The 452,778-nt window shown below is 68.2% G+C and carries 426 protein-coding genes, 8 tRNA genes, 1 other RNA gene and 2 pseudogenes (1 of these 437 cut by a window edge); 280 read left to right on the top strand and 157 right to left on the bottom strand.

The window, feature by feature from the left end; translation table 11 throughout:
* Positions 1–636 carry the 5' portion of a 3-phosphoshikimate 1-carboxyvinyltransferase gene (gene aroA / locus ASC55_RS04575; protein WP_055869073.1) on the bottom strand. It extends 681 nt beyond the left edge of the window, so 636 of the gene's 1,317 nt are visible here — the first part of the coding sequence; its start codon is at positions 634–636; the stop codon falls past the left edge of the window.
* Positions 637–706: 70 nt separating this feature from the next.
* Between aroA and ASC55_RS04570 the strand changes: the two genes are divergently transcribed.
* Genes ASC55_RS04570 through ASC55_RS04560 form a run of 3 tightly spaced genes read left to right on the top strand, consistent with a single transcriptional unit; the run spans position 707 to position 2,949 of the window.
* Complete coding sequence (locus ASC55_RS04570) at positions 707–1,369, top strand: sigma-70 family RNA polymerase sigma factor (protein ID WP_055869072.1); 663 nt, start codon at positions 707–709, stop codon at positions 1,367–1,369.
* Positions 1,366–1,611: a zf-HC2 domain-containing protein gene (locus tag ASC55_RS04565; protein ID WP_017831083.1), complete on the top strand. Its 246-nt coding sequence runs from the start codon at positions 1,366–1,368 to the stop codon at positions 1,609–1,611. Before ASC55_RS04570 ends, ASC55_RS04565 begins: the two co-directional genes overlap by 4 nt.
* A 33-nt stretch (positions 1,612–1,644) precedes the next feature.
* Positions 1,645–2,949 (top strand): GNAT family N-acetyltransferase, encoded by a 1,305-nt coding sequence (locus tag ASC55_RS04560; protein ID WP_055872959.1) that lies wholly within the window; start codon positions 1,645–1,647, stop codon positions 2,947–2,949.
* Positions 2,950–3,014: 65 nt separating this feature from the next.
* Here the strand turns inward: ASC55_RS04560 and ASC55_RS04555 are convergent, their stop codons facing one another.
* Positions 3,015–6,701 carry a multifunctional oxoglutarate decarboxylase/oxoglutarate dehydrogenase thiamine pyrophosphate-binding subunit/dihydrolipoyllysine-residue succinyltransferase subunit gene (locus tag ASC55_RS04555; RefSeq protein ID WP_055872956.1) on the bottom strand — a complete coding sequence of 1,229 codons (3,687 nt, stop codon included), beginning with the start codon at positions 6,699–6,701 and terminating at the stop codon, positions 3,015–3,017.
* Positions 6,702–6,861: 160 nt separating this feature from the next.
* Between ASC55_RS04555 and ASC55_RS04550 the strand changes: the two genes are divergently transcribed.
* From ASC55_RS04550 to ASC55_RS04540, 3 genes are all read left to right on the top strand, one after another.
* Positions 6,862–8,316: a GuaB1 family IMP dehydrogenase-related protein gene (locus tag ASC55_RS04550; RefSeq protein WP_055869069.1), complete on the top strand. Its 1,455-nt coding sequence runs from the start codon at positions 6,862–6,864 to the stop codon at positions 8,314–8,316.
* Between the two features lie 113 nt (positions 8,317–8,429).
* Positions 8,430–9,749 carry a hemolysin family protein gene (locus ASC55_RS04545; protein WP_055872954.1) on the top strand — a complete coding sequence of 440 codons (1,320 nt, stop codon included), beginning with the start codon at positions 8,430–8,432 and terminating at the stop codon, positions 9,747–9,749.
* Complete coding sequence (locus tag ASC55_RS04540; protein WP_017831078.1) at positions 9,746–10,807, top strand: hemolysin family protein; 1,062 nt, start codon at positions 9,746–9,748, stop codon at positions 10,805–10,807. The genes ASC55_RS04545 and ASC55_RS04540 overlap by 4 nt, the downstream gene beginning before the upstream one ends.
* Positions 10,808–10,877: 70 nt before the next feature.
* Here the strand turns inward: ASC55_RS04540 and ASC55_RS04535 are convergent, their stop codons facing one another.
* A complete protein-coding gene (locus ASC55_RS04535) occupies positions 10,878–11,945 on the bottom strand; it encodes an NADH:flavin oxidoreductase/NADH oxidase (RefSeq protein ID WP_055872951.1) in 1,068 nt (355 codons plus the stop codon).
* Between the two features lie 56 nt (positions 11,946–12,001).
* Between ASC55_RS04535 and ASC55_RS04530 the strand changes: the two genes are divergently transcribed.
* The 6 genes from ASC55_RS04530 to ASC55_RS04505 are packed head-to-tail and all read left to right on the top strand — an operon-like array spanning position 12,002 to position 16,744.
* Positions 12,002–12,835 (top strand): NAD(P)H-hydrate dehydratase, encoded by an 834-nt coding sequence (locus ASC55_RS04530; RefSeq protein WP_055872948.1) that lies wholly within the window; start codon positions 12,002–12,004, stop codon positions 12,833–12,835.
* Positions 12,832–14,067: a hypothetical protein gene (locus ASC55_RS04525; protein WP_235562528.1), complete on the top strand. Its 1,236-nt coding sequence runs from the start codon at positions 12,832–12,834 to the stop codon at positions 14,065–14,067. Before ASC55_RS04530 ends, ASC55_RS04525 begins: the two co-directional genes overlap by 4 nt.
* A 4-nt stretch (positions 14,068–14,071) precedes the next feature.
* Positions 14,072–14,416, top strand: coding sequence for a thiamine-binding protein (locus tag ASC55_RS04520; protein WP_055869064.1), 345 nt, complete (start codon positions 14,072–14,074; stop codon positions 14,414–14,416).
* Entirely contained in the window at positions 14,409–14,897 is a 489-nt protein-coding gene (locus tag ASC55_RS04515; RefSeq protein ID WP_055872944.1) for a GNAT family N-acetyltransferase, read from the top strand. Before ASC55_RS04520 ends, ASC55_RS04515 begins: the two co-directional genes overlap by 8 nt.
* Entirely contained in the window at positions 14,894–16,123 is a 1,230-nt protein-coding gene (locus ASC55_RS04510; RefSeq protein ID WP_055872941.1) for an MFS transporter, read from the top strand. The genes ASC55_RS04515 and ASC55_RS04510 overlap by 4 nt, the downstream gene beginning before the upstream one ends.
* 9 nt (positions 16,124–16,132) lie before the next feature.
* Positions 16,133–16,744, top strand: coding sequence for an NUDIX hydrolase (locus tag ASC55_RS04505; RefSeq protein WP_055872938.1), 612 nt, complete (start codon positions 16,133–16,135; stop codon positions 16,742–16,744).
* Between the two features lie 10 nt (positions 16,745–16,754).
* Here the strand turns inward: ASC55_RS04505 and metX are convergent, their stop codons facing one another.
* The 3 genes from metX to ASC55_RS04490 all read right to left on the bottom strand — a co-directional run bounded on the left by metX (position 16,755) and on the right by ASC55_RS04490 (position 20,460).
* Positions 16,755–17,960 carry a homoserine O-acetyltransferase MetX gene (gene metX, locus ASC55_RS04500; protein ID WP_055869060.1) on the bottom strand — a complete coding sequence of 402 codons (1,206 nt, stop codon included), beginning with the start codon at positions 17,958–17,960 and terminating at the stop codon, positions 16,755–16,757.
* 108 nt (positions 17,961–18,068) lie between these two features.
* On the bottom strand, positions 18,069–19,013 hold the full coding sequence (locus ASC55_RS04495) for an endonuclease/exonuclease/phosphatase family protein (RefSeq protein ID WP_055872935.1): 945 nt from the start codon (positions 19,011–19,013) through the stop codon (positions 18,069–18,071).
* Positions 19,014–19,137: 124 nt separating this feature from the next.
* Positions 19,138–20,460 (bottom strand): bifunctional o-acetylhomoserine/o-acetylserine sulfhydrylase, encoded by a 1,323-nt coding sequence (locus tag ASC55_RS04490; RefSeq protein ID WP_017831068.1) that lies wholly within the window; start codon positions 20,458–20,460, stop codon positions 19,138–19,140.
* 195 nt (positions 20,461–20,655) lie between these two features.
* Here ASC55_RS04490 and ASC55_RS04485 point away from each other — a divergent pair, with 195 nt between their 5' ends.
* From ASC55_RS04485 to ASC55_RS04475, 3 genes are read left to right on the top strand one after another with little or no spacing between them, the layout of a single operon-like run.
* A complete protein-coding gene (locus ASC55_RS04485) occupies positions 20,656–21,438 on the top strand; it encodes an SDR family oxidoreductase (protein WP_200935138.1) in 783 nt (260 codons plus the stop codon).
* A 2-nt stretch (positions 21,439–21,440) separates the two neighbouring features.
* Positions 21,441–22,154 carry a uracil-DNA glycosylase gene (locus ASC55_RS04480; RefSeq protein WP_055872933.1) on the top strand — a complete coding sequence of 238 codons (714 nt, stop codon included), beginning with the start codon at positions 21,441–21,443 and terminating at the stop codon, positions 22,152–22,154.
* Positions 22,155–22,158: 4 nt separating this feature from the next.
* Entirely contained in the window at positions 22,159–22,776 is a 618-nt protein-coding gene (locus ASC55_RS04475; RefSeq protein WP_055872930.1) for a GNAT family N-acetyltransferase, read from the top strand.
* Between the two features lie 30 nt (positions 22,777–22,806).
* Here ASC55_RS04475 and ASC55_RS04470 read toward each other — a convergent pair whose 3' ends face one another.
* The 6 genes from ASC55_RS04470 to ASC55_RS04445 form a co-directional block, all read right to left on the bottom strand.
* Entirely contained in the window at positions 22,807–23,604 is a 798-nt protein-coding gene (locus ASC55_RS04470) for an ABC transporter ATP-binding protein (RefSeq protein WP_055873202.1), read from the bottom strand.
* On the bottom strand, positions 23,604–24,392 hold the full coding sequence (locus ASC55_RS04465; protein ID WP_055872927.1) for an ATP-binding cassette domain-containing protein: 789 nt from the start codon (positions 24,390–24,392) through the stop codon (positions 23,604–23,606). The genes ASC55_RS04470 and ASC55_RS04465 overlap by 1 nt, the downstream gene beginning before the upstream one ends.
* Positions 24,389–25,258: an ABC transporter permease gene (locus ASC55_RS04460; protein ID WP_055869055.1), complete on the bottom strand. Its 870-nt coding sequence runs from the start codon at positions 25,256–25,258 to the stop codon at positions 24,389–24,391. Before ASC55_RS04460 ends, ASC55_RS04465 begins: the two co-directional genes overlap by 4 nt.
* Entirely contained in the window at positions 25,255–26,205 is a 951-nt protein-coding gene (locus ASC55_RS04455) for an ABC transporter permease (RefSeq protein ID WP_055869054.1), read from the bottom strand. The genes ASC55_RS04460 and ASC55_RS04455 overlap by 4 nt, the downstream gene beginning before the upstream one ends.
* A gap of 17 nt (positions 26,206–26,222) precedes the next feature.
* Positions 26,223–27,743 (bottom strand): ABC transporter substrate-binding protein, encoded by a 1,521-nt coding sequence (locus ASC55_RS04450; protein ID WP_055872924.1) that lies wholly within the window; start codon positions 27,741–27,743, stop codon positions 26,223–26,225.
* Positions 27,744–27,835: 92 nt separating this feature from the next.
* Complete coding sequence (locus tag ASC55_RS04445; protein WP_055872921.1) at positions 27,836–28,762, bottom strand: alpha/beta fold hydrolase; 927 nt, start codon at positions 28,760–28,762, stop codon at positions 27,836–27,838.
* A gap of 173 nt (positions 28,763–28,935) precedes the next feature.
* Here ASC55_RS04445 and ASC55_RS04440 point away from each other — a divergent pair, with 173 nt between their 5' ends.
* From ASC55_RS04440 to ASC55_RS04430, 3 genes are read left to right on the top strand one after another with little or no spacing between them, the layout of a single operon-like run.
* On the top strand, positions 28,936–29,412 hold the full coding sequence (locus ASC55_RS04440) for a carboxymuconolactone decarboxylase family protein (protein ID WP_055869051.1): 477 nt from the start codon (positions 28,936–28,938) through the stop codon (positions 29,410–29,412).
* A complete protein-coding gene (locus tag ASC55_RS04435) occupies positions 29,409–30,149 on the top strand; it encodes a tyrosine-protein phosphatase (RefSeq protein ID WP_055872918.1) in 741 nt (246 codons plus the stop codon). Before ASC55_RS04440 ends, ASC55_RS04435 begins: the two co-directional genes overlap by 4 nt.
* A 44-nt stretch (positions 30,150–30,193) precedes the next feature.
* Positions 30,194–30,664, top strand: coding sequence for an SIP domain-containing protein (locus ASC55_RS04430; RefSeq protein ID WP_055869049.1), 471 nt, complete (start codon positions 30,194–30,196; stop codon positions 30,662–30,664).
* Between the two features lie 91 nt (positions 30,665–30,755).
* On the opposite strand, the gene ASC55_RS04425 is transcribed toward ASC55_RS04430, so the two are convergent.
* The 4 genes from ASC55_RS04425 to ASC55_RS04410 all read right to left on the bottom strand — a co-directional run bounded on the left by ASC55_RS04425 (position 30,756) and on the right by ASC55_RS04410 (position 34,912).
* Entirely contained in the window at positions 30,756–31,202 is a 447-nt protein-coding gene (locus tag ASC55_RS04425; RefSeq protein WP_055872915.1) for a hypothetical protein, read from the bottom strand.
* Entirely contained in the window at positions 31,199–32,002 is an 804-nt protein-coding gene (locus tag ASC55_RS04420; RefSeq protein WP_055872913.1) for an arginase family protein, read from the bottom strand. Before ASC55_RS04420 ends, ASC55_RS04425 begins: the two co-directional genes overlap by 4 nt.
* Before the next feature lie 65 nt (positions 32,003–32,067).
* Entirely contained in the window at positions 32,068–32,811 is a 744-nt protein-coding gene (locus tag ASC55_RS04415) for a PspA/IM30 family protein (RefSeq protein WP_055872910.1), read from the bottom strand.
* A 58-nt stretch (positions 32,812–32,869) separates the two neighbouring features.
* Positions 32,870–34,912 carry a TPM domain-containing protein gene (locus ASC55_RS04410; protein WP_055872907.1) on the bottom strand — a complete coding sequence of 681 codons (2,043 nt, stop codon included), beginning with the start codon at positions 34,910–34,912 and terminating at the stop codon, positions 32,870–32,872.
* A gap of 122 nt (positions 34,913–35,034) precedes the next feature.
* Here ASC55_RS04410 and ASC55_RS04405 point away from each other — a divergent pair, with 122 nt between their 5' ends.
* The 4 genes from ASC55_RS04405 (at position 35,035) to ASC55_RS04390 (ending at position 38,009) form a co-directional block, all read left to right on the top strand.
* Complete coding sequence (locus tag ASC55_RS04405) at positions 35,035–35,874, top strand: DUF3097 domain-containing protein (protein ID WP_055872904.1); 840 nt, start codon at positions 35,035–35,037, stop codon at positions 35,872–35,874.
* Positions 35,875–35,930: 56 nt separating this feature from the next.
* Complete coding sequence (gene trmB, locus ASC55_RS04400) at positions 35,931–36,656, top strand: tRNA (guanosine(46)-N7)-methyltransferase TrmB (protein WP_055872901.1); 726 nt, start codon at positions 35,931–35,933, stop codon at positions 36,654–36,656.
* Entirely contained in the window at positions 36,653–37,543 is an 891-nt protein-coding gene (locus ASC55_RS04395) for a CPBP family intramembrane glutamic endopeptidase (protein WP_055872899.1), read from the top strand. Before trmB ends, ASC55_RS04395 begins: the two co-directional genes overlap by 4 nt.
* A 73-nt stretch (positions 37,544–37,616) precedes the next feature.
* Entirely contained in the window at positions 37,617–38,009 is a 393-nt protein-coding gene (locus tag ASC55_RS04390; protein WP_055869041.1) for a DUF1304 domain-containing protein, read from the top strand.
* Between the two features lie 18 nt (positions 38,010–38,027).
* On the opposite strand, the gene ASC55_RS04385 is transcribed toward ASC55_RS04390, so the two are convergent.
* The 4 genes from ASC55_RS04385 to ASC55_RS04370 all read right to left on the bottom strand — a co-directional run bounded on the left by ASC55_RS04385 (position 38,028) and on the right by ASC55_RS04370 (position 40,492).
* On the bottom strand, positions 38,028–38,429 hold the full coding sequence (locus tag ASC55_RS04385; protein WP_017831047.1) for a RidA family protein: 402 nt from the start codon (positions 38,427–38,429) through the stop codon (positions 38,028–38,030).
* Positions 38,430–38,568: 139 nt separating this feature from the next.
* Positions 38,569–39,546: a zinc-binding dehydrogenase gene (locus tag ASC55_RS04380; protein WP_055872896.1), complete on the bottom strand. Its 978-nt coding sequence runs from the start codon at positions 39,544–39,546 to the stop codon at positions 38,569–38,571.
* 26 nt (positions 39,547–39,572) lie between these two features.
* Positions 39,573–39,995 (bottom strand): organic hydroperoxide resistance protein, encoded by a 423-nt coding sequence (locus ASC55_RS04375; RefSeq protein ID WP_055872894.1) that lies wholly within the window; start codon positions 39,993–39,995, stop codon positions 39,573–39,575.
* A gap of 26 nt (positions 39,996–40,021) precedes the next feature.
* On the bottom strand, positions 40,022–40,492 hold the full coding sequence (locus tag ASC55_RS04370; RefSeq protein WP_200935137.1) for a MarR family winged helix-turn-helix transcriptional regulator: 471 nt from the start codon (positions 40,490–40,492) through the stop codon (positions 40,022–40,024).
* 187 nt (positions 40,493–40,679) lie between these two features.
* Between ASC55_RS04370 and ASC55_RS04365 the strand changes: the two genes are divergently transcribed.
* A complete protein-coding gene (locus tag ASC55_RS04365; RefSeq protein ID WP_055872891.1) occupies positions 40,680–43,136 on the top strand; it encodes a LuxR C-terminal-related transcriptional regulator in 2,457 nt (818 codons plus the stop codon).
* A 49-nt stretch (positions 43,137–43,185) separates the two neighbouring features.
* Here the strand turns inward: ASC55_RS04365 and ASC55_RS04360 are convergent, their stop codons facing one another.
* Positions 43,186–43,572 (bottom strand): PLDc N-terminal domain-containing protein, encoded by a 387-nt coding sequence (locus tag ASC55_RS04360; protein WP_055869037.1) that lies wholly within the window; start codon positions 43,570–43,572, stop codon positions 43,186–43,188.
* A gap of 215 nt (positions 43,573–43,787) precedes the next feature.
* Here ASC55_RS04360 and ASC55_RS04355 point away from each other — a divergent pair, with 215 nt between their 5' ends.
* The 6 genes from ASC55_RS04355 (at position 43,788) to ASC55_RS04330 (ending at position 51,491) form a co-directional block, all read left to right on the top strand.
* Positions 43,788–44,222, top strand: a complete 435-nt coding sequence (locus tag ASC55_RS04355; RefSeq protein ID WP_055869036.1) for a DUF6325 family protein — start codon at positions 43,788–43,790, stop codon at positions 44,220–44,222.
* A gap of 1 nt (position 44,223) precedes the next feature.
* On the top strand, positions 44,224–44,565 hold the full coding sequence (locus ASC55_RS04350) for an SHOCT domain-containing protein (RefSeq protein WP_055872888.1): 342 nt from the start codon (positions 44,224–44,226) through the stop codon (positions 44,563–44,565).
* A 49-nt stretch (positions 44,566–44,614) separates the two neighbouring features.
* Positions 44,615–46,012: a hypothetical protein gene (locus tag ASC55_RS04345; protein ID WP_055872885.1), complete on the top strand. Its 1,398-nt coding sequence runs from the start codon at positions 44,615–44,617 to the stop codon at positions 46,010–46,012.
* Positions 46,013–46,176: 164 nt separating this feature from the next.
* The gene (locus tag ASC55_RS04340) at positions 46,177–48,375 is read left to right on the top strand and encodes a heavy metal translocating P-type ATPase (protein ID WP_055872884.1); all 2,199 of its coding nucleotides are present in this window, start codon (positions 46,177–46,179) and stop codon (positions 48,373–48,375) included.
* Between the two features lie 199 nt (positions 48,376–48,574).
* Complete coding sequence (locus ASC55_RS04335) at positions 48,575–49,945, top strand: glutamate decarboxylase (protein WP_235563086.1); 1,371 nt, start codon at positions 48,575–48,577, stop codon at positions 49,943–49,945.
* 7 nt (positions 49,946–49,952) lie between these two features.
* Positions 49,953–51,491, top strand: coding sequence for an amino acid permease (locus ASC55_RS04330; protein WP_235563085.1), 1,539 nt, complete (start codon positions 49,953–49,955; stop codon positions 51,489–51,491).
* A gap of 45 nt (positions 51,492–51,536) precedes the next feature.
* On the opposite strand, the gene ASC55_RS04325 is transcribed toward ASC55_RS04330, so the two are convergent.
* Positions 51,537–53,447, bottom strand: a complete 1,911-nt coding sequence (locus ASC55_RS04325; RefSeq protein WP_055872878.1) for a heavy metal translocating P-type ATPase — start codon at positions 53,445–53,447, stop codon at positions 51,537–51,539.
* A gap of 138 nt (positions 53,448–53,585) precedes the next feature.
* Between ASC55_RS04325 and ASC55_RS04320 the strand changes: the two genes are divergently transcribed.
* From ASC55_RS04320 to ASC55_RS04310, 3 genes are read left to right on the top strand one after another with little or no spacing between them, the layout of a single operon-like run.
* A complete protein-coding gene (locus tag ASC55_RS04320; RefSeq protein WP_235563084.1) occupies positions 53,586–55,007 on the top strand; it encodes a ferredoxin reductase family protein in 1,422 nt (473 codons plus the stop codon).
* A 14-nt stretch (positions 55,008–55,021) separates the two neighbouring features.
* On the top strand, positions 55,022–55,498 hold the full coding sequence (locus tag ASC55_RS04315) for an FMN-binding protein (protein WP_055872873.1): 477 nt from the start codon (positions 55,022–55,024) through the stop codon (positions 55,496–55,498).
* Complete coding sequence (locus tag ASC55_RS04310) at positions 55,498–56,310, top strand: FAD:protein FMN transferase (RefSeq protein ID WP_055872870.1); 813 nt, start codon at positions 55,498–55,500, stop codon at positions 56,308–56,310. Before ASC55_RS04315 ends, ASC55_RS04310 begins: the two co-directional genes overlap by 1 nt.
* Here the strand turns inward: ASC55_RS04310 and ASC55_RS04305 are convergent.
* From ASC55_RS04305 to ASC55_RS17470, 4 genes are all read right to left on the bottom strand, one after another.
* Positions 56,288–57,262, bottom strand: a complete 975-nt coding sequence (locus ASC55_RS04305; protein WP_055872867.1) for a sensor histidine kinase — start codon at positions 57,260–57,262, stop codon at positions 56,288–56,290. The genes ASC55_RS04310 and ASC55_RS04305 overlap by 23 nt on opposite strands.
* Complete coding sequence (locus ASC55_RS04300; RefSeq protein ID WP_055872864.1) at positions 57,259–57,936, bottom strand: response regulator transcription factor; 678 nt, start codon at positions 57,934–57,936, stop codon at positions 57,259–57,261. Before ASC55_RS04300 ends, ASC55_RS04305 begins: the two co-directional genes overlap by 4 nt.
* 37 nt (positions 57,937–57,973) lie before the next feature.
* Positions 57,974–59,266, bottom strand: coding sequence for a Na+/H+ antiporter NhaA (gene nhaA / locus ASC55_RS04295; RefSeq protein WP_055872861.1), 1,293 nt, complete (start codon positions 59,264–59,266; stop codon positions 57,974–57,976).
* Positions 59,267–59,330: 64 nt separating this feature from the next.
* Entirely contained in the window at positions 59,331–59,504 is a 174-nt protein-coding gene (locus ASC55_RS17470; RefSeq protein WP_017831028.1) for a hypothetical protein, read from the bottom strand.
* 294 nt (positions 59,505–59,798) lie between these two features.
* Between ASC55_RS17470 and ASC55_RS04290 the strand changes: the two genes are divergently transcribed.
* The 9 genes from ASC55_RS04290 to ASC55_RS04250 all read left to right on the top strand — a co-directional run bounded on the left by ASC55_RS04290 (position 59,799) and on the right by ASC55_RS04250 (position 71,177).
* A complete protein-coding gene (locus ASC55_RS04290) occupies positions 59,799–62,603 on the top strand; it encodes a DUF11 domain-containing protein (RefSeq protein ID WP_162243042.1) in 2,805 nt (934 codons plus the stop codon).
* Between the two features lie 147 nt (positions 62,604–62,750).
* The gene (locus ASC55_RS04285) at positions 62,751–64,346 is read left to right on the top strand and encodes a DHA2 family efflux MFS transporter permease subunit (RefSeq protein ID WP_055872856.1); all 1,596 of its coding nucleotides are present in this window, start codon (positions 62,751–62,753) and stop codon (positions 64,344–64,346) included.
* A gap of 48 nt (positions 64,347–64,394) precedes the next feature.
* A complete protein-coding gene (locus ASC55_RS04280) occupies positions 64,395–65,258 on the top strand; it encodes a MurR/RpiR family transcriptional regulator (protein WP_235563083.1) in 864 nt (287 codons plus the stop codon).
* A 122-nt stretch (positions 65,259–65,380) separates the two neighbouring features.
* Complete coding sequence (locus ASC55_RS04275) at positions 65,381–66,052, top strand: tyrosine-protein phosphatase (RefSeq protein WP_055872854.1); 672 nt, start codon at positions 65,381–65,383, stop codon at positions 66,050–66,052.
* Positions 66,049–66,837, top strand: a complete 789-nt coding sequence (locus tag ASC55_RS04270; RefSeq protein WP_055872852.1) for a metallophosphoesterase family protein — start codon at positions 66,049–66,051, stop codon at positions 66,835–66,837. Before ASC55_RS04275 ends, ASC55_RS04270 begins: the two co-directional genes overlap by 4 nt.
* Positions 66,838–66,853: 16 nt before the next feature.
* On the top strand, positions 66,854–67,888 hold the full coding sequence (locus ASC55_RS04265; protein ID WP_055869023.1) for an ABC transporter substrate-binding protein: 1,035 nt from the start codon (positions 66,854–66,856) through the stop codon (positions 67,886–67,888).
* Positions 67,889–69,559 (top strand): ABC transporter permease, encoded by a 1,671-nt coding sequence (locus tag ASC55_RS04260; protein WP_200935136.1) that lies wholly within the window; start codon positions 67,889–67,891, stop codon positions 69,557–69,559. It abuts the gene before it with no gap.
* Positions 69,560–69,573: 14 nt separating this feature from the next.
* Positions 69,574–70,641 carry an ABC transporter ATP-binding protein gene (locus ASC55_RS04255; RefSeq protein ID WP_055872850.1) on the top strand — a complete coding sequence of 356 codons (1,068 nt, stop codon included), beginning with the start codon at positions 69,574–69,576 and terminating at the stop codon, positions 70,639–70,641.
* A complete protein-coding gene (locus ASC55_RS04250) occupies positions 70,638–71,177 on the top strand; it encodes a histidine phosphatase family protein (protein WP_017831020.1) in 540 nt (179 codons plus the stop codon). The genes ASC55_RS04255 and ASC55_RS04250 overlap by 4 nt, the downstream gene beginning before the upstream one ends.
* A gap of 110 nt (positions 71,178–71,287) precedes the next feature.
* Here ASC55_RS04250 and ASC55_RS04245 read toward each other — a convergent pair.
* Together ASC55_RS04245 and ASC55_RS04240 are read right to left on the bottom strand one after the other, a co-directional pair.
* Positions 71,288–71,360, bottom strand: a tRNA-Arg gene (locus tag ASC55_RS04245).
* 16 nt (positions 71,361–71,376) lie between these two features.
* On the bottom strand, positions 71,377–72,192 hold the full coding sequence (locus ASC55_RS04240) for an SGNH/GDSL hydrolase family protein (RefSeq protein WP_051056627.1): 816 nt from the start codon (positions 72,190–72,192) through the stop codon (positions 71,377–71,379).
* A 92-nt stretch (positions 72,193–72,284) separates the two neighbouring features.
* Here ASC55_RS04240 and argS point away from each other — a divergent pair, with 92 nt between their 5' ends.
* Positions 72,285–73,949, top strand: coding sequence for an arginine--tRNA ligase (gene argS / locus ASC55_RS04235; protein WP_055872848.1), 1,665 nt, complete (start codon positions 72,285–72,287; stop codon positions 73,947–73,949).
* A 40-nt stretch (positions 73,950–73,989) separates the two neighbouring features.
* Entirely contained in the window at positions 73,990–74,835 is an 846-nt protein-coding gene (locus ASC55_RS04230; RefSeq protein WP_055869015.1) for an LmeA family phospholipid-binding protein, read from the top strand.
* A 3-nt stretch (positions 74,836–74,838) separates the two neighbouring features.
* Here the strand turns inward: ASC55_RS04230 and ASC55_RS04225 are convergent, their stop codons facing one another.
* Genes ASC55_RS04225 through ASC55_RS04210 form a run of 4 tightly spaced genes read right to left on the bottom strand, consistent with a single transcriptional unit; the run spans position 74,839 to position 78,169 of the window.
* Positions 74,839–75,603: an alpha/beta fold hydrolase gene (locus tag ASC55_RS04225; protein ID WP_055872846.1), complete on the bottom strand. Its 765-nt coding sequence runs from the start codon at positions 75,601–75,603 to the stop codon at positions 74,839–74,841.
* A gap of 2 nt (positions 75,604–75,605) precedes the next feature.
* The gene (locus tag ASC55_RS04220; RefSeq protein ID WP_017831015.1) at positions 75,606–76,187 is read right to left on the bottom strand and encodes a TetR/AcrR family transcriptional regulator; all 582 of its coding nucleotides are present in this window, start codon (positions 76,185–76,187) and stop codon (positions 75,606–75,608) included.
* Complete coding sequence (locus ASC55_RS04215; protein WP_055872844.1) at positions 76,165–77,067, bottom strand: alpha/beta fold hydrolase; 903 nt, start codon at positions 77,065–77,067, stop codon at positions 76,165–76,167. Before ASC55_RS04215 ends, ASC55_RS04220 begins: the two co-directional genes overlap by 23 nt.
* Positions 77,068–77,122: 55 nt before the next feature.
* Positions 77,123–78,169 carry a YihY/virulence factor BrkB family protein gene (locus tag ASC55_RS04210; RefSeq protein WP_082524221.1) on the bottom strand — a complete coding sequence of 349 codons (1,047 nt, stop codon included), beginning with the start codon at positions 78,167–78,169 and terminating at the stop codon, positions 77,123–77,125.
* Between the two features lie 147 nt (positions 78,170–78,316).
* Between ASC55_RS04210 and lysA the strand changes: the two genes are divergently transcribed.
* From lysA to prfA, 5 genes are all read left to right on the top strand, one after another.
* Positions 78,317–79,735 carry a diaminopimelate decarboxylase gene (gene lysA / locus ASC55_RS04205; protein WP_055872842.1) on the top strand — a complete coding sequence of 473 codons (1,419 nt, stop codon included), beginning with the start codon at positions 78,317–78,319 and terminating at the stop codon, positions 79,733–79,735.
* 21 nt (positions 79,736–79,756) lie between these two features.
* Entirely contained in the window at positions 79,757–81,061 is a 1,305-nt protein-coding gene (locus ASC55_RS04200; protein WP_055869010.1) for a homoserine dehydrogenase, read from the top strand.
* 2 nt (positions 81,062–81,063) lie between these two features.
* A complete protein-coding gene (thrB, locus tag ASC55_RS04195) occupies positions 81,064–82,026 on the top strand; it encodes a homoserine kinase (protein ID WP_055872840.1) in 963 nt (320 codons plus the stop codon).
* A 143-nt stretch (positions 82,027–82,169) separates the two neighbouring features.
* Positions 82,170–84,101 carry a transcription termination factor Rho gene (gene rho / locus ASC55_RS04190; protein WP_235563082.1) on the top strand — a complete coding sequence of 644 codons (1,932 nt, stop codon included), beginning with the start codon at positions 82,170–82,172 and terminating at the stop codon, positions 84,099–84,101.
* A gap of 11 nt (positions 84,102–84,112) precedes the next feature.
* Entirely contained in the window at positions 84,113–85,192 is a 1,080-nt protein-coding gene (gene prfA, locus ASC55_RS04185) for a peptide chain release factor 1 (RefSeq protein ID WP_017831008.1), read from the top strand.
* A gap of 24 nt (positions 85,193–85,216) precedes the next feature.
* Here the strand turns inward: prfA and ASC55_RS04180 are convergent, their stop codons facing one another.
* Both ASC55_RS04180 and ASC55_RS04175 read right to left on the bottom strand, forming a co-directional pair.
* Positions 85,217–85,870 carry a response regulator gene (locus ASC55_RS04180; protein ID WP_055872835.1) on the bottom strand — a complete coding sequence of 218 codons (654 nt, stop codon included), beginning with the start codon at positions 85,868–85,870 and terminating at the stop codon, positions 85,217–85,219.
* Complete coding sequence (locus tag ASC55_RS04175; RefSeq protein WP_157559405.1) at positions 85,867–87,522, bottom strand: sensor histidine kinase; 1,656 nt, start codon at positions 87,520–87,522, stop codon at positions 85,867–85,869. The genes ASC55_RS04180 and ASC55_RS04175 overlap by 4 nt, the downstream gene beginning before the upstream one ends.
* Before the next feature lie 156 nt (positions 87,523–87,678).
* Here ASC55_RS04175 and ASC55_RS04170 point away from each other — a divergent pair, with 156 nt between their 5' ends.
* The 4 genes from ASC55_RS04170 (at position 87,679) to ASC55_RS17465 (ending at position 91,121) form a co-directional block, all read left to right on the top strand.
* Positions 87,679–89,223 carry a CitMHS family transporter gene (locus ASC55_RS04170; RefSeq protein WP_017831005.1) on the top strand — a complete coding sequence of 515 codons (1,545 nt, stop codon included), beginning with the start codon at positions 87,679–87,681 and terminating at the stop codon, positions 89,221–89,223.
* A gap of 70 nt (positions 89,224–89,293) precedes the next feature.
* The gene (locus tag ASC55_RS04165; RefSeq protein WP_031206276.1) at positions 89,294–89,701 is read left to right on the top strand and encodes a phage holin family protein; all 408 of its coding nucleotides are present in this window, start codon (positions 89,294–89,296) and stop codon (positions 89,699–89,701) included.
* Positions 89,702–89,773: 72 nt separating this feature from the next.
* A complete protein-coding gene (locus ASC55_RS04160; protein ID WP_055872833.1) occupies positions 89,774–90,574 on the top strand; it encodes a hypothetical protein in 801 nt (266 codons plus the stop codon).
* A 115-nt stretch (positions 90,575–90,689) separates the two neighbouring features.
* Complete coding sequence (locus ASC55_RS17465; RefSeq protein WP_055872830.1) at positions 90,690–91,121, top strand: MepB family protein; 432 nt, start codon at positions 90,690–90,692, stop codon at positions 91,119–91,121.
* Positions 91,122–91,151: 30 nt separating this feature from the next.
* On the opposite strand, the pseudogene ASC55_RS17845 reads toward ASC55_RS17465, so the two are convergent.
* From ASC55_RS17845 to cysK, 3 genes and pseudogenes are all read right to left on the bottom strand, one after another.
* Positions 91,152–91,235: pseudogene (locus ASC55_RS17845) on the bottom strand (transposase); the annotation flags it as partial.
* A 210-nt stretch (positions 91,236–91,445) separates the two neighbouring features.
* Complete coding sequence (gene epsC, locus ASC55_RS04145; RefSeq protein WP_055869005.1) at positions 91,446–92,018, bottom strand: serine O-acetyltransferase EpsC; 573 nt, start codon at positions 92,016–92,018, stop codon at positions 91,446–91,448.
* 8 nt (positions 92,019–92,026) lie between these two features.
* A complete protein-coding gene (gene cysK, locus ASC55_RS04140; RefSeq protein ID WP_055869004.1) occupies positions 92,027–92,965 on the bottom strand; it encodes a cysteine synthase A in 939 nt (312 codons plus the stop codon).
* 98 nt (positions 92,966–93,063) lie between these two features.
* Here cysK and prmC point away from each other — a divergent pair, with 98 nt between their 5' ends.
* The 16 genes from prmC (at position 93,064) to ASC55_RS04060 (ending at position 109,066) form a co-directional block, all read left to right on the top strand.
* A complete protein-coding gene (gene prmC, locus ASC55_RS04135; RefSeq protein ID WP_055872828.1) occupies positions 93,064–93,924 on the top strand; it encodes a peptide chain release factor N(5)-glutamine methyltransferase in 861 nt (286 codons plus the stop codon).
* A gap of 52 nt (positions 93,925–93,976) precedes the next feature.
* Entirely contained in the window at positions 93,977–94,711 is a 735-nt protein-coding gene (locus ASC55_RS04130; protein ID WP_055872826.1) for an L-threonylcarbamoyladenylate synthase, read from the top strand.
* Complete coding sequence (locus tag ASC55_RS04125) at positions 94,708–95,877, top strand: MraY family glycosyltransferase (RefSeq protein ID WP_017830997.1); 1,170 nt, start codon at positions 94,708–94,710, stop codon at positions 95,875–95,877. The genes ASC55_RS04130 and ASC55_RS04125 overlap by 4 nt, the downstream gene beginning before the upstream one ends.
* Positions 95,877–96,395 (top strand): hypothetical protein, encoded by a 519-nt coding sequence (locus ASC55_RS04120; protein WP_017830996.1) that lies wholly within the window; start codon positions 95,877–95,879, stop codon positions 96,393–96,395. The genes ASC55_RS04125 and ASC55_RS04120 overlap by 1 nt, the downstream gene beginning before the upstream one ends.
* 261 nt (positions 96,396–96,656) lie before the next feature.
* Entirely contained in the window at positions 96,657–97,325 is a 669-nt protein-coding gene (gene atpB / locus ASC55_RS04115; RefSeq protein WP_017830995.1) for a F0F1 ATP synthase subunit A, read from the top strand.
* 43 nt (positions 97,326–97,368) lie between these two features.
* A complete protein-coding gene (atpE, locus tag ASC55_RS04110) occupies positions 97,369–97,605 on the top strand; it encodes an ATP synthase F0 subunit C (protein ID WP_017830994.1) in 237 nt (78 codons plus the stop codon).
* A 27-nt stretch (positions 97,606–97,632) separates the two neighbouring features.
* Positions 97,633–98,187, top strand: coding sequence for a F0F1 ATP synthase subunit B (locus ASC55_RS04105; protein WP_017830993.1), 555 nt, complete (start codon positions 97,633–97,635; stop codon positions 98,185–98,187).
* Complete coding sequence (locus tag ASC55_RS04100) at positions 98,187–98,978, top strand: F0F1 ATP synthase subunit delta (protein ID WP_055869001.1); 792 nt, start codon at positions 98,187–98,189, stop codon at positions 98,976–98,978. The genes ASC55_RS04105 and ASC55_RS04100 overlap by 1 nt, the downstream gene beginning before the upstream one ends.
* Before the next feature lie 47 nt (positions 98,979–99,025).
* A complete protein-coding gene (atpA, locus tag ASC55_RS04095; protein ID WP_017830991.1) occupies positions 99,026–100,666 on the top strand; it encodes a F0F1 ATP synthase subunit alpha in 1,641 nt (546 codons plus the stop codon).
* Between the two features lie 19 nt (positions 100,667–100,685).
* Positions 100,686–101,582 (top strand): F0F1 ATP synthase subunit gamma, encoded by an 897-nt coding sequence (locus tag ASC55_RS04090; protein ID WP_017830990.1) that lies wholly within the window; start codon positions 100,686–100,688, stop codon positions 101,580–101,582.
* Between the two features lie 21 nt (positions 101,583–101,603).
* Entirely contained in the window at positions 101,604–103,058 is a 1,455-nt protein-coding gene (atpD, locus tag ASC55_RS04085; RefSeq protein ID WP_017830989.1) for a F0F1 ATP synthase subunit beta, read from the top strand.
* Positions 103,059–103,060: 2 nt separating this feature from the next.
* Entirely contained in the window at positions 103,061–103,321 is a 261-nt protein-coding gene (locus ASC55_RS04080) for a F0F1 ATP synthase subunit epsilon (RefSeq protein ID WP_017830988.1), read from the top strand.
* Positions 103,322–103,397: 76 nt separating this feature from the next.
* Complete coding sequence (locus ASC55_RS04075; RefSeq protein ID WP_055869000.1) at positions 103,398–104,144, top strand: YaaA family protein; 747 nt, start codon at positions 103,398–103,400, stop codon at positions 104,142–104,144.
* 127 nt (positions 104,145–104,271) lie between these two features.
* Positions 104,272–105,120 (top strand): DUF5684 domain-containing protein, encoded by an 849-nt coding sequence (locus tag ASC55_RS04070; protein ID WP_200935135.1) that lies wholly within the window; start codon positions 104,272–104,274, stop codon positions 105,118–105,120.
* Positions 105,121–105,451: 331 nt separating this feature from the next.
* Positions 105,452–106,255, top strand: a complete 804-nt coding sequence (locus tag ASC55_RS04065) for a PP2C family protein-serine/threonine phosphatase (protein ID WP_055872824.1) — start codon at positions 105,452–105,454, stop codon at positions 106,253–106,255.
* A gap of 57 nt (positions 106,256–106,312) precedes the next feature.
* Positions 106,313–109,066, top strand: coding sequence for an FtsK/SpoIIIE domain-containing protein (locus ASC55_RS04060; protein WP_055872822.1), 2,754 nt, complete (start codon positions 106,313–106,315; stop codon positions 109,064–109,066).
* A 35-nt stretch (positions 109,067–109,101) separates the two neighbouring features.
* Here ASC55_RS04060 and ASC55_RS04055 read toward each other — a convergent pair whose 3' ends face one another.
* Entirely contained in the window at positions 109,102–110,097 is a 996-nt protein-coding gene (locus ASC55_RS04055) for an asparaginase (protein WP_055868852.1), read from the bottom strand.
* 67 nt (positions 110,098–110,164) lie between these two features.
* Here ASC55_RS04055 and ASC55_RS04050 point away from each other — a divergent pair, with 67 nt between their 5' ends.
* On the top strand, positions 110,165–110,659 hold the full coding sequence (locus ASC55_RS04050) for an OsmC family protein (RefSeq protein WP_055872820.1): 495 nt from the start codon (positions 110,165–110,167) through the stop codon (positions 110,657–110,659).
* Between the two features lie 72 nt (positions 110,660–110,731).
* Here the strand turns inward: ASC55_RS04050 and ASC55_RS04045 are convergent, their stop codons facing one another.
* Positions 110,732–111,529, bottom strand: coding sequence for a lysophospholipid acyltransferase family protein (locus tag ASC55_RS04045; RefSeq protein WP_017830981.1), 798 nt, complete (start codon positions 111,527–111,529; stop codon positions 110,732–110,734).
* Between the two features lie 123 nt (positions 111,530–111,652).
* On the opposite strand from ASC55_RS04045, the gene ASC55_RS04040 reads away from it, so the two are divergent.
* Complete coding sequence (locus tag ASC55_RS04040; protein ID WP_055872818.1) at positions 111,653–112,615, top strand: FKBP-type peptidyl-prolyl cis-trans isomerase; 963 nt, start codon at positions 111,653–111,655, stop codon at positions 112,613–112,615.
* Positions 112,616–112,652: 37 nt separating this feature from the next.
* Complete coding sequence (gene dxr / locus ASC55_RS04035; protein WP_055868846.1) at positions 112,653–113,735, top strand: 1-deoxy-D-xylulose-5-phosphate reductoisomerase; 1,083 nt, start codon at positions 112,653–112,655, stop codon at positions 113,733–113,735.
* A gap of 38 nt (positions 113,736–113,773) precedes the next feature.
* Here dxr and ASC55_RS04030 read toward each other — a convergent pair whose 3' ends face one another.
* The 3 genes from ASC55_RS04030 to ASC55_RS04020 form a co-directional block, all read right to left on the bottom strand.
* Positions 113,774–115,396 carry a Mur ligase family protein gene (locus tag ASC55_RS04030; protein WP_055872816.1) on the bottom strand — a complete coding sequence of 541 codons (1,623 nt, stop codon included), beginning with the start codon at positions 115,394–115,396 and terminating at the stop codon, positions 113,774–113,776.
* Positions 115,397–115,489: 93 nt separating this feature from the next.
* Positions 115,490–116,173 (bottom strand): YcnI family copper-binding membrane protein, encoded by a 684-nt coding sequence (locus ASC55_RS04025; RefSeq protein ID WP_055868842.1) that lies wholly within the window; start codon positions 116,171–116,173, stop codon positions 115,490–115,492.
* A gap of 104 nt (positions 116,174–116,277) precedes the next feature.
* Positions 116,278–116,862: a hypothetical protein gene (locus tag ASC55_RS04020; protein ID WP_055868839.1), complete on the bottom strand. Its 585-nt coding sequence runs from the start codon at positions 116,860–116,862 to the stop codon at positions 116,278–116,280.
* Positions 116,863–116,926: 64 nt separating this feature from the next.
* Between ASC55_RS04020 and ASC55_RS04015 the strand changes: the two genes are divergently transcribed.
* The 3 genes from ASC55_RS04015 (at position 116,927) to ASC55_RS04005 (ending at position 119,907) form a co-directional block, all read left to right on the top strand.
* On the top strand, positions 116,927–118,240 hold the full coding sequence (locus ASC55_RS04015; RefSeq protein ID WP_157559404.1) for a M50 family metallopeptidase: 1,314 nt from the start codon (positions 116,927–116,929) through the stop codon (positions 118,238–118,240).
* Positions 118,241–118,309: 69 nt separating this feature from the next.
* Positions 118,310–118,678 carry a YciI family protein gene (locus ASC55_RS04010; RefSeq protein ID WP_017830974.1) on the top strand — a complete coding sequence of 123 codons (369 nt, stop codon included), beginning with the start codon at positions 118,310–118,312 and terminating at the stop codon, positions 118,676–118,678.
* Positions 118,675–119,907, top strand: coding sequence for an RNA polymerase sigma factor (locus tag ASC55_RS04005; RefSeq protein ID WP_055872814.1), 1,233 nt, complete (start codon positions 118,675–118,677; stop codon positions 119,905–119,907). The genes ASC55_RS04010 and ASC55_RS04005 overlap by 4 nt, the downstream gene beginning before the upstream one ends.
* A gap of 19 nt (positions 119,908–119,926) precedes the next feature.
* Here the strand turns inward: ASC55_RS04005 and ASC55_RS04000 are convergent, their stop codons facing one another.
* Together ASC55_RS04000 and ASC55_RS03995 are read right to left on the bottom strand one after the other, a co-directional pair.
* Positions 119,927–121,810 (bottom strand): chorismate-binding protein, encoded by a 1,884-nt coding sequence (locus tag ASC55_RS04000; RefSeq protein ID WP_055872812.1) that lies wholly within the window; start codon positions 121,808–121,810, stop codon positions 119,927–119,929.
* A 172-nt stretch (positions 121,811–121,982) separates the two neighbouring features.
* Positions 121,983–122,609: a pyroglutamyl-peptidase I family protein gene (locus ASC55_RS03995; RefSeq protein WP_055872810.1), complete on the bottom strand. Its 627-nt coding sequence runs from the start codon at positions 122,607–122,609 to the stop codon at positions 121,983–121,985.
* A 60-nt stretch (positions 122,610–122,669) separates the two neighbouring features.
* Here ASC55_RS03995 and ispG point away from each other — a divergent pair, with 60 nt between their 5' ends.
* The 3 genes from ispG to ASC55_RS03980 all read left to right on the top strand — a co-directional run bounded on the left by ispG (position 122,670) and on the right by ASC55_RS03980 (position 125,101).
* Positions 122,670–123,821 (top strand): flavodoxin-dependent (E)-4-hydroxy-3-methylbut-2-enyl-diphosphate synthase, encoded by a 1,152-nt coding sequence (gene ispG, locus ASC55_RS03990; protein ID WP_174233197.1) that lies wholly within the window; start codon positions 122,670–122,672, stop codon positions 123,819–123,821.
* Positions 123,822–123,838: 17 nt separating this feature from the next.
* Positions 123,839–124,171, top strand: coding sequence for a nuclear transport factor 2 family protein (locus ASC55_RS03985; protein ID WP_055868827.1), 333 nt, complete (start codon positions 123,839–123,841; stop codon positions 124,169–124,171).
* A 63-nt stretch (positions 124,172–124,234) separates the two neighbouring features.
* Positions 124,235–125,101 (top strand): hypothetical protein, encoded by an 867-nt coding sequence (locus ASC55_RS03980; protein WP_055868825.1) that lies wholly within the window; start codon positions 124,235–124,237, stop codon positions 125,099–125,101.
* Positions 125,102–125,103: 2 nt separating this feature from the next.
* Here the strand turns inward: ASC55_RS03980 and ASC55_RS03975 are convergent, their stop codons facing one another.
* Both ASC55_RS03975 and ASC55_RS03970 read right to left on the bottom strand, forming a co-directional pair.
* Entirely contained in the window at positions 125,104–125,796 is a 693-nt protein-coding gene (locus ASC55_RS03975) for a hypothetical protein (protein ID WP_055872809.1), read from the bottom strand.
* A 28-nt stretch (positions 125,797–125,824) separates the two neighbouring features.
* Complete coding sequence (locus ASC55_RS03970; RefSeq protein WP_055872806.1) at positions 125,825–127,240, bottom strand: RNB domain-containing ribonuclease; 1,416 nt, start codon at positions 127,238–127,240, stop codon at positions 125,825–125,827.
* Positions 127,241–127,320: 80 nt separating this feature from the next.
* Here ASC55_RS03970 and ASC55_RS03965 point away from each other — a divergent pair, with 80 nt between their 5' ends.
* Positions 127,321–128,091, top strand: a complete 771-nt coding sequence (locus ASC55_RS03965; RefSeq protein WP_017830965.1) for an isocitrate lyase/PEP mutase family protein — start codon at positions 127,321–127,323, stop codon at positions 128,089–128,091.
* Between the two features lie 42 nt (positions 128,092–128,133).
* The gene (locus ASC55_RS03960) at positions 128,134–129,891 is read left to right on the top strand and encodes a proline--tRNA ligase (RefSeq protein WP_055872804.1); all 1,758 of its coding nucleotides are present in this window, start codon (positions 128,134–128,136) and stop codon (positions 129,889–129,891) included.
* A gap of 18 nt (positions 129,892–129,909) precedes the next feature.
* Here the strand turns inward: ASC55_RS03960 and ASC55_RS03955 are convergent, their stop codons facing one another.
* Positions 129,910–130,413 (bottom strand): pyridoxamine 5'-phosphate oxidase family protein, encoded by a 504-nt coding sequence (locus ASC55_RS03955; RefSeq protein WP_055868812.1) that lies wholly within the window; start codon positions 130,411–130,413, stop codon positions 129,910–129,912.
* Between the two features lie 141 nt (positions 130,414–130,554).
* On the opposite strand from ASC55_RS03955, the gene ASC55_RS03950 reads away from it, so the two are divergent.
* Positions 130,555–131,595, top strand: coding sequence for a TIGR00730 family Rossman fold protein (locus ASC55_RS03950; protein WP_055868809.1), 1,041 nt, complete (start codon positions 130,555–130,557; stop codon positions 131,593–131,595).
* Here ASC55_RS03950 and ASC55_RS03945 read toward each other — a convergent pair.
* Positions 131,564–132,919 carry a flavin monoamine oxidase family protein gene (locus ASC55_RS03945; RefSeq protein ID WP_055872803.1) on the bottom strand — a complete coding sequence of 452 codons (1,356 nt, stop codon included), beginning with the start codon at positions 132,917–132,919 and terminating at the stop codon, positions 131,564–131,566. The genes ASC55_RS03950 and ASC55_RS03945 overlap by 32 nt on opposite strands.
* 131 nt (positions 132,920–133,050) lie before the next feature.
* Between ASC55_RS03945 and nusA the strand changes: the two genes are divergently transcribed.
* From nusA to ASC55_RS03925, 5 genes are all read left to right on the top strand, one after another.
* Positions 133,051–134,034, top strand: a complete 984-nt coding sequence (gene nusA, locus ASC55_RS03940) for a transcription termination factor NusA (protein WP_055872801.1) — start codon at positions 133,051–133,053, stop codon at positions 134,032–134,034.
* Positions 134,035–134,095: 61 nt separating this feature from the next.
* Entirely contained in the window at positions 134,096–134,350 is a 255-nt protein-coding gene (locus tag ASC55_RS17245) for a YlxR family protein (RefSeq protein WP_081603931.1), read from the top strand.
* Between the two features lie 94 nt (positions 134,351–134,444).
* Positions 134,445–137,204, top strand: coding sequence for a translation initiation factor IF-2 (gene infB / locus ASC55_RS03935; protein ID WP_055872796.1), 2,760 nt, complete (start codon positions 134,445–134,447; stop codon positions 137,202–137,204).
* 95 nt (positions 137,205–137,299) lie between these two features.
* A complete protein-coding gene (gene rbfA, locus ASC55_RS03930; RefSeq protein ID WP_021199404.1) occupies positions 137,300–137,725 on the top strand; it encodes a 30S ribosome-binding factor RbfA in 426 nt (141 codons plus the stop codon).
* Positions 137,726–137,887: 162 nt separating this feature from the next.
* Positions 137,888–139,966 (top strand): helix-turn-helix transcriptional regulator, encoded by a 2,079-nt coding sequence (locus tag ASC55_RS03925; RefSeq protein WP_055872793.1) that lies wholly within the window; start codon positions 137,888–137,890, stop codon positions 139,964–139,966.
* 25 nt (positions 139,967–139,991) lie between these two features.
* Here ASC55_RS03925 and ASC55_RS03920 read toward each other — a convergent pair whose 3' ends face one another.
* Positions 139,992–140,858: an A/G-specific adenine glycosylase gene (locus ASC55_RS03920; RefSeq protein WP_055872792.1), complete on the bottom strand. Its 867-nt coding sequence runs from the start codon at positions 140,856–140,858 to the stop codon at positions 139,992–139,994.
* 127 nt (positions 140,859–140,985) lie between these two features.
* Here ASC55_RS03920 and truB point away from each other — a divergent pair, with 127 nt between their 5' ends.
* The 6 genes from truB (at position 140,986) to ASC55_RS03890 (ending at position 147,300) form a co-directional block, all read left to right on the top strand.
* Positions 140,986–141,879 (top strand): tRNA pseudouridine(55) synthase TruB, encoded by an 894-nt coding sequence (truB, locus tag ASC55_RS03915; protein ID WP_055872790.1) that lies wholly within the window; start codon positions 140,986–140,988, stop codon positions 141,877–141,879.
* Positions 141,876–142,244, top strand: coding sequence for a hypothetical protein (locus ASC55_RS03910; protein WP_017830953.1), 369 nt, complete (start codon positions 141,876–141,878; stop codon positions 142,242–142,244). The genes truB and ASC55_RS03910 overlap by 4 nt, the downstream gene beginning before the upstream one ends.
* 57 nt (positions 142,245–142,301) lie before the next feature.
* On the top strand, positions 142,302–142,739 hold the full coding sequence (locus tag ASC55_RS03905; RefSeq protein WP_373695298.1) for a hypothetical protein: 438 nt from the start codon (positions 142,302–142,304) through the stop codon (positions 142,737–142,739).
* Complete coding sequence (locus ASC55_RS03900; protein WP_055868787.1) at positions 142,736–143,686, top strand: bifunctional riboflavin kinase/FAD synthetase; 951 nt, start codon at positions 142,736–142,738, stop codon at positions 143,684–143,686. The genes ASC55_RS03905 and ASC55_RS03900 overlap by 4 nt, the downstream gene beginning before the upstream one ends.
* A 237-nt stretch (positions 143,687–143,923) precedes the next feature.
* On the top strand, positions 143,924–146,068 hold the full coding sequence (locus ASC55_RS03895) for a DEAD/DEAH box helicase (RefSeq protein WP_055868785.1): 2,145 nt from the start codon (positions 143,924–143,926) through the stop codon (positions 146,066–146,068).
* A 203-nt stretch (positions 146,069–146,271) separates the two neighbouring features.
* Positions 146,272–147,300, top strand: coding sequence for a 6-phosphofructokinase (locus tag ASC55_RS03890; protein WP_017830949.1), 1,029 nt, complete (start codon positions 146,272–146,274; stop codon positions 147,298–147,300).
* 50 nt (positions 147,301–147,350) lie between these two features.
* Here the strand turns inward: ASC55_RS03890 and ASC55_RS03885 are convergent, their stop codons facing one another.
* Entirely contained in the window at positions 147,351–149,450 is a 2,100-nt protein-coding gene (locus ASC55_RS03885; RefSeq protein WP_055872788.1) for a S9 family peptidase, read from the bottom strand.
* Positions 149,451–149,606: 156 nt separating this feature from the next.
* Here ASC55_RS03885 and ASC55_RS03880 point away from each other — a divergent pair, with 156 nt between their 5' ends.
* The 4 genes from ASC55_RS03880 to ASC55_RS03865 all read left to right on the top strand — a co-directional run bounded on the left by ASC55_RS03880 (position 149,607) and on the right by ASC55_RS03865 (position 153,820).
* The gene (locus ASC55_RS03880) at positions 149,607–150,986 is read left to right on the top strand and encodes an inorganic phosphate transporter (protein WP_017830947.1); all 1,380 of its coding nucleotides are present in this window, start codon (positions 149,607–149,609) and stop codon (positions 150,984–150,986) included.
* Entirely contained in the window at positions 150,983–151,318 is a 336-nt protein-coding gene (locus ASC55_RS03875) for a hypothetical protein (protein ID WP_017830946.1), read from the top strand. Before ASC55_RS03880 ends, ASC55_RS03875 begins: the two co-directional genes overlap by 4 nt.
* A gap of 59 nt (positions 151,319–151,377) precedes the next feature.
* Entirely contained in the window at positions 151,378–152,298 is a 921-nt protein-coding gene (locus ASC55_RS03870) for a phosphodiesterase (protein WP_055872786.1), read from the top strand.
* Between the two features lie 61 nt (positions 152,299–152,359).
* On the top strand, positions 152,360–153,820 hold the full coding sequence (locus ASC55_RS03865) for an aspartate ammonia-lyase (protein ID WP_017830944.1): 1,461 nt from the start codon (positions 152,360–152,362) through the stop codon (positions 153,818–153,820).
* 64 nt (positions 153,821–153,884) lie between these two features.
* On the opposite strand, the gene ASC55_RS03860 is transcribed toward ASC55_RS03865, so the two are convergent.
* Positions 153,885–154,754, bottom strand: a complete 870-nt coding sequence (locus ASC55_RS03860; protein WP_055868776.1) for a fumarylacetoacetate hydrolase family protein — start codon at positions 154,752–154,754, stop codon at positions 153,885–153,887.
* A gap of 322 nt (positions 154,755–155,076) precedes the next feature.
* On the opposite strand from ASC55_RS03860, the gene ASC55_RS03855 reads away from it, so the two are divergent.
* The 3 genes from ASC55_RS03855 (at position 155,077) to ASC55_RS03845 (ending at position 157,477) form a co-directional block, all read left to right on the top strand.
* Positions 155,077–156,147: a PrsW family intramembrane metalloprotease gene (locus ASC55_RS03855; protein ID WP_200935142.1), complete on the top strand. Its 1,071-nt coding sequence runs from the start codon at positions 155,077–155,079 to the stop codon at positions 156,145–156,147.
* 227 nt (positions 156,148–156,374) lie between these two features.
* On the top strand, positions 156,375–156,743 hold the full coding sequence (locus ASC55_RS03850; protein WP_017830941.1) for an FKBP-type peptidyl-prolyl cis-trans isomerase: 369 nt from the start codon (positions 156,375–156,377) through the stop codon (positions 156,741–156,743).
* Positions 156,744–156,922: 179 nt separating this feature from the next.
* On the top strand, positions 156,923–157,477 hold the full coding sequence (locus ASC55_RS03845) for a YceI family protein (protein ID WP_017830940.1): 555 nt from the start codon (positions 156,923–156,925) through the stop codon (positions 157,475–157,477).
* A 34-nt stretch (positions 157,478–157,511) separates the two neighbouring features.
* Here ASC55_RS03845 and ASC55_RS03840 read toward each other — a convergent pair whose 3' ends face one another.
* A complete protein-coding gene (locus tag ASC55_RS03840; protein ID WP_055868772.1) occupies positions 157,512–158,804 on the bottom strand; it encodes an MFS transporter in 1,293 nt (430 codons plus the stop codon).
* A 186-nt stretch (positions 158,805–158,990) separates the two neighbouring features.
* On the opposite strand from ASC55_RS03840, the gene rpsO reads away from it, so the two are divergent.
* Positions 158,991–159,260, top strand: coding sequence for a 30S ribosomal protein S15 (gene rpsO / locus ASC55_RS03835; protein WP_017830938.1), 270 nt, complete (start codon positions 158,991–158,993; stop codon positions 159,258–159,260).
* A 73-nt stretch (positions 159,261–159,333) separates the two neighbouring features.
* On the opposite strand, the gene ASC55_RS03830 is transcribed toward rpsO, so the two are convergent.
* The 7 genes from ASC55_RS03830 to ASC55_RS03800 all read right to left on the bottom strand — a co-directional run bounded on the left by ASC55_RS03830 (position 159,334) and on the right by ASC55_RS03800 (position 167,629).
* Positions 159,334–160,548 (bottom strand): MFS transporter, encoded by a 1,215-nt coding sequence (locus tag ASC55_RS03830; protein ID WP_162243041.1) that lies wholly within the window; start codon positions 160,546–160,548, stop codon positions 159,334–159,336.
* Positions 160,532–161,740, bottom strand: a complete 1,209-nt coding sequence (locus tag ASC55_RS03825; RefSeq protein WP_055872779.1) for an amidohydrolase — start codon at positions 161,738–161,740, stop codon at positions 160,532–160,534. Before ASC55_RS03825 ends, ASC55_RS03830 begins: the two co-directional genes overlap by 17 nt.
* The gene (locus ASC55_RS03820) at positions 161,727–162,758 is read right to left on the bottom strand and encodes an ABC transporter ATP-binding protein (protein WP_055872778.1); all 1,032 of its coding nucleotides are present in this window, start codon (positions 162,756–162,758) and stop codon (positions 161,727–161,729) included. Before ASC55_RS03820 ends, ASC55_RS03825 begins: the two co-directional genes overlap by 14 nt.
* The gene (locus ASC55_RS03815) at positions 162,755–163,777 is read right to left on the bottom strand and encodes an ABC transporter ATP-binding protein (protein WP_055872776.1); all 1,023 of its coding nucleotides are present in this window, start codon (positions 163,775–163,777) and stop codon (positions 162,755–162,757) included. Before ASC55_RS03815 ends, ASC55_RS03820 begins: the two co-directional genes overlap by 4 nt.
* Positions 163,777–164,775 (bottom strand): ABC transporter permease, encoded by a 999-nt coding sequence (locus ASC55_RS03810; RefSeq protein ID WP_055872774.1) that lies wholly within the window; start codon positions 164,773–164,775, stop codon positions 163,777–163,779. The genes ASC55_RS03815 and ASC55_RS03810 overlap by 1 nt, the downstream gene beginning before the upstream one ends.
* Before the next feature lie 69 nt (positions 164,776–164,844).
* Positions 164,845–166,569: an ABC transporter substrate-binding protein gene (locus tag ASC55_RS03805; protein WP_055872772.1), complete on the bottom strand. Its 1,725-nt coding sequence runs from the start codon at positions 166,567–166,569 to the stop codon at positions 164,845–164,847.
* Positions 166,570–166,615: 46 nt separating this feature from the next.
* Positions 166,616–167,629, bottom strand: a complete 1,014-nt coding sequence (locus tag ASC55_RS03800; RefSeq protein WP_235563080.1) for an ABC transporter permease — start codon at positions 167,627–167,629, stop codon at positions 166,616–166,618.
* A 182-nt stretch (positions 167,630–167,811) separates the two neighbouring features.
* Between ASC55_RS03800 and ASC55_RS03795 the strand changes: the two genes are divergently transcribed.
* The 4 genes from ASC55_RS03795 (at position 167,812) to ASC55_RS03780 (ending at position 171,231) form a co-directional block, all read left to right on the top strand.
* A complete protein-coding gene (locus ASC55_RS03795) occupies positions 167,812–169,278 on the top strand; it encodes a chlorohydrolase family protein (protein WP_055872770.1) in 1,467 nt (488 codons plus the stop codon).
* 19 nt (positions 169,279–169,297) lie between these two features.
* Positions 169,298–169,963 carry a GntR family transcriptional regulator gene (locus ASC55_RS03790; RefSeq protein ID WP_055872768.1) on the top strand — a complete coding sequence of 222 codons (666 nt, stop codon included), beginning with the start codon at positions 169,298–169,300 and terminating at the stop codon, positions 169,961–169,963.
* 76 nt (positions 169,964–170,039) lie between these two features.
* Entirely contained in the window at positions 170,040–170,909 is an 870-nt protein-coding gene (locus ASC55_RS03785; protein ID WP_055872766.1) for a hypothetical protein, read from the top strand.
* Positions 170,902–171,231 carry a transcriptional regulator gene (locus ASC55_RS03780; protein WP_017830936.1) on the top strand — a complete coding sequence of 110 codons (330 nt, stop codon included), beginning with the start codon at positions 170,902–170,904 and terminating at the stop codon, positions 171,229–171,231. Before ASC55_RS03785 ends, ASC55_RS03780 begins: the two co-directional genes overlap by 8 nt.
* Positions 171,232–171,239: 8 nt before the next feature.
* On the opposite strand, the gene ASC55_RS03775 is transcribed toward ASC55_RS03780, so the two are convergent.
* Positions 171,240–172,244, bottom strand: coding sequence for an isopenicillin N synthase family dioxygenase (locus ASC55_RS03775; protein WP_055872765.1), 1,005 nt, complete (start codon positions 172,242–172,244; stop codon positions 171,240–171,242).
* A gap of 150 nt (positions 172,245–172,394) precedes the next feature.
* Here ASC55_RS03775 and efeU point away from each other — a divergent pair, with 150 nt between their 5' ends.
* Genes efeU through efeB form a run of 3 tightly spaced genes read left to right on the top strand, consistent with a single transcriptional unit; the run spans position 172,395 to position 175,911 of the window.
* Entirely contained in the window at positions 172,395–173,339 is a 945-nt protein-coding gene (gene efeU, locus ASC55_RS03770; protein WP_055872763.1) for an iron uptake transporter permease EfeU, read from the top strand.
* Positions 173,336–174,568, top strand: a complete 1,233-nt coding sequence (gene efeO, locus ASC55_RS03765; protein WP_055872761.1) for an iron uptake system protein EfeO — start codon at positions 173,336–173,338, stop codon at positions 174,566–174,568. Before efeU ends, efeO begins: the two co-directional genes overlap by 4 nt.
* Before the next feature lie 38 nt (positions 174,569–174,606).
* Positions 174,607–175,911 (top strand): iron uptake transporter deferrochelatase/peroxidase subunit, encoded by a 1,305-nt coding sequence (gene efeB / locus ASC55_RS03760; RefSeq protein WP_200935134.1) that lies wholly within the window; start codon positions 174,607–174,609, stop codon positions 175,909–175,911.
* Between the two features lie 4 nt (positions 175,912–175,915).
* Here efeB and ASC55_RS03755 read toward each other — a convergent pair whose 3' ends face one another.
* Both ASC55_RS03755 and ASC55_RS03750 read right to left on the bottom strand, forming a co-directional pair.
* Complete coding sequence (locus ASC55_RS03755) at positions 175,916–176,785, bottom strand: serine hydrolase domain-containing protein (RefSeq protein ID WP_055872759.1); 870 nt, start codon at positions 176,783–176,785, stop codon at positions 175,916–175,918.
* 23 nt (positions 176,786–176,808) lie between these two features.
* The gene (locus ASC55_RS03750; RefSeq protein WP_055868758.1) at positions 176,809–177,939 is read right to left on the bottom strand and encodes an acyltransferase family protein; all 1,131 of its coding nucleotides are present in this window, start codon (positions 177,937–177,939) and stop codon (positions 176,809–176,811) included.
* 110 nt (positions 177,940–178,049) lie between these two features.
* Here ASC55_RS03750 and ASC55_RS03745 point away from each other — a divergent pair, with 110 nt between their 5' ends.
* The 3 genes from ASC55_RS03745 to ASC55_RS03735 are packed head-to-tail and all read left to right on the top strand — an operon-like array spanning position 178,050 to position 181,326.
* Positions 178,050–179,276 carry an LLM class flavin-dependent oxidoreductase gene (locus ASC55_RS03745; protein ID WP_055868756.1) on the top strand — a complete coding sequence of 409 codons (1,227 nt, stop codon included), beginning with the start codon at positions 178,050–178,052 and terminating at the stop codon, positions 179,274–179,276.
* Position 179,277: 1 nt separating this feature from the next.
* The gene (locus tag ASC55_RS03740) at positions 179,278–179,922 is read left to right on the top strand and encodes an FMN reductase (protein WP_055872757.1); all 645 of its coding nucleotides are present in this window, start codon (positions 179,278–179,280) and stop codon (positions 179,920–179,922) included.
* Positions 179,923–179,973: 51 nt separating this feature from the next.
* Positions 179,974–181,326, top strand: coding sequence for an FAD-binding oxidoreductase (locus ASC55_RS03735; RefSeq protein WP_162243040.1), 1,353 nt, complete (start codon positions 179,974–179,976; stop codon positions 181,324–181,326).
* A 3-nt stretch (positions 181,327–181,329) separates the two neighbouring features.
* Here ASC55_RS03735 and ASC55_RS03730 read toward each other — a convergent pair whose 3' ends face one another.
* Together ASC55_RS03730 and ASC55_RS03725 are read right to left on the bottom strand one after the other, a co-directional pair.
* Positions 181,330–182,019, bottom strand: a complete 690-nt coding sequence (locus ASC55_RS03730; RefSeq protein ID WP_055868751.1) for a response regulator — start codon at positions 182,017–182,019, stop codon at positions 181,330–181,332.
* Positions 182,016–183,299, bottom strand: a complete 1,284-nt coding sequence (locus tag ASC55_RS03725; protein WP_055872753.1) for a sensor histidine kinase — start codon at positions 183,297–183,299, stop codon at positions 182,016–182,018. Before ASC55_RS03725 ends, ASC55_RS03730 begins: the two co-directional genes overlap by 4 nt.
* Before the next feature lie 146 nt (positions 183,300–183,445).
* Between ASC55_RS03725 and ASC55_RS03720 the strand changes: the two genes are divergently transcribed.
* Positions 183,446–184,885 (top strand): cation:dicarboxylate symporter family transporter, encoded by a 1,440-nt coding sequence (locus ASC55_RS03720; protein WP_055872751.1) that lies wholly within the window; start codon positions 183,446–183,448, stop codon positions 184,883–184,885.
* Positions 184,886–184,939: 54 nt separating this feature from the next.
* On the opposite strand, the gene ASC55_RS17550 is transcribed toward ASC55_RS03720, so the two are convergent.
* Entirely contained in the window at positions 184,940–185,116 is a 177-nt protein-coding gene (locus tag ASC55_RS17550) for a DUF5302 domain-containing protein (RefSeq protein ID WP_017830923.1), read from the bottom strand.
* A gap of 31 nt (positions 185,117–185,147) precedes the next feature.
* Positions 185,148–185,726, bottom strand: a complete 579-nt coding sequence (locus ASC55_RS03715; RefSeq protein WP_055872749.1) for a DedA family protein — start codon at positions 185,724–185,726, stop codon at positions 185,148–185,150.
* A gap of 146 nt (positions 185,727–185,872) precedes the next feature.
* On the opposite strand from ASC55_RS03715, the gene ASC55_RS03710 reads away from it, so the two are divergent.
* The gene (locus ASC55_RS03710; protein ID WP_055872748.1) at positions 185,873–187,813 is read left to right on the top strand and encodes a GDSL-type esterase/lipase family protein; all 1,941 of its coding nucleotides are present in this window, start codon (positions 185,873–185,875) and stop codon (positions 187,811–187,813) included.
* A 19-nt stretch (positions 187,814–187,832) separates the two neighbouring features.
* On the opposite strand, the gene ASC55_RS03705 is transcribed toward ASC55_RS03710, so the two are convergent.
* Positions 187,833–189,143, bottom strand: a complete 1,311-nt coding sequence (locus ASC55_RS03705) for a UDP-glucose dehydrogenase family protein (RefSeq protein WP_055872746.1) — start codon at positions 189,141–189,143, stop codon at positions 187,833–187,835.
* Between the two features lie 359 nt (positions 189,144–189,502).
* On the opposite strand from ASC55_RS03705, the gene ASC55_RS03700 reads away from it, so the two are divergent.
* The 5 genes from ASC55_RS03700 to ASC55_RS03680 all read left to right on the top strand — a co-directional run bounded on the left by ASC55_RS03700 (position 189,503) and on the right by ASC55_RS03680 (position 194,958).
* Positions 189,503–191,779: a polyribonucleotide nucleotidyltransferase gene (locus ASC55_RS03700; protein WP_055868741.1), complete on the top strand. Its 2,277-nt coding sequence runs from the start codon at positions 189,503–189,505 to the stop codon at positions 191,777–191,779.
* 220 nt (positions 191,780–191,999) lie between these two features.
* Positions 192,000–193,028: an aldo/keto reductase gene (locus ASC55_RS03695; RefSeq protein WP_055872744.1), complete on the top strand. Its 1,029-nt coding sequence runs from the start codon at positions 192,000–192,002 to the stop codon at positions 193,026–193,028.
* A 69-nt stretch (positions 193,029–193,097) separates the two neighbouring features.
* Entirely contained in the window at positions 193,098–193,700 is a 603-nt protein-coding gene (locus ASC55_RS03690; RefSeq protein ID WP_055868738.1) for a histidine phosphatase family protein, read from the top strand.
* 83 nt (positions 193,701–193,783) lie between these two features.
* Positions 193,784–194,524, top strand: a complete 741-nt coding sequence (gene dapB / locus ASC55_RS03685; RefSeq protein ID WP_055872742.1) for a 4-hydroxy-tetrahydrodipicolinate reductase — start codon at positions 193,784–193,786, stop codon at positions 194,522–194,524.
* Complete coding sequence (locus ASC55_RS03680) at positions 194,524–194,958, top strand: hypothetical protein (RefSeq protein WP_017830915.1); 435 nt, start codon at positions 194,524–194,526, stop codon at positions 194,956–194,958. The genes dapB and ASC55_RS03680 overlap by 1 nt, the downstream gene beginning before the upstream one ends.
* Positions 194,959–194,972: 14 nt before the next feature.
* Here ASC55_RS03680 and ASC55_RS03675 read toward each other — a convergent pair whose 3' ends face one another.
* The 3 genes from ASC55_RS03675 to ASC55_RS03665 all read right to left on the bottom strand — a co-directional run bounded on the left by ASC55_RS03675 (position 194,973) and on the right by ASC55_RS03665 (position 196,479).
* Entirely contained in the window at positions 194,973–195,398 is a 426-nt protein-coding gene (locus tag ASC55_RS03675) for an OsmC family peroxiredoxin (RefSeq protein WP_017830914.1), read from the bottom strand.
* An 81-nt stretch (positions 195,399–195,479) separates the two neighbouring features.
* Positions 195,480–196,049, bottom strand: a complete 570-nt coding sequence (locus ASC55_RS03670) for a DUF4395 family protein (RefSeq protein WP_055872740.1) — start codon at positions 196,047–196,049, stop codon at positions 195,480–195,482.
* A gap of 19 nt (positions 196,050–196,068) precedes the next feature.
* A complete protein-coding gene (locus ASC55_RS03665; RefSeq protein WP_055868733.1) occupies positions 196,069–196,479 on the bottom strand; it encodes a thioredoxin family protein in 411 nt (136 codons plus the stop codon).
* Positions 196,480–196,598: 119 nt separating this feature from the next.
* Here ASC55_RS03665 and ASC55_RS03660 point away from each other — a divergent pair, with 119 nt between their 5' ends.
* The 3 genes from ASC55_RS03660 to ASC55_RS03650 are packed head-to-tail and all read left to right on the top strand — an operon-like array spanning position 196,599 to position 198,642.
* Positions 196,599–197,408, top strand: coding sequence for a thymidylate synthase (locus ASC55_RS03660; RefSeq protein ID WP_055873172.1), 810 nt, complete (start codon positions 196,599–196,601; stop codon positions 197,406–197,408).
* Positions 197,405–197,881, top strand: a complete 477-nt coding sequence (locus ASC55_RS03655; RefSeq protein WP_017830910.1) for a dihydrofolate reductase — start codon at positions 197,405–197,407, stop codon at positions 197,879–197,881. The genes ASC55_RS03660 and ASC55_RS03655 overlap by 4 nt, the downstream gene beginning before the upstream one ends.
* Positions 197,881–198,642: an SDR family NAD(P)-dependent oxidoreductase gene (locus tag ASC55_RS03650; protein WP_055872738.1), complete on the top strand. Its 762-nt coding sequence runs from the start codon at positions 197,881–197,883 to the stop codon at positions 198,640–198,642. Before ASC55_RS03655 ends, ASC55_RS03650 begins: the two co-directional genes overlap by 1 nt.
* A gap of 25 nt (positions 198,643–198,667) precedes the next feature.
* On the opposite strand, the gene ASC55_RS03645 is transcribed toward ASC55_RS03650, so the two are convergent.
* Positions 198,668–199,243: an NUDIX domain-containing protein gene (locus ASC55_RS03645; RefSeq protein ID WP_055872736.1), complete on the bottom strand. Its 576-nt coding sequence runs from the start codon at positions 199,241–199,243 to the stop codon at positions 198,668–198,670.
* Between the two features lie 83 nt (positions 199,244–199,326).
* On the opposite strand from ASC55_RS03645, the gene dapA reads away from it, so the two are divergent.
* From dapA to dapF, 14 genes are all read left to right on the top strand, one after another.
* On the top strand, positions 199,327–200,304 hold the full coding sequence (dapA, locus tag ASC55_RS03640; protein WP_017830907.1) for a 4-hydroxy-tetrahydrodipicolinate synthase: 978 nt from the start codon (positions 199,327–199,329) through the stop codon (positions 200,302–200,304).
* A gap of 53 nt (positions 200,305–200,357) precedes the next feature.
* Complete coding sequence (locus ASC55_RS03635; RefSeq protein ID WP_055868726.1) at positions 200,358–202,034, top strand: ribonuclease J; 1,677 nt, start codon at positions 200,358–200,360, stop codon at positions 202,032–202,034.
* Between the two features lie 72 nt (positions 202,035–202,106).
* Positions 202,107–202,601: a GNAT family N-acetyltransferase gene (locus tag ASC55_RS03630; RefSeq protein WP_055872734.1), complete on the top strand. Its 495-nt coding sequence runs from the start codon at positions 202,107–202,109 to the stop codon at positions 202,599–202,601.
* 73 nt (positions 202,602–202,674) lie between these two features.
* A complete protein-coding gene (locus ASC55_RS03625) occupies positions 202,675–205,410 on the top strand; it encodes a DNA translocase FtsK (RefSeq protein ID WP_055872732.1) in 2,736 nt (911 codons plus the stop codon).
* On the top strand, positions 205,410–205,985 hold the full coding sequence (pgsA, locus tag ASC55_RS03620) for a CDP-diacylglycerol--glycerol-3-phosphate 3-phosphatidyltransferase (RefSeq protein ID WP_017830903.1): 576 nt from the start codon (positions 205,410–205,412) through the stop codon (positions 205,983–205,985). Before ASC55_RS03625 ends, pgsA begins: the two co-directional genes overlap by 1 nt.
* The gene (locus tag ASC55_RS03615; RefSeq protein ID WP_055872730.1) at positions 205,982–206,467 is read left to right on the top strand and encodes a CinA family protein; all 486 of its coding nucleotides are present in this window, start codon (positions 205,982–205,984) and stop codon (positions 206,465–206,467) included. Before pgsA ends, ASC55_RS03615 begins: the two co-directional genes overlap by 4 nt.
* A gap of 141 nt (positions 206,468–206,608) precedes the next feature.
* Positions 206,609–206,917 carry a helix-turn-helix domain-containing protein gene (locus tag ASC55_RS03610; protein ID WP_017830901.1) on the top strand — a complete coding sequence of 103 codons (309 nt, stop codon included), beginning with the start codon at positions 206,609–206,611 and terminating at the stop codon, positions 206,915–206,917.
* Positions 206,918–206,935: 18 nt separating this feature from the next.
* Positions 206,936–207,160 (top strand): DUF3046 domain-containing protein, encoded by a 225-nt coding sequence (locus tag ASC55_RS03605; protein WP_055868718.1) that lies wholly within the window; start codon positions 206,936–206,938, stop codon positions 207,158–207,160.
* Between the two features lie 269 nt (positions 207,161–207,429).
* Positions 207,430–208,476, top strand: a complete 1,047-nt coding sequence (gene recA / locus ASC55_RS03600) for a recombinase RecA (RefSeq protein ID WP_055868716.1) — start codon at positions 207,430–207,432, stop codon at positions 208,474–208,476.
* 395 nt (positions 208,477–208,871) lie between these two features.
* Positions 208,872–209,345, top strand: coding sequence for a regulatory protein RecX (locus tag ASC55_RS17690; RefSeq protein WP_235563079.1), 474 nt, complete (start codon positions 208,872–208,874; stop codon positions 209,343–209,345).
* Positions 209,346–209,393: 48 nt separating this feature from the next.
* Entirely contained in the window at positions 209,394–210,941 is a 1,548-nt protein-coding gene (miaB, locus tag ASC55_RS03590; RefSeq protein WP_055873168.1) for a tRNA (N6-isopentenyl adenosine(37)-C2)-methylthiotransferase MiaB, read from the top strand.
* A complete protein-coding gene (gene miaA, locus ASC55_RS03585; protein ID WP_055872726.1) occupies positions 210,938–211,849 on the top strand; it encodes a tRNA (adenosine(37)-N6)-dimethylallyltransferase MiaA in 912 nt (303 codons plus the stop codon). Before miaB ends, miaA begins: the two co-directional genes overlap by 4 nt.
* A 37-nt stretch (positions 211,850–211,886) precedes the next feature.
* Entirely contained in the window at positions 211,887–212,417 is a 531-nt protein-coding gene (locus ASC55_RS03580) for a dihydrofolate reductase family protein (RefSeq protein WP_055872719.1), read from the top strand.
* A gap of 30 nt (positions 212,418–212,447) precedes the next feature.
* Entirely contained in the window at positions 212,448–213,320 is an 873-nt protein-coding gene (dapF, locus tag ASC55_RS03575; protein ID WP_055868710.1) for a diaminopimelate epimerase, read from the top strand.
* A 42-nt stretch (positions 213,321–213,362) separates the two neighbouring features.
* Here dapF and ASC55_RS03570 read toward each other — a convergent pair whose 3' ends face one another.
* Positions 213,363–214,004: a class I SAM-dependent methyltransferase gene (locus ASC55_RS03570; RefSeq protein ID WP_055868707.1), complete on the bottom strand. Its 642-nt coding sequence runs from the start codon at positions 214,002–214,004 to the stop codon at positions 213,363–213,365.
* Positions 214,005–214,072: 68 nt separating this feature from the next.
* Between ASC55_RS03570 and hflX the strand changes: the two genes are divergently transcribed.
* Positions 214,073–215,584, top strand: coding sequence for a GTPase HflX (gene hflX / locus ASC55_RS03565; protein WP_055868706.1), 1,512 nt, complete (start codon positions 214,073–214,075; stop codon positions 215,582–215,584).
* A 7-nt stretch (positions 215,585–215,591) separates the two neighbouring features.
* Here hflX and ASC55_RS03560 read toward each other — a convergent pair whose 3' ends face one another.
* Complete coding sequence (locus tag ASC55_RS03560) at positions 215,592–216,257, bottom strand: SIMPL domain-containing protein (protein ID WP_055872717.1); 666 nt, start codon at positions 216,255–216,257, stop codon at positions 215,592–215,594.
* Between the two features lie 141 nt (positions 216,258–216,398).
* Here ASC55_RS03560 and ssrA point away from each other — a divergent pair.
* Positions 216,399–216,768: a transfer-messenger RNA gene (gene ssrA / locus ASC55_RS17240) on the top strand.
* Between the two features lie 164 nt (positions 216,769–216,932).
* The gene (locus tag ASC55_RS03555; protein ID WP_055872715.1) at positions 216,933–219,803 is read left to right on the top strand and encodes an HAD-IC family P-type ATPase; all 2,871 of its coding nucleotides are present in this window, start codon (positions 216,933–216,935) and stop codon (positions 219,801–219,803) included.
* A 23-nt stretch (positions 219,804–219,826) separates the two neighbouring features.
* On the opposite strand, the gene ASC55_RS03550 is transcribed toward ASC55_RS03555, so the two are convergent.
* Both ASC55_RS03550 and ASC55_RS03545 read right to left on the bottom strand, forming a co-directional pair.
* Positions 219,827–220,393, bottom strand: a complete 567-nt coding sequence (locus ASC55_RS03550) for a hypothetical protein (protein WP_017830833.1) — start codon at positions 220,391–220,393, stop codon at positions 219,827–219,829.
* 20 nt (positions 220,394–220,413) lie between these two features.
* A complete protein-coding gene (locus ASC55_RS03545; protein ID WP_055872712.1) occupies positions 220,414–221,211 on the bottom strand; it encodes an inositol monophosphatase family protein in 798 nt (265 codons plus the stop codon).
* Between the two features lie 156 nt (positions 221,212–221,367).
* Between ASC55_RS03545 and ASC55_RS03540 the strand changes: the two genes are divergently transcribed.
* Together ASC55_RS03540 and ASC55_RS03535 are read left to right on the top strand one after the other, a co-directional pair.
* Positions 221,368–221,440, top strand: a tRNA-Lys gene (locus ASC55_RS03540).
* 284 nt (positions 221,441–221,724) lie between these two features.
* Positions 221,725–224,718, top strand: a complete 2,994-nt coding sequence (locus ASC55_RS03535; protein ID WP_162243039.1) for an SIR2 family NAD-dependent protein deacylase — start codon at positions 221,725–221,727, stop codon at positions 224,716–224,718.
* Here ASC55_RS03535 and ASC55_RS03530 read toward each other — a convergent pair.
* The 3 genes from ASC55_RS03530 to ASC55_RS03520 all read right to left on the bottom strand — a co-directional run bounded on the left by ASC55_RS03530 (position 224,715) and on the right by ASC55_RS03520 (position 227,377).
* Positions 224,715–225,905 carry a tyrosine-type recombinase/integrase gene (locus ASC55_RS03530; RefSeq protein WP_162243038.1) on the bottom strand — a complete coding sequence of 397 codons (1,191 nt, stop codon included), beginning with the start codon at positions 225,903–225,905 and terminating at the stop codon, positions 224,715–224,717. The genes ASC55_RS03535 and ASC55_RS03530 overlap by 4 nt on opposite strands.
* Before the next feature lie 687 nt (positions 225,906–226,592).
* Complete coding sequence (locus ASC55_RS03525; RefSeq protein WP_055872706.1) at positions 226,593–226,790, bottom strand: DUF3072 domain-containing protein; 198 nt, start codon at positions 226,788–226,790, stop codon at positions 226,593–226,595.
* Entirely contained in the window at positions 226,787–227,377 is a 591-nt protein-coding gene (locus ASC55_RS03520; protein WP_157559403.1) for a hypothetical protein, read from the bottom strand. Before ASC55_RS03520 ends, ASC55_RS03525 begins: the two co-directional genes overlap by 4 nt.
* Before the next feature lie 743 nt (positions 227,378–228,120).
* On the opposite strand from ASC55_RS03520, the gene ASC55_RS03515 reads away from it, so the two are divergent.
* Positions 228,121–228,633: a hypothetical protein gene (locus ASC55_RS03515; RefSeq protein WP_157559402.1), complete on the top strand. Its 513-nt coding sequence runs from the start codon at positions 228,121–228,123 to the stop codon at positions 228,631–228,633.
* A gap of 514 nt (positions 228,634–229,147) precedes the next feature.
* Positions 229,148–230,650 carry an Ig-like domain-containing protein gene (locus ASC55_RS03510; protein ID WP_055872699.1) on the top strand — a complete coding sequence of 501 codons (1,503 nt, stop codon included), beginning with the start codon at positions 229,148–229,150 and terminating at the stop codon, positions 230,648–230,650.
* A 103-nt stretch (positions 230,651–230,753) separates the two neighbouring features.
* Here ASC55_RS03510 and ASC55_RS03505 read toward each other — a convergent pair whose 3' ends face one another.
* Genes ASC55_RS03505 through ASC55_RS03490 form a run of 4 tightly spaced genes read right to left on the bottom strand, consistent with a single transcriptional unit; the run spans position 230,754 to position 233,759 of the window.
* Positions 230,754–231,236 (bottom strand): YbaK/EbsC family protein, encoded by a 483-nt coding sequence (locus tag ASC55_RS03505; protein WP_055872697.1) that lies wholly within the window; start codon positions 231,234–231,236, stop codon positions 230,754–230,756.
* Between the two features lie 38 nt (positions 231,237–231,274).
* Positions 231,275–232,504 carry an MFS transporter gene (locus ASC55_RS03500; protein ID WP_055872696.1) on the bottom strand — a complete coding sequence of 410 codons (1,230 nt, stop codon included), beginning with the start codon at positions 232,502–232,504 and terminating at the stop codon, positions 231,275–231,277.
* On the bottom strand, positions 232,501–232,938 hold the full coding sequence (locus ASC55_RS03495) for a MarR family winged helix-turn-helix transcriptional regulator (protein ID WP_017830827.1): 438 nt from the start codon (positions 232,936–232,938) through the stop codon (positions 232,501–232,503). The genes ASC55_RS03500 and ASC55_RS03495 overlap by 4 nt, the downstream gene beginning before the upstream one ends.
* Positions 232,939–232,973: 35 nt before the next feature.
* Positions 232,974–233,759 (bottom strand): IclR family transcriptional regulator, encoded by a 786-nt coding sequence (locus tag ASC55_RS03490; RefSeq protein ID WP_055872694.1) that lies wholly within the window; start codon positions 233,757–233,759, stop codon positions 232,974–232,976.
* 104 nt (positions 233,760–233,863) lie between these two features.
* On the opposite strand from ASC55_RS03490, the gene ASC55_RS03485 reads away from it, so the two are divergent.
* The 3 genes from ASC55_RS03485 to ASC55_RS03475 are packed head-to-tail and all read left to right on the top strand — an operon-like array spanning position 233,864 to position 236,484.
* Entirely contained in the window at positions 233,864–234,637 is a 774-nt protein-coding gene (locus ASC55_RS03485) for a CoA transferase subunit A (protein WP_055868674.1), read from the top strand.
* 1 nt (position 234,638) lies between these two features.
* The gene (locus ASC55_RS03480) at positions 234,639–235,307 is read left to right on the top strand and encodes a CoA transferase subunit B (RefSeq protein WP_200935133.1); all 669 of its coding nucleotides are present in this window, start codon (positions 234,639–234,641) and stop codon (positions 235,305–235,307) included.
* Complete coding sequence (locus tag ASC55_RS03475; RefSeq protein WP_055872691.1) at positions 235,300–236,484, top strand: acetyl-CoA C-acetyltransferase; 1,185 nt, start codon at positions 235,300–235,302, stop codon at positions 236,482–236,484. Before ASC55_RS03480 ends, ASC55_RS03475 begins: the two co-directional genes overlap by 8 nt.
* A gap of 24 nt (positions 236,485–236,508) precedes the next feature.
* Here the strand turns inward: ASC55_RS03475 and ASC55_RS03470 are convergent, their stop codons facing one another.
* A complete protein-coding gene (locus ASC55_RS03470) occupies positions 236,509–236,808 on the bottom strand; it encodes a hypothetical protein (protein WP_017830822.1) in 300 nt (99 codons plus the stop codon).
* A gap of 300 nt (positions 236,809–237,108) precedes the next feature.
* Here ASC55_RS03470 and ASC55_RS03465 point away from each other — a divergent pair, with 300 nt between their 5' ends.
* The 8 genes from ASC55_RS03465 (at position 237,109) to ASC55_RS03430 (ending at position 247,268) form a co-directional block, all read left to right on the top strand.
* Entirely contained in the window at positions 237,109–238,365 is a 1,257-nt protein-coding gene (locus ASC55_RS03465; RefSeq protein WP_055872690.1) for an MFS transporter, read from the top strand.
* A 63-nt stretch (positions 238,366–238,428) separates the two neighbouring features.
* Positions 238,429–239,841 (top strand): alpha,alpha-trehalose-phosphate synthase (UDP-forming), encoded by a 1,413-nt coding sequence (locus ASC55_RS03460; RefSeq protein ID WP_055868667.1) that lies wholly within the window; start codon positions 238,429–238,431, stop codon positions 239,839–239,841.
* Between the two features lie 57 nt (positions 239,842–239,898).
* Positions 239,899–240,696 carry a trehalose-phosphatase gene (otsB, locus tag ASC55_RS03455; RefSeq protein WP_055872687.1) on the top strand — a complete coding sequence of 266 codons (798 nt, stop codon included), beginning with the start codon at positions 239,899–239,901 and terminating at the stop codon, positions 240,694–240,696.
* 9 nt (positions 240,697–240,705) lie between these two features.
* Positions 240,706–242,424 (top strand): dihydroxy-acid dehydratase, encoded by a 1,719-nt coding sequence (gene ilvD, locus ASC55_RS03450; RefSeq protein ID WP_017830818.1) that lies wholly within the window; start codon positions 240,706–240,708, stop codon positions 242,422–242,424.
* 51 nt (positions 242,425–242,475) lie between these two features.
* Entirely contained in the window at positions 242,476–244,278 is a 1,803-nt protein-coding gene (locus ASC55_RS03445; RefSeq protein WP_055872685.1) for an acetolactate synthase large subunit, read from the top strand.
* 3 nt (positions 244,279–244,281) lie between these two features.
* Positions 244,282–244,791: an acetolactate synthase small subunit gene (gene ilvN, locus ASC55_RS03440; protein WP_017830816.1), complete on the top strand. Its 510-nt coding sequence runs from the start codon at positions 244,282–244,284 to the stop codon at positions 244,789–244,791.
* Between the two features lie 79 nt (positions 244,792–244,870).
* The gene (ilvC, locus tag ASC55_RS03435) at positions 244,871–245,899 is read left to right on the top strand and encodes a ketol-acid reductoisomerase (protein WP_017830815.1); all 1,029 of its coding nucleotides are present in this window, start codon (positions 244,871–244,873) and stop codon (positions 245,897–245,899) included.
* A 94-nt stretch (positions 245,900–245,993) separates the two neighbouring features.
* The gene (locus tag ASC55_RS03430) at positions 245,994–247,268 is read left to right on the top strand and encodes an alpha-L-fucosidase (RefSeq protein WP_442922345.1); all 1,275 of its coding nucleotides are present in this window, start codon (positions 245,994–245,996) and stop codon (positions 247,266–247,268) included.
* Positions 247,269–247,287: 19 nt separating this feature from the next.
* On the opposite strand, the gene ASC55_RS03425 is transcribed toward ASC55_RS03430, so the two are convergent.
* Positions 247,288–248,439 (bottom strand): ROK family transcriptional regulator, encoded by a 1,152-nt coding sequence (locus tag ASC55_RS03425; protein WP_055872681.1) that lies wholly within the window; start codon positions 248,437–248,439, stop codon positions 247,288–247,290.
* 200 nt (positions 248,440–248,639) lie between these two features.
* Between ASC55_RS03425 and ASC55_RS03420 the strand changes: the two genes are divergently transcribed.
* The 6 genes from ASC55_RS03420 to ASC55_RS03395 all read left to right on the top strand — a co-directional run bounded on the left by ASC55_RS03420 (position 248,640) and on the right by ASC55_RS03395 (position 255,704).
* A complete protein-coding gene (locus ASC55_RS03420; protein WP_235563078.1) occupies positions 248,640–249,899 on the top strand; it encodes an ABC transporter substrate-binding protein in 1,260 nt (419 codons plus the stop codon).
* 51 nt (positions 249,900–249,950) lie between these two features.
* Positions 249,951–250,856 (top strand): carbohydrate ABC transporter permease, encoded by a 906-nt coding sequence (locus tag ASC55_RS03415; RefSeq protein ID WP_017830811.1) that lies wholly within the window; start codon positions 249,951–249,953, stop codon positions 250,854–250,856.
* Positions 250,846–251,754: a carbohydrate ABC transporter permease gene (locus ASC55_RS03410; RefSeq protein ID WP_017830810.1), complete on the top strand. Its 909-nt coding sequence runs from the start codon at positions 250,846–250,848 to the stop codon at positions 251,752–251,754. Before ASC55_RS03415 ends, ASC55_RS03410 begins: the two co-directional genes overlap by 11 nt.
* 29 nt (positions 251,755–251,783) lie before the next feature.
* Positions 251,784–252,731, top strand: coding sequence for an ROK family protein (locus ASC55_RS03405; protein WP_055873165.1), 948 nt, complete (start codon positions 251,784–251,786; stop codon positions 252,729–252,731).
* A 91-nt stretch (positions 252,732–252,822) separates the two neighbouring features.
* Positions 252,823–254,367, top strand: a complete 1,545-nt coding sequence (locus tag ASC55_RS03400) for a M81 family metallopeptidase (RefSeq protein WP_327038142.1) — start codon at positions 252,823–252,825, stop codon at positions 254,365–254,367.
* The gene (locus ASC55_RS03395) at positions 254,364–255,704 is read left to right on the top strand and encodes an alpha-L-fucosidase (protein ID WP_055872675.1); all 1,341 of its coding nucleotides are present in this window, start codon (positions 254,364–254,366) and stop codon (positions 255,702–255,704) included. The genes ASC55_RS03400 and ASC55_RS03395 overlap by 4 nt, the downstream gene beginning before the upstream one ends.
* Before the next feature lie 75 nt (positions 255,705–255,779).
* On the opposite strand, the gene ASC55_RS03390 is transcribed toward ASC55_RS03395, so the two are convergent.
* Complete coding sequence (locus tag ASC55_RS03390) at positions 255,780–258,662, bottom strand: FAD-binding and (Fe-S)-binding domain-containing protein (protein WP_055872674.1); 2,883 nt, start codon at positions 258,660–258,662, stop codon at positions 255,780–255,782.
* Positions 258,663–258,687: 25 nt separating this feature from the next.
* On the opposite strand from ASC55_RS03390, the gene ASC55_RS03385 reads away from it, so the two are divergent.
* Entirely contained in the window at positions 258,688–259,350 is a 663-nt protein-coding gene (locus ASC55_RS03385) for a GntR family transcriptional regulator (RefSeq protein ID WP_055872672.1), read from the top strand.
* Between the two features lie 13 nt (positions 259,351–259,363).
* Here ASC55_RS03385 and ASC55_RS03380 read toward each other — a convergent pair whose 3' ends face one another.
* On the bottom strand, positions 259,364–260,317 hold the full coding sequence (locus ASC55_RS03380) for a hypothetical protein (RefSeq protein WP_055872670.1): 954 nt from the start codon (positions 260,315–260,317) through the stop codon (positions 259,364–259,366).
* 84 nt (positions 260,318–260,401) lie between these two features.
* Between ASC55_RS03380 and ASC55_RS03375 the strand changes: the two genes are divergently transcribed.
* From ASC55_RS03375 to serA, 3 genes are all read left to right on the top strand, one after another.
* Positions 260,402–260,866 (top strand): hypothetical protein, encoded by a 465-nt coding sequence (locus tag ASC55_RS03375; protein WP_055873164.1) that lies wholly within the window; start codon positions 260,402–260,404, stop codon positions 260,864–260,866.
* Positions 260,863–261,198 carry a hypothetical protein gene (locus tag ASC55_RS03370; protein WP_055868643.1) on the top strand — a complete coding sequence of 112 codons (336 nt, stop codon included), beginning with the start codon at positions 260,863–260,865 and terminating at the stop codon, positions 261,196–261,198. The genes ASC55_RS03375 and ASC55_RS03370 overlap by 4 nt, the downstream gene beginning before the upstream one ends.
* 123 nt (positions 261,199–261,321) lie before the next feature.
* Positions 261,322–262,926 carry a phosphoglycerate dehydrogenase gene (serA, locus tag ASC55_RS03365; RefSeq protein WP_055872667.1) on the top strand — a complete coding sequence of 535 codons (1,605 nt, stop codon included), beginning with the start codon at positions 261,322–261,324 and terminating at the stop codon, positions 262,924–262,926.
* A gap of 63 nt (positions 262,927–262,989) precedes the next feature.
* Here serA and ASC55_RS03360 read toward each other — a convergent pair whose 3' ends face one another.
* Positions 262,990–263,532 carry a TetR/AcrR family transcriptional regulator gene (locus ASC55_RS03360; protein ID WP_055868640.1) on the bottom strand — a complete coding sequence of 181 codons (543 nt, stop codon included), beginning with the start codon at positions 263,530–263,532 and terminating at the stop codon, positions 262,990–262,992.
* Between the two features lie 95 nt (positions 263,533–263,627).
* Here ASC55_RS03360 and ASC55_RS03355 point away from each other — a divergent pair, with 95 nt between their 5' ends.
* The 8 genes from ASC55_RS03355 (at position 263,628) to ASC55_RS03320 (ending at position 272,099) form a co-directional block, all read left to right on the top strand.
* Complete coding sequence (locus tag ASC55_RS03355) at positions 263,628–265,163, top strand: MFS transporter (RefSeq protein ID WP_055868638.1); 1,536 nt, start codon at positions 263,628–263,630, stop codon at positions 265,161–265,163.
* 81 nt (positions 265,164–265,244) lie between these two features.
* Positions 265,245–266,288, top strand: coding sequence for a 3-isopropylmalate dehydrogenase (locus ASC55_RS03350; protein ID WP_055872666.1), 1,044 nt, complete (start codon positions 265,245–265,247; stop codon positions 266,286–266,288).
* Positions 266,289–266,348: 60 nt separating this feature from the next.
* Positions 266,349–267,449: a branched-chain amino acid aminotransferase gene (locus ASC55_RS03345; protein ID WP_055873161.1), complete on the top strand. Its 1,101-nt coding sequence runs from the start codon at positions 266,349–266,351 to the stop codon at positions 267,447–267,449.
* A gap of 124 nt (positions 267,450–267,573) precedes the next feature.
* Positions 267,574–268,350 carry a fumarylacetoacetate hydrolase family protein gene (locus ASC55_RS03340; RefSeq protein ID WP_017830796.1) on the top strand — a complete coding sequence of 259 codons (777 nt, stop codon included), beginning with the start codon at positions 267,574–267,576 and terminating at the stop codon, positions 268,348–268,350.
* The gene (locus tag ASC55_RS03335; RefSeq protein ID WP_055868634.1) at positions 268,347–269,606 is read left to right on the top strand and encodes an MFS transporter; all 1,260 of its coding nucleotides are present in this window, start codon (positions 268,347–268,349) and stop codon (positions 269,604–269,606) included. The genes ASC55_RS03340 and ASC55_RS03335 overlap by 4 nt, the downstream gene beginning before the upstream one ends.
* Before the next feature lie 71 nt (positions 269,607–269,677).
* The gene (locus ASC55_RS03330; RefSeq protein ID WP_235562515.1) at positions 269,678–270,367 is read left to right on the top strand and encodes a class I SAM-dependent methyltransferase; all 690 of its coding nucleotides are present in this window, start codon (positions 269,678–269,680) and stop codon (positions 270,365–270,367) included.
* Positions 270,368–270,420: 53 nt separating this feature from the next.
* Positions 270,421–271,926: a glutamate--tRNA ligase gene (gene gltX, locus ASC55_RS03325; RefSeq protein WP_055872661.1), complete on the top strand. Its 1,506-nt coding sequence runs from the start codon at positions 270,421–270,423 to the stop codon at positions 271,924–271,926.
* A gap of 101 nt (positions 271,927–272,027) precedes the next feature.
* Positions 272,028–272,099: transfer RNA gene (locus ASC55_RS03320), tRNA-Gln, on the top strand.
* 146 nt (positions 272,100–272,245) lie between these two features.
* On the opposite strand, the gene ASC55_RS03315 is transcribed toward ASC55_RS03320, so the two are convergent.
* The gene (locus ASC55_RS03315) at positions 272,246–275,281 is read right to left on the bottom strand and encodes a LamG domain-containing protein (protein WP_235563077.1); all 3,036 of its coding nucleotides are present in this window, start codon (positions 275,279–275,281) and stop codon (positions 272,246–272,248) included.
* A 57-nt stretch (positions 275,282–275,338) separates the two neighbouring features.
* The gene (locus ASC55_RS03310; protein ID WP_162243037.1) at positions 275,339–276,040 is read right to left on the bottom strand and encodes an HAD family hydrolase; all 702 of its coding nucleotides are present in this window, start codon (positions 276,038–276,040) and stop codon (positions 275,339–275,341) included.
* 151 nt (positions 276,041–276,191) lie between these two features.
* Here ASC55_RS03310 and ASC55_RS03305 point away from each other — a divergent pair, with 151 nt between their 5' ends.
* The 4 genes from ASC55_RS03305 (at position 276,192) to ASC55_RS03290 (ending at position 282,497) form a co-directional block, all read left to right on the top strand.
* A complete protein-coding gene (locus ASC55_RS03305; protein WP_055868624.1) occupies positions 276,192–276,950 on the top strand; it encodes a GntR family transcriptional regulator in 759 nt (252 codons plus the stop codon).
* Positions 276,951–277,022: 72 nt separating this feature from the next.
* Positions 277,023–278,486 (top strand): DUF3375 domain-containing protein, encoded by a 1,464-nt coding sequence (locus ASC55_RS03300; protein WP_055872658.1) that lies wholly within the window; start codon positions 277,023–277,025, stop codon positions 278,484–278,486.
* On the top strand, positions 278,479–279,141 hold the full coding sequence (locus tag ASC55_RS03295) for a DUF4194 domain-containing protein (RefSeq protein ID WP_055872655.1): 663 nt from the start codon (positions 278,479–278,481) through the stop codon (positions 279,139–279,141). The genes ASC55_RS03300 and ASC55_RS03295 overlap by 8 nt, the downstream gene beginning before the upstream one ends.
* Positions 279,138–282,497: an ATP-binding protein gene (locus ASC55_RS03290; protein ID WP_055872653.1), complete on the top strand. Its 3,360-nt coding sequence runs from the start codon at positions 279,138–279,140 to the stop codon at positions 282,495–282,497. Before ASC55_RS03295 ends, ASC55_RS03290 begins: the two co-directional genes overlap by 4 nt.
* A 39-nt stretch (positions 282,498–282,536) precedes the next feature.
* Here the strand turns inward: ASC55_RS03290 and ASC55_RS03285 are convergent, their stop codons facing one another.
* A complete protein-coding gene (locus ASC55_RS03285; RefSeq protein WP_235563092.1) occupies positions 282,537–283,439 on the bottom strand; it encodes a hypothetical protein in 903 nt (300 codons plus the stop codon).
* Here ASC55_RS03285 and ASC55_RS03280 point away from each other — a divergent pair.
* The 3 genes from ASC55_RS03280 (at position 283,372) to ASC55_RS03270 (ending at position 286,350) form a co-directional block, all read left to right on the top strand.
* Positions 283,372–284,739 carry an MFS transporter gene (locus ASC55_RS03280; protein WP_082524211.1) on the top strand — a complete coding sequence of 456 codons (1,368 nt, stop codon included), beginning with the start codon at positions 283,372–283,374 and terminating at the stop codon, positions 284,737–284,739. The genes ASC55_RS03285 and ASC55_RS03280 overlap by 68 nt on opposite strands.
* 9 nt (positions 284,740–284,748) lie before the next feature.
* On the top strand, positions 284,749–285,249 hold the full coding sequence (locus ASC55_RS03275; protein ID WP_055868615.1) for a hypothetical protein: 501 nt from the start codon (positions 284,749–284,751) through the stop codon (positions 285,247–285,249).
* An 87-nt stretch (positions 285,250–285,336) separates the two neighbouring features.
* Positions 285,337–286,350 carry a DNA topoisomerase IB gene (locus ASC55_RS03270; RefSeq protein WP_055872650.1) on the top strand — a complete coding sequence of 338 codons (1,014 nt, stop codon included), beginning with the start codon at positions 285,337–285,339 and terminating at the stop codon, positions 286,348–286,350.
* Here ASC55_RS03270 and ASC55_RS03265 read toward each other — a convergent pair.
* Both ASC55_RS03265 and ASC55_RS03260 read right to left on the bottom strand, forming a co-directional pair.
* Complete coding sequence (locus ASC55_RS03265) at positions 286,316–287,323, bottom strand: hypothetical protein (RefSeq protein ID WP_055872648.1); 1,008 nt, start codon at positions 287,321–287,323, stop codon at positions 286,316–286,318. The two genes, ASC55_RS03270 and ASC55_RS03265, sit on opposite strands and share 35 nt — an antisense overlap.
* A gap of 2 nt (positions 287,324–287,325) precedes the next feature.
* Positions 287,326–287,823 (bottom strand): hypothetical protein, encoded by a 498-nt coding sequence (locus ASC55_RS03260; protein WP_055872647.1) that lies wholly within the window; start codon positions 287,821–287,823, stop codon positions 287,326–287,328.
* Between the two features lie 143 nt (positions 287,824–287,966).
* On the opposite strand from ASC55_RS03260, the gene ASC55_RS03255 reads away from it, so the two are divergent.
* Both ASC55_RS03255 and pepN (ASC55_RS03250) read left to right on the top strand, forming a co-directional pair.
* Positions 287,967–290,423, top strand: coding sequence for a tetratricopeptide repeat protein (locus ASC55_RS03255; protein WP_055872645.1), 2,457 nt, complete (start codon positions 287,967–287,969; stop codon positions 290,421–290,423).
* A gap of 50 nt (positions 290,424–290,473) precedes the next feature.
* Positions 290,474–292,957: an aminopeptidase N gene (gene pepN, locus ASC55_RS03250; RefSeq protein WP_055872643.1), complete on the top strand. Its 2,484-nt coding sequence runs from the start codon at positions 290,474–290,476 to the stop codon at positions 292,955–292,957.
* A gap of 99 nt (positions 292,958–293,056) precedes the next feature.
* Here the strand turns inward: pepN (ASC55_RS03250) and ASC55_RS03245 are convergent, their stop codons facing one another.
* Positions 293,057–293,950, bottom strand: a complete 894-nt coding sequence (locus tag ASC55_RS03245; RefSeq protein ID WP_055872642.1) for an aminoglycoside phosphotransferase family protein — start codon at positions 293,948–293,950, stop codon at positions 293,057–293,059.
* A gap of 2 nt (positions 293,951–293,952) precedes the next feature.
* On the bottom strand, positions 293,953–294,591 hold the full coding sequence (locus tag ASC55_RS03240) for an MBL fold metallo-hydrolase (protein WP_055872641.1): 639 nt from the start codon (positions 294,589–294,591) through the stop codon (positions 293,953–293,955).
* 162 nt (positions 294,592–294,753) lie between these two features.
* Here ASC55_RS03240 and ASC55_RS03235 point away from each other — a divergent pair.
* Positions 294,754–294,826: transfer RNA gene (locus ASC55_RS03235), tRNA-Glu, on the top strand.
* Between the two features lie 51 nt (positions 294,827–294,877).
* On the opposite strand, the gene ASC55_RS03230 is transcribed toward ASC55_RS03235, so the two are convergent.
* From ASC55_RS03230 to ASC55_RS03215, 4 genes are all read right to left on the bottom strand, one after another.
* Positions 294,878–296,119, bottom strand: a complete 1,242-nt coding sequence (locus ASC55_RS03230; RefSeq protein WP_055868598.1) for an MFS transporter — start codon at positions 296,117–296,119, stop codon at positions 294,878–294,880.
* Complete coding sequence (locus ASC55_RS03225; RefSeq protein WP_055872638.1) at positions 296,119–296,667, bottom strand: helix-turn-helix domain-containing protein; 549 nt, start codon at positions 296,665–296,667, stop codon at positions 296,119–296,121. The genes ASC55_RS03230 and ASC55_RS03225 overlap by 1 nt, the downstream gene beginning before the upstream one ends.
* 116 nt (positions 296,668–296,783) lie before the next feature.
* Positions 296,784–297,923, bottom strand: coding sequence for a DUF4349 domain-containing protein (locus tag ASC55_RS03220; RefSeq protein ID WP_055872636.1), 1,140 nt, complete (start codon positions 297,921–297,923; stop codon positions 296,784–296,786).
* Positions 297,920–298,480, bottom strand: a complete 561-nt coding sequence (locus ASC55_RS03215; RefSeq protein ID WP_055872634.1) for an RNA polymerase sigma factor — start codon at positions 298,478–298,480, stop codon at positions 297,920–297,922. Before ASC55_RS03215 ends, ASC55_RS03220 begins: the two co-directional genes overlap by 4 nt.
* A gap of 287 nt (positions 298,481–298,767) precedes the next feature.
* On the opposite strand from ASC55_RS03215, the gene ASC55_RS03210 reads away from it, so the two are divergent.
* Positions 298,768–299,772, top strand: a complete 1,005-nt coding sequence (locus tag ASC55_RS03210; RefSeq protein ID WP_017830772.1) for a TerC/Alx family metal homeostasis membrane protein — start codon at positions 298,768–298,770, stop codon at positions 299,770–299,772.
* A gap of 12 nt (positions 299,773–299,784) precedes the next feature.
* The gene (locus ASC55_RS03205) at positions 299,785–300,135 is read left to right on the top strand and encodes a DUF2834 domain-containing protein (protein WP_055872632.1); all 351 of its coding nucleotides are present in this window, start codon (positions 299,785–299,787) and stop codon (positions 300,133–300,135) included.
* Here the strand turns inward: ASC55_RS03205 and ASC55_RS03200 are convergent.
* Positions 300,098–300,694, bottom strand: coding sequence for an LON peptidase substrate-binding domain-containing protein (locus ASC55_RS03200; protein ID WP_055868587.1), 597 nt, complete (start codon positions 300,692–300,694; stop codon positions 300,098–300,100). The genes ASC55_RS03205 and ASC55_RS03200 overlap by 38 nt on opposite strands.
* Positions 300,695–300,730: 36 nt before the next feature.
* On the opposite strand from ASC55_RS03200, the gene ASC55_RS03195 reads away from it, so the two are divergent.
* Positions 300,731–301,228, top strand: coding sequence for a DUF427 domain-containing protein (locus ASC55_RS03195; protein ID WP_055872631.1), 498 nt, complete (start codon positions 300,731–300,733; stop codon positions 301,226–301,228).
* A gap of 19 nt (positions 301,229–301,247) precedes the next feature.
* On the opposite strand, the gene ASC55_RS03190 is transcribed toward ASC55_RS03195, so the two are convergent.
* On the bottom strand, positions 301,248–302,561 hold the full coding sequence (locus tag ASC55_RS03190; RefSeq protein WP_055872630.1) for an LLM class flavin-dependent oxidoreductase: 1,314 nt from the start codon (positions 302,559–302,561) through the stop codon (positions 301,248–301,250).
* Complete coding sequence (locus tag ASC55_RS03185; protein WP_055872628.1) at positions 302,558–303,853, bottom strand: O-acetylhomoserine aminocarboxypropyltransferase/cysteine synthase family protein; 1,296 nt, start codon at positions 303,851–303,853, stop codon at positions 302,558–302,560. The genes ASC55_RS03190 and ASC55_RS03185 overlap by 4 nt, the downstream gene beginning before the upstream one ends.
* 190 nt (positions 303,854–304,043) lie before the next feature.
* On the opposite strand from ASC55_RS03185, the gene leuC reads away from it, so the two are divergent.
* The 6 genes from leuC (at position 304,044) to ASC55_RS03155 (ending at position 310,394) form a co-directional block, all read left to right on the top strand.
* On the top strand, positions 304,044–305,489 hold the full coding sequence (gene leuC, locus ASC55_RS03180; protein ID WP_055872626.1) for a 3-isopropylmalate dehydratase large subunit: 1,446 nt from the start codon (positions 304,044–304,046) through the stop codon (positions 305,487–305,489).
* A 3-nt stretch (positions 305,490–305,492) separates the two neighbouring features.
* Positions 305,493–306,089, top strand: a complete 597-nt coding sequence (gene leuD, locus ASC55_RS03175) for a 3-isopropylmalate dehydratase small subunit (RefSeq protein WP_055872625.1) — start codon at positions 305,493–305,495, stop codon at positions 306,087–306,089.
* Between the two features lie 65 nt (positions 306,090–306,154).
* A complete protein-coding gene (gene murA / locus ASC55_RS03170) occupies positions 306,155–307,522 on the top strand; it encodes a UDP-N-acetylglucosamine 1-carboxyvinyltransferase (protein ID WP_017830764.1) in 1,368 nt (455 codons plus the stop codon).
* On the top strand, positions 307,519–308,283 hold the full coding sequence (locus ASC55_RS03165) for a lysophospholipid acyltransferase family protein (RefSeq protein WP_055868575.1): 765 nt from the start codon (positions 307,519–307,521) through the stop codon (positions 308,281–308,283). The genes murA and ASC55_RS03165 overlap by 4 nt, the downstream gene beginning before the upstream one ends.
* Complete coding sequence (locus ASC55_RS03160; RefSeq protein ID WP_031206191.1) at positions 308,273–309,406, top strand: NAD(P)H-dependent glycerol-3-phosphate dehydrogenase; 1,134 nt, start codon at positions 308,273–308,275, stop codon at positions 309,404–309,406. Before ASC55_RS03165 ends, ASC55_RS03160 begins: the two co-directional genes overlap by 11 nt.
* Positions 309,312–310,394, top strand: coding sequence for a D-alanine--D-alanine ligase family protein (locus tag ASC55_RS03155; RefSeq protein ID WP_055868574.1), 1,083 nt, complete (start codon positions 309,312–309,314; stop codon positions 310,392–310,394). Before ASC55_RS03160 ends, ASC55_RS03155 begins: the two co-directional genes overlap by 95 nt.
* Before the next feature lie 21 nt (positions 310,395–310,415).
* Here the strand turns inward: ASC55_RS03155 and ASC55_RS03150 are convergent, their stop codons facing one another.
* Positions 310,416–310,898, bottom strand: coding sequence for a DUF3515 domain-containing protein (locus tag ASC55_RS03150; protein ID WP_055868572.1), 483 nt, complete (start codon positions 310,896–310,898; stop codon positions 310,416–310,418).
* Positions 310,899–310,921: 23 nt separating this feature from the next.
* Here ASC55_RS03150 and thiL point away from each other — a divergent pair, with 23 nt between their 5' ends.
* Positions 310,922–311,917 carry a thiamine-phosphate kinase gene (gene thiL, locus ASC55_RS03145; protein WP_055872623.1) on the top strand — a complete coding sequence of 332 codons (996 nt, stop codon included), beginning with the start codon at positions 310,922–310,924 and terminating at the stop codon, positions 311,915–311,917.
* Here the strand turns inward: thiL and rsmD are convergent.
* Positions 311,887–312,504: a 16S rRNA (guanine(966)-N(2))-methyltransferase RsmD gene (gene rsmD, locus ASC55_RS03140; protein WP_082524210.1), complete on the bottom strand. Its 618-nt coding sequence runs from the start codon at positions 312,502–312,504 to the stop codon at positions 311,887–311,889. The two genes, thiL and rsmD, sit on opposite strands and share 31 nt — an antisense overlap.
* Positions 312,505–312,565: 61 nt before the next feature.
* On the opposite strand from rsmD, the gene ASC55_RS03135 reads away from it, so the two are divergent.
* From ASC55_RS03135 to mutM, 6 genes are all read left to right on the top strand, one after another.
* Positions 312,566–314,740 (top strand): ATP-dependent DNA helicase RecG, encoded by a 2,175-nt coding sequence (locus ASC55_RS03135; RefSeq protein WP_055872621.1) that lies wholly within the window; start codon positions 312,566–312,568, stop codon positions 314,738–314,740.
* 30 nt (positions 314,741–314,770) lie between these two features.
* A complete protein-coding gene (coaD, locus tag ASC55_RS03130) occupies positions 314,771–315,268 on the top strand; it encodes a pantetheine-phosphate adenylyltransferase (RefSeq protein WP_017830756.1) in 498 nt (165 codons plus the stop codon).
* Positions 315,269–315,339: 71 nt separating this feature from the next.
* Positions 315,340–315,888, top strand: a complete 549-nt coding sequence (locus ASC55_RS03125) for a YceD family protein (protein WP_017830755.1) — start codon at positions 315,340–315,342, stop codon at positions 315,886–315,888.
* 2 nt (positions 315,889–315,890) lie between these two features.
* Entirely contained in the window at positions 315,891–316,100 is a 210-nt protein-coding gene (gene rpmF, locus ASC55_RS03120) for a 50S ribosomal protein L32 (RefSeq protein WP_017830754.1), read from the top strand.
* 31 nt (positions 316,101–316,131) lie between these two features.
* Positions 316,132–316,803, top strand: a complete 672-nt coding sequence (rnc, locus tag ASC55_RS03115) for a ribonuclease III (protein ID WP_017830753.1) — start codon at positions 316,132–316,134, stop codon at positions 316,801–316,803.
* The gene (gene mutM / locus ASC55_RS03110; protein WP_055868565.1) at positions 316,796–317,659 is read left to right on the top strand and encodes a bifunctional DNA-formamidopyrimidine glycosylase/DNA-(apurinic or apyrimidinic site) lyase; all 864 of its coding nucleotides are present in this window, start codon (positions 316,796–316,798) and stop codon (positions 317,657–317,659) included. Before rnc ends, mutM begins: the two co-directional genes overlap by 8 nt.
* Positions 317,660–317,673: 14 nt before the next feature.
* Here the strand turns inward: mutM and ASC55_RS03105 are convergent, their stop codons facing one another.
* The gene (locus ASC55_RS03105) at positions 317,674–318,060 is read right to left on the bottom strand and encodes a hypothetical protein (protein WP_055872619.1); all 387 of its coding nucleotides are present in this window, start codon (positions 318,058–318,060) and stop codon (positions 317,674–317,676) included.
* Positions 318,061–318,201: 141 nt separating this feature from the next.
* On the opposite strand from ASC55_RS03105, the pseudogene ASC55_RS17235 reads away from it, so the two are divergent.
* Positions 318,202–318,342: pseudogene (locus tag ASC55_RS17235) on the top strand (zinc finger domain-containing protein); the annotation flags it as partial.
* Between the two features lie 5 nt (positions 318,343–318,347).
* Here ASC55_RS17235 and ASC55_RS03100 read toward each other — a convergent pair.
* The 6 genes from ASC55_RS03100 to ASC55_RS03075 form a co-directional block, all read right to left on the bottom strand.
* Positions 318,348–319,208: a M23 family metallopeptidase gene (locus ASC55_RS03100; RefSeq protein WP_055872617.1), complete on the bottom strand. Its 861-nt coding sequence runs from the start codon at positions 319,206–319,208 to the stop codon at positions 318,348–318,350.
* Complete coding sequence (locus tag ASC55_RS03095) at positions 319,205–319,729, bottom strand: ArsR/SmtB family transcription factor (RefSeq protein WP_200942471.1); 525 nt, start codon at positions 319,727–319,729, stop codon at positions 319,205–319,207. Before ASC55_RS03095 ends, ASC55_RS03100 begins: the two co-directional genes overlap by 4 nt.
* Positions 319,730–319,774: 45 nt before the next feature.
* Complete coding sequence (locus ASC55_RS03090; protein ID WP_055872615.1) at positions 319,775–321,097, bottom strand: FtsX-like permease family protein; 1,323 nt, start codon at positions 321,095–321,097, stop codon at positions 319,775–319,777.
* The gene (locus ASC55_RS03085; protein ID WP_055872613.1) at positions 321,094–321,789 is read right to left on the bottom strand and encodes an ABC transporter ATP-binding protein; all 696 of its coding nucleotides are present in this window, start codon (positions 321,787–321,789) and stop codon (positions 321,094–321,096) included. The genes ASC55_RS03090 and ASC55_RS03085 overlap by 4 nt, the downstream gene beginning before the upstream one ends.
* A 101-nt stretch (positions 321,790–321,890) precedes the next feature.
* On the bottom strand, positions 321,891–322,970 hold the full coding sequence (locus ASC55_RS03080; RefSeq protein ID WP_055868554.1) for a GNAT family N-acetyltransferase: 1,080 nt from the start codon (positions 322,968–322,970) through the stop codon (positions 321,891–321,893).
* 168 nt (positions 322,971–323,138) lie between these two features.
* On the bottom strand, positions 323,139–323,423 hold the full coding sequence (locus tag ASC55_RS03075; RefSeq protein ID WP_055868552.1) for a hypothetical protein: 285 nt from the start codon (positions 323,421–323,423) through the stop codon (positions 323,139–323,141).
* Between the two features lie 528 nt (positions 323,424–323,951).
* Here ASC55_RS03075 and smc point away from each other — a divergent pair.
* From smc to ASC55_RS03060, 3 genes are read left to right on the top strand one after another with little or no spacing between them, the layout of a single operon-like run.
* The gene (smc, locus tag ASC55_RS03070) at positions 323,952–327,500 is read left to right on the top strand and encodes a chromosome segregation protein SMC (RefSeq protein ID WP_055872610.1); all 3,549 of its coding nucleotides are present in this window, start codon (positions 323,952–323,954) and stop codon (positions 327,498–327,500) included.
* A gap of 55 nt (positions 327,501–327,555) precedes the next feature.
* Entirely contained in the window at positions 327,556–328,428 is an 873-nt protein-coding gene (gene ftsY, locus ASC55_RS03065; RefSeq protein ID WP_055868548.1) for a signal recognition particle-docking protein FtsY, read from the top strand.
* A 44-nt stretch (positions 328,429–328,472) separates the two neighbouring features.
* A complete protein-coding gene (locus ASC55_RS03060; protein ID WP_017830742.1) occupies positions 328,473–328,973 on the top strand; it encodes a DUF2004 domain-containing protein in 501 nt (166 codons plus the stop codon).
* 24 nt (positions 328,974–328,997) lie between these two features.
* On the opposite strand, the gene lipA is transcribed toward ASC55_RS03060, so the two are convergent.
* Both lipA and lipB read right to left on the bottom strand, forming a co-directional pair.
* Entirely contained in the window at positions 328,998–329,987 is a 990-nt protein-coding gene (gene lipA / locus ASC55_RS03055) for a lipoyl synthase (protein ID WP_055868546.1), read from the bottom strand.
* Complete coding sequence (gene lipB / locus ASC55_RS03050) at positions 329,984–330,637, bottom strand: lipoyl(octanoyl) transferase LipB (protein WP_055872608.1); 654 nt, start codon at positions 330,635–330,637, stop codon at positions 329,984–329,986. Before lipB ends, lipA begins: the two co-directional genes overlap by 4 nt.
* Positions 330,638–330,736: 99 nt before the next feature.
* Here lipB and ASC55_RS03045 point away from each other — a divergent pair, with 99 nt between their 5' ends.
* Entirely contained in the window at positions 330,737–331,321 is a 585-nt protein-coding gene (locus ASC55_RS03045; protein WP_017830739.1) for a TetR/AcrR family transcriptional regulator, read from the top strand.
* Positions 331,322–331,372: 51 nt separating this feature from the next.
* Positions 331,373–332,932: a signal recognition particle protein gene (gene ffh, locus ASC55_RS03040; RefSeq protein ID WP_055868542.1), complete on the top strand. Its 1,560-nt coding sequence runs from the start codon at positions 331,373–331,375 to the stop codon at positions 332,930–332,932.
* A 6-nt stretch (positions 332,933–332,938) separates the two neighbouring features.
* Here the strand turns inward: ffh and ASC55_RS03035 are convergent, their stop codons facing one another.
* Positions 332,939–333,853: an EamA family transporter gene (locus tag ASC55_RS03035; protein ID WP_055872606.1), complete on the bottom strand. Its 915-nt coding sequence runs from the start codon at positions 333,851–333,853 to the stop codon at positions 332,939–332,941.
* 78 nt (positions 333,854–333,931) lie between these two features.
* Between ASC55_RS03035 and ASC55_RS03030 the strand changes: the two genes are divergently transcribed.
* Positions 333,932–334,864: a LysR family transcriptional regulator gene (locus tag ASC55_RS03030; RefSeq protein WP_055868538.1), complete on the top strand. Its 933-nt coding sequence runs from the start codon at positions 333,932–333,934 to the stop codon at positions 334,862–334,864.
* 6 nt (positions 334,865–334,870) lie between these two features.
* Here the strand turns inward: ASC55_RS03030 and glpK are convergent, their stop codons facing one another.
* The 3 genes from glpK to ASC55_RS03015 form a co-directional block, all read right to left on the bottom strand.
* Entirely contained in the window at positions 334,871–336,385 is a 1,515-nt protein-coding gene (glpK, locus tag ASC55_RS03025) for a glycerol kinase GlpK (RefSeq protein ID WP_055872603.1), read from the bottom strand.
* Between the two features lie 26 nt (positions 336,386–336,411).
* On the bottom strand, positions 336,412–337,164 hold the full coding sequence (locus tag ASC55_RS03020; protein ID WP_017830734.1) for an MIP/aquaporin family protein: 753 nt from the start codon (positions 337,162–337,164) through the stop codon (positions 336,412–336,414).
* Positions 337,165–337,256: 92 nt separating this feature from the next.
* Complete coding sequence (locus tag ASC55_RS03015) at positions 337,257–338,966, bottom strand: glycerol-3-phosphate dehydrogenase/oxidase (protein ID WP_055872600.1); 1,710 nt, start codon at positions 338,964–338,966, stop codon at positions 337,257–337,259.
* A 103-nt stretch (positions 338,967–339,069) separates the two neighbouring features.
* On the opposite strand from ASC55_RS03015, the gene ASC55_RS03010 reads away from it, so the two are divergent.
* Complete coding sequence (locus ASC55_RS03010) at positions 339,070–340,041, top strand: sugar-binding transcriptional regulator (protein ID WP_031206185.1); 972 nt, start codon at positions 339,070–339,072, stop codon at positions 340,039–340,041.
* A gap of 12 nt (positions 340,042–340,053) precedes the next feature.
* Here ASC55_RS03010 and ASC55_RS03005 read toward each other — a convergent pair whose 3' ends face one another.
* Positions 340,054–341,205: a glutamate--cysteine ligase gene (locus ASC55_RS03005; protein ID WP_055869166.1), complete on the bottom strand. Its 1,152-nt coding sequence runs from the start codon at positions 341,203–341,205 to the stop codon at positions 340,054–340,056.
* A gap of 210 nt (positions 341,206–341,415) precedes the next feature.
* On the opposite strand from ASC55_RS03005, the gene rpsP reads away from it, so the two are divergent.
* Genes rpsP through trmD form a run of 4 tightly spaced genes read left to right on the top strand, consistent with a single transcriptional unit; the run spans position 341,416 to position 343,421 of the window.
* Positions 341,416–341,844 carry a 30S ribosomal protein S16 gene (rpsP, locus tag ASC55_RS03000; protein WP_017830730.1) on the top strand — a complete coding sequence of 143 codons (429 nt, stop codon included), beginning with the start codon at positions 341,416–341,418 and terminating at the stop codon, positions 341,842–341,844.
* A 6-nt stretch (positions 341,845–341,850) separates the two neighbouring features.
* On the top strand, positions 341,851–342,081 hold the full coding sequence (locus tag ASC55_RS02995) for an RNA-binding protein (protein ID WP_017830729.1): 231 nt from the start codon (positions 341,851–341,853) through the stop codon (positions 342,079–342,081).
* Positions 342,065–342,682, top strand: coding sequence for a ribosome maturation factor RimM (rimM, locus tag ASC55_RS02990; RefSeq protein WP_051056604.1), 618 nt, complete (start codon positions 342,065–342,067; stop codon positions 342,680–342,682). Before ASC55_RS02995 ends, rimM begins: the two co-directional genes overlap by 17 nt.
* 19 nt (positions 342,683–342,701) lie before the next feature.
* Positions 342,702–343,421, top strand: coding sequence for a tRNA (guanosine(37)-N1)-methyltransferase TrmD (gene trmD / locus ASC55_RS02985; RefSeq protein WP_055868531.1), 720 nt, complete (start codon positions 342,702–342,704; stop codon positions 343,419–343,421).
* A gap of 36 nt (positions 343,422–343,457) precedes the next feature.
* On the opposite strand, the gene ASC55_RS02980 is transcribed toward trmD, so the two are convergent.
* Positions 343,458–344,051, bottom strand: coding sequence for a histidine phosphatase family protein (locus ASC55_RS02980; protein ID WP_235563075.1), 594 nt, complete (start codon positions 344,049–344,051; stop codon positions 343,458–343,460).
* A 71-nt stretch (positions 344,052–344,122) separates the two neighbouring features.
* Here ASC55_RS02980 and ASC55_RS02975 point away from each other — a divergent pair, with 71 nt between their 5' ends.
* Positions 344,123–344,854, top strand: coding sequence for a class I SAM-dependent methyltransferase (locus ASC55_RS02975; protein WP_055872597.1), 732 nt, complete (start codon positions 344,123–344,125; stop codon positions 344,852–344,854).
* 27 nt (positions 344,855–344,881) lie between these two features.
* Here ASC55_RS02975 and map read toward each other — a convergent pair whose 3' ends face one another.
* Positions 344,882–345,664, bottom strand: coding sequence for a type I methionyl aminopeptidase (gene map / locus ASC55_RS02970; protein ID WP_055872595.1), 783 nt, complete (start codon positions 345,662–345,664; stop codon positions 344,882–344,884).
* A 109-nt stretch (positions 345,665–345,773) separates the two neighbouring features.
* Here map and ASC55_RS02965 point away from each other — a divergent pair, with 109 nt between their 5' ends.
* The 9 genes from ASC55_RS02965 (at position 345,774) to ASC55_RS02925 (ending at position 352,852) form a co-directional block, all read left to right on the top strand.
* On the top strand, positions 345,774–346,262 hold the full coding sequence (locus ASC55_RS02965) for a hypothetical protein (RefSeq protein ID WP_055868516.1): 489 nt from the start codon (positions 345,774–345,776) through the stop codon (positions 346,260–346,262).
* A gap of 169 nt (positions 346,263–346,431) precedes the next feature.
* Positions 346,432–346,779: a 50S ribosomal protein L19 gene (gene rplS, locus ASC55_RS02960; RefSeq protein ID WP_017830722.1), complete on the top strand. Its 348-nt coding sequence runs from the start codon at positions 346,432–346,434 to the stop codon at positions 346,777–346,779.
* A 117-nt stretch (positions 346,780–346,896) separates the two neighbouring features.
* Positions 346,897–347,622: a signal peptidase I gene (lepB, locus tag ASC55_RS02955; RefSeq protein WP_055872593.1), complete on the top strand. Its 726-nt coding sequence runs from the start codon at positions 346,897–346,899 to the stop codon at positions 347,620–347,622.
* On the top strand, positions 347,619–348,278 hold the full coding sequence (locus ASC55_RS02950) for a ribonuclease HII (RefSeq protein ID WP_055872591.1): 660 nt from the start codon (positions 347,619–347,621) through the stop codon (positions 348,276–348,278). The genes lepB and ASC55_RS02950 overlap by 4 nt, the downstream gene beginning before the upstream one ends.
* 72 nt (positions 348,279–348,350) lie before the next feature.
* Entirely contained in the window at positions 348,351–348,677 is a 327-nt protein-coding gene (locus tag ASC55_RS02945) for a DUF2469 family protein (RefSeq protein ID WP_017830719.1), read from the top strand.
* Positions 348,678–348,805: 128 nt separating this feature from the next.
* Entirely contained in the window at positions 348,806–349,168 is a 363-nt protein-coding gene (locus ASC55_RS02940) for a YraN family protein (protein WP_055868506.1), read from the top strand.
* Positions 349,165–350,694, top strand: coding sequence for a YifB family Mg chelatase-like AAA ATPase (locus ASC55_RS02935; RefSeq protein ID WP_055872590.1), 1,530 nt, complete (start codon positions 349,165–349,167; stop codon positions 350,692–350,694). The genes ASC55_RS02940 and ASC55_RS02935 overlap by 4 nt, the downstream gene beginning before the upstream one ends.
* Positions 350,691–351,887, top strand: a complete 1,197-nt coding sequence (dprA, locus tag ASC55_RS02930) for a DNA-processing protein DprA (RefSeq protein WP_055872588.1) — start codon at positions 350,691–350,693, stop codon at positions 351,885–351,887. Before ASC55_RS02935 ends, dprA begins: the two co-directional genes overlap by 4 nt.
* 62 nt (positions 351,888–351,949) lie before the next feature.
* Positions 351,950–352,852: a tyrosine recombinase XerC gene (locus ASC55_RS02925; RefSeq protein ID WP_055872586.1), complete on the top strand. Its 903-nt coding sequence runs from the start codon at positions 351,950–351,952 to the stop codon at positions 352,850–352,852.
* A 25-nt stretch (positions 352,853–352,877) separates the two neighbouring features.
* Here the strand turns inward: ASC55_RS02925 and ASC55_RS02920 are convergent, their stop codons facing one another.
* A complete protein-coding gene (locus ASC55_RS02920) occupies positions 352,878–353,411 on the bottom strand; it encodes a murein hydrolase activator EnvC family protein (RefSeq protein ID WP_055869165.1) in 534 nt (177 codons plus the stop codon).
* Positions 353,412–353,715: 304 nt separating this feature from the next.
* Between ASC55_RS02920 and rpsB the strand changes: the two genes are divergently transcribed.
* From rpsB to ASC55_RS02880, 9 genes are all read left to right on the top strand, one after another.
* Positions 353,716–354,666, top strand: coding sequence for a 30S ribosomal protein S2 (rpsB, locus tag ASC55_RS02915; RefSeq protein ID WP_017830713.1), 951 nt, complete (start codon positions 353,716–353,718; stop codon positions 354,664–354,666).
* 42 nt (positions 354,667–354,708) lie between these two features.
* Positions 354,709–355,536 carry a translation elongation factor Ts gene (gene tsf, locus ASC55_RS02910; RefSeq protein ID WP_055868491.1) on the top strand — a complete coding sequence of 276 codons (828 nt, stop codon included), beginning with the start codon at positions 354,709–354,711 and terminating at the stop codon, positions 355,534–355,536.
* A gap of 94 nt (positions 355,537–355,630) precedes the next feature.
* Complete coding sequence (gene pyrH / locus ASC55_RS02905) at positions 355,631–356,347, top strand: UMP kinase (RefSeq protein ID WP_017830711.1); 717 nt, start codon at positions 355,631–355,633, stop codon at positions 356,345–356,347.
* Between the two features lie 68 nt (positions 356,348–356,415).
* On the top strand, positions 356,416–356,970 hold the full coding sequence (gene frr, locus ASC55_RS02900; protein WP_017830710.1) for a ribosome recycling factor: 555 nt from the start codon (positions 356,416–356,418) through the stop codon (positions 356,968–356,970).
* A 5-nt stretch (positions 356,971–356,975) separates the two neighbouring features.
* A complete protein-coding gene (locus tag ASC55_RS02895) occupies positions 356,976–358,121 on the top strand; it encodes a phosphatidate cytidylyltransferase (RefSeq protein WP_055868488.1) in 1,146 nt (381 codons plus the stop codon).
* Positions 358,121–358,699 carry a DivIVA domain-containing protein gene (locus tag ASC55_RS02890; protein WP_055868485.1) on the top strand — a complete coding sequence of 193 codons (579 nt, stop codon included), beginning with the start codon at positions 358,121–358,123 and terminating at the stop codon, positions 358,697–358,699. Before ASC55_RS02895 ends, ASC55_RS02890 begins: the two co-directional genes overlap by 1 nt.
* Before the next feature lie 66 nt (positions 358,700–358,765).
* Entirely contained in the window at positions 358,766–359,440 is a 675-nt protein-coding gene (locus tag ASC55_RS02885) for a transglycosylase SLT domain-containing protein (RefSeq protein WP_235562512.1), read from the top strand.
* Positions 359,441–359,449: 9 nt separating this feature from the next.
* On the top strand, positions 359,450–359,737 hold the full coding sequence (locus ASC55_RS17685) for a hypothetical protein (RefSeq protein WP_081603926.1): 288 nt from the start codon (positions 359,450–359,452) through the stop codon (positions 359,735–359,737).
* Positions 359,734–360,456 carry an alpha/beta hydrolase gene (locus ASC55_RS02880; protein ID WP_055872584.1) on the top strand — a complete coding sequence of 241 codons (723 nt, stop codon included), beginning with the start codon at positions 359,734–359,736 and terminating at the stop codon, positions 360,454–360,456. Before ASC55_RS17685 ends, ASC55_RS02880 begins: the two co-directional genes overlap by 4 nt.
* A gap of 268 nt (positions 360,457–360,724) precedes the next feature.
* Here ASC55_RS02880 and ASC55_RS02875 read toward each other — a convergent pair whose 3' ends face one another.
* Complete coding sequence (locus tag ASC55_RS02875) at positions 360,725–361,786, bottom strand: AI-2E family transporter (protein ID WP_055868471.1); 1,062 nt, start codon at positions 361,784–361,786, stop codon at positions 360,725–360,727.
* 180 nt (positions 361,787–361,966) lie between these two features.
* On the opposite strand from ASC55_RS02875, the gene ASC55_RS02870 reads away from it, so the two are divergent.
* A complete protein-coding gene (locus tag ASC55_RS02870; RefSeq protein WP_055868468.1) occupies positions 361,967–363,952 on the top strand; it encodes a hypothetical protein in 1,986 nt (661 codons plus the stop codon).
* The gene (locus ASC55_RS02865) at positions 363,949–364,872 is read left to right on the top strand and encodes a tetratricopeptide repeat protein (protein ID WP_055872582.1); all 924 of its coding nucleotides are present in this window, start codon (positions 363,949–363,951) and stop codon (positions 364,870–364,872) included. Before ASC55_RS02870 ends, ASC55_RS02865 begins: the two co-directional genes overlap by 4 nt.
* 30 nt (positions 364,873–364,902) lie before the next feature.
* On the opposite strand, the gene glgB is transcribed toward ASC55_RS02865, so the two are convergent.
* The 3 genes from glgB to glgX all read right to left on the bottom strand — a co-directional run bounded on the left by glgB (position 364,903) and on the right by glgX (position 371,314).
* Positions 364,903–367,107, bottom strand: coding sequence for a 1,4-alpha-glucan branching protein GlgB (gene glgB / locus ASC55_RS02860; protein WP_055872581.1), 2,205 nt, complete (start codon positions 367,105–367,107; stop codon positions 364,903–364,905).
* Entirely contained in the window at positions 367,104–369,176 is a 2,073-nt protein-coding gene (locus tag ASC55_RS02855) for an alpha-1,4-glucan--maltose-1-phosphate maltosyltransferase (RefSeq protein ID WP_235563074.1), read from the bottom strand. The genes glgB and ASC55_RS02855 overlap by 4 nt, the downstream gene beginning before the upstream one ends.
* 65 nt (positions 369,177–369,241) lie before the next feature.
* On the bottom strand, positions 369,242–371,314 hold the full coding sequence (glgX, locus tag ASC55_RS02850) for a glycogen debranching protein GlgX (protein ID WP_055868453.1): 2,073 nt from the start codon (positions 371,312–371,314) through the stop codon (positions 369,242–369,244).
* Positions 371,315–371,414: 100 nt separating this feature from the next.
* Here glgX and ASC55_RS02845 point away from each other — a divergent pair, with 100 nt between their 5' ends.
* The 4 genes from ASC55_RS02845 to ASC55_RS02830 are packed head-to-tail and all read left to right on the top strand — an operon-like array spanning position 371,415 to position 376,533.
* A complete protein-coding gene (locus ASC55_RS02845) occupies positions 371,415–372,590 on the top strand; it encodes a cysteine desulfurase family protein (RefSeq protein WP_055872580.1) in 1,176 nt (391 codons plus the stop codon).
* Positions 372,591–372,599: 9 nt separating this feature from the next.
* Entirely contained in the window at positions 372,600–373,697 is a 1,098-nt protein-coding gene (gene mnmA, locus ASC55_RS02840; RefSeq protein ID WP_082524208.1) for a tRNA 2-thiouridine(34) synthase MnmA, read from the top strand.
* Positions 373,698–373,735: 38 nt separating this feature from the next.
* Complete coding sequence (ligA, locus tag ASC55_RS02835) at positions 373,736–376,069, top strand: NAD-dependent DNA ligase LigA (RefSeq protein WP_055872578.1); 2,334 nt, start codon at positions 373,736–373,738, stop codon at positions 376,067–376,069.
* Positions 376,066–376,533: a hypothetical protein gene (locus ASC55_RS02830; RefSeq protein ID WP_055868438.1), complete on the top strand. Its 468-nt coding sequence runs from the start codon at positions 376,066–376,068 to the stop codon at positions 376,531–376,533. Before ligA ends, ASC55_RS02830 begins: the two co-directional genes overlap by 4 nt.
* 22 nt (positions 376,534–376,555) lie before the next feature.
* Here the strand turns inward: ASC55_RS02830 and ASC55_RS02825 are convergent, their stop codons facing one another.
* Together ASC55_RS02825 and ASC55_RS02820 are read right to left on the bottom strand one after the other, a co-directional pair.
* Positions 376,556–378,400: a DEAD/DEAH box helicase gene (locus ASC55_RS02825; RefSeq protein ID WP_442922344.1), complete on the bottom strand. Its 1,845-nt coding sequence runs from the start codon at positions 378,398–378,400 to the stop codon at positions 376,556–376,558.
* A gap of 47 nt (positions 378,401–378,447) precedes the next feature.
* Positions 378,448–380,148 (bottom strand): long-chain-fatty-acid--CoA ligase, encoded by a 1,701-nt coding sequence (locus ASC55_RS02820; RefSeq protein WP_055872576.1) that lies wholly within the window; start codon positions 380,146–380,148, stop codon positions 378,448–378,450.
* Between the two features lie 67 nt (positions 380,149–380,215).
* Between ASC55_RS02820 and gatC the strand changes: the two genes are divergently transcribed.
* From gatC to ASC55_RS02790, 6 genes are read left to right on the top strand one after another with little or no spacing between them, the layout of a single operon-like run.
* On the top strand, positions 380,216–380,515 hold the full coding sequence (gene gatC, locus ASC55_RS02815; RefSeq protein ID WP_031206170.1) for an Asp-tRNA(Asn)/Glu-tRNA(Gln) amidotransferase subunit GatC: 300 nt from the start codon (positions 380,216–380,218) through the stop codon (positions 380,513–380,515).
* Positions 380,512–382,029, top strand: a complete 1,518-nt coding sequence (gene gatA, locus ASC55_RS02810) for an Asp-tRNA(Asn)/Glu-tRNA(Gln) amidotransferase subunit GatA (protein ID WP_055872575.1) — start codon at positions 380,512–380,514, stop codon at positions 382,027–382,029. The genes gatC and gatA overlap by 4 nt, the downstream gene beginning before the upstream one ends.
* Positions 382,029–383,543: an Asp-tRNA(Asn)/Glu-tRNA(Gln) amidotransferase subunit GatB gene (gene gatB, locus ASC55_RS02805; protein WP_055868421.1), complete on the top strand. Its 1,515-nt coding sequence runs from the start codon at positions 382,029–382,031 to the stop codon at positions 383,541–383,543. The genes gatA and gatB overlap by 1 nt, the downstream gene beginning before the upstream one ends.
* Before the next feature lie 47 nt (positions 383,544–383,590).
* On the top strand, positions 383,591–384,847 hold the full coding sequence (gene dinB, locus ASC55_RS02800) for a DNA polymerase IV (protein ID WP_055872574.1): 1,257 nt from the start codon (positions 383,591–383,593) through the stop codon (positions 384,845–384,847).
* A 36-nt stretch (positions 384,848–384,883) separates the two neighbouring features.
* Positions 384,884–385,201, top strand: coding sequence for a hypothetical protein (locus ASC55_RS02795; RefSeq protein ID WP_031206169.1), 318 nt, complete (start codon positions 384,884–384,886; stop codon positions 385,199–385,201).
* Positions 385,185–385,766, top strand: a complete 582-nt coding sequence (locus ASC55_RS02790) for a hypothetical protein (RefSeq protein ID WP_082524207.1) — start codon at positions 385,185–385,187, stop codon at positions 385,764–385,766. Before ASC55_RS02795 ends, ASC55_RS02790 begins: the two co-directional genes overlap by 17 nt.
* Here ASC55_RS02790 and ASC55_RS02785 read toward each other — a convergent pair.
* From ASC55_RS02785 to orn, 6 genes are all read right to left on the bottom strand, one after another.
* Positions 385,763–386,260 (bottom strand): DUF2017 family protein, encoded by a 498-nt coding sequence (locus ASC55_RS02785; RefSeq protein ID WP_055872573.1) that lies wholly within the window; start codon positions 386,258–386,260, stop codon positions 385,763–385,765. The genes ASC55_RS02790 and ASC55_RS02785 overlap by 4 nt on opposite strands.
* Complete coding sequence (gene clpS / locus ASC55_RS02780; RefSeq protein WP_174799528.1) at positions 386,257–386,553, bottom strand: ATP-dependent Clp protease adapter ClpS; 297 nt, start codon at positions 386,551–386,553, stop codon at positions 386,257–386,259. Before clpS ends, ASC55_RS02785 begins: the two co-directional genes overlap by 4 nt.
* Positions 386,550–386,897: a metallopeptidase family protein gene (locus ASC55_RS02775; protein WP_082524206.1), complete on the bottom strand. Its 348-nt coding sequence runs from the start codon at positions 386,895–386,897 to the stop codon at positions 386,550–386,552. The genes clpS and ASC55_RS02775 overlap by 4 nt, the downstream gene beginning before the upstream one ends.
* Before the next feature lie 27 nt (positions 386,898–386,924).
* The gene (locus ASC55_RS02770) at positions 386,925–387,554 is read right to left on the bottom strand and encodes a LysE family translocator (RefSeq protein ID WP_055872571.1); all 630 of its coding nucleotides are present in this window, start codon (positions 387,552–387,554) and stop codon (positions 386,925–386,927) included.
* A 91-nt stretch (positions 387,555–387,645) separates the two neighbouring features.
* A tRNA-His gene (locus ASC55_RS02765) sits at positions 387,646–387,718 on the bottom strand.
* Positions 387,719–387,754: 36 nt separating this feature from the next.
* Entirely contained in the window at positions 387,755–388,381 is a 627-nt protein-coding gene (orn, locus tag ASC55_RS02760) for an oligoribonuclease (RefSeq protein WP_055868406.1), read from the bottom strand.
* Positions 388,382–388,468: 87 nt separating this feature from the next.
* Here orn and ASC55_RS02755 point away from each other — a divergent pair.
* A tRNA-Arg gene (locus tag ASC55_RS02755) sits at positions 388,469–388,544 on the top strand.
* Between the two features lie 85 nt (positions 388,545–388,629).
* Here ASC55_RS02755 and ASC55_RS02750 read toward each other — a convergent pair.
* Positions 388,630–388,899: a hypothetical protein gene (locus ASC55_RS02750; RefSeq protein WP_017830680.1), complete on the bottom strand. Its 270-nt coding sequence runs from the start codon at positions 388,897–388,899 to the stop codon at positions 388,630–388,632.
* Positions 388,900–389,105: 206 nt separating this feature from the next.
* Here ASC55_RS02750 and ASC55_RS02745 point away from each other — a divergent pair, with 206 nt between their 5' ends.
* From ASC55_RS02745 to ASC55_RS02730, 4 genes are all read left to right on the top strand, one after another.
* Positions 389,106–389,612, top strand: a complete 507-nt coding sequence (locus ASC55_RS02745; protein ID WP_055872570.1) for a single-stranded DNA-binding protein — start codon at positions 389,106–389,108, stop codon at positions 389,610–389,612.
* Positions 389,613–389,690: 78 nt separating this feature from the next.
* Positions 389,691–390,188, top strand: a complete 498-nt coding sequence (locus ASC55_RS02740; RefSeq protein ID WP_055872569.1) for a DUF6993 domain-containing protein — start codon at positions 389,691–389,693, stop codon at positions 390,186–390,188.
* Between the two features lie 63 nt (positions 390,189–390,251).
* Positions 390,252–391,931: an energy-dependent translational throttle protein EttA gene (ettA, locus tag ASC55_RS02735; protein WP_055872568.1), complete on the top strand. Its 1,680-nt coding sequence runs from the start codon at positions 390,252–390,254 to the stop codon at positions 391,929–391,931.
* 7 nt (positions 391,932–391,938) lie between these two features.
* Positions 391,939–392,424 (top strand): acyl-CoA thioesterase, encoded by a 486-nt coding sequence (locus tag ASC55_RS02730; protein ID WP_055868397.1) that lies wholly within the window; start codon positions 391,939–391,941, stop codon positions 392,422–392,424.
* An 82-nt stretch (positions 392,425–392,506) separates the two neighbouring features.
* Here ASC55_RS02730 and ASC55_RS02725 read toward each other — a convergent pair whose 3' ends face one another.
* Positions 392,507–393,397 carry an acyl-CoA thioesterase gene (locus ASC55_RS02725; protein ID WP_055872567.1) on the bottom strand — a complete coding sequence of 297 codons (891 nt, stop codon included), beginning with the start codon at positions 393,395–393,397 and terminating at the stop codon, positions 392,507–392,509.
* A gap of 50 nt (positions 393,398–393,447) precedes the next feature.
* Between ASC55_RS02725 and ASC55_RS02720 the strand changes: the two genes are divergently transcribed.
* Positions 393,448–394,113 (top strand): hypothetical protein, encoded by a 666-nt coding sequence (locus ASC55_RS02720; protein ID WP_055872566.1) that lies wholly within the window; start codon positions 393,448–393,450, stop codon positions 394,111–394,113.
* Here ASC55_RS02720 and ASC55_RS02715 read toward each other — a convergent pair.
* The 5 genes from ASC55_RS02715 to pepN (ASC55_RS02695) all read right to left on the bottom strand — a co-directional run bounded on the left by ASC55_RS02715 (position 394,092) and on the right by pepN (ASC55_RS02695) (position 401,584).
* Complete coding sequence (locus tag ASC55_RS02715; RefSeq protein ID WP_200935132.1) at positions 394,092–395,564, bottom strand: serine hydrolase domain-containing protein; 1,473 nt, start codon at positions 395,562–395,564, stop codon at positions 394,092–394,094. The genes ASC55_RS02720 and ASC55_RS02715 overlap by 22 nt on opposite strands.
* Positions 395,565–395,703: 139 nt before the next feature.
* Entirely contained in the window at positions 395,704–397,368 is a 1,665-nt protein-coding gene (locus tag ASC55_RS02710; RefSeq protein WP_055872564.1) for an FAD-binding dehydrogenase, read from the bottom strand.
* Complete coding sequence (locus ASC55_RS02705; protein ID WP_017830670.1) at positions 397,365–397,814, bottom strand: globin; 450 nt, start codon at positions 397,812–397,814, stop codon at positions 397,365–397,367. Before ASC55_RS02705 ends, ASC55_RS02710 begins: the two co-directional genes overlap by 4 nt.
* Entirely contained in the window at positions 397,811–398,884 is a 1,074-nt protein-coding gene (locus tag ASC55_RS02700) for a mechanosensitive ion channel family protein (protein WP_055872563.1), read from the bottom strand. Before ASC55_RS02700 ends, ASC55_RS02705 begins: the two co-directional genes overlap by 4 nt.
* 147 nt (positions 398,885–399,031) lie before the next feature.
* Positions 399,032–401,584, bottom strand: coding sequence for an aminopeptidase N (pepN, locus tag ASC55_RS02695; RefSeq protein ID WP_055872562.1), 2,553 nt, complete (start codon positions 401,582–401,584; stop codon positions 399,032–399,034).
* Positions 401,585–401,763: 179 nt separating this feature from the next.
* Between pepN (ASC55_RS02695) and ASC55_RS02690 the strand changes: the two genes are divergently transcribed.
* Genes ASC55_RS02690 through ASC55_RS02670 form a run of 5 tightly spaced genes read left to right on the top strand, consistent with a single transcriptional unit; the run spans position 401,764 to position 406,648 of the window.
* Complete coding sequence (locus ASC55_RS02690; RefSeq protein WP_055872561.1) at positions 401,764–402,948, top strand: ferrochelatase; 1,185 nt, start codon at positions 401,764–401,766, stop codon at positions 402,946–402,948.
* A gap of 38 nt (positions 402,949–402,986) precedes the next feature.
* Positions 402,987–403,472, top strand: coding sequence for a ribose-5-phosphate isomerase (locus ASC55_RS02685; protein WP_017830666.1), 486 nt, complete (start codon positions 402,987–402,989; stop codon positions 403,470–403,472).
* 1 nt (position 403,473) lies between these two features.
* Positions 403,474–404,472, top strand: coding sequence for an Fpg/Nei family DNA glycosylase (locus ASC55_RS02680; RefSeq protein ID WP_055872560.1), 999 nt, complete (start codon positions 403,474–403,476; stop codon positions 404,470–404,472).
* Between the two features lie 38 nt (positions 404,473–404,510).
* Complete coding sequence (locus ASC55_RS02675) at positions 404,511–405,155, top strand: FMN-binding negative transcriptional regulator (protein WP_055872559.1); 645 nt, start codon at positions 404,511–404,513, stop codon at positions 405,153–405,155.
* Positions 405,152–406,648 carry an amidohydrolase gene (locus ASC55_RS02670; RefSeq protein ID WP_055872558.1) on the top strand — a complete coding sequence of 499 codons (1,497 nt, stop codon included), beginning with the start codon at positions 405,152–405,154 and terminating at the stop codon, positions 406,646–406,648. Before ASC55_RS02675 ends, ASC55_RS02670 begins: the two co-directional genes overlap by 4 nt.
* 76 nt (positions 406,649–406,724) lie before the next feature.
* Here ASC55_RS02670 and ASC55_RS02665 read toward each other — a convergent pair whose 3' ends face one another.
* The gene (locus ASC55_RS02665) at positions 406,725–407,210 is read right to left on the bottom strand and encodes a Dps family protein (protein WP_017830662.1); all 486 of its coding nucleotides are present in this window, start codon (positions 407,208–407,210) and stop codon (positions 406,725–406,727) included.
* A 130-nt stretch (positions 407,211–407,340) separates the two neighbouring features.
* Between ASC55_RS02665 and ASC55_RS02660 the strand changes: the two genes are divergently transcribed.
* From ASC55_RS02660 to ASC55_RS02650, 3 genes are all read left to right on the top strand, one after another.
* Positions 407,341–407,877 carry a gamma carbonic anhydrase family protein gene (locus ASC55_RS02660; RefSeq protein WP_055872557.1) on the top strand — a complete coding sequence of 179 codons (537 nt, stop codon included), beginning with the start codon at positions 407,341–407,343 and terminating at the stop codon, positions 407,875–407,877.
* Between the two features lie 28 nt (positions 407,878–407,905).
* A tRNA-Ile gene (locus ASC55_RS02655) sits at positions 407,906–407,979 on the top strand.
* A gap of 81 nt (positions 407,980–408,060) precedes the next feature.
* Positions 408,061–408,969, top strand: a complete 909-nt coding sequence (locus ASC55_RS02650; protein WP_055872556.1) for a DUF6301 family protein — start codon at positions 408,061–408,063, stop codon at positions 408,967–408,969.
* A gap of 113 nt (positions 408,970–409,082) precedes the next feature.
* Here the strand turns inward: ASC55_RS02650 and ASC55_RS02645 are convergent, their stop codons facing one another.
* A complete protein-coding gene (locus ASC55_RS02645; protein WP_055872555.1) occupies positions 409,083–409,712 on the bottom strand; it encodes a hypothetical protein in 630 nt (209 codons plus the stop codon).
* Positions 409,713–409,928: 216 nt separating this feature from the next.
* Between ASC55_RS02645 and ASC55_RS02640 the strand changes: the two genes are divergently transcribed.
* Positions 409,929–410,189, top strand: a complete 261-nt coding sequence (locus tag ASC55_RS02640; protein WP_055872554.1) for a DUF6458 family protein — start codon at positions 409,929–409,931, stop codon at positions 410,187–410,189.
* 44 nt (positions 410,190–410,233) lie between these two features.
* Here the strand turns inward: ASC55_RS02640 and ASC55_RS02635 are convergent, their stop codons facing one another.
* The 3 genes from ASC55_RS02635 to ASC55_RS02625 all read right to left on the bottom strand — a co-directional run bounded on the left by ASC55_RS02635 (position 410,234) and on the right by ASC55_RS02625 (position 412,493).
* The gene (locus ASC55_RS02635) at positions 410,234–410,551 is read right to left on the bottom strand and encodes a DUF7882 family protein (protein WP_055868346.1); all 318 of its coding nucleotides are present in this window, start codon (positions 410,549–410,551) and stop codon (positions 410,234–410,236) included.
* A 174-nt stretch (positions 410,552–410,725) separates the two neighbouring features.
* On the bottom strand, positions 410,726–411,640 hold the full coding sequence (locus ASC55_RS02630) for a helix-turn-helix transcriptional regulator (protein ID WP_055872553.1): 915 nt from the start codon (positions 411,638–411,640) through the stop codon (positions 410,726–410,728).
* A gap of 112 nt (positions 411,641–411,752) precedes the next feature.
* Positions 411,753–412,493, bottom strand: coding sequence for a 3'-5' exonuclease (locus tag ASC55_RS02625; RefSeq protein WP_055872552.1), 741 nt, complete (start codon positions 412,491–412,493; stop codon positions 411,753–411,755).
* A 66-nt stretch (positions 412,494–412,559) separates the two neighbouring features.
* Between ASC55_RS02625 and ASC55_RS02620 the strand changes: the two genes are divergently transcribed.
* A complete protein-coding gene (locus tag ASC55_RS02620; protein WP_055872551.1) occupies positions 412,560–413,459 on the top strand; it encodes an alpha/beta fold hydrolase in 900 nt (299 codons plus the stop codon).
* On the opposite strand, the gene ASC55_RS02615 is transcribed toward ASC55_RS02620, so the two are convergent.
* The gene (locus ASC55_RS02615; protein ID WP_017830653.1) at positions 413,431–413,904 is read right to left on the bottom strand and encodes an Lrp/AsnC family transcriptional regulator; all 474 of its coding nucleotides are present in this window, start codon (positions 413,902–413,904) and stop codon (positions 413,431–413,433) included. The genes ASC55_RS02620 and ASC55_RS02615 overlap by 29 nt on opposite strands.
* A gap of 171 nt (positions 413,905–414,075) precedes the next feature.
* On the opposite strand from ASC55_RS02615, the gene pdhA reads away from it, so the two are divergent.
* From pdhA to ASC55_RS02600, 3 genes are read left to right on the top strand one after another with little or no spacing between them, the layout of a single operon-like run.
* On the top strand, positions 414,076–415,197 hold the full coding sequence (pdhA, locus tag ASC55_RS02610; RefSeq protein ID WP_055872550.1) for a pyruvate dehydrogenase (acetyl-transferring) E1 component subunit alpha: 1,122 nt from the start codon (positions 414,076–414,078) through the stop codon (positions 415,195–415,197).
* Positions 415,194–416,204 carry an alpha-ketoacid dehydrogenase subunit beta gene (locus tag ASC55_RS02605; protein WP_017830651.1) on the top strand — a complete coding sequence of 337 codons (1,011 nt, stop codon included), beginning with the start codon at positions 415,194–415,196 and terminating at the stop codon, positions 416,202–416,204. Before pdhA ends, ASC55_RS02605 begins: the two co-directional genes overlap by 4 nt.
* Complete coding sequence (locus tag ASC55_RS02600; RefSeq protein WP_055872549.1) at positions 416,201–417,562, top strand: dihydrolipoamide acetyltransferase family protein; 1,362 nt, start codon at positions 416,201–416,203, stop codon at positions 417,560–417,562. Before ASC55_RS02605 ends, ASC55_RS02600 begins: the two co-directional genes overlap by 4 nt.
* On the opposite strand, the gene ASC55_RS02595 is transcribed toward ASC55_RS02600, so the two are convergent.
* Complete coding sequence (locus tag ASC55_RS02595) at positions 417,555–418,160, bottom strand: TetR/AcrR family transcriptional regulator (RefSeq protein WP_055872548.1); 606 nt, start codon at positions 418,158–418,160, stop codon at positions 417,555–417,557. The genes ASC55_RS02600 and ASC55_RS02595 overlap by 8 nt on opposite strands.
* A 110-nt stretch (positions 418,161–418,270) precedes the next feature.
* Between ASC55_RS02595 and ASC55_RS02590 the strand changes: the two genes are divergently transcribed.
* From ASC55_RS02590 to ASC55_RS02570, 5 genes are read left to right on the top strand one after another with little or no spacing between them, the layout of a single operon-like run.
* Positions 418,271–419,824: a carboxyl transferase domain-containing protein gene (locus ASC55_RS02590; protein ID WP_055873143.1), complete on the top strand. Its 1,554-nt coding sequence runs from the start codon at positions 418,271–418,273 to the stop codon at positions 419,822–419,824.
* Positions 419,825–419,829: 5 nt separating this feature from the next.
* On the top strand, positions 419,830–421,767 hold the full coding sequence (locus ASC55_RS02585; protein WP_055872547.1) for an acetyl/propionyl/methylcrotonyl-CoA carboxylase subunit alpha: 1,938 nt from the start codon (positions 419,830–419,832) through the stop codon (positions 421,765–421,767).
* A gap of 2 nt (positions 421,768–421,769) precedes the next feature.
* Positions 421,770–422,918, top strand: a complete 1,149-nt coding sequence (locus ASC55_RS02580; RefSeq protein ID WP_017830646.1) for an acyl-CoA dehydrogenase family protein — start codon at positions 421,770–421,772, stop codon at positions 422,916–422,918.
* A 9-nt stretch (positions 422,919–422,927) separates the two neighbouring features.
* On the top strand, positions 422,928–423,416 hold the full coding sequence (locus ASC55_RS02575) for a MaoC family dehydratase (RefSeq protein WP_055872546.1): 489 nt from the start codon (positions 422,928–422,930) through the stop codon (positions 423,414–423,416).
* A complete protein-coding gene (locus ASC55_RS02570; RefSeq protein ID WP_055872545.1) occupies positions 423,413–424,219 on the top strand; it encodes an HpcH/HpaI aldolase/citrate lyase family protein in 807 nt (268 codons plus the stop codon). The genes ASC55_RS02575 and ASC55_RS02570 overlap by 4 nt, the downstream gene beginning before the upstream one ends.
* On the opposite strand, the gene ASC55_RS02565 is transcribed toward ASC55_RS02570, so the two are convergent.
* Together ASC55_RS02565 and ASC55_RS02560 are read right to left on the bottom strand one after the other, a co-directional pair.
* Positions 424,220–424,807 (bottom strand): histidine phosphatase family protein, encoded by a 588-nt coding sequence (locus tag ASC55_RS02565; RefSeq protein WP_055868302.1) that lies wholly within the window; start codon positions 424,805–424,807, stop codon positions 424,220–424,222. It lies immediately after the preceding gene.
* On the bottom strand, positions 424,804–425,643 hold the full coding sequence (locus ASC55_RS02560) for a Sir2 family NAD-dependent protein deacetylase (protein WP_055872544.1): 840 nt from the start codon (positions 425,641–425,643) through the stop codon (positions 424,804–424,806). The genes ASC55_RS02565 and ASC55_RS02560 overlap by 4 nt, the downstream gene beginning before the upstream one ends.
* Positions 425,644–425,757: 114 nt before the next feature.
* Between ASC55_RS02560 and ASC55_RS02555 the strand changes: the two genes are divergently transcribed.
* Positions 425,758–426,558, top strand: coding sequence for a TrmH family RNA methyltransferase (locus ASC55_RS02555; RefSeq protein WP_055868296.1), 801 nt, complete (start codon positions 425,758–425,760; stop codon positions 426,556–426,558).
* A 5-nt stretch (positions 426,559–426,563) separates the two neighbouring features.
* Here ASC55_RS02555 and ASC55_RS02550 read toward each other — a convergent pair whose 3' ends face one another.
* A complete protein-coding gene (locus ASC55_RS02550; RefSeq protein WP_055872543.1) occupies positions 426,564–427,391 on the bottom strand; it encodes an SGNH/GDSL hydrolase family protein in 828 nt (275 codons plus the stop codon).
* 147 nt (positions 427,392–427,538) lie between these two features.
* Here ASC55_RS02550 and ASC55_RS02545 point away from each other — a divergent pair, with 147 nt between their 5' ends.
* The gene (locus ASC55_RS02545) at positions 427,539–429,281 is read left to right on the top strand and encodes a DEAD/DEAH box helicase (RefSeq protein WP_055873140.1); all 1,743 of its coding nucleotides are present in this window, start codon (positions 427,539–427,541) and stop codon (positions 429,279–429,281) included.
* Positions 429,282–429,432: 151 nt separating this feature from the next.
* Positions 429,433–430,530, top strand: coding sequence for a VIT1/CCC1 transporter family protein (locus ASC55_RS02540; protein ID WP_055872542.1), 1,098 nt, complete (start codon positions 429,433–429,435; stop codon positions 430,528–430,530).
* A gap of 15 nt (positions 430,531–430,545) precedes the next feature.
* On the opposite strand, the gene ASC55_RS02535 is transcribed toward ASC55_RS02540, so the two are convergent.
* A complete protein-coding gene (locus tag ASC55_RS02535; protein WP_055872541.1) occupies positions 430,546–431,886 on the bottom strand; it encodes a DUF1254 domain-containing protein in 1,341 nt (446 codons plus the stop codon).
* Positions 431,887–432,025: 139 nt separating this feature from the next.
* A tRNA-Leu gene (locus ASC55_RS02530) sits at positions 432,026–432,108 on the bottom strand.
* Positions 432,109–432,219: 111 nt separating this feature from the next.
* On the opposite strand from ASC55_RS02530, the gene ASC55_RS02525 reads away from it, so the two are divergent.
* Together ASC55_RS02525 and ASC55_RS02520 are read left to right on the top strand one after the other, a co-directional pair.
* Entirely contained in the window at positions 432,220–433,515 is a 1,296-nt protein-coding gene (locus tag ASC55_RS02525; protein ID WP_055868287.1) for a M20/M25/M40 family metallo-hydrolase, read from the top strand.
* 41 nt (positions 433,516–433,556) lie between these two features.
* Positions 433,557–434,381, top strand: coding sequence for an undecaprenyl-diphosphate phosphatase (locus tag ASC55_RS02520; RefSeq protein ID WP_055868284.1), 825 nt, complete (start codon positions 433,557–433,559; stop codon positions 434,379–434,381).
* Between the two features lie 7 nt (positions 434,382–434,388).
* Here the strand turns inward: ASC55_RS02520 and ASC55_RS02515 are convergent, their stop codons facing one another.
* Positions 434,389–435,237 (bottom strand): PAC2 family protein, encoded by an 849-nt coding sequence (locus tag ASC55_RS02515; RefSeq protein ID WP_055868281.1) that lies wholly within the window; start codon positions 435,235–435,237, stop codon positions 434,389–434,391.
* A 123-nt stretch (positions 435,238–435,360) separates the two neighbouring features.
* On the opposite strand from ASC55_RS02515, the gene ASC55_RS02510 reads away from it, so the two are divergent.
* From ASC55_RS02510 to lnt, 9 genes are read left to right on the top strand one after another with little or no spacing between them, the layout of a single operon-like run.
* Positions 435,361–436,011: an HAD family hydrolase gene (locus ASC55_RS02510; RefSeq protein WP_017830633.1), complete on the top strand. Its 651-nt coding sequence runs from the start codon at positions 435,361–435,363 to the stop codon at positions 436,009–436,011.
* Entirely contained in the window at positions 436,008–437,027 is a 1,020-nt protein-coding gene (locus tag ASC55_RS02505; protein WP_055872540.1) for a tRNA (adenine-N1)-methyltransferase, read from the top strand. The genes ASC55_RS02510 and ASC55_RS02505 overlap by 4 nt, the downstream gene beginning before the upstream one ends.
* A gap of 10 nt (positions 437,028–437,037) precedes the next feature.
* Complete coding sequence (locus ASC55_RS02500) at positions 437,038–437,949, top strand: hypothetical protein (protein WP_017830631.1); 912 nt, start codon at positions 437,038–437,040, stop codon at positions 437,947–437,949.
* Positions 437,949–438,941 (top strand): helix-turn-helix transcriptional regulator, encoded by a 993-nt coding sequence (locus tag ASC55_RS02495; protein ID WP_055872539.1) that lies wholly within the window; start codon positions 437,949–437,951, stop codon positions 438,939–438,941. Before ASC55_RS02500 ends, ASC55_RS02495 begins: the two co-directional genes overlap by 1 nt.
* Positions 438,938–439,921 carry a helix-turn-helix transcriptional regulator gene (locus ASC55_RS02490; protein ID WP_055872538.1) on the top strand — a complete coding sequence of 328 codons (984 nt, stop codon included), beginning with the start codon at positions 438,938–438,940 and terminating at the stop codon, positions 439,919–439,921. Before ASC55_RS02495 ends, ASC55_RS02490 begins: the two co-directional genes overlap by 4 nt.
* Positions 439,922–439,965: 44 nt before the next feature.
* Complete coding sequence (gene tatA, locus ASC55_RS02485) at positions 439,966–440,202, top strand: Sec-independent protein translocase subunit TatA (protein WP_017830628.1); 237 nt, start codon at positions 439,966–439,968, stop codon at positions 440,200–440,202.
* Between the two features lie 57 nt (positions 440,203–440,259).
* Entirely contained in the window at positions 440,260–441,018 is a 759-nt protein-coding gene (gene tatC / locus ASC55_RS02480; protein ID WP_031206159.1) for a twin-arginine translocase subunit TatC, read from the top strand.
* Positions 441,015–443,489 (top strand): DEAD/DEAH box helicase, encoded by a 2,475-nt coding sequence (locus ASC55_RS02475; protein WP_055872537.1) that lies wholly within the window; start codon positions 441,015–441,017, stop codon positions 443,487–443,489. Before tatC ends, ASC55_RS02475 begins: the two co-directional genes overlap by 4 nt.
* Position 443,490: 1 nt before the next feature.
* Positions 443,491–445,023 carry an apolipoprotein N-acyltransferase gene (lnt, locus tag ASC55_RS02470; RefSeq protein WP_055872536.1) on the top strand — a complete coding sequence of 511 codons (1,533 nt, stop codon included), beginning with the start codon at positions 443,491–443,493 and terminating at the stop codon, positions 445,021–445,023.
* Here the strand turns inward: lnt and ASC55_RS02465 are convergent.
* The 4 genes from ASC55_RS02465 to ASC55_RS02450 form a co-directional block, all read right to left on the bottom strand.
* Complete coding sequence (locus tag ASC55_RS02465) at positions 445,020–445,403, bottom strand: RNA polymerase-binding protein RbpA (RefSeq protein ID WP_017830624.1); 384 nt, start codon at positions 445,401–445,403, stop codon at positions 445,020–445,022. The two genes, lnt and ASC55_RS02465, sit on opposite strands and share 4 nt — an antisense overlap.
* A 124-nt stretch (positions 445,404–445,527) precedes the next feature.
* Positions 445,528–446,304 (bottom strand): glycerophosphodiester phosphodiesterase family protein, encoded by a 777-nt coding sequence (locus ASC55_RS02460; protein WP_055868250.1) that lies wholly within the window; start codon positions 446,302–446,304, stop codon positions 445,528–445,530.
* Positions 446,301–447,230 carry an SPFH domain-containing protein gene (locus ASC55_RS02455; protein WP_055868247.1) on the bottom strand — a complete coding sequence of 310 codons (930 nt, stop codon included), beginning with the start codon at positions 447,228–447,230 and terminating at the stop codon, positions 446,301–446,303. The genes ASC55_RS02460 and ASC55_RS02455 overlap by 4 nt, the downstream gene beginning before the upstream one ends.
* Positions 447,231–447,239: 9 nt before the next feature.
* On the bottom strand, positions 447,240–447,713 hold the full coding sequence (locus ASC55_RS02450) for an NfeD family protein (RefSeq protein WP_017830621.1): 474 nt from the start codon (positions 447,711–447,713) through the stop codon (positions 447,240–447,242).
* Positions 447,714–447,835: 122 nt separating this feature from the next.
* Between ASC55_RS02450 and ASC55_RS02445 the strand changes: the two genes are divergently transcribed.
* Positions 447,836–448,600, top strand: a complete 765-nt coding sequence (locus tag ASC55_RS02445; RefSeq protein WP_055872535.1) for an SDR family oxidoreductase — start codon at positions 447,836–447,838, stop codon at positions 448,598–448,600.
* Between the two features lie 70 nt (positions 448,601–448,670).
* Here ASC55_RS02445 and ASC55_RS02440 read toward each other — a convergent pair whose 3' ends face one another.
* Positions 448,671–449,267 carry an HdeD family acid-resistance protein gene (locus ASC55_RS02440; protein ID WP_017830619.1) on the bottom strand — a complete coding sequence of 199 codons (597 nt, stop codon included), beginning with the start codon at positions 449,265–449,267 and terminating at the stop codon, positions 448,671–448,673.
* A gap of 182 nt (positions 449,268–449,449) precedes the next feature.
* On the opposite strand from ASC55_RS02440, the gene ASC55_RS02435 reads away from it, so the two are divergent.
* Genes ASC55_RS02435 through ASC55_RS02425 form a run of 3 tightly spaced genes read left to right on the top strand, consistent with a single transcriptional unit; the run spans position 449,450 to position 452,651 of the window.
* A complete protein-coding gene (locus ASC55_RS02435) occupies positions 449,450–449,848 on the top strand; it encodes a helix-turn-helix transcriptional regulator (RefSeq protein WP_081603941.1) in 399 nt (132 codons plus the stop codon).
* A 5-nt stretch (positions 449,849–449,853) separates the two neighbouring features.
* Positions 449,854–450,264, top strand: a complete 411-nt coding sequence (locus tag ASC55_RS02430) for a VOC family protein (RefSeq protein ID WP_055873139.1) — start codon at positions 449,854–449,856, stop codon at positions 450,262–450,264.
* A gap of 29 nt (positions 450,265–450,293) precedes the next feature.
* Positions 450,294–452,651: an ATP-binding cassette domain-containing protein gene (locus ASC55_RS02425; RefSeq protein ID WP_055872534.1), complete on the top strand. Its 2,358-nt coding sequence runs from the start codon at positions 450,294–450,296 to the stop codon at positions 452,649–452,651.
* Positions 452,652–452,778: the final 127 nt, after the last annotated feature.

Genomic DNA, 452,778 nt, shown 5'->3' with positions numbered 1-452,778 from the left:
AAGGCTCGGCAGGTGCTCGCCGGTGTGGACGAGGTGCAGGCCGACGTCGAAGCGGGGGGCGGCGAGCAGGAGACCGGAGACGAACTGGCTCGACGCGGAGGCGTCGATCTCGACGCGTCCGCCGCGGATTCGCCCGTGGCCGCGGATCGTGAAGGGGAGAGCCCACGTGCCCTCGTCGTCGATGTCGACGCCGAGGTCGCGCAGCGCGCTGATCAGCGCGCCCATCGGACGATGCAGCGCCGTCTCGTGCGCCGTGAGGTGCACGTCGTGCGCCGCGAGGCCCGCCAGCGGGGCGATGAAGCGCATGACGGTGCCGGCCTGACCGCAGTCGATCGTGGTGCCGCCGCTGAGCTTCGCGGGGGTGACGACGAGGTCGGGCCCGAACTCGTTCCCGGCGTCGACCTCTTCGATGCCGACGCCGAGGGCGCGCAGCGCATCGACCATGCGTGCGGAGTCGTCGGAGTGCAAGGGGGCGATCAACCGGCCCGGTCCATCGGCGATCGCGGCGATCATCAGCTCGCGGTTGGTCAGCGATTTGGAACCGGGGATCGTGAGTTCGGCGTGCACGGGCACGTCGGTCGTGGGCGCGGGATAGGCGCCCTGCACACGGGAGGGGGAATACCTGTTGGCGCTCATCGGTTCTCACCTTAGTAAACGCAGGGAGCTTCGTCGCGAAAGACAGGCCTCCCGACCCGAAGGAGAGAGTATGCCGGCGACGTTGGAGCGCGAGGTGATCGACATCAGCGGCCTAGACTGGCCGGTGATGGATGACACCGTAACCGCAGACACCGTCGGCGACCCTCGGCGCGAGTTCGAGGAGCAGGCGATCCCCTTCATGGATCAGCTCTACGCCGCCGCGATGCGCATGACGCGCAACCCGGCGGATGCCGCCGATCTCGTGCAGGAGACCTTCGTGAAGGCCTACGGGTCCTGGGCGACGTTCTCGCAGGGCACGAACCTCAAGGCGTGGCTCTATCGGATCCTCACCAACACCTACATCAACATCTACCGCAAGCGCCAGCGCGAGCCTTTCCAGGGCACGATCGACGAGCTCGAGGACTGGCAGCTGGGCGGAGCCGAGTCCACCACGGCGTCGCACAGCCGTTCGGCCGAGGCGGAGGCCATCGACCGGATGCCGGCCTCGGTGGTCAAGGATGCGCTGCAGGCCGTGCCGGAGGACTTCCGCCTCGCGGTCTATCTCGCAGATGTCGAAGGTTTCGCGTATCAGGAGATCGCCGACATCATGAAGACCCCCATCGGCACCGTGATGAGCCGCCTGCACCGTGGCAGGCGGATGCTGCGGGAGCTGTTGGCAGATTACGCCGCTGAGCGGGGCATCGCCGCGGCTGAGACGAGGAGCAAGAAATGAGCGACTGCGGCTGCGACAAAGCCCGTCAGGATCTGGAGGAGTACCTCCGCAACGAGGTGTGTAAGACCGAGCACACCGAGATCCGCGAGCACCTCGAGAACTGCCCGTCATGTCGGGATGAGGCTCTCGTCGCCACGACCCTCACCGAGGTGATCGCCCGCGCCTGCAAGGAGACCGCTCCCGAGCAGCTGCGCGACCAGGTCTTCGAGCGTCTGCGCGCCGTTCAGGCCTCGCAGCACTGACCGCACGCCGGAGGCCGTCGGTAGTGTGGACGGATGACCTCCATCGATGCGCGCGACGTACCCGCTGACACCACCTCGACGGAAAAACTGGCCGGAGCCGGCCTCGACTACCGCGTCGTCGATCTGAGCGATGACGCGAGCGCCTCGGGTTTCGAGCGTGCCGTCGACCGCGGATTCCTCGGCCCCGAGCCGACGAGCGACATGCTCGCCCAGGTGCGAAAGACCTTCGCGGAGCGGCGGAACGTCGGGGTGTACGAGAAGAACGCCCCGGCCGCTGCGCTGCCTGTGGCGACCATAGACGGCTGGATCACACCCCTCACCGTCCCCGGCGGCGCCGAGATCGGGATGTGGGCGATCAGCGTTGTCACGGTCGCGGCGACCCACCGGCGCCGTGGGATCGCCAGGGCGCTTCTCGAAGGGGAGCTGCGGGCTGCGGCATCCGCCGGAGTGGCCATCGCCGGGCTCACGGTCTCCGAGGCGACGATTTACGGCCGCTACGGCTTCGGTGCAGCGATTCCGGTCGCGCGCCACACGGTCGACACGCGACGTGCGGGCTGGAGCGGACCGACTCCGACCGGCACTCTCGAGTACATCGATCGCGAGACGCTCGCCGCCGACCTCGGTGCGGTGCACGAGCGCGCCCGAGGCAGAGCATCGGGACAGATCCCCGGCTGGGAAGGCCGATGGGAGGGTTACGCAGGAGTCGCGCCCACCCCGGATCGCGACCAGGCCCGCGGTGTGCGCTACCGCGACGAGGACGGTGCGCTGCGCGGGGTGATGGCCTACACCGTGGGTGAGGCGACCGGCACCTTCCGCTTCCGGATGGACGTGCGTCTGCTCGTCGCGGAGACGGCTGACGCGCGCGCCGCGCTCTGGCGCTTCGCCCTGCAGCACGACCTCGTCGATGAGGTGGTCGCCGACCTCCGCCCGATAGATGACCCCCTGCCGTGGTTGGTGCACGACACCCGCGGGGTGAAGCAGGAGGTGCACGACCACGGGTGGCTGCGCATCCTCGACCTCCCGACGGCGCTGAGGGCACGTCGGTACTCGGCCCCGATCGACACGGTCCTCCGGGTCGAGGACTCGCTGGGCTTCACGAACGGCGACTGGCGCCTGCGCGTGGACGACGACGGCATCGCGACGGTCGACACCGCAGACGAGGGCGCCGAGGCCGACATCACGCTCGACGTCTCGATGCTCTCGGCGCTCTATGCCGGTGGAGTCCGCGCCACGACACTGCACGGTGCCGGACGCATCACGGCCGGCCCTGCGGCCGTCGAGGCGTTCGACCGGGCGCTCATCTCTTTCCCCGCTCCGTCTCTCGACATCTGGTACTGATCCGCACCGCACAGACGAGAGAGGGCGCTGCGACCGGAGTCGCAGCGCCCTCTCTCGTCTGACGATCAGCCGAGGGTGACGGCCGCGCGGATCAGTGCTGCCTGCTCGGCGGCGTGGACCTTCGAGGATCCCGTCGCCGGCGATGCCGAAGCCGTGCGCGAGACCGGGCGGAACGATCGGTCGCCGGGAACGTCGGCGAAGGCGAGCGCGAGGAACGGCCAGGCGCCCTGGTTCTCCGGCTCTTCCTGCACCCAGACCAGCTCGGCGTTCGGGTAGGAGTCGGTGATCGCCTTGAGCTCATCGATCGGCGTCGGGTACAGCTGCTCGAGCCGGACGAGGGCGACCTCGGGATTCGGGTTCTTCTCGAGCTCGGCCCGCAGATCCCAGTGCACCTTGCCCGAGTGCACGAGCACGCGCTTGACGGCCGTGCGATCGAGACCGCGGTCGTCGTCGATGACCGGCTCGAACCGACCCTGGGTGAACGCTTCGACCGGGCTCGTCGCGCCGCGCAGACGCAGCATCGCCTTCGGGGTGAAGACGATCAGCGGTTTGCGCGGACGGGCGTACGCCTGGCGGCGCAGCAGGTGGAAGTACGACGCGGGCGTCGACGGGCGCGACACGATCATGTTGTCCTGCGCGCACAGCTGCAGGAAGCGCTCGATGCGCGCCGACGAGTGGTCCGGTCCCTGGCCTTCGTAGCCGTGGGGGAGGAGCAGGGTGACGCTGGACTGCTGTCCCCACTTCTGCTCGGCCGCGGAGATGTACTCGTCGATGACCGACTGGGCGCCGTTGACGAAGTCGCCGAACTGCGCTTCCCAGAGCACGAGGGCCTCAGGAGCCTCGACCGAGTAGCCGTACTCGAAGCCGAGAGCGGCGTATTCGCTGAGCAGCGAGTCGTAGACGAAGAAGCGGCCCTGTGCGTCGGACAGGTTCGACAGCGGGAGCCACTCCTGGCCGTTCGCGCGGTCGTGCAGAGTCGCGTGGCGCTGCACGAACGTCCCGCGACGAGCATCCTGACCGGCGAGACGCACCGGGGTGCCTTCCACGAGGAGAGAGCCGAACGCGAGCAGCTCGCCGAAGCCCCAGTCGATGCCGCCGTTGCGGCTCATGTCGAGGCGCTTCTCCAGCAGCTGCTGGATCTTGGGGTGCACCGTGAAGCCCTCGGGCTTGTTCACGAAGGCGTCGCCGATCATCTGGATGACCTCGTTCGGCACACCGGTGATCTCCGGAGCGCCGACCTGGTCGTCGACAGGCGGCAGCTCCGGGGAGATCGGCAGAGCGCCGGTCTCGGCGGCGTGCGTCTCGGCGAAGGCGATCTCCAGACGGTTCTGGAAGTCGGCCTTGGCCTCGTCGTACTCCTGCTCTGTGATGTCACCACGACCGACGAGCGACTCGGTGTACAGGCGGCGGACGGACCGCTTCGCCTGGATGAGATCGGTCATCAGCGGCTGCGTCATCGAGGGGTCGTCGCCCTCGTTGTGGCCGCGTCGGCGGTAGCAGACCAGGTCGATCACGACATCGCGGTGGAAGCGCTCGCGGTACTCGAAAGCGAGCTGAGCGACGTGGATGACCGCTTCGGGGTCGTCGCCGTTCACGTGGAACACCGGCGCCTGGATCGTCTTGGCGACGTCGGTCGAGTAGATCGAGGTGCGACCGTCGTTCGGCGTCGTGGTGAAACCGACCTGGTTGTTCACGACCACGTGGATCGTGCCGCCGGTGCGGTAGCCGCGCAGCTGCGACATCTGCAGCGTCTCGACCACGACGCCCTGGCCTGCGAAGGCCGCGTCGCCGTGCACGAGGATCGGCAGCCAGGCGAACGTGCCGATCGGCTTGCGGTCCTGCTTGGCGCGGACGATACCCTCCAGCACGCCGTCGACCGTCTCGAGGTGCGAGGGGTTGGCGGCGAGGTAGACGGGAAGCTCGGACTTGTCGTCGGCGACGAAGGTGCCCTCGGTGCCGAGGTGGTACTTCACGTCTCCGGAGCCGCGCTGGTTGCCCGGTGTCTGCGTGCCCTCGAACTCGCGGAACACCTGGCCGTACGTCTTGCCTGCGATGTTGGTGAGCACGTTCAGGCGGCCGCGGTGGGCCATGCCGATCGCGGCGCCCTCGAGCCCGGCGGTGGCCGCGCCCTGCAGGATCTCGTCGAGCAGCGGGATCAGCGACTCGCCGCCCTCGAGCGAGAAGCGCTTCTGGCCGACGAACTTGGTCTGCAGGAAAGTCTCGAAGGCCTCGGCCTCGTTGAGCTTGCGGAGGACCCGCAGCTGCTCGTCGTGGCCGGGCTTCTGGTACTTGACCTCGACCTTCTCCTGGAACCAGCGGCGCTGCTCCGGGTCCTGGATGTGCATGTACTCGATGCCGAGCGTGCGGCAGTAGGAGTCGCGGAGCACGCCGAGGATGTCGCGGAGCTTCGCGATGCGTCGTCCTCCGAAGCCGCCCGTGACGAATTCGCGGTCGAGGTCCCAGAAGGTCAGACCGTGGCTCTCGATCTCGAGGTCGGGGTGCGAGCGCTGCACGTACTCGAGCGGGTCGATGTCGGCCATCAGATGACCACGCACGCGGAAGGAGTTGATCAGCTCCTGCACCCGCGACTGCTTGTCGACGCGCTCGGCGAGGTCGACGGCGATGTCGGGGTTCCAGCGGATGGGGGCGTACGGGATGCGCAGAGCGGCGAAGATGTCGTCGTAGAAGCCGCGCTGACCGATGAGCAGCTCGTGCACCTTCTTGAGGAACTCGCCGGAGCCCGCTCCCTGGATGACGCGGTGGTCGTAGGTGCTGGTGAGCGTGATGGTCTTGCCGATCGCCAGCTCGTTGAGCGTCTTCTCGCTCGCACCCTGGAACTCGGCCGGGTACTCGAGGGCGCCGGCGCCGATGATGCAGCCCTGGCCCTTCATCAGACGCGGCACCGAATGCACGGTGCCGATGCCGCCCGGGTTGGTGAGCGACACCGTGGTGCCCTGGAAGTCGCCCGCGGTCAGCTTGTTGCCGCGTGCGCGCGTGACCAGGTCCTCGTAGGCGGAGAGGTACTCGGTGAACGTCAACGTGTCGGCGCGCTTGATGCTGGGCACCATGAGGGCGCGCGTGCCGTCGGGCTTGGGCAGGTCGATCGCGATGCCGAGGTTGACATGCGCCGGCGCCACCACGGAGGGCTTGCCGTCGACCTCTGCGTAGAACACGTTCTGGCTGCGGAACTCGTCCAGCGTGCGGATGAGCGCCCAGCCGATGAGATGGGTGAAGCTGATCTTGCCGCCGCGGGTGCGCGCCATGTGGTTGTTGATGACGATGCGGTTGTCGATCATCAGCTTCGCCGGCACCGTGCGCACACTGGTGGCGGTCGGGACGGTGAGCGACTCGTCCATGTTCGCCGCGAGTGTCTTGGGCAGACCGCGAAGGGGCGTGACCTTGTCTTCTTCGACGGGAGCGGGAGCCTCCGCCGACTCGGACTTCGCTGCGGGCTTCGGAGCCTGCGCCGGGATCGGTGCTGCGGCGGCGGGCTTGGCCGTCGTGCGGGCGACGGGCTGCGAGCCGATCACGGGGATCGGCGCCGTGACGGGATGAGCCGTCGGGGCCGGTGCGTCGGACGCTGCTGCGGGAGCCGCGGTCGCCGTCTCGGAGTGGTATTTCTCCAGGATGGGCCACCACTCCTTGTCGACGGAGTCGCGGTTCACCTTGAACTGCTCGTAGAGCTCTTCAACGAGCCAGGAATTGGCTCCGAACCCCCCGTCGCCGTTGACGCCGGTCACCTGGTTCGACACGCTCGATCGCCCTCTTTCATCGCTGAAGCTCTCTGGTGCGGACGTCGACGCAGGATGCGTTCGGGCCCGCACACTCTCGACCAACAAGCCTAACGTGTTTCGCTCGGGGAATCGTCGAAGCCGTGCGCCCACCGCGTCGCGATCTGAGTACCGTGGAGGCATGAAGTTCTCTGGAGAGCAGCCGACCGTCGATCTGACCTACTCCGACGTCTTCCTGGTGCCGCGCAGATCCGCTGTCACCAGCCGTCTGCAGGTCGATCTCGCCCCGCAGGACGGCACACCGGCGACGTTGCCGCTCGTCGCCGCGAACATGAACTCCGTGACCGGCCCCCGCATCGCTGCCGTGCTCGCGCGGCGTGGCGGCCTCGGTGTCCTGCCGCAGGACATGCCGTTGCAGGATCTTGACGCCGCGATCCGCGAGGTCAAGTCGCAGCCGGTTCTCTGGGACACGCCTCTTGTGCTGCCGCCGGAGGCATCGGCCGCCGACGCGCTTCGTCTGCTCCCGGCGGCCAGCGGCCACGGGATCGTGGTCGCCCGTGGCGCGGCGCCGATCGGCGTCGAGCACATCCTCGGCATCCTCCCCGCGACCAGACTGGCCACGGCGCTTCCCGACGCGCAGCTCGGCGACCTGGTGCACCACGGCACGCCGTCGATCGACGCGGACGACATCGGTTCGGAGCGGCACGCGTTCGATGTGATCACCGACGCGGGCGTCGAGATGGTGACGGTCGTGCACCACGGCCATCTCGTCGGCACGCTGAGCGCCCGCAGCGCGCTGCGCTCGACGCTCTACCGTCCGGCGGTCGATGCCGACGGACGTCTCGCGGTCGCTGCCGCCGTCGGCATCAACGGCGATGTCGCCGCCAAGGCCAAGGCACTCGCCGCCGCCGGTGTCGACGTGCTGGTGGTCGACACCGCTCACGGCCACCAGGAGGGCATGCTGCGGGCTCTGCGCGCCGTCGCCGAACTCGATCTCGGCCTGCCCGTCGTGGCGGGCAACGTCGTCACAGCCGACGGCGTGGCCGACCTGGTCGACGCCGGAGCGTCGATCCTCAAGGTCGGCGTCGGTCCTGGCGCGATGTGCACCACCCGCATGATGACGGCGGTCGGACGCCCGCAGTTCTCCGCCGTGCTCGAGACCGCCCAGGCGGCACGTGAGCTCGGCGCGCATGTCTGGGCGGACGGCGGGGTGCGCTATCCGCGTGATGTGGCGCTCGCCCTCGCCGCCGGTGCGGCGTCCGTCATGGTCGGATCGTGGTTCGCCGGCACGATCGAGGCGCCGGGGGAGCTGCAGCGCGATGCCGATGGGCGCCTGTTCAAGGAATCCTGGGGCATGGCGTCGACCAAGGCGGTCCAGGCGCGCTTCGGTCGGCTCGACGCCTACGAGCGTGCCCGCAAGGAGCTCTTCGCCGAGGGCATCTCCTCGTCGAAGATCTACCTCGACCCGCTGCGTCCGGGCATCGAGGACCTTCTGGACATGATCACCTCCGGCGTGCGCTCATCCTTCACCTACGCGGGGGCGGCGACCGTGCCCGAGTTCCACGACCGCGCCGTGGTGGGGCTGCAGTCGGCGGCCGGCTACGAGGAGGGCAAGGCGCTGCCGGTCAGCTGGTGATCGTCGAGCGCACACCCCGCTGTCTTCGGTACAATCGTCGGCATAATGGACGACCCTCCCAGTTGTAGAACATCGCCCCACTGTCCGCCTCTCTCACCGGAGAGGAACCTCTGATGGACTACATCATGTTGGGCGTGGGGCTCCTGCTCACGGTCGGCACAGGCCTCTTCGTCGCGAGCGAGTTCGCACTGGTGAACCTCGATCGCGCCGAGCTCGAGGCCAGGCAGGCGCGCGGTGAATCCCGGCTCTCGCTCACGATCAGCGCTCTCAAGCACACGTCGACGCATCTCTCGGCGGCGCAGCTCGGCATCACGCTGACGACGCTGCTCACCGGTTACACGATGGAGCCGGCGCTGTCGAACCTCCTGCGCCCGACCTTCATCGCCTGGAGCATCCCTGAGGCCGCCGTCGCGCCGATCGCGACCATCGTGGCCATGCTCGTGGCGACGGTGCTCTCGATGATCCTCGGCGAGCTCGTCCCCAAGAACTTCGCCCTCGCCCTGCCTCTGGCCACCGCGAAGCTCGTGATCCCGTTCCAGATCGCGTTCACGACGGTGTTCAAGCCCGCCGTGGTGGTGCTCAACGGCAGTGCGAACGGCGTGCTGCGCGGGATGGGCATCGAGCCGAAGGAAGAGCTCTCCGGCGCCCGCAGCGCGGAGGAGCTGTCCTCGCTCGTGCGACGGTCCGCCAACGCGGGCCTGCTGGAGGCCGACACCGCGTCGTTGCTCGATCGCACCCTCATGTTCTCGCGGCTGACGGCCGATGACGTGATGACCGCTCGACCGAGCATGCACGCGATCGCCGCGGGCGATTCCGTGGATGACGTCATCCAGCTCGCGCGACGCACGGGCCACAGCCGCTTCCCGGTCTACGGCGACGACCTCGACGACATCATGGGCGTCGTGCACCTCAAGGCGGCGATCTCCGTGCCGCGCGATCGTCGTACCGAGGTCCCCGTCGGCGCTCTCGCGACGGAACCGCTCCGCGTGCCGGAGACGGTACACGTCGACGCCCTGATCGCGGAGCTGCGCGCCCGCGGCTACCAGCTGGCGATCGTCGTGGACGAGTACGGCGGCACAGCGGGTCTCGTGACCCTGGAAGACCTCGTCGAGGAACTTGTCGGTGAGGTCGCCGACGAGCACGATCGCACCAGGGCCGGAGTCATCCGCAACCGGGAGGGCATCACGTTCCCCGGTGAGCTGCGACCCGATGAGCTGCGTCGTCGTGCCGGTGTGGAAGTGCCGGAGGGCGACGTGTACGACACGGTGGGCGGTTATGTCATGAGCGTGCTCGAGCGCGTCCCTTCGGTCGGCGACGAGGTGCCGCTCGACAGCGGTGTGCTGCAGGTGGTGCGCATGGACGGGCGACGGGTGGATCGGGTGCGCTACGTTCCGAGACCGCTCGACGACGTCAACGAGGAGGTGACCCGATGAGCGATTGGGGAGGACTCGCCTGGCTCGTCGTGCTCCTTGTCGCGAACGCCTTCTTCGTCGGCGGAGAGTTCGCGGTGATCTCGGCCAGGCGGTCGCAGATCGAGCCTCTCGCCGATCAGGGCTCGCGCGCGGCCAAGACGGCCCTGTACGCGATGGAGCACGCGACGCTGATGCTCGCCACATCGCAGCTGGGCATCACGATCTGTTCGCTGCTCATCCTGAACGTCTCGGAGCCGGCGATCCACCACCTGCTCTCCGTGCCGCTGCACGCGCTCGGCTGGCCCGATGGCGCGGTCGACGCGGTCTCGTTCACGATCGCGCTGCTGATCGTGTCGTTCCTGCACGTGGTGTTCGGCGAGATGGTGCCGAAGAACCTGGCGTTCTCGGTGCCGGATCGGGCCGTGCTGTTCCTGGCCCCGCCGCTGGTGTGGGTGTCGAAGGTGTTCATGCCGGTGATCTGGGTGCTCAACGCGGCCGCGAACGGCGTGCTGCGCCTGTTCCGCGTCGAGCCGAAGAACGAGGCGGCATCCACGTTCACGCTCGACGAGGTGGCGACCATCGTCAGCCAGTCGCGTCGCGAGGGGGTGCTCATGGACACGGCGGGAACCGTCGCCGCTGCGGTGGAGTTCACCGACAAGAAGGCACGCGACGTCGCCGTTCCCCTGAGCGATCTGGTGACGCTGCCGCAGTCGACCACGCCCGAGGACATCGAGAAGGCGGTCGCCCGCTACGGCTTCTCGCGCTATGTGATCGTCGACGACGAGTCCGTGCCGATCGGCTACGTGCACCTGAAGGACATCCTTCGGGCATCCGAGGGCCCGGACGCGGAGGCCAAGATGATCGAGCCGGTTCCGGCCAAGCGCATCCACCACATGGTGCCGGTGCAGGAGGACACGGATCTGGAAGACGCTCTCGCAGTCATGCGTCGTGCGGGTCGGCACCTGGCGAAGGTGCGCGACGCACAGGGGAACACCACCGCTGTGCTGTTCCTGGAGGACATCCTGGAGGAACTGGTCGGAGAGGTGCAGGACGCGACCCGTCGCTTCCGCGGACGCTGATCGTCGATCGCGACGATGAAGGCCGCCGGACCCCTCAGGGGACCGGCGGCCTTCATCGTGCCGAGGAGACTCAGCGCAGGCGCGCGCGTTCGTACTGCGGCGGCCAGGCGATGTCGGCGTCGAGCTCATGGGCGGCGCGGAGAGCGAAGTGCGGGTCGCGCAGCCACTCCCGTCCGGCGAAGATCGCATCGGCCGCGCCATCGGCGAGCACCCGCTCGGCCTGGGCGGCCGCTGTGATGAGACCGACGGCCGACACGGGGATCCGACCGCCTTGACGCACGGTCTCGGCGAGAGGCACCTGGTACCCGGGGAAGACGCTGATCTGCTGGTGCGCGACGAGGCCGCCGCTGGAGACGTCGATGAGGTCGGCGCTGTGCTGCACCGCCCAGTCGCCGACGATCGCCGCCTCCTCGGGCGTGAAGCCTCCATCGGCGTGGTCCGTGGCGGAGATGCGGACGAACAGCGGGAGGTCGTCACCCGCAGCCTCACGGACGGCGTCGATCACGCGCAGCAGCAGCCGGGCGCGGTTCTCGAGCGATCCGCCGTACTCGTCGTCGCGCAGATTCGACAGCGGGGACAGGAACTGGTGCAGGAGGTAGCCGTGCGCGCCATGGATCTCCAGCACGTCGAACCCGGCATCGACCGCACGCCGCGCTGCGACGGCGAACGCCTCGACCACGCGGTCGATGCCTGCGAGGTCGAGGGCGACCGGCGCATCGAAGCCGTCGAAGGCGACGGCCGACGGCGCGGCTGTCGTCCACCCTCCCTCAGCCGCCGGCACCGACCCGCGCTCGGGAGCCCAGGGCCACCACGTCGACGCCTTGCGGCCGGCGTGGGCGAGCTGGATCCCCGCACGCGCTCCGCGATCGTGGATCGCCCGGACGATCGGGGCCAGGGCGTCGCGCTGCGCGTCGTTCCACAGGCCCACATCACGCGGCGAGATCCGGCCTTCGGGAACGACGGCTGTCGCCTCGGCGACGATGAGCCCGGCACCACCGGAGGCGAACTGGGCGAGGTGGGTGTGATGCCACTCCTGCACCACGCCGTCCTCTGCGCTGTACATGCACATCGGCGATACCCAGAGACGGTTGCGGAAGGTGACGGAACGGATGCGCAGCGGGGAGAAGAGAACACTCACGCTTCGACGCTACCGCTCGGCGGGTGCAGGACGGGCCGTCGCACTAACGTGGAGTCATGGTCGAAGTGCGCGAGTGGACACGCGGCGACACGGCGCGGTTGTTCCGTGTGCCCACCGCGGACGACGACAAGTACGCCCGCGGTGTGGTGGCTCTTCGCACCGGATCGCCCGCCTATCCCGGAGCCGCGGTCCTCGGCGTCGAGGCCGCATGGCGCGCAGGGGCCGGTTTCGTCCGCTACATCGGGGCGGAGCGGGTTGCCGATGCCGTGCTCGCCCGGCGTCCGGAGACCGTCACCGGCGCGGATACGGGTCGCGCTCGCGTCGACGCCTGGGTGATCGGCTCGGGGACCGACCCGACGCACCGCAGCGCCGCGGAGACCACCGCGCTGCGCGACATCCTCACCGGGCCCGCGGCCGTCGTCATCGACGCCGGTGCGCTCGATCTCGCCGAGGGGACGACGGCACCGTTCCTCGTGACGCCTCACGCGCGCGAGTTCGCACGGCTGCAGGAGGGCCTCGGCGTCTCCTCGGCCGAGGAGGATCGTGCGCAGGCCGCGCAGCACATGGCGGACAGGCTCGGGGGCACCGTGCTGCTCAAAGGATCCCGCACGCTGATCGCGTCGCCCCACGGAGACGTCATCGCCGTGGATGCGGGGACCGGATGGCTGGCGACCGCGGGTACGGGCGACGTGCTCGCCGGGGTGTTGGGTGCGGTGCTCGCGGCGAACCCCGGACGGCCGATCGCCGAAGTCGCCGCTGCGGGAGCGTGGGTGCACGGTCATGCCGGGCGGATCGCCGCCGGGACGCGCGACGGTGCGGCGGGGCATCCGATCGTCGCGATGGATGTCGCGGCAGCACTGCCGCACGCGATCGCGGACGTCCTCGCGTGAATCGCACGTCGACGAGCAGAGTGGTCGCGCTGTGGTGCGTCTTCCTCCTCGTTCACCTGCTCACGGCCTGGCTCGGCTGGGTGTATCCCAGCCAGCCGATGGGCGATGTCGTGCTCGTGTACGAGCCCTGGGCGACCTCGGCGCTCAGCGGGGGAGGCATCGTCGGCATCGACGAGACCTGGGTCTACCCCCAGCTCGCCCTCGTGCCGATGCTCATCGCCGCCGCTCTCTCCGCGCCGCTGGTGCCTCTGCTCGGCGTGTCCAGCGCGTACCTGGTGGGGTGGGCGGCCCTGGTCGTCATCCTCGACGCGATCGCCTTCGGCGTGCTCATCGGGCGCTCTCCCGCGCGCGCTCGACGCATCGCCGCCTGGTTCTGGTGTGCGGCCGTGCTTCTGCTCGGGCCGATCGCGCTCTATCGGATCGATGCGATCACCGTTCCGATCGCCGTGATCGGTGGACTCTGGTTGGTGTCGCGGCCGGCGGTCGGCGCCGCGCTTCTCACGATCGGCGCCTGGATCAAGATCTGGCCCGGTGCGCTCGTCCTCGCCGCCGTCGTCGCGCTCCGGGCACGGATGCGGGTGCTGTTCGCCGCAGCGGTGGTCACCGCCGGCGTCGTCGCGACGCTGCTGCTGCTCGGAGCGGACACCGAGATCCTCGGGTTCCTGACGGAGCAGACCGGACGAGGGCTGCAGATCGAAGCCGTGGCCGCCACGCCCTTCCTGTGGCTCGCGGTCGCCGGGGCCGCCCGTATCGAGTACAGCTTCGAGATCCTGACCTTCCAGATCACCGCGCCCGGTGTCGATGCCGTCGCCGCCGCGCTCACACCGCTCATGGCTGTCTCCGTGCTGGCGGTCACCGCGGTGGGCGCGCTCAAGGCGGTGCGCGGTGCGACGTTCCCGCGGCTGTTCCCTCCGCTCGCTCTCACGCTGGTGACGCTGCTGATCGTCACCAACAAGGTCGGCTCACCGCAGTTCCAGACCTGGCTGATCGCCCCGGTCATCCTGTGGCTCGTGCTCGATCGGGTGAGGGCACGCACACCGGCCGTCGTCGTCCTCGCCCTCTGTCTGCTCACCTGCCTCGTCTATCCGCTCGGCTACGACGCGCTGCTGCGGGCCGATGCCCTCTCCGTCGCCGTGCTCACCGTGCGCAACGTGCTTCTCGTCGTCCTGCTCGTCCTGGGCATCCGCGCTCTCGTGCGGGTGCCCGTCCGTCATCCCCGCACCCAGGAGTGAACCCATGCTGATCGCCTTCTCCGTCGCCCCCAGCGGCACCCCCGCCGATGGTGCAGAGCGCACCGACGCCTCCGTGCACGACGCGGTGGCCGCTGCCGTGCGCGTCGTGCGCGAATCGGGGCTGCCGCACCGCACCACGAGCATGTTCACCGAGATCGAGGGCCCGGATTGGGACACGGTCATGGACGTCGTGAAGCGCGCGACCGAAGCGGTCATGCCGTTCGGGTCGCGGGTCTCGCTCGTGCTCAAGGCCGACATCCGCCCGGGGTACTCCGGAGAGCTCGACGCGAAGATCGAACGTCTGGAGAGCGCGATCGAGGAGGCAGCCGTCGAGGAGTCCGGTGACTGATCCCGTTTCGCTCTCGTCGGTCGTTCTCCGATCGGCGCTCGCCGAGGATGCGGAGTGGATCGCCGAGCTGCGGGCCGATGTGCTCCGCGCCGACCTGGAGCGGCTGGGGCGCTACGACCAGACGCGCGTCCGGCAGCGGTTCCGCGATGCGTTCGAGCCGGCGTACACGCGGATCATCGTCGTGGACGCCGCGGACGTCGGTTCTGTCGCCCTCCGCCCCGACGGAGACGCCTTCTGGCTGGAGCACCTCTACATCGACGCCTCGCACCAGGGGAGGGGCGTCGGCAGCCGGGTCCTGGCGATGATCCTCGATGACGACGAGCTGTACCGGCTCAATGTGCTCCAGGGCAGTCCGGCGCGCAGCCTCTACGAGCGTCACGGGTTCGTCGTCGACTCGCAAGACGACGTGGACGTGTTCATGACGCGAGAGCGGACCGGGCGGGCGGTCGCACCAGGGACGGCCGCTAAGCTGATGCGGTGAATCCCTCGACGCAATCGAGGGGTGCGGCGAAGTGGGCGCTCCTCTCTCTCGCCATCGGCAGCTTCGGCATCGGCATGACCGAATTCGTGGTCATGGGTCTGCTGCCCAACATCGCCGCCGACCTGCTGCCTTCGCTCTGGGCGACCAGTCGGGAAGACGCCCTGAGCCAGGCCGGCTGGCTGATCTCGCTGTACGCGCTCGGCGTGGTGGTCGGTGCGCCGACCATCGCCGGCTTCGTCGCCCGCTATCCGCGGCATCGTGTCATGATCGTGCTGGCCCTCGCCCTGACGGTGTTCAACGCGCTCACGGTGGTGCTGCCCACGTTCGAGCTCGTCGCCGCGTCCCGCTTCCTCGCGGGGCTTCCGCACGGCGCCTACTTCGGCATCGGAGCGCTCGTCGCCGCCGATGTGATGGGACCGGGCAACCGTGCCAAGGGCGTGGCCTTCATCCTCACCGGGCTCACGGTCGCCAACGTCATCGGCGTGCCGCTGGGAACGTTCCTCGGACAGCAGTGGGGCTGGCGCTCCGCCTTCGCGGTCGTGGCGCTCGTGTTCGCTCTCGCGACGCTGTGCATAGCCGTCTTCGTCCCGGAGCATCCCGGAGACCCCGGCCGCACGATGCGCCAGGAGCTGCGGGTGTTCCGCATCCCGCAGGTGTGGTTCACGCTCGGTGTCGGAGCCATCGGCTTCGGCGGATTCTTCGCCGTCTACAGCTACATCGCCCCGCTGGTGACGGAGGTCTCCGGTTCACCGGAATGGGTGGTGCCGATCGTCCTCGTGTTGATGGGACTCGGGATGACGGCGGGGAACCTGGTCGGCGGTCACCTCGCCGACATCGACCTGCGCCGCACGCTGCTGTTCGGCCTCGCCGCGATGGCCGTCGTCTTCGCGCTGCTGGCTTTCCTCTCGTTCTGGATCGTCAGCCTGGCCGCGGTGGTGCTCGTGGTCGGTTTCGTGTCGTCGGTGCTGAGCCCGACGATCCAGACGCGGCTCATGGACGTGGCGGGCGACAACCAGTCGATCGCGGCGGCGATGAACCACTCGGCGCTCAACATCGGCAACAGCCTGGGCGCGTTCCTCGGCGGCGTCGTGATCGCCGCGGGCTGGGGCTTCACCGCACCGGCGTGGACGGGGGGAGTGCTCGCCGGGGCCGGCCTGCTGATCGCGCTGCTGTCGTATCGCGTCGAAGAGCGTCGCGCTGCGGCGACGGAGCTGGTCGCGTCGTAGAGTGACGGGGTGAGCGCCCCCGAGTCGTCCCTGCCCGTCGCCGGCACCGTCGTGGTGCTGCGCGCAGCGGACCCGGGGTTCGAACTGCTGCTGATGCGGCGCCCCGATCGCGGGTCCTTCGCGGGAGCCTGGGTCTTCCCCGGGGGCAAGGTCGAGCCCGGCGACGTGCGCGAGGGCGACGACGAGGCCGAAGACGCCCGCCGCGCCGCGATCAGGGAGACCCGCGAGGAGGTGGGGCTCGCGGTGGATGATCTCGTGCCGCTGTCGCAGTGGCAGCCGCCGCTCGAGGCCCCCACCCGCATCCGGACGTGGTTCTTCCTGGCGGAGGCGCCGGATGAGGAGCCCTCGCCTTCTGCGGAGGAGGTCGCGGAGATCGCCTGGGTGCGGCCGGCGGAGGCGCTCGCCAGACACGCGGCAGGGGAGTGGACGCTGTATCCCCCGACGTGGATCACCCTCCACCAGCTCTCGGTGTTCGGCGATGTCGCCGCTGCCGTGGCGGCGAGTGGCGTCGCGCAGCTGTTCCGGACCAGGGTGCTCGATTCCGACGCCGGCCGCGCCTTCACCTGGGATCAGGGACGCCTGGAAGCCGGTGCCCTGCCGTGGCGGTTCATCGAGACCTGAGCGGGCGGGATCAGCTGTCCAGCAGACGGCGCAGGTTCGTGCCGACGGCCTCGGTCTCGATGAGGAACCCGTCGTGCCCGAAGTCGCTGGTGATGACCACCGCCTCGTCGTCGATGACGTTCGGGATGCTGCGCGCGATGCGCTGCTGCCCGTCGACGGGGAAGAGGCGGTCGCTGTCGATGCCGAGCACCAGCGTGGTCGCGGTGACGGCACGCAGCGCCTCCTCGACGCCACCGCGCCCGCGGCCCACGTCGTGCGAGTTCATGGCCTCGACGAGCGTGATGTAGCTGTTCGCGTCGAACCGGCGGGTGAACTTGTTGCCGTGGAAGTCGAGGTACGACTCCACCGCGAAGCGACCGCCGTGGCCGAGGGGCGAGACATCCGATTGCCAGGATCGCTGGAAGCGCTGGTTGAGCTCGATCGGGCTGCGGTAGTTCAGCAGGGCCATGCGCCGTGCCAAGGCGAGGCCGCGGTGCGGACCGTCGCCGTCACCGAGATCGTAGTATTCACCGCCCTGGAATCGCGGATCCATCCGGATGGTCTCCAGCTGCACCGTGTTGAGCGCGATCTGGTCGGCGGTCGTCACCGGTGGCGACGAGAGCACAGCGAGTCGCCGCACGCGCTCGGGATGCGTGGCCGCCCATTCCAGCGCGTGCATGCCTCCCATGGAGCCGCCGATCACGGCTGCCCAGCTCTCGATGCCCAGAGCGTCGGCGAGGCGCACCTGAGCGGCGACCTGGTCGCGGATGGTCAGGTACGGGAACCGTGACGCCCACTCGTAGCCGTCGGGAGCGACGCTTGCCGGCCCCGTCGAACCCTGGCAGCCTCCCAGCATGTTCGGGGCGATCACGAACCAGCGGTCGGTGTCGAGCGGAGCACCGGGACCGGTGATGTCCTCCCACCAGCCGCCGGTGGGGTGACCGGCGCCCGCGGGGCCGCGCACATGGCTGTCTCCGGTGAGCGCATGCAGCACCAGGACGGCGTTGTCACGGGCGCTGTTCAACTCGCCCCAGGACTCGTAGGCGATGCGGATGGCGGGCAGCTGCGCACCGCTCTCGGTGGAGAAGGGACCGGAGGCGGCGAAGCGTCGCCCTCCCACAGGGTCTCCGTCTCGCCATGCGCCGGTCGCCGGCGGGCGGGCACGGAGCAGCCGGACGTCGGCCTCCGTCACGGGTGCCGAAGGCACCGTGTCCTCGGAGGTCGTCTGCCAGTCCATGTCCCCATTCTCGCCTGGTGCGGAGCCTGTCGGTGGCAGGTTACGATCCGACCTGCGTGCGGCGCCGCTGAGACTGCCGATCGAGACGTCGGGCCCAGCGCACTCGGGTCAGCGCACTCGGGTCAGGGTGGCGAGATGATCGCTGTTCCCCGCCCGCATCGTGGTCGAGGTGACGACGTCGAGACCGCGCACGAACACCTGGTCGATGCGCACGAGGGGGAAGGCGACGGGCCACGTGAACCCGAGCGTCCCGTCGGTCGGACGCGCTCCGTCGGCCTCCGCGCGCAGAGCGGACAGACTCGGATCCGTCGACGGCGCATTGAAGTCGCCGACGACGAGGAGCGATTCTGCAGGATCGACGGCGACCTGTTCCGCGATTCCGCTCAGCATCGTGTCGCGGTCCTGCTGGTGTCCCGGCCGGACCGATGCGGCGTGCAGCACATACACGGCGACCGGAGCCGACGGGGCCTGCACCTCGACGCGGAGCGCCCGCTTCCAGCTGAGCCCCAGAGTGAGCGGCTCGGCGTTCGCGAGCGGATAGCGACTCCAGACGCCGACGGTTCCGACCGTGTACGAGTGCGGGTAGTCGGCGGCGAGGGCGTTCTGAGCGGCCGAGAGGCTGTCTCCGTCGAGCTCGACGAGCGCGATCACGTCGGCACCGCTCTGCGCGAGCTCGGTCGCGGACGCGGCGGCTCCACCGGATCGTGCGCGCACGTTCTGGCTCACGACCGTCAACGCGGATGCGGATGCCGGCTCCGCGCTCGTCTGACCGGGGAGCCCGGGAAACGCCGGTGCCATCGCGAGCACCCACAGCAGGGCAGGGACCAGGACGAGCACGATCACCCTGCGCGCGCGGAGAAGCGCAGCGACCACCAGTGCGAGCAGCACGAGTCCGAGCCAGGGGAGCACGGCCGCGACCGCTGTGCCCACGACACCCGGGATCCAGCCGCAGGCCACGATCAGCAGCAGCGCGGCGCTGGCGACGGCGATCCACCGTGCGGCGGCGGTGGCGGATCGCCGGATGCGCGGCGGTCGGTTTTCGACGTCGATCATGCTCTCCTCACGGCGGTATCCCATTCTCGACGGAACCGCCTGTGGGTCAGCCGGACGAGCGAGCCGTGCACGCCAAGATGCCCCGGAGCGGTGAGCTCCGGGGCATCTTCGCAGTGCGAGCGGGTCAGGCGCGCGCAGCCTCCGACACGCGGCGTGCCGCGGCGAGAGCCTGGTCGAGGTCGGCCTTGAGGTCGTCGACGTTCTCGATGCCGACGGAGAGGCGGACGAGGCCCGGCGTCACGCCGGCGGTCAGCTGCTGCTCGGGCGTCAGCTGCGCGTGGGTGGTGGATGCGGGGTGGATGACGAGCGAGCGCACGTCGCCGATGTTGGCGAGGTGGCTGAACAGGGACAGGCTGTTCACGAACTCGCGGCCCGCCTCGACTCCGCCCTTGAGCTCGAACGACAGCACAGCGCCGACGCCCTTGGGGGCGTACTCGTTCGCCTTGGCGTACCAGGGCGACGAGGGCAGGCCCGAGTAGTTGACGGTCGCGACGTCGTCACGGCTGTCGAGCCACTCGGCGATCTCCTGGGCGTTCTGCACGTGACGCTCGATGCGCAGCGACAGGGTCTCGACTCCCTGGATGAGGTTCCAGGCGCTCTGCGGGGCGATCGCCGAGCCGAGGTCGCGGAGCAGCTGCACGCGGGCCTTGATGATGTAGGCGAGGGCGTCGCCGACCGCGGCCGTGTAGCTGGCGCCGTGGTACGAGGGGTCCGGCACGGTGAGGCCGGGGAACTTGTCGACGTTCTTCGACCACTCGAACTTTCCGCCGTCGATGATGACGCCGCCGATGGTCGTGCCGTGGCCGCCGAGGAACTTCGTCACCGAGTGCACGACGATGTCGGCGCCGAACTCGAACGGACGGATCAGGTACGGGGTGGCGATCGTGTTGTCGACGATCAGCGGGACGCCGCTCTCGTGCGCGACGTCGGCGACGGTGCGGATGTCGAGGATGTTGATCTGCGGGTTGCCGATCGTCTCCGCGAAGAACAGCTTCGTGTTCGGGCGGACCGCGCGACGCCACTCCTCGGGGTCGTCCTGGTTCTCGACGAACGTGACCTCGATACCGAGCTTCGCGAGCGTGTACTTGAAGAGGTTGTACGTGCCGCCGTAGATCGAGCTGGAGGCGACGAAGTGGTCGCCGGCCTCGGCGATGTTCAGGACCGCGAAGGTCGATGCGGCCTGGCCACTGGCGAGGACGAGGGCTCCGGTGCCGCCTTCGAGAGCGGCGAGACGCTGCTCCAACACGTCCTGCGTCGGGTTCTGGATGCGGGTGTAGATGTTGCCGAACTCCGCGAGGGCGAACAGGTTGGCGGCGTGGTCCGCGCTGTCGAACACGTAGGAGGTGGTCTGGTAGATCGGCGTGGCACGTGCCTTGGTGACCGGGTCGGGGGCAGCGCCCGAGTGGATCTGCTTGGTCTCGAAACGCCAGGACTCGGGTGCGGACATGTGGTTCCCCCAGAAGTGGTCGGAAGGTCGGGTGGCGGATGCCGTTGCTGCGAGAGTACGGAATATCGGTGCGTGTCAACAACAGGCGGGAAATGTGACGTAACAGAGCGGAGGCCCGGAATCACGGGGCTGAGGGATCCGCGACAGCCCCGTGGGGGAGTCCGCGATCCGGGGATAACGCCGTACGGTGGAGGCATGGTGAACAGACGTGCAGTGGTGACAGGTGCGAGTTCGGGCATCGGCGCAGCGACGGTGCGTGCGCTGCGCGCCCGGGGATGGGACGTCGTCGGCGTCGCGCGGCGCGAGGATCGACTCGCAGCTCTCGCCGCGGAGACCGGAGCCTCGGCGATCGCCTGCGACCTCACGGACGCCGCGGCCGTCGAGGCGCTCGTGGGCGAGCTCGAGAGTTCGGGTCCGGTGCACGCGCTGGTGCAGGTGGCTGGCGGCGCCCGCGGCACCGACCGCATCGAGGACGCCTCGGTCGAGGATTGGCAGTGGATGTTCGACGCCAACGTCCTGGCCAGTCAGCGCCTCGTCGCCGGTCTGCTTCCGCTGCTGCGCCGCGCGGCCGCCGCCGACGGCCATGCCGACACGATCTTCGTCACCTCCACTGCCGCGCAGAACGCGTATGCCGGGGGCGCGGGCTACAACGCCGCGAAGGCCGCCGAGGGGATGCTGGTGAAGGTCCTGCGTCAGGAACTCAACGGCGAGCCGATCCGTGTGGTCGAGGTGGCACCGGGAATGGTGCACACCGAGGAGTTCACGCTCAACCGACTGGGTGGCGACTCCGTCGCGGCCGAAGCCGTGTATGCGGGCGTGGACGCCCCGCTCCTCGCCGACGACGTCGCCGATGTGATCGCCTATGCGCTGGAGTCCCCGGGCCACGTGAACCTCGATCTGATCACGATGCGCCCTGTCGCCCAGTCGGCGCAGCATCTGCTCGCCCGCGGTCCGCTGCGCGTGCGGTCCATCGACTGACGATGGCGCAGACCCTGGCAGAGCTCGCCACGGACGGTCGGATCGACGCCGGCTGGGCGGACGCACTGGTCCCGGTCCAGGACACGATCACCTCTCTGGGGGAACGCCTTCGCTCCGAGCAGGAGGCGGGCCACGGCTACCTGCCCTCCGGCGAGAACGTGCTCAGGGCCTTCCGTCGTCCTCTCTCGGACGTGCGCGTGCTGATCACCGGGCAGGATCCGTATCCCACTCCCGGGCATCCCATCGGGCTGTCGTTCGCCGTCGACCGTGATGTGCGGCCGCTTCCGCGCAGCCTCTCGAACATCTACAAGGAGCGCGAGAGCGACCTGGGCATCCCGCCGGCACCGCACGGAGACCTCACCGCCTGGAGCGAACAGGGCGTCCTCCTGCTGAACCGCGTGCTCACGGTGCGCCCGGGCGTCGCCGCCTCGCACCGCGGCTGGGGGTGGGAGAAGGTCACCGAGCTCGCGATCCGCGCGCTCGTGGCCCGTGATCAGCCCCTCGTCGCGATCCTGTGGGGCAAGGATGCGGCCAACCTGCAGCCCCTCCTGGGCGAGACGCCGGTGATCGTATCGGCGCATCCGTCTCCGCTCTCGGCCCGTCGCGGCTTCTTCGGTTCCCGCCCGTTCTCGCGCGCGAACGCGCTGCTCGAGGAGCAGGGAGCCGATCCGGTCGACTGGAGAGTGGAAGGCGAAGCCGGTCCGTCTCTAAGCTGAGCGCATGCAGTTCGAGCCGGGGGACCGTCGCCGCGTTCTGCCGCGCCATCTTCGGCCCGCACCTGCCCCAGAGGTCTTCTCCTACACGATCCGTGCTGCCCGGCCCGCAGACCTCCCTCACGTGCGGGAGATCTACAACCACTTCGTGAGCAACTCGGCCGTGACGCTCGACGAGCGGCGCAGCAGCATCCCCTACTGGCGGGACAAGTACGCGCTGCTGACCAGGCTGCAGCTGCCGTTCCTCGTCGCGGTGTCGCCGGGCGGTGAGGTGTTGGGCTACGCGCTCGCGCAGCCCTGGGCGGGCAAGAACGCCTACAAGTACACGGTCGAGGATTCGATCTACCTCGGTCCCGGCGCCGGGGGAAAGGGTCTGGGGGCAGCATTGTTGCAGGCGCTCATCGACGCCTGCGAGCAGATCGGGCTGCGCGAGATGGTCGCGGTCATCAGCGACCACGGCGCCGAGGCGTCGATCCGGTTGCACGAGAAGCTCGGCTTCATCGAGGCCGGACGGATGGGGCGCGTCGGATACAAGTTCGGCCGCGACCTCGGCACCGTCTACATGCGCCGCGTGCTCAAGCCCACAGGACGGCGACGGGGGAGTCTGTTCGGCGCGCGGCGCTGACCGTCGGCGTCCACTCGAACCGGCGTCGGATCACCGCCCGGGAGAGCCGGGGATCACGGGGATCGCCGCGAGGAGCTTCTTCGTGTAGTCCTGTTCCGGGTGCAGGAGCACGTCCGTCGTGGAGCCGCGTTCGACGATCCGCCCGTCTTTCATCACGACCACCGTGTCGCACAGGTTCTGCACGACGCCGATGTCGTGCGAGACGAGCACGAGGGTCAGATCGCTCGTTTGTCGCAGCTCGATCAGCAGGTCGAGGATCTGCGCACGCACCGTCACGTCGAGCGCCGACAGCGGTTCGTCGCCCACCAGGATCCGCGGGCGATGCACGATCGCCCGCGCGAGGGCGATCCGCTGCCGCTGCCCGCCCGAGAACTCGTGCGGGTAGCGGTCGCCCATCTCCGGTTCCAGACCCACCTGCGCGAGCACCTCGCGGACCCGCGCACGGTGGTCGCCCTCGACGCCGAGTGCCCAGAGCGGTTCTCGGACGATCTGACCGGCCGTCATGCGGGGATCGAGCGACGCGTAGGGGTCTTGGAAAACCAGCCCGGTCTCCCGGCGCAGCCAGTGCAGAGACTTCGCCGAGGCTGTGGCGTCCACCGCGCGACCGTCGATGCGGACGGTTCCGGAGGTCGCTCGGTCGAGCCCCAGGAGCAGTCTCACCAGGGTGGACTTTCCCGATCCGGACTCGCCGATGATGCCGACGGATGATCCTTCGACGACATCGAGGTCGGTGGGGGCCAGGGCGGTCTGGGTCCGGGTGCGCTCGAAGGCGGAGCGCTTCGGGGCGAAGAAGTCCCGTCCGAGTCCGCGGGCTTCGATCAGGCTCATCAGGCGTCCCCGTCCGGTCGCCATAGCGTCGCCGTCGCATCTCGCAGCAGTCCCTGGGTGACCGGGGACGCAGGGGTCGACAGGAGGGTCGAGACCGGAGCGGCCTCGACGACCCGCCCGTGTTCGAGCACGACGCCCTCGGTCGCGACCTGGGCGAGCACGGCGAGGTCGTGGGTGATGAAGACGAGGGACATCCCCTCGTCGGCGACGAGGGACAGCAGCAGGGAGAGGATCTCGGCCTGGATCGTGACGTCGAGCGCGGTCGTCGGCTCGTCGGCGATGAGCAGGCGTGGGCGACAGGCCAGCGCCATCGCGATGGCGACGCGTTGCCTCTGGCCGCCGGAGAGCTGATGGGGGTAGCGGTCGACGATCGACTCGGGATCGGGCAGCCGGACGCGGGCGGCCTCGACGATCGCCCGCTCCCTGGCCTCGCGGCGGCCCAGTCCCTGATGGATGCGGATCGACTCCGCGATCTGCCGACCGACCGTCCTGATGGGGTTCAGAGCGGTGCGCGGTTCCTGGAACACGATGCCGATGTCGTCGCCGCGCAGGCGGGCGAGCTCGCGATCGGGCATCCCGATCAACTCGGTGCCGTCCCAGCGGATGCTGCCGCTCGCGGTCGCGCCGTCGGGGAGCAGGCCCAGCACTGCGAGGGCGGTGAGCGACTTGCCGGAGCCGGATTCGCCGATCAGACCGAGTCGAGCGCCGTCCGGCACGTCAAAGGAGACGCCGTCGACCACCGTTCGTCCGTCGATCTCGATCACGAGGTCGTGCACCGACAGGCTCATGCGACCACCCCCGGGGTGTGGATCTCGGCGGCGCGATGCCGCAGGGTGGGATCGGTCGCCTCGCGCAGGCCGTCGCCCAGCAGGTTGAGGGCGAGTACGGTGATCGTGATCGTGAGTCCTGGCCAGATGACCGAGAGCGGATGCACCCCGATGTACCGCTGGAGATCGGCGAGCAGCAGGCCCCAGCTCGGCTCGACCACGGAAGCGCCGAAGCCCAGGTAGGACAGCCCGGCTTCGGCGAGGACGGCGACGGCCATCGACCACGACAGCTGCACGATGAAGACCGGCGCCACGTTCGGAAGCAGGTGGCGCACGAGGCTCTGGGAGGGAGTGAGTCCTGCGGCTCGCGCGGCCAGAACGAAGTCGCTCTGCTGCACGCGGCGCAGCTCCGGCCGGGTGACCCTCGCGATGTTCACGCCGAATCCGATGCCCACCGCCCAGATCACGACCCAGAGCGAACCACCCCAGACGGAGGAGATCATCATGGCGATCAGCAGCACGGGAAAGGCAATCAGGATGTCGACGAGCACGGCGACGGTCTCTCGCAGCCAGCGCGTCGTCAGCGCTCCGAGCGCGGCGAGGGCGATGCCCACCACGGTGGCCACGATGCCGGCGCCCACGCTGACGAACACCGTCGTGCGTGCCCCCGCCATCAGCAGGCTCAGGATGTCGCGTCCGGTGTCGTCCGTGCCGAGAAGGTGCGGCCAGCTCGGTGGCAGCCAGCGGTCGCCGATGTCCGAGGCCTGCGGGTCGAACGGCGTCCACAACAGCGACACGAGAGCGGTGACGGCGATCACCGCGACGACGATGATCCCGAAGCGCCCTGTCGAGGCGGCCCAGAGTCGGTCGAGCCAGCGCGGAATCATGCGGCCTCCCGTTGCCGAGGGTCGATCGCGCGGTGCAGGAGATCGACCAGGAAGCCCACGACCAGCACGAAGCCGGTGAGCACCAGCAGTTCGCTCTGCACCTTGATGAGGTCGCGGGTGCCGACATCGGCCACGAGCATGCGTCCGATCCCCGGAAGAGTGAACAGCTGCTCGATCACCACCGAGCCGACGATGATGCCGGCCACCTGCAGGCCGAGCACCGTGATGATCGAGAGGCCGACGGCGGGGATGCCGTGCTGGATGAGAGCGCGGGTGCGGGTGAGGCCCTTCGCCGCGGCAGTGCGGACGAAGTCCTGCCCGGCGGCCTGCAACGTCGCGCTGCGGACGAATCGCATGAGCATCGCCCCCTCGACGATGCCGATCGTCAAGGCGGGGAGCAACAGGGACTCGATCGCCTTCCCTGGGGTCGACCAGCCGGTGCGGGGGAAGCCCTGCGGAGGAAGCCACCCCAGCCAGACCGAGAACACGACGATGAGCATCATGCCGGCCCACACCACGGGTACGGCGGCCAGCGTCTGGGCACCGACGCTGAGTGCGGTGCCGCCGCGACGGTTGCGCAGGAGCGCGGCCAGGATTCCGAAGGGCACGGCGATGAGCACGGCGATCAGCAGCGACATGACCCCTAGCGGAACGGTGACCTGGGCCTTGAGGAACAGCTCTTCCCCGACGGATGCCCCCGACAGCAGCGAGGTGCCCAGGTCGCCGCGGAAGATCCCCCCGATCCAGTCCGTGTACTGGGCGAGCAGAGGACGGTTCAGACCGAGGGACTCGCGAAGGGCTTCGACCTCGACGGGGGAGGCCTGCGTGCCCGCGATGAGCTGCGCGACGTCGCCGGGGAAGACGCGCAGCGTCAGGAAGATGAGCACGCTCGAGACGAGGAGCCCTGCGATGAGCAGGGCTCCTCGGACGAGCGCGTAGCGGAGCACGAAGGGGTGACCGCTCGCTACTTCTCGGCGGAGACGGTGACGCCGGCGAGGTTGATGCGCGAGTTGATGGAGTCTTCGGGGAATCCGGTCACGATGGGACTCACCGCCGTGATGGTCTCGCCGTTGTACAGCCAGTCGGCGGCGTGGTCCTCCGACACGAGGCGTGCAGCCTGTGCGAGCAGTTCAGAGGACTTGTCGGGGTCGACCTCGGCCAGCGCCTTCGCATACAGGCTCTGCACCTCGGCGTTGTCGTACCCGAAGTAGTAGTCCGGGTTGGCGAAGTTGCCGAAATCTCGGGGCTCGACGTGCAGCACGAAGCTCAGGTCGTAGTCCTGGTTGGTGTAGACGTCTTCCAGCCAGGTCGGGAACTCGACCGCGTTCACCTCGAGGGTCACACCGACCTTCTTGAAGTCGGAGATCAGCACCTTGGGAACGGTCGTCCCGTAGAACGAGGGGATCGTGAGCGTCAGCTCCAGATCCTTCTGGCCGGCCTCGGCGAGCAGCGCCTTGGCCTTCTCCGGGTCATAGGAGACGACATCCGACAGATCTTCATAACCGGGGTCGAGCTCGGGGATCGGACCGTACAGGGGCGTTCCCGCGCCGACCGCCTCGATGAGGGCGTCGTGGTCGATGGCGAGGCGCAGCGCTTCGCGCACGCGGACGTCGTCGAGCGGTGCCTTCTTGTTGTTGAAGGCGAGTGTCGCCTTGTCGGTCGTGCGTCCCGTCGTGAGGGCGAAGTCGCCGGAGTCCTCGAGCTGAGGCGCGAGGTTCGGGTCGACGGCGGTGAGCACATCGACGTCGCCGGCCAGCGCTGCGTTGACGCCGGCGGTGAAGTCGGGGATGTACTGGAACTCGACCTGGGCGACCCCGGCAGGATCCCCCCAGTAGGCGTCGTTGCGCGCGAACGTGATGGTGCTGCCCTTGTTCCAGCGCGTCAGCGTGAAGGGTCCGGTGCCGTTCTCCGCGGTCTTCAGCTCGGTCGTGTCCGCGGACTTGAAGACGAGACCTGCGGGCCCGGTGAGGGCGAACAGGAAGTTCTGGTTCGGCTCGGACAGCGTGATCTCGACCGTCGTCGGGTCGGGCGCGGTGATCGCCGTGACGGCGGCGAAGTCCGCGTTGCCCTGCACGGTGGCATCGGTGCGGACGGTCTCGTAGGACGAGACGACGTCGGCCGAGGTGAGAGGCGTTCCGTCATGGAACAGGACACCCTCGTTCAGCGTGAACGTGTAGGTGAGGCCGTCGGAGGAGACCTCGTAGTCCGAGGCGAGCCGACCTTCGATCTCGTTGTCCTGCGTGCGGGTCACGAGGCCTTCGTAGATGTTGTCGATCAGGATCTGCTCGAGGGCGGCGCCGCTGGTGTGACGGATGTCGAGGTTGGTCGGCTCGAGGACGAGACCGACGTGCAGCGTCGCGTTCGGGTCGGGTGTTCCGGGCGCGCTGCTGGGCTCGGGGTCGGGAGTGCCGGAGCATGCGCTCAGGATCACGGCGGTGGCCGCGAGCGCGGATATCAGCGCGAGACGTCGGGTACGTCGGAACATGGGCGTTTCCTCTCGGTGCGGCAGCTGCTGTGTGCCGTGGGATCGAGCCTAGAGATGTGTGGCGGGGTGAGGGTCGGGTATGGAACGGAACGTCATATTCTGCGGGCGGGGGTCGCTGATTCGATGAGCCCGGCCAGAGCGACCGGAGCCGTCTCCTGCACATTGTGGGTCGCATCGAGGACGACCAGATGGGCCGTGGGGACGCGTCGCTGGAGCTCCGCGGCATCTTCTTCGCTGACGAAGCCGCGTGCAGCGCGCACCAGTGTGATCGGCGCGGTGACCGCTGCCAGGTCGTCCCAGCCCGTCTCGTGGAGCACCGACGGCGCCGTCGCCGATCCGGGATCGTGAGCCGCCAGTGCCTGGGCGGCGAGATGGGCGAAGTGGTGCTTCCACTCCACACGTCCGTCCGCGCGCACGCGCGTGTTCAAGAAGACGCCGCGTTCCGTCTCGGGGCGCGTCCCGCCGAAGCCGAGCGAGATCGCCTTGTCGACGAGTTCGTCCCGTGAGGCGAAGTCAGTCGGGCCGGCGTAGAACTCGCGCAACGCCGCAGGACCGGCTGTCACGTCGATGCCTGGCGTGATGTCGATGATGATGACCTCGGACACCAGATCAGGTCGCGAGGCGGCGAGAGCGGCGCCCGTGAGGCCTCCGAGCGACTGCCCGACCACCAGCTGGGGCTGCGTGGTCCAGGCCTCGATCGCGGCAGCGACGTCGCGGGCGAGGGTGCGCGGCGTGTAGTCGACGTCGTCTCGCCAGGAGGAGTCGCCGTGCCCGGCGAGATCGATCGCGAGGAGGGGCTGCTGCAGCGCGAGCGTTGTGGTGTCCCAGGTGTGCGCGTTCAGGCCCGCGCCGTGCAGCAGCGTCACTCGCGGGGCTTCGCTTCCGAAGCAGAGGGCACTCAGGGTGCGTCCGTCGGCGAGCGGAAGGGTGAGACGTTCCACCGGGGGAAGGGGGACGCCGAGCGCTTCGGCCTGTGCGGGAAGATAGCTGAACTCGCTGTTGTCGATCGCCACCTCCACATTCTGCTCCCTCCGCCCGACATGCCGGAAATGCCGGATCAATATGGCAAGAGAATGCCGTCTCACGGCTCGCAATATGTCCACTGTTGACAAGGTGTTCTTGTCGTAGTGCATTTCAGTGGTGGATGGCTCCGGTCGGGACCCCGCTGTGAGACGCCGAATATCATGGAGTCATGAGCGAGACGCGTGTGCACCTGTCCAAGACCGAGCCGGCCGCGTACCAGGCGCTTGACGCATTCTCGAAGACCGTGGGGCAGATCTGCGCGGCCAACGGCATCGACGAGCGCCTCAAGGAGCTCGTCATGATCCACTGCTCGCAGCTCAACGGCTGCGCCTACTGTGCGCGGATCCATGTCGACAGGGCGGTGGCGGCCGGAGTCGACATCGACACCCTCACGCAGATTCCCACCTGGCGAGAGAGCGGCGTGTTCAGTGATCGCGAGCGCGCTGCGCTCGAGCTCGCCGAAGCCTTCACGTTCATCGCCGAGGACGGGATCTCCGATGAGGTGTACGACCAGGTCGGAAGTGTGTTCACCGAGAAGGAGTACGCGGCGCTCAGCTGGGCGTGCGTATCCATCAATGCGTTCAACCGCATCGTGATCGCCGGACGATACCCGGTTCCCGTTCGCGCCCCGCAGGCCCAGGCATGACCATCCTCGAGATCGAAGGGGTCTTCAACGTCAGGGATGTCGGGGGCATGCCGGCGAACGGCGGGCGCATCCGCTCCGGCGCTCTGCTGCGAGCAGGGCAACTCTCCGGGGCGACCACCTCGGGCGCCGCCGCGTTGCGGGCCCGCGTCCAGCACATCGTGGATCTGCGTGACGGCGAAGAGGTCGCAGCGGAGCCCTCGGAGATCGAGGGGCCTGACACCACGCACCTGCCGCTGTTCCTGGGGTCGGTGCGATCCTTCTTCGAAGCCGACACCAGCCTCGACGACCTGTATCTGCATCTCCTCGAAGAGAGCGGGGAACGGCTCGCGGACGCCATCCGCATCATCGCCGCGGGGGAGCGCACGCTGGTGCACTGCACGGTCGGCAAGGACCGCACGGGGGTCACCGTCGCCCTCGCCCTCTCCGCCGTCGGCGCCGATCGGGAGGCCGTGATCGCCGACTATGCGCTCACGGAGTCCCAGCTCCCGACTCAGCGTTCGCAGCGGATCGCCGACTACCTTCGCACCCAGCACCCGGAAGCCGTGCACGCGGTGGCGCTCGCCACCCAGTCTCCGGCGCCGGTGATGCGGCGCCTGCTGGAGCAGGTGGACGAACGGTGGGGGTCTGCTTCCGGATACCTGCGCGCGCAGGGGATGACCGACGCAGAGCTGGCCGCGCTGTCGGCGGCACTCGTGGAGGATGCGTCGGAGCCGTCGACCTCGTCGCTGCCCAGCTGATGCAAGGTTAGGCAAGCCTTCACTTGGTGTACGATGAAGACACCATGAACACCTCGCTCGAGACTCGCGGCACGCGCGCCGAACGTCGCGCAGCCCGTCGGCGTTCCCACCACCTGGTGACGGCGGACGAGCGCTCGCTGACCGAGCTCGAGGTGTTCCTGACGACGTTGCCGCTGTGCGCGTCCGGCCGCATCTTCATCGAGGTGCCCGAGGTCGCCGATATCGGCTTCATCGAGGCCCCTGGCCGCATGACGGTGACATGGCTGGCGCGAGAGCAGCGATCAGGTGCCCCCGGAAGCGGTCGTGCATGCGCACCGGGCCAGGCGCTGGCGCGCGCGACCTGTGCGTGGGCCGACGAGATGATGTGCGACGACGAGATCGAGACCCACGTCACCCTGCTGGGCGGCTACCTGGGCACGGCGGACATCGTCGAGCACCTGACGACCTCGTTGGAGATCTCGCCGGCGCTCATCCATGCTCCCGAGCGCTTCGGCCTGCTGCCCGTCGAACACTGACACGGCCTCTGCCGATCCGCGTTCGCGCGCAGCGATGGTCCTCCTGAGCGCGGTGCTGTGAGCTGCGGTGCGTCTCGCGGACGGCCGCGATCTATCGGCGCGTGCGTCGCACGTAGTTTCCGTCCTCCAGCCCCGCTTCGATCTCGAAGCGGTTGCGCAGCGGGTCTCGGCCGGCGAACAGGTAGAGAACGGGCATCAGGAAGCCGTAGCGGAGCCACTGCGCCTTGTGCACAGCCTCGTGACGGAGCACCGCCTCGCTGGGACGGCTGTCACCGGTCAGGAAGCAGCCGCCGACGCACACTCCTCCGCGGTTGAAGGTCCAGCTCGGCATGCCCTGGAAGATCCACAGTCCGGCACGCCGCTCGACGGGGCCGGTGCTCCACAGGGATCCCCAGACCCAGCCGACGGCCGTGCCCCAGAGGTAGCCGAGCCTGCTCACCGGAGAGCGCAGCAGGAAGGACGGGATGCGGCGGTCGAATCGTCGTCCACGAGCGAGGACCTCATCGGCTCGCGTTCGCCAGTCGGCCCCGGCGATCACGCCACCGCTCCGACCAGCCGCAGCAGTGCACCGAGGTCGTCGACGGCATCGGCCGGAGAGCGGGGTGCGAACCCGGCGATGGTCGCGCCTGCGAGTGGCACCTCGGTGCGCAGGGCGCGGATGGCCGCGCTGAGCGCTGCGGGGGAGAGCCCGAAGGGCACCGAGGACGAGACGCCGGCGAAGTCGGAGGGGTCCAGCACATCGACATCGATGTGCACCCACACTCGTGAAGCCCCGGTCGCGCGGACCGCGTCGAGCAGCGCCTCCGGGCGGGCGAGGTCGTCGACCGAGAGGTTGGTGAGAGGGGCGATCTGGTCGACCTCCTCGTCATCGAGATTGCGGATCCCGACCGTGATCACGCGGCTCGCAGGGATCGCGGGGGTGAGCACGAGCTGCTCCTCTCCCTCGCCGAGCAGAGCGCGCAGCGCCATGCCCGAGAACGCACCGGACGGCGAGGTCTCGGGGGTGTGCATGTCGGCGTGCGCATCGCACCACACCACGGCAAGACCCTCGGTGCCCCCGGGCAGTGCATCGAGGGCGGCGACGGTGACGCTGCAATCACCACCGATCACGACGGTGTCGGAGTCGATGTGCCCGTGGACGAGTTCGCGGGTGCGGAGAAGCGCACTCAGGCGGCGGACTCCGGTGCCCAGGGATTCGCCGGCCTCGACCGGCACGTCGAGCACGGTCGTGGCAGCCCGGGGGAGATCACCGGAGATCGCCGAGGCGCCGTCTGTGAGCAGCATCGCGCGCGGTGCGGGCGAGCCCTGCCACTGCGGGATGACGAGGAATCGCACCATGGGTGCCTCCGAAGAAGAGAGGGCGGATGCCCCGGGCGCGCAGCTCGGGGCATCCGCCGGTCGTGTCAGTTGCCTTCGATGGCCTGGCGGGGAGCGGTGCCGCCGGCCTTGAGCTCGGCGAGGCGCGCCTCGACCTCGGTCAGCTCGCCGAGGTCTTCCAGGCTCTCGAACTGGGCGTCGAGGCTCGACGCTGCGAGCTCGATCTTGCCCTGTGCGATGGCCTCCTGGCGGCGGACCTTGTCCTCGAAACGGCCCAGCTCGCTGGTGGGGTCGAGCACGTTGATCGAGCCGACCGCGTCCTGCACCTTGGTCTGCGCCTCGGCGACCTTGGCGCGGGCGAGGAGTTCGCTGCGCTTGTTCTTGAGCTCGACCAGCTTGTCCTTCATGCCGTTCAGGCCGCTCTTGAGCTTGTCGACGATCTCGGTCTGGGCCGCGATCTGCGGCTCGGCGCCCGTGGCCTCGCGCTCGGCGCTGATCTGACGCTGGAGAGCGATCTTGGCCAGGTTGTCGAACTTGTCGGCGTCGGCGGTGTTGCCGCTCGCGCGCATCTCATCGGCCTTGCGGCTGGCGGCGAGGGCCTTGTTGCCCCACTCGGTCGAAGCCTGGACGTCTTCCTCGTGGTCCCGCTCGAGCAGGCGCAGGTTGCCGATGGTCTCCGCGATCGCGGACTCGGCGTCGGCGATGCTGTTCGTGTAGTCGCGAACGAGCTGGTCGATCATCTTCTGCGGGTCTTCCGCAGAGTCCAGCAGGGAGTTGATGTTCGCGCGGACGAGGGTCGAGATACGTCCGAAGATGGACTGCTTGGTCATGCGTGGTTCCTTTCAGAGGGCGTCTTCGAGAGCTTGTCGTAACTGTCTGTGTAGGGGATCAGAAGCGTCTACCTCCCGATCGGCCGCTGCGGCCGCTGCTGCGCGAGCCTCCGCCTCCGAAACCGGAGCTGCGGAAGCCTCCCCCTCCCGAGGAGCGCCAGCCGCTGCTGCTTCCTCGACGAGAGGAGCCTCCGCCTCCACCAGCGAGCAGGCCGCCGATGATGCCGCCGAGGATGTCGCCGCCGATCCCCGAACCGCCCGACGACGATCCGGAACCGCCGAAGGGGCCGCCGAAGCCGCCCTGGTCGAAGCCGGGAGGGTTGTAGGACTGCACGTCGGACTGCGCCGCGGACGTTGCCTGTCCCGCCAGAGCGAGCGCACGATTCGCTTCCGCCAGCGCGGCGTCCGGGTCGGTGGCTCGCAGATTCAGCGCCTGCGACAGACTCGCCTCGGCGTTGGCGAGACGCGTGCGTGCGGTGGAGCCGACGGTCCCACGACGGGTCTCGATGAACTCGCGAGCGGCACGGATCTCGGAGTTCGCCTGCGCGACGGTCTGCTCCAGCATCTGCTGCACACGGCGGGCGCGTTCGACGCTCTCCCGACCCTGCGCGATCGCCGCGTCGATCTGTGCGTTGGCCGCGCTGAGCGCCTCGAGCACACGCTGCGGATTGCGCGCGGAACCGGCGAGCTCGGTCTGCGCCACCTGAAGCTGCTGCGCGGTCGCGGAGGCCGCTGCGGCGATCGTGCCCGAGGGGTCGGGAAGCTGCTGCGCTGCGGCGAGGTCTGCCTGCAGCTCGGCGACGAGCGCCTGGGACTGCGCCTCGATCGTGGAGAGCTCGGCCCCCAGCGTCGAGACAGCCTGTGCGAGCTGCGCGGCCTGCGCGACGGATTGCTCGGCCGTGCGGATGGCGAAGGCCGCCTCGCCCGAGCGCCCGGCCGCGATCGCCTGCGCCGCCGCCTCGATCGACCGATCCGCGAGATCGGTGCGTTCGCGGGCCTGGGCGGGGTTGTCTGCGACCATCGCGAGTGCCGCCGGGGCGTAGGTCGTCGACAGCGCGGCGAGAGCCGGGGCAGCCGAAGCGAGGACGGGGTCGAGGGCTGCGCGCTCACCACGGACCCGCTCGAGTTCCTGCGGGGCGTTCTGCTCCAGCTTGCGGAGGGCGTCGAAGGCCGCCGTGTTGTCGTCGAGGATGTCGTCGATCTCGTCGGCGATCCGGATGATGCGGATGTGCCAGGCCCTGCGGTCGTGGATCGTGTCCTCGATCTCGTCGTCGAGCTTCTGCCTGAGGTCGAAGGCCTCGGAGATCTTCGCCTTCGCGGCGTCGACGACGCGCGTGAACTCCTCGGTCGCTCCTTCACCGAACTGCGCGACGGCGAAGCCGAGTTCCTCTCTGCTGGAGGTGATGGCGTCGTCGGCCTGCACGAGTGCGAGTCCGGCCTGCGTCTCGACCTGCTGGTCGGTGAGGGTGGAGTAGGGATCGGCGGGGTCGGGCGTCTCCGGCATGGCTCCGCGCTCGCGGATCTCGGCCCTGCGGCGTGCGCGGCGCACCAGGGCGATGACGAGCCAGAGAAGAAGCGCCACCGCGATGATGGCGACCACGATCAGTCCGATGCGCAGTGCGCCGACGCCCCCGTCTCCCTGGATCTCGTCGGCGGCGAGGGTGATCGCTCCGACCCAGTCGCCGTCTGCGGCGAAGGGGACCATCTTGTCTTCGATGCTGTCGAGCTGGCCGAAGCTCACCGGACCGTCGGGCGCAGCGGAGATGTAGTAGCTGCGCCCGTCGACGGCGATCGCGAGGAGATACTGCTCGGTGCCGAGGTTGTTGTTCTGCGCGACCGTGTCGGCCCACTGCACGTTGTCGGTGGGATTGGTGAAGTCGTCGACGAGGACGACGAACAGATCGGCGTTCGAGTTGTCGGTCAGCTCCTGGAGCCTGGCCTCGACGGTGGCTTCTTCGTCGGCGCTCAGCACTCCGGCCTGGTCGGTGACGTAGCCGGCGTCGAGCGTGACCGGATCGGTGGCGGATGCCGCGGAGGCGGTGAACGCCCCGGCGACCGCAGCGAGGGTGAGTGCGGCCAGCGCGAGCCACCGTTTCGTCATCGTGTTCCCTCCGACCGGCAGCCGAGCCCCATGCCTTGAGTCTATGCACTCCGTCCGACACGCGACAGCACTCACGGCGGGTTCGCCGTTCGCCCTCAGCGCAGACACATACGCTGGGAGGCATGGACGACATGTACGGTTCGGATGTGCTGGCGACGGGCTGGCGCGACCGCGGCGCGAAGAAGGTGCCACAGGTCGCGGCGGAGGCGGATCTCGTGGTCGAGGTCGCCGACGACGGCTTCTGCGGTGCGGTCACCCGAGTGCAGGGCGGCAACGTCGAGCTGGAGGACCGCCTCGGGCGCCGGCGCCTGTTCCCCCTCGGCGGGGGGTTCCTCATCGACGGCGCACCTGTCCGGCTGGTCGTCCCCGCAGCGAAGGAGCAGGGACCTCGCAGGACGGCATCCGGTTCCTTCGTCGTCGCCGACCAGCGCGCCCGCGTGGCCCTGCCCAGTCGGATCCTCGTCGAGGGCAAGCACGATGCCGAACTCGTCGAGAAGGTGTGGGGCGCCGACCTGCGGGTCGAGGGAGTGGTCGTCGATTTCCTCCAGGGCGTGGATCTGCTCGATGATCTGCTGGCCGCCGAGCCGCCCAGTGCGACGCGACGCTACGGCGTCCTCGTCGATCACCTCGTCGCGGGCTCGAAGGAGTCGAGGATCGCCGACGCCGTCGCGCGCGGCCCGCACGGACGCCATCTCCGCATCGTCGGGCATCCTTTCGTCGACGTCTGGCAGTGCGTGACGCCGCGAGCTCTCGGCATCGCGAAGTGGCCGGAGATCCCGCGCGGCATCGAGTGGAAGGTCGGAATCTGCCGCGCGTTCGGCTGGCCTCACGAGACACAGGCCGACATCGCCCGCGCCTGGCAGCACATCCTCTCCAAGGTCACGACGTATCGAGACCTGGAACCGGCGCTGCTGGGCCGTGTGGAGGAGCTCATCGACTTCGTCACGGCACCGGCGGTCTGAGACGCCGCGGTCGCCGCGGCACCGGAGGCCACGACGCCGGCGGCTACCCTGGAAACATGCCCGAACCCCGTACCTTCCGAGACGAGCCGGTCTCGTTCGTGCGCCGCAGCGGCCGGATGTCCGACGCGCAGGAGCGCGCCTTCACCGAGCTCGGCCCGCACTATCTGCTCGACGTGCCGCGCGACGTCGCCTGGACCTCAGTGCACCCCGAGGCGCGCTTGGACCCCGCGACCGAGTACGGACGCTCGGCGGATCTCTATGTCGAGATCGGCTCGGGGCAGGGGCATGCGATCGTGGCGGCGGCCTCGTCGCGCCCGGATGACGACTTCCTCGCCGTCGAGGTGTTCCGCGCCGGACTCGCACGGACCATGCTCGATGCCGATCGCGAGGGCGCTCGGAACCTGCGCGTGGTCGAGGCCAACGCACCCGAGGTGCTCTCCTCGTTGCTGCCCGAGGCGGCCGCGCGTGAGGTGTGGATCTTCTTCCCCGACCCGTGGCACAAGAAGAAGCACACCAAGCGCCGTCTGGTGCGGCCCGGATTCGGCGACACCGCCGCGAGGGCGCTGCGTGACGGCGGACTGCTGCGGCTCGCGACGGACTGGGAGGACTATGCGCTGCAGATGCGCGACGTGCTCGATGCCGAGCCGTCGTTCGAGCGCGCGTTCGACGGAGAATGGGCAGATCGCTTCGACGGACGGGTGATGACCGCGTTCGAGCGCAAGGGCATCGCCAAGGGGCGGGACATTCGCGACCTCGTCTATCGGCGCAGGACGCGCACATGACCGACGTGCGGCGCGACACGAGGCAGCGGTGGAGCTTCGTGCCGGCGCTGCTCGTGTGCGCCGCGGCTCCGGCGTTCTTCGTGCTGGAGATCCCCTGGCTCGGCTGGACGCTGCTCGCGGCTGGCATCGCCGTGGCCGCTCTGATCGAGCGGGGTCGGCATCCCGAGGACCAGGTCGTGAGCGTGGGTTCGCGCCGGGAGAGCGCGAGGGCGATCGGCCTGCACCGGCCCCCGTCTCTCACGAGGGATCTCTCCCTGATCGCGATCGGCCTTCTGATTGTGAGCATCATCCCGTTGGCCGCAGAGCTCGACAATCTCGCGATGCTGCGATTCACCCTCGCACTGGGTGGGGCGGTCGCGGTGCCGTACCTGATCTCTCGGTTCGTCTATCGAGACCGCGCGATCAGCTTCCCCTGGCGGACCCATAAGCGCTGGGGCCGGCTGCAGTGGGGCTGGCTCGTGGCGGTGCTGGTGCTCGGGTGGCTGATCCTGCCCTTCTACTTCATCACCAGCGGCGTGTACCAGAACTGGCCGGTGGTCGACACGCCCGATCTCATCGCGAGACTCTTCGTCGGTGTGGGCGCTGTCGGCATCTGGGATGAGCTGTTCTTCATCTGCACGGTGTTCGCTCTGCTGCGGCGCCACTTCCCGGATCTCGTCGCGAACCTGCTGCAGGCGATCGTCTTCGTCTCGTTCCTGTGGGAACTGGGCTACCGCGAGTGGGGACCGCTGCTGACCATTCCGTTCGCCCTGCTGCAGGGCTACATCTTCCTCCGCACGCACTCGCTCGCCTACGTCGTCACCGTGCACCTGCTCTTCGACGCCGTGGTCTTCGCCGTTCTGGTGCACGCGCACAACCCGGGACTGCTGTCGATCTTCCTGGTCTAGAACGGCACATCGAGACGCGCCGAGTGCCCGGGGGCGTTTGGTGTGCGGCACCCCGGCGCGGGACAATCGCCGTATGCTCATCGTCGGTCTGGTCCTCGCCGCGGCTGCCGCCGCGTTCCACGTGTTCATCTTCGCGCTCGAGTCGCTGAAGTGGACCGAGCCCGAGACGAGGAAGATCTTCGGCGTCGCCAGCGAGGCGGATGCCGTGACGATGAAGGCGCTCGCGTTCAACCAGGGCTTCTACAACCTGTTCCTCGCGCTGACCGCGCTGCTCGGAATCGGTCTGACGATCGTCGACTTCGCGACCGTGGGTCTGACCCTCGTGTTCGCCGGCACCGGCATGATGGTCGCCGCTGCTCTGGTGCTCGTCCTGTCGGACTCCACCAAGGTCCGCGCCGCCGCGATGCAGGGAACCCTTCCGCTGCTCGCGATCATCGCCACGGCCATCGCCGTCGCCATCGGTTGAGCCCTGCCGGGTTCGCCATCAGCGGCGGACCACCGCGGCGACCGCGCTCACCTCGATCAGTGCGCCGGGCACGCCGAGTCCGGCGACGAGGGCGGCCGTCACGAGCGGTGGAGCGTCGTCGCGGGCGAGCGTGGATGCGACGGCGCCGTACGCGGCGCGCAGATCGGCATCCTGATGGATCAGCACCGTCCAGCTGATCACATCGTCGAGTCCCGCGCCCACGGCTTCGAGTGCGATGCGGGCGTTCTCGACCGCGCGGAGTGACTGCTCCGCCGCGTCGTCCGAGACGAGGGCGCCGGTGTCATCGATGCCGTTCTGCCCTCCGACGTAGATGGTCGTGGCGCCAGGTGGCACGACGGCGACGTGGCTGAAAGCGGGGCTGACGACCAGCCCCTGCGGTTGCATGAGTGCGATGTCCATGCCGAGAGTGTGCGCGGCACCACGGACATCCGCAACACCATCGCGGAGGCGGACGAGCTCAACTGAGCGCAGCCGCCGCAGGGCGGGTACGCGAAAGGGCCGCCCGCATGCGGACGACCCTTTCCGGACAGCAGAGCGATCAGAACTTCAGCAGCACCTTGCCCACGCGGCCAGGCGTCATGCTGAGACGCACGGCATCGGCGATTTCGGCGGCGTCGAACACGCCGGCGACCGGGAGGGTCAGTGTCCCGTCGGTGACGCGCTGGATGAGCTCGCCGAACAGGGCCCCGCGCGTGGCGGCATCGAGCTGCTGGATGACCTTGCTGCCCCAGAAGCCCTTGACGATGGCCTGCTTGAAGATCACATCGGAGGAGGCGATCTCCATGACGGGGGAGTTCATCGCCCCGAACGCGACGAGCGTGCCGCCTTCGCTGAGGAGCGAGAGCACGTCGCCGGAGGCCGAGCCGCCCACGGAATCGACACCGGCGACGATCGGCGCGCCGCCGGTAAGGCGCGCAGCCTGCTCGCGCCAGTCGTCCTGATCGGTGGAGATGACGTTGTCGATGCCCTGGGCGCGCAGCTCTTCGACACCCTCCGCGCGACGCACGAGCCCGAGCACGTGCACGCCGCGCGCGGCGCCGAGCTGCGCGAGCATGCGTCCGACAGCGCCGTTCGCCGCGTTCTGCACGATCCAGTCGCCCTCGTTGACGTCGAGGAACTGCAACAGGCTGATCGTGCTGAACGGCATCGAGACGAGCTGGGCCGCGCTCTCATCGGAGAGGGAATCGGGCACGGGGATGATTCCGGCGGCGTTGGCCACGATGTACTCGGCCCAGGCCCCGAACGTGCCGCCGGTCGCGACGCGCTGTCCGACCACGAGGTGCTCGACCCCCTCACCGAGAGCGTCGACGATACCGAGGGCCTCGGTGCCCGAGGCCGCAGGCAGTTCGGGCTTGAACCCGTAGGTGCCGCGCACGGTCCACAGGTCGTGGTTGTGGATGGGGGAGAGGACGATGCGCAGGCGGACCTGCCCTGCTGCGGGCTCCGGAACGGGACGCTCCTCGACCGCGAGGACGTCTTCGGCTTCGCCGAACCGGGAATGGATGAGTGCACGCATGATGTGGTTTCCTTTCCTTCCGCTGATCAGTCGTCCGACACGGTGATCGTGACGTCGATGTTGCCGCGCGTCGCGTTCGAGTAGGGGCAGACCTGATGTGCGGCGTCGGCGAGTGCCTGGGCCTGATCGTGCGCGAGCTCGGGGATGACCACCTCGAGTTCGACCGCGAGGCCGAAGCCGCCGACGCCGTTCGACCCGATCTGCACGCGCGCGCCGACCGAGCTGTGGTCGATCTTGATCTTCTGCGCCCGCGCGACGGACTGCAGAGCGGAGTGGAAGCATGCGGCATATCCGGCCGCGAAGAGCTGCTCGGGGTTGGCCCCGTCGCCGCTGCCGCCCATCTCCTTGGGGATGGCGAGATCGAACTCGACGCGACCGTCGTTCGTGGCGACGTGTCCGTTGCGGCCGGCGCCGGTGGCGAGGGCTTCTGCGGTGTAGAGGGCTTCCATTGAGGGGTTTCCTTCCGGGAGGGTGGTCATTCGCCGGCGCGCAGCGCGGTGGCGCCGGCGGCCGGTGTCGAGACACCGCTCTGCAGCAGAGCGGTGAGTTCGTGGAGTTCTGCGATGAGCCGGCGGCGGTGCGCGTCGTCGCGGATGCCGGAGAGCTGCGCGATCTGGGCAGGGATCTTCGCGAGGTCCCCGCGGAGCGCCTGGCCTGCGGAGGTGAGCTGCACCGTGACGACGCGCTCGTCCTGGGGGCTGCGCGTCTTCGCAACCAGGCCCGCCTGCTCGAGGCGGCGTACCAGGGGCGAGAGGGTCCCGGAGTCGAGTTGCATGGCGTCTCCGAGCGAACCGATCGTCTGATCGCCCTCGTGCCACAGGATGGCGAGGACCAGATACTGCGGATACGTCAGCCCCCAGGGGGCGAGCAGAGCCCGGTACGCCTGCGTGGTGGCGCGCGCAGCGGAGTAGAGGGAGAAGCACACCATCTCATCGGTCACGGGCATGAGTAAAGCATTGCATGCGATTCAATTGTGCACAACTCGGTTGAACGCGCGAGGATGCCCTTGAAGGTGCATCCGGCACAGCACTAGCTTTGGTGCCATGTCGCACCCCGTACGCTCGACGAGGCCGGGACCCACGGTGCGATTCCGGCCGCCGGCACCCCAACCGGGTGCCCTTCGACGCGATCGGGTGAGCGCGGTGATCTCGGAGGCCGTCGCCAGAGACCCGCTGACCGTGGTCAGTGCCCCCAGCGGATTCGGGAAGACGACCTCGGTGGCCGAGTGGGCGGCAGGGCTCGAACACGTGGCGTGGCTCGGGCTCAACGCTTTCGACTCCGACCCGTCGCGGCTGACCCAGGGCGTGGTGAACGCGCTGATCCGGGGCGCGGAGCGCTCGGGGCGTCGCCTGGACCTGGACCGGGATCTGGACGACCCGCACCGGGCGTACCAGGAGATCTGCAGAGTTCTGGAGGATGCGGACGAGCGCGTGCACCTGATCGTCGACGATGCTCAGCGCGCAGGGGAGGACTGGCGTGCGGGACTTCTGGGGATGCTGGCCGAGCAGGCGCCGGACAGCCTACGGATCGTGCTGGTGGGGACGACATTGCTCGAGGTAACCCTCTCCCGGCACCGCGTGACGCATCCGGATTCCTTCGTCGGCGCGGACACGCTCAGCTTCACGGAAGAGGAAGTGCGGCTGCTGCTCGACGGGGAGACGGACGGCCTCTCGGCGCAGACCATCTTCGAGGAGACCCGGGGGTGGCCGATCGCGGTCAGACTGATGATGATCGGCGGAGCGAGGCCCGACCAGCGCGCACAGAGCGCCGCCGGCTTCCTGGGCAACTACGTGCGGGAGCACGTGCTCGCGACGCTCCCTCCTGAGGTCGCCGACTTCGTTCTCGAGGCGAGCGTCTGCAGCGAGCTGACCCCTGCGCTCGCGGCCGCGGTGACCGGACGCCCCGACGCGGCGGCCCTGCTCGAGACCTGCGTGCGCCTCGGATTGTTCCTCGACCGCTTCGAGGGCCCTCACGGGGTCGTGTACCGCTGGCATGCCTCCTTCGCCAGGCGATGCGCCGAGATCCTGGACATCGATGCCGAACGCGCCGCTGGATGCCACCGCCGCGCCGCTGCCGCGCTGCAGGCGACGGATCCGACGGCATCGATCACGCACTCCCTCCATGCGTCCGAGTTCCTCACCGCACGGGAGACCCTCCTTCATCATTGGCTCGGTCTGGTGGTGGGGGCGAGGGCCGACGAGGTCGAATGCACAGCGATGCTGATGCTGCGACGCACGCCCGATGACGCGCAGGTGCTGCTGGTGCGCGCGTGTGCGAGCGACGTGCTCGGCGATCATCGGGTGGCCCGTGAGCTGTTCCGGCGCGCGGAGGCGATGATCGGTCGATCGGGCGACGACGATGAGCCCGCGGTGCTGCAGATCGCCCGGCTCTTCATCGCCGACGAGCGTGCAGAGGTCGCGGATGCGAGCGCGAAGGTGCAGCAGATGCTCCTCGACGCGGACTCGACGGACCTCGGCGACCGCGCGGCGCTGAACTATCTCCTCGGGTGGACCGAGATCCGGCACCGCGGCAACCCGATGGTCCCGCTCGAGTACTTCTCCGCCGCGGCCAGGGAGGCGCAGAGCTCGGGCGATCGAGAGCTGGCGAAGCGCGCGCTGGGGCATCTCGCCTTCGGGCAGACCTGGGCCGGTCATCTCATCGAGGCCCGACGGTCGCTCATCGCCGTTCGTGGGGCGGAGGATGTCGGTCTTCCCTGGAGCACCTACGCCGGGGGCAGTGCTGCCGCGGCCGCGGGATACGTCTCGTACTGGTCGGGTGAGCTCGACGAAGCGGTCCGCGAGTTCGGAACCGTGATCGCCAACGGGGGCTCCGATCGTTCGTTCACGAATGTGGCGCGCATGATGATCGCCTACGCGGCGGCGGAATCGGGTGATGTCTCCGCCTGCCGTCGTGCGGCGATCGGCATCCAGGAGATCCCCCTGGAGGTCGTGCACGGCGTCTCCTGGCCGGCGTTCCGCGAATCGTCGGTCGCCCTGCTCGAAGAAGCCGTCGGACGAACGGATCGAGCGATGCGGATCGCGCGCAAGTACATCCAGTGCCCGGACCTTCCCGTCGTCAACGTCGCCCTCGCCGGCGTTCTGCGCCGCGCCGGCGACTACACCACCGCCCTGGAGATGCTGCGGGCTCCGCGCGTCTTCGCGGAGGTGTCCTACGTGAAATCGGCGACTCTGCTCACGGCAGCCCTGCTCCGACGTCAGGCCGGACACCACGACCAGGCGCATGAGCTGTGCGAGGCGGGTGTCGCCGTCGCCTCGGGGGAGAACATCCGCCTTCTCTTCGGGCCCCGCGAGACGGCCGTGCGCAAACTGCTCGGCGAGCATGTGCACTTCGGCACGCAGTTCGAGGACTTCATCGGCAGGTGTCTGGCGAAGGGCTCGGCAGGGTCGTTGGTGGATGCCCTCTCCGGGCGTGAACTCGATGTCTTCCAGCAGCTGCAGACCGCTCGCACGTTGCAGGAGATCGCACGTGAACTGGCGGTGTCGATCAACACGGTGAAGACCCACCAGCGCGCGATCTACCGCAAACTCGGGGTGTCGTCCCGCCGCGAGGCGGTGCGCACCACCGTCTGATCGGGACGGGCGCGCCGATGCGGCTCTCGCTGCCCGCCGCGGATGCAGGTCAGCTCAGCGCACGCGCCTTGATGGCGGCGAACTCGTCGGCGGTGATGGTCCCTGCGGCGAGCAGTTTGGATGCCTTGTCGATCTCGTCGCTGGGACTGGAGCCGGCGACACTGCGGATGTAGGAGTCGGCGGCATGCTGCTGCTCGCGGTACGCCGACGCGCTGCGCTCGCCCATGCCTCTGCCGCGGGCGATCAGGTAGACGAGCGCCGTCAGGAACGGGACGAAGATGAGGAAGATGATCCACACGGCCTTCCACCCGCCGTTGAGCGTGTGATCGCGGAACAGGTCGGCGACGATGTTGAAGAGCACCATGAGGTAGGAGACGAACACGAAGACCCAGAAGAACCACCAGATGATGTCCCAGAAGCTTTCCCAAATGGACACTTCGCACCTCTTTCGTCGAGTTACTGCGTATGGCGATCGTGGCAGCGTGAGCAGATGAGTGGGGGCGTCCCTCACCCCGAGCGGGCGACCCCGTGACGGGCTGCCGGCGACGGAGCACTCATCCTCTCGGGGTGAGGTCGGACTCCTCGCCCGTGACCGCGATGCGAGCATGGATCCCAATCACGGTCGACATGCGACAGGAGAAGGGACGACCCATGAATGACTTCCGTTTCGGCCCGGCCGAGGTCTACCTCGTCGGGTTCGAGGGTCAGCGCCCGGATCCGGCGACGTTCCGCGCGCTGACGGAGCTCGTGGACAGCGGCGTCGTGCGACTGCTCGACTTCGTCGTGCTCGCGAAGTCGGCGACCGGAGAGGTCGAGATCGTCGAGCTCGACGATGAGGACGGAAAGCTCGATCTCGACGGCTTCGAGCCGATCGCGGCGGGTCTCGCCGGTGAGGAGGACGTCGAAGCGCTCGCCGCCGCGATCGCCCCAGGGCAGTCCGCCGCCCTGGTCGTGCTCGAGCTCGCCTTCGCGCGCACCCTCGCGCAGAAACTCGCCGCTGCGGGCGGACAGGTGCTGCGCAGCGAGCGTGTGCCGGCGCCCGTCGTGAATGCGGTGATGGACATCCTCGACCAGGAAGATGAATGACATGCCCATGAGAAGATTCGGCCGCCCAGGACTGATCGGCCTCGCTGCCAGGACCGCAGTGGTCGCAGGGACGGCTTCGGCCGTCGGCGGCGCGATGTCGCGGCATCAGCAGGAGCGTGCGCAGGGCGAGTACGAGCAGCAGCAGTACGCGGCCGCGCAGCAGCAGGCGCAGGTCGATGCCGCCGCCAAGAATGCAGCGGCCCAGTACTCGTCTCCGCCTCCGGCGGCACCCGCCGCCGCTGACGATCTGATCGCGAAGCTGCAGCAGCTCGCATCCCTCAAGGACTCCGGCGTGCTCTCCGATGCGGAGTTCGCCGCGGCGAAGCAGAAGCTCCTGAGCTGACGAGACCGGCAGCCCGCCGTCGGAACGACAGCCGAGACGAGGACAGCGAATGAGTGAACTGGAAGACCTGCGTGCCCGCGTCGTCCTCCTCGAGCACGAGAACGAGACGCTCAAGCGGCCCCGCCGCCGGCCGGTGGGGAGGAGCATCGTCGCGGGGATCGTGCTCGCTCTCGCGGTCCTGATGGCTCCGATAGCCGCGATGGGCACCTGGGCCCGGCTGCAGCTCGTCGATGCCGATCGGTTCGTCGCCACTTTCGCGCCGCTCGCCGCGGATCCCGACGTACAGGACTTCGTCGCGGATCAGGTCAGCGCCGCCATCCAGGAGCAGGTGGACTTCAGTGCGATCGTCGCAGAGGTGTTCGACGGAATCCGTGAACTCGACCTTCCGCCCCGCGCGTCATCCGCACTCTCCCTGCTGGAGGCGCCGGCGGCCAGCGGGCTCACCTCCCTCGTCGACGGCGTGATCCACGACGTCGTGGCATCCGATCAGTTCGCCGACATCTGGGCGCAATCGCTGCGGTTCACGCACGAACGCGCGGTCGCGATCCTGCAGAACAGCCCGGACACCGCCGTGCAGCTCGCTGACGATGGAGTGCTCTCGATCGACCTCGGTCAGGTCGTCGATCGGGTCAAGGTGGTGCTGACCGAGCGTGGCGTCGGATTCGCCGAGCTCATCCCCGAGATCGACAGGTCGGTCCCGATCGCCCAGGCTGACGCGCTGGTCCTGGTGCGCACCGTCTACCAGATCGCGGTCGCCGCGGGGTTCTGGCTGCCATGGGTGCTGCTCGGGCTCGTCGTCGTCGGCATCCTGATCGCGCGAGATCGCGCGCGTGCCCTCCTGTGGACCAGCGTGGGCTTCGCCGTCGCTTTCCTGCTCCTGTCCGCGGGGATGGGAATCGGGAGGACGTTCTTCATCGGCGCGGTGAGTCCGTCGGTCATGACTGCGGGGGCGGCCCAGTCGCTGTTCGACGAGGTCACCTCGCTGCTGAGCTCGACGATCGTGGCGCTCGCCCTGGTCGGAGTGCTCGTCGCCGTGTGGGCCTGGCTCGCCGGGTCGAGCCGCAGCGCTGTGGCCATCCGCGGCCTCCTGGAGAGTGGGTTCACCGCGATCCGGAGCACGTGGGAGCGACGAGGGCTGTCGACCGGCCGCCTGGGCGTCGCGGTCGATCGCTTCCACGGACCGATCCTCATCGCCGCCTTCGCGCTCGCGGTTCTCATCCTCATCACGTCGCGGCCGGTCGCGTTCGGCACGGTGATCGGGGTGACCGTGGGGCTCGTGGTCTTCGCGGTCGTGATCGAGCTGCTCCGGCGCCCGCGCGCGGCGGACGCGTCCACGGCGGACGCGTCCACGACGGGGGAGCTCCCGACAGAGGAGCCCGGCGAATCCGCGACGGTCGATCACGACACCGCAGAGCCGGACTCCCACGCCACGGCGCCGGCTCCCTGAGCGGCGGATGGCACCTGAGGGTGCGAACGTCGGGGCGAGGTGCAGGTGGGAATACCCCAGGAGGGTACTCGGTTGACCCGAAGGAGTGAGCGGGACGACCCGCTCCATCTGTGCGGGCTTCCATCCGCTGCCTGCACGGCATCGTCTTTCCGAGGAGGAGAGCAATGAGCGCTTCGCACCACGAGGGCACCGCACACGCCGCGTCGCATCACGAGTCGGACGGCTCCGCACCCATGCACGCGGCGCACGAGGGCCACGACGATCACCCGGGTCACGGCGACCACGCAGGTCACGKGGGCCACGGCGACCACGCAGGTCACGGGGGCCACGGCGACCACGCAGGTCACGGGGGCCACGGCGACCACGCAGGTCACGGGGGTCACGGCGACCACGTCGCACAGTTCCGGCGGCTGTTCTGGGTCATGCTCGTGCTCGCCGTCCCGACCGTCGCGCTTTCCGGCATGTTCGCGATGATCCTCGGATACACGCTCCCCGACGTGCCGGGCCTGGCATGGGTCTCACCCGTGCTCGGAACCGTGATGTACGTGTGGGGCGGCAAGCCCTTCCTCGTCGGGGCCGTCAGTGAGATCAGAGCCCGTACGCCCGGCATGATGCTGCTCATCGGTCTGGCGATCACGGTGGCCTTCCTCGCGTCGTGGGGAGCGAGTCTCGGCATCCTCCACCATGAGCTCGACTTCTGGTGGGAGCTGGCGCTCCTCATCGTGATCATGCTGCTCGGACACTGGATCGAGATGCGCTCGCTCGCGCAGACCACCTCTGCTCTCGACTCGCTCGCCGCGCTCCTGCCGGACGAGGCCGAGCGCGTGGAAGCCGGGCAGGTCGTCATCGTCTCACCCGCAGACCTCGCGGTCGGCGACGTCGTGGTCGTGCGACCGGGCGGAAGCGTGCCCGCGGATGGGCGCATCGTCGACGGCCGGGCGTCCATGGACGAGTCGATGGTCACGGGGGAGTCGCGCACGGTCGCGCGAGGCATCGGCGACCAGGTCACCGCCGGCACGGTGGCCACCGACTCTGGGCTCCGCGTCGAGATCACCGCCACCGGGGACGACACCACGCTCGCCGGCATCCAGCGCCTGGTGACCGAGGCGCAGAGCTCCTCCTCGCGCGCGCAGCGCCTCGCCGACACCGCTGCGGGGTGGCTGTTCTGGTTCGCGCTCGGGTCCGCGGCGATCACCGCGATCGTGTGGAGCCTGGTCGGGTTGCCCGATGCGGCCGTGACCCGCACCATCACCGTGCTCGTGATCGCCTGCCCGCACGCACTCGGGCTGGCGATTCCGCTGGTCGTGTCGATCGCCACCGAGCGTGCGGCCCGCGGGGGAGTGCTGGTCAAGGACCGCCTGGCACTGGAGAGCATGCGCACCGTCGACACAGTGCTGTTCGACAAGACCGGGACGCTCACCAAGGGTGAGCCGGTCGTGTCCGAGGTGTCCGTGTCCGGGGAGCACGACGGCGATCGAGTGCTGGCGCTCGCCGCCGCTGCCGAGGCTGACAGCGAGCACCCTCTCGCGAAGGCGATCGTCCGCGCCGCCGCCGCGAAGAACCTGTCCGTTCCGGAGAGCCGCGACTTCACGTCGTCACCGGCGGTCGGGGTCACGGCGACCGTCGAAGGGACGACTGTGCGCGTCGGCGGCCCGCATCTGCTCGCCGAGGAGCACGCGGATGAGCTCGCCGTCGCCGAGGGGTGGCGCGGGGACGGGGCCATCATCCTGCACGTGGTTCAGGACGGTCACGTCATCGGGGCGTTGAAACTCGCCGACGAGGTGCGGCCGGAGTCCCGCGAGGCCGTCGACGCACTGCACGCACTCGGTGTGCAGGTCGTCATGATCACGGGCGACGCCGAGGCCGTCGCGCAGACGGTCGCGGCAGATCTCGGTATCGACCGATTCTTCGCCGGCGTGCGCCCCGAGGACAAGGCAGCGAAGGTGCAGGAGCTGCAGCACGAGGGGCGCAAGGTCGCGATGGTCGGTGACGGCGTCAACGATGCACCCGCGCTCGCGCAGGCCGACGTGGGTCTGGCGATCGGTGCCGGCACCGATGTCGCGATCGCCTCGGCCGGGGTGATCCTCGCCGGCGACGACCCGCGTTCCGTGCTCTCGGTGATCGAACTCTCACGCGCCGCGTACCGCAAGATGAAGCAGAACCTGTGGTGGGCGGCGGGGTACAACCTGCTCTCGGTGCCACTCGCGGCCGGCGTTCTGGCACCCATCGGCTTCGTGCTGCCGATGTCGGTCGGAGCAGTCCTGATGTCGCTGTCGACCATCGTCGTGGCGCTCAACGCCCAGCTGCTGCGGCGCCTGGACCTGCGCCCGGAGGTGACGACCCGCGCCATCCTCGATCGGTGACCGCCTGAGGTGGGCGTCGCCGACATTGCGCCACGGTTCCCCCTTCAAGAGCCTCCTCGGTGGATGAGAGGTCGTCGCTTCTGGCCGAAGGTCGTATGGCGCGACGCTGACGAGCTTGCGATAGTGGTCGGCACACGACCAGCGACGAGGATCGAGCGTGTCGCCGGCGTGAAGCCACGCGATGCGAAAGGTTCCGGACATGAGTGCTCCCTCCAGCGACGACCAGCCGATGTTCACAAGGCCGGGGGAGGCGACGCTCACATCGCGTCACGTCATTCCCACGACAGAGTCTCTTCCCGATACGGCGAAGCAGATCGTGGAGGACGAGACGATCCTCGACGGCAATGCGCGGTTGAACCTCGCGACGTTCGTGAGTACCTGGATGGACGACGACGCCAAACAGGTGTACGCGGCGTCATTCGACAAGAACATGATCGACAAGGACGAGTACCCGCAGACGGCGGCGATCGAGGACAACTGCTGGCACATGCTGGCGAATCTCTGGAACGCTCCGGATGCGGAGAAGAGCATCGGCACCTCGACCATCGGCTCGTCCGAGGCGTGCATGCTCGGCGGCCTCGCGTTCAAGCGGCGGTGGCAGCAGGCGAGGCGCGCCGCGGGGAAGGACGCGTCGTCGCCGAACCTCGTGATGTCCTCGGCGGTGCAGGTGTGCTGGGAGAAGTTCTGCAACTACTTCGATGTCGAGCCGCGGTACGTGCCGATCAGTGCGGAGCACAAGACGCTCGACGGGCATGACCTGGCGAAGTACGTCGACGAGAACACGATCGGCGTCGTCGCGATCATGGGCGTGACGTACACCGGGATGTACGAGCCCGTGGCCGAGATCGCTGCGGCGCTGGACGAGATCCAGAAGAGCACCGGGCTCGACATCCCCATCCATGTCGATGGCGCGTCCGGAGCGATGATCGCGCCCTTCCTGCAGCCGGACCTGGTGTGGGACTTCCGTCTCGACCGGGTGCACTCGATCAGCACGTCGGGTCACAAGTACGGTCTCGTCTACCCGGGGCTCGGATGGGTGGTCTGGCGCGACGCGCAGTGGCTGCCGGAGGACCTGGTGTTCCAGGTCAGCTATCTCGGCGGGGAGATGCCCACGTTCGCCTTGAACTTCTCGCGACCCGGTGCGCAGGTGGTGCTCCAGTACTACCTGTTCCTGCGCCTGGGGTTCGAGGGGTACCGCGCCGTGCAGCAGGCGTCGCAGGACGTCGCGAAGTTCCTCTCCGCCGGCATCGCGAGACTCGACGCGTTCGAGCTCTGGAACGACGGCAGCGACATCCCGGTGTTCGCCTGGCGTCTGAAAGACGGGCACACGAAGAACTGGACGCTCTACCATCTGCAGGATCGGTTGCGGATGAAGGGCTGGCTGATTCCGGCGTATCCGATGCCCGCTGATCTCGAGCAGATCACGGTGCAGCGCATCGTGGTCCGCAACGGACTGAGCATGGACCTCGCTGCCGAGCTGCTCCAGGCCATCGAGACCGAGGTCGCGTACCTCGACGCACTCGAGTCGCCGATGCCGACCGAGAAGCCCCAGTCGGCCTTCCACCACTGAGCCGACGATGTCCACCTCGAACACGGGGGCCACCCCCGAACCGAAATCCGCCCCTCAGATCTCGGCCGCTACGCAGGTGTCGCGGCCCGCCGTCGCCATCCTCGGCGTCGGACAGCTCGCCCTGCTCACCCTCGTCGTCGTCGCCAGCCTGCGCTCGCTGCCGGCGATGGCGACGTACGGCCTCGGCAGCATCATGCTGTACCTGATTCCGGCGATCGTCTTCCTGGTGCCGACCGCGCTCGTGGCGGCGGAGCTCGCGACCGGATGGAAGGGCGGTATCTACGTATGGGTACGTGAGGCCCTCGGCAACCGCTGGGGCTTCACGGCGGTGTGGCTGCAGTGGATCCAGAATGTCGTCTGGTTCCCCACCCAGCTCGCCTTCATCGCGGGAGCGCTCGCCTTCGTCTTCGTCGACCCGTCGTTGTCGAGCTCCGGCTTCTTCACCGCCGTGGTGATCATCGTCTTCTACTGGGGTGCGACGTTCGTCACGCTGCGCGGCGGCAACCTCTTCGCCAAGCTCGGCTCCTGGGGCGGCATCCTCGGTACGCTGCTCCCGGCGGCTCTGCTGATCGTGTTCGGGGCGATCTGGGTGTTCAGCGGCGAGAAGTCACAGGTGCCGCTCGAGGCCTCGGCGATCATTCCTCCCTTCACCGGCTTGGCATCGATCGTGCTGATCGTGTCGAATGTGCTGGCCTACGCGGGCATGGAGGTCAACGCCGTGCACGTGAACCAGATGAAGGATCCCGGGAAGGGCTTTCCACGCTCGGTGTTCCTCGCGGCCGGCCTGATCCTGCTCGTGTTCATCCTTCCGACGTTGGCGATCTCGGTCGCCGTCCCGTCGAAGGAACTAGGGCTCACCAACGGCATCATGCTCGCATTCGGGGTCTACTTCGACCACTGGGGAATGGGCTGGGCGACGGCCGTCGTATCGGCGCTCATCGCCGCCGGTGCCCTCGCTTCGGTGATCACCTGGGTCGCCGGCCCTTCCAAGGGAGTGCTCGCCGCTGCGGAGACGGGCCTGCTCCCGCCGATGCTGCAGAAGCGCAACAAGGCCGGAGTGCAGTCGGGCATCCTGATGCTCCAGGGAACGATCGTCACGATCCTCGCGGCGATCTTCATCGTCGTTCCCAACGTCAGCGCGGCCTTCGTGGCCTTGATCGACATGGCCGCGGCGCTGTACCTGATCATGTACATGCTCATGTTCGCGTCCGCTATCGTGCTGCGTCGCAAGGAGCCGACGGTGCACCGTGCTTATCGTGTGGCCGCACTGCCGCTGGTGGCGGGGGTCGGATTCGTGGCGTGTCTCGCGGCCTTCCTTCTCGCCTTCATCCCTCCCGATGGATTCACCGCCTTCTCTCCTGCCGCGTACCCATGGATCGTCGGGGCGGTCATCGTGATCCTCGGTGGCCCTCCGCTGCTGTTCTACGCTCTGCGCAAGCCTGCGTGGGACCGTCGCCCCGCTGACGGCAGTCTCCTGAGCGATGCCCACCCTGAGGCGCCGGTTCCCCCGGGGCCGGGGTCGTCGGCGGCGGCGAAGCACCGCTGAGCCGCTGGTCTCTGGGGGTGACCCGAGCATGGGAGCGGTGGCTCGTCAGTCCGCGCGTTGCGGAGCAACCGCCTCGGTCCTCGTGCTCGGGCGGGCCGGCGCTGCGGGAAGCACCGTGGAGGGGCCGCTCAGGGCGCGGAGCGCGTAGAGGATGGTCGCGAGATCGACGAGCTCCTGGACGAGCGCACCGACGACGGCGGGGATGAGTCCGGTCATCGCCACGATCATGAGTCCGATGCTCAGTCCTATGCCGATCCAGATCGCGGTGAGCGCGACCCGCAGGGTGTGACGGCCGATCGCGACGGCGTCGACGAGCTTCGCCAGCGAGTCGACGAGGATCACGACATCAGCGGCGTCCCCGGCCGCGGTCGCGCCCTTCGCCCCCATGGCCACGCCGATGTCGGCGGCGGCGAGCACGGGGGCGTCGTTGACGCCGTCGCCGACCATCATGACCGGGCGCGGTTGCAGCTCAGCGGCGAGCGCGACCTTCTCGGGAGGGAGCAGCTCGGCGTGGATCTCGGAGATGCCCACCTGGTGGGCCACCGACTCCGCCGTCGGGCCGACGTCGCCCGTGAGCATGACCACGCGGTCCACCTCGTGCGTGCGCAGCCACGAGACGACGGCCGCCGCTTCGGGCCTCGGGTGGTCGGCGAGCACCAGCACCCCGGCGAAGCGTCCGTCCACCGCGACGTAGGCCGCGGCCTGGCTCAGCTCCAGCGTCGCCCGCACGGTGTCGGGCGCGAGTGCGGCCACGTAGGCCGGTTTGCCGACCACGACCGATCGGCCGTCGATCTCGGCGACGACGCCGTTCGTGGCCTCCTCCCGGGCTTCGGAAGCGCTGCGGAGCGCGAGTCCGCGCGCGTGCGCAGCGCGACGGATGCCTTCAGCGAGCACGTGCGTCGAGTACTGCTCCGCAGAGGCGGCGAGCTGCAGGATCTCATCCTCGTCGAAGCCCTCCGCCGGGCGGATGGCGACGAGTTCGGGTCGTCCCTGCGTGAGCGTGCCGGTCTTGTCGAACGCGGCCGAGCGCACGCGGGCGATCTGTTCGATCACCGCACCGCCCTTCATGATCACCCCGGTCTTCGCCGCGCGGGAGAGGCCGCCGAGGAACGCGACCGGTGCGGCGATCAGGAGCGGGCACGGCGTGGCGAGCACGAGTACCTCGGCGAAACGCGTCGCATCCCCGGAAAGGGCCCACGCGGTTCCGGCCAGCACGAGCGAGACCGCGGTGAACGGGATGGCGAAGCGGTCCGCGAGTCGTACGACGGGGGCATGGGAGTCTTCCGCCGCATGTACGAGCGCGACGATCTGCTGGTACTGACTGTCCGAACTCGTGCGCACGGCTCTGATCCGCACGGCCCGACTTCCGTTGATGGCGCCGGAGAGCACCTCGCCCCCGGACTCGCGGGTCACGGGCATGCTCTCGCCGGTCAGCGAGGACTCATCGAAAGTCCCGGTCTCGGTGAGCAGCTCGCCGTCGACGGGCACGATCTCCGCCGGACGCACGAGCAGCACGTCTCCGATGTCCACCTCGTCGACGGGCAGATCCCTGACCTCATCCGAATCCGCGGACTGCGGGCGCAGGAGCACGTGCGCGATGCGCGGAGAGCGATCCAGCAGGGCGGACAGGTCACGCTTCGCGCGGCGGCCGGCGAAGTCCTCGAGAGCCTCTCCGCCGGAGAGCATCAGCACGATGATGAGCGAGGCGATGTACTCCCCGACGGCGAGAGTCGCCACCATCGCCACCACGGCGAGGATGTCGAGCCCGACGTGACCGCGGAGCACATCGCGCACCATCCCGACGAGGGTCCAGACGACGAACGCCGCCACGTAGCCGGTGGCGATCCATCGACCGGCGACCGTGGCGTCGACGGCGTGGAGGAGCAGCACGCCGATGAACACGAGAACGGTGGTGGTGATGGCCGGATAGCGCCACAGCAGGCGGAGAAACCTCATGCCCCAGCTTCCCGCGAATCGGTACGCAGTACCAGCGGGAGACGGCGTGCCCCGGCGAATCCCATGGAATCCCTGTGAGTACTCTGAGGTACATCGTTCCTTAGAGCTGTCTCAGAGCCGAGTCCGCACCATGGCCTCATGACCACACTGACGACGCGACCCCGAGCCTCCGTCCCTCCGAAGGCCGGAGCCTCGAAGCACACGAGCCGTCGCCGTGCGCGGGCATGGCGGGTGGGAGCGATCACCGTCATCTGGGCGACCAGCCTCTTCGTGGTGGCGCTCTGGGTATCCGGGGGAGGCGTCGCCGCCGTCCTGGGACTCAACGGCGAGACCGTGACCACGCTGGGGCGATTGACCGGTCTGGTCGCTGCGAATCTGCTGCTGTACCAGGTGCTGCTCATGGCGCGTGTGCCGCTCTTCGAACGCGGATTCGGTCGTGATGGCATCACGCGCATGCATCGCTTCGTCGGGTTCTGGTCGTTCTGGTTGATGGGCGCGCACATCGCCCTGCTCGCCCTGGGCTACGCGATCACGGCCGGCATCAATCCGGTCGTCCAGCTGTGGGGGTTCATCTGGGACTACCCGGGGATGCTCCTGGCCGCGGCGGGCACGCTGCTGATCCTGCTCGTCGTGATCACCTCGATCCGCCGTGCGCGTCGGCGTCTGCGCTACGAATCGTGGCACCTCCTGCACCTCTACGCCTATCTGGGCGTGGGGCTGGCGCTCCCGCACCAGCTGTGGACGGGTGCGGATTTCCTCTCCTCACCGCTCGCCACCCTGTACTGGTGGTCGATCTGGGCGCTCGCAGCGGCGTCCGTCCTCGTCTTCCGGATCGGCATGCCCGTGCTGCGCTCGACCCGTCATAGCCTGCGCGTGGCGAGCGTCGAACCGGACGGAGCGCGGGGAGTGACCGTGCGGGTCGCCGGACGCGACCTCTCGTCGCTGGGCGCCCGAGCCGGGCAGTTCTTCGTCTGGCGCTTCCTCGACGGGCCGGGGTGGACGCGCGGGCATCCCTTCTCCCTGTCCGCTGCGCCGGGGCGAGAGGTCACCCTGACGGCCCGCGTGGTCGGTGACGGCACGCGCCGCCTCGCGGCGCTCGCACCGGGCACTCGGGTGATCGTGGAGGGGCCCTACGGGGAGATGACAGGGGAGAGCCGCACCGGGACGAAGCTGCTCATGATCGGTGCGGGAGCGGGGGTCGCGCCCCTCGTCTCCCTCTTGGAGGCCGAGGAGTACGCGCCGCGGGATGCCATCCTGCTCACGCGGGACTCGGTCGCCGAGGATGCCGTTCGTCAGAGTGCGATCGCTGACCTCGTCTCCCGTCGCGGGGTGCGGTATCTGCCGTTCGTCGGGCCGCGCTCGTCGGGCCCGTCGAGTTGGATCGCGGCCAGCCACAGCGCCTGGGCTGGACCCGATCTCCTCCGCCACCTCGTCCCCGACCCCGAGGCCTATGACGTCTTCATCTGCGGAACGGCGGCGTGGATGAAGGACCTCACGCGCGACCTCGAGAGCGCCGGGTTCCCTCCGCACCGTCTCCACTCCGAGTCCTTCACGATCTGACCAGGGAGAACACCATGAAGAAGATCCTGTATGCCGTGCTCGCGACCGTCAGCGGCCTCGTGCTCCTGTTCAGCTATCGCACGTCGCTCGACGCGGTGGCGCCGCAGGACACCGCTCCGGCGGCGACGGGATCCGTGGGCGGCTCGGGGACGCCGACTTCGGGCTCGACCTCCGGGACGGGCGCCTCCGGTGCGACCTCGGGCACCGGGCTCGTTGACGGCACCTACACGGGCGACTCGTCGCAGACGCGGTATGGCCCGGTACAGGTGCAGATCACGGTCTCGGGCGGTCAGATCAGCGACGTGCAGGCGATCCACTATCCCGACAGCAACGGCAGGGACCGCCAGATCAACGGCACAGCGATCCCGCGTCTCGTGTCGGAGACACTGCAGTCGCAGAGTGCGCAGATCCAGATGGTGTCCGGCGCGACATACACGAGCGACGGCTACCTGTCGTCGTTGCAGAACGCGATCGATCAGGCGCAGAGCTGATGCGCGCGGCACATCGACAGACGCGGGTCTGGGTCGAGGAGATCATGGGCATCCCGATGAGCGTCCAGCTGATCTCCGCGGGGGAGCGGGATGAGGCGACGACCGAACGGGCCGTCAGAGCGTGCTTCGACGAGCTGCACGAGATCGACCGTGTCTTCTCGACCTATCGGCCGGATTCCGACATCAACCGCATCCGTCGGGGAGAGGTGGCGCTCGCCGATGCCGACCCCCGGGTGGGGGTGGCCGCTGCGGCCTGCGAACGTGCGGAACAGGCGACCGGTGGGCTGTTCTCGGGACACTGGCAGGGGTGGTTCGACCCCACGGGATGGGTGAAGGGGTGGGCCGTGGAGGAGGCGAGTCGTCGACACCTCGCTCCGCTGCTGTCCTCGGCACTCGCGGTCGGGATCAATGCGGGCGGAGACCTGCAGCTCTTCACCGCGCCAGGAGCCGATTGGCGCTGGCACGTGGGAATCGCCGATCCGCACGAGCGAGGTCGGATGATCGCGACCCTCGACATCGCCGACGGCGCCGTCGCCACGTCGGGCACCGCCGAGCGCGGCCTGCACATCCTCGACCCTCGGACGGGTGAGCCTGCGACCGGGGTCGCGTCGGCCACGATCGTCGCCGATGGGCTCGCTCAGGCGGATGTCTGGGCGACCGCAGCCGTCGTCGCCGGACGCACGGACCACTCGTGGATCGGGCCGTCGGCAACGCGCACCGGCATCGTCGTGGATGACGACGGCGCCGTGACGCGCTGGCTCGGTTCGACGGTGATCGATGTGTGCGAGGTCAGCGGATCGCAGGCAGCGTGAGGAGGAAGGTCGTACCGCTCGAGCTCGAGCTCTCGACCTCGATCGAGCCGCCCGCCCGGCGCGCGACGTCGCGCACGAGTGAGAGTCCGAGACCGAAGCCGCGGGGTCGACCGCTCTCGGCGGGTCGGGCGAACCGCTCGAAGATCTGATCCGGGGGGATCCCCTCGATCCCGGTCCCCTCGTCGATGACACGCACGGTGACATCGCGGGAAGCACGCCCGATGCGGACCGTGACCGTTCCTCCGGACGGCGAGTGCTGCACGGCGTTGTCGAGCAGGGCCACGAGGATGCGCACCAGTGTCACCGCCGGGATCCGGGCCACGGCGTCGGCGTCGGCGTCCACAGCGAGAGTCACGGCCGATTCGTGCGCGATCGTCGACAGCGAGGCGACGGCCGTGGAGGCCGCGTGTGCCACGTCGGCCTCACCTTCGGCGTGGGACTCGCCCTCGGCCGAGATGAGCAGATCGTTCAGCACGTCGCCCAGGGAGTCGGCGTCGCGACGCAGCTCGACCAGGCCCGGCCCGATGTCGTCCCCCCGTTCGAGACGGCGTTGCATCACCTGGATGCGGCTGGTCAGCGTCGTCAACGGCGTGCGCAGCTCGTGGCTCGCGTCGGCGACGAAGTTGCGCTGGCGGCGCAGCGCCTCGCCGAGGGGCCGAACCGAACGGCGCGCAGCGATGGCGGCGACGAGACCCAGCAGCACGACGCCGATGACTCCCAACACGATCACGGTCGGCACGACCACGTCGATGTCGACGATGAAGTCATCGCGGGTACCGCCGGGACCGTCGAACCATCCGCCACCGTGCTCCTCGCCTTCGCGGCGCGATGTGGCGAGGATCACCGCGATGAGGATCCCGATCCCCATCGCGACGATCACTCCCGATGCCACTCCCACCCACAGCCCGATCGACAACGCCGCTCGACGGACCTGCGCCGCGTCGTCGCTCATGCGGGAGTCCCCGCTCGATAGCCGCGTCCACGGATCGTCTCGATCACGTCGGGGGTCGTCTTCCGCCGCACGTAGTGCACGTAGGTGTCGACCGAGCTCGTCGTGTCGCCTTCGTGGAATACGGCACGGAGGATCTCCTCCCGGGAGAACACGTGCTCGGGACTGTCCGTCAGCAGCTCCAGGAGCGCGCTCTCGGTCGCGGTCAACGCCACGCGGAATCCCGAGGGGTCATAGACCGCCTGGGCAGCGGGGACGAAGACCCACTCACCCAACGGTCTGCGCGTGCCCTCCACGCGGAAGGCTCTCCGCAGCGCTCGAAGGCGGGCGAGCAGCTCGTCGTAGTCGAACGGCTTCACCAGGTAGTCGTTCGCACCGCCGTCGAGACCCGTCACGCGGTCATCGACCGTGCCGAGCGCCGTGAGCATCAGGACGGGCGTCGTGATGTGCGCCGTTCGCACCGCGCGCACGAAGGCGATGCCGTCCATGCCGGGCAGACGCCTGTCGACGACCATCGCGTCGTAGCGCCTGCTCAGCGCGAGCCGCAGGGCACTCTCGCCATCCGAGGCATGATCCACGTCGTACACGTCGCCCAGCACTTCGACCGTCAAGGCAGCGATCTCCGCATCGTCCTCCACGTAGAGGAGCGATCCGCGCGGCGCATCGGTCGGGTTCATGGCGGCCGTCCTCGGGAATCGTCCGTGATCTAGGTGATCAGAGTACGCCCGCCTCCGCCTCCTGATGCTCGCGGCGTCCCCGTGCGTTGCGTCGGGCGAGGATCACTCCACCCAGGATCGCGGCGACGAAGGATCCGACGAGCACCCCGATCTTCACATGCTCGTCCGCCACGGAACTCGACCCGTAGGCGAGTTCTCCCACGAGCAGGGAGACGGTGAAGCCGATTCCGGCGAGGAAGGCCATACCTGTCAGATCCGGCCAGCGCAGCGTCTCGTCGAGCCGCAGTGCGGGGAATCGGCTCAGCAGGAAGGTCGTGACAAGGATGCCGATCGGCTTGCCGGCGACGAGTCCGACGACGATCCCGATCGTGATCGGGTCGGAGAACGCGGAGACGAGTCCGTCCCACCCGCCGACCGTGACGCCGGCGGCGAAGAAGGCGAAGACGGGAACGGCGAACAGCGTGGCCACGACGCTCCAGCGGTCGGCGAAGTGGGCGGCCATGCCGTCGTAGACGGGGAGGCCCTCATCGTCGCTGCCGGTGCGGACCCTGGCGCGTTCGGTCGCCGTGACGGGGACGACGAAACCGAGCAGCACACCCGCGACGGTCGCGTGCACACCGGATGCGTGGATGCACACCCACACGGCGATGGCGAGCGGGAGCAGCAGCCACCATGCGCGGACACCCTTCGCGACGAGCGCGGCGAACCCGGCCAGCGGCAGCAGGGCGAGGATCAGCCACGGGAAGCTGATCGAGTCGGTGTAGAACGTCGCGATGATGGTGATCGCGATCAGGTCGTCGATGATCGCCAGGGTCAGCAGGAACACACGCAGCGCCGGGGGGAGGAACTTGCCGACCACGGCGATCACCGCGACCGCGAACGCGATGTCGGTCGCGGTGGGGATCGCCCACCCGCGCAGCGCATCGGCTCCGCTGCCCGCGTTGATCAGGACGAAGATGAGCGCGGGCACCACGACGCCGCCCACAGCTGCGGCTATCGGCAGGGCGGCCCGGCGCGGGTCGCGCAGCCGCCCGGCGACGAACTCCTCCTTCAGCTCGAGGCCGACGACGAAAAAGAAGATCGCCAGAAGCCCATCGGCCGCCCATGCGCCGATGCTGAGCTCGAGGTGCAGCTCGGGGATGCCGAACGTGAAGTCGCGCACGGACTCGTACCAGGAGGCGGCAGGACTGTTGGCCAGGATCAGGGCCGCGAACGTCGCCGCCAGCAGGAGGGAGCCGCCCAGGACGTCGCTGCGGGCGTTGGAGCGGATGCCTTGCCACAGCGCATGCGGGGCGAGGGAGAAACGGGCAGGTGATGAATTCGGGGACACGGAAAGACCTCACGCGAGAAGGGGTGAATGGCGCAGAAGACCACCGCCCCGTTCGAGGCGTGGTCTAGTTCCGTGGCGGCGGGCAGCCGGCGATCTCGCCGTGCGAGAGCGTGCCCCACACACTGGTCCACCCGTTCGTGCCCGGGTGCAGGATGACCCGCATCCATTCCCTCATCGGGGTCGCCGAGCGAAGACGGTGCGGGGCACGCGTCGAGCCGGCGATCGAGAGGAGGGGCACGCGTCCAGCCTAGCCCGAGGTGTGCTGAGCGTTCTGTGCACGAGGACGGCTCCGCGCATCTCCTCGCCGCTCCGGTCGCCTCCTCCGATCTTGACCCCCGTAGGGAGGTCAAAATGCGGCCATTGTGCGCCATCGCTATGTGCGGCTCGCTCTCCTTGGGTTAGGTGAGAGGCGTAGGACCCGCCGTCGGCCGTGGTCTGTCGTCTCCCGGACGTGAGGGTGCGCTCGCACCCCGAGGCTTCCTGCCGGGCGTCGAGGGACGCGGAGGGGAGAGACATGAGAATCGGAGCAGGCATGACAGGCACAGATCGTCGGACACGGACTTCGCGGAGACGACCGCGACCGCAGGATCGGTGGCGCGGAGCCGCCGCATTCGGACTCTCCGCGCTCGTGGCCGTGGGCGCAGCGCTGGTTCCGGCCGCGCCTGCGCTGGCGGCAGCGGGGGATCCGTTCGACCCGAGCGTGCCGACCGTGTTCATCGGGCAGCAGTCGCCGACGCAGCTCTACACCGCGGTGCAGGGCGCGGGAGCGGTGACGTTCGAGCCCACAGGGCCGGTCGCGGATCGCACCTACAACGCCATCGGGTTCAACAGCCTCGACAACTACCTGTACGGGCTGCGAGTGGAGAGCGGAAACAAGACCTCGTTGCAGCGCGTCGGCCAGGACGGCCAGGTCACCGGTCTCGGCAGTGTGACGGGACTCCCGACGCCCGCGGAGAATGACGCCTACAACCAAGGTTCCTTCGGGGCGGGCGCGACCGCGGGAACTCTGTACGTGCGCAACCAGCTCGACGCGAACTCGATGTGGGCGATCAACGTCGGCAGTCTTCCCGCCGCCGGAGCAGCGTCGGCCACGCGGATCGCCCTGTCCGGGGCGGGGGTGCCGAACGTGTCCGACATCACCTGGAAGGACGGGTTCCTCTGGGGGATGTACAACAACGACCGGATGTACCGCATCAACCCCGTCAACGGACAGGTGAGCTCCTGGGTGACGGGGCTCGGCATCACGGGAGACTTCGGAGCCCAATGGCAGTACGGCAACGGCAACCTCGGCCTGTCGCGCAACGTCGACGGCCGGGTCTTCCAGATCGCCATCGACCTTCCCGGCAGCGCGACGCCGGGCTTCCGGCTCGTGTCCTCGACGTCGGGTCCGGCGTCGAGCAACAACGACGGCGCATCGATCCCCGGCCTGCCGGTCGATCTCGGCCTCACCAAGACGGGACCGGACGAGTACACGCCCGGCGGGACGATCACCTACACGTTGACCGTCACGAACAACGGGCCCGGAGCGTCGTCGGGATCCGTGGTCACCGACCAGATTCCCGCATCGGTCACCTCGGTGTCCTCACCCACTCCGGGTTGCGATGTCGACGGCAACGCGCTGAGTTGCACGCTGGGAGAACTCGCGCCGTCGGAGAGCACCACCCTCACCGTCACGGGAACCGTCGCGGCGGGAACGACCGGTGAGCTCACCAACACGGCGAGCGTCACCGGCAATGAGCAGGATCCCACCCCCGGGAACAACACCGACAGCTGGACCGTCTCGCCCGTCATCGTGCCGGCGCCGGCGCTCGCCCTGGTGAAGTCCAACGATGCCGGCGAGGAAGCGATCAGCGTGGGGCAGATCATCACCTACACGTTCCTCGTGACGAACACGGGCAACGTCGCGGTCGCCGACCTCCGCATCGATGAGACGGCCTTCACCGGGGCCGGCGCGCTGGGCGCCGTGTCCTGCCCTGCCACGTCGTTGACGCCGGGGGCGAGTACGACCTGCACGGCGGACTACACGGTCGAACAGGGCGACGTCGATGCCGGGAGCATCGAGAACACGGCGACCGCCGCCGGGACCACTCCGGGCGGCGAGGTCGCATCCGATCCGTCCTCCACGGTCGCGCCGAGCGCGAGCAACCCGGCCGTCTCGCTGGTGAAGTCCGCGGACTCCGCGGGGCCCGTGGCTCTCGGAGCGTCGATCAACTACTCGTTCCTCGTGACCAACACCGGCAATGTCACTCTGCAGGGCGTCGCGGTCGATGACCCGCGTCTCGCCGGTGTCGGGGTGAGTGTGTCGTGCCCGGTCGCCTCGCTCGTGCCCGGTGCTTCGACGAACTGCGTGGCCGACGATCCCTATGTCGTGACGGAGTCCGATGTGCTCGCCGGTGAAGTGGTGAACACGGCCACGGCCGGGGCCGCTGGGCCGGGAGGAGCGCCGGTGTCGTCCGCTCCTTCGACCTCGACGCTCCCCACGGTGGCTGCTGCACCGGCGCTGGCGATGGTGAAGTCTGCAGAGCTCGCCGACGGAGACGGCGACGGATCGATGGATGTGGGGGAGACGATCCTCTTCTCCTTCAGCGTCACGAACACCGGGAACGTCACCCTCGCCGGTGTCCTGATCGGTGACCCCTTCCTGCAAGACCTCGGCATCGGCGTCACCTGCGAGGCTGAGGCGCTCGCGCCCGGAGCCACCGCACTGTGCGTCGCTGACGAGTCGTATGTCGTCACGCAGACGGACATCGACGCGGGGGAGGTGGTGAACGTCGCGACGGCCACGGGTACTCCGCCCGCCGGCGAGCCCGTCGAATCCGCACCGTCGACGACGGTGACCACGGGCGCGGCGACCCCCGGGATCCGCGGGGTGAAGAGCGCCGACCTGAGGGACGCCAACGGCAACGGCCGCGCCGATGCGGGTGAGGAGATCGTCTTCACGATCACCGTGACGAACACGGGTGACATCACGCTGTCCGAGGTCACTGTGGACGATCGCATGGTCGACGTCGTCTGCCCCACCGGCGCGCTCGCGCCGGGAAACACGGTCGATTGCGTGTCGTCCGCGTACCGAGTGACGGCTGCGGATGTGACCGCGGGCGAGGTGCGCAATGTCGCGACGGTCGCCGGGGAGACCCCTGGTGCGCAGTCGGTGTCCGCCTCGACCAACGTCACGCGGACACCTGCGGGTCCGGTCCCGTCTTCGCCGAGCACTGACCCGTTGGCGAACACCGGTGCGGAGGTGCCGGCATTCTGGACCGCCGCCGTGGTGCTCCTGGGGATCGGCGTCGTGCTGTTCCTCGTTGGTCGGCGCCGGCGTTCGAACATCGAGCACTGAGATCGGCTGATCCTGTCCTCGTGGCAGGATCCGATGAAGAAATGAACGAAGGGCCCCCACCTGCAGCAGGTGGGGGCTCTTCGTGCGAGCAGCAGGGGAGGGAGGGCGCTCTACCCGAATCCCATTTAGCTAACTAAGCTAGCGATCATGGAACGGTACGTGCGCCTGCGGTGGCTCGGGCTCGTCTTCATCAGCATCGCGGTCTCGCTGATCATCGTCGACTCGACGATCGTCAACGTGGCGATCCCTGCGATCGTGGAGGACCTCGGCATCACCTCGACCGAGGTGCAGTGGGTGCAGGAGTCGTACACCCTCGTCTTCGCCTCCCTGCTGCTGGTGTTCGGCAGCCTCGCCGATCGCTTCGGCCGGCGGCGGGTGATGCTCATCGGCGTCGTCGTGTTCGCCCTGTCGTCGGTGTTCGCTGCGCTGTCGCCGGACGGGGGGATGCTGATCCTCGCGCGTCTGGCCCAGGGCGTCGGTGGAGCGATGATCCTGCCCACGACGCTCTCGATCATCAACGCGACATTCCGAGGACGAGAGCGAGGGATCGCCTTCGCCGTGTGGGGGTCGACGATCGGTGGTATGGCTGCTGTCGGCCCTCTCCTGGGCGGGTGGCTCACGACCGCGTATTCGTGGCGGTGGGCGTTCGGGATCAACATCCCCCTCGGCATCATCATTGTGATCGGCGTGCTGCTGACGGTGGCGGAATCTCGCAGCGATCGCATCAGCAGAGTCGACGTCGTCGGCGCCGCGCTCTCCATCGTGGCGATGGGGAGCCTCGTGTTCGGCCTCATCGAGGGGCGGACATACGGCTGGTGGCTCATCGATACGCGTCCGCAGATCGGCGACTGGGCGTGGCCGTGGGAGCTGTCGCCGATACCCCTGCTCTTCGCGGTCGCCGTCATCGCCGTCATCGGGTTCATCCTCTGGGGCCGCTACCGCGAGCGCACGGGAAAGTCGACGCTGCTGGCGCTGCGGCTGTTCTCGATCTCCTCCTTCCGCAACGGCAACATCGCGGCGGCCGTGGTGTCGTTGGGGGAGTTCGGCATCATCCTCGCACTCCCGCTCTGGCTGCAGTTCGTCCTCGGATTCGAAGCGGTGCAGACCGGGTTGCTCCTGCTGGCGCTGGCGGGTGGCTCGTTCCTCGCCAGCGGTGTCGCCGGCGCCGCGAGCGGGAAGATCGCTCCGGTGTGGGTGGTACGTGTGGGCCTCATTGCAGAGATCGTCGGTGTCGCGGGGGTGGGGTTCGTGATCGGGCCCGACGCCTCGTGGGGACCGCTCATCCCGTTCCTGTTCGTCTACGGGCTCGGCGTGGGCCTTGCCACCGCCCAGCTGACAGGAGTCGTGCTCGCCGAGGTCCCGGTCGCGGACAGTGGGGCCGCATCCGGCACGCAGTCCACCTCGAGGCAGATCGGCGCCGCTCTCGGCGTCGCGGTGCTCGGCACGGTGCTGTTCACCAGCACGGCTGGAATCCTCGCTTCCTCGCTCGACGAGCGGGGCGTGCCCGCCGCGCAGCGTGACCAGATCGTCTCGGCCGTCGTGGACAGCGCGGGAGCGGCGATCAGCGGGCTCGAGGCGAACGCTGCGACGGCCGACGCGGCTGAGGATGCGAAGGCGGCATTCTCCGAGGGCACGCGCTATGCGGCGTGGACGGCCGCGGGGTTCCTCGCGCTCGGGTTGCTGGCGACCGTGTCCCTCGGATCGGCCACGGTGCGCGCCCGCCCCGAAGAGGCCGAGGTCTGAGGGACGCGACGGAGTTTCCTCGCCGTTCGACTTCGGACGCTACATTCCATGCAGGTGCATTCCGACGTGTGCGCCGGTGAGGAAGCCATGGTCATCTCCCGCCCTGATCTCAGCGTGCTCGCTCGTGTGCGTGCCTCGTCGTCCCTGCTCGGGCCCAGTGAGTCGCGAGTCGCGGCGCTGATTCTGGAGCGACCTGCGGAGGTCGTCATGTGGTCGACGGCCGAACTCGCCCAGGCCGCGGGAACGTCGACGGCAACCGTGATCCGCGCATGCCAGAGCCTGGGCTTCCGCGGGTTCCAGCACCTCCGTCTGGAACTCGCTCGCTCGACGCCCCTGCGTCCCCGGGAAGACGATGTCACCTCCGACACCTTCGATGACGCCGTGGAAGCGGTGCGCCTCGCCCAAGACAGCGTGAATCCGGTGCTCCTTCAGGAGGCCGCGACGGCGCTGCGTCATGCCCGCCGCGTGGTGCTGGTCAGCAACGGGTTCTCCGGGCCGCCGCTGCAGGACTTCGCGATGCGTCTCAGCATCCTGGGGCGTCCGGTGGAGGCGCCCGTCGACCCGCTCGCCCAGCAGTTCGCCGTCAACAGCCTGACCGCTGACGATCTGTGCTTCGGACTGAGCTACTCCGGTGCGAACGTCCAGACTCTCCGTGCCTGCGCTGCCGCTGCGGACCGCGGAGTACGCGTCGCCGTCGTCACCAGCTTCGCTCGTTCGCCCATCGGGCGCACCGCCGACATCGTCGTCGCGACGGGCCCTGCAGCCCTGACGCACGACGTCGACCCTTTCCTCGCGCGAATCGGACACACCGTCGTACTGCACGCGCTGCACTCTGCCCTCGCCAGCGATGTGGCCCCGTCGGACGCTGCGGGCATGCGTCACGTCGTCGCTGAAGCGATCGCCGAGGAGTAGCGCACCCGACCGTTCACCTCCCGGCCAGCCGGGCGTCATCGCCGGGTCAGCAGACGGTGACGTACCCCGACTGTAATGACGTTTCGTGTGGTTCGAAATACATGTAACGGCGGGACGGTCTCATGCTGGCGATTGACGTGGACGGGCTCTTCAACGTCCGGGCGAGTGACACCAGGAGGCCATGGCTGGTCCGCTCCGGTGCGCCCGAAGCGCTGAGCGAAGCGGGGGAGAAGCTCCTGATCGCGCTCGGGGTGAGTGTGATCGTCGACCTGCGCGAACCCGCGGAGAGCGAAGCCGTCGTCCACGGCATCCCTTCGGCGTCCGTCCCGGTCTACGGCACCGAGCCCCCGGCCACGGGCACCCTCGAGGAGATCTACGAGGGGTTGCTGCGAAGCCGAGGGCACGCGCTGACCGCGGCGGTCGGAGCCATCGCGGATGCCGAGGGCGCAGCCCTGGTCCACTGCACCGCCGGCAAGGACCGCACCGGCCTCGTCGTCGCGCTGGCGCGCTTCGCCGCGGGGGCGAGCGAGGGCGACGTGGTCGCGGACTACGTGCTCTCCGCACCACAGGTGCGTCCGGTGCGAGGGGAGCATGCCGAGCGCATCGCCGCCTCTGTCGAAGCCCGGGAACGCGCCGATGTTCTGCGCCTGCACCTGGAGAGCCCCCCGGAGGCCATCGTGCACGCGCTGGCGGTCATCCGCGAGTTCGGCGGGGCGGAGGAGTACCTCCGCGCACACGGTCTCCGCTCCGATCAGCTCGCGGCGCTGCGCCGCAAGGAAGGGGCGTCGGCATGAGTCGCGCGACCGGTCGGTTGACGGTGCTGCACCTCAGTGATGTCCATGCCATGAGCAGCGGCCTTCTGTACGACACCGTGGACGGGTTCGCTCGCCTGCGCGCCGTCGGCGCGTACCTGCGCGACGCCGGGATCACACCGGAGGCGGTCGTGGTCACCGGCGACCTGGTGCAGCGGGGGAACGCGGATGCCTATCCGGCACTGCGCGAGGCGTTCGACGAACTCGCGGAGATCGCCGGTGTCCCGGTGCTCACCGCGCTCGGCAATCACGACGAGCCGGAGGCCGCGCGGGTGCTGCGCGGCCACGAGCAGACCCACCACAGAGTGCATATCGTCGACGAGCTCCGCTTCATCATCCTGGATTCGTCTCGCGGCGAGCTCGGAGTCGACCAGCGGGCGTGGCTCCGCGACGTGCTGCGCACTCCGCACGGCCTCGGCACGGTCGTCGCTGTTCACCATGCGCCGCTGGGCTCTCCGCTGCCGACGCTGGCGAAGGCGGGGCTGCGGGACGCGGAGGACTTCCTCGACGCCATGGCCGGCTCGGACGTGCGGGCGGTTCTGGCCGGGCACTTCCATCACCCGCTGTCCGCGACCCTGCGCGGCATCCCCGTCTTCGTCGGTCCCTCGCTGGCCTATCACCAGGTGATGGACGCCGGCCCGAACCGCGTCAGCGGCCACGACCTGGCGATGTTCTCCCTCGTGCATCTGCTGCCGGGCGGCGTCGCCGTCACCAACGTCGGGCTCGACTCGCCCGCACCGATCTTCTCCTCCGTCATCTCCACCTGAACCCTGATTGGACACCATGTCGTTCCTTCGCAAGACCGCTCCCGTGGCACTGTTCGGCGTCGCCGCACTCGCCCTCGCCAGCTGCTCCTCGACGCCGGCTCCCGCCGCGACGCCCGAGGAGTCCGCCGCAGCCCTGGAGCCGGCGACCATCACGCTGTACACCTCCGAGCCGCAGGAGAAGGCCGATGAACTCGTCGCCGCCTTCAACGAGGTCCACCCCGAGATCACCGTCGAGGTGTTCCGCGCCGGCACCGGCGACCTGACCACTCGAGTCGCGACCGAGCAGGAGTCCGGTGGTATCCAGGCCGACGTGTTCCTCGCCGCCGACGCCGGCACCTTCGAGGGGTACGCCGCCGACGACCTGCTGCTGAAGTACACGCCGACGGACGTGGACGCCCTGAATCCCGACGTCGTCGACCCCGAGGGCTTCTACACCGGCACCAGGATCATCCCGACCGTCATCGCGTACAACACCGGCATCATCACCGAGGCACCCGAGTCGTGGAAGGACCTCACCGACGCCGAGTACGCCGACAAGATCGTGATGCCGAACCCCGACGTGTCCGGAGCAGCGGCGTACAACGCCGCCGTGTGGCTGGACGACGATCAGCTGGGTGAGAAGTGGATGACGGCCCTGGCCGAGAACCGCCCGGTGATCGCCGACAGCAACGGCCCCGTGTCTCAGGCCGTCGCCACGGGCGCGCAGCCCGTCGGCATCGTGGTGGACTACCTGGTCCGCGAGCTCGCCGCACAGGGGTCGCCCATCGCCGTGTCGTACCCGAGCGAGGGCGTGCCGTACGTGTCCCAGCCGGTCGGCATCTTCGCCGACACCGACGAAGAGGCAGCATCCAAGGCGTTCGTCGACTTCCTGGTGAGCGCCGCCGGCCAGGAGCTCGCCGTCGAGCAGTCGTACCTGCCGGTGCGCTCCGACGTCGGCACGCCCGAGGGCGCCCCGTCGATGGACGACATCGAGATCCTCTCCCCGGACCTCGAGACCATCCGCAGCACGCAGGACGCTGCGGTCGAGACCTTCCGCTCGCTGTTCCTCTAAATGACCGAGATCTCCACTCTCGCCGCGGGTCCGGCATCGCGCCGGGCCTGCGGTGGCGGGCGCCGGAGGCTCGACGGCGTCAGCATCCTCACCCTCGTCCTGTGGCTGGCGTGCGGCGCGTTCATCCTGCTCCCCATCGGCGCGATCCTCGTGCTGGCGAGCCGCGGGCAGCAGGCGGAGGTGCTCCTCCAGGGCGACGTCCTCGAAGCCGGAGCGAACAGCCTGCTCTCCGCCGGAGTGTCGGCGGTGCTGGCCGTCGTGGTCGGCACTGTCTTCGCCGTGCTCCTGGACCGCACCGACCTGCCGGGGCGGTCGGCGCTTCGCCTGCTCGCTCTGAGCCCACTGCTCATGCCCCCGTTCGTCGGCGCCATCGCATGGCTCGGAGTCGCCGGCCCCACGAGTCCGCTGAACCTGTGGTGGCGAGACATCTTCGGCGGACCGCTCTGGTCGATCTACGGCGCGGACGGCGTCATCGCGCTGCTCACGATCCACAGCTATCCCATCGCCATGCTCATCGTCTCCGCGGCGTTGCGCCGTATCCCCACCGACCTGGAGCAGGCCGCGCGGGTCGGAGGCGCAGGTCCCGTGCGAGCGCTCACCTCGGTGACGATCCCTCTGCTGCGGCCGGCGCTGCTGTCATCGTTCGTATTGATCGCTGTCGGGAACCTCGCCGACTTCGGCATCCCGTCGATCATCGGCCTCCCTGAACGCTTCACCACCCTCGCAACCCTCGTCTACCGCTACCTGCAGTCGGGCACCGTCGAGGACCCGCTGGCCGTGGTCGCGACGATCGGCGTCGTCCTGTTGATCCTGGCGGTCCTCGCCCTCGTCGCCGACGCCATGGTCGGTCGGCGCGGGTGGGAGCTGGATTCGTCGAGCGCCGTCGTCGAACGCGTCTCCCTGGGCCGCACCCGTGGGGGACTGGGGGTGGCGATGTGGCTCGTGGTGCTCCTCATCACGGTCCTCCCGCTCTTCGCCCTGCTCACGCAGACGCTGCTGCGTGCTCCCGGCGTGCCGCTCACCTGGGACAACCTCACCCTCGACCACCTCGTCCGCGCGCTCACCACGCGCAACGCGCTGGAGGGGGCGGCGAACTCCGTGATGCTCGCCATCATGGCGGCCGTTATCTGCGGCGTCGTCGGTCTGGCCATCGGGCTGCTCGTGGCGCGAGTGCCGAGCCGAGCCAACCGAGCGCTGGGGGCCGTCGCCGTGGTGCCGCAGGCCGTACCCGGCATCGTCATCGCGGTCGCATGGCTGGTGCTCGCGCCCGCGTTGGGGCTGTTCAACACGCCGTGGCTTATCCTCGCCGCCTACGTCACCTCGTTCACAGCGCTCGTCGTGCAGGCCGTCGCCGCTCCGCTCTCCTCGACACCGACCAGTGCGGAAGAGGCGGCGCGGATCGGCGGCGCGACACGGGTGCGCGCCCTGATCGACATCTCCAGTCGGATGGCGGCACCGGCTGCGCTGTCGGGCGCGGTGATCGTCGCGGTCACCGCCGTGCGCGAGCTCACGCTGTCGGTGCTCCTGCTGTCACCGGGGGCGCAGACCCTCGGCGTCGCGATCTTCAGCTTTCAGCAGGCGGGTGCGTTCAGCACCGCCGCCGCATGGTCGCTCATCGTGGCCGTGCTCGGACTCGCTGTCATCGGGTTCGCGATCCCGAAGACGAAGTAACAGAAAGGGTGCCCATGGCCTCCGTCACACTCGAACACGTCTCTCTGCGATACCGCTCGGGTGCCGTCGGCCTCGCCGACGTCGACCTGCAGGTCGCGGACGGGGAGTTCCTCGCTCTCGTCGGTCCCTCGGGATCCGGGAAGACGACGCTGCTGCGCAGTATCGCCGGGTTCTTGACTCCCACAGCGGGCCGTATCCTGCTCGATGACCGCGTCATCGCCGGTCCCGGTGTCGCCGTACCGCCGGAGCAGCGCCGGCTGGGGATGGTGTTCCAACAGCATGCCGTCTGGCCGCACTGGGACGTGGGGCGCAACGTCGAATATCCGTTGCGACGCGCCAAGGTGCCCCTCGCCGAGCGCCGCACCCGTGTCGGCGAAGCGCTCGACCTCGTGGGACTCGCCGGTTACGAGCGCCGGGACCCGGCGACACTCTCCGGCGGGCAGCGGCAACGTGTCGCCCTGGCCCGGGCGCTGGTCGCCCGCCCCCGGGTGCTCCTGCTGGACGAAGCGCTCTCCGCCCTCGACGAGCCGCTGCGTGACCGGCTTCGCCTCGAGCTGCACACCCTCACCCGGGAGATGGGCCTGACCGTCGTGCACGTGACCCACGACCGCTCCGAGGCTCTCGCGCTCGCGGACAGGGTCGCGGTGCTGGATGGGGGCCGTATCCAGCAGGTCGACACCCCGTCGAACCTGCTCGCCCGCCCCGACAGTCCGTTCGTCGCGAAGTTCCTCTCCGACGCGACGCTGGTCGACGGGCGCGTCACCGAGGGCCTGTTCTCCGCCGGCGACCACCCGCTGACCGTGCCCTGCCCTGGAGTGGCGAATGCCGCGCGGGCTACCGCTGCCGTGCTTCCGGCCGCCGTCACCCTCACTCCCGGCGGTGATGCCATCGTCCGCTCCTCGCTTTTCACACCGGACGGCAGCGACGTCGTCGTGGACTGGCACGGCACGCATCTGCGCGTGCGCACCCACGGCAGCCGCCACCGGGTCGGCGACGCCGTCTCCGTCCACATCACGGATGCGGTGGTCTACCCGCAGGCTGTGGAAGACGCGCCCGAGCGCGAGGCGGTGATGTCGGCATGACCCTCGCACTGGTCAGGCACGGACGCACCGCATGGAACCGCGAGCGCAGAATGCAGGGGCAGTCCGACATCGCTCTCGATCCGGTCGGCGAAGCCCAAGCCGAAGCGGCCGGTCGTCTGCTGGCGACGGCGGTCTGGACACGGATCGTCTCGTCTCCTCTGCGACGTGCCTCGCAGTCGGCCGAGATCATCCGTAGGCACATGCCCCATGCGGAGTACCGCGTGCATGACGGCCTCGTCGAACGTCACTACGGTGAGGCCGACGGTCTGCAGGTCACCGAAGCGTGGGAGCGATGGCCCGACCAGAACTATCCCGGCGCAGAATCCGTCGCTGCCACCGCCGACCGCGCCGCCAGCGCGCTGAGAGAGCTTCTCCGCGACGACGTGGACACCGTCGTCGTGGCTCACGGGACCCTGTTGCGGCTCGGCATCGAAGCCGTGACGGGGCACCCGTGCTCACGGCTTTCGAACGGAGACGTCGTGTTGCTCGAGGGGAGTGAAGCCGTCGGGTACACCGCACGGTGGTTGACGGAGTAGCCCCCCGCAACACGGAGCACGAACGAGAGAAGCCGCCTGGAATCAGGCGGCTTCTCTCGTGATGAAGAACTTCATGTACGGGCTCACGGACGTGACTCGTACAACCTTTGTGCCCCCGACAGGAGTCGAACCTGCGACCTACGGTACCGGAAACCGGCGCTCTATCCACTGAGCTACGGAGGCGTACCGATCGACAATATCACTCGTCGGGGGTGGACTCCGACCCACCGGCCTCGGTGACCGGGGCGGTGCGCAGTTCATCGAGGGCGGCGGCGAGTCTCTCCGCCAGGTAGCGGTGCCCGTTCGTGGAGGGATGCTTGCGCCCCACCTCCACGTCGATCACGTCGAGATAGTTCTGTGCGGTGATCCACTCCTGGGCGATCGGGGAGATGTACCACCAGCCACGTGCGGCGGCGAGCGCGGAGAGATCGGTGTCGATGCGTGCGGTGGCCGCTCCGACGGGGAGCTCGTGCGGAGCGGGGCCGAGCACCACGATCGTCGCCTGCGGGTACGTGGCGGCCAACGTGTCCCACGCGGCGTTCACGGCGTCACGGTAGCCGGCGACGCCCTGTGCGCGGTCGTTGATCGATCCCTGGATGATGACCAGGTCGGGCGTGGTGGACGGGTCGAGTGCGGCGATGCGCTCCCCGAAGGTGGGGCCGTCGAGTCCGGGCTTGAGATATCCGCTCCCGCGGACGCCGTCCACGATCGTCTCGCCGCCGAGAAGGTCGGCGAGGAGGTAGGCGTAGCCGAGGGTCGGGACGGTCGCGGCAGAGCCGTAGGTCCACGAGTCCCCGAACACGAGCACCGTGGGCTTCTCCGGCAGCACGAGCGGTGCCGGTGCGATGACCGTGGACGTCTCGGATGCGCCATCGGCGGCGGCGCTGATCGGGGTCGTCGACGGTGCGGGGATCCACGGCCGCCACACCCCGAGAACCACGGCTGCGACGGCGAGCAGAAGCCCGGCGACGATGCCCGCCGCTCCCACACGGCGTCGGGCGGTGGGCGGCTTCATGGCATGAGAGTAGATCACGGGAGGCCGAACGCAAATTCGTCGTCGTCCGCGCCGTCGGCCGAGGTCTTCCGGCCCCGTAAACTGGGGAGGCTATGAACCCCGAAACCCTCGCCGCAGCCCTCCTCGCCGTCCTCGCACCGATCGCCGAGGAACGACGTCCCGGCGAGCCGCTGGAGCTCTCCGCATCCGACATCGTGCTGGAGCGCCCCCGCAACCGCGACCACGGCGACTGGTCCTCGAACATCGCCATGCGCCTGGCCAAGCCGCTCGGCACGAACCCGCGCGAGCTCGCACAGCAGATCGTCGACGGCCTCGCCGCCGTCGACGGCATCGCGAGCGCCGAGGTCGCAGGCCCGGGGTTCATCAACGTCCGCCTCGATGCTGCTGCCGCCGGTGCACTGGCGAAGGTCATCGTCGATGCCGGTTCCGCTTACGGCACGAACTCGTCGCAGGCGGGCGTCAGCGTGAACGTCGAGTTCGTCTCGGCGAACCCGACCGGACCCCTGCACATCGCCCACACGCGCTGGGCAGCTCTCGGCGACTCGATCGTGCGCCTGCTCCTCGCCAGCGGCGCGAACGCCGTCCGCGAGTACTACATCAACGACGCGGGCGCGCAGATGGAGCGCTTCGCCGTCTCGGTCCTGGCCGCGGCCAAGGGCGAGCCGACCCCCGAGGGCGGCTATCCGGGGGAGTACATCACGACCCTCGCCGGTCGCGTTCTCGAAGCGCGTCCCGACCTGCTGTCACTCCCCGACGCCGAGCAGTCGAGCGTCGCACTCGAACTCGCCTACGGGTTCCAGCTCGCCGAGATCAAGAGCTCGCTCGATCGCTTCAACGTGCCGTTCGACGTCTGGTTCTCCGAGCGCACGCTGCACGCGAAGGATGCTTCCGGAACGAGCCTGATCGATCAGGCCGTCGATCGCCTCCGCGAGCAGGGCCACGTGTTCGATGACGAGGGCGCCGTCTGGGTGCGCACCACCGACTTCGGCGACGACAAAGACCGCGTCATCCGCCGCTCGAACGGCGAGTACACGTACTTCGCCGCCGACGCCGCCTACTACCTGAACAAGGGCGACCGCGGCTTCCAGAACAAGATCTACCTGCTCGGCGCCGATCACCACGGCTACGTGCACCGCCTCAAGGCCGTCGCCGGTGCGGCGGGGGAGGACCCGGAGAAGAACGTCGAGGTGCTGATCGGCCAGATGGTCTCGATCAACGGGGCCCGTCTCAGCAAGCGCGCGGGCAACATCATCGAGATGGACGACCTGCTCGACTGGCTCGGCACCGATGCGCTGCGGTACTCGCTGGAGCGCTCACCTGCGGACTCTCCGCTCGATCTCGACCCCGAGCTGCTGCAGAAGCGCACGAACGACAACCCGGTGTTCTACGTGCAGTACGCCCACGCGCGCACGCACAACGTCGCCCGCAACGCCGGTCAATCGGGCATCGATCGCTCCGAGTTCGCGCCGGAGACGCTGACGCACGAGAGCGAGAGCGCCTTGCTCGGCGCGTTGCAGGAGTTCCCGCGCATCGTGGCGTTCGCCGCCGAGGTGCGCGAACCCCACCGCGTCGCCCGCTATCTCGAGGAGCTCGCCGGCCTGTACCACCGCTGGTACGACAACTGCCGCGTGATCCCGCTGAGCGACGACCCGATCGAGAGCGTGCACCGCACCCGCCTGTGGCTCAACGACGCCACCGGCCAGGTGCTGCGCAACGGGCTCGACCTCCTCGGAGTCTCGGCGCCGGAGCGCATGTAGCGCACGCACGCCTCCTGCTCGGTACGGCAGGATGGCAGTCATGAGCGACGACAACCAGACCCTGCCGTATCCGGATGCCGCGGCGGAGCATCCGACGCTCGTGATCCCGGGTTCCGCGCCTGACGCTGCGGACGCCGCACCGCGGACACGGCCGCGGTGGCCCTGGGTGCTGCTCGTCGTGGTCGTGGTCCTCGCCGCTCTCGTGGTCGCCGCGGAGTTCATCGCACGAGCCGTGCTGCCAGGAGTCGTGCGGTCGATCGTCGTGGAACAGCTCGATCTGCCCTCCGACCAGCAACTCGATGTGCAGACGGAGGGTCTGCTGCTGCCGCAGTTGATCGGCGGCACACTCGACACTCTGCGTCTGTCCACGGATTCCGTGACGCTGGAGGGCATCACCGGAGCTGCCGATGTGACCGCGACGGGCGTCCCGCTGCGCGGGGGAGATCTCGGTGGTGCCACCGGGACGATCCGCATCGATCAGGAGCAGTTCACCGCACTGCTCGCTGGCACCGATCTGCCCGTGGAATCGGTGGAGTTCGCGGCCCCGAACGCCACGGTGAGCGGGTCGATCAGCGTGCTCGGAGCCGCGGTGCCGCTCTCGCTGACCCTCACGCCCGGCACGGTCGACGGTGACCTCGAGCTCACACCCGTCGGGGCGAGCATCGGCGGACTCGACATCGATCTCGACCGGGTCGCCTCCACTCTCGGCTCCCTCGGCGAAGGCCTGACCCAGCCCCAGCGGGTGTGCATCGCCGATCAGCTGCCGGCCGGGCTCACCCTCACGGGGCTCGAGATCATCGATGGCGCGGCCGTGATCGACGTCGACGTGAACGGAGCGATCGTCACCGACACGACGCTCCAGGACAAGGGCGTCTGCCCCAGCTGACCCTCAGAGCCCCGGAGGCCCAGCGACGTCGGGACTGTCGCCGAACGTCGCGGCGATGTGGCGTGCGAGCCAGGCGGGCCGCTGCAGCGGGATACCGTGTCCGCACCCCTCGACGACTTCCAGGTCGCTGTGGGGGAGCGAGGCATGCAGGAGTGCGGCCGACCGCTTCATGAGCGACCTCTCCTTCGCGCCGACGAGGATGGACGCGGCGCCGGGGTAGGACCGCCAGGTGGCCGGAGGTGCGAAGCGGAGGTTCTCCTCGACGGAGCGCAGCAGTGTCTCTCGGGAGATCGTGCTCGATGCCTGCAGGTAGTCGTCCAGCAGCTCATCCGGGACGAACAGCTGCCGTGCCTGCATCCTCGCGAACCACTCCCGCTTCGCCAGTCCCGCCGTCGCGGACAGGAGCGCGAGGGTGGGGCGGGTCGCCCGCATCGGCACGGCCTGCGCGCTGACGACGACGGCATTCCTCACACGGTCGGGGTGCAGTGCGGCGAGCTGGACCGTCAGCTGCGCCCCGAGCGAGAACCCGACGACGGTCGCCGCTCGGCCCTCCTGCTCCAACACGCGGGCGAGTGCCGCCGTCGTGACTGCGTGAGAGACATAGGTCTCGTCTGCGCTGCGTCCGTGACCGGGCAGGTCGGGGACGATGACGCGCACGCCCTCGCCGAGATGGGTGCGCAACGGCTCCCACATCCATCCGGCGACGCCTCCGCCGTGCAGGAGCAGCAGCGGATGCCCGTCGCGGGCGCCGAAGGTCTCGACGTGCATGATCAGTTCCTCTCGAAGGTCTCGGCCATGCGGCCGATCGTGTCGATGGCCCGTTCGAGGTGGGCGGGCTCGAACGGGCCGAGCAGTCGCGCCGCGGAGAGCAGCCCGATCGAGGCGCTCGACAGCGCCAGGGCGAGCGCCTCGACGTCCACGTCCGCCACGATCTCCCCCCGGTCCTGCAGCGCGCGGAGCCACTCGATCACGCGTCGCTGCCGATCGCGATACCGGCCGTCGGTGACCTCCGCCACGTGTTCCCCGAGGATGCCGCGATCGTCGAGGAAAGCCGCCGTCATCAGCGCGTCGTCGCTCAGAGCGCGGGCGCTCGCGCGATACGCCGCACTCAGTCGCGGTCGGTCACCCAGCTCACGGCTCACACGGTCGTTCATGCGCGTCGTGCCGCGCTGCAGGAGCGCATCCAGGATCTCGCGCTTGCCGGCGAACTCCAGATAGACCGCGCCTTTGCCGATCCCTGCACGGTCGGCGATCGACGCCACGCTCATGGCGTCGAACCCGTGGGCGAGCACGAGTTCCTCCGCGGCATCGAGGATGCGGTCGCGACGGTCAGGGACGCGGGGCCGGGGCATCCGTGGTCCTCTCCAGGTGGTCGAGCATCGCGGGGATGACGACGTCCGGACGATCGCGCTGCACCCAGTGGCCGGCACCGGGAGCGGTCACCAGCGACCCCGCGGGCAGCAGCTCGGCGGCGGTGCGGATGCGCGCGAGCGGGACTCCCGAGTCGCGATCACCGTGCACGAGGAGCGTGGGCGTCGTGATCGATGGCAGATGCGGGGTGTAGAGCGTGCGCAGTCGATTCCAGAGCACCTGCTCGTGCTGCCACTGTGCGAAGGTCTCCAGACCGGTGCCGACGGTGGCCTCGGTGAGCACGGCCTCGACGAGCTCGGGAGTCCGTGCCTGCGGAGTGCGCACCAGGTCGCCGAGGCCGCGTTCCATCGCGGAGCGGTTGCGCGCGTAGGAGCGGGTCATCGCGGCGAGCAGCCCGGTGCGCAACAGCACGAAGGTGCCGAAATGGGTGATCCGGCCTACGAGGCCATCGGCCAGCCGCGGCATCAGCCCATAGCATCCGAGCAGCACGGCGGATCTCGCGCGCCCCGGCTGATCCAGGAGATGCCCGAGCGTCATCCCGCCGCCGAGGGAGAGGCCCGCGATCGCGTAATCGTGCAGACCGAGCCCGTCGACGACTTCCCCCACATGCCGCACGAGTCGCTCCTGCGTGAGCGGCCACTCCGCGCGGGCGCTGCGCCCGAAACCGGGATGGTCGGGCGCGAAGACGCGGTGTCCGGCTGCGGCCAGGGCTGCTCCGACCGCGCCCCAGGAGAGCTCGGCACTGTCGGCGCCGCCTCCGTGCAGGAGCAGCACCGGCACTGCGGACTCGCACTCGGGTCGCCATTCCAGGGTCGAGACCGTGGAATGGGGGAGGGTGATGCTCGTGCGTCGGGGATCCATGATGCCCTCTCGTTGTGACCAATCTAGATGATCTGGTCACAACGAGGAGCGCGGATCAGGAACCCGCGTCGGCGGCCGCCGCCTTCTGCGCCGCGCGGAGCTCGGCCGTCGCGATCCGCACCTCGACCTCCGCGCGCTGCAGACGTCGCTCGGGGAACGTGGTCGCCGCGAACCTCGCGTGCACCCGGTCGGTGCTCTCCTCCTCGGCGGTCACGATGTAGGCGCAGGCGAACAGCATCACCTGAGCGGAGAAGTTCAGCCAGATCAGCAGCGCGAGCAGCGAGGCGAACGAGGCCAGGAGCGGGTTGCTGGTGGCGCCGCCCACGAAGAGGCTCGACAGCTCCTGCAAGGCCAGCAGACCCAGCGCACCCAGCAGCGCGCCGGACCAGAGCGACCGTGCTGACGGGCGGACACCGGAGAGCAGGAGGAACACGCCGATGATGATCACCGCGTCGAGCGCGAACACGACGAGGAGCGACACCAGGCGCACCGTCCACGTGGCCACCGGAGAGTCCTCGGGGAGTCCGAGCAGGCCGGTGATCCACACGATGCCGAGCTGGCCGGCGAAGGTGAGGAAGGCCGAGGCGACGAAGGCGAGACCGATTCCGATCGCGAGCGCGAGGTTGCGCAAGATCACCCAGATCCAGAGGATGTCGTCCTGCAGGGTCCCCGCCAGCACGCGCACGGCTGCGCGCAGGGAGCCGATGGCTCCGAGCGCCGCGCCCACGAGCGCGACGAGCGAGATGATGCCGGCGATCGACAGCGAGGCCGGTGCGCGCAGGTCCTCGGTCTTGATCACACCGTCCTCGCCGATCAGCCCCGGCACCGCCGACTGCACCGCGTCGATGATCGCCTGCCACGCGACCGGGTTCCCGGCGAGCCAGAGTGCAGCGATCGAGAAGCCCAGCAGCACGCCGGCGAACACGCTGAAGAGCGCGCGGTACGTGACGCTGTCGGCGAGCATGGGGCCGCGGCGTTCGATGTACAGCAGCGCAGCGCGCACCGGGCGACGTGCGAGCGCCCAGGCGATCAGCGGCCCGGTGATGCGCGCGATGAGACCCGGACGCGCCGGGGAGTCTGTTCGTGTTTCGCTGTTCGTCACGACCCCACCCTAAGAGGCGACGATGACAGGATGCAGGGGCTTGACGCCGCGCGTCGCCGTGACGAAGGTGGCGGGGCCGGTGCCCTAGAATCGGGTCAACCTCGATGTGCGCGCCCTGCCCGAGATCCTTCCCACGATTGGTGATCAGTGCTTCTCCCTGCCGATTCGCTCGCTCCGGAATGGCTTGCCGTCCCTGAAGACGCGAACGATCTCGCCGACGGTGTCTGGCCGGCCTCCGCGACGCGCGACGCCGATGGTGCGATCGACATCGCGGGCGTCAGCGCCACCACGCTCGCCCGCACCTACGGCACCCCGCTGCTCGTGCTCGATGAGGACGAGGTGCGCGGCCGTGCGCGGCGGTTCCGGCTCGCCTTCGACCAGGCGGCTGCCGAGAACGGCACCACGGCGCAGGTGTACTACGCGGGCAAGGCCTTCCTCTGCACCACGGTCGCGCGCTGGGTCGTCGACGAGGGACTGCGCGTCGACGTGTGCACCGGGGGAGAGCTCGCCGTCGCCCTCGCCGCCGGAGTCGCACCGGCCTCTCTCGGGTTCCACGGCAACAACAAGTCGGTGGCCGAGCTCGAGCGGGCGGTCGAGGTGGGCGTGGGCACGATCATCGTCGACAGCGCCATCGAGATCGAGCGGCTCGCGGCCATCGTCGCCCGCACCGGAGCGACGCAGCGTGTGCTGGTGCGCGTGATCAGCGGCGTCCACGCCGAGACCCACGACTTCCTCGCCACGGCGCACGAGGACCAGAAGTTCGGCTTCCCCTTCCCGGACGCCGAGCGGGCGGTGGCACGCATCAGAGAGATCCCGGGCCTAGTGTTCGCTGGCCTGCACTGCCACATCGGCTCGCAGATCTTCGGCGTCGCAGGTTTCCGCGAATCGGCGTCCCGCGTGCTCGACCTGCACGCGTCCCTGCTCGCGGACGGACCGGTGCCGCAGCTCAACCTCGGCGGCGGGTTCGGTATCGCCTACACGCGGGTCGACGACCCGACTCCGATCGAGGGACTGGCCGCCGCCATCGTCACCGCGGTGGCCGAGGACTGCGCGGCCAGGGGCATCCCCGTCCCGGCATTGTCGTTCGAACCGGGGCGCGCCATCGTCGGCACGGCCGGTGTGACGATCTACGAGGTCGGCACCACGAAGGACGTGACGATCGATTCCGGAGCCGTGCGCCGTTACATCAGCGTCGACGGCGGAATGAGCGACAACGCGCGTCCGGCCCTCTACGGCGCGCAGTACTCGGCTCGCCTCGCCTCGCGCGTCGGAGAGGGCGAGCCCCGCCTCAGCCGAGTGGTGGGCAAGCACTGCGAGTCCGGTGACATCGTCGTCGATCACGAGTACCTGCCCGAAGACCTCGTGCCGGGCGATCTGCTCGCTGTGCCGGCCACCGGTGCGTACTGCGTCTCGCTCGCGAGCAACTACAACCATGCCCCGCGTCCTCCTGTCGTCGCCGTACGCGGCGGGCGCTCGGCGGTCATCGTCCGTGGTGAGACCATCGATGACGTGCTGGCCCGCGACGCGGGCATCGACGGGGCGAACGCCCCCGAGGGAGACCAATGACCCACCTCCGAAGGAGTAACCATGACTGACTACCGACGACTTCGTGTGGCGCTGCTGGGTGCCGGAGCCGTCGGCTCTCAGGTCGCGGCGCTCCTGCTGCGCCACGGCGATGAGCTCGCCGACCGTGCCGGTGCTGAGCTGGAGCTCGCCGGCATCGCCGTGCGCGACGTCGACGCTCCGCGTGACGTCGACCTGCCCAAGGAGCTCTTCACCACCGACGCCGAGTCGCTGATCCTGGGCGCCGATATCGTGATCGAGCTCATCGGCGGCATCGAGCCGGCGCGCACGAGCATCCTGCAGGCGATCGGCTCCGGCGCCGATGTCGTCACCGCCAACAAGGCGCTGTTGGCAACGCACGGCCCCGAGCTGTTCGAGGCCGCCGACCGCGTCGGTGCCTCCGTGTACTACGAGGCTGCAGCCGCCGGCGCGATCCCGATCATCCGTCCGCTGCGCGACTCGCTCGCCGGCGACCGCGTGGTGCGCATCATGGGCATCGTGAACGGCACCACCAACTACATCCTCGACCGGATGGACACCGAGGGCGCCGACTTCGCCGACGTGCTCGCGGACGCGCAGCGTCTTGGTTACGCCGAAGCCGATCCGACGGCGGATGTCGAGGGCTACGACGCCGCGCAGAAGGCGGCGATCCTCGCGAGCCTCGCGTTCCACACCGCTGTCCCGCTGGAAGCCGTCTACCGCGAGGGCATCACCTCGATCACGGCATCCATGATCGAAGAGGCACGCGCCGCCGGTTTCGTGATCAAGCTGCTCGCCGTGTGCGAGCGGATCGAGGCGAACGGTGCCGAGTCGATCTCGGTGCGGGTCTACCCGGCCCTCGTGCCCGCGTCGCACCCGCTCGCCTCCGTGCACGGCGCGAACAACGCGGTGTTCGTCGAGGCCGAGGCCGCCGGATCCCTCATGTTCTACGGAGCTGGGGCCGGTGGTGTGCAGACCGCATCCGCCGTGCTCGGCGACGTCGTCTCCGCCGCCCGCCGTCACATCGCCGGCGGTGTCGGGGTGGGGGAGTCGACCCGCGCGAACCTCCCCGTCGTGCCGATCGGCCACGTCACGACCCGCTACCAGATCACTCTCGAGGTCGCGGACGCGCCCGGTGTGCTCGCCACGGTCGCCGGCATCCTCAGCGACGGCGGCGTCTCGGTCGCGACGGTCGTGCAGACCGTCGAGGGAGAGGACGAGCCGACGGCACGCCTCATCATCGGCACCCACCGCGCCACCGAGCAGGCGCTCAGCGCCACGGTCGACGCTCTCGCCGACAGCGAGGTCGTCGCCCGTGTGGTCTCGGTGCTCCGGGTGGAAGGCGAGTGACGATGGCGGCAGCCTCCGCGACCGCGTCGGGCGGTGCGGTCGAAGGCCGCACGGTCGAGGTGCGGGTTCCCGCGACCAGCGCGAACCTCGGCCCCGGTTTCGACACGCTGGGCCTTGCTCTCAGCGTCTACGACACCCTTCTCGTGACGGCGCTGCCCGCGGGCCAGCTCGAGATCGAGGTGACGGGCTCCGGCGCGAGCGAGATCCCGCGTGACGAGTCGAACCTGATCGTGCGCACCATCGCGTACGTCTTCGCCGACGCCGGGCGTCCGGTCCCCGGGCTGCGCATCGTCGCCGAGAACGCCGTGCCGCACGGGCGGGGGCTCGGCTCCTCCGGCGCCGCCGTCGCCGCAGGAGTGCTCGCCGCGAAGGGCCTGCTCGAGGGCGATGTCGAGATCGGCGACACCGACCTCCTCCGCCTCGCGACCGAGCTCGAAGGCCACCCCGACAACGTCGCGCCGGCTCTCTTCGGCGGTCTTACGATCGCGTGGATGTCGGAGCGCGGACCGCAGCACAAGAAGCTGCTCGTCCACCGTGGCGTCTCGCCCCTCGTTCTCGTTCCCGCTTACACGATGTCGACATCGCAGGCGCGGTCGCTGCAGCCGCCGCAGGTCTCCACCGCGGATGCCGTGTTCAACGTCTCGCGCTCCGCGCTGCTGATCGCCGCGCTCATGCAGAGCCCCGAGCTGCTCCTTGACGCCACCGCCGACCGGCTCCATCAGGACTACCGGGCAGGAGCCATGCCCGAGACGCAGCGTCTGGTGCAGGCGCTGCGCGCAGCGGGCTTCGCCGCCGTCGTCTCGGGAGCGGGCCCCAGCGTTCTCGTGCTCGCAGACGGGCCGGGCAGCCGCCAGGACGCGGTCGAGCTGGCCGATCGAGTCACCGACACCCCGTGGGAGGCGCTCCTGCTCGCAGTCGACGTCCGTGGTGGTACAGTGGGGACTCGAGCGGAGGGCTCCACGTAACTGCGTGAATCTGGCCCCATTGCAAATCTTGCAAGACCCGCACGCAAATCCCTGTGGCACAAGTGCCGAGGCTGGCTGGCGCCGAGCGTCAGCCCGTGCGATCGCGCGCAGCACCCGTTGTGTGCGTTCAACGCTCATTCCCCATGACATATAAGGGAGTACTCGTGGAGAACCTCTCCGAGACCCAGAACGACCAGTCGGCGCCCACCGCCGAAGCACCCGCGGCATCCGCGGAGTCGGCCACCGAGTCCGCACCGGCGCGTAAGCGCGCACCGCGTCGCGCCAGCACCGCCACGGCGGCAGCCAAGGCCGAGAAGGCCGAAGCGGCGAAGGCCGAGAAGGCCGCGAAGTCGGATGCTGCGCCCGAAGCCGCCGCCCCCGAGACGGCATCCGCAGGTGCGGAGCCCACCGAGGCCGCGCCCAAGGCGAAGGCGCCGCGTCGCAGCCGCGCCAAGAAGGCCGATGCCGAGGCTCCGGCCGCCGACACCGCTGCTCCGGAAGCACCCGCCCCCGAGGCGGCACCCGCCGAGGCTCCTGCCGAGCCCGCCCCCAAGACGACCGGGCGTGGACGCCGCGGTGCGCAGAAGCCGGCCGCCGATGCCGAGGCACCCGCCGCGGAGCAGGCAGCGGAGTCCGCCTCCGAAGCCGCTCCCGTGGAGACCTCGCAGAACAACGACTCCGACTCCTCCGATGGTGGCGAGGAGCAGGGCGGTCGCGGCCGCAACCGCAGCCGTAGCCGCAATCGCGGACGCGGGCAGAACGGCGCCGCGCAGGAACAGCAGCAGCAGCAGGCGCAGCCGGCGGCTGACGACGACCAGGCCGGCGGCAACAACCGCAACCGTCAGCGCAACAAGCGCCGCAGCGGCACCCCGACCGACGAGTTCGACACCGAGATCGGCGAGGACGACGTCCTGATCCCGATCGCCGGCATCCTCGATGTGCTCGACAACTACGCCTTCGTCCGCACGACCGGCTACCTCGCCGGCCCCAGCGACGTGTACGTGTCCCTCGGACAGGTGAAGAAGTACAACCTGCGCAAGGGCGACGCCGTCGTCGGCTCGATCAAGCAGCCCCGCGAGGGCGAGCAGCAGGGTCGCCAGAAGTACAACGCGCTGGTCAAGGTCGACTCGATCAACGGCCTCTCGGTCGACGACGCCGCCACCCGCGTGGAGTTCGGCAAGCTCACGCCGCTCTACCCGCAGGAGCGTCTGCGTCTGGAGACGGCCCCCGAGAAGCTGACCCAGCGCATCATCGACCTGGTAGCCCCGATCGGCAAGGGCCAGCGCGGCCTCATCGTCGCGCCGCCCAAGGCGGGCAAGACCATCGTGCTGCAGCAGATCGCGAACGCGATCGCGCAGAACAACCCCGAGGTCCACCTCATGGTCGTGCTCGTCGACGAGCGCCCCGAAGAGGTCACCGACATGGAGCGCACGGTGAAGGGAGAGGTCATCGCCTCGACCTTCGATCGCCCCGCTGAGGACCACACCACGGTCGCCGAGCTCGCGATCGAGCGCGCCAAGCGCCTGGTCGAGCTGGGCCGCGACGTCGTCGTGCTGCTCGACTCGATCACCCGCCTCGGCCGCGCGTACAACCTCGCCGCCCCGGCCTCGGGTCGTGTGCTGACCGGTGGCGTCGACGCCTCGGCGCTGTACCCGCCCAAGCGCTTCTTCGGTGCCGCGCGCAACATCGAGAACGGTGGATCGCTCACCATCCTCGCGACCGCGCTCGTCGAGACCGGTTCCAAGATGGACGAGGTCATCTTCGAGGAGTTCAAGGGCACCGGCAACAGCGAGCTGCGCCTGTCGCGCTCGCTCGCCGACAAGCGCATCTTCCCGGCCGTCGACGTCAACGCGTCGAGCACCCGCCGCGAAGAGATGCTGCTCTCGGCCGACGAGGTCAAGATCACGTGGAAGCTGCGTCGCGCCCTCGCCGGCCTCGACCAGCAGCAGGCCCTCGAGGTCGTGCTCGGCAAGCTCAAGGAGACCAACTCCAACGTCGAGTTCCTCGTGCAGATGCAGAAGTCGATCCCGACGCTCCCCTCGGGCGCGCACGGGCACGACAACAACATCCGCTGAGCGGCTGAGCCGTGTTCGAGTCCGTACAGACTCTGATCGACGAGCATCGCCGGGTGCAGGAGGAACTCTCCGACCCGGCGGTGCACGCCGACGCCGCCCGAGCGAAGCGCGTCAACCGCCGCTACGCCGAGCTGTCGCGCATCGTCGCCGCCTACGAAGCGTGGGTCGCTGCGACCGACGATCTGGAGACCGCTCGTGAGTTCGCTCGCGAGGACGAGTCGATCGCCGCGGAGATCCCGGCGATGGAGGAGGAGCTGCAGGCCTCGCAGGAGCGTCTGCGGCGTCTGCTGATCCCGCGTGACCCGGACGACGCCCGCGACGTGATCATGGAGATCAAGGCGGGGGAGGGCGGTGCGGAGTCCGCGCTGTTCGCCGCGGATCTCCTGCGCATGTACATCCAGTACGCGGCCTCCAAGGGCTGGAAGACGGAGCTGCTCGAACGCAACGAGTCCGACCTCGGCGGCTACAAGGATGTCCAGGTCGCGATCAAGGGCTCGTCGTCCGATCCCGCTCAGGGCGTCTGGGCGCACCTGAAGTACGAGGGCGGCGTGCATCGCGTGCAGCGTGTGCCGGCGACCGAGTCGCAGGGGCGCATCCACACGTCGACCACCGGCGTGCTCGTCTTTCCCGAGGTCGATGAGCCGGAGGAGATCCACATCGACCAGAACGATCTCAAGATCGACGTGTTCCGCTCCTCCGGTCCCGGTGGGCAGTCCGTGAACACGACGGACTCCGCGGTGCGCATCACGCACGTGCCGACGGGCATCGTCGTCTCGATGCAGAACGAGAAGTCTCAGCTGCAGAACCGCGAGGCGGGCATGCGCGTGCTGCGTGCCCGACTGCTCGCGCGTCAGCAGGAGGAACTCGACGCTGCGGCATCCGACGCCCGCCGATCGCAGATCCGGGGCATGGACCGCTCGGAGCGCATCCGCACGTACAACTTCCCTGAGAACCGGATCGCGGATCACCGCACCGGGTTCAAGGCCTACAACCTCGATCAGGTCATGGATGGAGCGCTCGATCCGCTGATCGAGAGCGCCATCACCGCCGACGAGGAAGCACGGCTCGCCGCGGTCGGCTCCGACTCCTGACGAACGCTCTCACGCGTCGGCCGCTCAGGTGCGGGCGGCGTACCGATGCTCGGGGCGTCCGGTCGAGCCGTAGTTGAGGCGCACCTCCACGACGGTCCTGGCGGCCAGCGCCGCCAGGTGCCGCTGCGCGGTCGCGCGGGAGATCCCGACGCGTTCGCCGACCTCTGCGGCCGAAGCCTCACCGTCGCCGAGCGCGGCGAGAACGAGCTGCTCCGTCGCCGAGCGCGAGATCGACACGGGCTCACCCGCACCGTGCAGGATCGCCAGAGCTCGGTCCACGTCCTCCTGCCGCAGTGCGCGGTCACCGCTGAGGAGATTGCGATAGCGGATGTAGCGATCGAGGAGGCTCGACAGTGCTCGTCTTTCGAACGGCTTCACGAGATAGCCCAGCGCCCCGGAGCGCAGTGCCCTGCGCACCGTGGCGGCGTCGTCGGCCGCGGAGATGAGGATCGCGTCGATCCCGGATTCCCGCACGAGCGCGATGCCGTCCCCGTCGGGAAGGAAGACGTCGGCGATCAGGAGATCGGGGCGAGACGCGCGCACGCTGTCGCGGGCCTCGGCGAGAGAGCGCACCGTTCCCGTCACGGCGAAGCCGGGATGATCGTCCACGATGCCCTGGTGCAGCTGGGCCACTCGGAAATCATCGTCGAGGATGAGCACGCGTACAGGCTCGGTCATGTGTTCTCCTTCTCGTCGGGTGCGGTCCGTGCCACGGCTCCGCCGATGCGCGCGGCGAACACCGCACCGCTGTCGGCACCGCCCTGATCGATGACCCAGAGGTCCCCGCCGCTGCGACGGGCGATCTCGGTGGAGAGGGGGAGGCCGATCCCATGCCCGTGCACGTCGTCGTCCGTGGTCCCCTCCCTCGGCTGTGCAGGCGACGGCTCGATGCCTCCGAGGCCGGGTCCGGAGTCGGAGACGGTGAACACGAGGGCATCGCCGTCATCCAGCAGTGCCACCTCGACCCAGCGCGGGGTCCGCTCGCCCGAGACGGCGGCGGTCACCGCGTTGTCGATCAGGTTGCCGAGCACGGCCGCGACGTCCTCGGCCTCCTGCACGGTGCCGATCAGCTGGGTGTCCTCCGCTATCCGGAGGGCGACGCCGCGCTCTCCCGCCTCCACCCCCTTGGCGCCGAGGAACGAGTGCAGGAAGGGGTCGCCCACGAGGTCGAGTCCCACGACGGGAAACGCCACGGGGCCGCGGTCCACGAGCTCGCCCAGGAACGCCCGGGCCTGCGGCACCCGGTCGGCGTCGATCAGCCCGGCGGCCACGTGCATGCGGTTGGCGAACTCGTGCCGCTGCACGCGCAGCGCCGCCGTCATCGTCCTGACGGTCTCCAGGCGCTCGGTCAGGGCGACCAGATCCGTGCGATCGCGCACGATCAGCACGTCGCCGAGCGCGTGGCCGTCGCGCACCACGGGGCGCGAGTCGAGGTAGAGCATCCGGTCTCCGACGATGGCACTCGAGCGAGTGCGGGCGCCGGTCGCTGCATCGAGGACCGCCGGGGCGAGCCCGAGCTCGTCGATGGACCGCCCGACAGGTTCGTCCAGTCCGAGCAGGCGATCGGCGGCGGCGTTGCTCACGCGCACCACACCTCGTGTGTCGACCGCGAGCACCCCGTCGTCCACGCCGTCGAGCACGGCGGTCTGATTCTGCACGAGCGCGACGAGCTCCTCCGGTTGGACACCGAGGGTCAGCCGCTCCCAGCGCCGCCGGAGCAGGTGGAATGCGAGGACCGCCAGCGCGAGCGCCCCGGCGGCGGTGCCCGCGATCATCGCCAGAAGCGGTGGCAGGTCGTCGAAGACGCCTGCGCGCTCGAACCCGACGCTGACCTCGCCTACGGGGGAGCCGGCGGCGTCACGGACCGGCACCTTCGCGCGCGCGGATTCCCCGAGCGTCCCGGTCTGCCAGTCGACCACCTCGGCGCCAGCGAGCACGGCCTCGTACGGCGTGCTGACCTCTTCGCCGATGCGGGAGGGGGTGGGATGAGCGAGACGGATGCCGTTGTCGTCCGTGATCACGACGAACAGGGCTCCGGTGCGGACGGTGACCTCGGACGCGAGGCGCTGCAGTTCGCCGTCGCGGAGTTCTTCTGCGTCGGGCGTTCCTTCGGCGAGCGAGATGCGGGCGACCTCGGCGCGAACCTGCGGGTCCTCCGCCAGCGTACGGGCGATGCCCAGAGCTGTCGATTCGGCCTCCGCGCGAAGCTGCTGCAGGGTGAGGAGCAGATACACGCCGGTGCACAGGGCGACGACGAGGGTCACCGTGGCGAGCTGGAGCAGCAGGGCGCGCGTGGCGAACCGTGGTCTGGTCGACGTCGTCCTCGGCACCGTGCTTCTCCCGTAGCTCTCCGCGCAATATGCGCAGAACCCACGCTACGCGCACAACGCAAGGGAATGCGGGATACCGCTCCCTGAGCGCGCCGATTCCCTAGTCTCATCGGGATCCGTCACGGACGACGGAGCCACGACGAAGGAGTCAACGCAATGCCCGACGCACTCACCGGCCTGTTCGCGGCCGCCGAAGAGGCGCCAACCTACGACGTGGCCTTCGTGCCACCCGAGTGGGTGCTGGTGCTCCTCGGATTCACGATGGTGCTCGCGTTCATGACGCTCATCATGACCAAGCGCCTCACTCCGATGGTCGCGCTGATCCTCGTTCCGACCGTCTTCGGCCTCTTCGCGGGAGCAGGCCTCGGCCTCGGCGACATGATCCTCGACTCGATCGGCGCGATGGCACCGACCGCGGCCCTGCTGATGTTCGCGATCATGTTCTTCGGCATCATGATCGACGTGGGGTTGTTCGACCCGCTCATCCGGCTGATCACGCGCCTGCTCGGTGACGACCCGGCCAAGGTGGTGCTCGGCACCGCGATCCTCGCCGGAGCGGTGTCGCTCGACGGCGACGGTTCGACGACCTTCATCATCACGACCTCGGCGATGCTGCCCATCTACCTGCGTCTGGGGATGAGTCCCGTCGTGCTGACCTGCGTCGCCGGCCTCATGAACGGCACGCTGAACATCGTGCCGTGGGGCGGACCCACCGTGCGGGCCGCGACGGCCCTGGGGTTGCAGCCGACAGACATCTTCGTGCCGATGCTGCCGGCGCTCGGAGCGGGGATCGTCGTGACCCTCGGCTTCGCATGGATCCTGGGCCTGCAGGAGCGCCGGCGACTCGGTCGCCTGGATTCCGAGGGGCTGCTGGTCGGCGCCGACGGCGGGACGCTCTCCACGGTGCCGAAGATCTTCCGCGGGGCAGAGCCGAAGCCGGGTGCGCGCGCCTCGCTGCGCACCGGCAACCTCGTGGTCGTCGCCGGCGGACACGCTCCCGTCTCCGCCGCGAGCGTCGATCCCGCGGACACGGCCATGGCCGACACGATGCTGGACCCTGAACGGCCCACCCTCCGGCCGAAGCTCATCTGGTTCAACCTCGCTCTCACCGTCGCGGTCATGGTGCTGCTGGTGCTCGACATCCTGCCGCTGCCGTACGTGTTCATGGTGGGAGCGGGCCTCGCGCTCGTCATCAACTTCCGTGGCATCAAGGAACAGGCCTCGGAGATCGTCGCGCACGCACCGAGCATCGTGGGCGTGGTCTCCATGGTGATCGCCGCAGGAGTCCTGGTCGGCGTGCTCACCGGCACCGGGATGGTCGATGCGATGGCAACGTGGATCACCGACGTGCTCCCACCGGCGCTTGGTCCGTTCCTCGCGCCGATCACCGGTGTGCTCTCGATCCCGTTCACGTTCTTCATGTCGAACGATGCGTTCTACTTCGGCATCCTCCCGGTGCTCGCCCAGAGCGCCGCGAACTTCGGCATCGATCCCGTGGAGATGGCGCGGGCGTCGATCACCGGCCAGCCCGTGCACCTGCAGAGTCCGCTGGTACCCGCCATCCTGCTGCTCGTGTCGCTCGCGAGCGTGAACCTGGGCGACCACCACCGCAAGGTGCTGTGGCGCGCCACGATCGTCTCGCTGGTCATGCTCGGCGTCGGCATCCTGACCGGAGCCGTCCCGTTCTTCGTGGCGCAGTGACGCTCCGGTGGTGGGGAGCGCGGACGCCGTGCTCCCCACCATCGTGCGTGCACAGCGCTATGCTCGGCCCGTGATCACTTTCCTGTTCCGCGGCCTGCTCTACGTGGTGTCCGCCGGTCTCGGCCTGATCGCCGCTGACCTCCTCCTCGACGGCTTCACGATCGAGTGGGACAAGTGGTGGGGCTTCGTCATCTGCATCCTGATCTTCGCGATCCTGCAGAGCGTGCTCGCGCCCTGGGTCGGCAAGATGGCCAACCGCTACGCGCCGGTGCTGATGGGCGGTATCGGGATCTTCTCGACGCTGATCTCCCTCGTCGTCGTCGTGCTGCTGCCCATCGGCGGGCTGCGGATCACCGACCTGACCGGGTGGCTGCTCGGTGCGGTCATCGTCTGGCTGATCACGGCGCTCGGCAGCGTGCTGCTCCCGCTCCTCTTCCTGCGTAAGAAGGTCGCGGCGGTCAAGGGCCAACGCCGCTAGGGCGTGTTGCTAAAGTGGCTGTCCCTTTGTCGCTGTCGGATCAGCTCGCCTCGCTGTGCGTAGTCGGTATCGATGGAATTTGAAGGGCGAGAACAATCGCGGTTGGAGCTCGTCGCACTCCCCACAGTTGACGGACGCCGGGGTCTTGACCGGTTCAGTGTCGCGCTGATCAAGGGGGCGTCGTCGTTCGCTGAGCTGTTTGACGCATTCCAGCAGGTCGGCGCTGGACAGGTTGCCAATGGGCGCAGCTTCGTGACCTTGGACGACCTGAATCAGTGTCTCTATACGAGCGGACACGCGGCGAACGAGCACGGCTTCGGCGATGACCTTGATTACCCCGACGATGACAATGCGGAAGCGGTCGACACGTACGAAGCAGCGCTCTTCGAAGCCACAGGGCGAGCGCTTCGCGATCTGGGCAGAATGGTCGCGTGGGAGCAGTTGCGTGGCGAGCTCACGACCAGCGAAACCGACATCGATGCGCTGTCGGACCTCAACCGCCAGCCTGATCTGCTGCTCGACGATGCGCATGTCGTGCAGTGCCTCCCCGGCCGGCATGATGACGATCTGCTTGCGAACATCCCAAATGGGTACTTCTCGGTTGACTGGAATCCGTTTCAGCTCCGTGCGGTAGTGAAACGCATCTGCGAACGCCACAACTACGTGCTCTTCGGAATCGGTGCGTCGACGCTCGGGTTCGTCCGCCAACTCGACAGCACCACCGATCAAGACGTTCCGGCGTTGGTGGAGGACCTCAAGCACCTCTATGGACAGCAGGAGAGCAGGGCTTGGCAGCGGCTAGAAGCCACGCTTGCCACTTCCCCGATATTGATACTCGGATACACCGAAGACTTTGCCCACCTTGTCGAGTAGTCGGCTCCGGGTTTCGTCGCGATCACGGTCCTGGTTGTCGGGCTGCTAGGCCGTATTGCTATAGGTGTGTGGAGCCTAGGCCCGGGCTGGTGGCTCGGCAAGATAGCGTGGCTGCATGCAGTTCAACGCCTTCGCGGTCTACTCGGCGGAGGTGGGCGTGACCGCTGAAGTCATCCCCGAGACCCAGAACAGCGACTATGAGTCCGGGATTGTCCAGATAGGCGAAGGGGCTTGGCATATTCGCACAGCGCGGAACACTCCGACCAAACCGGGGGCCTTCGTCGCGTTCTGGCAAAGGGACGCGGAGGGGAACACAGTGCCGTTCAGCGATGCCGATCCCGCAGCGGGGCTGCTTGTCTTCGTGGAACAGCATGATCAGCGAGGGATGTTCCGGTTCACCAGCGCGCACCTGACAGCGCTCGGCGTCACGTCAGGAAGGCGGCCAGGCAAACGTGGGTTCCGGGTGTATCCGAGCTGGTGCGCGGGCTTGAATGCCCAGGCCGCGACCACGCAAAGCGCTCAAGCGCCCGCGTTTCAGGAGTTCTGAGCTCACCGGGTCGTCCAGCACCCGCGCCCACCCGCCCTGCTCGGACCACCGGTCGAAGGTCTTGTAGATCGTGTTCCAGCTCCCGAACCGGTCCGGAACATCCCGCCACGGCGCGCCCGTTCGGTACTGCTACGCAGTCGCCTCGTCCACGGTGCGCCGATCCGCCGGTGACCGTCCCGTCGACTTCACGTTCGGGAACTGCGGGCCGATCACAGCCCAGGCCTCGTCAGAGATCGCATCACGCGACACGCATCCAACACCCGCCCACAAGGCGCCCGAAGGTGTCTGGCAACACCGCCTAGGGCGTCCGCCGTTCTCGTCTACTCAGATCGCGTAGTGGTCCGGCGCGGTGAGCAGAGCCCTGGTATCCTCGCCGACCGTGCGATGACGCGGCTTCGCTGGCACTCCGACGAGCACGCTGTCGGCGGGGGCGTCACGAGTGACCACGGCGTTCGCACCGACCACGGAGCCGGCCCCGATCGTCACGGGGCCGAGGATCTTGGCGCCGGCGCCGACGGCCACTCCGTCTCCGAGCGTGGGGTGTCTCTTCCCGGAAGCGCGTGTGCGTCCGCCGAGCGTGACGCCGTGGTAGAGCATCACGTCGTCGCCCACCACGGCGGTCTCGCCGATGACCACGCCCATGCCGTGGTCGATGAAGAAGCGACGGCCGATGTTCGCGCCGGGGTGGATCTCGATCCCGGTCAGCCAGCGCGACACCTGGGAGCCGGCGCGTGCGAGCAGACGCAGGCGGCGCCGCCAGAGCGCATGCGAGACGCGGTGCGCCCAGACGGCGTGCAGCCCGGGGTAGAGCAGAGCGACCTCGACGGCGCTGCGCGCGGCCGGATCCCGAAGGCGTGCGGCCGCGATGTCCTCGCGCATCCGCCCGATCATGCCCATCGCCGGTCTCAGTCTTCGCGCAGATCCTCGAACAGCGCGGTGGAGATGTAACGCTCACCGGTGTCGGGGATCATGACGACGATCGTCTTGCCGGTGTTCTCCGGTCGGGCCGCGACCTTCAGCGCGGCGGCGACCGCGGCGCCGGATGACATGCCCACGAGGAGACCCTCCTTGGCCGCGAGCTCACGGGCGACGCGGATGGACTCGTCGAACTCGGCGGTGAGGATCTCGTCGAGCACCTCGCGATCGAGCACACCGGGGACGAAGTTCGGGCCGATGCCCTGGATCTTGTGCGGGCCGGGGTGTCCCTCGGTGAGTACCGGGGAATCCTTGGGCTCGACCGCGATCACCTGGACGCCGGGCTTCGCCGCCTTGAGCGCCTGTCCGGTCCCGGTGACGGTTCCACCGGTGCCGACGCCCGCGACGAGGATGTCGACCGCGCCGTCGGTGTCGCGGAGGATCTCCTGCGCCGTGGTCTCGCGGTGGATCTGGGGGTTCGCGGCATTCTCGAACTGGCGGATCCAGATGGCTCCGGGAGTCTCGGCGACGATGCGCTTGGTCTCCTCGATCGCACCGCTCATGCCCTTGGTGGGGTCGGTGAGCACGATCTGCGCGCCGAACGCCTTCAGCAGGACCCGGCGCTCCTTCGACATGGAGGCGGGCATCGTCAGGATCACGCGGTAGCCGCGCGCGGCGCCGACCATCGCGAGAGCGATGCCGGTGTTGCCGCTCGTGGACTCCACGATGGTGCCGCCCGGCGTGAGCTCACCCGATGCCTCGGCGGCGTTGACCATGGCGATCCCGATGCGATCCTTCACGCTCGAGGCGGGGTTGTAGTACTCGAGCTTGGCGAGGACGGTCGCACCCAGTCCCTCGGTCACCCGGTTCAGGCGGACGAGCGGTGTGTTGCCGAACGCGGTCGTGATGTCGGAGTGGATGCCGGGCATGATGAGCCTTCCTGTGCGGGGTCGCTGCGGACCAGCCTAGGGGAGGGGTCCTATGGGGAGGCCTTTGTGACGGCCGCTCGCACTCTACGCTGGAAGGCATGTCTGACACCTCTCTCGCTGCGGTCGTCCGCACGGCGGCCCAGCGTCTGGCCGATGTCGGAGTGCCCGACCCTCTCGTCGACGCAGAGCTGCTCGCCGGCCACATCCTCGGACGACGACGCGGCGAGGTGCAGGCGGCGATCGTCCGTGGCGACGGCATCGATGACGCAGCGGTGTCGGCGCTCGATGAGGCCGTGACGCGTCGTGCAGCCAGGGAGCCGCTGCAGCACATCACCGGAACCGCGCCGTTCCGTCACCTCGAGCTCGCCGTCGGCCCCGGCGTCTTCGTACCCCGTCCGGAGACGGAGACCGTGGTGCAGTACGCGATCGACGCCCTGCTGAGCTCCCCGGAGTCCGCACCGGTCGGCATCGACCTCGGCACCGGCAGCGGGGCGATCGCCCTCGCGATGGCCACCGAGGTGCCGCACGCGCGCATCTTCGCCGCCGAGCTCTCCGAGGACGCGCATGCCTGGGCGAGCCGCAACGTCGCGGGAGTCGACAACCTCACGCTGGTGCTGTCCGACCTGGGGGAAGCCTTCCCGGAGCTCGACGGCACGGCCTCCGTGGTCATCTCGAATCCGCCGTATGTGCCCGATGCCGCCATTCCCCGCGATCCGGAGGTGCGGCTGTTCGATCCGGCCATGGCGCTGTACGGGGGAGAGGACGGTCTCGACATCGTGCGTGTGCTCAGCTCACGGGCCCTGCGGCTGCTGCGCCCCGGTGGTCTCCTCGTCATCGAGCACGGCGAACTGCAGGGCGAGTCGATCAGGGACCTCCTCGCGGCCGACGGCTGGCGCGCGCCGGCGACGCACCGCGACCTGACGCTCCGGGATCGCACCACCACCGCGCTCCGACCCTGATCAGCAACCTCCGAGCGTGCTCACTGGCCGCGCCGCATAGAATCGAACCGTCATGTCAACCATCTTCGACTGCAGCGACGAGTCGCAGCTCCTCGCCGGCATGCGCCACGCGCGCCAGGCGATCGGCCGTGGCGACCTCATCGTCATCCCCACAGACACGGTGTACGGCGTCGCCGCCGATGCCTTCTCCCCGGCCGCCGTCCAGCGCCTCCTCGATGCGAAGGGGCGCGGGCGGGATCAGCCGCCGCCCGTGCTGATCGGCACGAAGGAGACGCTCGCCGCCTTGGCCGAGTCCGTTCCGGAGCCGGTCGAGCGCCTCGTCGAGGCATTCTGGCCCGGCGGACTGACGATCGTGCTGCCCGCGCAGCCGTCGCTGGTGTGGGACCTGGGAGAGACTCTCGGCACGGTCGCGGTGCGCATGCCGGAGGGCCGGGTCGCCCTCGAACTGCTCGCGGAGACCGGCCCGCTGGCCGTCTCCAGCGCGAACCTCACGGGCGAAGCCGCGGCCATCTCGGCGTACGACGCCGAGAAGATGCTGGGTGACAGCGTCGCGGTCTATCTCGCAGACGGCCTGAGCAAGGACGGCATCGCGTCCACCATCGTGGATGCCACCTCCCTGGTGCGCCGCGGCGCGGATTCCGAACCCGGGACGGTGCGCATCCTCCGTGACGGCGCCGTGACCAGGGAGCAGCTCGAGGAAGTCCTCGGCGACCTCCTCGAGCCCGAGGACCACGCCGGACACGAGCATGACCCTGAGCACGCGCAGGAGCAGGACGGGGATTCGTGAAGCAGTACCTCTTCACGATCATCCTCACCGCCGCGATCACGTTCGCGCTGACCTGGGCGGTGTGGAAGCTGAGCCTCCGGTTCAAGCTGTACCCCGCGATCCGCGACCGGGACGTGCACACCACCCCCAAGCCACGACTGGGCGGCGTCGCGATCTTCCTCGCCATCGCCGCGGCGTTCGGCTTCTCCGCGGTGAACCCGTTCTTCCAGAGCATCTGGGTGCCGCCGCAGACCATGTGGTCGATCCTCGGCGCGTCCCTGCTGATCGCGATCATCGGGGTCGTCGACGACCTCTGGGACATCGACTGGATGATCAAGCTCGGCGCGCAGTTCCTCGCTGCCGGCGTCATCACGGTCGGTGGGGGACTGCAGATCCTGTCTCTGCCGTTCGGTGACCTCATCGTGGTGTCGAGCTGGCTGAGCATCACGATCACGATGTTCGCGATCGTCATTGTGATGAATGCGGTGAACTTCATCGACGGACTCGACGGGCTCGTCGCCGGTGTGTGTCTCATCTCGAACGGCGTGTTCTTCGCCTACTCCTACATCTTCACGCGCGACTCCGGCGCCTCCAGCTACTTCAACCTCTCGACCTTCATCGCCGCCGTCCTCATCGGAGCCTGCCTCGGCTTCCTGCCGCTGAACTGGAGCCCCGCGAAGATCTTCATGGGCGACTCCGGTGCACTGGTGATCGGCCTCCTGATGGCCACATCGGCGATCGCGATCACCGGGCAGATGGATCCGTCCGCCCTCGACCCCGAGCGGCTCGGGCGTTCCCAGCTGGTCGGAGCCTTCCTGCCGATCCTGCTCCCGCTGCTGGTGGTCCTGCTGCCGCTGCTGGACTTCGGACTCGCCGTGCTCCGACGCATGAGCGCGGGACGATCGCCGTTCTCGCCCGACCGGAAGCACCTGCATCACCGCATGCTCGATCTGGGTCACCGCGACCGTGACGCCGTGCTCATCTTCTACGCCTGGACGGCCGTGGTCTCCCTCGCCGTCCTGCTCATGTACGTCGGTGCCCGAGAGGACTGGCCCGGCCAGTACCTGCCGGGTGTCGGCTTCGGCATCGTGGGCATCGCCGCCTGCCTCGTCGTCACGCTGAGTCCCACCCGCCGCAGGAAGAGCGCAGCGGGCGCCGAACCCGATCCGACACCCGTGGAGTCCTGATGAGCCCGAGTCCTGTTTCCAGCACGCCGATCCTGCGTCGCACCCTCATCTGGTCGGCGGTCGCCACCGTCGTGCTCGCGATCATCGCCGGGGGCATCGGCTACCTCGTCGCTCAGGGGGAGGGGCTCGTCAGCGGTCTGCTCGGCGTGCTCCTGGCCGCCGTCTTCCTGGCGATCACCGGCATCAGCATCCTGATCGCGAACCGCTGGTACGGCGACCCGATCTACGTGCAGTTGTTCTTCGCCATCGTCCTGGGCGGCTGGCTGCTCAAGCTCGGGCTCTTCGTCGTCGCGATGATCATGCTCGCCGGTCAGCCGTGGCTGCAGCCGATGGTGTTCTTCCTGTCGATCGTGGCCGGCGTGCTGATGTCGCTCGCGATCGACGTGATCGTCCTCACGAGCATGCGGCTGCCCAACGTCAGCGACACGAACCTGCCGACGGAGGTTCCCGAAGACCGTGCGCCCGGCTCGGCGAATCACATCGGAGACGGACCCGTCGAGGGTGGCCAGCGGTCTTAGGAGACCCTCAGATTCTGATACTGTTGATACGTGCCCGCCGCTCGCCCGCGAGCGCTTGCGCTGTGTAGCACACCGACCATCGTCGCCCCGGTTTAGACCGGTGCCCCGAAGCTGGAGCCCGCGCTGTTTAATCTTGCTGCGACCCTGACCCCCCGACTCGCCTCCGACGGCGAGTTCCACGGCCCTTCGATCGACGATTTCTTTCCGGAGATCCTCTTCCACGTAGGCCCCATCCCCGTCAACCGGATCCACCTGGTCCAGTTGCTCGCGGTGATCGCCGTGGTTCTGATCCTCTGGCTCGGCACTCGCCGTATGAAGGTCGTCCCCGGCCGCTTCCAGAGCCTCGTGGAGATGGGGCTCGGCTTCGTCCGGACCAACGTCGCCCACGACATGCTCGGTCGCAAGGACGGTGACCGCTTCCTGCCGATCCTGACCACGATCTTCTTCATGGTCCTGTTCATGAACATCACGGGCATCATCCCGTTCCTGAACATGCCGGGAACGGCGATCGTCGCGGTGCCGCTCACGCTGGCCGTCGTCAGCTACGTGACCTTCATCTACGCCGGTATCAAGCGACACGGCTTCAAGTTCTTCAAGAACTCCCTGTTCCCGCAGGGTGTGCCGGTCGCCGCGATGCCGATCGTCGCGATCATCGAGCTCATCTCGACGTTCATCCTGCGCCCCGTCACGCTGACGCTGCGTCTTCTCATGAACCTCGTCGTGGGGCACATGATCCTGGTCCTCGCGTTCTCCGCGACCCAGTTCTTCTTCTTCACCGCAGGTGGCGGCTGGGCCGCACTCGGTGTCGGAACCCTCGCCTTCGGTGGCGCCTTCACTCTCTTCGAGATGCTGGTCGCCGTCCTCCAGGCATACGTCTTCACCGTCCTCACCGCGGTCTACATCCAGCTCGCGGTCGCAGAAGAGCACTGAGCGGGCAGGCATCAGCCTTCCCACCCAACGAAAGGAAAAACCCGTGGACGCTACTACGGTTCTCGCTGAAATCAACGGTCACCTCGGAGCGGTCGGCTACGGCCTCGCAGCCATCGGCCCGGCCATCGGCGTCGGCATCGTCGTCGGCAAGACCATCGAGGGTGTCGCTCGTCAGCCCGAGCTGGCCGGTCGTCTCCAGGTCCTCATGTGGATCGGTATCGCCTTCACCGAGGCACTTGCGTTCGTCGGCATCGCCGTCGCATTCATCCCCTTCCCGTAATCCTCACCGACTTCTGAAGGAGACAGGATGCTGAACGCTCTTGTCACGAACCTCGCAGCAGAGGGTGAGCCGAACAACCCCCTCATCCCTGCGTGGTACGACATCATCTGGTCGGGCCTCTGGTTCATCGTCATCCTCGTCGTCGTCTGGAAGGTCGCCCTTCCCCGTCTGACGAAGATGCTCGACGAGCGGTCCGCCGCCATCGAGGGCAACATCGCCAAGGCCGACGAGGCGCAGAAGCAGGCGGAGGCGGCACTCGAGGAGTACACGCGTCAGCTCGCTGAGGCGCGCACCGAGGCCGGTGAGATCCGCGAAGCCGCCCGTGAGGACGGCAAGAAGATCGTCGCCGAGGCGAAGGAGTCTGCGACCACCGAGGCCGCACGCATCACCGCCACCGCGCACACGCAGATCGAAGCGGAGCGTCAGACCGCTCTCGTCTCGCTGCGTAGCGAGGTCGGAACCCTCGCGATCGACCTCGCCGGTGGCGTGGTCGGCGAGACGCTCTCCGACGACGCGCGTGCGACGGCTGTCGTCGATCGCTTCCTCGCCGAGCTCGAGGCATCCGAGAAGGCGGCTCAGTAATGGGCAGCGCGACCACTCAGGCACTCGCGGCATCCATCAAGACGCTTGCCGCAGCGAAGGACGTCACTCTCGACACCGCACGGGAGCTGTTCGCTGCCGCGCATGCCGTGAGTGCATCGTCCCAGCTGAGCGGCGCGCTTGCTGATCCTTCCGCTCCCGCCGCGGCACGACAGAATGTCGTCGCCGCGGTGTTCGGCGGGTTCTCCGCAGGTGCCCAGGGCGTCCTGAAGACCGTCGTCGCAGAACGCTGGTCCAACGCGGGCGAGCTCGTCGACGGTATCGAGGAGCTCGCGATCCGCGCGGCAGCGATCGCCGAGCCCGGAACGGACATCGAGGGGGAGCTCTTCGGCTTCTCCCGGGTGATCGCGGCCAACCCCGAGCTCGAACTCGCTCTGGGTAGCCGCGTCGGCGGAGAAGACGCCAAGAGTGCGCTCGTCGAGCGTCTCCTGGCCGAAGGCTCCACCGGCTCCGCGACGACGCTGATCATCACGTCGCTCGTGCGCGAGCCGCGCGGGCGTCGAGTCCGACGGCTGCTGAACCGGGCGATGAGCGTCGTCTCGAGCCAGCGCGGTCGAGTGGTCGCCACGGTGCACACTGCGGCCGCCCTCACAGACGCACAGCGCGCCCGTCTCAGCGACTCGCTCTCGCGTCGCTACGACGGTCAGGTATCGCTCAACGTCGTCATCGACCCTGCCGTCGTCGGAGGCCTGCGCGTGCAGATCGCCGATGACGTCATCGACGGCAGCATCTCCGCACGACTCGCCGACCTTCGCCAGAAGCTCGCGGGCTAACACGACTTCGCGCGGGGAACCGCGCACCCAGATACAAAGGGAAGACAATGGCAGAACTATCGATCAGCCCCGACGTCATCCGTGACGCGCTGAAGGACTTCGCCGCAGCATACGAGCCCTCCGGGGCCGGGGCGACCGAGGTCGGCACCGTCATCGACGCGGCCGACGGCATCGCGCACGTCGAGGGACTGCCCGGCGTCATGGCGAACGAGCTCGTCATCTTCGCCGACGGCACCAAGGGTCTCGCACAGAGCCTGAACGAGCACGAGATCGGTGTCGTCGTCCTCGGCGAGTTCACCGGTGTCGAGGCCGGTCAGGAAGTCACCCGCACCGGCGAGGTCCTCTCGGTTCCGGTCGGCGACGGCTACCTCGGCCGCGTGGTCGACCCGCTCGGCAACCCGATCGACGGACTCGGCGCGATCGAGACCGAGAGCGTCCGCGCCCTCGAGCTCCAGGCGCCCGGCGTCATGCAGCGCAAGTCGGTGCACGAGCCGATGCAGACCGGCATCAAGGCCATCGACGCGATGATCCCCGTCGGTCGTGGCCAGCGTCAGCTGATCATCGGCGACCGCCAGACCGGTAAGACGGCCATCGCGATCGACACGATCATCAACCAGAAGGCCAACTGGGAGTCGGGCGACGTCAACAAGCAGGTTCGCTGCATCTACGTCGCGATCGGTCAGAAGGGCTCGACCATCGCTTCGGTGAAGGGCGCCCTCGAAGAGGCCGGTGCGCTGGAGTACACCACGATCGTGGCCGCTCCCGCATCCGACCCCGCCGGCTTCAAGTACCTGGCTCCCTACACGGGTTCTGCCATCGGCCAGCACTGGATGTACGGCGGCAAGCACGTCCTCATCATCTTCGACGACCTGTCGAAGCAGGCTGAGGCCTACCGCGCCGTGTCGCTCCTCCTGCGCCGCCCGCCGGGCCGCGAGGCCTACCCGGGTGACGTCTTCTACCTGCACTCGCGTCTGCTCGAGCGTTGCGCGAAGCTGTCCGACGAGCTCGGCGCTGGTTCCATGACGGGTCTCCCGATCATCGAGACCAAGGCGAACGACGTCTCGGCCTACATCCCGACCAACGTGATCTCGATCACCGACGGCCAGATCTTCCTGCAGTCCGACCTCTTCAACGCGAACCAGCGTCCCGCGGTCGACGTGGGTATCTCGGTCTCGCGAGTCGGCGGTGACGCTCAGGTCAAGTCGATCAAGAAGGTCTCCGGAACGTTGAAGCTGGAGCTCGCGCAGTACCGCTCCCTCGAGGCTTTCGCGATGTTCGCGTCCGACCTCGACGCGGCTTCGCGTCGTCAGCTCTCCCGTGGTGCGCGTCTGACCGAGCTGCTCAAGCAGCCGCAGTACTCGCCGTACCCCGTCGAGGAGCAGGTCGTCTCGATCTGGGCCGGCACCAACGGCAAGCTCGACTCGATCGAGGTCTCGGACGTCCTGCGCTTCGAGCGCGAGCTCCTGGACTACCTGCGTCGCAACACCAAGGTTCTCGAGACGCTCCGCGACACCAACGTCCTCGATGACGCCACGGTCGCAGAGCTCGAGAAGCAGACGGATGCCTTCATCCTGGAGTTCCAGGGTGGCAAGGGACACGCCATCGGCGCCCCGGGCCACGAGGAGCACGCTGCAGCCGAGGCTGAGGACGTCAACCAGGAGAAGATCGTCAAGGGTCGTCGCGCGTAACCGCGTGAGGTACTGACATATGGGCGCTCAACTCAGGGTCTACAAGCAGAAGATCTCTTCTGCTCAGACGACCAAGAAGATCACGAAGGCGATGGAACTCATCGCGGCTTCGCGCATTCAGAAGGCGATGGCACGCGTCAAAGCGTCCACACCCTTCGCGCGTGCCGTGACGAGGGCCGTGTCGGCCGTCGCGACGCACTCGAACGTGGATCACCCGCTGACCCGCGAGTCCGAGAACATCACCCGCTCCGCGGTCGTGATCTTCTCCTCGGACCGCGGTCTCGCCGGAGCCTTCAACTCGCAGATCCTCCGTGAGGGTCTCGAGGTCGCAGAGCTCCTGCGCGAGCAGGGCAAGGAGCCGGTCTTCTACCTCATCGGTCGCAAGGCCGTCGGATACTTCCAGTTCCGACGCCTCGCCGCCGCTGCGGAGTGGACCGGCGACACGGACACCCCGTCGTTCCACACCGCGGAGGAGATCTCCGCGACGCTGCTCGAATCCTTCTCCCGCGGGGGACAGGATGGCGGCGTCGATGAGATCCACCTCGTGTACAACCGTTTCGTCAGCATGATGACGCAGTCGCCCGAATCCGTGCGTCTGCTCCCGCTGGAGATCACGGAAGCCGATGAGTCGGAAGCCGGTAACACCGTTTACCCGCTGTACGAGTTCGAGCCGGATGCCGAGACCGTTCTCGACGCGATCCTGCCGGTGTACATCCAGAGCCGCGTCTTCAACGCGCTCCTGCAGTCGTCTGCCGCGAAGCAGGCGGCGACGCAGAAGGCTATGAAGTCGGCCAGCGACAACGCCGACAAGCTCATCACCGACTACACCCGTCTGCGCAACAACGCGCGCCAGGCGGAGATCACGCAGCAGATCGCCGAGATCGTCGGCGGCGCCGACGCCCTCTCGAGCAAATAGACCATCAGGAAAGAGACGAAAATGACCCTCACCGCTCCGGCTGACCAGCCGGCGACCGCGGTCGTCGGGCGCGTCGCACGCGTCAACGGTCCGGTTGTCGACATCGAGTTCCCTCATGACTCGATCCCCGACATCTACAACGCGCTGAAGACCACGATCGCGATGGGCGAAGAGTCCACCGAGATCACGCTCGAGGTCGCTCAGCACCTCGGCGACGACCTCGTCCGCGCCATCGCCCTGAACCCGACCGACGGCATCGTCCGCGGCCAGGAAGTCCGCGACACCGGTGAGGCCATCTCGGTCCCCGTCGGCGACGTGACCAAGGGCAAGGTGTTCAACGTCATCGGCGAGGTGCTCAACCTCGAGCCCGGCGAGACCATCGAGGTGACCGAGCGCTGGCCGATCCACCGCAAGGCGCCGAACTTCGACCAGCTCGAGTCCAAGACTCAGATGTTCGAGACCGGCATCAAGTCGATCGACCTCCTCACCCCGTACGTGCTGGGTGGAAAGATCGGTCTGTTCGGTGGCGCCGGTGTCGGCAAGACCGTCCTCATCCAGGAGATGATCCAGCGCGTCGCGCAGGACCACGGTGGTGTGTCGGTGTTCGCCGGTGTCGGTGAGCGCACCCGTGAGGGCAACGACCTCATCCACGAGATGGAAGAGGCGGGCGTCTTCGACAAGACGGCCCTCGTCTTCGGCCAGATGGACGAGCCGCCGGGAACGCGTCTGCGCGTCGCCCTGTCGGCTCTGACGATGGCGGAGTACTTCCGTGACGTGCAGAAGCAGGACGTGCTGCTCTTCATCGACAACATCTTCCGCTTCACGCAGGCCGGTTCCGAGGTCTCCACGCTGCTGGGCCGCATGCCCTCCGCCGTGGGTTACCAGCCGAACCTCGCCGACGAGATGGGTGTGCTCCAGGAGCGCATCACCTCGACGCGCGGCCACTCGATCACCTCGCTGCAGGCGATCTACGTGCCCGCCGATGACTACACCGACCCGGCTCCGGCGACCACGTTCGCCCACCTCGACGCGACGACCGAGCTCTCTCGTGAGATCGCCTCGAAGGGTCTGTACCCGGCCATCGACCCGCTGACCTCAACGTCGCGCATTATGGACCCCCGCTACTTGGGCGAGGACCACTACCGCGTCGCCACGACGGTCAAGCAGATCCTCCAGAAGAACAAGGAACTGCAGGAGATCATCGCCATCCTCGGTGTCGATGAGCTCTCCGAGGAAGACAAGATCGTCGTGTCGCGTGCACGTCGCATCCAGCAGTTCCTCTCGCAGAACACCTACATGGCCAAGAAGTTCACGGGCGTCGAGGGTTCGACCGTCCCGCTGAAGGAGACCATCGAGTCGTTCGACGCGATCACCCGCGGTGACTTCGACCACGTGGCCGAGCAGGCCTTCTTCAACGTCGGTGGCATCTCCGACGTCGAAGAGCAGTGGGCGAAGATCCAGAAGGAGAACGGCTGACCATGGCGCTGCACGTCAGCCTCGTCTCCGCTGATGCGGAGGTCTGGACGGGAGAGGCGAGCCTCGTGGTCGCCAAGACCGTCGAGGGTGAGATCGGCTTCATGACCGGCCACGAGCCGGTGCTGGCCATCCTCGCCGAGGGCCAGGTTCGCATCACCCAGTCGGATGGCACCAAGGTGCTGGCCAACGCGCAGGACGGGTTCCTCTCCATGGAGGGCGACACCCTGACGATCGTTGCCGGCAACGCGGCTCTCATCGCCTAGCAGTACCTGTTTCACGCGTCCGCCTCGGCACCCGCACGGGTTCCGAGGCGGACGCGTCTGTATCCACAGAGGTTTCATGAAGATCCTGCTCCCTCCGTCGGAGACCAAACACGAGGGTGGCGACGGTTCCCCTCTCGATCTCGACTCGCTCGTGCTTCCGTCGCTCAACGAGCGACGGTCGGCGGTCCTCGAGGCGCTGATCGACCTCGCCGCCGATGAAGAGGCCGCACGACGCGTGCTCAAGCTGAGCGAGCGGCAGCGGGGGGACATCGCACACAACAGGGCGCTTCGATCGTCGCCCACCATGCCGGCGATCGACCGGTACACGGGCGTGCTGTTCGATGCGCTCGATGCGCGTTCCCTCTCCGCGGTCTCCCGACGGTGGCTGGGAGAGCACGTGTGGATCCACAGCGCTCCGCTGGGCCCGGTCGGAGCCCTCGACGCTCTTCCCACCTACCGCCTCGCCGCCGGGACCTCACTACCCGGACTCCCGGCGCTTCGCCGGCACTGGGCCGAAGCCACCTCCGCAGCGATCGCCGAGGCCGACCCGTCGTTCGTCCTCGACCTGCGCAGCGAGGCCTACGTCGCGCTCGGGCCCGTGCCGAGTGCCGTCTCCTCCGCGTACGTCCGTGTCGTGACCGCACACGGAAGAGCCCTCAACCACTTCAACAAGAAGTCGAAGGGCCTGCTCGTGCGGGCGATCGCCGAGGATCGGCCGCGTGTCAGCTCGCTCCGTGGCCTTCGCGCGTGGGCGCAGAAGCGGGGGATCGTCTTCCGCGACGGCGCACAGCCGGGCATTCTGGAGCTCGTCGTCGAGGAGTGAGTCGTCTTCCGTGCGAGGAGGGACGCTTCGTCCGCGAACGGCGGCGACCCGAACATGCCAGACGGCGAAAGAGACCTGCGGGGAAACCCCGCGACACGCTAGTGTGTTCAGCGCATGATGCCGCATCATGAATTTTCTGGAGGGAACCATGAACGACTACTACGGCTATGACGGCCTGTCAGGCGGCGCGCTGGTCGCGTTGATCCTGGTCTACACGATCCTGCCACTCGCCATCTACGCGCTCTACTCGTGGTTCTACATGAAGATCTTCGAGAAGGCGGGAGTGCAGGGCAAGTGGCGCGCCTGGGTGCCCGTCTACAGCACCATGATCTTCTACAAGCTCGGTGACCTGAGTCCCTGGCTCGTTCTGTACCTGATCGGTGGCGGTATCATCGGCTCGATCATCCCGTTCCTGGGATGGTTCCTGATCCTCCCGCTCATCGGTATCGCCGGTCGCGTCATCGACCTGATCGCCGCGTGGCGGGTCGGCCTGAAGCTGCAGAAGGACGCCGTCTGGGTCGTTCTGTACTTCTTCCTGCCGCCGGTGTGGCTCGGTATCAACGCGTTCGACAAGTCGCGTTGGAACGCGGGCATCCAGCCCGCTTCCTGGGCAGCGAACAGCCTGCTCGGCGACCGCACGGTGTGGGACGGGATCCCCGCTCAGGCATCGGCTGCGGCTCCGCAGGCCGGCTACGGCGCGCCCCAGGGCTACGCACCCCCCGCGCAGGGTTACGCGCCGCCGGCCCAGCCCGGTTACGCGCCGCCCGCTCAGCCCGGCTACGCACCGCCTGCAGGTCCCGCAGCTCCGGCGACCGGCGCACCGGTTCCCCCGGTTCCGCCGACCACGCCGCCGGCTCCTCCCGCGGCGCCGCCGGCAACCCCGCCTGCGCCGCCCGCAGCTCCGCCGGCACCGCCCGCAGCTCCGCCGGCACCGCCCGCAGCTCCGCCGGCCGACCCCACGCAGCCTCCGGCGTGATCGTCTGACACAGGGCCCTCGACCCCGGTCGAGGGCCCTGTGCTGTCTCGGTGGTGGACGATCCTCAGCGGCCGCTAACGTGGATGACATGGTCTTGTCGCAGCGCCGCGTGGGTGCTTCCGGTCTCCCCGTGTCCTCCACAGGCCCAGGCTGCGACGACTTCGGACGTGCTGGCACGACGACGGAGGATCTGGTCGTCATCGACGAGTTCTTCCCGTTGCCGGTGGATGCTGGAGCCCAGGTGTGATCGAGGTGCGCGTGACTTCTACTACGATGTGTTGTGAGTATCCTGCGACCGTCCGATCCGCCGCAGGCCTATCGGAGGCAGCACGTGGCTGAGACGAAGACGCACCGAATCACGGTTGCGCAGCGCCCGCTGCTGCTGTCGTGGTCCGGGATCACCGATCAAGGCCGACGCCGCGAGACGAACCAGGACGCTTTCCTGGCCGACTACCCGCTGTTCATCGTCGCCGACGGGATGGGTGGTCACGCCGGTGGCGAGATCGCCAGCCAGAGCACGGTCGCCCGCTTGCAGGCTGTGGTCTCCTCAGGCAAGGTCGATGGTCCGTCGATCGAGAATGCGCTCGAGCTGGCTGTCGGTGACATCGCCGACCACCCCGAGACGACCGACGAAGGCACCGGGACGACGCTCACAGGGGTCTACTTCGACGCCGACGCCGACGGTGACGAATCGCACTGGATCGCACTGAACATCGGCGATTCCCGCGTGTATCTGCTCCGTGACGATCGACTCGTCCAGATCACGACAGACCACTCGGTCGTGCAGGAACTCATCACGGCGGGGAAGCTCAGCCCGGAAGAGGCCGAAGGGCATCCGTACAGCAACGTGATCACCCGCGCGGTGGGAGCGAGTGAGCTCACGGCCCCCGATTACGTCTCCATCGATGTGCGCGCAGGTGACCGCTTCGTCATCTGCTCCGACGGTCTCACCAAAGAGCTCACCGACTACGGCATCCAGCACTTCCTCCGGGAACACGAAGACCCGGGTGCGGCCGCCGATGCGATGCTCGCAGCGGCTCTGGAGAACGGCGGACGGGACAACGTCACGCTCATCATCGTCCAGGTGACCGCAGAAGACGACTCGTCCTCCCCAATCGAGAACACCGCGGAGTAACCGTCCCGCGCTGTGGACAGCGCTCATCCCAGGATCGCGATGCGATCCACTGGGGGGATGGACTCCCTTCCGATCGTACTTCCGACGGCTCCGGCCGCCTCGCGTCGCGCCCCGCTGCCGTTCTTGGCGGCGCTCGTGCCGATCGCGGCGGGCGTGGTGCTGTGGACGGTCACCGGCTCGCTCCTCGCGCTGTGCTTCGCGGCGTTGGGGCCCCTGATGATCGGGGCCTCGCTCGTGGACTCCGCACGCACCCGGCGTCGCGAGCGTCGACAGGGTGAGAAGCAGAACGAAGCGGAGTGGGCCGAAGCCGAGGCAGAGCTGCTCCGCCGGCACAGTGACGAGCGCGAGATGCTCTGGCAGCGGCGCCCCGACGCGGCGAACTGCATCGCGCAGCCGCCTCTTCGCGGGGTTCAACCGCTCGACGCGATCACGCCCGTCGTCGTCGGCGCAGGCGGGGCGACCAGTGAGGTGCGCTGCAGCGGCGGAGATGATGCCCGTGGGCGGGAGTTCCGCGAACGATGCGGTGTGGTCGAGGATGCGCCGATCGCAGTGCCGATCGGTGGAGGCATCTGTCTCCGAGGCCCACGACCGCTGACCCAGGCGGCGGCGAGGGCCCTGATCGTGCAGCTGTGTCTGCGCTTCAGCGCCGCACAACTGTCCCTGGTCGGCGCAGATCCGGGCGGTGCCGCCCTCTCCGCCTACGGGTTCGAGAGTCTCCCGCATACGCGACGTGGGCATCGAGGCGGCTTCCGGGTGGGGGTCGGCTCGACCGCTGAGGGACGGCCGCAGGCGGATGCGATGATCTGGCTGGCCTCGGTCGAAGAAGACGTGCCAGAGGGCATCACGACGGTCATCGACATCATCGAACCGCGACGGGGGACATTGCGCACCCCGAACGGCTCGATCGCCATCGCCGTCGAGTGCTTGTCGTTCGCGCAGGCAGGCGCCGTGGGTGCAGAGCTCGCGCATCGGGGCGACGAGGTCGATGTGCTCCCCGACGCGGTGTCGCTCTCCGAGCTCGCACAGCCTCAGGACGCAGACGGATTGGCCGCGACGATCGGTCTCGGTGAGCGGGGGAGCATCACGGTCGACATCGTCGGCGACGGGCCGCACGCGATCGTGACCGGTATGACGGGGACGGGCAAGAGCGAGCTGCTCGTCAGCTGGGTCACAGCCATCGCGTCGGTGAATGGACCGGACCGCGTGACCTTCGTGCTCGCCGACTTCAAGGGCGGCACCGCATTCGAACCGTTGCGCGCGCTGCGGCAGGTGGTCGCGGTCATCACCGACCTCGACGAGGAAGGCGCCAGGCGTGGCGTCTCCAGCCTCACGGCGGAGCTGCGGCGGCGAGAGGCGGTGCTGGCCGCTGCGGGAGTTCGTGATGTGCGTGATGTCTCGATGCCGCGGCTGGTCATCGTGGTCGACGAGTTCGCGGCCCTGCTGTCAGAACACCCCGACCTGGGCGCGGTGTTCACCGACATCGCAGCCCGCGGCCGCGCGCTCGGCATGCATCTCATCATCGGCACGCAGCGTGCGTCCGGGGTCATCAGAGACGCACTGGCCGCGAACTGCCCCCTTCGCATCAGTCTGCGGGTCGGAGACGTCGCAGACAGCCGACTCATGATCGGCACGGACGCGGCCGCGATGCTCGCGGGCGACGCGAGCGCGCGCGGGCACGGGCTGGTGCGGCGGCCTGCGGACGACGAGCCCGTCGCGATCCGCGTCGCCTTGACCGCGGCCGCCGATCTGAGGGACGTCGGGATGCGGTGGGCGGAAGCAGATGTGCCGCCCAGCCCGTGGCTCCCCGCTCTTCCTGCCGTTCTCCCACTCTCGGAGGTCATCGACGCAGCCGGGCCGTCGCCCGATACGGTGGTCCTCGGTCGCGCCGACGACCCCGGCCGCCAGTCGCAGCCAGCGGTGCTGCTGCGGTGCGCAGGCGAGCGAGGACTCGCGCTTCTCGGTGCGCCCGGCTCCGGCCGCACCGCGGCGCTGAGGGCGGTCGCGGCGCAGCGCCACGACGCCGTCTGGCTGCCGAGCGACCCTGAAGACGCCTGGGATCTGCTCGCCGCATGGGCGGACGGGAGGGAGCGTCCTCCTGCGGTCGTGCTGGGCGACGACCTGGACGCGCTTACCGCCGCTCTGCCACCGGAGTACGGCCAGCAGTTCGTCCACCGCTGGGAGCAGGTTCTTCGTGCAGCGCGGGGGACGACCTTCGTCCTGACCGCGACCAGAGCGAGCGGAGCGCTGGGGCGGGTGCTCGATCTGCTGCCGCGTCGAGTGCTGTTGCGCATGCCGAACCGGATGGAGCATCTGGCGGCCGGGGGAGAGTCGTCGGGATTCGTGCGCGACCGCGCTCCCGGGCGAGCCAGGATGGGCGACCACGAAGTGCAGCTGGCCTGGGTCGACGAAAGCGAAGTCGACCGGACCGCGGCACCGTCGATGGCGGCGTGGGCTCCGACCTCTGCGATCACGGGCGTCGTCAGTCCCGGAGCTGAGGAGGTGATCGCCCGGATGCGCGACGCGTATCCTGCGTGCGAGGTGGTGGCCGTCGGCACCGAGCCCAAAGGTGTGGGACCGCGATGCATCGTGGTCGCTGATGCGGAGACATGGCAGCGCAACTGGCCCGTGTGGCAACGCGTGAGATCAGTCGGTGAGGTGCTCATCCGCTGTGAGCACCCGGCCGACCTCCGCCAGCTGGTCGGCGCCCGCGAGCTTCCGCCCTACGCGCGCCCGCATGCAGGCCGGGCGTGGTCGGTGATCGGCGCGCGTGCGCCGAGACGCGTCCACCTCACCGAGCTGTCGCCGGCATGAGCATCCTCGCGCGCGGCCGAGAGGAAGACGCGGTGTCAGATCCCGGCACCGGGACGGATGGCACCGACGTCCGCCCCGCCGCCGAGCACGGCGAGCGGAAGCGCGCCGCTGAGAGCCGCGACGTCGGCGTCGCTCAGCCCTCCCGCGCGGGCGAGAAGCGTGGCGGCCACGATCGTCGAGGCGCGAGTGGCCCCGTCGAGCATCTTCAGCGCCACGGTCGTTCCATTGGGGGCGACCATCACCATGACGCCCTCGGCGCCGTACTTGGTGAACACGCCGAGCGTCTCCGTCGCGATGGTGTCGGGGCGGCCGGGGCCCTCGATCGTCCAGGGGTTCTCGCGCACCGCGCGGACGAGGGAGCCGGCCACCCGGTGAAGAGCGAAGGGCGAACGATCCGAAGCGGTGCCGATGCGGTGGATCGCGCGCGCCAGACCGGTCAGCGTCATGGCGTGGACCGGCGCGCCGCACCCGTCGATCGCGGTGTGCGCGATCTTCTCGCCCGTGAGGCGCTCGATGACGTCGCGGATGTGCTGCTGCAGAGGATGAGCGGGATCGAGGTAGCCTGCGGTCGGCCAGCCCGTCGCCACACAGGCGCGCAGCATCGCGGCATGCTTACCGGAGCAGTTCATGCGCACCCGCGTCGGCACACCGTGTTCACGAACGAGCTCATCGCGTGTCGCCGAGTCACTCGGCCAGGCGGCGGGACAGCCCAGGGCGTCCTCCGTGAGACCACCCTCGGTGAGGATGTCGCGTACCACCGAGGCGTGACGGTCGGTGCCGATGTGGCTCGCCGTCGAGATCGCCAGCTGCTCGCCCTCGAGCACCGCGCCTGCAGTGATGCAGGCGATGGCCTGCAGGGGCTTGAGGCTGGAGCGCGGCAGGATCAGCGCATCGGCATTGCCGTGACGGGCGACGACGTCGCCGTCGGGCGAGAGCACGACGGCCGCACCGGCGTGGCGGGATTCGACGAATCCGCTCCTCTCGACGACGGCGAGTTCCACGGAATCCTGAACGGTGAGAGTCTCCAGCACCCGTCAACTCTAGCCCGGGGTGTGCGGCGTCTCGCGTCGTGTCGGAGGAGCCTGACAGACTGATCCCATGGCAGAGACGACCTCGCGCACTCTCGGCGAACACCACTATGCGCTCACCGCGACGTGGACCGGCAATACCGGCACCGGAACCACCGGCTACCGTGACTACCGCCGAGACGTGACGATCGAGGTCGGCGGAAAGCCCGATCTGCTCGCCTCAGCGGACAAGCCCTTTCGCGGTGACCCCTCACGATGGAATCCAGAAGACCTACTGCTGGCATCTCTCTCCGAGTGTCACCTGCTGTCGTACCTGCACGCGTGTGTCACTGCCGGCGTCGTCGTGGTGTCCTACCGTGACCGCGCGAGCGGAGTGATGCGCGAAGACGGCGCAGGCGGCGGCGCGTTCGTGGAGGTGCTGCTGTGCCCAGAGGTCGTCGTCGCCGAGGCTTCGATGATCGAGGCCGCCGAGCGCGCGCACGCTCAGGCGAACGAGTGGTGTTTCATCGCGAATTCGATGAACTTCCCGGTGCGTCACCAGGCGACGGTCAGCGCTCTCGCCTGACCGCGCGCTCTCGCCTGACCACGCGCTCTCGCCCGACCACGCGCTCGCACCTGACCACGCGCTCTCGCCGCGTCAGCGACGTTCGTGCGGTAGAGCCTGCTTGATCTTCTCGATCGTGCCCTGCGCAGGTGCCTCGTTGTACGCGCCCGCGAGCTCCTGGCCGGAGAGCCCGTGGATCGCGGCCATGATCTGATCCGTGGCGAGTCGACGCGCCCGTCCGCTGGTCGCCGGACCGTGCGGGGAAAGGTCGAGCGGTTCGCCGAAGCGCACCGTGATGCGCTCTTTGAGCGTGGGCATCTTCGCCCCCACCGGCATCACCTTGTCGGTGCCGATCAGACCGACCGGGACCACGGGTGCGCCGGTCTGGAGCGCGAGGAACGCGACGCCCGTGCGGCCCTTGTACAGCCGGCCGTCGGTGGAGCGGGTGCCCTCCGGGTACAGCGCTACGGCGAGTCCCTCGTCGAGGAGCTGGCGTTGCAGGTCGAGGGCATCCAGGGCGGCCTGTCCGGCGCCGCGGCGCACCGGGATCGCGCCGATCGACTCGAAGAACGTCTTGCTCATCCAGCCCTTGAAGCCGGTGCCCTCGAAGTACGTCGACTTCGCCAGGAAGTGCACCGGACGGGGTGCGGCGACCGGGATCGCGATCGAGTCGATGAAGGACAGGTGATTGCTCGCGAAGATGACGGGACCGCTCAGGGGGACGTTCTCGCGCCCTTCGATCCGGGGCCGGTACACCAGTCGAGCGAGAGGGGTGATGAGGCTGCGGCCGAGCGTGTAGGCGAACCCGGCGTGACGCGGCTTCGTCGTCTCCTCTGACGAGGCTTCCTCCGGTGACGAGGATTCGGGCTCGACGGACTGCTCAGAGGTCATCAGAGCAGATTACTCCCGGATCCATGCCAGCGTGGGAATGAAGACTTGCGCCGCGCCTCCCAGCGCGAGCAAAGGGGTATGAGGCAGGATGGAGTTTCCTGCCCGCGATCCCGAGGTCTCACTGTGCGCAAGCGTCCGCTCATCGTTCTGTCCACCGTCGCCGCGGCGACCCTTCTGCTGGCGGGCTGTGCCGGTGGCGCTGCGCCGGAGAGCTCCGGCACGCCTTCGCCGACCGCGTCCAGCGGATGTCTGCTGAACGCGCAGCCCGGTGCGACGTCCGACGCGGTCGTCGTCGACGGCGAAGGCCTCGACGCGAAGGTCACCGTCCCCGCGGACGCGCCGTTCGCCGACGTGGAGCGCACGATCATCTCCAAGGGCGACGGCGACGAGGTCGTCGCGAACGACCTCGTGGGCGTGAAGTTCCAGATCATCGAAGCCGCGACGGGTGAGATCGTCGACTCCTCGGCTCGCAGCGACGGAGGGGAAGCCTCCGTCCTCCTCGACCAGAACAACGCTTCACTGTTCATCGCAGCACTCGAGTGCCAGCCCCTCGGCACCCAGGTGGTCCTGGCGCTTCCCGGCAAGGTCTTCGGCGACGGCGGCACAGCCAAGGTCGTCTACGCCGAAGCGGTCGAGCAGCTCCCGGAGGTAGCGACGGGAACGCCGGTCGACCCGACCCCGGGCATGCCGACCGTCAAGCTCGACGACAAGGGCGCCCCGACCGTGACGATCCCGGACGGCGACGCGCCGACCGAGACCAAGGTCGCCGTCCTCAAGCAGGGTGACGGGGCGACGGTCGCCTCGGGCGATCTCGTCGTCGTGCAGTACCTGGGTGTCAAGTGGTCCGACGGCACGGAGTTCGACTCCAGCTGGAGCCGCGATGCCGCCCCGGCGCAGTTCCAGACCACCGGTGTCGTCGCAGGCTTCCAGAAGGCTCTCGAGGGCCAGCAGGTGGGCTCTCAGGTCATCGTCGTGATGCCGCCGTCCGACGGTTACGGCGCGAGCGAGGGACACGAACTCCAGAAGGAGAGCCTCGTGTTCGTCGTCGACATCCTCGCTACGACCCCGGTCCAGCAGCAGCAGTAACCGAGGCGGAGCCGTGGGCGTGACCTAGGCTGGCGTTATGCGTCGCGTCATCGTCCTCGGCTCCACCGGCTCCATCGGCACCCAGGCACTGGATGTGATCCGGGCCAACCCTCGTCGATTCGAGCTGGTCGGTCTCGCCGCCGGTTCGAACGCAGAGATGCTGGAGGCACAGGCCGCGCAGTTCCAGGTCGAGTCCACCGCTCTCGGAGCCGTCGAGGCCGAGCAGCTCGTCCGCGATGTCGAAGCCGACGTGGTGCTCAACGCCATCACCGGCTCGATCGGGCTCGGCTCGACCCTCGCGGCGCTGAAGGCGGGCCGCACACTCGCCCTCGCGAACAAGGAGTCCCTCATCGTGGGCGGCGACCTCGTGCTCGCCGCGGCAGCTCCCGGTCAGATCGTCCCTGTGGACTCCGAGCACTCCGCGCTCGCGCAGGCGCTGCTCGCCGGCACTCACGCAGAGGTGCGGCGGCTCGTGGTGACGGCATCCGGCGGTCCGTTCCGCGGACGCAGCCGCACGGAACTGACCCAGGTCACCCCGGCGGAGGCGCTCGCGCACCCCACGTGGGACATGGGGCGCATGGTCACGACGAACTCCGCGACCCTGGTGAACAAGGGACTCGAGGTGATCGAGGCGCACCTGCTCTTCGACATCGCGTATGACGACATCGACGTCGTCGTGCATCCGCAGTCGATCGTGCACTCGATGGTCGAGTTCATCGACGGCTCCACGATCGCTCAGGCCTCGCCGCCCGACATGCGCCTGCCGATCTCTCTCGGTCTGGACTGGCCGCACCGTGTCGGCGGTGTCGGACGACCGCTGGACTGGTCGTCCGCCACCTCCTGGACCTTCGAGCCGCTCGATGCAGAGGCGTTCCCGTCCGTGGCGCTGGCGAAAGCCGTCGGACGCGCGGGCGGTACGTTCCCCGCCGTATACAACGCGGCCAACGAGCAGGCCGTCGACGCGTTCCATGAGGGACGGCTCTCGTTCCTCGGCATCGTCGACACGATCGCCCGTGTCATCGACGCGCATGATGCGCCGGACGCGCTCACGGTCGAAACTCTTGCCGCGGCCGAATCCTGGGCGCGTGCGACCGCCGACCGCATGATCGCGGCCGTCTGAGGAGTCCGCCAGGGCGCTTCACCGCCCTGGCGTTCGGATCAGTCCTCGTCGGGGTAGGGCACCGGCCAGCGCGAGTCGGGCACCGGCCAGCCGGCGGCGCGCAGTGCCCGGCGGGCGAGCTCGCGTGCCGAGTAGGGCGTGCGGACCCCGCGGATGTCCCGGTAGTCCTGATGCCCGGGGCCTGCCCAGAGGATCGCATCGCCGTCGCCCACGAGTCCGACCGCGGTGACGATCGCGTTCTCGGGCGGCGAGGCCTCGTGGATCTCGGCATCCGGTCGTGCCTTGCGGGCGCCTTCGATGAGAGTCGCCCGGATGGAGGCAGGGTCCTCGAAGCGCGGGTGGTGGTCGGTGACCACGAGGATGTCGCTGCCTTCGACAGCGGTGCGCGCCATGTCGAAGCGTTTGCTCGCATCGCGGTCGCCATCGGCACCGAACAGCATCAGCACCTTGCCCGGGGTCACTCGGCGGACGGCGGCGAGCGTCTTCTCGAACGCGTCGGGGGAGTGACCGAAATCGACGAACACGGCGGGGCCGGTCGCTCCGGAGACCAGTTGGGTGCGACCGGGGAGATAGGCGCGGATACCGCCGTCGCGGGTGAGCGCCTCGACGATGCGATCCCAGGCGTAGCCGCCTTCGAGCAGCATCACGATCGCCAGGGCCGCGTTGGCGGCCATGTGCGGCCCGATCACCGGGACCGTGGTCGTGAGGGAACCGGCAGGGCCGGTCATCGTGAACGTGGTGCCGGCTGCCCGCTCGTCGTCGATGACGACGACCCAGTCCGCGGCGGTCGCGGCCTCGGGGTCTGCGGCGATGGACGGAGTGCCCACCGTGACGACAGGGATCTCGGCACGGTCGACGACGATCGCCCCCGAGGGGGAGTCGAGGCAGATGACGCCGCGCTCGGCACGATCGGGGCGGAACAGCGGCAGCTTCGCCTCGAAGTACTCGTCCATGTCGGCGTAGTCGTCGAGGTGGTCGTGGCTCAGGTTGGTGAAGCCGGCGACGTCGAACCGGATGCCGTCGACGCGGTGACGGGAGAGCGCCTGCGCGCTGACCTCGACGGCGACGGCTTCGACCGCACGTTCGCGCATGAGTGCCAGCAGTGCGTGCATCTCGGAGGCTTCGGGGGTGGTCAGCCTCGAGACGATGACCTCGCCGGCGATATGACGTTCGGCGGTGGAGGAGAGTCCGGTGACGACGCCGATCTGATCCAGGATGCCTTCCAGCAGGTGGGAGACGCTGGTCTTGCCGTTGGTTCCGGTCGTCGCGAACAGCAACGGGAGCGGGTCGCCTGCTCCGGTGCCGTAGACCCACGCGCTGAGGTCGCCGAGCACAGCGCGAGGGTCATCGACCACGAGGATCGGGAGTCCCGCCGCTTCTGCGATCTCCGCGCCGGCCTCGTCCGTGATGACGGCGACGGCGCCCTTCTCGGCGGCGGTGACGGCGAAGTCCGCACCGTGCCGATTGACGCCCTGGATCGCGACGAACGCCTCGCCGGGGCGGAGATCCGCCGTCGCGAGGGTGATGCCGGTGAGGGCGATCCCGTCGACGTCACCGCGAACGGTGCGGGCGAAGCGGGAAGCGAGTTCGGACAGCTCACGCCGGGGCGGGTTCGCGGGGCGGAGCACGGGAGGCAAGCTCGGTTGTTGTTCAATCGACATGGCGGATCCATGATCTCACGACCGCGGTGGGAACCACTCGCGGCACGGCCCCTCGCGCTCCGGAGAGCGCAGCGCGAGGGGCCGTGCAGGCCGTCAGGCGCGGCGTCGGTAGGCGAGGATCGCGACCACGAGGGCGGCGAAGCCGGCGACGAGACCGCCGGCGCCGAGAGCCACTCCCAGGGGGTCGGAGACCGCGGACGTGGCGGTGGCCTCGTCGCCCTTGTCGGCATCTTCGGTCTCGGCGTGCTCGCCGTGCCCGCCGGCGGCGGCCGCGGTGACGGAGACGACCGGGGCGGGTGCGTCGAGGCTGTGCGGGTCCTCGCCGTTCTCGGCGAGCTGCGTCCACTCGGTCGAACCCTCGACGCACTCCTGCACGACGGGGAACGCCAGCGTGTCGGGCGTGTTCTCGTCCAGGCCGACTCCCATGCTCACCGCGCCGCGAAGGTCGGTGGGCACCGGCGCGACGGCGGTGTACGTCACGGCGCTGACGAGGCCGTCATCACCGCGTTCGACCTCGATGTTCCAATTGCTGTCCATGGTCGGTGCCACCGAGGCGAGGCCCTCGGGCATCGTGATGCGCAGGGCGGTGGTGGGGGAGTTCTCGCAGCCGTGGGAGAACGAGAAGGTGAGCACGCCGTGGTCTCCTGCGGCGAGCTCGTCGGGGCTGACGCCCACGTGGGCGCCGGCCATGGCGGGGACGGCGAGGGCGAGGGTGGCTCCGCCGAGGACGCCGAGGGCGGCGAGGCTGAGACGACGGGTACGGGTGTTGCGGGACATGAGAGATCTCCTGGTGCTCGAAGTGCGGGCGCGCCACGACGGCGCGTCTCCGCGAAAGGGGTGATGCCGCCCCGTCGGGGGTCGGCGGACTCCGGTGCGACGGATCAGTCGCGGGCGAGCGCAGGAGGACCGCGTCTGGGCACAGCGGCCGAGACGGCGGCGTCGAAGGAGACGACGGTGACCGAACGCAGTCGAGGCGGTCGGCGATGCATCGCGGGCGCCAGCGCGGATGCGCGTCGGAAGAGTGCGTCGACCCAGCGGGCGACGATGCGCACGACCGCTTCCGCATGCCACACCAGGATCGTGGTGAGCACGGCCGCGACGACGTGCGCGAACAGCATCAGTGCGCCGGGAGCCGCTGCGGGTGCCGTAGACCCGAGAAGCGCCACGTCGAGATGGTGGGAGTGTGCGCCGCCGGCGATCGGCGTCGTACCCGTCGGGGCGCCCAGCAGCTGGAACAGGACGTGGAAGGCGCCCTGCGCGAGGAAGACCGCCAGGGCTACACGGCCGCGCGACTGCCTGACGCCGACCAGCACGGCGGACAGCGGTGTGACCAGAGTCGCGATCGCGAGGATCAGCAGCGCATGCGGAGCCGCTCCGCCGCCCAGAGTGTGGGACAGTGCGGCGAGCAACGTCGCCACCGAGGATACGGCGGCAGCGCGCACGAGTCGCAGCTGCCGGGCATTCACGCTCTCAGCCTAGCTGCGCCGCGGCGCCGGGCGGATTCCTAGCTGGGGGCACTAACGTTGGCACGTGGAATTCCTGCTCTATCTGGCCGGCATCCTGTTCATGCTGATCGGCCTCGGGCTGTCGATCGGCCTGCATGAGGTCGGGCATCTCGTCCCCGCGAAGCTCTTCGGCGTGCGCGTCGGTCAGTACATGATCGGCTTCGGCCCGCGGCTGTGGTCTCGGCGCATCGGCGAGACGGAGTACGGGTTCAAGCTGCTTCCGCTGGGGGGCTTCATCTCGATGTCGGGCATGTACCCGGCGTCGAAGAGCTCCGGTCCGGCCTCCGGCGTCTTCCGCTCATTGATCCAGGATGCGCGTAGCGCGAACGACGAGACCATCGCGGAGGGCGCGGAAGATCGCGTCTTCTACCGCCTGCCCGTGTGGAAGCGCGTGATCGTGATGCTCGGCGGTCCCGCCATGAACCTCGTGCTCGCCACGGTGATCTTCACCGTGCTGCTGTCGGGGATCGGCCTGCAGCAGGGAACCACCACCATCGCCTCGGTGACCGAATGCGTGGTGCCCGCGGGCTCGACGGCGACCGAGTGCACACCGGATGACCCGGCCTCACCCGCCGCGGAAGCCGGGATCAAGCCGGGAGATGTCATCGTGTCCGTCGACGGACAGCCGGTGTCGACGTTCGCCGAGGCCACCACGATCGTGCAGGCGGCACCGGGCGAGACGCTCGACATGGTGGTGCGACGTGATGGGGCGGAGAAGTCGCTGCGTCTCACGCCGATCGCGGCAGAGCGCACGATCACCGACGCCAGCGGCCAGCCGGTCCTCGACGACGCGGGAAAGCCTGTCGTCAAGGAGGTCGGCTATGTCGGGATGGGGGCGCAGATGGGCTACGTGCAGCAGCCCCTCACCGCCGGCCCCGAGATGGCCGCGGACAGCACCGCTCGGGTAGCATCCATGATCGTCACGCTCCCTGTGCGTCTGTGGGACGTCGGCGTCTCCCTCGTCACCGGCGGAGAACGCGACCCGAATGGACCGCTGAGCGTCGTCGGGGTCGGACGCCTTGCAGGTGAGGTCGCCGCGACCGATGCGCCCATCCTCAACAGGTTCGCCTTCCTGCTCGGTCTGCTGGGCTCGCTGAACATCGCGCTGTTCGTCTTCAACCTCATCCCGCTGCTCCCGCTCGACGGTGGTCACATCGTCGTCGCGCTGTGGGACGGCATCAAGCGCGCGTGGGCCAAGCTCTTCCGCAGGCCGCCCCCGGCGCCCGTCGATGCGACGAAGCTCGTGCCGCTGACCGTCGTCGTCGCGGTGCTTCTGATCGCGATGGGAGCGCTGCTGCTCGTCGCCGATCTGTTCAACCCGGTGAATCTTCTCGGCTGAGGTGTCGAATTCGTCCTTGTCCGTTCGCTGAAGGGGTGAAACGGTTCTCAAGACGAAAGGACGAACCTCATGAAGTACGTCATCATGTTTACATCCACCCCCGCGCACGACGCCGCCGTCTCGCCGGAGGTCGCTCAAGACGTATACGCGCGTGTCTACCAGTGGTTCCAGGACAACGCCGACTCGATCGAGGACAGCGGCGCAGAACTGCAGCCGGTCGATGCGGCGACCACCGTGCGACACGGGGCCACGGGTGCAGTCGTCGTCGACGGTCCCTTCACGGAGGCGCGTGAGGCCGTCGGCGGTTTCACTCTCATCGATGTGCCCGACCTCGACGCCGCGATAGCCCTGGCGCGGACGTGGCCGATGCTCGAGCTCGAGGGCACCTCGGTCGAGATCCGTCCGATCGTGACGGACTACAGCCAGTTCGAGCAGTGAACGCCTCGGATGCCGCGTCATCGGGGGATGCGGCATCCGATCGCGCCCTGGAGCGGGTGGTCCGAGGCGAGTCCGCCCGGATCGTCGCGGCTCTCACCACATCGCTCGGCAACCTCGATCTCGCGGAGGAGTCCGTGGCCGAGGCTGTCGCCGAAGCTCTGGTCGGATGGCGCGTGAGGGGAGTCCCGCCGAATCCGGCCGCGTGGCTCACCACGGCTGCGCGTCACAACGCACTCGATCGGCTGCGCCGCGACAAGCGCTACCGCCAGAAGCTCGCGATCCTCTCCGACCGGGCGCCGCTGGTCGACACCGAAATGGACGAGCGACTGCCACTGCTGTTCGGATGCTGCCATCCGGCGCTGTCCGAGCCCGCACAGCTCGCGCTCACCCTGCGCGCGGTGTGCGGCCTGACGACCGAGCAGATCGCCAGGGCGACGATGAGCACTCCGGCCGCCGTCGGACAGCGCATCGTGCGCGCCAAGCGCAGGATCGGCGCGGCAGGGATCCCGCTGCGCGTGCCGGAGGGCGGGGAGCGGGCACCGCGCCTGGACATGGTCCTCACCGTGATCTCGGTCATGTACAACATGGCGCATCTCCTGCCGGGCTCGGACTGCGGGGCGGATCGCGACGTCGCAGAAGACGCACTCTGGCTGGCGGAGGTCGTGGCGCACGCCCTCCCTGGTGAACCCGAAGCATGGGGGCTCGTGGCGCTGCTGAAGTTCCATCGCAGCAGAGAGCCGGCGCGAGCGCTCGAGGGCGAGATGGTCCTGCTCGCCGATCAGGACCGGATGCGGTGGGACGCTGCGCTTCAACGCGATGCCCATCGAGCGCTCTCGCGCGCTGCAGGGATGCGGCGGTCAGGTCGTTGGCAGCTGCATGCGGCCATCGCTGCGTGTCATTCCGATGCGCAGCAGTTCGCCGACACGGACTGGGCACAGATCGTCGCGCTCTATGACCTGCTTCTCGTCCACGACGCTTCGCCCGTGGTTCGTCTCAATCGCGCCGTCGCGGTCGGGCAGACCGGCGACGTGAAGCGCGCGCTCGCGGAGGTGGAGGCCCTTCATGACGATCTGGTGCGCTTCCACCTCTGGCATGCCGTGCGCGGCGACCTGCTGCGGCGAACCGGACGGGAAGAGGAGGCTCTCGCGGCACTCCGCGATGCCCACGAGCTCGCGGTGAATGACGCGGAGCGACGCCTGCTCCGCTCCCGGGTATCGCTCGAGCTCTGACCGACCCCGTTTCGACGGATCAGGCGAGGGCGTGCGACACGAGGCGCTCGAGCGTGCGGATCCCGTCGCGCGAGAGGATCGACTCGAGATGTCCCTGCACCGAGGCGAAGTGCGCCCCGCGGAGCGCGTACACATCGCCGGAGTCGGGATCCGCTGACACGTCGGCATCCCCGACGGTCATCGTGCCAGGGCTGACCCGCGCGGTGAAGGTGTTGTAGAAGCCGATCGATGCGTCCTCTCCGAACACCGGCACGGACTTCTGCAGACCCTGATGCGGGGTATCGAGCGGAGTCAGCGAGATGCCGAGCCTGTCGGCGAGGATCTGGTGGCTGAGGCACACCGCGAGCAGCGGTGCGTCGGAATCGAGTCGACGCGCGACCACGGCGCGCATCCTGGCGATGCGGGCGTTCTCCGTATCCCGCGGATCTCCGGGACCTGGGCCTGCGACGACGAGGTCTGCGGCATCCAGATCGGCGTCCCGCACCTCGCTCCAGGGGGCGATGGTCACCGCGAGACCCAGATGGCGCAGCTGGTGGGCGAGCATGGTCGTGAAACGGTCCTCGGCATCCACGACGAGGGCCGAGTGTCCGGCGAACGGGCCCGTGAACTCCTCGCCCTGCGGGTTGAGCCAGAACTCGGCCAGACGGGCGTTGCGCGACGAGAGCAGCTCGGCGATCGCGGGGTCGTCGGCGAGGGCACGTGCCGCGCCCGGAGCGTCCGCATCGCTGCGTGCCTCGGCGACGCGGTCCCGGTCGATCGCTCCGATGGCACCCAGCACGCCGGCGGCCTTGCCGTGCGTCTCGGACACCTCGCCCATCGGGTCGGAGTGCCGAACGAGCGTCGCACCGACCGGCACGCGGAGGGTACCGTCCTGGAGGTACACGGTACGGATGAGGATCGGCGCGTCCAGGTCGTGGCCGCCGTCGGCGTTCGGGGTGAACAGGGCGGCGACTCCGGAGTAATAGCCGCGGGGCTCGCGCTCGTGGCGACGGATGACGGCGCACGCGTTCTGCATGGGCGACCCGGTGACGGTCGGCGCGAACATGGTCTCGCGCAGGATGTCGCGCGGATCGAGGGAGCTGCGTCCGCGAAGCATGTACTCGGTGTGCGTGAGCCGCGACATCTCCTTGAGGTGGGGGCCGGTGATCCGCCCACCGTCGGAGCACACGGCGCTCATCATCTTGAGTTCCTCGTCGACGACCATGAACAGTTCCTCGGTCTCCTTGGTCGAGGCGAGGAAGTCGATCAGCGTCTCCTTCGTCGAACCACCGGCCGGGTGACGGAACGTTCCGGAGATCGGGTTCATCGTGACGATGCCTTCGCGGGCGACCACATGGGCCTCCGGGCTGGCGCCGACGGCGATGTGCCCGGGAGTGACGACGGCGAAAGTCCAGTAGGCGCCGCGTTCGTGCGTGAGCAGCGCACGGAACCAGGTGAGGGCGGCCGTCCGGTCGTCGACGTCGATGCCGGCGGTGAAATCGCGCCGGATGACGAAGTTCGCACCCTCCCCGCGGCCGATCTCTTCGGCGATGACCTTCTCGACGATCGCGGCGTACTCGGCGTCGGCGATGTCGAAGCCGTCGTCGTGGAGCGCGACGGGTGTGCGGGGGAGGGCCGTGAGAAGTTCCGCGGTGGGCAGGTGCAGATGCTCGTCGACGACCACGCACCGCAGCGGGGCACCGTCGTCCTGGGCGACGAATCCGCGTTCACGCACCTGGCGATAGGGGACCATCGAGAACACCTCGCGAGGGGTGCCGTCGATGGTCAGCGGGATATCCGCGAGCAGATCGACGTCGACGACCTCCCCGCTGAGCAGCTCGACGGTGTCGGCGCCGTCACGTGCGATCAGCACGAAGGACGCCGTCGGATCGGCGCTGAGCTCGGCGAGTCGTGAGAGGGTCATCGATGTCTCCTGTGCTGTGCTCCGGCTCGGCGCAACGAAAAGACCGCCGAGGTCGGCGGTCTGAATTCGTGGGAACGCGAACACACCGCCTAGAAGGCGGGCCACCAGGTGAAGTTCGCGAGCATGGGGCCGAAACTACCACATCGCGCGTGGCGGCCCGAGCGCGATGACGTCACCAGATGCTGCCGCCCGGCTCTTTCGTCTCGGTGTCGAGGGCGTGATCGACGACGAGACGCACCGCTCGAGCCAGCTGCGCCTCGGCGAGATGCGGAGCGTCTGCGGGAGCGGTGCCGGTCGACCAGGGGAGGTGCACGAACCCTGCGATGGCATTCGGCCCGATCGCACCCAGCGCGGTGTACAGCACGTGGTTGCACACGTACGCGCCCGCCGACAGCGAGAGCCGCGCCGGGAGTCCTTCGGCGATCAGCTCGTCGACGAGACGCTTGACGGGAAGCGTCGAGAACCGCGCCGCAGGGCCGCCGGCCTCGCTGGGCACGTCGACGGGCTGTGCGCCGTCGTTGTCGGGGATGCGCGCATCGATCAGGTTCACCCCGATGCGCTCGAGGGCGATGTGTGAGCTCCCACCGGCGAGTCCGGTGGCGATGACGACATCAGGGGAGTGGCGCTCGATCAGGGCGCGCAGGCGGCGCGCCGAGGCGTCGAATGCGACGGGAAGAGTCGCGACGACCAGGTCGTGCGGGCCGTCGTAGTCGGCCACGACGGCGTTCACCGCATCCGCAGAGGGGTTGCGCGCGGCGCCGTCGAAGGGTTCGAAGCCGGTGAGGAGGACGACTGCCATTCATCCAGCGTAGGTGCGTCCGTCCAGCCCACTTGCATCCTGGCGGCGTAGGCTTGAGGGGTGCCAGCAGTGAACCTCGGAATGCCGAAGATCCCCGAAGTCCTCGCCCCGCGCCGTAAGTCCCGGCAGATCAAAGTGGGCAAGGTGCTCGTGGGCGGCGACGCTCCCGTCAGCGTGCAGTCGATGACGACCACGAAGACGACCGACATCAACGGGACTCTCCAGCAGATCGCCGAGCTCACGGCCTCCGGCTGCGAGATCGTGCGCGTCGCCGTGCCGCATCAGGACGATGCCGACGCGCTGAAGATCATCGCGATGAAGAGCCAGATCCCTGTGATCGCGGACATCCACTTCCAGCCGCGCTACATCTACACGGCGATCGACGCCGGATGCGGGGCGGTTCGAGTGAACCCCGGGAACATCCGGGAGTTCGACGGCAACGTCGGCAAGATCGCGGAGGCGGCGAAGGCCGCGGGTGTTTCGCTGCGCATCGGTGTCAACGCCGGATCGCTCGACCGCCGCATCCTCACCAAGTACGGCAAGGCGACGGCCGAGGCGCTGGTCGAGAGCGCCGTCTGGGAGGCGTCGCTGTTCGAGGAGCACGACTTCCACGACTTCAAGATCTCGGTCAAGCACAACGACCCGATCGTGATGGTCAAGGCGTACCGGCTGCTGGCTGAGCGGGGCGATTGGCCTCTGCACCTCGGCGTGACCGAGGCCGGCCCGGCGTTCCAAGGCACGATCAAGAGCGCCACGGCGTTCGGCATCCTGCTCGGCGAGGGCATCGGCGACACGATCCGGGTGTCGCTGTCGGCGCCGCCGGCCGAAGAGGTCAAGGTGGGCCACCAGATCCTGCAGTCGCTGAACCTGCGTGAGCGCAAGCTCGAGATCGTCTCGTGCCCCTCGTGCGGTCGTGCGCAGGTCGACGTATACACGTTGGCCGAGAACGTCACCGAGGGACTCAAGGACATGACCGTCCCGCTTCGGGTCGCCGTGATGGGCTGCGTCGTCAACGGACCCGGTGAGGCCCGAGAGGCCGACCTCGGCGTCGCCTCGGGCAACGGCAAGGGGCAGATCTTCGTGAAGGGTGAAGTCATCAAGACCGTGCCTGAGGCGGACATCGTCGCCACGCTGATCGAAGAAGCCAACCGCATCGCCGCAGAGATGGGCCCGGAAGCGCCGCTCGGCACCGCCCAGGTCGTCACGGTCTGAGCCAGGAGGAGCACCACATGTCCGATCACACACTTCCCGCTCCTGTGCAGGCGATGATCGACGCGATCAACGCCGCCGACACCGAGGCATTCGTGGATGCCTTCACCGCCGACGGTTTCGTCAGCGATTGGGGCACGGTCAAGGCCGGCCCCGCTGGGGTGCGCGACTGGGCGGGCAGTGACGCGATCGGCGCCGGTGCGCAGATGACCGTGCTCTCGGCCGAGACCGAGGGCGACACCACGCGCCTCCGTTTCGGATGGGCGAGTCGCGTCTTCAACGGTGAGTCCGACGGCATCTTCGTCGTCGAGGGCGACAAGCTCGCCAGCTTCACGATCCCCCCGTCCCACTGACACGTCAGCTGCGGGCTGTCGAGCCCGCGCGCCGACTGCGTGCCGTCGAATCCTAGGAGAACCATGTCGACGCCCACCATCGTGACCTTCGCGGCAGGCGCCATCGCCGGAGATGGCATCGTCACCCGTGTCGAGAACCACCCGGACGGCCCCGTCGTGGTCGTGGACACGACACCCTTCCACCCCGTCGACCACACCTGGCCGGATCAGCCGGGCGACACGGGGACCATCGCGGTCGCCGGCGACACCGTCCAGGTGACGGAGGCGCTGATGGCCGCGATCTCGGATGAGGGCGAGTTCGCCGTCGGGAGCGACATCCCCGTCAAGCGCGGGGCCGACGGCTGGACCTGGCTCGTCGGGCATCGGATCGAGGGTGCCGCTCCGGCTGCTCTCGTCGAGGGTGCGCGGGTGACGCTCTCGGTCGAGGGTGCGCGTCGTGTCGGCCTCAGCCGCGGCCACACCGCATGTCACCTCGCCTCTCTCGCGCTCGACCGGGCCCTGGCGGACCTCTGGCGCAAGGAACCCGGTGTCGACGCCCTCGGTGCCCCCGACTTCGAGGGCCGCGCCAATCAGTCGAGTCGGATCCACGAGGACGGGGCCGTCGACGAGTACCGTCTGGGCAAGAGCCTGCGCAGGGCCGGGTTCGACACCGAGACGTTCGCGGCGACGCTCACCGATCGGGAAGCACGCGTCAACGACCAGCTCGCGGCATGGGTCGCCGCCGGTGTCTCCAGCAGCGTCGAGACCGAGGGCCCGTCCATCGTCGACCGTCGTCGTTGGCACTGCGAACTCCCCGAGGGCGAGGCCGTGATCCTCTGCGGAGGAACGCACGTCGACTCGCTCGCCGCGTTCGCCTCGATCACGGTGTCGCTCGACCTGAGCGATCCTCAGCTCCTGGTCATGACGACCGTGGCGACGCCAGCCGACTGACGTCAGCGGACGAATCCCGCCTGCACCCGTCCGCCCGCGCGCTCGAGTTCCGCCTCGACGCGATCAGCGAAGCCGGCGAGGTCGTCGGCGAGCAAGGGGGTACTCAGCAGGTCAGCACGCTCCTGGCTCAGATCGCGCAGGCGTCGCGGAAGCCACTTGCCGGTCGCGACCCAGCGTCCACCGTCCAACAGCATCAACTCCGCGATCCGCTCGAACAGCGTGCCGGCGATCACCCGTTGCTCCAGAACGTCCGTCGCGTCCCTCAGATCGTCGAGCAGGTCGGTGATCATGTACCGCCGCAACCGAGACTCCGTCACATCCAGGAGTGGACCGGCGGCGAGAATGTCACTCCACCGCGATCGAAGAGCGTCGAACGCGGCGTTCTCGCGGATCGCGACCCCCTCCACGAGCATGTGCGCGATCACCGGGCGCTGCTGGGTAACTCCGCGATCCGCCCATTCTTCGAAGCCTTGCGGCGTGTAGGCGAACACCTCGAAGATCTCGCCTTCGAACTCATGAGTGGCGGCCTCGCCGGACTGCGGAACCTGGCCGAAGAGAGACGCGCCGATGAGCAGAAGATCGATGTCGCTGGTCGCGGTGCGTTCCTCGCGTGCTGTGCTTCCGGCGACGATAGCGATCTCGGCGTGAGGGTACGTCGATGCGACGAACCTCTCAGCGCGCTCAGCATGATCCATCTCGACAGGGTAGCGGTGGTCGAGATGTTCAGATCACGAACTCGACCTCTCCCTTCGCGATGTCAGCCCGAGCCACCCGGAGCTGGACGACATCGCCCGGCTTCGCCCCCATGGGCAGGGGTGCCGTCGCCGTGACCGCGGGGTCGGCGAGTTGGATCGCCGCACGCTCGCCCCGCAGCTCGATCACGGTCGCCTCCATCGTCGAGCCAACCAGCGGCGTCAGGAGCGCGGCTTCGACGCTGTTGATCGTGGCGGCGTTCAGTCGTGAGGCGCGCTGACCGGACTCCTGCATCAGCGCGGGCAGCTCGGCGAGTGAGGCGCGTGCCCATTCGGGGGCAGGCGTGCCGTTCGAGGCGGCGAGGCAGATCGCGAGGGCCCACCGATCGACCAGTCGGCGCAGGGGAGCGGTCGCGTGAGCATAGGGGGCGGCGATGGCGGCCTGCACAGTATCCTTCGGTGTCTCGCCGTCGAACACCAGATACCCCGCTCCGCGGAACAGTGACGAAGCGGCCTCCAGCACGGGGAGCGTCATCGGGTCGGCGCGGTCGAGGTTTCGCAGGTACTCGCCGTAGGTGCCCGTCGTCCACGGTCGACCGAGGGCTTCCGTCTGGTGCCGGAACGTCTCGAACGCCGCGTCATCCGGTTCCGGCATGGTCCGAAGGATCCCTACCCCGGCGTCGAGCATCAGGGTCGCGGCTGCCATCCCCGTCATGAGCGAGAGCTGGGCGTTCCATTCCTCCACGGGCAGCGGGCTGCGACGCTCGATCGCATAGGTGCCGTCCTGAGCGCGCACGACCTCTTCATCGGGCAGGTTCAGGCTCGCTCCGCCGCGCAGGCGCTCCTGCTCCATCCGCAGGGCGCCGATCTCGGGCAGCAGCGCGGCCGGCCCGTCTTCGCCGAGATCGAGCGACATCTGGGTCGTGGCGTAGTCGAGCTGGGCGCGCGAGCGGATCAACGCGCGCTCCAGACGGAAGGTCGAGACCACGCCGGCGGAGTCGAGGGCGAATGTCCACACCAATGCCGGTCGATCGACATCGGCGAGCAGCGACGCGCGATCCTCGCTCAGGACCCGCGGATGCAGGGGGATCGAGCCGTCGGCGGCGTACAGGGTCTGTCCGCGCCGCCGAGCCTCGGCATCGACGGCGCCACCCGGGACGACGAAGCCGGGGACGTCGGCGATCGCGTAGCGAACCGTGTAGCCGCTGCCGTCGCGCTCGAGATGAAACGCCTGATCGAGGTCGCGAGAACCCTCGGGATCGAGCGTCGCGAAGGGGATGTCGCGAAGGTCGAGTTCGGGTACCGTCGCCGTCGATGCCTCGGCCTCGGCGATCACATCCTCAGGGAAGTCGACGGGGGCTTCGGTCGACTCGCGCAGAGCGGCGAGCGCCGTGGCCAGTTCGGTCTGGGCGGCAGACGGGGCGACGTGTGATCGGCGCTGAGGCATGGCTCCACCCTAGGCGCGAGTGATCGGGAGGAGCTCGGCGAAGCGGCCCTGCGGATGGCAACCCGCGTTAGCGTGGACTCATGACCACTGCAGCCAAGGCCCAGACCCTTGTCGGACTCTATGACGCACCGGAGATCCTCCGCGTCGTGAATGTGTGGGACGTCGTGTCCGCGCGGGCGGTCGCCGCCCTCCCCGAGACGAAGGCGATCGCCACGGCCGGGCACGGCATCGCCGCGTCGTTCGGCTATGACGACGGTGCCACTCCGCGCGAGATCATGATCGACATGGTGGGTCGCATCGCGGCTGCCGTCGCGGTGCCGGTCTCGGCCGACCTCGATGACGGATACGGCGACGCGGGCGAGACCACGCGCCTCGCGATCGGCGTCGGGGTCGTCGGCGCGAACATCGAGGATCGCCTCAAGCCGCTCGACGAGTCCGTCGCCGCTGTCGCAGCGATCGTGAAGGCGGCGGAGGCCGAGGGCGTCCCGTTCGCCCTCAACGCCCGCACCGACGCGTTCGTCCGCGCCGGAGGGCGCCCGGTGCCGGAGAGCATCGCCGACGCCATCCAGCGCGGTCGGGCGTATCTCGACGCGGGAGCGACGGCCGTGTTCATCCCCGGCATCCTCGACATGAACGTCACCCGTCAGCTCGTCGAGGGCATCGGAGAGCGCAAGGTCAGCGTCATCGGGCTCCCCGGTGCCCTCGCCGCCTCCGAGTACGAGAAGCTCGGCGTCGCGCGCATCTCGTACGGTCCGCTGCCGCAGCGCGTCGCGCTGACCGCGCTGCAGGAGCTCGCCGCCGACCTCTACGCGGGCGGTGTGGTCCCGGGGAACCTTCCGGCGCTGAACTGACACGGTCGAAGACGAGTGACCGCGGCTCACTAGACTTGCTCCGTGGTCACTCGTCTTTCGAACTTCTTCCTCCGCACGCTCCGTGAAGACCCTGCAGGCGCAGAGGTCGCCAGCCATCGGCTGCTGATCCGGGCCGGATACATCCGCCCGCAGGCCGCCGGCATCTTCGCGTGGCTGCCACTGGGGCTGCGCGTCAAGTCGAAGATCGAGACCGTCGTCCGCGAGGAGATGGCTGCTGCCGGCGCGCAGGAGGTGCACTTCCCGGCTCTCATGCCGCGTGAGGCCTACGAGGCCACCGGCCGCTGGGACGAGTACGGCGATCTGCTCTTCCGTCTTCAGGATCGCAAGGGAGGCGACTACCTCCTCGCGCCCACGCACGAGGAGGCCTTCACCATGCTGGTGAAGGACCTGTACTCGTCGTACAAAGACCTGCCGCTCACGATCTACCAGATCCAGGACAAGTACCGTGACGAGGCGCGCCCCCGGGCGGGCCTGCTCCGCGGCCGCGAGTTCACGATGAAGGACGCGTACTCCTTCGACTCGTCCGACGAGGGTCTCGACGCCAGCTACCAGGCGCAGCGTGATGCGTACGAGCGCATCTTCCAGCGGCTCGGACTCGAGTACGTGATCGTCCAGGCCGACGCCGGCGCCATGGGCGGATCCCGTAGCGAGGAGTTCCTGCACCCGACACCGGTCGGAGAAGACACCTTCGTGCGCAGCGCCGGTGGATACGCGGCCAACGTCGAGGCGTTCACCACTGCGGTTCCGGAGGCGATCGCCTACGAAGCCGACGCGACCCCGGTGATCTTCGATTCCCCGGACACGCCGACCATCGAGACGCTGGTCGTGCACGCGAACCGTGAGCTCGAGGGCGAGTACACCGCGGCCGACACCCTCAAGAACGTCGTGCTCGCACTCACGCACCTCGACGGCACGCGCGAGCTGGTCATCGTCGGCATCCCCGGCGATCGCGAGGTCGACGAGAAGCGCGCCGAGGTCGCCTTCGCGCCCGCCGAGGTCGAGACGGCGACCGCCGACGACTTCGAGAACAACCCGCTGCTCGTGAAGGGCTACATCGGCCCTTGGTCGCCCACAGGGGCGGTGCTCGGCGAGGAGTCCGCGACCGGGATCCGCTACCTGGTCGACCCGCGTGTGAGCGAGGGCACGAGCTGGATCACCGGCGCGAACATCGACCAGAAGCACGCGCACTCCGTCGTCGCCGGACGCGACTTCGCCGCCGACGGCGTCGTGGAGATCGCGAACGTGCGCGCGGGTGACCCGGCGCCCGACGGCTCGGGGCCGGTCGAGCTCGCGCGAGGCATGGAGATCGGACACGTCTTCCAGCTCGGCCGCAAGTACGCCGAGGCCCTGGGGCTGAAGGTGCTGAACGAGAACGGCAAGCTCGTCACGGTGACGATGGGTTCGTACGGCATCGGTGTGACCCGCATCCTCGCGATCATCGCCGAGCTCAACAACGACGACAAGGGCCTCATCTGGCCGGCGTCCGTCGCGCCGTTCGACGTGCAGGTCGTCGCCGCGGGTCGCGATCAGGTCGCGTTCGAGGTGGCGGAGAGCATCTCCGCGCAGCTCGAGGCCGCGGGACTCGACGTGCTCTACGACGACCGCCCCAAGGTATCGCCCGGTGTGAAGTTCGGCGACGCCGAACTCGTCGGCGTCCCGAAGATCGTCATCGTCGGACGTGGGGCCGCCGAAGGCCAGGTCGAGCTGTGGGACCGCGCCACGGGGGAGCGTGACGCGGTCACCGTCGACGAGGTCGTCGGGCGGCTCTCCACCCGCTGAGCCCGTGCGGCCGCGTCGTCAGCAGACGATGCGGCCGTGGTTCATGATGTCGTCGTCAGGCGTGTCGCGGGTGACGAGGGACTTGAGCGCACCCGCAGCGAGCGCGAGCCTGCCCTTCGAGGGTTCCCAGAACTCCGTGACCTTCGGGGTCACCTTCAGAAGCGCGATGCCGGGAGTGTCGAGGCCGTCGGCGAACCAGATCTCCAGAGACGCGGAGTAGAGCTCCTCCATCTTCGCGCGGTCATGCACGACCTCTGCCGTTCCCGCGACGGACACGTAGCGCATCCCCTTCGCATCGCAGTAGGCGAGTCCGACGTCACGGTGCTTGCGCGCTTCATCGACCTTCTCGGTGTCTTCGGAGGTGAAGAACCAGATGTCGCCGGCATCGTCCATCTGCCGGGTCGACATCGGTCGACTCACGAGGTTGCCGTCGTCGTCGGTGGTGGTGAGCATCGTGATGTCGATGTCCTCCACGAGCTCGGCGACGCGGGCGAGGGCTTCGGGTCCTGTGATCTCGGTCATGGCATCAGCGTGCCGCCTGCCGTGGCGGTGGTCACGGGCATTGACACCGTGGCGGTGCCGTGACAGGGAGGTGCCGGCGTCTCGCAGCGACACCCCGGCGTTGCGGCCCGCGGTCGCACCGTCGCATGACACCCTGGTGACATGATCGACGAACCACTCCCCGAGGCCCTCAGCTCCGAGATCAACGCCGTGCTCGACGACGCGGGAGTGCACGCCGATCGACGATTGATCATGCGCATGCTGCGCACGGCGATCCTGCTCGGCGAGGACGGTGCCGATCGTCTCGACCTCAAGATCGCCTCGGCGGCTCTGGCTGAGATGCGCGATGCGTTCCGGCTGTTCGCGCCGTTCCGCGGAGTCCCCAAGGTGACCGTCTTCGGATCGGCCCGCACCCGGCATGACGATCCGCTCTACCTCACGGCTCGCGATGTGGCGGCGGCCCTGGCGGGCGACGGCTGGATGGTCGTCACGGGTGCCGGACCCGGCATCATGCAGGCGGCGTCGGAGGGAGCGGGCCCCGCTCTCTCGCTGGGCGTCTCCATCCGGCTGCCCTTCGAGGAGAAGCCGAACGGCTTCGTGACCGGTCAGGACCACGTCGTCGCGATGAAGTACTTCTTCACGCGCAAACTCATGCTGATCAAGGAATCGCTTGGATTCATCTGCCTTCCCGGCGGATTCGGCACTCTCGACGAGATGTTCGAGCTGCTCACCCTTCAGCAGACGGGGAAGGCCGAGCCGACCCCCATCGTTCTCCTCGACGAGCCCGGGGGCACCTTCTGGCAGGGTCTGCGCAGCTTCATCGACGATCACCTCGCTCCGACCGGGGTGATCTCGGAGGGTGACTTCGACCGCGTCGTGATCACGGATTCGGTGGAGGCGGCGCGCGCGGAGATCACCGGGTTCTGGCACAACTACGACTCGTTGCGGTGGGTGGGCGACGCCCTGGTGCTGCGCCTGAAGGCCGTGCCGACGGATGACGAGATCGAAACGCTCAACCAGCAGTTCGCCTCGATGCTCTCGACGGGCCGGATCGAGCGGACGGCTCCGCGGCAACCCGAGGTCGCCGACGACGACAACCTCGACCTGCCGCGTCTGATCCTGCACCTGGATCAGCGGCAGGTGGGCAACCTGTTCCGGCTGATCGGAGCGATCAACGCGCTTCCGTCTGCTCCCGCGCGGTGATGCGGGCCGCGAAGTCCGTGAGGTCGACGGAGCGATCGAGGATGCGCTCCGCGGCCCGGTGCCCGGAGTAGAACGCCGCACCGACCGTTGCCGGTTCGTCGCCCCAGGTGGCCTCGCCGGCGAAGTGCAGTACCCCGTCGACGGGCCCCGCGAGCGCGTCGTGGTCGTGATGCGTGGAACCCAGTGCGAGGTGCGAGTAGGAGCCGTTCGAGAACTCGTCCTCACCCCAGCGGGTGACCCAGTGGGCGAGCGGCTCGCCCACGGCATCCGGGTAGAGGACCCGCAGCGCATTCACCGCGTCGGCGACGATCTCCGCATCGGGCAGCTCTTGCATACGGCGACCGAAGGGTCCGGCGGCGAAGGTCAGCAGTGTCGGGATGCCGCTGACGGCGGAGACGTCGTACCAGGAGTGCCAGTGCTCGCCGGCCTCGCCGAGGGCACGGATCACGTAGGTCCCCTCGTTCCAGAAGCGCTCGGGGAACTGGACGAACACCTTGTTGAAGACGCCCATCCCGAGCCGGGAGACGGGGCCTGCGACCGCGTCGGGCAGTGCCGGCTCGAACGCGATCGTCCCCGCCTTGAGTACCCCGAGGGGCACGGTCACGATCGCCCTGGCGGCCCGGTACTGCGTCTCGCCCGCGTGCACGACGACGCCGTCGCCTGACCGGCTCACCCGCGTCACGACCGTCTCCAGGCGCACATCGAGGCCGGAGCCGATGCGTCGGGGCAGCTCGTCGTACCCGCGGGGGAAGATCACCTCGTCGCCCTCGATCGCGTCCTCGTCGAGGCCATGGGCGTCGAGGTCGCCGATCCAGGCCCCGCACTGCTCCTCGACCCGATGGCGGAAGAACTCGCGGATGTCGTCGATGCGCTCCGGGGCGAATCCCGACCGGTCGAGGGCACGCTCGGTCACATCCAGGTAGGTGTCGCCGGGGGAGGAGGCGGCGATCTCCTCCACGAGCAGACGATCGGCCATGTCGACGTCGGCGATCCACTGCGCAGTGGCCGCCTCGTCCATCGGATGCCCGTCGCCGTCGAAGTTCTCGATCGGGCGCCCGCCCACCTGGAAGCTGCCCACGGTGTATTCGATCGCCGGGATCCTCAGCGCGTGGACGAGGTTCCACAGAGGCGAGTCCTCGATCCCATGGATCCACGACGCGCCGAGGTCGACCGGGAATCCGGTACCGCGGTCGGTGTGCATCCGACCGCCGATGCGGTCGCGTCCTTCCAGGACCACGACGCTCTGGCCCGCGTCGGCGAGCATCCGGGCGCTCGTGAGCCCCGACATCCCGGCGCCGATCACGATCGTGTCGAATGTGCTCACGTGCTCCTCCTCGAGCGGCTCGTGTATCCCGACGCCGCCGCCGCCGTGCGGGAGCCGGTGGGCACAGGGTATCGTGGTACGGATGTCGCGCGTGCGAACAGGCGCGACGAGAGCTGAATAGAGAGGCCGTCATGGACATCGAACTGAGTCTGCTGCGAGGGATCGAGAAGGAGAAGGCGATCCCCTTCGAAGAACTCGTCGCCATCATCGAGCAGGCGATCCTGACCGCGTACTCCAAGCACGTCGCCGCCGACGGCGTCACGCCCGAGGGCGTTCGCGTCGACCTCGACCGCAAGACCGGCCACGTCGCCGTGCTGCAGGTCGTCAAGGACGAAGAGGGCGCGATCATCGGCGAAGAGGACGCCACGCCGGACGATTTCGGGCGTATCGCGGCCTTCGCCGCCAAGCAGGTCATCAGCCAGCGTCTGCGCGACATCGCGGATGACGTCGTGCTCGGTGACTTCAAGGACAAAGAGGGCGACATCGTCGCCGGCGTGATCCAGCAGGGCCCGAACCCCCGCATGATCCACGTCGATCTCGGAGCCGTCGAGGCGATCCTGCCCCCCGAGGAGCAGGTGCCGGGCGAGGAGTACACCCACGGTTCACGCCTGCGCGTGTACGTCACGAGCGTCGCCAAGGGACTCAAGGGCCCGCAGATCACCGTCTCCCGCACCCACCCGGGGCTCGTGCGCAAGCTCTTCGCGCTCGAGGTACCGGAGATCGCGGCGGGACTGGTCGAGATCGTCGCGCTCGCCCGCGAGGCCGGCCACCGCACGAAGATCGCGGTCAAGGCGAACGACTCGTCGATCAACGCCAAGGGCGCCTGCATCGGCGAGATGGGCCGTCGCGTGCGCGCCGTGACCGAGGAGCTCGCGGGGGAGAAGATCGACATCGTCGACTACGACGCCGATCTGCCGACCTTCGTCGCCCACGCCCTCTCGCCGGCGAAGGTCACGAGCTCCTTCGTGCTCGATGCCGGCACCAAGGCCGTCCGCGCCCTGGTGCCCGACTACCAGCTGTCGCTGGCGATCGGCAAGGAGGGTCAGAACGCGCGTCTGGCCGCCAAGCTCACCGGTGCGAAGATCGACATCCAGCCGGACAGCGTCCTCGACTGATCCCCTTCGGCCTTCCGCCGCGCCCGGGAACGGGCGAGGCGGGGTGAAACGCAGGTGTAAGATGGAACCCGTACGAACGTGCGTCGGTTGTCGCACGCGTGCTCCCCGCTCCGCCCTTCTTCGGGTGGTGGCCCAGAACGACACCCTCATCCCCGATGAGAGTGCTGTCCTGCCGGGGCGCGGCGCGTGGGTGCATCCGACACCTGATTGCATCCAGGCCGCTCTGCGGCGACGAGCTTTCGGACGAGCACTGCGTGTGACCACTCAGCTGGACACACGGACCTTCGAACAGCACCCACCAAGAAACAAAGGCTGAACAGCTATGGAAACAAAGTGAACGGCTCGAAATGAGACCCGTCCGCGACTAGTGGTCTGCCCTGTCTGGGTGGACCGACTCAGACAGGAGAATTGTGGCTGGTAAACCACGCGTACATGAGATCGCCGCCGAACTCGGCGTCGACAGCAAGATCGCACTTGCAAAGCTCAAGGAACTCGGCGAGTTCGTGAAGAGCCCGTCTTCGACCATCGAACCGCCGGTGGCGCGCAAGCTGCGCGCGGCGATCGAGGCCGACAGCTCGCTCAAGGGCGCAGCCCCCGCCGCTCCTGCGGCGAAGCCTGCCGCAGCGTCCGCGGCGAAGCCCGGTACGGGCTCCGCTGCCAAGCCGGCGCCGACCCCGGGTCCGAAGCCCGGTCCCAAGCCGGCCCCGGAGGCTCCGGCCCCCGCAGCGCCCGCGCCTGCCGCGCCCGCTCCTGCCCCCGCGGCAGAGGCTCCTGCGCAGGCAGCCCCGGAGGCATCCGCGCCCGCTGAAGGCGGCGCACCCACCCCCGGCGCTCCGCGTCCGGGCAACAACCCCTTCTCCTCCGCGCAGGGCATGGGCCAGCGTCCGGCCGGTCCCCGTCCGGGCAACAACCCCTTCGCGTCCGCACAGGGCATGGGCCAGCGTCCGACGCCTGGCAACATCCCCCGTCCGCAGGCCCCGCGTCCCGGCGCACCCCGTCCGGGTGCACCGCGTCCCGGCTCGCCTCGTCCCGGTGCCCCTCGTGGTGGCCAGGGCGGTCGTCCCGGTGCTCCGTTCCAGCAGCGTCCCGGCGGCCCCGGTCGCCCCGGCGGTGCCGGTGGACCCGGCGGTGCCGGTGGTCCCGGAGCACGTCCCGGTGGCGGCGGCGGCTTCGCCGGTCGTCCCGGCGGCGGTGGCGGTCGTGGCCGCGGCCCCGGCGGTGGTACCGCAGGTGCCTTCGGTAAGGGCGGCGGCAAGAGCAAGCAGCGCAAGTCGCGGCGGGCGAAGCGGCAAGAGTTCGAGATGCGGAGTGCTCCGGTCGTCGGTGGCGTCAACGTCACCCGCGGTAACGGAGAGATCATCCGCATGCGTCGCGGCGCATCGATCGCGGACTTCGCCGACAAGATCGAGACGCTGACCGGCTACACGGTGCAGCCCGGAACTCTCGTGACGATCCTCTTCAACCTCGGCGAGATGGCCACGGCCACCGAGTCGCTGGACGAGGCGACGTTCGAGGTCCTCGGTGCCGAGCTCGGCTACAAGATCCAGATGGTCTCGCCCGAGGACGAGGACAAGGAGCTCCTCGAGGGCTTCGGTCTCGACCTCGAGGCCGAGCTGGAAGCCGAGAGCGAAGACGACCTCGAGATCCGTCCCCCGGTCGTCACCGTCATGGGTCACGTCGACCACGGTAAGACGCGACTGCTCGACGCGATCCGTCAGACCAATGTCATCGAGGGAGAAGCCGGCGGCATCACCCAGCACATCGGTGCCTACCAGGTCTGGACCGAGCACGAGGGCATCGAGCGCGCCATCACGTTCATCGACACCCCGGGTCACGAGGCGTTCACCGCCATGCGTGCCCGTGGTGCGCAGGTCACCGACCTCGCGATCCTCGTGGTCGCAGCCGACGACGGCATCATGCCGCAGACGGTCGAGGCGTTGAACCACGCGCAGGCGGCGAACGTGCCGATCGTGGTCGCGGTGAACAAGGTCGACAAGCCCGACGCCAACCCCTCGAAGGTGCGTCAGCAGCTGACCGAGTACGGCCTGGTCGCCGAGGAGTTCGGTGGCGACGTCATGTTCGTCGACGTGTCCGCTCGTGCCGGCACCGGTATCCAGGAACTGCTGGATGCCGTGTTGCTCACCGCCGACGCTGGTCTCGACCTCACCGCCAACCCGAACAAGGGTGCTCGCGGTGTCGCCATCGAGGCGAAGCTCGACAAGGGCCGCGGTTCGGTCGCCACGGTGCTGATCCAGTCCGGAACGCTCCGGATCGGTGACGCGATCGTCGCAGGCACCGCCTATGGCCGCGTGCGTGCCATGGCGGACGAGAACGGCGAGCAGGTCCTCGAGGCCTACCCGTCGCGTCCGGTGCAGGTACAGGGTCTGAACTCGGTGCCCCGTGCCGGTGACGTCTTCATCGTCACCGAGGAAGACCGCATGGCCCGCCAGATCGCTGAGAAGCGTGAAGCAGTCGAGCGCAACGCCCAGCTGGCCAAGGCCCGCAAGCGCATCTCGCTCGAGGACTTCACCCGTGCTCTCGAAGACGGCAAGGTCGAGTCGCTCAACCTCATCATCAAGGGTGATGTCTCCGGTGCCGTCGAGGCCCTGGAGGAGTCGCTGCTCAAGATCGAGGTCGATGATTCGGTGCAGCTGCGCATCATCCACCGCGGTGTCGGTGCGATCACCGAGTCCGACGTGAACCTGGCGACGATCGACAACGCGATCATCGTGGGCTTCAACGTGCGCCCCGACACGAAGGCACGCGAGCGTGCCGCCCGTGAAGGCGTGGACATCCGCTTCTACTCCGTCATCTACAACGCGATCGACGAGATCGAGAGCTCGCTCAAGGGCATGCTCAAGCCGGAGTACGAAGAGATCCAGTCGGGTGTGGCCGAGATCCGCGAGGTGTTCCGCTCCTCGAAGTTCGGCAACATCGCCGGTGTCATCGTGCGATCGGGAACGATCACGCGCAACGCCAAGGCCCGCGTCATCCGCGACGGCGTCGTGCTGGCCGATGGCCTTGCCATCGAGTCGCTGCGTCGCTTCAAGGACGATGTCACCGAGGTCCGTACGGACTACGAGGCCGGTATCGGACTCGGAAAGTACAACGACATCCAGATCGGTGATGAGATCGAGACGACCGAGCTCGTCGAGAAGCCTCGCGGCTGATCAATTCGAAACACCTTCGGGCGTCTCCCTCTCCTGCTCCTTCCGGAGCACGGAGACGGGGGACGCCCTGAGGGTTCCTGGACAGGGAGAGAACAATGGCAGGCGAAAGACAGGCCCGTCTCGCGGATCGAATCCGCGTGATCCTCGCCGAACGGCTGGAGAAGGGGCTGCGCGATCCGCGCCTCGGCTTCGTCACCATCACCGACGTCCGCGTGAGCGGCGACCTCCAGCACGCATCGGTGTTCTACACGGTGCTGGGCACGGAGGAGGAGCGCATCTCCAGCGGTGCGGCGCTCACCTCGGCGACCGGAATGCTGCGCAGCGAGGTCGGACGGCAGCTGAGCACCAGGCTCGTGCCGACCCTCGAGTTCATTCCCGACGCGCTTCCGGAGAACGCCGACCACATCGGCGCGCTGCTGCGTGAAGCGCAGCAGCGTGATGCCGATGTCGCCAAGCTCGCGTCCTCGGCTTCCCACGCCGGCGACGCCGACCCGTACCGTACCGACGACGACGCGGAGTAAGCGCCGTTTGATACGCTCGGCTTCGCGGGACGGCGTCCCGCGAAGCTGAGGGGGATCGGCATCGAGGGTGCGAACACGTCTGGGGGGCCGTTTATCGCGCCCGCTGCCGTCGGGCTCCTCCTGGAGGAGCTGCTCGAGCAGGATCTCGGTTGCGCGCCCCACGTGCTCGCTCGCCTCGCCGATGATCTGGACGCGGACGCGGCGACGATCCGTGAGGTCGTCCAGCGGTTGACGCCGGATCAACGACACGGTCTGCGCCCGGCGCCGACGCCCCTGCCGCTGGTGCCTGCGATCGCGCAGAGGTTCGAGGGAGTGGCATTCGACGAACGCGATCGCAGGCTGCTTCTCGCACTCGCGGTGTGCCTGGACGATGCTCTCGATCCGATTCTCGAATTCGACGGGCGCTCGGCGGCCGAGGTCACCTCCGCCCGCGTCGGTGCCCACCTCGCCGTGCACGCCGGTCGGATGCGCTTCATCGACGCCCGACTGGCGATCTGGCTGCGGGCGACCACCAGTGCGGCAGAGACGGCGGCGGTGCACGGGCGACTGAGCGCGGTCTTCCGCCGTCGCGGCGAACGAGTGAGCGCGGACTGGCATCGGGCGCGGGCGTCGCTCGAGGCAGAGCCGACCACCGCGCCGGAACTCACCCTAATCGCCAGGGAGCTCAGCGAGGCGGGGTACCCGGATCGTGCGTTGCTGCTCGCCAGGGAGGCCTGCGAGCATGCGGTGGGCGAAGACCAGGACGAGGCGCGCCTCGTCGCCGGCGCGTCGGCGGTGGGCGCCGGGTTCGCTGCAGAGGCGGCCGCGTGGCTGGGGGCCCTGTACCCGCACGGTACCGAGCGATACCGGTTGGCAGGTCTGGGGGCGCTGATCGTCGCCCAGACCGTCGTGCAGGGTGCTGTTCCCGAGGTCGATCCGACGTCGCTGCGGCCGGAGACACCTGACGAGGACGACTGGCATCACTGGACCAGGGCGGCCGCCCTCGCCGCGATACTCTGCGCCGAACGCGGCGATCGTCGCGGTATGCGCACGTGGCTCGACGCGCTCCGCGACGGCGCATCCCGGATCGGTGCCGAGCATGAGCTGAGGGATCCCGTGGTGGCGCTGAGCTGGCTCCTCGTGGGGGACCGCGACATCGAAGAAGTCGCGGGGTCCGGCCCGGTGAGCGGCGGGATGCTGCGCACGCTGCGCGCCGCCGTGGAGGGGGACGTCGATCTGGCGCTGCGTCTCATCGCGACCGACGAATCTGCGTTGTCCGGCGAGCCCGACCCGTTCGTGCCGGGATACGAGCACAGCCCGGTCGTTCAGGCGTATCGCGCCGTCGTCGAGGTACTGCTGCTCGTGTGGCGGGGTGACATCGGTGTCGCGCGGGACCGGCTGATCCAGGCGGCGCTCTCCTTTCCGATCGCGATGCCGTTCGCCGGATTGGGAGTGGTGCTCGCCAGACGCCTCGATCTGGCGGTGCTCGGCGAGCTGGGACCCTTCGCCCGATCACTCACCGTCGCCCTGCCCGGGGGAGCGAAGATCGACCTGCTCGTGGACCGCGGCATCCAGTCATTCCTCGCCGGCTCGTTCGACGATGCCGCCGCCACGGTTCGGCTGTGGTCCGATCTCGGTGGGCCGCAGACCACGATGGCGGTACCGGGTTTGGACGAGTTGGCCTTCATCTCTGCCGGTCGCACCACGACGGAGGCGTCCATCGAGCCTCCGGAGATCGCGCTCGCCCAGCGCCTGCGGGTCCGTGTCGCGACGGCAGGCGACGGGCGGTGGCGTGCCGAGAGCGATGAGGTCCGCGACATCGCACGCACATTGACCTCGCCGTTCGCCAGGGCGCGAGTGGAGACGATGCTCGGAACACAGCATGCGATTCGCGACGATCACTCCTCGGCGAGGATCCACCTCCAGTACGCCGAACGGCTGTTCGAGCTCTCGGGTGCGACGGCGTGGGCGAGGGCGGTGCGCGGCAGACTGGATCGGCTCGATGCGAGAGAGGGGAGCATCGTCTCCTCGGTCGGCGCTCTCTCCGCGTGCCGCGCGGCCTGGTCGCCTCAGCTCACGGCGCGCGAGCTGGAGGTGGCGATGCGCGCGGTCGGCGGTGCGGCGAACCGCGAGATCAGCGAAGCCTTGAACGTCTCCGTCCGCACCGTCGAAGTCCACCTCGGGCGGGTCTTCACCAAGCTCGGCGTGCGGAGCCGGGTCGAGCTGACTGTGCTCGCCCACCGCACAGAGCAGCACCTCTGAGCCGTCGCGCCTGTGCCTGCCGTCGTCACCGCGGCAGGAACAGAGCGACCCCATCGGCTTCGGCGAGTCCGTCGGCGATGAGCGAGTCGATAGCCCGATCACGCTGCCCGGGATCGGGCCAGTCCGGCAGGACGGCGTCGAGCGGGACGGCGTCTGGGTCGATGTTCCGCAGCAGCTTCAGCACCGCGCCGCGTGCCTGTCGGTCGGACCCCTCGTATGCGGCCTGGCGTCGGCGCTCATCGCCCGTGTCCGGTCTCCCGGCGGCCAGCCATGCGCAGCTGCCGGCGAGAGGGCACAGCTCGCACCGCGGCGCCCGGGACGTGCACACCGTGGCGCCGAGCTCCATCGCTGCGGCATTGAACACCGCAGCTTCGGCGACATCGTCCGGCAGCAGGTCGGCCATCAGGTCGAGGTCCCGGCGCGAAGGGGGTCCCGGCTGTGCCCTGCCCTCGACGGCGCGCGCGAGCACCCGTCGGGTGTTCGTGTCGACCACGGGATGCCGGTCGCCGTAGGCGAACACCGCGACGGCGCGAGCGGTGTAGTCGCCGATACCGGAAAGGGCCAGCAGGGCGTCCACCTCGCGCGGAACGATCCCCCCGTGTCGCTCGGTGATCTCGACCGCGGCACGGTGCAACCACAGCGCGCGCCGGGGATATCCCAGGTTCGCCCACTGCTGTACGACGTCCGCTGTCGATGCGGTGGCCATCTCCGAGGGCGTCGGCCACCGCTCCAACCACGCCTCGAGGTGAGGGATGACTCTCGTGACGGGCGTCTGCTGCAACATGAACTCGCTCACCAAAACGCCCCAGGCGCCGAACTCGTCATGGAAGGAAGGTCGACGCCACGGCAGGTCGCGAGCGGTCGCTCGATACCACGTCGGCAGGGGCGACATCAGCTCGAGAGAGGCCGGTGGGAGAGGCACCCGTCCAGCCTATGCGAGCGGATCGACGGCCAGGAGAGGGGAGCCACCGGGCATCCGCACGCGCAGATCCCGCTCGCGCGCTCGGTAGGCTGGGGGGATGGTCTCGCCCGGCATCCTCCTCGTCGACAAGCCCGCAGGGCTGACCAGTCACGACGTCGTCGCCCGCACGCGACGCGCGTTCGGCACCCGCAAGGTGGGGCACGCCGGAACACTCGACCCGATGGCGACCGGACTGCTGGTGATCGGCATAGAAGGCGCGACCAGGCTCCTGACCTACATCGTCGGTGCGGACAAGACCTACGTGGCGACGATCCGTCTCGGCCAGACGACGGGCACGGACGATGCGGAAGGGGAGATCCTCACCACGGCCGCGCCCGAAGCGTGGGACGCGGTGACCGATGAGGCGGTGTCGGCCGGCATCACGCAGCTCACGGGTGAGATCTCCCAGGTTCCCAGCGCCGTCTCGGCGATCAAGGTGGACGGTCGTCGCGCTTATGAGCGCGTGCGCGCCGGCGAAGAGGTCGTGCTCGCCGCACGCGATGTCGTCGTGTCGCGCTTCGACCTGCTCGCAACCAGGCGAGGTGATGGCCATCTCGATCTCGACGTCGTCGTCGACTGCTCGTCCGGAACGTACATCCGCTCCCTCGCCCGCGATCTCGGGGCCTCGCTCGGAGTCGGCGGTCACCTCACCGCGCTGCGCCGCACGCGGGTCGGTCCGTTCGATGTGTCCGATGCGGTCGGTCTCGACGCGCTGGAGGGCGCCGCGACTCTGACCCCGGGTGAGGCGGCCGGCCGGATCCTCCCCGTGCTGGAGATGTCCGGTGACGAGGCACGCGACCTCCGTCACGGCAAGCGGCTGAGCGGCCAGGCCGCGCGCCTCGAAGAGACGATCGGTGCAGCGATCGACCCGGAGGGGCTCCTGATCGGCGTCGTCGAGAAGCGCGGTGCCGACCTCAAGAGCGCCATGAACATGCCGGAGGGCGACCGATGATCCTGTGGCTCACGATCGCGCAGATCGTCATCGCCGTCGCCGCCGGCATCTTCTGTCTCGTCGCGGGTCTGATCGGCAGACGGCCGAGCGACTTCAGCGTCGGCGCCCTCGCCCTCGTCGAGGTGCTGCTCATCGTGCAGGTGATCGTCGCCATCGTTGCGCCGCTGACCGGGAACCCTCCGACCGGAGACCTGCTCGAGTACTGGGTCTACCTGGTCTCCGCGGTGCTCCTGCCCGTCGGCGCGGTGCTGTGGGCGCTCATGGAGCGCAGTCGCTGGAGCACGGTGATCCTCGGGGTGGCGGCGCTCGCGATCGCGGTGATGCTGTGGCGTATGCAGGTCATCTGGTCCGTCCAGATCGCGTGACGCGGCGGGTCGGAGCGCAGACCCGACCTCTCCTGCGGCTCTAGGATGGAATGCGCTATGAGCTCCACCGCCCCCTCCTCTCGGATGACCGGAATCGGTCGCGTCCTCGTGATCGTCTATGCCGTGATGGCGCTGGCCGCGACCGGACGCAGCTTCGTGCAGATCGTCCGTCGCTTCGACGAGGCGCCGCTGGCGTACGCGCTCTCCGCACTCGCCGCCGTCGTGTACATCCTCGCCACACTCGCCCTCGTCCTGGCCCGCCGCCGCGGCTGGTACTCGGTCGCTTGGGTCGCGATCGTCTTCGAGCTCACCGGCGTCCTCGTGGTGGGGGTGCTGAGCCTTCTGATGCCCGACCTGTTCCAGCATGAGACCGTGTGGTCGCTGTTCGGGCGCGGTTACCTGTTCATTCCGCTGGTTCTGCCCCTCTTCGGCATCTGGTGGCTGCGCACGCACCGCCCGGCCGACGTCGTGCGTCCGGTCGAGGTCGGCGCGTGATCGTCTTCCGCAGCCCGGAAGAGGTGCCGGACGACTTCGGACCGAGCGCGGTCGCGATCGGCAAGTTCGACGGCGTCCATGCCGGCCACCGAGCCGTGATCGAGCGCCTCGAGGAAGCGGCCGCAGCGACGGGCAGCCGGTCGGTCGCCGTCACGTTCGACCGCAACCCGCTGGCGGTGATCCGCCCCGACCGCTGCCCGGAGAACGTCGTCACGGTCGAGCGCAAGCTCGACCTCCTGGGCGAGCTCGGGCTCGACGCCACTCTGGTGCTCACGTTCGACGAGGAACTCGCCGCCCGCAGCGCTGAGGACTTCGTCGTCGACATCCTCGTCGGAGCCCTTCGGGTCTCCACGGTCCTCGTCGGGCAGGACTTCCGGTTCGGCGCTCGGGGAGCCGGTACCCCCGAGCTTCTGCGCGAGCTCGGTCCTCGTCACGGCTTCTCGGTCGAGGTCATCGACGACGTGTACCTCCCCGGCTCCACGCGACGCGTGTCGTCGAGCTGGATCCGCGAGCTGCTGATGGAGGGCGACGTCGCTGCGGCGACGACCGTGCTCGGACGCCATCCCGATGTGCGCGGAGTCGTCGTGCACGGACTCAAGCGCGGGCGGGAACTCGGGTTCCCCACGGCGAACCTCTCGACCATCGTCGATGCGTTCGTGCCGGCGGACGGCGTGTACGCGGGATGGCTCGTCGACCACGACACCGGGATCCGGCATCCGTCGGCGATCTCCGTCGGGACCAATCCCACCTTCGACGACGTCCTCGTGCGACAGGTCGAGGCTCACGTGCTGGGAGAGACGGGTCTCGACCTCTACGGGCACGACGTCACGGTCGAGTTCGTGGAGCGGCTGCGGGGCATGGTGGCCTTCGAGGGCATCGACAAGCTGATGGTGCAGATGGGTGCCGATGTCACGGATGCGGCGCGGGCTCTCGGGCTCTCCTCCTAGCCGAGAGCGGATCGCCGGTTCGACCGTGCGGGATGGACGGCTCGGCGTGGGCGATCTCCGCTGAGCGAGCGAGATGGCATAGAATGATCATCGGCTCCCGCCGAACTTCGCGACTCTCGCGTTCCCCGGCGGGAAGAAGATCCACTGTTCGTACGGTCCTGGCTCACGCCACACGCGGACAACGAGAACGGCTCATGGTTTCCTGGGGAAGCCGGAGCCTTCACGCTCAGGAGGAGCATGCCGACTACGGCAACCGCCGCCACGCGGCGCAAGAAGACGTCCCGTCGCGACGATGAGGCACCCCTCATCCCGATCCTCGCGCGCAAGGTGCGCGAGATCGAGGCGAAGTCGCAGCGAGGGAAGCTCGGTCCCACGAATCGAGTGAAGTTCCAGGTGATCGCCTTCCTGGTGCGCGAAGAGCGCGCCAGGGTGAAGGCGGATGCCGAGATCGGCGATCCCGCACGCGCCGAGTTGCTGAAGCGGCTCGACGGCGTGGCCACGATCCTCGCGAAGACGGCCGCCCGCGACACCTCACTGATCCAGCTCCTGGAGGCCGACCAGGCGACATCGCCGGTGGCCAAGCGCATGCGCCGGGACTGGCTGCTCGAATCCGGAGCCGAACTCGCCCCGGAAGAGCTCATCATCGCCGACGCCGCACCGGTGCAGATCTCCGCGATCCCCGCAGCGATCGCGGAGCGCCAGGTCACCCCGCCGTCCGTCGAGGCGCGACAGTTGGCCAACCCCTTCCTCGCTCCCGACCTGACGCCGCGTTCGACGGCCACGCCGCGCCGCCGTCTCGACGGCTGGGAGCTCATGGGTCCGCTGTACAAGGCTTTCGAGACCGGGGCCGGTGGGTCCGCCGCGTCGATGGATCTGCCGCCGGCGCCGGAATTCGACCACATCTCGCCCAAGGGCCTCGAGGTCATGGTGCATCAGTCCCGGTTCCTCGAGGCCGTCAAGGCCGGACACCGCAGCTTCCTCCTCGCCGACGAGCCCGGTCTCGGCAAGACCGCGCAGTCGGTTCTCGCCGCTTCCGTCGCGGGTGCATATCCGCTGCTGGTGGTCGTGCCCAACGTCGTGAAGATGAACTGGGCGCGCGAGGTCGAGCGCTGGACGCCCCAGCGCCGGGCGACGGTGATCCAGGGCGACGGCGATGACATCGACGCGTTCGCCGACGTGTTCATCGTGAACTACGAGATCCTCGACCGGCACATGTCGTGGCTCGCCTCCATCGGCCTGCGCGGGATGGTCGTCGACGAGGCGCACTTCATCAAGAACCTCTCCTCGCAGCGGTCGCAGAACGTGCTGTCGCTGGCCGCCCAGGTGCGCGAGCGCACTCCGGGGCACGATCCTCTGATGCTCGCCCTCACCGGTACGCCGCTGATCAACGACGTCGAGGACTTCGACGCGATCTGGCGCTTCCTCGGCTGGACCACCGGTGAGAAGCCGGGTCCTGAGCTCATGGAGAAGCTCGACGCCACAGGATTCACCCCGGCAGACAAGGCGTTCTACCCCGAGGCCCGCGACGCGGTGATCTCCATGGGGATCGTCCGTCGCAAGAAGAAGGACGTCGCCGCCGATCTCCCGGACAAGCTGATCGCCGATCTGCCGGTGCAGCTCGACGACGAGTTCGGGCGCAGCATCCGCCAGGCCGAGCGCGAGCTGGGGGAGCGGCTCGCCGCTCGCTACCGCCGCATCATCGAGGCTCGTGGAGACCGTGGGCTCGCGTCGGGAGAGATCGACGAGGACATCGTGCGGCTGGTCGCCCAGAACGAGCTCGAGGAGTCCAAGGCCGCCGGCACCGGGGGAGACAACGTCTTCACCATGGTCCGTCGCATCGGTCAGGCCAAGGCGCCGCTGGCTGCCGACTATGCCGCTCAGCTGCAGCGCTCGGTCGGCAAGGTCGTGTTCTTCGCGAAGCACATCGACGTCATGGACCAGGCCGAGGCGCACTTCGCCGCGGCAGGCATCCGCTCGGTGTCGATCCGTGGCGACCAGACCTCCACGGTCCGGCAGCAGGCCATCGACGACTTCAACGGCGACCCCGAGGTCGGCATCGCCGTCTGCTCGCTCACCGCGGCAGGCGTCGGGCTCAACCTCCAGGCCGCGTCGAACGTCGTGCTCGCCGAGCTGTCGTGGACGGCCGCCGAGCAGACGCAGGCGATCGACCGTGTGCACCGCATCGGCCAGGGCGAGCCGGTCACCGCGTGGCGGATCATCGCCGCGCACACGATCGACACGAAGATCGCGGAGCTGATCGACCAGAAGCAAGGGCTCGCGGCGCGCGCTCTCGACGGTGAAGCGGTCGAGGAGTCGGCCGCAGAGCCGGTGCAGCTGGCGGCACTCATGCACCTGCTGCGACAGGCGCTGGGCGGGGCATAGGCGTCAAGAATCACCGTTCTTAACGTCGAATCCGGTGCGAGAACACTCGAGAACGGGAAGTTCGACGATATCGGTGAATCAGGTCGTCAAGATCGACGTTTTTCGCCGCTCCCGAATGGCGCCCGAGCGTGCCGGGGCGCTAGTGTCGATCGAAGGCAGCGTCGCCTGTTCCCCCCATCTCCCGAACGTCTGAAGGCACCAGCATGAAGATCGGCATCCTGACGAGCGGCGGCGACTGCCCCGGCCTCAACGCGGTCATCCGCGGCATCGTGCTCAAGGGCACGACCTCATACGACCTCGAGTTCGTCGGCATCCGCGACGGATGGCGGGGCCTGGTCGACGGTGACTTCATGCCGCTGACCCGACACGAGGTGAAGGGGCTGTCGAAGGTCGGCGGCACGATCCTCGGCACCAGCCGCACGAACCCGTACGAGGGCGAGCGCGGGGGAGCCGACAACATCGCCAAGACCCTCTACGGGCACAAGATCGACGGCATCATCGCGATCGGTGGTGAGGGCACGCTGGCCGCAGCGGACCGTCTCGCCAAGGACGGCATCAAGGTCATCGGGGTCCCCAAGACGATCGACAACGACCTGCAGGCGACCGACTACTCGTTCGGCTTCGACACCGCGGTGAACATCGCCACGGATGCGATGGATCGGCTGCGCACGACCGGCGACTCGCACCAGCGCTGCATGGTCGCAGAGGTCATGGGCCGTCACGTCGGCTGGATCGCACTGCACGCCGGAATGGCTGCCGGAGCTCACGTCGTCTGCATCCCCGAGGTGCCGATGTCGATCGACGAGATCACGGAGCTGGTGACCAGCGCGCATGATCGCGGTCGCGCGCCGCTGGTCGTCGTCTCCGAGGGGTTCAAGCTCCTCGGAATGGACGAGGCCTACAGCGACAAGGGCCTCGATGCCTTCAACCGCCCCCGCCTCGGCGGCATCGGCGACCTGCTCGCGCCCGAGATCGAGCGCATCACCGGCATCGAGACGCGGGCGACGATCCTCGGTCACATCCAGCGCGGCGGATCGCCCTCGGCGTTCGACCGCGTGCTCGCGACACGACTCGGTCTGCACGCCGCCGACGCGATCGTCGACGGCGCCTGGGGCCAGATGGTCGCCATGCAGGGCACGGATATCGTCCGGGTGCCGTTCGCCGACGCACTGGGCGAACTGAACACGGTCCCGCGCTACCGCTACGACGAGGCGGCGGCGCTCTTCGGCTGAGCCGCCTGAGGCTGAGTCCGCCCTTCGCGGACGAGCTCAGCCTCAGCGATTCACTCCTCGGCGAGGCCGAGAGTGTCCAGCAGCCAGGCGAGTTCGAACGCCCGCTCCTTCCAGGAGTTGTAGCGCCCGCTCACCCCACCGTGTCCGGCGACCATCTCGCACTTGAGGAGCACGTCCTTCGCCCCGGCCTCGCGCAGGCGTGCGACCCACTTCGCGGGCTCCACATAGAGCACCCGCGTGTCGTTCAGGGACGTCACGGCGAGGATCCGCGGGTAGTCCACGCCGTCGCGGACGTTCTCGTAGGGGCTGTACGACTTCATGTAGGCGTAGACGTCCGGGTCATGGAGCGGGTCGCCCCACTCGTCCCATTCGATGACGGTCAGCGGCAACGACGGATCGAGGATCGTCGTCAGGGCGTCCACGAACGGCACGCCGGCGAGGATGCCGGCGAAGAGCTCGGGCGCGAGGTTCGTCACCGCGCCCATCAGCAGGCCGCCGGCGCTGCCGCCCTCGGCCACCATCCGACTCGGCGTGGTCACACCCGACTCGACCAGGTGCTCGCCGCAGGAGACGAAGTCCGTGAACGTGTTGCGCTTGTGCAGGAGCTTGCCGTCCTCGTACCACTGCCGGCCCATCTCGCCGCCTCCGCGCACGTGCGCGACCGCGAAGATCACACCCCTGTCGAGTTCGGAAAGGCGTGCCACGGAGAAGCCGGGATCGATCGAGTGCTCGTAGGATCCGTAGCCGTACAGGTGCACCGGACGCGGCTCGACGCCGGGCTCGCCGAACGAGCGCTTCCACACGAGCGAGATCGGCACGCGCACGCCGTCTGATGCGGTCGCCCACTCGCGTCGCTGGCCGTAGTCGGCGGGGTCGTAGCCCCCCAGCACCGGCACCTGCTTGCGCAGCACCAGCTCCCGGGTCGCGAGGTCGAGGTCGTACACGGTCCCCGGCGTCACGAACGAGGTGTAGCCCAGACGCAGGAACGGCGAGTGCCATTCGGGGTTCCCGCTCGCGCCGGCCGAGTAGAGCGGTTCGTCGAACACCAGCTCGTCGACCGCATCCGTGGCGTAGTCGAGCAGACCGACGCGCTCGAGTCCCTCGCTGCGGTACTCCACGGTGGCGAAGTCGCGGAACGCATCGACACCGAGGAGTCGTCTGCCCTGCTCATGCGCGAGCACCAGGTGTCGCTCGCCCTGCGGCTCGGACGCTGACACCGAGACGAGCTCGAAGTCGAGCGCTCCGTCGTTGTGCAGCACGAGCAGACGGTCCTCGCCGTCAACGACCGCATGCTCGACCGAGTACTCCACGCCTTCGCGACGCGGCCACACGAGCTGCGGCTCCGCGGTCAGCTCGCCCGTCAGATCGACGAGATACTCCTCGCTCGTGATGCTCGAACCGACCGCGATGACCAGATACCGGCGGCTACGGGTGATCCCGGCACCGAGCCAGAACTTCTCATCCGGCTCGTGGAAGAGCTTCACGTCGTCGGCGACGGGCGTGCCGAGGCGGTGCAGCCACAAAGTGTCGGGCCTCCACGCCTCGTCGCGGGTCGTGTAGATCACACCCCGACCGTCTGGTGTGAAGAAAGCGCCGCCCGTGTTCGGGATCTCGTCGTCGAGCGTGGTGCCGGTGGTGAGGTCGCGCACGTGCACGGTGTACAGCTCGTCACCTTCGAAGTCGGTGGACCACAGCAGCTTCGTGGCGTCGTCGGACGTGTCGAACGCTCCGAGCGAGAAGAACTCGTGCCCCTCCGCCTCGATGTTGCCGTCGAGGAGCACGACCTCGCCGGGAACCGGGACACCGGGCTCGAGACGCGGAGGAGTCCAGTCGTCGGGCTCGGCCGCGGCGCGGCAATGGATGCCGTACTGCGCGCCCTCCTCGGTGCGGCTGTAGTACCACCAGTGGCCACGGCGGGTGGGAACGGAGAGGTCCGTCTCCTGCACGCGGCCCTTGATCTCTTCGAAGAGCCGCTCGCGCAGAGCGGCGAGGTGTGCCGTCTCGGCATCCGTGTGGGCGTTCTCGGCCTCGAGGTGGGACACGACCTCCGCCGACTCCTTTGCGCGGAGCCATTCGTACGGATCGTCGAAGGTGTCACCGTGGTGGGTGCGGAGGGAGGAGCGGCGGTCGGCGGTAGGAGCGTCAGTCACCGTCTCACGCTATCCCAGGTCGAGTTGACCGGCACGGGGGAGGGTGGGAGGATCTACCGGGGCCGGTTAACGGAAGTCAAACCCACGGTGAACTCTTCGTTCATCACGTCGATCACGTCGACATCTCCTTCTTCCTCAAACGACCGAAAGCGAACGGTGGAAACCGCAGCCCTCATCGTCGTGCTTGTCATCGCGCTGGCACTCTTCTTCGACTTCACCAACGGCTTTCACGATACGGCGAACGCCATGGCGACGCCGATCGCCACCGGCGCGCTGAAGCCCAAGACAGCCGTCCTCCTCGCCGCCGTTCTCAACCTCGTCGGCGCCTTCCTGTCGACCGAGGTCTCCAAGACCATCTCCGGCGGGATCATCCGTGAGGATGCGATCATCGAGGCCGGGGCGGATCTGTTCCTATCGTTGATCTTCGCCGGTCTGATCGGTGCGATCACCTGGAACATGCTCACGTGGCTTCTCGGTCTTCCCTCGAGCTCGTCGCACGCGCTCTTCGGTGGACTCATCGGCGCCACCCTCGTCGGCGCAGGCATCGGCGGCATCGACTTCGGCATGGTGCTCTCCAAGATCGTGCTCCCCGCGCTGATCGCTCCGGTCACGGCAGGCCTGATCGCCTTCGCCGCGACGAAGATCGCCTACTCGATCACCCGTCGCTACGACGGAAAGCCCGACGGTCGCGACGGATTCCGGTGGGGGCAGATCTTCACCTCCTCGCTGGTCGCGCTGGCTCACGGCACCAACGACGCCCAGAAGACGATGGGTGTGATCACCCTCGCGATGATCACGATCGGCTGGCAGTCCGGCGCTCACCACGAGCCCGAGCTGTGGGTCATCATCGCGTGTGCGTTCACGATCGCGCTCGGCACCTACCTGGGCGGCTGGCGCATCATCCGCACCCTCGGCAAGGGCCTGACCGACGTCAAGCCCGCACAGGGCTTCGCGGCGGAGAGCTCGACAGCCGCCACCATCCTCGCCTCCAGCGCCCTCGGATTCGCGCTCTCGACCACGCAGGTCGCCTCCGGATCGGTCATCGGATCCGGCCTCGGTCGCCGCGGGTCCACGGTGCGCTGGCGGACCGCCGGCCGCATCGGCATCGGCTGGCTGCTGACGCTTCCCGCCGCCGGTGGAGTGGGAGCGCTCGCTGCGCTGCTCGTGGTCTGGCTGGGGAACTGGGGCGTCGCGATCGACGCCGTGATCGCGGTCCTGATCATCCTCGGTCTGTACATGCGCTCGCGTCGCAACGCCGTCACGCCCGCCAACGCGATGAGTGATGTCGCCGAGTCCGGCATGGCCATCGAGCTTCCCGACACGCCCCCGCCGACGCGTCGTCAACAGCGCATCGAGCAGGCCAAGGCTGAGGCCAGGGCTCGCGCCGAGGCCAGGGAGAAGGCGAAGGCGCAGGCGAAGAAGGATGCCGCGGCCAAGGCCAAGAAGAAGGCGGAGGCCAAGGCCGGCGCCGGTGCGTCCAAGTCTGCGGCATCGAAGAAGAAGGCAGATGCCGACCGGAACGGGGAGTCCGCATGAACGTCGTGATCGACTGGTTCGCGTTCCTCCAGGTTTTCGCGGCAGCCCTCATCGGCGCCGCGGCCATCGTCACGTTCTACGCGCTGGGTCTGCGTCTGCTCGTGCGCAGCGGTCGGGCTCCGGTGGTGAGCCCGGCGGAGTTCACGGACGCCATCACGGTGATCACCGAGAAGGAGCTCAAGCGCGCAGAGAAGCAGGCGGCGAAGGCCGCGCGCAAGAGTCCCTTGACCGAGGGGCAGAAGTCGCTGGCCCTCGTCGGGGCCTACGGCTGCTTCGCGCTCTGCGCCGCCGCAGTGGTGAGCGGCATCCTGCTCCTCGTCATCGGTCACTGACGACGGCGGAACCGGGCGGGTCCCGGTGCCGGAGCGGGGGGCGGCAATAGGCTGATGTCATGTCCGCAGGAACCGGCACTCCGTACGTCTTCGGTAGGCACGAGCCCGCGTCGCACGTGCTCATCCACGTCAGCGACCCGCATTTCCTCGCGGGGGGAGCGCGGCTGGGCGGACGCTACGACGTCGAGGAGAGCTTCGCCCGCACGCTGGAGGCGATCCGCACCGTGCATCCGCACCCCACGGCTATCGTCGTCACGGGGGACTTGGCCGACCTGGGGGAGCCCGATGCCTATCGTCGCCTTCGGGCCGCGGTGGAGCCGGTGGCCGAGGCGCTGCGGGCCCCGGTCATCTGGGTGGCAGGCAACCATGATGAGCGGCCGGCTCTGCGAGAGGGCCTGCTGGATCTGACGCCGACTGAGGAGCCGGTGACCGGCGTCTGGAACGTCGACGGCCTCCGACTCATCGCGCTGGACACCAGCGTCCCGGAGTGGCATCACGGAGATCTCGACGACGGTCAGCTCGCCTGGCTCGCGGAGGTGCTCGCCGAGCCCGCCCCGCACGGGACGCTGCTGGCGATGCATCATCCGCCGATCCCGAGCCATCTGCCGCTGTTCGACATCCTGGAGCTGCGGCATCAGGACGAGCTCGCAGACATCGTGCGGGGGAGCGACGTGCGCGGCATCCTCGCCGGGCATCTGCACTATTCCTCCCACGGCCTTTTCGCCGGGGTTCCCGTGAGCGTCGCCTCGGCGACGTGCTACACGATGAACGTGGCACGTCCGTCGGCCGAGGTCAACGGCATGGACGCCGCGCAGGCCTTCCAGATCGTCCACGTCTACCCCGACACGATCACGCACACCGTGGTCCCGGTGACCGAGGCTCCGACCGGCGACTACTTCTCGGAGGCCTGGCTGGAGCGCATGGCGAAGCTCAGCCCGGAAGAGCGACTCGAGGCCTTCTCCCGCAAACCCGGACGCTGAGCGGCGTAGACTGGGAGCATCCCCCACCCTTCTCACCCGCCACGACCCACGAGGATGTGACATGGCTTCTGCCGCGCCTACCCCGACCCGCACCGAGACCGATTCGCTCGGGAGCATGGAGATTCCCGTCGACGCGTACTGGGGGATCCACACCGCCCGCGCCGACGCGAACTTCCCGATCACGAAGCGACCCATCTCGGTGTATCCCGACCTGGTGGTCGGCCTCGCGATGGTCAAGCAGGCCAGCGCCCGCGCGAACCGCGAGATCGGAGTGCTCGACCCCGAGCGCGCTGACCTGATCGATCGTGCCGCGCAGCGAGTGATCGACGGCGAGTTCCACGAGCAGTTCACGGTCGGTGTCATCCAGGGCGGCGCCGGCACCTCGACCAACATGAACGCGAACGAGGTCATCACCAACATCGCGCTCGAGATGGCCGGCCGCGAGAAGGGCGACTACGCCTTCCTGTCGCCGATCGATCACACCAACCGCAGCCAGTCCACCAACGACGTGTACCCGACCGCAGTGAAGATCGGCCTCTCGCTGACGCTGCGCTCGCTGCTCGAAGAGCTCGACCTGCTGCGGCTGTCGTTCCTGGGCAAGTCGCGCGAGTTCCACGACGTTCTGAAGGTCGGGCGCACCCAGCTGCAGGACGCCGTGCCCATGACGCTGGGCCAGGAGTTCAACGGCTTCGCCACGACGCTCGGCTACGACCACACGCGCCTCACCGAGAACGCCTCGCTGATGTTCGAGATCAACATGGGCGCCACGGCTATCGGCACCGGCATCACGACCCACCCCGGTTACGCGCCCGCTGTGCTCAAGCACCTGCGTGAGATCACCGAACTCGACCTGCGCACCGCCGGCGACCTCGTCGAGGCCACCAGCGACACCGGATCGTTCATGTCGTTCTCCTCGACGCTCAAGCGCAACGCGATGAAGCTCTCGAAGATCTGCAACGACCTCCGGCTTCTCTCATCGGGTCCCCAGGCGGGCCTCGGCGAGATCAACCTCCCCGCCATGCAGGCGGGCTCCAGCATCATGCCCGGCAAGGTCAACCCGGTCATCCCCGAGGTCGTGAACCAGGTGGCGTTCGCCGTGGCCGGCGCCGACATGACGGTGACGATGGCGGCGGAAGCCGGGCAGCTGCAGCTGAACGCCTTCGAGCCGGTGATCGCGCACTCGATCTTCCAGTCGATCACCTGGATGCGTCAGGCCATGTGGACCCTGCGCGTGAACTGCGTCGACGGCATCACCGCCAACCGCGACCGCCTGGGGGCGATGGTGGGAGCCTCGGTCGGTGTCATCACCGCACTGACGCCCTTCATCGGCTACGCAGCAGCGGCAGCCCTGGCGAAGACCGCGCTGTTGACCAACCGCAGTGTCGCCGATCTGGTGGTGGAGGCCGGCCTGATGTCCCGCGAAGAGGTCGTCAAGCAGCTCTCGCCCGCACGCCTGTCCGGGCTCGAGACCATCACGGCGGCGATCCCGGTGATCGCGTCGGAGGACCTGATCGAGATCTGATCACGCGGATACGAAGAGAGGGACGGATGCTCCGGCATCCGTCCCTCTCTTCGTGCAGGTGAGGTCAGTCGGTGATCCGGCAGTGGGTGGTGAGCTCACCGATGCCGTCGATGCCGACCGTGACGGTGGAGTGGTCGCGGAGGAAGATCTGCGGGTCGCGCGAGTAGCCGGCACCTCCGGGGCTGCCGGTCGAGATGAGCGTGCCGGGGAGCAGAGTGAGCGACTGCGAGAGGTGCGTGATCAGCTTCGCCACCGAGCGCACCATCTGGTCGGTGCTCGCATCCTGCACGGTGTGACCGTCGACGACGGTCCAGATGTGGAGGTCCTGCGGGTCGGCGATCTCGTCCGCGGTCACGGCGAAGGGTCCGGTCGGGGTGAATCCGTCGAACGACTTGCAGCGGGACCACTGCGCCTCGGAGAACTGGATGTTCCTTGCGGTGATGTCGTTGACCACCGTGTATCCCCAGACGTGCGACAGTGCGTCGGCTTCGGCGACGTCCTTCGCGGGCGAGCCGATGAGCACGCCGAGCTCGGCCTCGTAGTCGACGGCTTCGCTGAGAGCGCGCGGCCACGACGTGGTCTGCTCGTGTCCGGTGAGCGAGTTCGGCCAGAGCGTGAACACCGTGGGTGCGGCATCCGTCTTCAGGCCCAGCTCGCTGGAATGCGCGGCGTAGTTGAGGCCGACGGCCAGCACGGCCGGGGGAGCGAGCACGGCCGAGGCGAACGCCCAGCCGTCGAGAGGGTGCCGCCGGGCGGAACCGGTCGCCAGCGCTGCGCGCAGGGCCTCGAGCGCGTCGTCTCCTCCCTCGATCAGCTGCTGCAGCGTGGCAGGAGGGTCGTTCAGGAGGTCAGAGACGAGGATGGCGTCCGAGCCCTCGACCACGGCGAGAACCGCGAGAGGGGAGTCAGGACGGCGCAGGTGAGCGAACCGCATGCTTCTACGCTACCGGGTGGCTGGTGGTCGCCGGGTGGAGGGCGTCGCCATATCCGGACCGTCTGCGTTGTGCCCATAAGCTTTGCCTATGAGTTCCGGAGGACCGTCCCAGCCGCAGCAGCCCTCGCCCTACGCCCCTCCGCCGGCATCGCCGCAGGTGTCGCGGCAGCCCTACATGCCCGCGCCATCCGCGAGCCCCCTTCCCGCGCCTGCGGCCGGGGTGCCTTCCACCGGGTACGCCTCGTCTCTCGCGCAACCGACCCCGTACACGCCACCGGCTCCCGTGGCCCCGTCGCCTGCGGAGTCTCTTCCCGCGTTGCCCGTGCCCACCAGGAAGGGGCGCACGGTGTCGCTCTGGCTCTTCGGAGTGCTCGGGTTCCTGCTGATCGCCCTCGTGGGGTATTTCGTCTGGGCGCTCGGATCCTTCGCATCGGTCGTCGGCCTTGTGCTCGCGCTGATTCCGCTGACGATCGTGTTCCTCGGCGTGCGCCTGATCGATCGATGGGAGCCCGAGCCCAAGCGACTCGTCGCGTTCGCCATCGCCTGGGGTGCGGTGGCGGCGGTCGGGCTCACCCTTCTCGTCGACACGGCACTGACCCTCCTGCTCGACATCCGATCGGAGGAGTTCACCGCCGTCGTGCAGGCACCCATCGTGGAAGAGCTCTGGAAGGGGCTCGGCGTCTTCCTCATCTTCCTGCTCGCCCGACGAGCCTTCGACGGCCCCGTCGACGGCATTGTGTACGGGGCGCTGGTCGGGGCGGGATTCGCGTTCACCGAGAACATCCAGTACTTCGGGTTGAGCCTGATCGAGGGCGGCGGTGAACAGCTCACCGTCACATTCGTGGTGCGTGGGCTCTTCTCGCCCTTCGCGCATGCCATGTTCACCGCGATCACCGGCTTCGCGATCGGTCTCGTCGCCCGTCGGCACGGTTCGGCCCAGGCGGCGCTCGGCGCCGGGGCGCTGGGCCTGGTCGGGGCGATCCTCCTGCACGCGCTCTGGAACGGCTCCGCGACGTTCGCGGACTTCTTCGGGCTCTACTTCACCCTCCAGGTGCCGCTGTTCGTCGGATTCATCCTGTGCATCGTCGCCCTGCGTCGCGAGGAGGCCAGGCTCACCAGAGCACGCCTGGAGGACTACGCCGCCGCGGGGTGGTTCACGCCCGAGGAGGTCACGATGCTCGCGACCCCCGCCGGACGAAAGGTGGGACTGGCCTGGGCCTCGCAGCTGCGCGGGGACCGACGGCCTCTGATGCGCGCGTTCATAAAGGACGCGACCGCACTCGCCGCCGTGCGCCAGCGCGCGATCACCGGTCGGGATCCTCTGGCCGTGGACGACGAGCGCGCTCTCCTGATCCGCACCAGGGCGACCAGGGCGGCTCTGCTCTCCTACTGACACGGAGCGAGGCAGCGGGCCCGTCCCCGGCAAGACTCAGCGCCCGGTGCTGCGGCGATGCCTGCGAGTCTCCCGGGCGCTGAGTTGATCTGTAAACAGGGTGCACCCGGCCCCGTGCGGGTGTCAAGAGCGTCTTGCCGAGGTTCGACGGTGCGTGCACGAGGTGTTCGCTGTGAGCAGGTGCGCGCGCGTTGACCCCGTCCGTCGGCCTCGGGTTTGATGGAGACATGACTGAACGCACAAAGCCTGAGTTCGACGCCCCCAGCACCCCCGCTCCGGCGGACCTCGTCATCCGCGACATCATCGAGGGTGACGGCGCCGAGGCGAAGCCCGGCGACACGGTGACGGTCCACTACGCCGGTGTGGAGTTCGACTCCGGCGAGGAGTTCGACTCCTCCTGGGGTCGCGGCGAGACCATCCAGTTCCCCCTGCGCGGCCTGATCCAGGGCTGGCAGGACGGAATCCCCGGCATGAAGGTCGGCGGGCGCCGCGAGCTGATCATCCCCCCGCACCTCGCGTACGGCCCGGCCGGTGGAGGGCACTTCCTCTCCGGCAAGACGCTGATCTTCATCATCGATCTCGTCGCCGTCGGCTGACTTCGATCTTCTCCACGAGGCGCCCCTCTCCTTCGGGAAAGGGGCGCCTCGTGGCGTTACGGAAGAGATTCTCCATTCAGGGGAATACATGCGACTGAATGTAAGTTGTCACAGTGGTCGCGGCAACGCGGCCCCTGTCCCTTGCCGCAGCAGCGGCTGAAGTCTCCAGAGGAGAAGCAATGACCAGCATCGACATCCCCGGCTACCGTCCCGGCACCTGGGTCCTGGACCCTTCGCACAGCGAGGTCACCTTCAGCGTGCGCCACATGATGATCTCGAAGGTGCGCGGCACGTTCGGCGTCAAGAGCGCGACGCTCGTGGCCCCGGAGAACCCCCTCGAGGCCAAGGTCGAGGCGACGGTCGACGTGACCTCGATCGACACCAACGACGAGGGCCGCGATGCGCACCTGCGCTCGGGCGACTTCTTCGACACGGAGAACTTCCCGACCATGGAGTTCGTCTCCACCGGTGCGCGCGTCAAGGGCGATGACCTGTACGTCGACGGAGACCTCACCATCCGCGGCATCACCAAGCCGGTCAGCTTCGAGCTCGACTTCGGTGGCTTCGGCACCGACCCGTACGGCAACTACAAGGCCGGTGCTTCGGCCAAGACGGTCATCAACCGTGAGGACTTCGGCCTCACCTGGAACGCGGCGCTGGAGACCGGCGGCGTGCTCGTCGGCAAGGACGTCACGATCAGCCTCGACCTGCAGGGCGCGCTGCAGCAGGACTGACCCCGTTCGCGCGGTCGCCAGAACCCCGAGCCCGTCAGGGCTCGGGGTTCTCTGCGTCGTAGTCGTGGAACCGACGGCTGCGGCGCGCGAGCATGGCGACGAGCGCGATGACCAGGACCCCGCCGAGAAGCGGCGGGAACCAGAGGGTGGTCAGGGTCGCGAGCGTCCCGGCGTAGAGAGCCCCGACTCGCGGACCCCCGGCGACGACGACGATGAACAGGCCCTGGAGGCGTCCGCGCATCGCGTCGGGCACCGCTGCCTGCATCATCGTGTTGCGGTAGATGGAGCTGACGTTGTCCGAGGCGCCGGACAGGGCGAGCGCGACGCACGCGGCGACGATCAGCGCGACGTGCGGCGCGGTCTCGCTCGCCGGCGCGGAGAAGGCTCCGATGAGCAGCACCAGGCCGAACAGCAGGATCGACGCGCCGTACGCCTGCACAGCCCGAGCGATGCCGCGGCCGTGCCAGCGGTACTGCACGACGCGGCCCGAGAACAGGCTCGAGGCGAACGTGCCGACCGCGACGGCGGCGGTGAGGATACCGGTGGTGAGTGCACCGCCACCGAGGAGCACCGTGCCGAGGGCGGGGAAGAGCACGAGAGGCTGTCCGAACGTCATCGCGATGATGTCGATGATGTACTGCATCCGGATGTTGCCGGCCTTGCGCAGGAATCGCCAGCCGTCGACGAGCGACTCGAGGCCCGGACGGACGACCGCGCCCTCCGGCCTCAGTGACGGCAGTGTCCACAGCCCGAGGAACATCGACAGCATCAGCACGACGTCGATCGTGTAGGTCCACCCGTAGCCGGTGAGGGCGACGAGCAGGCCGGCCAGCGCCGGCCCCGCCATCACCGTGAGTCCGAAGGCCACACCGTTGAGGGCGGATGCGGCCGCGAGCTTGTCGCGAGGGATGAGGCGAGGCACGATGGCGGTGCGCGTGGCCATGCCCACCGAGTTGGCGGCCGAGTTGATCATGCTCAGGACGTACAGCCACCAGATCGTCTCCATGCCCGTCCAGGTGAGCGCCGCGAGCAGGGCGGTGGATGCGAAGGTGATCGTCGCCGCGATCAGGGCCACGCGGCGTCGGTCGAACGCGTCAGCGAGCATGCCGCCGTACAACCCGGCGAGGATCATCGGCACGAGGCCGGCGACCGCGATCATGGAGACGGCGAAGGTGTTCTGCGTCAGGGCGAACACATGGAGCATCACCGTGACGATGGTGAGCTGGCCGCCGATGCCGGCGAGGGTGGATCCGATCCACATCCGGGCGAATGCCGGGCTGGACCTCAGGGGGGAGAGGTCGATCAGGTGGCCGCGGCGGGCGCTCACTCGTCGAACTTCTTCTGCACCTTTCGAGCCTAGTTGAACCGTGCGGGCCTCCCTCCCGGCCGGTGGCGCCGGAGGCAGTCGCCGGCTGGTAGACTCGTCAGGTTGCCGTTTGATCGGCCGCGGATAAAGAGAGCCCACGTATCAGGCGTCGGGCGCCGCGCAACAAGCAGAGAGGGGATCGAATCTATGGCACTGGAAGCAGACGTCAAGAAGGCGATCATCGAAGAGTACGCGACGCACCCCGGTGACACCGGATCCCCCGAGGTGCAGGTCGCAATGCTGACGCAGCGCATCAAGGACCTCACCGAGCACCTCAAGGAGCACAAGCACGACCACCACTCGCGTCGTGGGCTGTTCCTGCTCGTCGGTCAGCGCCGTCGTCTGCTCGGCTACCTCCAGGACATCGACATCGCGCGCTACCGCTCGCTGATCGAGCGTCTCGGACTCCGCCGCTAAGGCACTGCAGACCTGCGTACAATCGCGCAGAACATTCTTGAGAAGGCCGCCCCACGGTGTGGGGCGGCCTTCGTCATGTCCGGGGACGTGCGGGCAGGGCGGACGGCACCTGCAGATCGACCGGGCGGCAGCGGATCACGAGACCCACGACGAGCGAGAGCGCCGCGGCGCACACCATCATGAGGACGAGACTCGCGGTCCACCCGCCCGTAAGGTCGTGCAGCACGCCGACGAGGAGGCTCCCCGCGCCCGCGAAGGCGTAACCGACACCCTGCGCGACGGCCGACAGCGTCCCCGCGGAGGCCTCGTTCGCGGCGAGCATCACGATGAGCGCCAGGGAGAGCCCGAAGGTCGCACTCTGGACGGCGCCGAGCACGACCGTGATCGCGATGTAGGACTCATCACCGGATGCGAGCCAGGTGAACGCCGCGAACATCACGACGCCGAGCGCAGGACCGAACCAGCGCAGCACCCCAGGACGTCGCGCGAGAATCGGTGCGACGAGCGTCGGGCCGAGGCCGGCGATGCTGGTCAGGGCGAGCAACCAGCCCGCGGTCTGGGCATCCACTCCGCGATCGCCGAGGATGCGGGGGAGCCAGGAAGCCACGGCGAAGAACAGCATCGCCTGAAGTCCGAACATCGCCGTGACGAGGGCGACGGTCGCTCGTGCGGATCGGGGGAGCGTCATCCGCGAGGTCGTCGGCGATGGTGCGTCCGAGTTCAGTGCGACTCCGATCATGGCGCCCGCCGCGATCAGCGCGGGGACGGCCCACAGTCCGAGTGCCACGGCGGGTCCGCCGGCCGCGTTGCTCAGCGGCACCGTGAGCCCTGCCCCCAGCGCGGCGCCCGCGCTGAAGGACATGCTGCTCAGTCCGATCCAGAGTCCGCCCGCATGAAGGGACTTCAGGTACTGCGGAAGCAGCGTGCCCGCTGCCATGATCGACACTCCGGCGAGGAACGTACCGGGGAGCATCGCTCCGGGGATGAGCACCCGCAGCGCGAGAGCGCCCGCCAGGGCCACCATGGTCCAGATCAGCGCCCTGGTCACGCCGAGTCGACGGGCGAGCAGGGGGCCGATCGGCGCGCTCAGGCCGAAGGCGATCACCGGCAGCGTGGCCAGCAGGTTCAACTGCACCGGAGCGAGGTCGAACGCCGCCCTGGTCGGCTCGAGCAGGGCGGCGACCGAGGTGATCGCCGGACGGAGATTCAGTCCGATCAGCAGGGCTGCGCCGAGCCCCACCGCCCGGTCGCGGAACTCGCTGCCTCGGCGCTCAGAGCGCGAGGACACGAAGGCCATCGGCGACCACACGGCCGTCGTGGATGACGAGACGGTCGGTACCCCGGTCCATCACCGCGCTGGTCGGCGTCTCGCCGTCGACCAGGAGCAGGTCGGCGCGATCGCCGACCGCGAGGCCGGGCCGATCGGTCACGCCGGCCAGGCGCGGCGAGGCGTGGGACATGATGCTCGCTCCGCCCATCGTCGCGACCGCGAGCGCCATCTCGATGTGGTCGTCACGGCGGAACCCGTTCGTGAACGCGAGCTGCCACGTCCGGTCGAGCATGTCGGTGTTGCCGTAAGGGCTCCAGTAGTCGCGCTGACCGTCCTGGCCGAGTCCGATCCGCACCCCGGCTTCGACGAGCTGCACGAGCGACAGCTGGTTGCTGGTCGAGGGGGCCACCGTCGCCATCGAGATGTCCAGCTCGGCGAACTCCTCAATCAGTCGACGACTGGTGGCCTCGTTCACGGAGCCGAGCTCGTAGGCGTGCGACATCGTGACCTTGCCCTGCATCCCGAGCGCGCGCGTGCGCTCCATCACGAGCTCCGTGCTGAACACTCCGAGCGCTCCCGGCTCGTGCAGGTGGATGTCGACCTCGACCTGGTACTTCTCGGCGAGTCCGAACACGATGTCGAGATGGCGCGCCGGGTCCCGGTCGAGCTGTGACGGGTCGATGCCGCCGATCACGTCGGCGCCCTGCTTGAGTGACTCCTCCAGGTAGGCGACGGTGCCCTCCTCCCGGAGGATGCCGGCCTGCGGGAAGGTCATGACCTGCACGTCGGCGTGCGCGGCGAACTTCTCCTTCGCGGCCATGACGGCATCGAACTTCTCGAGCCGGCAGTCGACGTCGACCTGCGCGTACGAGCGGACGCGGGTCGTACCGCGAGCGATCATCCGCTCGAGGGTGCCGGCCACTCGCGTGGGAAGATCGATCTCCGCCGTGCGCCAGTTCTCGCGGTCGTTCATCATCATGCCCCAGACACCGGGCGCCCCGGTGTGCGCCCGGAAGGGCAGCCCGATCCGGGTCGAGTCCAGATGCACGTGCACGTCGCTGAAGGATGGCAGCAGGAGTCGCCCCCGTCCGTCGATGTCGTCTGCGGCGACGGGCGCCTCCTCGTGGGGACGGATCCGGGTGATGCGCCCGTCCTCGATCAGGACATCGGAGGCGGAGCCGCCCCACGGGCGCACGTCACGAATCAGCATGGACTTTCCTTTCTTCGGGGGAGCCGAACCGCGACGCGAGGTCGGCGGCTTCAGCGAGATGATGGCACGCGGCATCGCCGGTGGGAACCTGTTCCACGCACTGCCGGCGCCGATCCTCGTCGAGGAGTGGGAGCACAGGGCATCGCGTGCGGAACACGCACCCGCTGGGCGGGTTGGACGGGTGGGGGAGATCTCCGACGAGACGGATCCGACCGCTGCGGTCGGCCGTCGGGTCCGGGCTCGGCACGGAGGACAGCAGCGACTGGGTGTACGGGTGCTGCGCAGCGCCGAACACGGCGTCTCTGGTGCCGTGCTCCATGATGCGTCCGAGATACATCACGGCGACCTCGTCGGCGAAGTGCTTGACGACGGACAGATCGTGAGCGATGAAGACGTACGAGATACCGGTGTCGGCCTGGATGTCCTGGAGGAGGTTGATGACCTGCGCCTGCACCGAGACGTCGAGGGCGGATACGGGTTCGTCGCAGATCACGACGTCGGGCTCCAGGGCGAGCGCTCTGGCGATTCCGACGCGCTGCTTCTGCCCGCCCGAGAATTCGTGGGGAAAGCGGTTGTAGTGCTCCGGCCGCAGACCCACACGGTCCATCAGCGCCGACACCCGGTTCTTCATGCCCTCCTTGGGCGAGATGCCCTGGGCCTGCAAGGGCGCCGCGATCGCGGCGCCGACGCTCTGCCGGGGGTTCAGCGACGACGAGGGATTCTGGAACACCATCTGCACGCGCCGACGGAACTGCTGCAGATCGGCGCCGCGGAGCTGCGAGACATCGGCACCGTCCAACAGGATGCGCCCCGAGGTGGGGGTGAGCAGCCGCATCAGCAGTCGTCCGGTGGTGGACTTCCCGCAGCCGGATTCGCCGACCAGCCCCAGGGTCGATCCGCGCTCGAGGGTGAAGGAGACGCCGTCCACAGCCTTCACCTGCGAGGACCCGCGCAGGAATCCCTTGCTGACGCTGAAGTGCTTGGCGAGGTTCTCGACCTTCATCAGCGGCTCGTTCATCGGACGACCTCCTGCAGATCGAGTGCGGGGATCGGGGCATCGACCTCCGTGAGGTGGCAGCGGGCCCGGTGCCCGGAACCGACCACCGTGAGGGCGGGGCGCTCGGTGCGGCACCTGTCGTCAGGGACGAGAGCTGCGACCGGGCAACGATCGGCGAAGAGGCATCCCCGGGGGAGGTCGAGCAGCGAGGGCGGGAAGCCGGGGATCGGGGTGAGACGCCCGGCCTCGTCGACCATCGAGGGCATCGACGCGAGCAGACCCTGGGCGTAGGGGTGGGCGGTCCGGAAGAACAGATCGTGAACTCCGGCCTCTTCCACGCACTGCCCGCCGTACATGACCACGACACGGCGGCAGACCTCGGCGACCACACCCAGATCGTGGGTGACGAAGATGACGGCGGAACCCGTCTCGGCCTGGAGAGAGCCGATCAGATCGAGGATCTGTGCCTGCACGGTGACATCGAGCGCCGTGGTGGGCTCGTCGGCGATCAGCAGCTCCGGTTCGCAGATCAGAGCCATCGCGATCATCGCGCGCTGCCGCATGCCGCCGGAGAACTCGTGCGGATACGAGTCGTAGCGCGCGACCGGATCGGGGATTCCGACCCGGTTCAGCATCTCGATCGCCTGGGCCTTCGCGGCCTTGGCACTCACTCTGTTGTGCACCCGGTAGGCCTCGGCGATCTGTCGGCCCACGGTGTAGAACGGGTGCATCGCCGACAGCGGATCCTGGAAGATCATCCCGATCTTGCGGCCGCGATAGGGACGCATCTCCTTCTCGCTGAGCGGCACCAGATCGGTGCCGTCGAACAGGACTTGGCCGGTCACCGTGGCGTTGGTGCCCTTGAGAAGCCCCATCAGGGTCTGGCTCGTCACGGTCTTGCCCGAGCCGGACTCGCCGACGATGCCGACGGTCTCTCCGCGCTGCACGACCAGGTCCATGCCGTTCACGGCATTCACCAGACCGTCGTCGGTGGGGAATGTCACCCGCAGGTCGCGGATGTCCAGGATCGGCGTGGTCATCAGTTGACCCTTACTCTCGGGTCGACGCTCGCGTATACGAGATCGACGATGACGTTCGCTGTGATGATGAAGAAGGCGGCGAGCATCGTGATCGCCATGGTCACCGGCAGGTCTCCCGATGTCGCGGCGCGCACCGCGGTGAATCCGAGACCGGGGACGGAGAAGATCTGCTCCGTCAGGACGGCACCGCCCAGGAGAGCGCCGATGTCCAGGCCCAGCATCGTGATGATCGGGGTGATCCCCGCCCGGACGCCGTGCGTCGTGATCCGACCGGGTCCCAGCCCCTTCGCGCGGGCGGTGCGCATGTAGTCCTCGCCGAAGGTCTCGATCATGTTGTTGCGCGTGATGCGGATGTACTGCGCGCTGAACAGGATCGCCAGCGCCACCCAGGGCAGCAGATAGTTCGTGAACCACGCGCCGGGGCCGGCCGGGCCGAACGGAGAGGAGATCTGATTGCTCGTGAAGGGCAGCCAGTGCAGCACGCTCACGAACACGAGCAGGAGCAGGAGCCCCGTGACGGGAACAGGGAGCGACACGCCGACGGACGCGGCGCCGACGATGAGCTTGTCGGTTGCCCTGCCCTTGCGCAGAGCCGCGAGCAATCCCAGACCGACGCCGACCACGGTCCACAGCACGACGGCGCCGACCGCGATCGAGATCGTGTAGGGGAGTGCCCGGACGATGACGTCGGTGACGTTCTCGTTGGTCTGGAAGGACTTGCCCAGGCACGGCCAGGCGCACACCTGCTCGGCGCCCGGAGCGCCGATGAGCCGCTCTCCGAAGAAGCCGCTGAGGTAGGTGAAGTACTGCACCAGGAACGGCTTGTCCATGCCGAGGGCGACGCGCGCCTGGGCGATGCGGTCAGGGGTGCACTCCTGTCCGCAGGCGGCGGCCGCAGGGTCTGCGGGGCCGACCTGGAACAGGGCGAACGTCACGAAGCTCACGACGAGCAGGAGGATGACCAGCGCGGTCACGCGGCGGACGATGAATCCGAACATTTCTGTCCCGTACGGGGCCGACCGATCGCGCGGTCGGCCCCGTCCTTTCCGGAGGTGTCGTGTCGGCCGTTACTGCTCGACGCCGATGGTGGACAGATCGATGCTTCCGAAGAAGTACCCCACCTGGGCGTTATGGATCTTCGAGCCCACGACGCTGTTGGTGAAGGTGCGGATCAGCGGGACGAGCGGGTAGGACTCCATCGCCTCGTTGTACAGCTCGGCCCACTGGGTGTTCAGCTCTTCCGAAGTGCCGTTGGTGTTGCGCAGCTCGTACATCTCGCCGGAGAGCGTGTCGTCGTAGAAGCGGGAGATGTTGCTGAAGCCGTAGGTCGTGCCGTCCAGGCTCGGTCCGATGTTGGGATCGACCGTGGTGCGTGTCGAGCCGGATGCCGCACCGCCGCACCAGCCTGCGCGTGCGATGTCGGGCATCTCGTCGCTGGCCAGCACCGTGTAGTAGTTCGCCGAGGGGATCGGCACGAGCTGCAGGTCGATGCCGAGCTCCGTGAAGTTCTGCTGGAGCACGGTGCCGAGGTTCTTGTAGCGGTCAATCGCGTTCGAGTAGCCGTAGGTCAACGAAGCGGGGACGTCCTTGCCCTCGAGGAGCTTCTTGGCGGCGTCGAGCTGCGGGGCGCCGTCGATGTCGAGGTCGGTGGTCTCGGCGACGTACCCGACCTGGGCGTCGTTCAGGTACGAGTTGGTGAGCTTGCCGAAGCGTGCTCCGCCGTACTGCACCTGGATCGCCGCACGGTCCATGGCCAGCGCGAGAGCGTGACGCACCTCGGGGTCCGTGATGGTCTCGGTGTTGAAGTTGAGCACGTCGGTGCAGCCGAGCAGCCCGGACGCGGTGCGGTCGGCGACGGATGCCTCGGTCAGACGCGCCGTGTCCGATGCCTGGAGTGCGCCGTTCGAGTCGAGCGTGATCGCGGTGGGATCGGCGTCGGAGATCAGCTGTTGGCTGATCGTCGCCTGCGCGGTCGACAGCGAGAACGTGAACGTGTCCGGCAGCGCGGTGCGGTTCTCGTCGGTCGCGGGATCCCATGAGGGGTTGCGCACGAGCTTCAGCTCGCGGCCGCGGTCGTAGCTCTCGATCATGTACGGGCCCGACGAGATCGGGTGGTTCGTGTAGTCGAGCATGGTGTCCTTGGCCTGCGGCACCGGTGCGGTGTTCGAGCGGGACACGAGGGCGGCGAAGTCGGGGTTCGGCTGCTTCAGGTGGAACACGACCGTCTTGTCGTCGGGGGTCTCCACGGCGGTCAGGTCGCCGCCGCCGGAGTACGGGCCCTTGTAGTCGTCGGCGGCGAGGGCGGAGTTCAGCTCCTGCGGCGCCTGCGTGAAGACGTCGCGCGCGAAGGTGCGGGCGATGCCGTACTTCACATCGGCGGCGGTGATCGGCGTGCCGTCCTCGTACTTCAGGCCGTCCTTGAGCGTGTAGGTCCAGGTGAGGCCGTCTTCCGAGGCGGTGCCGGTGTCGGTCGCCAGATCGGCGACGATCGTCGGCGGCTCGCCCGCGGTCTCCTTCGCCATCGTCAGGGTGCGGTAGTAGAGCTGGCCGACGTTCGCGGTCTGCACGTAGTTGCTGTTGCCGGGATCGAGGGTCATGAAGTCGCTCGACATCAGGACGTTGACGTTGCCGCCGGCTTCATCGAAACCCGGCTGGACGATGTGCGCGGCATACGGATCCTTCGAGCCGGTGGGCGCGGACTGCCCGTTCTGGGCGGTGACGCTGGTGCAGCCGGTGACGACCAGGGCGATGGCCACGGTCGCAGCGGCGAGCAGGGGACTGCGGTGTCTCATGACTCGTTCTCTTTCGGTGAGGGTCGGGTGTTCGGGGTCGGGAGGGTCAGTTGCGCGAGGCCTTGGGATCGAGCGCATCGCGCACGGCGTCGCCGAGAAGGTTGAAGGCGAGCACAGTGATGATGAGGGCGGTGCCGGGCACGATGAGGAACCAGGGGTCGCTGAGGTACCAGTTGCCCGCCTGGGCGGCGTTGAGCATCTGCCCCCAGGAGGGGGTCGGGTCCTTCACTCCGACGCCGAGGAACGACAGCGCGGCCTCGGCGGAGATGTTCGCGGGGATCATCATGGTCGCGTAGACGAGGACGACACCGAGGACGTTCGGGATCACCTGACGGAAGATGATCGTCCGGTGCGAGGCGCCGTACGACTTCGCCGCCTCGATGTACTCCTGCTCGCGGATGCTGAGCACCTGCCCGCGGACGACCCGTGCCAGGTACGCCCAGCCGAAGAAGCCGAGGATCAGCACGAGCGACGCGATCGGAACGAAGCTGCCCTGGCCGAGCGGGGTGTCCCGCAGCCGGGACTGCAGGATCGGGGTGAGCGAGAGCACTAGGAGCAGGTGCGGGAACGCCAGGAACAGATCGATGATGCGGCTGATGACCATGTCGACCTTGCCGCCGAAGTAGCCGGCCGCGGCGCCGAGCACGGTGCCGAGGACGACCGAGACCACGGTCGACAGGAGGGCGATCAGCAGGGAGACCTGCGCTCCGTAGGCGATGCGCGCGAAGATGTCGCGTCCGAGTCCCGGCTCGACGCCGAGCCAGTGCTCCACCGACGGATACATGTATGCGGGGAGGGGCAGGCCGGGGGTGTTGAAGTTGTCGAGGACGTCGGGCCCGGTGTTGGTGGTGAACGGGTCCTGGCCTTCGATCGCGACCAGCACGGGGGCGAGGAGGGCGAAGAGCACGATCGCGACCACGACTCCGAAGGAGACGAGGGCGACCGGACTCCGGCGGATGCGCAACCAGGCCGTGCCGAGAAGCGAGCGTCCGGTCGCGATCTTCGGCGGCGCTGTGGGCAGCGCCTCCGTCTTCGGGGTCAGCGTCTGGGAGTCCGTCACGATCTTCCTTGATGGTTCGGGGAGCGGGTGCTCAGAATTGTATACCAGCGTTCGCGATGTTGGGATACCAAAATTCAGAAAATCTCGATTTTCAGTCTTAGAAGTCGACGGTGCTTGAAGAGCTGGAGTGGCGTGGGATAGATTTTGGATACCAAATCGCATCTCAGATCATCGGGGCTCTCATGCGCACACTTCTCACCGCCGACCACGTGCTGGTGTTCGACGGCACCTCCCACCGGGAGATCCGGACGGGGGCCGTGGTCGTCGAAGACGATCTGATCGTCTTCGCCGGTCCCGCTGAGAGCGCGCCGTCCGACGTCGACGAACGCATCGACCTCGGCGAGAGCCTGCTGATGCCGGGGCTCATCGATCTGGATGCGCTCGCCGACATCGACCACCTGATCCTGGACGCCTGGGGTACACGCGAGCAGGCTGCTCGTCTGCAGTGGTCGGAGGAGTACTTCGACGCGCGGCACCACGTCTTCGACGACGATGAGCGCGCGCGCATCCGCGAGATCGCCCTCGTGCAGCTCGCCCTGCACGGCATCACGAGCTACATGCCCATCGCGTCCGAGGTGCACTCGGGCTGGGCGGAGTCGGCGGCCGATCTGCACCGGATGGCGTCCTTCTCGCGCACGCTCGGTCTGCGCGGATTCCTCGGCCCGTCCTATCGCTCGGGCGTGAACGTCGTCACCGCCGAGGGGGAGCGTGCGGTGCGCTTCGCGCCGGACGAGGGAGAGGCCGGGCTCACCGACGCCGTCCGCTTCCATGACGAGGTGGCCGCGCTCGGCGACCCATTGCTCACGCCGGTCTTCCTGCCCTGCCGCATCGAGACGCTGACTCCCGAGCTTCTCTCGGCGACGGCCGTGGCGGCTGCGGAGCGTGGCGCGATCGTGAGGTTGCACGCGTTGCAGGGTGAGGTGGAGCGCGAACTGATCCTGGAAGAGCACGGCTGCACGCCGCTCGACCTGATCGAGGAACGAGGGCTCCTGAACGATCGCCTCATCGTTCCGCACAGCGTGTTCCTCGACGTGAACCCGCGTGTGCACGGTGAGGACAGGGGTGATCTCGCCCGTCTCGTCGCGGCCGGGGTGTCGATCGTGCACTGCCCGTTGACCAACGCGCGCTACGGCTCGGAGCTCGAGACGTTCGGGCGGTATCGCGACGCCGGGGTGAACATCGCCCTCGGCACGGACTCGTTCCCGCCCGACCTCATCCGCGGCATCGACACCGGTGTGTCGGTTGCGAAGGTGCAAAACGGCAGTCTCGCTGCCGGTGACCTCGCCGGATACGTCGATGCGGTGACGCTCGGCGGTGCGAAGGCGCTCCACCGAGCGGACCTCGGTCGGATCTCCGTCGGCGCCCAGGCCGACCTGACGGCCTTCCGGCTGGACGACGTGCGGATGGGTGCTGTGGAGGACCCGCTGCGCACTCTGGTCCTCAACGGCACGGCCCGCGATGCCTGCCTGACGATGGTCGCCGGCAGGGTCGTCATGCGCGACGGCAGGATCGACGGCATCGACCTCGACGCGATTCGCGACGACACGCAGATCCTCTTCGCGCGTATGCGGAACGCCTACACTGGGCGCGACCATCGGTGCGGAACGACGGGCGAGCTCTTCCCTCCGGTCTTCCCCCTCCATGCCTGACATCCCGAGAGGTTCCGCGATGAGTTCCGACAGCACGATCACCGATGGATCCGCCCTCGCCGAGCGGGTCTATCGCGGCGTGCTGCACAGGATCATCGTCGGGGAGCTCACGCCGGGGGCGTGGCTGAAGGAGAGGGACCTCTCCGAGCGGTTCGAGGTCTCACGCGTGCCCGTCCGTCAAGCGCTGCAGCGTCTGGAGACCGAGGGATTCGTCGTCGCCACGCGCAACAAGGGAGCCAGTGTCACTCCGGTGACGAGAGCCGACGTCGAGGAGCTCTACGACGCGCGTCTGTGCATCGAACCCTATGCCACGCGGCACGCCGCGCAGCGTGTGCACTCGGGAGCAGCCAGCGCCGATCGGCTGCGCGAGCTTCTCGAGCGCGCTCTCGCGCCGGGGGAGACGGTGGAGCTGGGGGAGTCCAATCTCGGCTTCCACCTCGAGATCGTCCGGCTCTCGGGGAACCGCATCCTCGAACGCAGTCTCGCGCCGATGCTCGGTCGGATGCAGTGGATCTTCGGGATCACGCATGCCACGCGCGAGCAGGAGCACGCGGTGGAGCATCAGCAGCTGCTCGATGCGATCGTCGCCGGTCGCGGAGAGGTCGCCGCCGCCCAGGCCTACGCGCACATCGAGCAGGGTCGAGAGCCCATCATCGAAGCCCTCGCCGAGGCGCTCCACTGGTAGCGAGGGGTTGACCCCCTCCCGGGTTTCCGATAGGAAAGTAGAAAGCTTTCCATACGGAAAGTGGAGGAGGTTCGACGTGCAGCAGAAGCCGATTCCCGGTCAGGATGCCCTCGATCCGCCCGATGCCGACGTCGCGCGCCAGTATCTGGCGGCCGCGGATGCGGTGGTGGAGCGCCGGGACCGTGCCATCGACCGACGCGCGCTCGCCGGGCTCCAGATGGTCAATGCGGCTGTCACGGCCGGGTATCTCGTGGCGTTCGCGCTCGTCCTCCGGCAGGACGACGTCCTCGCCTCCCAGGTGATCCTGTTCACGTTCCTGGTGTGGGGGCAGCTGGCGAGCGGGATGGCTCAGCGCCACGGGATGCAGTGGCGCTGGAGTGCTTCACGGTGGCCGCTTCTTCTGGGTGGCGGCGTCGTTCTCGTCGGCGCGGTCCTCGTGTTCGGATTCGTGGCGTTGGATACGAGGCTCCCCGTCGGCATGGTGCTCATCCCGGCGGGCTTGGTCCTGGTGGGTATAGGAGGTTACGGCGCGGTTCAGCTCGTGCGCGCGGCCGGTGATCCGCGACCCCCGCGGCCTTCACCCCTCGCGCTCCCCACCGCCCTTCGGTGGGGGACTGTTCTCGTCGGCGTCGTACTCGGTGTGCTGACCATGCTCGCCGGAGCGCCCGACGGTGTGCTCAGGAGCGTGATCACGCTCCTGGTGATGCTGGCGCTCTTCACCTGGCTGGTGGTGTTCAACACACCCGTGGGCCTGCCCGCCGTCGGGGCCTCGTGGCGCTGGCCGCACGTCACGGCCTTCCTTCTGGCGGCCTGCGTCCCCGTGGCACTCGTGCTCGGCGGAGACGTGCTCGGTGATCGGGGGCTCGCGGGCGTCGTCGGCGGCGCGGTCGTGATGGTGCTCGTCATCGTCGCGTCCTTCATCCCCGGGCGGGCGAGCCGTGGCTGAGTCGCCCCCGAGGCCCCATCCGCGGACGCAGCTGGACGACAACTTCGCCTCACCGATCCGGTTCTCGCTCATGGCCGCGCTCGGTGACGGCATGGAGCTCGACTTCCCGGCGCTCCGCGACATCCTCCAGTGCGGCGACTCGCCCCTGAGCAAGGCCATCACGCATCTGCAGGCAGCCGGCTACGTGCTCGCGCGCAAAGGCACCGTCGGGGGCCGTTCGCGCACCTGGGTGCGGTCGACGAAGACGGGACGTGACGCCTTCGCGGCGCATCTCCAGGCGCTGCGCGAGATCGTCGCCCTCGGCGGCGCACAGATGCTGTGACCCTTCGGTCAGACCGGGGCGCCCACGAGGTCGGCGTGGTGGATGGCGGCGACGTCGGGGTGCGCGCGCAGACGTGATTTGAGCGCGTTCTCCCCGTAGAGGGCGTGGATGGGGTTGCTCGGGTCCTCGGTCACCCCTTTCGCCTCCGCCGCCAGTTCCTCCGGCAGCTCGATCAGCGGCAGGCGCTTGTCGAGCGCAGGGTTGAAGAAGAACGGGATGGAGATCCGCTCGTCCGGTGCCTGCGGCGACACCACGCGGTGGTTCGTGGCCTTCAGGTAGCCGCCGGTGGCGTACTCCAGCAGCTCTCCGATGTTGACGACGAACGCGCCGGGCACCGGGGGAGCGTCGACCCACGCTCCGTCGCGTTCGACCTGCAGGCCGCCCTTGCCCGGCTCCACCCAGAGCAGGGTGAGCACGCCGGAATCCTTGTGTGCACCCACGCCCTGCTGCGGCTCCGGCTCGTGGGTTCCCGGGTAACGGACGATCTTGATGAGCGTCGACGGCTCACCGAAATGCTCGTCGAAGTAGGACTCGTCCGCGCCCAGAGTCTGCGCCCAGGCGCGCAGGAGCTTGCGCGCGACCTCGGACAGCGTTTCGTGCCACTCGGCGACGACGTCCTTGAGCTCGGGCTGCGCCGACGGCCAGAGATTGGGGCCGATGAGCCGGTTGAAGGCGGGGCCGTCGTCGACGGGCTGGCGCTCGGGGCCGATGTCGATCTGCTCGCGCCAGTCGACCTTCCCCTGTGTCCGCTCGCCGCCGATGCGGGTGTAGCCGCGGAAGTGCGGGCTGTTCACGTTCTCGATCGCGAGCTTCTCCTCGTCGGGAAGCGCGAAGAAGTCCAGGGCCGCCCGGTGCAGTCGCTCCTCGAGTTCGGGGGAGATCCCCGTTCCCGTGAGGTAGAAGAATCCGACGTCGTGCGTCGCCGCACGGAGGTCGTCGCGGAATCGTGCCGCGGCGTCGGGGCCTTCGTCGAGCTGCGAGAGGTCGAGGATGGGGAGCGAGAGTTCAGCCATGGACAGAGGCTACGTCGCTCGCCCGGTGGTGCGATCCTCTGTTGCGCTCCGTTACTTCCGGTGCGTGCGTTCTGAGCGCTGTCGTGACGGTGCTAGAGTCTCTGAGGTAAGGGCTGCCTTACCTCAGTCACCGCCAGAGAGTGTTCTTCCGTGCTCGCCACTTTTCTCATCGGGCTCCGCGAGGGTCTCGAAGCCGCGCTCGTCGTCGGCATCCTCGTCGCCTACCTCCGTCGCCTCGGCCGGCAGGATGCGCTGCCGAAGATGTGGGCCGGGGTCGGCCTCGCGATCGCGCTGGCGCTGGGCATCGGTGCGGTACTGACCTTCGGCGCCTATGAGCTCACGTTCCAGGCGCAGGAGCTGATCGGGGGAGGGCTCTCGCTGCTGGCCGTCGCGATGGTCACCTGGATGATCTTCTGGATGCAGCGTGCCGGTCGCAGCATGAAGGCGACCCTGGAGGGCGGTATCGACCGCGCCCTCACCGCGGGCGGCCTGTGGGCGCTCATCGCCATCGGCTTCGTGTCCGTCGCTCGCGAGGGCATCGAGACGACCCTGCTGCTGTGGTCGATGGTCCAGTCGTTCGGCGATGCCCCCTCGGCGCTCCTTGGTGCCCTGCTCGGGCTCGTCGCAGCCGTGATCATCGGCTGGCTGATCTCGCGCGGTGCGCTGCGCCTCGATCTGCGTCGCTTCTTCGCCTGGACCGGCGGCTTCCTCGTCATCGTCGCGGCCGGCGTCCTGGCCTACGCGTTGATGGACCTGCAGGAGGCGGGGGCCCTTCCCGGGCCGTTCACGGCGCTGGCGCCCATCGACGCCGTGACCGGCGGCGTTGCCGTGGGCTGGGCCGCGTTCCCCTTCGGGTGGGCGTTCGACGTCTCGGCGACGATCGCCCCCGGTGGGCCGCTCGCCTCGATCCTGCAGGCGACCGTCGGCTTCATGCCCGCGATGACGTGGCTTCAGGTCATCGGATGGGTGCTCTACATCTCGATCGTCGGATGGCTCTACATCCGCGGTCTCCGCTCGAGGCGTCCGTCGAAGCCGCACGGCTCGACCGAACCCTCATCCGAATCCCCCTCTCTCTCACAACAAGGAGCAGCATGACCACCTCGCACCGGATCCTGGGGGTGCTCGCCGCCACGGGAGCAGCCGTCCTCATCCTGAGCGGCTGCGTCGCGAAGAGTGACGCGCAGGCCACCGCGGCCTTCGACGTCTCGTCGACCGCCACCGACTGCGCCGTGTCCGCGGCGACGGCGAAGAGCGGGACGCTGACCTTCAACGTCAAGAACGACACCGATCAGGTCTCGGAGTTCTACCTGCTGGCCGAGGACGGGCTGCGTATCGTCGGAGAGGTCGAGAACATCGCCCCCGCGGCATCGCGCACGCTCACGGTCGTCGCGCAGCCGGGAGACTACTTCACCCTCTGCAAGCCGGGCATGATCGGCGACGGCGTCGGCAAGACGGCGTTCACCGTCACCGGAGACCGCGTCGCGGTGGACGGCCCTGATGCCGAGCAGAAGCAGAAGGCCGTCGATCTCTACGCGGCGTTCGTGAAGGACCAGGTGGGTCAGCTCGTCCCGGCCGTCGAGGACTTCGTCGCCGCCTACGAGTCCGGTGACGACGAGACCGCGCGCACGCTCTTCCCGCAGACCCGCGCGTTCTACGAGCGCATCGAGCCCGTGGCCGAGGCGCTGGGCGACCTCGACCCGCGCATCGACTACCGCGAGGTCGACGCGGTGGCCGAGGGGCTGGACTGGACGGGCTTCCACCGCATCGAGAAGGACTTGTGGGTCCCGGCGCAGGATGCGCTGAACGCCGACGGCGAGACCCCGGCATGGCAGGACTGGGCGCCGTCGACGCCGCAGGAGCGCGCCGACTACGGCGACCTGCTGCTCGCCGACGTGCAGGAGCTGTACGACTACGTGCACTCGGACGCTTTCACCACCGCGCTCGACGATCAGGGCATCGGCGGCATCTCGAACGGAGCGATCGCGCTGCTCGACGAGGTGGCCACCGGGAAGATCTCCGGTGAGGAGGACTGGTGGTCGGGCACCGACCTCTACGACTTCGCCGCGAACGTCGAGGGCTCGAAGATGGCGTTCTCGCTGGTGCAGGACTTCGCCGTCGCGCAGGGTGATGACGGCGAGGCTCTGGTCGCTCAGATCGAGTCGGGCTACGCCGCCCTCGAGGAGTCCCTCGCCGCCCATGGTTCCCTGACCGACGGTTTCGTGGGTTACTCGGAGCTGACCGAGGCGGACAAGCGCGAGTTCACCGATCTGATCAACGCCCTGGCCGAGCCGCTGTCGCAGCTCACCAGCACGGTCCTCGACTGACCAGCGTCGCGCTGGACCGACCGAGTACGATCACGGACGTGAACGAACCAGAAGCGGGTGCCGCACCCGAGGAATCATCGACGGGCGCGGCATCCGCTCCCTCCGGGCTGAGCAGGCGAGGCCTTCTGGGCCTCGCCATCGGCGGGGGCGTCGCAGGGCTTGCAGTCGGCGCCGGCGCCGGGCTCACCGGTGGGGTGGCGATCGGCCGGGCGCGCGCAGCGGAAGACGCGCATTCCGCGTACGAGTTCTTCGGCGCCCACCAGGCGGGCATCACCACTCCGGTGCAGGATCATCTGCACTTCGCGAGCTTCGACATGATGCCGCGGACCGATCGCGAAGACCTGATCTCGCTGCTGCAGGACTGGTCCTATGCCGCATCGCGCATGGTGCAGGGCCTCGAAGTGAGCGCGACGGGTGCGGTGGGCGGGCCGGCCGAGGCTCCGCCGGACGACACGGGAGAGGCTCTCGGGCTTCCGGCGGCCGGACTCACGCTCACATTCGGCTTCGGGCCCGGACTCTTCGAGAACGAGGACGGCGACCGCTACGGGATCGCCGCGCAGCGTCCGGCAGGCCTCGAACGTCTGCCCGCCTTCCTCGGAGACGATCTCGATCCGCAGACCTCCCACGGCGACCTCTGCATCCAGGCGTGCGCCGACGATCCGCAGGTCGCGGTGCACGCGATCCGCAACCTCAGTCGCATCGCCTTCGGGCGCGCACGCCTGCGCTGGTCGCAGCTCGGGTTCGGCAAGACCTCGCGCACCACAGCGGCGCAGGCGACGCCGCGCAACCTCTTCGGGTTCAAGGACGGCACGGCGAACATCCTGGCCGACGACACCGAAGCGCTCGCCGACCACGTCTGGGTGTCCTCGAACGACGAGCCTGCGTGGATGGCCGGCGGCTCGTATCTCGTGGCGAGGAAGATCGCCATGCTCATCGAGACCTGGGATCGTGTTCGTCTCTCCGAGCAGGACAACATCATCGGTCGCGACAAAGGCGAGGGGGCGCCGCTCTCGGGCGGGGACGAGTTCACCGCCCCGGTCTTCGACTCCACCGCGATCGATGCGAACAGCCACGTGAGCCTCGCGCATCCCGATCAGAACGACGGCATCCGCATCCTCCGCCGGGGCTACAACTACGTCGACGGGAACAATGCGCTCGGCCGGCTCGACGCCGGACTCTTCTTCCTGTCCTATCAGCGCGACCCTGCGCAGTTCATCTCGTTGCAGCGGCGGCTCTCGACCGACCTGATGAACGAGTACATCCGCCACGTCGGCTCCGGGATCTGGGCTGTGCCGGCGGGGGCGAAGCCGGGATCCTTCGTGGGCGAGGCCCTGTTCGCCTGACGGGTCAAGACGCGCGGGTGAGCGTCTCGACCGCGAAGGCGGCGATGTCGTCGGCGCCGAAGTGATCGTCGGCGGTGATCGTGACCACAGCGTCGTCGAGGAAGATCAGCAGCTGACCATGGGCGCCGTGCAGTCGCCAGGCCGGGCCGGGGCCGCCCCATCCCGCGAGAGCGTATCTCTCATAGATCGCACCTTCGCCGGCGGCGCCCCAGTCGCTGTGCATCTGGTCGATCCACCCGGAAGCGACCAGCCGGCTCCCCTCCCATACGCCGCGATCGCGGATCAGCAGGCCGAGACGGGACAGTTCCTCCGTGCGCAGAGGAAGGCCGCCCCCGGCGACGATGCGACCGCGGGGGCTGCGCTCCCACTCCACGTCGTCGATGCCGAGCGGAGCGAACAGCCGGGGGACCAGATAGTCGCCCACGTCGCCCACGCGTGCGGCCAGGGCGGCCATCGCGGTGTAGGTGCTCGCATTGGAGTACTGGAACGTCCGTCCGCGCGATGGCCGCCGCAGGAACTCGCGCGCGAGGTCGGGCCAGTCGGTCATCATCGTCTCGGACCAGGGCAGGTCGACGCCGCTCGTCATCGAGAGCAGGTGCCGCAGAGTGACCTCGTCGTTGCCCTCTCCGAGCTCGAAGCCGGGAAGATACGTCGACACGGGTTCGTCGAGGGACACGGCGCCCTCGTCCGCGGCCATCCCCGCGGCGAGCACACAGACGCCTTTCGCGATGGAGTGGACGTCTTCGCGCACATCGGCGGTCCACCGGTGCTGGGCGGTGTCGGACGCCACGCGCACATGCAGGCCGTGGGCGCCGAATCCCGAGGACTCCACCTGTTCGACGATGCGGTCTCGGACGGTCTGCGCGCGGGTCACGCTCTCGAGGTTATCGCCCGCCTCTAGCGCGGTCGCCGCGATCCGGTCGGGTCATTCCTGCGGCCCTCCTTGGAGGCGAGCTCCGGATCGGCGAACAGCCAGCCCGGCCGCGGTTCGACCAGCGGGCGGAACACCCGTCTCACCGGTCTCGTCGCCAACGCGAGCGCGATCACGACCGACAGGATGGTCACGAGCGGGAGCCAGATCCAGGTGGGCTCCAGGTCGCGCAGGATCCCGCTCTCCCGGAACGGGTAGAGCACGAACGAGTGCAGCAGGAACACGTACATCGTGTACTGACCGAACGTCGTCCACCAGTGCGCGCCTCGGGGGACCAGGCAGAAGAAGGCGGCGCTGAGGATGACGGCGAGCAGCATCAGGAGGATCCGGACACCGCCGGCCCACCACTGCTCACCACCGAGGTCCGCATAGGAGTCCTCATAGAAGAGCCAGTGGCGCAGGTCGATGGCCTGCCACACGGGAAGCCAGTTCCAGGCGGCCCAGCCGATCGCCGCGAAGATCGCGACGGCACCGGCGCGCAGCCACCACGGACGGAAGTCGAGGAGTCTGAACCTGTCGACGATGTCGTGCTCGCGAAGCCACCAGCCGAGTGTGAAGAACGGCAGCAGACCCAGGGTGCGCGAGAGCGAGAAGGTGCTGTCGATGTTGGGCAGGTAGCCGACGCCGACCGAGATCACGATGGTCCACAGCAGGGGCCAGCGCAGCAGGGCGAGGTAGGGGAGCACGAGTCGGAAGATGCCGAGGGCGAGCAGGAACCAGAGCGTCCAGCTCGGCCGGGTGAGGTTCGGGTCCGCCTGGCCTTCCACGAGCCACTTCGTGAGCGTCCAGAGCGTCTCGAAGATGACGTAGGGGAGGATGATGTCGGTGATCACCCTGGCCATCTGCGTCTTGGTGGGGGAGCCGGACTTCGAGAAGTAGCCCGAGATGATCGCGAACGCCGGCATGTGGAACGCGTACAGCGCCAGGTAGAAGGCGAAGGCGATGTCGGAGTCGTAGATGAGGCGCTGGATGGCATGACCGAGGACGACGAGGACGATGCAGACGTAGCGGGCGTTGTCCCAGAACGGCACGCGCCTGCGCTTGCGGGGAACCGATCCTGTGGGGGGACCTGCGATGTCGGCGCCGGCACTGCTCATCGTTCGAGGGTACAGGCCGGGAATAAAGTTGCTGTGAGCGCGTTGACACAGATACATTCAAATGAATAGAAGCGGATGCGAGTCGTCCGGTTCGGAGACACGGAGCAATCATGAGCGAGCAGTCAGGCGCGCAGGCGATGCAGTTCGGCATCATGTCGGTCAGCGACATCACCCGCGATCCCACCACGGGGATCACCCCGAGCGAGCAGGAGCGCATCAAGGCCACGACGGCGATCGCGGTGCACGCGGAAGAGGTCGGCCTCGACGTCTTCGCGATCGGCGAGCACCACAACCCGCCTTTCTGGTCCTCCAGCCCCACGACCTTCCTCGCGGCCCTGGCCGCGCAGACCGAGCGTCTGATCGTGTCCACGTCCACCACGCTCATCACCACGAACGACCCGGTGCGCATCGCCGAGGAGTACGCGATGCTCCAGCACGTGTCCGACGGTCGCATGGACCTCATGCTCGGTCGTGGCAACACCGGCCCGGTGTATCCGTGGTTCGGCCAGGACATCCGCCAGGGACTGCCGCTCGCCATCGAGAACTACGCGTTGCTGCACAAGCTGTGGCGTGAGGACGTCGTCGACTGGGAGGGCAAGTTCCGCACGCCGCTGCAGGGCTTCACCTCGACCCCGCGTCCGCTCGACGGCATCGCACCGTTCGTGTGGCACGGCTCGATCCGCACGCCCGAGATCGCCGAGCAGGCGGCCTACTACGGCGACGGCTTCTTCGCGAACAACATCTTCTGGCCGAAGGAGCACTACCAGCGTCTGATCGAGCTGTACCGTCAGCGCTACGCGCACTACGGACACGGCACGCCCGAGCAGGCGATCGTCGGGCTCGGCGGCCAGGTGTTCATGGCAACGAAGTCGCAGGACGCCGTGAACCAGTTCCGGCCGTACTTCGACAACGCACCTGTCTACGGTCACGGTCCGAGCATGGAGGACTTCACCGAGATGACGCCCCTGACGGTGGGATCACCGCAGCAGGTCATCGACCGCTACGCCGCCATGCGCGAGCACTACGGCGACTACCAGCGTCAGCTGTTCCTCATCGACCACGCCGGTCTGCCGCTGAAGACGGTGCTCGAGCAGCTCGACATCCTCGGTTCGGAGGTCGTTCCGGTGCTCCGCAAGGAGCTGGCGAAGGACCGCCCGGCATCCGTGCCCGACGCGCCGACCCACGCGGCGCGGGTGACGGCCGAGTTCGGCGACGGCCCGACCCGACAGGCGCGTCCCGGTGCGAACCGCGGCGACAACCTGACCGGCGACTCGCCCTACCAGGACAGCCCGGCCCCCGCCGGTGCGGCGTTCGGACTCGCCCGGAAGGAGGCGTGAGATGAGCACGCGTCGCATCGCGGTCATCTCGGCCGGCCTGTCGAATCCGTCCTCCACGCGCATGCTCGCTGATCGACTCGCGGCGGAGACCGTGAAGGCGCTCGCCGGGCACGACGTCGACGCGAGCGTTGACGTGATCGAGCTGCGCGACTACGCGCACGACATCACGAACAACATGCTCACCGGGTTCGCGCCCCCGGCGCTGGAGACGGCGATCAACACGGTGGTCTCGGCCGACGCTCTGATCGCGGTGACGCCGATCTTCTCGACGAGCTACTCGGGTCTGTTCAAGTCGTTCATCGATGTGCTCGACCCCGATGCTCTCACCGGCACACCCGTGCTGATCGGTGCGAACGCCGGCACCGCGCGGCACTCGCTGGCGATCGACTACGCGATCCGGCCGCTCTTCGCCTATCTTCACGCGGAGGCCGTGTCGACCGGCGTGTTCGCGGCGTCGAGCGACTGGGGTGGCGCCGGTGACGACGTCGCCCCGCTGGCCAAGCGCGTCGAGAAGGGTGCCAGAGAGCTCGCAGAGGCGATCGTGCGTCGTGAGGCTTCGGCTGTCGTCGATCCGTACGATCCCGCGACGTACCTGGGCGAGGGACGCTCTTTCGGTCATCTGCTGGGCGGTCTCGCAGGCGAGTGAGTCGCGCATGACGCCATCGACGATGTCCGAGGGATGTCGTACGGTGGCGTCATGCCCACGCCCCCCGCGATCATCGCGCTCCAGGAACGATTCACCGGCACCCTCCTCCTTCCCGATGACGCCGGCTACGAAGAGGCTCGACGGCCGTGGAACCTCGCTGTCGAGCAGCGTCCGGAGGCGGTCGCGACGCCCGCCGACGTCGAAGACCTCCGCGCACTGCTGACCGCCGCCCGGGAGTCGGGCGTGCGGATCGCGATCCAGCCCGGCGGGCACGGAGCCCTCGACTCTCTGCGCGGCGCCGTGCTGGTGCGCATGGGTGCGTTCGACGCTCTGGAGATCGACGTCGAGAGCGGCACCGCGAAGATCGGTGCCGGCGTGCGCTGGGGATCGGTCGTCGAGGCACTGGAAGGCACCGGATGGGTCGCACCGGCCGGCACCAGCCCCGTCGTCAGCGTCGCCGGGTACACCCTGGGCGGCGGACACTCGTGGTTCAGTCGCACGGCGGGTCTCGGCTCGGACAACCTCCGTGCGGCCTGGGTGCTGCGCACAGACGGCACGCACGAACGCGTCGATGACGATGTCGACCCCGACCTCATGTGGGCACTGCGAGGAGCCGGCGGCCTCGTGGGCGTGGTGACCGCACTCGAGATCGACCTCATCAGCGCGCCCGCCGTCTGGGGTGCGAATCTCACCTTCGACGTCGCGGATGCCCCGGCGGTCGTCCGTGCCGTCCGCGACCTCGCCGCCTCCGCTCCGCCCACGCTGAACGTCTTCCTGGACTCGATGCGCATGCCCGATGCCCCCCAGCTCCCCGAGCAGATCAGGGGGCGCAGCTTCCTCACCGTGCAGGCCCTGTCGACGGACGGGCCGCAGGAGGAGCTGATCGACACGGTGCGCCGGGCCGGCGAGGTGCGCAGCGACGTCACCGGTCCGACCTCGCCGGCGGCTCTCGCTGCCGCCTCCGGCGAACCCACGGACCCGACGCCCGGGGGCGGCGCATCGATGGCGTTGAGCGTCCTCGACGATGCGACCATCGACGCGCTGCTCGAATTCCGCGAGCTCCCGGAGCAGTGGCCGATCATGGGCATCGGCATCCGCATGCTCGGCGGCGCGCTCGACGCACCGCGACGCCAGGGCCTCGCCTCTCTGGAGTCCGTGGGGTGGCTGCTGCACGCTCTCGTGCCGATCATCCCGGGAGTGCCCACCGCACCGGGAGAGGCGAGTCTGGTCGCGTTCCGGGAGCTGCTGGCACCGAACGAGGCCCCGCAGACCGTGACGACCTTCCTCGATCCGGAGCAGACGCTCCAGAACTGCGGGTCGGCCGACGAGATCGCCCGGCTTCGCGATCTGCGGATGCGCTTCGATCCTGACGCCGTCCTGCACGACGGGCGCCTGCCGCGCTGAGGATCAGGTCGCGGGTCCGCGGCTCCGCTTCCAGTGGTACTCGGTCTCCGGCCGTCCGCGGGTGCCGTACCGTGCGGACCGCGTGAGCACGCCTTCCGCGACCAGATGCTCCAGGTAGCGGCGCACCGCCACCCTGGACATGCCCAGACGCTCGGCGGCCTCGCTCGCCGACAGGGGACCGTCGGTGCGCAGTTCTGCGGTGACCCTGTCCAACGAGGCCGCCGAGAGCCCCTTGGGAAGCACGATCGTTCCGGTGGAGCGGCCGAGCAATGCGTCGATCTCCGCCTGCGTGGCTTCGCCGTCTGTGGCCCGGGCCTGCTCCCGATGCGTGCGGTACTGCTCCATCCGCTCGCGGAACACCGCGAAGGGGAACGGTTTGACGAGGTACTGGAACACACCGAGCGCCGCCATCTGCCGCACGGCCTCCGCGTCGCGCACGCCGGTGATGGCGATCACGTCCACGGCGGCGGAGCGGCCGCGCAGCGCGCGGAGCACATCGATGCCGGAGCCGTCGGGCATCGTGATGTCGAGCAGAACGAGATCGAACGTGCCAGGGCGCTCGAGCACGGCCGTCACGGCGGCACGGGCACCCGTGCATTCGCCGGCGACCTCGAACCCTTCCAGACGTGCCACATAGTCGCGATGCAGTTCGAGGGTCAGAGAATCGTCGTCGACGATGAGGGTGCGGATCATTGCTGCGACCTCCGCGGTGACGCGGCCGGAAGGATGACCCGGAATGTCGTCGGGTCGTCGCTCACCGTCACCGAGCCGCCCGCTCCGATCACCACGGAACGCACGAGCGCCAGGCCGATGCCGCGTCCCTGCGCATCGGCGGGCTTCGTGGAGTAGCCCTGGTCGAAGATCCGCTCACGCACGGCCGGCGGGATTCCGGGACCGCTGTCCGAAACCTCCAGCACGATCCCCGCACCCTCGTGCGAGCGGAGAGAGACCTGCACCCAGCGGTCGTCCGACTCGACGGCGGCATCCATGGCGTTGTCGACGAGGTTGCCGAGCACCGAGACGGCATCGACGGGCGACAGCGGCGTGCGGGGTGCGTCCGGCTCGATGTGCACCCGCCAGTCGATGCCGCGCTCCTTGGCCTGGGAGGCCTTGCCCAGCAGGAGCGCGCCGACAGCGGGATCACCGTGACGTCGCGCGGTCACCTGATCGACGAGCGACTGGCTCTGTCGAGACGTCTCCGTGAGGATCTCGATCGCCTCGTCACGGCGTCCGAGCTCGAGCAGCGCCACCGCCGCGTGCATCCGGTTCCCGTGCTCGTGGGTCTGTGCGCGCAGGGCCTCTCCGAGGGTGCGGATCGACTCGTACGAGGACACCGCATCACGCACCTGCCCGGGCGGCAGGTCGCCGGCGATGCGACGGGTCACCCGACGGGCGATCACCGCGCCGCCGGCGCCGAGCGCGACGAGGCCCACCGTGATACCGAGCGTGAGCGGCAGGCGGCGGATCAGGGTATCGGTGATGGATTCTGTCGTCACACCGGCGGCGACCCAGCCGATCAGTTCTCCATCCGCTGCGGTGACGGGAGTGATCGTGCGCACGGAGGGTCCGAGGGTTCCGGTGAACTCCTCGGTCAGAGTCTGCGGTGACGCGGGGATCGTGCCCAGGTAGATCCCGCCGATCTGGTCGGCGTCGGGGTGGGTGATCCGCGTGCCGTCCGGGGTCATGACCGTGATGAAGTCGAGCCCCGCGCCGGCGATCACGTCGAGGGAGTACGGCTCGAGCACCTGGGTCGCCGCGCCCTGATCGTTCGAGCGCAGACCGTCGATCACCAGAGGCGAGGCGGCGAAGGAGGCCGAGGTGGCCGCCGTCACCCGTTCGGCCTCGGCGCGGATCGATCGTTGCGCTTCGATGACGAGGAAGACCGCCACGAGGGCGCCGATCACGACCGCCGCGACAAGCAGCACCACGAAGACGCGTGAGGCGGTGCTGCGGCTGCGGGAGGTGTGCGCCATCGCTTCCTCCGATCGTCGATGCTCAGGTGCCGTGACCAATACGACCACAACTCGCCCCGATGCGTGAAGTCGGACACCGTGATCACTGATCGGCGGCGAAGCAGCCGCCCACCCGGACGAAGACGTCGAAGATCGAGGAGGACGCGATGGCGCTCACAACAGGATTCTCACTGCCGAAGTTCAATTGGCGCCGAGGGAAGCAATCGTGGGATCGGCACACGTGGCTGTATGTGTCCGTGCTCCTCGCGGTCGTGCTCGGCGCCGTCGTCGGCCTCGTCTGGCCGGAGGTCGGACAGGCGTTCGAACCGCTGGGCAAGGGTTTCATCGCGCTGATCAAGATGATGATCGCGCCGATCATCTTCTGCACGATCGTGGTCGGGGTGGGTTCCATCGCAAAGGCGGCCACCGTCGGCAAGATCGGGGGGCTGGCGCTGCTGTACTTCATGATCATGTCCACCTTCGCGCTCGCGATCGGACTCGTCGTCGGCAACATCATCCACCCCGGCGCGGGACTGGACATGGCCTCCTCCACCTACGACGCGGTCGAAGCGGAGGCCAAGACGACGCAGGAGTTCATCCTCGGCATCATCCCGACCACGTTCTTCTCGGCCTTCACCGGGGAGAGCGTGCTGCAGGTGCTGTTCATCGCGCTGCTCGTCGGCTTCGCCCTCCAGGGGCTCGGGGATCGCGGCGCCCCGATCATGGAGGCGGTCAAGCAGCTCCAGAAGCTGGTCTTCCGCATCCTCGGAATGATCCTGTGGCTCGCGCCGCTCGGAGCGTTCGGCGCGATCGCGGCCGTCGTGGGCAAGACCGGCGTCGCGGCGATCTGGAGCTTGGGCACGCTGATGATCGCGTTCTACATCACCTGCATCCTGTTCATCGTCGTGATCCTCGGGGTGCTGCTGTGGACGGTGACCCGCGTGAACATCTTCGCCCTCATGAAGTACCTGGCCAGGGAGTACCTGCTCATCGTCGGCACCTCCTCGTCGGAATCGGCGCTTCCTCGACTGATCGCGAAGATGGAGTTCGTCGGCGTCTCCAAGCCCGTGGTGGGCATCACCGTCCCGACCGGGTACTCGTTCAACCTCGACGGTACGGCGATCTACCTCACGATGGCCTCGCTGTTCATCGCCACGGGGATGGGGCAGCCGATGACGATCGGTGAGCAGATCGGTCTGCTGGTGTTCATGATCATCGCGAGCAAGGGCGCAGCGGGGGTTACCGGTGCCGGTCTTGCCACCCTCGCCGGTGGTCTCCAGGCCTATCGTCCCGATCTGGTGGACGGCGTCGGCGTGATCGTGGGCATCGACCGGTTCATGTCGGAAGGGCGCGCGCTCACGAACTTCACGGGCAACGCGGTGGCGACGCTCCTCATCGGCACCTGGACGAAGCAGATCGACCGCGACCGCGTGCGTCGGGTGCTCAGCGGCGAAGTCCCCTTCGACGAGTCGCTGCTCGACGGCGTGGACGCCCACGGGCAGGTGGATGCCCCGCAGGCCGCTGACGTGCAGGAGCTCCGTGAGGCGGCCGTCGCAGAGATGGCGGCGAAGGAGGAACGGGCCAGAGCTCGCGCAGAACGCGCCTGAGGAGAGGGTGAGGGATGCGGGAGACCGGCTGAGCCGGCTCCCGCATCCGCGCGGTCAACCGCTCTTGCGTCGGAACTCGCGCCGGGTCTGCGGGGCGTTCGCACTGTGCACGGCGGAGTCGCCGTCGAGGTGTGCCTCGCCCTGCCGGTGGTGCGCGTTCTTCTTCTCGAGCGCTTCCTTGAACTTGCGCTTCATCTCCTCGGAGGAGGAGGCGCCTTCTTCGGTGCTCATGCCCCGAGCCTAGAGCACGCGCTCTGGCGGGTCACCCTCGCCGGTGTCGCACACACACGTCGATCAGCGCTCCGAGCCCGATCGCGAGCACGATCGACACGGGCACCGCGACGAGCGGTCCACCGGGGAGGATCGCCGCGACGGCCGCCCCTACGGCGGCCTGGTACAGCGCCCACCCGGTCGCAGCGAGGGCGACGAGGGCGAGGTAGCGGGGAGGAGGGATGCGCGAGGCCCCCGCGACCAGGTTGATCGCCAGTCGCGCGAAGGGCACGAACCGGGCGGTGAACAGCACCGTCGCCATCCCGCCGTCCAATCGGCGTCGGGCCCACGCCAGAGCCTGTTGCACGCGGGGGACCCGCATCCACCGCCAGCGCTGCGTACCCACCGACCACCCGATCAGGTAGCAGCACGCGTCTCCGATGGTCGCGGCGACCGCGGCACACAACACCACGGCCCAGAGTGGTGGTGAACCGGTCGTCACCGCGATGGCACCGAGTGCGGTCACCGCGACCTCGCCCGGCACCACGACGAAGAAGGCATCCCCGACCACCAGCAGGCTCATCAGCACCAGACTCCACGGGCTCGAGAGCGATGCGGTCAGCAGATCCATCGGCACGTCGCCCACTGTGCCCGCAACGGGTGAACGGGAACCAAAGACCGGATAGCCGGTGACCCGCTCTCCAGCATCCGGTGAACATCTGGTGCGCAGGGGCGTCTGCGGCGAACACGGCCCCCGAGGCCCGTCATCCTGGGGCTGTGAGAGTAGCGATCGTCACGGAGTCCTTTCTTCCGCACATGAACGGCGTCACCGGTTCGGTGCTGCAGATCCTTCGCCACCTCGAACGGCGAGGACACGAGGCGCACGTGATCGCGCCCGCCGCCGTCGGCGCACCGACCGAGATCAGCGGGGCCAGGATCGAAGCGATCCCCAGCCTCCCGCTCCCGGGGTACCGTCACGTCAGGGTCGGCACGTCGAGCGCTCGCCGCGTCGCCGCCTCGCTCGCGCGCTTCCAGCCCGATGTGGTGCACCTCGCCTCTCCGTTCGCTCTGGGGTGGCGGGGGGTGCTCGCGGCCGAACGCCTGGAACTCCCCGCCGTCGCTGCGTATCAGACCGACGTCGCGGCGTACACCGAGCGCTACGGGATCGCCGCCACCACAGGTATCGCCCACACCCACATCACCCGTCTCCACCGGCGCGCGACGATGACTCTGGCGCCATCGGCGGATGCGGCCCAGCAACTCGCCGCGCTCGGCATCGATCGCGTCCGACGCTGGGGGAGAGGAGTCGATGCCGAGCGTTTCCACCCCTCCCGGCGAGAGAGCGCGCTCCGCGCCGGCTGGGGCGCCGAAGTCGTCATCGGCTACGTCGGACGCCTCGCTCCCGAGAAGCAGGTCGAGGACCTCGCCGCGCTCCGTGGCATCCCGGGGACGCGTCTGGTGATCGTCGGGGACGGACCCAGCAGAGCGCGGCTGGAGAGCCGGCTCCCCGATGCCCTGTTCCTCGGCCACCTCGAAGGCGGAGCGCTGGCGGCGGCGATGGCGTCGTTCGACCTGTTCGTGCACCCGGGAGAGAGTGAGACCTTCGGGCAGACCCTGCAGGAAGCGCACGCGAGCGGCGTCCCCGTCGTCGCCACGGGTCGCGGCGGCCCGCTCGACCTCGTGCGCATGGGGATCGACGGATGGCTGTATCGGCCGGGAGACCTCGACGACCTGCGGATGCGCGTGGCCGACCTGGCCGGAGATACGCGCAAGCGACGCGCCTTCGGCGAGGCGGGCCGCGACGCCGTGCAGGAACGCAGCTGGGAGAGTGTCTGCGATCAGCTCCTCGACCACTTCGCGGAGGCACGACGGCTGCACGCGGCGGACACCGGGGCTCGCGCTCGCCGCATCGTGCGCCCCGAGTCGCCCGCACCGGTCGCCGCCCGCCGATGGCAGCGCTACGTCGCGCTCGGGGACTCCCTCACCGAAGGACTCTGCGACCCGGCCCCGGACGGAGCCCTGCGAGGGTGGGCCGACCGCCTCGCGCTGCTGCTCGCTGCCAGGGGAGGCCTGCACTACGCGAACCTGGCCATCCGCTCGAAGCGCGTGCAGGACCTGTCCGGCCCCCAACTGGCGAGGGCGCTCGAGCTGCGGCCCGACCTCGTGTCGATCCTGATCGGAGCCAATGACCTCGTGAAGCGCCGGGTCGATGTCGCCGCGCTCGCCGCCGAGGTCGAAGGGGCGGTGCGGCAGCTGCGGGGGATCGGCGCCGACGTGCTCTTGGTCACCCCGTTCCTGCCCGGCCGACGCGCTGCAGCCCTCTACACCCGGCGGTTCTCCGCCTTCGCCACCGCGCTGACGGGGATCGCGACCCGCACCGGGGCGATCCTGATCGATACGGATCTGCACCCCTCGCTGGCCGAGCGTCCGAACTGGGGGGAAGACCTCGTGCACCTGAGCAGCCGAGGCCACCGCTTCCTCGCCTACCGGGCCGGTGAGATGCTCGGGGTGCCCGATGCCGACGCGCTCGGAGCGCTCGATGCCGCGATGCACGAGCACGAGCCCATCGGCGCGGGGGTGTGGTGGCGTCGGCACGCGCTGCCCTGGGTCTGGCGTCGTCTGCACGGTCGGGCAGCCGGTGACGGGAGGGTCGCGAAGCACGACGACTACGTCTACCTCGGTCGGTCGTCCGCTGCGCGTTCCGCGTTCGTGGGGTGACCTCGGCCAGGGCGGGCGGTCAGCGTCGCCCCATGCCGTGGTACTGCCAACCGGCGGCGCGCCAGGCGGCGGAGTCGAGACAGTTGCGGCCGTCGACGATGATCCGTCCGCGCACGAGAGCGCCGGCATGCTCGGGGGAGAGGTCGCGGCGGTACTCGTCCCACTCGGTGACGACGACGACGGCATCGGCTTCCCTCAGGGCGTCGTCACGGTCGCGGGCGTAGCCGAGCTGAGGGTGAAGAGCCGCCGCGTTGTCGAGTGCGGCCGGATCGGTCACGACGACGTCCGCGCCCAGCCCCCGCAGGCGGACGGCGACGTCGAGGGCAGGGGAGTCGCGGATGTCGTCGCTGAAGGGTTTGAAGGCGGCGCCGAGCACGGCGATCCTGCGGCCGAACACCAGTCCGCCCAGGGCGTCGACCACGATCTGCACCGCTCGGTCGCGACGCCGGAGGTTGATCGCGTCGACTTCGCGCAGGAAGCCGACCGCTTCCCCTCGACCGAGTTCCTCCGCCCGGGTGGTGAAGGCTCGGATGTCCTTCGGGAGGCAGCCCCCGCCGAAGCCGATGCCCGCGCCCAGGTATCGTCGCCCGATCCGGGTGTCGTGGCCGAGCGCGTCGGCGAGCAGAGCGACGTCGGCGCCCGACGCTTCCGCGATCTCCGCCATCGCGTTGATGAACGAGATCTTGGTGGCGAGGAAGGCATTGGCCGCGCCCTTCACGAGTTCGGCCGTCGCGAGGTCCGTGACCAGGAAGGGCGTCCCGGCGTCGATGCTCGAGGCGTACACCTCTCGAAGCACGCCGACGGCGCGCTCTCCGGCGGCATCCGCCTCGGCGCCGACCACGAGGCGATCCGGTGTCAGGGTGTCGTGCACCGCCCATCCCTCGCGGAGGAACTCGGGGTTCCACACGAGTGCGGCTCCGGCGGCGACGACGCGCTCCGCCAGTCCCGTGGCGGTTCCCACCGGCACGGTCGACTTGCCCGCCACCACGTCTCCCGCACGCAGGTGGGGGAGCAGGGCGTCGAGCGCCGCGTGGACGTAGTGGAGGTCCGCGGCGTGACCCCCGGGAATCTGGGGGGTCCCGACGGCGAGGAAGTGCACCTGCGCACCCGCGGCGTCCGCCATCCGGCTGCTGAAGCGCAGTCGTCCCGAGCTCAGGCCGTCGGAGAGGAGCTCCGAGAGCCGCGGCTCGAAGAACGGCGCCGATCCGGCGGCCAGAGCGCTCACCTTCTGCTCATCGACGTCGATGCCGATGACGTCGTGTCCGATCGAGGCCATGGCGGCGGCGTGCACGGCACCGAGGTACCCGCAGCCGATCACTGACAAGCGCATGGCTCCACCACAGCGGATGCTCCCCACGCTGGAGCATCCGCGCGGTGAACGGGCTGTGACCGGCCGATGTCGTATCCGCGATGCGTGACGACGCGCAGGATTCGAGGTCCGCGCTGGTAGGGTGGATGAGGTTGACGTGTGTCAACTGCACAATTTCACATCGACTCATGGAGCGATCGGCGGAGAAGCTGGTCCCCTGTGGTGGGTTCCTCGGCGCGTGTCGGGTGGCTTTCTACTGGTGGCCAGCGCAGGCGAGATTCGCGGGAGTGCCCGCGCGCCCGAACCCTTCCGTTCCGCTCCTTTGAACACGCTCGCGCGTCACATGGATTCGCGAGTCTAAACAAAGAAGGAGAGACCTCTTGGAAGGTCCTGAAATCACCGCCACCGAGGCCGTTCTCGACAACGGCCGCTTCGGCACCCGCACCATCCGCTTCGAGACCGGCCGCCTCGCGCAGCAGGCTCAGGGCGCAGTCGCCGCGTACCTCGACGGCGAGACCATGCTCCTCTCGGCCACCAGCGCAGGAAAGCACCCGCGCGAAGGCTTCGACTTCTTCCCGCTGACGGTCGACGTCGAGGAGCGTTCCTACGCTGCCGGCAAGATCCCGGGCTCGTTCTTCCGCCGCGAGGGTCGTCCCTCCACCGAGGCGATCCTGGTCTGCCGTCTGATCGACCGCCCGCTGCGCCCGTCGTTCGTCGACGGACTGCGCAACGAGGTCCAGGTCGTCATCACCGTCATGTCGATCGCACCGGGCGAGTTCTACGACGCGCTCGCGATCAACGCGGCTTCCGCGTCGACCCAGATCTCGGGTCTGCCGTTCTCCGGCCCCGTCGCCGGTGTGCGCCTCGCGTTCATCCCCGGCCAGGGCGAGCACGCCGACCAGTGGGTCGCGTTCCCGAACGCGGAGCAGGTCAGTGAGGCTGTGTTCGACCTGATCGTCGCCGGTCGCGTCGTCACCAAGGCCGATGGCTCGGAAGACGTCGCCATCATGATGGTCGAGGCTGAGGCCACCGAGGGCAGCTGGAACCTGATCAAGGCCGGCGCCACCAAGCCCGATGAGGCTGTCGTGGCCCAGGGTCTCGAGGCATCGAAGCCCTTCATCGCGCAGCTCGTCAAGGCTCAGGCCGAGCTCGCCGCCACCGCGTCGAAGGAGCCGGGCGTGTACCCGGTCTTCCCCGCATACAGCGACGAGGTCTACAGCTTCGTCTCCGAGCGCGCGTTCGCCGAGCTCAGCGACGTCTACCAGATCGCCGACAAGGTCGAGCGTCAGACCGCTGACGATGCGATCAAGGACCGTGTCAAGGCAGAGCTCATCGAGGCCACAGAGGCGGGTTCGCTCCCGGCTGCGGCTCCGCTCGAGTTCTCCGCCGCGTACAAGTCCGTCACGAAGAAGATCGTCCGCGGACGCATCCTCACCGAGGGCGCTCGCATCGACGGTCGCGGACTCGCGGACATCCGTCCGCTCGACGCCGAGGTGCAGGTCATCCCGCGCGTGCACGGCTCCGCGATCTTCCAGCGCGGCGAGACCCAGATCCTGGGTGTCACCACGCTGAACATGCTCAAGATGGAGCAGCAGATCGACTCGCTGTCGCCCGTCACGAGCAAGCGCTACATGCACCACTATAACTTCCCGCCCTACTCGACCGGTGAGACCGGCCGCGTGGGTTCGCCGAAGCGTCGCGAGATCGGGCACGGCTTCCTCGCCGAGCGCGCGCTCGTGCCGGTTCTGCCGAGCCGCGAGGAGTTCCCGTACGCGATCCGTCAGGTGTCCGAGGCGCTGAGCTCCAACGGTTCCACCTCGATGGGTTCCGTCTGTGCATCGACGCTGTCGCTGCTCAACGCGGGTGTGCCGCTGCGTGCGGCCGTCGCCGGTATCGCCATGGGTCTCGTCTCCGACGAGGTCAACGGTGAGACCCGTTACGCCGCGCTGACCGACATCCTGGGTGCTGAGGATGCTCTCGGCGACATGGACTTCAAGGTCGCGGGTACCAGCGAGTTCGTCACGGCCATCCAGCTGGACACGAAGCTCGACGGCATCCCGACGTCGGTGCTCACCGGCGCGCTGACCCAGGCCCGTGACGCTCGTCTGACGATCCTCAACGTCCTGAACGCCGCGATCGACGCTCCTGACGAGATGGCGCCCACCGCGCCCCGCGTCATCAGCGTGCAGATCCCCGTCGACAAGATCGGCGAGCTGATCGGCCCGAAGGGCAAGACGATCAACGCGATCCAGGACGAGACCGGCGCGCAGATCTCCATCGAGGAGGACGGCACCGTCTACATCGGCGCGACCGATGGTCCGTCGGCCGAGGCCGCTCGTGCCCAGGTCAACGCGATCGCCAACCCGACCAATCCGGAGATCGGCGAGCAGTTCCTCGGAACCGTCGTGAAGATCGCCACCTTCGGTGCGTTCGTCTCGCTGCTCCCGGGCAAGGACGGCCTGCTCCACGTCACCGAGGTGCGCAAGCTCGCCGGTGGCAAGCGGGTCGAGAACGTCGATGACGTGCTCTCGGTCGGCCAGAAGATCCTCGTGAAGATCACGAAGATCGACGACCGTGGCAAGCTCTCGCTCGAGCCCGTCCTCGACGACGCTCCGGCCGCTGACGCAGCGCCCGCAGAGGACGCTGCCGCCGAGTAAGCGCACGCTCTGAACCGGAACCCGGGTTCCTCCGCACAGGAGGGGCCCGGGTTCTGTCGCGCCGTGGTGTGATCAAATCGTTATCGGACGTTTCCGCGCCGTTCCCTGGATTGGTCGGGACGTTCGGCGAATTCGCCTACTCTCGAAGTACGCACCGGGGGGTGCAGATCCAGCAGGTACGCAGGTCGGCACGCACCGATCGATGCGGGGGTGAGAGAGTATGCGGTTGTTCAGCGTAGGCGCAGGAGCGTCGGATGAACGCGCCCGACAGGGTGTCGGCGAGCATCCCTCTGCACCCATCCCGATCGTCGGTCCCGGCATAGGGGAGACCATCCGTGTCGCCCTCGGCGAAACCGGCTTCGAGACGTTCCCGCTCATGCTGGGTGCTGCGGAATTCGGCTGGAACGTCGATCTCGAGACCAGCCACGGCATTCTCGACCGCTACGTGGAGTTCGGCGGCAACGCGATCCACACCGCCGACGGCTTCTCCGGCGGGCGCAGCGAGCACATCATCGGGCAGTGGCTGCGTTCGCGGGGGCAACGTGATCGCAGCGTCGTCAGCGTTCGGGTCGGCGCGCATGCCGACAACCCGGGTCTCGGCTCGGTCAACCTCGTGCGCGCGGTCGAGGGCTCTCTGACGAGGCTGGGTGTCGATCGCATCGACGTCCTCTATCTCGACGCCACTCTCGATGCGACCACCAACCTCGAGGACACGCTGGCGACCGTCGAATGGATGACCGAGGCCGGGAAGATCGGTGCCCTGGGTGCCTTCGGCTTCGCGCCGGAGCGTCTGGTGGAAGCCCGTATCCTCGCTTCGGCCGGCTATCCGCGCATCCAGGTGATCGACGCGCCGTACAACCTCGTCCGTCGCCAGCCGTTCGAAGGCGATCTTCGACTCGTCGCCGGTGCGCAGAACCTCGCCGTGACGCCCTCCCATGCGCTCGAGCACGGTTTCCTCTCCGGGCGACACCGCAGCAAGGCGCTGACCTCACGCGGTGTGCGGGGCGAACAGCTGCGCGGGCATCTCAACCGTCGCGGGATCAAGATCCTGCGGGCGCTCGATCAGGTCGCCGAAGAGGTGAGCGCTCCCGTCGCGGCGGTCTCCATCGCGTGGCTGCTCGCTCAGCGCACGATCGCCGCCCCCATCGTGAACGCCTTCGCGAGCGATCACGTCGACGAGCTCATGCAGGGAGCCGGCGTGTCGCTCTCACGCAGCCAGGTCGCCGAGCTCACCCGGGCAGGGAACTGAGCATCGTCCCACCCGTGACATAGGGTGGAAGGGAGGCCCGGCGGATGCTGGCGATGAAGCGAGCGAGTTGTGACGCACTACATATATCTGGTCAGACACGGTGAACATCAGGACGCAGAGCATGGTCTCGCCGACGGACCCCTCTCCCCTCGGGGACAGCGTCAGGCGGAGTTGATCGCCGACCGGCTGTCGGGGCTTCCTCTCGATGCGGTCTGGCACTCGCCTCTGCTGCGCGCCAACGAGACGGCGCGGGCGATCGCGGCTCGTCTGCCGTCGGTCGACCCGGAGCCGACCGCACTGCTGTTCGACTGCGTGCCCACCGGTATGACCGATGAGACCCCGTCCGTGTTCGAGCCGTTCTTCGGCTCCATCACCGAGGCGGAGATCGAGGCGGGCCGGGCGCAGATGTCCGACGCCGTGAACGAGTTCCTCGTGCGCAAGACCGGCGACGTGCACGAGGTGCTCATCACGCACAACTTCGTCATCTCCTGGTTCGTCCGCGAGGTGCTGGCTGCCCCCGAATGGCGATGGATGACGCTGAACCAGTCGCACTGCGGCCTGACCGTCATCGCCCAGAAGCAGGGGCGCCCGTGGACGCTGCTCACCCACAACGACACCGGGCATCTTCCGGTCGAACTGCGCACGGGCATCCCCGACGCACTCCTGGTCTGAGCCGACCGCTCGCGGCGGACGACTGCGTGACGGACCCGCGCGCCCCGGGCCTGACTAGGTCGCCCGCGAAATAGACTGAGCGCATGACCACGCAGGTAGCACTCGTCGGCGGAACCGGGAAACTCGGCTCGATCATCCGTGCGGTGATCGACGAGCTCGAAGGCTTCGAGGTGAGCCGCGTGCTCACCTCCTCGAGTGATCTCTCCGAACTCGACGGCGCCGACCTGGTGGTCGACGCGTCGACGCCCCAGGTGAGCGTCGAGGTCGTGCGGGCCGCGGTCGAGCACGGCATCAACGTGCTGGTCGCCACCTCGGGCTGGTCCTCCGAGCGCATCGCCCTCGTGCGTCCCCTCGTCGAAGCCGCCGGCACCGGCGCGGTCTTCATCCCCAACTTCTCGCTGGGCTCGGTCCTCGGATCCGCACTGGCTGCTGCCGCAGCGCCTTTCTTCGGATCCGCGGAGATCATCGAGGCACACCGTGAGACCAAGATCGACTCACCGAGCGGGACAGCCGTGCGCACCGCCGAGCTGATCGCCGCCGCTCGCGCGGATCAAGGCCCGGTCAGTGCACCGCACGCCGATCAGCGCGCACGTGGACAGCAGGTCGGCAGCGTGCCGATCCATTCGCTGCGGCGTCCCGGTGTCGTCGCCAAGCAGGAGGTCATCCTCTCCGGCCCCGGTGAATCGCTCACGTTCACGCACGACACGATCGACTCGGCGCTCGCCTACGCCCCCGGCATCCGGCTCGCCGTGCCGTTCGCGGTGAAGGCCACCGGTGTGTTCGTCGGTCTCGAGCACATGATCGACATCGGCATCCGGTCGTGATGTCGCGTATCGGCGTCGCGCTCATGGCGGCGGCGCTGCTGGTCTACCTCGCCGTCGCGATCTGGCTCGCCGTGATGTTCATCTCGGTCGGCACCCCGGTCTCGATCGGCATGGGCATCACTCTTCTCGTGCTGGCACCGATCGGAGCCTGGGCACTCGTCCGCGAGATGATGTTCGGCTTCGGTGCCGACCGGCTGGGGCGCCTTCTCGACGCGGAAGGCGGGATGCCACCGGTCGAGACCGAGTTGACCCCCAGCGGGAGGATCGCTCGCGCCGACGCGGATCCGCTCATCGCGCGGTACACCGCGGAGGCGGATGCCGCAGGCGACGACTGGCGTGCGCGCTACCGGCTCGGCGTCGTCCAGGATGCGGCCGGCCGCCGCAAGGATGCCAGGGCCAGCATCCGCGAGGCGATCCGCCTCGCGCGACGCTGACCCCGACGGCATGCTCAGGCGAGCGTGGCCTCGAGGGTGATGTCGATCCCGGCGAGCGCCTGAGACACCGGGCATCCGGTCTTGGCGCCGTTCGCGATCTCCTGGAACGCCTCGGGCGTGAGGTTCGGGACCGTCGCGTTGACATTGAGGTGGCTGCCGGTGATGCCGACGCCGGGCTTGAAGGTGACCGATGCCGTCGTGTTAACGCGCTCCGGCGGGGTTCCGTTCTCGGCGAGGGCGTGCGAGAGCGCCATGCTGAAGCACGACGCGTGCGCGGCGGCGATGAGCTCCTCCGGCGTCGTCGTGGTGTCGCTGCCTTCGCTGCGGGCCTTCCAGTTGATCGGGAAGGTGCCCAGGCTCGACGACGAGAACGCGACCGTGCCGGATCCCTCCATGAGCGATCCGGTCCAGGTGCTGGCGGCTTCGCTGGTGACGGGCATGATTCCTCCGGTTCTCGCACTGCGGGCGCAGCATCGACTCGTGGTCAGCCTAGCGATCGTCCCTCTGCCGGGGAACAGTCGTCAGGAGGCGGGCGCTTCACGTCCGATGAGGCCGGCGCGCTGCAGCAGGAGGTAGAGCTGGCAGCCCAGGCAGAACGCGAACGCGGCGTTGAGGAAGGCGGCCAGGAACGCGGCCGCCGTCGCGATCGGGAGAGCCCACGCGACGCCGAGGAGGTGCAGGACGAGGCCGATTCCCACGACGACGAGTCCGACACCCTGCGAGAACCGCGGCGGACGCGGATCCTCGAGTTCGGTGGGCGGCGTCAGGCGTGGTCGCACCACTGAGCGGAAGAGCGCACCCCAGGGCGCCGTCCGCGGCGACACGAGCCCCCACAGGAACAGCAGCGCGATGACGAGTGCCAGGAGGAAACCGGGGTCGAAGGCACGCTGGGCGAGGGATACCGAGGCGATCGCCCATCCGGACGGCGTGAAGGTGGCATCGGCGAGCGGCTGGTAGGCGAACCAACCGGTGCCGCCCCTGGCCGTCGAGATCCCGATCAGTGCCAGGAACGTCGCCAGCAGCAGCAGGACCGCGGTGATCGCAGCGGCGAATCGTGGGCCTCGGGGGTCGATGCCTGCGGGAATGCTCATGGGGCTCCAGTCTTTCCGCTCACACGGCGGCGAGGGCGTCGGTGAGCGCGTGGCGGTCGGGGACACCGTGGAATCGTGCGCGGACGGCGCCGGAATCGTCGACCACGAAGGTCGTCGGCGTCTGCAGGACTCGGTAGCGAGCCGAGAGATCCGGGCGGTGCGTCAGATCCACCTCCAGATGACGGAGATCGTCGTGCTCGGCTGCGTAGGCGCCGAGCAACCGTCTCACCTGGGGGCACCGTGCGCACATCTCCGTGCTGAACTGCACCAGTGTCGCGCGGGAACCGAGTTCGGCGGCGGCATCTGCGGGGTCGAAGAGGAGGGCGCCGCCGTCGCGTCGTCGTCCATCGCGACGGCGCAGCACGATGCCGACGATCGTCGCGAGCACGAGGAGTGCGGCGGCGATCCCCAGGGCGGCTGCGGGCGACATAGGTCGAGAATATGTCGTGCGGTGAAGGGCCAGGGCCGATGTTTCCGACCATGACGAACGTCCCACGCTCGGGAGCTCATCCGCCCGTGGGAGGTGAGGGTGGCGGTATCGTGGCTTTCATGAGCGCAGCCGTCCCGACTCCTTACGAAGACCTGCTCCGCGACGTGCTGGAGAGCGGCACGCACAAGTCCGATCGCACCGGAACGGGCACGACGAGCGTCTTCGGTCGACAGATCCGCTTCGACTTGTCGAAGGGATTCCCGCTCATCACCACCAAGCGTGTGCACTTCAAGTCCATCGCGTACGAGCTCCTCTGGTTCCTGCGTGGCGATTCCAATGTGGGGTGGCTCCGCGACAACGGCGTCACGATCTGGGATGAGTGGGCAGACGAGTCCGGCGACCTGGGGCCGGTCTACGGGGTGCAGTGGCGGTCGTGGCCCACCCCGGACGGTGGGAGCATCGACCAGCTCTCCGAGGTCATCGAGCAGATCCGCCGCTCGCCCGACTCCCGGCGGCTCATCGTCTCGGCCTGGAACCCCGCTGACATCCCCGACATGGCTCTCGCCCCCTGCCACGCCCTGTTCCAGTTCTACGTCGCCGACGGCAAGCTCTCCTGCCAGCTCTACCAGCGCAGCGCCGACATGTTCCTCGGCGTGCCCTTCAACATCGCCTCGTATGCGTTGCTCACGATGATGATCGCCCAGCAGGTCGGCTTGGAGCCCGGAGACTTCGTGTGGACGGGCGGCGACTGCCACGTCTACGACAATCACGTCGAGCAGGTGCGTGAGCAGCTCAGCCGAGACCCCTACGAGTATCCGACGCTGCGCTTCGCGCGGAAGCCGGAATCGATCCTCGACTACCGCTACGAGGACTTCGTGGTGGAGAACTACCAGCACCACGCGCCGATCAGGGCGGCGGTGGCGGTATGACCTGGGTCGGGCTGATCTGGGCCGAGGCCCACGGCGGCGTGATCGGCGCCGAGGGCGGGATGCCCTGGCACGTGCCGGAAGACCTGGCGCATTTCAAGGACGTCACCCTCGGCGCGCCCGTGGTGATGGGCCGCAAGACCTGGGATTCGCTTCCGGAGCGCTTCCGACCGCTCGCCGGCCGCGACAACATCGTGGTGACTCGGCAGCAGGACTGGTCCGAGGACGGTGCGCGCCGAGCGGCCACGGTCGCGGAAGCCGTGCGCGGGCTCGACAGGGCATGGATCATCGGCGGTGCGGAGATCTTCCGCCAGGTGATCGGTGACGCGGATCGGCTGGAGGTCACCGAACTCGATCTCGACGTCGCCGGCGACGCCTACGCACCGGCCAAGACGGGCTGGCGGCTCGTCGACGAGGGGGAGTGGCGCACCTCACGCACCGGCGTCCGCTACCGCTTCCTCGGATACGAGCGCTGATGCCCACTGTACTGATCACCGGAGCCAGCGCCGGACTGGGCGCAGAGTTCGCTCGTCAGCTCGCGCGGCGTCGCGCCGATCTCGTCTTGGTGGCGAGGTCGGAGGAGGCTCTCGCGGAGCTGGGTGCGCAACTGCGGAGCGAGTACGGTGTCGCGGTCGAGATCATCGCCGCCGACCTGGCGGATGAGAGCGGTGTGGAGAAGGTCGCCGAGCGGCTGCGCGACGCGGCTGACCCGGTCGACCTCCTGGTGAACAACGCCGGGTTCGGTCTTCCCCTGCAGTTCGCCGACAACGACATCGACGACGAGGTGCGTCACCTGCGGGTGCATGTCGAAGCATCGATGCGTCTCATGCACGCGGCGCTGCAGTCCATGCGCGGCCGCGGCGGGCGCATCATCAACGTGGCGTCGGTCGCGGGGTTCATCTCGCGGTCGACGTACTCCGCCTGCAAGGCGTGGTTGATCGGGTTCAGCCGCTGGGCGAACGCCGAGTACGGCCGTGACGGCGTCTCCGTGACGGCGTTGTGCCCGGGATTCACTCATACGTCGTTCCACGAGCGCATGGGGCTCGCGGTCGGTGAGGAGGGTGTTCCCGCCATCATGTGGCTGAATGCGCGCGACGTCGTCCGCGTCGGTCTGCGTGATGCGGCCCGCGGCAAGTCCGTCTCGGTGCCGTCGCTGCGCTACAAGGTGCTCGTGGCGCTGACGCGCGTCCTGCCGAGCTCGCTGACATCGGGTGTGGCGCGTCGGGGCCGCGTCTGACCCTGGCGCGTGCGATCCGCAGAGGTCAGCGGAAACGGCCGAGCCGGATCCCCGCCTTCGCGATCGCTGCGATCGACTCCCCATCGGTGACCGTGCCGTCCGCGATCATGCCCAGCACGGTCTCGAACGGAACCCATGAGACGGCCTGGATGCCCTCTTCGGCCTGAGTCTCAGCAGTGCGCGCGTCGCCCTCGCCGGATGCCTCTTCGTCTTCTGCGGCAGGTCGGAGGTCGCGTGCGAGGAAGACGTGTTCGGCGGCCTCGGCGATACCGTTCAGCGCGTGCATGGTGCCCAGCGGCACCCAGTCACCGGCCTCGAAGCCGGTCTCCTCGCGAAGTTCCCGCCGGGCCGCGACGAGCGGAGCCTCACCGTCGCTGCCTCCCGCAGGCACCTCGATGGTGGTGCCCACGGTGTAGCGGTCGATCGTGACGAGACAGATGCGGTCGTCGTCATCCACGGCGACGATGAAGACCGCCGGATGCTGCATGGTGACGACGCCGTAGATGCCGTCGTCACCGGCCGGTCCTGTCACCCGATCCTCACGCACACGGATCCAGGCGTTCTCGTACTTCGTCTCGCTGTCGCGTGTGACCCATGCCATCCTTCGAGCGTACGGCGCACCTGCGACCGCATCCGCGTCACCGCGTCCGCATGAGCGGCAGTCGAACCTATACGCTTGGGTCTATGACGCATTCGGGCAACCCTTTCGGACAGGTTCTCGTCGCGCTCGTCACTCCGATGACGGCCGACGGTGAAGTCGATTGGCCCGCCGTCGAGAAGCACATCGATGACGTGATCACCGCGGGAGCGGACGGCATCGTCGTGACGGGGACGACCGGCGAGACCTCGACCCTGACGGACCCCGAGAAGCTCAAGCTCGTCGAGGTCGGCAGATCCGTCTCCGCCGGTCGCGCCAAGATCATCACCGGCGGTGGCTCCAACGAGACCGCCCACGCGATCGAGCTCTACAAGGCCAGCGAGAAGGCCGGCGCCGACGGCATCATGATCGTCACGCCGTACTACAACAAGCCGACTCAGGCCGGCATCCTCACGCACTTCCGTCTGGTCGCCGACGCGACCGACCTCCCGGTGATCCTTTACGACATCCCCGGCCGCACGGGTGTGCCGATCAAGTACGAGACCATCCTGCGTCTCGCGAAGCACCCGAACATCCTCGCCGTGAAAGACGCCAAGGGCGACTTCTCCGAGGTGAGCCGCGTGCTCAACCAGACCGACCTGATGTACTTCTCGGGCGACGACGCGAACGTGCTCCCGCACCTCGCGATCGGGGCCACCGGCCTCATCGGTGTGACGGCGAACGTCGCCGCTGCGCCGTACCGCACGATCATCGACGCGGTGAACGCGGGCGATCTCGCCACCGCCACCGCGGAGCACAAGCGCCTCGAGCCGCTCGTGCGTGCGGTGATGACGCACGTTCCGGGAACGGTCGCGGCCAAGTACATCCTGCACGGACTCGGCCGCATCTCGAGCCCGCGCGTCCGACTTCCCCTGGTCGGCCCCGAGGAATGGGAGGCCGCGCTCATCGAAGATGAACTCGACCTGGTCCAGAACGTCCCCGGTGCCGACTTCTCGAACTTCCGCCCCGACCGCAACGCGGCCGCGGGCGGTGCCCTGCCCAAGGTGCACGGCACGACGCGCTGAGTCGCGTCGCCACGAACGAACGGACGCGCGGAGTGTCCGACTGAGGAGACAGCATGTCCATTCCCCTGGTAGAACCGACCGCTCTCGAAGACGGGACGCTGCGGGTCGTCCCGATCGGCGGCCTCGGCGAGATCGGTCGCAACATGACCATGTTCGAGTACGACGGCAAGATCCTGATCGTCGACTGCGGCGTGCTCTTCCCTGAGGAGCACCAGCCCGGTGTCGACCTGATCCTGCCGGACTTCGAGCCGATCCGCGATCGCCTGGATGACATCGTCGGCGTGGTGCTGACGCACGGACACGAGGACCACATCGGCGCGGTGCCGTATCTGCTGCGTCTGAAGAGCGACATCCCGCTGATCGGATCCGGGCTCACCCTGGCGCTGGTCGAGGCGAAGCTCAAGGAGCATCGCATCAAGGCCTTCACCCTCACGGTGAAGGAAGGTCAGCAGGAGCGGGTCGGTCCGTTCGACCTGGAGTTCGTCGCGGTCAACCACTCGATCCCGGATGCGCTGGCCGTCGCCATCCGCACGCCCGCAGGCATGGTGCTCGCCACCGGTGACTTCAAGATGGATCAGCTGCCGCTGGATGGCCGCATCACCGACCTGCGCGCATTCGCCCGCCTCGGTGAAGAGGGTGTGGATCTGTTCCTCGTCGACTCGACGAACGCCGATGTCCCCGGCTTCACGCCGACGGAGCGCTCCATCGGTCCCGTGCTCGACCAGGTGATCGCGAAGGCGCCTCGTCGTGTCATCGTCGCGAGCTTCTCCAGCCACGTACACCGAGTGCAGCAGGTGATCGACGCCGCGCACGCCAACGGTCGCCGCGTCGCATTCCTCGGCCGCAGCATGGTGCGCAACATGACGATCGCGGAGCAGCTCGGCTACCTGAAGGTGCCGGACGGAGTCCTCATCGACTTCAAGAAGGCCCGCGACCTCCCCGACGAGCAGATCGTCTACATGTCCACCGGCTCCCAGGGCGAGCCGATGGCGGTGCTCAGCCGTATGGCGAACATGGACCACGCGATCGAGATCAGCGAGGGCGACACGGTCATCCTCGCCTCCAGCCTCATCCCGGGCAACGAGAACGCGGTCTATCGCGTGATCGACGGGCTCACCAAGCTCGGTGCCAACGTCGTCCACAAGGCCAACGCGAAGGTGCATGTCTCCGGGCATGCCGCGGCGGGCGAACTGATCTACTGCTACAACATCCTGAAGCCGAAGAACGTCCTTCCGGTCCACGGCGAGTACCGGCACCTGATCGCCAACGCCAAGCTGGCGCAGGACACCGGCGTTCCCGAGGAGAACACGATCATCGCCTCCAACGGCACCGTGATCGATCTCAAGGACGGGGTCGCGAAGGTCACCGGTCAGCTCGACCTCGGATTCGTGTACGTCGACGGCTCCACCGTCGGCGAGATCACCGATGCCGACCTCAAGGATCGCCGTATCCTCGGCGAGGAGGGCTTCATCTCGGTGATCGTGGTTGTGGATGCCGGCACCGGCCGCATCATCTCCGGACCGGAGATCCACGCGCGCGGCGTCGCCGAGGACGATTCGGTGTTCGACGACGTGACGCCGAAGATCATCGCGGCGCTCAAGGAGGCATCGGGCAACGGCGTTCGTGACACCCATGCGCTGTCGCAGGTCGTTCGACGCACGATCGGTCGCTGGGTGAACCAGCGGCTGCGTCGTCGTCCGATGATCGTTCCGCTCGTCATCGAGGCGTGACGCTGGGGCGTCTGCTCCCCGCTCACGGGTAGCCGTCACGTCGATGTAACACCGCGGGCCTATGCTCGCGTCATGTACAGGGACTTCTCCCTTCGCAGGGCGGCGCAGACGGATGCGATGTTCCTCGGCGACATGCTCGTCGAGGCCGCCAATTGGCGTGCCGGGGGAGTGCGTCCGCGGCACGAGGTGCTGACCTCTGCCGACCACAGGCGCTACCTCGCGGGGTGGAAGCGCACGGCCGACGACGGACTGGTGGCCACCGCTTCGGACGACGTCCCGGTCGGGGCCGCGTGGTATCGGGTGCTCCCGCAGGACGCCCCGGGGTTCGGCTTCATCGGCGTCGCCGTCCCGGAGCTGATCATCGGAGTGCATCCCCTCTGGCGTGCGCGCGGCGTCGGACGCTCGCTGCTGCGCGGCATCGTGCACCTCGCCGGCTCTCAGGGACATGCGCGCATCAGCTTGAGCGTCGAACGGGACAACTTCGCGCGCAACCTGTATCGCGCCGAGGGCTTCGCCGTGGTGAGGGAGGGCGAGAGCCGGGACACGATGGCGCGCGGCACGGCGTAGCCGCGCCCTCTCGGATCCGGGGAAAGCCGCGTCATTACGCGGAGATGTCGGCTGTTGGACGTAACGTGAGAGCATGGCCAGGAGTACCACGAAGACAGAGAGCGCGTCGACCAGCGCACCGTCGCGCCCGAAGCGGCAGACGGCTCCGAAGGCCCCGCCCGCGCGCAAGGCGCAGCCCGCTCCCAAGAAGTACATCGACGAGGCAGACAAGCCGCCGGTCGCCGTCCGGGCCTGGGTCGGGCTGGCGCACGGCGTCGGCGGACTCTTCCGCGCGTTCGGCCCCGAGACACTCGAGAAAGACGATCGTCGCGACGGTTTCCCCTTCCTCCTCGTGCTTCTCGCCGTGCTGGGTGCGGTCAACGAGTGGTTCTTCATCGGCAACGAGGTCGCTGCGAACATCAGCGCGTACTCCGTCGGAGGGCTGATTGGACGGGTCGCGTTCGTGATGCCCGTGCTTCTGCTCCTGCTGGCCGGATGGTTGTTCCGTCACCCTTCGTCAGTTCATGACAACGGCCGTATCGGCATCGGGTTCGGTCTGTTCGTCCTGACCCTCGCAGGCTTCTGCCATGTCGCGGGAGACGGCCCTCAGCCCAAGGAGGGCATGCTCGCATTGAGCGAGTCCGGCGGGCTGTTCGGATGGATGCTCGGACAGCCGCTGAGCTACCTCACCGACATTCCCGCGTACATCGTGCTGTCGCTGCTTGCGGCACTCAGCATCCTGATCCTCACCAAGACACCGCCGAACCGTATCGGTGCCCGCCTCGGCGACCTGTACGCCTGGATGTTCGACGCCGAACGCCCGGAGAAGCCTGCCAAGGACGCTGCGGCGATCGACGACGCCGACAAGGTCGACGACCCCGACGTGCTGCCCTGGTGGCGGCGCAACAAGACCGGTCGGGAAGAAGATCCCGACGAGGGCACCCTCGGCTCGGATGACATCACGGCGCTGCTCACGACCTCCGATCCGACTCCCGCCTACGACCAGGCGGTCGTCGTCGAGAACCCTTATGACGCGGCCACCGAGGTGCTGTCCGATGTGAGGTCCGTCGCCGACTCCCTCGCGGAGCAGCAGACCACGGCGCTCCTCGACGACTCCTCCGACACCGGAGAGGTGCCGGAGCTTCCCGGCCTCGACGGCTTCGGCACCGAGGGCCCCGGCGACCGTGGACCGCAGGCTCCCGTGACGCCGTACATCCTCCCCTCTCCCGGCCTCCTGGTCGAAGGTCCACCGCCGGTGATGCGCTCCGAGGCCACTGACAAGGTGATCGAGCAGATCACCAGTGTGCTGTCGCAGTTCAAGGTCGATGCGAAGGTCACCGGGTTCTCCCGCGGACCGACGGTCACGCAGTACGAGGTCGAGGTCGGCCACGGCGTCAAGGTCGAGAAGATCCTGCAGCTGAGCAACAACTTCGCCTACGCGGTGGCATCGAACGACGTCCGCATCCTCTCGCCGATCCCCGGCAAGAGCGCGATCGGCATCGAGATCCCCAACGCCGACAAGGAGATGGTGGCGCTCGGCGACGTGCTGCGCTCGCCCGTCGCGCAGAAGAGCACGCACCCGATGACGATCGGCGTCGGCAAAGACGTCGGCGGCAACATCGTCATCGCGAACCTCGCCAAGATGCCCCACCTCCTGGTCGCCGGTTCCACAGGGTCTGGTAAGTCGAGCTTCGTGAACTCCATGATCACGAGCCTGCTGATGCGCGCTCGCCCCGCCGACGTGCGCATGGTGCTGATCGACCCGAAGCGTGTGGAGCTCACCAGCTACGCCGGTGTCCCGCACCTGATCACGCCCATCATCACGAACCCCAAGAAGGCGGCGGAAGCGCTGCAGTGGGTCGTGAAGGAGATGGACATGAGGTACGACGACCTCGCATCCTTCGGCTTCCGTCACATCGACGACTTCAACCGTGCCGTGCGTGCGGGCGAGGTCGAGCTGCCGGTGGGCAGTGAGCGCGTTCTGAAGCCTTACCCGTACCTCCTGGTCGTGGTCGACGAGCTCGCCGACCTCATGATGGTCGCCCCTCGCGACGTGGAGGACTCGATCGTGCGCATCACGCAGCTGGCGCGAGCCTCCGGCATCCACCTCGTCCTCGCGACGCAACGTCCGAGTGTCGACGTCGTCACCGGACTCATCAAGGCGAACGTCCCCTCTCGTCTGGCCTTCGCCGTCACCAGCGTCACCGACAGCCGCGTCATCCTCGACAGCCCCGGCGCCGACAAGCTCATCGGTCAGGGTGATGCGCTGTTCTCGCCCATGGGCTCGTCCAAGCCGTTCCGTCTGCAGGGCGCCTGGGTCGACGAGAAGGAGATCGACGCGGTCGTCAAGCACGTCACCCGTCAGGCACGTCCGGACTACCGCCCCGATGTGCAGGAGGCGATGGAGCCGACCAAGAAGAAGGAAGTCGACGAGGACATCGGCGACGACCTGGAGCTGCTGCTCGCGGCCGCCGAGCTCATCGTCTCGTCCCAGTTCGGCTCGACCTCGATGCTCCAGCGCAAGCTTCGTGTCGGCTTCGCGAAAGCCGGTCGCCTCATGGACCTGCTGGAGTCGCGCGAGATCGTCGGTCCGTCCGAGGGATCCAAGGCGCGAGACGTGCTGGCCACGGCCGAGCAGCTCCCGCAGGTCATGGCGAAGCTCCGCGGCGACGACGTGCCGGCCTCGCCGTCGTCATCGGCAACCCCTGCCGCTCCGCCCGTCCCGCCCCTGCCTCAGTCACATGATCCGATCGCGGCCCAGTACGAGGGGCTTCCCGAGGTGGAGGCCGAGGGCGACGAAGACGCCTGGGGCCTGACGGGACGCGACTGATGGCCATTCCTCGGCAGCTTCCCAACGCCATCACCGTCGCGCGCATCCCGCTGGCGGTCGTCTTCTTCATCCTCTTGCTGCTGGGCGGCCAGTACGGCCTTCCCGACCCCGGCCTCCGTTGGGCTGCCGCGATCATCTTCATCGTCGGCATCTCGACGGACTGGGTCGACGGCTACCTCGCACGCAAGTACGACATCGTCAGCGACTTCGGCAAACTCTGGGATCCCATCGCCGACAAGATGCTCACGGGCGCTGGGTTCATCGGGCTCGCCATCCTGGGCGAGGTCAGCTGGTGGATCGTGGCGATCATCCTGGTGCGCGAGTGGGGGATCACGATCCATCGACTCATGGTCGCCAGCGAGCATGTCGTCGCCGCGGCCTGGATGGGCAAGATCAAGACGGCATTCCAGGGGGTGGCGCTCGGCTGGGCCCTGCTTCCGTTGCACTACCTCATCGGTCTCGACGCCTGGACGCTGATCACCTTCATCCTCATGCTCATCGTCCTGGTGCTCACGGTGGTGAGCGGCATCGACTACATCGTGGCGCAGGTGCGGGGTTCGCGCCGGAAGCCATGAGCGAAGAGAGCGCCGCGGTCCTCGCAGCGCTGGGCCGGCGCGGGTGGACGCTCGGGATCGCCGAATCGCTGACAGGTGGCGCTCTGTGCGCGGATGTCGTCGCCATCCCCGGCGCATCCGCGGTGCTTCTCGGGGGCGTCGTGGCCTACGCGACGCCGGTGAAGGCGACCGTGCTGGGAGTGGACGCGGCTCTTCTGGCCGCACACGGACCGGTGCACCCGCAGGTCGCTCTGCAGATGGCCGACGGCGTCAGAGACGTGGTCGGTGTCGGGGGTGTGCCAGCCGATGTAGGCGTGTCGACGACGGGGATCGCCGGCCCGGACTCCCCGGACGGCCAGCCGGTCGGCACTGTGCACATCGGAGTCGTGACCCCTGTGGCGTCGCGGAACACGGCCTTCCACTTCAGCGGGGACCGCGACGCGATCCGGGCGCAGGCCGTGGCGGCAGCACTCCGAGAGGTGCTCGCGGTGGTGGCGGAATAGTGACGCCCTCGGCCTGGTTATCTCTCTTGTGCTCACACTAAAACCACAGAGTGCAGGGGTAGATTCTGTGCAGGCCAGGGGTACTAGACTGGCTGTCTCATCGGGGGAGACCTCGAACGATCACATGGGGAGGAGGTTCCGATGATTCTTGTTCGACAGGAAATCGGCGATGTGCTGAGGGACTTCCGCCTGCAGAAGGGGCGCACGCTCCGGCAGGTCGCAAGCAAGGCATCGGTTGCCCTCGGCTACCTCAGTGAGGTCGAGCGCGGGCAGAAGGAGGCGTCGAGCGAGATCCTCGCATCCGTCGCCGATGCGCTCGACGTTCCCATCTCGACGATCATGCGCGAGGTCGGAGATCGCATCTCCGTGCTCGAGGGCATCCAGGTGTTTCCGGATGTCGTTCCGGACGACCTCGTGGCCTCGATCGAACCCCAGCTCTCGCTGCACTGACCCACGGTCAGACCAGCGATGCGTCGTAGCGAGTTTCTCCGCGCCGTCGAGACAGAGTTCCAGGCGCGTGCCTCCTCTCTGGTGAACGACCTCGGTCTCAGCGCCGTCGGCGGCCGTACGGCTGTGGAAGCGCTGGCCGACGGCACTCCACCGCGCGAGATCTGGTTGGCGCTGTGCGCCGAGATGGATGTGCCGGAGAACAGGCGGCATGGCGTCGGCAGGCAAGAGCCGCGCGGACGCTGATCCGTCCCTCGATGTCCGATGCCTACGGGACACGCGATGAGATCCACGGCGTGTCGTCGAAGATCTGTTCGAAGCGGGCGTAGTCTTCTGCACAAGTGGTTCAGGGAGTCTGTTCTCCACGGTATGTGAGCTCGCGGCGTCGATGTCGGTGGCCTCTCCTACGGTGGAAAACGAGCCGAAGAGCCATTACGCCTTGTCGGAGAGTTTCTCCCAACCGGGAGAGCCGCGACAGCCTACAGGCGGCATCACGCGCGCAGAAGGAGCACATCATGCCATCACCCGCCGACCGCGAGAAGTCCCTCGAGACCGCCCTCGCCCAGATCGACCGCCAGTTCGGAAAGGGCTCGGTCATGCGGCTGGGCAGCGATGAGCGTGCCCCCGTGGCCGTCATCCCCACCGGCTCCATCGCCCTCGACGTCGCCCTCGGCGTCGGAGGTCTCCCGCGTGGTCGAATCGTCGAGATCTACGGACCGGAGTCCTCGGGTAAGACGACTCTCACCCTGCACGCGATCGCGAACGCTCAGCGCGCCGGCGGCATCGCCGCCTTCATCGACGCCGAGCACGCGCTCGACCCGGATTACGCCGCGAAGCTCGGTGTCGACATCGACGCGCTTCTGGTCTCCCAGCCCGACACCGGTGAGCAGGCGCTCGAGATCGCCGACATGCTCGTGCGCTCGGGGGCCATCGACCTCATCGTCATCGACTCCGTGGCCGCGCTCGTCCCTCGCGCCGAGATCGAGGGTGAGATGGGCGACTCGCACGTGGGTCTGCAGGCGCGACTCATGTCACAGGCGCTGCGTAAGCTCACGGGTGGTCTGAACCAGACCAACACCACGATGATCTTCATCAACCAGCTTCGCGAGAAGATCGGTGTGTTCTTCGGCTCGCCCGAGACCACCGCCGGTGGTAAGGCGCTGAAGTTCTACGCCTCGGTCCGCATGGACATCCGTCGTATCGAGACGCTGAAGGATGGCACCGACGCCGTCGGAAACCGCACCAGGGTGAAGGTGGTGAAGAACAAGATGGCACCGCCCTTCAAGCAGGCCGAGTTCGACATCCTCTACGGCGTCGGCATCTCCCGCGAAGGCAGCCTGATCGACTTCGGTGTCGAGCACGCCATCGTGAAGAAGTCGGGCTCGTGGTACACCTACGACGGAGATCAGCTGGGCCAGGGCAAGGAGAACGCGCGAACGTTCCTGCTCAACAACCCCGACATCGCGCTGGCCATCGAGACGCAGATCAAGCAGAAGCTCGGCATCGGCGGCGCGGCTGTGCCGGCGGCTGCAGACGAGCTCGCCGAGCGTCGTCCGGCCTGATGAACGACACTCGTGGGGGCGATCCGGATCGGGTCGCCCCCATCATCCCTCTCTTCGGCGGTGCATCGAAGAAGCCTGCCTCGACGCGACCGGCTCAGAACCCGGAGCGTGGCCAGGAGGCGGAAGAACCTTCGTCACGTACCGGCGATGCGGCCGTATGGCGTACGACCTGGGACGCGCCGCCCGCGGAGGTTTCCCGTATCGACGAGAGCGACGCAGGCACACCCAGCGATCGGCACCCCGCACGAGGAGTCAGGGGCAGCTCTGCCACAGCGTCTCGCTCGGCAGGTTCCGCTCCTCGTCTCCGTGCGCTCGGCGACGAGCCGAGAGACGGCATCGACAGCGGAGAGACGGCGTCGCTCGACGAGATCCGAGTCTCCGCAGAAGAGTCGCTCGTGCGCAAGCTGCGGGCTCGGTCGTTGTCCATCTCCGAGTCGCGGCAGGTGCTGAGGGGTGTGGGGCTCGACAGCGGCATGATCGACGATGTGATCGACGACTTCTGTCGTCGTGGCTATCTCGATGATTCCGCTCTCGCGGGGGTCCTCGTGACGTCGGGTGTGGAACGGAAGGGCCAGGGAAGAGTCGCCCTGTCCCGCGCGCTCGCCCAGCGGGGCATTCCGCGCGACGTGATCGACGCTGCTCTCGACGAGCTGCCTGACGATGATGACGAACGCGCGCTCGAGTTCGCACGTGGCAAGGCGCGATCGATGGGGCGGCTCGACCATGACACGGCTCTTCGGCGATTGGTGGGCCAGCTCTCCCGTCGCGGCTACAACGGAGCTGTGGCGATGAAGGCCGCGAAGTCCGCGCTGCGGGAGGCCTCCTTCGGCGGTCCGACCTCCGGTGTCCGCTTCGTCGATTCCGACTGAGGCGGCGACACGCCCCTGCTAGGCAGCGGCTCGTACAATGGGGTGATCATGACTATCCCGCGCAGTGAACCGACGATCATCGGCGCGTCCTCGGCAGCCGTCGACGACGACGGACGACAGCGATCGTATGAAGTGCGCACCTTCGGGTGCCAGATGAACGTGCATGACTCCGAGCGTCTTTCGGGGTCGCTGGAGAGCGCGGGCTACGTACGTGCGCTCGACGGCGCCGAAGCCGACGTGGTGATCATCAACACGTGCGCGGTCCGCGACAACGCCGCGGGCAAGCTGTACGGCACGCTCGGACACCTCGCATCCGTCAAGCGGCGCAAGGACGGCATGCAGATCGCGGTCGGCGGTTGTCTGGCGCAGATGGACAAGCAGGCGGTCCTCGACAAGGCCCCCTGGGTCGACGTCGTGTTCGGCACGCACAACATGGGCTCGCTCCCGGGGCTTCTCGAGCGCGCACGGCACAACGGCGACGCCGAACTCGAGATCCTCGAATCGCTCGAGGTCTTCCCCTCCACACTGCCGACCAAGCGCGACTCTGCACACAGTGGCTGGGTCTCCATCTCGGTCGGATGCAACAACACGTGCACCTTCTGCATCGTGCCGAGCCTTCGCGGCAAGGAGAAGGATCGACGTCCCGGCGACATCCTGAACGAGATCCGCCTCCTCGTCGAAGACGGCGCGATCGAGGTCACGCTCCTCGGCCAGAACGTGAACTCCTACGGGGTGGAGTTCGGTGATCGTCAGGCATTCGGCAAGCTGCTGCGGGCGGCCGGCGAGATCGAGGGGCTGGAGCGCATCCGATTCACGAGCCCGCATCCTGCGGCGTTCACCGATGACGTGATCGACGCCATGGCCGAGACCCCGAACGTGATGCCGCAGCTGCACATGCCGCTCCAGTCGGGAAGCGACCGCATCCTCAAGGCGATGCGTCGCTCGTACCGCAGCGAGCGCTTCCTCGGGATCCTCGACCGGGTTCGCGCCCGCATCCCGAATGCCGCCATCACCACCGACATCATCGTCGGCTTCCCCGGCGAGACCGAGGAGGACTTCGAGGACACGATGCGGGTCGTCGAGCAGGCTCGTTTCTCCAGCGCTTTCACCTTCCAGTACTCGATCCGCGAGGGCACGCCCGCAGCGACGATGGAGGACCAGGTGCCGAAGGAGATCGTGCAGGCGCGCTACAACCGCCTGATCGCGCTCCAGGAACGCATCTCTCTGGAGGAGAACCAGAAGCAGGTCGGTCGCGAGATCGAAGTCCTGGTCTCCACGGGCGAGGGAAAGAAGGACACCGAGACCCACCGCCTCACGGGGCGTGCCGAAGACAACAGGCTCGTGCACTTCGAGGTCACTGATGGCTCTGAGCTGCCCCGCCCCGGTGATGTCGTCACCGTGACCGTCACGCACGGCGCCCCGTTCCATCTGCTGGCCGACGATCCGACGGGGGCGCCGCTGAAGATCCGTCGCACCCGCGGTGGAGACGCCTGGGACCGCTCGCAGTCCGAGTCGTGCGCCGTTCCCGCTCCGAGTGGCGACGGAGGGCCGAAGGCCGTCTCGCTCGGGCTGCCCACGCTGCGTGTCGGCGTGTGACCGGACCACGACTCTGGGCGATCGTCGGGGCGACCGGCACCGGCAAGAGTGATCTCGCGATCGACCTGGCGGAGGCGCTGCGGGAGCAGGGCAATCCGGCCGAGATCGTGAACGCCGACGCCATGCAGCTCTATCGCGGAATGGATGTCGGCACCGCCAAAGTGCCGATGGGCGAGCGGCGGGGCGTTCCGCATCACCTCTTCGACGTCCTCGAGGTCGATGAGGACGCGGCCGTCGCGTGGTACCAGCCCCGGGCACGTGCTGCGGTGGAGGATATCCACCGCAGAGGCGGTGATGCGATCCTCGTCGGCGGTTCTGGCCTCTACGTGTCGAGCGTCGTGTTCGACTTCCGGTTCCCTCCTCGCGATGCGGAACTGCGTGAGCGCCTCGAGCGGGAACTCGAGACCCATGGAACCGCGCAGCTGCTCGAACGTCTGCGCATACTCGATCCCGAAGCGGCCGCGCGTGTCGATCCGCGTAATCCTCGTCGTGTCGTGCGTGCCCTCGAGGTGCTCGAGCAGGGGAGCGCGACACACGGTGCGGCCCTCCCCGAACGTCCCGTCCTCTGGCATCCGCACACGCGTCTCATCGGTCTCCGCGTCGACCGCGCAGCTCTCGTCGAGCGCCTCGATGCCCGCGTGGAGCGCATGTGGGACGGCGGGATCCTCACCGAGGTGGGGGAGCTACGCGCACGGGGGCTCGAACGCGGTACGACGGCGCCGCGTGCGATCGGCTATGCGCAGGCGCTCGCCCAGCTCGAGGGGTCCCTCACCGAACGTGAGGCGATTGCACAGACCCAGGCGCTCACACGGCGGTATGCCCGCCGGCAGGTGTCTTGGTTCAAGCGCTATCCCGACCTCGAATGGTGGGATGCTCCGGCGGAGGCCGCCACGCTCCTGCGCGCCTGACCATCTCCATGTCGGTGCCTCCTGCGATGCTGGCCGCATGACGAAGACCCACTTCTATACCGCTTCCAGTCTCGACGGGTTCATCGCCACCGAGGAGCACTCCTTGGACTGGTTGCTCACGCAGGACATCGACCAAGACGGACCGATGGCGTACACGGGGTTCGAGCGCAGCATCGGAGCTCTGGCGATGGGGTCGTCGACCTACGAGTGGGTGATGCGCCACGAGGAGGGACGGTGGGGCTACACGCAGCCCACGTGGGTGTTCACGCACCGTGAGCTGGAGCTGCCGGCCGGTGCTGACGTCAGACTGACCCAGGCCGATGTCAGCATGGTGCATGCAGAGATGGTGCAGGCGGCAGCGGGGAAGGATCTCTGGGTCGTGGGCGGGGGAGACCTGGCCGGCCAGTTCGCCGACGCGGGGCTGCTCGACGAAGTGTGGGTGCAGTACGCACCGGTGACGCTCGGCTCGGGCGCTCCACTGCTTCCGCGCAGGCTCGACCTCGAGCTGCTCGAGGTGGCTCGCAACCGCAACTTCCTCTGCGGGCGTTACCGACTCGCGCGGCACTGAGTGGTCGTGCGTGATCCCTAGACTGGAGCCATGGTCGCATTCACCAAGGGTCACGGCACGGGCAACGACTTCATCATCATCGCTGACCCGGACGGCGAGCTCGATCTGACCGTCGAGCAGGTCGCGGTGCTGTGCGATCGTCATTTCGGCATCGGCGCTGATGGAATCCTTCGCGTCGTGAGGTCCTCGGCCATTCCCGAAGGCGGTGCGACCCTCGACGAGGAGCCGCAGGCGGAGTGGTTCATGGATTACCGCAATGCCGACGGATCGATCGCCGAGATGTGCGGAAACGGCATCCGCGTGTTCGCTCACTACCTCGTGCGCTCCGGTCTCGCGACGATCGAACCCGGCTCGACCTTGCCGATCGGCACGAGGGCGGGTGTGCGCGACGTCACCCGAAGCGCCACCGGATACCAGGTGGATCTCGGTCGCTGGAAGCTCTCCGGTGACGACCCGCTCGTACGCGTCGACGGGCTGTCCGTCACCCGGCCGGGTCTCGGTATCGACGTGGGTAACCCGCACGTCGTTGTGGCCCTCGCCTCGGAGGCCGAGCTCGCGTCTCTGGAGCTGCACCGCGCGCCTGACCTCGACCCGCTGCTTCCCGCGGGCGCCAACATCGAGTTCGTCGTTCCCGGTGAACCGCTCGTCCGCGACGGCATCGGCCATGTGAGCATGCGCGTCTACGAGCGTGGCGTGGGAGAGACGCTCAGCTGTGGCACGGGGGTCGCCGCGACAGCCCTGGCGGTGCGGTACTGGGCGGGCGAGAAGGCTCCGAACAACTGGCAGGTCGAGGTGCCGGGAGGCACGCTCGGCGTGCGCATGTTCCCTGCGGAGGACGGCGAGCATGTCGCCCTCTCGGGGCCCGCGCAGCTCGTGTTCCAGGGCGAGGTCGACCTCGCCTGAGCGCCCGACTCGGGTGCCACCGAGAATCGGAGAACCGCGGGCTCAGCTGAGGATGATCGGCTCCGTCGGCGGGTTTCCGTGCTTGCGTACCTTGAGGATGCGGTAACCCTTGCCCGTGGCGGTGCGGAAGACGCTGTAGCCGGGGTGGAAGGTCGATCCGATCCATCGCTGAAGCGAATCGGCACCGAGGTTGCGCTGCACGACGAGCCACGCGTCGCTGCGCTCATCGAGGCGCGGGATCCAACGTTCGAGAAGCCCGTGCAGCTCGTTCTTCCCCACGCGGATCGGCGGGTTCGAGCGGATCGTGCGGAAGGTGACGTGCTCGGGAACATCGTCGGGCAGAGATGCGTTGACATTGGTGAGCCCGAGAGCTGCCGCGTTTCGACGCACCAGATCGAGGGCGCGCTCGTTCACATCGACGGCCCACACCGTCGCGTGGGGAGCGGCCAGGGCCATCGAGAGCGTCACCGGACCCCAGCCGCTGCCGAGGTCGAGAAGGTCGCCGCCCGGGGGAACCGGGGGCATGTTGGCGAGGAGCACTGCAGTGCCGGCATCCAGACGATCCGGGCTGAAGACTCCACCGGCGGTGGTGACTTCCAGCTCTCGACCTGCGAGCGATACGCGGATCTTACGCAGATTCTCGGGGCTTGCCGGGGCCGCAGTGAAGTAGTGATCTGACCCCATACGGTGAGCGTACCGGACAGCGCGGGCTAAGGTTAAGGCTCGCAACAAATCCCAGAGATAAGGAACGGATGACGGAGACCACCACACCCTCCACCGGCGACCACACGGTCGATCGTGTGCTCGCGAACGCGGAGAAGCGCTCGGACGTCCACGTCTTCGGCGCTGCGCAGGCGCTGCAGGATGAATCGACGGCATCGCACACGAGCTCGGACGGCGCGCAGTGGGATCTCGAGGACCGTCATGCGCTTCGACGCGTCGGGGGGCTCTCGACGGAGCTCGAAGACGTCACCGAGGTCGAGTACCGACAGTTGCGCCTGGAGAACGTCGTCCTCGTGGGCGTATATCCCCAGGGAGCTCAGGAAGACGCGGAGAACTCACTCCGGGAACTCGCCGCGCTGGCGGAGACCGCTGGTGCGGTCGTGCTCGACGGTGTGCTGCAGCGTCGTCCGCACCCCGATGCCGCGACTTACCTCGGCCGAGGCAAGGCCCAGGAACTCAAGGACATCGTCGCCGCCGTCGGAGCCGACACCGTCATCGCCGACACCGAGCTCGCACCGAGCCAGCGTCGCGCACTCGAGGACGTCGTCAAGGTCAAGGTCATCGACCGGACCACGGTGATCCTCGACATCTTCAGCCAGCACGCGAAGAGCCGCGAGGGCAAGGCCCAGGTCGAGCTGGCCCAGCTCGAATACCTGCTGCCGCGTCTGCGCGGCTGGGGCGATTCGATGAGCCGCCAGGCCGGTGGCCAGGTGGGCGCCGGCGGCGCCGGAATGGGCTCCCGTGGCCCCGGTGAGACCAAGATCGAACTGGATCGCCGACGGATCCGCACCAAGATGGCTCTGCTCCGACGGCAGATCCGCGACTTCGGTCCTGCCCGTGACGCCAAGCGCGCGGAGCGCAAGCGGAACACGATCCCCTCCGTGGCGATCGCCGGATACACGAACGCGGGCAAGTCCAGCCTCCTCAACGCGCTCACCAGCGCGGGAGTGCTCGTGGAGAACGCGCTGTTCGCGACGCTGGATGCGACCGTGCGTCGCACCGAGACGGAGGACGGCCGCGTCTACACGTTGACCGACACCGTCGGATTCGTGCGCAACCTCCCGCATCAGCTCGTGGAGGCATTCCGTTCGACGCTGGAAGAGGTCGGCGAGGCCGACGTCGTCCTCCACGTCGTCGACGGGTCGCACCCGGATCCGGCAGGTCAACTGCAGACCGTGCGAGATGTGCTCGGCGATGTCGGCGTCCGCGACCTCCCGGAGATCGTCGTCTTCAACAAGGCGGATCTGATCGACGAGGACGAGAGGCTCGTGCTTCGCGGTCTCCAGCCCCACGCCCACTTCGTGTCATCACGATCGGGCGAGGGAATCGCGGAGCTTCGCGCTGCGGTGGAGGAAGCGCTCCCGAAGCCTGCCGTCGAGGTGCACGCCGTGATCCCCTACGATCGCGGTGACCTGGTCGCGGCGATCCACGAGTCCGGCATGCTCCTCTCCGTGGAGCACACGGAGGACGGCACTGCTGTGCACGCCCGCGTGTCGGAGCGTCTCGCCGCCGAACTCGCTCCGTTCGCCGCACAGAGCTGAGCGGAGCTCATCGGGCGAGGAAGCGCGCCTCCACCGTGGCGGAGATCACGATCTCCTCGGGTTCGTATTCCATGGCCGGTGCCGCGTCGGCGGCGAACGCCACCCCACCACGCGCTTTGAGCATCGGAGCACCCGGTGACGGCTGTCCGCTGGAGATGAGACCGACGTCGGCGATCTCCAGGGGAGTGACCTCATCAAGGCCGAGCGCGCCCGCGTAGGCCTCGGCTCGTGTGACCGCGACACCGACGGCTGCGGCGGCCACATCGCGCTCGATCTGCGCGCGCGTGGCGGTGGTCAGATGCCAGTCCACCCAGCCCACCTCGACCCCGTCCCAGGGGGAGATGTCGGAGACCCAGATGGACAGGTCGGAGGCCTCCGCGAACGTGGCGGTGAAATCGATGCTCGCGTAGTACACGGGAGCGAGACGCTTGCCGTCGTTGCTCCACGGGCGTTCGGCCCGCACCGAGAGCCGCTTGCTCGTCCACTCGACGACGCTGCCCGAATCCGCACGGTCGGTGATACTGCTGCGCACCGGTTCGGCAAGGCGCATCACGTTCTCGACGACGGCTGTGCGCTCGGGCCCATCCGCACGCACTCCGACGCGGATGGTGGCGCGCTCAGGGGCGACCCGCGCCTCGTGCTCGCCGCGGACGGTGACGGTGACTTCGCTCATGGGGCGACTCTACGCCAGCCGTCGGACCGGATGCGGAATGGCGTAGCCGCGGAGAACGTTGTAGTCTGTGATGCTCGGGCGTTCACCGCTCGGGCTGGTAATTCCACAGTGTGACAGCGGCTCCTTCGAGAGAAGGACCACGGGGCTGATCGGTTTCGACAGCGCCTGTGAATCCACGAGAAGCGGGCCGAGGATGCAGAGTTATCTCGTAAACGCTCTCTGCAAAACAATAGTTGCCGAAACCAAGCGCAACGACTTCGCCCTCGCTGCATAAGCGAGCCCGATAGTCCGTCAGGCCGTATGTGATTCCGATACGGATCCTGGCGTCATCTAGGAATCTTGCTGCGTGATGGCGTCTGGACGTCACGTGGGACTCTTCCCAGGCTGGGCTTGTCGACTTAGGTGTCTGTGACAAAGGTCGGAGCCGAGTAGAACGTCTTCACAGACTGCGCCCGGAGAAGGCGTGGAGACTCAGCGTTGGACGGGGGTTCGATTCCCCCCAGCTCCACCACGTCGCTGTCACACAGGAATGAGGCCCGCCTCTCCCAGGAAACTGGGGGAGGCGGGCCTTTCTGCGTCGGGGCGGCAACACGATAACGACCCCGCGCCGTCCCTCCGGCGCGATGGCATCGCGACGCACTCGAAAACGGCCGGGGGCGCTCTATATTGAGGTCTGTGGACAACACTTCGGAACCACCCACGAGCGGTCTCACCAGGACCGAGGTCGCCGAACGCGTCGCCGCCGGCAAGACCAATGCGTTCGTCGCCGACACCAGCCGCAGCGCGTGGAGCATCGTACGCGCGAACGTGTTCACCCTCTTCAACGGCATCGTCTTCGCCTGCTTCTTCGTGTTGTTCCTCGTCGGGCGATGGCAGGATGCCCTCTTCGGACTCGCGGCGTTCGCGAACGCGATCATCGGGTGCGTGCAGGAGTTCCGGGCGAAGTCCGCTCTCGACCGTCTCGCGCTGATGAACGCACCGCGCGCGCTGGTCCTCCGAGACGGTGTGGAGGTGGAGGTCGCGCCGGGAGAGGTCGTCCTCGACGATGTCCTCGTGTTCCGGGCCGGAGAGCAGGTACCGGCCGACGCGCGGGTCCTCACCGCGCGGGGGCTCCAGATCGACGAGTCGATGCTCACGGGGGAGTCGGACCCGGTGGAGAAGCAGCCCGGCGACGACGCGCTCTCCGGAGCCGTGGTCGTTGCGGGAGAAGGAACCGCGACCGCGACACGCGTGGGCGCCGACTCCTATGCGAACCACTTCGCGGGTGAGGCCAAGCGCTTCTCTCTCGTCTCCAGTGAGCTGCGCACATCGGTCAATCGGGTCTTGAAGTGGGTCAGCTGGATCATCGGCCCGGTCGGGCTTCTCGTCCTCAACGCGCAGATCATCGTTCTCGGCGGTTACTCCACGGTCTTCTCGAGTGGCGCCTGGGTGCAGGCGGTGGTGAACGCGATCGCGTCGTTGACGGCGATGATCCCGCTCGGCCTCGTGCTCATGACGAGCATCGCGTTCGCGGTGGGAGCGTCACGGCTCGCCCGCAGGCAAGTGCTGGTGAACGAGCTGCCGGCGGTGGAAGGCCTCGCGCGCGTCGACGTGGTATGCCTCGACAAGACCGGCACGCTCACAGTCGGCGAGATCGGGTTCGACGAGGCGCACCGCCTCGACGGGCTCACCTCGCCGCAGGAGGAGGACGCGGCGGCGGTATTGGCGTGGTACGCCGCGTCGCCCGATGCGAACGCGACCGCACGGTCGATGCGAACGGCCTACCCTGTGATCTCGCCTGTCGTCGTCTCGGGCTACATCCCGTTCTCGTCCGCACGCAAATGGAGCGCGGTCTCGTTCGCCGAGGTCCCTGGGACATGGGTCATGGGGGCGCCGGAGATGGTGTTCGGCGATGCGGCGACGTCGTCGGCCACGCAGCTCGGTCGCACCGTGACCGCGTTGGCCGAGACCGGCCGACGCACGCTGGTCCTCGGTCATGCCGACGCGGTGCTCTCCGAGGCCGATGTCGATGCCGAGCGGCTCCCTGAGGGTCTCAAGGCCATCATCGTGCTCACGTTCCGGGAGCAGGTGCGCCCCGACGCCGCACAGACCCTCGCGTACTTCGGGCGCCAGCAAGTCGGCATCCGCATCATCTCGGGCGACAACCCTCGCACCGTCGCAGCCATCGCGCGCGAGGTCGGACTCGACGTCGCCGAAGGGTTCGATGCCAGAGGGCTTCCCGACGATGATGCCGAACTCGCCGACGTGCTCGACCGGCACACGGTGTTCGGACGCGTCACCCCCGAGCAGAAGAAGCGCATGGTCACGGCGCTGCAGAGCCACGGGCACACCGTCGCGATGACCGGCGACGGCGTCAACGATGCTCTCGCCATCAAAGCGGCCGACATCGGGATCGCGATGAACTCGGGATCGCCCGCCACCAAGGCCGTCGCCAGGCTCGTGCTGCTGGACGGACAGTTCTCGCACCTGCCTGATGTCGTCGCCGAGGGGCGCCAGGTCATCGCGAACATCGAGCGCGTGTCGATGCTGTTCCTGAACAAGACGGTCTATGCGACGCTCTTGGCGATCATCTTCGGTGCATTCGTCCTGGAGTTCCCGTTCCTGCCGCGTCAGCTGTCCATCACCGACGGCCTCACCATCGGCATCCCCGCCTTCTTCCTCGCGCTCATGCCCAACGCGGCACGCTACGTCCCGGGGTTCCTCAGGCGGTCACTCAGCTTCGCGATCCCTTCGGGTATCGTCGTCGCCCTGGGACTGACCTGGTACACGTTCGTCGCGCACGGACTGGGCGTGCGCGAGGAGCAGCTGCGCACAGGAGCCACGGTCATCCTCGCCGTCGTGGGCATCTGGGTGCTGGCTGTCCTCGCGCGCCCGCTCAACCGGTTCAAGGTGGCCGTCGTGGGGGCGATGTTCATCCTGCTCGTCGCCGTATTCAGCATTCCGCTGGCAAGACAGTTCTTCGTGCTCGTCGATCCCGGGCCGGAGCTCGCCGTCGCGCTCACCGGGATCACGATCGTCATGGTCGCCGCCATCGAGGTCGTGCGGCTGCTGCACCGCCGCCTCGTGCTGTCGCCGCCGTCGCGGAAGGATCCGGGCGTCGCCACCAGTGCATCCGCACCGCCGGTATCCGCTCCCCGGGTCGTCGCCGGCGTCATCACGACCGTGGTCGCCGTCCTGGCGTACGCTTTCGGCGCCGTGGCGACCGGGTTCGGCATCCTGGTGTTCCTGGGACGCTACGACCCGGATGTGAGCGCCTCGGTGTTCTCCCTCACCGGGGCGGCCATCGCGCTGTTCGGCCTCCTCGTCTTCGCGGTCGCCGCCGGCATCCGCCGGGGGAGCGGACTCTCGCGCCTCATGCTCACGATCTTCCTCGGGCTCGCGATCGCGCTCAGCGTGATCGTGCTCGCCTTCGGGGACCGCTGGGACTGGGGAGCCGCCCTGACGGCCGCGTTCGCAGCCGGGATCATCGTTCTGCTATGGACGCCGCCGGTGTCGCGCACCTTCGGACGCATCCTCGAGAGCTCGATGGGTTCAGCGGCCCCGTAGCGGGCGCTGACGTCGGCTCCTCCTCAGCGAGGCCACTCGATGAGGATGAGCCCCTGCCGAGTGTCGGCGAGGCGCACCCAGCCGTCGCCGAACAGGTAGGTCATCCCGTAGCCGTCATCATCCGTACCCATCGCGTATCTGGGGTCTTCGGTGAAGTAGACACCGTCCGCTCCGTCCTCGCGCTTCCAGCCCTCGGCGAGGAGAGCGGACTGCGCCGAGGCGGCATCGGCGTCGTCGATGGCCGACCAGCCGTAGAGCTGCCCGTGGTCGGAGCCGACGGTGTAGTCGGCCCAGAAGCACAGCAGCCCCTCGGTCAGCTCGACGCCCCCGGCGACGAACTCCTTCGTCTCGGCCGTCCAGCCGGCCTCAGCGAGGGCTGCGACCGTGCCCGCCGAGATCATCGATTCGCAGGTCAGCTCCGTTTCGGGCGCCTCGGGTGTCGGAGAGCTCACGGGGGCGGTGGTCTCGGTCGGGCGGGGGTCGACGGCTTCAGGCGTCGACGAGGGCCGTGGTTCCGGTGCAGAGCACGCGCTGAGGGCCGCGGCGAGCAGCAGCACGCCCGCAGCGGCGGACATGATCCGGGGGTTCATCGCGGTCCTCGTCGTTCGGTTCAGCTCTGCATCAGGGTCAGGAAGTCACCGTGAAGTGTTCCGTTGGTGGCAAGTGTCGAGCGCGAGGAGATCGTCTCGGTTCCGTCGACAGCCGTCATCCGTCCGCCGGCTTCGCGGACGATCGGCACCGCTGCGGCGATGTCGTACTCCTTGACGCCGAACTCGGCGACCATGTCGATGCGCCCCTCTGCGAGGAGCATGTAGGAGTAGACGTCTCCGTAGGCGCGGTCGCGCCAGACTCGTTCAGCGACGGTCAGGAGCGTGTCGAGGCGGTCGGCCTCCGCCCACTGCGCGATGCTCTGGAAGCTCACGCTCGCGTCGTCGAGAGAGGAGACGGACGAGGTGCGCAGCCGGCGCGCTTCGCCCTCGACGGTCGTCCAGGCGCCTTGTCCTTCTGATGCCCACCAGCGTCGCCCGAGCGCCGGCATGCTGACGACGCCGATCTGGGGGACGCCGTCGATCGCGAGTGCGATCATCGTGCCCCAGAGCGGGACGCCACGAAGGAAGTTGGCCGTTCCGTCGATCGGATCGATGATCCACTGTCGCTGTGTGCTGCCCTGAGCGCCGAACTCCTCGCCGAAGATGCCGTCCTCCGGACGCTCGGTCTCGAGGATGCTGCGGATCGCACGCTCGGTGGCGAGATCAGCGTCCGTCACGTGGGAGTTGTCGGCCTTGGTCGAGATCTCGAGGTCCGAGGCATCGAACCGGGGGAGCGACTGCGCATCGGCGGCATCGGCCAGGCGGAGGGCGAGCTCGAGGTCGTGGCGCAGGGCTTCAGCGTGGGGGGAGGTGGTCACGGTCTAAGAATAGTCGTCGGGTCCACGCCGTCGGAGGGCCGAAAGGCCATGTTTCGACGCCGTTTCCGGGGCGGCGCGCCCGGGGTCCGAGCTCGATTTCACATGGACCCGGTCGGCTGGTAATGTAATTCCTCGGTCGGGGTTATCCCGGGCCACGCACCTCTAGCTCAATCGGCAGAGCAACTGACTCTTAATCAGTGGGTTCTCGGTTCAAGTCCGAGGGGGTGCACGGACTAGCCCTGGTAGATCTCGCCATCTATCAGGGCTTTTCTGCGTTCCCGACAAGTTCTCGTGCGATGCACTGGAGAAGGACCGTTCAGGTTCCAGTCAGGACCGCTCGCCACTCATCCGCTAGGTCGAGCTGCGCATCTAGCCCACAGAAGGCGGGTAGGGGACCTCAGCGCTGGCCACAAGAGCCCCGACGTTAGAGCGAATCAGCAAGAAGCAACAGTTCGCTAGTGTCAATATATTGGGATGCAATGGACGCATCGCCATGGGGTCGAGGGGGAGACAGTGGAGATCAAGGAACGTCTCGCGACCGAGCTTGCCAACGGGCGGCTCGTGATCATTGCGGGCACAGGCGTCACAAGCGGGATTACTGACGGAGCGCCAACGAGCGGATGGGTCGGCCTGATCGATGATGGGATTCGCCACGTCGAGAAGCGCGATCCGGACACCTCTTCCCTGCTCCAGCTGCGCATGGAGAAGGCGACGAGCGCAGAAGACCTGATCGGTATCGCTCACGACTTGAAGCGGTACCTCGGAGAGGATTTCGGACGCTGGATCGCGCAGTCTGTGGGCGAACTCCCATGTGTCAAGCCGGATGTCCCGACAGCGCTGGCCGCGCTTGGGGCTCCGATCCTGACCACCAACTATGACGACTTGCTAGAGAAGATCCTGAGCCGGCCATCGGCAACTTGGCACCGTCCGAGCGATATGCGGCGTGTGCTGTTGCAGGAGTCTGTCGCCATCGGTCACCTGCACGGCGTTTGGACCGACATAGATTCCGTGATCTTCTCCCAAGGCGACTATCAGACGATTACGGAGAACGCCGACGCTCAGAGCGTCCAGACGGGGGCGTTCGCGTTGAAGACGTTTCTGTTCGTTGGGGTGGGTGACGGCCTTACTGATCCGAACTTCAGTCCGATGATAAAGGCCTTTGGCGATCGCTTCCCGACGAGCGCACACCCCCACTACCGGCTCTGTCTCAACTCAAAAGTCGACTCGACGACTGAGCTGAAGACGGTGGTCGACGTTGGCTTCGGGGATGCCCATGACGATCTGGCAGGTTTCCTGCTGTCTCTCGCACCGACCGCTGACCATACTCCATCCGGTTTGGGACCAAAATCACGGAGCTTAGTTCTCGACGCCTTGCGCGATAACTCAACGCTATGGCGCGACAACGAGACGCTGAGCGAAAAGTCAGTCGCGGACCTCGTTGTTCCCCCCATCTTCCTCCCCGAACCCCACGACCAGTATGCAACAAACGCAGTTCTCAACGCCGAGAAAGATAAGCCCGCACCAGTCGACTTGTCCGAGAAGATACGCGACGGCGGGATCATTCTCATCGCTGGTGAGGAGTCTTCGGGTGTCTCGACAGCCGTGAACTATTGCCTCACGCGAGCCCTCGACCTGCGCGCGAACGCACATGTCCTTCTCGCTGCTGATCCGATGGTGTCCGGGGCGAACCCAATTGGTCGAGTCATCGAGCGCTCGTACCGGTCATGGGGAGTGGAGTCGCCCTCCGACGAGACCAGGAAGCTCATGGCACTTGGTGTCGACAACCTCCGTTTTGATGGCTCAACTCGCTTCGACCGGGCAATGGACGACATCGCTGAGTCAGTGGCTGGACTGAAAGTCGTGGGAGTTCGGCAGAACGATGCTGTGGACATCGCGAACCTACTGAAGGAACGCACTGGGCAAGACGTCACAGTTGTGTACCTCGGACGATTTAGCAACGTCGAGGCCCGCGAACTGGCGCGTCGCGTCGCGCCTGGACGCGAGGCCAAAGTCGCAGAATACGTGATGGTGGTCATCCGCGAAAAGAACCTCCCGCGAACCCCGTTCACGATCACCCTGCTAGTCGACCTCGTGCAGAGCGGCATCCTGCTCCAGAAGCAGGAATCTGAGATCGCGGTCCTCGATCAGTACTTGGATCTCCTTCTAAACGCTGACTTCCCTCGAACCCGGGACGAGCTGTCCATGACGCTCCGCAACAAGCGGCTTGTCTTGGAGATACTTGCACGACGTCTGGTGCAGGATCGTGAGGACAAAGCTCCTGAGTCTGACGTCCTCGATTGGCTGAAGATTCAGTTCGAGGAGCTGGGCTGGGATTACAACGTGACCCAGTGCGTGAACGACCTCGTCGCTCGCCGAGTGCTCGCTCGCTCCTCCGATAATACGATTCGATTCCAGCGCTCTGCCTACTTGGAACTGATGGCTGGCATCGCAGCTCGTGACGACGCCGAGTTCAGACAACTCGTATTCGAGTCTCCGATCCAGCTGGCTTCAATCGTGCGTTCTTACGCGGCGATGACGCGGAACGCCAAAGACGTTCTGGACGTTGTCGAGAGAGAGATTGAGCGCATCGCGGTTTCGGAGCCGTCGGGCGCGATCTTCTCCAGCGTGCGCAAAGTTGAAGCTCGAAAGGAGCTGTTCTCCGACGAACGCGAAACGGAAGCGGAAGGCGATGACGATGAGGCTGACAAGGCCGACAACTCCGTAGAACGTGAGGGGTTGACCGGCCATTACTACGACGACTCCGATGATTCCGACACACCCGCGTTCCTCGTCCCTCGAATCGAGGACCTTTCGCAGTCCCGCGTCGCGATGTTGGTTGTCGACCTGGCTTCGCGCGTGCTGCGTGACTCTGACGAGGTACGAGACCAGGGCATGAAGGACCGCATCCTTCGCAAGTTGCTTGTCGCGTGGGTGGGCTTCACTGACCTACACGAGACTGAGATCTCATCCCTGCCCGACCTGGACGAAATCATCAGCTCTCTCCTGGACGAAGAAGACGCTCGCACTCCGGAGGATATCGAAAAGCTCAAACACTTCCTCACGCGCATGATCCCCACAGTGATCACGGCAAGCGGGGTCCGCTACTGCCTCAGCGGGCCCTCTCTAGTGACACGTCTCGTTGAGGTCGACATGACGCAGGAAGAGAACGGCTCGTACGGGAGCATGATTCGCACCCTTGCGCTCTACGGAACGAAGAGCAGACGGTGGATCGAGACCCTAAAGCTCATCGACGATGATGCGGTGAAGACGTTCTTCAGCGCATCCTTCCTCGCGAGCATCGCTCGCTACGCCTACATCACTGATAAGACTCTGAAAAAGGAGGAGCGGGTAGAGATCCGCAACTTCCTTCGGCGCGTGATCAGCGCGAGGTACAAGTTCGATGGGGTCAAGCACCGCTCTGATGTTTTGAGCAAGTTTGAAACGAAGCTGAATCGCGACCGCCTGGAGAAGGGCCGACGGAAGCAGGGGATTGAAATCGAGGCCTAACTCGATCTCGCGGCCAGTGCCTTGTCGCGGGCCTTCGACATTTTCTCCGTGACTTCGTCCAGCCGGTCAGGAAAGAGCTTGGCGTATGTGTTCAGCGTCTCCTTGGCGTCGGCGTGACCAAGCATCCTCTGGACCATGAGCACGTCCGCGCCCGAGTCGATGGCGAGCGATGCCGCCGTATGGCGCAGACCCTTCGGGGTGAGGCCAGTCGGTGAGTGCGCTGCCTTGGTAATGGTCTTCCACGTCCTGTTGCGCCAGTTCGACATGTTCAATGCTGCGCCGGATGCTGTGCGGAAGAGTAGGTCACTTGCCGGTCGATCCTTCATAAGCGCCTTGAGGTCGGGGAGCAGATGCGGCGGGATCGGAACCTCGCGGTTGCCCGCCCTGGTCTTGGGTGTCATCCCTAGAATCGACTTACCTTTACCGTCGATGGTGACTGTACGGCTAACTGAGATGCGGCGGCGGTTCAGGTCCACGTCCTGAACCGTCAAGGCGATGGCCTCACCAGGGCGGAGCCCACTGTTCCCCATCACTCCCACCATGACGGCATCAGAGTGGGTGGCGTGCTCGCGGGCGGCTTCCGTCAGGGCCTCAAGCTCGATATGGGTCAGGAAGATGACAGGATCGGCGTCGAGCACGGGAAGCTCTGCACCCGTCGCCGGGTTCCGTCTCAGCCATCCCTCTTGTACCGCGTACCGGAGTGCGGCGTTCAGCGGCATGTATGCGGCCCTGACCGTCGCGGGAGACATGCCGCCCTTATGCGCCCTCATGCCCTCTCTGCGGGGCGCTGAGCCGTCGAGGAGGTCCGAGAGCCATTGGTCAACGTCCTGCCGCTTGATTGCGCTCAGGAGAGTCCCGCCCCACCTCGGGAGCACGCGATCATCGAGCGCGGCACGGTAACGGGCCAAGCTCGCCGCCTTCGGCTTCTTCTTCGAGTTCATCCACGCTTCAGCGGCGTCCCTGACGGTGAGCGCGGCAACCTCGGCGCTCACGTAGGTCTCAGCCCTAAGGCTGTCTTCCGTCTTCGACTGGAAGGACTCTGCATCGGTCTTCTTGCGAAAGCTCTTCGACTTCTCCCGCTTGGTGTGAGGGTCGATCCAGACGACTCGCCAACGCAAGCCGGTGCCCGTCTTCTCTCCGTGCCACCGGTCGGCAATCCATGATCGCTCGGGCACGGGCGGCAGCATTGCCAGAGGCTCGGGTCTGGCGGCGGAGGGCCTGAGCATCATCTGCCGCCTCTAGTAGGCGAGGGATGATTTCAGTGAGGTTCGGCTCATCTGTGAGCACCTTGGCGAGGGGAGCACGGGACAGAACAAATCTCGATAGCGAACTCCGGCTCACGCCATATTTAGCTGCGATCGACCTGTACGGTTCCCCGGCGTTTAGTGCCGCTTCGATTTCCGCGCGCGCCGGGTGGGTCGCAATTGTCGATGCCTTGCCCTGGTTTGCCATAAGTTGATTTCCTCGTAGTAGTGGATGGATGCCATTCACACAGGGGGCTGGGGTAAACCCTGCATCCATCCCCCCATTTCGCGGAATCTCAAGGCTGGTACTAAGGGTTTCGGCGACGAACCGCCAGTTCCTTTCCAATTCGCGTACTTGAAGGAGAGCGCAGGAACCGAACCTTTCGCGCCCAACTATGCGGGGAAGGAGTCCAGGTGAACTAGTCCTGGGAAAACCCGCATAGCCTCTCGGCTGACGCTTTCCTTCATCTACTACTATCGATCACTCGGCCCCTTGGGTGTCCCGATGTCTCGTGCGGATTTGGTCAAGTTGGGACACATCTTCGCATTATTTAGAAATAGCCGACGTGATATGCGGACCTGAAATTGTTACGGTGATATCCATGTACCAGAATGGGGTGTTAGGCGCTCTCAGGTGCCTTCGGTGGCTTCTGAGAGGGGTTCTACGATCTGCCTGAAGGTCTTCAGCGTCACTAGTTCATCGATGCGGTGGGATGCCTCGGTGACGGTCATCGCGTTCCACATGGATTCAGGTTCGTCCAACTGGTCTTCGAGGGCGATCCCGTACGCTCTCTGCCTGGCGGTCGCTGGCCACCTGTTGTCGCTCATGTGACTTCTCCTGTCTCAACGTTCAGCCCGCTGAAGTGCTTCCTCATGGCGTCGATGGTGGTGCGGCTCTTGATCCCTTTCTTGGCCCTCAGGTAGCGGAGGGCTTCAGATGGCTTCATGTCGCGAGTTTCCAGAAAATCCTCAAGGGTCCACTTCGTCACCGAACCTGCCTTCGATGCCGTGGCCTTGATCTTCTGCGCCTTCTCTCGGCTCCACATCTTCCGCGCCTCTGCCACGGCCTTGCGAGCTTCATACCGCTGGTGGTCTCGGGAGACCCGTCGCCCCACTTCAGCATTCATCTCATCGGTGTGCAGTCCGACAAGTGATGCGATCATGTCATCCTCAAAGAGTCCATCGAATTGGTTGATGTACCTGAGTGCCTGACTCACCATCTCGCTGAATACCAATCGTGACCGATACTGCCTGTCACTTTCTCCTTCTCGCTTTCGGGTTCCGCGCTTCAGCCCATTTACCCTGAAAGCACTCTTTACAACAGAAACATGGTTCCTGTTAGATTCTGGACACTTTGCAGAGGGCAACTGAGGAGCATCTACCTCAGCAAAGATGTCCTGCACAATCGGTGACATATCATCTCCATTCGACCCCCGCTGAGCTTCCCGGCAAGGGGGTCTACTTCATCTATACGGCTGAATCGACGGATTGTGCAGAGCGCTTTGCTGCTCGCCTCTCGCGCTCGCGGCGGTTGGCGGCAGACTTGGCAGCACGGCACTCCTCGCAGCGGCACAGGTGGGGGACTTGGTAGCGCGTGACCGTGCCGTGCTCGGGCAAGACTCTTGGCTTGGGTTCCGGCCTCTCAGCGACCCTCTGAGCGCGGTTAGCGCCAATACCCTCGGGCCTCTTCGTGCTCGTCGTAGCGGTCTTGGTCGGTGTCGTCCATGTCGTGGTCACCGGTCGAGGTGCAGGGACACGGATGCCGTCAAGCCTGTCCACCCGGGCAGGGAACGTCTGGACGGCCTCTGAGAGCCGTTCAGGGTTACTAAGTGCTCGCTCGTGCCTGGCGGCGAGTTCGGCCTTAAGAGACGCTTCTAGGGCTTCCCGCGTGTGCCGGTTCTCGTGCTTGGCCTGAAGCACGATGCGAGCACGCTCAGCATCCCTGTGGGCCGTCGCCACGAGAGTAGCGAGGTGCTGACGACGGGCTGGGGCGAGTGCATCGAGAGCACGGAGGGCTGTAATTGCTGTACGAGTATCCATCTCTATATACACTCGAACGTTTCGCGACTGCCTAATTGTGTGCACGGTGCGACACGGGCTTTGAGAATCGGCTCTCCCTGTCGGCTACGCTGTCGGTCATACGACGAGGGGGCCAATGATGGCATTCGATTTCAAGAACCTAGACGCGACTACGCGCGGCCACATGCTGCAAGAACTCGACAGGGACGAGCGTTCCGGGGTGGTCTATGAGAGCCCGCGCCTGAGCGCCCACGGGCAGTCCATGTACGCGCAGTTGCTCCGGGATGCTCTCGCGTCCGGAACGCCGGAGTCGTTCGCGAACGAATTATCGTCACCGGGCATCCTCAACGCGATGGAGCAGACGGTGAAGGGAGCCAAAAAGGTTCCTTCTAACGCGCCGAGCCTGTTGGCGGGCGGAGAGTTCAACAGATACTACGTGCGCGGTGTTGCCGCACGGGCAGTCGACTCTGGGCAGAAACACGTGACTGTGTATCGGGCGCGAACATCCGGATACAATCGCCCTGAATCTGAGGCCCAGGTCGGGGCCGCAGTCTCAGCATCAGAGCTCCTGGAGCACCTGCGAGCCACCACACTCTCCCCTGAGAGCGTAGAACTCCCTGACGTGAACTCGGGACTGTCTGTGCATCTGTAGATTCAGGATTCAGTCAGGATGACGTCGAGAAGGTGCATGATCTGGCGTAGTGGTCATTTTCTAGAAAAAAGCTCCTGACCCGGTGTTACTGCACGACTCGATCACGCGGCGTCACGCGTGATTTCGGCCGATTCCGCTGCTGTTCAAACAGTGGGTTCTCGGTTCAAGTCCGAGGGGGTGCACGGAATAGCCTCAGTAGATCTCGCCATCTACCGGGGCTTTTCTGCTTTCTGTGCTGCGTCACGCGATACGTCGAGTCCGACTCCGGTCGCGCCTGGTGCAGCCAGTTGCCCTCCGCTCCCGCAGCGCTGTCGTCGATCCCGTCGTGGTTCCGAGTCGGGTCCGTGTGGGGAATCCGGCGGTATCGCGTAATGGATCGGCCCCGACGTGGTCTCTCAGGTGGGGACACACGCCTCGCGCCTTCGGAGGCACAGCTGCGCAGCAGCCGCGCCGGAGGAGTGGGGCCATCAAGAAACTGGGGAAGATCTTGCACGAGAGAAGAGGCGGCGCCGGCGTGCGCCGAAAGACGACCGCGATCATCGCCGCGGCAGCTGCAGTGCTCACCACCGTGATCACTCTCGCGGGGGCGGGGGCCGCTTCGGCGGCGGAGTACGACTATCCCGCGGCCATCGATCCATCGTCGATCACCGTGACGACCGTGGGCGGTGGTGGCGGCGTGTCGCAGTGGGACCGGGTGCGTGTCGACGCCGACTGGGCGGTGCCGGACGGGGCCGTCGGCGGTCAGACCTTCGGATTCACGCTCCCGAAGGAGTTCGCCAGCGCCGGGACGTCGTTCTCCGTGCCCTCGGCTGAGGACCCGAGCAAGGCGATCGCTGAGTGCACCGTGAGCTCCGATGCCTCTCCGGTCGTGACATGCACGCTCACCGACTACGTGAACGGGCGCACCGGGGTGACCGGATCGCTGTGGTTCGTCGCCTCGGCTGACGAGCAGACGACGGAGAGCACGGTGGAGTTCACGGTCGACGGCACCATCACGCCGGTCGAGATCCCCGGTGGCGGTATCGGTCCGTCCGAGCCGCTGCCCACCGACCCGCAGAAGTGGTCGTGGCAGACCGCTGACGGCAGGATCGCGTGGCAGCTGATGCTGCCCGGTGCGAGCTTCGAGGGTGCGGAGTCGATCGTGGTCGACGACACCCTCACCGGTGCGGGCGACGGGCTCGCGGAGCATCACAACGAAGACGGTCAGCTCGTGGTGTGGAGCACCACGATGCAGGATCTGGATCCGCAGCCGATCACGAACTGGACCGGATCCTGGAACGCCGACGGAACCTCCTTCCACCTCGAGATCCCTGGACCGGTCGACCCGACGCGGATGTACTTCGTGAAGTACTTCACCGTGCCGAGTTCGCAGGCGGACGGCGCGACCTTCGCCAACACGGCCGACGTCAACGGCGTCAAGCTCAAGGAGACGAGGGCGTGGACGGTCACGGGCGGAGGGACCGGGGACGGCGACGCGACCGGTGCGTTCACCGTGACCAAGCTCGTCGGCGGATCCGGTGCGTCCGGCGTGCCGGCCGATGCCGAGTACACGGTGCGATACAGCTATGGTGATCCGGTCGTCGAACGCACCGTCACCGTCACGGCCGGGGCCACTGCGCCGCTCATCCAGCTGCCGGCGGGGACCGTGGTGACGTTGTCGGAGCTGACTCCGCCGGTCCTCGACGGAATCGAGTGGGGTGCGCCTGTGTTCTCAGGAACCGGGGTCACCGCGCTGGCCGATGGGGGAGCCCAGCTCACCGTCGGAGCCGGCACCACGCTCGCAGTCACCCTCACCAACACAGCCACCACGACGCCGCCGGTGATTCCGCCGACGACACCGCCGACCGTCGTCACGCCACCGACCGAGCTGCCGCTCACGGGCGGATCGTCGCTGGCCACCACCGGAGGGAATGTACCCGCCGGGATGCTCTGGGCCGGGGGCGCGGCGCTGGTGCTCGGTATGGCGCTCACCGTTCTCGGAGCCGTGCGCGCTCGTGCGCGCGTCACCCAGGACTGATCGATCGCACGAGGCCGGTGCCGAGGAGCTTCCGCTCCTGGGCGCCGGCCTCGCCGTTTCCGCGGGTGCCTGCGGCTCGCGAGGGATCGTGGTGCTGCGCCAGTCAGGCCACCGAGATGACCGTGCCTTCGGTGATGGTGCGGAGCTGTTCGAAGGTCAACGGCATGACGGTGTGAGGGTGCCCCGCGGCCGCCCAGAGCGTCTCGTGGTGCTGCAGGTCTTCGTCGATGTAGGTGCGAAGCGGTGCGGGGTGTCCAACGGGCGCGACGCCACCGATCGCCTGGCCCGTGGCAGAGCGGACGATGGACGCGGGGGCCATGGACACCTCGTCCACCCCGATACTGCTCGTCAGGGTGACGAGATCCACGCGGTGTCCGCCGCTGGTCATCACCAGAACGGGCGCGCCGTCGGCGAGGAAGACGAGGCTGTTGGCGATCGCCGACACCTCGCATCCGATCGCCGTCGCGGCCTCCGCCGCCGTGCGCGCCGAATCGGGGAGCACACGGATCACGGTGTCGACGCCCGCTTCCGCGAGGTGTCGCTGCACGATCCTGCTGCGTTCGGGGAGAGAAGCCGTTTCACTCATCGCCCCACGATATCCAAGGAGCGTTCGGCCGTGCCGACTCAGGCGGCGTCACCGACGAGGATCGCTGCGGCGTCTTCCGTCGTGGTGTCAGCGGGCTCGTCGTCGATGTGGGCCAGTGCCCGGCGTCCGAGGAGGACGGTGAGGGCGGCGAGCAGCACCGAGGCGGCGGCGAACAGGTAGGGCACCGTCGCGTTGAACGCATGCCACAGCAACGCCGCGATCGGGGGAGCCATCGCGCCGCCGAGGAAGCGGACGGCCGAGTATGCCGAGGAGGCGACGGAGCGGGGGAGGTCGGTCGCCTCCATCACCGCTTCGGTCAGCACGGTGTTCATCACGCCGAGGAGGAGTCCGCCGACCACGATGCAGGCGACCAGCGCGGCGGCGTTCGCCACCAGGAGTCCCGCGGCGATGAGATCGATCGCCAGCAGGGGGAGCACGACCAGGATGATGCGGGTGCGGGCCATCCGACGCATGAGGAGCGGTGCGACCCAGACGCTGGTGACGGCGAGCGCGACACCCCAGCCGAAGAACGTGAGGCCGATGCCCATCGCCCCGAAGCCCAGGGGGAACGGTGAGAACGCGAGCAGGACGAAGAAGCCGATGTTGTAGAACAGGGCCGTGATCGCCAGTACCGCGAGTGCGGGGCGTCGCAGGGCGGTGAACGGGGCGGAGAACTTCACGGGGACCCGCTTCTCCCGGGGGCCGCGCAGGAGGACGAGCACGGCGACGAAGGCGATCGCCATCAGCACGACGACGCCGAAGAACGGTCCGCGCCAGCTCTGCTCACCCAGGAGACCGCCGAGGAGCGGACCGATGGCGATGCCGAGGCCGAGCGCCGCTTCGTACAGGACGATCGCCGCGCTGCTGCCCCCGGAGGCTGCGCCGACGATGGTCGCCAGCGCCGTCGAGATGAACAGGGCGTTGCCGAGACCCCAGCCGGCTCGGAATCCGATCACCGCATCGACGCTGCCGCTCAAGGCGCACAGCAGCGCGAACACCACGATCAGCGCCAGTCCGATGAGCAGGGTGGCCTTCGCGCCGATGCGGCTGGAGATCCAGCTGGTCACGAGCATCGCGAGCCCGGTCACCAACAGGTAGCTGGTGAACAGCAGCTCCGTCTCGACCGGGGATGCCTGGAGCGACTCGGCGATCGCGGGAAGGATCGGGTCGACCAGTCCGATTCCCATGAAGGCGACGACGCAGGCGAAGGCGACGGCCCAGACCTGTGCCGGCTGCTTCCACACCGAGGGGGTGGCGGGGGTGTTCACCGAGATTCTCCTGTTCGATCAGTGGCGGTGTGCGCGGCGAGGATCTCCGCCGCGCGGGTGAGGGCAGACCATTCCGCATCGGTCAACGCGGCGAACCTCGGCGCGAGCGTCTCGCGGAACTCGGCGCGCCATGAGGCGAGCGCAGCAGTGCCCCGGGAGGTGATGTCGACGACGGTCGCGCGGGAGTCGTCGGGATCGGGGGAGCGGCGCACGAGTTCCTCGCGCTCGAGCGCACCGAGCAGACGCGTCATGCCCGGTTGCGTGGTCCGCGCTGCGTGGGCGAGTTCACCCACTCGCCTGGCTCCTGCCTGCTCGAGCAGACTCAGCACCCGCCACTGCGCCGCGGGGGCGTCGTTTCCGGCGTCCTGAGCGGCGATGCGGCCGAGTGCGTATCCCGAGAGGACGAGGGAAGGGATGACATCCGCACGATTCATACCAGCGAGTATATACCCGATGGTATGTAATCGGATCACCGCCTCGTGCTGGAGATCCGCGCGGAGAGCTGATGTGCGTGCGCGAGGAGGGTCCGCCCGAGCTCGGCCATCCGGTCGGGGCCGAAGCGGAACGCGACGCCGGTCAGGCTCAGCGCCCACTCCGGGCGGCCGGAGCGATCGAAGACCGCAGCGCCCAGGCCCCAGCTGCCCTCGACGATCAGACCGGGGTTGACCGCGTATCCCCGTTCCTTGGTCTCGGCGAGACGTGTCCGAAGGGGCCGCTGACCGTGGGCGCGTCCCCAGGAGCCCTCGAGCTCGGGATGACGCTCCAAGTAGGCGTCCACATCGTGGTCAGGGAGGAAGGCGAGGATGGCGAGCCCGGCGCTGGCGACACCGAGGGGGAAGCGCACTCCTTCACTGAGGACGAAGGATCGGATAGGGAAGGAGCCCTCTTCGCGGAGCAGGCACACCGTCTCGTCTGCGCGCCGGACGGAGAGGAACGCGCTCTCCTCGGTCTTGACGGCCAGTGAGCGCACGATGTCCCGGGCCAGTGCTGTCACGTCGTACCGCGCGGCCGCCACCGATCCCATGAGGAACAGCTCCGGACCCGGCATCCACCTGGTGCTCGCGCCGTCGCGGTCGACGAGGCCCTCCGACTTCAGAGCGCTCAGGAGCCGGTGGGCGGTCGAACGCGAGAGGTCGGCGGCTATGGCGAGCTCCTGAAGTGAGGCCCCGTCGGAACCTGCGGCCGTGACCAGACGTAGAAGACGTGCGGCCCTGGCGATCGCCTGAGTGCCGGGCACCGAGGTTGTGAGTTCCATAATGTGGACGCTACCTCTGGGTTCGGCCACATCGCAAGATCCGGCTTTCCCGGACGGCTCCCCCGGACGGATGCTGAGGAGAGCACGGAACCGAAGGAGCCGACGTGATCGACAAGCAGTGGGAGTCAGCGGAGGCGGCGGTCTCCGACATCGAGGACGGATCGTCACTGGCGGTCGGCGGGTTCGGCCTGTCCGGGAACCCGATCGCCTTGATCGAGGCTCTTCTGGCGCAGGGGACGAGAGACCTCAGCGTCGTGAGCAACAACTGCGGAGTGGACGACTGGGGCCTCGGCGTCCTGCTCGCCGCCCAGCGCATCCGCAAGATGACATCGTCGTATGTCGGGGAGAACAAGGAGTTCGAGCGCCAGTTCCTCAGCGGTGAACTCGAGCTCGAACTCACCCCGCAGGGCACCCTGGCCGAGAAGCTCAGGGCCGGCGGCTCGGGGATCGCGGGTTTCTTCACCCAGACGGGCGTCGGCACGCAGGTCGCCGAGGGGGGCCTGCCGCGCAGGTACAACCCGGACGGCACGATCGCGGTCGCCTCGCCGGTGAAGGACGTGCGCAGCTTCGAGGTGAACGGGGAGGCGAGGGACTTCGTGCTCGAGGAGGCGATCACCACCGATTTCTCTCTGGTGCACGCCGCCCGCGGAGATCGCCACGGCAATCTCGTGTTCAACAAGGCGGCGCGCAACTTCAATCCGCTCGCCGCGATGGCCGGTCGCATCTGCATCGCCCAGGTCGAGCAGCTCGTGGAGCCGGGGGAGCTCGATCCCGACAGCATCCACCTCCCCGGGGTCTTCGTGCATCGCATCGTCGAGGTCGGCACCGACATCCCCAAGCGCATCGAGCGGCGCACGGTCGCCGCGGAAGGAGCCTGAGATGGCACTCACCCGTGAGCAGATGGCTGCCAGAGCGGCCGCCGAGCTGCAGGACGGCGCCTACGTGAACCTGGGCATCGGCTTGCCCACGCTCGTGCCCAACCACGTGCCGCGCGGCATCACCGTCGTCCTGCAGTCGGAGAACGGCATCCTGGGCGTCGGTCCCTACCCGAGCGAGGAATCCGTCGACCCCGACCTCATCAACGCGGGCAAGGAGACGGTCACCACTCTTCCCGGCGCCGCGTTCTTCGACTCGGCGACCAGCTTCGGCATGATCCGCGGAGGCAAGATCGACGCGGCGATCCTCGGGGCGATGCAGGTCTCCGCGACCGGCGATCTCGCGAACTGGATGATCCCGGGCAAGATGGTGAAGGGGCCCGGCGGTGCCATGGATCTCGTGCACGGGGCCGGCCGGGTCATCGTGCTCATGGAGCACGTCGCGAAGGACGGTTCGGCGAAGATCGTCGACGAATGCTCGCTGCCGCTGACCGGTCGCGGTGTGGTCGATCGGATCATCACCGACCTCGCCGTGATCGACGTGACCGCAGAGGGGCTGGTGCTCGTCGAGACCGCACCCGACGTCACGGTCGACGAGGTCATCGCCGCGACCGAACCACCCCTCATCGTCTCCCACGCTCTGCTCACCGGAAGGATCATGGACCATGACTGAGAACGACGTCGTCATCGTCGCCGCTGCTCGCACCCCGCAGGGACGCCTCAAGGGGCAGCTCGCCGCGTTCACCGCCCCCCAGCTCGGTTCCTTGGCCATCCGTGGAGCCCTGGAGCAGGGCTCCATCGCACCCGCAGACATCGACGCGGTGATCGTCGGTCAGGTGCTGGCCGCCGGATCCGGGCAGAACGCAGCCCGTCAGGCGGCCATCGGCGCGGGCATCGGCTGGGACGTCCCTGCGCACTCCGTGAACAAGGTGTGCCTCTCAGGGCTGACCGCGGTCATCGACGCGGCGCGGATGATCCGCACCGGAGACGCCGAGGTGGTGGTCGCCGCCGGGATGGAGTCGATGACGCGCGCACCCCACCTGCTCATGGGATCGCGCGACGGCTGGGCATACGGGAGCGTCGAGGTGCTCGACCACATGGCCTACGACGGGCTCACGGATGCGTACGACCGGGAGAGCATGGGGGCATCCACCGAACGGCACAACGCGCGTTTCGATCTCACCCGGCAGGCACAGGACCGCGTCGCCGCGCTCTCGCATCAGCGCGCCACCGCCGCGCAGGAAGCGGGTGTGTTCGATGTGGAGATCGTCGCCGTGGACGTTCCCCAGCGCCGCGGCGAGCCCGTGCGTGTCACGAAGGACGAGGGCGTGCGCCCCGACACCACGGTCGAGACCCTCGCGGGGCTGCGCGCAGCTTTCGCGGAAGGCGGTTCGATCACCGCGGGGAACTCCTCACCGATCTCGGACGGCGCCTCGGCCGTGGTCGTGACCACTAGACGGACCGCGGAGGCCAAGGGATGGCCCGTGCTCGTGACCGTCGGCGCGAGCGGGCAGACGGCCGGGCCGGACAACTCCCTGCAGGCGCAGCCGGCGCGGGCGATCGAGCGCGCGTGCGAGAAGCAGGGCATCGCCCCCTCGGATCTCGACCTCGTGGAGATCAACGAGGCGTTCGGTGCGGTCGTCGCGCGTTCGCAGGTCGAACTCGGCCTCGACGAGGCCATCGTGAACATCCACGGCGGAGGTATCGCGATCGGCCACCCGATCGGCGCTTCCGGCAACAGGCTGGTGGTGCATGTCGCGCACGAGCTCGCGCGTCGAGGCGCAGGTACGGCAGCCGTCGGCTTGTGCGGCGGCGGCGGTCAGGGCGAGGCGCTCATCCTCACCCGGTGACGGGAGTCGCGGGCGGGACCGCGCTCAGGGACGCGCGTCCTTGGCGTGGTCCTGCGTGTCGGCGAGGGCCTTCTGCGAACGGAACTGCAGTCGCTGCGCTTTCTTCGCCTTCTTGACCGACTGCGGGGAATCGGCGTCGACCCGCACACCGCGTCGCTCGCGGTTCATGTCGACCACGGCGCCGACGGCGAGAGCCATGGTGATCGCCCAACTCACCCAGGACAGGACGGCGCGCCAGGTGACGGGCTGCTCGCGGGTGCCGCGCAGCAGGGAGACCCCGGCGGAGATCGCAGCGACAAGTCCGGTGCTGAAGAGGTAGCGCATTCCCCCACGGTACCTTCCCGCACCCCCGGTCGCACCGAGCCTTGACAACCCCTCCCCGATCCTGGCAAGGGAGGGGCAGATGAAGCGCAGCGTCCGCAGACGAACGAGTCGAATGCGGCGTGCGTGTCGAGCGCGCGCGGAGAGAACGGACCCGGCGTCTCCCTGCCGAACCCCGGGTGCACCCGCTATCATGGCCAGGTCGCGGCTCGCCCGCGGCCGCACAACCGTGTATCTACCGGCCGTCGGCATTCCGACGGACAGCGGCGGCACCCGACATCGCGTCTTCGACGCGCGAGAGCCATGACACGCGCAACAACATCGCAGCAACTCGCCGAGCCGAGCCTTCTCCGTCTCGCCGGCCTTCCCTACTTCCTCATCGCCTTCATCGCGCGACTGCCGTTCGCCATGATGGTGGTCGGCGTGCTGACGGTGGTCGTCTCCGCTCGCGGCTCCCTGTCGCTGGGCGGGCTCACCTCCGCGGCCGTCGGCCTCGGCACCGCCTGCTTCGGGCCGCTGCTGGGAGCCGCGGCCGACCGGTTCGGACAGCGGACTGTGCTGCTGGTGCTCGCCCTGGCGAACGGGGCGATGCTCCTGCTGTTCACGTTCGTCGTCTATGGCACCGCCGCCGACGGCTTCGTGCTGCTCGCGGCGGTCGGCATCGGGGCCACGGCTCCGCAGGTTGCGCCGCTCTCGCGGTCGCGTCTGGTGACGATCATCAGCGACCGGATGCCCGAGGGGCGCCGCGCCAAGACGGTATCGGGCACGATGGCCTACGAGTCGGCCGCCGATGAGACCGTGTTCGTCTTCGGGCCCTTCATCGTCGGCATCCTCGCCTCGGCGATCGCGCCGTGGGCGCCGCTGGTGGGAGCCGCCGTGCTGACCGTGGTGTTCGTGGGGGCTTTCGCCCTGCACCCCAGCGGACGGCACGTCTCGCAGGATCGGGATGCGGATGGCAAGGCGCCGTCGACCGTCTCCGAGCTGTTCCGGCCCCAGCTGCTGATCGTGGTCGTCGGCATCCTCGGTGTCGGGATCTTCTTCGGAACGATGCTCACCTCGCTCACATCGTTCATGGCCGACCGCGGTGCACCAGAGCAGGCCGGCCTCCTCTACGGCGTCATGGGCGTCGGCTCCGCGATTCTCGCGCTCGGTGTCGCGTGGCTTCCCGCCGCGTTCTCGATGCGTGCGCGGTGGCTCGTCTTCTCGGGCATCCTGCTGGCGGGAACACTCCTGCTCGGCTTCGTCGACACGCCGGGAACCATGATGGTGGCGCTCGCGATCATGGGCATCGGCATCGGCCCCACACTCGTCACGCAGTACAGCTTCGGCGCCGCTCGCAGCCCGCGCGGGCGCTCGGCCACCGTCATGACCATGTTGGGCTCCGGCGTCGTGGTCGGGCAGTCGATCGGCGCCGCCTTCGCGGGCGAGATCGCCGAGAGCGTCGGGACTCCGGCTGCGCTCCTGCTGCCGATGGTCGCCGCGTTCATCGCGTTCGCCGCGGGAGTCGCGAACTGGATGCTCAGCGGTGAGAAGCGTCGAGCGGCTCCCGTCAAGCCCTGACGATCGATCCGCGGAAATCGAGGTTCCTCGATAGCCTGGAGGAAACCCCCGGGAGGAGCCCTCGTGGCCGCAGCAGATTTCGTCGTCGTCGCCAACCGCCTGCCCGTGGACCGCGTGGTGGGCCCCGATGGCGAGGAGGCGTGGCGCACATCCCCCGGCGGCCTCGTCGCGGCCCTCGAGCCGATGATGCGCAGCGTGCACGGCGCCTGGGTCGGCTGGGCCGGTCAGGCCGACCTGGAGCTCGCGCCCTTCGAGGCCGACGGCATCGATCTCATCCCGGTCGCCCTGAGCGCCCAAGAGGTCGCCGAGTACTACGAGGGCTTCGCGAACGACACCATCTGGCCCCTCTACCACGATGTGATCGCACCGCCGCAGTACCACCGCGAGTGGTGGGACGCCTACGTCACCGTGAATCGCCGTTTCGCCGAGGCGGCGGCTGCTGCTGCGGCGCCGGAGGGCACGGTCTGGGTGCACGACTACCAGCTGCAGCTCGTGCCGCAGATGGTGCGTGAGCTCCGCCCCGACGTCACGATCGGGTACTTCCACCACATCCCGTTCCCCGCGCACGGTCTGTACGCGCAGCTGCCCTGGCGTGATCAGGTGCTGCGCGGCCTGCTCGGTGCCGACGTGATCGGCTTCCAGCGCGCGCAGGATGCCACGTACTTCCTCACCGCCGTGCGCCGCCGACTGCGCTACGAGGTCAAAGGTCCGCACGTCGCCGTGCCCGAGGGGGAGGGCGAGGGCACGCGCACCGCGATGGCGCGAGCGTTCCCCATCTCCATCGACACCACTCCCTACCTCGAGCTCGCCGCTCGCGAGGACGTGCGTGCGAGGGCGGCGGAGATCCGCGCGAGCCTCGGCAATCCGAAGCGCATCCTGCTCGGGGTCGACCGCCTCGACTACACCAAGGGCATCCGCCACCGCATCAAGGCGTACGGTGAGCTCCTCGCCGAGGGCCGGCTCAAGGTCGAGGACGTGACGCTCGTGCAGGTCGCCAGCCCCAGTCGCGAGCGTGTGGACGCCTATGTGCACCTGCGTGACGAGATCGAGCTCGCCGTCAGCCGCATCAACGGCGACACCGACACCATGGGCCACTCCGCGATCCGATACCTTCACCAGGGATACCCGCGCGAGGAGATGGTCGCGCTGTATCTGGCCGCGGACGTGATGCTCGTCACCGCTCTGCGCGACGGCATGAACCTGGTCGCCAAGGAGTACGTCGCCACCCGCGTCGACGACCGCGGCGTGCTCGTGCTGAGCGAGTTCACCGGCGCGGCGGATGAGCTGCGCCAGGCCGTCCGGGTCAACCCGCACGACATCGAGGGGCTCAAGGACGCGATCATGACGGCGGTGGAGATGCCGCCCGCCGAGCAGGGTCGCCGCATGCGGTCGCTTCGCCGACGTGTGCTCGACAACGACGTGAACGCCTGGTCGTCGTCGTTCCTGAAGGCCCTCTCCGAGGTACGCGGCCGCTGAGCACCCGCGACACCGAACCCGAGCCCACAACGCACGACCCCTGTGATTGGAGCATCCATGACGCGCCCCTGGATCCCCGGAACCGCTGACGACGACCTCAAGGCCCTGGCCGCCACGCCGCGGCTGGTGGTCGCCCTCGACTTCGACGGCACAGCCTCTCCGCTGGTCGCCGACCCGATGGCGGCGCGGGCGCTCCCCGAGGTCGCCGTCCAGGTCGATCGTCTTGCAGCACTACCTGACACGGTCGTCGCCTACGTCTCCGGACGCAGCATGCACGATCTCCGCGTCATCACCGAGCACTCCGACGACTCCGCGATCGCCCTGGCAGGTTCGCACGGCGCGCAGTACTGGTTTCCGGGCGAAGGCGACGTCGACGCTCCGGGCGAGGCGACAGAAGACGGTGCGCGCGAAGAGCTCTGGGCGGCGGCCCAGCCGATCATCGACCGCTACGACGGCGCCGAGTTCGAGCCCAAGACCTTCGGCATGGGTGTGCACACCCGTCGCGCCGATGCCGAGACCGAGCAGCGCGTCTTCGCCGAGATCGACGCCCTCGTGGCCGAGCGCTTCCCGCACTGGAGGCGCCGCTCCGGTCACCGGGTGCTCGAGTTCTCCTCGCGGACCGAGGGCAAGGATGCCGCGATGGCGGCCCTCCGCGACCGGTTCGATGCGACCGGCATCCTGTTCGCCGGCGATGACGTGACCGACGAGGACGCGATGCGCGTGCTGGAGCCCGGTGACCTCGGCGTGCGCGTGGGGCCGGGGGAGAGCGTGGCGACCCTGCGTGTGGACACTCCACAACAGATCGCCGAGCTTCTGGAGGCGTTGGCGGACGAACGCACCTCCGCACGGCAATAGACTTCCGTCATGTCCTCGCATGATCCCGCCAGCAGCGCGCCCATCGACATCAAGCCCCGCAGCCGCGTCGTCACCGACGGCATCGAGGCCACGACCTCCCGCGGTATGCTCCGCGCAGTCGGCATGGGCGACGCCGACTGGGACAAGCCGCAGATCGGCATCGCCTCGAGTTGGAACGAGATCACTCCCTGCAACCTGAGCCTCGACCGGCTCGCGCAGGGGGCGAAGGAGGGTGTGCATTCGGGCGGCGGCTACCCGCTGCAGTTCGGCACCATCTCGGTCTCCGACGGCATCTCGATGGGCCACGAGGGGATGCACTTCTCGCTCGTGTCGCGCGAGGTCATCGCCGACTCGGTCGAGACCGTGATGATGGCAGAGCGCCTCGACGGCTCGGTGCTCCTGGCCGGGTGCGACAAGTCGATCCCCGGCATGCTCATGGCCAGTGCGCGCCTCGACCTGTCGAGTGTGTTCCTGTACGCCGGATCGATCGCTCCGGGTTGGGTCAAGCTCTCGGACGGCACCGAGAAGGACGTCACGATCATCGACTCGTTCGAGGCTGTGGGTGCGTGTCGCGCCGGCCTCATGAGCGAGGAGGACCTGAAGCGCATCGAGTGCGCCATCGCTCCGGGCGAGGGCGCGTGCGGCGGCATGTACACCGCCAACACCATGGCTTCGGTCGCGGAGGCCCTCGGGCTCAGCCTCCCGGGCTCGGCGGCTCCGCCCGCAGCGGACCGCCGTCGCGACTACTACGCCCACCGCTCGGGCGAGGCCGTCGTGAACCTGCTCCGTCAGGGCATCACGACCCGCGACATCCTCACCAAAGAGGCGTTCGAGAACGCGATCGCCCTCGCGATGGCCCTCGGCGGCTCCACGAACGTCGTCCTGCACCTGCTCGCGATCGCCCGCGAGGCCGAGGTCGAGCTGAGCCTGCACGACTTCAACCGCATCGGCGACAAGGTTCCGCACGTCGCCGACATGAAGCCCTTCGGCAAGTACGTCATGAATGACGTCGACCGTCACGGCGGCATCCCCGTGATCATGAAGGCGATGCTCGACGAGGGACTGCTGCACGGCGACGCGCTCACGGTCACGGGCAAGACGCTCGCCGAGAACCTCGCCGACCTCGACCCGCAGCCGATCGACGGCGAGGTCATCCACACGTTCGACAACCCGATCCACGCCACGGGCGGCCTCACGATCCTGCACGGCTCGCTCGCTCCCGAGGGTGCCGTCGTCAAGACCGCCGGCTTCGATGCGGCCGTCTTCGAGGGTCCGGCCCGCGTGTTCGAGCGCGAGCGTGCCGCGATGGACGCCGTCGCCGAGGGGGAGATCGAGCCCGGCACCGTCATCGTGATCCGCTACGAGGGCCCCAAGGGCGGACCGGGCATGCGCGAGATGCTCGCCATCACGGCGGCCATCAAGGGCGCTGGGCTCGGAAAAGATGTACTACTCTTGACTGACGGACGATTCTCAGGCGGCACAACCGGCCTGTGCATCGGCCACATAGCACCCGAAGCGGTGGACGCAGGTCCTATCGCCTTCGTGCGCGATGGTGATCTGATACGGGTCGATATCGCAGCTCGCTCTCTCGATCTACTCGTCGACGAGGCAGAGCTCGCCTCCCGCCGTTCTGGCTGGGAGCCGCTTCCCCCGCGCTACACCCGAGGCGTTCTTGCCAAGTACTCGCGCCTCGTGCGGTCCGCCGCCGAGGGCGCGACCACCGGCTGACCCGGACGCTCCGGCATCCGGCGTCCTGCACAGATCATCAGAAGGAAACTCATGACTGCTGATTCCGCCCCGGCCGTGCCGAGGCCGCCCGCCCGTCAATCCTCTGCGCCGGAGATCACCGGTGCGGAGGCCGTGGTCCGCTCGCTCGAGCTCCTCGGCGTGACCGACGTGTTCGGTCTTCCCGGCGGCGCGATCCTCCCGGTCTACGATCCGCTGATGGACGCCTCCGAGCTCCGCCACATCCTGGTGCGGCACGAGCAGGGCGCCGGCCACGCGGCCGAGGGTTACGCGTCGGCATCCGGCAAGGTGGGCGTGTGCATCGCCACCTCCGGCCCCGGTGCGACCAACCTCGTCACCGCGATCGCCGACGCGTACATGGACTCGGTGCCCATGCTCGCCATCACCGGCCAGGTGTTCTCGACGCTGATGGGGACGGACGCGTTCCAGGAGGCCGACATCGTGGGCATCACGATGCCGATCACCAAGCACTCGTTCCTGGTGAAGGATGCGTCCGAGATCCCCGGTGCGATCGCTGCGGCCTACGAGATCGCCGGTACCGGACGCCCCGGTCCTGTGCTGGTCGACATCACGAAGGACGCGCAGCAGGCGACCGCCCCGTTCGTGTGGCCGCCCAAGATCGACCTCCCCGGCTACCGTCCGGTGACGAAGGCGCACGGCAAGCAGATCCAGGCCGCAGCGACGCTGCTCGCCGAGGCCAAGAAGCCGGTGCTGTATGTCGGCGGTGGCGTGATCCGCGGCAAGGCGTCGGCGGAGCTCCTCGAGCTCGCGGAGTCCACCGGTGCACCGGTGGTCACGACGCTGATGGCGCGCGGCGCGTTCCCCGACTCTCACCCGCAGCACCTCGGCATGCCGGGCATGCACGGCACGGTTCCCGCGGTGCTGGCGCTGCAGGAGGCCGACCTGCTCGTGTCGCTCGGCGCACGGTTCGACGACCGTGTCACGGGCAAGGCGGCACTGTTCGCGCCGAACGCGAAGGTCGTCCACGTCGACATCGACCCGGCTGAGATCTCCAAGATCCGCACAGCCGATGTGCCGATCGTCGGCGATGTGCGCGACGTGCTCACCGATCTCGATGCGGCCTTCCGCGGAGCGACTGCAGGCACCAAGCCCGACATCGAGGAGTGGTGGTCGTACCTCGACGGTCTGCGCACCGAGTTCCCGCTCGGCTACGCGCCGACGACGGACGGCCTCCTCGCCCCGCAGTACGTGATCCAGCGGATCGGCGAGCTCACCGGCCCCGAGGGCATCTTCGCCTCGGGCGTCGGCCAGCACCAGATGTGGGCGGCGCAGTTCATCAAGTACGAGCGTCCGAACGCCTGGTTGAACTCCGGCGGCGCCGGCACGATGGGCTACTCGGTTCCCGCCGCGATGGGTGCCAAGGTGGCGCAGCCCGAGCGTCCGGTCTGGGCGATCGACGGCGACGGCTGCTTCCAGATGACCAATCAGGAGCTCGCGACCTGCACGATCAACAACATCCCGATCAAGGTCGCGATCATCAACAACTCGTCGCTGGGCATGGTGCGGCAGTGGCAGACACTGTTCTACGACGGCCGTCACTCGAACACCGACCTCAACACCGGTCACGGCACGATCCGCATCCCCGACTTCGTCAGGCTCGCCGAGGCCTACGGCTGCCTCGCGATCCGCGTGGAGAAGGAGGAGGAGGTCGACGCCGCCATCCAGCTCGCGCTAGAGACGAACGACCGCCCCGTGGTGATCGACTTCGTCGTGAGCGCCGACTCCATGGTGTGGCCGATGGTGCCGCAGGGAGTCAGCAACAGCTATGTCCAGTACGCCCGCGAGCACGCGCCCGCATTCGACGAGGAGGACTGATCCATGTCGACCCACGTGCTGAGCCTGCTGGTGGAGAACACCCCCGGCCTGCTGACCCGTGTCGCGGGGCTCTTCGCCCGCCGCGGCTTCAACATCGACTCCCTCGCCGTCGGCGTGACGGAGGTGCCGGGGATCTCCCGCATCACCGTCGTCGTCGACGTCGACGAGCTCCCGCTCGAGCAGGTCACCAAGCAGCTCAACAAGCTGATCAACGTGATCAAGATCGTCGAGCTCGACTTCGCCACGTCGGTGCAGCGCGAGCACATGCTCGTGAAGGTGCGCACCGACAACGCCACGCGATCGAACGTGATCGAGGTCGTGAACCTCTTCCGCGCCTCGGTGGTCGACTACGCCTCCGACGCCCTCGTGATCGAGGTGACCGGCGACAAGGGCAAGGTCGACGCCATGCTGCGCGCGCTCGAGCCCTTCGGGATCAAGGAGATCGCGCAGTCGGGTCTTCTCGCGATCGGCCGTGGCGGCAAGAGCATCACCGAGCGCGTCCTGCGCGGCTGACCAACCTGAGTACCGAGTTTTCGCCGCTCATCGAGCACGCGAAGCCAGACGAAACGCAAAGAACAAGGAGAAACACAAAGTGAGCACCGAGATCTTCTACGACGCCGATGCAGACCTGTCCCTGATCCAGGGCAAGAAGGTCGCGATCGTCGGCTACGGCTCGCAGGGCCACGCCCACGCGCAGAACCTGCGCGACTCGGGTGTCGAGGTCGCGATCGCCCTCAAGGAGGGCTCCAAGTCGGCCGCCAAGGCCGAGGAGGCCGGCTTCCCGGTGAAGACCGTCGCCGAAGCCACCGAGTGGGCCGACGTCATCATGATCCTCGCGCCGGACCAGCACCAGCGCACGATCTACAGCGAGTCGATCGCGCCGAACCTCACGGCCGGCAAGACGCTCGCCTTCGCGCACGGCTTCAACATCCGCTTCGGCTACATCGACGCTCCCGAGGGCGTCGACGTGATCCTGGTCGCCCCGAAGGCTCCCGGCCACACGGTCCGTCGCGAGTTCGTCGCCGGCCGCGGCATCCCCGACATCATCGCCGTCGAGCGCGACGCATCGGGCAAGGCCTGGGACCTGGCGCTCTCCTACGCGAAGGCCATCGGTGGCACCCGCGCCGGTGTCATCAAGACCACCTTCACCGAAGAGACCGAGACCGACCTGTTCGGTGAGCAGGCTGTTCTCTGCGGCGGCGTGAGCCACCTGGTGCAGGCCGGCTTCGAGACCCTGACCGAGGCGGGCTACCAGCCGCAGATCGCGTACTTCGAGGTTCTGCACGAGCTCAAGCTGATCGTCGACCTGATGTGGGAGGGCGGCATCGCCAAGCAGCGCTGGTCGATCTCCGACACCGCCGAGTTCGGCGACTACGTCTCGGGTCCGCGCGTCATCGACGAGCGCGTCAAGGAGAGCATGAAGGGTGTGCTGGCCGACATCCAGTCCGGCGCCTTCGCGAAGCGCTTCATCGACGACCAGGACAACGGTGCCGAGGAGTTCCTGGCGCTGCGCGCCAAGGAGGAGCAGCACCCGATCGAGGTCACCGGCAAGGAGCTGCGTTCGCTCTTCGCATGGAAGCAGCAGGACGAGGACTACGTCGACGGCAGCGCTGCTCGCTGATTCGATTCTCGAAAGAACGGGCGTCCCCTCGGGGGCGCCCGTTCTTCGTTTTCTGATGAACCCCAAGGCGCAAACATCCGATGTCTATGCCAGGATGGGAGACATGCGACAGGAATGGTTTGACCGGGCTCGGTTCGGCATGTTCGTCCACTTCGGCCTCTACAGCGGCGCCGCCAGGCACGAGTGGGTCCAGAACTACGAACGCCTCACCGACGAGGATTACCGGCAGTATTTCGAGCACTTCGACCCGGATCTCTTCGACGCCGCGGCCCTCGCCCGCACCGCGAAGGAGACGGGCATGGGATACGTGGTGCTCACCACGAAGCACCACGACGGCTTCTGCCTCTGGGACTCGAAGCTGACCGACTACACGTCGGTGGCGAACACCGGACGCGACCTCGTGCGCGAGTACGTGGAGGCGCTGCGGGCCGAGGGGCTCAAGGTCGGGCTCTACCACTCGGTCATCGACTGGCATCACCCCGACTTCACCGTGGACTGGAACCACCCGCGCCGCGATGACGAGGGCGCCGCCGAGCTCAACGTCGGCCGCGACATGGCGGCGTACCGCGCCTACCTTCACGGGCAGGTGCGCGAGCTCCTCACGGACTACGGCGACATCGACTACCTCTTCTTCGACTTCACATACCCCGAGGAGAAGGGCGGCTGGGCAGGCAAGGGACCCGACGACTGGGACGCCACCGCGCTGCTCGCGCTGTGCCGGGAGCTGCAGCCGAACATGCTCGTCAACGACCGCCTGGGCATTCCGGCCGATTTCGTCACCCCCGAGCAGTACCAGCCGACCTCGCCGATCGTGCGTGACGGCGTGCCGTTGACCTGGGAGGCCTGCCAGACGCTCAACGGGTCCTGGGGCTATCACCGCGACAACACCGACCAGAAGTCACCCACGATGCTCGTGCAGATGCTGGTCGACTCGGTCTCGATGGGCGGCAACATGCTGCTGAACATCGGCCCGGACGGACGCGGGGCGATCGCGCCCCGCGATGCCCAGACGCTGGGGGAGATCGGTGAGTGGATGCGCCTGCACCGTGGCGCCGTGGTCGGTGCCGGGCATGCGGCATTCACTCCGCCGCGCGAGGGCGTGTACACACGCAGCGGGAACCGCCTCTACCTGAGCCTGTTCAGCTGGCCGATGGGCTTCGTGCATCTTCCCGAACTCGCCGGCAAGGTCTCCTACGCGCGACTGCTCAACGATGGTTCGTGGCTCGAGACGAGCGTGTCCGATCCCGAGCGCGAGGCGGAGCTGATGACGCCGGCCGGCGAGGCGGAGGGAACTCTGACCGTGCACCTTCCGGTGCGTCGCCCTGACGTTCTGGTGCCCGTGATCGAGCTGACCCTGATCGGGGAGTGACCCTGTCCGTGGCGGCGGCTCAGGCCGTCGCCACGGGGAGGTCCATGCCCTCCAGCGCGAGGCGTGCGGCACCGTGCAGGATGGCATCGGCGCCCGTGGTCGCCGACTCGATCCGCAGACGCTGGGTCGCCAGCGGGTGGCACGCCTCGTACACCCGGCTGCGGACGGCGGCGATGAACGGCTCGGAGGCGCTCATGCTGCCCGTGAGGAACACCGCGTGCGGGTTGAAGAAGTTCACGACTCCGGACAGCGCCTGTCCGAGGTGAGTGCCGGCGGTGCGCACCAGAGTGGTGGCCAGCGGATCGGCGTCGCGGGCGAGGCTCAGCACGTCGGTCGTCGTGTGCACGGAGTCGCTGCCGCGCTCGCGCATCTGCCGCACGAGGCTCGCGCCGCTGGCCACGGTCTCCAGGCAGCCGGTGTTGCCGCACGAGCACGGGACGTCGCCGCTGCCGTCGATGCGGGTGTGGGTGATGTCACCCGCGGCTGAGGTGGCTCCTCGATGCACCCGTCCGTCGACGATGATGCCGCTGCCGATCGCGGTGCCGGCCTTGACGGTGATGCTGTGTCCCGTGTGTCCGAAGCGCTCACGGTGCTCGCCGAGAGCCGCGAGGTTGGCGTCGTTGTCGACGGCCACGGGGACGCCGTAGCGCGCCGAGAGGTGCTCGCCGACGCGGAATCCTGGCCAGCCGGGCATGCGAGAGGGCTGGTCGACCGATCCGGTCGCGATGTCGACGGGCCCGGGGAGGCTGATGCCGATCGCATGGACCCTACCCGTGCTCGTGAGGCGGTCGAACACGACGGCGAGGCGATCGAGCGTGGCCTCGGGCCCCTCGGTCACGTCGACGGCGATCGACTCGCTGTCCAGCAGTGCGCCGCTGAGGGAGTGCCTGCCGATCCGGGCGTGTCCGCCGCCGAGGTCGGCCGAGAGCACGAAGCCGTCTGCGGCGATCTGCAGCACCCGGGGACGTCGACCACCGCGAGATGTGCCGTCTCCCGCTTCCCTGAGCACCCCGGCATCGAGCAGGGACTGCACGCGGAGCCCGACCGTCGACGCGGCAACCCCCAGCAGTGCGGCCAGCTCTGTGCGTGAGCGCGCCTCGCCGCGGGCGACGAGGTCGAGGATCCGCCGCGTGTGGGGATCGTCGACGGTGGTGTCTGCGGAGTTGGTCATGGGAGCACTTTCCTGTCGGAGCATCGTCAGCGTAGCGGGGGATCGTCGTGTTTCCCGGGAGTTACGAATTATCAAGGTCCGATAAACATCGGATGTTCAGCTTGCGGCCCCTTGCGAAGTATGAAACGGTAACTTCATACGAAATCCTACTAGGTTAATTCGAACCTCGAAATAACCAGTTCCCTTCCAGGAGGCATTCAATGAAGAAGTTGCGTGTAGGGGCTGTGGTCGCCGTCGCCGGCGTCGCAGTCGCGATGACCGGCTGCGCGAACGGCAGCGGCACCGGTGGTTCCGCCGACGGCGACACCATCGTGGTCGACATGTGGGCGGGTAGCGAGTCCGACGTGGATGCCCTCGAGGCGCAGGTCGCGTTCGCTCAGGAGCAGAACCCCGATATCAAGATCAAGCTGCAGACGTCGCCGTGGAGCGACTTCTTCACGAAGCTGACCACGAACATGGCCAGCGGCAACATGGCCTGCGTCACCGGCATGAGCGGTGCGCAGCTCGGCGGCTACACGGGCGGCTTCCGCGAGCTGAGCGACGCCGACCTCAAGACGGCCGGCATCGACTGGGCGGACTTCAACCCGAGTGCCGACGGCATCCTCAGCTTCGAGGGCAAGGTCTACGGCGTGCCCTTCGACGTGGCCACCATGCTCGTCTACTACAACCAGGACATGCTGACCGCGGCTGGCGCCCCCACCCCGGAGATCGGCTGGACGTTCGACGACTTCGACAGCATCGCCGCCGCCGCGACGAAGGACGGCAAGTACGGCTTCGGTATGGGCATGGGCGGCTACCAGTGGATGTCGATGCCCATCGCGTACTCCGCGACGCAGCCCGCTTCCGAGGACGGGACGCTGCACATCGACGAGAAGGCCTTCGTCGACGCGTCGACCTGGTACGCCGAGCTCGTCACCGAGAAGAAGGTCGCCGCACCCGTGGCATCCGCCTCCGACACCGGATGGGGCGAGAACCAGTACACGGGCGCCAACGCGGCGATGGCTGTGGACGGCACGTGGAACGCTGTGAGCTACCTCGACAACGAGTCCGGCTTCGCGGCCGGCATGGTCCCGCTGCCCGCCGGCGCGAACGGCAACCCCGGTCCGATCCTCGGCTCGGGCTACGGCATCTCGGCCAACTGCAAGAACCCCGAGGCCGCGCTCAAGGTCATGGGCTCGCTTCTTGGCGAGGACGCACAGGACTACATCGCGTCGTCCGGCCGTTCGTACCCCGCGCGCACGTCGTCGCAGCCGCTGTACTTCGAGTCGATCGACGAGCAGTACCGCGACCAGGTCCAGTCCGTCTTCGAGGCGGCCTTCGGCGACACGGTCCCGCTGTACATGACGAAGAACTGGCAGAAGCTCGACAGCTACATCCAGCCGAACCTGGTCAGCGTCTACAACGGCCAGATGACGATGGAAGAGCTGCTCTCGAACGCGCAGGCGCAGTTCGGCGAGTGACCCGGCTCCGGCCACCGCAGCAGCAATGCAGTAACAGAGAAAGAAACTGAGATGACGATCACGACGAGACGTCGACGATCGCTCGCCAAGGTGGAGGCCGGTCAGGCGCTGGGATTCGCAAGCCCAGCCCTGATCGGGCTCGCCCTGTTCACGATCGTGCCCGTCGGGCTCTCGATCGTGATGAGCGTCTTCGACTGGCCGACCTTCGGCGAGCGGACCTTCAACGGGGTGGACAACTACGTCAAGCTGTTCACCAGCAGCCCCGACTTCTGGCCGGCGCTGCGCAACTCGGCGGTGTACACGCTGCTCTACGTGCCGCTGAGCGTCGCTCTCTCGCTCGTGCTCGCTCTCGGCCTCGGTTCGCGCATCCGCGGACGAGGCGCCCTGCGCGTGCTCTTCTTCATCCCCGTGGTCACTCCCATGGTCGCCAACGTGCTGGTGTGGAAGATGATGCTGCAGCCGCAGGGTCTGTTCAACGGTCTCTCGCAGACCTGGTTCGGCATCGAGCTGCCGAACTTCCTCGCAGACCCGTCATGGGCCATGATCATGGTCGTCGTGATGAGCGTCTGGCAGGGGCTCGGCTACAACATGCTGATCTTCTCGGCAGCCCTCGAGCAGCTTCCCGAGAGCGTGCTCGAGGCGGCCAGCATCGACGGCGCCAGAGGGTTCCGACGGGTGTGGAGCATCATCATCCCGATGATCTCGCCGTCGATCTTCTTCGCCACGATCATGACGATGATCACGTCCCTGCAGGTGTTCGTGCAGCCGCAGATGCTCACCGGTGGCGGTCCGGGCAACGCCACCAAGCCCCTGGTCATGTACATCTGGGAGCAGGGATTCACCTTCGGCGACCTCGGCCTCGCCGCCGCAGCCGCCTGGATCCTCTTCGCGATCATCATCGCGATCACCGGGCTCCAGTTCGCAGCGCAGAAGAAGTGGGTGCACTATGAGCACTGAGACCCTCGTCCGGCCCACCGGCCGCGCCGGCCGCACCGAACGCGAGCGCGCTCGCGGCGCGGCGACGACCCCCGGCGCCCGCGCCCGGCTCATCCTCGCCCACGTCGGGATCTACGTCGCCGCGCTGATCTTCATCTCCCCGCTGATCTACGCCTTCTTCTCGGCGCTCAAGCCGAACGCCGAGATGTTCTCGATGCCGCCGACGCTGGTCGGCTCGGAGCTGCGGTGGAGCAACTTCGTCGACGTGTTCGCCTACGGACCGTTCCTGACCTACATCATGAACTCCTTCATCGTCGCGATCGGCGGAACGCTGGTCGTGCTGGTCGTCTCGACCACGGCCGGATACGCCTTCGGGCGTCTGCGGTGGAAGGGGCGCGACGCCGTCTTCGTCCTGTTCCTGGCCACCCTCATGGTGCCGGCCGAAGTGCTCGTCATCCCCATGTTCCAGGTGATGCAGTGGTTCAACTGGGTCGACACGTACCAGGCGCTGATCCTGCCCTTCGCCTTCGGCGCCTTCGGAACCTTCCTGATGCGGCAGTTCTTCCGCGGCATCCCGTACGAACTCGAAGAGGCGGCCCGCGTCGACGGCGCAGGCCCCGTGCGCTCGTTCCTGCAGATCATCCTGCCGCTGTCGAAGTCGGCCGTCGCCGTCCTCGCCGTGTTCACATTCCTCTCGTTCTGGAACAGCTACCTGTGGCCGCTGATCGTGACGGTCGACTACAACGCGCACGGCACGCTCCCGGTGGGACTCGCGAGCTTCGCCGGACTCACCGGCACCCGGTGGGACCTGCAGATGGCTGCGGCCATCATCTCGATGGTCCCGACCACGATCCTCGTGATCGTTCTGCAGAAGCACCTGGTCAAGGGCATCGCGATGGCAGGACTGGGCGGGCGCTGAGCATGATCGGTCAGGAACACGGGACCACCATGCCCATCGCCACCTCTTCGGCCCGCGGTGCGGGACTGGTCGGGATCGATATCGGGGGCACGAAGATCGCCGCGCTCCTGGTGAGCGACGACGGTGCCGTCCTCGCCCGGGGCAGTGTGCCAGCGCCGGCCGCCCTCGGCGGCGGTGCGATGGCCGATGCGGCCGCCGATCTCGCGAGGGAACTCGCGGCGCAGGCCGAGGTGTCGCTCGCCGCGGCAGGCGTCGGCGCGGCCGGAGTCATCGACCATGAGACCGGCACCATCCGCGCCGCATCGGCGACCTTCGTCGGGTGGGCGGGATTCCCGCTGGCCGACGAGCTGGAGCAGCGTCTCGGAGTGCCGGTCCGCGTCGAGAACGATGTGAACGCGTTCCTTCTCGGCGAGGCGGCGGCCGACGGCAGGACCGATCGCGACGTGCTCGGCGTCATGCTCGGCACGGGCGTCGGCGGTGCACTCATCATCGATGGAGATCTCCACCACGGTCCGCACGGCGCGGCGGGGGAGATCGGGCACACACCCGGCTACAGCGAACTGGTGTGCACCTGCGGCCAGATCGGTCACCTGGAGACCCTGGCCTCCGGCACGTCGATCGCGCTCCGCTATCAGGAGCGCACGTCCGCTCCCGTGCGCGACGCGCGAGAGGTCGCCGACCGTGCCCGTGGCGGCGACGCCGAGGCGATCGCGGTGTTCGATGCCGCCGGGCGCGCCCTCGCCCTCGCGTGCGCCAGCGCGGCGACGATCCTCGACCTGCCCTGCGCGATCGTCGGCGGCGGAGTCACCGCGGCCTGGGATCTGCTCGAGCCGTCCATCCTGCGCACGCTCGACACGGATTCTCCGGTGTCGGGCATTCCGCTGCGCATCATCCCCGCCGTCCTCGGCTCCGATGCGGTCGCGCTGGGCGCGATCGAGACCGCTCGCCGCGCGCTCGTGCCGGCGGGAGCACACTGAGTCCGAACCTCTCGGTCCGGCCCCGCCGTCCGACCCGCACCGACAAGGAGCACATCACGTGACCGCACGTCCCGAAGCCCATGAGATCTGGATGGGCCCCCTTCCGACCATCGCCGACGGCGGGCTGTCGAAGCCCCGGATCGGCATCGCCGGAATCTCGATCGAGTCGAGCACGTTCTCCCCGCACATCTCCGGCGACGAGGCCTTCACGGTCCGTACGGGGGAGACGCTGCGCGGGTACTACCCGTTCCTGGACGACGGACGCGAACTCGCCGGCGCCGCGGAGTGGGTGCCGCTGACGCATGGTCGCTCGCTGCCCGGCGGTGCCGTGGCGCCGGAGACCTACCGACGGATGAAGGACGCGATCGTCGCCGGTATCCGCGAGCAGGGCCCCTTCGACGGGTTCTTCTTCGACATCCACGGAGCGATGAGCGTCGTCGGCATGGACGACGCCGAGGGCGACCTCGCTCTCGCTGTGCGCTCGGCTCTCGGCCCCGACACGCTGGTGTCGACGTCGATGGACCTGCACGGCAACGTCTCGGAGGTGCTGCGTGACGCGGTCGATCTGCTGACCTGTTATCGGATGGCGCCCCACGAGGACTGGATGAACACCAAGGAGCGGGCCGTGTGGAACCTGCTCGCGCGACTGCGGGGTCCGCACGGCGCCGACCCGCTGCGTCGTCGTCCGTTCTCCGCATGGGTGCCCGTTCCCGTGCTGCTGCCGGGGGAGAAGACCAGCACCCGGCTGGAGCCGGCGCGCAGCATCTACGCCCAGCTTCCCGAGATCGAGGCGCTCCCCGGCGTCGTCGACGCCTCGGTGTGGATCGGCTACGCCTGGGCGGACGAGCCGCGCTGTCAGGCGTACGTGGTGGTCACCGGTGACGACGAGGAGCTGATCGCCCGTGAGGCCGAGCGCGTGGCGCGGATGTTCTGGGACGCCCGTGAGGACTTCGTCTTCGTGGCCGAGACCGGATCCCTCGATGAGGCGCTCGAGAAGGCGCTCGCCCCGGGAGCGCCGCATCCGTACCTGATCTCCGACTCGGGGGACAACCCGACAGCGGGCGGTGCCGGCGACGTGACCTGGACGCTCGCGCACCTGCTGCAGCGTGCGGAGCTCACCGACGGCAGCCGCACGACGCTGGTCGCCTCGATCTTCGACCGCGAGGCCGTCGCACGGGCGGTCGCCGCCGGAATCGGCGCCACGGTCACCCTCGACGCCGGTGCAGGGGTCGACGCGGGCCCGCATGGCCCTGCGACGATCACCGGGACCGTGTTCTCCATCACCGACGGCGACCCGGATGCGGGCACGCAGGTCGTGATCGCGGTGGGCGGGTTGCACGCCATCATCACCGAGCGTCGCAAGCCGTTCCATCACCTCTCGGACTTCCGGATGCTGGGGCTGGAGCCCACGACCGCCGACATCGTCGTGGTGAAGATCGGCTATCTGGAACCCGAGCTGTACGAGCTCGCCGAGGGCTGGACCCTCGCACTGACACCCGGCGGCGTCGACCAGGACCTCCTGCGTCTGGGGCACTACCGCCTGCAGCCGGGTGTCTTCCCGTTCGAGACGGACGGGAATCCCGACCTGAAAGCGGTGGTCGTCCGCCGCGGAGTCTCCGAGGAGCAGAACGCATGATGAACTTCGAGAAGCGCACCGGTCCGGACTTCGGAGCCGACGCTCCGGTGTACCCGGCCAAGGATGTGCCCGAGTGGTACCGCGATGCGAAGCTCGGCTTCTTCGTGCACTGGGGGCTCTACTCCGTGCCGGCATGGGCGGTGCAGCACGGCGAAGGCGTGAACATCCCCACCGAGGATGCCTATGCCTGGCACCAATACGCCGAGTGGTACGGGAACACCGTGCGGATCGCGGGCAGCCCCACCTGGGAGCGCCATCAGCAGCTGTTCGGTCCGGGGACCTCCTACGAGGACCTCGCGGATCAGTGGGACGCCTCAGCCTTCGACGCCGACGCCTTCGTGGGCGAACTGGTCGGTGCGGGGGCGAAGTACATCGTCCCCACCACGAAGCACCACGAGGGTTTCTGCCTGTGGGACACGGCGACGACCGGCTTCAACGCGGCCGCACGCGGTCCGCGCCGCGACCTGATCGCCGAGTTCCACGACGCCACCCGGCGGGCGGGGGCGAAGTTCGGCGTGTACTACTCGGGTGCACTCGATTGGCACGTGAGCGACTTCCCGCCGATCGAGTCGGACACCGACCTCTTCCGCTTCCGCCGCAACGATGAGCACTTCGCGCGCTACTCGGCCGCGCAGCTCGACGAACTCGTCTCGCGCTTTTCGCCCGACGTCCTGTGGAACGACATCGAGTGGCCCGACGGCGGAAAGGGGCGAGACGAATACGCGGTCGCGGCCCTGCTGGAGCGCTACTTCGCCGCGGTGCCGGACGGCGTCGTCAACGACCGCTGGGGTGTGCCGTACCACGGCTTCCTCACCCGCGAGTACACGGACATCCCCGAGATCATCCCGCAGCCGTGGGAGTCGACGCGCGGCCTCGGCTTCTCGTTCGGCTTCAACCAGGCGGAGGACGAGCGGCACTCGCTGTCGGGCGCGGCCCTGATCCGCCTGCTCGTCGACGTCGTGGCGAAGAACGGCAACCTGCTGATCAACGTGGGCCCGGCGGCCGACGGCTCGATCCCCGAGCTGCAGCGTCGCGCGATGCGCGAGCTGGGCACGTGGCTGGAGGCGAACGGCGACGCGATCTACGGCACACGTCCGTGGATCCGCATGGGGGAGCGCACCGGCGCCCCGCGTCGGTACACGACCACCGGGGCGACCGTGCACGTGCACGCCCTCGACCCGAGCGCGGGCACGCTCGAGCTGCCCGAGGAGCTCCTGGGCTCCGACCTGCGCTGGACCGACGGCAGCGTGGTCGAGAGGCAGGCGCACGACCAGACGGTCGCGGTGATCCCGGCCGGGCTGCGCGAGGAGGCTGTCGCGGTCCTGTCCGCAGGCTGAGACGGATCGGACCGCGACGAGGCGAGGGCCCTCCCGAAGACGATTCGGGAGGGCCCTCGCTGTGTTCGCAGGCACTCAGGGGCGGGTGAGCTCCTCGAGCACCTCGATCACGTGGCGGTACGGCCGGCCGGTGGCGCGGGTCATGCCGATCTCGCACGTGCGGTTCGCCGAGACGAACGCATCGAAGCCGCCGCGTGCGCTCTCGGCCTCGGCGATCTCCGCGGACTCCTGGGCGGTCGCACTGGCGGTGAGTTCCGGATGCAGCATGCCGCGATCTCCCGCGAAGGCGCAGCAGCCCCAGCCCTCGGGAACGAACACGTCATCGGCGACGGCCCCGGCGATCGCCGTCAGCGCCCCTGTCGCTCCGAGCGCGGTCGTGGAGCAGGTCGGATGCACCGCGACGGTGGGGAGCTTCGCCGACACGCTCAGCCGGGGGAGCACCTCACGGGCCACGAACGTCGTGGCATCCTCGATGCGAAGCCCGGCGTAGCGCGGGTTCTTCGCGACGGACTGGGCGAGCATCACATCCAGACCCTCGGTGCACGACGCGGCGTCGCACACCACGGGAAGCTCGCCGTGGCGGCTGGCCTCCCAGAGCGAGTCGAGCACCCGGTCCGACATGAGCGCATAACCGTCGAGGTGGCCCTTCGACTTCCATGGGGTGCCGCAGCACAGGCCGCCGTTCTCCTCCGGGATCACGACGGGGATGCCTGCGCGGTCGAGCAGCTCGCGCAGCGCGTCCCGAGAGCCCTGGCCCTCGCCTTCCGCGCCGAACATGGTGCCGATGCACGCGCCGAAGAAGACCGCCTGCGCATCGGCCGGTGACACAGGGCGCGGTGGCTTCGAGCCGCCGTGGGGGAGTCCGCCGTCGTAGAGCGGCACGGTGTCGGCGCCGAGCACCGCTCGGCCGAGGTGCGTCACTCCGCGCACGAGCGGAGCGGGCAGCGCATCGGCGACGGTGAGCGCGACACCTCCGGCGCGGGTGACCGTGCTCCAATGCTTGGCCGCGGTGCCCCACACGGCTCCCTCGAGCGCACTCGACTGCTCTGCCCTGAGCCGGCGCACGAGGTCACCGGTGTTGATGTCGACGGGGCACGCCACACCGCACATGCCGTCGACCGCGCAGGTCTGCACACCGTCGTAGTCGTAGTCCTTCTGCAGATCGCGGAGCAGTTCGGTGTCGCCCTGCTCCTCGGCCCACGCCATGTCGCGGCGGATCACGATGCGCTGCCGCGGCGTGAGGGTGATGCTCTTGCTCGGACAGGTCGGCTCGCAGTAGCCGCATTCGACGCAGCGGTCGACTTCCTTCTCGACCGTCGGCACCCGCTTCAGGTCGTGCAGGTACGAATCGGGGTCATCGGAGAGGACCACTCCGGGGTTCAGGATGCGGTCGGGGTCGAGCAGATGCTTGATCTCCCACATCATGTCGGTGAGTTCGTCACCGTACTGGCGTCGCACGAACGGCGCCATGATGCGTCCGGTGCCGTGCTCGGCCTTCAGGGATCCCTGCTGGGAGAGCACGAGGTCGACCAGGTCGTCGGTGAAGCGCCGGTAGCGCGCGACGCTGTCGGGATCGTCGAAGCGCTCGTTGAGCAGGAAATGGATGTTGCCGTCCTTGGCGTGCCCGAAGATCACCGAGCCCTCGTAGCCGTGCGCGGCGAACAGCTCGATCAGGCGCTCGCAGGTGTGCAGAAGTCGTGGCACCGGCACCACGATGTCCTCCAGAAGCGCGGTCGTGCCGGAGGGACGCGCACCCGCCACAGCGGTGTAGAGGCCTTTTCGCACGTGCCACAGCGCGGCGCGCTCGCTCGCATCCGTGGTGAGGCGGGGTGCCACCGCCAGAGGCAGCGCCTCGAAGTGCGTCTGGGCCGCAGCGCTCGCCTCGACGAGGGCCTCCGCGTCGGCGGCGTGGACCTCGACCAGGAGAGCGGCGTGTCCGCGGACCTCGATCTCGGCGATGGCCGCCGGGACGTCGCTCAGCCCCTGCGCGACGCGCAGCGACGCGGCATCCATCAGCTCGATGGTGGCGAGACCGAGCCGGGTCAGGTCGGGAAGAGCGGTCATGGCCGCGGAGAGCGTCTCGAACACCAGCAGACCGGTGGCGATCGAGGGGCGCACCTCGATCGTGCGGAAACGGGCCTCGGCCACGAACGCGAGCGTGCCCTCGGATCCGATGATGAGGTGCTCGAGGATGCGCACCGGATCGTCGAAGTCGAGCAGTGCGTTCAGGCCGTAGCCCATGGTGTTCTTCATCGAGAACTGCTGGCGGAGGAATGCGACGTGCTCGGGCGAGGCGAGCAGACGTGCCCGCAGATCGAGAAGGCCGTCGGCGATCGCGGGCTCTGCCGCGCGCAGCACCTCGTTCGCATCCGGGCGACCCGTGTCGAGGATCGTCCCGCTCGGCAGCACGATCGTCATCGACTCGATGGTCTGGTACGAGTTCTCGGTGATACCGCACGCCATGCCGCTGGAGTTGTTCGCGACGACTCCGCCGATCGTGCAGGCGATCTCGCTCGCCGGGTCGGGGCCGAGCTTGCGGCGATACCGCGTGAGCCTGGTGTTGACCTGGCGCACGGTCGCGCCGGGTCCGACGCGCACCATGGCACCGTCGTCCTCCACGCGGATGTCGCGGAAGTTGCTGCGTGTGTCGACGAGGATGTCGCCGCTCACGCTCTGCCCGGACAGGCTGGTACCCCCGGAGCGGAACGTCATGGTGCGTCCGGCGGCGCGGACGGCGCCGAAGGCGCGGGCGACGCCCTCGGCATCCGCGGGGGAGAGCACGGCGTCGGGGATCAGCAGGTAGTGCGAGGCATCATGAGCGCGGGCGAAACGATCGATGGAGCGCGAGTGGACCTGTGTCGTGGAACCCAGCAGTGCGGGATCCAGCGGCTCGGCGAGGGTGGTCGTCACGGTGCTCCTCTGCTCCGTCGGAAGATTGTCTGACAAGTGTACCGACATGGCGTGGCTTCGATAGGCTGACCGGATGACCAGCACACCGGAGACACCGCTGGGAGTCGTCGGCGTCGTGGATGCGGTGACGGCCCAGCTGCGCGGTCGTATCCTCAGCGGCGAGATCCGTTCGGGAGATCCGCTGACGGAAGCCGCGGTGTCACAGTCGTTCGGCGTCGCCCGCCCGAGCGCGAAGGCGGCGATCGAGCAGCTCGTGGCGAGCGGGCTCCTGGTGCGTACTGCGCATCGGAGCGCGCGTGTGGTCGGGATCGATCCCGAGGCCGTGCGCGACGTCTACCGGACCAGGACCCGCCTCGAGAGCGCCGCACTTCGCGACCTCGCCGTGACCAGGACGGTTCCGCGTGCCGCGCTCGAGGCGAATGCGGAGATCCTCGCGATGCCCCCCGGCCCCGACCCGGCGACCGTGGATCCGGACCTGCGGTTCCACACCGCTCTCATCGATGCGCTCGACAGCGAGCGCACCGGACGCATGTACCGCAGCGTCCTCGACGAGGTGCGGTTGTGCATGGCGCAGGTGCAGGGGCGCCGCCTTCTCGACGCGGCGGCCATCGCCGCTCAGCACGCCGACATCCTCGCTGCCGTCGCCTCGGGAGACGGGGAGCGCGCCGCCGCCCTCCTCGATGCGCATCTGTCGTCGGCGGAGGAGCGGCTCGTGGAGGCGCTCGACGCGGACTAGCGTCGAGCCGTCGTCACTCGGCCGGTGCTTCCTCGACCACGATGGGCGCCTCGGCGGGGTCAGCCCACACCGGGGCGGGGAGCACCGTGTCGACCTGGCCGGCCTGGATCGCGCGCAGGGCCTCTGCGATCGCCTCGTCGTTCTCCGGCACCGGAAGATCGCACGCGCGCAGCTCGGAAGCGAACTGCAGTGTCAGACGGATCTTCCCGGCCTCGACGGCCTGAGCGGTCGTTCCGGTGCGGATCTCGCTCCCGGTCTGGATGGCCGAGACCTCATCGCAGACGTGATAGACCTTGCCGCCGTCGACCCAGACGACCTCGTCCTTGCCCAGGAGCTGGATCACGGCGGACTGGTCGGCCGTGTACTGCTCGACGGAGGGCGGCGTGAAGTCGACGCCGACGAAGACGGCCAGTGCCGCGAGGACCACGCCGACGATTCCGGCGGTGGTCTTCTGGCCCTTGTCCATGTCCTTGTTGAGGAAGATCAGGATGACCAGAGGAAGGAACGCGACGACCGCGATGATCGCCCCGAGCTGGTTCTGCACGAAGAACCGCGTCTTGTCCGCCTTGCGCGCGGGGTCGAGACGGTTCGCCTTCTTCCACAGCACCGAGCCGGTGATCGACAGGGCCGCGATCACGACGAGCAGCACGAGGAGGGCGATGAACGCCCACTGGGGGAACGTCGCAGTGACGCCCTGCTCTTCGAGCAGGCCGGTGTCGGGGTTGCGGAGGAGTTCGCCGTCCTCGCCGACGAACACGCGCTGACGCAGGAGCCAGAAGATGCCGACGCCCTCGCCGACGATCGCGACCGCCCAGAGGATGCCGGCGATCCAACGGAAACGCGTGGCCCTGGCCTTGGCTTCAGGAGTGGGGACCCAGCCGGCGGGCGGTTCCGCGGCTGTGCTCTTCGCGGACCGTGCGACGCCGGTGTCGGTGTTGTCGCTCTGGGCGTTCTCGCTCGCAGCCACGGTGTTCCCTTTCCCCTCCGGTGCCCGCCGTTCCGGCTCAAGGCAACCCCGATCCTAGTGGACCTGGTGTCCTACGCTGGGGACATGACTTCCGATTCCGACGACGCCCTCAACTGGGACGGCGACGAGGCCCCGACGCCGAAGGACCGCGCTCTCCCTCACGGCTGGAACGCCGTCGGCAAGGGCAGCGACGACGTGGGAACGATCGAGGACGACGGCACCGTGACTCCTGCGCCCGTCGACGAACCGGCCGGCTTGAGCACGCCGATGCTGCTCCTGGTCGGAGTGGTCGGCGGGGTGTACCTCCTCTACACGATCGGCTGGATCGTCGGCGGGCTGCGACTTCAGCCGCTGGCGTCGTTCCTGGTCTCCGACGTGATGTTCCTGCCGTGGTTCGTCCTCGCGATCGCCGCGCCCGCACTGTGGTTCCTGGCGAGCTGGGTGCTGACACGGGGGAGGGCGGCGTGGATCCGCGTCGCCGTGCTGCTCGCGGGAGTCGTGCTGCTCGTTCCCTGGCCCTTCGTCACCGTGGGGGTGATCGGATCATGACCACGTCGTCGACCGAGGCGCAGGCGTCTGCAGGTTCTCCGCGCTGGCTCGTCGGGCTCGTCATCGGCCTGGCGGGACTCTTCTACGCCTATGCCGTCTGGAATGCCGTGGCGCATCTGATCACGATGGCGCAGACCGGGCTGACCGGCGGCGGGTGGGCGACCCTGTTGTTCGGCGTCGCTTTCCCTGCCATCGTGTTCGCCTTCGCGTATGTGATCGGTCGGCGGCGGCGAGTGGGCGAGCTCGCGCTCGTCTTCCTCGCAGGACTCGGTGTGGTCGCGGTGTTCTGGATGAGTCTCATCGCGCTGAGCCTCACCATGCCCAGCGCCTGAGCCGCCTGTCCTGCCGCGTCACACGGCACGGAGGCCCGCGTCCGCTCCGGTAGAGTTGACGCGATCGCGCCCCCATGGTGTGCGGCGCATCGGCCCCTGCCGCGCTGCCCCGAAGGATCCACTGTGCCGAAGCCTGTCGTGCTTATCGCCGAAGTACTCTCTCCCGCCACGATCGACGCTCTCGGTCCCGACTTCGACGTCCGCGACGTCGACGGCACCGACCGGGAGGCGCTGTTCGCGGCGCTCGCGGACGCGGACGCCGTGCTGGTCCGCTCGGCGACCCGCATCGACGAGGAGGCTCTGACTCACGCCCCGAAGCTGAAGGTCGTCGCCCGCGCCGGCGTGGGCCTCGACAACGTCGACATCAAGGCCGCCACCGCGGCCGGTGTCATGGTCGTGAACGCGCCGACCTCGAACATCGTCTCGGCCGCCGAGCTCACGGTCGGCCACATCCTCAGCCTCGCGCGCCGTATTCCCGCCGCGCACGCCTCGCTGTCCGCCGGCGCGTGGAAGCGCAGCTCGTTCACCGGCGCCGAACTGTTCGAGAAGACCGTCGGCATCGTCGGCCTCGGCCGCATCGGTGCCCTCGTCGCCGCCCGACTCGCGGCGTTCGACATGCGCGTCGTCGCCTACGACCCTTACGTCACCTCGGCACGTGCCCAGCAGCTGGGCGTGCAGCTGCTCTCGCTCGACGAGCTCGTGGCCGAGTCCGACTTCCTGACCATCCACATGCCCAAGACGCCTGAGACGACGGGCATGATCGGCGCCGAGCAGTTCAAGGCCATGAAGCCGACCGCCTTCGTGGTCAACGTGGCGCGCGGTGGGCTCATAGACGAGGAGGCGCTGCACGCGGCTCTCGTCGCGGGCGAGATCGCGGGTGCCGGCCTCGACGTCTTCACCTCCGAGCCCCCGGCAGAGGGGGGCACCGCCCGCCCGCTCCTGGACCTTCCCAACGTCGTCGTCACCCCGCACCTCGGTGCCAGCACGGAAGAGGCGCAGGAGAAGGCGGGCGTCTCGGTCGCGAAGTCCGTGCGCCTCGCGCTCGGCGGCGATCTGGTGCCGGACGCGGTGAACGTCGCCGGTGGTGTGATCGATCCCTACGTGCGCCCCGGCATCTCGCTCGTCGAGAAGCTCGGACAGATCTTCGCAGCGCTCGCGACCTCGCCGCTCACCAGCCTCGACGTCGAGGTGCACGGTGAGCTGAACGACTACGACGTGAGCGTGCTGAAGCTCGCGGCGCTCAAGGGCGTCTTCACGAACATCGTCAGCGAGACCGTCTCGTACGTGAACGCTCCGCTGCTCGCCGAGCAGCGCGGCATCGCGGTGCGTCTGCTCAAGGACGATGTGAGCGACGAGTACCGCAACGTGATCACGCTGAGCGGTGCGCTCTCCGACGGCTCGCAGCTCTCGGTCTCCGGAACGCTGACCGGGCCGAAGCAGACCGAGAAGCTGGTCGGCATCAACGACCACACCCTCGAGCTGCCGATCGAGACGAACCATGTCGTGATGCTCTACACCGACCGTCCCGGCATCGTGGCCGTCTACGGCCAGAAGTTCGGCGAAGCCGGCATCAACATCGCGGGCATGCAGATCGCCCGTCAGGCGGCCGGCGCGCAGGCGCTCAGCGTGCTGACGCTCGACTCGCCCGTGTCGGAGGAGCTGCTCGAAGACGTGAGCGCCGCGATCGACGCCGACCTCTTCCGCCAGATCGAGATCACCGAGGTCTGATCGGCGACAGTCGAAGGAGGGCGGGAGCGCGATGGTCCCGCCCTCCTTCGCGCTTCGACGGGTTCAGGCCGTCGCCTTCAGCACCAGTGCGATCAGCTCGGCGAGTTCATCGCTGCGAGGGACCAGTCGCTCCGGTCCGTGCACATCGAGCGAGTTGTTGAAGTAGAGCCCGTCGCTGACGAGCATCACGAGATCGAGGCTCGCACTGTCGCGCACGTGCGGGCGAATCGTCTCCGCCCAGCGACGCCTCGTGTCGCGGAGCATGTCCGCCGCGGGGATCGAGCCGCCCTGGGCGAGGCGGGTCGTGGCGATCAGCACCCGATCGAGCGCGTCGTCCTCCATCACCGAGGTGCGCACGTAGTAGGCGACGGGGCCCTCGTCGGCAGTGGTCATGCGCTCGAGGTCGAGGGTCGTGAGGCGGTCCAGCCGCTCGACGAGCCCGGCCTCGAGCTCATCCTTCGACCCGAAGTGGTACAGCAATCCGCCCTTCGAGACGCCGGCCGCCTTGGCGGTGGCCTCGAGGGTGGCGGCACGCTCTCCCTCTTCGATGAGGATCGCTTCGAAGGCGTCGAGCACCTTCTCGCGGGCGAGGGGAGGTCGGGGCATCGTGGATCCTCTGCGCAGGGGAAGGGAGGGAATTCTGTTACTATACCATCCGGACGGTTCACTAACCGTGCGATCACGATCCTGAGAGGTGTTCCATGACCCGTACTGCGTCGATCCCGACGACAGAGACGGATGCTCCCCGCGTCGGAGCCCGCGGCTGGGCGGCGCTCGTCGTCCTCATGCTGCCGGTGCTGCTGGTCTCGGTGGACAACACGGTGCTGAGCTTCGCGCTCCCCGAGATCTCCATCGCGCTCGCCCCCACGGGCGCGGAGCAGCTGTGGATCATCGACGTGTACCCCCTGGTGCTCGCCGGACTCCTCGTCACGATGGGCACGCTGGGCGACCGCTTCGGTCGACGCCGGATGCTGCTGATCGGAGCGACCGGCTTCGCCGCGGTCTCCGCCCTCGCGGCGTTCGCGCCGACCGCCGGGCTGCTCATCGCCGCCCGCGCGCTCCTGGGCTTCTTCGGCGCCATGTTGATGCCGTCGACCCTCTCCCTCCTGCGTTCGATCTTCCAGAACCGCGACCAGCGCCGCATGGCCATCGCGGTGTGGGCCTCGGCGTTCTCCGCCGGGTCGGCGCTGGGCCCGATCGTGGGCGGCATCCTCCTCGAGCACTTCGCCTGGGGATCGGTCTTCCTGATCGCCGTTCCCGTGCTCATCCCGTTGCTCATCGCCGCGCCGCTGCTGGTCCCGGAGAGCCGTGACCCGAACCCGGGGCGGATCGACCTGATCAGCATCGCGCTGTCGATGGCGACCATGATCCCGGTGGTCTACGCGATCAAGTCCCTGGCGGTGGACGGCCCGAGCCTCACGGCCGGCGCGTGGGCACTGCTCGGCTTCGGGATGGGCTACCTGTTCGTCCGTCGCCAGCTGCGGGTGAAGAGCCCGATGCTCGACATGGCGCTGTTCCGTCGCGGTTCGTTCTCCGGAGCGATCCTGGTGAACCTGCTCAGTGTCGTCGCACTCGTCGGCTTCCTCTACTTCGTGTCGCAGCACCTGCAGCTCGTCCTCGGGCTGTCACCGATGATGGCCGGTTTCGCACTGGTCCCCGGCATGCTCGCGATGATCGTCGCCGGGCTCTCGGTCGTGCCGGTCTCGCGTCGGGTGCCTCCGCACATCGTCATCCCCGCCGGGCTGGCGTTCTCGGTGGCCGGATACCTCATCGTGGCGTTCACGACGCATGAGCACGGTGTCCTGCCGCTCGTGGTGGCGTTCGTGGTGCTCGGCATCGGCATCGGCGCGGCGGAGACGATCTCCAACGAGCTGATCCTGTCGAGCGCTCCCGCGGCCAAGGCGGGGGCGGCGAGTGCCGTGTCCGAGACCGCGTACGAACTGGGCGCCGTGCTGGGCACGGCCGTCCTCGGCGGCATCATCACCGCCTTCTACCGCGGGGCGCTCGTGCTTCCGGAGGGGCTGCCTGCCGACGTCGCGCATGCGGCGGGCGAGACGCTCGCCGGTGCCTACACCGCCGCTCAGGAGCTGCCCGATCAGCTCGGCACCGCGTTGTGGGATGCCGCAGCCGCGGCGTTCGGCTCCGGCGTGATGGTGACGTCGCTCATCGGTGCGGGGCTCGTGGTCGTCGCCGGCGTGATCGCCGCCGTCACACTGCGCAAAGCCCCCTCGCACTGACCAGTACGCTGGGAGGACCGGCTCGTTCGCCCCGCGGCGGGCGTGGGCCGGTCCATCCCCGTGCAGTGCGCAAGGAGTCTCATGTCGCGTGTCGTGAAGCTGGCCGTCATCCCCGGTGACGGCATCGGTCCCGAGGTCATCGCCGAGGCGGAGAAGGTGCTCGACGCCGTCACCGCCGACAGCGGAGTGGTCTTCGACAAGACCCGCTTCTCGCTCGGTGCCGGCCGTTTCCTCGACACGGGGGAGACCCTCACCGATGACGACCTCGCCGCGATCGCCGCGAACGACGCGATCCTGCTGGGCGCGGTCGGCGGAAAGCCGGGCGACCCGCGTCTCAAGGACGCCAACATCGAGCGCGGTCTGCTCCTCAAGCTGCGCTTCACCCTCGACCACTACGTGAATCTGCGGCCGTCCAAGCTCTTCGCCGGCGCCCCGGGCCCGCTGTCCGACCCGGGTGAGATCGACTTCGTCGTGGTGCGTGAAGGCACGGAGGGGCCGTACGTCGGCAACGGCGGGGCGATCCGCAAGGGGACCCCGCAGGAGGTCGCGAACGAGACCTCGGTGAACACCGCCTTCGGCGTGGAGCGCGTGGTGCGCTACGCGTTCGACCTCGCCGAGCGCCGCCGCAAGAAGGTGACGCTCGTACACAAGACCAATGTGCTCGTGCACGCGGGGGCCATCTGGCAGCGCATCGTGAACGAGGTGGCAGCCGAGCACCCCGACGTCGTCGTCGACTACCTGCACGTCGATGCCGCCACGATCTTCCTGGTCACCGATCCCTCGCGCTTTGACGTGATCGTGACCGACAACCTGTTCGGCGACATCCTCACCGACCTCGCCGGTGCCGTCACGGGCGGCATCGGTCTCGCCGCGTCGGGGAACATCAACCCCGATGGCGCCTTCCCGTCGATGTTCGAGCCCGTGCACGGCTCGGCGCCCGACATCGCGGGGCAGCAGAAGGCCGATCCGACCGCTGCGATCCTCTCGATCGCGCTGCTGCTGGACCACCTCGGCCTCACCGAGGAATCCGCACGTGTGAGCGCGGCGGTCGAGGCCGACATCGCCGCCCGCACCGCGGCTCGCACGACGGCGGAGATCGGCTCCGCGATCACTGCACGCCTCTGACTGCAGGCGTAGGCTGAACGGGCGCGAGGATGCGCCCACCCACGAGGAATGGATGATGAGATGACGACCATCGATGCCGAGGCGACCGTGGCTCCCCTGGAGTTCGCCGTCACGAAGAACCTGACCGCAGCGTCGCCCGCACGGCTGGCCGAGGTGCTGGAGAACCCGGGCTTCGGCGTGGTCTTCACCGATCACATGGTCGACATCTGCTGGTCGGCCAAGGGCGGCTGGCACCGTCCGCGCGTGCAGCCGTACGGCCCGATCCCGCTCGACCCCGCAGCGTCCGTGCTGCACTATGCGCAGGAGATCTTCGAGGGCATCAAGGCCTACCGTCACGCCGACGGCTCGATCCACACGTTCCGCCCTGACCGCAACGCCGCGCGCCTGCAGGCCAGCGCCCGCCGCCTCGCGCTGCCGGAGCTTCCGACCGAGTACTTCATCCAGTCGCTGCGCGAGCTCATCGCCGTCGACGGACGCTGGGTGCCCACGGGTGCCGACCAGAGCCTCTACCTGCGTCCGTTCATGTTCGCCAAGGAGGCGTTCCTGGGCGTCCGCGCCGCGCAGAAGGTCGCGTACTACGTGATCGCCAGCCCCGCAGGCGCCTACTTCTCCGGTGGCGTGAAGCCGGTGCGCATCTGGCTCTCCGAGGAGTACGCCCGCGCGGGCAAGGGCGGCACCGGCAAGGCCAAGACCGGCGGCAACTACGCATCGAGCCTGCTCGCGCAGAGCGAGGCCAGCGCCAAGGGCTGCGACCAGGTCGTGTTCCTCGACGAGAAGCGCAACGTCGAGGAGCTCGGCGGTATGAACGTCGTCTTCGTCTTCAAGGACGGGCGCGTCGTCACCCCCGAGTCCGACAGCATCCTCGAGGGCATCACCCGCGACTCGCTGCTGCAGCTGGCGGAAGACCGCGGCTACACGGTGGAGAAGCGGCCGATCTCGATCGACGAGTGGCGCGAGGGCGTCGCGTCCGGCGACATCGTGGAGGTGTTCGCCTGCGGCACGGCCGCCGTCGTCACCCCGATCGGCGCTCTCGTGGGCGACGGGTTCGACGAGCCGCAGCCGCTGGGCGAACTCGCGCTCTCGCTGCGCGAGGAGCTCACCGACATCCAGTACGGCCGCCGTGAGGACAAGCACGGCTGGCTGCTGCGCCTCGACGCCTGAGTTTCCAGTTGCCGAGACCCACGCTCCCCGCCGAGACCCACTCTGTGTTTCTTCCGGGAGGGTGGGTCTCGTCGCGTGCCGGGGGTCTCGGCGACCGCCGGGCGCGCTCGGTAGGCTGGATCCCATGAAGATCGCCCGGTTCAGCCACGACGAAGCCATCATGTACGGGATCATCGACGAGCGCGAGCTCGTGGTGCTCGCCGGGGACCCGATGTTCACCGGGTACGAGACCACCGGCGCTCGGGTGCCGCTCGCGGATGCCGCCCTGCTCGCCCCGGTGATCCCGCGGTCGAAGGTCGTCTGCGTCGGCAAGAACTATCACGATCATGCCGCCGAGATGGGGGGAGAGGCCCCTGAGGAGCCCCTGCTGTTCCTCAAGCCGAACACTGCGGTGATCGGCCCCGGAGACGCGATCGTGCGGCCGACGCTCTCCGAGCGCACCGAGTACGAGGGCGAACTGGTCGTCGTGATCGGCAAGATCGCGAAGAACGTCAAGGCCGAGAATGCGCTCGACTACGTGCTCGGCTACACGATTGGCAACGACGTGACCGCTCGCGACCTCCAGCGCAAGGATGGTCAGTGGTCGCGCGCGAAGGGCTTCGACACGTTCTGCCCGCTGGGACCGGTTATCGAGACCGACTTCGACCCGGCGAACGCGACGATCGAGACGCGCGTGAACGGCGAGGTGCGCCAGCACGCCCCGCTCACCGACATGATCCACTCGGTACCGGCGATCATCGAGTACGCCTCGGCCGTGTTCACCCTGCTCCCCGGCGATGTCATCATGACCGGCACCCCGGCCGGTGTCGGCACGTTCGCGGCCGGTGACGTCGTCGAGGTCGAGATCTCGGGATTGGGCATTCTGCGCAACACCGCGCGCGACGCCGTTCCCGCGTCATGACCGATGTCGCCCTGACGGCGGCGCAGCAGACGGCGGTCCAGCGGCGCACCGTGCTGGTGCTGTCGTTCGGGCAGGTGCTCGGCGGTATCGCCTTCGGGGCCACGGTCTCGCTCGGCGCGCTTCTTGCTGCCGACATCTCGGGGAACGACGCGCTCTCCGGTTTGGCGACGGCTTCCGTGACGCTGGGAGCGGCGGCGTGCGCCATCCCGCTCGCCCGCCTCGCCGCGCGCGTCGGACGCCGCCGCGCGCTCACGCTCGGCAACCTGTTCGCGCTGGTCGGCATCGCGGTGGTGATCCTCGCCGCTGCCCTGCGGATCTTCCCCCTGCTGCTCGCCGGGATCCTGATGATCGGCGCAGGCAATGCGGGAAACCTCCAGTCGCGATTCGCGGCGACCGATCTCGCCGCCCCGCAGCACCGAGGCCGCGACCTGTCGATCGTCGTCTGGTCGACGACCATCGGCGGTGTCGCCGGCCCCCTGCTGCTGGGTCCTGGGGAGATCGTCGGGCAGGCGGTCGGGATGCCACCGCAGACGGGCTCGTATCTGTTCTCCTTCGTCGCGCAGTGCGCGGCGCTGCTGCTCTACATCGTCGCGCTGCGTCCTGATCCGCTTCTGGCGGCCCAGCGGCTCGCGAAGGCGTCGACCGCGGACGCCGGAACGGTGGCGGTGGATCGCCCGCGGGTCGCCCGCTATGCGATCTTCGCGATCGCCGGCTCTCATGTGGTGATGGCCTCGGTCATGGCCATGACTCCCGTGCACCTGTCGCACATGGCCCACGGCGCCGGGGGCATGGCCGCGAGTCCGGCAGATGTCTCGGCGCTCGTGGGGATCACGATCGCCCTGCACGTCGGTGGCATGTACGCCCTGTCCCCGGTCTTCGGTGTGCTGGCCGATCGATGGGGCCGACTGCAGGTCGTTCTGCTCGGACAGGTACTGCTCGCCGGAGCTCTCGCGTTCGCCGTGTTCACCGGTACGGAGGCGTGGGGCGTGATGGTGGCCCTCATCCTGCTGGGGCTGGGGTGGAGCGCGGCGACGGTCGCCGGCGCCGCACTGCTCACCGAGGCTTCGGCGCCCGAGCTGCGCACCCGCAGGCAGGGGCGCAGCGATTCGCTGATGAGCCTCTCGGCTGCCGCCGGGTCTGTGCTTGCCGGTGTGGTGCTGTCGAACTTCCAGTACTCGGGACTCGGCATCGCGGCTTTCGTCCTGGTCGTCGTGATCGTGGCGCTCTCCCCGCTCGCCCGCTCCGGCGTCCGATGAAGGACTGGGTCGGCGTCGGCGAGGCATATTCCGCTTCCTACGCCCCACTCTGCGCAGGGACCTTCTCGGTGATGCAACGCGCACTCGGCGCACCGGGAGGGCGCAGCCTGCTCGATGTCGGCGCGGGCGACGGCAGGCTCGCTGCACTGTGGGCGGAGACGGGATGGAGCGTCCAGGCGTGCGAGCCGGAGGAGTCGATGCGTAGGGTGTCCCGCCGCGAACGACCGCAGGTCGACACGATCGATGCGGGGCTGCCGGATCTGCCGTTCGCCGACGGTGCCGTCGATGTGGTGGTCGCGAACTTCGTCCTGAACCATGTCGCCTCTCCGCGCAGGTCAGCCGCCGAGCTGCGGCGCGTGAGCCGTGGCGCCGTGGTCGCGACGACCTGGACGCTCTCGCCCTCCTGGTTCTGGGCGGAGGTCACCGAGCGCGCGAGGGTGACCCCGTTCGCCGGTGCGAAGCTCCCGGCCGACGAGGATTTCGAGCGGACCGCCGACGGCTTCGCGCGGATGCTGCGGGACGCGGGTCTGGAGCGCGTGGTCGTCACCGAGCACGGCTGGACCTGGAACGCGGACCCGGATGTGCTCTGGCATTCGGTCGAAGGGGGCGTCGCCGGGGCCGGTGCTCTCTATGCCCGTCTCGACGCCGATGATCGTCGGCGATTCCGTGCGGCGTTCGAGCGCGTCGTGGATGAGCGCGCTGCGCACGGCGCGCTCCCGCTCGAGCATCGTGCGGCCGTGGCTGTGAGCCCATTTTCCTGAGGGCCCTCCGCCCACCCGCGATGCGACGGCCGTCCCCGTAGAATCGAAGGGCTATGGCTACCCCTCACCCCCTCACCACGACTGTCAGTGGTGCCGACGTCCGCGTCCGCTTCTGCCCCTCGCCGACCGGACTGCCGCATGTCGGCATGGTCCGCACGGCTCTCTACAACTGGGCCTACGCCCGTCACAACGGCGGGAAGATGGTGTTCCGCATCGAGGACACCGACGCCGCCCGTGACAGCGAGGAGAGCTTCCGCCAGCTCGTCGATGCTCTGACCTGGCTCAAGATCGACTGGGATGAGGGCGTCGAGGTCGGCGGACCGCACGCTCCGTACCGGCAGTCCGAGCGTCATGACATCTATCGCGAGGTGATCGACAAGCTCATCGCCACGGGCGCACTCTACGAGAGCTTCTCCACGGCCGAGGAGATCGACGCGCGCAACGAGGCCGCAGGCCGTGCCAAGCAGCTCGGCTACGACAACTTCGACCGCGATCTCACCGAGGAGCAGAAGGAGGCGTTCCGCGCCGAGGGTCGCCAGCCTGCGCTGCGCCTGCGGGTACCGGACGAGGACGTCACCTACGTCGACCTGATCCGCGGCGAGGTCACCTTCCCCGCCGGCTCGTTCCCCGACTTCGTGGTCGTGCGTCCGAACGGCGTGCCGCTGTACACCTTCGTGAACCCGGTCGACGACGCCCTGATGGGTATCACCCACGTGCTGCGTGGCGAGGACCTCATGCCCTCGACCGCACGCCAGCTCTCTCTGTACGCCGCGCTCATCGACGCGGGCGTCACGACGTTCGTGCCGCGCTTCGCGCACATGCCCCTGGTGTTGGGAGAGACCGGCAACAAGAAGCTCTCCAAGCGCGACCCGCAGGCCGACCTGTTCCTGCACCGGGACCGCGGCTTCATTCCCGAGGGGCTGCTCAACTACCTCGCGCTGCTCGGCTGGTCGATCGGTCCCGACCGCGACGTGTTCTCGCTCGACGAGTTCACGGCCGCGTTCGACATCGTCAACGTCAACCCGAACCCGGCCCGCTTCGATCAGAAGAAGGCCGAATCGATCAACGGCGACCACATCCGGATGCTGGGGGAGAAGGACTTCGCCGAGCGCACGATCCCGTACCTCGCCGCGGCCGGTCTGTTCGACGAGCCCACGCACGAGCAGCTGGTGACGGCGTTCCGTGTCGCACCTCTCGTGCAGGAGCGCGTGCAGCTGCTGGGCGAGGTCCCCGGCATGGTGGGCTTCCTGTTCACCGACGAGGTCACCTACGCCGAGGATGCGCTCAAGGGGCTGCCGGCGAACGCCGCCGAGGTGCTCGATGCCTGCGTCGTCGCGCTCGAGCCGCTGGAGGAGTTCACGCCGGAGAAGATCCAGGAGGCCCTGGCCGCGGAGCTGGTCGAGAAGCTCGAGCTCAAGCCGCGCATCGCCTACGGCCCGCCGCGCGTGGCGATCACGGGCCGCCGGATCTCCCCGCCGCTGTTCGAGTCGATGGAGCTGCTGGGCAAGGAGGAGTCGCTTCGTCGTCTGCGCTCCCTGTCGGCGTTCCTCGCCAGCTGAGGCGCGACGCGCCCGGGCGGCGGATCACGGCCCACTGGTTTTGGTGTTCCGCCGCCGCTCGGGTAGGCTTGATTCTCGGTGCGAGGCTCCGGTTTCGCCCTTGGGGTATGGTGTAATTGGCAACACGACGGTTTCTGGTTCCGTTATTCTTGGTTCGAGTCCAGGTACCCCAGCAAGTCGAAAACCCCCGCTCAGGCGGGGGTTTCGTCGTTTCCGGACCAGTATCGCCAGAGCAGTTCGGCCGCGTGTCCACCGCGACCACGAAAGCCCTCTGGATCCCGTGTCAGCACAGGATCCAGAGGGCTTTCGTGATGGCGCGTCAGGCCGAGCGGCGGCGCAGGTGGAACAGCCACGTGCCCGCGGCCAGCAGAGTGAGGGCAAGGCCCGTCCAGACCCAGCCGATCGCGCCGTCTGCGCCGGTCGTCGCCAGGGGGTCGGAAGAGCTGTCGGCTCCGGGCTTCGTGTCCGCGCCGTGCCCGTCGCCGGGGCTTCCGTTCCCGGTACCTCCGTCGCCGCCCTCTCCAGGCGTTCCCGCGTCGACCGCGGCGAACTCCACCGAGGCGAGCACTCTGCTCTGGACGCCGGTCAGCACCAGGTCCGACCCCTCGATGGCGAAGCTGTCGACGCCGCTGGCCGTGACCGTGGAACCCGCGATCCGGAAACCGGCCGCCGGGGTGAGAGTCAGTCGCACCTGGCCCCCACGATCGGCGACGCCCTCTGCGGGCGAGACGGCGCCCCCGCGCACCTCGGTGCGATAGCTGAAGCGCACGGTCTGAGCCTCCACCGCGTCGACGGCGGCCTTCAGTGCATCGAAGCTCGTACGAAGCTGCTCGCTCGTCGGTGCCGGTGCGGCACGTCGGTCGAGCGGGGCTGCTTCCCCTGCGAGCAGAGCGGCACTGTTCGACGTCGCGGTGGCGAGCGCCTCCCCGAGGGTCTGATCGAAGACCCGGCCGTTGGCGGCCTCGACCTCGTTCGCGTTCATCAGCTCGGTGGCGTACTCCACGGCCTGGGAGAGCGCGGCGTTCTCGGCGGTGGAGTCGCCCGCCGCGAACAGGGCGGCGACCTCGGTTCCGGTCAACGCCGTGTTCCACATCCGCAGGTCGTCCATGTCGAGACCGATGCCGTAGCTCTTGCTGCCGTCGACGCCCACGAGCATGTTCAGACCACTGGTCATGCTGCCGATGCCCGCGATGCTCATCTCCTTGGCCAGCACGCCGTCCAGGTAAGTGCTCGCCACGTTGCGCGTGCGATCCACGGTCACGGTCATGTGGTGCCACGAACCCCGGTAGTCGCCGACATCACCGGTCGCATATACGCCGTTCGTGCCGTCGCCGAGGGTGAACTCGAGCTTGCCGGTGTTGGTTCCCTCCGGCGCGAGGTTGATGCCGGAGCGGTACCAGTTCGCCCAGTTCTTGTTGCTGATGATCGCGCCGTAGCCGCTGACTCCTGTGACCTTCGTCCAGAAGCCGATGGTGAGGTCCTTGTCCGTGCCGAGATCGAACTCGGGGCGGGATCCGAGGTCGATGTAGTTGCTCGCGCCGCCGCCGATGCGCACCGCCGTTCCCGACGCGCCGGGGCGGTCGGTGTCGACATAGGAGACCGATCCGACCGGCTTCGCCGCGGGAGCCGTGCCCGCGTGTGCGCCGGTGTCTCCGAGATCGCCCTCGAAGGCGAGGTGCAGGAATTCGCCGTCCGGCGCAGGCGCCGGTACCTCCGGGAAGTCGGGGAAGACGAGCTCGCCGGCCGTGCGCACGATGCCGGTGAGCGGCTCGGACGCGTTCTGGAAGTCATCGTAGGCGGTGACCGTGACGGTGTAGTTCTTCGCCGCCTTCAGGCCGCGGATGTCGAAGCCCATCGTGTTCGGGGTCATGTAGAACCGCGAGTACGCCTTGAACGATCCGGCGACGGACTTCGGGGCGTTGCTTCCGAAGTCGGGCACCTGATTCGCGGTGAACGGCACGGGGTTGCCGGCCTGGTCGCGGATCTCGACCTCGTAGTAGTTCACGAGCTCATCGTCCTTCGCCTGGTCGAAGCGCAGCGTGAGGGACTCCTCTGCGATGTCGCTCGCGGTCACGGCAGCGGCACCCCACCATGGTGCGACCGTGCTGCGCTGATCCGCGGTGTACGTGAAGCCGCTCTTGCCCTCGGTCGTGTCGATGACCCAGGGCATGCCGATCCACCGCTGATGGGTGACATCGAATCGGCGGATGACCGTGCGTCCGTCGGCGAGCACGGACACGAAGTTCGCGCTCTTCTGCGGGACCCCGGCGCCGGCATCGCCCTGGTTGCCGCCGAAGTAGCCGCCGCCGATGAAGTCAGCGGGAACGTCTTGGTAGATGTAGTTCATCGACGCGTTCTCGTAGACGGTGAAGTCCTTCTGGAAGATGCTCGTCTCCGGGTTCGATGAGAAATGGGTGTGCGCGGAACCCAGCATCACCTGCGGGTAGTCCGCGAGGATGCGCTGCAGATCGGGTCCTGCCATGTCGTAGTCGGCATGGAAGGGGCCACCCAGCGAGGTGCCGGCGTACCCGCTGTGGATCGAGACGAAGATCGGCGAGGCCGGGTCGTAGTCGGGCTTCGCCGCGATCTCCTGGAGCGTGCTGCGGAGGTAGGCCTGGTAGCCGGAGCGCTGGCCGCTGTATCCGAACGTGTTCGTGCCGTTGTAGTCGAGGCCGATGAAGTCGATGCCCTCGATCGTCGTGTGGAAGTTGCTCACGTAGCCGGTGTCGGCGTTCGGGTAGAACCACTCCGGCGCACCGGCGGGCGCGTTCGAGCGTGCGGCCTCGAACGTCGCGCCCATCAGATCGGCGATGTCGTGGTTGCCCTGTGTCAGAAGCACCTGCGACTCCGGGAACGTCTCGCGCATGACGCGTTCGACCGCGCGGTACCAGCCGGCGACCTTCTCGCTGTCGCCGGCGAGGTGAGCGGAGTACTCGGGATCGTTCGCGCCGACGACGTCGCCGTTGTCGACGACGACGCGGGGTTCGAACCCCTTCGCCTCTGCCCAGGAGCGCAACGCCTGGAAGTGCGGCTTCGCCCCCTCATAGGCGACCTGCTCCGATGTCTTGTCGGCCGTGGCGGAGCCGCCGAGCTCGGTGTCGGACATCGTGATGAACTCGAGCGTCGCCTCCGCATCGTTGTAGGCGTCGTTCGCGGCCTCGATGCGCTGCGGGGTCATCGGCTCGGTGGCAGGAAGGGAGGCGGGGTCCGCCATCGGTGCGATCGCCGCGGCGGGCAGGGCGGGCAGGAGCAGGGTGAGCGCTGCAGCGGCGGCGATCACCCCTCCGCCCAGAGCACGGCGCCGTGCCGGTCCGGGGCGGGGGCGCGTCTTCATCGGATCATCAGGGGTCAGCATGGAGCTTCCTCACGGGGTGTTGGTCGGGTGCGAACGGGGAGAGATCGGACGAGCAGGTCAGGGGAGTGCGGGCTCGAGGGCCATCACCGAGGCCACCCACGCGGCGGTCACAGGGCGGAGGTCGGGGATGCACGCGGTCGCGCCGCTCGTGGCGCGCAGGTCGGCTCGCACCTGTACGACCCGGCCTCCGGCCGCGACGGCGGCCAGGACTCCGACCTCCGAGTCCTCGAACACCAGACCGGTGCCGGGGTCGATGCCGAGCAGATCGAATGCCTGCAGATAGGGCTCGGGATCCGGCTTCGTGTGCTGCACGTCATCAGCCGTGACGACGACGTCGAATGCGCCCAGAGTGAGGCTTTCGGCGACCGCATCGACCCAGCGGCGCGTCGAGCTCGTCACCAGCGCGATGCGGATCCCTTCTCCGCGGAGGTGTCCGAGCGCCTCCTCGGCGCCGGAGACCCACGACAGGCGGTCGGCGAAGGTGTCGATCGTGAGCGCCTCGAGGTCGGCGGCGACCTCGGCGGCTCGGGAGGACAGGCCGCCGACCTCGATCAGCGCGTGGGCGGCGTCGATGCTGGAGAGACCCTCGAACTCGACGAGCTGTGCAGACGAGACCGCCGCGCCGTCGAGCGCGAGCCGGGCCCGGATCGCGTCGAGCCACAGCCGCTCGCTGTCGACGAGCGTGCCGTCGAGGTCGAAGAGCACGGCAGCAGGCCACGCGGAAGGGCGGTGATCGGAGGAGGGCGTCGACGGGGTCACGGGTTGATTACCCCGCCTGACGGTGTGCAGAGGAGGGCGCGCAGATGAACGACGACGGAACGATCGGTGTCTCCGGGCGCGACACGCGGGACAACTGTGAACTGCTGTCCCGTTCGCGCGATCGCGGGCCTCGTGGCTCACCTAGTCTGAGATGGTGCCACCGGCGAACCCGCGCCCCCATCGCGAGATCATGAGCGATCTGATGACCAGGATCATCGACGGAGAGTTCGCCCCGGATTCCCGGCTTCCGTCCGAGACGAAGCTGGGGCACCATTACGGCTCGACCCGGGGAACGGTGCGCCGAGCACTCGCGGGGCTCGAGGAGCGAGGGCTGGTGTCGCCGGTTCAGGGCACGGGCTGGATCGTGCGTTCGGGGCGTCCGAGCCAGTCGTTCGAAGAGCTGCGGTCGTTCGCCCAGTGGGCGCGGTCGAAGGGGATGACACCCGGAGGGCTGGTGCGACGCAAGGAGTTCGGAGAGGCGACAGCAGCCGAGGCACGCCGTCTGTGGGTGAGCCCGAGGGCACGGGTGCTCCGCGTGACGAGGACGCGCAGCATCGACGGGCGCGACGTCATGCTGGAGCGCACCTCCTATCCCGACTGGATCGCCGATCGGGTCGCCGCGATCGCCGACGACGAAGCCTCGGTCGTCGAGGCGCTCACTCGCGACTTCGGCGTCGTGACCGCCTTCGCCGAGCACGCCATCGACGCTGTCCCGGTCTCCAGTGCGGACGCCACCCTGCTCGGGGTCCGTCGCGCGAGCCCGCTGCTGCGTGTGCGCCGGGTGAGTTACGCCTCGGCCGGTGAACCGATCGAGTATGGGGAGGATCGCTACCTTCCGGATGCCGTGACGTTCCTGGTCACGGCATCGCGGGAGAGCACGCCGCTCACGCGTACCGAGTTCTCGCGGTAGATCCGGGGCCTGGCCGGGCGCCAGGCCCGCGTCGCGTCCGGCGACGTCGAGGGCGCCGAGTAATGTGAATACGTGACAGGAACACGAGCAGAAGCGGCATTCTCCCGCGCTGTCACCGCATTCAGCACTCCTACGCTCGATCTGCTGCACGGTCGCTTCGCGCCGTTCGTGGTGGCGTCGCTCTCGCTCCTGTTCACCGCCGACCGGGCATCCATCCCGATCGCCGATGCGCAGGCCGAGCTCTCCGAGATCCTCGACGAGTTGCGGGGAGCGGGCGACGATGAGGACGACCGTCGGGTACCGGCGGGGACGGGACGCGACGTCGCCAGGAACTGGGTGCGACTGGGCTGGCTGGTGCAGCAGATCGATGAGGACATCGAGGTGTACCGGCTGTCCGCGCACGCGGTGGAGGCACTGGAGATCGCGGGACGCACGGGCGGAGGCCGCACGCGTGTCTCCAACTCACGGGTGCGCACGCTCCTCGAAGCCGTGGAGCATCTGGCCGACAGTGCCGAGGCCGATCCCCTTCGCCGGCTCGCCCGTCTGCGTGAGGAGCGCGCCGCGCTCGACGCCGAGATCGACCGGATCGAGGAATCGGGCCGGGCCGATCCACTGGACGACGAAGAGCTCTACGAGGAAGCCGAGAACGTGCTGCATCTGGCGCGCGAGCTCCCGGCCGACTTCACACGGGTCGCCGAGTCCCTCAAGCTGATGCAGCGCGACGTCGTCGCCCATCTGCGCCGCGACGAGCGGCCGACGGGTGAGGTGCTCCGCGAATACCTCCAGCGCGCGCAGGACGTGATGAACTCGACGCCGGAAGGGCGCGCGTTCGCCGGTGCCCTGAGACTCATCGGCGATCCGGACCGCATCGATGCGCTCACCGAACAGCTGCACGGCCTGCTCCGGCAGCCGTTCGCCCGCATGCTCGACGCCACCCAGCGTGCCGAACTCGATGCGATCGGGCGTCGGGTGGAACTCGGCGTCGAGGAGGTCCTCGCCGCGCAGCGGCGGGCATCCCATGTCATCACCGGCCAGGTGAAGACCCATGATCCGCTGCGGGACCGTCAGATCGACGACCTGCTCCGCGACGTCATCGCCGCGCTTCACGTCTGGGATGGCACGGGGGCGAGCGCCGCGCCGGTGCGCAGCCTCCCACTCATCGATCTGGGTCACCTCAGACAGACGGTGAGCAGCATCCGCCCTCCCGCCGTCCCCGCCCCGCTCGCGGATGCCGAGGATGTCGAGTTCCCCGATGTCGACACGCGAGCGTGGGGTGGTCCGAGGTATGCGGAGCTCGAAGAGTACGTCTCGAACCTCGGCCCGGAGTTCGATCTCGCGACCGCTTTCGAGGACGCCGCCGACGACACCCGCCGGCCCGTCGACCTCGTCGGACTGCTCGAGATCGCTCATCGCAACGGCATGACCGAGAGCGATGCGGTCTCGGTCGTCGAGGCGCTGCGTCCCGACGGCTCGACACGACGTTTCGCGTTCGGCGCCGTCACGGCGCGCAACCCGAAGGAAGAAGCACATGCCTGAAGAGAGCCACGTGACGGAGGCCCCGGTGGACGATGCGTTCATCGCCCCCGTCCCGATGGAAGACGACATCGAGGAGCACTTCGCGGGTGATCGAGGGACACTCGATCCGGAGATCCGACGACTGCTCGCGCACATCCTCCAGCGTCGTTTCATCGCCGCGGAGCGCAATCGTCGGGAGTGGACGCTCCTGCTCGACCACCAGCAGGTGATCGAGTCGCGGCTGAACGACCTCTACCTCCGCCTGGTCGTCGACCACGGTCGCGGTTTCGCCTACAAGCAGCAGTTGCGCTCCGATGAGATCGACATGCCGGTGCTGCTGAAGGACGCGCCCTACACGCGAGCCGAGACCCTGGTGCTGGTGCATCTTCGCACGGTGTATCAGCGCGAGTCCGCCGCCGGTGAGGCATCCGTGCGCATCGACATCGAAGACCTCGAGCAGACGGTGCTCAGCTACTTCACCGACGTCGACGGGGGCACGGCCCGACAGCAGAAGGCCATCCGGAACGCGATGGACCGTCTGGATCGAGAGGGCATCGTCCAGGAGGAGACCAGTGGGCGCTATCGGATCAGTGCGCTCGTCGAGGTCGTCCTCAGCGCCGAGACCCTGAAAGAGCTTCGCGATTGGCTGCGGTCGCAGGAAGTGGTGGAACGATGACCATGGTCGACACGCTCTTCGGGCTCATCCCCGCGGGGTCGCGGGGACAGCAGTGGGTCGCGGAGGAGCTGCAGCTGATCAACTGGGGCGGATACGACGCCGGCCCCCATCGTGTGCGCTTCTCACCCGACGCGACCCTGCTCTGCGGGGGCTCGGGTTCCGGCAAGTCCACCCTCATGGATGCGTACATCGCCTTGATGATGCCCCACACGACGCCGTTCAACGGCGCCTCGAACGGCGGAGTGACGGGTCGCCCTCGCGGCGACGAGCAGCGGAACATCCTCTCCTACGGGCGCGGGAAGATCGACGAATCCCGCACCGAGGACGGCACGAAGCTGCGTGTGCTCCGCGGCGACGGCGAAGACACATGGAGTGCGATCGCGACGACGTGGCTCGATCACGACGGATCGCGTTTCACCGCGGTGCGCGCGTGGTACATCCCCGCGGATGCTCGCACTCTGGAGGACACGACCCGGGTGCGGGCCACCGTGAACGGGGCATTCGATCTGGGGCTTCTGGAGAAGGCGGCCACGCAGAGGCTCTCCGATGCGTCGGTACGGGCGACGGGACTGGAGACCCTGGCGACGGACCGCGAGTTCTCGGCGCGGCTGCAGGCGGTTCTCGGCATCGGGGCGGCAGGTTCCGGTGCGAAGGCGATCAGCCTCCTGGCGAGGATCCAGGCGGGGCAGCAGATCACGACGGTCGACGATCTGTATAAGAAGCTCGTGTTGGAAGAGCCAGAGACCATGGCCACCGCCGATGCCGTGGTGGCGCATTTCGACGAACTCGAGAGCACGCGTACGAGGATGCTCACCGCGAAGCAGCAGGTGAGCGCGCTCGAGCCGATCCGCGGGATCAAGGACCGCATCGCTGCCGCCGCCGAACGCGTGCGGGTGATCGACGAGGTCGGCGTCTTCACCGATCCCTCCTCGCTCGCCGCGCTCTGGAACGCGCAGCGGCGCCTGGATCTGCTGCGCGAGGTCGAGGTCGAGCTGGGGGATCGCACCCGCGCGCTCAGCCTCGCCGTCCGCGAGAAGCGCGCCCTCGTCGATGCCGCCGATCTCGAGCGTGAAGGCCTCCTCGATGTGCTGCGGCAGTCCGGCGGCGACCGCCTGGAGACCGCACAGCGTGAGCTGCGCGTGGCCGAGCGTCGTCTGGAGGACGTCCGGCGGGAGAGGGCGAAGTTCGACGCGATCGCCGAGGAGCTCGGGGTGGAGGTCGAAACCGCCGCGCAGTTCGATGCCTTCGTGGCCGGCACCCGGGGCTCATCGCCGAAGTCCGACATCCGCGACGCGCGTGCGGCCTTCGCGGACGCGGAGACGGCGCGCAGGACCGCCGAGGCCGAGATGCGGAGTTTGCGCGACGAACGCGAGAGGACCATCCGCGTGCGCGGCAGCATCCCCGCGCACCTCGACGAGTCACGCGCACTGCTCGCACAGGCGGTCGGACTCGCGCCATCGGATCTTCCGTTCGTCGGGGAACTCATCGAAGTGCGCACGGAGTTCGAGCCATGGCGCGAGGCCTTCAACCTCGCGCTCGGCGGCTTCGCGAGGACGCTTCTGATCGACGTCGAGCATCTGGCAGAGTTCCGTTCCGCCATCAACGCGGTGCGCACCCCGGAACGGCTCAACTACGAAGGCGTCCAGACGGGGCTCCCCGAGATGCGGGGCGCCGACCCGAAGACGCTTCCCGGGCGGCTCGACCACCTGCCCACGCCCTTCACCGGCTGGCTCCAGCAGAGACTCCAGGAGCGCTTCGGGTACGTCTGCGTGGACTCGTCGTCGCAGCTGGGCGCGCATCAGAGAGCGCTCACCATCAGCGGTCAGGTCTCGCAGGGGAGTCGCGGCGCGCACGGCGGGCAGGGCCGCGCCAACATGCTGGGCTTCACCAACGACCGTCGTCTGCGTGAGATCGATGAGCAGCTGCGGCAGCTGAGCGCTCGGCATGACGAGTGCGCCGCCTCTGCGGCGGACGCCGAGGCGGCCCTCGACCGGATCGAGGCGCGGTCGACCGCGTTCGCGAGGATCGATGACCTGACCTGGGAGCAGATCGATGTCGCCGCGGTGGAGGCGGAGCGAGAGCGCTGGGTCGCCGTCGAAGCCGAGGTCACCACGGCCAGCCCCGAGATCGGCCAGCTCCGGCACCAGGCCGACGACCTGAGGACTCGGGCGGCCCGGCTCCGCGACGACGAGGCGCGTCTGAGCAATGAGCTCGCACAGACGCAGGATCACTGGGGCCAGGTCACCGACGACGTCGACGCGTGTCAGAGCGTCATCGATGCAGCCGCGGCATCGGGACTCGAGATGGGGGAGCGGCACGCGTCGTTCCTCGATGGTCGATTCCTGCATTCCGAGACGGGGGACACCCCGTCCGCGGCGGAGCGCCTGGCGCACCTGGACACCGCGCTGAGAACCGCGGCCCAGCGCCTTCACGAGGATCGCCGCGAGGCCGCCGAGGCCCACGAGCAGCAGCGCGAGAGCATGCGACGACTCATGACCGGGTTCCTGGAGCGCTGGGATAATCTGACGATCCTGCCGGATCCAGACGCGTCGGTCGGGGAGTTCGAGAGCATTCTGGAGGCGCTCCAGACCAACGGACTGCATGAGCTGGAGACCGAGTGGCGCGACAGCCTCCTCAAGCTCTCCGGCAACGATCTGACGAGTCTCGACTCGACTCTCAGCCGTTCGCTGCGCGAGATCAAGGATCGCATCGATCCCATCAACCGCATCATGGAGGAGCTGCCCTTCTACGATGACGATCACCGCCTGCAGATCACCCCGCGGGAGAATCAGACGGAGGCGCGCAAGCGCTTCCGACGTGAGCTCCGCGAGGTGCGGGGACTGATCGATGCGGCCTCGACCGATGCGGAACGGGAGGCCGTGTATCGCAAGATGAGCCGCCTCATCGCCCGGATGCGTCGGACGGCGCCCGACTTCGCCGAACTCATCGACGTGCGAAACCACGTGCGGGTGAGCGCGGAGCGGGTCACCGCCGCGACACGCGAGCACGTCGCGCTCTACGATCACATCGGCGAGAAGTCCGGAGGGGAGTCCCAGGAGCTCGTCGCGTTCATCGTCGGCGCCGCTCTGCGCTACCAGCTCGGAGACGCGGGGGCGGCACGGCCGCGCTACGCGCCGGTCTTCATGGACGAAGCTCTGATCAAGGCGGATGCCCACTTCACCAAGCGCGCGATCGGCGCCTGGAGAGGACTCGGCTTCCAACTCGTGATCGGTGCGCCGAACGACAAGTACAGCGCGATCGAGCCGCACGTCGATGTCGAGTACAACATCCTCAAAGACACGCGCGGTCGCTCCTGGGCGAAGGCGAAGGTGGGGCTTCCGCAGGAGGCGGTCTGAGGAGAGGCGGTCTGAGGCGGCCGGTCGTCCTCCGCGCCGCTACTCGCACTCCCCGAGGAAGCCGAGGTAGCAGACGGCCTCGTGGGTGACCGCCGCTTCATAGTCCTTGTTGGACACCTGCCGCGTCGCGGTCTCGGGCGTGCGGGTGAGGTGGCCGAAATCGCCGAGCGAGGCGACGACCGAACCCTCCGAATCCTCCGCGCGCATGCGGTCGATCTCGGCGCGGTGCTGTCCGCAGAGGGTCACGGCCGCAGGAACGAGTTCGACGCCGGCGCAGGCTCCGGCGTAGTTGACCTCCATCGCATCGATGCAGTCCGTCCAGTCCTGGTCGACAGCGCACGGGCTCACTCCGTCGTCCGACACGAGGTACAGGCCGGTCTCGTACTCCTCGCTGTGGAACGTCTCCGGCTTCTCCGGCGAATCGACCTTCGTCCAGTGACGAGCGGTCGTGAAGGCCACCACCACGATGATGACCGCGATCAGCAGCAATGCACCGACGATCGAAAGCGCCACCCAGAGGCCGACCCGGCTCTTCTTCTGCGGCTCGCCGGAGGTCGGAGGAACGGCGTGGCCGGCGTATTCCGCCGGGCCTCCGCCGTAGGCCGGGGGAGCGGATGCGAACGCGGCCGTCCGCGCGAAGTCATGCCCGCCGAGGGGAATCGTCTCGGCGGTCGGCGAGGCGTCCGGCGTCGAGGAGGCATCGACGACAGGCGCCGTCTGCGGGTTCGTGGACAGCCAGTACTCGTACCAGCTCCGGCTGGCCTGCGGGTCGGCGGCGACCTGCTGCGACTGGGCATCCGTGAGCTGGATGCCCAGTCCCTGCCGGGAGACGGCGTCCAGCAGGGAGGAACGGAATTCTTCGAGAGACAGCGCCATGCTCGTGATGATGGCAGATACCGGGTCGTCCGACAATCCGCTCCCGAACGGCGATGTCGCAGGCATCGGGAAGAATGTCGAGGTGATCGGTATGAGGAGCTTCTGGAACGCGCTGCCCACCGAGGGGCGCTGGTTGCTGTCGACCGTGGCCGTTCAGACGCTCGGGCGCGGCATGACACTGCCGTTCACGATCATCTACTTCCACGAGGTGCGCGGTTTCGACCTCGGCATCTCGGGGGCGCTGATGAGTCTCATCGCGATAACGGGTCTGGTCGTGACCGGTCCGGGGGGAACCCTGATCGACCGCTTCGGCGCACGGCGGGTGCTGATCGTGGGGCTGCTGTCCATGATCGCCGGATGCACGCTTCTCGCCTACGCCACGCACCCGGCGGTCGCCGCGGTCGCCGTCATGCTCATCGGCGTGAACTTCGGTGTGTCCTGGCCGGGGTTCAATGCACTCACCGCCACCGTGGTCGAGGGGGAGGTGCGCCAGCAGTACTTCGGCGTCAACTTCGCACTGGTGAACCTCGGGATCGGCGTCGGAGGAGTGATCGGCGGCTTCTTCGTCGATGTCACCGATCCCGCCACCTTCACGACGATCTTCCTCGTCGACGCCGCGAGCGGCCTGATCCCGCTCGCTCTGATTCTCGGGCCGCTCCGCCACGTGCGCACGCAGCATGAGGCAGCGGTCGACGCCCCGCCCGTCGGGGGATACCGGGAGATCCTGCGTCGACCCGCCGTGCTGTGGCTGACCCTTCTCACGTTCCTGTCGGTCTTCATCGGATACGGGCAGATGGAGGCCGGCTTCCCGGCTTTCGCGCGACAGGTCTCCGAGGTCTCCACCCAGGTCGTCGGCATCTCGTTCGCCGTGAACACCGCGGTCATCGTGCTGCTGCAGTTCGCCGTCCTGAAACTGATCACCGGCAAGAGGCGCACCAGGGTCATGCAGGTGATGGCGCTCATCTGGGCGCTGTCGTGGGTGCTGCTCGGGGCGACCGGATTCCTGCCGGGCACTCTGGTCGCGGCCATCGGGGTGATCGCCTACATGGGCGTCTTCGCGTTCGGGGAGACGATGCTGCAGCCCACCGTCCCCGCGATCTACAACGACCTGGCCTCCGACCGTACGCGCGGTCGCTACAACGCCATCAACTCCGCGGCGTTCCAGGGCGGTGCCATCATGGGGCCGCTCGTCGCCGGCGTCCTGCTCGGCGGCGGGCTGGAGGGCTGGTTCATCGGCCTGATGATCGCGGGGAGCCTCGCTGTCGGGCTGCTGGCCCTGGTGCTGGAGCGCGCGGTCGACCCGGCGGCCAACGGAGTGGTCGACATCCATCGAATGGAGGAGCCCGACGAGGTCCGCACGCAATAGGCTCCGATCATGGCTCTGGAGTCTCTTTTCCTCCGACTGGATCGGATCGCCGGCGGGCGGCAGGCGGGCGTCGCCATCAGCGAGGCCGACCGCACGCACCCCAAGACCGTGCGTGCGTTCACCTGGATCATCTGGCTCCTGGTCGTCGAGCTGATCATCGGGGTCGGCGCCGTCGCCGTCGCACTCGCGTTGGCAGTCGACGGCGCGTCGGTCTCGTTCGCCGTCTGGATGCGCACGCTCGTCGTGCTGGCGATGACCGCGACCCTGTTCTACTTCGCGTGGCGGGCGCAGCGCGGATGGCGGTGGGCGTATCAGCGTCTGCGCCTGTTCGCGCAGATCTTCCCGGTGATCACGCTCGTGATGGCAGCGATCCCCGGGCTCTACCCACTCTGGATGGTGTCGGAGCAGATCGTGTTCAGCCTGATCATGATCGGTATCGCCGACTTCCTGACGAGCGATCACATGCGCAGCACCTTCGCGGCGCCCCGCGCCGAGCCCGACGGGGAATAGCACGACGGCACCCCGCCACGCCACTCCCTTCCGCTGGTCGACACGGCCGGGCATCCTCGATCGCAGACAGTCGAGGAGGGGAACACGATGGCAAGACTCATCCGGGTGGTACCGGGGCAGGATCCGGGCTTCCGGCGCGTGCGATCGGGGTCGGGGTACCGCTACGTCGATCCGGCAGGGGACACGGCGCCCGAGGCCGATCGTGAGCGGATCCACGATCTCGTGATCCCTCCCGCCTGGCAGGACGTGTGGATCGCGGCCGACCCGCTCGCGCACATCCAAGCCGTGGGGGTCGACGGTGCCGGGCGCAAGCAGTACCTGTATCACCCGCTGTGGCGTGTGACGCGGGACCGCCGGAAGTTCGTGCGTGCGCTCGATCTCGCGGCCGCCCTTCCTCGCGCCAGAGCCCAGGTCACCAGGGCGCTCGCGCAGGAGGGGCAGACGAAGGAGCGCGCTCTCGCCATCGCGTTCCGTCTTCTCGACGATGCGGCCCTGCGCATCGGGTCGGAGCGATATCTGGTTCGGCACGGCAGCCGTGGTCTCACGACGCTTCGACGGCGTGATGTGCGCGTGGCCGGCAGCGAGGTCGCCCTGTCGTTCCCGGCCAAGAGCGGTCGCACGGCATCGATCGAGATCACGGACGAGTCACTCGCCGACGCTCTCACGGACTTCGCAGCCGGGAAGTCAGGGGCCTTCCTGCTCGCGTATCGCCGGGGGCGCCGTCGCATGCGGATCACACCCGCCGAGGTCAACGCCTACTTGCGGGAGGTCACGGGAGCGTCCTTCACCGCGAAGGACTTCCGCACGCTTCACGGGACGATCATCGCCGCGGATGCCCTCGCGCGGATCGGTGAGCTCGACAGTCGCAACCACCGGAGCCAGGCCGAGCGCCTCGCCGTGCAGGCGGCGGCGACGGCGCTCGGCAACACCACCGCCGTCGCGCGCGGCAGCTACATCGATCCCCGGGTGTTCAGCCAGTACGCCCGAGGGCGGACGCTCGATCTCTCGGTGACGCCCGAGACGGCCATCCGTCGTCTCCTCGGCGGCCCGGAGATCTCCCGGAAGGTCAACCGGCGAACAGGAGCCAGACGACGGCGATGAGCATCGGGACGAGAGGCGTCGCCACGGCAGCCAGGACCGGCCACCACCGCACGCGTGTGTCGACACGGCGCGCCCTGGCGGCGAGCGCGTCGCCGTCGCGGCGGTAGGCCTCCGGATCGAGGGGAGCGGCGGCTTCGTCGCGATAGAGCAGGGTGCGACGTCCGAAGCGGTCATGCAGTGCGGCGATCACGGTGAGGAACCGGTGCAGCTCTGCGTCGTCGGTCAGGTCGACGGCGGGGAAGTACACGTGCAGCGTGCTGTCGACGATCTCCAGGTCGAGGTCGGCGCTCGCATCGAGGAGGATCACCATGAGGTCGGGAGTGAGCACATAGAGCGCATCCGTCTCGTAACCCGTCGGTACCGACACGTCGAAGACGTCGCTGAAATCGCCCTCGAGTCGGAACCGCGATCGGCCGGTCGGGCGTCGTGGGAGCACACTGAGTGCTCCTCCGCCGCGCCGCGACCGGAGCGTGATCCGCGGCGCCTCGGACGGCAGTGGGATCCGCACCGCGCGCACCGTGTGCACGGTCGCCCCTTCGCGGTCGCCGACGACGAAGGTGCGCTCGACGCTGTCGAAGGGGATCTCGGAGCGACGCCCGTCGAGGTGGTCTCGTGCGGTGCGACTCCCGCGATCGATCTGCTCGTCGATGGAGCCGCCCCACACGTGGTCACCGATGTCCGCGCGATACTCCCAGCCGAGCGCCGCGGCGACGGCGGCGAGGGCGGCACGTCGCCGCTGGTGCCGGCGGATGGTGATCGTCGAGGAGGCGACAAGCGCTGCACCGAGGAGAATCGCCCCCACCTGGGCGAGCGCGAGGATCGCGCCCGTCAGGCCGAACCCCACGGGCAGCAGGTAGAACGCCAGTGCTCCGGCGATCCCGAGGGTGGCAAGGGACGCCGCGACGAGGATCAGAGCGCCCCGCGCGCCATCCTCTGCGCGCGGGGCGGTCGCGCCGACCGAGAGCGTCGGCACCGTCAGGGCTTGTACACGATGGCGATGTTCAGCTGATCGCCCTCGCGGGCCCAGGCGAGCCATCGGGGCTCGCCCGTGCTGGTGAGCCGTTGGATCGGGATGACGTAGACGCCCTGCTCGGGGCGGCTCAGTGCGCGGAACTCGGGCTTCTTCGAGATCCAGATGGTGCCGCCACCGTCCCAGGGCTCGAGGCAGGTGTAGACATAGCCGTGCGCGCGCAGGTTGACCCGGTCCGTGAGGGCTTCCGCCTGCTGCTTCAGCTCCGAGATGATCTCCTCGGGGACCTTCCCGTCGAGGGTGAAGGCCGCCACGTCGTACACGTTTCCCTCGCCGTAGTCCCTCGTGGTGAGCAGCGTCAGCTCGGTGACCCCCTTGTCGGAGGCGCGGGTCCACAGCGCGTGCGAGTTCTTCGCGCGCTTGTTCATCAGGAACCCGCCGAAGTTCATTTTCTGGAAGGAGAAGTCGTCGAGCTTCGCCGCGATCTCTGCGCGTGTCGTCATGGGTGTCATGTCCTTGTCCGGGAGGTCGGATGGCCTCTCCGTCGAGTGAGCCTAGGGGTGCGGCGCGTCGGTTCGTCCGACTCCGAACGACCCCGAACGAGCCCCGTCCGCAGACGCGCGACAGCGTGCCATAGGCTCGACTCATGCCCGCCCCGAGCACCCTCGATGAGCTCTGTCTGGGCCTCGGACGGATGCGTGCGGACGCGGGATCGCCGTCGTATGCCGAGATCGCCCGAAGGATCGGCAGCCTGCGCGACGGCGCCGAGCCTCCCAAGGTGACCGTCTACGACTGCTTCCGCCCCGGACGGCGGCGGGTCGACGATCGTCTGGTCGGCGATATCGTGCGTGTGCTCGGCGGTGGGCGCACCGTGGCGGCTCGCTGGCGTGAGACCGCACGCGCCCTCAACGGCCAGAGATCGGGAGTCCACGTCGAGGTGACGCTCGGACAACGAGACGCCACCGGTGCGGATGTCGGACGAGAAGCGCTGCTGGCTGCGGTTCCCGCAGCGGACGTCCTCATCCTCACGGGCCTGCCAGGAGCGGGCAAGACCACTCTCGCCTCTGCACTGGCCGGCTCGTCGCCGGTGCTCACCGTGCACCTGCGGGAGTCGGAGCCCGACCGTCCGCACGCCGACCCGATCGACATCCTGCGGCGCATGCTCGGAGCGCTCGGCGTCCGCTCTCTTCCCTACGAACTGCCTCGTCTGCGGGAGCGGCTGCAGGCGGCAGCCCGCGACATCTCCGTGATCATCGAGGACGCGGGCGATGCCGGCCGCCTCGCGGCGCTGCTGGTTCCCGGTGTGCGCTTCATCGTCACAGCCCGCGTCGACCTGGCCGACCTCGAGCAGCGCCTTCCGTCGTCAGACCTGCATGTGGCGAGGGTCGTCGTCCCGCCGATGTCGAGTGGCGAAGCCCGCCGCCTCCTCGCTCGTCTGCTGCCTGTCGAGGAGGGGACATCCGCGAAGGGCGCAGAGGCAGCCCTGCGTGCGGATGCGCTGCGCCGCATCGTCGCGGTCGGAGGGGGCCTCCCGCTCGATCTCGTGATGCTGGCGGGAATCGTCCGCGAACACGAGGGCTGGTCGTTCCAGGACCTCGCATCGAGATTCGAGCACGAACCTCGCGACGCGCGCATCCGTCCGGTCCTGGAGGCGGCGACGCGTTCCCTGTCTCCGGCCGAGGCCGACCTTCTCGCCGATGCCGCGCTGCTGGACAGGGACATCGAGGAGGGCGTGCTCATCGCCGCGGCCGGTCCCTCCGCCGCGCGGGATCTGCGCCGCCTGCACGCCCGTCATCTGGTCGAGCTGCGTGAGGGGCATGTGCGCATGCACGACACGGTCTTCGCCTTCGCGGCAGAACGGTCACGGTCGCTCCGGCCGTCGTCGGTGCGCCGACGGTTCGTGGACAGATCCGCGTCCGAGGTGCTCTCCCGGATCGGGGAGGACCCCGACTTCGCCGCACGTGAAGTCTCGACAGTGCTCGCAGTCGCGACCGCAGCCCGCGAGCACGGCCTCGACTCCGCCGTCGAGCAGGTGGCGATCGCGGCGCATCCCGCGCTCTCACGCTGGTCGCTCTGGAGCGAATCCCTGCAACTGCACGACTTGGCGGCGCGAGGGGAGGGGCTCGATCTCGTGCCGGACATCGCGCTCGGCGTGGCGCATTGCGCGGAGAAGCTCGGACGCCTCGACGAGGCGCTCATCACGCTGCAGCGGGTGCGCCGCATAGCCGCGGGATCGGCTCTCGCCCGCACCTGGAACCAGATCGGCAACGTCCAACGGTGGATGAGTCACCTCGATGAGGCGCTGGAGTCGTATGAACGCGCGGTCGCACATGCGCGGGATGCGCGGGACCGTGTCGTGGAGGGACGCGCCGCCGGCAACCATGCAGACACCCTGCGCATCCTCGCCCGTTATCCGGAGGCGCTGGAGGGGTACGCCCTCGCCCTGTCGATGGCGCGGGCGGAAGGCGACGATCTCAATGTGGCCGTCGTGCGCGGCAATCGCCCGCTGCTGCTCCTCGCGATCGGGCGGCTCGACGATGCGGAGAGTGAGCTGCACGAACTGCTGGACGCGTCCGGCGGTGAATCCCTGCCTTTCGTCCGACGCACGCTCGCCCTCGTCGCCGAGGCGCGGGGTGACGACAGGCAGGCCAGCGACCTGTCCGCGGTCGCGATGCAGAGCCTGCAGACGGCGAGGGAGTTCGCGACCTCGGCCGATCTCGAGCTTCTCGACGCGCGGATCGCCGGACGAGCCGGAGATGTCGTGAGGGCGAGGACCGCAGCGGAACGGATCCTCCGAGAGGCGGAGCGTGCGGGCTCGCCGCTGATCGCGACGGAGGCGGCGAACTCGCTCGCCGAGATCCTGGTGTCGTCAGCCACGAGGGGTGCGGAGGATGCGGATGACCTCCTGCGTGAGGCCGAGCGGCAGGCGCAGGAGGCGCGGAGCATCGCCGAAGCGACCGGGGATCGTGCAGAAGTGGCTCGCAGCGATGCGATCCTCGCTTCTGTCGCGCAATCGAGAGGCGACCAGCCCACCGTTCTCGTGCGCGCGCAGGCCTCCGCACAGGTCTACGCCGAGATCGGACACCGCCTGCAGACCGCGTGACGTCTCGGTCCACGGCGGTTCGTGCGGCATCCGGATGCCAGGATGGATGCATGGACACCGCCAACCTCACCCGCGAGGAGACCGCAGCGCGATCCGCTGCCGTCACCGTGCACCGCATCCGCGTCGAGCTCGACCTGACCGGAGCGCCGGAGCGCGCTCGCACCGGGTTCCCGACCGTGACGACCCTCGAGTTCTCGTCGACCGTCGACGCGACCTGGCTCGACTTCATCGGCGAAGGCGTCCAGCGAGTCTGCGTGAACGGCGTCGATCAGGAGATCGTCTACGACGGTGCCCGCATCTCGCTCTCGGGCCTGGTGGACTCCAACGTCGTCCGCGTCGAGGCGATCGGCGCATACAGTCGCTCCGGTGAGGGTCTGCACCGGTTCCACGATCCGGTCGACGACGAGACCTACCTCTACACGCAGTACGAACCGGCCGACTCGCGGCGGGTGATGGCCTGCTTCGAACAGCCCGACATGAAGGCCGAGTACACCTTCGTCGTCGACGCCCCCTCCGGATGGGAGGTGCTCTCGAATCAGTCTCCGACGCACACCGATCTCGGTGTCGGCGTGCAGCGCGTGGAGTTCGCACCGACCCTGCCGATCTCGAGCTACATCACGGCGGTGGCCGCGGGACCCTACTCGCGGGTGGACGGCGAGTGGCGCCGCGACGAGCAGAGCGTCACCCTCGGCGTGTTCGTCCGCAGATCACTCGCTGCGCACCTCGAGGCCGAGGAGATCCTCGAGGTCACACGCCAGGGGCTGGACTTCTTCACCGATGCCTTCGCCTACCCGTATCCGTGGGGCAAGTACGACCAGATCTTCGTTCCGGAGTACAACCTCGGTGCGATGGAGAACCCGGGACTGGTGACGTTCACGGAGTCGTATCTCTCCCGTGGGGCGGCGACCGACGCGCAGCGCGCCGCGCGAGCCAACACGATCCTGCATGAGATGGCGCACATGTGGTTCGGCGACCTGGTGACGATGACCTGGTGGGACGACCTGTGGCTCAAGGAATCTTTCGCCGACTACATGGGCGCCCATGCGTCGGCAGTCGCCACGCGCTATCACGATGCGTGGGTCACCTTCGCCGCCAGCCGCAAGGCGTGGGCGTACCAGCAGGACCAGCTGCCGACGACGCACCCCATCGTGGCGGACATCACCGATCTCGAGGCCGCGAAGCTGAATTTCGACGGGATCACCTACGCCAAGGGTGCCGCCGTGCTCAAGCAGCTGGTCGCCTTCGTCGGGGATGAGGCGTTCTTCGAGGGCGCCCGTCTCTACTTCGCCGCCAACGCGTTCGGGAACACGACGCTCGACGACTTCCTGGTGCAGTTGAGCGCCGTCTCGGGGCGGGACATGAGCGATTGGTCGGCGGCCTGGCTGCAGACCTCGGGCATGTCCACGCTGTGGACCGAGACCGAGGCGGACGGGCGGAGCATCCTCGTGCAGACCGACCCTCGCCCGCATCGACTGCGCATCGGGCTGTACGAGCGTGTCGACGGCCGGGTCCTGCGGCGCGAGCAGCGTGAGCTCGACGTGGTCGGCGAACGGACCGAGATCGACCTGCCCGATGCCGATCTGGTGCTGCTCAACGACGACGACCTCACCTATGTGAAGGCTCGTCTCGATGCGCGTTCGCTCGCGACGGTCGAGGAGTCCCTCTCTGCGATCGACGACCCGCTGGCGCGCGCCCTCGTCTGGTCGTCGCTGTGGAACGCCACCCGCGACGGCGAGCTCGCGGCGGCGCGGTACCTCGAGATCGTGCGCACCCATGCGCCCGCGGAGTCCAACATCGGGCTGTTGACGGGCGTCCTCGCGAACGCCAGCTACACGATCCGCCACTTCGTCGCGGAGGCGAGCCGCGACCAGGAGCAGCGGCGCTGGGTCGAGACCGTGTGGAGCACGCTGGAGGCTGCGGACGCCGGGAGCGACGCGCAGCTCTCCTGGGCCCGGGCGTTCGCGACGGCATCCGCCTTCGACGACGGGCATCAGGAACAGGTGCGGGCACTGCTGGACGGGCAGGCACCCGAAGGCCTCGTCATCGATCCCGATCTGCGCTGGCAGCTCCTCACGGCGCTGGTCACCACCGGGCACGCCGATCTTGCGGATGTGGCCGCAGAGCAGCAGCGGGACGACACGGGCGACGGACGTACAGCCGCACGGCGGGCGCGGTCGTCGCGACCGGATGCCACCGTGCGCCGCGAGGCATGGGACTCCGCTTGGAACGACCTCGCGCTCAGCAACGATCACCTCGATGCCGAGATCGGGGGTTTCCGCGCCGGCGGGCGCCGTGATCTCGTCTCCGGCTTCGAGGACGAGTACTTCGCGCGGATCGGGCAGGTCTGGGGCGCGCGCAGCATCGAGATCGCGCGACGGCTGGTGGTCGGGCTGTTCCCGGCCGGCGATTCGTTGGAACCGGTCGATGCATGGCTGGCCGCGAACGCCGAGGCGCCGGCCGCTCTCCGGCGGCTCGTGATCGAGCAGCGGGATCACCTCGCGCGTGAGCTGAGGGTCAGGGCCGCGCAGGCCTGAACCTGTGTGCCGTGTCCGGTCCGACGGTCGCCGGCCTCTCGACGATCGCGCCCGACGGGTGTGGTCGCGGGTGAGCGGAGTGCTCACCGGCGCGCGGCGTCAGGTCGTCGGGGCCGTCCGCAGCTGAGCGGATGTCTCGTGCCCGAGCGCGCGCAGATCGGGGCGGTCATCGCTCGAATGGCAGAGGATGATCGAGATCGCGGCCGCCCAGGCGCGTGCCCGCACCCAGGTCTCCTCGGCGTATCGGCGCCCCGTGGCTCGGCGGAACACATGTCGGCCTTCCGCGTCGAAGGCGAGCCATCCTGCAGCGAGGTCGTAGGCCGGGTCGCCGGCTGTGACGTCGCCGAAGTCGATAAGCGCCGACAGCCGATCACCGTCGACGAGGATGTTCCCGGGGTGCAGGTCGCCGTGGATCCAGACGGACTCGGTCGCGGGGGCGGCGTCGAGCCCGGTCTGCCAGATGTCGGCGAGATTCTCGGCGATCGTCTCGGGAAGGTCTGCGAGGCGGGAGCGGATGCTGTCGTCCCGCACCGCCAGCGGCACCCCGCGGACCGGGTTCCGGGGTGCGTCTGCAGGTGCATCCCGGTGGAGGGTGAGCAGGACGGCAGCGAGTTGAGCGGCCCAGACGGTGTTGTCCCGACGGGGGCGACCGAGAGTCTGGCCGCCGGGCAACCACGGCACGATCGACCAGGGCCAGGGGAAGTGCGGGGTCGGCGAACCTGCGAACACCGGTAGGGGCGTGCGGACGTTCGCCGCGGCCAGGTGCATCGCGATCAAGGGGAGCGCACGCTGCTCGTGCCGGATCAGCGGCGCCGCCTGGAGCCGGCGGGGGATGCGCACCGCGAGATCCGCCCCGAGACGCCACGTGACGTTGTCCCATCCCTCGGCAGACCGCGTCAACGGAAGTGCCGCCAGCTCCGGTGCGACGGTGCGGACGAGTTCGCGGACGTCGCGCTCATCGAGTGCGACCTCCGCGCCGGGGGAGTCCGCCATGCTCAGAGATCGAGGGAGTCGCCGGGCTCCAGCACGAAGAACTCGCCGCCGCCCTGTTCCGTTGCCCACTGCAGCCGCTGCCTGTGCATGTTCTTCCCGATCACCGACAGCGTCATGTCATGGGTCCCGAAGGAGCGACGAGGGGCGACCGCGAGCACGAAGTCCATCGCCTCGCCGATCTTCAGCCAGGGAGCGCCGAGCGGCGCGGCGAGAGTGCCGACCGCGACGCCCTCGGGGACCGCGTAGGAGTCGCCGGGGTAGTAGAGCTCGTCGTTCACGAGCACGCCCACGTTCTCGACGGTCGGGAGGGAGGAGTGGATGACTTCGTGGGTACCCCCGAAGAATCGCAGGGTGAATCCGCCGACGTCGACGGTGTCGCCGGGAGAGACGACGGTGATGTCGTATCCCTCTGCGGCGCGGGCGACGCCGGCGGGGGCGAAGATCGGCGTGCCGGGTGCCGCGCGCAGGAGTCTGTCGAAGTGGTCGGCCGTCCAGTGGTCCGGGTGCTCATGGGTGATCACGATCCCGACCAGATCGGCGAGGTCGTTCAGGGGCGTCGTGAACGACCCGGGGTCGATCAGAAGGGTCTTCTCGTTCGCATCGAGACGGAGGGCGGCATGTTCGAACTTGGTGACGCGCATGGGAAGAGTCAACTCCTTCCGCTCGCCCACGGCAAACGTATTCGGCGTCGGATTCGGTGCGCCACGCCCGGGATTCAGGAGAGGGTGGCGTCGATTTGGCGCAGTGAGAATCGCCGTGGCATACTTGAACGGTTGTCGCGGGACGGAAACGTTCCGCCAGACGGCCCCATCGTATAGCGGCCTAGTACGCTGCCCTCTCACGGCGGTAACGCGGGTTCGAATCCCGCTGGGGTCACACAACAGAGAAAGCCTCCGGTTCGCCGGAGGCTTTCTTGTTTCTCCCCCCTCAGTGCCGGGGATTCAAGGACAGGGTGCGGAACGTCCGGTTCCTCAACGGCAGGATCATCAGGGCCATCATCGCGCCCCCGAAGAGTGCGAACGGCACCCCGACGGTCGTTGCCGATGCGAGGGCGCCGAAGCCGGCCATCGCGAGCGGCATCAGACAGTCGTCGCCGAGGCGCGTGAGCGCGCCCATCCGGCCGAGGTAGGCCGTGTCGACGGTCGCTGAGAAGGTGGCGCTGAGCAGCACCGAGGCGTATCCCGCGGTCGCACCGATCACGAACGCGGCTGCAGCGACGGTCCAGGCCGGACCGAACCCGAGCGCCACGATGCCTGCCCCTTGCACGACCAGCGCCCAGAACCCGGCGCGCGCCTCGTGACGTGGCCGCCACTTCGCCACGGAGACGGCCCCCAGCGCCGCGCCGACACCGAGGAGCGCTTCGAATAGCCCGACCGCCTGAGCGCCCCACCCCTCGTCGTGAGCACGGAGGGCGAGTCCGAGCCCGATCGCCGGGCCGACCGCCAGATTCAACCCCGACAGTGCGATCACGAGCGTGCGGGTCGTGGGGTTCACGGAGAGATGGGTGAACCCGCGGGCGATGCCGCGCAGCGCGGACTCCTTCTCCGCGCGGGCGAGGCGGAAGCGCGGGCGCAGCCAGATCGCGATGAAGGCGACCACCACGGTGAAGGTCAGGGCGTTCACCGACGCGCTTGCGGCAAGGCCTGCGTGCGCCACGACGAACCCGCCTATCGCTGCACCTCCCATGGTCCCCAGGCGTGACGCCGTCTGGGCCGCAGCTCCGTAGGCCGGAAGATCGGCGGCTCTGACCAGCTGGCGGGCGATCGTGCCGGCTGACGGTTCGTAGAACGCATCGCATACCCCGAACGCGATGGCGGCGAGGAGGAGGACCGCGACCGAGGGCGGTGTCGTGAGCACCCACACGGCCACGGCGACCAGGACACCGACCCGGAGCACGTTGAACGCGAGCATGATGCGGCGGGCGTCCGCACGGTCGGCGATCACCCCTCCGAACAGGAGGATCACCGCGCGGGGCACCGTTCCTGCGGCGACGATCAGCCCGGCGACCGCGGGGGAGGCGACCTGCACGGCCGTCCAGGCGAGGGCGATCGTCCACAGGGCGTCACCGGCATCGGAGAGCGCCTTCACACCGATCCATGCATGCGCGAGGTGGTCCCGGCGGAACGCAGGAGGCGCGGTCACCTCGACGGGCTCGCTGACCGTCGCCATCACGGCTCCGTGGGGAAGGCGTGCGCGAAGACGAAGACGGGGACGCGCTCCTGACCGTCGTCGAGGTCGATGCCCTCCTGCCACTCGCGGATCGTCCCGAGGATCCGCGCGGAGAGGTCGCGCAGCTCGTCGGCCGATGCCCAGGCGGTCGTCTCCGTGTTCGAGCCGTCGTATCCCGCGTACGCGGGGTCTCGGCGACTGCGGTGCCAGCGCTGCAGCCGGTCTATCTGCATCCGGATGCCCTGCCGCTGGGCTTCGCGCGCGAGCAGGGCATCGGCGGGGGAGTCCGCGTAGTCGTCGGTCGACCAGGTCAACCCGCGTCGAGCCACCTTCCACCAGCTGGTGCGCTTGTCACCGGCGGGATCCGGTGCGCGTTCGACGACGCCTGCGCGCTCCAGCATCCGCAGATGATGGCTGATGCTGCCGACCTGGCTGTCGAGTGCGCGCGCGATCGCGGTGACCTGTGCGGTGCCGTACAGGAGCAGATAGTCGTAGATGCGGCGGCGCAGCGGGTGATGCACGGCGGTGATCACGGAGATGTCTTCCACGGGGGAAGACGCTAGTCCCGAGGTGACAGACGCACAAGACTTCTTGTATACCTCGGAATATCAACGAGAAGGCTCGCCCGCAAGCATCCGGGCGAGCCTTCTCCTACGGGGCGGCGTCAGTTCTCTTCGACGGATGTCCCGCTTGAGGATCCCGCGGCGTCACGGCGGTTGCGACGCGTCCGGCGCAGGAGCCAGACGAGGAGCACGACCACCCCGGCGAGTGCGAGCCACGGGAGGATGAAGCCGAGGGCGATGACCAGTGCGTTCAGCGACACCACGAGACCGTTCCAGCCGGCCAGCAGGCCGTCGCCGAAGCCGGCCGGGTCAGCGGTCGTCGGTGCGCTCGCCTTCGTCAGCTGCACCTGCAGGGAAGACATCGCGACCTGGTCGTCGAGAGCGGCGAGCTGCTGTTCGTAGGATTCGAGCTGGGCCTGGCGGTCGGTCAGTGCGACCTCGGCCTCGATCAGCTCGGACACGCTTCCCGATTGCGCCATGAGCTGCGTGAGCCGCTCGACCGATGCCTTCGTGGAATCGACGCGGGCGCGCAGATCGATCGCGGCAGACGTCACGTCCTGCTTCGACGTCGACGACGAGAGCACCTCTCCGGTGTCGGCGAGAGCGGCGATCACGTCGGGAAGATCCGCCGACGGCACCCTGATGCCGACCCAGCCGTACGCCGAATCGGCGGTGTCGGTGGCGGGATCGGTGCGGCCGTCGAGCGGGACCGACTTCCCGATCTCCGTGCTCTCGACGTAGCCGCCGTGCTCCTCGGCGAGGGCCGCGATCGCCGTCGCCGCCTCGGGGATGCTCTTCACCTGAACGGTCGCCTGCGCGGTGGCGATGATCTCGCGCCCGCTCTCCGCGTCAGCGGCACCGGGGAGCGTCCCCGCGTTCGCATCGGAGCTCATGGCGCCACCGTCCGACAGCGACTCGGGAGCCACGCCCGTGAGCCGCTCGGGCGATGAGGGCGCGGAGTCGGCGACCGTGCCGCTGGAGAAGCCGATGCCTTCGGCCGTCACGGAGGTTCCCCCGCCTACGGCGCCGAGGATGGGGGGCGTCACGAGCACGCCGACCACGAAGGCCGCGGCGATGCCGCCGCCGGTGAGCCACCGCCGCCGACGAGCACGGGACTTGGCCTCGGCCGGGCGCGCCGGCGCGCGCTCGGAGGCGATCTCGGCGAAGACGGCGTCTTCGATACGGGCGATCGCCTCGTCCGAGAGGGCGGGCAGGTCGCTGCCGCTGGTCTTGTCGTTCATGCGTCTCTCACTTCCGTCACGGCGCCACGCAACTGCGTGCGTACTCGAGAGAGACGGTTCCTGACGACGGCGTGGGTCACCCCGAGCTCTTCCGCAGCCGCCTGATAGGCATAGCCCTCAGACGCGCACAGACGGAAGATCTCACGATCGAGTTCGCTCAACGTGCCCACTTCTCGGGCTATCCGCGCCGCCAGCTCGGCCGTGATGACCTGCTCCTCGACGCTCACCGTGTCCGGCAGCAGGGTCTCGTCCACGGCCTCGGCGGTGTGCGCCTGATCGCGCCGACGCTGACGGAGCCGGTTGGCTGCCTGGAATCGGCAGATCGTGGCCAGCCACGGCAGGATCGACTCGCCCTGGAGCTCGAGGTCGGGGATCTTCCGCCAGGCGACGACGAACGTCTCCTGGGTCACATCCTCGGCGTCGGACGGCGAGGCGAGGATGCCCTGCGCGATCCAGTACACGGGACGCACGTGTGCGCGGTACAGCTCGCGAAAGGCGTTCTCGTCGCCGGCCGCGGCCCGCGCCGCCCATCTCTGATCAGTTGTCTGCAGGGGCATCCTGGTTCCGTTCGGTGTCTCTCACGAGGAGAGTGTCGATCGATGCCCCATCGTCTCAGATCCGGTGCAGGGGATTGCGTGCGGGCCGCAGGGAGTTTCCGACGACATCCGTTCCCACTGATGCCACGGCTCCGGTAGCATTGCCCGGGCGAGAGGGAGTATCCCGAATCCGCGCGTAACGTCATCACGAGCACCGTCATCGCTGCTCCGGGCGCGCGCCGCACCTGTGTGCGGGGGAGAGACTTTCGACTCATTCCCGACCCCTCCGCGAAAGGTGCAGTGCGCCCTTGGAAATCCCCGTCTGGTTCGAGATCACCTCGATGGTCGTCCTCACGATCATCCTGATCGGCGACCTGCTCCTCATCCGGCTGCGGCCGCACATCCCGTCGACGAAGGAGTCCACTCTCTGGGTGGTCTTCTACGTCGGGCTCGCGCTGCTGTTCGCGGTGCTCCTCGGCAATGTCGGAGGTTGGCAGAACGCGGGTGACTTCATCACCGGATGGGCGTTGGAATACAGCCTCTCCATCGACAACCTGTTCGTCTTCGTCCTGATCATGGCCCAGTTCGCCGTGCCGCGGCGGCTGCAGCAGCAGGTGCTCATGGTCGGCATCATCATCGCGCTCATCCTGCGCGGCCTGTTCATCCTCGCCGGTGTCGCGATCGTCGAGAACTTCTCGCCGATCTTCTACATCTTCGGCGCCTTCCTCATCTGGACGGCGATCCGTCAGGCCATGCCGGACGGCGATCACGAGGGCGAGGTGCAGCGCGAGAACTTCATCGTCCGCCTGCTGCGTCGCCGCGTCGACATCAGCGAGACGTACGACGGTTCCAAGATCCGCACCACGGTCGACGGCAAGCGCATGTGGACGCCCATGGTGATCGTCTTCATCACCATCGGTGTCACCGACCTGATCTTCGCGATCGACTCGATCCCCGCGATCTTCGAGATCACCACCAACGGCTTCCTCGTCTTCTCGGCCAACATCTTCGCGCTGATGGGGCTGCGCCAGCTCTACTTCCTGCTCGGCGACCTGCTCGACCGTCTGCGCTACCTGCACTACGGCATCGCCGTCATCCTCGGTTTCATCGGCGTCAAGCTGATCCTGCACGCTCTGCACGTCAACGAGCTGCCGTTCATCAACGGCGGCGAGCACGTCGAGTGGGTGCCCGACATCAGCAATATGGTCTCCCTCGGCGTGATCCTCGCCTCGATGACCATCGCGACCGTCGCCAGCCTGATCGCCTCGTCCCGCGAGAAGCGCGCGGCGAGGTCCACGACGACCGTGGAGTGAGATCATGGCGGCATGACCCGCCACTGGACACCCCTCGCCGTCGTCTATCTCGTGCTGGCGGTGGTCGGTCTCATCGGCACCTGGACGTTCAACGTGCTGGCCATCACGCAGATGGTGGACTTCGTCGGCGATCTCGTCGGCAGCGGTCCGGCGGTGTCGTCGATCACGGTCGATCTCCTGATCGTGGCGATCGCGGGGAGCGTGTTCATCATCGTCGAGGCGCGACGGATCGGGATGCGGAGGGGCTGGCTCTATGTCGTGCTGTCCGGAGTGACGGCGTTCGCCTTCACCTTCCCGCTCTTCCTGGCGATGCGCCAGCGCCACCTCACCCGTCTGACCACAGAAGCTCGGCGTCGAGCGTGAGGTCGATGATCTGACGAAGCAACGCCCCCACCGTGGCGGACTGCAGCAGCGCGTATCTGTCGTAGTCGCCGAGGGGAGCGATCGCGGCGAGCTGCCACGCGGCGGCGATCGGATCGTCCGAGAGCTCGGTGTCGGCATCCCACTGCGCCTCGGGCGCGCGGGCGAGTGTCCGTCGCACGATCGCCTCCGCTTGCGTGCGCAGCGGGGTGAGCTCGTCGCTCCAGTCGAGTTCGGGCAGTGGCGTGACCTCGGCGCGGGGATAGGGGTCGTCATCCAGCCACTCATCGACCGTGAAGCGATCGGTGCCGACGGCGACGGCCAGCAGAGCGTCGGCACCCGCGGAGACGCTGACCAGCCGCGCCATCGTCCCGATGCGACTGCGCCGATCGCCACCGCCGACCTCATGGCCGCGTTCGATGAGCACGACACCGAACCGCGGGTCCTCCTCATCCAGGAGCCGCCCGATCATCGTGAGGTACCGCGGCTCGAACACGCGAAGCGGAAGCGGGGTGTGCGGGAAGTGCACCGAGCCGAGCGGGAACATCGGGATGGCGGTCATGGCACCAGTCAACACCGAGAGACGTAAAGTGAACAGATGCGCAGACCTCGCCCCCTCACCCCGTCCGCCGGGCAGGAATCCGTCTGGGACTATCCGAGGCCGCCGCGCGTCGAACCGGTCGCCGAACGCATCACGATCCGCCTCGGCGGTGACCTGATCGCCGACACCCGCGATGCCGTGCGCGTGCTGGAGACCAGCCACCCTCCCGTGTACTACCTTCCGATCGCCGACTTCATCCCCGGTGCGCTGGTGGAGGCCCCCGGCGCCTCGTTCTGCGAGTTCAAGGGCACCGCCCGCTACTTCGATGTGCGCGGTGGAGACACCCTTCGCCCTGGAGCGGCCTGGAACTATCCCCACCCGTCTCCCGGCTTCGAGGCGCTGACCGACCGGGTCGCCGTGTACGCGGCGCCGATGGACGAGTGCACCGTCGGGGACGAGGTCGCGGTCCCGCAACCGGGTGGGTTCTACGGAGGGTGGGTCACGTCTTGGGTCGTCGGTCCCTTCAAGGGCGTTCCCGGCTCCATGGGCTGGTGACGTTCGGCCTGACCGCCGCTCAGAACGCGCGCAGGTTCGCCTGCAGGCCGCCGTCCGCGTATTCACGACGAAGGACGCCTCGCCGGCGGAGCACAGGCACGAGCTCGTCGAGGGTGCGGTGCAGGGTGACCGGATGGAAGTCCCCCCACAGCAGGACGCCGTCGTTGCCCCATTCGCCGAGCTCTTCGATCAGGTCGGCGAACTCCTCGGCCGTTCCGACGAAGCCGGTGCGGTCCGAGATCCGACCCGCACGGGCGAGCGCGCTGAGGTGTGCGCGCAGCGGCGCCTCCTCGCCCCGGTCGCCGATCAGACGCTGGATGCTGCCCCGGGAGACGTGCGCACCGAAGACAGAGAGGTCGAGCGGACGGTCGAGGTCGAGCGACGTGAGATCGGTCTCGAGGTCGCTCGACTGCTTGCGGGCGATCTGCACGAGCGCGGCATCGTCGGGGTGTGCGGACGCGGCCACGATGCGGTCGGCCTCCTCCACCGACGAGGTGATCACGGGCTGGATGGCGAAGAGGATCTTGATGTCCTCCGGACGTCGTCCTCTCTCGGTCGCCGCGTCGTGCACTTTGGCGCGGTAGTCCCGCACGGACTTCTCGTTCAGCGGCGCCAGAGCCAGTTGGACGTCGGAGTTCGCGCCGGCGAAGCCGAGCCCTCGGCCCGAGCCGCCGGGTGAGACGATCGCGGGGTCCCCGTCGGTGAACGGCACGGCGTTGAGCGGGCCGTCGAAGGCGAAGTGCTCACCGCGATGCTCGACCGCACGCAGGCGGGTGCCGTCGGCGTAGACATCCGTCTCCCGATCAGCGAGGAGAGCGCCGTCGTCCCAGCTGCGCCAGAGGGCGCGGATGCCGTCGAGCCATTCCTCGGCGCGGTCGTAGGCCTCGTCGTGCCCGAGCTGCGGGGCCGCGGAGAAGTGCCGTGCGCTGCCGGTGTCGGTGACCACGTTGAGACCCAGACGATGGCCGCTGAGGTGCTGCAGCGTCGCGAACTGCCGGGCGGCCGTGTAGGGGAGGTACGCCGCGGGATTCACCGTCGGCACCACGCCCAGGTGCCTGGTCGCCTGGAACAGATAGGGAGCCAGCAGGAGCGGGTCGTGCTTCGGGCCGCCGAACGCGTGCCGGACGCGCAGATCGATCGTCGAAGGCGATCCCAGGGAGGGCGCATCCTCGATGATGACCAGATCGAAGCCGGCCTGCTCCAGGGTGCGCGCGGCGTCCTGATAGATCTCGGGGCGCGTCCAGTCGTAGTCCCATTCGAGGGACGGATAGCCCCAGCCCTGCGGTCCGAAGCCGCGCGCGAGGAACCAGCCGAAGTGCTGAGGGCGGCTCATGCCACCGTCTCCCGTACGTTCTGGAGCGCATGGGACAGATCCGCGATCAGATCGTCGACGTCCTCGATGCCGATCGACAGCCGCAGGGTGCCCGGCCGCACGCCGAGAGCCTCGCGCTCCTCCTCGGTGCGCTGGGCATGACTGGTGGTCCCGGCGTGCAGCACCAGAGAGCGCACATCTCCGATGTGGGTCATGTGGGTGAAGACCCGCACATGCTCGACGAATCGGCGTGCCGCAGGGAGCCCGCCCCGCAGAGTGAAGGTGAAGATCGATCCGGACCCGCCCTCGAGGTAGCGTTTGCCGACCTCGTGGTCGGGGTGCGAGGGGAGCCCGACGTAGTCGACGCTCTCGACCTCCTCGTGCCGTTCCAGCCACTGGGCGATCTGCAGGGCGTTGCGAGACTGTCGCTCGACCCGCAGGCCGAGCGTCTCGACGCCCTGTCCGATCAGGAAGGCGTTGAGAGGGGACGGCGATGCGCCGAATCGCGGGGCGACGGATTCGCGGGCGTAGGCGATGCGGGCGCGGCCCCCGTGGCGGGCGAAGGTGCTGGGTGCATCCCCCCGGCCGGGGAGGACGAGATGGGGCGCGTTGTGGCCAGCGAGAGCGGCGTCGAAGCGCCCGTCATCGATGATGACGCCGCCGAGCACGGAGCCGTGCCCGGCCAGGAACTTCGACGCGGAATGGACCACGATCGCCGCGCCGTGCTCGAGAGGGCGTAGCAGTGCCGGCGTCGCCAGCGTGTTGTCGACGATCAGTGGGATCGCGTACTCATCGCCGACGTCGCTGATGGCGCGGACGTCGAGCACATCGTTGCGGGCGTTGGCGAGCGACTCGGCGAACAGCGCGCGGGTGTTCGGGCGGATCGCTGCCCTCCAGGCATCCGCATCGGCGATGTCGTCGACGAACGTGGTCTCGATGTCGAGTCGAGCGAGGTTGTCCAGGAACAAGCCCCTGGTGCCTTCGTAGATGTGGGTGGACGACACGATGTGATCGCCCGCGCCGGCGACGGTCAGAAGGGCCGTCGCTACTGCTGCCTGGCCGCTGGCCACGAGCACGGCGTCGGCGCCGGACTCCAGGGCTGCGAGCTGGCGTTCCACGGCGCGCACCGTGGGGTTCCCTGTGCGGGTGTAGCCGAAGCCGGTGCCGGTGCTGAAGTGGTCGGCAGCGTGATCGAAGTCGTCGAACTCGAAGCCCGCCGTCAGGTAGATAGGCGTCGCGCGGGAGCTGGCCGTCTCCCGGCTTCTCGCCGCGTGGACCGCGCGGGTGGCGAAGCGGGCGGTGTCGACGGTCATGCGGTGCCTCTCGGTCGTTCGGGTGCTCAACAGAGTGTCATGACGGGTCGGAGCACGTCTCAGCGGTGGTAATCTGACGTCATGCGGACCGTGCTCCTTCTTCTTAGGCGCCGCGACGAGACCTCGTTCTGAGCCCCTCCTCGTCGCGGAGTCCACCGTGGGCCGAACCGCCAGCCACAGGAGACACGCAATGACCACCCCCGCAAACGGTGCCGATTCCGCACGCCGCAGGACTCTCGCCGAGAAGGTCTGGGACGACCACCTCGTCGTCAAGGGCGAGAACGGCGAGCCGGACCTCATCTACATCGACCTGCACCTCGTGCACGAGGTCACCAGCCCGCAGGCCTTCGATGGCCTCCGCAGCGAAGGGCGGCCGCTTCGTCGCCTCGACCTCACGATCGCGACGGAGGACCACAACACTCCGACGTGGGACATCGACAAGCCGATCGCCGACTTGACCAGCCGCACGCAGATCGAGACGTTGCGCCGCAATGCCGCCGAGTTCGGGGTGCGTCTGCACTCGCTCGGCGATGCGGAGCAGGGCATCGTGCACGTGGTCGGGCCCCAGCTCGGGCTGACCATGCCCGGCATCACCGTGGTCTGCGGCGATTCGCACACCTCGACCCACGGCGCGTTCGGCGCGATGGCGTTCGGTATCGGCACCAGCGAGGTCGAGCACGTCATGGCCACGCAGACCCTGCCGTTGAAGCCGTTCAAGACCATGGCGATCAACGTCGAGGGCACGTTGCGCCCCGGTGTGACGGCGAAGGACATCATCCTCGCGGTGATCGCGAAGATCGGTACCGGCGGGGGACAGGGCTACGTGCTCGAGTTCCGCGGCAGCGCCATCCGTGCGCTCTCCATGGAGGGCCGCATGACGATCTGCAACATGTCGATCGAGGCAGGCGCCCGCGCCGGCATGGTCGCCCCCGACGAGACGACGTTCGCCTACCTCGAGGGTCGCCCGCACGCGCCGAAGGGGCAGGACTGGGAAGACGCCGTCGCCTACTGGCGCACGTTGCCGACCGATGAGGGCGCGACCTTCGACGCCGAGGTGTTCATCGATGCCGACCAGCTCGAGCCGTTCGTGACGTGGGGGACCAACCCCGGTCAGGGCAGCTCCCTCTCGGCCGCCGTGCCCGACCCCGCCGAGATCGACGACCCGAATGAGCGCGCAGCCGCGGAGCGGGCGCTGGAGTACATGGACCTGAAGCCGGGGACACCGCTCAAGGAGGTTCCGGTGGACGCGGTCTTCATGGGGTCGTGCACCAACAGCCGCATCGAGGACCTCCGGGCGTTCGCGTCGATCATCGAGGGCAAGAAGAAGGCCGACGGCGTGCGCGTCATGGTCGTGCCCGGATCGGCAAGGGTGCGACTGGAGGCCGAGGCGGAGGGCCTGGACAAGGTGATCAAGGACTTCGGGGCGGAATGGCGTTTCGCCGGATGCTCGATGTGCCTGGGCATGAACCCGGATCAGCTGTCTCCGGGCGAACGCTGCGCCTCGACCTCCAACCGCAACTTCGAAGGACGCCAGGGCAAGGGAGGGCGCACGCATCTCGTCTCACCTCTCGTCGCCGCAGCGACCGCGATCCGCGGCACCCTGTCCAGCCCGAGCGACCTGACGGAAGGGTTCTGAATCATGGAGAAGTTCACCACTCACACCGGTATCGCCGCTCCGCTGAAGCGTTCGAACGTCGACACCGATCAGATCATCCCTGCGGTGTTCCTCAAGCGCGTCACCAAGACCGGATTCGAGGACGCGCTGTTCCATGCATGGCGCCAGGATCCCGATTTCGTGCTCAACCAGACAGCGTTCCACGGGGCCTCCGTGCTCCTGGCCGGCTCCGATTTCGGCACCGGTTCGAGCCGCGAACACGCGGTGTGGGCGTTGCGGGACTTCGGCTTCAAAGTCGTGCTGAGCCCGCGCTTCGCCGACATCTTCCGGGGCAATTCGGGCAAGCAGGGGCTGCTCGCCGCGACGATCTCGGAAGAGGATCTCGAGCGGTTCTGGGCCGAGATCGACCGGAATCCCGGGGTCCAGATGACCGTCGACCTCGAGGCGCGCACCGCCTCGATCGGTGACGTCCAGGCCGAGATCGGGATCGACGATTACACTAGATGGCGGCTCCTCGAAGGGCTCGATGACATCGGGCTCACGCTGCGCAACGAAGACAAGATCGCGCAGTTCGAGGCCCGTCGCGAGTCGTGGCGGCCCCGAACCCTTCCCGTTCAGTAGACGGTGGGGGCGGGGGAGCCAGGGGCAACCCGCCCCCGAAATCCGTAAATGAAGTGAGGCTCCGAATGACGACACCTGTGCGCGACGCTCTTCCGGACGGAGTCCCTGCACTCACCGGAGACGTCCTCGCCATTCGAGGCGGACGCCCGCTTCGCGGTCGGGTCGACGTCAAGGGGGCGAAGAACCTGGCGACGAAGGCCATGGTCGCCTCGCTCCTCGGCGAGACCGTGAGCACCCTGCGCGACGTACCGGCGATCAGCGATGTCGCCGTCGTGCGCTCGCTGCTCGAGGTGCACGGTGTGCGTGTGTCCGAAGGCGATGAGCCCGGTTCGCTGGTGTTCGACCCGAGCGACGTGGAATCCGCGCACTTCGAGCAGATCGACGCTCACGCCGGTGCCTCGCGCATTCCGATCCTCTTCTGCGGCCCGCTGCTGCACCGTCTCGGTCAGGCGTTCATCCCCGACCTCGGTGGATGCCGCATCGGTGACCGCCCCATCGACTTCCACCTGGACGCTCTGCGCAAGTTCGGTGCGATCGTCGAGAAGCTCCCCAGCGGCATCCGCCTCTCCACGGGGGGAAGCCGCCTGCACGGGGCGAACATCCACCTCCCGTACCCCAGCGTCGGTGCCACCGAGCAGGTGCTCCTCACGGCCGTGCGCGCCGAGGGCGTCACGGAGCTGCGCAACGCCGCCATCGAGCCCGAGATCATGGACCTGATCGCCGTGCTGCAGAAGATGGGCGCGATCATCTCCTACGAGCCGAACCGCGTCATCGTGATCGAGGGCGTCGAGAAGCTCCGCGGCTACGACCACCGGTCGATCTTCGACCGCAACGAGGCCGCGTCCTGGGCCTCCGCCGCGCTCGCGACCGATGGCGAGATCTTCGTCGGCGGCGCGAAGCAGCAGGAGATGCTCACCTTCCTCAACATCTTCCGCAAGGCCGGCGGCTGGTTCGACATCCAGGAAGACGGCATCCTGTTCCGTCGCGACGGCGAGATCAAGCCCGTCGTGATCGAGACCGACGTGCACCCCGGCTTCATGACGGACTGGCAGCAGCCTCTCGTCGTCGCCCTGACTCAGGCGCACGGCCGTTCCGTGGTGCACGAGACCGTGTACGAGAACCGCATGGGCTTCACCGACGCGCTGGTCAAGATGGGCGCCGACATCGTCGTGCACCCCCGAGGCCTCCAGGACGGTCCGCGTCGTGTTCCGCGTCGCGACCTCGAGCAGGCCGCGGTCATCACCGGTCCGACGCCGTTGCACGGCGCCGACATCGTGGTTCCCGACCTGCGCGGTGGCTACAGCCACGTGATCGCGGCGCTGACGGCCACCGGCGAGTCGAAGGTGTCCGGTGTCGACATCCTCAGCCGCGGCTACGAGAAGTTCCTCGCCAAGCTCGACGCGCTCGGCGCCGACTTCGACGTCATCCGGTGACCGCGGTGACGTCCCGGTCATCGGAGACGAAGCGGCCGAGCATCTTCTGGCCGCTCGCCGCGCTGATCATCCCTCCCGTCTCGCTGATCGCGAAGATCCGCGTGAGCGGTGCGGAGAAGCTGCCGCGCGAGGGATCGTACGTGCTCGCCCCGAACCACTACTCGGAGTTCGATCCGCTCATCGTCGCCGTCGCCGTGTGGCGGTCCGGTCGCGCGCCGCGCTTCATGGCCAAGGAGAGCCTGTTCAAGGTGCCGGTGCTCGGCTGGTTCCTGCATCGCACCGGGATGATCCCGGTCGCGCGCACGTCGTCGGCGTCGTCCGCACGGCAGACGATGAAGCAGTCCGAAGAGCTCGTCGAGCACGGTCGGGGCGTGATCGTCTACCCCGAGGGCACGCTCACGCGCGATCCCGATATGTGGCCGATGCGCGGCAAGTCCGGCGCGGTGCGTCTGGCCCTCGCCGACGGCATCCCCCTGATCCCGATGGCGCAGTGGGGTACCCAGGCGATCATGGGGCGCTACCAGAAGGGCCTGAGCCTGTGGCCGCTGCGCAAGCCGGTCAGAGTGCTCATCGGCGACCCCGTCGACGTCTCCGATCTGCGCGAGCGGGCAGGAGAGCCTGCGGCGCTCACCGAGGCGACGAACCGTCTGATGAACGCGATCACCGCACTCCTCGAAGAGCTGCGCGACGAGAAGGCACCCGCGGAGCGCTGGAACCCCGCGAGCCACGGACAGAAGGAGACCGGACGCCTTGACTCCTAAGAGAACCGCTGCGGCCGGGCCGCGGGCCGCGGTCGTAGGATCTGGCAGCTGGGGCACCACGTTCGGCAAGATCCTCGCCGACGGTGGCGCTCAGGTGACGATGTGGGCTCGGCGCCCGGAGCTGGCCCAGGAGATCAACGAGGCCAAGCGCAACTCCCGCTATCTGCCCGGCATCAACCTGCCGCGCACGATGGCGGCGACGCACGAGCTCGCAACCGCTCTGGACGGCGTGGACCAGGTCTACCTGTCGGTGCCGAGCCAGTCGCTGCGCGAGAATCTGAAGGCGCTGCGGCCGCTGCTCGCCGACAGCGACGCCAAGATCATCAGCCTCATGAAGGGCGTCGAGCGCGGAACCGGACTGCGCATGAGCCAGGTGATCCAGCAGGAGCTGCGCTGCGACCCCGATCGCGTCGCCGTGGCCTCGGGACCGAACCTCGCTCTCGAGATCGCCCGCGAGCAGCCGACCGCCGCCGTGATCTCCTCGCGCAGTCAGGAGACGGCGGAGATCGTCGCGCGCGCGGCTCGGAACAGCTACTTCCGCACCTTCGTGAACACCGATGTGATCGGCACGGAGTTCGGCGGCGTCCTGAAGAACCTGATCGCGGTGGCCATCGGCATCGTCGATGGCGTCGGCTACGGCGAGAACACCAAGGCGTCTATCATCACCCGCGGTCTCGTCGAGATGACCGACTTCGCGGTGGCGAACGGGGCGCACCCCGAGACGCTCCAGGGGCTTGCCGGACTCGGCGACCTGATCGCCACCTGTCAGTCGCCGCTGAGCCGGAACAACACCGCAGGGCGACTGCTCGGTCAGGGCTACAGCTTCCAGGACGTCGTGAAGCAGATGCAGCAGACGGCCGAGGGATTGGCCTCCGTCGCCCCCGTCCTGCAGCTGGCGCGCGAGGCCGAGATCGACATGCCCATCGTCGAGCAGGTGAAGATGGTGCTCGACGGCAAGATGAATCCGCGGGACATCGCACCGCACCTGACGACGGACGACGACACCCCGCAGGGTGAGAGGACCAACCATGGACAAGCAGACGGTGGTGGTGCTCTTCGGCGGGCGCTCCAGCGAGCATTCGATCAGTTCCGCAACGGCGGGGGGCGTGCTGGGCGCGATTGACCGCGACCGCTACGCCGTGATCCCGGTCGGGATCACCCGTGAAGGCGCGTTCGTCCTCGAAGACGACGATCCCGCGAAGTTCCCGCTCGACGCAGCGCACCTCCCCGAAGTGGTCGACAACGGCACGCGCGTGCTCTGGCCGGAGCCGGGCGGTGACCGCACGCTGCGCGTCGTGCAGACGGACGGCACCGTCGAGGGGCTGGGAGAGATCGACGTGGTGCTGCCGATCCTGCATGGACCGCACGGCGAGGACGGCACCATCCAGGGCTTCTTCGACACGCTGGAGGTCCCTTACGCGGGCGGTGGGGTCCTCGACTCCGCACTCTGCATGGACAAGCACTTCATGAAGATCGCGCTCGAGGCCTCTGGCATCTCGGTCGCTCCCTGGGTGACGGTGCGCCGCACGGACTGGGATCGCGATGCCGCAGTCGTGCGTGCGCGGGCCGCGGAGCTGGGCCTGCCGGTGTTCGTGAAGCCCGCACGTGCGGGCTCGAGCGTCGGGGTGTCCAAGGTCGAAGCCGCCGACGAACTGGACGCGGCCCTGGCCGTGGCCTTCGCCGAAGACGACAAGGTGCTGATCGAGACCGGCGTGAGCGGTCGCGAGATCGAGGTCGCGGTGCTCGAGAGCGCCGACGGGGTCCGGGCATCTCTTCCCGGCGAGATCGTGCTGACCTCGCGGGGCTTCTACGACTTCGAGGGCAAGTACCTCGGCGGCGACGGCGTGGATGTCGTGTGCCCGGCCGAGGTGACCGACGCGGAGCTGGCGGCCATCCAGCAGGCGGGTATCCGCGCGTTCGAGGCCGTCGACGGTCGTGGGCTGGCCCGCGTCGACATGTTCCTGACGCCGTCGGGCGAGCTCGTGGTGAACGAGCTCAACACGATGCCGGGCTTCACCCCGATCTCGATGTTCCCCAAGTGCTGGGTCGCCTCGGGCCTGAGCTACGGCGATCTGATCACCGAGCTCGTCGAAGCCGGTCTGCGCCGCTGAGCGCGCGGTTCCCCGCGGCGATCAGCTCGCGGGGAACTCGACGCGGTCCGTGCACTGTCCGGTCGCGGGCTGGAGCCCGGACTGGATGCTCGCGGAGATCTTGTCGACGATCGCCTGGAAGTCGATCTGCTCGCCGCGGCGGATGGTCACCTCGACCGCGGGGTCGCGTCCGAACGTGACCAGCCTCTGACGCTCCTCTTCCTGCTCGAGGACCAACCAGTCGACGCCGCCGAGGGTGGTGCACACGAGTGCAGACGGTGCGGGGGGCTCGACACCGCAGCGCAGCACGACGGTGGGGTCGCCCCAGGCACCTGTCGCCTGCGCGTCGGTCCAGACCCGATCGAATCCGCCGACGGTCTCCGGCAGCAGCACGGAGACGTTCGCGCATGCGGGGTTGTTCGCATCGGCGGCGGGTTCGAGGTGCACGGTGGTCGAGCAGCCGGCGAGCATCGCGGCCAGGGACACCGCGCCTGCGAGGACAGCGAGGCGACGGGAACGGGGCATGCTTCCAGGCTACCTTTGACAGCATGCCCTCCCGACCCGATACCGACGATCCGCGCCTGGGAGATGTGTCCGAGGGGCGTATTCTCCAGGCGATCCTGACCCGGACCCCCGCGGCCTCGCACACGCTGATCGGTCCGGGCGATGATGCGGCCGTCATCGCCACGCCCTCCGGCTCGGTGGTGGCGACGACAGACACGCTCGTGCACGGTCCCGACTTCCGTCTCGCATGGTCGAGTGGGTACGACCTCGGCTGGAAGGCTGCGGCGGTGAACCTCGCCGATGTGGCGGCGATGGGTGCCCGCCCGACCGCGCTGCTCGTCGCTCTGGCCGTCCCGCGGGAGCTGCGTCTGTCGTTCGTCGAGCGCCTCGCCGACGGCTTCCGCGACGCCTGTGCATCTCTCGCGCCCGGATGCGCTGTGGTCGGCGGCGATCTGACGGTGTCCGACGTGCTGACGGTCGCCGTGACCGCGCTCGGCGACCTGGAGGGGCGTGTCGCGGTGACGCGGAGCGGTGCGCGAGCTGGTGATGTCGTCGCGGTGGCCGGGGAGCTCGGGCACGCCGCTCGCGGTCTCGCGGTGCTGTTCGGGCGGTTCCGAGACGGAGATGTCCCCGTGCCGGTGGATCCGGCGAAGCTCGCTTCGGGCGAGAGCGCGGCGCTGGCGGCACAGCTTCGACCCGCACCGCCGATCGGCCTCGGTGCGGTCGCGGCCACGGCGGGCGCCACGGCGATGATGGACGTCTCCGACGGACTCGCTCTCGACGCACGACGGATGGCCGCGGCTTCGGGCGTCACGATCGCCCTCGACCGCTCTCTTCTCGGAGACGACCCGGAACGCGCGCTGGCGGGGGGAGAGGACCATGCGCTGCTCGCGACGTTCCCCGAGGGAACGCTGCCGCCGGGATTCCGCGTCATCGGTTCGGTTCGGGCTCGCGGAGAAGAAGACCTGCTCTGCGACGACCTTCCTGTCGACCTCTCCGGGTGGGACCCCTACCGGGACTGGGACTCGGTCGCCGGCTGATCGAGCCGCTCGGAGTCCTTCGCCTCCGGGGCGGGTTCAGCCCACCACACTGTGGTGTCGCCGTAGCTCTTCTCGCGGAACTGCTCCAGATTCGCTGCTCCGAAGTCGGGCGGCGTGGAACGGCTGGCCCGCTCGACGACCACCACGGCGTCCGCCGACAGCAGCGGAGCGAGCGCGACGAGATCCGCGGTCATGGCGGTGTCGTCGAGATCGTAGGGCGGATCGGTGAAGACGAGGTCGAAAGGTCCCGTCGCGCGCTGCAGGAACGCGTGCGCGGTGCTCTCGTGGACGCGACCGGGCGGCAGGCCGCCCGCCTTGGCGACGACGGCGGCGTTGCGTCGGACGATGGCCGCGGCCTGGCGTGCGTGTTCCACGAACTCGGCACTCGCCGCTCCGCGGCTGAGCGCCTCGAGCCCGAGGGCGCCTGATCCGGCGTAGAGGTCGAGCACTCTCGCGCCCTCGATCGCGCTCAGGGATTCCAGCGCGCCGAACAGCGACTCGCGCACCCGATCACTCGTGGGGCGTGTGCCCGAGCCCGGCACCTCGAGTCGGGCGCCTCGGGCGCTGCCTGCGATGATCCTCGTCACCCGTTCACGATACGACAGCCTGCGTGCCGGCTGTGTCCGTCGTGTTCCCTAGACTCGGAGCATGTCGCTCACGCTCGATTCCTCGCTGGAGGATGCGCTCGGTGCGGCGTCTGCCAAGACGCTCGGTCGTGCCTTCGGCATGCAGAGCGTCGGAGACCTGCTCGCGCACTATCCGCGCCGCTACGCCGACCCGGGCGAGCTCACGCCGATCCGCGACCTGCCCCTCGGAGAGACGGTGACCATCGTCGCCGAGGTGCTCTCCTCGAGCTTCCGTCGCATGCGCAACCGCCCCGGTGCCATGGTCGATGTCGTGATCGGCGACGGGATCGGACGCATGTCGCTGACCTTCTTCGCCAAGAACGCCGGTGCAGCCGAGTGGCGGTCGAAAGACCTCGCCGTCGGACGACGCGGTGTGTTCTCCGGCAAGGTCGGGGAGTTCAACGGGGTGACGCAGTTCGCGCACCCGGAGTACGAGCTGTTCGACGATGAGGATTCCGCTCGACGCAGTGCCGACGCGCGCGCAGCCGTGCCGATCCCGATCTATCCCGCGACCTCGACGATCCAGACCTGGCAGATCGCCAGGCTCATCGGTCGCGTGCTCGACGACCTCGCGGAAGCCCCCGACCCGTTGACCGCGGAGATCCGAGAACGCGAAGAGCTGCTCACCGCTCGCGAGGCTCTCGAACTGGTGCACCGCCCCCGCACCCGGAACGACATCGACCCGGCCGTGCGCACCCTGCGCATGCATGAGGCGCTCACCCTGCAGACGGCGCTCCTCCAGCAGCGCGACGCGATTCGTGCGCTCTCCGCCACGTCGCGGCCTGCGAGCGCGGGCGGACTGCTCGAACGCTTCGACGCGAGCCTCCCGTACACGCTCACTCCCGATCAGGAGACGGTGGGACGGCAGGTCGCCGCTGACCTCGTCGGTGCCTGGCCGATGAACCGTCTCGTTCAGGGTGAAGTCGGATCCGGTAAGACCCTGGTCGCCCTCCGGGCGATGCTGCAGGTGGCCGAGAGCGGCGGCCAGGCCGCACTGATCGCCCCCACAGAGGTCTTGGCCGGTCAGCATCTGCGCTCGATCGCCAAGATGCTCGGTCCCGATCTCGCGCCGTTGCTGATGCCGACGCTGCTGACTGGTCAGATGCCCGCGGCCGAGCGCCGCAAGGCCGCCCTGCGGGTCGCGTCCGGGCAGGCGCTGATCGTGGTCGGGACCCATGCCCTGCTGGGGGAGAAGACGACGTTCGCCGACCTGGGACTGGTCGTGGTCGACGAGCAGCACCGCTTCGGTGTCGAGCAGCGCGAGGCTCTGCGGGCGAAGGGCTCGAGTCCTCACGCCCTCGTGCTGACGGCGACGCCGATCCCGCGCACGGTCGCGATGACGGTCTTCGGCGACCTCGACACCTCTGTCATCCGCACCATGCCGGCGGGCCGCGCCGGCATCGAGTCGTTCGTGGCTCCGCTCGCGGAGCACCCCGGGTGGTTCAATCGCGTCTGGGAGCGGGCCGCGGAGGAGATCGCCCAGGGGCGGCAGGTCTTCGCGGTGTGCGCGGCGATCGACACGACCAAGAAGACGGCCGAAGCGGGGGAGCAGCCCGCGCTCGCGCCCGAGGGCGCCTCCGGGCCCCGCTGGGGCGTCGTCCAGCTCGACGAGGCTCTCGCGACCCACCCGACGCTCGGCGGGCTGCGGCGCGCCGTGCTGCACGGTCGTATGCCGTCGGATGAGAAAGACGCCGTGATGCAGTCCTTCGCCCGCGGCGACATCGACCTCCTCCTCGCCACCACGGTGATCGAGGTCGGCGTCGACGTGCCCAATGCGTCGACGATGATCGTCCTCGATGCCGACCGGTTCGGCGTCTCGCAGCTGCACCAGTTGCGCGGGCGAGTCGGTCGAGGCGGCGTCCCCGGGCTCTGCCTCCTCGTGACCGAGGCCGAGGCGGGGTCGCTCGCGCGGGACCGCGTCGATGCTGTCGCCGCGACTCTCGACGGTTTCGCCCTCGCCGAGGTCGATCTGGAGCTGCGCGGTGAGGGTGATGTGCTCGGGGCGGCGCAGGCGGGCGTCCGCTCTTCCCTCAAGCTCCTCCGCGTCGTCAAGGACGCCGGTCTCATCGCCCGGGCGCGTGAGCTGGCCGAGGGCATCCTCTCCGCCGACCCCGACCTGGCCGATCACCCGGGCCTTCGCGAGGCGATCGCACGGCGTGTGAGCGATGAGGATCGCGCGGCGCTGGCGAAGAACTGACCCGGAACCGACGTGCCCTAGGCTGGAACCATGAGCAGCCGGATCGCCGTCGTCCCGGGTTCCTTCGATCCGCCTACGCTGGGTCACCTCGATGTGATCAGGCGCGCGGCCGCTCTCTATGACGAGCTGCACGTGCTGGTCGTGCACAACCCGGGCAAGGAGGCGATGCTGCCGATCGCGCAGCGGCTCTCCCTGCTGGAGAAGTCGATCGCCGACGACGGCATGCAGGGCAACATCGTCATCGGTTCGTGGAGCATGGGTCTCCTGGTCGATTACGCCCGCGATGTGAACGCCGGTGTACTGGTGAAGGGCATCCGCTCCCAGATCGACGTCGCGTACGAGTCTCCGATGGCGATCGTGAACCGACACCTCGCCGGCATCGAGACCGTGTTCCTCCTGCCCGACCCCTCGCACGCCATGGTCTCCAGCTCCCTCGTGCGCCAGGTCGCATCTCTCGGCGGCGATGTGACGCCCTTCGTCCCCTCGGCGGTCGCGGCGTTCCTGGACACCGGGTCCCGCGGGCTCTGACTCCCTTCCCTGAACGCGCGGTCAGAGCGACCGTGAGCCCTGGCCGGTAGCATGGAAGCGTGCGCTCTCGAATGAACGGCCCTTTTGTGCTCCCTGCCCGCGACATCGTCCGGCGACCGGGAGAGATGCGCGAACACGAGTTCACCGTCGCTCTCTCCGAGGCGTGGGGTGAGGGGATCGTGTCGTACGAGGCCGGGTCCGAACTCGATCTCGATGTGCGGTTGGAGTCCGTCCACGAGGGCATCCTCGTGTCGGGAACCGCTGATGCGGAATACGCCGGCGTGTGCGGAAGATGCCTGATCGACATCACTCGGCCCGTCGAAGTCGAGTTCCAGGAGCTTTTCGCGTATCCTGGTGAGGAAGAAACTGACTTCGAGGTTCAAGACGACCACGTGGATCTTGAAACTCTCGTCAGGGATGCGGCCGTACTGGCACTTCCTTTTCAGCCGGTGTGTCAGCCGGATTGCCCGGGTCTCGACCCGAAAACGGGTGAACGACTGACCGTGAGCACCGGAACGGAGCAGGCCGCTCCCATCGATCCTCGGTGGAGTGCGCTCCAGAACATCACAGACCAAGACGGCACGGAAGAATCTCGTGCCGCCGAGAAAGAAGAGAGCTAGTCATGGCTGGTAACCCCCCGAAGCGCAAGGTATCCCGTTCGAACACCCGCTCGCGCCGCGCGCAGTGGAAGGCGGCGCCCGTAGCGCTCGTCAAGACGATCGAGAACGGCCAGGTCGTCTACAGCCGTCCCCACCAGGCGAAGGTCGTCACCGACTCGCAGGGCACGGAGCTCTTCCTGGAGTACAAGGGCCGCAAGGTCGCCGACGTCTGAATCGCGTACGGTGACGGAGGTCCCCGGGGGGATGAGGCCTCTCCCAGATAAGCTCCGCGTCGATATCGACGCGGAGCTTCTGGAGTTGGCCCTCACCCATCGCTCGTACGCGTACGAGCACGGCGCCATCCCGCACAACGAGCGTCTCGAGTTCCTCGGGGACTCGGTGCTCGGTCAGGCCGTCACCGTCATGCTGTTCACCACGCACCCTGATCTCGATGAGGGCGAGCTGGCCAAGCGACGCGCGAGCGTCGTGTCGACCGTCGCCCTCGCCGAAGTCGCCCGCGGGATCGATCTCGGCAGTCATCTTCTGCTCGGACGCGGTGAGGAGCAGACGGGCGGTCGCGACAAGGACTCGATCCTCGCCGACACGATGGAAGCCGTCATCGGGGCCACCTACCTCTCGGCCGGGCCCGAAGCCGCGACGGAGCTCGTGCTGCGTCTGACGAAGCCGCTGCTGGCCGACCCGGAACGCTACGGCGCCGCGATGGATCCGAAGACCAGTCTGCAGGAGCTGGCCGCCCGTGTCGGTGCGACGCCTCCCCGCTACTCGGTGGAAGCGAGCGGGCCCGATCACGACCGGCGGTTCGTCGCCACCGTCATCGTGGGCGATGTGAGCATGACCGGCGCGGGCAGCAGCAAGAAGACGGCCGAGATGGCTGCGGCCCTCAGTGCCTGGCGCACCCTCAGCGAGCGTGCCTGAGCTTCCTGAGGTCGAGGTCGTCCGTGCGGGCCTCGCCCCGGCTGCCGTCGGATCCCTGATCACCGCGGTGAGCGTGTTCGATGAACGCGCGCTCACGCGGCACGTCGCGGGTGCCGCTGATTTCGTCGGTCGGCTCGAAGGACGCACCTTCACCGCAGCGTCCCGCCGGGGCAAGTTCCTCTGGCTCCCGCTCGACGACGGCGACTCCGCGCTGATCGCGCACCTCGGGATGAGCGGCCAGATGCTGCTTCGTGCTCCCGATGCGGGCGCCGAACGCCATGAGCGCGTGCGCATCGGCATCGAGCATCCAACCCACGGCGAACTCGCGATCGTGTTCGCCGACCAGCGGACCTTCGGCTCGCTGGCGGTGGACGCACTGATCGACGACGCAGGATCGCGGATCCCCACCCAGGTCGCGCATATCGCCCGTGACCCGCTGGATCCTCGTTTCGATGATCCAGCTTTCCGCGCGGCTCTGGCCCGACGGGGGAGCGCGATCAAGCGCGTGCTGCTCGACCAGGGGGTCGTGAGCGGGATCGGCAACATCTACGCCGACGAGTCGCTGTGGGCTGCGCGCATCCACCCGGAGACGCCCGCCGCCAGCCTGTCGACACAGGCCGTTCGCCGGCTGCTCGCCGAGGTGCGCCTCGTGCTCGCGAAGGCCCTCGCCGAGGGCGGGACCAGCTTCGATGCGCAGTACGTCAACGTCAACGGTCAGGCCGGCTACTTCGCGCATTCGCTCAATGCGTACGGACGTCAAGGCGAGCCGTGCCCGCGCTGCGGAGCGCCGATCGTCCGCGAGAGTTTTATGAATCGCGGGTCGCACTTCTGTCCGCGGTGCCAGCGACGGCCGTGAGGAGGTACTGAGGCTCAGCCGTTGAGCAGTACCGATGCGATTGTGCTGTCTTTCATCGTTGCGACCGCATACACTCCGTCGTCGAAACCATAGGCGAGGGAAACGCTGGGAGCATTTGCCTCTGAATCCCAAACGGCGCTGAGCGAGCTGAGCTCACACCTGGCGAACATGTTCCGGTCTGCCTCGCAGGGCAGTTCGGCCGCGACTTCGGCATGCAGTAGCGACGGCTCTTTCTGCTGCACGAACGCAAAGGCTGCGCCTACAGCCTGCAGCGCTCTCTTCGTTTTCTCGTCGTCAAGCGGGCAGTCGAAGATGACGCCGGATGAATATGTGCTGTCAGCGATTTCTATCGTGCAACGGTAGAACGTGGGCCCCAAAGCTTCGAACTGGAGGTCGGCCATCGGCTCAGTCTAGAGGTCGTCGCCTCGCCTGGTTTGAGGATCAACATCCTCCGTGTAAGGGGCCCTGCGATGTTCGCGCTTCTCCGGTGGCTCGGACCCATGAGGACAAGCTCGCCAGGTCAACGTGACTAACTGTGCCAGTCGGGCTACTTCGCGCACTCGCTCAACGCCTACGGGCAGCAGGGCAAGCCGTGCTCTCGATGCGGCACCTCGATCGTGCGCGAGAGCTTCATGAACCGGGGTTCGCACTTCTGCCCGCGGTGCCAGCGGCTGCGCACGTAGAGCGGCTACCCGCGCGGGACCGCGGTGATCATGTGCTGCCCCGTTCCGGGGAGAGCCGCGAGAGGACCGCCCTCGTCGAGGACGACGTCGACGAACAGCATCGGTAGGCCTTGAGCCGTCCACGGCGATGCTCTATCCATGAGCTGCGCGTGGACATGCGGTTCACTGCTGTTTCCGGAGTTCCCACAACGTGCGATCCGGGTCCCGGCGCGTACCGTCTCACCGACCTTCACGGCGACGGACCCCTGCTCCAGGTGAGCCACGGTCGCGAAGTCGCCGTTCGCCCCGCGGATCGTCACGTGGTTGCCCAAGATGAATCCGGGTCCGCCGAGCTCGCGCACCGCTCCCTCGATCAGCATGTAGGCGATCGCCAACCCGCTCGATCGGGCTCGATGGTCGCGCCGCCAGTCGGTGGCGCGCACGACGACGCCGTCGATCATGGCGAACACCGGCTCGCCGAAGGCGGGGTACTCCCGCGCCGGCCGCATGGCGGACCCGCTGCCGAACGACGGGCGGGCGGTGTCGTCGGGTTCGTGCACGAGATCGATGGCGTACGCCTGTCCGTACAGACGGATGCCGTGGCTGGGAACCTTGGTCGCAGGACTGTTCACGCTCAGCCACCGCCCGGACACCGGAGCCGAGATCGCCACGGCGTCTCTGGTCGGAATCAGGCGTGGCCCGATGAGGACCAGAAGCACGCAGACCGCCAGCACACCGACCGAGATGACGGCGACGATGCTCCTCGCCTGACGAGTGCCATCGCCCAGGCTGATCCCACTGGTGAAGGCGACGGCGACGAGGATGAGAGCGGTGACGCCGTAGAGAGGCCCGCGCACACGGTAGAGGGCGAGCAGGATGCGCCTCATCGTTCTGCTCCGAGCACGCACGCGAGCAGGGGCACGATGCGTGCGGCCGGCACCTCATAGCTGCCGCGCCCACTCTGGCGCACCCATCCGGCCGACACGAGCTGGCGCAGATGATGATGCAGCTGTCCGGTCGTCCCGAGGCCGTCGACGGCGGCGAGCTCCGACGTGGCGTGGGTTCCCGAGACGATATGACGAAGGAGCTCGAGGCGCACAGGGTGTCCGAGCGCCGCGAAGACGGATGCGCGTTCCGCCCACGTGGCCTCCAGCTGTCCTGCGGTTCCCACGGTCTGCTGCCAGGACACCGGTGCTCCCGTCGGCAACGTCAGCGCGCCGACGAGCATCACCGCTCCCTCTGTCGTCGAGGCGTCATCGGGGAGGCGCGCCTGCAAGCCGTTCAACGCCCAGAAACCGCCCTCGTCGAAGGGTGCGCTGTGTGAGACGTGGCGCGTCTGCTCCAGCACTGCCACCCGCTCGGTCAGAGCAAGTAGTGCTTCGCGGAGGTGGGAGATCTCATCACTCATGGTCGAATAATACGTCATTACGTATTATTCGACCATGAGTCGCTCTCACACGGTCTGGAAGGAACGCTGCAGCAGTGGGCGCGTGGCCCACGTGGTGGCCCAGACCACGCCGATCCCGACCGACACGACGGCGGCGATGGTCATCAGCGAGAGTGGGGCCGTGATGAGCGCGATCCCGACGAGCGGGAAGACCAGGACGGCTGCGACCAGCGCCGACCCGATCGCCGTGACCAGCAGAGGCGACATGATCGCGCGACGACGCGCCCGATCCACGGTCTCGATCGGCATGCCCAGGTGGTGCAGGCTGCGGTGCAGGTCGCGCTGGTCGAGCACATCGGACGCCTGATTGACCCCGACCGACGCCGCGACCATCAGGAACGAGCCGATGAGTGTGATGATGAGCCCGGTGCGGATGTCGTCGGCGAGGGCGATGTCGGACGCGGCGGCGTCGGCGGTGCTCATCATGTTCAGCAGGGCGACTCCCGTGCCGGCGAACACGGCCATGAAGCTCGCCATCGCGATACCTCCGACCTGACGCCAGGCCGCCTTCGGAGAATCCAGCACGATCCGCGCGGCGAGCAGTCGCTCGGGACGTTCGGCGCGGCGCAGCTGGCGTCCCGCTGAGACTTTGAGCACCCAAGGGCCGACCAGATTCAGCACCGCCAGCGCAGCTGCGAACAGCCCGGCGAGGACGACGATCGTCATCAACAGGCCGCCGACCGAGGGGAACACCTTGATCAGCACGAAGGCGATCGCGATCGCACCGGCGGCGACCACGGCGCGAATCCAGTGCACCGGTGGCACGTCCGTGCGCGTGCGCACGCCCAGGGGCGAGATGACGACGCGTCGAAGGCCGATGACGGCACTGGTGGCCGCTAGTGCGAGCACGGCCGCGACGACGATCACGGTCTGCAGCGGCGGAAGGACCACGGCTGCGAACCCGAGTGCTTCGCCCCGGAACGGGATCAGCCCGATGAGAGGGCTGATCGCGACGTGCCCGATGACACCGGCGAGAGCGCCGACCGCAGCCACGAGCACCGACTCCGCGACGGTGGCGACCGTGACTCCGGCCGGTGACACTCCGAGCAGGCGGAGGGTGGAGAGCCGCTCGTCTCGCCGACGTGCGGAGAGCCGGGCCGCCGCGCCACCGAGGGACATCAGCGGCACCACCAGCAGGACCAGCGCGATGGCCGCGAGGGCCTGGTAGAGGGGAGCGATCTCATCCATCCATCCCCAGAAGGACTGCGCACCCCCGATGACCGTGAGGACCAGCATCGTCACCACGGCGAAGGCGACCACCGGCAGCGCGAGGACGCTGTTCTGGCCGGGAGCAGGCCGCAGCAGGAGGGCGAGGACGTTGCGGTTCATGCGGCCACCGCCGACGAGACGATGCGTCCGTCGCGCACGGCGACCGTGCGTGTGCAGCGGGCGGCGACGTCGGGATCGTGCGTGACCACGACGAGTGTGCGTCCCTGCCCGGTCGTCGACCACAGGAGGGCGTCCATGACCTCGGAGGACGTCGTCGAATCGAGGGCGCCCGTGGGCTCGTCGGCGAAGACGAGCTCTGCGCCGGTCGCCTGAGCGCGGGCGATGGCGACGCGCTGGGCCTGTCCGCCGGAGAGCTCGCCGATGCGACGATCCTCCATCCCGGCGAGCCCGAGAGCCGCGAGCCACGACGCCGCGTGCTGCACGGCGTCCTGGCGGCGGACGCCGTTGATCATGGACGCCAGCGCGACGTTCTCCACTGCCGTCAGCTCGGGGATGAGAAGACCCTGTTGGAAGACGAACCCGAACCTCTCGCGACGCAGACGGGAGCGCGCGGACTCGCTGAGCGCGGTCACCTCGATGGGGGCGCCCTCGGCGGGGCGGAAGACGACGCTGCCGGCATCAGGCGCCGTGATTCCAGCCAGCACGTGCAGGAGCGTCGTCTTGCCGGAGCCGGAGGCGCCCATGATCGCCACGGATTCGCCTCGATGGATCGCCAGATCGACGCCGGCGAGAGCGCGCGTGGTCCCGAAGGTCTTGATGAGGGCGTGGGCTTCGATCACGGGAGTGTTCATGCTTCCAGCCTCGCCACCCGCCGCGGTGCCGTCATCGCTCCGGCGGATGACGGTGCGGACCCGACGTCATCCCGAAGAATGAGATCGGGTCCGCGCGCTCGTCAGATCATCTTCTGCCACGCCCCGGCGTACGAGACGGGCACGAAGCCGATCGCCTCGTTGATGCTCAGCATCGGCCTGTTCTCCTCCGCATTGAAGGTCGAGACGACGGTGGAGTGCGGCATCAGCTCGCGCCAGCGAAGCAGGTTCGCGCACTTCACGATCGTGCCCAGACGATGCCCGCGGTGGTCCTTGCGCACCAGGGTGCCGTACTGTTCCGTGACACCGGTGCGGTCCGCGGCGATGACCAGCTCGTTGTAGGCGACGAGCTCTCCCGTCGGAACGTGCTGTACCGCGACCACGGAGACGGCTTGACCGGAGCTCAGGATCCTCGCCTCCCGGCGGGCGACGCGATCGGCGTCCCAGCTCTCCTCGGCGAAGTCCATGTCGCCGCTCGGCGCATCCGTCGACAGCCGGGCGAGGACGTCCGCGAAGCCGTCCCGGAGTTCGGGCGGAGTCGGCATATCCCATTCGAGGACGCGGTAGTCGGGGCCGGCGAACGCGGTCGCGTCCGTCAGCGCTGCGCGCAGGGGAGCGGGGTCCGCGTGGAGGTCGTACTCGCTGTTGCGCTCGACCTGCTCGAGCACGTAGCCGTCGCTCTCGACGAGGTCGGAGAGCGGAGTCGCCGGGATCCGTCCCCACTTCGTGCGCGGCACGAGCATGCGCTCCGCGCCCTCCGGACGATGCAGCGTCCAGGTCTGCAGGACGTTTCGATCATGCACCCGCGCCTCGGCTTCCGCCTGCGCGAGCAGGGCATCCTCGATGCCCTGCCCCCAGTGTTCGCGCGGCACCAGCAGGTCGAACTCGATCGCGTGAGCCTCATCTTCGAGGGCGATGTAGATCGTGATCATGCCGACGATCTGCCCGTCGATGCGGGCGACGAACCCCCGGTGGAGTGCGTCTGTCTGGTCCTGCCATCCGGGCAGCATCTGCTCGGCTGTGGAGGCGAGATCGGGGAGGCCGACCAGTTCATCGCAGATCTGGCGGTTGAGTGCGGCGCAGGCGCGGAAGTCGGCCGCGTCATCGGCGTCCAGGGAGACCGGCACGATCAGCGGCGTGATCGTCGGTTCGACGGTCGTCATGTGATGTTTCCTTCGTAGGTGTTTCCAGCGGGTGAGCTCCGCGACGGGCGGAGCGGGGGAGAGTGCCGGCGGTGAGGCCCCGGCGATGGTTCCCCGCCGCCGCCCGCACGGAGCAGGCGGGGGTGGGGAACCATCGGAGGAGAGACGAGCATCACCGACGCCCGATCATCAGCGCATTCCGCGCTGCAGGTCGAACATCAGCAGTGCCTGGGATTCCGCGGCGGAGCGATGACGCTGCTCACCGAGCAGAAGCATGTCTGCCGGATCGATGTGCAGGCCGCGGCGCGGACGCCGGGGGCGCTGCGCCCTCTGGAAGAGCCAGAGGCCGATCCGGAGGGAGAGACGATCTGCGAGCGACAGGCGACGCAGCTCGTCGGGGTGGGGGATCTGGAGGACCTCGCGGTCCTCGATATCGGGCGGGTGGATGTCGCTGCGATGCAACGTGGTGTTCACGATGGTTCCTTCGAGAGAAAGGCGGTGATGGATGCGGAAGCACCGCACGTCGACCGAGGAAGCGGCCAGGAGCGATGCGGAAGAACGCGGGGCGACGGGGTCACGCAAAAGTGGCCCCGCACGCGGGGATGAGCCGTGACCTGGGATGCAGGTCAGCAGACGGGGCGCGGAAGAGCCGACCGGATAGAGCCCACTACGGGCACGGAATCTCTGTGTGCGGTTCTACGAGAGAGCGCTGATGCGGACGCCGGCGGTTACCGAGAACGCGTGGCGCGGCGCGAAGTTCGCGGGCGCGGCGAGGCCAGTGGCCTGTGCGTTGAGCTGAGTCGTAATCATCGGTAACCTCCTTTCGTGTGGCGATCCGGACGCAACCGTAGCGAATCCAGCGGGCGGGCGTCAAGCACATGTGGTCCCGCTCGGCGTGTCGTCTGGTGCTCGAGTTCTCTCGCCGCCCGCGCGGGATAAGGCTGAAACCGCGTGATTCCGGTAGCGTAGCCGCGTGATTCTCCCCGGACGAGCGGTGCCCGCATGCATCTGAAGAGCCTGACTCTCAAGGGGTTCAAGTCGTTCGCGCAGCCGACGAGTTTCGTCTTCGAGCCCGGTGTCACCTGCATCGTCGGTCCGAACGGCTCGGGCAAGTCGAATGTCGTCGACGCCCTGGCCTGGGTGATGGGCGAGCAGGGTGCGAAGACGCTGCGTGGCGGCAAGATGGAAGACGTCATCTTCGCCGGAACGTCGACGCGCGGTCCGCTCGGTCGCGCCGAGGTGCAGCTCACGATCGACAACGCCGACGGCGCGTTGCCGATCGAGTACGCCGAGGTGACGATCAGCCGTACGCTCTTCCGCAACGGTTCCAGTGAGTACGCGATCAACGGCGAGGGATGCCGTCTCCTCGATGTGCAGGAGCTTCTGAGCGACTCCGGCCTGGGCCGCGAGATGCACGTGATCGTCGGCCAGGGCCGTCTCGACACGGTGCTCCAGGCGTCTCCGGAGGATCGCCGCGGGTTCATCGAGGAAGCGGCGGGAATCCTGAAGCACCGCCGACGCAAGGAGAAGACCCTCCGCAAGCTCGATGCGATGGAGACCAACCTCACCCGCCTGAGCGACCTCGCCGGCGAGATCCGCAGGCAGCTCAAGCCGTTGGGACGCCAGGCCGAGATCGCCCGGGAGGCGCAGACGATCGCTGCGGTCGTGCGCGATGCCAAGGCTCGTATCTTCGCCGATGACGTCGTCGCCCTGCGCGCCGCACTCGCGGATCACACGCGCACGGAGCACGAGCGCCACACCGAGCGGCTGGTGCTCTCAGACCAGGCCGAGACCGTGCGCGCGAGCATCGCGCGACTGGAGCAGGATCAGAATTCCGTCGCCGTCGACGAGGCACGCAGCGTGGCGTTCGGCCTCGAGCAGGTGCAGGAGCGCATGCGTGGCCTCTTCACGCTCGCGAATCAGCGGCTCGCCCTCCTCGGTACCGAAGACGACGACGCCGCGGTCACCGCGGTCACGGTCACGCAGGCCACGATCGACGAGGCCAAGGAGGAGATCGATCTGATCTCGGCCGGTCTCGGAGATGCCCAGGATGCGGCGGCAGCTGCCAGTCGCGAAGTGGTGCACGCGCGTGCCGAACTCGACACGCTCGACGTCGACATCGCCGAGCAGAGCGCCCTCGTCTCCGCATACGACATGCGGGTGTCGGCTCTGCGCGGAACTGCGGATGCCGCCGCATCCGCCCTCGCTGCTGTCCGGGGAGCGGTGCTCCGTCAGGAGAACGCCCTCGAGGCGGCGAACGTGCGCCGACGCGAGGCCGCGCAGGCCCTCGAGTCCATCGACGACGCGGAGGCGCCCGAAGGAACGGCGGCCGAACACGCGGCCGCCTACGAGAGCGCACAGCGCGCCGCCACGGCTGCGGAGTCCGAGCGCGAGGCCCTTCGGGAGCGCCTGCACGCCGCCGAGCGCGAAGTCGACTCTCTGACGGCGAAGGCATATGCTCTGAGCAGCGCGCTCGCATTGTCGGGTGGCGCTGCCGAGATCGTCAGAGCGGGTGGCAAGGGCGTGCGCGGCCTCGTCGGCGATGCCGTGCAGGTGCGCGCCGGTTTCGAGGCCGCTATCGCCGCGGTCCTCGGTCCGCTCGCGGAGGGCGTGCTCATCGACACGGCTGCCGACGCTTTCGCACTGGCGATGGATGCAGCGGAGCAGCGGAGGGGCGTGGTCGACTTCGTCATCGCTGACGCGTTCAGACCCGACCCGGTGCTCCCCGTCGTCGCAGGGGTCACGCCCGCCGTCGACACGGTCACGGCTCCCGACGGCGTGCTCGGCGTGTTGTCCCATGTGCTGATCGCCGACGATCTGGACTCGGCGCGGGCGGCACGAGCGGCTCTCGATGCGACGGGCGACACCTTCACGACCATCGTCACGGTCGCGGGTGAGGTCGTCACGGCCCAGACCTTGCGCACTGGTTCCGGGGGAGAGCGCTCCCGCTTGGAGCTCGCTGCCGAGAGGGACGCCGCGACCGAGCGGCTCGCCGAGATCCAGATCGTCGTCGACTCACTCCGCGAAGCGCGCGAGGAGGCGAACGAGGCGGTCGAGACGACCAGACGTCAGGCCAAGGACGCGTTGCGGGCACTTCGGGAGCACGATGCGGCTCTGGCCACCCACGCCGAGCAGGTCAACCGCGTCACGGTGCGCCACGAATCCGCTGTCGCCGAGTGCGAGCGCCTCGAGACGGGGCTCGCACAGGCGCAGTCCGCCGTCGCCGAGGCCGAGGCCAAGGCCGAGTCGGCGAAGGCGGCGCTGGACGACGCGATCTCCGCGCCGCGTCCCGTGCTCGATGCCTCCGCGCGAGATGGGCTGCTCGAAGCTCTGGAACTCGCACGAGAGGGTGAGGTACGGGCACGGCTCGAGATCGAGACCCTGCGTGAGCGCGTGCGTGCGGCGCAGTCGAGGGTCACGAGCCTGGAGCGGCAGCGCGAGCACGAGAGGGATGCCGCGGCCGAGGCTGCGCGCCGAGCGGTCATCCGCCGTGCGCAGCGAGAGGCGGCGTCCGGCGTGGCCGAAGAACTGCCTCGCATCCTCGACTCACTGGATCGCTCGGTCACGGAGGCGCGCCTCGCTCTGCGCGAGGCTGAAGCTGCACGATCGGCGCAGAATCAGGAACTCGTCGCCCTGCGCGCGCAGGAGAGCTCGCTTCGGGAGCGGCTCGCCGGGCTCACCGAGAGCGTGCACGGACTCGAGCTGCAGATCCACGAGAAGAAGCTCCACCTGAACAGCCTTCTCGAGCGCGTCGCTTCCGAGCTGGCTCTCGACGAAGATATTCTCGTTGCGGAATATGGTCCTGACCAGCTGGTCCCGCGCGATCCGGGCGTGGCGCCGCACGACGGCGATCAGCACACGGATGACACGGCCATACCGTTCGACCGTCGCATCCAGCAGCGTCGTCTCGCCGAAGCGGAGCGCAAACTCGCCCAGCTCGGTCGCGTGAACCCGCTGGCACTCGAGGAGTTCGCCGCTCTCGAGCAGCGGCACGCCTTCCTCACCGAGCAGCTGGCCGACCTCACCCAGACGCGCCAAGACCTCCTGACGATCATCACCGATCTCGATGAGCGGATGCAGACGATCTTCGCCAGTGCCTTCGAAGACACGAAGGAGGCGTTCGGGCAGGTCTTCCCTCTGCTGTTCCCCGGTGGGACAGGGAGCATCTCGCTGACGGACCCCGACAACATGCTGACGACGGGCATCGAGGTGTCCGTCCGGCCGGTCGGGAAGAAGATCGAGCGCCTCTCCCTCCTCTCCGGCGGGGAGCGGTCGTTGGCGGCCGTGGCGCTGCTGGTCGCGATCTTCAAGGCGCGGCCGAGCCCGTTCTACATCCTGGACGAGGTCGAGGCCGCTCTGGACGATGCGAACCTCGGCCGGCTGCTCACCGTCTTCGAGCAGCTGAGGGAGAGCTCGCAGCTGCTGGTCATCACGCATCAGAAGCGCACCATGGAGATCGCCGATGCGCTCTACGGCGTCTCGATGCGCCAGGACGGCGTCTCGGCGGTCGTGGGGCAGCGTGTCGGAGATCGGGCGGCGGCGGCCGTTTAGCGGATCGAACCGCCTCGCGCGGAGCATCCACCCGCGCAACCCGTAGGCTGGAGTGATGGCGGAGAAGTCCTGGTCTCTTGGTCGCGCACTGCGCGGCATGTTCGTCAAGCCCACCATCGATGAGACGACCTGGGAGGACCTCGAAACGGCTCTCATCACAGCCGACTTCGGACCTGACATCAGCGAGCGCGTCGTCGACGAGCTGCGCGCGAAGGTCGAACGGTACCGCACCACCGACCCCAAGGACCTTCAGCGCATGCTGCGGGAGACCCTCGAGGAGCACTTCGCCAAGTTCGACACGACGCTGAAGCTCACCGAGCGTCCCGCTGTCGTGCTCGTCGTGGGTGTCAACGGCGTGGGCAAGACGACGACCATCGGCAAGTTCACGAAGTTCCTCCGCGGCTATCAGCGCAGCGTGGTCGTGGGCGCGGCCGACACCTTCCGCGCGGCAGCGGTCGAGCAGCTCGCGACCTGGGCGCAGCGCGGCGGGGCCGCGATCGTGCGTCCGCAGCAAGAGGGCCAGGACCCGGCATCCGTCGCCTTCCAGACGGTCGAGTACGCCAAGCGTGAAGGCATCGAGATCGCCATCATCGACACGGCGGGGCGTCTGCACACCAAGGGCGGCCTCATGGATGAGCTCTCGAAGGTCCGGCGCGTGATCGAGAAGCAGGCCCCGATCAGTGAGGTGCTCCTCGTGCTCGATGCCACCACGGGCCAGAACGGCGTGATGCAGGCCGAGGCTTTCCTCGAGCACGCCGGCGTCACCGGACTCGTCCTCACCAAGCTCGACGGCTCTGCCAAGGGCGGCTTCGTGCTGGCCGTGCAGGAGCGCACCGGGATCCCGGTCAAGCTGCTCGGCCAGGGCGAGGGGATCGACGATCTGACCGGTTTCACCCCCCATGTGTTCGTCCAGTCATTGGTCGGTTGATGACGGGACTACCGCAGTGAGCACGAGGCTGGTTTCATAGCGTTATGGCGATCGAACACGACTACTTCGGACTCCTGTCCTCGGGTCCCGACGGCTCGATCTTCTGGTCGGAGACCGTGGAGCTCGGCGACCAGAGCGTCACCGTCGATCTGACCGCGCCGGATCAGGACGACGTGTCCGCCGACGCGCTCGACATCGCCGCCTCGCTCATCGCTGGCTTGGAGAGCGTCGACGACACCGCCCGGCGCGGCATGCTCGCCGAAGTCGACGACCGCACCAGTGAGGTGACCGAGTACATCCTTCAGCAGCAGGAGACGTACGGCGATGATCTTCCCGACGTCCTCGTCGACGTGTCCGGCGACGCGGCGGTCGACATCATCCGTTCCCTGCGCCTGATGAGCATGACCATCCTCGCTGATGAGCACGGAGGGTCCGAGCCCTTCGCGGTGCTCGAGTACGCCCTCGACGACAGCTCGACGGACGACGTGCTGCTGGTGAACCTCGGCTCGGACGGCAGCGTGCAGTCCGTCATGAGCGCGGACTGAGCCACACCTCGGAGCGCGTCCGGGTCAGACGGCCTGGGCGAAACCGAGGTCTGCGCTGTCCGCGATGTGCGACAGGTGGGCGGGGATCTCGCGGCCCTTCGACCGCATCGACTGCGCCCACAGACGCCCGGCCCGATACGAGGACCGCACAAGGGGACCGGCGAGGACGCCGAGGAAACCGATACGCTCCGCCTCCTCCTTGAACTCGACGAACTCCGCGGGCTTCACCCACCGCGAGACCGGGAGATGACGAGGTGAGGGGCGCAGGTACTGCGTGATCGTGATGATGTCGCATCCGGCGTCGTGCAGGTCGTTCAGCGCCTGGACGACCTCTTCCGGCTCCTCGCCCATCCCGAGGATGAGGTTCGACTTGGTGATCAGCCCCGCGTCTCGCGCCTGGGTGAGCACGTTCAGGGACCGCTCGTAGCGGAAGGCGGGACGGATGCGCTTGAAGATGCGGGGTACGGTCTCGACGTTGTGCGCGAACACCTCGGGACGGGCGTCGAAGATCTGACCGAGGAATGCCGGATCGGCGTTGTGCTCGTTGGCGAGCAGCTCGACACCGGTGTTCGGATTGAGCTCGTGGATCTTGCGCACCGTCTCGGCGTTGAGCCATGCGCCGGTGTCTGGCAGGTCGTCGCGCGCCACGCTCGTCACGGTCGCGTAGCGCAGGTTCATGCGGACCACGCTCTCGGCGACACGACGCGGCTCATCGGTGTCGTAGTCGGCGGGCTTCCCGGTGTCGATCTGGCAGAAGTCGCACCGGCGCGTGCACTGAGACCCGCCGATGAGGAAGGTCGCCTCCCGGTCCTCCCAGCATTCGTAGATGTTCGGGCAGCCGGCCTCCTGGCACACCGTGTGCAGATCCTCGCTCTTCACGAGGGAGTGCAGGGCCGTGTACTCGGGGCCCATCTTCGCCTTGGTCTTGATCCACTCCGGTTTGCGCTCGATCGGCGTCTCGGCGTTGCGGATCTCCAGGCGCAGGAGCTTGCGCCCCTCGGGTGCGGCGGTCATGCGGTGGCTCCTGTCAGTTCAGTGGTCGCGTACTCGGCCAGGAAGGCGCGGGTGACGGCGTCGACGAGGTCGAGCGGGGAGACGGCGGAGCCGGCCACCTCGCTCACCGTCGTGACCCCGGCGTCGGTGATCCCGCACGGGATGATTCCGCGAAACCCGGTCAGCGAGTTGTCGCAGTTGATGGCGAAGCCGTGCATCGTCGCTCCCTGTTGCACGCGCACCCCGATCGCTGCGACCTTGTCTTCGGAGAGCGGTCGGCGCACCCAGACGCCGCTTCTGCCGTCTACCTGATAGCCGTCGACGCCGAACGGGCGCAGCACATCGATGAGCACGCGCTCGAGCCGACGCACATGGGCGACGACATCGATGGGCTCGACGAGGCGGACGATCGGATATCCCACGAGTTGCCCGGGGCCGTGCCAGGTGATCTTGCCGCCGCGATCGACGTCGATCACGGGAGTCCCGTCCTGTGGGCGCTCCTGCGGTTCCGTCCGCTTTCCCGCGGTGTACACCGCCTCATGCTCGAGGAGGATCAGTGTGTCCGGACGTGTACGTCCGACGACATCGGCGTGGATACGGCGCTGAAGATCCCATCCGTCGAGGTACGGTACGGGCGTCGGAGCGAATCCAGGGGTGAGGATCTCGAGCATCGCAGAACCGCTTTCCTTGAGTAAATGGACTGGGAACAACAATACCCCTCCGCACTGCCGACGGCGTCGTCGTGGTGGTCCTCGCGGTAGCGTGAGGGCATGAGTTCCCCTGGCAGGGCCGGTCGCCCCAAGGCGTCTTCGCGAGAGACGCTCGCAGAAGCTGCGTGCGAGCTCTTCCTCGAACGCGGATACGACGCCACGTCAGTCGCTGACATCACCCAGCGCGCCGGCGTCAGCCGATCCAGCTTCTTCAACTACTTCGCTTCGAAGAGCGACGTGCTGTGGTCGGGTGTCGACGAGCGCATCGGTCAGGCCATAGCTTCTCTCGAGCGGCTCGACAGGGCAGCGACCGGGGACGAGGTTCGCGACATCCTGCTGCGTGTGGTGCACGACTTCGCCCCTGATCCGCTCGCGCTCGCTCTTCGGAACGCTCGGGCGATGGGGTTGGAGGACGAGCTCGTCCGCGACACCGGACTCCGCCTCGCCCGCCTGTCCACGGCGGTGTCGCGTGCGGCGTCCGCCGCCGGGGTCGATGTCATCCGCGCCGATATCCTGGGGGCCGCTCACGCGGCGGCGGTGCTGTCATCCTTGCGGGTCTGGGCGGAACAGGGAGCCGGACGCGGCACTCCCGAGACCGTCCTCCGGGAAGCGCTGGGGACGATCCACGACCTGCCCTGGTCCTGAGTCCGCACGGCGCTGAGCAACCGGCCTCCGCTCGCGTAGAATCAGAGCACCATGGCTACATTTGGCACGCTCTCCGATCGGCTCACCGAGACCTTCCGCAATCTGCGCACGAAGGGAAAGCTCACCGCGGCCGACGTCGACGGCACCGTGCGCGAGATCCGACGCGCCCTGCTCGACGCCGACGTCGCGCTCGTGGTCGTCAAGGAATTCACGGCGAAGGTGCGCGAACGCGCCCTCGGCGACGAGGTCAACAAGGCGCTGAACCCAGCCCAGCAGGTCGTGCAGATCGTCAACGAGGAACTCGTGCAGATCCTCGGCGGAGAGCAGCGTCGTCTGCAGTTCGCGAAGACCGCGCCGACCGTGATCATGCTCGCGGGCCTGCAGGGCTCCGGTAAGACCACCTTCGCAGGCAAGCTCGCCAAGCAGCTCGAGGGTGAGGGGCACACGCCGCTGCTCGTCGCGGCTGACCTCCAGCGCCCGAACGCGGTCACCCAGCTCCAGGTCGTCGCGGAGCAGGCCGGCGCATCTGTCTACGCACCGGAGCCGGGCAACGGCGTCGGCGATCCCGTGAAGGTGTCGCGTGACGGCGTCGAGTACGCGCGACGGCAGCAGCACGACGTCGTGATCATCGACACCGCCGGCCGTCTCGGCGTCGATGCCGAGCTCATGAAGCAGGCCGCCGACATCCGCAAGGCTGTGAACCCGGATGAGGTCCTGTTCGTCATCGACGCGATGATCGGTCAGGACGCCGTGAACACCGCCAAGGCGTTCCAGGAGGGTGTCGACTTCACCGGAGTCGTGCTGTCGAAGCTCGACGGCGACGCCCGCGGTGGCGCCGCACTCTCGGTGGCCTCCGTCACCGGCCGCCCGATCATCTTCGCCTCGACGGGCGAGCGTCTCGAAGACCTCGAGCCGTTCCACCCCGACCGTATGGCGAGCCGCATCCTCGACCTCGGCGACATCCTGACCCTCATCGAGCAGGCGCAGCAGGCCTTCGATGAGGAAGAGGCCATGAAGATGGCCGAGAAGCTCGCGACCGAGGCCTTCACGCTCGAGGACTTCCTCGACCAGCTTCAGCAGATGAAGAAGATGGGCTCGATGAAGAAGATGCTCGGGATGCTCCCGGGCATGGGGCAGATGAAGCAGCAGCTCGAAGATTTCGACGAGCGTGAGATCGACCGCACCGAAGCCATCATCCGCTCGATGACGCCGGGCGAGCGACGCAACCCCAAGGTCCTGAACGGATCACGCCGTCTGCGTATCGCACGCGGATCCGGAATGACGGTCACCGATGTCAACCAGCTCGTGCAGCGCTTCGAGCAGGCCGCGAAGATGATGAAGACCGTTGCTCGTGGCGGCACCCCCAACATTCCCGGTATGGGGGCCGTTCCCGGCATGGGGCGTCCCGGTGCATCTTCCAAGCGCGGCAAGAAGGCCAAGTCCTCCGGCGGCTCCCGCTCGGGAAACCCCGCCAAGCGCGCGGCCGAGAATGCGGGGATCGCGTCATCCGCGACGCCCACCGGTTCCGGGTTCGGTCTCGGCGGCGGAGCGGCGAAGGCTCCGAGCGAGGCGGACCTCGCGGAGATCCAGAAGCTCTTCGGCAAGAGCTGAGCTCTTTCAGCGCGGCGCTGTGAGAGACGGTGCCGCCGTCACCTGCGTGTTTCGCCCCTGCGGCGGCTTCGGCCGGGAGACGAGTTGTCCCAACACCAGAGCGCCGAGGGTGAGCACGAACCCGGTGGCCTGCAGCGGCGTGAACCGCTCGCCGGAGATCAGCACGCCCAGGACCGTCGCAACGATGGGGGAGAGCAGGGCCAGAAGGCCCGGGGCGATCACCGGCAGCTGCTGCACACCGCGGAACCACAGCGTGTAGGCGACGATCCCCCCGGCGGTGGCCAGCCACAGGTATCCGAGGGCTGCACCGCCGTCGATCGTCGCCGGCACGCCCTCGACGATCAGCGTGAGCGGCAGCAGCAACAGGCCGCCCGCGCTGAGCTGCCAACCGGCGTAGGACACGGGGCCCACCCCGATGGGACGGCCCCAGCGCTTGGTCAGGATCATCCCGACACCCGTCGCCGTGACGCCCCCGAGGGCAGCCAGGATTCCCCAGAGGTCGAGCTCGGCGGCGGGCCCCAGGACCACCAGAGCCACTCCTCCCGCGCCGACGGCCGCTGCGGCAGCGGTGAGCGGTCGGATCCGTTCGTGCAGTACCAGAGCTCCGAGTGCCAGGACGATGAGCGGCTGTGCACCGGCGACGGCGGCGGCGACGCCTCCCGGGAGTCGCTCGGCGGCGAGGAAGAGCAGCGGGAAGAAGGCGCCGATGTTGAGCGCTCCGAGTGCGAGAGACTTCCACCACCAGGAGCCGTGGGGGAGTCGACGACTGATGAGGACGGCGAGCAGCCCCGCGGGGAGTGAACGGAGGAGCCCCGCGAACAGCGGATGGCCGGCGGGAAGCAGATCTGTGGTGACCAGGTAGGTGGTTCCCCAGGCGATGGGGGCGAGGGCGGTCGACAACACCAGTGTCAGGCGGTTCATGATTCCAGCCTGCGTCCGCCAAGTCGATGAGTCCAACGCATGGTTGTCACGTCATCGATGAACCCACATCATGGAAGCATGGAACTCCAGCAGCTTCGCTATGTCGTGGAAGTCGCCGACACTCTGAGCTTCACCCGAGCGGCCGAGCGGTGCTTCGTCACGCAATCGGCGTTGAGTCACCAGATCGCATCGCTGGAGCGAGAACTCGGTCGTCGATTGTTCGTCCGATCCAGCCGGAGCGTCCGCCTGAGTGAAGCAGGGGCGGCGTTCGTCGCCCACGCGCGCATCGCGCTTCGTGCCGCGGAGGAGGCGAAGGAGGACGCTGCCGCCGCCGACGGCGTCGTGGAGGGCACGCTCCGGATCGGTGTGATCCCGACGGTGACCGCCGTCGATGTGCCTGCGCTGCTCGTCACGTACCGTGCGGCGCATCCTCGGGTGCGAGTGGAACTGCAGGTCGGCAACAGCGACACCCTCACGACGAAGCTCCGCAGCGGCGAACTCGACGTGGCCCTGCTCGGTTTGCGTGAAGGGGTGCCGCCGAAAGGTGTCGCCTCACGCGTGCTCTCTCGTGAACGCCTCGTCGTGGTGTTCCCGCCGGGGCATCCACGGGGCGGCTCGAGTGCTGTGGAACTCTCGGACCTGGCCGGGATGACCTTCGCCGACTTCCCGGCCGGCACCTCCGGCCGTGCGCAGAGCGATGGCGCCTTCCTCGCGGCGGGGCTGAGCCGTGACGTCGCGTTCGAGGCCGATTCAGCGACCCTCATCCTCGGTCTGGTCGAGGCGGGCCTGGCAGTGACCCTTCTCGCACCGGGGACCGTGGCCCGCTCTGCGGCGCACGTGGTCACAGCCCAGGTGCACGGCGGCCCGGTGCGCGTGGAGTACCTCGCTTGGGACGCTGCGGCAGCGCGTCAGGTCGCTCGAGCATTCGTCGCGGTCGTGGATGCCCTCGTGGATGCCCCCGCATACGACGAGGCGGGTCCGGAGATGAACTCCGAACCCGCCTCGCACTGAAGACGACTACTTCACGTCGTCGTCGACCCAGTCCATCGACTTCGTGATCGCCTTGCGCCACAGACGAAGCTGACGGTCGCGTTCGGCTTCCTCCATCGACGGCTCCCAGCGCTTGTCCTCCTGCCAGTTGGCAGAGAGGTCGTCCAGACCGTTCCAGAACCCGACCGCGAGTCCCGCGGCGTAGGCCGCACCGAGTGCCGTGGTCTCGGCGACGACCGGCCGAACGACCGGAACACCGAGGACATCCGCCTGGAACTGCATGAGCGCGTCGTTCGCGACCATGCCGCCGTCGACCTTGAGCTCGGTGAGGTCCACGCCGGCGTCCGCGTTCACGGCGTCCAGCACATCACGAGTCTGGAAGGCGACGGCCTCGAGCGCTGCGCGAGCGATGTGGTTCTTGTTCGCGTAGCGGGTGAGACCGACGATCGCGCCGCGGGCGTCCGGACGCCAGTACGGAGCGAACAGACCCGAGAATGCGGGCACGATGTACACGCCGCCGTTGTCCTCGACCTTCTCGGCCAGCTCCTCGACCTCGGGGGCCGACGAGATGATGCCGAGCTGGTCGCGCAGCCACTGGATCAGGGATCCGGTGACCGCGATGGAGCCCTCGAGCGCGTAGTGCGTCGGCTGGTCGCCGAGCTTGTAGCCGACGGTCGTGAGCAGCCCGTTCTTCGAGTGGACGATCTCCTCGCCCGTGTTGAAGATCAGGAAGCAGCCGGTGCCGTAGGTGTTCTTGCTCTCGCCCTTCTGGAACGCCGCCTGACCGAACGTCGCCGCCTGCTGGTCACCCAGGATGCCGGCGATCGGGGTCTCGCGCAGCAGGGAGGAGTCCTCCGCGGCACCGTAGACCTCTGAGGAGGAGCGGATCTCCGGCATCATCGAGCGCGGCACGCCGAACGCATCGAGGATGTCGTCGCGCCACTCGAGCGTCTCAAGGTCCATGAACATCGTCCGCGAGGCGTTGGTGACGTCGGTCACGTGCACACCGCCGTCGACACCGCCGGTGAGGTTCCACAGCACCCAGCTGTCGGTGGTGCCGAAGATCAGGTCACCGGCTTCGGCCTTCTCGCGTGCGCCGTCGACGTTCTCCAGGATCCAGGCGATCTTGGTACCAGAGAAGTACGTCGCGAGCGGCAGTCCGACGACGGGCTTGAACCGCTCGACTCCACCGTCCGCAGCCAGACGGTCGACGATGTCCTGCGTGCGCGTGTCCTGCCACACGATCGCGTTGTAGGCGGGCTTTCCCGTGGTCTTGTCCCACACCACCGCGGTCTCGCGCTGGTTGGTGATGCCCACCGCCGCGATGTCGTGACGGGTGAGGTCGGCCCGGCTGAGGGCCAGACCGATGACCTCCTGGACGTTGCGCCAGATCTCGGAGGCGTCGTGCTCGACCCAGCCGGCCTTCGGCAGGATCTGCTCGTGCTCCTTCTGACCCGTCGCGATGATGCTGCCCTTCTTGTCGAAGATGATCGCGCGGCTCGAAGTCGTTCCCTGGTCGATGGCGAGGATGTAGTCAGCCATTGTGTTCTCCTTTGAATTCAGGTCGTTCAGGCGAGGTGCAGCAGGACGGGCGCTGCGGCGGCGGCGAGTGCACCACCGATGAACGGACCGACCACCGGCACCCACGAGTAGGACCAGTCGCTGGAGCCCTTGCCCTTGATCGGGAGGATCGCGTGAGCGATGCGCGGACCGAGGTCACGAGCGGGGTTGATCGCGTAGCCGGTCGGACCACCGAGGGAGGCGCCGATCGCGACCACGAGGAGCGCGACGGGAAGCGCGGTGAGCGGTCCGAGGCCTCCGGGCGTGCCGACCTCGATGTCGCCGTAGTCGGCGAACGCGAAGATCACGAAAACGAGAACGAAGGTGCCGATGATCTCGGTGACGAGGTTCCAGCCGTAGGAACGGATCGCGGGGCCGGTGGAGAAGACGCCGAGCTTGTTGGCGGCCTCCGGCTCCTCATCGAAGTGCTGCTTGTACGCGAGCCATACGACGATCGCACCGAGGATCGCTCCGACGAGCTCCGCGGCCGTGGCCGTGAGGAACATGACGAAGCTGATCTTGCCAGCCAGCAGAAGGCCGATACCGACGGCCGGGTTGAGGATCGCACCGGAGTACGCGGAGACGAGCACACCGGCGAAGACCGCGAGGCCCCATCCCCAGTTGACCATCAGGAAGCCGCCGCCGAAACCCTTGTTCTTGGCGAGGGCGACGTTGGCGACGACACCACATCCGAGCAGGACCAGCATCGCTGTGCCGACCAACTCGGAGAGGAAGTAGAGACCGAGATTCACATCAGCCATGTCTTCTTTGACCTTTCTTGTGTGTCGGGGCCCCTCTGCCCCGACACGTTATGGGAGTTGCGCCGCGAGGAGGGCGGCAGTCCGAGACCCCGTCAGCCGCGGGTGCGGGACGGGATATCGAGTCCGTGTCGTTCGTTCAGCAACTGGCGTGTCTGATCGAGCTCGGCGTCGTGGCGCGAGCGATCCCAACCGAGCATCGGCGCGAGGGCGTCGGCGATCTCGTCGAGGACCTCTGCGTTCGCGCCGCCGGTGAAGGCGATGCTGGTGCGACGGAGCACGACGTCTTCCAGGCGTGCCACCATCTCGTTCTGCGCCATCCACTCGAGTTCGCGCGTAGAGAGGTCGCCGCCGGCGAGCGGTGCGTCCGTGCCCTGCTCGACATACTCCCAGACCTGAGCGGCGCGGGTACCGTAGCGGGCGAGAAGCTGATCGGCGCGAGCCCCGGCTCCGGGCAGGTTCTCCTGGATCCAGATACGCTTGGCCTTCTCGGTGCGCGGGAATTCGCGACCGCCGCCGATGGCCCGTCCAGCGGTGGAGACGGTCCTGGTGCGCTCGATGAGACCGAGCACGACGTCGGACAGCGACTCACCGAGGGCGCGGAACGTGGTCCACTTGCCGCCGACCAGGCTGACGAGAGGGACAGCGCCCTTGTCGTCGACCTCGATGCGGTAGTCACGGGAGACGAAGCCGGGAGCGGTGTCCTCGTGGCGCGGGAGCGGGCGGATGCCGGAGAACTTGTAGACGATCTGGTCACGGGCCACGGGAATCGTCGGGAACACGTGATGGATCAGGTCGAAGAAGTAGTCGACCTCCTCCTCGGTGCACACGGGGACCTCGCGAGGGTCGGCGTCGATGTCGGTGGTGCCGACCAGGACGCGCCCCTTGAGCGGGTAGATGAGCACGATGCGCCCGTCGGAGTGCTCGAAGAAGATCTCGCGTCCCTGCGTCGCCTCGAGCAGCTCGGGGTGATCGAGGACGATGTGCGACCCCTTGGTGCCGCCCATGAAGCGCGTGTCGGTGCCCAGCGCATCGTTGGTCAGGTCGGTCCAGGGGCCGGAGGCGTTCACGACCACGTCGGCCTGCACGCTGAACTCCGTGCCGCTCTCGCGGTCGCGGAGCACGACCTTGTCGCCGTCACGGGCGATGGCCTCGACGTAGTTGAGGGCATGCGCTCCGGGGTGCGCCGTGCGCCCGTCCTGCAGGACGTCGAGGGCGAGCCGCTCCGGGTCGTGCATCGAGGCGTCGTAGTAGGTCGCCGTGTACTTGATCTTCGGGTCGAGCGACGGCAGCTCGGCGAGAGACTTCTTGCGGCCGAGGAAGCGATGCCGGGGAACCATCCCGCCGTCACGCGAGAAGGTGTCGTAGATGGTCAGGCCCACCTTGATCAGGAAGGCCCCGCGCTCCTGGGGCTTGCCGCTCTTGTGCGTCAGGAACCGCAGGGGAGCGGAGAGGATGCCCGAGAAGGTCGAGTAGATCGGGATCGTCGTCTGCAGCGGCTTGACGTAGTGCGGGGCGATCTTGAGAAGCCCGTTGCGCTCCTCGACCGACTCGCGCACCAGGCGGAACTCACCGTTCTCGAGGTAGCGGATGCCACCGTGGATCATGTGGCTCGACGCGGCGGATGCCCCGGAGGCGAAGTCCCCCCGCTCGACCAGCACGACATCGACGCCCTGGAGTGCCAGGTCGCGGAAGGTGGAGATGCCGTTGATCCCACCACCGATGACGAGGACGCTGGTGCGTCCGGATTCACGGACGGCGCGGATCTCTGCGCGCTCCGCTGACGAGTGTGTCGAATCGATCATCGTCGACCCTCTCTTCCTTACTTGCCAACCAGCATCGACCTGTGTGGCATCCCGCGCAAGCCCACTGCACATATGTGCAAGGATCGGGGTGGAGGAGGATGTCATGGTCGGTGCAAGTGCGGAATCCCGCGACAGCAAGCTGATCGCGGCGCTCACCGCCGCGCAGCTCTACTACATGCAGGACAAGACGATGGAGGTCATCGCGAAGGAGCTCGGCACCTCGCGGTCCTCGGTCTCGCGTCTTCTGAGCTTCGCGCGGGAGAGCGGTCTGGTGGATATCCGGATCAATTCACCCCTGGAGCGTCTGGGCATGCTCGAGCACAGGATCCGCGATCGGCATCGCGTCGCCGCTCACGTCGTCCCGATGCCGGAGATCCTCAGCGAGGTCGAGCGGCTCGAGCGCGTCGCGCTGACCGCCGGACGTCTGCTGTCGCAGTTCGTCGACTCGAACATGGTCATCGGCGTCGCATGGGGATCGACCATCAGCGCTGTGAGCCGCGGACTCACGCAGAAGGAGACCCACAACACCACCTTCGTGCAGCTCAACGGCGCCGGCAATACCCAGACGACGGGAGTCGAGTACTCCAGCGACATCCTGCAGCGGTTCGGCAGCGCCTTCGGCGCGCAGGTGCAGCAGTTCCCGGTTCCGGCATTCTTCGACGACCCCGCCACGCGTGAGGCGATGTGGCGGGAGCGGAGCACACGCCGTGTTCTCGACCTGCAGGCGAAGATGGACGTCGCGGTGTTCAGCCTCGGCTCTCCCGCCGCCGAAGTACCGAGCCGGGTCTATGTCGGCGGATATCTCGGGCGCGACGACTACCGCAGCCTGCGGGAGGATCACGCGATCGGCGACGTCGCGACGGTGTTCTTCCGCTCCGACGGGTCGTGGCGGGACATCCGGGTCAACGCGAGGGCCACGGGGCCCGGTCTGGACCGTCTCCGCCGAGTTCCGCGTCGCGTGTGCGTCGTGTCCGGGATACCGAAGTTGGTCAGTCTTCGCGCGGCCCTGGCCGCGGGACTCATCACGGACGTGGTCCTGGATGAGGGTCTCGCCAGGCGCCTCGTCGAGGACTGATCACTGCACCGGCTACGGCTCCTCCGTGGAGGATTCGGGTCCTGAGCGGAACTCGCGGATCAGATGCTGTACCACCGCCGAGAGTTCGCCACCAGCCGCATCCGCGACCGCCAGCTGACGCGCATAGCTCGCCCCGCCGTCGAGGATCGTGGCGATGCCGCCGAACTCCCGACCGCAACCGAGCTCGACGGCGGTCGGGGTGAGGGCTTCGAGTGTCTCCGCGAGATGCTCGCGCACAGGGCGCTGGGTGCCGGCCGCATCGACGATCACCCTCGCCTCCAGCCCGTAGCGCGCCGCGCGCCACTTGTTCTCGCGATGGAACCAGGCGGGAAGCTCCGGAAGGGTCTTGCCCTCGTCGAGCTGGCGTGAGAAGTCCTCGACGAGGACCTGCACGAGCGCCGCGACCGAGGCGAGCTCCGGCAGCGTGGAGAGTCCGTCACACGCGCGGACCTCGATCGTCCCCCAGCGAGGTGCCGGGCGGATGTCCCAGCGCACCTCGGTGGCATCCGCCATCACGCCGGTGCGCACCATGTCGTCGAGGTATGACTCGTACTGCGACCAGTCGTGCAGGGGCCACGGGAGTCCCGCGGTCGGCAGCTGCTGGAACACCAGCGCGCGGTTGGAGGCGTAGCCGGTGCGCTCGCCCGCCCAGAACGGGCTCGAGGCGGCGAGCGATTGCAGATGGGGGAGGAACCCGGCGAGAGCGTTGATGATGGGGAACACCTTGCGCTGGTCCTCGACGCCGATGTGGACGTGGATTCCCCAGATCATCATGTTCCGCCCCCACCACTGGGTGCGCTCTATCAGGGTGTGGTATCGCGACTTGTCGGTGACCTGCTGGTCGAACCACTGCGCGAATGGGTGGCTTCCCGCCGAGAGCAGCTCGACTCCTGCCGGGTCGGTCGCCGCACGCACCGCGGTGATGGCGTTCGCGATGTCGTCGACCGCATGGGCGACCGAGTCGCCGATGCCGCTCGTGACCTCGATCGTGTTCGTGAGCAGTTCGCCCGTGACCGTGTGGCGCTCATCGGCGCTCTCGGCTTCGAGCGCTGCGAGCAGTTCGGGCGCACGTCCGACGAGATCACCGGTCGCGGGATCCGCGAGCATGATCTCCCATTCGAGGCCGACGGTGGACCGGGCCGAGGAGGCGAACTCGAGCTTCACCCGCACAGTCTGGCACGGGCGAGGCGCGACACGGCAACGGTCGTTTCGCCACGTTTCGCGCCTGGCGCGCGCTTCTGGCAGAATAGAGGGTCGGACGACCTGCTCGACCCTCTATCCAGCAGGTGTCCACACTCATTTGAGCTTCCGCCGGGTGTGCACCCCACTCTCCAGGCGATCAGTTCGTTTCCTTCCACACAATTCAGGAGAATCGTGGCTGTCAAGATTCGTCTCAAGCGCCTGGGCAAGATCCGTGCGCCGTACTACCGCATCGTCGTCGCCGACTCGAAGACCAAGCGCGATGGTCGCGTGATCGAGGAGATCGGCAAGTACCACCCCACCGAGGAGCCCTCGTTCATCGAGGTCGACTCCGAGCGTGCGCAGTACTGGCTCTCCGTCGGCGCGCAGCCGACCGAGCAGGTCGCCGCCATCCTCAAGATCACGGGCGACTGGGGCAAGTTCAAGGGCGACAAGGACGCCAAGTCCACGCTCAAGGTCAAGGAGCCCAAGGTTCCGTTCGAGATCGACGCCGCCAAGAAGTCCGTCGTGAAGCCCAAGGCCGAGAAGAAGGTGGAGGCCCCCGCTGAGGAGGCTCCCGCCGCTGCCGAGGCCGACGCGGCTCCCGCCGCCGACGCAGAGTAATCCGTCGTGCTCGCCGCCGCGCTCGAACACATCGTCAAGGGGATCGTCGATCACCCGGAGGATGTCCGTATCAACGAGTCCACATCGCCGCGAGGCGACCTCCTCGAGGTGCGTGTGCACCCCGATGACCGTGGACGCGTGATCGGGCGCGGCGGCCGCACCGCGAAGGCCCTTCGCACCCTCGTCAGCGCACTCGCTGACGGGCGTCGGGTCCGTGTCGATGTCGCGGACGACTGACGTGGTGGCGAAGGACCGCAACCAGGGCAAGAACCAGCTGCGTGTCGGGCGCCTCGTCAAGGCGCACGGACTCAAAGGCGGGCTCAAGCTCGAGCTGTACACCGACAACCCCGAGGGACGATTCGTCCCCGGTGCCGGTTTCACGTTGCAGGTGCCAGAGGCATCTCCGTGGCACGGCAAGGAGATCACGGTGCGCGAGTACCGGGTCATGAACGGCAATCCCGTCGTCTTCTTCGACGACGTCGAGGATCGCGACGCCGCAGACAGCCTCGTCAGGGCGATCCTCTGGATCGACCAGGACGTCGACGAGGTCGAGGACGATGCGTGGTTCGACCACCAGCTCGTCGGCCTCGATGTCGTGCGCGACGACACCGTCGTCGGCCGGGTCGTACGCGTGGAGCACTTTCCCGCGCAGGACCTCCTCATCGTCAAGGCCGGGGAGAACGAGGTCATGGTGCCGTTCGTCTCCGCCATCGTCCCGACGGTCGACGTCCAGGCAGGGCGCGTCATCGTGACCCCGCCCCCCGGACTCTTCGAAGAGCTTCCTGATGCTGCGGACGCGGAGCCGCAGACGCCCTCGGACGCCGAAGCGGCCGAGTGAGCGCTGATACGGTTCCCCCGTGCGCATCGACGTCCTCTCCATCTTCCCGTCCTACTTCGACGGCCTGACGCTCTCCCTGCTCGGGAAGGCCCAGGAATCCGGCCTGATCGACCTCCGTGTCCGGGATCTTCGGGACTGGACCTCGGATCGGCACCGCACGGTCGACGACACCCCCTACGGCGGCGGCGCCGGCATGGTGATGAAGCCCGAGCCGTGGGGTCTCGCCCTCGATGAGATCGCCGGGTCGTCCGAGGGAGCGCCCACCGAGCGACCCACCATCATCTTCCCGTCGCCCGCTGGTGAGGTGTTCACGCAGAAGACCGCGCGAGCGTTGGCGACCCGGGAGCACCTCGTCTTCGGTTGTGGCCGTTACGAGGGCATCGACGAGCGGGTGTTCGAGTACGCCTCGGACCTGGGCGAGGTGCGACTGATCAGCCTCGGCGACTACGTCCTCAACGGGGGAGAGGTCGCGACGATGGCGATGATCGAGGCCATCGGCCGGCTCATCCCCGGGGTCGTCGGCAACCCGGAGAGCCTGGTCGAGGAGTCGCACGAAGACGGTCTTCTGGAGTACCCCTCGTACACGAAGCCCGCATCGTGGCGAGAGCGTTCCGTGCCGGATGTGCTCCTGAGCGGGAACCATGGCGCGATCGCCTCCTGGCGTCGCGAGCAGCAGATCGAGCGCACGAAGCGGCGTCGTCCCGATCTCCTGCCCGGTGACGAGACGTCCCCTGTCTGATCGAAGCCGAGAGCCGATTCCGTCACCCGGAAGGCGTCAGAGCATCCGCTCCGAGCCGCCGTCGATCTCGAAGACCACGCCGTGCGGATGCCGGAGTCCGAGGGCGTTCGATGCGTCGAGGCCCCGCAGTTCCGCCCGCAGCATCCGTCCGATCATCTCGTGGCTCACGAGCAGCGGCGCACCCTCCGAAGCCCACCCGCAGGCACTGAGTGCCTTTCGCGCCCGTGCCCTGGCCTGCGCATAGCTCTCCCCGCCGGGAAACGCCCAGCCGTAGCGATTCGCGGCCCGCTCTTCTCTCGCCGTCGGGTACGCCGCCTCTATCTCGTCCCAGGTCATGCCCGCCAGCTCCCCGTGGTCCAGCTCCGCGAGCTCGGGGACTTCGATCAGCTGCGCTCCGACCCGCTCGGCGATGATGATAGCGGTCTGCATCGCCCTGCCGAGAGGGCTGGAGCACACGGTGAGGACCCCGCGGCCCGCGAGGAGGTCCGCGATGGCATGCGACTGTGCGACGCCCTCGTCGGTGAGGGGCGAGTCGAGCTGACCCTGCAGGCGATGTTCGACGTTCCACACCGTCTGACCGTGCCGAGCGAGCAGCAGACGCTCCGGCACATGACGATCCTGCGGAATCATGGACTCAGGATGGCATACCGCGCCCCTTCCGGTCTCGCGGTGTCGCAACGCGCCGCTGATAGCGTCGAGCCATGCCTGAACAGGCGCTCGCCCGGTCGTTCGAGAGCATCGGCGACGATTACGACCGATACCGTCCCGGCTTTCCCTATGCGGCGGCAACGGTGATCGTGCCGGCCGCCGTGGATGCGGCGTTGGATCTGGGCGCAGGTACGGGCAAGTTCACCCGACTGCTCGTCGCTCGCGCACGACGCACCTGCGCCGTTGAACCGTCGGAGCGCATGCTCGACGTTCTGAGGTCCACCCTCCCCGGCGTGGAGGCGTTGGTCGGCACCGCCGAGCGCATCCCTCTGGTGGATGCGTCCGTTCAGGTGGTCACCGTCGCCCAGGCCTTCCATTGGTTCGACCGGGGCCCGGCGTGTGCCGAGATCTCACGCGTGCTGGTCCCCGGAGGAACACTCGGGCTGCTGTGGAACCGCGCGGATCCGGAGTGCGCCTGGGACCGGGACTGCCATCACATCGCGCATCCCGCCGCCGCCGACGCCTCGACCGACAGTGCGGACGAGGAGCTTCCCGGATTCGAGCTCGTTCTTCGAACCCAGCTCCGCTGGACGGAGCCCATCTCCCGAGAGCTTTACCTTCGCCGATGGACGACCGTCAGCAGTGTTCTCATCGCCGATGAATCGACGCGCACCCGCATGCTGGGCGACATGGAGACCGTGCTCGACGACTCGGAGCAGACCCGTGAGCGAGACCTGTTCGACCTTCCGCACATCACCGAGATCTACGTCTACCGTCGCGCCTGAGTTCTGCGGATAGGGGAGTGGCGCAGCTCAGTCGACGCCGAGGAACGACCGATCCGTCAGGATGATCGGCCCCTCGTCCGTGATCGCGATGGTGTGCTCCGAGTGCGCTCCGCGGGAGCCGTCAACGCTGCGCAGCGTCCATCCATCGGGGTCGGTGACGAGTTCATCGGTCGTCGCGAGGAACCAGGGCTCGAGCGCGAGAACCAGACCGGACCGCAATGGGAAGCCTCGGCCGGCGCGGCCGTCGTTGGGGACGTGGGGGTCTCCGTGCATCGTGCGTCCGACGCCGTGTCCCCCGAAGTCGGTGTTGATCGAGTACCCCTCACCGTGCGCGACAGCGGCGACGGCTGCGGAGATGTCGCCGATGCGGTTGCCGACCGTGGCGGAGTCGATCGCCGCGGCCAGTGCACGCTCGGTGGTGTCGATGAGCCGGAGGTCCTCTTCGCGCGCTGATCCGACGACGAACGACACCGCGGAGTCGGCGACCCAGCCGTCGACCGCGACCGCGAAGTCGAGGGTGACGAGGTCGCCGTCGCGCAGAGTGTAGTCATGGGGGAGCCCGTGCAGCACCGCGTCGTTGACCGAGGTGCAGATGACCTTGCCGAACGGACTCGCCCCGAAGGAGGGGTGGTAGTCGATGTAGCAGGACTCCGCTCCTGCCTTGCGGATCATGTCGTGTGCGCGGCGATCGATCGAGAGGAGATTCGTCCCGACCTTCGTCTCATCGCGCAGCGTCGCCAGCGTCTCGGCGACGAAGCGTCCTGCTGCGCGCATCTCATCGATCTCGGCAGGGGTGCGCAGTTCGATCATCGGTTGTCCTCTCGTCCTTTCCATTCTCCCTGATCCCACGCCTCGGGATCCCCGACCGCTGTCAGCGAACACCCGGACATGGGAACGGACGGCGTCGTACGATCTGAGCATGTGGTTGCGACAGGCCTTCTTCCGCTGGCTTCTTCCGGCGGCGTTCCTGCTGCCGCTGTGGCTTCTCATCGGGTGGGGCGTCTTCCAGGGAGGATGGTCGATCCTCTGGGTGCTGCTGATCGCGATGCCCTCGGTCTTCCTCGGCCAGCTTCTGCTCACCCTCCTGACGCGCTCGCGTCCCTCGGTCCGCATCGAACGGGCGGTCTCCTGGTGGGACGTCGCGGGATTCACGGTCTGGAACGGGTTGACGATCGCCGTCGGGTTCTTCATCGACGGGGCGTTCCCATGGTTGCTCACGGGTGCCATCGTCGCCGGTATCGCCCTGATCTGGTTGCAGCTGTGGCAGCTGTGGAACGAGGCGAAGGGGAGCGGAGCGCGTCTGCGAGAGACCATCACCTGGTCGACGATTCCGACGGTGGATGAGCCGGCACCGCCCACGCGTGCCCACGAGGTCATCGTGGTGCGGGAGACCGATAGTCGCGACTGACGTCGGCGTTTTGGCCGGGCGTCGCATCCATGGCAGAATGAGTGTTTGTGCTGTGACCGGTTCTGCCACAGGGGAGCCCGCGGACGCTTGAGCGCCGTACAGTTCAATCCTTTTCTTGTTCCTTTGAATACATGCATGCGACCTGTGGCGGGTGCAGAGAGAGACGATCATGCAGATCCTCGACGCCGTCGATGCGGCTTCCCTCCGTTCGGACATCCCGGACTTCTTCCCCGGCGACACCGTCAAGGTGCACGTCAACATCACCGAGGGCAGCCGCTCTCGTATCCAGGTCTTCCAGGGCGTCGTCATCGGCCGTCAGGGCGACAGCGTGCGCGAGACCTTCACGGTCCGCAAGATCAGCTTCCAGGTCGGCGTCGAGCGTACCTTCCCGGTGCACTCCCCGGTGATCGACCACATCGAGGTCGTCACCCGCGGTGACGTGCGTCGCGCGAAGCTCTACTACCTCCGCCAGCTGCGCGGCAAGAAGGCGAAGATCAAGGAGAAGCGCGACCGCTGAGTCGCAGCATCTCCACGGCACCCCGGGACACGATGTCCCGGGGTGCTTTGTTCTCCCTGCGGTGTGCGAACCTAGATACCGTCGCCGCACGACGGTGCTTGATCGTGAAGGAACCTGATGACTGAATCCCCGTCCGCGCCCACGTCCAGAAGACGTCGCGGGTTCCTGGTCTTCCTTCGTGACGTCCTGGTGATCGTCGTGATCGCCGCGCTGGTCTCCTTCGTCGTCAAGAGTTTCGTCGTCCGTTCGTTCTACATCCCCTCCGCGTCGATGGAACGCACGCTGCTGATCAACGACCGCATCCTGGTCGACGAGCTCACGCCCCGCTGGACGGATTACGAGAGGGGCGACGTCGTCGTCTTCAAGGACCCGGGCGGGTGGCTCGACGGGCAGCCGCAGACCCCTGCGCAGCCGCCGCTGGTCGAAGCTGTCGACTGGGTGCTGAATTTCGTGGGCATCTCCGCCACCGACTCGCAGGACCATCTCGTCAAACGCGTGATCGGTCTGCCCGGCGATCATGTCGTCTGCTGCAACGCGCTCGGTCAGATCACCATCAACGGCGCGCCCATCGATGAGCTCAGCTACCTCAACCTCCCGCCCGGCGACACTGCTGCCTCGAACGAGCCCTTCGACGTCGTGGTGCCCGAGGACTCGGTGTGGCTGCTCGGGGACAATCGCGACCGTTCGCGCGACGCCCGCGCGCACCAGGACCTCCCCAGCGGCGGCTTCGTCCCGATGGGGAACATCGTGGGCAAGGCGTTCCTCACGACCTGGCCGTTGGACCGGCTGGGGTCGATCGACGGTCATCACGAGATCTTCAACGGCGTTCCGGCTCCGGAATGACCGTCGTCGCGCCGAAGCTGACTCTCGAGCGCCGGCTCCTCGGCGAGTGCGAGCTGATCATCTCTCTGGACGAGGTCGGTCGGGGTTCACTCGCTGGACCGGTCGCCGTGGGAGCTGCAGTGATGGATGCCGCTGGTGCTCGCCGTCGAGTGCCCGAGGGGCTGCGGGATTCCAAGCTCGTGACGGAGCTGCGCAGGCCCGAGGTCGCTGCGCGCGCGGCGGCGTGGGTGCAGGCGTCCGCTGTCGGGTGGGCGAGCGCGGCGGAGATCGATGAGGTCGGCATCATGCGGGCGCTCGGTCTGGCCGCGTCGCGGGCGGTTCAGGCCGTCGCCGATCAGGGCGCGGCGCTCGACGGTGCTCTCGTCCTGCTCGACGGCAATCACGACTATCTGTCGAAGGTGCATCCCGCCCCGCTCCGGGTGCGTCCGGTGGTCAAGGCCGACCGGGACTGCGCATCGGTCTCGGCGGCATCCGTGATCGCGAAGGTCGCGCGGGACACATACATGACCGAGCTCCACGAGACGCATCCCGCGTATCAGTGGGATCGCAACAAGGGCTACGCCAGCACAGCGCATCGCGACGCGATCCGGACTGTCGGGCTCTCCCCGCACCACAGGGCATCCTGGGCGATCGCGGACGTGCCCACCCTGTTCTGAGCGGATCGCACTGTCCGTGCCCGAGCGGTCGATGACGCGCCGAGGTGCCTGCGACTCTAGGATGGAGACATCATGGATGAGGAAGCCTTCGACGACTACGACCGCGAGCTCGAGCTGGCACTGTTCCGGGAGTACCGGGATGTGGTGTCGCAGTTCCAGTACGTCGTGGAGACCGAACGCCGGTTCTACCTGGCCAACGAAGTCAATGTCGTCCGTCGGGACACCGAGCATGACTTCTACTTCGAGATCTCGATGACCGACGTCTGGGTGTGGGACATCTACCGTGCCGATCGCTTCGTCAAGGCTGTGCGCGTGCTGACGTTCAAGGACGTCAATGTCGAGGAACTGCAGCGCCGGGAGTTCGAGCTCCCGCAGGAGCTCTCCCTCGACGGCGAGTGACGGTTCCTCTCCGCCCGCCGCCTTCGCACGCCCTCCACACGATCTCGGAGAGCTGACTTCTCCCCAGATGCCGCGGAAGCGGCATCGAATCGCTCCTTTCGGAACGCACCCCGCGTGATGCTGGGCACATGGCAGCGAAGGATGAACTCGGAAGAGCAGGCGAAGAGCGCGCCGCACAGCATCTGACGGGCAACGGGTACACCGTGCTCGCGCGGAACTGGCGGTGCGCGCAGGGAGAGATCGACATCGTCGCCGCGCGCGACGGTCATCTCGCTGTGGTCGAGGTCAAGACGCGACGGACGACCGCCTACGGCCACCCGTTCGAGGCGATCGACGCCCGTAAGCGACGTCGGCTGTGGCAACTCGCGCAGGCATGGGTCGCGGAGAATCCGGAAGCCGCCCGCGGTCGACGTGTGCGACTCGAAGCCATAGGCATCATCGGACCGGATCCGTCCTCCGGCGCGCTCGAGCATCTCGTGGACATCGCATGACCACCGCGCGCACCTGGGCGGTCGCTCTCACCGGAGTCGACGGGCATCTGGTCGAGGTCGAGGCCGACATGTCGAATCAGACTCCCGAGTTCCGCATCATCGGGCTGCCGGACAAGTCGCTGGGCGAGGCCGTCCAACGCGTGCACAACGCCTGCAAGAACGCCGGATTGGACCTGCCACGGCGACGACTCACGGTGAACCTCTCACCGGCGAGCCTTCCCAAGCACGGGGCCGGATTCGATCTGGGGATAGCCATGGCCTGTCTCGCCGCCGGCGGATCCATCGAGGCGCGTTCGATCGCCGCGACCGTCCACATCGGCGAGCTCGGCCTCGACGGCAGGATCCGTCCCGTTCCCGGCGTGCTTCCCGCAGTTTTCGCCGCGGCGCGAGCCGGATTCGAGACGGTGATCGTGCCTCGGGGCAACGAAGCCGAGGCGCGGCTGGTTCCCGGCGTCGAGATTCGCGCGGCAGCCTCTCTCGCCGAGGTGGCGGTCTGGCATGGCGCCGATGTCGAGGCGCCCGATGTGGAGGCCGTCGAAATCGCATCGGCCGCGCACAGTCGGGGCGACAGCCTCGACCTGGCCGATGTCGTGGGTCAGGACGACGCTGTGGACGCACTCGTGGTCGCAGCAGCCGGTGGTCATCACATGCTTCTGAGCGGCCCCCCGGGAGCGGGGAAGACGATGCTCGCCCGCAGGCTCCCGGGGATACTGCCCGCGCTCGAGGAACAGGAAGCCCTCGAGGTCGCGTCCGTGCGCTCGCTCAGCGGAGAGGCGGTCGTAGCTCTCGATCCGCTTCCGCCGCTCGAAGCGCCGCATCACAGCGCGTCGGTCGCCGCTCTCGTCGGCGGCGGCTCTCGCACCGCGAGACCGGGAGCGATCGCGCGGGCGCACCGCGGCGTGCTGTTCCTCGATGAAGCTGCCGAGTTCTCGCGCGTCGCGCTCGATGCGCTGAGACAGCCGCTCGAGTCGGGGGTGATCGAGGTGCATCGAGCAGGATTCACCGCCACTTTCCCCGCCCGTTTCCAGTTGCTCCTCGCGATGAACCCCTGCCCGTGTGGGAATCATGGTGTTCGCGGTGCCGAGTGCGTCTGCCCTCCCATGTCGATCAGGCGTTACTCCACTCGGTTGTCCGGACCGCTCCGTGATCGCATCGACATCGATCTGCAGGTGAACCGTGTCGCCGCATCGCGAGCGATGGCGGGCAAGAGAGGCGATCTCTCCACGGCGCAGGCGCGTGATCGTGTCGCTGCCGCTCGGGCGCGGGCAGCCTCCCGATGGAACGGAACCCGCTGGCGTCGTAACGGCGATGTTCCGGGCACGTGGTTGCGACAGGGACCGCACCGGCTGCCTGCGGTGACGCGCTCTCCCCTCGATCGCGCGCTGGAGCGCGGGGCTCTCACGCTCCGTGGCTACGACCGGGTTCTGCGCGTCGCCTGGACGATGGCGGATCTGGCGGAGATCGAGCGGCCGGGCATCGACGAGATCGGACGCGCACTGCACCTTCGACGGGGGCTGCCGCGATGATCGACCTGCTGCTGGCCGAGTCCGAGATCAGCGATCTCGCGCTTCGCATCCATCCGGGGGGGAACCCGGAGGAGTGCATCGCGCGCGCCGTGTGGACGGTGATCGCTGAGCCTGGTGACGCGGTGGCCGGTGCACTGATCCAGTCGGCGGGAGCGGTGGAAGCCCTCGCGCTGGCCGTCGGAGATTCCTCATCGCTGCTCGCACCGGGCGGTGCGAGCGCCGCCGCGTCGCGCGCACTCCGCGAGGGACGCGCTCGATGGCGCACGCGCGCAGACCCCCTTGCGGTGGGCGCTGCTCTGCGCAGCGCCGCCGACGTCGACGCAAAGCTCGTGATCCCCGGTGACGTGGCGTGGCCGGCTGCTCTGGAAGACCTCGGTCCCCACGCTCCGAGCGCGCTCTGGGTGCGAGGTCGTACCGAACTGCTCACCCGCGAACCTCGCGTGTCGATCGTCGGGGCGCGAGCGTCCAGCGGCTACGGCGAACACGTCGCGACAGAACTGGCCGGTGATCTCGCTGCTACCGGGGCGGTGATCGTCTCGGGCGGTGCCTACGGGATCGATGGTGCGGCGCATCGAGCGGCTCTCGGCGTACAGGGTGCGACCATAGCGTTTCTCGCTGGGGGAGTGGATCGTGCCTACCCGGCCGGACATCAGTCGCTCCTGAGACGAATAGCGGAGGAGGGGGCGCTCGTGAGCGAGCCGCCCTGCGGCGCGGCGCCCACGAAGTGGCGGTTTCTTGCGAGGAACCGTCTGATTGCGGCGCTCGGGCACGCGACGGTCGTCGTCGAGGCAGGGTGGCGCAGCGGATCATTGAACACCGCCGGTCACGCGGCTGCTCTCGGTCGCCCTCTGGGCGCTGTCCCCGGGCCTGTGACCTCGGCTTCTTCGGCCGGATGTCATCGTCTCCTGCGCGAGTATGACGCGCAATGCGTCACCTCAGCCCGGGAGGTGAGAGAACTGCTCGGCTCGCTCGACGACGGATACGAGCAGGGAGCGCACGTCCGGGAGTCGAGCCATACCCGTGTTCTCGACGCCCTGGGAACCAGGTCGCGACTGCCGATAGATGAGGTGGCCCGTCGCTCTGGTTTGTCGCCGGATCGCGTCCGGGCGGTGCTCGGCCTCCTGCACCTGGAGGGGGACGTCGCACTCGACGGCGGGGGGTGGTATCGAGCGCCCGCGTCCCCATCGCGCTGATTGCCGGGCATCTCGACGGCGAGGCTGCCTGAGTCATCTGGGGAGCGGTGCAAGCTGGAGTCATGGATCTCGCGACCGCGGTAGACGAGTTCGCCGATCACCTGGAGCGGGTGCGTCGGCTGTCTCCCGCGACCGTGAAGGCCTATCGATCCGACCTGCGCGACCTCGACGCATCGGCAGGGGGTGTCCCGCTCGAAGCCGTCGATTTGGAGGTTCTGCGGGATTGGCTCTGGCGTGCGACGCAGCGGGGTGATGCGCGATCGACGCTGGCGCGGCGGGCGGCCACGGCCCGATCGTTCTTCAGCTGGGCGCAGGAGCGCGCCCTCATCGCCCATGACCCGAGCCTGCGTCTGGTCGCGCCGAAGAAAGGGAGGACGCTCCCGACGGTCGCCTCACGAGACGCGATGTCCGCGCTCCTCGACACACTCCGCGCCGCGGCCGAGGAGGGGGACGCGCTCGCGCTGCGGGACCACGCGATCCTCGAGCTGCTGTACGGCTCCGGTATCCGCGTCTCGGAACTGTGCGGATTGGACATCGACGACCTCGATCTCGATCGCGGCACCGCGCGCGTGCTCGGCAAAGGAGCTAAGGAGCGCGTGGTTCCTTTCGGCTCGCCCGCGCGGGACGCGCTCACCGCGTATCTGACACGCGGAAGGCCGGTTCTCGTGGCCAGGTCGCGGACGTTCACCGCCGCAGTGATCCTCGGAAGCCGGGGGGCGAGAGTGGGACCGCGCACCGTGTACGAACTCGTCGCACGTGAGCTCGCTCCGATCGTCGGCACGGAGACGATCGGCCCTCATGCCTTGCGGCACACCGCTGCCACGCACCTTCTCGACGGTGGAGCCGATCTCCGGGCCGTGCAGGAGATCCTCGGACACGCCAGCCTCGGAACGACGCAGATCTACACACATGTCTCCACCGAGCGGCTGACTGCGACCTATCGGCTCGCCCATCCGCGGGCGTGAGCCGGCGTCTCCCGCGCACCTTCGCTCAGCGTGCGAGGCAACACGGGAGAAGCACGGCGCGAGGGACCTCGCCGAAGAAGAGCATGGGGTTCACGTAGTCGCCGTTGCGTCGAACACCGAGGTGCAGTGCGCCGGGTGAGGTGTGTCCGCCCACGTCGACGAATCCGATCTCCTCGCCGGAGACCACGACGTCACCCGGAACCAAGGGGGAGCGAAGCGGTTCGAATGTGGTCACCAGTCCATTCGCGTGTTCGATGGTGAGGATCGGGCGATCCACCACGGTGCCGCGGAAGGCGACGGTCCCGTCGGCCGGAGCGGACACCACCGCGCCGACGGATGCGCCGAGATCGACTCCGCGATGCCCGGCTCCGTACTCGTGCGCGGGGGCGCGATAGGGCTCCAGTACCAGGCGCGGACCGGCCAACGGCCAGCTCCAGTGGGCCCCGTCGGCGTCGTCCGGCGTCGGGGCTTCGGTCGCGCCGGCGCCGGCCGACGGGGACGAGGCGGCGATGACGAACGCCATCAGCAGTGTGGAGACGGTTCTGGAGGATGCGCGCATGGCAGGAGTCTCGTCGCTCATGCACGGTCGTTCGCGTACGAAGCGACGTCGGGGCCACCTCTGCTGGACAAGTCAGGCAGGCGAGCGTGAGTGCAGGGTCAGTGGACGCGCAATCCTGTATGCTGGGGGAGCACCTCGAAATCGAGGTGACTACGCGTGCCCAAAGCGATTCAGATCGCGGCATCCATTCCCACAGGTCCTGTTCTTCGAGCGGGCGGGCGTGAGCCGGGCACCAGGAAGTCCGATCATCCGATCGGCTTGCAACCTCAACGGCGCAGGAACGCGCCAGAACAAGGAGACGACCATGGCTGTGGTCACCATTCGCCAGCTGCTCGACAGCGGCGTGCACTTCGGACACCAGACCCGTCGGTGGAACCCGAAGGTCAAGCGCTTCATCCTCACGGAGCGCAGCGGCATCCACATCATCGACCTGCAGCAGTCGCTGGGGTACATCGACAAGGCCTACGACTTCGTCAAGGAGACCGTCGCCCACGGTGGAACGATCCTCTTCGTCGGCACCAAGAAGCAGGCGCAGGAGATCCTCGCAGAGCAGGCGACCCGTGTCGGCCAGCCCTTCGTGAACCAGCGCTGGCTCGGTGGACTCCTCACCAACTTCCAGACGATCTCCAAGCGTCTCGCTCGGATGAAGGAGCTCGAGGAGCTCGACTACGAGACCCCGGCGAACAGCGGCTTCACGAAGAAGGAGCTGCTCCTCAAGAAGCGCGAGCTCGACAAGCTGCACAAGTCGCTCGGCGGTATCCGCAACCTCACGAAGACGCCGTCGGCCATCTGGGTCGTCGACGCCAAGCGCGAGCACCTCGCCATCGACGAGGCCAAGAAGCTCGGCATCCCGGTGATCGGCATCCTCGACACGAACGCCGACCCGGACGACTTCCAGTACCCGATCCCCGGCAACGACGACGCGATCCGTTCCGTCTCGCTGCTGACGCGCATCATCGCTGACGCCGCGGCCGAGGGCCTGCAGCAGAAGCACAACCCGGAGACGGGCGACGCCGAGCCGCTCGCCGACTGGGAGAAGGAGCTCCTCGAGACTCCTGCCCAGGAGGTTCAGGAGTCCGCTGACGCCGCCGAGGTCGTCACCGCAGATGACGCTGCTGCCGTCGTCGAGACGCCCGCCGCCGACGAGACCGCTGCCGACGAGGCCGGTGCTGAGGCTCACGACGAGGCGATCGCCGCCGCTTCCGGTGAGGAGACCGCTGAGGTCGCCGCCGCCGAAGCTGCTGACGCCAAGTAATCCCCTCGTACACACACCTAACGAAGCAAGGAGCCACCACACATGGCCAACTTCACCATCGCTGACCTCAAGGCGCTGCGTGAGCAGCTCGGCACCGGAATGGTCGACACCAAGAAGGCGCTCGAGGAGGCCGACGGAGACGTCGCGAAGGCCACCGAGATCCTGCGTCTCAAGGGTGCGAAGGGCAACGCGAAGCGCGCTGACCGCTCGACCAGCGAGGGACTGATCGTCGCTCGTGAGCAGGATGGCGCTGTGACGCTCATCGAGCTCGCTTGCGAGACCGACTTCGTCGCCAAGAACGAGCGTTTCATCGCGCTGGCCGACAAGGTCGCCGACGCCGCAGCAGCAGTGAAGGCCGACTCGGTCGACGCTGCCCTCGCCGCGACCGCTGGCGACAAGAGCGTCGAGCAGGTCATCTCGGAAGAGGCTGCGATCATCGGCGAGAAGGTCGAGCTGCGCCGGGTGCGCACGATCACCGGCGACAAGGTCGAGGTCTACCTGCACCGCACGAGCAAGGACCTGCCGCCGCAGATCGGCGTCGTCGTCGCCTACTCGGGTGACGACGCGGAGACTGCGCGCAGCATCGCCCAGCACATCTCGTTCGCCAACCCGTCCTACCTGTCGCGTGAGGATGTTCCTGCCGACGCGGTCGAGAAGGAGCGCGAGATCGTCACCGAGATCTCTCGCAACGAGGGCAAGCCGGAAGCGGCTCTCCCGAAGATCGTCGAGGGCCGCGTCTCTGCGTTCATCAAGCAGGTCGCCCTGCTCGAGCAGGACTACGCCAAGGACAACAAGCTCTCTGTCGCCCAGGTGGCGAAGGACGCCGGTATCACCGTGACGGACTTCGCGCGCTTCAAGGTCGGCGCGTAGCAACGTCGAAGGGGTTCGGATCGCGAAGATCCGAACCCCTTCTTCATGCCCACAAGGCACTATCTTGAATCGGGACGAGAGGACACACCCACCCATGACTGAACGCACCGGACGCCGCCGCGTCCTTCTCAAGCTCTCCGGAGAGGCATTCGGAGCGGGGCAGCTGGGCGTCAGCCCCGATGTGGTGTCCCAGATCGCGCGCGACATCGCGGCCGCCGTCGACCGCGTCGAGGTCGCGATCGTCGTCGGTGGGGGCAACTTCTTCCGCGGAGCCGAGCTGAGCCAGCGCGGTATGGACCGCGGACGCGCCGACTACATGGGCATGCTGGGCACGGTCATGAACGCCCTCGCGCTGCAGGACTTCCTGGAGCAGGCCGGAGCCGCCACCCGCGTGCAGTCGGCGATCTCGATGACGCAGGTCGCCGAGCCGTACATTCCGCGTCGCGCCGAACGCCACCTCGAGAAGGGCCGCGTCGTCATCTTCGGTGCCGGTGCAGGCCTCCCGTACTTCTCCACCGACACCGTCGCCGCGCAGCGCGCGCTCGAGATCGGTGCGGACGAGGTGCTCGTCGCCAAGAACGGCGTCGACGCGATCTACACCGCCGACCCGAACAAGCACGCCGACGCGGAGCGCATCGAGCGCGTGACCTATCGCGACGCCCTGCAGCGCGGTCTCAAGGTCGTCGACTCCACGGCGTTCAGCCTGTGCATGGACAACAGCATGGACATGCGGGTGTTCGGCATGGAGCCGGCGGGCAACGTGACCCGTGCGCTTCTCGGCGAGCCGATCGGAACCCTCGTCACCGCCTGAGCGTGTGACACGGCGGAGACGACTTCGCCCGATAGAATTTGCAGAACACCCCGACGATAGGAGTCACCGTGATCGCGGACGTCCTCGCTGAAACCACCACTCGTATGAACCGGGCGGTCGAAGCTGCCAAGGAGGACTTCTCCACGGTGCGCACCGGTCGTGCGAACCCGCAGATGTTCCAGAAGGTCCTCGTGGACTACTACGGCACTCCCACCCCGATCGCGCAGCTCGCTTCACTGGCGAACCAGGAGGCACGCACGCTCATCATCACGCCGTACGACAAGTCGGCGCTGAAGGCGATCGAGCAGGCCATCCGCGACATGCCGAACCTCGGCGCCAATCCCACGAACGACGGCAACCTCGTTCGCGTGACGATGCCGGAGCTCACGGCGGAGCGTCGCAAGGAGTACGTCAAGCTCGTCAAGACCAAGGCCGAGGACGCGAAGGTCCACGTCCGCGGCATCCGTCGCAAGGCGAAGGACGAGCTGGACGCGCTCAAGAGCGAGCTCGGCGAGGATGAGATCGCGCGCGGCGAGAAGGAGCTCGACGTCCTGACGCGTCAGCACGTCGATCTCATCGATGACGCGCTGAAGCGCAAAGAGGCAGAACTCCTCGAGGTGTAGTCAGGATGTCTGACGAAACGCGAGATGCCGAGGACGACAAGCCGTTCACGCGTCACGACGCGCACGACGGCCTGCCGTCCGACAGCGTCCCGCTCGGGGACGAGGCATTCCCGTCCTTCGACGCCGCCGCCGTTCCTCCGCGCCCCCCGCTGCCGGTGTCTCCGGATGGTTCGGCAGCGGGTCACGCCTCCCCATTGGACACGGCGGATCACAATGCGATCCGCGAGCAATGGCGTGCGGCGCGGGATGAGCTGGGCACCCATGTCTCCCACGCGCGCGACCAGCTCGACCAGGCGAACGAACGCATCAAAGAGCGCACGGGGCGGGATCTGATCCTCGCGATCCTGATCGGTCTCGCGTTCGGTGCTGCGCTGCTCGGATCGCTGCTGTTCCTGAAGGTGCTGTTCGTGCCGTTCGCCCTCGCGGCCGCACTGCTGGGCGTCTACGAGCTCTCCAGAGCACTGCGGAGCTCCGGCCGGCGGGTCGACGTGGTGCCGCAGCTGATCGCAGCCGCCTTCCTCGTGCTGTCCGCCTACTTCGCCGAGCCCTGGCTGTGCTGGGTCATGCTCTTCGTCTCGGTGGCTTTCGTCATCGTCTGGCGCCTCATCGCACAGATGGTCGAGAGGGACGGCCGTACCTACGGCGACGTGCTCGCCGACGCGGTGATCAGCGGCTTCGTCCAGGTGTACGTGCCCTTCCTCGCAGGCATCGCGCTCATCCTCCTCAAGCAGGAGGGTGGACAGTGGTGGGTGCTCGGGTTCATCGCGATCGCCGTCGCCGCCGATACGGGCGCCTATGCTGCGGGCCTGGCGTTCGGACGTCACCCCATGGCACCGAAGATCAGCCCGAAGAAGACCTGGGAGGGCTTCGGCGGTGCCGTCGTCGCCTCACTCGCGGTGGGTGTGGTGCTGGCGCTCTTCCTCCTGGAGCTGCCGTGGTGGTGCGGACTGATCTTCGGCGCGTCTATCCTCTTGTCCGCGACGCTCGGAGATCTCGGCGAGTCGATGCTCAAGCGCGACCTCGGCATCAAGGACATGAGCTCCTGGCTGCCGGGGCACGGCGGGCTGCTCGACCGTCTCGACAGCATCCTGCCCTCGACGATTCCCGCGCTCTGCCTGTACTTTCTCTTCTCTCCTTGGGTGGTTCTGTGATGAACGATGACGAGCTCGACGTGCAGACGACACAGGCACCGCCTGCGTTCGCGGTCACTTCCGGACGCGTGCGCGGGTATCACCGTGCGGCCGTGGACACCTTCCTCTCGTCGGCTCGCCGCGCGTTCGAGACGGGCGGTGATGAGCTCACCGCTGAGGATGTCCGCACCGCGTCGTTCCCCCTCGTGAAGGGCGGTTACGTGGTCGCCGACGTCGACGCGGCACTGGGCCGGGTCGAGGATGCCTTCGCGGCGCGCGAGCGCGATCGCGTGGTGCGCACGCAGGGAGCGGGCGCCTGGGTCGAACAGGCCAGAGCAGATGCGCAGGTCATCCTCGACCATCTCGCCCGCCCGCGCCGACACCGCTTCGCTCGGACCGGAGTGCTCACCTTCGGCTACCGTCTCGACGAGGTCGACCATGTATCGACGCGCATCGTGCGGTACCTCCGCGACGGCGATCCGTTGACGGCCGAGCAGTTGCGCTCGGCGGCGTTCCGCATGCAGCGCGGCGGGTATCGCGAAGAGCAGGTCGACGCGCTCCTCGACGCGACGATCGACGTGATTCTGGCTGTTCGCTGAGGTTCCTGATGGTCGATCCAGGCTCTGTTGCGTAGACTGTCCCTCATCGTGAACTCCCGAAACGACATGAATCTCGAAAGAAGCGACCTCTCGCCTGTGCCCGCGGCGAAGGGTGGCGCCGCGCGCGCGGGTGCTCGACGCCGGTCCCGCAGCCGAGGCGTCGTCAGCGTCGTCAGTGCCCTCGCGGTCGTCGGTTTCGCCGGCGCGTTGGTCGCACCGACCGGAGTGGCACTTGCCGCACCCGCACCCCAGGAGTCGCCGGATTCGGCGTATTCACTCGCACTCGCCGACACGCAGAACTTGACCGTCACGGTCGAGGGCGCCGCGATCGCGCCCGTCGTGCGCGGCAGTTTCGAGGTGTACGTCAAGCCGAAGCCCGCTCCGGAACCCACCGTCGCGGCTGCGCCACGAGGGGGCTCGTCCGGTGGTTCGTCGGGTGGCTCCCTTCCGCCCTACACCGGCGGCGGAGCCCCTGCGGAGTGGATGGCGGCAGCCGGTATCGCGGAGAGCGACCGGCAGTATGTCGACTACATCGTCTCGCGGGAGAGCGGTTGGAACCCGAACGCGACGAACAAGTCGTCGGGCGCCTGCGGTCTCGTGCAGGCGCTTCCCTGCAGCAAGGTGCCAGGCAACGGGTATGACCCGGTCGACAACCTTCGTTGGGCGACCGGCTACGCCACCGGACGCTACGGCAGCTGGTCGGGGGCCTACAACTTCTGGATCAACAACCACTGGTGGTGAGCAGGCACGATGCCCCGCTCCCGCAGACGCCCTTCGGCGCGCCCTGAGCCCGAAGACTCCTTCGATCGTCTTCTCGCCGGCTGGAAGCGCACGGAGACCCGGCGCGGTGGTGAGTGGACCGTGCAGCCCGTGTCCGCGGCGCAGGCGCAGAAGGAGTACCTCTGCCCCGGATGCGGGCGGGGGATCGAGGCCGGTACGGCACATCTGGTCACATGGCGCGCAGACGGAGTGCTCGGTGACGCGGCCGACCTCGCCGCACGCCGGCATTGGCACACACACTGTTGGAGACTTGCATGAGCATCGAGATCCGAGGACCGCTGGAGCTGCCGGCGCGACGCGAAGACATCGAGCTGAAGACCGCTGACGGTCTGACGCTGGTCGGAGAGCTCTCCGTGCCGGAGCACGTACCGCCGACGGCGACCCTCGTGACGCTGCACCCGCTGCCGACGGCCGGTGGCTTCATGGACTCGCACATCATCCGCAAGGCCGCCGCTCGCCTCCCCGCGCTCGCGGACCTCGCCGTCCTGCGTTTCAACACACGGGGGACCACATCGCCCCGAGGCACGAGCGATGGCGCCTTCGACGGCGGGGCTGCCGAGCGGAACGACGTCGCGGCGGCCATGGACTTCGTCCGTGATCGCACGCTTCCGCGTCCCTGGCTTCTGGGGTGGTCCTTCGGTACCGAACTCGCACTGAAGTACGGCCGGGACCACGACATCGAGGGGATCATCCTCCTCTCGCCGCCCCTCCACCGCGCGACGCCGGAGGAGGTCGCCGCCTGGGCGGCGACCGGACTGCCCGTGATCGTCCTGGTGCCGGAGCTGGACGACTACCTGCGCCCGGCCGAGGCTCGGGAACGATTCGCAGCGATTCCGCACGCCACCCTGATCGCGGTGGATGGCGGGAAGCACCTCTGGGTGGGCGAGACGCAGACGCGGCGAGTGCTCACGGAGATCGTGGCGGCGGTGAATCCCTCAGCCCTGCCTCTCGCGACGCAGTGGCCGGTCGCCGAGTAGGCGTCTCCGACGGTGGGATCTATCGGCGCGCTGAGACCGCGCTCGGCTAGTGTGCTCCCGTGATGCGCGGGCGCTCCCTGTTCGTCGCCTACCCCGGCCCGGACGATGCTGATGAGGCCGTAGCGGTGGCAGACGATCACGCTGGCGCTCCGACCTTGCGTGAAGCGGTGAGTACCGTCGACGCGGGAGCTGGTGGGCTGTGGCTCACGGACTACACGCAGCTGACGATGGCCGCTCAGTTCGACGACGAAGCGCCCACTGCCTCGGATCAGAGCTCGTTCATCCGGGGGATGAGCACCTGGCGGTAGATGATCAGGATGCTCGCCGCCACGGGGATCGCGATGAGCGCGCCCAGCAGCCCCAGGAGGCTTCCTCCGGCGAGGGCGGCGACGACGACGACGGCTCCCGGCACCGAGACGGCACGGCTCATGATGCGTGGGGAGATGATGTAGGCCTCGATCTGCATGTAGATCAGGTAGTAGATCGCGGCGGCGATGGCCGTCGCCGGCGATCCGAGCCCGGGGATCAAGCAGACGAGCACGATGATCGTCGAACCCGTCAAGGTTCCGACGAGGGGGATGAGCGAGAAGAAGAACGCGATCACGGCGAGGACGGCCGGGAACGGTGCATCGATGATGGAGAGATAGACCGCACTCAGCACACCGTTGAGGACGCCCTGCGAGACCTGGCCCATGACGTAGTAGCCCACGGAGTCGGTGATCTGCTCGGACAGATCGATGAAGCGGTCGCGCTTGGACGCCGGGGCGAGCTGGTAGACGGCTCGCTTGAGGGAGGGCGTCGAGGCCGTCAGGTAGATCGTCAGGATGAGCACGATGAACGCGCCGAACAGGCCACCGAGCACGGCGCCACTGGCGACGAGCACACCCTGGCCGATGGATCCGCCGATCTCCGCGAGATTGCTCGTCAGCCAGTTGGTGATGTAGGTGAACACGTCATCGACGAGCAAGTTCGGGAAGGCGTCCTGGATCCATTCCTTGAGGTCAGGGATCAGGTTTCCTCGCTGCACGATCGCCGAGATCTGGGCGACCAACTGGGAGATCTGATCCACGAGCACCGGCAGCACGATGAGCACGATCCCCGCGAAGACACCGAGTACCGCCAGGATCGTCACGAGGACAGCCGCCCAGCGCGGAAGCCGTCGACGCTCGAGGAACGATACGAGGGGATCGAGGCCCAGACTCAGGAACAGCGCCGTGCCGAGGTACAGCAGCACGGTGGACAGATTCTCCACGCTGTTGATCAGCAGGATGCCCAACCCCACGCCGAGCGTCGCCACCAGGGCGGTGCGGAAGGGATTGTGGATCTTCATGTGCAGACTCCTCGTGACGGCTGCAGCAAGATTATCCAGCCGTCCGGCCCCGGCACCGACGACGTGCCGATCCAGCGGGCACTGCACCTGCTCGTGGGCAACACACAGCTGATTTCGCTAGTCTGAAATGTCGAGTGTTGCGTCGCAGGCAGGTGCCGGTGATGCGTGAGGAGACTATTCGTGCGTTTCGTATGGGCCGTGGTGGCCTTCGTGCTGGCTGCGGTGCTGATCGGTGCGGGGATAGCCCAGCGCACCATCTTCATGGGACCTGACACTCAGAAGACCCAGGTCGAGATCAGCGAACCGGCGCCGTTCGTGCTCATCGACGGCGATGTCCTCCGCGCGAATCCCGGCGCGCAGACCCTGATCGTTCGCGGACAGGGCGAGATCTTCGGGAGCTACGGTCGGACCGCCGACATGAAGGCCTGGCTCGCCGACTCCGACTACAACCAGGTCACCCTGAAGAAGAGCGGCGATCTGGCCGTCGAGCATGTCGAAGCGGAGACCGAGGCGAGCGAAGACGGCGCGACCGACGCTCCGGATGACGGCGCGACCGAAGCCCCTGTCGACGGCGCGACCGACGCTCCGGCGGAGGGCGATGCCGGTTCCGCAGGGCGCGATCCGCGGGGATCCGACCTCTGGCTCGACTCGTTCGACGAAGACAACCGTCTCGTCGCCGACAACATGCAGCTGCCCGAGGGCACGAGCCTGCTGATCGCCTATGACGGCACCGCTGATGCGCCGGACGACATCGTGGTTTCCTGGCCGCTCGACAACTCGACACCGTGGGCCGGACCCCTCATGGTCGCCGGCGGCATCGTGCTGTTGCTCGGCCTCATCCTGTACGTGCTCGCGATCCGCCACCAGCGCCGCGGACGCGGACCCCGACGCAAGGGACCCGGCCCGCTGCCCGCGACCGAGCCGATCGACATCGCCGTGCTTCCTCCGTCGGAGCGTGCGGCGATCGAGGAGTCCGGATCTGCCGTCAGCGCGTCTCCGCCCGAGACCGCCGCACCGGCAGACGGAGACGTCGAAGAAGCGGAGATCGTGGACGAGAACAAGAATCCCGACGCCAAGACCTCCATGCGCGTGGCGCCGGCCCCCCGGCGACGACGCATGCTGGCACTCCCGGTTCTGGGGCTCACGGCCATTCTCGCCGCCGGGTGCTCGTCCGATTCCTGGCCGCAGCTGGGGGAGGCATCGCCCACCCCGTCACCCAGCCCGACGGTGATCGCGCCGGAGAACCAGAAGCCGCCCGCTGTCACGGAGGCGCAGGCCAAGCGCATCCTGAAGTCGCTCGCCGGCACTGTCAGCGAAGCCGACGCGGCGCTCGACCTCGACCTTCTCTCCACACGCTTCGAAGGACCGGCACTCGCTGCACGGACCACCGAGTATGCCCTGCGGACGAAGCTCCCGGACACGGCGCCTCCCGCAGCGATCCCGACCGATGACGTCGAGGTGGTGCTCCCGGAGTCGACCGACCAGTGGCCGCGCACCGTGCTCATGCTGTCGAAGACCGGCGATGACACCGTGCCTCCCGTCGTGTTGACGATGACGCAGGCAGACCCCTGGTCGAACTACAAGGTCTCGAACATCGCCGAGATGTCGGCTGACGCGGTCTTCCCCGAGGTCGCCGCCGCGTGGCTCGGCACGTCTCTCGTCCCATCCGACTCCGCATTCCTCACCATCGCGCCCGCCGACCTCGCCGCGACCTTCGCCGACGTGGTGGATCAGGGAGAGCAGAGCGAGTCGTACGACACGTTCGACGATCTGGCGCTCAGCTACGCGAAGTCGATCACCGACAGCCGTCAGGCCGTGATCCAGGCGCTCGCGGACAAGGGCGCTGCCGACACGTCGAAGGCCGCGTTCGACATGGCCTCGACGACGGACGCGCCCATCTCGATGACGACTCTCGACAGCGGTGCGATCGTCGCGGTCACCCTCACCGACACCGAGACCGTGACGCCGACGGGAGAAGACGTGTCGATCCGTTTCGGCGACAACGCCCAGGCCAAGGCGCTCACCGACGCGACCGAGTCCGCGAAGGGCGTCGAGACGACTTACGAGTTCCAGCTGTTCTTCTCGGTCCCCGCCAAGGGATCGACGGAGCAGATCCGCCTCCTGGCAGCACACCAGGACCTCCTGTCCGTGAAGGTGATCAAATGAGTGAGATCTCTCCCGCCGCACTCCGCGGCGCCGTCGACCTGTCGAGCCTGCGCAACCGACCGACACCGCCTGCCGAGGGCGCGCCGGCTCCTGGGGTCGTGGATCTCGTCGTGGACGCCACCGATGAGACCTTCGGACAGATTCTCGAGCTCTCGCGTACCGTTCCCGTGGTCGTCGACCTGTGGGCGGAGTGGTGCGGTCCCTGCAAGCAGCTGAGTCCGATCATCGAGAAGGTGACGCGCGAGCTCGGCGGGCGCGTCCTGCTCGCCAAGGTCGATGTGGATGCGAACCCGCAGCTCGCGCAGAGCTTCCGTGCGCAGTCCATCCCGATGGTCGTGGCCCTCATCGCGGGTCAGCCGGTGCCGATGTTCACCGGTGCCGTCCCGGAGCAGCAGGTGCGCGACGTGTTCGCACAGTTGCTTCAGGTGGCGGCGCAGAACGGTGTGACCGGAACACTCTCGGTCGCAGAGGCGGGCGCGGAACCCGCGCCTGCTGCGGAGCCGGAGCTTCCTCCGCTGCACGCAGAGGCCTTTGCAGCAATCGAAGTCGGTGACTACGCGGCCGCCATCAAGGCGTACGAGAAGGCCCTCGCGGAGAACCCTCGCGACGAGGATGCGCTCGCTGGTCTCGGACAGGTGCGTCTTCTCGACCGCGTGCAGGGGCTCGACCTTCAGTCGGCACGGGCCGCGGCCGCCGAAGCCCCTCTCGATGTCCAGGCGCAGTTCGACGTGGCTGACCTCGACCTCGCCGGCGGGCACGTCGATGACGCTTTCGGTCGTCTGCTCGACCTGTTCGCGCAGCTCCCGTCCGACCAGCGCGCACCCGTGCGGGAGCGTCTGGTGGAGCTCTTCGGGCTCATCGGCGCGGAGGATCCGCGTGTGGTGTCGGCGCGCAACCGTCTCTCGTCGCTGCTGTTCTAGAACAGCAGCGCGGCAGGCGCCGACGCGCGATCAGCCGTGGCTCACGGTCGGCACGTGGGCGTCGGACTGGTGACGCAGCCAGAGTGTCGACAGCGCGGGCAGCGTCAGAGTGGCCACCGGTGCGGCGCCGTCTGACGGCTTAGCGTAGACCAGTCCGAGGTTGCCCGATCCGCGTCCGCCGTAGTCGGCGGCATCCGTGTTGAGCACCTCCTGCCACACGCCCTCCCGCGGAAGCGCGAGCTGGTACCCAGTGCGCTCCACTCCGGCGAAGTTGCTGATGACGACCAGACGCCCGCCGTGGGCGTCACGTCGTTCGAAGGCGATCACCGTCGGGTCCCAGCTCGGCGCGCCGAGACGGCTGAACGACGACGCGTCGTTGTCCCGCTCCCACAGGGGAGCCTGAGCCCGGTACGTGTGGTTCATCACGCCGACGAAATCCTGCAGCTGGGCATGGGAGGGCTGATCGAGGAGCCACCAGTCCAGCTGCCGTCCCTCCGACCATTCGGCGAGCTGGCCGAACTCCTGCCCCATGAAGAGCAGCTTCTTGCCCGGATGCCCCCACATGTAGGCCAGATACGCGCGCACGTTCGCCAGCTTGTGCCAATGGTCCCCGGGCATCTTCGCGAGCAGGCTGCCCTTGCCGTGGACGACCTCATCATGACTGATCGGGAGCAGATAGTTCTCGCCGAACGCATACACGAAGGAAAATGTCATCTCGCCCTCGTGGTGGCCCCGGTACATCGGGTCCCGCGAGATGTACTGCAGCGAGTCGTTCATCCAGCCCATGTTCCACTTGAAGCCGAAGCCCAGACCGGCGTGATCGGTCGGCGCGGTGACTCCGGGGAAGCTGGTGGACTCTTCGGCGATCATGAGGATTCCGGGGTGCAGCCGGTACGCGGTGGCGTTGACCTCCTGCAGGAAGCGGATCGCCTCGAGGTTCTCGCGTCCGCCGTGGATGTTCGGCTCCCATTCGCCGGGCTCGCGGGAGTAGTCGAGGTACAGCATCGAGGCGACGGCATCGACGCGGAGACCGTCGACGTGGAACTCCTTGAGCCAGTACAGGGCGTTGGCGACCAAGAACCCCCGGACTTCGGGGCGGCCGTAGTCGAAGACGAGCGTTCCCCAGTCCTGGTGCTCTCCGCGGCGAGGATCCGGGTGCTCGTAGAGCGGCTGGCCGTCGAAGCGCGCGAGGGCGAAGGCGTCCTTGGGGAAGTGGCCGGGGACCCAGTCCATGATCACGCCGATACCCGCCTGGTGCAGCCGGTCGATCAGGTAGCGCAGGTCATCCGGGCTGCCGAAGCGACTCGTGGGTGCGTAGTATCCGCTGACCTGATATCCCCACGATCCGCCGAACGGATGCTCCGCCAGCGGCATGAACTCGACGTGCGTGAAGCCCGCATCGGTCACGTGCTGGATCAGAGGATCCGCGATCTCGCGATAGCCGAGCCCTTCGCGCCACGAGCCGACGTGGATCTCGTAGATCGACAGCGGCTGGGCGACGGCGTGGGTGGCCGCCCTTCGCGTCATCCATGCCCCGTCGGACCAGGTGTGAGCGGAGGTCGCGACGAGCGATGCCGTGGCGGGCGGCACTTCAGCGGCCAGCGCCATCGGGTCGGCCTTGAGGATCCACGCGCCGTCGCGGGTGCGGATCTGGTACTTGTACCTGGTGCCGACCGGGAGTCCCGGGATGAAGATCTCCCAGACGCCGCTGACGCCCATCGAGCGCATCGCGTGGGCCTCGCCGTTCCAGTCGTTGTGGTCACCCACCACGCGCACGGCAGTGGCGTTCGGGGCCCAGACGGAGAACGAGACGCCGATCTCCCCGTCGGACGTGCGCACATGCGCCCCCAGCGCCTCCCAGAGACGTTCGTGACGTCCTTCGGCGATGAGGTGCAGGTCGAGGTCGCCGAGGGTCGGCCCATGGCGGTACGGGTCCCCGGACAACGTCTCGTCGTGGTCCGAGTATCGGGTCGCGATCCGATAGGGGAGCGGAGGGCCGCTGTGCTGCCCCTCCCAGATGCCGTGCGCGACGTGGGCGAGCTCCAGTCGGCTGCCGTCCCCGAAGACGGCGGCGACCTCGGAGGCGAGAGGCCGTCGCACGCGGATAGCCGTGACGGTGCGATCCGCGGCGTCCTTGTGCGCGTGCGCGCCGAGCACGGAATGCGGGTCATGGTGGGTGGCTGAGGAGATCGCCTCCCATTCGGTGGATGCGGCGACGTCTTCCGTGTAGCTCATGATCGGTCCCTCACCTTCAGGATGTGCACCGGCTCGGCGAAGGCGTCGAGCCGCACGTAGTTGTGGTCGCTCCAGGTCCAGACCGCACCCGTGAGGAGATCGTCCACCTCGAAGGGCTCGCCCAGCGGGACGCCCCACTGCGTCGTGTCGAGGTGCACGGTCGTCTCACGCACCGAGTGCGGGTCGACATTGGCGACGACGATGATCGTGTCCGCACGTCCGGTGCCGGTGAACGGCGCCGCCAGGTGCTTGCTGTAGACGAGGACGGCGTCGTCGTCGCTCCAGTGCGTGCGGAAGTTGCGCAGCTGCTGCAACGCGGGGTGCGCGGCGCGGATCTCGTTCAGTCGCCGCAGCAGGGGAGCGAGGGACTCACCGCGGGCTTCCGCCCCCGCCCAGTCGCGGAACTTGTATTCGTACTTCTCGTTGTCGATGTTCTCTTCGGATCCGGGCCTTGCGACGTTCTCGAACAGCTCGTATCCGGCGTACACGCCGTACACGGGGCCTGCCGTCGCGGCGATGCAGGCGCGGATGCGATAGGCGGCCCGGCCTCCGAACTGCAGGTACTCGGTGAGGATGTCATGCGTGTTCACGAAGAGGTTCGGACGCATGTAGTCGGAGGTCTCCTGGGACACCGAGGTGAGGAACTCCTCGAGCTCGGCCTTGGTGTTGCGCCAGGTGAAGTAGCTGTAGCTCTGCTGGAAGCCCACGGCGGCGAGCGCGCGCATGACTGCCGGCCGGGTGAACGCCTCAGCGAGGAAGATCACGTCGGGGTCGACCGCATTCACCTCCGCGATGAGCCACTCCCAGAACTGCAACGGCTTGGTGTGCGGGTTGTCCACGCGGAAGATCTTCACGCCCTGCGCGACCCAGTGCTGCACGACCCGCAGCATCTCGGCATAGATGCCGGCGGGATCGTTGTCGAAGTTCAGCGGGTAGATGTCCTGGTACTTCTTCGGCGGGTTCTCGGCGTACGCGATCGTCCCGTCAGGGAGAGTCGTGAACCACTCCGGGTGCTCCCTCACCCAGGGGTGGTCGGGGGAGGCCTGGAGGGCGAGATCGAGAGCGATCTCGAGTCCCTCTTTCCGCGCCGCGCGCACGAAGGCGCGGAAGTCCTGGGCTGTGCCCAACTCGGGGTGGATGGCGTCGTGACCACCGTCTGCGGCGCCGATCGCGTAGGGCGAGCCCGGATCGCCGGGCTCGGTGGTGAGCGTGTTGTTGCGTCCCTTGCGGTTGGTGCTCCCGATCGGATGGATCGGCACCAGGTACACGACATCGAATCCCATGGCTGCGACCTCGGGCAACCGTCTCGTGGCCGTGCGGAAGGTGCCGCTCTTCACGGTGCCGTCCTTCAGGCGCTTCGCACCTTCGGATCGGGGGAAGAACTCGTACCAGGCGCCGACACCGGCCGCGCGCCGGTCGGCGTTCAGGCTCTGCGTGCGTCCGGCGGAGCGCAGAGTCCTGACGGGGCGGTCCCGGAAGACCTGAGCGAGTCCGGCGTCCGTCGACACGGCGATGGTGGTCGCGGCGTCGCCGTCGCGCAGCGAGGCGGCCTCGGCGAGCAGCCGCTTTCGCTGGGCCGCGGGGCGGTCCTTCTCCGCGGCGGCACGGGTGAGCAGATCGGCGCCGAGCGCGGCCATCACCGGTACATCGACGCCGGCCGCGACCTTCAGCTCGGCCGCATGGGCCCAGGTCGCGAAGTCGTCAGAGAACGCCTCGAACCGGAAGAGCCACGCCCCCTGCTCGTCGAGGGCGATCTCTGTGGTCCAGGTGTCCGTACCGTCGTCGCGGGGGGAGAGCCGGTGCAGGCTCTCTTCGCCGGATGGCGAGGTGAGCCGGAGGTGCACGCCGATCATGTCGTGCCCCTCACGGAACGCGATCACGCTGAACGGCACGACCTCCCCGACGAAGGCCTTCGGCGCGAATCCGCCCGGAACAGCGGGAGAAGGATCGAGCAGAGGGATGCGGGTCGTCCGCAGCGCACCGGGGGCATCCGCTTCACCCAGGGCGCGCGCCGGGATCTGAGCGGGGCTCCGAAGAGCCGAGGACCGAGTACCAGCACGTGCAGCCACCTCCCGAATGTACCGCGCCGACGTGGTCGCGGGTAGCGCGCCGCGTGGTGCGTCGGGAGCAGGGGTCATTCGACGCGGAACAGCCTCATCGAGGTTCCGGAGACGGGCAGCACATCACCCGGCGCGAAGACCTCTTGCTCGTCGGACGGGCGCTCGTGGGCGCTCGACCACAGCGACACGAAACGAGTCGCGCCTTCGATCTCTTCGGGGAGACGCACGTCGATCGGTGATTCGGTGCCGTGCACGATGAGCAGGATGCGGTTGTAGGCCTCGGTGTCGGGTGTGGAGGCAGCGACGTACTGCAGCGTCCGGTTCCCGGGGTCGGCCCACTTGCCCTGCTCCATCGTCTCGCCGTTCTGGTCGTACCAGTCCATCACCGAGGCGTTGGGGATGTGTTCGCCGAGTCGCGCGTAGCGGCTGGGGCGCAGCGCAGGATTCTCCTGACGCAGGCGGATCAGCCGGGAGACATGGGCGCGCAGATCCTCCTGCCAGGGCTCGAACTCCCAGCCGAGCCAGGTCAGCGCCGAGTCCTGCGCATAGGCGTTGTTATTGCCGCGCTGGGTGCGTCCGACCTCGTCGCCGGCGGTGAGCATGGGGATGCCCGCCGAGAGGAGGAGCGTACCGAGCAGGTTGCGCATGGCCTTGCGGCGCGCGGCGAGGATCGTCGGGTCGTCGGTCGGCCCTTCGATGCCATGGTTGAACGCACGGTTCATATCGGCGCCGTCGCGGTTCTGCTCGCCGTTCGCCTCGTTGTGCTTGACGTCGTAGGAGACGAGGTCGTGGAGGGTGAAGCCGTCGTGGGCGGTGACGAAGTTCACGCTGGCGAGCGGACCACGATCCTCGCTGAAGGTGTTCGAGGATCCGGCCAGACGCGTGGCGAACCCACCGATGCCGACCGGGGCCGAGGCACGACGCGCGTAGTCGATGTCGCTCAGCCAGAAGTTGCGCACCCTGTCCCTGTAGCGGTCGTTCCACTCGTGCCACCCCGCCGGGAAGTTGCCCGTCTGCCAGCCGCCGAGGCCGACGTCCCACGGCTCGGCGATGAGCTTCGTGTCGGCGAGGATCGGGTCGGAGGCGATGGCGGTGAGGAGCGGATGCTCCGGCGTGTAGGTGTGGGCGCCGTCGCGGGCGATGGCCGTGGCGAGGTCGAAGCGGAACCCGTCGATCTGCATCTCCTGCGCCCAGTAGCGCAGGGAGTCCAGCACGAGCCTGGCCCCGGCGTCGGTGGCCGTGTTGAGGGTGTTGCCGCATCCGGTGGTGTCGATGTAGACGCCGGACTCGTCCTGGCGGTAGTAGGTGGCGTTGTCGATGCCGCGCAGGCTCGATCGAGGTCCGCCGATTCCCTCTTCGGAGGTGTGGTTGTAGACGACGTCGAGGATCACTTCGAGGCCGGCCTCATGCAGGAGCCGCACCATGCCCTTGAACTCGGCGAGGACCGCTTCGGGTCCCTCCTTGCGGGCCTCTTCGGTCGCGTACGCGGTGTGCGGCGTGAAGAAGTTGAGCGTGTTGTAGCCCCAGTAGTTGGTGAGGCCGCGCTCGAGGAGGCGAGGCTCCGGTACGAAGGCATGTACCGGGAGCAGTTCGATCGATGTGATCCCCAGGGAGCGGAAGTGCTCGATCATCGCGGGGTGTGCGAGACCGGCGTAGGTGCCGTGCAGAGCAGGCGGAACATCGGGGTGGCGCTTGGTGAGTCCCTTGAGGTGGCCTTCGTAGATGACCGTGCGATCCAGCGGGACACGGGGCTTGTGCGAGTCGCCCCAGTCGAACCCGTCGACGATGACGACCGAGCGCCACTCCTCGTAACCGTCGCCCTGTGCGAGGCCACGGGCGTACGGGTCCAGCAGCAGCGTCTCCGGGTTGAAGGTGTTCCCCGGGCCGTGCGGTCCGCCGACGCGGATCGCGTAACGGACTCCCGGCTGGAGGAGCTCGGTGGTGACCTCCCAGATACCTCCGGCAAGGCGTTCGAGAGGCACTTCGTCGGTCGCCCAGTCGAGGTCGGTGGCGTCGAAGACGACCAGTTCGATCGATGAGGCGTTCTGCGACCAGACACGGAGTGTTCCGACGCCGTCGTGCAGACGAACGCCGAGGTTGTCGAGGGCAGATCCGCCGGGCATGGCGAGGTCTCGGGACGCGGGCATGAGTACACACTAGGCGTGATGTGCCGCAGTCTCGCGCCAGGGCGTACCCGGTTCCAGGGGGGAGCGCCCTCTCACTGCGGTTTCGCGAGAGAATCGAAGGATGCGGCACTATCTCGACCACGCGGCGACCACGCCCCTGCGCCCCGAGGCGCGAGATGCCTGGCTGGCCGCGTCGGAGACGGTCGGCAACGCCTCCTCGACGCACGGTCCCGGGCAGGACGCCCGTCGTCTGCTGGAGGAGTCGCGGGAGCGTGTCGCCGCGGTGGTCGACGCCGACCCGATCGAGATCGTGTTTACCTCGGGTGGCACCGAGTCCATCAACCTCGCGCTGCAGGGACTCTGGCACGCCCGCCCTCCGGGATCATCGGTCATCGTGCTGCCCGACGGCGAGCATCACGCGACGATGGACACGGTCGCGGCGCTCGTGGATGAAGGGGCCGAGCTGCGACGGGTGCTCGTCACCCCCGAGGCGCGGATCGATCCGGAGGAGTTCGCCGCCCTGTTACCCGGTGCCGCGCTCGCGACCGCCCTCGCTGCCAACAACGAGGCCGGGACGATCAACGATGCCCGTGCCCTCGCTGCGGCCGCAGCGGTGTCGCACGTCCCCCTCCATCTCGATGCCGTCGCCGCGCTCGGACACGTGCCGCTGTCGTTCCGCTCCCTGCGCGGCGAGGCCGCAAGCGGCGTCGGACTCGTCGCGATGAGTCTCGCCGGGCACAAGATCGGCGCCCCTGTCGGCGTCGGAGCGCTCGTCACCGCCCGCTCCGCCCGCGTCACCGCGCTGCTTCGTGGCGGCGCGCAGCAGCGCGGTCTCCGCGCGGGTACGCAGGACATAGCCGGAGCCGCCGCGTTCGCCGCCGCCCTCGAGCTCGCCGAGAACGAACGCGAGGACGAGGCGGCCCGACTGCGCCTGCTGCGCGACCGTCTCGTCAGCGGGATCCGTGCGGCTGTGCCTGCCGCCGAGCTCCTCGGAGATCCCATCGGGCGTCTCCCCGGCAACGCGCACCTGCTGTTCCCCGGGGCTGTGGGGGAGAGCCTCCTGTTCCTCCTCGATGTCGCCGGGGTGGCCGCTTCGACGGGTTCCGCGTGTCAGGCGGGAGTCGCCGAACCCTCGCATGTCGTCATCGCGATGGGACGCAGCGAGCGAGACGCCAGGAGCGTCCTGCGTTTCTCCCTCGGGCGCACCTCGACGGACGCCGACGTCGACGCGGTGCTCGGCGTGATCGCGGAGGCATACACGCGCGCATCCGGCGCCGGCACAGCCGCACGCTCGTAGACTGGTGTCATGCGGATCCTTGCGGCGATGAGCGGTGGAGTCGACTCCGCCGTCGCGGCCGCCCGAGCCGTGGAGGCGGGGCACGACGTGGTCGGAGTGCATCTGGCACTCTCCCGGGCCGGAGGAACCTTGCGCACGGGCAGTCGTGGGTGCTGCACCATCGAGGATGCGCTGGACGCCCGTCGTGCCGCTGACGTGCTCGGCATCCCGTTCTACGTGTGGGACTTCTCGGAGCGTTTCCGCGACGACGTGATCCAGGACTTCATCTCCGAATACCAGGCCGGCCGCACCCCCAATCCGTGCATGCGGTGCAACGAGAAGATCAAGTTCGCCGCGCTCCTGGAGCGCGCGATCGAGCTGGGTTTCGACGCGGTGTGCACCGGGCACTATGCGACGCTGATCGACGGCGATCGGGGACTCGAGCTGCACCGCGCGTCCGACAACGCCAAGGACCAGTCCTACGTGCTGGGAGTGCTGACCGCCGAGCAGCTCGCGCACACCTACTTCCCCCTCGGCACGACGCCGTCGAAGGCGATCGTCCGCGCGGAAGCCGAGGCACGGGGTCTGAGCGTCGCGCAGAAGCCGGACAGCCACGACATCTGCTTCATCCCCGATGGAGACACCCGAGGCTGGCTCGCCGAGAAGGTCGGCACGGCGACGGGCGAGATCGTCGATCGCAGCGGAGAGGTCGTGGGCTCGCACGAAGGGGCCCACGCCTTCACAGTGGGACAGCGCCGCGGCCTCAAGCTCGGAGTCCCGGCAGCGGATGGCAAGCCACGGTTCGTCCTCGAGGTGCGCCCGGTCTCGAACACCGTCGTGGTCGGTCCGAAAGAAGCCCTCGCGATCGCCGAGATCGCCGGGGAGCGGTTCAGCTGGGCCGGCGCCGCACCCACCGAGGCATCCTTCGAGTGCCACGTGCAGATCCGCGCCCATGCCGAGCCGGTCGCCGCGCACGCCGCGATCTCCGACGAAGGGGTACGCGTCACCCCGGAGCTGCCGCTCGACGGTGTCGCACCAGGGCAGACCGCCGTGCTGTACATCGGAACCCGAGTGCTCGGGCAGTTCACGATCGACACCACGGTCTCGGCCGTTCCCGTCGGCGCGTAGACGCTTCGGGTGTCGGTGCCCGCTCGTAGACTGACGGGGTGCCGGAGAACATCTCGCTGGAAGACGCCCGAACCGAAGCCGAGGAGCTGACCACTCGCATCCTCGATGCGAAAGAGGCCTACTACGGCCGTGACACCTCATTGGTCGACGACTTCACGTATGACGGATGGATGCACCGGCTCGAAGAGCTCGAACGTCTGCATCCCGAACTGCAGGGACAGGACTCGCCGACGCAGATGGTCGGAGCCGCCGAGGCGACAGGGCTCGCAACCATCGAGCACGCGGAGCGGATGCTCAGCCTCGACAACGTCTTCTCCATCGAAGAGCTGAGGGAGTGGGCGGCGAAGACGAAGGCCTCGGCAGGGCGCGAGGTCGCCTGGCTCACCGAGCTGAAGATCGACGGACTGGCGATCAACCTCCGCTACGAGAACGGTGTTCTCACCTCTGCAGCCACCAGAGGCGATGGGCGTGTGGGAGAGATCGTCACCGAGAACGCTCTGCGTCTTCCGGAGATCCCGTACCGGCTGAGCGGGGAGGGCCACCCCTCGATCGTCGAGGTGCGCGGCGAGGTCTTCATCCCCGTGGCTGCGTTCGAACGGCTCAATGCGGCGCAGGCGTCCTTCCGCGAGCGCGCATATGCCGATGCTCTCGAGCGGTGGGAGTCGCGTGGGGGAGTGAAGAAGCCCTTCGATGAGGAGAAGGCGAGGACCGCGGCCGCCCGACGATTCCCCGCCTTCGCGAATCCGCGCAACGCGGCCAGCGGAGGTCTCCGCCAGCAGATCGACAAGAAGAACGGTCTCGAACTCGAAGCAGGCCTGCTGCGGATCGAGTCGCTCGCCCTCTACGTGCACGGCGTCGGCGCATGGGCGAACCCTCCCGTGGCGGCGCAGAGCGAGGTGTACGATCTGCTCGCACAGTGGGGGCTGCCCACGAGCCCGCACACGAAGGTGTGTCGCACCGTCGACGACGTCGTATCGTTCGTGGAGTACTTCGGCGAGCACCGGCACGACATCGAGCACGAGCTCGATGGGATCGTGGTCAAGGTCGACGAACTCGAGCTGCACGATGAACTCGGTGCGACGAGCCGCGCGCCGCGCTGGGCGATCGCCTACAAGTACCCGCCGGAAGAGGTGCAGACGAAGCTGCTCGACATCGTCGTGTCGGTCGGTCGCACCGGTCGTGCGACCCCGTTCGCGGTCATGGCCCCCGCTCACGTCGCCGGTTCCGTCGTCCGCCAGGCGACTCTGCACAACAAAGACGTCGTCAAGGCGAAGGGGGTGCTGATCGGCGACACCGTCGTGCTGCGCAAGGCCGGCGACGTCATCCCCGAGGTCCTCGGACCGGTGGTCGAGAAGCGCGACGGCAGCGAGCGGGAGTTCGTGATGCCTGTCGACTGCCCGGAGTGCGGCACACCGCTGCGGGCGATGAAGGAGGGCGATATCGATCTGCGGTGCCCGAATGCGAGGTCGTGCCCGGCACAGGTGCGCGGCCGCGTCGAGCACATCGGCTCCCGTGGCGCCCTCGACGTCGAAGCGCTGGGCGAGGTCACCGCTGCCGCGCTGACGCAGCCCACGTCTCCCTCGGTGCCGCCGCTCGAAACCGAGGCGGGTCTTTTCGCGCTCACCCTCGAGCAGCTCGTTCCCATCGAGCTCTTCGTGCGCGACGCCGAGACGGGGCTCCCCAAGGAGGACGAGGACGGGATCGTGAAGACCCGAGCACCGTTCAGACGAAACCCCACACCGACCGAGAAGAAGGCCGGTCTCGAGGGTCCCCAGCCCTCATCCCAGGCGCTCACTCTGCTCGCTGAGCTGGAGAAGGCGAAGACCAAGGATCTGTGGCGACTGCTCGTGTCACTGAACATCCGTCACGTCGGCCCTGTCGCCGCCAGGGCGCTTGCCCAGTGGTTCGGTTCCCTCGACGCGATCCGCGCGGCCTCGCGTGATGAGCTGGCCGCAGTGGAGGGCGTGGGCGGGATCATCGCCGATTCGCTGCTCGCCTGGTTCGACGTCGACTGGCACCAGGAGATCGTGCAGCAGTGGACGGATGCGGGTGTGCAGTGGGCGACGCCCGGCCACCCCGGCCCTGGTGCGGCTGTCGCCGAGGGCGGCGTCCTCGAAGGTCTGACGGTGGTGGCGACCGGCTCGCTCGACGGATATACGCGAGAGGGTGCGCAGGAAGCCATCCTCAAAGCGGGCGGAAAGGCGGCCTCCAGCGTCTCGAAGAAGACCCACTTCGTCGCTGCCGGACCCGGCGCGGGGTCGAAGCTCGCGAAGGCGGAGGAGCTCGGTCTGCGCATTCTCGACGCGGCGCAGTTCCACATCCTGGTCACCGAAGGGCCTGACGCGCTCCCGCCCGTGGCCGAAGAGTCGTGAAGCGCTACGGACCGCTGATCGTGGTCCGTGAGGCGCTGGCTGTCGGAGACCCCGGTCGGCATCACCTGCGACTGACCCCTGACGCCGTGATCATCCGCGAGGGCGTCGAGAACCGTGGCATCGTGCGATGGGCCGACATCGAGGAGATCGCGATCGACGTCCCCACGACCAGGTTCCGCCTGCCGGGTCTGGTCAGCACCCTGCTGCTCGGAGCGCTGACCGCGGCGATGCTGACCGACCCCGGGGTCGATCCCGACGACGGTGCGGTGACTCTGACCGTCGACGGCGAGCCGCGCACTCTCCCGCTGAGCCGGCACCATGTCGGCGGCTATTGGGCGCCCACGGTCGCCGGCGCGCAGCGACTGATCGCCCATCTCATCGCGCACCCGGAGCAGCGCGCGCTTCTCGCACACCCGGAGCCGCTGATCGACGTGGCGGCACGACTCGCGCGCGGAACGGGCTAGCTCGTCCCGCGCGCGAGTGCGGTCAGCTCTTGTGACGCGGCTTGCGGAACGGCTTCTCGTCGCGCGTGTCTCGTGCCGGACGCTCATCGTGATCCCGACGCTCGAAACGGTCGCTCCGTCCGCCGTCATCGCGGCTCTCACGGGGACCTCCCGCGCGTCGTGCGCCGGGGCCGCGGTCGGGCTTGATCTCGATCAGACGACCGGAGATACGCGTGTCGCGCAGCTTCTCGAGGACGGAAGCATCGAGGTTCGACGGCAGCTCCACGGTGGAGAAGTCGGGGCGGATGTTGATCGCGCCGAAGTCGTCGCGCCCCAGTCCACCCTCGTTGGCGAGCGCGCCGACGATCTGTCGCGGCTCGACACGGTGACGTCGGCCGACCTCGATGCGGTAGGCGGTGTAGTCGCCCCGCCCGCGTCGCTCGGTACGCGGTTCGCGAGCGTCACGGCCGGCGCGCTCTCGCGGCGGACGATTGTCGGCTTCCACCGCCCTGGTGAGGGCATCGTTGGCGGGGTCGAGGAGCAGCGGCTTGTCGCCCTGCGCCACGACGGCGAGGGCCGCGGCCACATCGCCCTCCGGCACGTCGTGGTGACGGACGTAGTGCGCGACGATGTCGCGGAACGCCTCGATGCGCGCGGTCTCCGACAACGCCGTGGTGATCGCGTCGTCGAAGCGGTTCAGGCGCGTGGTGTTGACGTCTTCCGTGCTGGGCAGCTGCATCTGCGTCGGGACCTGACGGGTCGCCTTCTCGATGTGCTTGAGCAGGTAGCGCTCGCGCGGCGTGATGAAGCTGATCGCATCACCGCTGCGACCCGCACGGCCCGTGCGTCCGATGCGGTGCACGTAAGACTCGGTGTCGGTGGGGATGTCGAAGTTGATGACGTGGCTGATGCGCTCGACATCGAGACCACGCGCGGCGACGTCGGTGGCGACGAGGATGTCGAGCTTGCCGTCCTTGAGCTGGTTCACGCTGCGCTCGCGCTGCACCTGGGGCACGTCGCCGTTGATCGCGGCAGCGGAGTAGCCACGGGCACGCAGCTTCTCGGCGAGCGTCTCGGTCTCGTTCTTGGTGCGGACGAAGACGATCATGCCGTCGAAGTTCTCGACCTCGAGGATGCGGGTGAGCGCGTCGACCTTCTGCGCGTACGACACCACGAGGTACCGCTGCGTGATGTTCGTGCCGGTCGCGGTCTTCGACTTGATGCTGATCTCTTCCGGATCGCGCAGGTACTTCTGCGCGAGGCGACGGATCTGCGGGGGCATGGTCGCGGAGAACAGGGCGACCTGCTTCTCGACGGGCGTCTGCGCGAGGATCTGCTCGACATCTTCCGCGAAGCCCATCTTCAGCATCTCATCGGCCTCGTCGAGCACCAGGTACTGCAGCTGCGAGAGGTCGAGAGTGCCCTTGGCGAGGTGGTCCATGATTCGCCCCGGCGTGCCGACGATCACGTGCACGCCGCGGCGAAGAGCAGAGAGTTGCACGCCGTAGGCCTGGCCGCCGTAGACGGGCAGCATGTGCACGCCCTTCATCTTGGAGGCGTAAGACTCGAAGGCTTCACAGACCTGGAGGGCGAGCTCGCGCGTGGGAGCCAGCACGAGGGCCTGCGGGGTCTTCTGCGAGACGTCGAGGCGCTCGAGGACGGGGAGCGCGAATGCCGCGGTCTTCCCGGTACCGGTCTGCGCCATGCCGACGACATCGCGGCCGGCGAGAAGAGTCGGGATGGTGGCCGCCTGGATGGGCGACGGGGTCTCGTATCCGAGATCCTTGATGGCTTTGAGGACGGGCCCGGTGATGCCGAGCTCCTCGAATCCGGGGGTCGCGGGAGTGTCCTCGGGGGCGTCGGTCAGCACTGCATCTTCAGGGGTCACTTCCCAAGGGTAGCGCGCCGGGACGATCGGCGCCTGTGAGGGCGTCCTCAGACGCCTGTCGTCAGCGCGATCAGCTTGTCCTTCACCTGGCGCCGGAGCACCTTCCCGATCAGAGACTTCGGGAGCTCATCGACGACGAAGACACGACGAGGGACCTTATAGGGCGTGAGGATGCTCCGTGCGAAATCGCGGATGGCCTCGACGTCGACATCTGTTCCCTGGTCGACGACGATCGCCGCCACCACCTCTTCGCCGGAGTGCTCGCTCGGCAGACCGACGACCGCAGCATCCGCGACCTGCGGGTGCTGGCGCAGGGCGTTCTCGACCTCGGTGGGGGCGACGTTGAAGCCGCCCGTGATGATGAGTTCCTTGATGCGGTCGACGATGCGCACGAAACCGGCGTCGTCGATCGTCACGATGTCGCCCGTGCGGTACCACCCGTCGACGAAGACGGCCTCGGTCTCCTCGGGCTTGCCGTAGTAGCCCGAGAACACCTGCGGACCGCGCACGACGAGTTCTCCGGCCGTGCCGGGCGGTACGTCTTCGCTCGGGTTCTCCGGGTCCACGACGCGGCATTCGGTGCCCGGAAGGGGGAGTCCGACGGTGCCGGGAACGCGGTTGTCCGCGACCGGGTTGGCCATGAGGACGGGCGAGCACTCGCTGAGTCCGTAGCCCTCGACGAGATAGCCGTGGGTGGCCTCCTCGAACGGAACGACCAACTCGTGCGGCAGGGCCATGGCACCCGAGATGGCCACCTCGATGCCGTCGAGTGACACGCCCTCGGCCTTCGCGGCGGCGAGGAGGCGATCCGCGATGGGCGGCACGAGCGGCAGGAATGTCGCCGGGTGCTTCTTGACGACGTCGAGAACGAGTTCCGGGTCGAACTTGGGGAACAGCACCAGTCGTGCACCCATCGACATCGCGAACGTCAGACAGAGCGTGAGGCCGTAAGCATGGAACATCGGCAGGACCGCGTAGACGACGCATCCCTTGCCCCGTTGGATGGAGGGAACCCACGCCTGGGCCTGCGCCGCGTTGGCCAGCAGGTTGCGGTGCGTGAGCGCCGCTCCCTTCGGTGTCCCTGTCGTTCCGGAGGTGTACTGGATGATCGCGAGATCGTCGGTCAGCGGCTTCGGGTGCGACGCCGGGAGTGGTTCCGAGGCGAGCAGCGTGTCCCAGACGACCGTGCCGCGCACCCTCTCCGTGAGCGCGGCTCGCGACTCGCGTGCTTTGGTCACCGGCAGCCGCAGGGCGAAACGGGTGAGGAAGGGCATGGCGCGGGTCACGTCCACCGAGACGAGGTTCGTCACCGCAAGATCCGCCGGGAACTCCTGCACCGTGGAGACGACTTTGTTCCAGACGATCGCGTGCTTCGCGCCGTGGTCTTCGAACTGCTTGCGCAGCTCACGCGGCGTGTAGAGCGGGTTGTGCTCGACGACGACGGCGCCGAGACGGAGCACCGCATAGAAGGCAACGATGTGCTGCGGGCAGTTCGGCAGCACGATCGCGACGGGGTCGCCGGCGCGGACACCGAGATCGCGCAGACCCGCCGCCGCGCGCTCGACCGCCGACTGGAGCTGCGCATACGTCGTCTCCCGACCGAAGAACTGGAGGGCGGGGGCGTCCGGATAGTCGCGCGCCGAGGCGGCGACGATGTCCACGAGCGATCCGTCGACGGGAGAGAGGTCTTCCGGGACGCCGGCGGCATAGCTGGCGATCCACGGGCGAGGAGGCTGGAACGTGCTCACCCGCCCAGCATAGGGCGAGCCGCGTGAAGAGCATGGGACTGCGGAGCGCGCCAACTAGACTGGGGGAGTGTCTGAAATCACCCCTGAACTCGTGCGCCATCTCGGTGTGCTCGCACGCATCCAGCTGAACGACGACGAGGTGTCGCGGCTCACGAGCCAGCTCGACGCGATCGTCGACAACATCGCGAAGGTGTCGGAGGTCGCAACCCCCGACGTCGTCGCGACGAGCCACCCGATCCCGCTGAGCAATGTCTTCCGTCCCGACGTGGTCGGGCAGACGCTCACGCACGAGCAGGTGCTTCAGAACGCACCGGATGCCGCCGACGGCCGCTTCCGCGTGACCGCGATCCTGGGAGAAGAGCAGTGAGCGACATCATCCGGCTGGATGCGGCGGATCTCGCCGCGAAGCTCGCCGCCGGCGAGGTGTCGAGCGTCGAGGCGACGCAGGCGCACCTCGACCGCATCGCTGTGGTCGACGGCGACGTTCACGCGTTCCTGCACGTCAACCAGGGGGCGCTCGAGGCCGCAGCGGCGATCGACGCACGACGGGCCGCCGGTGAGTTGCTCGGCCCGCTCGCAGGCGTACCGCTGGCCATCAAGGACGTGCTGGTCACGACCGACCAGCCGACGACGAGCGGCTCGCGCATCCTCGAGGGATACCGCTCGCCGTACGACGCCACGGTCGTGGCGCGGTCACGCGCAGCGGGCATGATCGCCCTCGGCAAGACGAACATGGACGAGTTCGCCATGGGCTCCTCCACCGAGCACTCGGCGTACGGCCCCACGCACAACCCCTGGGACCTCGATCGGATCCCTGGCGGCTCCGGCGGCGGCTCTGCCGCCGCGGTCGCCGCGTTCGAGGCGCCCCTCGCGCTGGGTTCCGACACCGGAGGCTCGATCCGTCAGCCCGCCCACGTGACCGGCACGGTCGGCGTCAAGCCGACATACGGCGGTGTGAGCCGTTACGGAGCCATCGCCCTCGCCTCGAGCCTCGACCAGGTGGGCCCGGTCTCTCGGACCGTGCTCGACTCCGGTCTGCTGCACGACGCGATCGGCGGGCACGACCCGAAGGACTCGACCTCGCTGCGCGACACCTGGCCCTCGTTCGCCGAGGCCGCACGAGAGGGTGCGCGCGGAGACGTGCTCAAGGGCCTCAAGGTGGGCGTCATCCGCGAGCTCCCGGACAGCGGATTCCAGCCCGGTGTGGCATCGTCCTTCCGCAGCGCGCTCGCGCTCATGGAGTCGCAGGGTGCCGAGATCGTCGAGATCGGCGCCCCCCACTTCGAGTACGGCGTCGCCGCGTACTACCTGATCCTCCCTGCCGAGGCATCCAGCAACCTCGCGAAGTTCGACTCGGTGCGGTTCGGCCTGCGGGTGACTCCCGATGGCAACCCGACCGTCGAGGACGTCATGTCCGCGACACGCGACGCCGGATTCGGCGACGAGGTCAAGCGACGCATCATCCTCGGCACCTACGCGCTGTCCGCCGGTTACTACGACGCCTACTACGGCAGTGCGCAGAAGGTCCGCACCCTCATCCAGCAGGACTTCGCGAACGCCTTCGCCGAGGTCGACGTGATCGCGACGCCCTCGGCGCCGACGACGGCGTTCAAGCTCGGCGAGAAGATCGACGACCCGCTGCAGATGTACCTGAACGACATCACCACGATCCCGGTGAACCTCGCTGGCGTTCCCGGCATCTCCATCCCCAGCGGTCTGGCAGACGACGACGGTCTCCCCGTCGGCATCCAGTTCATCGCCCCGGCTCGTGAGGACGCCCGACTCTACAAGGTCGGCGCCGCGCTCGAGACGCTGCTCGTGGACTCGTGGGGTGCGCCACTGCTCACCCGTGCACCGCAGCTCGCAGGAGGGAAGCGCTGATGGCCGCCGCCAAGCTCATGGACTTCGACAAGGCGCTCGAGATGTTCGAGCCGGTCCTCGGATTCGAGGTGCACGTCGAGCTCAACACGAACACGAAGATGTTCTCGGATGCGCCGAACCCGGCGAACGAGGCGTTCCACGCCGCCGAGCCGAACACGCTCATCGCCCCGGTCGACCTCGGGCTGCCCGGGTCGCTGCCGGTCGTGAACGAGACGGCCATCCGCTCCTCGATCAGCCTGGGGCTCGCCCTCGGCTGCTCGATCGCGGAATCGAGCCGATTCGCCCGGAAGAACTACTTCTACCCGGACCTCGGCAAGAACTACCAGATCTCGCAGTACGACGAGCCGATCGCCTACGAGGGATCGGTCGAGGTCGAGCTCGAGGACGGAACGCTCATCACGATCCCCATCGAGCGCGCGCACATGGAGGAAGACGCCGGGAAGCTGACCCACATGGGTGGGGCGACCGGACGCATCCAGGGCGCCGAGTACTCGCTGGTCGATTACAACCGTGCCGGCGTGCCTCTGGTCGAGATCGTCACCAAGACGATCTTCGGTACCGACCACCGTGCACCCGAGGTCGCCAAGGCGTATGTGCAGGCCATCCGCGACATCGTCCGCGGACTCGGCATCTCCGAGGCGCGTCTCGAGCGCGGCAACCTGCGATGCGACGCGAACGTCTCCCTCCGGCCCCGCGGCCAGGAGAAGCTCGGCACGCGCACGGAGACGAAGAACGTGAACTCCATGCGGTCGGTCGAGCGTGCGGTGCGGTACGAGATCCAGCGCCAGGCGCAGATCCTCGCCGACGGCGGGACCATCACGCAGGAGACCCGGCACTGGCACGAGGACACCGGCACGACCTCGCCCGGCCGTCCCAAGTCCGATGCCGACGACTACCGCTACTTCCCGGAGCCCGATCTGCTGCCGGTGGAGCCTGCCGCCGAACTGATCGAAGAGCTGCGCGCGGCGCTGCCCGAGCAGCCGGTGGCACGCCGTCGCCGCCTGATGGCGGAGTGGGGCTTCACCGACCTGGAGTTCCAGGATGTCCGCAACGGCGGACTGCTCGAGGTCGTGGAGGCGACGATCGCCGCTGGGGCGACTCCGGCCACCGCGCGCAAGTGGTGGACGGGTGAGATCTCCCGTCTCGCGAACGCCCAGGAGAAGGACGCCACCGAGCTCATCAGCCCGGAGAACGTCGCAGCCCTGCAGCAGCTCGTCGACGCCGGCACCCTCACCGACAAGCTCGCTCGTCAGGTGCTCGAAGGCGTCATCGCCGGCGAGGGCAACCCGCAGGAGGTCGTCGACGCCCGTGGACTCGCGGTCGTGTCGGACGACGGTGCATTGATCGCCGCCATCGACGAAGCACTCGCCGCGCAGCCCGACGTCATGGCGAAGATCAAGGACGGCAAGGTGCAGGCCGCCGGTGCCGTCATCGGAGCGGTCATGAAGGCGATGAAGGGCCAGGCGGACGCCGCACGCGTCCGTGAACTCATTCTCGAGCGCGCTGCGCAGTAGCGTGCGACCCCGGGCCTCATGTCGGAGGCCCGGGGGAGGATGGATGCATGGGACACGGTGACGGCAGCGGACGCATCGTCTCCGCCATCGATGCCGACGACACCGGCACGAGGATCCTGCACGTCGACATGGACGCGTTCTACGCGGCGGTCGAGGTGCTCGATGATCCCTCTCTCCGCGGTCTGCCGCTGATCATCGGCGCGCCGGACGGCCGTTCGGTCGTCTCGAGCGCGTCGTATGAGGCCCGCCGATACGGCGTTCGCGCGGCGATGCCGGTTTCGCAGGCCCTCAGGCTGTGTCCGTCCGCGCGTATCGTCCCCCCGCACTTCCACCGGTACCAGGAGGTCTCTCGGCAGGTGATGGCGATCTTCGAATCGTTCACACCGCTCGTGGAGCCGCTGTCCGTCGACGAGGCGTTCCTCGATGTGCAGGGTGTGCGTCGTCTCTGGGGGAGCCCCGCGCGCATTGCCGAACTCATCCGAGCGCGCGTCCTCGATGAGGTCGGGATCACGTGCAGCGTCGGCGTCGCCGCCACCAAGCACGTCGCCAAGATGGCTTCGACGATATCCAAGCCCGACGGGATGCTCGTCGTCGCGGCGAAGGACACGCTCGACTTCCTCTCTTCTCGACCGGTCCGTGCCATGTGGGGCGTCGGGCCGAAGGCCGCTGAAGCGCTGGAGGCTCGGGGGATCCGAACGGTGCGAGATGTGCGAGATGCCCCGCGCGAGATGATCGAACGCGCTGTCGGGCCTGCGCTGAGTGCGCGACTCGCACAGCTCGCCCGGGGAGAGGATGCGCGCGTCGTCGACACGGAGCGCGTGGAGAAGAGCATCGGTCATGAGGAGACCTTCGACGCCGACATCCTCGACCGCTCGTTCCTGCGCGCGGAACTGCTTCGACTGGCCGACCGCGTCGCTGCCCGGCTCCGCCGAGCGGAGTGGGAGACATCGACCGTCGCGATCAAGATCCGTTTCGATGACTTCCGTACGCTGAGCCGGTCCCAGACACTGAGCGAGCCCACAGCAGTGGGTCAGCGCATCGGAGAAGCCGCTCAGTCCCTGTTCGAGCAGATCGACCGTCGCGATCCGGTGCGACTCGTCGGCGTCCGTGCCGAGAATCTTCGACCAGCCGGCGGAGGCGCCCTCGGGCTCTGGGACGACGACGAGGACTGGCGCCGAGTCGAGGGCGCGGTGGATGAGGCCGTTGCCCGGTTCGGCGCGGCGACGATCAGTCGCGCCCGACACATCGGCCGCGGCGATGGCAGAGGCGCCGCACAACACCCGAAAGCCCACGGCCTGGATTGATCCCACAGGGCATGGTTCCTCGGCTAGCGTGGGGTTATGCCGAACATTGCACTGGAACTCGGAAAACAAGCTGCGTCCTTCGGCGTGAAGAGCGCGTACGGAGAGCCGCAGGACGTCGACGGTGTGAGCATCACGCCGGTCGCGTTCACCTACTCGGGCTTCGGCGGCGGCAGCGGAGACGGTGCCGAAGGTGGCGGTGGCGGTGGAGTCTCCGTTCCCGTCGGCGTGTATGTGCGTCGCGAGGAGGGGTTGCGCTTCGAGCCGAACATCGTCACGCTTCTCGTGGTCGCCGTGCCGTTCGTCTGGGTCGCCGGACGGGCGCTCACCCGCATCATCCGTGCCCTCAAGAAGTGACGACCCGGTCTCAGCCGCGCTGGAGCAGGCTGCGACACTGATCGAGCAGGATGTCCGCGCCGTCGCCGCTGTCAACCCGGTCGTGCTCATCGACGGCGGCAGCGGAGCGGGCAAGTCCTCTCTCGCCTCCCTGCTCGTGCGTCGTTGGCCCGTGGTCGGCCATGTGCAGCTCATCGCGCTGGACTCGCTGTACCCCGGCTGGGACGGTCTCGAAGGCGGCGTCGAGCGCGCCCTGGAGTGGATCCTCCGCCCGCACGGCCGCGGTTACCTCGGAACCTGGCGGCGGTGGGACTGGGAGGCTCAGGCTGAAGCGGAAAGCCACGCCGTCGATCCGGCTCTCGGCGTGATCGTCGAGGGCAGCGGGATACTCCGGGCGTCGACTGCCGGCCTCGCCGACGTCAGAATCTGGGTGGAGTCCGCGGAGGCGTCGCGCAAGGCGCGAGCTCTGGCCCGCGACGGCGACACCTACCGCCCGCACTGGGACCGCTGGGCTGCGCAGGAGCGTCTGCACCGGGAGCGGGACGATCCTCGTTCCCTCGCCACCCGAGTCGTCGAGGTTCCCTAGCGCCTTCCATCGGCGTCATCCGCCGCCTGGATGAGAACTTCCAGGCGGTAGCCGAGCCAGTCGTACACATCGTGACGACCGTCGGTTCCGGTCTCTTCGTCGGAGGTGATCCCCAGGCGAGCCGCGATCACGAGTCGGATGGCGGTGAGCGTGCGGAGCCAGGAGTCGAGGTCTGCAGCGGGGACCGAGAGCTCGCGCGTCAGGAGGGCCTCTGCCTCCTCCAGGCCGTCACCGCCCCCGGGGAGTTCTCGGAGCGCCGCGCGCATCAGGCGCGCATCGCTGAGTCGCCGATCGAGGAGGTCGTCTCGCGTGCTCTCCGCGAAGCCGGCAGCGGAGGCGGGATCGTCGGGGTAAGGGTTCGGTGCCAGCCGGTCGATCGCGGGGTCCCCGACGTCACGCGAGGTGACGAGCAGCTCGAGGAAGTCATCCACGAGCTTCGCGAGGTGGTGCTCCTCGATGGCGGTGATCGGGACGATCACGGTGTCAGAGGTCATGACGTCGCCTTCCTGACCGTGGCCCAGAGCCCGAAGTCGTGCATGGCCTGTGCATGCACCTCCATGGTCTCGCGCGGTCCGGTGGCCACGATCGCATGTCCGTCGTGGTGCACGGCGAGCATCAACGCCGTCGCGTGATCGAGGGAGTACCCGAAATACGTGCGGAAGACGCGCACCACGTAGCTCATCAGGTTGACGGGGTCGTTCCAGACCACCACCTGCCATGGCTCGAGGGGAGCGGCGCTCAGGTCGGTCACCTCATCGAGGTCGGGAACCGCTGTCGGGATCGTCACGCCCAGCCCATCTCGTGCAACTGCTCGTCGTCGATTCCGTAGAAGTGCGCGATCTCATGGACCAGTGTGGTGTGGATCTCGTCGCGGAGCTCGTCGTCGGTCTCGCACTGCGCGAGATGCGGTTCGCGGTAGACGACGATGCGGTCGGGGAGTTCACCCATTCCGTATTGCGTCCGCTCGGTCAGCGCCAAGCCGTCGTAGAGCCCGAGCAGATCGAGGCTGCCGTCCTCGGGCCGATCCTCGACGACGAACACCACGTTCTCCATCCCTTCGACCATGTCGTCGGGGAGGCGGTCGAGCTCGTCGATCACGAGCTCTTCGAAGGCGGCGGCATCCATGTCCATCATCTCCAGCCTAGGGGCGACGGAAGGTCAGCGGAGGAGAACGAGGATCGCGGCCACCACGATGAACAGGGCGCCGAAGACCGTGTTGAGGACACGCTGCCCTCGCGCCGTGCGCGTGAGACGACGGAAGGGGCGCGCGGCCGCGGCGAAGAACCCCCACATCACGATCACATCGACGACGATCACGGTGACGATGAGGGTGAGGTACTGGGGCAGTGGCGGCTCATCCAGCCGGACGAACTGCGGGATGAACGCCAGGAAGAAGACGATCGCCTTCGGGTTCAGCAGGTTGACCCAGAACCCCCGGCGGATCATCGACCAGTGGCTCTCCCTGGAATCGACCGGAACGGGAACGTCGTCGACCACGACCGCGGGCTTCGTGAGGATGAGACGTATCCCGAGGAACACCAGGTACGCCGCGCCGGCATAGCGGATGCCGTTGAAGAGCACCTCCGAGCGAGAGACCAGCAGCCCGACGCCGGCGGCCACGACAGCCACATGGACGATCAACGCGATCTGCTGCCCGACGATGCCCCATATCGATCGTCGCCACCCTTGATTCATGGCGTTCGACATCGTGTTGATCGCACCGGCGCCGGGCGTGAAACTGATCACGACGGAGGCGGTCAGCAACGAGAACCAGACCGCGAGCGACACCTCGCCAGTCTAGAGCTCCGGAGGGGAACAGGCCGATCATGCGGAGATGCGAAGAAGGCCCGAACCTTGCGATTCGGGCCTTCTTCAGGAGGGTGAGTAACGGGACTCGAACCCGCGACATCCGGCACCACAAGCCAGCGCTCTACCAGCTGAGCTATACCCACCATGTGCCCACCGGAGCAGGCAACCATACGAGTGTATTACATGTTCGGAGTGAACTCGGACACCGTGCGCGAAGCGATCTCCCGTGCCTCGTCGCTGGACGGCCCCGGCTCATCGACGAACACTGCTTCGCGGTAGTACCGGAGCTCCCTGATCGACTCGAGGATGTCGGCGAGCGCACGGTGACCGCCGTCTTTGGAGGGGGCCTGGAAGAACACCCGCGGGTACCAACGGCGCGAGAGCTCCTTGATGCTGGAGACGTCGACGTTGCGGTAGTGCAGCCACTGATCCACCTGCGGCATGTACTTCGCCAGGAACATCCGATCCGTGCCGATCGTGTTCCCGGCCAGAGGCGCTTTGCGCTCCAGCGGAACGAAGCGCTTGATGTACGCGAGGGTCTGGGACTCAGCCTCCTCCAGCGACACTCCACCGGCGATCTCCTCGATGAGTCCCGATGTCTCGTGCATCTTCGTGACGAAGTCGTTCATGTGCTCGAGGGCACTCTCATTGGGGCGGATCACCACCTGGAATCCCGGATCGATGGGGTTGAGCTCGAAGTCGGTGACGACGACGGCGATCTCGACGAGCTCGTCGACCGCCAGATCGAGGCCCGTCATCTCGCAGTCGATCCATACGAGACGATCATTCTCGGACGCAGATACCATGCCGCCATACTATCGACGGGCCCGACATCGCCGACCGGAGCGTGCTTCACGAAACGCCTCCGGGACCGCGATACTCTAGAGATGTGCGCCTCCGTAGCTCAGGGGATAGAGCAGGAGCCTTCTAATCTCTTGGTCGCAGGTTCGAATCCTGCCGGGGGCACCACACGAGTCGAATGCCCCGCGACACACGGCGCATCGAGGCATTGGCCGTCGAATCTCCGCCTGCGTCGTCGACCGCGCTGAACTCGTCAGGAATAGCGGAGGGCCGCGACGGCATCGTCCGCGCGCCAGAACTCACCGACGACCCGGAAGACGCCCGTCGCGAGATGAAGGCGCTCCGCGCGGTATCGAAGCCCGAGCGGATCCGCGACGATGCGCAGGTGACCGAGCACGTGCTCCCGCTGATCCTGCACTCTCCAGAGGTGATCTGCGGCGCGGACCAGATGCTCTCGTGCGGAAGCGAGTCGAGGCGTGGCGTAGGGGATCTCGGGGAGGGAGGTGATCAGGTTGTCGGACATCGGGGCTCCTTTCGTGATTCGAAGATATGACCGACCTCCGACATTCGGGCCGGTGAGGTCCTCCCGCCCTCATCGGGGCTTTCTCTCCACAGACGCCATCTGAACGAGGCTGTCCACCGCTTGCACGATTCGGGCGATCGGCTCCCGCCGTCGCGCCCCACTCTGGAGGGGCCCGGAAGAGATCCGGCGATCGAGAGGATGAGCACATGATCGACACCCTGACCATCGTGGGGAGAGTCGCGACCGACCCGACGCAGGTCCAGACCGGGGGCGGCGTCTCTGTCACCAATTTTCGCCTCGCCAGCACGCACCGCCGCTTCGACGCCGCGACCCAGACGTGGACGGACTCCGGGACCAACTGGTTCTCCGTGGCCGCATTCCGACAGCTCGGCGAGAACGCGAAGGCGTCACTGCGCACCGGTGACAGCGTGATCGTGACCGGTCGCCTGAAGATCCGAAACTGGGAGAGTAACGGCAAGCACGGCACCAGCGTCGACATCGAAGCGGATGCGATCGGACATGACCTGCGCTGGGGGACGACCGCCTACCGACCACAGGCGCGTGCGCAGGCGAGTGCCACGGAGGCGTCAACCGACTCCGCGCACGCGTCATCCGGCCATGAGGGGGTCGGCGTCCCCGATGAAGAGAAGGACTCCTCGGCAATCGACCTCTCCTGGGCTGATCCGGAGGAGGAACTGACGGGGAGGGGCTGACCTGTCGAGTTCGGAGAGATGAGGGCGCGGGCCGGCCGTTCGGGCGAGACGAAGGGGAAGGCGACGTAGACTCGGCACGTGCTTCGTCGATCGGTCCTCTCGCCCGCGCGTGCAGCCGGCGTCCTCGCGGCCACGGCCGCGGCCGCCCTCCTTCTCTCCGGGTGCACGCCGACCCCCGCTCCGTCACCTTCCCCGTCGCTCTCCGCCTCACCCGGTGCGGAGTCGACGACTCCCGCGGCGCCCGTCCTGGTGCCCGATGGCACCGCCGAGGAGAACCTCCCTGCGTTCACGGCGACCGCGGAAGGCATCTGGGCGACTGATCAGCGGGGGCTCGGTCGCGCCTACATCGACGCTCTGATCAGTGCAGGGTTCGATCGCGAGGCGATGCAGGTGACCCAGGATCAGACCACGGTAGGGAATCCGGCGGAGAGTCTGCAGTTCTCCGTGCGCTGGGGCGACGATGAGTGTCTCGTCGGCCAGGTCGGGCCCTCCACGGGGCAAGTCGTCACCGCGGTTCTGCCGCAACTCGCCGAGGGGCGCTGCCTCATCGGTGCCACACGTCCTATCGACTGGTGACACGCCAGGGGGCCGGTAGGCTGGAGTGTCGATCTTCGACGCCAACAGAAGGAGCGGTTTTCGGTGGCTGAGTACATCTACTCGATGGTTCGTGCACGCAAGGCAGTGGGCGAGAAGCTCATCCTGGACGACGTGACCATGGCGTTCCTCCCCGGGGCCAAGATCGGTATGGTCGGCCCCAACGGCGCCGGTAAGTCGACCATCCTCAAGATCATGGCGGGTCTGGACACCCCCTCGAACGGTGAGGCGAAGCTCTCTCCGGGGTTCACCGTCGGCATCCTCATGCAGGAACCGGAACTCGACGAGACGAAGTCCGTGCTCGAGAACATCCAGGACGGCATCGCGATCAAGGCGAAGCTCGACCGCTTCAACGAGATCTCGGCACTCATGGCCGATCCCGATGCCGACTTCGACGCTCTCCTGGCGGAGATGGGTTCGCTTCAGGAAGAGATCGACGCGGCGGACGGCTGGGACCTCGACTCGCAGCTCGATCAGGCCATGGATGCGCTGCGCACCCCTCCGGGCGACGCGGCGATCGCCCCGCTCTCCGGTGGTGAGAAGCGTCGCGTGGCGCTGGCGAAGCTGCTCCTGCAGAAGCCTGACCTCCTGCTCCTCGACGAGCCGACCAACCACCTCGACGCCGAGAGCGTGCTGTGGCTCGAGCAGCACCTGCAGGCCTACAAGGGTGCCGTCATCGCAATCACCCACGACCGGTACTTCCTCGACCATGTGGCCGAGTGGATCGCCGAGGTCGACCGCGGCCGCCTGATCGGCTACGAGGGCAACTACTCGACCTATCTTGAGAAGAAGGGCGAACGCCTCGAGATCCAGGGCAAGAAGGACGCCAAGCTCGCCAAACGCCTCAAAGAGGAGCTGGAGTGGGTCCGCTCGAGCGCGAAGGGGCGTCAGACCAAGTCGAAGGCGCGTCTCGCTCGCTACGAGGAGATGGCGTCCGAGGCTGAGCGCACCAGGAAGCTGGACTTCGAGGAGATCCAGATCCCCGCAGGACCGCGTCTCGGTAGCGTCGTCATCGAGGCCAAGAACCTGAAGAAGGGCTTCGACGGACGCTCGCTCATCGATGGACTCAGCTTCAGCCTGCCGCCGAACGGCATCGTCGGTGTCATCGGCCCGAACGGTGTCGGAAAGACGACGCTGTTCAAGACCATCGTCGGCCTCGAGCCGCTCGACGGCGGAGATCTGAAGATAGGCGAGACGGTCAAGATCAGCTACGTCGACCAGTCGCGCTCCAACATCGACCCGAACAAGACGCTGTGGGAGGTCGTCTCCGACGGCCTCGACTACATCACCGTCGGTAAGACCGAGATCCCGTCCAGGGCGTACGTCTCCAAGTTCGGCTTCAAGGGTCCGGACCAGCAGAAGAAGGCAGGCGTGCTCTCCGGTGGTGAGCGCAACCGCCTGAACCTCGCGCTGACGCTCAAAGAGGGCGGCAACCTGCTGCTCCTCGATGAGCCGACCAACGACCTCGACGTGGAAACCCTGAGCTCGCTCGAGAACGCGCTGCTCGAATTCCCCGGCTGCGCCGTGGTCATCACCCACGACCGGTGGTTCCTGGACCGCATCGCCACGCACATCCTCGCCTACGAGGGGACCGATGAGAAGCCTGACCAGTGGTACTGGTTCGAGGGCAACTTCGAGGCCTACGAGGAGAACAAGATCGAGCGCCTCGGAGCGGATGCGGCCAAGCCGCACCGCTCGACGCACCGCAAGCTGACGCGCGACTGAGCCTGTCGTGACCGCATCGCCGGGGCCCCGTCTGCACATCCCGATCCAGCTCCGCTGGGGCGATCTGGATGCGTTCAACCACGTCAACAACACCTCGATGCTGAAGCTGCTCGAGGAGGCTCGTGTGCGAGCATTCTGGCGTGCGGGCCCCGGCGAGGAGGCCCCCTCGACGGCAGTGCTCGACTCGGGCATCGACGAGGGCATCCTCACGCTCATCGCTCGCCAGGAGATCGAGTACCTCGCGCCCGTGCCGTACCAGCGGCGACCGCTCGAGGTGCAGATGTGGTTCGGGAAGCTCGGCGGGTCCAGCGTCGAGGTCTGCTACGAGGTGCACAACGACCCGACGGCGGACCCTCGTCAGATCTATGCGCGATCGACGGCGATCATCGTGCTCGTCGACGCGAAGACCGGACGCCCCACCCGCCTCACGCAGGAGATGCGCGACGCCTGGGAGCCGTACCTCGGAGAGTCGATCCAGTACAGTCATCGCTGAGCCGCTCTCGGTCAGCGGCACCGAGGGGCACGTAAGGCTGTGCCTCGTAGTCGGTCGGGAGCGGATACTCCCGACCGACGCATCAATCCTGGCTGTCGGGAACCCGGATCATGATCTCCTGCGCGACGCTTGCCACGAGGGCTCCGTCACGCGTGAAGATCCGTCCGGTGGCGAGCCCTCTGCCGCCGCGGGCGTTCGGCGACTCCTGCACGTACAGCAGCCACTCGTCCACGCGCGCAGGCCGGTGCCACCACATCGCGTGATCGAGGCTGGCGACCTTGAGACCGGGGAGCGCCCAGTAGACGCCGTGGGCGCGGAGGATCGACTCCTGGATCGTCATGTCGCTGAGGTAGGCGAGGGCCGCCCTGTGCAGACGCTGGTCGTCGGGTAGCGGCGCGCGAAGACGCATCCACACGGCCTGCTGCGGCGTGCGCGCATCGTCGCTCGGTAGATACAGAGGCGAGTCGACGTGGCGGATGTCCGCGGCGCGCTCGCTCAGCATCCGGGCGGTACCGCCGGGGAGATCCTGAACCCGATCCTCGTCCGGTGCGAGTGCCTCAGGAGCGGGAATGCCCTCGGGCATCGGCTGTGCGTGCTCGACGCCCGGGTCGGCGTCCTGGAAGGAGGCGATCATCGAGAAGATGGGCACACCGTTCTGGTAGGCCTGGGCACGGCGCGTGGAGAACGAGCGTCCGTCATGGATGCGGTCGACGGAGATCGTGATGCCCTGACTCGCGTCGCCTGGACGAAGGAAGTAGCCGTGCATCGAGTGCACCGCACGGTCTTCGGGAAGGGTGCGCTCCGCAGCCAGGAGCGCCTGGGCGAGAACCTGTCCGCCGTAGATCCGGCCGGTGGGCATCGGGTGCGAGGAACCGGTGAAGATGTCCTCCGTCGTCCGTGCCTGCGTCGAATCGAGATCGAGGACCTCGAGCAGCCGCTCGACGGTCTGGATGGCGTGGTCTTCCGCGCTCATGGATTCCTCTCTGCGCCCCGGGGCGCCGCTCCGTTGGTAGTTTAGAACGCGTGCCGCATCACCTCCTCCTCGCCGACTCCCACACGGCGAAAGACGTCCTGACGTTCGTGGGGCGAGCGGCCAGGATCACCGACGAAGGAGTGCGGCTGCAGGCGTCGAGCGGCGTACTCGCCCTCACGACCGCGGCACTCGCCCCCCACGGCCTGTTCGATCAGACACCGACGATCCTCGCGATGCGCATCGTGCATGCTGATCCCGAACTCGAGTGCGATGTCGTCGTCGATCAGCTCACGAAGACCGACGAGCCACACCGCCTCGAGCTCCCGGACACCGGACTCTCGCCGGCGTGGGCAGGTGTGGCGCCGCCTCGAGGCGGGTGGGAGCCGGTGTCGGCGCTCGACGCCTCCGTGATCGCCCAGCGGGCGCAATGGGGGATCTCCGCCGTGGCCCGCGGCACCGCGCCGGGCTCGGGAGAGGAAGCCGTGCGAGCCCTCCGGGCCGCGATCTGGGGGGAGCCGGATGAGGACCTCGGTGACATCCCGCGAGGCGTCGCCTTCGCTGCGGACGCGATGGGCTTCATCTCGGGCGAGGAACAGGTGGCCGTCTCTCGATCCGGGCGATGGACACGACTCGCCTTCCGGCGCGGTCATGTACTCTCCCGCGGCCCGGTTGCCTCAGGGCTCACGAATGTGCGTCACACCGGCTCCGCCGGCTGAGACGCCCCCTGCCGCCCGCGACGCAGAAGCACGTGGCCGCGCCGCAGCGCGACGATCCTGCTCACGAGGGCGCTGATCCCTCCCAGCACCAGGACCGCGCCGAGAAGGTCCAGAAGCGGGAACAGCCAGAGGTCGATCACCCAGTACTGCCAGTTGACGGAGCCCCCGAGCAACGCGGGAGTGAGGGGGATGACCAGCCCTGCGACGATCACGAGGATGAGCGGGAAGAGTCGGAGCAGGAGTCGCGGTGTCCGTGCGGACCGCCTTCCCGCCGCCCAGCGGGGAGCGCGAAGAGCCGTCACGAGGAGCAGGGTCAGAGCGACCGCGGCAAGGACCGACAGGATGCTGTTCGCGACGCCCAGAGGGTTCTCGTAGGGCTTCGGGGGCACGCCCTCGGATTCCGCGATCAGATTCTGCGCCAGCTCGCCGGGGGAGCCGACTCCGTTCGTGAGCACAACGACAGCTCTTCCCGTCTCGGGGGCCAAGGCCATGGACCCGGTGAACGTGGCCAGAGTGCCCCCGTGCGAGACGAAGCCAGATGCATCCCCTCCATCCGGGGCGAGGTGCTGCCAGCCGAGACCATACGGTGCAGCGTTGGGCTGCACCGCGTGGAGCTCGTCGAGCAGCGGGCGCTCTAGCAGTGCCGCACCGACCGTGCCCTGGTTGAAGCGCAACCACTGCACCATGTCGGCGAGCGTCGACACCACGCCGCCGTTGCCTCCGCAACGCCCCGGCATCTCCGGCATCACGTACGCGAGACCCAGCACCACGGAGAAGCCGGGCGCGAGCTCATCCACAGTCCGGTCGCAGGCGTCCACGCTCAGCGAGTCGTGCATGCCCAGCGGCACGAAGAGACGCTCCCGAAGGAAATCATCGAGAGGCTGCCCCGACACGATCTCGACGATGCGGGCGGCGAGCGAGTAGTTCGTGTTGTGGTACTCGAATCGCACTCCCGGTTCCGCGACCAGTCGGCGCTCCCTGAGCTCGGCGATGACCGCCCGCGTGGTCCGCGGCGCGGGCAGCGCGAACTCGTCGTTCGTCTGCAGCGACAATCCCGAAGTATGGGACAGCAGCTGGCGGATCGTGATGTGCTCGTACCTCGCATCGGCCATCGTGAACTCCGGCAGGCGCTCGACGACGCGGTCATCGAGTTCCACTGAGCCGTCCTGGACCAGCAGCATGATCGCCGTCGCCGTCATCGACTTGCTCATCGACGCGATCCGGAACCGCGTCTCCGGCGTGATCGCCGCTCCGGCGCCGTCACGACCGCGCACGATCAGATCGACGTCTCCGTCGGAGATCACGGCCGCGGCGATCCCGGGAGTCGCGAACGTCTCCGTGTACGCCTCGACCGTCCTGGAGGCAGTCGTCGGGGTGTCCGCGGTGACAGTGGGAACAGCGCAGCTCGCGAGCAGTGTCGACAGGAGTCCGAGGAGCAAGAGGATGCGCACGAGCCCACCGTAAGCAGCACGGCCGGGCGGTTCGACGTGGAACGCCATGTCTTCGGGATACCCCGAACAAGTGCGACGGATCCCCGGAACGACGCCACCAGGAGAACTGGGGCCCGTGCCTCGGACCTCGCCCCGCGACTCAGACGGCGAGTGCGGCTGCGCGCCCCGCGGTGCGACCGGAGAAGAGGCAGCCGCCGAGGAAGGTTCCCTCGAGTGCCCGGTAGCCGTGCACGCCGCCGCCGCCGAAGCCGCTCGCCTCACCGGCCGCGTAGAGACCCGGGATCGGTTCGCCTGCGGCGTTCAGGGCGCGGCCTTCGAGATCCGTGTTGATACCGCCGAGGGACTTGCGCGTGAGCACATGCAATTTCACGGCGACGAGCGGCCCCGCCGCAGGATCCTGAAGGCGGTGCGGGGCTGCGGTCCGGATGAGCTTGTCGCCGCGGTAGCCGCGCATCGACCGCAGCATGCCGATCTGCGCGTCCTTCGTGAAGTCGTTCTCCATCTCGCGGTCGCGAGCCTCGACCTCGCGCCGGACGTTGTCGAGGTCGAGGAGCTCGCCGCCAGGATGCTTCTGCATCTGTTCGAGCAGCGAGTCGAGATCGTTCTCGACGATGAAGTCCTCGCCCTCGTCGAGGAAGGACTGCACCGGACCCGTCGGTCCCTTGGCGAGGCGGGATTTCAGGAGGAGTCCGACATCCTTCCCGGTGAGGTCGGGGTTCTGCTCGCTGCCGGACAGGGCGAACTCCTTCTCGACGATCTGACGCGACGTGACGAACCAGGAGTGGTCGTGGCCTGTCGTTCGCAGGTGCTCGAGTGTGCCGAGGGTGTCGAAGCCGGGGAACAGCGGCACGGGGAGCCGCTTTCCGGTGGCATCCAGCCACAGAGACGAGGGGCCGGGCAGGATGCGGATCCCGTGCGAAGGCCACACCGGATCCCAGTTGGTGATGCCCTCGACGTAGTGCCACATGCGGTCGCCGTTGATCAGGCGGGCACCCGCGACTTCGCTCACACGGTGCATCGAACCGTCGACATATGCCGGCACCCCCGTGAGCATGTGGTCGGGTGCGGTGCCGAGCCGTTCGGGCCACGCCGCTCGCACGAGATCGTGGCTGCCGCCGATCCCTCCTGAGCACACGATCGTGGCGGTCGCCGAGATCTGGAATTCGCCGATCACCTCGCGAGATGAAGGCACACCGCGCTCCGCACCGCTGGTTGCGAGGATGTCCCCTCGTGCACCGGTGACGGTGCAGTCCGCGACGGTCAGCTCGCCGACGCGGTGACGCGGAAGGATCGTGAGCCGTCCGTCCCGCTCGCCCTGCTCGACGGCTGCCGCGAAGGGGGCGACGATGCCCGGTCCGGTGCCCCAGGTGATGTGGAAGCGGGGGACGGAGTTGCCCGGTCCGATCGCCCCGTAGCCGCCGCGCTCCGCCCAGCCGACGACGGGGAAGAAGCCGACGCCGCGTTCTCGAAGCCAGGCGCGCTTCTCGCCGGCCGCGAACTGCAGGTACGCCTGCGCCCAGCGGCGGGGCCATTCGTCTTCGTCGCGATCGAATCCGGCGTTACCGAACCAGTCCTGGGTCGCGAGTTCGAGGGAGTCCTTGATGCCGAGGCGTCGCTGCTCCGGGGAGTCGATGAAGAACAGGCCCCCGAAAGACCACCAGGCCTGACCGCCGAGATTCGTGCGGGGCTCCTGATCCACCAGGATGACGCGCCGTCCGGCATCGAGTGCCTCCGCCGCCGCGACGAGGCCGGCCAACCCCCATCCGATCACAAGGACGTCTGCAGACAGGGGTGTCGTCGTCATGAGTTCTCCGTTGATTCCTGACGTGATCGGGCCTCGAGCGTCGGGCGACCACCCGGACCGGCACCGATCCCGGAAGGCTCGAGTGAGTTCACCATGGCATAGGCGGCCCGCTCCAGGTAGTCCCACAGCGTGGTTTCGTGCAGGGGGGACAACTGCGCCTCGTCCACAGCTGTTCGCATGTGACGAAGCCAACGATCGCGCGCGTCCGCGTCGATGCGGAAGGGCATGTGCCGCATACGGAGCCGCGGGTGTCCGCGCGTCTCGCCGTAGGTCGTGGGACCGCCCCAGTACTGCTCGAGGAACATCCGCAGGCGATCCTCCGCGGGGCCCAGGTCTTCTTCGGGGTACATCGGCTTCATCACCGGGTCGAGCGCGACCTCGCGGTAGAACACCGAGACGATCTTCGCGAACGTGTCGTGCCCGCCGATCTCGTCGTAGAAGGTCACTTCTGGGTGCTCCCGTCGTCGTTCGGCTTCTTGCGGCGCCAGATCCCGCGGTCGGGGATGATCGGGACGCCGGTCACGGCATTCGGCCGGGTCTTGGGCGGATTCGCTCCGCGCACGCGACGCGCCCCGTCGAGGCCGGTCGGCACGACGTCGACCATGCGCGGAACGCCGATCTCCTTCTCGAGCAGGGCGGCGCGCAGTCGACGCCGCAGCTCCTGGGCGACGTCGTCCTTCGCGTTGGCGCGGGCCTTGATCACGATGCGCACCACGAGCGCATCGCCGTCGATGGACTCGAGCCCCCACAGCTCCGGCTTCTCGATGATGCGCGTGCGCCACTTCGGATCCTTCGCCAGCCCCTGCGCCGTATCGAGCATGATGTGCTCGACCTGCTCCAGGTCGGAGTCGGCGGGGACGCCCAGGTCGATGATGGAACGCGCCCAGCCCTGCGACATGTTGCCGATGCGGGTGACCTCGCCGTTGCGCACGTACCAGAGGGTGCCGTTGACGTCGCGCACCTGGGTGATGCGCACGCTGACGTACTCGACGACGCCGCTCGCGAGACCGAGATCGACCACGTCGCCGATGCCGATCTGGTCTTCGGCGACGATGAACATGCCGTTGAGCACGTCCTTGACGATGTTCTGGGCGCCGAAGCCGAGGCCGGCGCCGACGGCAGCGGTCAGGAGGGTCAGGGAGCCGAGGAGGCTGTTGTCGATCGCGTTCACGATGAGCACGATCGCGATGACGACGAGCATCACGTTGACGATGTTCTGCAGGATCGTCCCCAGCGTGCGCGTGCGCTGCACGAGGCGCATGTCGGCGAGGGGGGATCGTTCGAGGGCCTGCGTGTCGTCGACCGACGCCTTGTTCTTGGCGCTGTCGACGATACGGTGCACGACACGTCGGATGACTATGCGCAGAACGAGGCCGATCACGACACAGCTGGCGATGATGATGGCGACCGTGAGGGCCTTCATACCGGCCGCACCGAGCCAGGCGAGCAGCGCCTTCACCCACTCGGGGAGGGGGATTTCCGCGGATGGGTCGGTGTCAGCGAAGGGGAGAATCATCACTCACGATCCTAGCGATCGGGTCTCTGCGCGGGCTGGGTGGATGTGCCCGACAAGAACGGAGACCACCCGTCCCGGCTCGCGGTGTCGTTCATGGACACGGAGAGTGCGGGACCGATGGTCTCCGTCTTCAGGGGTGCTTCGGGATCAGTCCTCGGCGTCGCGCGCCTGTGCGGCCAGAGCGCGCTCCACGTCCGCCAGGTTCTCGAGCACGAGACGGCGCAGCGCGGGCGCCGCGTCCTGGTGGGCGGCGAGCCAGCCACGGGTCGCATCGCGCAGCGCGACGTCGGCCAGAGCCGTGGGGAAGAGTCCGACGATCAGGTACTGCGCGATCTGGTAGGTGCGCGATTCCCAGACCGGGAGCAGCATGTCGAAGTAGGCCGGTACGAACTCGCCCAGCACTGCGGCGCCGGCCGGGTGCGTGAACCCGAGCGCTGCGGAGCGGACGATCGTGTTGGGGGCGTCGTCGCGTTCGATGAGCGACGCCCACGCGGCCTTCTTCGATGCCGAATCCGGGAGCGAGGCACGGGCCTGAGCGGCGAACTCTCCGCCCTTGGCCGTGTTGTCGGCCGCGAGGGCGGCATCGATCGTCGCGGCATCGGTCGCGCCGATCGATGCCAGCCCGACGAGGAGCTGCCAGTTCAGGTCGGCGTCGACCTCGAGCCCGGGCAGCGTGTCCTCACCGGAGCGCAGACGCCCGACGATGCCGGCGTGCTCCGGGGTGACCAGGGCGTTCGCGAACGCGGTGACGAACTGCAGCTGGCTGTCGCTCCCCGGCTCCGCGGCCTCTGCGAGGCTCCACAGGCCGTCGGCGACCTTGAGTCGTGCCGCCTCGCGATCCGCGGGGACGACGTAGAGAGTCGCCGCGGTGCGCAGCTGGCTCAGCGTGGTGCGCACGGTCGTCGACTCGGTCTCGCGGCCGATGTTGCCCAGCACGAGGTCGATGTACTCCGAAGCGCCGGTCTCGGCGTCGCGGGTCTGGTCCCACGCGGCACCCCACACGAGCGAGCGGGCGAGCGGGTCGTGGATGTCGGCGAGGTGGGCGATCGCCGTGGCGAGCGACTTCTCGTCGAGGCGGATCTTCGCGTAGGCGAGGTCGTTGTCGTTGAGCAGCACGAGGTCGGGGCGGGCGAGGCCCTGCAGCTCGGGCACCTCGGTGCGGTCGCCGTCGACGTCGACCTCGAGGTAGTGGGTGCGGGTGAGCGAGCCGTCCGTGAGCGTGTAGAAGCCGATGCCGAGGCGGTGCGGACGGATCGTCGGGTAGTCCGCCGGGGCGGTCTGCGTGATCGCGAAGCGCGAGATGGTGCCGTCGTGGCTCTCGGCGATGACGGGCTCGAGCGTGTTGACGCCCGCGGTCTCGAGCCACTTCTTCGACCACGTGCTGAGGTCGCGGCCACTGGTGGCTTCGAGCTCGGAGAGCAGGTCGCTCAGCTCGGTGTTGCCCCAGGAGTGCTTCTGGAAGTACTGCGAGACTCCGGCGAAGAACGCCTCGATGCCCACCCACGCGGCCAGCTGCTTGAGGACCGAGCCGCCCTTGGCGTAGGTGATGCCGTCGAAGTTGACCTGCACGTCTTCGAGGTCGTTGATCTCGGCGACGATCGGGTGGGTGGAGGGGAGCTGGTCCTGGCGGTAGGCCCAGGTCTTCTCCATGGCGTTGAAGGTCGTCCAGGCTTCTGTCCACTCGGTGGCCTCGGCGGTGGCGATGGTCGACGCCCACTCGGCGAACGACTCGTTGAGCCAGAGGTCGTTCCACCACTTCATGGTGACGAGGTCACCGAACCACATGTGCGCCAACTCGTGCAGGATCGTGACGACGCGACGCTCCTTGACCGCGTCGGTGACCTTGCTGCGGAACACGTAGGTCTCGGTGAAGGTGACGGCACCGGCGTTCTCCATCGCGCCGGCGTTGAACTCCGGCACGAAGAGCTGGTCGTACTTGGCGAAGGGGTACGGGACACCGAACTTCGACTCGAAGTAGGCGAAGCCCTCGCGGGTCTTGTCGAAGATGTAATCGGCATCGAGGTGCTGCCACAGGCTCTTGCGGCCGTACACGCCCAGGGGGATGACACGTCCGGAGGCGCTGGTGAGCTCCGAGAAGGTCGACTCGTACGGGCCGGCGACGAGCGCCGTGATGTACGAGGAGATACGCGGGGTCGGCTCGAAGCCCCACGTGGCGGTGACGTCGTCGTCATGGACGATGGGCTCGGGGGTGGGGGAGTTGGAGACGACCTTCCATGCGGCAGGGGCCGTCACCGTGAACTGGAACGTCGCCTTGAGGTCGGGCTGCTCGAAGACGGCGAAGACACGACGCGAGTCGGGCACCTCGAACTGGGAGTAGAGATAGACCTCCCCGTCCACGGGGTCGACGAAGCGGTGGAGCCCTTCTCCGGTGTTCGTGTACTCGCAGTCGGCGTCCACGACGAGGACGTTCTCGGCCTGCAGACCGGTGAGCGCGATGCGCGAGTCGGCGAAGACCTCGTTCGGGTCGAGCTGCTCGCCGTTGAGCGAGATCTCGCGCACGTCGCGGGCGATCAGGTCGATGAAGGTGAAGCCCTCCGGCGTCGCGGTGAAGCGCACCACGCTGCGGGAGCCGAACACCTCGGGGCCCTTCGTCAGATCGAGGGCGACCTCATACGACTGCGTGTCGATGACGTCGCGGCGCTCCTGCGCTTCGATACGGGTGAGGTTCTCTCCAGGCACAGCTGTACTCCCAGGGGTGAGGGGATGTCACCGGGGCTGGGCGCAGTTGGCGCCGACGGCAACCATGACAGCCTACGCCTTCGCGACGGATGCCTCCTCGCATCGGCCACGGGAGCGCGACGTCGGGAAACGACGCGTGCGCGCACGCCCGGACCCCTCCGAGGTGGGAAGATGGATGCGTGACTGCGATCGAGCCGAATGTCGTCCCCTTTGCCTCGCCTGCTACCGCCGGTGGTGCCCCTTACGTGAACACGCCTGCCGCCTACGACGCGATCCTGCTCGCCGGGTTCGGCGGGCCGGAGGGCCAGGATGATGTGATCCCGTTCCTCAGGAACGTGACGCGCGGTCGGGGAATCCCCGACGAACGGCTCGAGGAGGTCGCGCACCACTATCGCCACTTCGGCGGGGTGAGCCCGATCAACGGCCAGAACCGCGTCCTCAAGGAGGCGCTGGAGAAGGCCCTCATCGAGCGCGGGATCACGCTCCCCGTCTACTGGGGCAACCGCAACTGGGCCCCGTACCTCGAAGAGGTCGTGACCGAGGCCTCGGCCAACGGTCACAACACCCTCCTCGCCTTCGCCACCAGCGCCTACAGCTCGTTCTCCAGCTGCCGCCAGTATCGCGAGGACTTCGCCCGCGTCCTGGAGGAGACCGGTCTGGGTGAGACGGTGACGATCGACAAGATCCGTCCGTTCTACGATCACCCCGGCTTCGTCGAGGCTTTCGAGACCGGCGTGCGTGAGGCTGTCGAGGGCTTCCTCGCCGAGGGCATCCCGGCAGCGGACATCCAGATCCTGTTCTCGACCCACAGCATCCCGACCGCCGACGCCGAGCGTTCCGGAGCCCGGGACATCGAATGGGGAGAGGGTGGCGCATACGCCGCGCAGCACCTCGCCGTCGCCGCGTGGGTCATGGACCGCGTTCGCCAGACCGTTCCGGCGGCCGCCGATGTGTCGTGGGAACTCGTGTACCAGTCCCGCTCCGGCCCCGCATCGCAGCCCTGGCTCGAGCCGGACGTGTGCGATGTGATCGGCGAGCTGCCCGATCGTGGCCGCAAGGCCGTCGCCGTCGTCCCGGTCGGATTCATGAGCGACCACATGGAGGTGCTGTGGGACCTCGACACCGAGGCGGCGGAGGCTGCGGAGGAAGCGGGCCTCTCCTTCACACGCACTCCGACTCCTGGAGTGTCGCCGGCATTCGTCTCCGGCATCGTCGACCTGATCGAGGAGCGCCTCCAGGGACGCCCCAACGAAGAGCGTGCGCACGTGACCTCTCTCCCCGGGGGCTTCGATGTCTGCCGGCCCGGCTGCTGCGAGAACATCCGCGCGGGCTTCAAGCCGGCCGCTGCCGGTGTCGCCCCGTGACCTCTCGCTGACCCGCGCACGCTTCTAGGATGGGAATCATGCGCATCCACATCGCCACCGACCACGCGGGACTCGACTTCTCCACCCAGCTGCAGGGACATCTGCGCGCTGCCGGACACGATGTCGTCGATCATGGGCCGATCGAGTACGACGCTGTCGACGACTACCCCGCCTTCTGCATCCGAGCGGCGCAGGCGGTCATCGCCGACCAGCGTGCCGGCGTGGACGCACTGGGTGTCGTCTTCGGCGGCTCGGGCAACGGTGAGCAGATCGCCGCGAACAAGGTCGAGGGCGTGCGTGCGGCACTCGTCTGGAATCTGTCGACGGCGGAACTCGCGCGAGAGCACAACGACGCCAACGTGATCTCCATCGGCGCCCGTCAGCACACGTACGACGAGGTGACGTCGTTCATCGACCGCTTCATCGAGACGCCGTTCTCCGGTGACGAGCGCCACGTGCGCCGCATCGGCCAGATCGCGGACTTCGAACGAGACGGCTCTCTGCTCCCGGACCCGCGGGCCTGAGATGCCCGAGGGTCATTCCGTCCATCGGATCGCTCGACAGTTCGACCGCAACTTCGTCGGAAAGACCCTGAGCGCATCCAGTCCGCAGGGACGATTCGCCGAGGGCGCCTCCGTTCTCGACGGTCGCGAGGCGGTCAGCGTGCAGGCCGTCGGCAAGCAGATGTTCCTCGAGACGGAGGGCGACCTCTGGCTCCGGGTGCATCTCGGTCTATACGGGGCGTGGGATTTCGCGGGTGAGATCATCGTCGACCCGACCATCGCCTCGGCCAACGGACGGATGGGCCAGACGAATCAGCGGGGGACCGTGCTCGACCAGCCGATCCTCGACGAAGCCGGCGAGAACTCTCTCGCGTCGATCGGGGCCCCGCGGCGCACCCGAGTGCACGTGCGCATGTCGGAGCAGACGAAGGGGCTGGCCGACGACGGGATGCAGTGGCCCCCGCCCGTCGTCGGGCAGGTCCGTCTGCGGCTGATGACCGATATCACCGCGGCCGATCTTCGAGGGCCCACCGCCTGTGTGCTACAGACTCCCGAGGAGATGCTCGCCACGGTGGCCAAGCTGGGACCGGATCCCCTGGTCGGCGACCCGGTCGAGAACGAGGAGCGATTCGTTCGCGCAGTCAAGAAGAAGTCGACGGTCATCGCGCTGCTGCTGATGGACCAGTCGGTCGTGAGCGGGATCGGCAACGTGTATCGGGCAGAGATGCTCTTCCGCCAGCGGTTGAACCCGCACACTCCGGGTAGGGACGTGCCGGAAGACGTCGTGCGCGCGCTCTGGGCAGACTGGGTGCGCCTTCTCGCGATCGGTGTCGAGACCGGCCAGATGATGACGATGGACGGCCTCACGGGCGACGACTACCGGGCGGCCATGGCCAATCGGGACGACCGGCACTGGGTGTATCACCGTGCGGGACTGCCCTGTCGGATCTGCGGAACGGAGATCGCCCTCGAGGAGATCGGTGCGCGCAAGCTCTACTGGTGCCCTCGTTGTCAGGCGTGAGCCCGCTCGAGGTCCCTGCACCGCTCTAGGCTGATCCCATGCGACAGAACCCCAGCTTCACGCTGGCCGATGAGACCGAGATCCGCCGTGTCATCGAGGCGAATCCCTGGGCGACGATCATGAGCGCAGGCGATGACGGACTCGTCGCCTCCCACTACGCCGTGCTGCTCGACGACGCGTGCGACGACCTCACCGTCGTGGGACACGTCGGGCGCCCGGACGACCTCATCCACGGGATGGGGCATCGAGAGATGCTCGTGGTGTTCCAGGGCCCGCACGGCTACGTCTCGCCCGGCTGGTACGGCGATGTCCCTGCGGTGCCGACCTGGAACTACACCGCGGTGCACCTGGCCGGCGTGCCCGAGATCCTGACCGATGAAGAGAACCTCGTCGTGCTGGATCAGCTCGTGGCACGCTTCGAAGCCCGGATGCCCGAGCCGCGACGGATGTGGGAACGCCCGAACGACCCGGCCTACGTCGAGCGCCTCGCCTCGGGAACCGTGGGCTTCCGGTTGCGGCCGACCCGCGTCGTCGCCAAGAGGAAGCTCAGCCAGAACAAGCCGCCGGAGACGATCGAGACGGTCATCGCCGCGCTCTCGACCGACGGACCGTATTCGAACCCGGCTCTCGCCGCGGAGATGCGACGCGCGCAGGATGCGCGCCGAGGAGGACGACAGCAGTGACCGAACGTGGAGTGGCGATCGACACGATCACCGGCGTGCGCATCGCCGGCCCCGGGCGCGAGTTCCTCATGGATGAAGAGCCCGTGGACATCTTCATCGCCGACGGGCGCATCATCGACATCGCCCCGACAGGTGCTCTGCCGGCACACGGCGCGGTCATCGACGCCGACGGCGCGTGGGCCGTTCCCGGGCTCTGGGACAACCACGTCCACACGGTCCAGTGGGCGCTGACATCGGAGCGGGCGCCGCTCGGCGGGGCGGAATCCGCCGCCGGCGCCGCTGCGGCGATGAGGGGCATCGCCCCGCTGCCGGATGGACGACGCGTCGGGACCGGCTTCCGTGATGCGCTCTGGTCGGATCGGCCCTCCCTCGAGCTCCTGGACGCCGCGACCGGCGATGTTCCGACGTATCTCATCAACGCCGATGTCCACAGCGTCTGGTTGAACAGCACGGCTCTCGTGCGCGAAGGTTTCCGCAGTGAGGACGGCGTGCTGCGCGAGACCGACGCCTTCGAGATCTCGCGGCGCCTCAACGCCGTCGACTCAGCCCACGGCGATCGCGCGATGATGCGTGCAGGCGAACAGGCGGCCGCACGCGGTATCACCGGGCTCGTCGACTTCGACATGGCGTGGAGTGCGGAAGCCTGGCCGCGACGGGTCCAGGCCGGTTTCTCCTCGCATCGCGTCGAGTTCGCGATGTACCCCTTCGACCTCGAACGGGCGATCAGTGCCGGGCTGCGCACCGGAGAGCTCCGCGAAGAGGGCGATGTCCCGGCTCCCGCACGAGGGCTCGTGCATGTCGGACCTCTCAAGGTCATCACGGACGGTTCTCTGGGCACACGAACGGCAGCGTGTTCGCACTCGTATCCGGGCGATCCCGACAACTTCGGGATGCTCACCGTGCCGTCGGACGAGCTCGTCGCACTCCTCACCCGTGCGACCGGTGCGGGGCTGGGCGTGGCCGTGCACGCGATCGGCGACCGGGCGATCACTTCTGCTCTCGACGCGTTCACCACGACGGGCGCCGTCGGCTCGATCGAGCACGTGCAGCTCGTGCGGCACACCGATCTCGCCCGTTTCGCCCGTCTGGGCGTGATCGCCAGCGTCCAGCCGCAGCATGCCGTGGACGACCGTGACCTGGTGGATCGTCACTGGGCCGAGCAGACCGCCATCGGCTACCCGCTCGCCTCGTTGCGTGACGCCGGTGCGCAGTTGCGCTTCGGGTCGGATGCACCGGTCGCCGAGCTCGACCCCTGGCACGCCATCTCAGCCGCGGTGTCGCGCACCGACGACGATCGGGCCGCCTGGCATCCGGAGGAGCGGATCACCGTCGACCAGGCGCTCGAGGCGAGCGTTCGTTCGTCGCTGCGTCCCGGCGAACCCGCCGACATCGTGCTGTGCGCCGCGGATCCTCGAGCGGCGACGGGGCAGGGGCTGCGGTCCATGCCCATCGTCTCCACCCTTCTCGCGGGGTACGTCACACACGTCCTCTGATCGTTCCTGCAACGAAGAAGGGGCGGTGCTCGGAGGACCGAGCACCGCCCCTTCTCAGGTCAGGCGATATCTGAGATCACGCAGCGATGTGCGAGACGAGGAACCAACGGTCCTTCTCGAGACCGCGCTGGATCTCGATCGCGACGTCCTGGCTGGTGAGGTCGACCTCGTCGAGTCCTTCGACAGCCGCCTTGACGTCGACCAAGATGGCGTCGATGTCCGAGATGACGGCGCGGATCAGCTCGTCGGACTGGGCGAAGCCGGCCGCGACCGAGGTGGATCCCGCCTTGTCGGCGACAGCGCTCACGCGCGCGTCGATCGGGAGTCCCAGCGCGACGATCCGCTCAGCGGCCGTGTCGGCGAAGTCGCCGGCGTGGGCGACGATGGTGTCGAGCAGCTCGTGGACGCCGATGAAGTTCGCGCCACGCACGTGCCAGTGGGCCTGCTTGCCGTTGACGGTCAGCGCCTGCAGGCCGAGGACGACAGGGGAGAGGAACTGGGCCGCCCCTGCAGCCACGGTCGGGTCGATGGCGGTAGTGGAAACGGTCTGTGCCTTGCTCATCTTGTGCTCCTCCGGAACGGTTACTCGTATCTGATGGAGACAACGCTACTCAGCCTCAGACATTCCGCAAGCAAGCTGAGGCTCGGCTCACTTCCGCGTGATTCCGCGGAAGTGAGGGTAGTCTCCCCTCATGAGCATCGCGTCCGGAGCCTCTGTCCTCTCCCTGCCGAACACCACACCGTCGATCGACGCGACGGCGTTCGTCGCCGACGGCGCGCGCATCGTCGGCGACGTCTCCCTCGCCGCCGGATGCAGCGTCTGGTACAACGCCGTCCTCCGGGGAGATTCCGCGGGGATCGTCATCGGACCGGGCTCCAACGTGCAGGACAACGTCTCGGTCCACGTGGACTCGGGTCACCCCGTCGTGATCGGCTCGAAGGTGTCGGTGGGCCACAACGCGGTCGTCCACGGCTGCACGATCGGCGACGGCACACTGGTCGGGATGGGATCGGTCATCCTCAGCGGCGCGGTGATCGGTAACGGCTGCCTCATCGCGGGGGGAGCGGTCGTGCTCGGGGGGACGGAGATCCCTCCCGGTTCTCTCGTCGCGGGGGTCCCCGCGAAGGTGCGACGGGCCCTCACCGACGAGGAACGCGCGGGGCTCATCGCCAACGCCGACATCTACCTCGGGCACTCGCAGACGCATTCCGCGGCTACGCGGGTGTGAGCGCCCGGCCGCTAGGCTGAAAGGGTACGGGGCGGTGGCCAAGCTGGTTAAGGCAGTGGGCTCATAACCCAACGATCGCGGGTTCAAGTCCCGCCCGCCCTACTCGAACTCTCGCCGAGCGCCACACCACCGCCCGCACTCCCGTGCCGGCACCATGGCTGAAGCCCCGCCCTGAGGAAGACGATGACAGAACACAGCACGGCTCACCCACCGGGGCTCTTCGGCCACATCGGCGGTGTCGAGGTCGCACTCCTGTCCATCACGCAGGCCGGAACATTGGGCGCCCCTGTCGACTATGTCACCGCGCGCCGAGCGGATGTGCCCGCTGGGACCCCTGAAGTGTCGGTCGACCGTGCGGACTCTGCCGATCTGATCCGGGTGCCTGTCTCTGTGGTGGATCAGCTCGCTCGCTGGTGGTGGACAGTGCGGCTCGATGGCGGCGAGTACCAGGCGAGTCAGATGCGCGATGGACAGGTGCTCATCGGTACCTCCGACAGTCGTTTCGTCTGGGGCGACGGGTGGGACGGGAACGTCCGTGACGGCTGGCAGCGCTGGGTCGATGCGGAAGGGCTCGACGCGACGGCGACGCGCCACCCGCTCCAAGCCGTGGCGTGGAAGGCGATGAATGCCGCTGAGCTGTGCGACACCATGGAATTCTGGGCGAGCGCGTCCTGGCCGCTGACGCGGGACGAGGCGCAGAAGTTGGCCGTCGATCGCTTCGGGTGGACGATCGAGGTCGAAGACGGCACCTCTTATCTGATGAACACCGTGTCGGGGTTCACGGTCACCGATGTGATGATGATCGACCACAAGAACGTGATGATGGATCTGAGTCTCGACGTGTCCGACACGATCCGCGATGTGACGCCGGAATCCACGGCCTTCCTCGGCGACGCCTTCACGCTGATGGTCCGCGAAGGTGAGAGCCGCTGGGGCACGCCGACGATGACGGACTTCGAGGACACCGTGGCGGCGCACTGGGATGTCGCCGGCGGAGGTCGGATCGAGTTCACCTTCCTGCCCAAGGGGCTCACGGCGATGTACGAGACGCCTCAGGGCGCCGAGCTCTCACGCAAGAGCGGCAACCGTTGATGGCCGACGGCAGTGAGTTCGAGAGCCGCTTGCGCCGTGCGCTCCGTGAGGTCTGCGATCGGGTCTTCCTCGTCGCTGTGCGCTGATCCAGTGCCCTGCCGGAACAGGTGTGGTCAGGCGCCTGCCACGCGGGGTGGGCGCCGCGAGGCGGCCGCGGCGAGAGCCTTCGCGTCGAAGTAGTCTGCCCTGCCGACACGGAAAGGCTGTTCGTCCAACCACACCGCGTCGCCATCGACCCGGAGTACACCGACGTACATGATCCGGTCAGCGTCAGATGACCAGATGGAGAGGAGCAGGTCGTCTCCGAGGCTGTCCTGCGCCGCGGCGAAACCCTCGGTGATCTCGGCAGCGTCGGTGTGCCCGTTCCGGATCGCCTCGAGAAGCGGGCGTATCGGGAACGAGCCGTCGACGCCGTAGATCACCGGATTCGTCAGCACACCACCTCCCTTGACCCGCCATCGGCGAGAGCCGACGAAGATCATCACGACGCTGACGACGAGCAGCACCGGGGGGAGCGCGAACGCCCCGGCGATCGCCAGGCCGCCCTTCACCCGGCCCCCGAGGAGCTCAACGGTCGCCTCCGCATTGAGGTAGATCACCAGTGACAAGACGACCATGACCACGGCGACGACGGTCCAGACCGCCCTTTTGCGCGGTGACGACTCCGACGCGAACAGATCAGGGCGCGTGGCGAACCAGGAATACAGATTGCGGTGTGTGGACCTCAACGGGGCGAAACTCATCTGACCATCCCTTCTCCACCATTCTCGCGTGTCCGACAGGTGGCAGGTCTCGCGATCGTCGTCACGGCATCTGCACGACGGCAGGTCGACCGGTGGTAGGGGTTCGCCGGAAACCACCGGAACGCGCGGTTCGTCGGCTGTCAAGCCCCTCCCGCCCGGCTGGACACCGCGCCATTGTTCGAAGGTGCGGCACCGCGCCGCAGAACGGGAGGCACCATGAGCATCGGCAGCGGAATCGCGCTCTTCGTGATCGGGGCGATCCTCGTCTTCGCGATCAACGTCGACGTCGCCTGGGTCGACCTCGACATGGTCGGCTACATCCTGATGGGCGCAGGAGTGGTCATATTCCTGCTCGGCATCGTCCTGCTGGCGCGTCGTCGTCGGACGGAGACGATCTCGCGCACCGTCGTCGACCCCGCGACGGGAGCGCCGACGACTCGTCGCTCCGTGAGCTCCACCGGCGACGACGCGGTGTGAACCGGTCGGCTGGCGGCGTCGACCCCGGAGGGTGACGGGCGCCGTCAGTCGGCGTGGACGCTCTCGAGGTGTTCCTCGACGAGGGTGATGCCACCGCTGGAGCTCGCGGAGTGCGCGAGTTCCTCGATCCATCTCCGGCTCAGGTCCGGCGTCTCCGCGTCCTGGAACACGAACCGCAGCGGGATCGAGGGGTGCAGCCACAACGTCGAGCGACCGGGCGCATCGCCTTCAGGGTGTCGCCACGAGAGCGTGAAGCTCTCATTGCGGCGGAGCTTCGTGGCGATGACGACCTTCAGGTGCGCAAGCGCGCGATCGTCGATCTGGATCGGGGTCTTCGCGTCGCCGTAGTAGAGGCTGCCCATCAGCAGGGGGACGATTCGACGATGTGCGGGGCACAGACCATGGTTCTCCTCGACGGCGTGCTCGGAGGACCGAGAAGGCGGTCCGGGATATTCGAACTCTAGCCAACAATGTCCCGCGGCGACCGGCGCAGGGTCCGACGCGCCGTCCGATGCGAACAGAGTCTTCGTTCCCTGTCACGCAGACGGCAGTGAAGGCGCAGCCCCATAGGCCTCGCGGTAGGCCACGGTGAACCGGGAAGAGTTGCTGAAGCCCCATCGCCGAGCGATCTCACCCACGGAGCGGCCGTCTCCGTCGCGGAGATCCCGATGGGCACCGTCAAGGCGCGCCTGTCGCAGGGCATCAGCAGGCGTGATGTCGAGAGCGCGCCGGAATGCGTACTGCAGACCCCGTGTAGAGATGTAGGACGCGGCCGCGACATCGTCGATCGTGATGGCGAGATGGGCGTTCGCATCGATGTAGGCGAGTGCTCGACGCACGGACGCAGGCGCGCCGGCGCGCTGTGCCGGACGCTGCAGCGAGTCCGTGAACGTCGTCGGGAACGCCGAGAGGGTCACCGTCAAGGCATGACGCTCGAGCTCGGCGATCAGCAGCGGTTCCGTGTCTCCCGCAGCCAAGGACTGGTCGAGGTACGCGAACATGCGCTCCCAGCGCTGGGCGTCGGCAGCGGAGTGCGGCACGAGCCCGGTGGTGCGCAGCTCTCGGCGATCGTCGCCGGTGATCTGCCGCGCTCGATTCTCTGCCGCCTGATGATCGAACACGACGGCTCGAACGCGAGCGGAGCGGTCCCATCTCGCCTCGACCTCGGTGCCATCCGACATCCACACGGATTGCGCATCCAGCGACTCCCGCCCGGACCAGACGCGCGCGTCAGGAGCCTCCACACGGCACACCAGGAGCTGCTCCAGCGGCTCGGCTCGCGAATGCACCTGCGCGGCGAGGCGATAGTCGATCAGGGACGCGGTCTCGAGCTCCTCGGATCGCCAGTCGAATCGGAACCTCCGCGGGTCCGCCTTCTGCAGCGACGAGGAGGGGACGAATTGCTGCCACGTGGACTCCACCCGCTCCAGATCGGCGGACGTGAACTGCATGGGTTACTCCTTGTGCTTCGCGCCCCGATCCCACTCGAAAGCGCACCACCCGGAGCGTATCCCACCGCACCTGAGCCCCCGCCGTAGAGCACTGATGCGCTCGAGGAATCGGTCAATCTGAGAGTGAGGAATCCGTGTGAGGGGAAGGGGATCGAACGGGCCAGCTACCATCGAGCGCGTCATCGGGGTCGAGCCGGCCGATGCTCACGAAGTACTCGGTGAGGCTCGCCGCCTGCGATCGGGCCCACCCGATCTGATGCGTGTGGAGTTGCGCGGGAGATTCGGGGAGGCTGAACTGACGCGCGAGCGCCTGCGCGACACGTCCGGCGGCGATGGCGTCGGCAGACGCTTCATGGGCGCTCTCCAGCGGCACGGCATAGTGCGCCGCCACCACTTCGAGCGTGCGCCGGCCACGACGGTAGCGGTCGAAGGCCTTGTCGATCACGAGCGGATCGATCACGGGGGCCGGGTCTGTGAGGGGCTCGACTCCGTGACGGATCGCTTCACAGGCGAGCAGGGAGAAGTCGTACGATGCGTTGTAGGCGACGACCGGCACCCCCTGATCGAACAACGATCGCAACGCTGCGGTGACTTCGGCGACGACCTCGTGCGCCGGCCTTCCCTGCGATCGTGCGTGCATGGTGGTGATGCCGTGCACAGCGGTCGCTCCTTCGGGAATCGGGACTCCGGGGTCTGCGAGCCATGAGCGAGCCGCGACCTGGCGTCCCCCCGCATCGAGCACGCCGACATAGGCGGTGACCACGCGATCCGACTCGACGTCGACGCCCGTCGTCTCCAGGTCGAACACACCGACGCGCGTGAGCCACGCGGGGAGCGGAGATCCGGAGGGCATGCCCTCACGCTACGGCCGGCCGCGGACATTCAGGAGAAGGCGCACGGCGGCTCGTAGACTCGGACCATGACCGTGCCATCTCCCTACGCGGACCGTCTTCGTCGCCTTCCCGTGCAGCGCCACGAGGTCGAGGTGCGCGGTGCCACCACGGCATATTGGGTCTACGGCCCTGAAGACGCCGAGACCACGGTCATGGCGGTGCACGGCTTCCGTGGCGAGCACCACGGCCTCGAACCGGTTCTCGCCTACCTCCCCGAAGTTCGCGTGGTCGCCCCCGACCTTCCCGGATTCGGCGAGTCGGCGCCTCTTCCCGGCCGCCGACACGATCTCGACGAGTACGCCGGATGGCTCGCCGACTTCGCCGCGGAGGTCGCACCGGGCGCCGTGATCCTCGGTCACTCGTTCGGCTCGATCGTCACCGCGGCGGCCGTCGCGCGCGGACTGCAGACCCCTCGTCTGATCCTGCTGAACCCCATCGGGGCGCCGGCGTTGGAAGGCCCGAAGGGACTCATGACCCGTCTCGCGGTGCTGTACTACGCGCTCGGCGCCCGACTCCCCGAAGCCTTCGGAACCGCGCTGCTGCGCAACCGGGTCATCGTCCGCGTCATGAGCATCACGATGGCCAAGACGAAGGACCCCGAACTCCGTCGGTTCATCCACGACCAGCACGACACCTACTTCTCTCGGTTCTCCGACCGCGACGTGCTCCGCGACGCCTTCGTCGCGAGCGTCTCCCACGACGTCCGCGAGTTCGCACCCGAGATCGAGGTCCCGACGTTGCTGGTCGCGGCCGAGCGCGATGACATCACGCCGATCGAGGCGGAGCGGAAGCTGGCGAAGATCTTCCCCGACGCCTCACTGGTCGAGATCGCGCACGTGGGGCATCTGATCCACTATGAGACCCCGGCCGAAGCGGCGGGGGCCATCCGGCGCTTCCTCAGGATTCCCGTCGCGCGAGGCCGATGAGTCCGGCGACCCGGAACGGGATCACCTCGCCCATCGCGAGTGAGGTCTCGGTGCGTTCCACGCCTTCGATCGACAGGATCCGCGCGTCGGTGTCGAAGAGGTGGCGCGCATCCCGGCAGGCCACACGTGCGAGCAGATCGATCGATCCGCTGAGGCCATGCGCCTGCACGACCTCCGGAATCCGGGCGAGTTCGTTGATGATGCGGGGGAGCTCGGTCTGTCGCACGCCGATGCTGACGAATGCCTGCAACGGGAATCCGAGCACATCGGTCGAGAACGACCGCTCGTACGACAGGAAGATCCCGCTCTGCTCCAAGCGCGCCATTCGCGCCTGAATCGTGTTGCGCGAGAGCCCCAAGTTCTCCGCCAGCGCGACGATGGTGGTCCTGGGGTCGTCGGCGAGGGCGGCGAGAAGCTCGAGATCGATGCGGTCCAGTCCTGGCATAGTGCCAAACCCTAGCAGCACCTCATCCCCCCAAATTGAGCAACATGCTCAAGCCGTTTCAGAATGCTTGAGCGAGGTGTTGACCAGACGTACTCTCAGACCATGCCCGTGATGACGCTGGCATCAGTGCGCGGAGCCTCACGAGGGCCGCCGAGGACGAGGAGGACGACGATGTCACCGCAGATCACCCCCATCGCAGACACCGCCCAGGATCTGGAGCTCTCGGAGCGCATCCTCAACCCGGATGGAAGCCGCATCGCGAACCCTCGGCTGGACCCCTTCGTCGCGGACGTCGATGCCGAGCAGCTGCGCTCCCTGCTGCGTGACATGGTCATCCTCCGGCGGATCGACGCAGAAGGCGTCGCCCTCCAGCGTCAGGGACAGCTCGGTCTCTGGGCTCCCTGCCAGGGCCAGGAGGCGACGCAGATCGGCACGGCGAGGGCCATCGCTACGCAGGACTTCGTGTTCCCCAGCTACCGCGAGACCGGAGTCATCTACGCGCGAGGCGCCCAGCCCGGCGACTATGTGCGCATGTGGCGCGGAGAGGAAGGCGCCGCGTACGACCCCGCCGCCCTCGGGGTCGCTCCTTTGCAGATCATCATCGGCGCGCAGACCCTGCACGCCGTCGGCTACGCCCTGGGCATCCAGCACGACGGCGCCGACGAGGTCGCCGTGACGTACTTCGGAGACGGCGCGACCAGCCAGGGCGACGTCAACGAGGCGATGATCTTCGCCGCGTCCTACCAGGCGCCCGTCGTCTTCGTGTGCCAGAACAACCACTGGGCGATCTCCGAGCCTGTCGCCGTGCAGTCGCAGTATCCGATCGCCGGACGTGCACCCGGCTTCGGCATCCCCAGTGTCCGCGTCGACGGCAACGACATCCTCGCCTGCATGGCGGCGATGCGCTGGGCGCTGGAGCACGCACGGTCCGGCGAGGGCCCTGCCTACATCGAGGCGGTCACTTATCGCATGGGTCCGCACACGACGGCGGACGATCCGACGCGGTACCGCGACGAGGCCGAACTCGAGTCCTGGCGCCGGCGCGACCCGATCGCGCGACTGGAAGCGCACCTGCGCGCCACCGGAGCGCTCACGGACGAGCACCAGGCGGAGACCCAGGCGGCAGCCGACGTCGTGGCGAAGGAGATGCGCGCCGCATGCCTCGGCATGGTGACGCGCCCGCCCCTCGCGGTCTTCGACGGTGTCTATGCCGAGCCGCACACCGGACTCGAGCGTCAGCGCGGCGAGTACGCCGCGTATCTCGCATCGTTCGAGAGCGAGGCATCGGCATGACCGAACTCACTCTCGGAAAAGCACTCGGCGCGGGCCTGCGTCAAGCGATGCGCGACGACGACAAGGTCGTGCTCCTCGGTGAGGACATCGGCAAGCTCGGCGGTGTGTTCCGCATCACCGACGGGCTCCTCGACGAGTTCGGCGCGGCACGGGTGATCGACACACCGCTGGCGGAGTCCGGGATCGTCGGGACTGCTGTCGGTCTGGCGTTCCGCGGCTACCGCCCGGTGGTGGAGATCCAGTTCGACGGCTTCGTGTACCCCGCGTTCGACCAGATCGTCGCCCAGGTCGCGAAGCTGCACTACCGCACGCAGGGCCGCGTGAAGATGCCCATCACCATCCGGATCCCGTGGGCGGGAGGCATCGGCGCAGCCGAGCACCACTCCGAATCTCCTGAGGCCTACTTCGTGCACACGGCAGGACTGCGCGTGATCGCGGTGTCGAACCCGGAGGACGCGTACCGCAGTCTCCGTCAGGCGATCGCGTCGGACGACCCGGTGATCTTCTTCGAGCCGAAGCGTCTGTACCATCACAAAGGCGAGGTCGACCTCGAGGCGCCGCTCGCGGATGCGCCGCCGATGGGACTCGCGCGCGTCGTGCGCACCGGAACGGACGCGACACTGATCACCTACGGGGCGATGGTCTCCACGGCGCTGCAGGCGGCCGAGGCCGCCGACGACGAGGGGATCTCCCTCGAGGTCATCGACCTGCGTTCGCTCTCACCCGTCGACTACGACTCGGTCGCCGCGTCCGTGCGCAAGACCGGTCGGGTGGTCGTGGCGCACGAGGCCTCCCGCGAGGCGGGAGTCGCCGCCGAAGTGATCGCGAGCATCACCGAGCGCTGCTTCGAGTACCTCGAGTCCGCGCCGCTGCGGGTCACCGGCCATGACATCCCATACCCGCCCGCGAAGCTCGAGAAGTACCATCTGCCTGACCTCGATCGGCTTCTGGACGCCGTGGATCGCGTGCTGGACCGACCGAACAGTCTGACGGGAGCAGAGGCATGATCGCGGAGTTCCGTCTTCCGGATCTCGGAGAAGGCCTGACCGAGGCCGAGGTGGTGACTTGGCTCGTCGCGACCGGTGACACCGTGACCCTCAACCAGACGCTCGCCGAGGTCGAGACGGCCAAGGCGGTCGTCGAGCTGCCCTCTCCCTACGAAGGCACGGTGTCTACGCTGCACGCCGAGGCCGGCCAGACCATCGCCGTCGGTGCCCCTCTGATCGCTTTCGACGTCGTGGGAGAGGAGCCGGACGCATCGGCATCGGCATCCGACCCCGCCGAGAAGGCCCAGCCGAACCTCGTCGGCTACGGCGCCGCCCCCACGAGTGCAGGTCGGCCCGCACGGCGCGCCCGCCGGATCGGTGGCACGCCGGTCCCGGTGGACACGGCTGTCCTCGAGGCGGCGCCGCACGATGCCACCCCGTCGGCGGCCGTCGACGTGGTGATCGAGCGCCCGCGCTCAACTCCGCCGGTGCGTGCGCACGCCAAGCGCCTCGGCATCGACCTGGTGCTGGTCGCGGCAGAGGTGGGGGACCGGGTCATCACCCGGAGCGACGTGGATGCCTATGCGGAGCGAGTGGGCCGCGCTGGTGCGACGGTGGACGAGACGTCGGGCATCCCCGCGACGGCGCCCTCGACTCCGGCGGTGCTCGGAGACGCGGAGCGTGAGACGCGCATCCCGATCCGCGGCGTGCGCAAGCACACGGCGGCCGCGATGGTGCAGAGCGCATTCACCGCCCCGCATGTCACCGTCTTCCACACGGTCGATGTGACCGCCACGATGGATCTATTGTCGAGTCTTCGCGACGATCGCGCGCTCAGCGCACACCGGATCGGCCCGCTCACAGTGGTCGCGAAGGCGGTGTGCCTGGCTCTGGGCCGGACCCCGGGACTCAACTCTCGGTGGGACGAGGCTGCGGGCGAGATCGTCCAGCACAACTACGTGGATCTGGGGATCGCCGCGGCGACGGATCGCGGACTGATCGTCCCGATGATCCGGGATGCGGAGCGGCTGACGCTGCTCGGCATGGCGGACGCGGTGCGGTCGCTCGCCGAGGTCGCGCGTTCGGGGAAGACCTCGCCCGCCGAACTCGCCGGCGGCACGTTCTCGATCTCCAACATCGGCGTCTTCGGCGTCGACGCCGGAACTCCCATCCTCCCGCCGGGCCAGTCGGGGATCCTCGCCGTCGGCGCGGTGCGTCGCCAGCCCTGGGAGCACCACGGCGAGATCGCGCTGCGGCAGATGATGACGCTCAGCCTCTCCTTCGACCACCGCCTCGTCGACGGAGCCGAAGGAGCACGATTCCTCAAGGACGTCGCCGACATCCTCGAAGAGCCCGGACGGGCGATGCTCTTCAGGTAGTCGCGCGCAACGCCGCATCCGCCATCGCGATCAGCACGGTCGCGGTGGCGGAGTGCCGCCTGGCGGCAGTGCGCGTGCTGTGCGGCGTCGAGTTGATGAGCCCGAAGCAGGCCTGCACGCGCAGACGCAGCTCGTCCTGATCGGCGCCGCCCTCGGGCGCCTGCAGCGGCGACAGCGCGGCCATCCACAACTCGATGTACGCACGCTGGAGGCGTCGGACCTCGGCGCGATCGGCCTCGGAGAGGAACGCGACATCCCTGTCCTGCACCTGGATGACCTCGGCGTTGCCCAGGGCGAACTCGACGTGGAAGCCGATCAGCGCGCGCATCCGCTGATCGGCACTCGGCGACTCCGCGGCGACGCGACGACCGCCCGAGATCAGGTCCTGACTGACCTTGACGAGCACGGCGCCCAGCAGAGCCTGTTTTCCTGCGAAGTGGCGGTACACGGCCGGCCCGGAGACGCCGACCGCTGCGCCGATGTCTTCGAGACTCACCCCGCTGTATCCGCGCGCGGCGAAGAGGCGCGCGGCGGCGTGCAGGATCGCATCGGAGCGTTCGGCCTTGGCGCGGTCTCGGGCTGTGACCGGGCTTGTCATCTCAGTTAATCCTCGCTAACCTGAATCAACGGGTTAGTGAACACTAACCGAAAGTGCATGCACCGCGCCAGGGTCCGCCCGCGCGGACGTGGGTCGAGGAGGACATCACGATGCCCGCAACCCAGGAATCACTGGCGCACGAGCTGCGAGCGCGGCTCGCGACCGCGGCGCGCGGCGGACCTGAAGCTTCCCGCGAACGGCACATCGCCCGCGGGAAGATGCTCCCTCGCGACCGCGTCGCCCGTGTGCTCGATGAGGGCAGTCCGTTCCTCGAGGTCGCCCCGCTCGCCGCCGACGGACTGTATGGAGGAGAGGCGCCGGGAGCCGGCGTGATCGCCGGTATCGGCCTCGTCCACGGTCGACACGTGATGGTGGTCTGCAACGACGCGACGGTGAAGGGGGGCACGTACTACCCGCTCACGGTCAAGAAGCACCTGCGCGCACAGGAGATCGCCCTCGAGAATCGGCTGCCCTGCCTCTACCTGGTCGACTCGGGAGGAGCGTTCCTCCCGAAGCAGGACGAGGTCTTCCCTGACCGTGAGCACTTCGGCCGGATCTTCTTCAACCAGGCGCGCATGTCGGCAGAGGGAATCCCTCAGCTCGCCGCGGTGCTCGGGTCGTGCACCGCGGGTGGCGCCTATGTTCCCGCCATGAGCGACGAGACCGTCATCGTCCGCGGTCAGGGGACGATCTTCCTCGGCGGACCCCCTCTCGTGAAGGCCGCCATCGGGGAGATCGTGACCGCCGAAGAGCTGGGCGGGGGAGAGCTGCACGCACGGCGCAGCGGTGTGGTCGACCATCTCGCCGAAGACGATGAGCACGCGCTCGAGATCCTCCGCGACATCGTCGCGACGCTTCCCCCTCCCGCGGCGCCCGCCTGGGAGGTGCTGAACAGCCGCCCACCGTCCGAGTCGACGAGCCTGTACGACGCCGTCCCCGTCGACGTGAACGCCGCATACGACGTGCACGAGGTCGTCGCCCGTCTGGTCGACGGCGACACCTTCCTCGAGTTCAAGCCCGAGTACGGCACGACCCTGGTCACCGGATTCGCCCGCCTGCACGGGCACCCCGTCGGCATCGTCGCGAACAACGGCGTGCTGTTCAGCGAATCGGCGCTCAAGGGAGCGCATTTCATCGAACTCTGCGACCAGCGGGGTACTCCGCTGCTGTTCCTGCAGAACATCACGGGGTTCATGGTCGGCTCCGATGCCGAGGCCGGCGGCATCGCGAAGGACGGTGCGAAGATGGTCACCGCCGTGGCCAGCACCCGGGTGCCGAAGCTCACCGTGATCATCGGTGGATCGTTCGGGGCCGGAAACTACTCGATGTGCGGTCGGGCCTATTCGCCCCGGTTCCTGTGGACCTGGCCCGCGAGCCGCATCTCCGTGATGGGTGGCGCACAGGCCGCGTCCGTGCTCGCGACCGTCAAGGAGGATCAGCTCTCCGCCCGGGGCGACTCCTGGACGAGCGAGGACCGCGCGGAGTTCGAGGCTCCGATCCGTGAGCAGTACGAGCACCAGGGTGAGCCCTATTACGCCACGGCACGACTCTGGGACGACGGCATCGTCGATCCCGAACAGACCCGTGACCTCCTGGGCCTGGCCCTCGATGTCGTCTCCCGCAGTCCGCTGCCCGAACCGCGCTTCGGCGTCTTCCGGATGTGAGTGCCATGTCCCTGTCTGCACCGTCTCCTTCGAACACCGGCACCTTCCACACGGTTCTCGTCGCCAATCGCGGGGAGATCGCCCGCCGCGTGATCCGCACCCTCCGGGCGCTCGGCATCCGCAGCGTCGCCGTCTACAGCGACGCCGACGCCTCGGCCCCCCACGTGCGTGAAGCGGACGAGGCCGTGCGGATCGGCCCCGCGCCCGCGGCCGAGTCGTATCTCGACATCGATGCCGTGATCGCCGCTGCCCGCAGCACCGGTGCGCAGGCCATCCACCCCGGGTACGGGTTCCTGTCCGAGAGCGTCGGGCTGGCCGAGGCCTGTGCCGAGAGCGGCATCGTCTTCATCGGTCCCTCCATCGACGCCCTGCAGATCATGGGCGACAAGGCCCGCGCTCGCGAGCACGTGCAGCGCTACGGCGTTCCGGTCGTCCCCGGCTTCGATGCGAAAGGCCTGTCCGACCTCGAGATCGCCGAGGAGGCAGACGGCGTGGGCTACCCACTGCTCGTCAAGCCCAGCGCCGGCGGGGGCGGTAAGGGCATGGAGGTCGTTGCGGACGCCGCGGGCTTGCGGGGAGCTCTCGCCTCCGCGCGCCGAGTGGCATCGGCAGCGTTCGGCGACGACGCGCTCATCCTCGAACGCCTCATCCGACGCCCGAGGCATATCGAGGTGCAGGTCTTCGGAGACGCGCACGGCACGGTCATCGCACTCGGCGAGCGCGAGTGCACCCTGCAGAGACGGCATCAGAAGGTCATCGAGGAGGCGCCGTCGGCGGGCATCCCCGCCTCCACCCGTGAGCGACTGCTCTCGGCAGCCGTCCTCGCCGCAGAGAGCGTCGAGTACGTCGGCGCGGGCACCGTCGAGTTCCTCATCGATGCCGATGCGCCAGACGAGGTGTTCTTCATCGAGATGAACACCCGCCTCCAGGTGGAGCATCCCGTGACCGAAGAGGTCGCCGGCCTCGATCTAGTCGCTCTCCAGCTCCGCGCGGCCGCGGGGCTGGCGCTGGAGGTCACTCCGCGTCTGCGCGGCCACGCGGTCGAGGCACGTGTGTACGCGGAGTCGCCGGAACGCGGGTTCCTTCCCTCCACCGGGACGGTGCTGCTGTTCGATCCGCCGTCGGGCGTTCGCGTGGATGCGGCGATCGAGACCGGGAGCGAGGTGACCGGGTTCTACGACCCGATGATCGCGAAGGTGATCGCTTTCGCCGACGACCGCGCCACCGCGCTCGCGCGACTGGACGAGGCGCTCGCCCGCACGGTCGTCCTGGGCGTCGAGACCAACATCGCCTTCCTCCGCACGCTCTGCCAGGACCCGCGCGTCATCGAGGGCGACCTCGACACCGGGCTCATCGAGACCCTGCTTCCGCTCGGCACGCTGAGGCCGTCGCCGGCACAGCTCGCGGCGGCGAAGGACGCGGTCGCGGGAACCGCCGCGCCGATGCGGACCACCGCCCTGTGGCGGGACCTTCCCGGCTGGCGCCTGGGGGCCGGGGACGCGGCACCGCCTCTGTTCGTCACCCTCACGGATGACGACGAAGAGGTCGCGCTCGACGAAGGATCGGCTACGAGATCGCGAGGCGCCGTCCACGCCGCAGTGGACGGGGACGGCGCTGTGTGGGTGGCCGAGGACGGTCGCACGGTTCGCCTCCGCCCCCTCGACAGGAAGCAGCGGATGAAGCGACGGCTGTCCGCGCGCGAAGCGGGATCCGCGGCGACGGAGCCGGAGGGGCGCGCCCCCATGCCCGGAAGCGTCGTGGCCGTGCACGTCGCGGACGGGGATTCGGTCTCCGCGGGCGACGCGCTCGTCTCGATCGAGGCGATGAAGATGGAGCATCCCGTGCTCGCGCCCCACGACGGTGTGGTGCATCTGCTGGTCGCCGTGGGTGACCAGGTGCGGCGTGACCAACCGGTCGCCCGCGTGACGACGGAGGAGAGTTGAACATGGAAGACCTGTCCGCAGAGGAGCGCGAGCTCGCCGCCATGGTGCGGGAGTTCGCCGACACGGTCGTTGCACCGCAGGCCTACGAGGCCGACCGCACGCACACCCTGTCCATGGACGTCGTGGCGCAGATGGGCGATCTCGGCCTGTTCGGTCTGCCGTTCCCGGAGGAGTACGGAGGACAGGGCGGTGACTACATGGCTCTCGGCATCGCGATCGAGGCGCTGGGCCGTGTGGACCAGTCCATCGCGATCACGCTCGAAGCGGGGGTGAGTCTCGGCGCGATGCCGATCTATCGCTTCGGTACCGAGGAGCAGCGCCGGGAGCTGCTCCCTGATCTGCTCGCGGGGCGGGCGCTGGCCGGTTTCGGGCTCACCGAACCGGAGGCGGGAAGCGATGCGGGGGCGACCAGGACCACGGCGCGCCTCGACGGCGACGAATGGGTGATCGACGGCTCCAAGCAGTTCATCACCAACTCGGGAACACCGATCACGCGCTTCGTCACGGTCACCGCGGTGACGGGGAACGAGAACGGGCGCAAGGAGATCTCGACGATCATCGTCCCGAACGGCACGCCGGGGTTCACCGTCGAGGCACCGTACGACAAGGTCGGCTGGAACGCCTCGGACACCCATCCGCTGACGTTCGACGGCGCACGGGTGCCTGCCGGCAACCTCCTGGGCGAGCGAGGGAGCGGCTTCCGCAGTTTCCTCAGCATCCTCGACGAAGGACGCATCGCGATCGCTGCTCTCTCCACGGGCGCGGCGGAGGGCTGCCTGGAGGCGGCGGTCGAGTATGCGAAGAGCCGCACGATCTTCGGTGCCGCGCTCAGCACCCGCCAGAACGCCCAGTTCACCCTGGCTCGCATGCGTGCACGGGTGCACACCGCCCGTCTCGCCTGGCACCACGCTGCGCGACTCCGCGATGCGGGGAAACCGTTCGCCGAGGCCGCGGCCATCGCGAAGCTCGTCGGCGGGGAGGCCGCGATGGACAACGCCAGGGACGCGACGCAGATCTTCGGCGGGAACGGCTTCATGAACGAGTTCCCGGTGGGACGTCACTACCGCGATTCGAAGATCCTCGAGATCGGCGAGGGCACCACCGAAGTGCAACTGCTCGTCATCGCTCGTGGACTCGGACTCGCCGGGTAGCGTGGCGGTATGACCATGCACGACATCCTCCAGAGGGGTCTGTACTACGAGGAGTTCGAGGTCGACGCCCGCTACCTGCATCGGCCGGGGCGCACGGCGACCGAGGCCGACAACGTGCTCTTCACCACGCTCACCATGAACACGCAGGCCCTGCACCTGGATGCGGCCTTCGCCGATGCGCAAGACCCGTTCCGCGCGCGCCTGATGAACTCGATGTGGACGCTGTCGACCATGGTGGGTTCCTCCGTGGCGCAGCTGACCCAGGGGACTCTGGTGGCGCAGCTCGGATTCGGCGACGTGGCGTTCCCTCATCCGCTGTTCGCCGGCGACACGCTCTACACCGAGAGCGTGGTCACACAGAAGCGCCTCTCCTCGTCGCGCCCAGGGCAGGGCATCGTGACCATCGCGCACACCGGGCGGAACCAGGACGGCACCGTCGTCGCCACCGCCGTACGATCGGTGCTCGTGCACTGCCTTCCGGAAGGGACCACCTCATGACGTTCGATCTGGGTCCGGCGCTGCTGTTCTGCCCTGCCGACCGTCCTGAGCGCTTCCAGAAGGCATCCGAGCGGGCCGATGCGATCATCCTCGATCTCGAGGATGCGGTGCTTCCGGATGCGAAGGATGCCGCGCGGCGCAATGTGATCGCGGCCGACCTCGACCCGAACCGTGTGATCGTCCGCGTGAACGCACCAGACAGCGGTGCCTTCGCAGCCGACCTCGCGGCTCTGGCGCAGACCGACTTCCGCACGGTGATGGTGGCGAAGACGGAGGACGTGGAGAGCCTGGCGGCTTTCGATGAGCGATACTCGCTGATCGCCCTCTGTGAGACGGCGCGCGGTATCCACGCGGCCGACCGCATCGCCGCACACCCGCGGGTCTCGGCCATGATGTGGGGCGCCGAGGATCTCGTGGCCTCACTCGGAGGGACATCGTCACGGCACGCGGACGGCGGCTATCGCGACATCGCCCGCTACGCCCGCGCTCGCGTTCTCCTCGAATCCGGGGCGCACGGCAAGGCCGCGATCGACGCGGTGCACATCGACCTCGAGGATGCAGACGGGCTCCGACACGAGGCTGTCGACGCCGCCGCGTCCGGCTTCTCGGCGACGGCCTGCATCCATCCGAACCAGGTGGCGGCGATCCGGGCGGCCTATCGTCCCGACGAGGCGACCATCACCTGGGCCCATGCGGTGCTCGCCGCCGCCGAGACCGAGCGCGGAGTCTTCCGATTCCAGGGACGCATGATCGACGAGCCGGTGCTCCGCCACGCACGCGCGGTCACCTCCCGCGCGCTCTGATCAGAGGACGGGCGACTCTTCGAGCAGACGCAGATAGCCCGGCGCCGCGACGAAGCGGTGCACGGAGCCGTTCTGGAGGACCTCGCCGTCGCGGGGGAGCGTGCCACCGGAGACGTGGTCGATCACGGCGCGGATCACCCCACCGTGCGCGACGACGATCACCGACTCCGCGCGGGGCGTCGATCGCCGTCGGGCCTCGCGCGCGATCGCGTGCAAGGCCGCGATGGCCCGTTCTCCGACCTCGTGCAGGGATTCCGCGCCCGGGACCTCGGCGTGCCAGTCGCCGTAGGTTCTGATGTAGTCGGGCACGAGCATGCCTTCGCCGTCGCCGAACTCCCGCTCGCGGATGTCGGGGACGATTCCGGCGATCTCCAACCCCAGGCGATCGGCGATGATCTCGGCCGTCTCCTTCGCCCGCAGCAGCGGGCTGGTGTACACCGCGTGATGCGTCGTCGCGGCGAGCTTCTCCGCCGCCCACCGGGCATCCTCACGCCCGGTCTCATTCAGGGGGATGTCTGTGGAGCCCTGGATGCGCTTGGCGAGGTTCCAGTCGGTCTGACCGTGGCGGACGAGAGTGAGGTGGGTCACGAGAGGAGTTCCTGGAGGGCGGGGAGCACGTCGCTGGTGCCGGCGGCGATGGTGACATGCGCCCAGGCATCCGCGCGCGTCGGCTCACGGTTGACGATGATCAGGGGGATGTTGCGACGGCGGGCACGCTCGACCAGGCGCACACCGGAGTTCACGACCAGCGAGGATCCGGCCACGATCAAGGCGGTGCTGGAGCGCAGCAGCGACTCCGCCGCACGGAAGCGGTCCTGTGGCACGTACTCGCCGAAGAACACCACATCCGGCTTGAGCATGCCGGCGCAGACGGTGCACACGGGGACGATGAACCCGTCCGTGCTCTCGGGGAGGACGTCGCCGTCCGGGGCGAGCGCGATGTTCTCGGGCACGGTGATCCAGGGATTGAGCTCCTCGATCTGCACGGCGATGTCGCGACGGTCGAAGACCTGTCCGCATTGCAGGCACAGCACGCGGCGCATCGTCCCGTGCACCTCGATGACGTGCGTGCTCCCGGCTCGCAGATGCAGTCCGTCGACGTTCTGGGTGATGACGCCGGACACGGTGCCCGCTGCTTCGAGCTGCGCGAGGGCGGTGTGCCCGGCGTTCGGCTCCGCCCTGGCGAAGGCGCGCCAGCCGAGGTGCCCGCCCACCCAGTACCGGCGCCGCGCAGCCTCGTCGCCCAGATAGGTCTGGATCGTCATCGGATCGCTGCGGGTCCGTGCTCCTTCGCCGCGATAGGCGGGGATGCCGGAGTCGGTGGAGATGCCGGCGCCGGTGAGGAGTGCGATGCGCTTCTCACGCAGCAGCTCGGCGGCGTGGGCGATGGTGGCCGACAGCTCGGCGGGATTCGACACGCTCACAGGACCTCCTCGAGCGAGTCTACGGTGCCCGGGCGTGCGGCGGACCCGACCGACGGGGTGGCTCTCGGAGATGTCGGTGCGGGACGACCCCCGGGCGGTGGCAGAGTGGAGCCCGTGGAACTGCTGCCTGTGACCGACGCCTGTGACCGACGCCTCGATGACTACCGTGCACTCACGGATACCGCCCTGCGCACTCTTTCCGAGCCGTCCGGCGGGCTGTACATCGCGGAGTCGACGAAGGTGATCGCGCGCGCCGTCGCCGCGGGCCACCGTCCACGCTCCCTCCTGGTGCAGGAACGCCGGATCGACGACATCCGGGAGATCGTCGGCGATCTCGATGTGCCCGTGTACGTCGTGCCGGACGAGATCGCCGAGGCGGTGACCGGCTTCGCCGTGCACCGTGGGACGATCGCTTCTATGCATCGACCCGAGTTGCCGGCCGTGCACGACGTGATCGAGGGGGCGTCCCTCGTGCTGATCCTGGAGAACATCGGCGATCACACCAACGTCGGGGCCGCCTTCCGCGCCGCCGCCGGACTCGGGGCCGATGCCGTGCTCGTGTCGCCGGGTGGCGCCGACCCGCTCTATCGTCGCAGCGTCCGCGTGAGCATGGGCACCGTGTTCCAGGTGCCGTGGACACGGATCACGGACTGGGAATCCGCCATCGCGGATCTTCACGCCGCAGGTTTCGACATCGCCGCCCTGGCGCTGCGCGATGACGCCGTCACCCTCGACGCCTACGCCGCCGAACGCCCGTCCCGCGTCGCCCTGGTCATGGGGTCGGAGGGCGACGGTCTCTCGCGGGAGGCCATGGACGGCGCGGACACCGTCGTCACCATCCCGATGAGCGGGGGAGTGGACTCGCTGAACGTGGCATCAGCGGCTGCGGTCGCGCTCTGGTCGATGAAGGCCTGACGCGCTCAGTCCCGCTCGGGAAGGAACACCGGCGAGGGGTCGGGGCGCTTCGCCGCGAGGTTGTCTCCCGACGACTGGTGCCGCAGCCGCCGAAGCACCCAGGGCACCAGGTGCTCGCGAGCCCAGCCCAGGTCTTCCGACCGGGCCTCGCGCCACGTGCGCAACGGGAACGGCTCGGGCTGCATGGCCTCGAGGTCATTCGGCACGTTCAGCGCGCGCAGCGCCATACGGGCCACCTCGTGGTGGCCGAGGGCGTTGTAGTGCAGGCGGTCGTCGTCGAAGAACCGCATGTCCTGCACGACCTTGAGCGCCCACTGGTCGGCGACGATGCAGTCGTGGCGCTCGGCGATCGCACGGACGTTCTCGTTGTAGATGGCGACCTTGCCGCGGAAAGCGCGGAAGACGGGGGTGAAGGCGGTGTCGATGCCCGTGAAGAGCAGGATGGCCGCGCCTGTGGACGACAGGCGCGCAACGGCGTCTTCGAGCTGACTCGCGATGGCATCGGGGTCGGTGCCCGGGCGGATCACGTCGTTGCCACCCGCACAGATCGATACCAGGTCGGGGTGCAGTGCGATCGCCGGCTCGATCTGGTCGGCGACGATCTGGGCGATCAGCTTGCCGCGGACCGCGAGGTTCGCGTAGGCGAAGTCGTCCACCTGCGCCGCGAGCACTTCGGCGACGCGGTCGGCCCACCCGCGGTGGCTGCCCGGATGTGCGGGGTCAGGGTCGCCGATGCCCTCGGTGAACGAATCGCCGATCGCGACGAAACGGCGCCACGGGTGCGCGGTCTCGTTGGGGACATAGGGGGTCCGAGTCGAATCCTGGTCGGTCATCCAGCGCTCCTTCACGAACGTCGTGCGAAGCGGCGGTGACCGCGACGCAGTGACAGAGCCTACCCGCACGTGCCCATCCCAGGGAGGGCACGCGCGGGAACCGCCGCGAGTGATCCAGTGTCCGCGGCAGCGATTATCGTGGACTCGATGCTCTCTCCGTCCTTTCCTCAGCGTGCCCCATGGGGAACCGCGAACAAGCTGCGCGCCTGGCAGCAGGAGGCCCTCGAACAGTACTTCGCCGCGGATCAGCGCGACTTCCTCGTGGCGGCCACGCCCGGCGCTGGGAAGACCACCTTCGCGCTCACCCTCGCGGTCGAGCTCATGCGCATGGGCGAGGTCAACCGCATCATCGTCGTGGCGCCGACCGAGCATCTCAAGACGCAGTGGGCCGATGCCGCCGCGCGCGTGCACATCCGCCTCGACCCCCGCTTCCGCAACAGCGACTGGGCACCGGCACGGCACTATCACGGCGCGGTCGTGACCTATGCGCAGGTCGCGGCGAAGTCCTCGGTGCACCGCCATCTCACCGAAGACGCCCAGACGCTGGTGATCCTCGACGAGGTGCACCACGGCGGTGACGCGCTCAGCTGGGGCGACGCGATCCGCGACGCCTACGGACCTGCCCAGAGGCGCCTCCTCCTCTCCGGAACGCCGTTCCGCAGCGACACCGCGCCGATCCCGTTCGTCGAGTACCACCCCGACGAGTCCGGCGCCCGCATCTCGCGCACCGACTACAACTACGGCTACGGCCGGGCGCTGGCCGACGGTGTCGTGCGCCCCGTGCTGTTCCACATGTACGCCGGCAAGATGCGCTGGCGCACCACCACAGGTGACGAGCTCGAGACGCACCTCGGCCAGGACAACACGAAGGACGTGACGTCGCAGGCCTGGCGAACGGCGCTCGACCCCGAGGGCGACTGGATGCCCGCCGTGCTCTCGGCCGCCGATCGCCGCCTCACCGAGATCCGCCATCACGTTCCCGATGCCGGCGGGCTCGTGCTGGCGACCGATCAGACCGTGGCGCGCGCCTACGCGAAGATCCTGCACAGCATCACGGGTCAGCAGCCGACGATCGTGCTCTCCGACGACGCGACCGCTTCGGAGCGGATCGAGAAGTTCAGTGCCAACGACGCCCGGTGGATGGTGGCCGTGCGCATGGTGTCCGAGGGCGTCGACGTCCCGCGCCTCGCCGTGGGCGTGTACGCGACGTCGTCGTCGACTCCGCTGTTCTTCGCGCAGGCCATCGGCCGCTTCGTGCGCGCCCGTCGTCGCGGCGAGGCCGCCAGCGTCTTCCTTCCGCAGGTCCCCGTCCTGATGGGGCTCGCGAACGAGATGGACAAGCAGCGCGACCACGCCCTCGACCGGCAGTCGAAGGAAGACGACGGCCTCGAGGACTCGCTGCTCGAGAGCGCGAACCGCGAGGAGGAGACCTCCGATGCGCTGACGCAGGAGTTCAGCTATCAGGCGCTGTCATCGGTCGCCCACTTCGATCGGATCGTGTTCGAGGGCCAGGAGTTCGGGCAGCTGGCAGAACCGGGCACCCCGGAAGAAGAGGAGTTCATCGGGTTCCCCGGTCTTCTCGAACCGGAACACGTGCATGAGCTCCTCATGCAGCGTCAGTCCCGTCAGTCCCGACTGCGCGAGGCCCGCGAGGCCTCTGCAGACCCGGCGGAGACGACGACGCTGCCCGCGCCTCTGCACCGCACGCTCAAGGAGCAGCGGCAACTTCTGAACAGCCTGGTGGGACTCTACGCGCGGCAGAAGGGCGAGCCCCACGGCGCGGTGCACGCCGAGCTGCGGCGCATCTGCGGAGGACCGGCGGTTGCGCAGGCGACGGTGACCCAGTTGCAGTCGCGCATCGAAGTTCTCCGCAAGCGCGTGCGTTCCTGACGTCCGCGCGGGCCCCCACCCGCGCGATGCGAGCGCTGCTTCGGATCCCCGAAATGCTGTCAATCCGCGTCTGAGCGAGGTATGCGCGGGGGTCCGCGGCTAGCGTTGAACGGTTGCCCGCGCACCGGGCACCGTTACACCTGGAGGACTCATGACAGCCCCTGCTGCAGCCGACCCGACGCCCGCCGATCGCCGGCGCTGGGCGCGATACCTGGTCGAGGAGCGCGCGGAAGGCGCCGTGTATCAGAAGCTCGCCGCGCGCAGAGAGGGCGAGGAGCGTGACATCCTGCTCCGTCTCGCCGACGCGGAACGCCGCCATGAGCAGCACTGGCTCGATCTCCTCGGTGCGGAGCCGAAACGACTCCCTCGTGCCGGTGTCCGCTCGCGTCTGCTCGGCTGGATGGCTGGTCGCTTCGGGTCGATCTTCGTGCTCGCGCTGGCGCAGAGCGCCGAAGCCCGATCGCCCTACGACTCGGAGCAGTACGCCACGCCCGCGATGCGCGCCGACGAGAAGGTCCATTACGAGGTGGTCCGTGGACTCGCAGCGCGAGGCCGCAGGCGTCTCTCCGGTTCCTTCCGCGCGGCGGTCTTCGGAGCGAACGACGGTCTCGTGAGCAACCTCGCGCTCGTTCTGGGCATCGGTGCGACGGGGGTGAGTTCCGGGTTCGTGCTCTTCAGCGGGATCGCGGGACTCTTGGCCGGGGCTCTGTCGATGGGGGCGGGAGAGTTCGTCTCGGTGCGCTCCCAGCGTGAGCTGCTCGCGGCGACCGAGGCGAACGAGGACGCCCACGCGGCCGCCGGGGATCTCGACATCGACGAGAACGAGCTCGCGCTCGTCTACCGGGCACGCGGCATGGAGCCGGAGGAGTCCCTCTCCCGTGCCCGACGCATCGTGACCGCTGCGCAGGCCGGAGTGCGCCGGGCCGCCACCGGACCGGTCAACACCCAGGGCGGCAACGACCACGAGATCGTCGGCAGCGACTGGACCGCAGCGATCTCCAGCTTCCTCCTGTTCGCCTCCGGGGCGATCATCCCGGTCCTGCCCTGGATCTTCGGGCTCCAGGGCACCACGGCCGTGATCGTCGCCCTCGTGCTCGTCGGCATCGCCCTGCTGAGCACCGGCGCCATGGTCGGTGTCCTCTCGGGCGGCCCGCCCCTCCGACGCGCCCTCCGTCAGCTCGCCATCGGTTTCGGCGCGGCTGCCATCACCTACGTTCTCGGCCTCGTGTTCGGCGTCAGTGCGGCGTGATCGGAGTGCGCGCACTCACCCCGCCGATCGTGTGATCGCCGGCACCGTGTAGTGCCCCTCGAGCACGGCGGGGGCGGGCTCGTACATCCGCATCACCGGTCGGAAGTCTCCGGCCGGTGAGGGAAGCCAGTTCGCCGCCGCCCTCTCGTCGGCGGGGCGCTCATGGCTGATGGTGATCGTGAGGGCGCCGTCCTCGTCGCGCACGAGACCAGGAGTCCGGTCACCGATCGAATACCGCTCGATCGGGTTCTCGACGAGGTAGAAGTCGGGAACCGAGTACATCGTCAACGACCAGAAGGCGGATACGGGCGGCTCGGGATCCAGACGCAGCGTGTACGTCCGCTCGCCGGTCAGCTGATCCCCATGATCATCGACATAGCTCACGATGTACGCCGCCTCATAGGGGTGGTTCCCCCAGAGGCCACCGAGCGCGGCGGCGGCGCGTTCGGGAATGCGCACTTCGGGGTCGATGATCTTGAAACGGTCGTCGTCGAGGGCTCCGATCTCGAAGTAGTCGAGGTTGTAGTCGAAGGCGTGGAAGGTGAGCTTCCACCCGTTCACCTCCGGGCTGGAGCCGTGCGTCAGGAACGAGTGGAGCGACTGCTGAGCAGCTTCCAGATCGCCGACCAGACGCGCGGCGTCCGAGAGCGCGATCGATGCGTACGGGGAGTCGCCTACGACGGCGATCCCTGTCGAGGCCAGCGAGGCCTGCAAGGGGCGATCCCGGGGTGCGGGCGGGAACTGCTGCGACCAGACGCGGAGCTTCTCGAGGAAGAGCGCGCTCTCCGGGACGCCGGGATCCGGAAAGGCGAGCCCCGCGGGCACGGCGTCCGGGTTTCGCGGCGTGAGGGTCGTCGCGTCCTGGAGCGCATGCACGGCGGGGAGTTCGTCGTCGCCGCTCACAGCCCACCGGCCCACGATCGAGGCGACAGTCGTCGGGAACCGGATGACGACCGCGTCGCCGGTGTCGCCGTCCCACGAGGGCGGGACCAGCAGGAACGTCCCCGCGCGTGTCCCCGTGGCGCGGTGTCCGACGTACGCGAAGTTGTTCGTCCACGCGTCGACGAACTGGAGGACGTAGTAGCGGCCCGCGGTGTCCGGGACTCGCAGCTCGACCGGGCCGACGCTGAGGTCCACCTGGGCCATCGAGTAGAGCGTGTCGTTGTTGATCGTCACGAATGTGTCCGCGGGGCCGGCGAGCGTTCGGGCGTGACTGAAGGCATTGAACGGGGCGGCAGGGTTGGAGCCGACTCCCGTCGTCGTGTAACGCGTCACCTGATCGAGGTTGAACACGAGGGGGAACCCGTAGAGGTAGGCCTGAATGATCGTCTGACGATCGGCTTCGAGGGCGGTCATGGCGATCAGGCTATCCAGAGCCGCCCGCACGCAGGGGAGGAGATCATCCCTCCCGGATGAGCCCCCGCGGGTGCGTCGCGCCATCGACGGGAGACGACGAAGGCCCCGGATCCGTGGATCCGGGGCCTTCGCCTTCCTGTGCGCGGAGGGGGACTTGAACCCCCACGCCCTTACGGGCACTACGACCTCAACGTAGCGCGTCTACCATTCCGCCACCCGCGCAGGTGTTGGATGATCGTTGCCGACCGAAGAATGACATTACCACGTCCTCCGCGGCCTCTCGAACCGAGGCGCACGCCCGGGCGTGGCGCACGGTTTCGATAGCCTGGAGCCATGACTGATCCGTCCCTTCCGGAGGTCGTCCGCATCGCGAGCGACCTGATCCGATTCGACACGTCCAACTACGGCGGAGGAAACGCGAAGGGCGAGCGCGAGGCCGCGCAGTACGTCGGGGCCTACTTGGAGGAGCTGGGGCTCGAAGTCGAGTACTACGAGCCGATCCCGCGGCGCACGAACGTGATGGCACGCGTGCCAGGACGCGACAGGGACAAGCCCGCGCTCGTCGTGCACGGCCACCTCGACGTCGTGCCGGCCATGGCCGAAGACTGGAGCGTCGACCCCTTCGCCGGCCTCGTGCAAGACGGGATGCTGTGGGGACGCGGCGCCGTGGACATGAAGAACATGAATGCGATGATCCTGACGTCGGTGGCGGAGATCCTTCGCGCGGGCGAACGACCGGAGCGGGATCTGGTGCTGGCCTTCTTCGCCGACGAGGAGAACGGCGGCGTCGAAGGCTCGGCACTGGTCGTGCAGAATCGCCCGGAGTGGTTCGAGGGGGCGACGGCGGCGATCAGCGAGGTCGGCGGCTACTCGATCACGGTCGACGACCGACGCGCCTACCTGTTGCAGGTGGGGGAGAAGGCCCTGATCTGGATCCGGCTGGTGGCGAAGGGGCGCGCGGGTCACGGCAGCCGTCTGCACGACGACAACGCGGTCACGAAGCTCGCAGAAGCCGTCGCGGCGATCGGCCGTACGCGCTGGCCGATCCGGCTGACGTCGACCACGAGAGCCCTGCTCGAAGGACTGAGCGCCCTGAGCGGACGCAGCGTCGATGATCCCGATGCCCTCGCCTCCGCCGCTGGCCCCGCCGAGGCCTTCCTGCGGTCCTCGTTCCGCACGACGACGAACCCGACCGCGCTGACCGCCGGCTACAAGCACAACGTGATCCCCGAGCGCGCAGAAGCGCTCATCGACGTGCGGGTGATCCCCGGGACCGAGGACGACGTCCTGGCTGAGCTCCAGCAGATCGTCGGCGACGAGATCATCATCGAGACGGTCGTCCGGGACATCGGCATGGAGACGCCGTTCGAAGGCGAGCTCGTCGAAGCGATGGTCGCCAGCATCGGTCGACACGATCCCGGCGTGCCGGTCATCCCGTATCTTCTCGGGGCCGGCACCGACAACAAGGCGCTGGCATACCTGGGCATCACCGGCTACGGCTTCGCCCCGTTGAAGCTCCCCGCCGACCTCGACTTCACAGGCATGTTCCACGGAGTCGATGAGCGAGTACCCGTAGACTCGCTTGTCTTCGGCCAGCGGGTGCTGACCGATCTGCTGCGCACGTACTGAGCGTCGCGCGCTCCGTGCCTCCTCCGAACTGAAAGCTCTCCATGCACCTGCTCGAAGCACTGATCCTCGGTGTGGTCCAGGGACTCACCGAGTTCCTTCCGATCTCCTCCAGCGCTCACCTGCGCATCCTCGGCACGTTCCTGCCGTCGGGTGAAGACCCGGGTGCGGCGTTCACCGCGATCACCCAGATCGGCACAGAGGCCGCGGTGGTGGTGTTCTTCTGGCGCGACATCGTGCGCATCGTGACGCAGTGGTTCCGGTCGCTGGTCGGCAAGGCTCCGCGCAACGATCCGGATGCCAGGATGGGCTGGCTGATCATCATCGGCAGCATCCCGATCGTGGTCCTGGGGCTGCTGTTCCAGGACCAGATCGAGACCGTGCTGCGGTCGATGTGGATCGTCGCGGTGATGCTGATCGTCTTCGGAATCCTGCTCGGCGTCGCCGATTACGTGGGGGCGAAGCGCCGCAAGCTCGACGACCTCACCTACCCGCACGGCATCGCTTTCGGTTTCGCGCAGGCGCTGGCGCTGATCCCGGGTGTCTCCCGCTCGGGCGGCACCATCACGATGGGGCTCTTCCTCGGCTACGAGCGTGCCGCTGCGGCGCGCTATGCGTTCCTGCTCGCGATCCCCGCGGTGTTCGGCAGCGGCTTCTACCAGGTCTTCAAGAGCTGGGGCGAGCCGTCGTTCTTCTCCTTCGGCGACACGCTCGCCGCGACCGGGATCGCATTCGTCGTGGCGCTCGGGGTGATCGCGTTCTTCATGAACTGGATCTCGAAGCGCAGCTTCCTGCCCTTCGTGATCTACCGCATCCTGCTCGGCACCGTCCTGCTGGTCCTGCTCGGCACCGGTGTGATCGCGGCCTGAGCCGGGCTCAGCGTTTGCGGTCGCCAGGGCCGTCGTCTCGGCGGCGCAGGTAGCGCTCGAACGCCTGGGCAATCGCGTCGCCTGATGCCTCGGGGGAGTCCCACGTGTCGCGGGTGCGCTCGAGCTGACGGATGTACTCCGCCATGTCCTCGTCCTCGGAGGCTGCGGCGTCGATCGAGGCCTCCCAGGTCGCGGCCTCGGTGCGCAGCGTCTGGCGATCGACGTCCAGGCCGGTGAGCTCCTCGAGGCGGTCCAGCAGCGCCAGTGTCACCTTCGGCGAAGGGGTCGCCGAGGCGACGTAGTGCGGCACGCTCGCCCACAGACTGGCCGTGGGGATGCCCGCGTTCTCGGCGAAGTGCTCGAAGACGGTGAGGATGCCGACCGGACCCTCGTACAGCGAGCGCTCGAGGCCGTGCGCCTCGCGCACCTGCTCGTTCTGGCTCGAGGCGAAGATCGATATCGGTCGGGTGTGCGGGACATCGGCCAGCATCGCCCCGAGAGTCACGAGACCGGTGATGTCGTCGCGGAGAGCGATGTCGATGAACTCGGAGGCGAAGGCCTGCCAGGTGCGCGCAGGTTCGGCGCCCGTGAGCAACCAGAACTCGGGCCCGGGCGCAGGATCGCGCGGACGCCACAGTCCGGCCTCCGGCCACGTCAGCTGGCGGCGGCCCTCGGCATCCATCCGCGTCGAGGGACGCGTGTACTGGTAGTCGAAGTACAGCTCAGGGTCGACGGAGTGCACGAGGTCGTACTCCGACGATGAGCGCAGCGCCTCGATGGCGCTGCTGGCCGCTTCACCCGCATCGTTCCAGCCGTCGAAGGCGGCGATGACGATGCGCGGACCGAGAACATCCATCGAGGGCTCCCTTCGAGATCGCGGTCGTGATCCTTCCAGGCTAGTCCGCGAAGGCGGGATGCGGGCGGCACCACGGCTACCATGGGTTCAGTGAGCAGAAAGCCCAGCGCGGTCCTTTGGGACATGGACGGAACACTCGTCGACACCGAACCGTATTGGATGGCCGCCGAGACGGCGCTGGTCGAATCGTTCGGAGGTTCCTGGACCCACGAGGATGCGCTGCAGCTGGTCGGAAGCGGATTGCTCGACAGCGCGGTGATCCTGCAGAACGCCGGCGTCGCGATGGAGCCCGAGGCGATCGTGTCCCACCTGACCGACGTCGTGCAGGAATCGCTGCGCACGCAGGGCGTCCCGTTCCGCCCCGGCGCCCGCGAGCTCCTCCGTGACCTCCGCGAGGCGGGGATCCCCACAGGCCTGGTGACCATGTCGCTGCGTCGCATGGCGCTCAACGTCGTCGAGCTCATCGAGTTCGAGGCCTTCGACATCGTCGTCGCCGGCGATGACGTCGACAACCCCAAGCCCCACCCCGAGCCCTACCTGCAGGCGGCCGCGCTTCTGGACGTCGACATCGCCGAGGTGATCGTCATCGAGGATTCGCCGACCGGCGTGCGCGCCGGCCTCGCCTCCGGGGCGCTGACCCTCGCGGTTCCCCACATCGTGCCCCTCGACCACCTCGGTGCCCACGAGCTGTGGTCCACCCTCGCCGGCAGGGGCGCCGACGATCTCACCGATCTCTTCGACAGCAACACCGCCGTGACAGGAGCCACCCGATGACCGATTCCCGCGTACAGCGGCCGAGCGGTCCGTTCCGTGCGGGCGATCGCGTACAGCTGACCGGGCCGAAAGGCCGACTGCACACCGTGACGCTCCGCGAAGACGGTGAGCTCCACACGCACCAGGGCGTGCTTCGTCATCGCGACCTCATCGGGCTTCCCGACGGCTCCGTCGTGGCCAACAGCTCCGGGCACGACTACCTGGCGCTGCGGCCTCTGCTGCGGGACTTCGCGATGTCGATGCCCCGCGGCGCGGCGATCGTGTATCCCAAGGACGCGGCCCAGATCGTGATGCAGGCCGACATCTTCCCTGGGTCGGTGGTGGTCGAGGCCGGCGTCGGCTCCGGCGCGCTCTCCCTCTCGCTCCTGCGCGCCGTGGGCCCGGCCGGGAAGCTGATCTCCTTCGAGCGTCGCGAGGACTTCGCCGATGTCGCCCGCGGAAACGTGGAGACCTTCTTCGGTGAGCACCCGGACACCTGGCGCGTCGTCGTGGGCGATCTCGTCGAGGCCCTGCCGAACGAGGTGGCCCCGGCCTCCGTCGACCGCGTGGTGCTCGACATGCTCGCGCCGTGGGAATGCATGGATGTCGTGGCCGACGCCCTCACCCCCGGCGGCGTCGTGCTCTGCTACGTGGCGACCGCGACCCAGCTCTCCCGTGTGGCGGAGTACATCCGCGGCACGGGACTCTTCACCGACCCCGACGCCTCCGAGACGATGGTCCGCGGCTGGCACGTCGAGGGGCTCGCCGTGCGCCCTGATCACCGGATGGTCGCGCACACCGGGTTCCTCCTCACGGCCCGCCGACTCGCTCCCGGTGCCATCGCGCCGTCGGTGAAGCGGCGTGCGTCCAAGAGCAGCTACGGCGATGAGGACGTGGAGGCGTGGACGCCCGGCGCCGTCGGTGACCGTGAGATCAGCGACAAGAACCTCCGCAAACGCGCACGAGAAGCGGAGAAGGCGGCCGAAGGGGCGCGCCTTGCCGCCGCATCGCGCGATTCCGGGCACGCGACGGAATAGACTGGAGCGCGTGCGTAAAACGTCCGCCGTTCTGGCATCCCTCAGCCTCGCCGTCCTCGCCCTGACGGGCTGCACCGCGACAGCATCCGACGGTGTCGCCGCGTGCGACCGCGGCGGCAACGACAAGATCCTGAACGTCGCCGACGTGAGCGGTGACCTCGGCTCCGTCCCCGATGTCGACGTCTTCGGACCGGTCAAGACCGACAAGACCTCGTTCGCCGACGTCACCGTCGGAGACGGTCTGGCACTGGGATCGGACTTCCAGCCCGTGGTGCTGGACATCGCCTTCTACGGCGGAGACAGCGGCAAGGCGCTCTACCAGTCCGAGTTCAACGGCGACCAGAGCCGCGTGCACAGCATCGACTACTGGGCTCAGCGTTCTGCGGGTCTCGCGGACGTTCTCGAGTGCGCCACCGGTGGCAGCCGTGTCCTCGCCGTCCTGACTCCGGAGGACTTCGGGGCCCAGAACGTCCAGGCTTTCGGTCTCGACAAGGGCGAGAACATCGTCGCGGTCATCGATGTGCTCGATGTCATGCCGGCGAAGGCATCCGGTGCACTGCAGTTCAACGACGCACGCGGCCTTCCCAGCGTCGTCCGCGCCCCCGACGGCACTCCCGGCATCATCATCCCCGATGTTCCCGCGCCGACCGAGATCGTGACGCAGACGCTCATCAAGGGCGATGGCCCGAAGGTGAAGGAGGGCGACATCGTCGTCTCCAACATCATGGGTGTCGGCTGGGACGACAAGACGGTCACCACGAGCTCGTGGGGCAAGGACGCGAGCGTGAGCGTGGCCGCCGAGCAGCTCGTGGGCGCGACCGTCGGGTCGCAACTGCTCGTCGTCTTCCCCGCTGCCGAAAGCGCTCCCGCCACGGCGATCGTCGTCGACATCCTGGGCGCAGTGACGGCGCCCACGCAGTGATGGCCGCCCGTATCCCCGCGGAGGAGCGCCTGACGAATCTCGTCGTGGCGCTGATGGCCACGGAGATCGGGCTGACCAAGCAGCAGATCCTCGACAACGTCTCCGGGTATCGGCAGCGCGCAGAGGCGGGCACCCGATCGGACGCCCTGGAGAAGATGTTCGAGCGGGACAAGGACGAGCTGCGCTCGCTCGGGGTACCCATCGAGACCATCGGGGACGCTGCGGATCCGAACGACCTCCGCGAAGCGCGCTACCGCATTCCCCAGGCGGAATACGATCTCCCCAGCGACATCGAGTTCTCGCCTGCCGAGCTGGCAGTGCTCCAGCTCGCAGGAAGCGTCTGGAGCGCCGAATCGGTCTCCGGGGACGCCCAGTCAGGTGTCCGCAAGATCCGTGCTCTCGGGATCGACGGCGACGAGCCGATCATCGGTTTCGCCCCTCGCATCACGGCCAGGGATGCCGCGTTCTCTCCGTTGCAGGATGCGATCGAACGATCCCGAGTGGTCGCCTTCGACTACCTGAAGCCCGGCGAGGACGCCCCTCGCCGGCGCCGCGTCCGCCCGCTGGCGCTGGTCGACTACGAGGCACGGTGGCATGTCTTCGGCGTCGACGTCGATGCAGAGGAGGACCGCACCTTCCTGCTCAGTCGGATCGTCGGGGATGTGCGGGTGAGCTCCCAGAGCTTCGACCCCGCCCTGCGCGACGGTGCGGGGGATCGCGCACTCGCAGGGTTGGAACGGGTCGCGTCCGAGAACTCTGCTCTCCTGGAGATCACCCCGGGTACGGAGGCCGCACTGCGCCTGGGCCGAAGGGCCACATCAGCTCCTCAGGGCATCAACGTGCCCTTCGTGGACCTGCACATCCTCGCGGACGAACTCGCCTCGTACGGTCCGGAGGTTCGCGTGGTCGAGCCCGCACCGTTGCGCGACGCCGTGATCGCGCGTCTTCGCGCCGTCGCCGAGCTGCACACCGACGAGGAGGAGGCGAGATGACCGCCAAATCGAAGCCGTTGCTCGCCGCCGACCGGGTGCGGTTGTACCTGACCCTTGTTCCTTATGTGCTCGAGCACGGACAGGTGTCCCTCGAAGAGGCCGCGGCGGAGTTCGGCGTCACGTCGCAGGAGATGCGCGGCATGGTCGAGAAGCTCACCGTCATCGGGCTTCCCGGTGAAGACGGCTATTGGCAGCAGCCGCAGGAGATGTTCGACATCAACTGGGACCTCCTGGACCTCGAAGACGTCATCGAGATCACCAACGATGTCGCCCTGCGTCGTGTGCCGCGCTTCACCGCGCGGGAGGCGGCCGCCCTGCTCGCAGGACTGCAGATGGTGGCCGCGGTTCCCGCCGTCTCGGACTCGGGCCTGGTGGCCGGGCTGATCTCGAAGCTCTCGCGTGGCGCTGCCGACGCGCCCGCCGACGTGGTCGTCGCGCCCAGCGCCGTCGACGAGGTTCGTGAAGCGGTGGCTCGAGGCCTGCACGAAGGTGTCGCGATCGCCTTCACGTATCAGGCTCCCGATGCCGCGCCGACGACGCGCACCGTCGATCCGATGCAGATCCTGATCACGAACGGACAGTGGTATCTGCAGGGGTGGTGCCACCTCCGGCAGGCGATGCGCACCTTCCACCTCGACCGGGTGAGCGCACCGACGCTGACAGAGATCCCGATCACCCACAGCGGAGATCAGGTTCCGGAGGCGTTCGCCGGACTCGACGAGGAGCGCGAGGTGACGGTGCGCGTCGCCGAGCGTCTCGCACCCCTGCTCAGCGGATTCGTGCCCACCGGGGCGACTGAGGCGGTCGACGGCGCAGTGACCACTCGGCTGCATCTCGCCGACCCGCGCGGCATCAAGCGGCTCGCGGCGCGCTTCGGGGGAGCCATGGAGGTCCTGGAACCGGGTGTAGCCCGCGCGGCGACCAGGGAGTGGGCAGCCGCAGGACTCGCCCTCTATCGCCAACCCGAAGCAAAGGTTTGATCTGTAGACTGGATCGAACGCTCACCGACGACGGGAAACCTGACATGTTCGCTGGAATGCAAGGCTGGCACCTGCTTATCGTGCTGGCAGTGATCCTCCTTCTTTTCGGTGCGGCGAAGCTGCCGGCCCTCGCCAAGAGCATGGGTCAGTCCGCCCGCGTGTTCAAGGGCGAGATGAAGGCGATGAAGGACGATGACGCCGCTCGCACCGAGTCCGCAGCCGTCGACCCGACCACGGTGAAGGACTCGGGCATCGACCCTGAGACTCCGCCCCGCGCCTGACCGGCCGTGGCAGCCATCGAACCGACCGTGATGCCGAAGGCGGATCGGGATCGACGGATGTCGCTCGGCGCGCATCTCGTCGAACTGCGCAAGCGCCTCATGTTCGCTGCGCTCGCTCTCGTGGTCGGCATGGTCATCGCCTTTCTCGTGGCTGACCCGATCATCAACTTCATCACCGAACCGGTGCGCATCATCGCCGAGAAGCGCGGAGACGACTTCAGCGCGCTCAACTTCGGAACCATCACCTCGGCGTTCGACATGCGCATGCGCATCGCGTTCTCCATCGGCATCTTCCTGTCGGCTCCGGTCTGGCTGTGGCAGGTCTGGGCGTTCATCATGCCCGGCCTCACTCGCAAAGAGGTCAGGTACACGATCGGTTTCGTCGTGGCTGCGGTTCCGCTTTTCTTCGCCGGCTGCTACCTCGGGGTGATGATCATGCCCCACATCATCGAGCTCATGTGGAGCTTCACCCCGGCCGGAGCGACGAACCTCTACTCCGCCCAGGAGTACTACGACTTCATCTTCAAGCTGATGATCGTGATCGGCATCTCGTTCGTGCTGCCGGTGTTCCTGGTCGCTCTCAACCTCGCCGGCGTCATGTCGGGTCGAGCGATCCTCAAGGGATGGCGGGTCGCCATCATCATCGCAACGGTGTTCGCCGCTCTCGCGACGCCGGCCGCCGACGTCGTCAGCATGCTCATGCTCGCGGGCATCCTGATCGTCCTCTTCTTCGCCGCCGCGGGTCTCTCCCTGATCTTCGATCGACGCAAACGCAAACGCGACGAGGCATCAGGGCTTCTGCCGGATCCGGCATGAGTTCGCCCTCGGAGAGGTACGCGCGCGCGCAGGAGGCAGTGGAGCACCCGCAGTCCACAGCGTTCGCGGCGTTGCAGAAGTTCCAGCTCGACCCCTTCCAGGTCGCAGGGTGCCACGCGCTCGAGAGCGGACGCAGCGTACTGGTCGCAGCCCCCACGGGTGCGGGAAAGACCATCGTCGGTGAGTTCGCGATCCACCTCGCGATGCAGACCGCGAGCGACAAGGCGTTCTACACGACGCCGATGAAGGCGCTCTCCAATCAGAAGTTCAGAGAGCTGGTCGACGTCTACGGAGCCGATCAGGTGGGTCTGCTCACCGGCGACACCAACATCAACGGCAACGCCCGCATCGTCGTGATGACCACCGAAGTCCTGCGCAACATGATCTACGCCGACTCCTCGGCGCTGCGGGACCTGCGCTACGTCATCATGGACGAGGTCCACTACCTCGCCGACCGCTTCCGCGGTGCGGTGTGGGAAGAGGTCATCATCCACCTGCCGGCGCGTGTGCGCCTGGTCTCCTTGAGCGCCACCGTGTCCAACGCCGAGGAGTTCGGTGATTGGCTGGACACCGTGCGCGGCGACACCGAGGTGATCGTCTCCGAGATCCGGCCTGTGCCGCTGGAGCAGCACGTGCTCGTCCGCGACGACCTCCTGCCGCTCTTCGACGATCGTGCCGGCCCGGCCACCGCGCAGGTGAACCAGGAGCTGATGCGTATCCGCTCCTCTACGGGCACGACATACGAGAACAACCGTCAGGCGCAGTCCTACCGCAGCGACCGCCACGCCGGTCGTCAGGCGAAGCGGCCTCAGCGAGGCGGACGTCGTCCGGTACGCGCCGCCAACGCACGCCGGATCGAGCGGATGGATCGCCCCGACGTCGTGCGACTTCTGGAGCGGGCGAATCTGCTCCCGGCGATCTTCTTCATCTTCAGTCGGGTCGGGTGCGAGGCCGCCGTGCAGCAGGTGCGTCGGGCAGGGATCCGGCTCACCTCGAACGAGGAGCGTTCCGAGATCCGCGCCATCGTCGAGGAGCGCACGCGCACCCTCCAGGAGGAAGACCTCGGCGTGCTCGGCTACTGGGAGTGGCTCGACAACCTCGAGCGCGGCGTCGCATCGCACCACGCGGGGTTGCTGCCCGCGTTCAAGGAAGTCGTCGAGGAGCTCTATCAGCGCAAGCTCGTGAAGGTCGTCTTCGCCACCGAGACGCTCGCGCTCGGGATCAACATGCCGGCGCGAACGGTCGTGCTCGAGAAGATGGAGAAGTTCAACGGCGAGGCCCGTGTCGCCATCACCTCGGGGGAATACACACAGCTCACCGGGCGCGCCGGGCGTCGAGGCATCGACGTCGAAGGTCACGCCGTGGTGCAGTGGACCGAGGGCATGGATCCGCAGGCGGTCGCGGCGCTCGCTTCCCGCAGGACGTATCCGCTGAATTCGAGCTTCCGCCCCACGTACAACATGGCCGTGAACCTGATCGACATGTTCGGCAAGGTCAGGGCCCGGCAGATCCTGGAATCGTCGTTCGCGCAGTTCCAAGCGGACCGTGCCGTCGTCGGGCTGGCGCGTCAGGTGCGCGAGGCCGAGGAGTCTCTGGCCGGCTACCAGAGCGCGATGGCATGCGAGCACGGAGATTTCCCCGAGTACGCGGCCATCCGGCGCGAGCTGAGCGACCTCGAGAAGAAGAACCGACAGGATTCGAACGCGCCACGTGCGTCGCGCGACAAGCGCATGAAGCGCATGCAGTCGTTGCGCACGCAGATGCAGCGCCACCCCTGCCACCGCTGTCCCGATCGTGAAGCTCACGCGCGGTGGGCGGAGCGCTATTGGAAGCTCAAGCGCCAGAACGACCGGATCCGTCGTCAAATCGAGACGCGCACCGGTTCCGTCGCGCGCGTCTTCGACCGTGTCATCGAGGTGCTGGAGACGCTCGACTACATCGTGGACGACGGCGAGGAGACCAATCTGACCGAGGCCGGACGCACCATGCGCCGTATCTACGGTGAACGCGATCTGCTGGTCGCCGAGTCCCTGCGCCAAGGCCTCTGGGCCGGTCTCGACGCCCCCTCACTCGCCGCCATGGCGTGCTGCCTGGTGTACGAGCCCCGCCGCGACGAAGCGAATGCGGGGGAGCGGGGTCTGCCGCGCGGTGCCTTCCGCGCCGCGTACGAGAAGACGACGACGCTGTGGGCCGAGCTCGATGATCTGGAGCAGGACCATCACCTTCCCGGCAGCGAGCCGTTGGCGGCCGGGCTCGCAGGGGCGATGCACTCGTGGGCGCGCGGCGGAATGCTCGACCGGGTGCTGATCGACGCCGACATGGCGGCCGGTGACTTCGTGCGCTGGGCGAAGCAGACGATCGACCTGCTGGATCAGCTCTCGATCGTGGCGGAGGACGCCACGATCGCGCGGACCGCGCGGGCCGCGCTCGACGGCGTGCGCCGGGGCATCGTCGCCTACTCCTCGATGTGAGATGGATGCGATGACCGACAAACGAGCGCCCCAGCGCGCCCTCCTGCCTCTGTGGGCCGCTGTGCTCTCCGCCGGACTCGCCGCGGTGATGATGGACCTGGCCTATCCGGAGGCCGCCGTATGGATCCTCGCCTTCCCGGCGACCGCTCTCGTTCTGGTCTCACTGATCGGACGCCGTTTCGGGGGAGCGCTGCTGGTCGGAGTCGTCTACGGGATCCTGTTCTTCGGACTTCTCGTCTCCTGGACGTCGCGCTACCTGGGCCCGGTCCCGTGGGCCGCTCTCAGTGTCCTCGAGGGAGTTCTGACGGGAATCGCCCTCGTCCCGATCGCCCTCGCCTACCGGTGGCTCCCGAAGGCCTTCCCCGGGACCGCAGGACGCCTCCTGGCGCTTCCCGCTGTCGTCGCCGCCCTCTGGGTCGGCCGCGAGCTTTTCGTCGGCTCGTGGCCCTACGGGGGCTTCCCCTGGGCGCGCATCGGCATGAGTCAGGCGGAGAGCCCGCTGGCTCCGGTCTCCTCATGGGTGGGCGTCAGCGGACTCAGTTTCCTCATGGTCTTCGTCGTGGCGATGCTCATCGAGGTCGCGCGCATGCGGGCATGGCGACGGCCACTCCTCGTGATCGCGCCCGCCGCCCTCGTGGTGGTGATCCTGTTCACCCCGCTCTTTCCCACGTCTTCGAGCGGTTCCCTGCGGATCGCTGCGGTACAGGGAAACGGTCCGACCGGCTACTTCGACGACCGCGAGCCGTTCTCAGTGATCCAGGCGCAGACCGACGCGACCGCGCCTCTCTACGGCGAGGATGTCGATCTCCTGGTGTGGCCGGAGGGGTCGTTGGACGGCGACCCGTTCCAGATCGACGCCCTCGCTCGGCGGATGACTCTGCTCGCCAACCGGATCGACGCCCCGCTGCTGGCGAACGCGGCCACCGGCCGAGACGACCGATACTTCAACACGTCGATGCTGTGGAATCCCGACGGCACGGCGACACAGCTGCATGACAAGCGCCACCCGGTCCCGTTCGGCGAGTACGTGCCGGATCGCGCTTTCTTCAACGCGCTCGCTCCCGACCTCATCGGACTCATCCAGAGGGAGTACACCCCGGGCTCGAACCCTCCGCTGGTCACCGTCGAGGGTGTCCCCGTCGGTCTCGCCATCTGCTTCGACGTGATCTACGACGACGTGATCTGGCAGGGCCTGAACTCCGGCGCTGAGGTGATGGTGTTCCAGACGAACAACGCGGACTTCCGTGGCACGGACGAGAATCTCCAGCAGCTGGCCTTCGCCCGGATGCGGGCCATCGAGACGGGCCGCAGCGTGGTGAACGTCTCGACCGTCGGCACGAGCCAGATCATCCGCGCCGACGGATCGACCGTCACGAGCCTGGACGCAGATGAGGCCGGAGCGATGCTCGAGGATGTCGAGCTCCGATCCGGCCTCACAGCTGGTGTGGTGCTAGGCCCCTGGGTGCAGGCGATCCTGCTCTGGGGCGGTCTGGGCGCGCTCCTCGTCGGGTGGTGGCGCGCCAGGAGGCGCTAAGCGCCGATCTTCTCCCGGGTCGGGTCTTCGCCGGCACCGCGGCGGGCGCGGATGAAGGCGAGGCGCTCCTCGAGGAGTTCCTCGAGTTCTGCGCGGCTACGACGCTCCAGCAGCATGTCCCAGTGGGTGCGGGCAGCCTTCTCGTCGGTGACCTCGAGCGTGACGGCCTGGCCGTCGACGTTCAGGCGGGCTTCGGCGCCGCACGCGCGGCACTCCCAGGTCTGGGGCGGTTCTGCGTCCGCCGCGAACATCAGGTTCGTGACGTGGCCGCAGGTGTCACAGGTGTAGGTGGTCTCACGGCGCTCCATGAAAACGACGCCCTCTTCGCTCTGTAGGCTCTGGGCGCCGAGTCGGATGCCGCGCAGGCTGCGATCTGCCATTGTGTGGTCCTCTCGTCGCTGTCAGGTATAGCGCTCCAGCCTGTGCGCTTCATCCACGCGGCCGCCTTCTCGGCGGAACTCACAGGTTAATCCCAGCACCGGAGGTTATGGGGCGCGTCGGAGGTCAGCGGGGGATCAGCGCTTTGAGTGCCACGTCCGCGCGATCGGAGACGATTCCGTGGGCGCCGAGAGCGATGAGGCGCTGCATGTGTTCGGGCTCGTTCACCGTCCATACGTGGACTTCGACGTCATGTCGTCTGGCAGCGCGGACGAGTGCCGGTGTCATGACCTTCAGCGCACCGTAGCGCTCGGGTATCTGCAGAGCGTCGACCTCCCGGAGCACACGAGCGGGGGAGAGGCGCAGCGCCGACAGCGCCCTCAGCGCGGCGATCGTTCCGCTCCCACCGGATGTGGCGGGGCGAAGTGCCGCTCCGGACCGCAAGACCGAGGCAAGCGCGGCTCGACGGGTAGCGTCGGAGAAGCTCGTCAGGAGCACCCGGTGCGTGTGCTCGACCAGTATCGGTCCGAGCGGATCGACGGCTGCGGGGGTCTTCACATCGATGTTGAAGCGGACGTCCGGGAAGGAAGCCAGTGCCTCGGCCACCGTCAGGAGCCCGCCGTGGTCCGCGAAGAGCATCCGGAGCTCTCGGGTGCGCACCTCCCGCACGCTGCGGCTGTCGCCGACCAGCCGGGTCAGTGTCTCATCGTGGAACAGGACGACGTCGCCGTCAGCCGTGACCTGGCAGTCGGTCTCGATGTAGTCGATGCCTGCCGCATGCGCAGCGGCGAATGCCGCAGCGGAGTTCTCCCAGACGCCCGAGTCCTCGCCTGCCGCGGTGATCAGACCGCGGTGGGCGAGGACTCGGGGATGCCGCGTCTTCGAGAAGTACGGGTGCGTCACGCGCCCGGCAGCGTGTTCGTCGGGCCCTGGCCCGGCTTCGGGGTGAATGCACTGCCGATGCCCTTGAGCGCCTCGGTGAGTTCGCTCGGGATGATCCACAGCTTGTTGGACTGACCCTCGCTGATCTTCGGCAGCATCTGGAGGTACTGGTAGGCGAGGAGCTTGTCGTCCGGCTCGCCCTGATGGATCGCGCTGAAGACGTTCTGAATGGCCTCGGCCTCACCCTGCGCGCGCAGCACGGCGGCCTGCTTGTCGCCCTCTGCGCGGAGGATCTCGGCCTGGCGAGCACCTTCGGCTTCCAGGATCGCGGACTGCTTCGTTCCCTCTGCCGTCAGGATCGCGGCGCGGCGGTCACGCTCGGCGCGCATCTGCTTCTCCATGGAGTCCTGGATCGAGATGGGCGGGTCGATCGCCTTGAGCTCGACGCGACCGACGCGGATGCCCCACTTGCCTGTCGCCTCATCGAGGACGACACGGAGCTGACCGTTGATGTTGTCGCGGCTGGTGAGCGCCTCTTCGAGGTTCAGTCCACCGACGACGTTACGCAGAGTGGTGGTCGTCAGCTGCTCGACCGCGCCGAGGTAGTTCGCGATCTCGTAGGTCGCGGCGCGCGCATCGGTGACCTGGAAGTAGACGACCGTGTCGATCGACACGACGAGGTTGTCCTCGGTGATCACCGGCTGCGGCGGGAACGAGACGACCTGCTCGCGCATGTCGATCAGAGGGCGCAGGCGATCGATGAAGGGCACGAGGACGTTGAGCCCGGGGGTGAGGGTCTTGTGGTAGCGCCCGAGGCGTTCGACGACCCCCGCTGTGGCCTGCGGGATGATGCGGATCGCGCGAGCGACGGTGACCACCACGAAGATGATCACCGCGATCACGAGGACCCACAGGATCGCGGTGGGGATGAACGATGCGTCGTTCACGGGGTTCTCCTAGTCGTTGACGGGACGGACGATGGCGGTCGCGCCGTTGATCGCACTCACGGCGACCGGAGCGCCCTGGGGGATCGGCACGGGTGTGGCGGTGCGTGCGGTCCAGGTGTCGCCGTTGGCGAGCTTGACCTGACCCGAGATCTGCGTGATCTCGTGCAGCGCGATGCCGCGGAGGTCGACGAGGGCGTCGACGTTCGACTTCGTCGGATCCTCCCCGCGCCGCAGGCGCTTGAGCAGCGGCGGCCGCAGGAAGAGGATGAACAGCGCGGCCGCGGCGGCGGCGATGATCACCTGCACCCACACCGGGACGCCGATCAGGTCGGTGACCAGACCGACGACGCTGCCGAAGCTCAGCATGAGGAAGGTGAAATCCAGCGAGAGCATCTCGATGACGAGGAAGACGGCGATCAGGACCAGCCAGCCGATCCAAGCCCATTGGTCGATGAACGTGACGAATGTCGTGAAGTTGTCCATGCGGCCTCCTTTGTGGTCAACGTATCACGCGGGCGTCCGCGGATCCGGGTGCCACAGCGCGCGCTTGGTAGTGTGTGAGGGCCGTGCGATCACGGCTTTTTCACGCATCATGAGGAGTCACCGTGACCGACGTTCTTCCCGCAGGATCCCTTGACGGCAAGGTCGCCCTTGTCACCGGTTCATCGCGGGGCATCGGCGCCGACACCGTGCGCTACCTCGCCGAGGCCGGTGCCGACGTCGTCATCAACTTCCGCAACAAGGCACCGCGTGCCGAGAAGCTGGCCGCGCAGCTGCGCGAGCTCGGTCGTCGTGCGCTCGTCGTCGGTGCCGACCTGACCGACCCCGAGTCCGTCGCCGAGATGTTCGACGCCATCCGCGCGGAGTACGGGCGTCTCGACGTGCTCGTGCTCAACGCGTCCGGCGGCATGGAGTCCGGCATGGCCGAGGACTACGCACTCACCTTGAACCGCGACGCCCAGCTCAACGTTCTGAACGCGGCGACGCCGCTGCTCGGCGAAGGCGCGCGCGTGGTGTTCGTCACCAGCCACCAGGCCCACTTCATCCGGACCACGCCGACCATGCCGGAGTACGAGCCGGTGGCACTCTCCAAGCGCGCAGGAGAAGACGCGCTGCGCGAGCTCATCCCCGGCCTGGCCGCGAAGGGGATCGGGTTCACGGTCGTCTCCGGCGACATGATCGAGGGGACGATCACCGCGACGCTGCTGGAGCGGGCGAACCCGGGAGCGATCGCGGAGCGCCGGGAATCGGCGGGCAAGCTCTACAACGTTTCGGAGTTCGCGGCAGAGGTTGCCAAGGCAGCCGTCGACCCCGTGCCCGCGGACAACACGCGCCTCGTGGGTGACGTGAGCGCCTTCGCGGCCGAGTAGTACGACACAGAGAATCGGCCCCGTCCTGCATCATGCAGGACGGGGCCGATCGTGTTTCAGGCGATGAGCGTCAGCTCGCCGCTCCGCCCTGGACGGCGGAGACGAACTCCTTCGCGTCCCGACCGAGCGTGATGGCACGCACGATCTGAACGATGCCGAGCACGACCAGCGAGATGCCCAACAGGAGCCAGAACGCGAAGCCGGCGATCAGCGGCGAGAACAGGACGATGATTCCGGCGACGATGCTGAGGATCGCGTAGAGGACGGTCCAGACCCGCGACCCGTCGCTGCCGAGCAGCGTGAGGGCGACGATCCCGTCGACGATCCAGCTGACGCCGATGAAGATCACGACGACGAACGCGAGCGTGGCTGCGGCGGCGTTCAGGTTGAAGAACGCGATGACACCGGCTGCGATGTACAGCAGGCCGAGGACGATGTGGCCTACGCGGGCCCATCCTCCCTTCGCGCTCGAGAAGATGCCGAGCCCGACGTACACGAGACCGGCGACGACCAGGTACGACGCGAAGATCGCCGTCACGATGACCGCGGACTTGATGGGCCAGACGAGGAGGACGATTCCGGCGATCAGCGCGATGACGCCGGCGACCGCCAGCGTGACCCGGATCGACTTGAACAGAGACTTGGCCTCCGTGAGTGGTTCAGACATGGTGGGGAGCCCTTTCTGAGAAGATGCTGTGAGGATGCATCCTCAGGGTAGCGCTCCCGTGGTCCGGGATGGGGGAGAAGGTCCCACCCGCGTTTCGCTCCGTCACGCCGCGACTTCCGGCGACATGGCAAGATCGAGTCGTGCCCGCCGTCGACGAAGATCGCCTGCGTGAGCTCGCCGTGATGAGAAGGGTCAGAGACCGCATCGACCGCGAGTACGCCAGGCCGCTCGACGTGCAGGCTCTCGCGGACGGCGTGCACATGTCGGCCGGGCATCTGAGCCGACAGTTCCGCGAGGCCTACGGCGAATCGCCGTACTCCTACCTGATGACTCGGCGGATCGAGCGTGCGATGGCGCTGCTACGGCGCGGTGACTTGTCGGTGACAGAGGTGTGCTTCGAAGTGGGGTGCTCCTCGCTCGGCTCGTTCAGCACGAGATTCTCGGAGCTGGTCGGTGTCGCACCCAGCGTGTACCGTGAACGCGCCGCCACCGTCGAGGGGATTCCCTCGTTCCACGCCAAACAGGTGACCAGACCGATCAGGAATCGAGAAGCGCCGCGCACCGATGCGCACCTACCGTGAACACCATGAACATCCGCATCCACTACGCATTCCTTCCGCACACCGACGCCGAAGCGGCGCTCGGTTTCTACCGCGACGCGCTCGGCTTCGAGGTTCGCAACGACGTCGGCTACGACGGGCTGAGATGGGTCACGGTCGGTCCGCCCGGCCAGCCCGAGACGTCGATCGTGCTGCATCCGCCGGCAACCGACCCCGGCATCACCGACGCCGAGCGCCAGACGATCCTCGAGCTCATCGCGAAGGGCAGCTACGCGGCGCTGACGCTGGCCAGTGACGACGTCGACGCGCTGTTCGAACGCCTCGTCGAGCGCGGCGCCGACGTCGTCCAGGAGCCGATCGACCAGCCCTACGGGGTTCGCGACTGCGCGTTCCGCGACCCCGCAGGCAATCTGCTCCGTATTAACCAAGCCGCCTGATCTCTCCACCGACCACACGAAGGACGCCGATGACAACGGACGAGCACCCCGCCGACACCCACGACCTGATCCGCGTGCAGGGCGCGCGCGAGAACAATCTGAAGGACGTCAGCGTCGACATCCCGAAGCGCCGCCTCACCGTGTTCACCGGCGTGTCCGGTTCGGGGAAGAGCTCGCTCGTCTTCGACACGATCGCTGCCGAGTCGCGGCGCATGATCGACGAGACCTACAGTGCCTTCGTCCAAGGCTTCATGCCCTCGGTTCCACGACCCGACGTCGACGTCCTCGAGGGACTGACGACGGCGATCATCGTCGACCAGGAACGCCTCGGCGCGAACCCGCGATCGACCGTCGGCACCGTGACGGACGCCAACGCGATGCTGCGCATCCTGTTCAGCAAGCTCGGACAGCCCTACATCGGCGGGCCGACGGCGTTCTCGTTCAACATCCCGACCCAGAAGGCCAGCGGCGTGATGACCGGCCCGGGAGGGGCGAAGAAGATCGTGAAGGACGCGATCTATCTAGGCGGCATGTGCCCACGATGCGAAGGCAGGGGAGCGGTATCCGACATCGACCTCGCCCAGATCGTCGATGAGACGAAGTCGCTCGACGAAGGCGCCATCATGGTGCCCGGCTACACCGCCGACGGATGGATGGTGAAGGGTTTCTCCCAGTCGGGGTTCTATCCGGGCGACAAGCCGATCTCGCAGTTCACCGAGAAGCAGCGTCACCTCTTCCTCTACGGCGAGGTCACGAAGGTGAAGATCTCCGGGATCAACATGACCTATGAGGGTCTCATCCCGAAGATCACCAAGTCGATGCTGTCGAAAGACCTCGATGCGCTGCAGCCACACGTCCGCGCCTTCGTCGAGCGTGTCGCCACCTTCGCGGTCTGCCCGGAGTGCGACGGCACCCGCCTGACCGAAGGTGCGCGCTCCTCGAAGATCGAGGGGGTGAGCATCGCCGACGCATGCCGCATGCAGGTCACGGATCTGGCCGACTGGGTGCGAGGACTCGATCTTCCCGAAGCCGGCCCGCTGCTGCAGGCGCTCAGCGCCAACCTCGACGCCTTCGTCACGCTGGGGCTCGGCTACCTCAGTCTGGAACGGCCCTCCGGCACACTGTCCGGGGGAGAGGCGCAGCGCATCAAGATGCTCCGGCACCTCGGCTCTTCGCTCACCGACATCACCTACGTCTTCGACGAGCCGACGATCGGCCTGCACCCGCACGACATCCAGCGCATGAACGGGCTCCTGCTCCAGCTGCGCGACAAGGGCAACACCGTGCTGGTCGTGGAACACAAGCCCGAGACCATCGTGATCGGCGACCACGTGGTCGACCTGGGGCCTGGCGCGGGAAGCGCCGGTGGCGAGATCTGCTTCGAGGGCACGGTCGAGGGGCTGAAGGCGAGCGGCACGAAGACCGGTGAGCATCTCGACGACAGGGCACAGCTGAAAGATGCGGTGCGCTCGGGCACGGGAGCCATCGAGGTGCGAGAGGCGACCGCGAACAACCTGCAGGCCGTCGATGTCGACATCCCGACCGGCGTGCTCACGGTCGTGACGGGAGTGGCTGGCTCCGGCAAGAGCTCGCTCATCCACGGATCGGTCTCGAACCGCGAGGGTGTCGTGTCGATCGATCAAGCGGCGATCAAGGGGTCCCGCCGCAGCAACCCCGCGACCTACACGGGGCTTCTCGAGCCGATCCGCAAGGCGTTCGCGAAGGCCAACGGCGTCAAGCCCGCTCTGTTCAGCGCGAACTCCGAAGGTGCCTGCCCGTCATGCAAAGGTGCGGGCGTCATCATCACCGAGCTCGGCTTCATGGACACCATCGAGACGCCGTGCGAGGACTGCGGAGGCAAGCGCTTCCAGGTCGGCGTGCTCGAGTACAAGCTCGCGGGCAAGGACATCACCGAGGTTCTCGACCTCTCGGTCTCCGAGGCCCGGGTGCTCTTCAGTGAGGGAGAGGCCAAGCTGCCTGCGGCCGCGGCCATCCTCGGCCGGTTGGAAGACGTGGGGCTCGGGTATCTCTCGCTGGGACAGCCGCTGTCGACGCTGTCGGGTGGCGAACGTCAGCGCATCAAGTTGGCGATCCAGATGGGGGAGAAGGGGGACGTGTACGTGCTCGACGAGCCCACCACGGGCCTTCACCTGGCGGATGTCGACAAGATCCTCGGCCTCCTGGATCGACTCGTCGACGCCGGGAAGACCGTGATCGTGATCGAGCACCATCAGGCGGTCATGGCGCACGCGGATTGGATCATCGACATCGGGCCCGGAGCCGGTCACGACGGCGGCAAGGTCGTCTTCGAGGGAACACCGACAGATTTGGTATCCCAAAAATCGACGTTGACGGGGGAGCACCTAGCGGAGTACGTGAGCGGGTGATCGCGGTCGGAGTACGTCTCCACGGGCGTGCTCCGATACTCGCGCACCGCCGATGAAATCGTCACCGGCGGAGAAATGGCCGTCGACGCGGGCGATGGTTGCTTAGGTATGCGACATCACCTCCTGC

The sequence above is a fragment of the Microbacterium sp. Root322 genome (assembly GCF_001425645.1).
In the GTDB taxonomy this organism is placed as follows: Bacteria; Actinomycetota; Actinomycetes; order Actinomycetales; family Microbacteriaceae; genus Microbacterium; species Microbacterium maritypicum.
Note: the sequence above shows the minus strand (reverse complement) of the source record. Positions and strands in the feature narration are given on the sequence as shown.

What these genes read in the sequence shown, in the direction of transcription:
- lepB (WP_055872593.1), top strand. Translation starts at nt 346,897, where the DNA reads ATGACTGAATCCCCGTCCGCGCCCACGTCCAGAAGACGTCGCGGGTTC.
- ASC55_RS03530 (WP_162243038.1), bottom strand. Translation starts at nt 225,905, where the DNA reads ATGCTGCCGCCCGTGCCCGAGCGATCATGGATTGCCGACCGGTGGCAC.
- ASC55_RS03195 (WP_055872631.1), top strand. Translation starts at nt 300,731, where the DNA reads ATGCGCAGACCTCGCCCCCTCACCCCGTCCGCCGGGCAGGAATCCGTC.
- mnmA (WP_082524208.1), top strand. Translation starts at nt 372,600, where the DNA reads ATGCGGATCCTTGCGGCGATGAGCGGTGGAGTCGACTCCGCCGTCGCG.
- ASC55_RS03635 (WP_055868726.1), top strand. Translation starts at nt 200,358, where the DNA reads ATGTCCATTCCCCTGGTAGAACCGACCGCTCTCGAAGACGGGACGCTG.
- ASC55_RS02465 (WP_017830624.1), bottom strand. Translation starts at nt 445,403, where the DNA reads ATGGCAGATCGCAGCCTGCGCGGCATCCGACTCGGCGCCCAGAGCCTA.
- ASC55_RS03790 (WP_055872768.1), top strand. Translation starts at nt 169,298, where the DNA reads ATGAGTTCCGACAGCACGATCACCGATGGATCCGCCCTCGCCGAGCGG.
- argS (WP_055872848.1), top strand. Translation starts at nt 72,285, where the DNA reads ATGAACCCCGAAACCCTCGCCGCAGCCCTCCTCGCCGTCCTCGCACCG.
- trmB (WP_055872901.1), top strand. Translation starts at nt 35,931, where the DNA reads ATGCCCGAACCCCGTACCTTCCGAGACGAGCCGGTCTCGTTCGTGCGC.
- ASC55_RS04320 (WP_235563084.1), top strand. Translation starts at nt 53,586, where the DNA reads ATGACCACACTGACGACGCGACCCCGAGCCTCCGTCCCTCCGAAGGCC.
- ASC55_RS02845 (WP_055872580.1), top strand. Translation starts at nt 371,415, where the DNA reads ATGCGGCACTATCTCGACCACGCGGCGACCACGCCCCTGCGCCCCGAG.
- ASC55_RS02615 (WP_017830653.1), bottom strand. Translation starts at nt 413,904, where the DNA reads ATGCCAGGACTGGACCGCATCGATCTCGAGCTTCTCGCCGCCCTCGCC.
- ASC55_RS03750 (WP_055868758.1), bottom strand. Translation starts at nt 177,939, where the DNA reads ATGAGCAGTGCCGGCGCCGACATCGCAGGTCCCCCCACAGGATCGGTT.
- truB (WP_055872790.1), top strand. Translation starts at nt 140,986, where the DNA reads ATGGTCTCGCCCGGCATCCTCCTCGTCGACAAGCCCGCAGGGCTGACC.
- ASC55_RS04285 (WP_055872856.1), top strand. Translation starts at nt 62,751, where the DNA reads ATGGAACGGTACGTGCGCCTGCGGTGGCTCGGGCTCGTCTTCATCAGC.
- ASC55_RS03550 (WP_017830833.1), bottom strand. Translation starts at nt 220,393, where the DNA reads ATGAACCCCCGGATCATGTCCGCCGCTGCGGGCGTGCTGCTGCTCGCC.
- miaB (WP_055873168.1), top strand. Translation starts at nt 209,394, where the DNA reads ATGACTATCCCGCGCAGTGAACCGACGATCATCGGCGCGTCCTCGGCA.
- ASC55_RS03105 (WP_055872619.1), bottom strand. Translation starts at nt 318,060, where the DNA reads ATGGCCGACCTCCAGTTCGAAGCTTTGGGGCCCACGTTCTACCGTTGC.
- ASC55_RS03480 (WP_200935133.1), top strand. Translation starts at nt 234,639, where the DNA reads ATGGCACTCACCCGTGAGCAGATGGCTGCCAGAGCGGCCGCCGAGCTG.
- ASC55_RS03610 (WP_017830901.1), top strand. Translation starts at nt 206,609, where the DNA reads ATGATTCTTGTTCGACAGGAAATCGGCGATGTGCTGAGGGACTTCCGC.
- murA (WP_017830764.1), top strand. Translation starts at nt 306,155, where the DNA reads ATGACGACACCTGTGCGCGACGCTCTTCCGGACGGAGTCCCTGCACTC.
- ASC55_RS03490 (WP_055872694.1), bottom strand. Translation starts at nt 233,759, where the DNA reads ATGGAACTCACAACCTCGGTGCCCGGCACTCAGGCGATCGCCAGGGCC.
- ASC55_RS03875 (WP_017830946.1), top strand. Translation starts at nt 150,983, where the DNA reads ATGAACGTCGTGATCGACTGGTTCGCGTTCCTCCAGGTTTTCGCGGCA.
- ASC55_RS03860 (WP_055868776.1), bottom strand. Translation starts at nt 154,754, where the DNA reads ATGCGGTTCGCTCACCTGCGCCGTCCTGACTCCCCTCTCGCGGTTCTC.
- ASC55_RS03035 (WP_055872606.1), bottom strand. Translation starts at nt 333,853, where the DNA reads ATGAACCGCCTGACACTGGTGTTGTCGACCGCCCTCGCCCCCATCGCC.
- ASC55_RS03515 (WP_157559402.1), top strand. Translation starts at nt 228,121, where the DNA reads ATGGCATTCGATTTCAAGAACCTAGACGCGACTACGCGCGGCCACATG.
- ASC55_RS02640 (WP_055872554.1), top strand. Translation starts at nt 409,929, where the DNA reads ATGAGCATCGGCAGCGGAATCGCGCTCTTCGTGATCGGGGCGATCCTC.
- ASC55_RS03425 (WP_055872681.1), bottom strand. Translation starts at nt 248,439, where the DNA reads ATGACCAACTCCGCAGACACCACCGTCGACGATCCCCACACGCGGCGG.
- ASC55_RS04355 (WP_055869036.1), top strand. Translation starts at nt 43,788, where the DNA reads ATGAATGACTTCCGTTTCGGCCCGGCCGAGGTCTACCTCGTCGGGTTC.
- efeO (WP_055872761.1), top strand. Translation starts at nt 173,336, where the DNA reads ATGACCACCTCGCACCGGATCCTGGGGGTGCTCGCCGCCACGGGAGCA.
- ASC55_RS03625 (WP_055872732.1), top strand. Translation starts at nt 202,675, where the DNA reads ATGGCCAGGAGTACCACGAAGACAGAGAGCGCGTCGACCAGCGCACCG.
- ASC55_RS04265 (WP_055869023.1), top strand. Translation starts at nt 66,854, where the DNA reads ATGTCGTTCCTTCGCAAGACCGCTCCCGTGGCACTGTTCGGCGTCGCC.
- ASC55_RS03705 (WP_055872746.1), bottom strand. Translation starts at nt 189,143, where the DNA reads ATGCGCTTGTCAGTGATCGGCTGCGGGTACCTCGGTGCCGTGCACGCC.
- ASC55_RS04200 (WP_055869010.1), top strand. Translation starts at nt 79,757, where the DNA reads ATGACTGACTACCGACGACTTCGTGTGGCGCTGCTGGGTGCCGGAGCC.
- smc (WP_055872610.1), top strand. Translation starts at nt 323,952, where the DNA reads ATGCATCTGAAGAGCCTGACTCTCAAGGGGTTCAAGTCGTTCGCGCAG.
- lipA (WP_055868546.1), bottom strand. Translation starts at nt 329,987, where the DNA reads ATGACCGCCGCACCCGAGGGGCGCAAGCTCCTGCGCCTGGAGATCCGC.
- ASC55_RS02515 (WP_055868281.1), bottom strand. Translation starts at nt 435,237, where the DNA reads ATGGATGTTCTCGGTCCGCGCATCGTCATCGCCGCCTTCGACGGCTGG.
- ASC55_RS03890 (WP_017830949.1), top strand. Translation starts at nt 146,272, where the DNA reads ATGAAGATCGGCATCCTGACGAGCGGCGGCGACTGCCCCGGCCTCAAC.
- ASC55_RS02505 (WP_055872540.1), top strand. Translation starts at nt 436,008, where the DNA reads ATGACCGATTCCCGCGTACAGCGGCCGAGCGGTCCGTTCCGTGCGGGC.
- ASC55_RS04060 (WP_055872822.1), top strand. Translation starts at nt 106,313, where the DNA reads ATGGACTCCCTTCCGATCGTACTTCCGACGGCTCCGGCCGCCTCGCGT.
- ASC55_RS03205 (WP_055872632.1), top strand. Translation starts at nt 299,785, where the DNA reads ATGACCCGCCACTGGACACCCCTCGCCGTCGTCTATCTCGTGCTGGCG.
- ilvD (WP_017830818.1), top strand. Translation starts at nt 240,706, where the DNA reads ATGTCCTCGCATGATCCCGCCAGCAGCGCGCCCATCGACATCAAGCCC.
- ASC55_RS03290 (WP_055872653.1), top strand. Translation starts at nt 279,138, where the DNA reads ATGACCATGGTCGACACGCTCTTCGGGCTCATCCCCGCGGGGTCGCGG.
- pdhA (WP_055872550.1), top strand. Translation starts at nt 414,076, where the DNA reads ATGTCACCGCAGATCACCCCCATCGCAGACACCGCCCAGGATCTGGAG.
- ASC55_RS04345 (WP_055872885.1), top strand. Translation starts at nt 44,615, where the DNA reads ATGAGTGAACTGGAAGACCTGCGTGCCCGCGTCGTCCTCCTCGAGCAC.
- ASC55_RS02440 (WP_017830619.1), bottom strand. Translation starts at nt 449,267, where the DNA reads ATGTCTGAACCACTCACGGAGGCCAAGTCTCTGTTCAAGTCGATCCGG.
- rbfA (WP_021199404.1), top strand. Translation starts at nt 137,300, where the DNA reads ATGGCAGGCGAAAGACAGGCCCGTCTCGCGGATCGAATCCGCGTGATC.
- ASC55_RS03085 (WP_055872613.1), bottom strand. Translation starts at nt 321,789, where the DNA reads ATGAACACTCCCGTGATCGAAGCCCACGCCCTCATCAAGACCTTCGGG.
- hflX (WP_055868706.1), top strand. Translation starts at nt 214,073, where the DNA reads ATGACGGAGACCACCACACCCTCCACCGGCGACCACACGGTCGATCGT.
- ASC55_RS02965 (WP_055868516.1), top strand. Translation starts at nt 345,774, where the DNA reads ATGTGGTTGCGACAGGCCTTCTTCCGCTGGCTTCTTCCGGCGGCGTTC.
- ASC55_RS03795 (WP_055872770.1), top strand. Translation starts at nt 167,812, where the DNA reads ATGCGCACACTTCTCACCGCCGACCACGTGCTGGTGTTCGACGGCACC.
- ASC55_RS02595 (WP_055872548.1), bottom strand. Translation starts at nt 418,160, where the DNA reads ATGACAAGCCCGGTCACAGCCCGAGACCGCGCCAAGGCCGAACGCTCC.
- gatB (WP_055868421.1), top strand. Translation starts at nt 382,029, where the DNA reads ATGGCCGCCGCCAAGCTCATGGACTTCGACAAGGCGCTCGAGATGTTC.
- ASC55_RS04105 (WP_017830993.1), top strand. Translation starts at nt 97,633, where the DNA reads ATGCTGAACGCTCTTGTCACGAACCTCGCAGCAGAGGGTGAGCCGAAC.
- otsB (WP_055872687.1), top strand. Translation starts at nt 239,899, where the DNA reads ATGACGCGCCCCTGGATCCCCGGAACCGCTGACGACGACCTCAAGGCC.
- ASC55_RS02745 (WP_055872570.1), top strand. Translation starts at nt 389,106, where the DNA reads ATGATCGACACCCTGACCATCGTGGGGAGAGTCGCGACCGACCCGACG.
- ASC55_RS03605 (WP_055868718.1), top strand. Translation starts at nt 206,936, where the DNA reads ATGCGTCGTAGCGAGTTTCTCCGCGCCGTCGAGACAGAGTTCCAGGCG.
- ASC55_RS02620 (WP_055872551.1), top strand. Translation starts at nt 412,560, where the DNA reads ATGACCGTGCCATCTCCCTACGCGGACCGTCTTCGTCGCCTTCCCGTG.
- ASC55_RS04330 (WP_235563085.1), top strand. Translation starts at nt 49,953, where the DNA reads ATGTCCACCTCGAACACGGGGGCCACCCCCGAACCGAAATCCGCCCCT.
- ASC55_RS02885 (WP_235562512.1), top strand. Translation starts at nt 358,766, where the DNA reads ATGAATCTCGAAAGAAGCGACCTCTCGCCTGTGCCCGCGGCGAAGGGT.
- ASC55_RS03720 (WP_055872751.1), top strand. Translation starts at nt 183,446, where the DNA reads ATGGCGCTCACAACAGGATTCTCACTGCCGAAGTTCAATTGGCGCCGA.
- ASC55_RS03295 (WP_055872655.1), top strand. Translation starts at nt 278,479, where the DNA reads ATGCCTGAAGAGAGCCACGTGACGGAGGCCCCGGTGGACGATGCGTTC.
- ASC55_RS02645 (WP_055872555.1), bottom strand. Translation starts at nt 409,712, where the DNA reads ATGAGTTTCGCCCCGTTGAGGTCCACACACCGCAATCTGTATTCCTGG.
- ASC55_RS03775 (WP_055872765.1), bottom strand. Translation starts at nt 172,244, where the DNA reads ATGGCTGAACTCTCGCTCCCCATCCTCGACCTCTCGCAGCTCGACGAA.
- ASC55_RS04315 (WP_055872873.1), top strand. Translation starts at nt 55,022, where the DNA reads ATGAAGAAGATCCTGTATGCCGTGCTCGCGACCGTCAGCGGCCTCGTG.
- ASC55_RS03810 (WP_055872774.1), bottom strand. Translation starts at nt 164,775, where the DNA reads ATGTTCGGATTCATCGTCCGCCGCGTGACCGCGCTGGTCATCCTCCTG.
- ASC55_RS04180 (WP_055872835.1), bottom strand. Translation starts at nt 85,870, where the DNA reads ATGACCGAGCCTGTACGCGTGCTCATCCTCGACGATGATTTCCGAGTG.
- glgX (WP_055868453.1), bottom strand. Translation starts at nt 371,314, where the DNA reads ATGCCCGCGTCCCGAGACCTCGCCATGCCCGGCGGATCTGCCCTCGAC.
- ASC55_RS03125 (WP_017830755.1), top strand. Translation starts at nt 315,340, where the DNA reads ATGAACGGCCCTTTTGTGCTCCCTGCCCGCGACATCGTCCGGCGACCG.
- ASC55_RS04370 (WP_200935137.1), bottom strand. Translation starts at nt 40,492, where the DNA reads ATGCCCGTGACCGATGAGATGGTGTGCTTCTCCCTCTACTCCGCTGCG.
- ASC55_RS03370 (WP_055868643.1), top strand. Translation starts at nt 260,863, where the DNA reads ATGACCACGTCGTCGACCGAGGCGCAGGCGTCTGCAGGTTCTCCGCGC.
- ASC55_RS02630 (WP_055872553.1), bottom strand. Translation starts at nt 411,640, where the DNA reads ATGCAGTTCACGTCCGCCGATCTGGAGCGGGTGGAGTCCACGTGGCAG.
- pepN (WP_055872643.1), top strand. Translation starts at nt 290,474, where the DNA reads ATGGACACCGCCAACCTCACCCGCGAGGAGACCGCAGCGCGATCCGCT.
- ASC55_RS17465 (WP_055872830.1), top strand. Translation starts at nt 90,690, where the DNA reads ATGCAGTTCAACGCCTTCGCGGTCTACTCGGCGGAGGTGGGCGTGACC.
- ASC55_RS02625 (WP_055872552.1), bottom strand. Translation starts at nt 412,493, where the DNA reads ATGCCCTCCGGATCTCCGCTCCCCGCGTGGCTCACGCGCGTCGGTGTG.
- ASC55_RS04305 (WP_055872867.1), bottom strand. Translation starts at nt 57,262, where the DNA reads ATGAGCGACGACGCGGCGCAGGTCCGTCGAGCGGCGTTGTCGATCGGG.
- rho (WP_235563082.1), top strand. Translation starts at nt 82,170, where the DNA reads ATGACATATAAGGGAGTACTCGTGGAGAACCTCTCCGAGACCCAGAAC.
- ASC55_RS04420 (WP_055872913.1), bottom strand. Translation starts at nt 32,002, where the DNA reads ATGGTGCGATTCCTCGTCATCCCGCAGTGGCAGGGCTCGCCCGCACCG.
- ASC55_RS04450 (WP_055872924.1), bottom strand. Translation starts at nt 27,743, where the DNA reads ATGTTCCGACGTACCCGACGTCTCGCGCTGATATCCGCGCTCGCGGCC.
- ASC55_RS17550 (WP_017830923.1), bottom strand. Translation starts at nt 185,116, where the DNA reads ATGAGCACCGAAGAAGGCGCCTCCTCCTCCGAGGAGATGAAGCGCAAG.
- thrB (WP_055872840.1), top strand. Translation starts at nt 81,064, where the DNA reads ATGGCGGCAGCCTCCGCGACCGCGTCGGGCGGTGCGGTCGAAGGCCGC.
- ASC55_RS03260 (WP_055872647.1), bottom strand. Translation starts at nt 287,823, where the DNA reads ATGACGACACGCGCAGAGATCGCGGCGAAGCTCGACGACTTCTCCTTC.
- ASC55_RS03045 (WP_017830739.1), top strand. Translation starts at nt 330,737, where the DNA reads ATGAGTTCCCCTGGCAGGGCCGGTCGCCCCAAGGCGTCTTCGCGAGAG.
- ASC55_RS03375 (WP_055873164.1), top strand. Translation starts at nt 260,402, where the DNA reads ATGACTTCCGATTCCGACGACGCCCTCAACTGGGACGGCGACGAGGCC.
- ASC55_RS02980 (WP_235563075.1), bottom strand. Translation starts at nt 344,051, where the DNA reads ATGATTCCGCAGGATCGTCATGTGCCGGAGCGTCTGCTGCTCGCTCGG.
- ASC55_RS03985 (WP_055868827.1), top strand. Translation starts at nt 123,839, where the DNA reads ATGTCCGATCACACACTTCCCGCTCCTGTGCAGGCGATGATCGACGCG.
- ASC55_RS02660 (WP_055872557.1), top strand. Translation starts at nt 407,341, where the DNA reads ATGAGCATCGCGTCCGGAGCCTCTGTCCTCTCCCTGCCGAACACCACA.
- rpsO (WP_017830938.1), top strand. Translation starts at nt 158,991, where the DNA reads ATGGCACTGGAAGCAGACGTCAAGAAGGCGATCATCGAAGAGTACGCG.
- ASC55_RS04530 (WP_055872948.1), top strand. Translation starts at nt 12,002, where the DNA reads ATGGTCGAAGTGCGCGAGTGGACACGCGGCGACACGGCGCGGTTGTTC.
- tatA (WP_017830628.1), top strand. Translation starts at nt 439,966, where the DNA reads ATGTTCGCTGGAATGCAAGGCTGGCACCTGCTTATCGTGCTGGCAGTG.
- gltX (WP_055872661.1), top strand. Translation starts at nt 270,421, where the DNA reads ATGGCTACCCCTCACCCCCTCACCACGACTGTCAGTGGTGCCGACGTC.
- ASC55_RS04270 (WP_055872852.1), top strand. Translation starts at nt 66,049, where the DNA reads ATGAGTCGCGCGACCGGTCGGTTGACGGTGCTGCACCTCAGTGATGTC.
- ASC55_RS03185 (WP_055872628.1), bottom strand. Translation starts at nt 303,853, where the DNA reads ATGACCGTCGACACCGCCCGCTTCGCCACCCGCGCGGTCCACGCGGCG.
- ASC55_RS04410 (WP_055872907.1), bottom strand. Translation starts at nt 34,912, where the DNA reads ATGACGAAACGGTGGCTCGCGCTGGCCGCACTCACCCTCGCTGCGGTC.
- ASC55_RS03190 (WP_055872630.1), bottom strand. Translation starts at nt 302,561, where the DNA reads ATGAGCCGCCCTCAGCACTTCGGCTGGTTCCTCGCGCGCGGCTTCGGA.
- ASC55_RS04310 (WP_055872870.1), top strand. Translation starts at nt 55,498, where the DNA reads ATGCGCGCGGCACATCGACAGACGCGGGTCTGGGTCGAGGAGATCATG.
- ASC55_RS02710 (WP_055872564.1), bottom strand. Translation starts at nt 397,368, where the DNA reads ATGACGACGACACCCCTGTCTGCAGACGTCCTTGTGATCGGATGGGGG.
- ASC55_RS04260 (WP_200935136.1), top strand. Translation starts at nt 67,889, where the DNA reads ATGACCGAGATCTCCACTCTCGCCGCGGGTCCGGCATCGCGCCGGGCC.
- ASC55_RS02590 (WP_055873143.1), top strand. Translation starts at nt 418,271, where the DNA reads ATGCCCGCAACCCAGGAATCACTGGCGCACGAGCTGCGAGCGCGGCTC.
- ASC55_RS02635 (WP_055868346.1), bottom strand. Translation starts at nt 410,551, where the DNA reads ATGGGCAGCCTCTACTACGGCGACGCGAAGACCCCGATCCAGATCGAC.
- ASC55_RS03715 (WP_055872749.1), bottom strand. Translation starts at nt 185,726, where the DNA reads ATGGATCTGCTGACCGCATCGCTCTCGAGCCCGTGGAGTCTGGTGCTG.
- ASC55_RS03200 (WP_055868587.1), bottom strand. Translation starts at nt 300,694, where the DNA reads ATGACCGCCATCCCGATGTTCCCGCTCGGCTCGGTGCACTTCCCGCAC.
- ilvN (WP_017830816.1), top strand. Translation starts at nt 244,282, where the DNA reads ATGTCGACCCACGTGCTGAGCCTGCTGGTGGAGAACACCCCCGGCCTG.
- dxr (WP_055868846.1), top strand. Translation starts at nt 112,653, where the DNA reads ATGCGTCGCGTCATCGTCCTCGGCTCCACCGGCTCCATCGGCACCCAG.
- atpA (WP_017830991.1), top strand. Translation starts at nt 99,026, where the DNA reads ATGGCAGAACTATCGATCAGCCCCGACGTCATCCGTGACGCGCTGAAG.
- ASC55_RS03630 (WP_055872734.1), top strand. Translation starts at nt 202,107, where the DNA reads ATGTACAGGGACTTCTCCCTTCGCAGGGCGGCGCAGACGGATGCGATG.
- ASC55_RS04100 (WP_055869001.1), top strand. Translation starts at nt 98,187, where the DNA reads ATGGGCAGCGCGACCACTCAGGCACTCGCGGCATCCATCAAGACGCTT.
- ASC55_RS04385 (WP_017831047.1), bottom strand. Translation starts at nt 38,429, where the DNA reads ATGGACATCGCACTCATGCAACCGCAGGGGCTGGTCGTCAGCCCCGCT.
- lipB (WP_055872608.1), bottom strand. Translation starts at nt 330,637, where the DNA reads ATGCTCGAGATCCTCACCCCTGGATTCGCTCCGACGCCCGTACCGTAC.
- ASC55_RS03870 (WP_055872786.1), top strand. Translation starts at nt 151,378, where the DNA reads ATGTCCGCAGGAACCGGCACTCCGTACGTCTTCGGTAGGCACGAGCCC.
- glgB (WP_055872581.1), bottom strand. Translation starts at nt 367,107, where the DNA reads ATGAGCTACACGGAAGACGTCGCCGCATCCACCGAATGGGAGGCGATC.
- ASC55_RS04225 (WP_055872846.1), bottom strand. Translation starts at nt 75,603, where the DNA reads ATGCACGTCGAGACCTTCGGCGCCCGCGACGGGCATCCGCTGCTGCTC.
- ASC55_RS03845 (WP_017830940.1), top strand. Translation starts at nt 156,923, where the DNA reads ATGACCAGCATCGACATCCCCGGCTACCGTCCCGGCACCTGGGTCCTG.
- nusA (WP_055872801.1), top strand. Translation starts at nt 133,051, where the DNA reads ATGGACATCGAACTGAGTCTGCTGCGAGGGATCGAGAAGGAGAAGGCG.
- ASC55_RS04415 (WP_055872910.1), bottom strand. Translation starts at nt 32,811, where the DNA reads ATGACCAAGCAGTCCATCTTCGGACGTATCTCGACCCTCGTCCGCGCG.
- ASC55_RS02545 (WP_055873140.1), top strand. Translation starts at nt 427,539, where the DNA reads ATGCTCTCTCCGTCCTTTCCTCAGCGTGCCCCATGGGGAACCGCGAAC.
- ASC55_RS02490 (WP_055872538.1), top strand. Translation starts at nt 438,938, where the DNA reads ATGACCGCCAAATCGAAGCCGTTGCTCGCCGCCGACCGGGTGCGGTTG.
- ASC55_RS02535 (WP_055872541.1), bottom strand. Translation starts at nt 431,886, where the DNA reads ATGACCGCCCTCGAAGCCGATCGTCAGACGATCATTCAGGCCTACCTC.
- ASC55_RS04170 (WP_017831005.1), top strand. Translation starts at nt 87,679, where the DNA reads ATGCCCGACGCACTCACCGGCCTGTTCGCGGCCGCCGAAGAGGCGCCA.
- prmC (WP_055872828.1), top strand. Translation starts at nt 93,064, where the DNA reads ATGTCTGACACCTCTCTCGCTGCGGTCGTCCGCACGGCGGCCCAGCGT.
- ASC55_RS03980 (WP_055868825.1), top strand. Translation starts at nt 124,235, where the DNA reads ATGTCGACGCCCACCATCGTGACCTTCGCGGCAGGCGCCATCGCCGGA.
- ASC55_RS03615 (WP_055872730.1), top strand. Translation starts at nt 205,982, where the DNA reads ATGAGCGAAGAGAGCGCCGCGGTCCTCGCAGCGCTGGGCCGGCGCGGG.
- ASC55_RS03445 (WP_055872685.1), top strand. Translation starts at nt 242,476, where the DNA reads ATGACTGCTGATTCCGCCCCGGCCGTGCCGAGGCCGCCCGCCCGTCAA.
- ASC55_RS04540 (WP_017831078.1), top strand. Translation starts at nt 9,746, where the DNA reads ATGAGCGATTGGGGAGGACTCGCCTGGCTCGTCGTGCTCCTTGTCGCG.
- ASC55_RS03495 (WP_017830827.1), bottom strand. Translation starts at nt 232,938, where the DNA reads ATGAATCGTGCGGATGTCATCCCTTCCCTCGTCCTCTCGGGATACGCA.
- ASC55_RS03665 (WP_055868733.1), bottom strand. Translation starts at nt 196,479, where the DNA reads ATGTCGCCCGCAGCCGCCCTGGGGATCGCCGCCGCACTCCTCGTGCTC.
- ASC55_RS04080 (WP_017830988.1), top strand. Translation starts at nt 103,061, where the DNA reads ATGGCGCTGCACGTCAGCCTCGTCTCCGCTGATGCGGAGGTCTGGACG.
- ASC55_RS03745 (WP_055868756.1), top strand. Translation starts at nt 178,050, where the DNA reads ATGAGCGAGCAGTCAGGCGCGCAGGCGATGCAGTTCGGCATCATGTCG.
- ASC55_RS03240 (WP_055872641.1), bottom strand. Translation starts at nt 294,591, where the DNA reads ATGCGCGTCACCAAGTTCGAACATGCCGCCCTCCGTCTCGATGCGAAC.
- ASC55_RS03395 (WP_055872675.1), top strand. Translation starts at nt 254,364, where the DNA reads ATGATGAACTTCGAGAAGCGCACCGGTCCGGACTTCGGAGCCGACGCT.
- dapF (WP_055868710.1), top strand. Translation starts at nt 212,448, where the DNA reads ATGGTCGCATTCACCAAGGGTCACGGCACGGGCAACGACTTCATCATC.
- ASC55_RS02430 (WP_055873139.1), top strand. Translation starts at nt 449,854, where the DNA reads ATGAACATCCGCATCCACTACGCATTCCTTCCGCACACCGACGCCGAA.
- ASC55_RS04050 (WP_055872820.1), top strand. Translation starts at nt 110,165, where the DNA reads ATGGCAGAGACGACCTCGCGCACTCTCGGCGAACACCACTATGCGCTC.
- ASC55_RS03660 (WP_055873172.1), top strand. Translation starts at nt 196,599, where the DNA reads ATGAGCGCAGCCGTCCCGACTCCTTACGAAGACCTGCTCCGCGACGTG.
- thiL (WP_055872623.1), top strand. Translation starts at nt 310,922, where the DNA reads ATGCCCTCCCGACCCGATACCGACGATCCGCGCCTGGGAGATGTGTCC.
- ASC55_RS03465 (WP_055872690.1), top strand. Translation starts at nt 237,109, where the DNA reads ATGACACGCGCAACAACATCGCAGCAACTCGCCGAGCCGAGCCTTCTC.
- ASC55_RS02725 (WP_055872567.1), bottom strand. Translation starts at nt 393,397, where the DNA reads ATGAGCGCGGAAGACCACGCCATCCAGACCGTCGAGCGGCTGCTCGAG.
- ASC55_RS03905 (WP_373695298.1), top strand. Translation starts at nt 142,302, where the DNA reads ATGAGCTCCACCGCCCCCTCCTCTCGGATGACCGGAATCGGTCGCGTC.
- lnt (WP_055872536.1), top strand. Translation starts at nt 443,491, where the DNA reads ATGGATGCGATGACCGACAAACGAGCGCCCCAGCGCGCCCTCCTGCCT.
- ASC55_RS04335 (WP_235563086.1), top strand. Translation starts at nt 48,575, where the DNA reads ATGAGTGCTCCCTCCAGCGACGACCAGCCGATGTTCACAAGGCCGGGG.
- ASC55_RS03230 (WP_055868598.1), bottom strand. Translation starts at nt 296,119, where the DNA reads ATGGCGACGGTCAGCGAGCCCGTCGAGGTGACCGCGCCTCCTGCGTTC.
- ASC55_RS04300 (WP_055872864.1), bottom strand. Translation starts at nt 57,936, where the DNA reads ATGAACCCGACCGATGCGCCGCGCGGATCGCTCCTCTACGTGGAGGAC.
- ASC55_RS02580 (WP_017830646.1), top strand. Translation starts at nt 421,770, where the DNA reads ATGGAAGACCTGTCCGCAGAGGAGCGCGAGCTCGCCGCCATGGTGCGG.
- ASC55_RS04390 (WP_055869041.1), top strand. Translation starts at nt 37,617, where the DNA reads ATGCTCATCGTCGGTCTGGTCCTCGCCGCGGCTGCCGCCGCGTTCCAC.
- dinB (WP_055872574.1), top strand. Translation starts at nt 383,591, where the DNA reads ATGGGACACGGTGACGGCAGCGGACGCATCGTCTCCGCCATCGATGCC.
- ASC55_RS02950 (WP_055872591.1), top strand. Translation starts at nt 347,619, where the DNA reads ATGACCGTCGTCGCGCCGAAGCTGACTCTCGAGCGCCGGCTCCTCGGC.
- ASC55_RS04290 (WP_162243042.1), top strand. Translation starts at nt 59,799, where the DNA reads ATGACAGGCACAGATCGTCGGACACGGACTTCGCGGAGACGACCGCGA.
- ASC55_RS04280 (WP_235563083.1), top strand. Translation starts at nt 64,395, where the DNA reads ATGCAGGTGCATTCCGACGTGTGCGCCGGTGAGGAAGCCATGGTCATC.
- ASC55_RS03015 (WP_055872600.1), bottom strand. Translation starts at nt 338,966, where the DNA reads ATGATCGATTCGACACACTCGTCAGCGGAGCGCGCAGAGATCCGCGCC.
- ASC55_RS02685 (WP_017830666.1), top strand. Translation starts at nt 402,987, where the DNA reads ATGCGCATCCACATCGCCACCGACCACGCGGGACTCGACTTCTCCACC.
- ASC55_RS03305 (WP_055868624.1), top strand. Translation starts at nt 276,192, where the DNA reads ATGGTGCCACCGGCGAACCCGCGCCCCCATCGCGAGATCATGAGCGAT.
- ASC55_RS03060 (WP_017830742.1), top strand. Translation starts at nt 328,473, where the DNA reads ATGGCGATCGAACACGACTACTTCGGACTCCTGTCCTCGGGTCCCGAC.
- ASC55_RS02895 (WP_055868488.1), top strand. Translation starts at nt 356,976, where the DNA reads ATGTCTGACGAAACGCGAGATGCCGAGGACGACAAGCCGTTCACGCGT.
- ASC55_RS17245 (WP_081603931.1), top strand. Translation starts at nt 134,096, where the DNA reads ATGGAACCCGTACGAACGTGCGTCGGTTGTCGCACGCGTGCTCCCCGC.
- ASC55_RS03825 (WP_055872779.1), bottom strand. Translation starts at nt 161,740, where the DNA reads ATGCTGATTCGTGACGTGCGCCCGTGGGGCGGCTCCGCCTCCGATGTC.
- ASC55_RS02575 (WP_055872546.1), top strand. Translation starts at nt 422,928, where the DNA reads ATGACCATGCACGACATCCTCCAGAGGGGTCTGTACTACGAGGAGTTC.
- ASC55_RS04375 (WP_055872894.1), bottom strand. Translation starts at nt 39,995, where the DNA reads ATGGAAGCCCTCTACACCGCAGAAGCCCTCGCCACCGGCGCCGGCCGC.
- ASC55_RS04565 (WP_017831083.1), top strand. Translation starts at nt 1,366, where the DNA reads ATGAGCGACTGCGGCTGCGACAAAGCCCGTCAGGATCTGGAGGAGTAC.
- ASC55_RS02940 (WP_055868506.1), top strand. Translation starts at nt 348,806, where the DNA reads ATGGCAGCGAAGGATGAACTCGGAAGAGCAGGCGAAGAGCGCGCCGCA.
- ASC55_RS03400 (WP_327038142.1), top strand. Translation starts at nt 252,823, where the DNA reads ATGGGCCCCCTTCCGACCATCGCCGACGGCGGGCTGTCGAAGCCCCGG.
- ASC55_RS02650 (WP_055872556.1), top strand. Translation starts at nt 408,061, where the DNA reads ATGACAGAACACAGCACGGCTCACCCACCGGGGCTCTTCGGCCACATC.
- ASC55_RS04045 (WP_017830981.1), bottom strand. Translation starts at nt 111,529, where the DNA reads ATGACCTCTGAGCAGTCCGTCGAGCCCGAATCCTCGTCACCGGAGGAA.
- glpK (WP_055872603.1), bottom strand. Translation starts at nt 336,385, where the DNA reads ATGGCTGACTACATCCTCGCCATCGACCAGGGAACGACTTCGAGCCGC.
- ASC55_RS02570 (WP_055872545.1), top strand. Translation starts at nt 423,413, where the DNA reads ATGACGTTCGATCTGGGTCCGGCGCTGCTGTTCTGCCCTGCCGACCGT.
- ASC55_RS17685 (WP_081603926.1), top strand. Translation starts at nt 359,450, where the DNA reads ATGCCCCGCTCCCGCAGACGCCCTTCGGCGCGCCCTGAGCCCGAAGAC.
- rpmF (WP_017830754.1), top strand. Translation starts at nt 315,891, where the DNA reads ATGGCTGGTAACCCCCCGAAGCGCAAGGTATCCCGTTCGAACACCCGC.
- ASC55_RS03995 (WP_055872810.1), bottom strand. Translation starts at nt 122,609, where the DNA reads ATGGCAGTCGTCCTCCTCACCGGCTTCGAACCCTTCGACGGCGCCGCG.
- tsf (WP_055868491.1), top strand. Translation starts at nt 354,709, where the DNA reads ATGGCCAACTTCACCATCGCTGACCTCAAGGCGCTGCGTGAGCAGCTC.
- ASC55_RS02525 (WP_055868287.1), top strand. Translation starts at nt 432,220, where the DNA reads ATGACTGATCCGTCCCTTCCGGAGGTCGTCCGCATCGCGAGCGACCTG.
- ASC55_RS03095 (WP_200942471.1), bottom strand. Translation starts at nt 319,729, where the DNA reads ATGAGTGATGAGATCTCCCACCTCCGCGAAGCACTACTTGCTCTGACC.
- ASC55_RS02785 (WP_055872573.1), bottom strand. Translation starts at nt 386,260, where the DNA reads ATGACCTCTGACACCGTGATCGTCCCGATCACCGCCATCGAGGAGCAC.
- ASC55_RS03420 (WP_235563078.1), top strand. Translation starts at nt 248,640, where the DNA reads ATGAAGAAGTTGCGTGTAGGGGCTGTGGTCGCCGTCGCCGGCGTCGCA.
- ASC55_RS03645 (WP_055872736.1), bottom strand. Translation starts at nt 199,243, where the DNA reads ATGGCATGGGTCACACGCGACAGCGAGACGAAGTACGAGAACGCCTGG.
- ASC55_RS03080 (WP_055868554.1), bottom strand. Translation starts at nt 322,970, where the DNA reads ATGACGACCGTCGAACCGACGATCACGCCGCTGATCGTGCCGGTCTCC.
- ASC55_RS03650 (WP_055872738.1), top strand. Translation starts at nt 197,881, where the DNA reads ATGCCCACTGTACTGATCACCGGAGCCAGCGCCGGACTGGGCGCAGAG.
- ASC55_RS04160 (WP_055872833.1), top strand. Translation starts at nt 89,774, where the DNA reads ATGGAATTTGAAGGGCGAGAACAATCGCGGTTGGAGCTCGTCGCACTC.
- rpsB (WP_017830713.1), top strand. Translation starts at nt 353,716, where the DNA reads ATGGCTGTGGTCACCATTCGCCAGCTGCTCGACAGCGGCGTGCACTTC.
- rimM (WP_051056604.1), top strand. Translation starts at nt 342,065, where the DNA reads ATGTCGCGGACGACTGACGTGGTGGCGAAGGACCGCAACCAGGGCAAG.
- ASC55_RS03345 (WP_055873161.1), top strand. Translation starts at nt 266,349, where the DNA reads ATGACGACCATCGATGCCGAGGCGACCGTGGCTCCCCTGGAGTTCGCC.
- ASC55_RS04465 (WP_055872927.1), bottom strand. Translation starts at nt 24,392, where the DNA reads ATGAGCCTGTCGGTGCACGACCTCGTGATCGAGATCGACGGACGAACG.
- ASC55_RS02450 (WP_017830621.1), bottom strand. Translation starts at nt 447,713, where the DNA reads ATGGACAACTTCACGACATTCGTCACGTTCATCGACCAATGGGCTTGG.
- ASC55_RS02945 (WP_017830719.1), top strand. Translation starts at nt 348,351, where the DNA reads ATGGATGAGGAAGCCTTCGACGACTACGACCGCGAGCTCGAGCTGGCA.
- ASC55_RS04545 (WP_055872954.1), top strand. Translation starts at nt 8,430, where the DNA reads ATGGACTACATCATGTTGGGCGTGGGGCTCCTGCTCACGGTCGGCACA.
- ASC55_RS04025 (WP_055868842.1), bottom strand. Translation starts at nt 116,173, where the DNA reads ATGTCCCGCAACACCCGTACCCGTCGTCTCAGCCTCGCCGCCCTCGGC.
- ASC55_RS04230 (WP_055869015.1), top strand. Translation starts at nt 73,990, where the DNA reads ATGAGCGACGACAACCAGACCCTGCCGTATCCGGATGCCGCGGCGGAG.
- ASC55_RS02865 (WP_055872582.1), top strand. Translation starts at nt 363,949, where the DNA reads ATGAGTGAGATCTCTCCCGCCGCACTCCGCGGCGCCGTCGACCTGTCG.
- ASC55_RS03680 (WP_017830915.1), top strand. Translation starts at nt 194,524, where the DNA reads ATGTCGCGTATCGGCGTCGCGCTCATGGCGGCGGCGCTGCTGGTCTAC.
- ASC55_RS03580 (WP_055872719.1), top strand. Translation starts at nt 211,887, where the DNA reads ATGACGAAGACCCACTTCTATACCGCTTCCAGTCTCGACGGGTTCATC.
- ASC55_RS03820 (WP_055872778.1), bottom strand. Translation starts at nt 162,758, where the DNA reads ATGAACGAGCCGCTGATGAAGGTCGAGAACCTCGCCAAGCACTTCAGC.
- ASC55_RS04075 (WP_055869000.1), top strand. Translation starts at nt 103,398, where the DNA reads ATGAAGATCCTGCTCCCTCCGTCGGAGACCAAACACGAGGGTGGCGAC.
- ASC55_RS03090 (WP_055872615.1), bottom strand. Translation starts at nt 321,097, where the DNA reads ATGAACCGCAACGTCCTCGCCCTCCTGCTGCGGCCTGCTCCCGGCCAG.
- ASC55_RS04480 (WP_055872933.1), top strand. Translation starts at nt 21,441, where the DNA reads ATGGCGCAGACCCTGGCAGAGCTCGCCACGGACGGTCGGATCGACGCC.
- ASC55_RS03950 (WP_055868809.1), top strand. Translation starts at nt 130,555, where the DNA reads ATGATCGACGAACCACTCCCCGAGGCCCTCAGCTCCGAGATCAACGCC.
- ASC55_RS03255 (WP_055872645.1), top strand. Translation starts at nt 287,967, where the DNA reads ATGCCCGCCCCGAGCACCCTCGATGAGCTCTGTCTGGGCCTCGGACGG.
- ASC55_RS02475 (WP_055872537.1), top strand. Translation starts at nt 441,015, where the DNA reads ATGAGTTCGCCCTCGGAGAGGTACGCGCGCGCGCAGGAGGCAGTGGAG.
- ASC55_RS02750 (WP_017830680.1), bottom strand. Translation starts at nt 388,899, where the DNA reads ATGTCCGACAACCTGATCACCTCCCTCCCCGAGATCCCCTACGCCACG.
- ASC55_RS03020 (WP_017830734.1), bottom strand. Translation starts at nt 337,164, where the DNA reads ATGGCTGATGTGAATCTCGGTCTCTACTTCCTCTCCGAGTTGGTCGGC.
- ASC55_RS03150 (WP_055868572.1), bottom strand. Translation starts at nt 310,898, where the DNA reads ATGCCCCGTTCCCGTCGCCTCGCTGTCCTCGCAGGCGCGGTGTCCCTG.
- pyrH (WP_017830711.1), top strand. Translation starts at nt 355,631, where the DNA reads ATGACTGAACGCACCGGACGCCGCCGCGTCCTTCTCAAGCTCTCCGGA.
- ASC55_RS04430 (WP_055869049.1), top strand. Translation starts at nt 30,194, where the DNA reads ATGAACACCTCGCTCGAGACTCGCGGCACGCGCGCCGAACGTCGCGCA.
- ASC55_RS03135 (WP_055872621.1), top strand. Translation starts at nt 312,566, where the DNA reads ATGTCGCTCACGCTCGATTCCTCGCTGGAGGATGCGCTCGGTGCGGCG.
- dprA (WP_055872588.1), top strand. Translation starts at nt 350,691, where the DNA reads ATGATCGACCTGCTGCTGGCCGAGTCCGAGATCAGCGATCTCGCGCTT.
- ASC55_RS03560 (WP_055872717.1), bottom strand. Translation starts at nt 216,257, where the DNA reads ATGAGCGAAGTCACCGTCACCGTCCGCGGCGAGCACGAGGCGCGGGTC.
- ASC55_RS03285 (WP_235563092.1), bottom strand. Translation starts at nt 283,439, where the DNA reads ATGCCTGCGACATCGCCGTTCGGGAGCGGATTGTCGGACGACCCGGTA.
- ASC55_RS04550 (WP_055869069.1), top strand. Translation starts at nt 6,862, where the DNA reads ATGAAGTTCTCTGGAGAGCAGCCGACCGTCGATCTGACCTACTCCGAC.
- ASC55_RS03405 (WP_055873165.1), top strand. Translation starts at nt 251,784, where the DNA reads ATGCCCATCGCCACCTCTTCGGCCCGCGGTGCGGGACTGGTCGGGATC.
- ASC55_RS03965 (WP_017830965.1), top strand. Translation starts at nt 127,321, where the DNA reads ATGACCACTGCAGCCAAGGCCCAGACCCTTGTCGGACTCTATGACGCA.
- ASC55_RS02890 (WP_055868485.1), top strand. Translation starts at nt 358,121, where the DNA reads ATGAACGATGACGAGCTCGACGTGCAGACGACACAGGCACCGCCTGCG.
- ASC55_RS02975 (WP_055872597.1), top strand. Translation starts at nt 344,123, where the DNA reads ATGCCTGAACAGGCGCTCGCCCGGTCGTTCGAGAGCATCGGCGACGAT.
- ASC55_RS03655 (WP_017830910.1), top strand. Translation starts at nt 197,405, where the DNA reads ATGACCTGGGTCGGGCTGATCTGGGCCGAGGCCCACGGCGGCGTGATC.
- ASC55_RS03275 (WP_055868615.1), top strand. Translation starts at nt 284,749, where the DNA reads ATGGCTCTGGAGTCTCTTTTCCTCCGACTGGATCGGATCGCCGGCGGG.
- ASC55_RS02925 (WP_055872586.1), top strand. Translation starts at nt 351,950, where the DNA reads ATGGATCTCGCGACCGCGGTAGACGAGTTCGCCGATCACCTGGAGCGG.
- ASC55_RS04560 (WP_055872959.1), top strand. Translation starts at nt 1,645, where the DNA reads ATGACCTCCATCGATGCGCGCGACGTACCCGCTGACACCACCTCGACG.
- ASC55_RS03390 (WP_055872674.1), bottom strand. Translation starts at nt 258,662, where the DNA reads ATGTCGGTACACTTGTCAGACAATCTTCCGACGGAGCAGAGGAGCACC.
- leuD (WP_055872625.1), top strand. Translation starts at nt 305,493, where the DNA reads ATGGAGAAGTTCACCACTCACACCGGTATCGCCGCTCCGCTGAAGCGT.
- ASC55_RS03470 (WP_017830822.1), bottom strand. Translation starts at nt 236,808, where the DNA reads ATGCGCTACCTCTTCAGCACCGGACTTGTCGCTGCGATCTCCGCCGGG.
- ASC55_RS04520 (WP_055869064.1), top strand. Translation starts at nt 14,072, where the DNA reads ATGCTGATCGCCTTCTCCGTCGCCCCCAGCGGCACCCCCGCCGATGGT.
- ASC55_RS04000 (WP_055872812.1), bottom strand. Translation starts at nt 121,810, where the DNA reads ATGACCCTCTCACGACTCGCCGAGCTCAGCGCCGATCCGACGGCGTCC.
- ASC55_RS03910 (WP_017830953.1), top strand. Translation starts at nt 141,876, where the DNA reads ATGATCCTGTGGCTCACGATCGCGCAGATCGTCATCGCCGTCGCCGCC.
- ASC55_RS03335 (WP_055868634.1), top strand. Translation starts at nt 268,347, where the DNA reads ATGACCGATGTCGCCCTGACGGCGGCGCAGCAGACGGCGGTCCAGCGG.
- ASC55_RS04490 (WP_017831068.1), bottom strand. Translation starts at nt 20,460, where the DNA reads ATGTCCGCACCCGAGTCCTGGCGTTTCGAGACCAAGCAGATCCACTCG.
- ASC55_RS03415 (WP_017830811.1), top strand. Translation starts at nt 249,951, where the DNA reads ATGACGATCACGACGAGACGTCGACGATCGCTCGCCAAGGTGGAGGCC.
- ASC55_RS03570 (WP_055868707.1), bottom strand. Translation starts at nt 214,004, where the DNA reads ATGGGGTCAGATCACTACTTCACTGCGGCCCCGGCAAGCCCCGAGAAT.
- ASC55_RS04570 (WP_055869072.1), top strand. Translation starts at nt 707, where the DNA reads ATGCCGGCGACGTTGGAGCGCGAGGTGATCGACATCAGCGGCCTAGAC.
- pgsA (WP_017830903.1), top strand. Translation starts at nt 205,410, where the DNA reads ATGGCCATTCCTCGGCAGCTTCCCAACGCCATCACCGTCGCGCGCATC.
- ASC55_RS02585 (WP_055872547.1), top strand. Translation starts at nt 419,830, where the DNA reads ATGTCCCTGTCTGCACCGTCTCCTTCGAACACCGGCACCTTCCACACG.
- ASC55_RS03215 (WP_055872634.1), bottom strand. Translation starts at nt 298,480, where the DNA reads ATGCCCCTGCAGACAACTGATCAGAGATGGGCGGCGCGGGCCGCGGCC.
- ASC55_RS03525 (WP_055872706.1), bottom strand. Translation starts at nt 226,790, where the DNA reads ATGAGCGACAACAGGTGGCCAGCGACCGCCAGGCAGAGAGCGTACGGG.
- ASC55_RS02520 (WP_055868284.1), top strand. Translation starts at nt 433,557, where the DNA reads ATGCACCTGCTCGAAGCACTGATCCTCGGTGTGGTCCAGGGACTCACC.
- dapB (WP_055872742.1), top strand. Translation starts at nt 193,784, where the DNA reads ATGACCACGCAGGTAGCACTCGTCGGCGGAACCGGGAAACTCGGCTCG.
- ASC55_RS02550 (WP_055872543.1), bottom strand. Translation starts at nt 427,391, where the DNA reads ATGACCGACCAGGATTCGACTCGGACCCCCTATGTCCCCAACGAGACC.
- ASC55_RS03850 (WP_017830941.1), top strand. Translation starts at nt 156,375, where the DNA reads ATGACTGAACGCACAAAGCCTGAGTTCGACGCCCCCAGCACCCCCGCT.
- rnc (WP_017830753.1), top strand. Translation starts at nt 316,132, where the DNA reads ATGAGGCCTCTCCCAGATAAGCTCCGCGTCGATATCGACGCGGAGCTT.
- ASC55_RS04030 (WP_055872816.1), bottom strand. Translation starts at nt 115,396, where the DNA reads ATGTCGATTGAACAACAACCGAGCTTGCCTCCCGTGCTCCGCCCCGCG.
- ASC55_RS02880 (WP_055872584.1), top strand. Translation starts at nt 359,734, where the DNA reads ATGAGCATCGAGATCCGAGGACCGCTGGAGCTGCCGGCGCGACGCGAA.
- ASC55_RS04130 (WP_055872826.1), top strand. Translation starts at nt 93,977, where the DNA reads ATGTCAACCATCTTCGACTGCAGCGACGAGTCGCAGCTCCTCGCCGGC.
- ASC55_RS02795 (WP_031206169.1), top strand. Translation starts at nt 384,884, where the DNA reads ATGCCGAACATTGCACTGGAACTCGGAAAACAAGCTGCGTCCTTCGGC.
- ffh (WP_055868542.1), top strand. Translation starts at nt 331,373, where the DNA reads ATGGCTACATTTGGCACGCTCTCCGATCGGCTCACCGAGACCTTCCGC.
- ASC55_RS03030 (WP_055868538.1), top strand. Translation starts at nt 333,932, where the DNA reads ATGGAACTCCAGCAGCTTCGCTATGTCGTGGAAGTCGCCGACACTCTG.
- ASC55_RS02495 (WP_055872539.1), top strand. Translation starts at nt 437,949, where the DNA reads ATGGCCGCCCGTATCCCCGCGGAGGAGCGCCTGACGAATCTCGTCGTG.
- ASC55_RS03100 (WP_055872617.1), bottom strand. Translation starts at nt 319,208, where the DNA reads ATGAGGCGCATCCTGCTCGCCCTCTACCGTGTGCGCGGGCCTCTCTAC.
- ASC55_RS04440 (WP_055869051.1), top strand. Translation starts at nt 28,936, where the DNA reads ATGAGCGAGACGCGTGTGCACCTGTCCAAGACCGAGCCGGCCGCGTAC.
- leuC (WP_055872626.1), top strand. Translation starts at nt 304,044, where the DNA reads ATGACCACCCCCGCAAACGGTGCCGATTCCGCACGCCGCAGGACTCTC.
- ASC55_RS02435 (WP_081603941.1), top strand. Translation starts at nt 449,450, where the DNA reads ATGAGAAGGGTCAGAGACCGCATCGACCGCGAGTACGCCAGGCCGCTC.
- ASC55_RS04435 (WP_055872918.1), top strand. Translation starts at nt 29,409, where the DNA reads ATGACCATCCTCGAGATCGAAGGGGTCTTCAACGTCAGGGATGTCGGG.
- ASC55_RS03245 (WP_055872642.1), bottom strand. Translation starts at nt 293,950, where the DNA reads ATGGCGGACTCCCCCGGCGCGGAGGTCGCACTCGATGAGCGCGACGTC.
- ASC55_RS03430 (WP_442922345.1), top strand. Translation starts at nt 245,994, where the DNA reads ATGGGAGACATGCGACAGGAATGGTTTGACCGGGCTCGGTTCGGCATG.
- ASC55_RS03955 (WP_055868812.1), bottom strand. Translation starts at nt 130,413, where the DNA reads ATGACCGAGATCACAGGACCCGAAGCCCTCGCCCGCGTCGCCGAGCTC.
- ASC55_RS03360 (WP_055868640.1), bottom strand. Translation starts at nt 263,532, where the DNA reads ATGCCCCGACCTCCCCTCGCCCGCGAGAAGGTGCTCGACGCCTTCGAA.
- ASC55_RS04240 (WP_051056627.1), bottom strand. Translation starts at nt 72,192, where the DNA reads ATGAAGCCGCCCACCGCCCGACGCCGTGTGGGAGCGGCGGGCATCGTC.
- ASC55_RS03670 (WP_055872740.1), bottom strand. Translation starts at nt 196,049, where the DNA reads ATGAGCATTCCCGCAGGCATCGACCCCCGAGGCCCACGATTCGCCGCT.
- ASC55_RS03920 (WP_055872792.1), bottom strand. Translation starts at nt 140,858, where the DNA reads ATGTCGCCCCTGCCGACGTGGTATCGAGCGACCGCTCGCGACCTGCCG.
- atpD (WP_017830989.1), top strand. Translation starts at nt 101,604, where the DNA reads ATGACCCTCACCGCTCCGGCTGACCAGCCGGCGACCGCGGTCGTCGGG.
- ASC55_RS03730 (WP_055868751.1), bottom strand. Translation starts at nt 182,019, where the DNA reads ATGATCCGCACCCTCATCGTCGACGACGATTCTCTGACCCTCGAACTG.
- ASC55_RS02510 (WP_017830633.1), top strand. Translation starts at nt 435,361, where the DNA reads ATGGACGGAACACTCGTCGACACCGAACCGTATTGGATGGCCGCCGAG.
- ASC55_RS04395 (WP_055872899.1), top strand. Translation starts at nt 36,653, where the DNA reads ATGACCGACGTGCGGCGCGACACGAGGCAGCGGTGGAGCTTCGTGCCG.
- ASC55_RS03410 (WP_017830810.1), top strand. Translation starts at nt 250,846, where the DNA reads ATGAGCACTGAGACCCTCGTCCGGCCCACCGGCCGCGCCGGCCGCACC.
- ASC55_RS04495 (WP_055872935.1), bottom strand. Translation starts at nt 19,013, where the DNA reads ATGATCGACGTCGAAAACCGACCGCCGCGCATCCGGCGATCCGCCACC.
- ASC55_RS04325 (WP_055872878.1), bottom strand. Translation starts at nt 53,447, where the DNA reads ATGAGGTTTCTCCGCCTGCTGTGGCGCTATCCGGCCATCACCACCACC.
- rplS (WP_017830722.1), top strand. Translation starts at nt 346,432, where the DNA reads ATGCAGATCCTCGACGCCGTCGATGCGGCTTCCCTCCGTTCGGACATC.
- ASC55_RS03815 (WP_055872776.1), bottom strand. Translation starts at nt 163,777, where the DNA reads ATGACCACGCCGATCCTGGACATCCGCGACCTGCGGGTGACATTCCCC.
- ASC55_RS03355 (WP_055868638.1), top strand. Translation starts at nt 263,628, where the DNA reads ATGACCCGTACTGCGTCGATCCCGACGACAGAGACGGATGCTCCCCGC.
- ASC55_RS03220 (WP_055872636.1), bottom strand. Translation starts at nt 297,923, where the DNA reads ATGAACGACAAGACCAGCGGCAGCGACCTGCCCGCCCTCTCGGACGAG.
- cysK (WP_055869004.1), bottom strand. Translation starts at nt 92,965, where the DNA reads ATGCCCGGCATCCACTCCGACATCACGACCGCGTTCGGCAACACACCG.
- ASC55_RS02605 (WP_017830651.1), top strand. Translation starts at nt 415,194, where the DNA reads ATGACCGAACTCACTCTCGGAAAAGCACTCGGCGCGGGCCTGCGTCAA.
- ASC55_RS03350 (WP_055872666.1), top strand. Translation starts at nt 265,245, where the DNA reads ATGTCGCGTGTCGTGAAGCTGGCCGTCATCCCCGGTGACGGCATCGGT.
- ASC55_RS02600 (WP_055872549.1), top strand. Translation starts at nt 416,201, where the DNA reads ATGATCGCGGAGTTCCGTCTTCCGGATCTCGGAGAAGGCCTGACCGAG.
- ASC55_RS03675 (WP_017830914.1), bottom strand. Translation starts at nt 195,398, where the DNA reads ATGCCCGTCACCAGCGAAGCCGCCAGCACCTGGACCGGATCGCTCATG.
- ASC55_RS03385 (WP_055872672.1), top strand. Translation starts at nt 258,688, where the DNA reads ATGACCAGCACACCGGAGACACCGCTGGGAGTCGTCGGCGTCGTGGAT.
- ASC55_RS04405 (WP_055872904.1), top strand. Translation starts at nt 35,035, where the DNA reads ATGGACGACATGTACGGTTCGGATGTGCTGGCGACGGGCTGGCGCGAC.
- ASC55_RS03280 (WP_082524211.1), top strand. Translation starts at nt 283,372, where the DNA reads ATGCTCGTGATGATGGCAGATACCGGGTCGTCCGACAATCCGCTCCCG.
- epsC (WP_055869005.1), bottom strand. Translation starts at nt 92,018, where the DNA reads ATGGGCATGATCGGGCGGATGCGCGAGGACATCGCGGCCGCACGCCTT.
- ASC55_RS03725 (WP_055872753.1), bottom strand. Translation starts at nt 183,299, where the DNA reads ATGGCGCACACCTCCCGCAGCCGCAGCACCGCCTCACGCGTCTTCGTG.
- ASC55_RS03330 (WP_235562515.1), top strand. Translation starts at nt 269,678, where the DNA reads ATGCAACGCGCACTCGGCGCACCGGGAGGGCGCAGCCTGCTCGATGTC.
- ASC55_RS03695 (WP_055872744.1), top strand. Translation starts at nt 192,000, where the DNA reads ATGCGGTTGTTCAGCGTAGGCGCAGGAGCGTCGGATGAACGCGCCCGA.
- ftsY (WP_055868548.1), top strand. Translation starts at nt 327,556, where the DNA reads ATGGCGGAGAAGTCCTGGTCTCTTGGTCGCGCACTGCGCGGCATGTTC.
- ASC55_RS03895 (WP_055868785.1), top strand. Translation starts at nt 143,924, where the DNA reads ATGCCGACTACGGCAACCGCCGCCACGCGGCGCAAGAAGACGTCCCGT.
- ASC55_RS03155 (WP_055868574.1), top strand. Translation starts at nt 309,312, where the DNA reads ATGGACAAGCAGACGGTGGTGGTGCTCTTCGGCGGGCGCTCCAGCGAG.
- map (WP_055872595.1), bottom strand. Translation starts at nt 345,664, where the DNA reads ATGATCGAACTGCGCACCCCTGCCGAGATCGATGAGATGCGCGCAGCA.
- metX (WP_055869060.1), bottom strand. Translation starts at nt 17,960, where the DNA reads ATGGACTGGCAGACGACCTCCGAGGACACGGTGCCTTCGGCACCCGTG.
- ASC55_RS02935 (WP_055872590.1), top strand. Translation starts at nt 349,165, where the DNA reads ATGACCACCGCGCGCACCTGGGCGGTCGCTCTCACCGGAGTCGACGGG.
- ASC55_RS02775 (WP_082524206.1), bottom strand. Translation starts at nt 386,897, where the DNA reads ATGGACATGGATGCCGCCGCCTTCGAAGAGCTCGTGATCGACGAGCTC.
- ASC55_RS03805 (WP_055872772.1), bottom strand. Translation starts at nt 166,569, where the DNA reads ATGAGACACCGCAGTCCCCTGCTCGCCGCTGCGACCGTGGCCATCGCC.
- ASC55_RS04255 (WP_055872850.1), top strand. Translation starts at nt 69,574, where the DNA reads ATGGCCTCCGTCACACTCGAACACGTCTCTCTGCGATACCGCTCGGGT.
- orn (WP_055868406.1), bottom strand. Translation starts at nt 388,381, where the DNA reads ATGGTATCTGCGTCCGAGAATGATCGTCTCGTATGGATCGACTGCGAG.
- ASC55_RS03970 (WP_055872806.1), bottom strand. Translation starts at nt 127,240, where the DNA reads ATGCCTCAGCGCCGATCACACGTCGCCCCGTCTGCCGCCCAGACCGAA.
- ASC55_RS04120 (WP_017830996.1), top strand. Translation starts at nt 95,877, where the DNA reads ATGAGCCCGAGTCCTGTTTCCAGCACGCCGATCCTGCGTCGCACCCTC.
- ASC55_RS03975 (WP_055872809.1), bottom strand. Translation starts at nt 125,796, where the DNA reads ATGGATCATGCTGAGCGCGCTGAGAGGTTCGTCGCATCGACGTACCCT.
- ASC55_RS04010 (WP_017830974.1), top strand. Translation starts at nt 118,310, where the DNA reads ATGAAGTACGTCATCATGTTTACATCCACCCCCGCGCACGACGCCGCC.
- ASC55_RS04215 (WP_055872844.1), bottom strand. Translation starts at nt 77,067, where the DNA reads ATGGATCCCCGACGCACGAGCATCACCCTCCCCCATTCCACGGTCTCG.
- ASC55_RS02425 (WP_055872534.1), top strand. Translation starts at nt 450,294, where the DNA reads ATGACAACGGACGAGCACCCCGCCGACACCCACGACCTGATCCGCGTG.
- ASC55_RS02875 (WP_055868471.1), bottom strand. Translation starts at nt 361,786, where the DNA reads ATGAAGATCCACAATCCCTTCCGCACCGCCCTGGTGGCGACGCTCGGC.
- ASC55_RS03865 (WP_017830944.1), top strand. Translation starts at nt 152,360, where the DNA reads ATGGCTTCTGCCGCGCCTACCCCGACCCGCACCGAGACCGATTCGCTC.
- ASC55_RS03505 (WP_055872697.1), bottom strand. Translation starts at nt 231,236, where the DNA reads ATGAGTGAAACGGCTTCTCTCCCCGAACGCAGCAGGATCGTGCAGCGA.
- ASC55_RS04220 (WP_017831015.1), bottom strand. Translation starts at nt 76,187, where the DNA reads ATGCCCCGGCCCCGCGTCCCTGACCGTCGCGACCGCATCCTCGATGCC.
- ASC55_RS03475 (WP_055872691.1), top strand. Translation starts at nt 235,300, where the DNA reads ATGACTGAGAACGACGTCGTCATCGTCGCCGCTGCTCGCACCCCGCAG.
- ASC55_RS04475 (WP_055872930.1), top strand. Translation starts at nt 22,159, where the DNA reads ATGCAGTTCGAGCCGGGGGACCGTCGCCGCGTTCTGCCGCGCCATCTT.
- ASC55_RS02540 (WP_055872542.1), top strand. Translation starts at nt 429,433, where the DNA reads ATGACAGCCCCTGCTGCAGCCGACCCGACGCCCGCCGATCGCCGGCGC.
- ASC55_RS03740 (WP_055872757.1), top strand. Translation starts at nt 179,278, where the DNA reads ATGAGCACGCGTCGCATCGCGGTCATCTCGGCCGGCCTGTCGAATCCG.
- ASC55_RS04485 (WP_200935138.1), top strand. Translation starts at nt 20,656, where the DNA reads ATGGTGAACAGACGTGCAGTGGTGACAGGTGCGAGTTCGGGCATCGGC.
- ASC55_RS03010 (WP_031206185.1), top strand. Translation starts at nt 339,070, where the DNA reads ATGGTCGGTGCAAGTGCGGAATCCCGCGACAGCAAGCTGATCGCGGCG.
- ASC55_RS03520 (WP_157559403.1), bottom strand. Translation starts at nt 227,377, where the DNA reads ATGTCACCGATTGTGCAGGACATCTTTGCTGAGGTAGATGCTCCTCAG.
- ASC55_RS04350 (WP_055872888.1), top strand. Translation starts at nt 44,224, where the DNA reads ATGCCCATGAGAAGATTCGGCCGCCCAGGACTGATCGGCCTCGCTGCC.
- ASC55_RS03340 (WP_017830796.1), top strand. Translation starts at nt 267,574, where the DNA reads ATGAAGATCGCCCGGTTCAGCCACGACGAAGCCATCATGTACGGGATC.
- ASC55_RS04380 (WP_055872896.1), bottom strand. Translation starts at nt 39,546, where the DNA reads ATGCGTGCACTCATCCATTCCCGGTTCGGCGAAGCCGAAGACGTCCTC.
- ASC55_RS02920 (WP_055869165.1), bottom strand. Translation starts at nt 353,411, where the DNA reads ATGCGCGCATCCTCCAGAACCGTCTCCACACTGCTGATGGCGTTCGTC.
- ASC55_RS02680 (WP_055872560.1), top strand. Translation starts at nt 403,474, where the DNA reads ATGCCCGAGGGTCATTCCGTCCATCGGATCGCTCGACAGTTCGACCGC.
- ASC55_RS02675 (WP_055872559.1), top strand. Translation starts at nt 404,511, where the DNA reads ATGCGACAGAACCCCAGCTTCACGCTGGCCGATGAGACCGAGATCCGC.
- recA (WP_055868716.1), top strand. Translation starts at nt 207,430, where the DNA reads ATGCCATCACCCGCCGACCGCGAGAAGTCCCTCGAGACCGCCCTCGCC.
- ASC55_RS02665 (WP_017830662.1), bottom strand. Translation starts at nt 407,210, where the DNA reads ATGAGCAAGGCACAGACCGTTTCCACTACCGCCATCGACCCGACCGTG.
- coaD (WP_017830756.1), top strand. Translation starts at nt 314,771, where the DNA reads ATGAGCAGCCGGATCGCCGTCGTCCCGGGTTCCTTCGATCCGCCTACG.
- ASC55_RS03270 (WP_055872650.1), top strand. Translation starts at nt 285,337, where the DNA reads ATGGCAAGACTCATCCGGGTGGTACCGGGGCAGGATCCGGGCTTCCGG.
- ASC55_RS04275 (WP_055872854.1), top strand. Translation starts at nt 65,381, where the DNA reads ATGCTGGCGATTGACGTGGACGGGCTCTTCAACGTCCGGGCGAGTGAC.
- ASC55_RS04460 (WP_055869055.1), bottom strand. Translation starts at nt 25,258, where the DNA reads ATGATTCCGCGCTGGCTCGACCGACTCTGGGCCGCCTCGACAGGGCGC.
- ASC55_RS04250 (WP_017831020.1), top strand. Translation starts at nt 70,638, where the DNA reads ATGACCCTCGCACTGGTCAGGCACGGACGCACCGCATGGAACCGCGAG.
- tatC (WP_031206159.1), top strand. Translation starts at nt 440,260, where the DNA reads ATGTCGCTCGGCGCGCATCTCGTCGAACTGCGCAAGCGCCTCATGTTC.
- ASC55_RS02700 (WP_055872563.1), bottom strand. Translation starts at nt 398,884, where the DNA reads ATGATTCTCCCCTTCGCTGACACCGACCCATCCGCGGAAATCCCCCTC.
- ASC55_RS03315 (WP_235563077.1), bottom strand. Translation starts at nt 275,281, where the DNA reads ATGCTGACCCCTGATGATCCGATGAAGACGCGCCCCCGCCCCGGACCG.
- dapA (WP_017830907.1), top strand. Translation starts at nt 199,327, where the DNA reads ATGACGCATTCGGGCAACCCTTTCGGACAGGTTCTCGTCGCGCTCGTC.
- ASC55_RS04470 (WP_055873202.1), bottom strand. Translation starts at nt 23,604, where the DNA reads ATGAGCCTGATCGAAGCCCGCGGACTCGGACGGGACTTCTTCGCCCCG.
- ASC55_RS04070 (WP_200935135.1), top strand. Translation starts at nt 104,272, where the DNA reads ATGAATTTTCTGGAGGGAACCATGAACGACTACTACGGCTATGACGGC.
- ASC55_RS03735 (WP_162243040.1), top strand. Translation starts at nt 179,974, where the DNA reads ATGCCCACGCCCCCCGCGATCATCGCGCTCCAGGAACGATTCACCGGC.
- ASC55_RS04090 (WP_017830990.1), top strand. Translation starts at nt 100,686, where the DNA reads ATGGGCGCTCAACTCAGGGTCTACAAGCAGAAGATCTCTTCTGCTCAG.